Annotated in this window: 427 protein-coding genes, 16 tRNA genes, 1 other RNA gene, 3 pseudogenes and 2 riboswitches (2 of these 449 cut by a window edge); of the genes and pseudogenes, 242 read left to right on the top strand and 205 right to left on the bottom strand. The window is 56.5% G+C overall.

The features are described 5' to 3' along the window. The 8 genes from gltK to miaB form a co-directional block, all read right to left on the bottom strand. Positions 1–29: the start of a glutamate/aspartate ABC transporter permease GltK gene (gene gltK / locus M2422_RS08185; protein WP_014883002.1), read on the bottom strand. 646 nt of this gene lie to the left of the window's left edge; 29 of the gene's 675 nt are visible here — the first part of the coding sequence; its start codon is at positions 27–29; the stop codon falls past the left edge of the window. After that, a complete protein-coding gene (locus tag M2422_RS08180; protein ID WP_023310756.1) occupies positions 29–769 on the bottom strand; it encodes an amino acid ABC transporter permease in 741 nt (246 codons plus the stop codon). The genes gltK and M2422_RS08180 overlap by 1 nt, the downstream gene beginning before the upstream one ends. 155 nt (positions 770–924) lie before the next feature. Further along, on the bottom strand, positions 925–1,830 hold the full coding sequence (locus tag M2422_RS08175; RefSeq protein ID WP_033144932.1) for an amino acid ABC transporter substrate-binding protein: 906 nt from the start codon (positions 1,828–1,830) through the stop codon (positions 925–927). Positions 1,831–2,182: 352 nt separating this feature from the next. After that, a complete protein-coding gene (gene lnt / locus M2422_RS08170; protein WP_064673645.1) occupies positions 2,183–3,721 on the bottom strand; it encodes an apolipoprotein N-acyltransferase in 1,539 nt (512 codons plus the stop codon). A gap of 5 nt (positions 3,722–3,726) precedes the next feature. Continuing rightward, complete coding sequence (gene corC / locus M2422_RS08165; RefSeq protein WP_021242574.1) at positions 3,727–4,605, bottom strand: CNNM family magnesium/cobalt transport protein CorC; 879 nt, start codon at positions 4,603–4,605, stop codon at positions 3,727–3,729. A gap of 89 nt (positions 4,606–4,694) precedes the next feature. Beyond that, entirely contained in the window at positions 4,695–5,162 is a 468-nt protein-coding gene (gene ybeY / locus M2422_RS08160) for an rRNA maturation RNase YbeY (RefSeq protein ID WP_008501052.1), read from the bottom strand. Beyond that, positions 5,159–6,205: a PhoH family protein gene (locus tag M2422_RS08155; protein WP_008501053.1), complete on the bottom strand. Its 1,047-nt coding sequence runs from the start codon at positions 6,203–6,205 to the stop codon at positions 5,159–5,161. Before M2422_RS08155 ends, ybeY begins: the two co-directional genes overlap by 4 nt. 163 nt (positions 6,206–6,368) lie before the next feature. Then, entirely contained in the window at positions 6,369–7,793 is a 1,425-nt protein-coding gene (gene miaB, locus M2422_RS08150; protein ID WP_033144935.1) for a tRNA (N6-isopentenyl adenosine(37)-C2)-methylthiotransferase MiaB, read from the bottom strand. Between the two features lie 135 nt (positions 7,794–7,928). Here miaB and ubiF point away from each other — a divergent pair, with 135 nt between their 5' ends. Next, the gene (gene ubiF / locus M2422_RS08145) at positions 7,929–9,104 is read left to right on the top strand and encodes a 3-demethoxyubiquinol 3-hydroxylase (RefSeq protein ID WP_064673646.1); all 1,176 of its coding nucleotides are present in this window, start codon (positions 7,929–7,931) and stop codon (positions 9,102–9,104) included. Positions 9,105–9,214: 110 nt separating this feature from the next. On the opposite strand, the gene M2422_RS08140 is transcribed toward ubiF, so the two are convergent. The 12 genes from M2422_RS08140 to nagB form a co-directional block, all read right to left on the bottom strand. Next, positions 9,215–9,289 (bottom strand) — tRNA-Gln (locus M2422_RS08140). A 36-nt stretch (positions 9,290–9,325) separates the two neighbouring features. Further along, positions 9,326–9,400, bottom strand: a tRNA-Gln gene (locus M2422_RS08135). A gap of 39 nt (positions 9,401–9,439) precedes the next feature. After that, a tRNA-Met gene (locus M2422_RS08130) sits at positions 9,440–9,516 on the bottom strand. A gap of 17 nt (positions 9,517–9,533) precedes the next feature. Next, positions 9,534–9,608, bottom strand: a tRNA-Gln gene (locus M2422_RS08125). A gap of 32 nt (positions 9,609–9,640) precedes the next feature. Beyond that, positions 9,641–9,715 (bottom strand) — tRNA-Gln (locus tag M2422_RS08120). Positions 9,716–9,738: 23 nt separating this feature from the next. Beyond that, a tRNA-Leu gene (locus M2422_RS08115) sits at positions 9,739–9,823 on the bottom strand. An 8-nt stretch (positions 9,824–9,831) separates the two neighbouring features. After that, positions 9,832–9,908: transfer RNA gene (locus M2422_RS08110), tRNA-Met, on the bottom strand. Positions 9,909–10,134: 226 nt separating this feature from the next. Continuing rightward, on the bottom strand, positions 10,135–11,799 hold the full coding sequence (gene asnB, locus M2422_RS08105) for an asparagine synthase B (protein WP_023310762.1): 1,665 nt from the start codon (positions 11,797–11,799) through the stop codon (positions 10,135–10,137). A gap of 249 nt (positions 11,800–12,048) precedes the next feature. Further along, a complete protein-coding gene (nagD, locus tag M2422_RS08100; protein WP_023310763.1) occupies positions 12,049–12,801 on the bottom strand; it encodes a ribonucleotide monophosphatase NagD in 753 nt (250 codons plus the stop codon). A gap of 45 nt (positions 12,802–12,846) precedes the next feature. Continuing rightward, positions 12,847–14,067: an N-acetylglucosamine repressor gene (locus M2422_RS08095; RefSeq protein ID WP_021242995.1), complete on the bottom strand. Its 1,221-nt coding sequence runs from the start codon at positions 14,065–14,067 to the stop codon at positions 12,847–12,849. An 8-nt stretch (positions 14,068–14,075) separates the two neighbouring features. Continuing rightward, positions 14,076–15,224: an N-acetylglucosamine-6-phosphate deacetylase gene (gene nagA / locus M2422_RS08090; RefSeq protein WP_064673647.1), complete on the bottom strand. Its 1,149-nt coding sequence runs from the start codon at positions 15,222–15,224 to the stop codon at positions 14,076–14,078. A 55-nt stretch (positions 15,225–15,279) separates the two neighbouring features. Beyond that, positions 15,280–16,080 carry a glucosamine-6-phosphate deaminase gene (gene nagB, locus M2422_RS08085; protein ID WP_023310765.1) on the bottom strand — a complete coding sequence of 267 codons (801 nt, stop codon included), beginning with the start codon at positions 16,078–16,080 and terminating at the stop codon, positions 15,280–15,282. 328 nt (positions 16,081–16,408) lie between these two features. Between nagB and nagE the strand changes: the two genes are divergently transcribed. The 4 genes from nagE (at position 16,409) to chiQ (ending at position 22,495) form a co-directional block, all read left to right on the top strand. Then, positions 16,409–18,430: an N-acetylglucosamine-specific PTS transporter subunit IIBC gene (nagE, locus tag M2422_RS08080; protein ID WP_074399202.1), complete on the top strand. Its 2,022-nt coding sequence runs from the start codon at positions 16,409–16,411 to the stop codon at positions 18,428–18,430. Between the two features lie 179 nt (positions 18,431–18,609). Continuing rightward, positions 18,610–20,277, top strand: a complete 1,668-nt coding sequence (gene glnS, locus M2422_RS08075; protein WP_029740147.1) for a glutamine--tRNA ligase — start codon at positions 18,610–18,612, stop codon at positions 20,275–20,277. A 446-nt stretch (positions 20,278–20,723) separates the two neighbouring features. Continuing rightward, entirely contained in the window at positions 20,724–22,121 is a 1,398-nt protein-coding gene (chiP, locus tag M2422_RS08070) for a chitoporin ChiP (protein WP_064673649.1), read from the top strand. A gap of 47 nt (positions 22,122–22,168) precedes the next feature. Then, positions 22,169–22,495 (top strand): ChiQ/YbfN family lipoprotein, encoded by a 327-nt coding sequence (chiQ, locus tag M2422_RS08065; RefSeq protein ID WP_064673663.1) that lies wholly within the window; start codon positions 22,169–22,171, stop codon positions 22,493–22,495. Positions 22,496–22,583: 88 nt separating this feature from the next. Here the strand turns inward: chiQ and fur are convergent, their stop codons facing one another. From fur to ybfF, 4 genes are all read right to left on the bottom strand, one after another. Continuing rightward, positions 22,584–23,030, bottom strand: coding sequence for a ferric iron uptake transcriptional regulator (gene fur, locus M2422_RS08060; protein WP_014169146.1), 447 nt, complete (start codon positions 23,028–23,030; stop codon positions 22,584–22,586). 290 nt (positions 23,031–23,320) lie between these two features. Continuing rightward, positions 23,321–23,851, bottom strand: a complete 531-nt coding sequence (gene fldA, locus M2422_RS08055) for a flavodoxin FldA (RefSeq protein ID WP_008501067.1) — start codon at positions 23,849–23,851, stop codon at positions 23,321–23,323. 155 nt (positions 23,852–24,006) lie between these two features. Continuing rightward, entirely contained in the window at positions 24,007–24,294 is a 288-nt protein-coding gene (gene ybfE / locus M2422_RS08050) for a LexA regulated protein (RefSeq protein WP_028019455.1), read from the bottom strand. 128 nt (positions 24,295–24,422) lie between these two features. Beyond that, on the bottom strand, positions 24,423–25,196 hold the full coding sequence (gene ybfF / locus M2422_RS08045) for an esterase (RefSeq protein ID WP_259140406.1): 774 nt from the start codon (positions 25,194–25,196) through the stop codon (positions 24,423–24,425). 183 nt (positions 25,197–25,379) lie between these two features. Between ybfF and seqA the strand changes: the two genes are divergently transcribed. Then, positions 25,380–25,928 carry a replication initiation negative regulator SeqA gene (gene seqA, locus M2422_RS08040; RefSeq protein WP_008501070.1) on the top strand — a complete coding sequence of 183 codons (549 nt, stop codon included), beginning with the start codon at positions 25,380–25,382 and terminating at the stop codon, positions 25,926–25,928. Between the two features lie 24 nt (positions 25,929–25,952). After that, complete coding sequence (gene pgm, locus M2422_RS08035) at positions 25,953–27,593, top strand: phosphoglucomutase (alpha-D-glucose-1,6-bisphosphate-dependent) (protein ID WP_032649535.1); 1,641 nt, start codon at positions 25,953–25,955, stop codon at positions 27,591–27,593. A gap of 104 nt (positions 27,594–27,697) precedes the next feature. Here the strand turns inward: pgm and potE are convergent, their stop codons facing one another. From potE to kdpF, 9 genes are all read right to left on the bottom strand, one after another. Next, positions 27,698–29,011, bottom strand: a complete 1,314-nt coding sequence (potE, locus tag M2422_RS08030; RefSeq protein WP_014831099.1) for a putrescine-ornithine antiporter — start codon at positions 29,009–29,011, stop codon at positions 27,698–27,700. Then, on the bottom strand, positions 29,008–31,206 hold the full coding sequence (gene speF / locus M2422_RS08025) for an ornithine decarboxylase SpeF (protein WP_064673651.1): 2,199 nt from the start codon (positions 31,204–31,206) through the stop codon (positions 29,008–29,010). The genes potE and speF overlap by 4 nt, the downstream gene beginning before the upstream one ends. Positions 31,207–31,460: 254 nt before the next feature. Further along, positions 31,461–31,565, bottom strand: coding sequence for a leader peptide SpeFL (gene speFL / locus M2422_RS08020; protein ID WP_003858645.1), 105 nt, complete (start codon positions 31,563–31,565; stop codon positions 31,461–31,463). A 279-nt stretch (positions 31,566–31,844) separates the two neighbouring features. Then, a complete protein-coding gene (gene kdpE, locus M2422_RS08015) occupies positions 31,845–32,522 on the bottom strand; it encodes a two-component system response regulator KdpE (RefSeq protein ID WP_008501074.1) in 678 nt (225 codons plus the stop codon). Further along, positions 32,519–35,206, bottom strand: a complete 2,688-nt coding sequence (kdpD, locus tag M2422_RS08010) for a two-component system sensor histidine kinase KdpD (RefSeq protein WP_023310777.1) — start codon at positions 35,204–35,206, stop codon at positions 32,519–32,521. The genes kdpE and kdpD overlap by 4 nt, the downstream gene beginning before the upstream one ends. Continuing rightward, positions 35,207–35,782 carry a potassium-transporting ATPase subunit KdpC gene (gene kdpC, locus M2422_RS08005; RefSeq protein WP_064673652.1) on the bottom strand — a complete coding sequence of 192 codons (576 nt, stop codon included), beginning with the start codon at positions 35,780–35,782 and terminating at the stop codon, positions 35,207–35,209. A gap of 12 nt (positions 35,783–35,794) precedes the next feature. Further along, complete coding sequence (gene kdpB, locus M2422_RS08000; RefSeq protein WP_048981055.1) at positions 35,795–37,843, bottom strand: potassium-transporting ATPase subunit KdpB; 2,049 nt, start codon at positions 37,841–37,843, stop codon at positions 35,795–35,797. An 18-nt stretch (positions 37,844–37,861) separates the two neighbouring features. Further along, on the bottom strand, positions 37,862–39,541 hold the full coding sequence (gene kdpA / locus M2422_RS07995; RefSeq protein ID WP_039261302.1) for a potassium-transporting ATPase subunit KdpA: 1,680 nt from the start codon (positions 39,539–39,541) through the stop codon (positions 37,862–37,864). After that, the gene (gene kdpF, locus M2422_RS07990) at positions 39,541–39,630 is read right to left on the bottom strand and encodes a K(+)-transporting ATPase subunit F (RefSeq protein WP_014069365.1); all 90 of its coding nucleotides are present in this window, start codon (positions 39,628–39,630) and stop codon (positions 39,541–39,543) included. Before kdpF ends, kdpA begins: the two co-directional genes overlap by 1 nt. Positions 39,631–39,938: 308 nt before the next feature. Here kdpF and M2422_RS07985 point away from each other — a divergent pair, with 308 nt between their 5' ends. The 7 genes from M2422_RS07985 to nei all read left to right on the top strand — a co-directional run bounded on the left by M2422_RS07985 (position 39,939) and on the right by nei (position 46,045). Further along, complete coding sequence (locus tag M2422_RS07985; protein ID WP_023310781.1) at positions 39,939–40,145, top strand: YbfA family protein; 207 nt, start codon at positions 39,939–39,941, stop codon at positions 40,143–40,145. A 598-nt stretch (positions 40,146–40,743) separates the two neighbouring features. Beyond that, positions 40,744–42,156, top strand: coding sequence for a deoxyribodipyrimidine photo-lyase (gene phrB / locus M2422_RS07980; protein WP_064673653.1), 1,413 nt, complete (start codon positions 40,744–40,746; stop codon positions 42,154–42,156). A 10-nt stretch (positions 42,157–42,166) separates the two neighbouring features. Further along, on the top strand, positions 42,167–42,910 hold the full coding sequence (locus tag M2422_RS07975; RefSeq protein WP_064673654.1) for a type 2 GTP cyclohydrolase I: 744 nt from the start codon (positions 42,167–42,169) through the stop codon (positions 42,908–42,910). 14 nt (positions 42,911–42,924) lie between these two features. Beyond that, a complete protein-coding gene (pxpB, locus tag M2422_RS07970) occupies positions 42,925–43,581 on the top strand; it encodes a 5-oxoprolinase subunit PxpB (protein WP_045887708.1) in 657 nt (218 codons plus the stop codon). After that, the gene (gene pxpC / locus M2422_RS07965) at positions 43,575–44,507 is read left to right on the top strand and encodes a 5-oxoprolinase subunit PxpC (RefSeq protein WP_033144949.1); all 933 of its coding nucleotides are present in this window, start codon (positions 43,575–43,577) and stop codon (positions 44,505–44,507) included. Before pxpB ends, pxpC begins: the two co-directional genes overlap by 7 nt. Further along, a complete protein-coding gene (gene pxpA, locus M2422_RS07960; protein WP_064673655.1) occupies positions 44,494–45,234 on the top strand; it encodes a 5-oxoprolinase subunit PxpA in 741 nt (246 codons plus the stop codon). The genes pxpC and pxpA overlap by 14 nt, the downstream gene beginning before the upstream one ends. Positions 45,235–45,253: 19 nt before the next feature. Then, the gene (gene nei / locus M2422_RS07955) at positions 45,254–46,045 is read left to right on the top strand and encodes an endonuclease VIII (RefSeq protein ID WP_048981065.1); all 792 of its coding nucleotides are present in this window, start codon (positions 45,254–45,256) and stop codon (positions 46,043–46,045) included. Positions 46,046–46,197: 152 nt separating this feature from the next. Here the strand turns inward: nei and M2422_RS07950 are convergent, their stop codons facing one another. After that, positions 46,198–47,481 (bottom strand): citrate synthase, encoded by a 1,284-nt coding sequence (locus M2422_RS07950; RefSeq protein ID WP_023334930.1) that lies wholly within the window; start codon positions 47,479–47,481, stop codon positions 46,198–46,200. Between the two features lie 639 nt (positions 47,482–48,120). Here M2422_RS07950 and sdhC point away from each other — a divergent pair. From sdhC to pnuC, 26 genes are all read left to right on the top strand, one after another. Next, positions 48,121–48,525, top strand: a complete 405-nt coding sequence (gene sdhC, locus M2422_RS07945; RefSeq protein WP_020684965.1) for a succinate dehydrogenase cytochrome b556 subunit — start codon at positions 48,121–48,123, stop codon at positions 48,523–48,525. After that, complete coding sequence (gene sdhD, locus M2422_RS07940) at positions 48,519–48,866, top strand: succinate dehydrogenase membrane anchor subunit (RefSeq protein WP_008501088.1); 348 nt, start codon at positions 48,519–48,521, stop codon at positions 48,864–48,866. The genes sdhC and sdhD overlap by 7 nt, the downstream gene beginning before the upstream one ends. Beyond that, entirely contained in the window at positions 48,866–50,632 is a 1,767-nt protein-coding gene (gene sdhA, locus M2422_RS07935) for a succinate dehydrogenase flavoprotein subunit (RefSeq protein WP_023310789.1), read from the top strand. The genes sdhD and sdhA overlap by 1 nt, the downstream gene beginning before the upstream one ends. Positions 50,633–50,647: 15 nt before the next feature. Next, positions 50,648–51,364 (top strand): succinate dehydrogenase iron-sulfur subunit SdhB, encoded by a 717-nt coding sequence (gene sdhB, locus M2422_RS07930; RefSeq protein ID WP_008501090.1) that lies wholly within the window; start codon positions 50,648–50,650, stop codon positions 51,362–51,364. A 266-nt stretch (positions 51,365–51,630) separates the two neighbouring features. Continuing rightward, entirely contained in the window at positions 51,631–54,438 is a 2,808-nt protein-coding gene (gene sucA, locus M2422_RS07925) for a 2-oxoglutarate dehydrogenase E1 component (RefSeq protein WP_033144953.1), read from the top strand. 14 nt (positions 54,439–54,452) lie between these two features. Next, on the top strand, positions 54,453–55,673 hold the full coding sequence (odhB, locus tag M2422_RS07920) for a 2-oxoglutarate dehydrogenase complex dihydrolipoyllysine-residue succinyltransferase (protein WP_008501093.1): 1,221 nt from the start codon (positions 54,453–54,455) through the stop codon (positions 55,671–55,673). Positions 55,674–55,756: 83 nt separating this feature from the next. Further along, the gene (sucC, locus tag M2422_RS07915) at positions 55,757–56,923 is read left to right on the top strand and encodes an ADP-forming succinate--CoA ligase subunit beta (RefSeq protein ID WP_023310791.1); all 1,167 of its coding nucleotides are present in this window, start codon (positions 55,757–55,759) and stop codon (positions 56,921–56,923) included. Further along, complete coding sequence (gene sucD / locus M2422_RS07910; RefSeq protein WP_008501094.1) at positions 56,923–57,792, top strand: succinate--CoA ligase subunit alpha; 870 nt, start codon at positions 56,923–56,925, stop codon at positions 57,790–57,792. The genes sucC and sucD overlap by 1 nt, the downstream gene beginning before the upstream one ends. A gap of 732 nt (positions 57,793–58,524) precedes the next feature. After that, positions 58,525–60,093 (top strand): cytochrome ubiquinol oxidase subunit I, encoded by a 1,569-nt coding sequence (gene cydA / locus M2422_RS07905; protein WP_023310795.1) that lies wholly within the window; start codon positions 58,525–58,527, stop codon positions 60,091–60,093. 15 nt (positions 60,094–60,108) lie between these two features. Further along, a complete protein-coding gene (gene cydB / locus M2422_RS07900) occupies positions 60,109–61,248 on the top strand; it encodes a cytochrome d ubiquinol oxidase subunit II (protein ID WP_047061368.1) in 1,140 nt (379 codons plus the stop codon). A 14-nt stretch (positions 61,249–61,262) separates the two neighbouring features. Further along, a complete protein-coding gene (gene cydX / locus M2422_RS07895; RefSeq protein ID WP_003858598.1) occupies positions 61,263–61,376 on the top strand; it encodes a cytochrome bd-I oxidase subunit CydX in 114 nt (37 codons plus the stop codon). Next, positions 61,376–61,666 (top strand): cyd operon protein YbgE, encoded by a 291-nt coding sequence (gene ybgE, locus M2422_RS07890; protein ID WP_014831116.1) that lies wholly within the window; start codon positions 61,376–61,378, stop codon positions 61,664–61,666. Before cydX ends, ybgE begins: the two co-directional genes overlap by 1 nt. A gap of 148 nt (positions 61,667–61,814) precedes the next feature. Next, positions 61,815–62,219: a tol-pal system-associated acyl-CoA thioesterase gene (gene ybgC, locus M2422_RS07885; RefSeq protein ID WP_003858593.1), complete on the top strand. Its 405-nt coding sequence runs from the start codon at positions 61,815–61,817 to the stop codon at positions 62,217–62,219. Continuing rightward, the gene (tolQ, locus tag M2422_RS07880; protein ID WP_008501101.1) at positions 62,216–62,908 is read left to right on the top strand and encodes a Tol-Pal system protein TolQ; all 693 of its coding nucleotides are present in this window, start codon (positions 62,216–62,218) and stop codon (positions 62,906–62,908) included. Before ybgC ends, tolQ begins: the two co-directional genes overlap by 4 nt. Before the next feature lie 3 nt (positions 62,909–62,911). Continuing rightward, positions 62,912–63,340, top strand: coding sequence for a colicin uptake protein TolR (tolR, locus tag M2422_RS07875; protein ID WP_003858589.1), 429 nt, complete (start codon positions 62,912–62,914; stop codon positions 63,338–63,340). 28 nt (positions 63,341–63,368) lie between these two features. Beyond that, positions 63,369–64,655 (top strand): cell envelope integrity protein TolA, encoded by a 1,287-nt coding sequence (gene tolA, locus M2422_RS07870; protein WP_029740419.1) that lies wholly within the window; start codon positions 63,369–63,371, stop codon positions 64,653–64,655. 134 nt (positions 64,656–64,789) lie between these two features. Beyond that, positions 64,790–66,082 carry a Tol-Pal system beta propeller repeat protein TolB gene (gene tolB / locus M2422_RS07865; RefSeq protein WP_008501103.1) on the top strand — a complete coding sequence of 431 codons (1,293 nt, stop codon included), beginning with the start codon at positions 64,790–64,792 and terminating at the stop codon, positions 66,080–66,082. A 35-nt stretch (positions 66,083–66,117) separates the two neighbouring features. Next, a complete protein-coding gene (gene pal, locus M2422_RS07860; protein ID WP_003858578.1) occupies positions 66,118–66,639 on the top strand; it encodes a peptidoglycan-associated lipoprotein Pal in 522 nt (173 codons plus the stop codon). Positions 66,640–66,648: 9 nt separating this feature from the next. Further along, positions 66,649–67,443: a cell division protein CpoB gene (gene cpoB, locus M2422_RS07855; RefSeq protein WP_048976319.1), complete on the top strand. Its 795-nt coding sequence runs from the start codon at positions 66,649–66,651 to the stop codon at positions 67,441–67,443. A gap of 161 nt (positions 67,444–67,604) precedes the next feature. After that, a tRNA-Lys gene (locus tag M2422_RS07850) sits at positions 67,605–67,680 on the top strand. A 126-nt stretch (positions 67,681–67,806) separates the two neighbouring features. Beyond that, positions 67,807–67,882 (top strand) — tRNA-Val (locus M2422_RS07845). Positions 67,883–67,885: 3 nt separating this feature from the next. Continuing rightward, a tRNA-Lys gene (locus M2422_RS07840) sits at positions 67,886–67,961 on the top strand. A gap of 46 nt (positions 67,962–68,007) precedes the next feature. Continuing rightward, positions 68,008–68,080 (top strand) — tRNA-Lys (locus M2422_RS07835). 26 nt (positions 68,081–68,106) lie between these two features. Further along, positions 68,107–68,182, top strand: a tRNA-Lys gene (locus tag M2422_RS07830). Positions 68,183–68,404: 222 nt separating this feature from the next. Then, the gene (gene nadA / locus M2422_RS07825) at positions 68,405–69,448 is read left to right on the top strand and encodes a quinolinate synthase NadA (RefSeq protein ID WP_064672103.1); all 1,044 of its coding nucleotides are present in this window, start codon (positions 68,405–68,407) and stop codon (positions 69,446–69,448) included. Between the two features lie 21 nt (positions 69,449–69,469). Further along, positions 69,470–70,189 (top strand): nicotinamide riboside transporter PnuC, encoded by a 720-nt coding sequence (pnuC, locus tag M2422_RS07820; protein ID WP_047061376.1) that lies wholly within the window; start codon positions 69,470–69,472, stop codon positions 70,187–70,189. Here pnuC and zitB read toward each other — a convergent pair. Both zitB and M2422_RS07810 read right to left on the bottom strand, forming a co-directional pair. Further along, on the bottom strand, positions 70,186–71,124 hold the full coding sequence (gene zitB / locus M2422_RS07815) for a CDF family zinc transporter ZitB (RefSeq protein WP_033144958.1): 939 nt from the start codon (positions 71,122–71,124) through the stop codon (positions 70,186–70,188). The two genes, pnuC and zitB, sit on opposite strands and share 4 nt — an antisense overlap. 105 nt (positions 71,125–71,229) lie before the next feature. Next, positions 71,230–71,610 (bottom strand): protein YbgS, encoded by a 381-nt coding sequence (locus M2422_RS07810; RefSeq protein ID WP_032661161.1) that lies wholly within the window; start codon positions 71,608–71,610, stop codon positions 71,230–71,232. A 304-nt stretch (positions 71,611–71,914) separates the two neighbouring features. Between M2422_RS07810 and aroG the strand changes: the two genes are divergently transcribed. Then, entirely contained in the window at positions 71,915–72,967 is a 1,053-nt protein-coding gene (gene aroG / locus M2422_RS07805; RefSeq protein WP_058841707.1) for a 3-deoxy-7-phosphoheptulonate synthase AroG, read from the top strand. 61 nt (positions 72,968–73,028) lie between these two features. Here aroG and gpmA read toward each other — a convergent pair whose 3' ends face one another. From gpmA to modE, 7 genes are all read right to left on the bottom strand, one after another. After that, the gene (gene gpmA / locus M2422_RS07800; RefSeq protein ID WP_023310804.1) at positions 73,029–73,781 is read right to left on the bottom strand and encodes a 2,3-diphosphoglycerate-dependent phosphoglycerate mutase; all 753 of its coding nucleotides are present in this window, start codon (positions 73,779–73,781) and stop codon (positions 73,029–73,031) included. A 206-nt stretch (positions 73,782–73,987) separates the two neighbouring features. Next, positions 73,988–75,028 (bottom strand): galactose-1-epimerase, encoded by a 1,041-nt coding sequence (galM, locus tag M2422_RS07795; protein WP_064672104.1) that lies wholly within the window; start codon positions 75,026–75,028, stop codon positions 73,988–73,990. Then, the gene (galK, locus tag M2422_RS07790; RefSeq protein ID WP_064672105.1) at positions 75,022–76,170 is read right to left on the bottom strand and encodes a galactokinase; all 1,149 of its coding nucleotides are present in this window, start codon (positions 76,168–76,170) and stop codon (positions 75,022–75,024) included. Before galK ends, galM begins: the two co-directional genes overlap by 7 nt. A 4-nt stretch (positions 76,171–76,174) precedes the next feature. Next, on the bottom strand, positions 76,175–77,221 hold the full coding sequence (galT, locus tag M2422_RS07785; protein ID WP_064672106.1) for a galactose-1-phosphate uridylyltransferase: 1,047 nt from the start codon (positions 77,219–77,221) through the stop codon (positions 76,175–76,177). Between the two features lie 9 nt (positions 77,222–77,230). Further along, entirely contained in the window at positions 77,231–78,247 is a 1,017-nt protein-coding gene (gene galE / locus M2422_RS07780) for a UDP-glucose 4-epimerase GalE (RefSeq protein ID WP_023334950.1), read from the bottom strand. Positions 78,248–78,448: 201 nt separating this feature from the next. Further along, entirely contained in the window at positions 78,449–79,921 is a 1,473-nt protein-coding gene (gene modF / locus M2422_RS07775; protein ID WP_064672107.1) for a molybdate ABC transporter ATP-binding protein ModF, read from the bottom strand. Between the two features lie 67 nt (positions 79,922–79,988). After that, the gene (modE, locus tag M2422_RS07770; protein ID WP_064672108.1) at positions 79,989–80,777 is read right to left on the bottom strand and encodes a molybdenum-dependent transcriptional regulator; all 789 of its coding nucleotides are present in this window, start codon (positions 80,775–80,777) and stop codon (positions 79,989–79,991) included. A gap of 127 nt (positions 80,778–80,904) precedes the next feature. Between modE and M2422_RS07765 the strand changes: the two genes are divergently transcribed. The 4 genes from M2422_RS07765 (at position 80,905) to modC (ending at position 83,756) form a co-directional block, all read left to right on the top strand. Beyond that, the gene (locus tag M2422_RS07765; protein ID WP_023310811.1) at positions 80,905–81,054 is read left to right on the top strand and encodes an AcrZ family multidrug efflux pump-associated protein; all 150 of its coding nucleotides are present in this window, start codon (positions 80,905–80,907) and stop codon (positions 81,052–81,054) included. A gap of 178 nt (positions 81,055–81,232) precedes the next feature. Next, positions 81,233–82,006 (top strand): molybdate ABC transporter substrate-binding protein, encoded by a 774-nt coding sequence (gene modA, locus M2422_RS07760; RefSeq protein WP_064672109.1) that lies wholly within the window; start codon positions 81,233–81,235, stop codon positions 82,004–82,006. Then, complete coding sequence (gene modB, locus M2422_RS07755) at positions 82,006–82,695, top strand: molybdate ABC transporter permease subunit (protein WP_064672110.1); 690 nt, start codon at positions 82,006–82,008, stop codon at positions 82,693–82,695. The genes modA and modB overlap by 1 nt, the downstream gene beginning before the upstream one ends. Positions 82,696–82,697: 2 nt before the next feature. Then, on the top strand, positions 82,698–83,756 hold the full coding sequence (gene modC / locus M2422_RS07750; RefSeq protein ID WP_064672111.1) for a molybdenum ABC transporter ATP-binding protein ModC: 1,059 nt from the start codon (positions 82,698–82,700) through the stop codon (positions 83,754–83,756). Here modC and M2422_RS07745 read toward each other — a convergent pair whose 3' ends face one another. Continuing rightward, on the bottom strand, positions 83,757–84,575 hold the full coding sequence (locus M2422_RS07745; RefSeq protein ID WP_033144968.1) for a pyridoxal phosphatase: 819 nt from the start codon (positions 84,573–84,575) through the stop codon (positions 83,757–83,759). 140 nt (positions 84,576–84,715) lie between these two features. Here M2422_RS07745 and pgl point away from each other — a divergent pair, with 140 nt between their 5' ends. After that, positions 84,716–85,711, top strand: a complete 996-nt coding sequence (gene pgl / locus M2422_RS07740; RefSeq protein WP_064672112.1) for a 6-phosphogluconolactonase — start codon at positions 84,716–84,718, stop codon at positions 85,709–85,711. 77 nt (positions 85,712–85,788) lie between these two features. Here the strand turns inward: pgl and M2422_RS07735 are convergent, their stop codons facing one another. Continuing rightward, on the bottom strand, positions 85,789–87,072 hold the full coding sequence (locus M2422_RS07735) for a putative acyl-CoA thioester hydrolase (RefSeq protein ID WP_033144970.1): 1,284 nt from the start codon (positions 87,070–87,072) through the stop codon (positions 85,789–85,791). 226 nt (positions 87,073–87,298) lie between these two features. Here M2422_RS07735 and hutI point away from each other — a divergent pair, with 226 nt between their 5' ends. The 5 genes from hutI to hutH all read left to right on the top strand — a co-directional run bounded on the left by hutI (position 87,299) and on the right by hutH (position 93,544). Further along, complete coding sequence (hutI, locus tag M2422_RS07730) at positions 87,299–88,522, top strand: imidazolonepropionase (protein WP_064672113.1); 1,224 nt, start codon at positions 87,299–87,301, stop codon at positions 88,520–88,522. After that, entirely contained in the window at positions 88,519–89,457 is a 939-nt protein-coding gene (gene hutG, locus M2422_RS07725; protein ID WP_064672114.1) for a formimidoylglutamase, read from the top strand. The genes hutI and hutG overlap by 4 nt, the downstream gene beginning before the upstream one ends. A 19-nt stretch (positions 89,458–89,476) precedes the next feature. Beyond that, positions 89,477–90,211: a histidine utilization repressor gene (locus M2422_RS07720; RefSeq protein ID WP_023310841.1), complete on the top strand. Its 735-nt coding sequence runs from the start codon at positions 89,477–89,479 to the stop codon at positions 90,209–90,211. Between the two features lie 127 nt (positions 90,212–90,338). Further along, a complete protein-coding gene (gene hutU / locus M2422_RS07715) occupies positions 90,339–92,024 on the top strand; it encodes a urocanate hydratase (RefSeq protein ID WP_064672115.1) in 1,686 nt (561 codons plus the stop codon). Next, positions 92,024–93,544 (top strand): histidine ammonia-lyase, encoded by a 1,521-nt coding sequence (hutH, locus tag M2422_RS07710; protein ID WP_064672116.1) that lies wholly within the window; start codon positions 92,024–92,026, stop codon positions 93,542–93,544. The genes hutU and hutH overlap by 1 nt, the downstream gene beginning before the upstream one ends. A 61-nt stretch (positions 93,545–93,605) precedes the next feature. Here the strand turns inward: hutH and M2422_RS07705 are convergent, their stop codons facing one another. Both M2422_RS07705 and bioA read right to left on the bottom strand, forming a co-directional pair. Next, complete coding sequence (locus M2422_RS07705; protein ID WP_008501131.1) at positions 93,606–94,082, bottom strand: kinase inhibitor; 477 nt, start codon at positions 94,080–94,082, stop codon at positions 93,606–93,608. A 48-nt stretch (positions 94,083–94,130) separates the two neighbouring features. Continuing rightward, complete coding sequence (bioA, locus tag M2422_RS07700) at positions 94,131–95,420, bottom strand: adenosylmethionine--8-amino-7-oxononanoate transaminase (protein ID WP_074399103.1); 1,290 nt, start codon at positions 95,418–95,420, stop codon at positions 94,131–94,133. Between the two features lie 86 nt (positions 95,421–95,506). Here bioA and bioB point away from each other — a divergent pair, with 86 nt between their 5' ends. The 4 genes from bioB to bioD are packed head-to-tail and all read left to right on the top strand — an operon-like array spanning position 95,507 to position 99,134. Beyond that, the gene (gene bioB / locus M2422_RS07695; protein WP_064672118.1) at positions 95,507–96,547 is read left to right on the top strand and encodes a biotin synthase BioB; all 1,041 of its coding nucleotides are present in this window, start codon (positions 95,507–95,509) and stop codon (positions 96,545–96,547) included. After that, positions 96,544–97,701, top strand: coding sequence for an 8-amino-7-oxononanoate synthase (gene bioF, locus M2422_RS07690; protein ID WP_064672119.1), 1,158 nt, complete (start codon positions 96,544–96,546; stop codon positions 97,699–97,701). Before bioB ends, bioF begins: the two co-directional genes overlap by 4 nt. Next, positions 97,685–98,440, top strand: coding sequence for a malonyl-ACP O-methyltransferase BioC (bioC, locus tag M2422_RS07685; protein ID WP_064672120.1), 756 nt, complete (start codon positions 97,685–97,687; stop codon positions 98,438–98,440). The genes bioF and bioC overlap by 17 nt, the downstream gene beginning before the upstream one ends. Beyond that, positions 98,433–99,134: a dethiobiotin synthase gene (gene bioD, locus M2422_RS07680; RefSeq protein WP_064672121.1), complete on the top strand. Its 702-nt coding sequence runs from the start codon at positions 98,433–98,435 to the stop codon at positions 99,132–99,134. The genes bioC and bioD overlap by 8 nt, the downstream gene beginning before the upstream one ends. On the opposite strand, the gene M2422_RS07675 is transcribed toward bioD, so the two are convergent. Further along, positions 99,097–99,819, bottom strand: a complete 723-nt coding sequence (locus M2422_RS07675) for an ABC transporter ATP-binding protein (protein ID WP_064672122.1) — start codon at positions 99,817–99,819, stop codon at positions 99,097–99,099. The two genes, bioD and M2422_RS07675, sit on opposite strands and share 38 nt — an antisense overlap. 752 nt (positions 99,820–100,571) lie before the next feature. On the opposite strand from M2422_RS07675, the gene uvrB reads away from it, so the two are divergent. Continuing rightward, positions 100,572–102,587 carry an excinuclease ABC subunit UvrB gene (gene uvrB, locus M2422_RS07670; RefSeq protein WP_029742168.1) on the top strand — a complete coding sequence of 672 codons (2,016 nt, stop codon included), beginning with the start codon at positions 100,572–100,574 and terminating at the stop codon, positions 102,585–102,587. 72 nt (positions 102,588–102,659) lie between these two features. On the opposite strand, the gene yvcK is transcribed toward uvrB, so the two are convergent. Further along, positions 102,660–103,568, bottom strand: a complete 909-nt coding sequence (gene yvcK / locus M2422_RS07665) for a uridine diphosphate-N-acetylglucosamine-binding protein YvcK (RefSeq protein WP_064672123.1) — start codon at positions 103,566–103,568, stop codon at positions 102,660–102,662. A 225-nt stretch (positions 103,569–103,793) separates the two neighbouring features. Further along, a riboswitch (molybdenum cofactor riboswitch) is annotated at positions 103,794–103,927 on the top strand. Between yvcK and moaA the strand changes: the two genes are divergently transcribed. The 6 genes from moaA (at position 103,915) to M2422_RS07635 (ending at position 107,394) form a co-directional block, all read left to right on the top strand. Next, positions 103,915–104,904, top strand: coding sequence for a GTP 3',8-cyclase MoaA (moaA, locus tag M2422_RS07660; RefSeq protein ID WP_064672124.1), 990 nt, complete (start codon positions 103,915–103,917; stop codon positions 104,902–104,904). It overlaps the preceding riboswitch by 13 nt. A gap of 24 nt (positions 104,905–104,928) precedes the next feature. Then, positions 104,929–105,441 carry a molybdenum cofactor biosynthesis protein B gene (gene moaB, locus M2422_RS07655; protein WP_064672125.1) on the top strand — a complete coding sequence of 171 codons (513 nt, stop codon included), beginning with the start codon at positions 104,929–104,931 and terminating at the stop codon, positions 105,439–105,441. Positions 105,442–105,444: 3 nt separating this feature from the next. After that, a complete protein-coding gene (moaC, locus tag M2422_RS07650; protein WP_008501142.1) occupies positions 105,445–105,930 on the top strand; it encodes a cyclic pyranopterin monophosphate synthase MoaC in 486 nt (161 codons plus the stop codon). Then, the gene (moaD, locus tag M2422_RS07645) at positions 105,923–106,168 is read left to right on the top strand and encodes a molybdopterin synthase sulfur carrier subunit (RefSeq protein WP_064672126.1); all 246 of its coding nucleotides are present in this window, start codon (positions 105,923–105,925) and stop codon (positions 106,166–106,168) included. The genes moaC and moaD overlap by 8 nt, the downstream gene beginning before the upstream one ends. A 1-nt stretch (position 106,169) precedes the next feature. Next, positions 106,170–106,622: a molybdopterin synthase catalytic subunit MoaE gene (moaE, locus tag M2422_RS07640; protein ID WP_064672127.1), complete on the top strand. Its 453-nt coding sequence runs from the start codon at positions 106,170–106,172 to the stop codon at positions 106,620–106,622. Positions 106,623–106,686: 64 nt separating this feature from the next. Continuing rightward, positions 106,687–107,394, top strand: coding sequence for a Bax inhibitor-1/YccA family protein (locus M2422_RS07635; protein WP_064672128.1), 708 nt, complete (start codon positions 106,687–106,689; stop codon positions 107,392–107,394). A gap of 104 nt (positions 107,395–107,498) precedes the next feature. On the opposite strand, the gene M2422_RS07630 is transcribed toward M2422_RS07635, so the two are convergent. From M2422_RS07630 to M2422_RS07620, 3 genes are read right to left on the bottom strand one after another with little or no spacing between them, the layout of a single operon-like run. After that, positions 107,499–108,461 (bottom strand): YbhN family protein, encoded by a 963-nt coding sequence (locus M2422_RS07630; protein WP_033144983.1) that lies wholly within the window; start codon positions 108,459–108,461, stop codon positions 107,499–107,501. Beyond that, positions 108,461–109,699, bottom strand: coding sequence for a cardiolipin synthase ClsB (clsB, locus tag M2422_RS07625; protein ID WP_033144984.1), 1,239 nt, complete (start codon positions 109,697–109,699; stop codon positions 108,461–108,463). The genes M2422_RS07630 and clsB overlap by 1 nt, the downstream gene beginning before the upstream one ends. Further along, a complete protein-coding gene (locus M2422_RS07620) occupies positions 109,696–110,457 on the bottom strand; it encodes an endonuclease/exonuclease/phosphatase family protein (protein ID WP_023334979.1) in 762 nt (253 codons plus the stop codon). The genes clsB and M2422_RS07620 overlap by 4 nt, the downstream gene beginning before the upstream one ends. A gap of 133 nt (positions 110,458–110,590) precedes the next feature. Between M2422_RS07620 and M2422_RS07615 the strand changes: the two genes are divergently transcribed. Then, a complete protein-coding gene (locus M2422_RS07615) occupies positions 110,591–111,001 on the top strand; it encodes a YbhQ family protein (RefSeq protein ID WP_014883088.1) in 411 nt (136 codons plus the stop codon). On the opposite strand, the gene M2422_RS07610 is transcribed toward M2422_RS07615, so the two are convergent. The 5 genes from M2422_RS07610 to cecR are packed head-to-tail and all read right to left on the bottom strand — an operon-like array spanning position 110,963 to position 116,603. Continuing rightward, positions 110,963–112,069, bottom strand: a complete 1,107-nt coding sequence (locus tag M2422_RS07610; RefSeq protein WP_064672129.1) for an ABC transporter permease — start codon at positions 112,067–112,069, stop codon at positions 110,963–110,965. The two genes, M2422_RS07615 and M2422_RS07610, sit on opposite strands and share 39 nt — an antisense overlap. Positions 112,070–112,078: 9 nt before the next feature. Next, positions 112,079–113,212: an ABC transporter permease gene (locus tag M2422_RS07605; protein WP_045142921.1), complete on the bottom strand. Its 1,134-nt coding sequence runs from the start codon at positions 113,210–113,212 to the stop codon at positions 112,079–112,081. Further along, positions 113,202–114,941 (bottom strand): ATP-binding cassette domain-containing protein, encoded by a 1,740-nt coding sequence (locus tag M2422_RS07600; protein ID WP_064672130.1) that lies wholly within the window; start codon positions 114,939–114,941, stop codon positions 113,202–113,204. The genes M2422_RS07605 and M2422_RS07600 overlap by 11 nt, the downstream gene beginning before the upstream one ends. After that, complete coding sequence (hlyD, locus tag M2422_RS07595; RefSeq protein ID WP_064672131.1) at positions 114,934–115,929, bottom strand: secretion protein HlyD; 996 nt, start codon at positions 115,927–115,929, stop codon at positions 114,934–114,936. The genes M2422_RS07600 and hlyD overlap by 8 nt, the downstream gene beginning before the upstream one ends. Then, positions 115,926–116,603 (bottom strand): transcriptional regulator CecR, encoded by a 678-nt coding sequence (cecR, locus tag M2422_RS07590; RefSeq protein WP_064672132.1) that lies wholly within the window; start codon positions 116,601–116,603, stop codon positions 115,926–115,928. Before cecR ends, hlyD begins: the two co-directional genes overlap by 4 nt. 207 nt (positions 116,604–116,810) lie before the next feature. Between cecR and rhlE the strand changes: the two genes are divergently transcribed. The 3 genes from rhlE (at position 116,811) to ybiB (ending at position 121,775) form a co-directional block, all read left to right on the top strand. Next, positions 116,811–118,196 (top strand): ATP-dependent RNA helicase RhlE, encoded by a 1,386-nt coding sequence (rhlE, locus tag M2422_RS07585; RefSeq protein WP_259140352.1) that lies wholly within the window; start codon positions 116,811–116,813, stop codon positions 118,194–118,196. A gap of 97 nt (positions 118,197–118,293) precedes the next feature. Continuing rightward, the gene (dinG, locus tag M2422_RS07580) at positions 118,294–120,459 is read left to right on the top strand and encodes an ATP-dependent DNA helicase DinG (RefSeq protein WP_064672133.1); all 2,166 of its coding nucleotides are present in this window, start codon (positions 118,294–118,296) and stop codon (positions 120,457–120,459) included. Between the two features lie 353 nt (positions 120,460–120,812). After that, positions 120,813–121,775 (top strand): DNA-binding protein YbiB, encoded by a 963-nt coding sequence (gene ybiB / locus M2422_RS07575; RefSeq protein ID WP_048979628.1) that lies wholly within the window; start codon positions 120,813–120,815, stop codon positions 121,773–121,775. A 116-nt stretch (positions 121,776–121,891) separates the two neighbouring features. On the opposite strand, the gene ybiJ is transcribed toward ybiB, so the two are convergent. The 3 genes from ybiJ to mcbA all read right to left on the bottom strand — a co-directional run bounded on the left by ybiJ (position 121,892) and on the right by mcbA (position 123,093). Further along, positions 121,892–122,152 (bottom strand): DUF1471 family protein YbiJ, encoded by a 261-nt coding sequence (gene ybiJ, locus M2422_RS07570; RefSeq protein ID WP_023310874.1) that lies wholly within the window; start codon positions 122,150–122,152, stop codon positions 121,892–121,894. A 285-nt stretch (positions 122,153–122,437) separates the two neighbouring features. Further along, positions 122,438–122,704 carry a DksA/TraR family C4-type zinc finger protein gene (locus tag M2422_RS07565; RefSeq protein ID WP_058841682.1) on the bottom strand — a complete coding sequence of 89 codons (267 nt, stop codon included), beginning with the start codon at positions 122,702–122,704 and terminating at the stop codon, positions 122,438–122,440. Positions 122,705–122,826: 122 nt separating this feature from the next. Then, positions 122,827–123,093 carry a DUF1471 family periplasmic protein McbA gene (mcbA, locus tag M2422_RS07560; protein WP_032661263.1) on the bottom strand — a complete coding sequence of 89 codons (267 nt, stop codon included), beginning with the start codon at positions 123,091–123,093 and terminating at the stop codon, positions 122,827–122,829. Between the two features lie 243 nt (positions 123,094–123,336). On the opposite strand from mcbA, the gene rlmF reads away from it, so the two are divergent. After that, positions 123,337–124,248 (top strand): 23S rRNA (adenine(1618)-N(6))-methyltransferase RlmF, encoded by a 912-nt coding sequence (gene rlmF / locus M2422_RS07555; protein ID WP_064672135.1) that lies wholly within the window; start codon positions 123,337–123,339, stop codon positions 124,246–124,248. A 48-nt stretch (positions 124,249–124,296) separates the two neighbouring features. Here the strand turns inward: rlmF and ybiO are convergent, their stop codons facing one another. The 6 genes from ybiO to rhtA form a co-directional block, all read right to left on the bottom strand. After that, positions 124,297–126,510, bottom strand: coding sequence for a mechanosensitive channel protein (gene ybiO, locus M2422_RS07550; protein ID WP_064672136.1), 2,214 nt, complete (start codon positions 126,508–126,510; stop codon positions 124,297–124,299). Between the two features lie 124 nt (positions 126,511–126,634). After that, positions 126,635–127,357, bottom strand: a complete 723-nt coding sequence (glnQ, locus tag M2422_RS07545; RefSeq protein ID WP_032641580.1) for a glutamine ABC transporter ATP-binding protein GlnQ — start codon at positions 127,355–127,357, stop codon at positions 126,635–126,637. Further along, a complete protein-coding gene (gene glnP, locus M2422_RS07540) occupies positions 127,354–128,013 on the bottom strand; it encodes a glutamine ABC transporter permease GlnP (protein WP_003858462.1) in 660 nt (219 codons plus the stop codon). The genes glnQ and glnP overlap by 4 nt, the downstream gene beginning before the upstream one ends. A gap of 84 nt (positions 128,014–128,097) precedes the next feature. After that, positions 128,098–128,841: a glutamine ABC transporter substrate-binding protein GlnH gene (glnH, locus tag M2422_RS07535; RefSeq protein WP_023310880.1), complete on the bottom strand. Its 744-nt coding sequence runs from the start codon at positions 128,839–128,841 to the stop codon at positions 128,098–128,100. A 362-nt stretch (positions 128,842–129,203) separates the two neighbouring features. After that, the gene (gene dps, locus M2422_RS07530) at positions 129,204–129,707 is read right to left on the bottom strand and encodes a DNA starvation/stationary phase protection protein Dps (RefSeq protein ID WP_010428924.1); all 504 of its coding nucleotides are present in this window, start codon (positions 129,705–129,707) and stop codon (positions 129,204–129,206) included. Between the two features lie 299 nt (positions 129,708–130,006). Further along, a complete protein-coding gene (gene rhtA, locus M2422_RS07525; RefSeq protein ID WP_023334998.1) occupies positions 130,007–130,894 on the bottom strand; it encodes a threonine/homoserine exporter RhtA in 888 nt (295 codons plus the stop codon). A gap of 354 nt (positions 130,895–131,248) precedes the next feature. Between rhtA and ompX the strand changes: the two genes are divergently transcribed. After that, complete coding sequence (gene ompX, locus M2422_RS07520; RefSeq protein ID WP_023310884.1) at positions 131,249–131,767, top strand: outer membrane protein OmpX; 519 nt, start codon at positions 131,249–131,251, stop codon at positions 131,765–131,767. A 526-nt stretch (positions 131,768–132,293) separates the two neighbouring features. Here ompX and M2422_RS07515 read toward each other — a convergent pair. Both M2422_RS07515 and mntS read right to left on the bottom strand, forming a co-directional pair. Beyond that, positions 132,294–133,877 (bottom strand): phosphoethanolamine transferase, encoded by a 1,584-nt coding sequence (locus tag M2422_RS07515; protein ID WP_064672137.1) that lies wholly within the window; start codon positions 133,875–133,877, stop codon positions 132,294–132,296. Positions 133,878–134,160: 283 nt separating this feature from the next. Beyond that, entirely contained in the window at positions 134,161–134,289 is a 129-nt protein-coding gene (mntS, locus tag M2422_RS07510) for a manganase accumulation protein MntS (RefSeq protein ID WP_014831181.1), read from the bottom strand. Positions 134,290–134,472: 183 nt separating this feature from the next. Here mntS and mntR point away from each other — a divergent pair, with 183 nt between their 5' ends. From mntR to M2422_RS07465, 9 genes are all read left to right on the top strand, one after another. Further along, positions 134,473–134,946 carry a manganese-binding transcriptional regulator MntR gene (mntR, locus tag M2422_RS07505; RefSeq protein ID WP_023310887.1) on the top strand — a complete coding sequence of 158 codons (474 nt, stop codon included), beginning with the start codon at positions 134,473–134,475 and terminating at the stop codon, positions 134,944–134,946. Then, positions 134,943–136,052 (top strand): anion transporter, encoded by a 1,110-nt coding sequence (locus M2422_RS07500; protein WP_048976792.1) that lies wholly within the window; start codon positions 134,943–134,945, stop codon positions 136,050–136,052. Before mntR ends, M2422_RS07500 begins: the two co-directional genes overlap by 4 nt. Before the next feature lie 101 nt (positions 136,053–136,153). Then, a complete protein-coding gene (locus tag M2422_RS07495) occupies positions 136,154–137,248 on the top strand; it encodes an HlyD family secretion protein (protein WP_032661279.1) in 1,095 nt (364 codons plus the stop codon). Beyond that, positions 137,245–138,816 (top strand): DHA2 family efflux MFS transporter permease subunit, encoded by a 1,572-nt coding sequence (locus tag M2422_RS07490; protein ID WP_047061442.1) that lies wholly within the window; start codon positions 137,245–137,247, stop codon positions 138,814–138,816. The genes M2422_RS07495 and M2422_RS07490 overlap by 4 nt, the downstream gene beginning before the upstream one ends. After that, entirely contained in the window at positions 138,816–140,339 is a 1,524-nt protein-coding gene (locus M2422_RS07485) for an efflux transporter outer membrane subunit (RefSeq protein WP_064672138.1), read from the top strand. Before M2422_RS07490 ends, M2422_RS07485 begins: the two co-directional genes overlap by 1 nt. Positions 140,340–140,441: 102 nt before the next feature. Further along, positions 140,442–141,482, top strand: coding sequence for an aldo/keto reductase (locus M2422_RS07480; protein WP_064672139.1), 1,041 nt, complete (start codon positions 140,442–140,444; stop codon positions 141,480–141,482). Between the two features lie 148 nt (positions 141,483–141,630). Further along, entirely contained in the window at positions 141,631–143,007 is a 1,377-nt protein-coding gene (locus tag M2422_RS07475) for a glycoside hydrolase family 1 protein (protein ID WP_064672140.1), read from the top strand. Between the two features lie 51 nt (positions 143,008–143,058). Next, positions 143,059–144,381, top strand: a complete 1,323-nt coding sequence (locus tag M2422_RS07470; protein ID WP_048976796.1) for a PTS sugar transporter subunit IIC — start codon at positions 143,059–143,061, stop codon at positions 144,379–144,381. 15 nt (positions 144,382–144,396) lie between these two features. Continuing rightward, a complete protein-coding gene (locus M2422_RS07465) occupies positions 144,397–145,113 on the top strand; it encodes a GntR family transcriptional regulator (protein WP_048976797.1) in 717 nt (238 codons plus the stop codon). Between the two features lie 42 nt (positions 145,114–145,155). Here the strand turns inward: M2422_RS07465 and ldtB are convergent, their stop codons facing one another. After that, positions 145,156–146,076, bottom strand: a complete 921-nt coding sequence (gene ldtB, locus M2422_RS07460) for a L,D-transpeptidase (RefSeq protein ID WP_023310896.1) — start codon at positions 146,074–146,076, stop codon at positions 145,156–145,158. A 222-nt stretch (positions 146,077–146,298) separates the two neighbouring features. Here ldtB and M2422_RS07455 point away from each other — a divergent pair, with 222 nt between their 5' ends. Continuing rightward, positions 146,299–147,894, top strand: coding sequence for an ABC-F family ATPase (locus M2422_RS07455; protein ID WP_039261438.1), 1,596 nt, complete (start codon positions 146,299–146,301; stop codon positions 147,892–147,894). Positions 147,895–147,985: 91 nt separating this feature from the next. Here the strand turns inward: M2422_RS07455 and M2422_RS07450 are convergent, their stop codons facing one another. After that, a complete protein-coding gene (locus M2422_RS07450; protein ID WP_064672141.1) occupies positions 147,986–150,349 on the bottom strand; it encodes a glycoside hydrolase family 31 protein in 2,364 nt (787 codons plus the stop codon). Positions 150,350–150,366: 17 nt separating this feature from the next. Then, positions 150,367–151,668: an MFS transporter gene (locus tag M2422_RS07445; RefSeq protein ID WP_014883122.1), complete on the bottom strand. Its 1,302-nt coding sequence runs from the start codon at positions 151,666–151,668 to the stop codon at positions 150,367–150,369. Positions 151,669–151,956: 288 nt separating this feature from the next. Here M2422_RS07445 and M2422_RS07440 point away from each other — a divergent pair, with 288 nt between their 5' ends. After that, complete coding sequence (locus tag M2422_RS07440) at positions 151,957–153,030, top strand: LacI family DNA-binding transcriptional regulator (RefSeq protein ID WP_064672142.1); 1,074 nt, start codon at positions 151,957–151,959, stop codon at positions 153,028–153,030. Here M2422_RS07440 and M2422_RS07435 read toward each other — a convergent pair. The 4 genes from M2422_RS07435 to M2422_RS07420 form a co-directional block, all read right to left on the bottom strand. Then, on the bottom strand, positions 153,027–154,283 hold the full coding sequence (locus M2422_RS07435; protein ID WP_064672143.1) for a DUF1479 domain-containing protein: 1,257 nt from the start codon (positions 154,281–154,283) through the stop codon (positions 153,027–153,029). The genes M2422_RS07440 and M2422_RS07435 overlap by 4 nt on opposite strands. Positions 154,284–154,432: 149 nt before the next feature. Continuing rightward, on the bottom strand, positions 154,433–155,248 hold the full coding sequence (locus tag M2422_RS07430; RefSeq protein WP_048976801.1) for a Cof-type HAD-IIB family hydrolase: 816 nt from the start codon (positions 155,246–155,248) through the stop codon (positions 154,433–154,435). A gap of 166 nt (positions 155,249–155,414) precedes the next feature. Further along, positions 155,415–157,847, bottom strand: a complete 2,433-nt coding sequence (locus tag M2422_RS07425) for a formate C-acetyltransferase/glycerol dehydratase family glycyl radical enzyme (RefSeq protein WP_064672144.1) — start codon at positions 157,845–157,847, stop codon at positions 155,415–155,417. A gap of 4 nt (positions 157,848–157,851) precedes the next feature. Continuing rightward, positions 157,852–158,751: a glycyl-radical enzyme activating protein gene (locus M2422_RS07420; protein WP_064672145.1), complete on the bottom strand. Its 900-nt coding sequence runs from the start codon at positions 158,749–158,751 to the stop codon at positions 157,852–157,854. A gap of 128 nt (positions 158,752–158,879) precedes the next feature. On the opposite strand from M2422_RS07420, the gene fsa reads away from it, so the two are divergent. Further along, the gene (gene fsa / locus M2422_RS07415; RefSeq protein ID WP_064672146.1) at positions 158,880–159,542 is read left to right on the top strand and encodes a fructose-6-phosphate aldolase; all 663 of its coding nucleotides are present in this window, start codon (positions 158,880–158,882) and stop codon (positions 159,540–159,542) included. Positions 159,543–159,631: 89 nt separating this feature from the next. Here fsa and moeB read toward each other — a convergent pair whose 3' ends face one another. Both moeB and moeA read right to left on the bottom strand, forming a co-directional pair. Continuing rightward, positions 159,632–160,384, bottom strand: coding sequence for a molybdopterin-synthase adenylyltransferase MoeB (gene moeB / locus M2422_RS07410; RefSeq protein ID WP_064672147.1), 753 nt, complete (start codon positions 160,382–160,384; stop codon positions 159,632–159,634). A 1-nt stretch (position 160,385) separates the two neighbouring features. Beyond that, the gene (moeA, locus tag M2422_RS07405; protein WP_064672148.1) at positions 160,386–161,618 is read right to left on the bottom strand and encodes a molybdopterin molybdotransferase MoeA; all 1,233 of its coding nucleotides are present in this window, start codon (positions 161,616–161,618) and stop codon (positions 160,386–160,388) included. A 188-nt stretch (positions 161,619–161,806) separates the two neighbouring features. Here moeA and iaaA point away from each other — a divergent pair, with 188 nt between their 5' ends. The 5 genes from iaaA to gsiD are packed head-to-tail and all read left to right on the top strand — an operon-like array spanning position 161,807 to position 168,029. After that, the gene (gene iaaA, locus M2422_RS07400) at positions 161,807–162,745 is read left to right on the top strand and encodes a beta-aspartyl-peptidase (RefSeq protein WP_064672149.1); all 939 of its coding nucleotides are present in this window, start codon (positions 161,807–161,809) and stop codon (positions 162,743–162,745) included. 11 nt (positions 162,746–162,756) lie between these two features. After that, positions 162,757–164,628, top strand: a complete 1,872-nt coding sequence (gene gsiA / locus M2422_RS07395; RefSeq protein ID WP_064672150.1) for a glutathione ABC transporter ATP-binding protein GsiA — start codon at positions 162,757–162,759, stop codon at positions 164,626–164,628. 23 nt (positions 164,629–164,651) lie between these two features. Continuing rightward, the gene (gene gsiB, locus M2422_RS07390) at positions 164,652–166,190 is read left to right on the top strand and encodes a glutathione ABC transporter substrate-binding protein GsiB (RefSeq protein WP_064672151.1); all 1,539 of its coding nucleotides are present in this window, start codon (positions 164,652–164,654) and stop codon (positions 166,188–166,190) included. 5 nt (positions 166,191–166,195) lie between these two features. Continuing rightward, the gene (gene gsiC, locus M2422_RS07385) at positions 166,196–167,116 is read left to right on the top strand and encodes a glutathione ABC transporter permease GsiC (RefSeq protein ID WP_023310911.1); all 921 of its coding nucleotides are present in this window, start codon (positions 166,196–166,198) and stop codon (positions 167,114–167,116) included. 1 nt (position 167,117) lies between these two features. Next, positions 167,118–168,029, top strand: coding sequence for a glutathione ABC transporter permease GsiD (gsiD, locus tag M2422_RS07380; protein WP_024908682.1), 912 nt, complete (start codon positions 167,118–167,120; stop codon positions 168,027–168,029). 114 nt (positions 168,030–168,143) lie between these two features. Here the strand turns inward: gsiD and rimO are convergent, their stop codons facing one another. Further along, positions 168,144–169,469, bottom strand: coding sequence for a 30S ribosomal protein S12 methylthiotransferase RimO (gene rimO / locus M2422_RS07375; RefSeq protein WP_039261460.1), 1,326 nt, complete (start codon positions 169,467–169,469; stop codon positions 168,144–168,146). A 216-nt stretch (positions 169,470–169,685) separates the two neighbouring features. Between rimO and bssR the strand changes: the two genes are divergently transcribed. After that, a complete protein-coding gene (gene bssR, locus M2422_RS07370) occupies positions 169,686–170,069 on the top strand; it encodes a biofilm formation regulator BssR (RefSeq protein WP_064672152.1) in 384 nt (127 codons plus the stop codon). 106 nt (positions 170,070–170,175) lie between these two features. Beyond that, positions 170,176–171,294, top strand: a complete 1,119-nt coding sequence (locus M2422_RS07365; RefSeq protein WP_064672153.1) for a PQQ-dependent sugar dehydrogenase — start codon at positions 170,176–170,178, stop codon at positions 171,292–171,294. On the opposite strand, the gene M2422_RS07360 is transcribed toward M2422_RS07365, so the two are convergent. Next, positions 171,295–171,921 (bottom strand): glutathione S-transferase family protein, encoded by a 627-nt coding sequence (locus M2422_RS07360; RefSeq protein WP_064672154.1) that lies wholly within the window; start codon positions 171,919–171,921, stop codon positions 171,295–171,297. A 239-nt stretch (positions 171,922–172,160) separates the two neighbouring features. Here M2422_RS07360 and dacC point away from each other — a divergent pair, with 239 nt between their 5' ends. After that, a complete protein-coding gene (gene dacC / locus M2422_RS07355; RefSeq protein ID WP_032661393.1) occupies positions 172,161–173,366 on the top strand; it encodes a serine-type D-Ala-D-Ala carboxypeptidase in 1,206 nt (401 codons plus the stop codon). A 96-nt stretch (positions 173,367–173,462) separates the two neighbouring features. Here dacC and deoR read toward each other — a convergent pair whose 3' ends face one another. From deoR to M2422_RS07340, 3 genes are all read right to left on the bottom strand, one after another. Next, entirely contained in the window at positions 173,463–174,221 is a 759-nt protein-coding gene (deoR, locus tag M2422_RS07350; RefSeq protein WP_008503427.1) for a DNA-binding transcriptional repressor DeoR, read from the bottom strand. A 67-nt stretch (positions 174,222–174,288) separates the two neighbouring features. After that, positions 174,289–174,897 carry an undecaprenyl-diphosphate phosphatase gene (gene ybjG / locus M2422_RS07345; RefSeq protein ID WP_039261467.1) on the bottom strand — a complete coding sequence of 203 codons (609 nt, stop codon included), beginning with the start codon at positions 174,895–174,897 and terminating at the stop codon, positions 174,289–174,291. A gap of 7 nt (positions 174,898–174,904) precedes the next feature. Then, positions 174,905–175,633, bottom strand: a complete 729-nt coding sequence (locus tag M2422_RS07340) for a phosphatase PAP2 family protein (RefSeq protein ID WP_039261468.1) — start codon at positions 175,631–175,633, stop codon at positions 174,905–174,907. Between the two features lie 168 nt (positions 175,634–175,801). On the opposite strand from M2422_RS07340, the gene M2422_RS07335 reads away from it, so the two are divergent. Continuing rightward, a complete protein-coding gene (locus M2422_RS07335; RefSeq protein WP_032661345.1) occupies positions 175,802–177,034 on the top strand; it encodes an MFS transporter in 1,233 nt (410 codons plus the stop codon). 67 nt (positions 177,035–177,101) lie between these two features. Here M2422_RS07335 and M2422_RS07330 read toward each other — a convergent pair whose 3' ends face one another. Further along, complete coding sequence (locus M2422_RS07330; RefSeq protein ID WP_064672155.1) at positions 177,102–177,914, bottom strand: Cof-type HAD-IIB family hydrolase; 813 nt, start codon at positions 177,912–177,914, stop codon at positions 177,102–177,104. Further along, entirely contained in the window at positions 177,904–179,118 is a 1,215-nt protein-coding gene (locus M2422_RS07325; protein WP_048976812.1) for an MFS transporter, read from the bottom strand. The genes M2422_RS07330 and M2422_RS07325 overlap by 11 nt, the downstream gene beginning before the upstream one ends. Before the next feature lie 81 nt (positions 179,119–179,199). Between M2422_RS07325 and M2422_RS07320 the strand changes: the two genes are divergently transcribed. Next, positions 179,200–179,751 (top strand): TetR/AcrR family transcriptional regulator, encoded by a 552-nt coding sequence (locus M2422_RS07320; protein ID WP_033145035.1) that lies wholly within the window; start codon positions 179,200–179,202, stop codon positions 179,749–179,751. On the opposite strand, the gene M2422_RS07315 is transcribed toward M2422_RS07320, so the two are convergent. The 5 genes from M2422_RS07315 to M2422_RS07295 all read right to left on the bottom strand — a co-directional run bounded on the left by M2422_RS07315 (position 179,748) and on the right by M2422_RS07295 (position 184,671). After that, positions 179,748–180,518: an SDR family NAD(P)-dependent oxidoreductase gene (locus M2422_RS07315; RefSeq protein WP_064672156.1), complete on the bottom strand. Its 771-nt coding sequence runs from the start codon at positions 180,516–180,518 to the stop codon at positions 179,748–179,750. The two genes, M2422_RS07320 and M2422_RS07315, sit on opposite strands and share 4 nt — an antisense overlap. Before the next feature lie 118 nt (positions 180,519–180,636). Further along, the gene (arsC, locus tag M2422_RS07310) at positions 180,637–181,068 is read right to left on the bottom strand and encodes a glutaredoxin-dependent arsenate reductase (RefSeq protein WP_047061470.1); all 432 of its coding nucleotides are present in this window, start codon (positions 181,066–181,068) and stop codon (positions 180,637–180,639) included. Positions 181,069–181,080: 12 nt separating this feature from the next. Continuing rightward, the gene (locus M2422_RS07305; protein WP_058842142.1) at positions 181,081–182,370 is read right to left on the bottom strand and encodes an arsenic transporter; all 1,290 of its coding nucleotides are present in this window, start codon (positions 182,368–182,370) and stop codon (positions 181,081–181,083) included. 40 nt (positions 182,371–182,410) lie between these two features. Then, a complete protein-coding gene (locus tag M2422_RS07300; protein ID WP_064672157.1) occupies positions 182,411–182,731 on the bottom strand; it encodes a metalloregulator ArsR/SmtB family transcription factor in 321 nt (106 codons plus the stop codon). A 254-nt stretch (positions 182,732–182,985) separates the two neighbouring features. Then, positions 182,986–184,671 carry an aspartate:alanine antiporter gene (locus M2422_RS07295; protein WP_029739442.1) on the bottom strand — a complete coding sequence of 562 codons (1,686 nt, stop codon included), beginning with the start codon at positions 184,669–184,671 and terminating at the stop codon, positions 182,986–182,988. Positions 184,672–184,944: 273 nt separating this feature from the next. Here M2422_RS07295 and M2422_RS07290 point away from each other — a divergent pair, with 273 nt between their 5' ends. After that, a complete protein-coding gene (locus tag M2422_RS07290; protein ID WP_033145040.1) occupies positions 184,945–185,319 on the top strand; it encodes an inner membrane protein YbjM in 375 nt (124 codons plus the stop codon). Between the two features lie 30 nt (positions 185,320–185,349). Here the strand turns inward: M2422_RS07290 and M2422_RS07285 are convergent, their stop codons facing one another. Next, positions 185,350–185,619: a GrxA family glutaredoxin gene (locus M2422_RS07285; protein ID WP_006809455.1), complete on the bottom strand. Its 270-nt coding sequence runs from the start codon at positions 185,617–185,619 to the stop codon at positions 185,350–185,352. A 184-nt stretch (positions 185,620–185,803) separates the two neighbouring features. Here M2422_RS07285 and nfsA point away from each other — a divergent pair, with 184 nt between their 5' ends. The 11 genes from nfsA to M2422_RS07230 all read left to right on the top strand — a co-directional run bounded on the left by nfsA (position 185,804) and on the right by M2422_RS07230 (position 196,650). Further along, positions 185,804–186,526 carry a nitroreductase NfsA gene (gene nfsA / locus M2422_RS07280; protein ID WP_033145041.1) on the top strand — a complete coding sequence of 241 codons (723 nt, stop codon included), beginning with the start codon at positions 185,804–185,806 and terminating at the stop codon, positions 186,524–186,526. A 69-nt stretch (positions 186,527–186,595) separates the two neighbouring features. Then, on the top strand, positions 186,596–187,498 hold the full coding sequence (gene rimK / locus M2422_RS07275) for a 30S ribosomal protein S6--L-glutamate ligase (protein ID WP_033145042.1): 903 nt from the start codon (positions 186,596–186,598) through the stop codon (positions 187,496–187,498). Positions 187,499–187,686: 188 nt separating this feature from the next. Beyond that, on the top strand, positions 187,687–188,163 hold the full coding sequence (locus M2422_RS07270) for a YbjN domain-containing protein (protein ID WP_014169308.1): 477 nt from the start codon (positions 187,687–187,689) through the stop codon (positions 188,161–188,163). Positions 188,164–188,514: 351 nt separating this feature from the next. Beyond that, complete coding sequence (gene potF, locus M2422_RS07265; protein WP_023335062.1) at positions 188,515–189,627, top strand: spermidine/putrescine ABC transporter substrate-binding protein PotF; 1,113 nt, start codon at positions 188,515–188,517, stop codon at positions 189,625–189,627. A 143-nt stretch (positions 189,628–189,770) separates the two neighbouring features. Further along, the gene (potG, locus tag M2422_RS07260) at positions 189,771–190,904 is read left to right on the top strand and encodes a putrescine ABC transporter ATP-binding subunit PotG (protein ID WP_024907855.1); all 1,134 of its coding nucleotides are present in this window, start codon (positions 189,771–189,773) and stop codon (positions 190,902–190,904) included. Between the two features lie 10 nt (positions 190,905–190,914). Continuing rightward, positions 190,915–191,868: a putrescine ABC transporter permease PotH gene (gene potH, locus M2422_RS07255; protein WP_033145043.1), complete on the top strand. Its 954-nt coding sequence runs from the start codon at positions 190,915–190,917 to the stop codon at positions 191,866–191,868. Next, a complete protein-coding gene (gene potI, locus M2422_RS07250) occupies positions 191,865–192,710 on the top strand; it encodes a putrescine ABC transporter permease PotI (RefSeq protein ID WP_029739447.1) in 846 nt (281 codons plus the stop codon). The genes potH and potI overlap by 4 nt, the downstream gene beginning before the upstream one ends. A 65-nt stretch (positions 192,711–192,775) precedes the next feature. Beyond that, positions 192,776–193,249, top strand: coding sequence for a YbjO family protein (locus tag M2422_RS07245; protein WP_023310935.1), 474 nt, complete (start codon positions 192,776–192,778; stop codon positions 193,247–193,249). Between the two features lie 40 nt (positions 193,250–193,289). Next, entirely contained in the window at positions 193,290–194,417 is a 1,128-nt protein-coding gene (rlmC, locus tag M2422_RS07240; RefSeq protein ID WP_064672194.1) for a 23S rRNA (uracil(747)-C(5))-methyltransferase RlmC, read from the top strand. A 72-nt stretch (positions 194,418–194,489) separates the two neighbouring features. Continuing rightward, positions 194,490–195,197, top strand: a complete 708-nt coding sequence (locus tag M2422_RS07235) for a response regulator transcription factor (RefSeq protein WP_259140309.1) — start codon at positions 194,490–194,492, stop codon at positions 195,195–195,197. Next, positions 195,181–196,650 carry an ATP-binding protein gene (locus tag M2422_RS07230; protein WP_039261494.1) on the top strand — a complete coding sequence of 490 codons (1,470 nt, stop codon included), beginning with the start codon at positions 195,181–195,183 and terminating at the stop codon, positions 196,648–196,650. The genes M2422_RS07235 and M2422_RS07230 overlap by 17 nt, the downstream gene beginning before the upstream one ends. Positions 196,651–196,730: 80 nt before the next feature. Here M2422_RS07230 and artJ read toward each other — a convergent pair whose 3' ends face one another. From artJ to M2422_RS07200, 6 genes are all read right to left on the bottom strand, one after another. After that, the gene (artJ, locus tag M2422_RS07225) at positions 196,731–197,462 is read right to left on the bottom strand and encodes an arginine ABC transporter substrate-binding protein ArtJ (protein WP_064672195.1); all 732 of its coding nucleotides are present in this window, start codon (positions 197,460–197,462) and stop codon (positions 196,731–196,733) included. Between the two features lie 195 nt (positions 197,463–197,657). After that, positions 197,658–198,326, bottom strand: coding sequence for an arginine ABC transporter permease ArtM (artM, locus tag M2422_RS07220; RefSeq protein ID WP_033145048.1), 669 nt, complete (start codon positions 198,324–198,326; stop codon positions 197,658–197,660). Continuing rightward, positions 198,326–199,042 (bottom strand): arginine ABC transporter permease ArtQ, encoded by a 717-nt coding sequence (gene artQ / locus M2422_RS07215; protein WP_023310941.1) that lies wholly within the window; start codon positions 199,040–199,042, stop codon positions 198,326–198,328. The genes artM and artQ overlap by 1 nt, the downstream gene beginning before the upstream one ends. A 6-nt stretch (positions 199,043–199,048) precedes the next feature. Beyond that, positions 199,049–199,780, bottom strand: a complete 732-nt coding sequence (artI, locus tag M2422_RS07210) for an arginine ABC transporter substrate-binding protein ArtI (protein ID WP_064672196.1) — start codon at positions 199,778–199,780, stop codon at positions 199,049–199,051. A gap of 19 nt (positions 199,781–199,799) precedes the next feature. Continuing rightward, a complete protein-coding gene (gene artP / locus M2422_RS07205) occupies positions 199,800–200,528 on the bottom strand; it encodes an arginine ABC transporter ATP-binding protein ArtP (RefSeq protein ID WP_047061479.1) in 729 nt (242 codons plus the stop codon). Positions 200,529–200,754: 226 nt separating this feature from the next. Continuing rightward, positions 200,755–201,273: a lipoprotein gene (locus M2422_RS07200; RefSeq protein WP_045403666.1), complete on the bottom strand. Its 519-nt coding sequence runs from the start codon at positions 201,271–201,273 to the stop codon at positions 200,755–200,757. A gap of 97 nt (positions 201,274–201,370) precedes the next feature. On the opposite strand from M2422_RS07200, the gene M2422_RS07195 reads away from it, so the two are divergent. Further along, positions 201,371–201,694, top strand: coding sequence for a heavy metal-binding domain-containing protein (locus tag M2422_RS07195; RefSeq protein WP_023310944.1), 324 nt, complete (start codon positions 201,371–201,373; stop codon positions 201,692–201,694). After that, a complete protein-coding gene (locus tag M2422_RS07190; protein ID WP_047061480.1) occupies positions 201,691–202,521 on the top strand; it encodes an N-acetylmuramoyl-L-alanine amidase in 831 nt (276 codons plus the stop codon). The genes M2422_RS07195 and M2422_RS07190 overlap by 4 nt, the downstream gene beginning before the upstream one ends. Positions 202,522–202,552: 31 nt before the next feature. Here the strand turns inward: M2422_RS07190 and M2422_RS07185 are convergent, their stop codons facing one another. From M2422_RS07185 to poxB, 4 genes are all read right to left on the bottom strand, one after another. Then, positions 202,553–203,566, bottom strand: a complete 1,014-nt coding sequence (locus tag M2422_RS07185; RefSeq protein WP_033146514.1) for an NAD(P)-dependent oxidoreductase — start codon at positions 203,564–203,566, stop codon at positions 202,553–202,555. A gap of 92 nt (positions 203,567–203,658) precedes the next feature. Further along, positions 203,659–205,095 (bottom strand): SDR family oxidoreductase, encoded by a 1,437-nt coding sequence (locus tag M2422_RS07180; protein WP_064672197.1) that lies wholly within the window; start codon positions 205,093–205,095, stop codon positions 203,659–203,661. 10 nt (positions 205,096–205,105) lie between these two features. Continuing rightward, positions 205,106–206,107: a low-specificity L-threonine aldolase gene (ltaE, locus tag M2422_RS07175; protein WP_064672198.1), complete on the bottom strand. Its 1,002-nt coding sequence runs from the start codon at positions 206,105–206,107 to the stop codon at positions 205,106–205,108. Between the two features lie 38 nt (positions 206,108–206,145). Continuing rightward, positions 206,146–207,864, bottom strand: a complete 1,719-nt coding sequence (gene poxB, locus M2422_RS07170; protein ID WP_064672199.1) for a ubiquinone-dependent pyruvate dehydrogenase — start codon at positions 207,862–207,864, stop codon at positions 206,146–206,148. Between the two features lie 151 nt (positions 207,865–208,015). Here poxB and M2422_RS07165 point away from each other — a divergent pair, with 151 nt between their 5' ends. Continuing rightward, on the top strand, positions 208,016–208,450 hold the full coding sequence (locus M2422_RS07165) for a DoxX family protein (protein WP_033145069.1): 435 nt from the start codon (positions 208,016–208,018) through the stop codon (positions 208,448–208,450). Between the two features lie 90 nt (positions 208,451–208,540). Here M2422_RS07165 and hcr read toward each other — a convergent pair whose 3' ends face one another. The 4 genes from hcr to aqpZ all read right to left on the bottom strand — a co-directional run bounded on the left by hcr (position 208,541) and on the right by aqpZ (position 213,093). Beyond that, on the bottom strand, positions 208,541–209,509 hold the full coding sequence (hcr, locus tag M2422_RS07160) for an NADH oxidoreductase (RefSeq protein ID WP_064672200.1): 969 nt from the start codon (positions 209,507–209,509) through the stop codon (positions 208,541–208,543). A 10-nt stretch (positions 209,510–209,519) separates the two neighbouring features. After that, positions 209,520–211,172, bottom strand: coding sequence for a hydroxylamine reductase (gene hcp, locus M2422_RS07155; protein ID WP_064672201.1), 1,653 nt, complete (start codon positions 211,170–211,172; stop codon positions 209,520–209,522). 144 nt (positions 211,173–211,316) lie between these two features. After that, entirely contained in the window at positions 211,317–212,216 is a 900-nt protein-coding gene (locus M2422_RS07150) for a lysine exporter LysO family protein (RefSeq protein WP_033145072.1), read from the bottom strand. Between the two features lie 181 nt (positions 212,217–212,397). Then, complete coding sequence (aqpZ, locus tag M2422_RS07145) at positions 212,398–213,093, bottom strand: aquaporin Z (RefSeq protein WP_033145073.1); 696 nt, start codon at positions 213,091–213,093, stop codon at positions 212,398–212,400. Positions 213,094–213,465: 372 nt separating this feature from the next. On the opposite strand from aqpZ, the gene M2422_RS07140 reads away from it, so the two are divergent. Continuing rightward, entirely contained in the window at positions 213,466–215,124 is a 1,659-nt protein-coding gene (locus tag M2422_RS07140; RefSeq protein ID WP_029739481.1) for an ATP-dependent endonuclease, read from the top strand. Here M2422_RS07140 and M2422_RS07135 read toward each other — a convergent pair. Continuing rightward, the gene (locus tag M2422_RS07135) at positions 215,121–216,077 is read right to left on the bottom strand and encodes a VirK/YbjX family protein (protein ID WP_064672202.1); all 957 of its coding nucleotides are present in this window, start codon (positions 216,075–216,077) and stop codon (positions 215,121–215,123) included. The two genes, M2422_RS07140 and M2422_RS07135, sit on opposite strands and share 4 nt — an antisense overlap. Positions 216,078–216,236: 159 nt before the next feature. Between M2422_RS07135 and macA the strand changes: the two genes are divergently transcribed. Together macA and macB are read left to right on the top strand one after the other, a co-directional pair. After that, positions 216,237–217,352, top strand: a complete 1,116-nt coding sequence (macA, locus tag M2422_RS07130) for a macrolide transporter subunit MacA (RefSeq protein WP_032658226.1) — start codon at positions 216,237–216,239, stop codon at positions 217,350–217,352. Next, a complete protein-coding gene (macB, locus tag M2422_RS07125; RefSeq protein WP_032658224.1) occupies positions 217,349–219,289 on the top strand; it encodes a macrolide ABC transporter ATP-binding protein/permease MacB in 1,941 nt (646 codons plus the stop codon). The genes macA and macB overlap by 4 nt, the downstream gene beginning before the upstream one ends. A gap of 70 nt (positions 219,290–219,359) precedes the next feature. Here macB and cspD read toward each other — a convergent pair whose 3' ends face one another. Continuing rightward, a complete protein-coding gene (gene cspD, locus M2422_RS07120; RefSeq protein WP_006809408.1) occupies positions 219,360–219,581 on the bottom strand; it encodes a cold shock-like protein CspD in 222 nt (73 codons plus the stop codon). Between the two features lie 267 nt (positions 219,582–219,848). Between cspD and clpS the strand changes: the two genes are divergently transcribed. The 3 genes from clpS to M2422_RS07105 all read left to right on the top strand — a co-directional run bounded on the left by clpS (position 219,849) and on the right by M2422_RS07105 (position 223,395). Beyond that, positions 219,849–220,169: an ATP-dependent Clp protease adapter ClpS gene (gene clpS / locus M2422_RS07115; protein ID WP_006174393.1), complete on the top strand. Its 321-nt coding sequence runs from the start codon at positions 219,849–219,851 to the stop codon at positions 220,167–220,169. A 27-nt stretch (positions 220,170–220,196) separates the two neighbouring features. Next, complete coding sequence (gene clpA / locus M2422_RS07110; protein ID WP_008499992.1) at positions 220,197–222,476, top strand: ATP-dependent Clp protease ATP-binding subunit ClpA; 2,280 nt, start codon at positions 220,197–220,199, stop codon at positions 222,474–222,476. Between the two features lie 481 nt (positions 222,477–222,957). Next, the gene (locus M2422_RS07105; protein ID WP_064672203.1) at positions 222,958–223,395 is read left to right on the top strand and encodes a hypothetical protein; all 438 of its coding nucleotides are present in this window, start codon (positions 222,958–222,960) and stop codon (positions 223,393–223,395) included. 155 nt (positions 223,396–223,550) lie between these two features. Here the strand turns inward: M2422_RS07105 and M2422_RS07100 are convergent, their stop codons facing one another. After that, positions 223,551–224,825 (bottom strand): hypothetical protein, encoded by a 1,275-nt coding sequence (locus tag M2422_RS07100; protein WP_259140300.1) that lies wholly within the window; start codon positions 224,823–224,825, stop codon positions 223,551–223,553. Between the two features lie 122 nt (positions 224,826–224,947). Here M2422_RS07100 and M2422_RS07095 point away from each other — a divergent pair, with 122 nt between their 5' ends. Together M2422_RS07095 and M2422_RS07090 are read left to right on the top strand one after the other, a co-directional pair. Next, positions 224,948–226,501: a bifunctional UDP-sugar hydrolase/5'-nucleotidase gene (locus M2422_RS07095; RefSeq protein WP_064672205.1), complete on the top strand. Its 1,554-nt coding sequence runs from the start codon at positions 224,948–224,950 to the stop codon at positions 226,499–226,501. A gap of 22 nt (positions 226,502–226,523) precedes the next feature. Beyond that, a complete protein-coding gene (locus M2422_RS07090) occupies positions 226,524–228,050 on the top strand; it encodes an aryl-sulfate sulfotransferase (RefSeq protein ID WP_064672206.1) in 1,527 nt (508 codons plus the stop codon). Between the two features lie 170 nt (positions 228,051–228,220). Here M2422_RS07090 and infA read toward each other — a convergent pair whose 3' ends face one another. The 5 genes from infA to trxB form a co-directional block, all read right to left on the bottom strand. Beyond that, positions 228,221–228,439 (bottom strand): translation initiation factor IF-1, encoded by a 219-nt coding sequence (gene infA, locus M2422_RS07085; RefSeq protein WP_002211347.1) that lies wholly within the window; start codon positions 228,437–228,439, stop codon positions 228,221–228,223. 284 nt (positions 228,440–228,723) lie between these two features. Further along, the gene (aat, locus tag M2422_RS07080) at positions 228,724–229,428 is read right to left on the bottom strand and encodes a leucyl/phenylalanyl-tRNA--protein transferase (RefSeq protein WP_023310978.1); all 705 of its coding nucleotides are present in this window, start codon (positions 229,426–229,428) and stop codon (positions 228,724–228,726) included. 45 nt (positions 229,429–229,473) lie between these two features. Continuing rightward, a complete protein-coding gene (locus M2422_RS07075) occupies positions 229,474–231,195 on the bottom strand; it encodes a heme ABC transporter ATP-binding protein/permease CydC (RefSeq protein WP_064672207.1) in 1,722 nt (573 codons plus the stop codon). Then, positions 231,195–232,961, bottom strand: a complete 1,767-nt coding sequence (locus M2422_RS07070) for a heme ABC transporter permease/ATP-binding protein CydD (RefSeq protein ID WP_064672208.1) — start codon at positions 232,959–232,961, stop codon at positions 231,195–231,197. The genes M2422_RS07075 and M2422_RS07070 overlap by 1 nt, the downstream gene beginning before the upstream one ends. Before the next feature lie 114 nt (positions 232,962–233,075). Continuing rightward, the gene (gene trxB, locus M2422_RS07065; RefSeq protein ID WP_064672209.1) at positions 233,076–234,044 is read right to left on the bottom strand and encodes a thioredoxin-disulfide reductase; all 969 of its coding nucleotides are present in this window, start codon (positions 234,042–234,044) and stop codon (positions 233,076–233,078) included. A gap of 544 nt (positions 234,045–234,588) precedes the next feature. Here trxB and lrp point away from each other — a divergent pair. The 10 genes from lrp to M2422_RS07015 all read left to right on the top strand — a co-directional run bounded on the left by lrp (position 234,589) and on the right by M2422_RS07015 (position 248,628). Further along, complete coding sequence (lrp, locus tag M2422_RS07060; RefSeq protein WP_000228469.1) at positions 234,589–235,083, top strand: leucine-responsive transcriptional regulator Lrp; 495 nt, start codon at positions 234,589–234,591, stop codon at positions 235,081–235,083. Between the two features lie 135 nt (positions 235,084–235,218). Beyond that, positions 235,219–238,929 carry a DNA translocase FtsK 4TM domain-containing protein gene (locus M2422_RS07055; protein ID WP_064672210.1) on the top strand — a complete coding sequence of 1,237 codons (3,711 nt, stop codon included), beginning with the start codon at positions 235,219–235,221 and terminating at the stop codon, positions 238,927–238,929. 128 nt (positions 238,930–239,057) lie between these two features. Next, the gene (lolA, locus tag M2422_RS07050) at positions 239,058–239,672 is read left to right on the top strand and encodes an outer membrane lipoprotein chaperone LolA (RefSeq protein ID WP_023310983.1); all 615 of its coding nucleotides are present in this window, start codon (positions 239,058–239,060) and stop codon (positions 239,670–239,672) included. A gap of 9 nt (positions 239,673–239,681) precedes the next feature. Continuing rightward, a complete protein-coding gene (gene rarA, locus M2422_RS07045; protein WP_033145084.1) occupies positions 239,682–241,025 on the top strand; it encodes a replication-associated recombination protein RarA in 1,344 nt (447 codons plus the stop codon). 92 nt (positions 241,026–241,117) lie between these two features. Continuing rightward, positions 241,118–242,410: a serine--tRNA ligase gene (gene serS, locus M2422_RS07040; protein WP_064672211.1), complete on the top strand. Its 1,293-nt coding sequence runs from the start codon at positions 241,118–241,120 to the stop codon at positions 242,408–242,410. A 211-nt stretch (positions 242,411–242,621) separates the two neighbouring features. Beyond that, the gene (gene dmsA / locus M2422_RS07035) at positions 242,622–245,066 is read left to right on the top strand and encodes a dimethylsulfoxide reductase subunit A (RefSeq protein ID WP_064672212.1); all 2,445 of its coding nucleotides are present in this window, start codon (positions 242,622–242,624) and stop codon (positions 245,064–245,066) included. Between the two features lie 10 nt (positions 245,067–245,076). Continuing rightward, entirely contained in the window at positions 245,077–245,694 is a 618-nt protein-coding gene (locus M2422_RS07030; protein WP_047061494.1) for a DMSO/selenate family reductase complex B subunit, read from the top strand. 1 nt (position 245,695) lies between these two features. After that, a complete protein-coding gene (locus tag M2422_RS07025) occupies positions 245,696–246,559 on the top strand; it encodes a dimethyl sulfoxide reductase anchor subunit family protein (protein WP_064672213.1) in 864 nt (287 codons plus the stop codon). Positions 246,560–246,834: 275 nt separating this feature from the next. Then, on the top strand, positions 246,835–247,983 hold the full coding sequence (locus M2422_RS07020; RefSeq protein WP_047742311.1) for an MFS transporter: 1,149 nt from the start codon (positions 246,835–246,837) through the stop codon (positions 247,981–247,983). Positions 247,984–248,106: 123 nt separating this feature from the next. Next, entirely contained in the window at positions 248,107–248,628 is a 522-nt protein-coding gene (locus M2422_RS07015; protein ID WP_023310990.1) for an anti-virulence regulator CigR family protein, read from the top strand. Between the two features lie 36 nt (positions 248,629–248,664). Here the strand turns inward: M2422_RS07015 and pflA are convergent, their stop codons facing one another. The 4 genes and pseudogenes from pflA to ycaO form a co-directional block, all read right to left on the bottom strand. After that, entirely contained in the window at positions 248,665–249,405 is a 741-nt protein-coding gene (gene pflA, locus M2422_RS07010) for a pyruvate formate lyase 1-activating protein (RefSeq protein WP_064672214.1), read from the bottom strand. Positions 249,406–249,609: 204 nt separating this feature from the next. Further along, positions 249,610–251,891, bottom strand: a pseudogene (gene pflB, locus M2422_RS07005) (formate C-acetyltransferase). A 51-nt stretch (positions 251,892–251,942) separates the two neighbouring features. Beyond that, complete coding sequence (gene focA, locus M2422_RS07000) at positions 251,943–252,800, bottom strand: formate transporter FocA (RefSeq protein WP_008499974.1); 858 nt, start codon at positions 252,798–252,800, stop codon at positions 251,943–251,945. Positions 252,801–253,206: 406 nt separating this feature from the next. Then, complete coding sequence (ycaO, locus tag M2422_RS06995; protein WP_259140296.1) at positions 253,207–254,967, bottom strand: 30S ribosomal protein S12 methylthiotransferase accessory factor YcaO; 1,761 nt, start codon at positions 254,965–254,967, stop codon at positions 253,207–253,209. Positions 254,968–255,094: 127 nt separating this feature from the next. Between ycaO and M2422_RS06990 the strand changes: the two genes are divergently transcribed. The 13 genes from M2422_RS06990 (at position 255,095) to M2422_RS06930 (ending at position 270,025) form a co-directional block, all read left to right on the top strand. Beyond that, positions 255,095–255,787, top strand: a complete 693-nt coding sequence (locus M2422_RS06990) for a DUF421 domain-containing protein (protein WP_023310994.1) — start codon at positions 255,095–255,097, stop codon at positions 255,785–255,787. Positions 255,788–255,949: 162 nt separating this feature from the next. Next, entirely contained in the window at positions 255,950–257,038 is a 1,089-nt protein-coding gene (serC, locus tag M2422_RS06985; RefSeq protein ID WP_029739497.1) for a 3-phosphoserine/phosphohydroxythreonine transaminase, read from the top strand. Between the two features lie 69 nt (positions 257,039–257,107). Next, complete coding sequence (gene aroA, locus M2422_RS06980; RefSeq protein ID WP_029739498.1) at positions 257,108–258,391, top strand: 3-phosphoshikimate 1-carboxyvinyltransferase; 1,284 nt, start codon at positions 257,108–257,110, stop codon at positions 258,389–258,391. Positions 258,392–258,576: 185 nt separating this feature from the next. Next, positions 258,577–259,260, top strand: coding sequence for a (d)CMP kinase (gene cmk, locus M2422_RS06975; RefSeq protein WP_013097305.1), 684 nt, complete (start codon positions 258,577–258,579; stop codon positions 259,258–259,260). A 111-nt stretch (positions 259,261–259,371) separates the two neighbouring features. After that, positions 259,372–261,045 (top strand): 30S ribosomal protein S1, encoded by a 1,674-nt coding sequence (gene rpsA, locus M2422_RS06970; protein ID WP_008499966.1) that lies wholly within the window; start codon positions 259,372–259,374, stop codon positions 261,043–261,045. A 170-nt stretch (positions 261,046–261,215) separates the two neighbouring features. Beyond that, positions 261,216–261,503: an integration host factor subunit beta gene (gene ihfB / locus M2422_RS06965; RefSeq protein WP_008499965.1), complete on the top strand. Its 288-nt coding sequence runs from the start codon at positions 261,216–261,218 to the stop codon at positions 261,501–261,503. Between the two features lie 214 nt (positions 261,504–261,717). Beyond that, entirely contained in the window at positions 261,718–263,982 is a 2,265-nt protein-coding gene (locus M2422_RS06960) for a ComEC family protein (RefSeq protein WP_064672216.1), read from the top strand. 36 nt (positions 263,983–264,018) lie between these two features. Next, a complete protein-coding gene (gene msbA / locus M2422_RS06955) occupies positions 264,019–265,770 on the top strand; it encodes a lipid A ABC transporter ATP-binding protein/permease MsbA (RefSeq protein WP_064672217.1) in 1,752 nt (583 codons plus the stop codon). Continuing rightward, a complete protein-coding gene (gene lpxK / locus M2422_RS06950; protein WP_064672218.1) occupies positions 265,767–266,744 on the top strand; it encodes a tetraacyldisaccharide 4'-kinase in 978 nt (325 codons plus the stop codon). The genes msbA and lpxK overlap by 4 nt, the downstream gene beginning before the upstream one ends. 44 nt (positions 266,745–266,788) lie before the next feature. Further along, the gene (locus M2422_RS06945) at positions 266,789–268,018 is read left to right on the top strand and encodes a winged helix-turn-helix domain-containing protein (protein ID WP_064672219.1); all 1,230 of its coding nucleotides are present in this window, start codon (positions 266,789–266,791) and stop codon (positions 268,016–268,018) included. Positions 268,019–268,063: 45 nt separating this feature from the next. Next, positions 268,064–268,246, top strand: a complete 183-nt coding sequence (ycaR, locus tag M2422_RS06940) for a protein YcaR (protein WP_006174474.1) — start codon at positions 268,064–268,066, stop codon at positions 268,244–268,246. Then, positions 268,243–268,989, top strand: a complete 747-nt coding sequence (kdsB, locus tag M2422_RS06935) for a 3-deoxy-manno-octulosonate cytidylyltransferase (protein ID WP_064672220.1) — start codon at positions 268,243–268,245, stop codon at positions 268,987–268,989. Before ycaR ends, kdsB begins: the two co-directional genes overlap by 4 nt. Before the next feature lie 142 nt (positions 268,990–269,131). Then, complete coding sequence (locus M2422_RS06930) at positions 269,132–270,025, top strand: YcbJ family phosphotransferase (RefSeq protein ID WP_047651301.1); 894 nt, start codon at positions 269,132–269,134, stop codon at positions 270,023–270,025. Here the strand turns inward: M2422_RS06930 and elyC are convergent. Beyond that, complete coding sequence (gene elyC / locus M2422_RS06925) at positions 270,002–270,781, bottom strand: envelope biogenesis factor ElyC (protein ID WP_064672221.1); 780 nt, start codon at positions 270,779–270,781, stop codon at positions 270,002–270,004. The two genes, M2422_RS06930 and elyC, sit on opposite strands and share 24 nt — an antisense overlap. A gap of 124 nt (positions 270,782–270,905) precedes the next feature. Here elyC and cmoM point away from each other — a divergent pair, with 124 nt between their 5' ends. The 7 genes from cmoM (at position 270,906) to M2422_RS06890 (ending at position 281,543) form a co-directional block, all read left to right on the top strand. Continuing rightward, positions 270,906–271,685 (top strand): tRNA uridine 5-oxyacetic acid(34) methyltransferase CmoM, encoded by a 780-nt coding sequence (cmoM, locus tag M2422_RS06920; RefSeq protein WP_023311004.1) that lies wholly within the window; start codon positions 270,906–270,908, stop codon positions 271,683–271,685. A 3-nt stretch (positions 271,686–271,688) separates the two neighbouring features. Continuing rightward, entirely contained in the window at positions 271,689–273,011 is a 1,323-nt protein-coding gene (gene mukF / locus M2422_RS06915) for a chromosome partition protein MukF (protein ID WP_033145101.1), read from the top strand. Continuing rightward, positions 272,992–273,696, top strand: a complete 705-nt coding sequence (gene mukE, locus M2422_RS06910; protein WP_008499954.1) for a chromosome partition protein MukE — start codon at positions 272,992–272,994, stop codon at positions 273,694–273,696. Before mukF ends, mukE begins: the two co-directional genes overlap by 20 nt. Beyond that, positions 273,696–278,147 (top strand): chromosome partition protein MukB, encoded by a 4,452-nt coding sequence (mukB, locus tag M2422_RS06905; RefSeq protein ID WP_064672222.1) that lies wholly within the window; start codon positions 273,696–273,698, stop codon positions 278,145–278,147. Before mukE ends, mukB begins: the two co-directional genes overlap by 1 nt. A 178-nt stretch (positions 278,148–278,325) precedes the next feature. Then, on the top strand, positions 278,326–280,149 hold the full coding sequence (gene ldtD, locus M2422_RS06900; RefSeq protein WP_064672223.1) for a L,D-transpeptidase: 1,824 nt from the start codon (positions 278,326–278,328) through the stop codon (positions 280,147–280,149). Positions 280,150–280,323: 174 nt separating this feature from the next. Further along, on the top strand, positions 280,324–280,875 hold the full coding sequence (locus tag M2422_RS06895) for a YcbK family protein (protein ID WP_033145104.1): 552 nt from the start codon (positions 280,324–280,326) through the stop codon (positions 280,873–280,875). Positions 280,876–280,895: 20 nt separating this feature from the next. After that, positions 280,896–281,543 (top strand): MBL fold metallo-hydrolase, encoded by a 648-nt coding sequence (locus M2422_RS06890; RefSeq protein WP_023311009.1) that lies wholly within the window; start codon positions 280,896–280,898, stop codon positions 281,541–281,543. Between the two features lie 49 nt (positions 281,544–281,592). On the opposite strand, the gene aspC is transcribed toward M2422_RS06890, so the two are convergent. The 4 genes from aspC to pncB form a co-directional block, all read right to left on the bottom strand. Continuing rightward, positions 281,593–282,783 carry an aspartate transaminase gene (gene aspC, locus M2422_RS06885; protein ID WP_064672224.1) on the bottom strand — a complete coding sequence of 397 codons (1,191 nt, stop codon included), beginning with the start codon at positions 282,781–282,783 and terminating at the stop codon, positions 281,593–281,595. Positions 282,784–282,967: 184 nt separating this feature from the next. Continuing rightward, entirely contained in the window at positions 282,968–284,071 is a 1,104-nt protein-coding gene (locus M2422_RS06880) for a porin (RefSeq protein ID WP_047651295.1), read from the bottom strand. Positions 284,072–284,677: 606 nt separating this feature from the next. Beyond that, positions 284,678–286,078, bottom strand: coding sequence for an asparagine--tRNA ligase (gene asnS / locus M2422_RS06875; protein WP_033145107.1), 1,401 nt, complete (start codon positions 286,076–286,078; stop codon positions 284,678–284,680). Positions 286,079–286,244: 166 nt separating this feature from the next. Continuing rightward, complete coding sequence (pncB, locus tag M2422_RS06870) at positions 286,245–287,447, bottom strand: nicotinate phosphoribosyltransferase (protein ID WP_064672225.1); 1,203 nt, start codon at positions 287,445–287,447, stop codon at positions 286,245–286,247. Positions 287,448–287,701: 254 nt separating this feature from the next. Between pncB and pepN the strand changes: the two genes are divergently transcribed. After that, positions 287,702–290,314, top strand: coding sequence for an aminopeptidase N (pepN, locus tag M2422_RS06865; protein WP_064672226.1), 2,613 nt, complete (start codon positions 287,702–287,704; stop codon positions 290,312–290,314). 96 nt (positions 290,315–290,410) lie between these two features. Here the strand turns inward: pepN and ssuB are convergent, their stop codons facing one another. Genes ssuB through ssuE form a run of 5 tightly spaced genes read right to left on the bottom strand, consistent with a single transcriptional unit; the run spans position 290,411 to position 294,651 of the window. After that, positions 290,411–291,181, bottom strand: a complete 771-nt coding sequence (ssuB, locus tag M2422_RS06860) for an aliphatic sulfonates ABC transporter ATP-binding protein (protein ID WP_064672227.1) — start codon at positions 291,179–291,181, stop codon at positions 290,411–290,413. Next, positions 291,178–291,969, bottom strand: coding sequence for an aliphatic sulfonate ABC transporter permease SsuC (gene ssuC, locus M2422_RS06855; RefSeq protein ID WP_023311016.1), 792 nt, complete (start codon positions 291,967–291,969; stop codon positions 291,178–291,180). Before ssuC ends, ssuB begins: the two co-directional genes overlap by 4 nt. A 9-nt stretch (positions 291,970–291,978) precedes the next feature. After that, complete coding sequence (gene ssuD / locus M2422_RS06850; protein ID WP_064672228.1) at positions 291,979–293,124, bottom strand: FMNH2-dependent alkanesulfonate monooxygenase; 1,146 nt, start codon at positions 293,122–293,124, stop codon at positions 291,979–291,981. Further along, the gene (locus M2422_RS06845; RefSeq protein WP_032638812.1) at positions 293,121–294,083 is read right to left on the bottom strand and encodes a sulfonate ABC transporter substrate-binding protein; all 963 of its coding nucleotides are present in this window, start codon (positions 294,081–294,083) and stop codon (positions 293,121–293,123) included. Before M2422_RS06845 ends, ssuD begins: the two co-directional genes overlap by 4 nt. After that, positions 294,076–294,651, bottom strand: a complete 576-nt coding sequence (gene ssuE, locus M2422_RS06840; protein ID WP_023335146.1) for an NADPH-dependent FMN reductase — start codon at positions 294,649–294,651, stop codon at positions 294,076–294,078. Before ssuE ends, M2422_RS06845 begins: the two co-directional genes overlap by 8 nt. A 248-nt stretch (positions 294,652–294,899) precedes the next feature. On the opposite strand from ssuE, the gene pyrD reads away from it, so the two are divergent. Both pyrD and zapC read left to right on the top strand, forming a co-directional pair. Further along, complete coding sequence (pyrD, locus tag M2422_RS06835; protein ID WP_023311019.1) at positions 294,900–295,910, top strand: quinone-dependent dihydroorotate dehydrogenase; 1,011 nt, start codon at positions 294,900–294,902, stop codon at positions 295,908–295,910. 165 nt (positions 295,911–296,075) lie between these two features. Beyond that, on the top strand, positions 296,076–296,618 hold the full coding sequence (gene zapC, locus M2422_RS06830; protein WP_023311020.1) for a cell division protein ZapC: 543 nt from the start codon (positions 296,076–296,078) through the stop codon (positions 296,616–296,618). On the opposite strand, the gene M2422_RS06825 is transcribed toward zapC, so the two are convergent. Next, positions 296,615–297,724, bottom strand: coding sequence for a YcbX family protein (locus tag M2422_RS06825; RefSeq protein ID WP_064672229.1), 1,110 nt, complete (start codon positions 297,722–297,724; stop codon positions 296,615–296,617). The two genes, zapC and M2422_RS06825, sit on opposite strands and share 4 nt — an antisense overlap. A gap of 98 nt (positions 297,725–297,822) precedes the next feature. Between M2422_RS06825 and rlmKL the strand changes: the two genes are divergently transcribed. From rlmKL to rmf, 6 genes are all read left to right on the top strand, one after another. Beyond that, a complete protein-coding gene (rlmKL, locus tag M2422_RS06820; RefSeq protein ID WP_039261606.1) occupies positions 297,823–299,931 on the top strand; it encodes a bifunctional 23S rRNA (guanine(2069)-N(7))-methyltransferase RlmK/23S rRNA (guanine(2445)-N(2))-methyltransferase RlmL in 2,109 nt (702 codons plus the stop codon). Between the two features lie 12 nt (positions 299,932–299,943). Then, complete coding sequence (locus tag M2422_RS06815) at positions 299,944–301,851, top strand: ABC transporter ATP-binding protein (protein WP_064672230.1); 1,908 nt, start codon at positions 299,944–299,946, stop codon at positions 301,849–301,851. Positions 301,852–301,864: 13 nt separating this feature from the next. Next, positions 301,865–303,118, top strand: a complete 1,254-nt coding sequence (pqiA, locus tag M2422_RS06810) for a membrane integrity-associated transporter subunit PqiA (protein WP_064672231.1) — start codon at positions 301,865–301,867, stop codon at positions 303,116–303,118. 4 nt (positions 303,119–303,122) lie between these two features. Next, entirely contained in the window at positions 303,123–304,763 is a 1,641-nt protein-coding gene (gene pqiB / locus M2422_RS06805) for an intermembrane transport protein PqiB (protein ID WP_033145117.1), read from the top strand. Next, positions 304,760–305,326, top strand: coding sequence for a membrane integrity-associated transporter subunit PqiC (gene pqiC, locus M2422_RS06800; RefSeq protein ID WP_064672232.1), 567 nt, complete (start codon positions 304,760–304,762; stop codon positions 305,324–305,326). The genes pqiB and pqiC overlap by 4 nt, the downstream gene beginning before the upstream one ends. A gap of 255 nt (positions 305,327–305,581) precedes the next feature. Beyond that, positions 305,582–305,749, top strand: a complete 168-nt coding sequence (gene rmf / locus M2422_RS06795; protein ID WP_013097261.1) for a ribosome modulation factor — start codon at positions 305,582–305,584, stop codon at positions 305,747–305,749. 71 nt (positions 305,750–305,820) lie between these two features. Here the strand turns inward: rmf and fabA are convergent, their stop codons facing one another. Continuing rightward, positions 305,821–306,339, bottom strand: coding sequence for a 3-hydroxyacyl-[acyl-carrier-protein] dehydratase FabA (gene fabA / locus M2422_RS06790; RefSeq protein WP_008499931.1), 519 nt, complete (start codon positions 306,337–306,339; stop codon positions 305,821–305,823). 68 nt (positions 306,340–306,407) lie between these two features. After that, positions 306,408–308,168, bottom strand: a complete 1,761-nt coding sequence (locus tag M2422_RS06785) for a Lon protease family protein (protein ID WP_064672233.1) — start codon at positions 308,166–308,168, stop codon at positions 306,408–306,410. 186 nt (positions 308,169–308,354) lie between these two features. Here M2422_RS06785 and matP point away from each other — a divergent pair, with 186 nt between their 5' ends. Further along, positions 308,355–308,807 carry a macrodomain Ter protein MatP gene (gene matP, locus M2422_RS06780; protein WP_032658161.1) on the top strand — a complete coding sequence of 151 codons (453 nt, stop codon included), beginning with the start codon at positions 308,355–308,357 and terminating at the stop codon, positions 308,805–308,807. Between the two features lie 63 nt (positions 308,808–308,870). Here the strand turns inward: matP and ompA are convergent, their stop codons facing one another. Together ompA and sulA are read right to left on the bottom strand one after the other, a co-directional pair. After that, positions 308,871–309,926 carry a porin OmpA gene (gene ompA / locus M2422_RS06775; RefSeq protein WP_023311028.1) on the bottom strand — a complete coding sequence of 352 codons (1,056 nt, stop codon included), beginning with the start codon at positions 309,924–309,926 and terminating at the stop codon, positions 308,871–308,873. Positions 309,927–310,280: 354 nt separating this feature from the next. Continuing rightward, a complete protein-coding gene (sulA, locus tag M2422_RS06770; protein ID WP_033145120.1) occupies positions 310,281–310,790 on the bottom strand; it encodes an SOS-induced cell division inhibitor SulA in 510 nt (169 codons plus the stop codon). Between the two features lie 217 nt (positions 310,791–311,007). Here sulA and M2422_RS06765 point away from each other — a divergent pair, with 217 nt between their 5' ends. After that, complete coding sequence (locus tag M2422_RS06765; RefSeq protein ID WP_033145121.1) at positions 311,008–311,634, top strand: TfoX/Sxy family DNA transformation protein; 627 nt, start codon at positions 311,008–311,010, stop codon at positions 311,632–311,634. Here the strand turns inward: M2422_RS06765 and yccS are convergent. After that, positions 311,591–313,753: a YccS family putative transporter gene (yccS, locus tag M2422_RS06760; protein ID WP_064672234.1), complete on the bottom strand. Its 2,163-nt coding sequence runs from the start codon at positions 313,751–313,753 to the stop codon at positions 311,591–311,593. The two genes, M2422_RS06765 and yccS, sit on opposite strands and share 44 nt — an antisense overlap. Positions 313,754–313,772: 19 nt before the next feature. Then, positions 313,773–314,219, bottom strand: coding sequence for a YccF domain-containing protein (locus M2422_RS06755; RefSeq protein WP_032649128.1), 447 nt, complete (start codon positions 314,217–314,219; stop codon positions 313,773–313,775). Positions 314,220–314,342: 123 nt separating this feature from the next. On the opposite strand from M2422_RS06755, the gene helD reads away from it, so the two are divergent. Then, positions 314,343–316,397 (top strand): DNA helicase IV, encoded by a 2,055-nt coding sequence (gene helD, locus M2422_RS06750; RefSeq protein WP_064672235.1) that lies wholly within the window; start codon positions 314,343–314,345, stop codon positions 316,395–316,397. 57 nt (positions 316,398–316,454) lie between these two features. Here the strand turns inward: helD and mgsA are convergent, their stop codons facing one another. Both mgsA and M2422_RS06740 read right to left on the bottom strand, forming a co-directional pair. Then, the gene (mgsA, locus tag M2422_RS06745) at positions 316,455–316,913 is read right to left on the bottom strand and encodes a methylglyoxal synthase (RefSeq protein ID WP_033145124.1); all 459 of its coding nucleotides are present in this window, start codon (positions 316,911–316,913) and stop codon (positions 316,455–316,457) included. An 80-nt stretch (positions 316,914–316,993) separates the two neighbouring features. Then, positions 316,994–317,656: a curli synthesis inhibitor gene (locus tag M2422_RS06740; RefSeq protein WP_033145125.1), complete on the bottom strand. Its 663-nt coding sequence runs from the start codon at positions 317,654–317,656 to the stop codon at positions 316,994–316,996. Positions 317,657–317,829: 173 nt separating this feature from the next. On the opposite strand from M2422_RS06740, the gene M2422_RS06735 reads away from it, so the two are divergent. Then, positions 317,830–318,243 carry a CoA-binding protein gene (locus M2422_RS06735; protein WP_023311036.1) on the top strand — a complete coding sequence of 138 codons (414 nt, stop codon included), beginning with the start codon at positions 317,830–317,832 and terminating at the stop codon, positions 318,241–318,243. 36 nt (positions 318,244–318,279) lie between these two features. Here the strand turns inward: M2422_RS06735 and hspQ are convergent, their stop codons facing one another. Both hspQ and rlmI read right to left on the bottom strand, forming a co-directional pair. Then, positions 318,280–318,597 (bottom strand): heat shock protein HspQ, encoded by a 318-nt coding sequence (hspQ, locus tag M2422_RS06730; protein WP_008499919.1) that lies wholly within the window; start codon positions 318,595–318,597, stop codon positions 318,280–318,282. Positions 318,598–318,657: 60 nt separating this feature from the next. Then, positions 318,658–319,848, bottom strand: a complete 1,191-nt coding sequence (rlmI, locus tag M2422_RS06725) for a 23S rRNA (cytosine(1962)-C(5))-methyltransferase RlmI (protein WP_032658151.1) — start codon at positions 319,846–319,848, stop codon at positions 318,658–318,660. Positions 319,849–320,021: 173 nt separating this feature from the next. On the opposite strand from rlmI, the gene M2422_RS06720 reads away from it, so the two are divergent. From M2422_RS06720 to yccX, 3 genes are read left to right on the top strand one after another with little or no spacing between them, the layout of a single operon-like run. Further along, positions 320,022–320,579, top strand: coding sequence for a kinase inhibitor (locus M2422_RS06720; protein WP_064672236.1), 558 nt, complete (start codon positions 320,022–320,024; stop codon positions 320,577–320,579). A gap of 10 nt (positions 320,580–320,589) precedes the next feature. After that, the gene (locus M2422_RS06715) at positions 320,590–321,378 is read left to right on the top strand and encodes an AraC family transcriptional regulator (protein WP_064672237.1); all 789 of its coding nucleotides are present in this window, start codon (positions 320,590–320,592) and stop codon (positions 321,376–321,378) included. Positions 321,379–321,389: 11 nt separating this feature from the next. Beyond that, positions 321,390–321,671 carry an acylphosphatase gene (gene yccX / locus M2422_RS06710; protein WP_033145129.1) on the top strand — a complete coding sequence of 94 codons (282 nt, stop codon included), beginning with the start codon at positions 321,390–321,392 and terminating at the stop codon, positions 321,669–321,671. Here yccX and tusE read toward each other — a convergent pair. The 6 genes from tusE to M2422_RS06680 form a co-directional block, all read right to left on the bottom strand. Beyond that, a complete protein-coding gene (tusE, locus tag M2422_RS06705; protein WP_008499913.1) occupies positions 321,668–321,997 on the bottom strand; it encodes a sulfurtransferase TusE in 330 nt (109 codons plus the stop codon). The genes yccX and tusE overlap by 4 nt on opposite strands. A 69-nt stretch (positions 321,998–322,066) precedes the next feature. Then, the gene (locus M2422_RS06700; protein ID WP_064672238.1) at positions 322,067–322,618 is read right to left on the bottom strand and encodes a LuxR C-terminal-related transcriptional regulator; all 552 of its coding nucleotides are present in this window, start codon (positions 322,616–322,618) and stop codon (positions 322,067–322,069) included. A 10-nt stretch (positions 322,619–322,628) separates the two neighbouring features. Further along, positions 322,629–323,786: a CfaE/CblD family pilus tip adhesin gene (locus M2422_RS06695; protein ID WP_064672239.1), complete on the bottom strand. Its 1,158-nt coding sequence runs from the start codon at positions 323,784–323,786 to the stop codon at positions 322,629–322,631. Position 323,787: 1 nt separating this feature from the next. Beyond that, positions 323,788–326,505: a TcfC E-set like domain-containing protein gene (locus tag M2422_RS06690; RefSeq protein WP_064672240.1), complete on the bottom strand. Its 2,718-nt coding sequence runs from the start codon at positions 326,503–326,505 to the stop codon at positions 323,788–323,790. A 72-nt stretch (positions 326,506–326,577) separates the two neighbouring features. Next, the gene (locus M2422_RS06685) at positions 326,578–327,084 is read right to left on the bottom strand and encodes a CS1 type fimbrial major subunit (RefSeq protein ID WP_021240847.1); all 507 of its coding nucleotides are present in this window, start codon (positions 327,082–327,084) and stop codon (positions 326,578–326,580) included. A gap of 75 nt (positions 327,085–327,159) precedes the next feature. Further along, positions 327,160–327,903 carry a fimbrial protein gene (locus M2422_RS06680; protein ID WP_045142968.1) on the bottom strand — a complete coding sequence of 248 codons (744 nt, stop codon included), beginning with the start codon at positions 327,901–327,903 and terminating at the stop codon, positions 327,160–327,162. A gap of 309 nt (positions 327,904–328,212) precedes the next feature. On the opposite strand from M2422_RS06680, the gene M2422_RS06675 reads away from it, so the two are divergent. Both M2422_RS06675 and M2422_RS06670 read left to right on the top strand, forming a co-directional pair. Further along, complete coding sequence (locus M2422_RS06675) at positions 328,213–328,968, top strand: winged helix-turn-helix domain-containing protein (protein WP_033145134.1); 756 nt, start codon at positions 328,213–328,215, stop codon at positions 328,966–328,968. Continuing rightward, a complete protein-coding gene (locus M2422_RS06670; RefSeq protein ID WP_039261633.1) occupies positions 328,965–329,441 on the top strand; it encodes a hypothetical protein in 477 nt (158 codons plus the stop codon). Before M2422_RS06675 ends, M2422_RS06670 begins: the two co-directional genes overlap by 4 nt. A 54-nt stretch (positions 329,442–329,495) precedes the next feature. Here the strand turns inward: M2422_RS06670 and yccA are convergent, their stop codons facing one another. Further along, complete coding sequence (gene yccA, locus M2422_RS06665) at positions 329,496–330,155, bottom strand: FtsH protease modulator YccA (RefSeq protein ID WP_023335168.1); 660 nt, start codon at positions 330,153–330,155, stop codon at positions 329,496–329,498. A 269-nt stretch (positions 330,156–330,424) separates the two neighbouring features. Here yccA and M2422_RS06660 point away from each other — a divergent pair, with 269 nt between their 5' ends. Continuing rightward, positions 330,425–332,053, top strand: coding sequence for an ABC transporter substrate-binding protein (locus tag M2422_RS06660; protein ID WP_064672241.1), 1,629 nt, complete (start codon positions 330,425–330,427; stop codon positions 332,051–332,053). Positions 332,054–332,183: 130 nt separating this feature from the next. Beyond that, positions 332,184–332,271, top strand: a tRNA-Ser gene (locus tag M2422_RS06655). Between the two features lie 64 nt (positions 332,272–332,335). On the opposite strand, the gene M2422_RS06650 is transcribed toward M2422_RS06655, so the two are convergent. Beyond that, positions 332,336–332,740, bottom strand: coding sequence for a GNAT family N-acetyltransferase (locus tag M2422_RS06650; protein WP_033146518.1), 405 nt, complete (start codon positions 332,738–332,740; stop codon positions 332,336–332,338). 313 nt (positions 332,741–333,053) lie between these two features. Here M2422_RS06650 and M2422_RS06645 point away from each other — a divergent pair, with 313 nt between their 5' ends. After that, a complete protein-coding gene (locus M2422_RS06645; protein WP_021240841.1) occupies positions 333,054–333,311 on the top strand; it encodes a YjhX family toxin in 258 nt (85 codons plus the stop codon). 124 nt (positions 333,312–333,435) lie between these two features. On the opposite strand, the gene M2422_RS06640 is transcribed toward M2422_RS06645, so the two are convergent. The 7 genes from M2422_RS06640 to M2422_RS06610 all read right to left on the bottom strand — a co-directional run bounded on the left by M2422_RS06640 (position 333,436) and on the right by M2422_RS06610 (position 339,687). Then, positions 333,436–334,272, bottom strand: a complete 837-nt coding sequence (locus tag M2422_RS06640; protein ID WP_054830320.1) for an alpha/beta fold hydrolase — start codon at positions 334,270–334,272, stop codon at positions 333,436–333,438. Positions 334,273–334,450: 178 nt separating this feature from the next. Further along, complete coding sequence (locus M2422_RS06635) at positions 334,451–335,479, bottom strand: diguanylate cyclase domain-containing protein (protein WP_064672242.1); 1,029 nt, start codon at positions 335,477–335,479, stop codon at positions 334,451–334,453. Positions 335,480–335,637: 158 nt separating this feature from the next. After that, positions 335,638–335,856, bottom strand: a complete 219-nt coding sequence (locus M2422_RS06630) for an acyl carrier protein (RefSeq protein WP_008499867.1) — start codon at positions 335,854–335,856, stop codon at positions 335,638–335,640. Between the two features lie 17 nt (positions 335,857–335,873). Further along, positions 335,874–337,307 (bottom strand): AMP-binding protein, encoded by a 1,434-nt coding sequence (locus tag M2422_RS06625; RefSeq protein ID WP_064672243.1) that lies wholly within the window; start codon positions 337,305–337,307, stop codon positions 335,874–335,876. Further along, positions 337,304–338,422, bottom strand: coding sequence for an MBOAT family O-acyltransferase (locus M2422_RS06620; RefSeq protein WP_064672244.1), 1,119 nt, complete (start codon positions 338,420–338,422; stop codon positions 337,304–337,306). Before M2422_RS06620 ends, M2422_RS06625 begins: the two co-directional genes overlap by 4 nt. A 9-nt stretch (positions 338,423–338,431) precedes the next feature. Beyond that, complete coding sequence (locus tag M2422_RS06615; RefSeq protein ID WP_255640238.1) at positions 338,432–338,554, bottom strand: hypothetical protein; 123 nt, start codon at positions 338,552–338,554, stop codon at positions 338,432–338,434. Continuing rightward, positions 338,551–339,687, bottom strand: coding sequence for a D-alanyl-lipoteichoic acid biosynthesis protein DltD (locus M2422_RS06610; protein WP_039262125.1), 1,137 nt, complete (start codon positions 339,685–339,687; stop codon positions 338,551–338,553). The genes M2422_RS06615 and M2422_RS06610 overlap by 4 nt, the downstream gene beginning before the upstream one ends. Before the next feature lie 276 nt (positions 339,688–339,963). Between M2422_RS06610 and M2422_RS06605 the strand changes: the two genes are divergently transcribed. Beyond that, positions 339,964–340,051 (top strand) — tRNA-Ser (locus M2422_RS06605). Between the two features lie 44 nt (positions 340,052–340,095). Here M2422_RS06605 and M2422_RS06600 read toward each other — a convergent pair. From M2422_RS06600 to hpxO, 3 genes are read right to left on the bottom strand one after another with little or no spacing between them, the layout of a single operon-like run. Beyond that, positions 340,096–341,031 carry a PDR/VanB family oxidoreductase gene (locus M2422_RS06600; protein WP_064672930.1) on the bottom strand — a complete coding sequence of 312 codons (936 nt, stop codon included), beginning with the start codon at positions 341,029–341,031 and terminating at the stop codon, positions 340,096–340,098. Between the two features lie 11 nt (positions 341,032–341,042). Further along, a complete protein-coding gene (gene hpxD / locus M2422_RS06595) occupies positions 341,043–342,077 on the bottom strand; it encodes a molybdenum cofactor-independent xanthine hydroxylase subunit HpxD (RefSeq protein WP_064672245.1) in 1,035 nt (344 codons plus the stop codon). A 17-nt stretch (positions 342,078–342,094) separates the two neighbouring features. Beyond that, the gene (hpxO, locus tag M2422_RS06590) at positions 342,095–343,249 is read right to left on the bottom strand and encodes an FAD-dependent urate hydroxylase HpxO (RefSeq protein ID WP_064672246.1); all 1,155 of its coding nucleotides are present in this window, start codon (positions 343,247–343,249) and stop codon (positions 342,095–342,097) included. 239 nt (positions 343,250–343,488) lie between these two features. On the opposite strand from hpxO, the gene uraD reads away from it, so the two are divergent. Next, positions 343,489–343,989: a 2-oxo-4-hydroxy-4-carboxy-5-ureidoimidazoline decarboxylase gene (uraD, locus tag M2422_RS06585; RefSeq protein WP_064672247.1), complete on the top strand. Its 501-nt coding sequence runs from the start codon at positions 343,489–343,491 to the stop codon at positions 343,987–343,989. Continuing rightward, complete coding sequence (gene uraH, locus M2422_RS06580; RefSeq protein ID WP_033145142.1) at positions 343,986–344,309, top strand: hydroxyisourate hydrolase; 324 nt, start codon at positions 343,986–343,988, stop codon at positions 344,307–344,309. The genes uraD and uraH overlap by 4 nt, the downstream gene beginning before the upstream one ends. Here the strand turns inward: uraH and guaD are convergent. Both guaD and M2422_RS06570 read right to left on the bottom strand, forming a co-directional pair. After that, complete coding sequence (gene guaD, locus M2422_RS06575) at positions 344,289–345,608, bottom strand: guanine deaminase (protein WP_064672248.1); 1,320 nt, start codon at positions 345,606–345,608, stop codon at positions 344,289–344,291. The genes uraH and guaD overlap by 21 nt on opposite strands. Positions 345,609–345,707: 99 nt before the next feature. After that, on the bottom strand, positions 345,708–347,204 hold the full coding sequence (locus M2422_RS06570) for an NCS1 family nucleobase:cation symporter-1 (protein WP_023335187.1): 1,497 nt from the start codon (positions 347,202–347,204) through the stop codon (positions 345,708–345,710). Positions 347,205–347,348: 144 nt separating this feature from the next. Between M2422_RS06570 and M2422_RS06565 the strand changes: the two genes are divergently transcribed. The 3 genes and pseudogenes from M2422_RS06565 (at position 347,349) to puuE (ending at position 349,756) form a co-directional block, all read left to right on the top strand. After that, positions 347,349–348,065, top strand: a complete 717-nt coding sequence (locus tag M2422_RS06565) for a GntR family transcriptional regulator (RefSeq protein WP_047652808.1) — start codon at positions 347,349–347,351, stop codon at positions 348,063–348,065. After that, positions 348,065–348,939 (top strand): annotated as a pseudogene (gene hpxA, locus M2422_RS06560) (allantoin racemase). Before M2422_RS06565 ends, hpxA begins: the two are co-directional and overlap by 1 nt. Beyond that, complete coding sequence (gene puuE / locus M2422_RS06555; protein ID WP_224435153.1) at positions 348,857–349,756, top strand: allantoinase PuuE; 900 nt, start codon at positions 348,857–348,859, stop codon at positions 349,754–349,756. Before hpxA ends, puuE begins: the two are co-directional and overlap by 83 nt. A 115-nt stretch (positions 349,757–349,871) precedes the next feature. Here puuE and hpxZ read toward each other — a convergent pair whose 3' ends face one another. Genes hpxZ through hpxW form a run of 4 tightly spaced genes read right to left on the bottom strand, consistent with a single transcriptional unit; the run spans position 349,872 to position 353,431 of the window. Beyond that, complete coding sequence (gene hpxZ / locus M2422_RS06550; RefSeq protein ID WP_023311059.1) at positions 349,872–350,258, bottom strand: oxalurate catabolism protein HpxZ; 387 nt, start codon at positions 350,256–350,258, stop codon at positions 349,872–349,874. Further along, on the bottom strand, positions 350,255–351,652 hold the full coding sequence (locus M2422_RS06545) for an AtzE family amidohydrolase (protein WP_064672251.1): 1,398 nt from the start codon (positions 351,650–351,652) through the stop codon (positions 350,255–350,257). The genes hpxZ and M2422_RS06545 overlap by 4 nt, the downstream gene beginning before the upstream one ends. Beyond that, positions 351,649–351,837 (bottom strand): oxalurate catabolism protein HpxX, encoded by a 189-nt coding sequence (hpxX, locus tag M2422_RS06540; RefSeq protein ID WP_033145148.1) that lies wholly within the window; start codon positions 351,835–351,837, stop codon positions 351,649–351,651. Before hpxX ends, M2422_RS06545 begins: the two co-directional genes overlap by 4 nt. Positions 351,838–351,847: 10 nt before the next feature. Beyond that, positions 351,848–353,431 carry an oxamate amidohydrolase gene (gene hpxW, locus M2422_RS06535; protein ID WP_064672252.1) on the bottom strand — a complete coding sequence of 528 codons (1,584 nt, stop codon included), beginning with the start codon at positions 353,429–353,431 and terminating at the stop codon, positions 351,848–351,850. A gap of 143 nt (positions 353,432–353,574) precedes the next feature. Between hpxW and hpxU the strand changes: the two genes are divergently transcribed. The 7 genes from hpxU to hpxK all read left to right on the top strand — a co-directional run bounded on the left by hpxU (position 353,575) and on the right by hpxK (position 359,913). Continuing rightward, on the top strand, positions 353,575–354,414 hold the full coding sequence (gene hpxU / locus M2422_RS06530; RefSeq protein WP_033145150.1) for a MurR/RpiR family transcriptional regulator HpxU: 840 nt from the start codon (positions 353,575–353,577) through the stop codon (positions 354,412–354,414). A 191-nt stretch (positions 354,415–354,605) separates the two neighbouring features. After that, positions 354,606–355,388, top strand: a complete 783-nt coding sequence (locus M2422_RS06525) for a transporter substrate-binding domain-containing protein (RefSeq protein WP_023311064.1) — start codon at positions 354,606–354,608, stop codon at positions 355,386–355,388. A 4-nt stretch (positions 355,389–355,392) separates the two neighbouring features. Further along, on the top strand, positions 355,393–356,058 hold the full coding sequence (locus tag M2422_RS06520) for an amino acid ABC transporter permease (RefSeq protein ID WP_032658112.1): 666 nt from the start codon (positions 355,393–355,395) through the stop codon (positions 356,056–356,058). Continuing rightward, positions 356,058–356,714, top strand: coding sequence for an amino acid ABC transporter permease (locus M2422_RS06515; protein WP_071884868.1), 657 nt, complete (start codon positions 356,058–356,060; stop codon positions 356,712–356,714). Before M2422_RS06520 ends, M2422_RS06515 begins: the two co-directional genes overlap by 1 nt. Next, the gene (locus M2422_RS06510) at positions 356,695–357,432 is read left to right on the top strand and encodes an amino acid ABC transporter ATP-binding protein (protein WP_032638731.1); all 738 of its coding nucleotides are present in this window, start codon (positions 356,695–356,697) and stop codon (positions 357,430–357,432) included. The genes M2422_RS06515 and M2422_RS06510 overlap by 20 nt, the downstream gene beginning before the upstream one ends. 13 nt (positions 357,433–357,445) lie before the next feature. After that, positions 357,446–358,687, top strand: coding sequence for an alanine--glyoxylate aminotransferase family protein (locus M2422_RS06505; RefSeq protein ID WP_048976704.1), 1,242 nt, complete (start codon positions 357,446–357,448; stop codon positions 358,685–358,687). After that, positions 358,684–359,913 carry an allantoate amidohydrolase gene (gene hpxK, locus M2422_RS06500; protein ID WP_064672253.1) on the top strand — a complete coding sequence of 410 codons (1,230 nt, stop codon included), beginning with the start codon at positions 358,684–358,686 and terminating at the stop codon, positions 359,911–359,913. Before M2422_RS06505 ends, hpxK begins: the two co-directional genes overlap by 4 nt. An 84-nt stretch (positions 359,914–359,997) precedes the next feature. Here the strand turns inward: hpxK and M2422_RS06495 are convergent, their stop codons facing one another. Then, positions 359,998–360,999, bottom strand: a complete 1,002-nt coding sequence (locus tag M2422_RS06495) for a magnesium transporter (RefSeq protein WP_029741838.1) — start codon at positions 360,997–360,999, stop codon at positions 359,998–360,000. A 60-nt stretch (positions 361,000–361,059) separates the two neighbouring features. Beyond that, a riboswitch (M-box (ykoK) riboswitch) is annotated at positions 361,060–361,229 on the bottom strand. A gap of 159 nt (positions 361,230–361,388) precedes the next feature. On the opposite strand from M2422_RS06495, the gene M2422_RS06490 reads away from it, so the two are divergent. Beyond that, on the top strand, positions 361,389–361,892 hold the full coding sequence (locus M2422_RS06490; RefSeq protein WP_064672254.1) for a DedA family protein: 504 nt from the start codon (positions 361,389–361,391) through the stop codon (positions 361,890–361,892). A gap of 1 nt (position 361,893) precedes the next feature. On the opposite strand, the gene M2422_RS06485 is transcribed toward M2422_RS06490, so the two are convergent. Beyond that, positions 361,894–362,643: an SDR family oxidoreductase gene (locus M2422_RS06485; RefSeq protein WP_064672255.1), complete on the bottom strand. Its 750-nt coding sequence runs from the start codon at positions 362,641–362,643 to the stop codon at positions 361,894–361,896. Positions 362,644–362,743: 100 nt separating this feature from the next. Here M2422_RS06485 and M2422_RS06480 point away from each other — a divergent pair, with 100 nt between their 5' ends. Beyond that, the gene (locus M2422_RS06480) at positions 362,744–363,103 is read left to right on the top strand and encodes a helix-turn-helix domain-containing protein (RefSeq protein ID WP_047061537.1); all 360 of its coding nucleotides are present in this window, start codon (positions 362,744–362,746) and stop codon (positions 363,101–363,103) included. 1 nt (position 363,104) lies between these two features. Here the strand turns inward: M2422_RS06480 and M2422_RS06475 are convergent, their stop codons facing one another. Continuing rightward, the gene (locus M2422_RS06475) at positions 363,105–363,899 is read right to left on the bottom strand and encodes an SDR family oxidoreductase (RefSeq protein WP_048976700.1); all 795 of its coding nucleotides are present in this window, start codon (positions 363,897–363,899) and stop codon (positions 363,105–363,107) included. Between the two features lie 125 nt (positions 363,900–364,024). Continuing rightward, positions 364,025–364,468, bottom strand: a complete 444-nt coding sequence (locus M2422_RS06470; protein ID WP_032658095.1) for a helix-turn-helix domain-containing protein — start codon at positions 364,466–364,468, stop codon at positions 364,025–364,027. A 152-nt stretch (positions 364,469–364,620) separates the two neighbouring features. On the opposite strand from M2422_RS06470, the gene agp reads away from it, so the two are divergent. After that, positions 364,621–365,862 (top strand): bifunctional glucose-1-phosphatase/inositol phosphatase, encoded by a 1,242-nt coding sequence (gene agp / locus M2422_RS06465; RefSeq protein ID WP_064672256.1) that lies wholly within the window; start codon positions 364,621–364,623, stop codon positions 365,860–365,862. Between the two features lie 32 nt (positions 365,863–365,894). Here the strand turns inward: agp and M2422_RS06460 are convergent, their stop codons facing one another. Together M2422_RS06460 and wrbA are read right to left on the bottom strand one after the other, a co-directional pair. Beyond that, positions 365,895–366,122, bottom strand: a complete 228-nt coding sequence (locus M2422_RS06460) for a YccJ family protein (RefSeq protein WP_008499832.1) — start codon at positions 366,120–366,122, stop codon at positions 365,895–365,897. 20 nt (positions 366,123–366,142) lie between these two features. After that, positions 366,143–366,739: an NAD(P)H:quinone oxidoreductase gene (wrbA, locus tag M2422_RS06455; RefSeq protein WP_023311076.1), complete on the bottom strand. Its 597-nt coding sequence runs from the start codon at positions 366,737–366,739 to the stop codon at positions 366,143–366,145. Positions 366,740–367,129: 390 nt separating this feature from the next. Between wrbA and M2422_RS06450 the strand changes: the two genes are divergently transcribed. Both M2422_RS06450 and M2422_RS06445 read left to right on the top strand, forming a co-directional pair. After that, complete coding sequence (locus M2422_RS06450) at positions 367,130–367,300, top strand: general stress protein (RefSeq protein ID WP_023311077.1); 171 nt, start codon at positions 367,130–367,132, stop codon at positions 367,298–367,300. A gap of 117 nt (positions 367,301–367,417) precedes the next feature. Next, complete coding sequence (locus M2422_RS06445; RefSeq protein ID WP_064672257.1) at positions 367,418–368,341, top strand: DMT family transporter; 924 nt, start codon at positions 367,418–367,420, stop codon at positions 368,339–368,341. Here the strand turns inward: M2422_RS06445 and rutG are convergent. From rutG to rutA, 7 genes are read right to left on the bottom strand one after another with little or no spacing between them, the layout of a single operon-like run. After that, positions 368,329–369,651 (bottom strand): pyrimidine utilization transport protein G, encoded by a 1,323-nt coding sequence (gene rutG, locus M2422_RS06440; protein ID WP_047061541.1) that lies wholly within the window; start codon positions 369,649–369,651, stop codon positions 368,329–368,331. The two genes, M2422_RS06445 and rutG, sit on opposite strands and share 13 nt — an antisense overlap. 21 nt (positions 369,652–369,672) lie before the next feature. Next, entirely contained in the window at positions 369,673–370,167 is a 495-nt protein-coding gene (gene rutF / locus M2422_RS06435) for an NADH-dependent FMN reductase RutF (RefSeq protein WP_064672258.1), read from the bottom strand. Positions 370,168–370,176: 9 nt separating this feature from the next. Then, positions 370,177–370,767 (bottom strand): malonic semialdehyde reductase, encoded by a 591-nt coding sequence (locus M2422_RS06430; RefSeq protein WP_033145164.1) that lies wholly within the window; start codon positions 370,765–370,767, stop codon positions 370,177–370,179. Between the two features lie 9 nt (positions 370,768–370,776). Continuing rightward, complete coding sequence (gene rutD / locus M2422_RS06425; RefSeq protein WP_064672259.1) at positions 370,777–371,577, bottom strand: pyrimidine utilization protein D; 801 nt, start codon at positions 371,575–371,577, stop codon at positions 370,777–370,779. Between the two features lie 7 nt (positions 371,578–371,584). Continuing rightward, positions 371,585–371,971, bottom strand: a complete 387-nt coding sequence (gene rutC / locus M2422_RS06420; protein ID WP_010429508.1) for a pyrimidine utilization protein C — start codon at positions 371,969–371,971, stop codon at positions 371,585–371,587. A gap of 11 nt (positions 371,972–371,982) precedes the next feature. Continuing rightward, positions 371,983–372,672: a pyrimidine utilization protein B gene (rutB, locus tag M2422_RS06415; protein ID WP_064672260.1), complete on the bottom strand. Its 690-nt coding sequence runs from the start codon at positions 372,670–372,672 to the stop codon at positions 371,983–371,985. After that, on the bottom strand, positions 372,672–373,763 hold the full coding sequence (gene rutA, locus M2422_RS06410) for a pyrimidine utilization protein A (RefSeq protein ID WP_064672261.1): 1,092 nt from the start codon (positions 373,761–373,763) through the stop codon (positions 372,672–372,674). Before rutA ends, rutB begins: the two co-directional genes overlap by 1 nt. Positions 373,764–374,008: 245 nt before the next feature. On the opposite strand from rutA, the gene rutR reads away from it, so the two are divergent. Beyond that, positions 374,009–374,647, top strand: coding sequence for an HTH-type transcriptional regulator RutR (gene rutR / locus M2422_RS06405; protein WP_023335217.1), 639 nt, complete (start codon positions 374,009–374,011; stop codon positions 374,645–374,647). 73 nt (positions 374,648–374,720) lie between these two features. On the opposite strand, the gene M2422_RS06400 is transcribed toward rutR, so the two are convergent. Then, the gene (locus M2422_RS06400) at positions 374,721–375,113 is read right to left on the bottom strand and encodes a lysozyme inhibitor LprI family protein (RefSeq protein ID WP_039261695.1); all 393 of its coding nucleotides are present in this window, start codon (positions 375,111–375,113) and stop codon (positions 374,721–374,723) included. A 51-nt stretch (positions 375,114–375,164) separates the two neighbouring features. Then, positions 375,165–379,127, bottom strand: a complete 3,963-nt coding sequence (putA, locus tag M2422_RS06395) for a trifunctional transcriptional regulator/proline dehydrogenase/L-glutamate gamma-semialdehyde dehydrogenase (RefSeq protein ID WP_064672262.1) — start codon at positions 379,125–379,127, stop codon at positions 375,165–375,167. 422 nt (positions 379,128–379,549) lie between these two features. Here putA and putP point away from each other — a divergent pair, with 422 nt between their 5' ends. Further along, positions 379,550–381,058, top strand: coding sequence for a sodium/proline symporter PutP (gene putP / locus M2422_RS06390; RefSeq protein WP_039261698.1), 1,509 nt, complete (start codon positions 379,550–379,552; stop codon positions 381,056–381,058). A gap of 116 nt (positions 381,059–381,174) precedes the next feature. Then, positions 381,175–381,594: a DUF3574 domain-containing protein gene (locus tag M2422_RS06385; protein ID WP_028019107.1), complete on the top strand. Its 420-nt coding sequence runs from the start codon at positions 381,175–381,177 to the stop codon at positions 381,592–381,594. Positions 381,595–381,664: 70 nt separating this feature from the next. Here M2422_RS06385 and M2422_RS06380 read toward each other — a convergent pair whose 3' ends face one another. Further along, positions 381,665–382,849, bottom strand: a complete 1,185-nt coding sequence (locus M2422_RS06380) for a NupC/NupG family nucleoside CNT transporter (RefSeq protein ID WP_029740188.1) — start codon at positions 382,847–382,849, stop codon at positions 381,665–381,667. A gap of 251 nt (positions 382,850–383,100) precedes the next feature. Here M2422_RS06380 and efeU point away from each other — a divergent pair, with 251 nt between their 5' ends. From efeU to phoH, 4 genes are all read left to right on the top strand, one after another. Then, complete coding sequence (gene efeU, locus M2422_RS06375) at positions 383,101–383,934, top strand: iron uptake transporter permease EfeU (RefSeq protein ID WP_033145172.1); 834 nt, start codon at positions 383,101–383,103, stop codon at positions 383,932–383,934. A gap of 40 nt (positions 383,935–383,974) precedes the next feature. Next, positions 383,975–385,102 carry an iron uptake system protein EfeO gene (gene efeO / locus M2422_RS06370; RefSeq protein ID WP_045354579.1) on the top strand — a complete coding sequence of 376 codons (1,128 nt, stop codon included), beginning with the start codon at positions 383,975–383,977 and terminating at the stop codon, positions 385,100–385,102. Positions 385,103–385,107: 5 nt separating this feature from the next. Next, positions 385,108–386,391 carry an iron uptake transporter deferrochelatase/peroxidase subunit gene (efeB, locus tag M2422_RS06365; protein WP_033145174.1) on the top strand — a complete coding sequence of 428 codons (1,284 nt, stop codon included), beginning with the start codon at positions 385,108–385,110 and terminating at the stop codon, positions 386,389–386,391. 500 nt (positions 386,392–386,891) lie between these two features. After that, positions 386,892–387,680 carry a phosphate starvation-inducible protein PhoH gene (phoH, locus tag M2422_RS06360; RefSeq protein WP_024908976.1) on the top strand — a complete coding sequence of 263 codons (789 nt, stop codon included), beginning with the start codon at positions 386,892–386,894 and terminating at the stop codon, positions 387,678–387,680. Positions 387,681–388,061: 381 nt separating this feature from the next. Here the strand turns inward: phoH and M2422_RS06355 are convergent. The 3 genes from M2422_RS06355 to M2422_RS06345 all read right to left on the bottom strand — a co-directional run bounded on the left by M2422_RS06355 (position 388,062) and on the right by M2422_RS06345 (position 389,844). Next, positions 388,062–388,149: transfer RNA gene (locus M2422_RS06355), tRNA-Ser, on the bottom strand. 136 nt (positions 388,150–388,285) lie between these two features. Then, on the bottom strand, positions 388,286–388,963 hold the full coding sequence (locus tag M2422_RS06350; protein WP_033145175.1) for an isochorismatase family protein: 678 nt from the start codon (positions 388,961–388,963) through the stop codon (positions 388,286–388,288). Between the two features lie 20 nt (positions 388,964–388,983). Beyond that, positions 388,984–389,844, bottom strand: a complete 861-nt coding sequence (locus tag M2422_RS06345) for a pirin family protein (protein ID WP_064672263.1) — start codon at positions 389,842–389,844, stop codon at positions 388,984–388,986. 109 nt (positions 389,845–389,953) lie between these two features. Here M2422_RS06345 and M2422_RS06340 point away from each other — a divergent pair, with 109 nt between their 5' ends. Next, positions 389,954–390,859 (top strand): LysR family transcriptional regulator, encoded by a 906-nt coding sequence (locus tag M2422_RS06340; protein ID WP_064672264.1) that lies wholly within the window; start codon positions 389,954–389,956, stop codon positions 390,857–390,859. Between the two features lie 147 nt (positions 390,860–391,006). Here the strand turns inward: M2422_RS06340 and M2422_RS06335 are convergent. Beyond that, positions 391,007–391,144: non-coding RNA, RtT sRNA (locus M2422_RS06335), on the bottom strand. Between the two features lie 44 nt (positions 391,145–391,188). Beyond that, a tRNA-Ser gene (locus M2422_RS06330) sits at positions 391,189–391,276 on the bottom strand. A 232-nt stretch (positions 391,277–391,508) separates the two neighbouring features. On the opposite strand from M2422_RS06330, the gene ghrA reads away from it, so the two are divergent. The 4 genes from ghrA to M2422_RS06310 all read left to right on the top strand — a co-directional run bounded on the left by ghrA (position 391,509) and on the right by M2422_RS06310 (position 394,424). Next, on the top strand, positions 391,509–392,447 hold the full coding sequence (gene ghrA / locus M2422_RS06325) for a glyoxylate/hydroxypyruvate reductase GhrA (protein WP_064672266.1): 939 nt from the start codon (positions 391,509–391,511) through the stop codon (positions 392,445–392,447). A gap of 84 nt (positions 392,448–392,531) precedes the next feature. Beyond that, positions 392,532–393,269, top strand: coding sequence for a phosphatase (locus M2422_RS06320; RefSeq protein WP_033145179.1), 738 nt, complete (start codon positions 392,532–392,534; stop codon positions 393,267–393,269). A 21-nt stretch (positions 393,270–393,290) separates the two neighbouring features. Continuing rightward, positions 393,291–393,845 (top strand): molecular chaperone, encoded by a 555-nt coding sequence (locus tag M2422_RS06315; RefSeq protein ID WP_029740002.1) that lies wholly within the window; start codon positions 393,291–393,293, stop codon positions 393,843–393,845. A 96-nt stretch (positions 393,846–393,941) separates the two neighbouring features. Continuing rightward, the gene (locus tag M2422_RS06310; RefSeq protein WP_074399111.1) at positions 393,942–394,424 is read left to right on the top strand and encodes a DUF1097 domain-containing protein; all 483 of its coding nucleotides are present in this window, start codon (positions 393,942–393,944) and stop codon (positions 394,422–394,424) included. Positions 394,425–394,467: 43 nt separating this feature from the next. Here the strand turns inward: M2422_RS06310 and csgG are convergent, their stop codons facing one another. From csgG to csgD, 4 genes are read right to left on the bottom strand one after another with little or no spacing between them, the layout of a single operon-like run. Next, the gene (gene csgG / locus M2422_RS06305; protein ID WP_025755858.1) at positions 394,468–395,301 is read right to left on the bottom strand and encodes a curli production assembly/transport protein CsgG; all 834 of its coding nucleotides are present in this window, start codon (positions 395,299–395,301) and stop codon (positions 394,468–394,470) included. Positions 395,302–395,327: 26 nt separating this feature from the next. Next, on the bottom strand, positions 395,328–395,741 hold the full coding sequence (gene csgF / locus M2422_RS06300; RefSeq protein WP_008500846.1) for a curli production assembly/transport protein CsgF: 414 nt from the start codon (positions 395,739–395,741) through the stop codon (positions 395,328–395,330). A gap of 23 nt (positions 395,742–395,764) precedes the next feature. Next, the gene (csgE, locus tag M2422_RS06295) at positions 395,765–396,154 is read right to left on the bottom strand and encodes a curli production assembly/transport protein CsgE (RefSeq protein WP_033145182.1); all 390 of its coding nucleotides are present in this window, start codon (positions 396,152–396,154) and stop codon (positions 395,765–395,767) included. 4 nt (positions 396,155–396,158) lie between these two features. Next, positions 396,159–396,809 (bottom strand): biofilm master transcriptional regulator CsgD, encoded by a 651-nt coding sequence (csgD, locus tag M2422_RS06290; RefSeq protein ID WP_021240790.1) that lies wholly within the window; start codon positions 396,807–396,809, stop codon positions 396,159–396,161. 763 nt (positions 396,810–397,572) lie between these two features. On the opposite strand from csgD, the gene csgB reads away from it, so the two are divergent. The 5 genes from csgB (at position 397,573) to ymdB (ending at position 400,050) form a co-directional block, all read left to right on the top strand. After that, positions 397,573–398,028, top strand: coding sequence for a curli minor subunit CsgB (gene csgB, locus M2422_RS06285; protein WP_033145183.1), 456 nt, complete (start codon positions 397,573–397,575; stop codon positions 398,026–398,028). Between the two features lie 41 nt (positions 398,029–398,069). Beyond that, the gene (gene csgA, locus M2422_RS06280; protein ID WP_039261729.1) at positions 398,070–398,522 is read left to right on the top strand and encodes a curli major subunit CsgA; all 453 of its coding nucleotides are present in this window, start codon (positions 398,070–398,072) and stop codon (positions 398,520–398,522) included. Positions 398,523–398,583: 61 nt separating this feature from the next. Beyond that, positions 398,584–398,916 carry a curli assembly chaperone CsgC gene (gene csgC / locus M2422_RS06275; RefSeq protein ID WP_064672267.1) on the top strand — a complete coding sequence of 111 codons (333 nt, stop codon included), beginning with the start codon at positions 398,584–398,586 and terminating at the stop codon, positions 398,914–398,916. Positions 398,917–399,080: 164 nt separating this feature from the next. Next, positions 399,081–399,401, top strand: a complete 321-nt coding sequence (locus M2422_RS06270) for a type 1 fimbrial protein (RefSeq protein WP_033145186.1) — start codon at positions 399,081–399,083, stop codon at positions 399,399–399,401. A gap of 106 nt (positions 399,402–399,507) precedes the next feature. After that, positions 399,508–400,050 (top strand): O-acetyl-ADP-ribose deacetylase, encoded by a 543-nt coding sequence (gene ymdB, locus M2422_RS06265; RefSeq protein WP_023311113.1) that lies wholly within the window; start codon positions 399,508–399,510, stop codon positions 400,048–400,050. A 33-nt stretch (positions 400,051–400,083) separates the two neighbouring features. On the opposite strand, the gene mdoC is transcribed toward ymdB, so the two are convergent. Next, positions 400,084–401,223 carry a glucans biosynthesis protein MdoC gene (gene mdoC / locus M2422_RS06260; protein ID WP_064672268.1) on the bottom strand — a complete coding sequence of 380 codons (1,140 nt, stop codon included), beginning with the start codon at positions 401,221–401,223 and terminating at the stop codon, positions 400,084–400,086. A 254-nt stretch (positions 401,224–401,477) separates the two neighbouring features. Between mdoC and mdoG the strand changes: the two genes are divergently transcribed. The 3 genes from mdoG (at position 401,478) to M2422_RS06245 (ending at position 405,864) form a co-directional block, all read left to right on the top strand. Continuing rightward, positions 401,478–403,031: a glucans biosynthesis protein MdoG gene (mdoG, locus tag M2422_RS06255; RefSeq protein ID WP_021240787.1), complete on the top strand. Its 1,554-nt coding sequence runs from the start codon at positions 401,478–401,480 to the stop codon at positions 403,029–403,031. Further along, complete coding sequence (mdoH, locus tag M2422_RS06250; RefSeq protein WP_023311116.1) at positions 403,024–405,552, top strand: glucans biosynthesis glucosyltransferase MdoH; 2,529 nt, start codon at positions 403,024–403,026, stop codon at positions 405,550–405,552. Before mdoG ends, mdoH begins: the two co-directional genes overlap by 8 nt. Positions 405,553–405,636: 84 nt before the next feature. Further along, a complete protein-coding gene (locus tag M2422_RS06245) occupies positions 405,637–405,864 on the top strand; it encodes a YceK/YidQ family lipoprotein (protein WP_033145189.1) in 228 nt (75 codons plus the stop codon). Positions 405,865–405,870: 6 nt separating this feature from the next. On the opposite strand, the gene M2422_RS06240 is transcribed toward M2422_RS06245, so the two are convergent. The 3 genes from M2422_RS06240 to M2422_RS06230 form a co-directional block, all read right to left on the bottom strand. Then, on the bottom strand, positions 405,871–406,245 hold the full coding sequence (locus tag M2422_RS06240; RefSeq protein WP_064672269.1) for a MysB family protein: 375 nt from the start codon (positions 406,243–406,245) through the stop codon (positions 405,871–405,873). Between the two features lie 97 nt (positions 406,246–406,342). After that, the gene (gene mdtG / locus M2422_RS06235; protein WP_048979209.1) at positions 406,343–407,560 is read right to left on the bottom strand and encodes a multidrug efflux MFS transporter MdtG; all 1,218 of its coding nucleotides are present in this window, start codon (positions 407,558–407,560) and stop codon (positions 406,343–406,345) included. A 140-nt stretch (positions 407,561–407,700) separates the two neighbouring features. After that, a complete protein-coding gene (locus M2422_RS06230) occupies positions 407,701–408,627 on the bottom strand; it encodes a Kdo(2)-lipid IV(A) acyltransferase (protein WP_023311120.1) in 927 nt (308 codons plus the stop codon). A gap of 221 nt (positions 408,628–408,848) precedes the next feature. Here M2422_RS06230 and M2422_RS06225 point away from each other — a divergent pair, with 221 nt between their 5' ends. Continuing rightward, the gene (locus M2422_RS06225) at positions 408,849–409,898 is read left to right on the top strand and encodes a rhodanese-related sulfurtransferase (protein ID WP_033145192.1); all 1,050 of its coding nucleotides are present in this window, start codon (positions 408,849–408,851) and stop codon (positions 409,896–409,898) included. A 41-nt stretch (positions 409,899–409,939) separates the two neighbouring features. Here M2422_RS06225 and M2422_RS06220 read toward each other — a convergent pair whose 3' ends face one another. The 9 genes from M2422_RS06220 to mdtH all read right to left on the bottom strand — a co-directional run bounded on the left by M2422_RS06220 (position 409,940) and on the right by mdtH (position 416,616). Continuing rightward, the gene (locus M2422_RS06220) at positions 409,940–410,518 is read right to left on the bottom strand and encodes a YceI family protein (protein WP_033145193.1); all 579 of its coding nucleotides are present in this window, start codon (positions 410,516–410,518) and stop codon (positions 409,940–409,942) included. Between the two features lies 1 nt (position 410,519). Then, a complete protein-coding gene (locus M2422_RS06215; protein ID WP_039262157.1) occupies positions 410,520–411,086 on the bottom strand; it encodes a cytochrome b in 567 nt (188 codons plus the stop codon). Positions 411,087–411,293: 207 nt separating this feature from the next. After that, on the bottom strand, positions 411,294–411,407 hold the full coding sequence (locus tag M2422_RS06210; RefSeq protein WP_064672270.1) for a YceO family protein: 114 nt from the start codon (positions 411,405–411,407) through the stop codon (positions 411,294–411,296). 59 nt (positions 411,408–411,466) lie between these two features. Further along, entirely contained in the window at positions 411,467–412,585 is a 1,119-nt protein-coding gene (gene solA, locus M2422_RS06205) for an N-methyl-L-tryptophan oxidase (protein ID WP_064672271.1), read from the bottom strand. A gap of 116 nt (positions 412,586–412,701) precedes the next feature. Then, entirely contained in the window at positions 412,702–412,956 is a 255-nt protein-coding gene (gene bssS / locus M2422_RS06200; protein WP_008500827.1) for a biofilm formation regulator BssS, read from the bottom strand. 274 nt (positions 412,957–413,230) lie between these two features. Continuing rightward, the gene (gene dinI, locus M2422_RS06195) at positions 413,231–413,476 is read right to left on the bottom strand and encodes a DNA damage-inducible protein I (RefSeq protein WP_008500826.1); all 246 of its coding nucleotides are present in this window, start codon (positions 413,474–413,476) and stop codon (positions 413,231–413,233) included. Positions 413,477–413,550: 74 nt separating this feature from the next. Then, positions 413,551–414,597, bottom strand: coding sequence for a dihydroorotase (pyrC, locus tag M2422_RS06190; protein WP_033145198.1), 1,047 nt, complete (start codon positions 414,595–414,597; stop codon positions 413,551–413,553). A 126-nt stretch (positions 414,598–414,723) separates the two neighbouring features. Continuing rightward, the gene (locus M2422_RS06185; RefSeq protein WP_023311126.1) at positions 414,724–415,284 is read right to left on the bottom strand and encodes a lipoprotein; all 561 of its coding nucleotides are present in this window, start codon (positions 415,282–415,284) and stop codon (positions 414,724–414,726) included. Positions 415,285–415,407: 123 nt separating this feature from the next. After that, positions 415,408–416,616, bottom strand: a complete 1,209-nt coding sequence (gene mdtH, locus M2422_RS06180; protein ID WP_064672272.1) for a multidrug efflux MFS transporter MdtH — start codon at positions 416,614–416,616, stop codon at positions 415,408–415,410. A gap of 236 nt (positions 416,617–416,852) precedes the next feature. On the opposite strand from mdtH, the gene rimJ reads away from it, so the two are divergent. The 4 genes from rimJ to murJ all read left to right on the top strand — a co-directional run bounded on the left by rimJ (position 416,853) and on the right by murJ (position 420,694). Further along, on the top strand, positions 416,853–417,437 hold the full coding sequence (gene rimJ / locus M2422_RS06175) for a ribosomal protein S5-alanine N-acetyltransferase (protein WP_008500822.1): 585 nt from the start codon (positions 416,853–416,855) through the stop codon (positions 417,435–417,437). 9 nt (positions 417,438–417,446) lie between these two features. Then, the gene (locus M2422_RS06170) at positions 417,447–418,103 is read left to right on the top strand and encodes a YceH family protein (protein WP_033145200.1); all 657 of its coding nucleotides are present in this window, start codon (positions 417,447–417,449) and stop codon (positions 418,101–418,103) included. Positions 418,104–418,105: 2 nt separating this feature from the next. After that, positions 418,106–419,029, top strand: coding sequence for a Gfo/Idh/MocA family protein (locus M2422_RS06165; protein WP_064672273.1), 924 nt, complete (start codon positions 418,106–418,108; stop codon positions 419,027–419,029). 129 nt (positions 419,030–419,158) lie between these two features. Further along, the gene (murJ, locus tag M2422_RS06160) at positions 419,159–420,694 is read left to right on the top strand and encodes a murein biosynthesis integral membrane protein MurJ (protein ID WP_064672274.1); all 1,536 of its coding nucleotides are present in this window, start codon (positions 419,159–419,161) and stop codon (positions 420,692–420,694) included. Positions 420,695–420,753: 59 nt separating this feature from the next. Here the strand turns inward: murJ and flgN are convergent, their stop codons facing one another. From flgN to flgA, 3 genes are all read right to left on the bottom strand, one after another. Further along, positions 420,754–421,179 (bottom strand): flagella biosynthesis chaperone FlgN, encoded by a 426-nt coding sequence (flgN, locus tag M2422_RS06155; RefSeq protein WP_008500818.1) that lies wholly within the window; start codon positions 421,177–421,179, stop codon positions 420,754–420,756. 4 nt (positions 421,180–421,183) lie between these two features. Further along, complete coding sequence (flgM, locus tag M2422_RS06150; protein ID WP_023311133.1) at positions 421,184–421,477, bottom strand: flagellar biosynthesis anti-sigma factor FlgM; 294 nt, start codon at positions 421,475–421,477, stop codon at positions 421,184–421,186. A gap of 93 nt (positions 421,478–421,570) precedes the next feature. Next, positions 421,571–422,230, bottom strand: a complete 660-nt coding sequence (flgA, locus tag M2422_RS06145) for a flagellar basal body P-ring formation chaperone FlgA (protein WP_023311134.1) — start codon at positions 422,228–422,230, stop codon at positions 421,571–421,573. A 157-nt stretch (positions 422,231–422,387) separates the two neighbouring features. On the opposite strand from flgA, the gene flgB reads away from it, so the two are divergent. The 11 genes from flgB to flgL all read left to right on the top strand — a co-directional run bounded on the left by flgB (position 422,388) and on the right by flgL (position 432,284). Then, complete coding sequence (gene flgB, locus M2422_RS06140) at positions 422,388–422,804, top strand: flagellar basal body rod protein FlgB (protein ID WP_023311135.1); 417 nt, start codon at positions 422,388–422,390, stop codon at positions 422,802–422,804. Positions 422,805–422,807: 3 nt separating this feature from the next. Next, positions 422,808–423,212, top strand: coding sequence for a flagellar basal body rod protein FlgC (gene flgC, locus M2422_RS06135; RefSeq protein WP_008500814.1), 405 nt, complete (start codon positions 422,808–422,810; stop codon positions 423,210–423,212). 11 nt (positions 423,213–423,223) lie between these two features. Then, positions 423,224–423,934 (top strand): flagellar hook assembly protein FlgD, encoded by a 711-nt coding sequence (gene flgD / locus M2422_RS06130; protein WP_029740349.1) that lies wholly within the window; start codon positions 423,224–423,226, stop codon positions 423,932–423,934. Between the two features lie 26 nt (positions 423,935–423,960). Next, positions 423,961–425,211 carry a flagellar hook protein FlgE gene (flgE, locus tag M2422_RS06125; RefSeq protein WP_064672275.1) on the top strand — a complete coding sequence of 417 codons (1,251 nt, stop codon included), beginning with the start codon at positions 423,961–423,963 and terminating at the stop codon, positions 425,209–425,211. 20 nt (positions 425,212–425,231) lie between these two features. Continuing rightward, positions 425,232–425,987, top strand: a complete 756-nt coding sequence (locus tag M2422_RS06120) for a flagellar basal body rod protein FlgF (RefSeq protein ID WP_033145205.1) — start codon at positions 425,232–425,234, stop codon at positions 425,985–425,987. A gap of 11 nt (positions 425,988–425,998) precedes the next feature. Continuing rightward, entirely contained in the window at positions 425,999–426,781 is a 783-nt protein-coding gene (gene flgG / locus M2422_RS06115; protein ID WP_008500810.1) for a flagellar basal-body rod protein FlgG, read from the top strand. A gap of 57 nt (positions 426,782–426,838) precedes the next feature. Then, positions 426,839–427,537, top strand: coding sequence for a flagellar basal body L-ring protein FlgH (gene flgH / locus M2422_RS06110; RefSeq protein ID WP_024909015.1), 699 nt, complete (start codon positions 426,839–426,841; stop codon positions 427,535–427,537). A gap of 12 nt (positions 427,538–427,549) precedes the next feature. Then, positions 427,550–428,647, top strand: coding sequence for a flagellar basal body P-ring protein FlgI (locus M2422_RS06105; RefSeq protein ID WP_029740346.1), 1,098 nt, complete (start codon positions 427,550–427,552; stop codon positions 428,645–428,647). Then, entirely contained in the window at positions 428,647–429,600 is a 954-nt protein-coding gene (flgJ, locus tag M2422_RS06100; protein WP_023311141.1) for a flagellar assembly peptidoglycan hydrolase FlgJ, read from the top strand. The genes M2422_RS06105 and flgJ overlap by 1 nt, the downstream gene beginning before the upstream one ends. A gap of 75 nt (positions 429,601–429,675) precedes the next feature. Further along, on the top strand, positions 429,676–431,316 hold the full coding sequence (flgK, locus tag M2422_RS06095; protein ID WP_064672276.1) for a flagellar hook-associated protein FlgK: 1,641 nt from the start codon (positions 429,676–429,678) through the stop codon (positions 431,314–431,316). A 14-nt stretch (positions 431,317–431,330) separates the two neighbouring features. After that, on the top strand, positions 431,331–432,284 hold the full coding sequence (gene flgL, locus M2422_RS06090; RefSeq protein WP_033145208.1) for a flagellar hook-associated protein FlgL: 954 nt from the start codon (positions 431,331–431,333) through the stop codon (positions 432,282–432,284). A 75-nt stretch (positions 432,285–432,359) separates the two neighbouring features. On the opposite strand, the gene M2422_RS06085 is transcribed toward flgL, so the two are convergent. Further along, positions 432,360–433,574: an MFS transporter gene (locus M2422_RS06085; RefSeq protein ID WP_033145209.1), complete on the bottom strand. Its 1,215-nt coding sequence runs from the start codon at positions 433,572–433,574 to the stop codon at positions 432,360–432,362. Positions 433,575–433,683: 109 nt separating this feature from the next. Here M2422_RS06085 and M2422_RS06080 point away from each other — a divergent pair. Beyond that, a pseudogene (locus tag M2422_RS06080) lies at positions 433,684–434,621 on the top strand (LysR family transcriptional regulator). 41 nt (positions 434,622–434,662) lie between these two features. On the opposite strand, the gene rne reads toward M2422_RS06080, so the two are convergent. Continuing rightward, positions 434,663–437,797 carry a ribonuclease E gene (gene rne / locus M2422_RS06075; RefSeq protein WP_064672278.1) on the bottom strand — a complete coding sequence of 1,045 codons (3,135 nt, stop codon included), beginning with the start codon at positions 437,795–437,797 and terminating at the stop codon, positions 434,663–434,665. A gap of 572 nt (positions 437,798–438,369) precedes the next feature. Between rne and rluC the strand changes: the two genes are divergently transcribed. Continuing rightward, a complete protein-coding gene (rluC, locus tag M2422_RS06070; protein WP_021240761.1) occupies positions 438,370–439,317 on the top strand; it encodes a 23S rRNA pseudouridine(955/2504/2580) synthase RluC in 948 nt (315 codons plus the stop codon). 54 nt (positions 439,318–439,371) lie between these two features. On the opposite strand, the gene M2422_RS06065 is transcribed toward rluC, so the two are convergent. Then, positions 439,372–439,956, bottom strand: a complete 585-nt coding sequence (locus M2422_RS06065; protein ID WP_064672279.1) for a nucleoside triphosphate pyrophosphatase — start codon at positions 439,954–439,956, stop codon at positions 439,372–439,374. A 140-nt stretch (positions 439,957–440,096) separates the two neighbouring features. On the opposite strand from M2422_RS06065, the gene yceD reads away from it, so the two are divergent. The 22 genes from yceD to M2422_RS05955 all read left to right on the top strand — a co-directional run. Beyond that, positions 440,097–440,618 carry a 23S rRNA accumulation protein YceD gene (gene yceD / locus M2422_RS06060; RefSeq protein ID WP_014883375.1) on the top strand — a complete coding sequence of 174 codons (522 nt, stop codon included), beginning with the start codon at positions 440,097–440,099 and terminating at the stop codon, positions 440,616–440,618. 16 nt (positions 440,619–440,634) lie between these two features. After that, the gene (rpmF, locus tag M2422_RS06055; RefSeq protein WP_003857964.1) at positions 440,635–440,808 is read left to right on the top strand and encodes a 50S ribosomal protein L32; all 174 of its coding nucleotides are present in this window, start codon (positions 440,635–440,637) and stop codon (positions 440,806–440,808) included. An 80-nt stretch (positions 440,809–440,888) separates the two neighbouring features. Beyond that, positions 440,889–441,923, top strand: coding sequence for a phosphate acyltransferase PlsX (gene plsX / locus M2422_RS06050; protein WP_059290957.1), 1,035 nt, complete (start codon positions 440,889–440,891; stop codon positions 441,921–441,923). 6 nt (positions 441,924–441,929) lie between these two features. Beyond that, positions 441,930–442,883, top strand: coding sequence for a beta-ketoacyl-ACP synthase III (locus tag M2422_RS06045; protein ID WP_023311150.1), 954 nt, complete (start codon positions 441,930–441,932; stop codon positions 442,881–442,883). A gap of 15 nt (positions 442,884–442,898) precedes the next feature. Then, complete coding sequence (fabD, locus tag M2422_RS06040) at positions 442,899–443,828, top strand: ACP S-malonyltransferase (protein WP_033145214.1); 930 nt, start codon at positions 442,899–442,901, stop codon at positions 443,826–443,828. A 12-nt stretch (positions 443,829–443,840) separates the two neighbouring features. Next, entirely contained in the window at positions 443,841–444,575 is a 735-nt protein-coding gene (fabG, locus tag M2422_RS06035) for a 3-oxoacyl-ACP reductase FabG (RefSeq protein WP_008500795.1), read from the top strand. A gap of 277 nt (positions 444,576–444,852) precedes the next feature. Continuing rightward, positions 444,853–445,089, top strand: coding sequence for an acyl carrier protein (acpP, locus tag M2422_RS06030; protein WP_003857954.1), 237 nt, complete (start codon positions 444,853–444,855; stop codon positions 445,087–445,089). A 91-nt stretch (positions 445,090–445,180) separates the two neighbouring features. Further along, positions 445,181–446,422 carry a beta-ketoacyl-ACP synthase II gene (gene fabF, locus M2422_RS06025; protein ID WP_024909028.1) on the top strand — a complete coding sequence of 414 codons (1,242 nt, stop codon included), beginning with the start codon at positions 445,181–445,183 and terminating at the stop codon, positions 446,420–446,422. 120 nt (positions 446,423–446,542) lie between these two features. Then, positions 446,543–447,352 (top strand): aminodeoxychorismate lyase, encoded by an 810-nt coding sequence (pabC, locus tag M2422_RS06020; protein ID WP_064672280.1) that lies wholly within the window; start codon positions 446,543–446,545, stop codon positions 447,350–447,352. Between the two features lie 2 nt (positions 447,353–447,354). Beyond that, a complete protein-coding gene (yceG, locus tag M2422_RS06015) occupies positions 447,355–448,377 on the top strand; it encodes a cell division protein YceG (RefSeq protein WP_064672281.1) in 1,023 nt (340 codons plus the stop codon). Next, positions 448,367–449,008 carry a dTMP kinase gene (gene tmk / locus M2422_RS06010; RefSeq protein WP_064672282.1) on the top strand — a complete coding sequence of 214 codons (642 nt, stop codon included), beginning with the start codon at positions 448,367–448,369 and terminating at the stop codon, positions 449,006–449,008. The genes yceG and tmk overlap by 11 nt, the downstream gene beginning before the upstream one ends. Then, on the top strand, positions 449,005–450,009 hold the full coding sequence (gene holB, locus M2422_RS06005; protein WP_064672283.1) for a DNA polymerase III subunit delta': 1,005 nt from the start codon (positions 449,005–449,007) through the stop codon (positions 450,007–450,009). Before tmk ends, holB begins: the two co-directional genes overlap by 4 nt. A gap of 10 nt (positions 450,010–450,019) precedes the next feature. Continuing rightward, on the top strand, positions 450,020–450,814 hold the full coding sequence (locus M2422_RS06000) for a metal-dependent hydrolase (protein WP_064672284.1): 795 nt from the start codon (positions 450,020–450,022) through the stop codon (positions 450,812–450,814). A gap of 297 nt (positions 450,815–451,111) precedes the next feature. Next, the gene (gene ptsG / locus M2422_RS05995; protein ID WP_023311158.1) at positions 451,112–452,545 is read left to right on the top strand and encodes a PTS glucose transporter subunit IIBC; all 1,434 of its coding nucleotides are present in this window, start codon (positions 451,112–451,114) and stop codon (positions 452,543–452,545) included. A 247-nt stretch (positions 452,546–452,792) separates the two neighbouring features. Then, positions 452,793–453,152 (top strand): purine nucleoside phosphoramidase, encoded by a 360-nt coding sequence (hinT, locus tag M2422_RS05990; RefSeq protein WP_033145218.1) that lies wholly within the window; start codon positions 452,793–452,795, stop codon positions 453,150–453,152. A gap of 1 nt (position 453,153) precedes the next feature. Beyond that, on the top strand, positions 453,154–453,528 hold the full coding sequence (locus tag M2422_RS05985) for a YcfL family protein (RefSeq protein WP_023311159.1): 375 nt from the start codon (positions 453,154–453,156) through the stop codon (positions 453,526–453,528). Positions 453,529–453,538: 10 nt separating this feature from the next. Then, positions 453,539–454,186, top strand: a complete 648-nt coding sequence (gene lpoB, locus M2422_RS05980; RefSeq protein WP_023311160.1) for a penicillin-binding protein activator LpoB — start codon at positions 453,539–453,541, stop codon at positions 454,184–454,186. Continuing rightward, entirely contained in the window at positions 454,167–454,991 is an 825-nt protein-coding gene (gene thiK, locus M2422_RS05975; RefSeq protein ID WP_064672285.1) for a thiamine kinase, read from the top strand. The genes lpoB and thiK overlap by 20 nt, the downstream gene beginning before the upstream one ends. Positions 454,992–455,002: 11 nt before the next feature. Then, complete coding sequence (gene nagZ / locus M2422_RS05970; protein ID WP_064672931.1) at positions 455,003–456,028, top strand: beta-N-acetylhexosaminidase; 1,026 nt, start codon at positions 455,003–455,005, stop codon at positions 456,026–456,028. A gap of 34 nt (positions 456,029–456,062) precedes the next feature. Next, positions 456,063–456,605, top strand: coding sequence for an alpha/beta hydrolase YcfP (ycfP, locus tag M2422_RS05965; RefSeq protein ID WP_008500781.1), 543 nt, complete (start codon positions 456,063–456,065; stop codon positions 456,603–456,605). 238 nt (positions 456,606–456,843) lie between these two features. Continuing rightward, a complete protein-coding gene (locus M2422_RS05960; protein WP_024909038.1) occupies positions 456,844–458,148 on the top strand; it encodes an NAD(P)/FAD-dependent oxidoreductase in 1,305 nt (434 codons plus the stop codon). A 193-nt stretch (positions 458,149–458,341) separates the two neighbouring features. Beyond that, positions 458,342–458,505 carry the 5' end (the start) of a glycine zipper 2TM domain-containing protein gene (locus tag M2422_RS05955; protein WP_008500779.1) on the top strand. It continues 376 nt past the right edge of the window, so 164 of the gene's 540 nt are visible here — the first part of the coding sequence; the start codon lies at positions 458,342–458,344; its stop codon lies off the right edge, out of view.

The raw sequence follows: 458,505 nt of genomic DNA, 5'->3' as shown, positions 1-458,505 counted from the left end.
ACGATAGAACTCCAGTCAAATTCGTACATTATTTGCCCCCCAGATTACCCGGCAGGCGGATTTTGCGTTCAACCAGGTTCATCACCAGCATGATGAAAGCGTTAATCAGAACATACGCGAGCGTGATCGCGGTGAAGGATTCCCACGCGTGAGCGGAATAATCCAGCAGCTTGCCCGCCTGCGCGGCCATATCCACCAGGCCGATGGTAGAGGCGATGGCCGAGTTTTTCACCAGGTTCATCATCTCGGAGGTCATCGGTGGAACGATAACCCGGTAGGCGTTAGGCAGCAGCACGTAGCGGTAGGTTTGGGGCAGCGTCAGGCCCATCGCCAGGCCAGCGTTTTTTTGTCCGCGCGGCAATGACTGAATGGCGGCACGCACCTGCTCGCAAACGCGCGCAGCGGTAAACAGCCCCAGACACATCATGGAGGAGACAAAGAACTGCACGTTCGGATCCAGCTCCGACTTGAACCACATGCCAATATTTTCCGGCAGCAGTTCCGGGATGACCAGATACCAGGTAAAGAATTGCACGATCAGCGGAACGTTACGGAACAGTTCCACATACAGGGTGCCAAGCGTTGAAAGAAAACGGTTAGGGACGGTGCGCAGAATACCGAACAGAGAACCGACAAGAAACGCGATAATCCACGCCGTTATCGATAGTGCCACGGTGACCTGAAAGCCGCTCCACAGCCAGCCAAGATAGGTGGTGTTGCCGAACGGGGCTTGTTGCAGGAATATGCCCCAGTTCCAGTCTATTGACATAATAAACTCCAGAAAAAAAAGGGTAGCAGCGCTACCCTCGAAGATTGGTGAGAAGCTCATTTTTCGCGCTGAGTGGGGAACGACCACTCAACGTATAGTCTGTCCATGCTTCCCGACAATCGAGAGGGCAGGAGATCCCGCCCCTGTTGTTCTAATTAGTTAAGAGCCTTGTCATTTGGAGATTTGAACAGCGCTTTCATGTCGTCAGACAGTTCAAAATTCATGTTCAGGTTTTTTGGTGGAATCGGGTTCTTGAACCATTTGTCGAACCATTTTTCCGCTTCGCCGGAGGTCTGCACCTGAGCGATGGTGTCATCGATCAGCTTTTTGAACTGCGGATCGTCTTTACGCAGCATACAGCCGTAGGCTTCTTTGGACTGCGCGGTACCGACGATATCCCAGTTGTCTGGTTTCTTCGCTTTCGCACGTTCGCCCGCCAGCAGGGCGTCATCCATCATAAACGCGACGGCACGACCGCTTTCCAGGGTACGGAAGGAGTCGCCATGGTCTTTCGCGCTGATGATGCGCATATCCATTTTCTTCTCGTCGTTCAGCTTGTGCAGCAGCACTTCTGACGTGGTACCGGAGGTCACAACAACCGCTTTGCCTTTCAGGTCAGCGAAGTCTTGGATCTCGCCGCCTTTCTTCGTCAGCAGACGAGTGCCCACGACAAAGATGGTGTCAGAGAAGGCAGCCTGTTTCTGACGCTCGAGGTTGTTGGTGGTGGAGCCACACTCGAAGTCAAAGGTGCCGTTTTGCAGCAGTGGAATACGGTTCTGTGAAGTGATTGGGATCAGCTTCACCTGCAGGTCAGGTTTGTTCAGCTTTTTCTTCACAGCTTCAACGATGGCGTTGGAGTAATCCTGTGAATAGCCCACGACTTTTTGCGTGTTGTCGTAGTAAGAGAACGGGACAGAAGATTCACGGTGGCCGACCACGATGACGCCGTTTTTGGCAATCTTGTCGAGAGTGCTGCCTGCTGCAGGCGCATCTTCAGCGTGAACCACGCCTGCAGACATTCCCATAACCAGCATTGCTGTGGCCAGTTTACGTAATTGCATACCCAACTCCTTTTTTATCAGCGCCAGCGACGCATTGATACCCATTGTGATGTTGTTATATCTCGCGCAGTGCGAGTGCAGTGTTATGCAAGCTTGTTAACATTTAGTCTGGCTTAATGTAAAGATTTTGCTGCGTTATTGTTTATTTTTGCGAAGCGCGCCGCACCATTCAGAGGCAAATATCTCCCGTTGCACCGTTTCGGTGCTACCGATGATCTACGCTGGTGCGACAAAGTTGCACGTTAAGCCAAACTGCGTTTACCTGAATAAACAAAGCAATAGGCGTGCCAGAATGGGAGTCTGGAGAAAATTGTCGGGTGGCGGCTACGCCACCCGACAACAGAAGGGAAGGTTATTTCCGACGCTGACGCAGGCTCATCAGCACCGCGCCAAAGCCGAACAGCACGGTCAGTATCCACAGCGGCCAGTTGCCGGTGCGCGCGTATGGCGTCAGCCCGGTGGTTGGCGTGACTTTAGTGGTCAGTACCTCGCGGGTAAACTGCGGGATCATCGCCTGAATTTCACCCTGCGGACCAATCACAGCCGTGATGCCGTTGTTGGTGCTGCGCAGCAGCGGACGCGCCAGCTCCAGAGAGCGCATACGTGCCATCTGGAAGTGCTGCCACGGGCCGATTGACTTACCAAACCAGGCGTCGTTGGAGATGGTCAGCAGATAGTCAGTATCCGGGCGGAAGTTATCGCGTACCTGCTCGCCGAGAATGATTTCGTAGCAGATGGCCGCCGTCAGGGCCAGGCCGTGCGCGTGCAGCTGAGGCTGTACGTACGGGCCGCGGCTGAAAGAGGACATAGGCAGGTCAAAGAACGGGGCCAGCGGGCGCAGAATCGACTCCAGTGGGACAAATTCACCAAACGGCACCAGGTGGTTCTTGTTGTACCGGTCAGTGGAGTGGTAGCTGTACTCGCTATCTTTCCCGAGCGTAATGATGCTGTTGTAGGTGTCGTAGCGGTTCTGCTGATTCAGACGCGCATCGACAATCCCGGTGATCAGCGTGCTGCCGCGCGCCAGCAGCAGGTCGTTCATCATGTTGAGGAACGGCTGCTGGTTAATTTCCAGATCGGGGATCGCAGATTCCGGCCAGATAATCAGCTGGGATTTACCCATCACCTCTTCGGTGGCGTTGGCGTAGATCTTCAGCGTATTCAGCAGCTCTTTCTCATCCCACTTCATAGACTGCGGAATATTCCCCTGCACCATGGACACCTGCAGGGTGCGCTCTGGCTCAGGCGTGAACCACTGGATATAGCGCAGCGGGAAGGGCAGGGCAAACAGCACCAGCGCCACAGCCAGCGGCTTCCAGCAGCGCTGGACCAGCGCCAGGACCAGCAGGCCGCTGACCACCATCAGCAGGAAGTTGATGGCCTCAACGCCCATTACCGGCGCCAGACCCTTCAGGGGGCCGTCAATCTGGCTGTAGCCGAACTGCAGCCACGGGAAGCCCGTCAGCACCCAGCCACGCAGGAACTCGGTTATCTGCCAGACCACCGGCGCGGCAATGGCGACGCGCAGCCAGGTGGTTTTTGGCCACAGGCGAGAAAGGATGCCGGCGAACAGACCGGTATAGAGCGAGAGATATGCGGCGAGCAATACCACCAGGAAGACGTTAACCGGGCCAGGCATACCACCAAACTGGGCGATGCTGACATAAACCCAGTTGATGCCTGAGCCAAACAGCCCCAGTCCCCAGAAGTAACCGATGGCCGCAGCCTGGACCGGACGACGATTCAGGGTCAGGCCCTGAAGCCCCATTAGGGAGAGAATGGCGGCGGGCCAGATATCGTAAGGAGAAAAAGCCAGCGTACCGCTGGCTCCGAGTAACAGCGCCAGCAGCAAACGGACGCGCTGGCGTTCAAGCAGTGGGGCAAATGCCATTTACATTAATCTTCCAGTTTTGGCACCGGTGAGTCGTCCGGCGTTCTGACGTGAACCTGTATAATACGTCGGCTGTCGGCCATTGCCACTTTGAACTGGTAACCGTCGATGTCAACGGTCTCACCGCGCGCCGGGAGGTGGCCAAAGGCCTGCATCACCAGCCCGCCAATGGTATCGACCTCTTCATCGCTGAAGTGGGTACCGAAGGCGTCGTTGAAGTCCTCAATCGAGGCCAGCGCGCGCACGGTCCAGGTGTGGCGGCTAAGCTGACGGAAGTCGATATCTTCTTCTTCGTCGTACTCGTCTTCGATTTCGCCCACGATCAGCTCAAGAATATCCTCGATCGTGACCAGACCGGAAACGCCACCAAACTCATCAATAACAATCGCCATGTGGTAACGCTGAGAGCGAAACTCTTTCAGCATCCGATCCACACGTTTACTTTCCGGCACAACCACGGCCTGGCGTAACACTTTTTCCATGCTGAAGGCTTCGGCATCGCTGCGCATAAACGGCAGCAGATCTTTCGCCATCAAAATCCCTTCGATGTGATCTTTATCTTCGCTGATGACCGGGAAACGCGAGTGGGCGGATTCAATGATCACATCGAGGCACTCGTCCAGAGTCTGGTTACGTTTCAGGGTGATCATCTGCGAGCGGGGGATCATGATATCGCGAACGCGCTGGTCGGCGATGTCCATAACCCCTTCGAGCATTTCGCGCGTATCTTCGTCGATAAGGTCGTTCTGCCCGGAATCACGAATCAGCTCCAGCAGTTCATCACGGTTTTTGGGTTCGCCGTGGAAAAGCTGGTTCAGAATGAGGGAGAAAAATCCCTTTTTACTGGTTGTCGTGTCGCTACTGTGTGAATTGTCGTCGCTCATGGCGTTTGTTAAGGGTTCTCTTGTTAGTTCAACGTTTACCGCCACGCGATATCCTTTCGTGGCGGCATGTGAGTCCGTCAGGTGACGGACTATTCTTTCTCGGCAATGTACGGATCCTCATAGCCCAGAGCAAGCATTATCTCTGTCTCGAGGGACTCCATCTCTTCCGCTTCGTCATCTTCAATGTGATCGTAGCCGAGCAGGTGCAGGCTGCCGTGTACCACCATATGCGCCCAGTGGGCCTCAAGCGGCTTTTGCTGCTCTTTGGCTTCCTGTTCAACCACCTGACGGCAGATGATCAGATCGCCCAACAGCGGCATCTCAATACCCGGCGGCGCTTCGAACGGGAAAGAGAGCACGTTGGTCGGCTTATCTTTCCCGCGATAGGTCAGGTTAAGCTCATGGCTTTCTGCTTCATCCACCAGGCGAATCGTGACTTCTGATTCTTCCTGAAACTGAGGAATAACGGCATCCAGCCATTTCTGAAACTGTGCCTCATCTGGCATGCCGGAATTGTCTTCACAGGCCAGCTGTAAATCGAGGATCACCTGACTCATTTCTGTTCTTGCTCCTGCGCTTCGCGCTTACGTTCTGCGGCCAGTTCGGCCTTACGCTTCTGATCCGCCTCTTCCCAGGCTTCATAGGCGTTAACGATACGCGCGACCACCGGGTGGCGTACCACGTCTTCACTGTGGAAGAAGTTAAAGCTGATTTCGTCGACCTCGGCCAGCACCTCAATGGCGTGGCGCAGGCCGGATTTGGTGCTGCGCGGCAGGTCGATCTGGGTGACGTCACCGGTGATGACCGCTTTCGAGTTAAAGCCGATACGCGTCAGGAACATCTTCATCTGTTCGATGGTGGTGTTCTGGCTCTCATCGAGAATGATGAACGCATCGTTCAGCGTACGACCGCGCATGTAGGCGAGCGGGGCCACTTCGATAACGTTACGCTCAATGAGCTTCTCAACCTTCTCAAAGCCGAGCATCTCGAACAGCGCATCGTATAACGGGCGCAGATACGGGTCGACCTTCTGGCTCAGATCGCCCGGCAGGAAGCCCAGCTTTTCGCCCGCTTCAACGGCCGGACGGGTCAGCAGAATACGACGGATCTCCTGGCGTTCCAGCGCATCTACCGCAGCGGCAACGGCGAGATAGGTTTTACCCGTCCCCGCCGGACCCACCCCGAAGGTGATGTCGTGGTCGAGGATATTGGCGATGTACTGCGCCTGGTTTGGCGTACGCGGCTTAATGACGCCACGTTTGGTCTTGATATTGATTGCCTTACCGTAGTCCGGCACGCTTTCCGCGCTTTGCTCAAGCACGCGCGCCTCTTTAATGGCAAGGTGAATTTGTTCCGGTTCGATATCCTGAATTTCGCCGCGCATGGGTGATGTATCCACATACAGGCTACGCAGAATGTCCGCAGCGGCGTTGACGCAGATAGGGCGTCCGGTAAGTTTGAAATGATTATCGCGACGATTGATTTCGATACCCAGACGTCGCTCCAGTTGTTTGATGTTGTCATCAAACGGCCCGCACAGGCTCAGCAGGCGAGCGTTGTCTGCTGGCTCAAGGCTAATTTCACGCGTATCTATATTCAAACTGTTCCTCTTTAATTGGTTAACTGACCCATTGCGATAGGACGTAATAAAACGGTCATTACCGAAATTATTCACGCCACAGAATAAAGGCGCAAGCGTTGCGGAAGATATTGGGGACGATGAGAGGAAATACAAGGCCTGCCGGAAAGGCAGGCCAGGAGGATTAAGGCTGGTAAATCCCCACGCCAGAATCGTTTTCTTTACGGGTACGAGAGATCACGGATTCCGGTGACTCGGCAATACGCAGGCCCATTTCGTCCTCGGTGCGTACCAGCTTCGCGCGCAGCGAGTTGGTCAGCACTTCGACAATCTCGACGTCCACGAATTTACCGATCATATCCGGGGTGCCTTCAAAGTTCACCACGCGGTTGTTTTCGGTACGACCGGAGAGTTCCATAATGCTCTTGCGGGAGGTGCCTTCCACCAGAATGCGCTGAACGGTGCCGAGCATACGGCGACTCCACGCGTTGGCCTGCTGGTTAATACGCTCCTGCAGAATATACAGACGCTGCTTTTTCTCTTCTTCCGGCACATCGTCAACCATATCGGCCGCAGGTGTTCCAGGACGCGCAGAGAAGATGAAGCTGTAGCTGACGTCAAAATTCACTTCACCGATGAGCTTCATGGTGCGCTCGAAGTCATCAGCGGTTTCGCCAGGGAAGCCGACGATAAAGTCGGAGCTGATCTGGATATCCGGACGGGCTTCACGCAGCTTGCGAATGGTGGACTTGTACTCCAGCACCGTATGCGGGCGGCCCATCAGGTTCAGCACGCGGTCAGAGCCACACTGAATCGGCAGGTGCAGGAAGCTCACCAGCTCTGGCGTATCGCGATACACGTCAATGATGTCGTCGGTAAACTCCATCGGATGGCTGGTGGTAAAGCGAATGCGGTCGATGCCGTCAATCGCGGCCACCAGACGCAGCAGTTCGGCAAAGCTGCCGGTGGTGCCGTCGTAGTTTTCCCCGCGCCAGGCGTTTACGTTCTGGCCCAGCAGGTTCACTTCGCGAACGCCCTGTGCGGCAAGCTGCGCGATTTCAAACAGAATATCATCTGCCGGACGGCTGACTTCTTCACCACGGGTGTAAGGCACCACGCAGTAAGTGCAGTATTTGTTGCAGCCTTCCATGATGGAGACGAAGGCGGTCGGGCCATCGGCGCGCGGCTCCGGCAGACGGTCAAACTTTTCGATTTCCGGGAAGCTGACGTCAACGACCGGGCTACGGTTGCCGCGAACCTGATTGATCATCTCCGGCAGGCGGTGCAGGGTCTGAGGGCCAAAGACGATATCCACATACGGGGCTCTCTGGCGGATCAGCTTACCTTCCTGCGACGCGACGCAGCCACCCACCCCGATGATCAGGTCCGGATTTTTTCGTTTGAGAAGCTTCCAGCGGCCTAACACGTGAAAGACTTTTTCCTGCGCTTTTTCACGAATCGAACAGGTGTTCAGCAGCAGCACGTCCGCTTCTTTCGCATTTTCAGTCAGCTGGTATCCGTGGGTTGAATCCAGCAGATCGGCCATCTTGGATGAATCGTATTCGTTCATCTGACAGCCCCAGGTTTTTATATGGAGTTTTTTAGTCATCGACTTGCTCAGCTCAGGATTGCAAGCCGCGTATTGTAATGCTTTGGTGGGGTTGTGACCAGTATGAAGGTTATGTGTCTCAGGACCGCAAAAATCCGGTAAACTTAAGGGATTCTCCAATAAGGAAAATTGACCATGACACTCCTACACACCGAAGTTGCCGTTGTCGGCGGCGGTATGGTCGGCGGCGCGCTGGCGCTGGGGCTGGCGCAGCAGGGATTTGAGGTAACGGTAATCGAACAGGCTGCTCCGCCGGCATTCGATCCCGCGAGCAAACCGGATGTGCGCATATCCGCGATCAGCGCGGCGTCCGTCGATCTGCTGCGCGGGCTGGGCGTCTGGGAGGCGGTGCTGGCGATGCGCGCCCATCCTTACAGCCGTCTTGAAACCTGGGAGTGGGAAAATGCCCACGTCGAGTTTGATGCCGCTGAGCTGAAGCTGCCGCGCCTGGGTTATATGGTGGAAAACAATGTGCTCCAGCAGGCGCTCTGGCTGGCGCTGGAGGCGCATCCGAAGGTGACGCTGCGCGTTCCGGCGTCGATTAAGGCACTGCATCCTCACGAGAGCGGGTATTTGCTGACGCTCGACAGCGGCGATGAACTGGCCGTGAAGCTCGTCGTCGGAGCGGACGGCGCTAACTCGCAGGTCAGACAGATGGCGGGAATTGGCGTTCATGCCTGGCAGTATGAGCAGTCCTGCATGCTGATTACCGTCGAGTGCGAGCATGCGCCGGGTGAAAGCACGTGGCAGCACTTTACGCCGAATGGCCCGCATGCCTTTTTACCGCTGTTTGATAACTGGGCATCGCTGGTCTGGTACGACAAACCGGCACGCATTCGCCAGCTGCAGGGGCTTACAATGGAACAATTGCAGCGGGAAATCCGCCTGCATTTCCCGAGCCGTCTGGGCAACGTGACGCCGGTCGCTGCAGGTGCATTTCCGCTCACGCGCCGCCATGCTTTGCAGTATGCCCGTGAAGGGCTGGCGCTGGTGGGCGATGCGGCACACACCATTCATCCGCTGGCCGGGCAGGGCGTGAACCTGGGGTACCGTGATGTCGATGCGTTACTGGATGTGCTGAGCAGCGCCCGCGGGCACGCGGAAAACTGGGCCAGCCATCAGATCCTGAAGCGTTACCAGACGCGACGCATGGCGGATAACTTTATTATGCAGTCGGGGATGGATCTGTTTTATGCCGGGTTCAGCAATGACTTAGCCCCGGTGCGCATTCTGCGTAATATTGGATTGATGGCAGCGGAACGTGCCGGTGGTCTGAAGCGTCAGGCGCTGAAATACGCGCTGGGACTCTAATCTTTTTCCCCTCTCCCAGTGGGAGAGGGTCAGGGTGAGGGCATCAGGCCGCACCATTCTGAACAACAAAAACAAAAAAGCCCGCAGAGCGGGCTTTTTTGTTACTTAAGTGGCTGGGGTGCAGGGATTCGAACCCCGGAATGCTGGTATCAGAAACCAGAGCCTTACCGCTTGGCGACACCCCAATTGCGTTAAACAAACTGCTTAACGACTTTTTAAATTGGCTGGGGTACGAGGATTCGAACCTCGGAATGCCGGAATCAGAATCCGGTGCCTTACCGCTTGGCGATACCCCAACAATTTGTCTTGATTACCGAAAATCGACAATCTTAATTTGGTGGCTACGACGGGATTCGAACCTGTGACCCCATCATTATGAGTGATGTGCTCTAACCAACTGAGCTACGTAGCCAGTACTGCAATCTTCGATGGCTGGGGTACCTGGATTCGAACCAGGGAATGCCGGTATCAAAAACCGGTGCCTTACCGCTTGGCGATACCCCAATACCGCGGAGAACCGCAAAATCGAAGAAATATGGCTGGGGTACCTGGATTCGAACCAGGGAATGCCGGTATCAAAAACCGGTGCCTTACCGCTTGGCGATACCCCATCCGTGCAACGCTTACCCGGGAATGGTGCGGGAGGCGAGACTTGAACTCGCACACCTTGCGGCGCCAGAACCTAAATCTGGTGCGTCTACCAATTTCGCCACTCCCGCAAAAAAGATGGTGGCTACGACGGGATTCGAACCTGTGACCCCATCATTATGAGTGATGTGCTCTAACCAACTGAGCTACGTAGCCATCTTTTTTCGCGTTACCTTATCGGCGTTGCGGGGCGCATTATGCGTATAGACCCTTGCAGCGTCAACACCTTTTTCAACGAAAATAGCCGGAATGTGACTGTTTGGTTAGGTTGCGAACAGCGTGGCCGAATATTCGGCAATTATTGGTTATTAATCAGATTTAGACGGTGAAATGTGAGGCAAAAAAATCAGGCCCCTGAGGGGCCCGATTGCAATCTGAGTGATTATTTGTAGGCTGACTGGTGAACGCCTACCGCGCGTCCTGACGGATCGTTCATGGATTTGAAAGATTCATCCCATTCAATCGCTTTGGCAGAAGAGCAGGCGACGGACGGGCCACCCGGTACGCACTCCGCGGCACTCGGTACCGGGAACAGCTCTTCAAAAATTTCACGATACAGATAGGCCTCTTTCGAGCCCGGCGTGTTGTACGGGAAGCGGAAGCTCGCGGTTTCCAGCTGTTGGTCAGAAACCTGTTTCGCCGCGACCTCTTTCAGGGTGTCGATCCAGCTATAACCTACGCCATCAGAGAACTGCTCTTTCTGACGCCATGCCACGCTCGCCGGCAGGTAGGATTCAAAACACTCACGCAGGATATGTTTTTCCATTTTGCCGTTGCCGCACATCTTGTCCTGCGGGTTGATGCGCATCGCCACGTCGAGGAATTTCTTATCCAGGAACGGCACGCGCGCTTCCACGCCCCAGGCCGACATCGCTTTGTTGGCACGCGCACAGTCGAACATGTGTAGCGCCTGCAGCTTACGCACGGTCTCTTCGTGCAGCTCTTTGGCGTTCGGTGCTTTGTGGAAGTACAGGTAGCCGCCAAACACTTCGTCAGAACCTTCACCGGAGAGCACCATCTTGATGCCCATCGCTTTGATCTTACGCGACATCAGGTACATCGGCGTTGAGGCGCGGATGGTGGTCACGTCATAGGTTTCAATGTGATAGATCACATCGCGGATCGCATCCAGACCTTCCTGCACGGTGAAGTGAATCTCATGGTGCACGGTGCCGAGGTGGTTCGCCACTTCCTGCGCGGCTTTCAGGTCAGGAGCCCCTTCCAGGCCAACGGCAAAAGAGTGCAGCTGTGGCCACCAGGCTTCTGAGCGCTCCTGATCTTCCACGCGACGGGCCGCGAATTTCTTGGTGATCGCGGAGATCACGGAGGAGTCCAGACCGCCGGAGAGCAGCACGCCGTAGGGCACGTCAGACATCAGGTGGCTTTTCACGGAGTCTTCAAGGGCCTGGCGCAGCTCGGCTTTGTCCGTGACGTTGTCTTTTACCGCATCATAGTCGAACCAGTCACGCTGGTAATAGGAGCGGATCTCGCCGTCTTTGCTCCACAGATAGCTGCCCGCCGGGAACTCTTTAATGGTGCGGCATACCGGCACCAGGGCTTTCATTTCAGAGGCCACGTAGAAGTTGCCGTGCTCATCGTGGCCCATATACAGCGGGATAATGCCGATATGGTCACGGCCAATCAGGTAAGCGTCTTTTTCGCTGTCGTACAGGGCGAAGGCGAACATGCCCTGCAGGTCGTCCAGGAACTCGGGCCCTTTCTCCTGATACAGCGCCAGGATCACTTCACAGTCAGAACCGGTCTGGAAAGCGTAGCGGTCGCCGTATTCGGCGCGCAGCGCCTGGTGGTTGTAGATCTCACCGTTGACAGCCAGCGCGTGCGTTTTTTTCTCGTTATACAGCGGCTGTGCACCGGCGTTGACGTCAACAATGGACAGACGTTCGTGAGCCAGAATCGCTTTATCACTGGCGTAAACGCCTGACCAGTCCGGACCGCGGTGACGCATCAGGCGGGACAGTTCGAGTGCCTTTTTACGCAGTTCGCCCGCGTCAGTTTTAATATCCAGTACGCCAAAAATTGAACACATAACCTTCTCCGTTAACCCTGTTGCTTTGTAATGTTGCTTGCTTATGAAAATGCCGCAAAGGGGCAGGGCGCGCAAGCGTTTTACGGGTGAAAACGGAAATAGTGCAATAGTGATTGCGGAATAGTGAAAAAAGAGCACGCCAGAAATTCTTTTATTGATGATTTTGCAATGAAACGTGCTTTTTGTTAGATGAGACTTTATTTTTGTAGGCCATAAATGAAAAACCACGCCCTGAGGCGTGGTTCGGTATCAGATGATGTCGATTTCATCGACGGAGGGGTAAATCCAGCTTGGCCGGAACGGCATCGAATCAATGTCATCAAGTTGAGAGACGCCGGAGAGGACCAGAATCGTCTCCAGACCCGCCTGGAATCCGGCCAGAATATCGGTGCGCAGGTTGTCGCCGACAATAACGGTTTCTTCAGAGTGGGCCTGCATCTTGTTGAGCGCGGCACGAATGATCCACGGGCTCGGTTTACCGACCACAAACGGCTGACGGCCTGAGATTTTTTCGATACCGGCGCACAGCGCGCCGCAGGCCGGATAAAAACCCCGGCCGTGCGTATCCGGGTTGGTCGCGATAAAGCGCGCGCCGCTGGCGACAAAGTATGCTGCCTTATGCATCATCTCCCAGTTAAAGGAGCGCGTTTCGCCGACAATCACAAAGTCCGGGTTCACGTCAGTGATGGTAAAGCCAGCTTTATACAGCTCGTGTATCAGCGCACCTTCACCCACCACGTAGGCTTTTTTTCCTTCCTGACGCTTCAGGAAATCCGCCGTGGCCATTGCCGAGGTATAAAACACGCTGTCCGGAACGTCGACGCCCGCCGTGGCAAAGCGGTTAGCCAGATCCTGACCGGTTTGGGAAGGGTAGTTCGTGAGCAGAACCAGAGGCATTCCTTTGTCGATGATGCGGTGAAGAAACTCCGCAGCACCCGGCACGGCAACGTTGTCGTGCATCAGCACGCCGTCGATATCACAAATTACATTCTTAATGGTCATGGACAGTCCGACATCAAAAAAAGAAGGCGTTACTATAAGGTCCGATCAACTTTCCAGCAAATGCTGCAGCAGAATTCCGTTGAGCATGGCGCGTTTGACCAGCGCGAACGCGCCAATCGCCGAGCGATGGTCAAGCTTTGAACGAACCACCGGGAGGTTCTGGCGGAATGCTTTCAGCGCCTGGGTGTTAATACAGCCTTCAATGGCGGGGAGCAGCACCTTTTCCGCCTCCACAATTTCACCGGCGATCACCACTTTCTGGGGGTTAAACAGGTTAATGGCGATGGCGATGGTTTTCCCCAGATGGCGGCCTACCTGCTCAATCACTTCACAGGCCAGCGCGTCGCCTTTATTGGCGGCTTTGCAGATGGTGCCTATCTTGCAATCGTCCAGCGTGACGCGGCTTTGGTAACCCTGTTCAAGGAGATGGCGAACGCGCTGCTCGATGGCCGTGTTGGCGGCAATCGTTTCAAGGCAGCCGAAGTTGCCGCAGTGGCAGCGCTCCCCGAGGGGTTCAACCTGAATGTGGCCGATCTCGCCGACGTTACCGTTGCGACCAATAAAAATACGGCCGTTAGAGATAATACCGGCGCCCGTTCCGCGGTGAACGCGCACCAGAATAGAGTCTTCACAGTCCTGGCTCGCACCAAAGTAGTGCTCTGCCAGCGCCAGAGAGCGAATGTCGTGGCCCACAAAGCAGGTCACCTTAAAACGCTTTTCCAGCGCGTCGACCAGCCCCCAGTTTTCAACCTGAATATGCGGCATATAGCGGATCACGCCGCTTTCCGGGTCGACCAGTCCGGGCAGAATCACGGAGATGGCAATGAGTTCACGGATCTTGCGCTGACAGCTTTCAATAAACTGCGCAATGGTATTCAGCAGCGCATGCTCCAGCGTCTCCTGGGTGCGCTCCGGAAGAGGGTAGTGCTCTTCCGCAATGGCTTTACTGCTCAGATCGTACAGCGTGAGCGTGGTGTCATGGCGGCCCAGACGGACGCCAATGGCCTGAAAATTGCGGGTTTCGGTAATAATGGAGATCGCGCGGCGGCCCCCGGTGGAGGCCTGCTGATCGACTTCTTTGATCAGACCGCGCTCAATGAGCTGGCGGGTAATTTTTGTCACGCTGGCGGGAGCAAGCTGGCTCTGTTCGGCTATCTGAATTCGCGAGATTGGTCCGTGCTGGTCAATCAGGCGGTATACCGCCGCACTGTTAAGTTGTTTAACGAGATCGACATTACCGATTTGAGCTTGTCCGCCAGGTGTCATACTTTTACTTACTCAGTGACGACCTCGTTACCATTAACGATGGTCTTAATAATTTTATAATCGTGTGTGAATGCCGTCAGGTTTGCAACCATACCTGGTGCAATTTCGCCGAGCTGTTTATCCACGCCCATTGCGCGCGCCGGATAAAGGGTGGCCATACGCAGGACTTCATCAAGCGCAATCCCGCAATGTTCAACCAGGTTACGCACCCCTTCAATCATGGTTAAAGAGGAACCGCTCAGCGTACCGTTTTCATCCACACACAGTCCATTGCGGTAGTATATTGTTTTACCGGCAAAAATGAACTGCTCAATATTTGCACCTGCCGGTGCGGTGGCATCCGTCACCAGACAAAGCTTGTCACCTTTCAGCCGCTTAGCGTTGCGAATGTTGGTGTAATCGACGTGTAAGCCGTCAGCAATAATGCCGCAGTAAACGTCTGGTTCATCCAGAATCGCCCCGACCAGACCCGGTTCACGGCCTGTGATATACGGCATAGCGTTGTAAAGGTGCGTTGCGAAAGTAATGCCCGCGCGGAAACCGGCTTTCGCTTCTTTCAGCGTCGCGTTTGAGTGGCCAGCTGAAACGATAATCCCGGCACCAGCCAGTTTGCTGATGACATCCGTACCCGTCATTTCAGGCGCCAGCGTCACTTTGGTGATCACATCGGCGTTCGCACACATGTAGTCAACCAGCTCCGCATCCGGTTTACGCACGTAATTCGGGTTATGCGTTCCTTTCTTGACCATATTCAGCCATGGCCCTTCAAGGTGCAGACCCAGCGCCTGGTTAGAGTGTTTGGCCAGGTATTCGCGCATCACGCGGATACCCTGCTTCATGAGGTCATCACTGCTGGTGATGAGCGTTGGCAAATAGCTGGTGCAGCCCGATTTCTCGTTGGCTTTCTGCATGATCTCCAGCGTTTCGACCGTCACCGCATCCGCAGTGTCATTGAATTGCACACCGCCGCAGCCGTTGAGCTGTACGTCGATGAAACCGGGGGAGATTACTGCTCCATTGAGTGAGCGCTGTTCAATCTCCGGCGGCAGTTCTGCCAGCGGGCAAACACGTTCAATCAGGCCATCAGCGATAACAATCGCATGGTCATCCAGAATTTCATGGCCGGTATAAATCCGACCGTGGGTTAAAGCGTACATAACGACCCCCGGTTAAAAAAAGCGGCCGCCTCTTGTTGAAGAGGCGGTTATTCAATTACAGACCTTTGATGTTCTCAGCTTCTAACTCGTTGAAGTATTTCAGCGTTTTTACCTTCAGCTCCATCGTGGACGGTTCGTCGCAGACGATGACGGATTTAGGATGCAGCTGCAGGCAGCTGATGGTCCACATATGGTTAACGTTGCCTTCAACGGCAGCCTGGAGCGCTTGCGCTTTCACGCCGCCCAGCACCAGAATCATCACTTCTTCGGCATCCAGCAGGGTGCCTACGCCTACGGTCAGGGCGTATTTTGGAACCTGGTTAACATCGCCGTCAAAGAAGCGGGAGTTTGCCACGCGCGTGTCATGGGTCAGCGTTTTAATACGGGTGCGGGAAGCCAGAGATGACGCCGGTTCGTTAAACGCGATATGACCATCATTACCTACACCACCCATGAACAGGTGGATCTTACCGTAAGAACGGATTTTTTCTTCATACTGACGGCATTCTGCGTCAATATCAGGCGCGTTTCCATTCAGCAGGTTAATATTTTCAGATGGAATATCAACGTGATCAAAGAAATTGCGGTGCATAAAGCTATGGTAGCTTTCCGGGTGGTCTTTCGGTAAGCCAACGTATTCATCCATATTGAAGGTCACAACATGTTTAAAGCTAACCTGGCCTGCTTTATGCATCTCAACCAGCGCCTTATAGGCGGTCAGCGGCGTGCCGCCTGTCGGAAGTCCAAGAACGAAAGGACGATCGGCGGTCGGTTTAAAGGCGTTAATACGGTTAACGATATGGCGAGCGGCCCATTTACCGACTTGTTCAGCAGTTGCCAGGGGAATCAGTCTCATTGTTCACCTCAAGAGTTTAAGTAGAAGAGTGGGCGGATGGCTATCGGGACCTGATACTTAAGCGTAACCTGGAAACTTTCAGGCCGGATCAATCCGCCTTGATTTTTTGAATGATAAAATAAGTTTTCGCTGTTAGCCAGTATAAGGGAGGGTGAATAACGATATTTGGTGACAAAAATCACAAAAAGTACGCGTTTAATTTGCGATACGAATTAATTTTTCACACACTCACAATGCCAGTGAAGCATCAACTGTATCTATAGTTCGTGACACAATAAAAAACAGAGCTGAGAACATGCCTTAAACGGGGTCTCATAGGGGGAAGAAAGTGAGTATTCTAGGTTATTTACAAAAGGTTGGCCGCGCGCTTATGGTGCCGGTCGCCACGCTGCCTGCCGCAGCCATCCTGATGGGTGTCGGCTACTGGATCGACCCCAACGGCTGGGGTAATACCAGCGCGCTGGCGGCGTTCTTTATCAAGTCAGGTTCCGCCATTATCGACAACATGTCCGTGTTGTTCGCGATTGGTGTGGCTTACGGTATGTCCAAAGACAAAGACGGTGCCGCTGCGCTGACCGGTTTTGTCGGTTTCCTCGTGTTAACCACCCTCTGCTCGCCTGCAGCGGTGGCCATGATCCAAAAAATTCCGGCGGACCAGGTTCCGGCGGCGTTCGGTAAGATCAGCAACCAGTTCGTCGGTATCCTTGTGGGTATCATCTCCGCCGAACTGTATAACCGCTTCAGCAGCGTAGAGCTGCCAAAAGCACTCTCCTTCTTTAGCGGTCGCCGCCTGGTTCCTATCCTGACCTCGTTTGTGATGATCGTTGTTGCGTTCATCATGATGTACGTCTGGCCGATGATCTTCGACGGTCTGGTGAACTTCGGTGAGCACATCCAGAAGCTGGGTTCTGTCGGTGCGGGCGTGTACGCGTTCTTCAACCGTCTGCTGATCCCGGTCGGTCTGCACCATGCGCTGAACTCCGTATTCTGGTTCGACGTTGCCGGTATTAACGATATCCCTAACTTCCTGGGTGGCGCACAATCCATCGAAGCAGGTAAAGCGGTTGTCGGTATCACCGGTCGTTACCAGGCGGGCTTCTTCCCGATCATGATGTTTGGTTTGCCGGGTGCTGCGCTGGCTATCTACCACTGCGCGCGTCCAGAGAACAAAGCGAAAGTGCTGGGTATCATGATGGCGGGGGCGTTCGCGGCCTTCTTCACCGGTATCACCGAGCCGCTGGAGTTCTCCTTCATGTTCGTGGCGCCGGTTCTGTATGTGATCCACGCCGTGCTGACCGGTATCTCCGTGTTCATCGCTGCCAGCATGCACTGGATTGCCGGTTTCGGCTTCAGCGCCGGTCTGGTGGATATGGTGCTGTCGTCCCGTAACCCGCTGGCGACCCACTGGTGGATGCTGATCCCGCAAGGTCTGGTGTTCTTCGCGATCTACTACATGGTGTTCCGTTTCACTATTACCAAATTCAACCTGATGACCCCGGGTCGTGAACTGGCCGTGGCCGGTAGCGAAGCGGATGGTCAGGATGTGAACGTGAGCGGTGCTCAGGATCAGGACGTTTCAGGCCTGGCGCGTCAGTACATCGCCGCTGTCGGCGGTTCTGACAACCTGACCGGTATCGACGCCTGTATCACTCGTCTGCGTCTGAACGTCAAAGACTCTTCCCTGGTGAACGAAGCGCTGGCTAAACGTCTGGGTGCTTCCGGTGTTATTCGCCTGAACAAAACCAGCGTGCAGATTATCGTTGGCTTCGTGGCAGAGAAAATTGCTAATGCCATGAAAACCACTGGTCCGGTAGCCGCAGCAGAAGCTTCTGCCGCACCTGCCGCCGCGGCAGCGGCTGCAAAACCGCAGGCGGTACCGAACGCCAAAACGGTAGCCGCGCTGGTTTCACCGGTAACAGGTGAAGTGGTTGCGATTGAGCAGGTGCCTGACGAAGCCTTCGCCAGCAAAGCGGTTGGTGACGGTGTGGCGGTGAAACCAACGGAAAAAACCGTTGTGTCTCCGGCGGCCGGTACCATCGTGAAAATCTTCAACACCAACCACGCGTTCTGCCTCGAAACCGAAAATGGCGCGGAGATCGTTGTCCATATGGGTATCGATACCGTTGCGCTGAACGGTCAGGGCTTTACTCGCCTGGTGGAAGAGGGCGCTGAAGTGGTGGCCGGGCAGCCGATTCTGGAAATGGATCTGGACTTCCTGAACGCCAACGCGCGCTCAATGATAAGCCCGGTCGTTTGCAGCAACATCGATGACTTCAGTGGCCTGGTCATTCAGGCGAAAGGTCAGGTTGTTGCGGGTCAAACACCGCTGTATGAGATTAAAGGCAAGTAATCGCTCCTGAGTAGAGTCATGCCTTAAGCGGCGGGGGATATCCTCCGCCGCTTTTTTTTGCAGCAAACGCCCCCATTATTTTCATCAGATACGTATTTTCCGTAACTAAGGGTTGTCACTACGTCCGGCTTATAAGATCATACGCCGTTATACGTTGTTTACGCTTTGAGGAATCCACGATGAGTGAGGCAGAAGCCCGCCCGAGTAACTTTATTCGTCAGATCATCGATGAAGATCTGGCCAGTGGTAAGCACACCACAGTTCATACCCGTTTCCCGCCGGAGCCGAACGGCTACCTGCATATCGGGCATGCGAAGTCCATCTGCCTGAACTTTGGCATTGCGCAAGACTACCAGGGACAGTGCAACCTGCGTTTCGATGACACCAACCCAGTAAAAGAAGACATCGAATACGTTGAGTCCATCAAGAATGACGTGCAATGGCTGGGCTTCAACTGGTCTGGCGATATCTGCTACTCCTCTGACTATTTTGATCAGCTGTACGCCTACGCGGTTGAACTGATCAACAAGGGTCTGGCGTATGTTGACGAACTGTCTGCTGATGAAATCCGTGAATATCGCGGTACGCTGACCGCCCCGGGCAAAAACAGCCCGTTCCGCGATCGCAGCGTGGAAGAGAACCTTGCGCTGTTTGAAAAAATGCGTGCCGGTGGCTTCGAAGAAGGCAAAGCGTGCCTGCGTGCCAAAATCGACATGGCGTCTCCGTTCATCGTGATGCGCGATCCGGTGCTGTACCGCATTAAGTTTGCGGAACACCATCAGACCGGCAACAAGTGGTGCATCTACCCGATGTACGACTTTACCCACTGCATTAGCGATGCGCTGGAAGGCATTACGCACTCCCTGTGTACGCTGGAGTTCCAGGACAACCGTCGTCTGTACGACTGGGTTCTGGACAACATCACCATTCCTGTACATCCGCGCCAGTACGAGTTCTCTCGTCTGAATCTGGAATACACCGTGATGTCCAAGCGTAAGCTGAACCTGCTGGTGACCGACAAGCACGTTGAAGGCTGGGATGACCCACGTATGCCAACCATCTCTGGTCTGCGCCGTCGTGGTTACACTGCCGCCTCTATTCGTGAGTTCTGCAAACGCATCGGCGTGACCAAGCAGGACAACACCATTGAGATGGCCTCCCTTGAATCCTGCATTCGCGAAGATCTCAACGAAAACGCCCCGCGCGCGATGGCCGTTATCGACCCGGTGAAACTGGTTATCGAAAACTATCCGCAGGGTGAAAGCGAGCTGGTCTCCATGCCTAATCATCCGAACAAACCGGAAATGGGTAGCCGTGACGTGCCGTTCAGCGGTGACATCTGGATTGACCGCGCTGACTTCCGCGAAGAAGCCAACAAGCAGTACAAGCGTCTGGTGCTGGGTAAAGAAGTGCGTCTGCGTAATGCCTACGTCATCAAAGCCGAGCGCGTAGAGAAAGATGCTGAAGGGAATATCACCACTATCTTCTGTTCTTATGACGCTGAAACGCTGAGCAAAGATCCGGCGGATGGCCGCAAGGTGAAAGGCGTGATTCACTGGGTGAGCGCTTCCCACGCGCTGCCGGTAGAAATTCGTCTGTACGATCGTCTGTTCAGCGTGCCTAACCCAGGTGCAGCGGAAGACTTCCTGGCGACCATCAACCCGGAATCTCTGGTGATCAAGCAGGGTTATGCGGAGCCTTCTCTGAAAGCCGCTGAAGCGGGCAAAGCGTTCCAGTTCGAACGTGAAGGTTACTTCTGCCTGGACAGCCGTTACAGCACGGCGGAAAAACCGGTATTCAACCGTACCGTAGGTCTGCGTGATACCTGGACGAAGATCGGCGAATAATATTGCTGGTCTGGTCAATGAGAGACAAACGCCGCACTATGCGGCGTTTTTTTATTTTACGATCAGGGTATTAAGCCAGGGCCTAAAAAGGCGTGATAAAAATATCAGGTCAATGAGGTGCTACTTATTTTTCAAAAAAAAGTTTGTATCATTGCGGAAATTAAAAAGGTTATAAAAAAGGAAAGAATTCTCACGTCTAGCCACTGAAATACCTGATAATTCCCCGCCATTCCTCGCCTCCTCACAAATGTTACAAAGCGCTACCAATTATGTGCACTTCGTCATAGTCCTGACTTTTGTCCGCTAAAAAGCATTGATAATTCGCGTCGCGAAAAATAACCTAAAGACGGTAGTTAATTCGAGGGTATTTAAAGCTACCCCTGACCATTTGGTCTTTTTTATTTACGCCGCTTCAGGCGTTTTAATTCGTCAAAGAGGAATAATCTATGCGTACGTTCAGTGGCAAACGTGGTGCGCTGGCGCTGGCTATTGCCGGTGTGACAGCAATGTCGGGTCTGGTGGTGACACCAGAGGCGAAAGCGGCGGGCTTCATCGATGATTCTACCCTCACGGGCGGTATTTATTACTGGCAGCGTGAACGTGACCGTAAAGACGTCACCGAAGACAAATACAAAACCAACCTTTCTCACTCCACCTGGAACGCCAACCTGGACTTCCAGTCAGGCTATGCCGCGGACATGTTTGGTCTGGATATTGCTGCGTTTACCGCGATTGAAATGGCGGAAAACGGCGACAGCGCCCACCCGAACGAAATTGCCTTCTCCTCCAGCAACAAAGCCTATAAAGAAGACTGGTCCGGGGATAAGAGCGGTATCAGCCTTTACAAAGCCGCTGCAAAATTTAAATACGGTCCGGTTTGGGCGCGCGGTGGTTATATTCAGCCAACTGGCCAGACTCTGTTAGCACCGCACTGGAGCTTTATGCCGGGTACCTATCAGGGTGCCGAAGCCGGGGCGAACTTTGACTACGGTGATGCGGGTGCGTTGAGCTTCTCCTATATGTGGACCAACGAGTACAAAGCACCGTGGCACATCGAAATGGACAAGTTCTACCAGAACGATAAAAAAACCAAAGTCGATTACCTGCACTCGCTGGGCGCGAAGTACGACTTCAAAAACGATCTGGTGCTGGAAGCGGCATTCGGTCAGGCACAGGGCTATGTCGATCAGTACTTTGCTAAGGCCAGCTATAAATTCGATGTCGCGGGTAGCCCGCTGAGCACCAGCTACCAGTTCTACGGTACGCGCGACAAAGTCAGCAACGGTGGCGTCAACGACATTTATGACGGCACCGCGTGGCTGCAGGCGTTAACCTTCGGCTACAAGGTCGGTCAGGTTGATTTGCGTCTGGAAGGCACATGGGTGAAGGCGGAAGGGCAGCAGGGCTACTTCCTGCAGCGTATGACCCCGACCTACGCCTCCTCCAACGGTCGTCTTGATATCTGGTGGGATAATCGCTCAGACTTCAACGCCGACGGCGAGAAAGCGGTCTTCTTCGGCGCAATGTATGACCTGAAAAACTGGAACCTGCCTGGCTGGGCGGTGGGCGCTTCTTACGCTTACGCCTGGGACGCAAAACCTGCCGATATGGCCACGCCGGACGCATACTACGATCCCAACTATCGCCTGAAAGAGTCTTCCTACAGCCTCGATGCTATCTATACCCTGCAGGATGGCCGTGCGAAAGGCACGATGTTCAAACTGCACTTCACCCAGTATGACAACCACTCCGATATCCCGAGCTATGCGGGCGGTTACGGCAACATCTTCCAGGATGAGCGTGACGTGAAATTCATGGTTATTGCCCCATTCACCATCTTCTGATGAACGCACCGGCGGGCTGAGTCCCGCCGGCATGGAGACTGCACATGATGAAAAAAATTGTAATCGTCGCGTTGCTGGCATCAGGGCTGGTGGCGTGTGCTCAGAATCAGGCGCCGAAAGAGGACTCCCGTCTGAAGGAGGCGTATAGCGCCTGCATAAATACTGCGGAAGGATCGCCGGAGAAAATTCAAGCCTGTCAGAGCGTGCTGAACGTGCTGAAGAAAGAGAAAGCGCATGAGCAGTTCGCGACGCAGGAAAACGTCCGCGTGATGGATTACCAGGCCTGTATTCAGGCGCGTAAAACCGGTAACGATCAGGAAGTGGCGAAGCGTTGCGATAAGATCTGGAACGAGATACGCAATAACAATAATTAAGTGCTTTACGCCCGGTAAGCGCAGCGCCACCGGGCTTTTTTAGGCAAAAAAAAGCCAGCCTTTCGGCTGGCTCAGAGTATGAATCTTATTATTTCGCGTCGTGCGCGTGATCGTCTTCGCGGCAGTCGCCTTCAGCGCAGTGACCGTAAAGGTACAGGCTGTGGTTCGTCAGGCGGATGCCATGACGCGCCGCGATTTCACGCTGGCGCGCTTCGATGGAATCATCGCTGAATTCAATGACCTTGCCGCAATCGAGGCAGATCAGGTGATCGTGGTGCTGCTGCTGGGTCAGTTCGAAAACGGATTTACCGCCTTCGAAATTATGACGGGTAACAATGCCCGCGTCATCAAACTGGTTCAGCACGCGATAGACGGTAGCCAGCCCAATCTCTTCACCCATGTCGATAAGACGTTTATAAAGGTCTTCCGCACTGACATGGTGATTGTCTGGACCCTGAAGCACTTCAAGGATTTTTAACCGAGGAAGCGTAACTTTCAGGCCAGCCTTCTTTAATGCGGTATTGTTGTCAGTCATGCGGAATCTGTCCTGTTGCTAAACGATTCACTTCTGTAGGAAGTGACAGAAAATGCACCCGGGATAATGCGTCTCATTATAGAACTGCCATGGCTAAATGAAAACTGCAAGTCTCAGGCAAAATATGCTTATAAAAACGTGGTATCACCAACAAACTTGCTCAATGGAAAACCACGTTTTATCAGGGAGACATTGTACAGGTCTGGGCGAAAAAGTTAAAAGATTGTAGCGATTAATTTAATCGGTTTGACCTGGAGCATGGGCGCAACCGCAGCTGCGCCGCGATAAAATCAGGCGTTCAGAATATCATCCAGGTGCAGTTCTTCACGGATCTGCTTCACCCACTTCTCAACGCGCTCTGCGGTCAGTTCTGGCTGACGATCTTCGTCGATGGCCAGGCCTACGAAATGATCGTCATCGGCCAGGCCTTTAGACGCTTCGAAGTGGTAACCGGCGGTCGGCCAGTGGCCTACGATAACCGCGCCGTTCGGCTCAATGATATCGCGGATGGTGCCCAGTGCGTCACAGAAGTATTCGGCGTAGTCTTCCTGATCGCCACAGCCAAACAGGGCGACCAGCTTACCGTTGAAGTCCACTTCTTCCAGCGTCGGGAAGAAATCATCCCAGTCGCACTGGGCTTCACCGTAGTACCAGGTTGGGATACCCAGCAGCAGAATGTCATAGCCTTCCAGATCTTCTTTGCTGCTCTTGGCGATGTCATGCACATCAGCAACGTCTTTACCGAGCTGTTTTTGAATGTTTTTTGCGATATTTTCGGTATTGCCGGTATCACTGCCAAAGAAAATGCCGATGATTGCCATGAGTAAAATAACCTCTTGAAACTTAATAGTATGGTGGCGCAATTCGGCCACGGATAAGGGCAATAATAGCAGAACTGGCAACCCTGCGGAAACAGCTATCGCGCAGGACTGCACTCTGTGCTACATGAAAAGGGTGAGAAAGGGGATTTTCAGACTTATGCCTGGCTGCGTAACGTCTCAAGCTGGACGAGCAACATCTCTTCAATGAGCTCGCTGCGGCTGATATTTCGCGCGTCAGCCAGCTCGTTCAGCGCGTCGACGGCGTCGGCGTTAAGCTTCAGTTCGACACGCTTAAGCCCACGATTTTTATCGCGTTTAAGCTGGTTGCGTTTATTGATACGCAGCTGTTCATCGCGCGAAAGCGGATTCGTCTTGGGTCGTCCCGGGCGACGCTCATTCGCGAACAGATCTAGTGTCGTACGGTCCGTTTGTTCTTTGGCCATGATTCTGAGACTTCGGGGGAAACACGCCGCCCTGCTAATGCCCGGGCGATAAGCGCGCCATCATACATCACCAAAAACGGCACGCCAACGACTGGAAGCCCGCAGCCTTCCAGTCGCTTTCTTTTTAATCAATTTGCAGTATCAGCGAGATAGCGGCGAATGGCGCGCAGTACGGCTTCCGGTTTTTCCGCATGCATCCAGTGCCCTGCACCGGCAATCACGTGGGCGCGAGCCTGCGGGAATTGGGCCAGCAGCGTGTCGCGGTACGCGTCGGTAACGTAAGGCGAGTTGCCGCCGCGAATAAAGAGAGTAGGGTGTGGCCAGGCGGGGACGGTTTCCCAGCCCACGATGTTGTTGTACTGGTCCCAGAGCACCGGCACGTTAAAACGCCATTGCCCGTCAACAAACGACTTCAGCAGGAACTGCACGACGCCTTCTTCATCAAGATGCTCACGCATGACGGCAGCCGTCTGTTGGCGCGTCGCGACACCCGCTTCTGTGACCGCATTGATGGCGGCAAAAATCTCGTCGTGACGGCGGACGTCATAATCCACGGGCGCGACGTCAATCACCACCAGGCCGCTAATACGGTCCGGGGCCAGTGCCGTCAGGGCCATCACCGCTTTGCCACCCATTGAATGCCCGATGAGGGTCACCTTTTGCAGGTCGTGGGCATCCAGCGTATCCAGCAGATCCTGCGCCATCGCCGCGTAGGTCATCTCGTCGGAACGCCCGGAAAGACCATGATTGCGCATATCGACCTGTAAAATATCGTGGTCGGTAACCAGATCGCGCGCCAGCACGCCCAGGTTATCCAGACTGCCAAAAAGCCCGTGAACCAGTACGATGGGAGAATTATTGTTCGGCGATTGTGCAGTTTGCGCTCGGGTATTCAATTTCATGGCAAAGTTCTTTTTTTACGTATGTCAGGTTAGGGTATCATGTTGACCATTCTGCCGCCCGGCTGCAAGGTTCCAGTTTAATCTGACTTTTGCGGCCAACCTGGTTTGACGCTATCCGCTGTTGGGATTTGACCTTATAATCCCAATGACTTGTATTCAGATAAGATATCGCACTGGATTAAGATGAAAACAATCGAAGTTGATGACGAACTCTATCAGTATATTGCCAGCCAGACGCGGCATATCGGGGAGAGCGCGTCCGACATTTTACGGCGCATGCTTAAAATTTCCGCCGCTTCACAGCCTGCTACCCCAGTCACCAAAGATGTCGTGTCTCAGCCGAGCGTTGTTGCACAAGCAAAACCTGCCGTGACGCCGGCAAAAGATAAAGTGCGCGCGATGCGCGAGCTGCTGCTCTCCGATGAATACGCGGAGCAGAAAAAGGCGGTTAACCGCTTTATGCTGGTGCTGTCTACACTTTACTCACTGGATAACAAAGCGTTTGCTGAAGCGACCGAGTCGCTTCACGGCCGTACTCGCGTCTATTTCGCGGGCGACGAGCAGACGCTGCTGCAAAATGGCAATCAAACCAAACCCAAACATGTTCCTGGCACCCCGTACTGGGTGATCACCAATACCAATACGGGCCGCAAGTGCAGCATGATTGAACACATCATGCAGTCCATGCAGTTCCCGGCGGAATTGATTGAAAAGGTTTGCGGTACAATTTAACCCTTGCATCAGAAGGACCCGGTAATGGCAAATCACAGCCGTGCAGGCCAACCTGCACAACAAAGCGATTTGATTAACGTCGCTCAGCTGACCGCGCAGTATTACGTGCTGAAACCGGTCGTGGGCAACGCAGAACACGCAGTGAAGTTTGGTACATCTGGTCACCGCGGCAGCGCGGCGCGCCACAGCTTTAACGAACCGCATATTCTGGCCATTGCTCAGGCCATTGCGGAAGAGCGCGCTAAAAACGGCGTTACCGGTCCGTGCTACGTGGGGAAAGATACCCATGCCCTGTCTGAACCGGCGTTCATCTCTGTGGTGGAAGTGCTGGCGGCAAACGGCGTCGACGTGATTGTTCAGGAGAACAATGGCTTCACCCCAACGCCTGCGGTCTCTAACGCCATCCTGGTGCACAACAAAAAAGGTGGCGCGCTGGCGGACGGTATCGTTATCACGCCATCCCACAACCCGCCGGAAGACGGTGGTATCAAATACAACCCGCCTAACGGTGGCCCGGCCGACACTAACGTCACCAAAGTGGTGGAAGATCGTGCGAACGCGCTGCTGGCTGACGGTCTGAAAGGCGTGAAGCGCATTTCTCTGGATGCTGCCATGGCGTCCGGTCATGTGAAAGAGCAGGATCTGGTTCAGCCGTTCGTGGAAGGGCTGGCGGATATCGTCGATATGGCGGCCATCCAGAAAGCCGGCCTGAAGCTGGGCGTGGATCCGCTGGGCGGCTCCGGTATCGAATACTGGAAACGTATCGCCGAGCACTACAAGCTGGATCTGACCATCGTGAACGATCACGTCGATCAGACCTTCCGCTTTATGCACCTGGACAAAGACGGCGCGATCCGCATGGACTGCTCCTCCGAGTGCGCGATGGCGGGCCTGCTGGCGCTGCGTGATAAATTCGATCTGGCGTTTGCTAACGACCCGGATTATGACCGTCACGGTATCGTCACCCCTGCCGGGCTGATGAACCCGAACCACTATCTGGCTGTTGCAATTAACTATCTGTTCCAGCACCGCCCGCAGTGGGGCAAAGAGGTGGCCGTCGGTAAAACGCTGGTTTCCTCTGCGATGATTGACCGCGTGGTCGAGGCGCTGGGCCGCAAGCTGGTGGAAGTGCCGGTCGGCTTCAAATGGTTCGTTGACGGTCTGCACGACGGCAGCTTCGGCTTCGGCGGTGAAGAGAGCGCGGGCGCATCTTTCCTGCGTTTCGACGGCACGCCATGGTCAACCGATAAAGACGGCATCATCATGTGCCTGCTGGCGGCGGAGATCACCGCGGTCACCGGTAAGAACCCGCAGGAACACTACAACGACCTGGCGGCACGCTTTGGTGCACCAAGCTATAACCGTATTCAGGCGAGCGCGACGTCAGCCCAGAAAGCGGCCCTGTCCAAGCTCTCACCGGAGATGGTCAGCGCAAGCACCCTGGCGGGCGATCCGATCACCGCGCGTCTGACGGCTGCACCGGGCAACGGCGCATCCATTGGTGGTCTGAAAGTGATGACTGAGAACGGCTGGTTCGCCGCGCGTCCGTCCGGTACGGAAGATGCGTACAAAATCTATTGCGAAAGCTTCCTCGGCGCTGAGCACCGTCAGCAGATTGAGAAAGAAGCGGTAGAGATTGTCAGCGAAGTGCTGAAAAACGCGTAAGTGCGGTATGGGTGCGGGCTGATGCCCTCACCCCGGCCCTCTCCCACAGGGAGAGGGAGAAAACATTAAAAACGGCAACCCTTGGGTTGCCGTTTTGCTTTTACTTAACTGTGCTTGTTCTTCAATTCAAACCGTGGTGACACCAGACCGTACAGCGTCCAGCCCATAAAGGTCACCATTGCCCCGTAGAGCATCGCTTCCTGGCCGGATGAGTAGAGCGCATAGAAGCTGTAGATTGCCCCGATCAGCGCCACGATATTGGCCGCGCGCGCTTTGCGAGGATCCACCTTCGCCACCTTCTGAATGATCACCAGCGCTGCCATCGACAGAATATACGGAATGATGTTCGTCACCACCGCCAGGTTGACCAGCACGTTGAACTGGCTGTTCAGCGACGGGCTAATGGTCATCAGCGACAATCCGCTCTGGAAGATAACAATCGCCAGCATGCCCTGCACCGGCGCATCCGCTTTGGTCACGCGGGAGAAGATTTTTGGGAAGTAACCTTCATCAGCCGATGATTTAAACACCTGTGCGATGGTGAACTGCCAGCCGAGGAGTGAACCGCAGCAGGACATCACCATCAGCCCCATGATCACTTTCCCGACCTCAGGCGTGAACATCTGCGCGAAGGCCAGACCGAACGGCGCCGTAGAGTTTGCCAGATCCATGTTTGGCACAATCCCGGCAATCACGTTAGTCGAGACGATATAGATCACCGCCGCGCCCAGCGTGCCGCCGAGGACCGCAATCGGCACGTTCTTCTCCGGATTCTCTACCACTTCCGCGTTCGCACAGGCGGATTCCAGACCCAGGAAGGCCCAGAGCGTCATGGCGATTGAAGAGCCGACCGCGGTAAAGAATGGCACATGGTGCGGGTTCCAGGAGTTGGCGTAGAGTGTCGGGCTGAACCAGAACCAGCCGATGATGCACAGGCCGACAACCGGGATAATCACGCCCCAGACGGTGATGCTGGAGAGCTGTCCGGTGATACGCGCGCCGCCAAAGTTAGCCACGGTACAGATCCACAGCACCCCGATGGTCGCCAGCCCAATTTGCACCGGGCTGAGCGTCGCGCCAAACAGCTCCGTACCGTAACCCACGGCGGAGATGGCAATCGCCACGTTGGCGATCAGCAGCGATACCCCGTAGGTATAGTTGGCCATAAAGTTGCCCGACTTGCCGAAGGCGTATTCGGCATAGCCGCCCATGCCGCCTGACTTACGGCTGAACATTCCGCACTTGGCAAACGCCCACGCCAGCGCCATTGAACCGACTGCCGTCACCAGCCAGGAGATGATAGAGATGGTGCCCACCTCTGCCAGTTTGGTGGGCAGCATGATAATCCCGGAGCCCATCATGTTCACCATGGTGAGGATGGTCAGCTGCACCACGCCCATCTTGTTGGACTTACTCATAATTTCTCTCCTTTCAGCAGCGCGGGCTGAGCGGCGGGTTGTTTGATGACGTTACAGCGAACCTGCTTGCGACCCTCACACTCCTCGACGTACACACCCTGCAGCTCCGGCGCGAAGCCCGGCAGCAGGTTGATGCCTTCTTCCAGCGCGGCAAAGTAGCGCAGCACGGAACCGCCCCAGACTTCCCCTGGGACCACGCACAGCACCCCCGGTGGATAAGGAAGGGCGCCTTCGGCGGCGATGCGGCCTTCCGCATCGCGCAGAGAGACCAGTTCAACCTCACCGCGCAGATAGGCGTAGTTTGCGTCCTGCGGGTTCATCATCACGCGTGGGAAGTGAGACTTGCGGAACATCTCTTTCTGCAGCTGTTTCACGTTGTGGCGGGCGTACAGGTCATGCATTTCCTGGCAGATCTGGCGCAGGGTGTAATCCGCGTAACGTTCCGGATGTTGTTTGTAGAGAGAAGGCAGGACGTCTTTCAGCGGAACATCGCTCTCGAGCAGTTTTTCGAAGCGCACCAGCTGCGCCACCAGCTGCTGCAGTTTGCCCATATCTTCCGCAGGCGTGAGCAGGAACAGGATCGAGTTGAGATCGCACTTTTCCGGCACGATGCCGTTTTCACGCAGGAAGTTGGCGAGGATAGTGGCGGGCACGCCGAAGTCGTCATACTCCCCGGTGCGGGCGTTAATACCCGGCGTGGTCAGCAGGAGCTTGCACGGGTCGATAAAATACTGATGCTCAGCGTAGCCTTCAAAAGCGTGCCAGTTTTCACCCGGTACGAAGTGGAAGAAGCGCAGATCGGTCGCAATTTCCGCTGTGTCCCAGCTTTCCCACGGACGGCCATCCACCGTTTCCGGCACGAAGGGGCGCAGATACCGGCAGTTCTCCAGAATCAGCTTGCGCGCTTCGATACCGTTCACCACGCAGTCCATCCACATGTTGCGGCCGCTCTGGCCTTCATGCATACGGGCATTAATGTCCAGCGCAGCGAACAGCGGATAAAACGGGCTGGTGGAGGCGTGCATCATAAAGGCATTATTCAGGCGCTTATGCGGGACATAGCGCTGTTGCCCTTTTATGTGGCTGTCTTTCTTATGGATTTGCGAGGTCTGCGAGAAGCCGGCCTGCTGTTTATGCACGGACTGGGTGACCAGGATCCCCGGATCGTTTTCGTTCAGCTCCAGCAGCAGCGGAGAGCAGTCGGCCATCATCGGAATAAACTGCTCGTAACCCACCCAGGCCGAGTCAAACAGGATGTAATCACACAGGTGTCCAATCTTATCCACCACCTGACGAGCGTTATAGATGGTGCCATCGTAGGTACCCAGCTGGATCACCGCCAGACGGAACGGACGCGCATCGCGTGCACGGCCAGGCGCCACCTCTGCCACCAGCTCGCGCAGATAATTTTCTTCAAAGCAGTGGGCGTCAATGCCGCCAATAAAGCCGTACGGGTTGCGCGCGGTTTCCAGATAGACCGGCGTTGCTCCCGCCTGGAGGAGGGCACCGTGATGGTTAGATTTGTGGTTGTTACGGTCGAACAGCACCAGGTCGCCCGGGGTGAGCAGGGCGTTAAGCACCACTTTGTTGGATGACGAGGTGCCATTCAGCACGAAGTAGGTCTTATCGGCATTAAATACTTTTGCCGCATGCTGCTGGGCGATGCACGGTGCGCCTTCGTGGATCAGCAGATCGCCCATCGCCACGTCGGCGTTACACAGGTCGGAGCGGAAAAGCGTCTCACCAAAGAAATCGACAAGCTGATTACCGGCAGGATGACGGCGGAAGAACTGACCACCCTGATGTCCCGGGCAGTCAAACGCGCTGTTGCCCTGCTTTACATAGTCGACAAGCGCGCGGAAAAACGGCGGGCGCAGCTGGGTTTCATACTTCTGGGCTGCCGCTTCCAGCTGGCGTCCATAAAAGTCGTTGCTGGTGTCTGAATACTCAAATACGCCGTGAATGCGCGATAAATAGTCTGCCGGGATGAACTCTTCTTTGTGGGTCGCGACAAAAACAGGAATGCCAAAACCGGTGGCTTCTATTTCGTCCAGGATACCGCTGGCAATATCCGTGACCGCCAGAACAATGGCGGCAACATCAATATAATCAGAGGCGCGGACATCTACCAGTTCACGCTGGGTAGTAAAGCAATCCGGACATGCACGGCTGGCTGCGATTTTTAAACTTTTCATCTTTCTCTCTTTATTTTAGGTAATAAGCGTCCCTCGATTTCTTGCAAGAAAGAAATCGATAATTTACCGGAAAAAAAGCAAAGGGTGGCCGCTGATTAAAATCAGTGAATTGCTTTTTTGATGATTGAAATTCAGTCCGCCCGGTGCGGATAAGTCTGAATTAAAATGAATGAGCGCACGAGTTCACAGGCAATGGCCTGTAAAATAAGGTGTTTCAGGGTAACCTGTAAGCGAGTGCGCCAGAAGTCGAAGGACTACCGGGCATTAAAGAGATGAAAGTCAAAGCAGTTTCGGTGGGCAAACATCATGATATGTGTTGTCCGCCTTATATGGGGCATTAAGCGATTGTTGTTTTCCATGTTTCATTTTCCTTTCAGTAATTGAAAGCATGGTCATTTTATCCAGGGAAAGACGATTAACCGTGAGGTAGATCACCGTTAACCGATCAAATCAGAAATAAATATTCGTTTTAGATGAATATCGCAGATCAAAATTCTGATTTGTTGATGATGCGTTAACAGGTTGTGTTGTCAATGTTTTAAATGAGCGAAAATAGCCCGTAAAAATAATTTATGGGTTATTTGTGAAATATTGTCTGAGGGATTTCGTTTTTATTTAAAAATAAAATGAATAGTTATTCAAAGCATAAACCGATAACCGATACCGGTTTCAGTTAATAAATGGCGGGGGCGAGCGGGGTCAACTTCGAGTTTCTGACGAAGGTGTCCCATATATATGCGTAAATAATGACTATGTTCCACCGCGTTGGGCCCCCACACCTGACTTAACAGCTGGCGTTGGGTGAGTACCTTGCCGTGGTTGTTGAGCAGTACGGCGAGCAGGCGAAATTCTATTGGCGTTAGATGGATTTCTTCTTCACCGCGCACAATACGCCGCGCGGCCAGGTCAACCCGGATATCCCCAAACGTGTAGGTTGGGTCAGCTGGCGTGGTTGCGCTGTGGCGACGCAGCGCCACGCGAAGGCGAGCCTGAAGCTCGCCGATACCAAAAGGTTTAATCAGATAGTCATCTGCACCGGCATCCAGCGCCGCGATTTTATCCGTCTCTTCAGTACGCGCGGAGAGCACGAGGATCGGCATCTGGCTCCACTGACGCACTTCCCGGATAAAATCGATGCCGTCGCCGTCCGGCAAACCAAGATCGAGGATCACCAGGTCCGGCTTGCGGGTGGCGGCTTCAATTAAACCCCGTTGAAGCGTGCCCGCATCATGAACGCGCAGACCATCCCCTTCCAGCGCAGCGCGCAGAAAACGGCTAATGGCGATCTCATCTTCAACAATCAGAACGTTGATCACAAATCCTCTGGTAATTCATTAAGTTCTGGCGGGGTTTCCAGAGGAAGTGTAACACAAAACCGCGCGCCGCCTTCCGGACGATTCTCTGCGGAAATGGACCCGCCATGGACGTCAATGATCGCCTGGCAAATCGCCAGCCCCAGCCCCACGCCCGGAATGGCAGACTCCTTATTGCCGCGCGCGAATTTTTCGAAAATAGCCAGCTCCTGCCCGGCGGGAATGCCGGGTCCGGTATCCCAGACGTCAAGGTGAAGCGTGCCATCGTCCACCGTCGCATCCACGCCAATTTGCGCGCTGGCGCCCGCATATTTGCCGGCATTTTCCAGCAGGTTGATCAGCACCCGTTCAAACAGCGGACCATCAACGTGAATTAAGGTCAAGGGCTCGGGCATGTTCAGCGCAATATGCCGCCCGCCCAGGCCGGGTTCGAGCATTTTCAGGGCGCTGCCCACCACCTCTTCAAGCGTGAGCCACTCTTTTTTGAGGTTAAAACCGCCTGACTGGATACGCGCCATATCGAGCAGGTTATTCACCAGACGCGTGGTATTCAGCACATGCTGGCGGATCTCGCTGGCCTGAAGGGCGTGTTTAGAGCCTTCGGCCGCCAGGTCCAGCGTCAGGATTTCTGACTGACCAAACAGGACGGTGAGCGGGGTTCGCAGATCGTGAGAGAGCGCCGCCAGCAGCGAGTTACGAATGCTTTCACGCTCGCTCGCCAGCCGGGCCTGCTCTTCGCTGGCGGTGAGGGCCAGCCGCTCCAGCGCGCTGGCAACCAGCAGCGTAAAGGTCTCCAGCAGCCGCTGCTGTTCGGGGATCATCAGCTGGCGCAGGTTTGAGGGCTCAACAATCACCAGCCCCTGATTTTTATCGGCGCTGCGCAGCGGCAGAATTTGGTAGGGCACGCCGGGCAGGGTGTCGGTCCCTGCGCCCGCAGGTAACCCTTTATCAAAGCTCCAGCGCGCGATGGCTTCGTCCCAGGGCGTCATGCCAGAGGCCGACGTCAGCGGGCGCAGCTTGCCGTGTTCGTCAGGGAGTAAAATCAGGTTGCTGGCATGAAACGTCGAGCGAATGAACTGCTCGCTGGTCTGCACGATATCCAGCGGCGTGCGGCCCACCGCCAGCGATTTCGACATCTCATAGAGATGGCGCGTGCGCTGTTCGCGATAGCGGGCAATACGCGCCTGGTAGCGCACGCCCGCCGTCAGATTCCCGATTACCAGCCCGACGGTGAGCATCACCGCAAAGGTGAGAATGTACTGAACATCCGACACGGCGAGCGTCCCGCGCGGGGCAATAAAGAACAGATCGAAGCTGATGACGTTAATCACCGTCGCCAGTACCGACGGCCAGCGCCCGTAAAAGAGCGCCACCACCACCACGCCAAGCAGGTAGATCATCACCAGGTTGGCGGCATCAAACGCGATCAGCCACTGGCTGGCAATCACGGTAATCAGGGCGCAGAGCACGACGGCGACAAGACAGCCGCGCAGCTGAATGCGCCATTTATCGCTGAAGGCACGGCTGTCCGGCGCGCGGCTGGGTAACGGCGTGGGCTTATCATCCAGCGCCACGATCACCAGGTCCAGATCCGGTGCGCGGCGGGCCAGCTTGTCGGCAAACGATTCGCGGCTAAACCAGCGGCGATGCTGGCGACGGCCAATCACGATTTTCCCCAGATTGTGCTCACGGGCGTAGCGCAGGATGGCTTTATCTTCCTGAGGGTCGGAAAGGGTGGCGGTTTCGGCACCCAGCTCCTGCGCCAGGCGAAGCGAACTCAATATCGCGCGGCGCTGGTTCTCGGGGAGCGCGTGCAGCTGCGGCGTTTCGACATACACCGCATGCCAGACGCTGCCAAATTTAGCCGCCAGGCGCGCGGCGGTGCGGACAAGCTTTTCATTGCCGCTGCCGTGGCCTACGCACAGCAGGATGGCATCTCGCGTATGCCAGACGCGCTCCTGGCCCTGCAGGTCGCGCCAGGCGCGCATCTGATCGTCGACGCGATCGGCAGTACGACGCAGGGCCAGCTCGCGCAGGGCAATCAGGTTGCCTTTACGGAAGAAATGTTCGATGGCGCGCTCGGCCTGGCCGGCGATATAGACTTTGCCTTCATGCAGGCGCTGGCGCAAATCGTCAGGGGGCAGGTCAACCAGTACCACTTCATCGGCGGAATCAAAGAAAGGGTCGGGCACCGTCTCGCGCACCTGAATGCCGGTCACGCCGCTGACCACGTCGTTCAGGCTTTCGAGATGCTGAACGTTAACCGTCGTGAAAACATCGATGCCGGCTTCGAGCAGCTCTTCTACATCCTGCCAGCGTTTTGGATGGCGTGAGCCTGGCGCATTGCTGTGCGCCAGTTCGTCCATCAGGATAAGGGCGGGACGGCGGGCGAGTGCGGCATCGAGATCGAATTCGGTGACTAGCCGACCGCGGTGGCTGATGCGGCGGGGCGGCTGGGTGGCCAGCCCCTTCAGCAGCGATGCGGTCTCTTTGCGTCCGTGGGTTTCAACCACGCCAATCAAAATATCGAGCCCCTGCGCCCGAAGCCGCTGGGCTTCCGTCAGCATGGCGAAGGTTTTCCCGACGCCTGCGCAGGCGCCAAAGAAAATTTTCAGTTTGCCGCGATGGGCTTCAGCCGTCTGTTCAAGCAGCCTGTCCGGATCCGGGCGCATGGGCTCGTCGGTCATTTAGTTTTTCCTTAGCGCGTCCAGCGCCAGATTCAGCTCAACAATATTCACCACGGGCATGCCGATAAAGCTGACCAGCGGCTTTTGCGTGTGCTCCGCAACCAGCCGGCTAACCTGTTCGACGGTCAGCTGACGGGCCGCGGCGACGCGCGGGATTTGCCATGCCGCGGCTGCCGGCGTCAGGCTGTAGTCCAGCCCGCTGGCCGAGGCGGTCACCAGCTCTACGGGCACCTCACGGCTGGCCTGCGGATTAGCGGCACGCAGGGCTGCCACGCGCTCAGCAACGGCTTTGTCCAGCTCGGGGTTGCTGCCCGCAAGGTTACTGCCGCCGGATGCCATTGGATTATACGGGCTTTCGGCAGTGGCGGAAGGGCGTCCCTGGAAGTAACGGGCATCCGTAAAGTTCTGACCAATCAGGCGCGAACCGCGGCTTTCACCGTTTTGCATAATCAGCGAGCCGTTGGCCCGATCCTTAAACCACCACTGGCCCAGCGCGGTGGTCACCAGCGGGTACAGCCCGCCGGTAATGAGAGACAGCAGAATAAACAGAAGTATAGCGGGGCGTAACATCGTCATTTGATTCACCTTTTAAACCAGGCCGAACAGCGTCAACAGCAGGTCGATAACCTTGATACCGATGAAAGGCACCACCAGCCCGCCCAGGCCGTAAATCCACAGGTTGCGGCGCAGCATGGCGGCGGCCGTGAGCGGCTTATAGCTCACGCCTTTCAGCGCCAGCGGGATCAGGAAGACAATAATCAGGGCGTTAAAGATCACTGCGCTCAGAATGGCCGATGCCGGAGAGTGCAGGTGCATCACGTTCAACGCGTTTAATTGCGGGTAGGTCGCAGCAAACGCCGCCGGAATGATGGCGAAATATTTCGCCACGTCGTTGGCGATACTGAACGTAGTCAGTGACCCGCGCGTCATCAGCATCTGCTTGCCGATGTGCACCACTTCAATCAGCTTGGTCGGGTTTGAGTCGAGGTCGACCATGTTGCCCGCCTCTTTTGCCGCCTGGGTACCGGAGTTCATTGCCACCGCCACGTCGGCCTGCGCCAGGGCAGGGGCGTCGTTGGTGCCGTCGCCCGTCATCGCCACCAGACGGCCTTCCGCCTGATACTGACGAATCAACGCCAGTTTCGCTTCCGGTGTGGCTTCAGAAAGAAAATCATCCACGCCCGCTTCGGCGGCAATCGCCGCGGCGGTAAGACGGTTATCCCCGGTGATCATCACCGTTTTGATCCCCATTTTACGCAGCTGGGCAAAGCGCTCCTTGATGCCGCCTTTGACGATATCCTTCAGGGCAATTACCCCCAGCACGTGTGCCCCTTCGGCCACCACCAGCGGCGTCGCCCCCTGACGGGCCACGCTTTCGACCAGGGTGTCCACTTCCGGTGGGAAGTGGCCGTTGTTAGCCTCAATGTGGCGACGGATGGCGTCAACAGAACCTTTACGGATCATGCGATCCTGAATGTTAATGCCGCTCATGCGGGTTTGCGCCGTGAAGGGCACGAAAGTAGCGTGAAGGCTCTGAACGTCGCGCTGGCGCAGGTTAAAGCGCTGCTTGGCGAGGATCACGATACTGCGGCCTTCCGGGGTTTCATCGGCAAGCGAAGAGAGCTGCGCGGCGTCTGCCAGCGTTTTTTCATCCACGCCCGGGGCGGGTAGGAAATCTGACGCCTGGCGGTTACCGAGGGTAATGGTCCCGGTTTTATCCAGCAGTAAGACGTCCACGTCACCGGCGGCTTCAACCGCACGCCCGCTGGTGGCGATGACGTTGGCACCGAGCATACGGCTCATGCCGGCTACGCCGATGGCTGACAGCAGGCCACCAATGGTGGTGGGGATCAGGCAGACCAGCAGCGCCACCAGCACCGTGATAGTGACCGCGGTGCCGCCATAGGCGGAGAACGGCCACAGCGTCGCGGTTGCCAGCAGGAAGACGATGGTCAGGGCCACCAGCAGGATGGTCAGGGCGATCTCGTTCGGTGTTTTACGGCGCTGGGCGCCTTCCACCATGGCGATCATCCGGTCGAGGAAGGTTTCCCCCGGGTTAACGCTACACTGGATCACCAGCCAGTCGGAGAGAATGCGCGTCCCGCCCGTCACGGAGGCGAAATCGCCGCCGGACTCACGGATAACCGGCGCGGACTCCCCGGTAATGGCGCTTTCATCCACCGAGGCGCCCCCTTCGATGACTTCACCGTCGCAAGGGATAATGTCACCGGCTTCCACCAGCACCACATCGCCTTTACGCAGTTCATCAGCCGGAACGTGGTCCATCTGCGCGCCGTATTTCGGTTCACGCAGCTTGCGCGCGAAGGCGGTTTTCTTCACCCCTTTCAGGCTGTTGGCCTGGGCTTTACTCCGGCCTTCCGCCAGCGCTTCCGCAAAGTTGGCGAACAGCACGGTAAACCACAGCCACAGGCTGATGGCGCCGGTAAACGTTGCATTTCCCGGCATGTGGCCCGTTCCCATGGCAATCGCCAGGGCGGTGGTCAGCACGCTTCCCGCCCAGACAATAAACATCACCGGGTTGTGCCACTGCACGCGCGGACTCAGCTTTTTCACCGCATCCATGAGCGCCTGGCGAACTAATGACGGTTCGAACAGGGCCAGTTGTTTACGACTCATGACAATTTCTCCGCAAAATCAGCGTAAAGAGAGGTATTCCGCGACCGGGCCTAACGCGAGGGCGGGGATAAAGGTCAGGGCGCCGACCAGTAACACGGTGCCCGTCAGCAGGCCGATAAACAGCGCGCCGTGGGTCGGTAATGTCCCGGTGGTGGTCGGTTGGATTTTTTTATTCACCAGCGATCCGGCAATTGCCATGACCGGCACAATGATCCCAAAGCGACCCACAAACATGCAGAATGCCAGCAGGCAGTTCCAGAACGGTGAGTTGGCGCTTAAGCCCGCAAAGGCGCTGCCGTTGTTGTTGGCGGCAGAGGAGACGGCATACAGCACTTCACTAAAACCGTGAATGCCCGGGTTAAAGATGCCGCTGCGTCCGGCCTCGGTCATCAGCGCCAGCGCGGTGCCGAGCAGCACAAGCGCAGGGGTGACCAGAATCGCCAGCGCGGTTAATTTCATCTCGCGGACGTCGATTTTTTTACCGAGGTATTCCGGAGTGCGGCCAATCATCAAACCGGCAATAAACACCGCCAGCAGCACGAACAGCAGCATGCCGTAAAGACCCGAACCCACGCCGCCAAACACCACTTCGCCAATCTGCATCAGCCACATCGGGATCATGCCACCCAGCGCCGTAAAGGAATCATGCATGGCGTTAACTGCCCCGCACGAGGCCGCCGTGGTGACCACCGCATACAGGCTGCTGGCAAGAATGCCAAAGCGGCTCTCTTTACCTTCCATATTGATATTGCTGTTGGCCCCCAGCTGCATGAAATGGCCGTTGCCGCTCCATTCAGCCCACATCACCAGCGCCACGCAGACTACAAAGATAAGTGACATCGTCCAGAGCAGGGTGCGGCCCTGACGGCGATCGTTAACCACGTCACCAAAGGCGAAGCAGAGCGCGGCGGGGATCAGGAAAATCGCCAGCATCTGCACAAAATTGGTTAATGCGGTAGGGTTTTCAAACGGATGCGAAGAGTTGGCGTTGAAGAAGCCACCCCCGTTCGTCCCGAGCATTTTGATGGCTTCCTGTGACGCTACTGGCCCCATCGGCAGGAGCTGTTTTGCACCTTCCAGCGAGGTATAGGGCGCGTAAGGCATCAGGTTTTGCAGGGTGCCCTGCTGGATAAAGAACAGCGCGATCAGCAGCGCAATTGGCAGCAGGATCCACAGCGTAATGCGCGTCAAATCCACCCACGCGTTACCCAGGGTATTGATTTTCTGACGCGCAAACGCACGCGTCAGTGCGAAGATCACGGCGATACCGCTGGCGGCCGAGAGGAAGTTTTGCACGGTTAACCCGACCATCTGGCTGAAATAGCTCAGCGTTGTTTCACCGGCGTAGGACTGCCAGTTGGTGTTAGTGACAAAGCTCACCGCCGTGTTCAGCGCAAGATGCCAGGACAGGCCCGGTAACTGTTGCGGATTCAGCGGCAGGATGCCCTGCAACATCAGCATGGCAAAAAGCGCAATGAGCCCAACGATATTCAGCAGCAGAATGGCGATCAGATACTGACGCCAGTTCATCTCCCGATCGTCTATTCCCAGCACGCGCCAGATCCCTTTTTCAACGCTTCCCGTGCCGGGCAAAGGAACGTTGTTGATCAATCGTGCCAGTCCCGATCCCAGTGGCCTTGCCAGAATGAACAGTACCACTAAGAAGCTGGCAATAAGCAGAAACGCCTGAGCAGCCATCAGAAGGCCTCCGCATTAATCAGGGCATAGACCAGATAACCCAATAACAGGAACACCAGCACGATGCCGGCAATAAGACCTGCACTCACAATCCACCTCCAGGTGACTTTCGTTGTTGTACTAACGGTAGGATTTCCGGCGCAAAGATTTCGCAAAAATGGGGAGGGTGGGTGTAAAAAAAGTATAAAAATGGCAAAGCCCACAATTTAACTATTGATAAGTAAACTGTTAACTTTTTTGTAACTTAATTACGGCGTGAATGTAAATATTCACTAAATGGGCAAAAATAAGTGGTCGGATGAGTAGTAAAATTACAAACAAAGCGATATTATTTTAGCCAGGTCACAGATTTTGAATTTTCCGGATGACGTTTCCGGCCAACTATAGGGGAGAAAATATGGATCTTTATAAAGAGTATCCGGCTCATATCGTGTTCTTGCGCCGCGCTTTCGCCGTAGTGGCTGGCGTGCTGGCTCTGCCGGTGATGCTGTTCTGGAAAGATCGCGCACGTTTTTACAGCTATCTGCACCGCGTCTGGGCGAAAACCAGCGAGAAGCCGGTGTGGATGGATCAGGCCGAGAAAGCGACCTGCGATTTCTACTGATACTAAGACTACACATAGCAATAAAAAAACCGCCACATTACTGTTGGCGGTTTTTTTGTCCCTCGGGATTCGCGGTCCGTTGGGTGGTCTTGCAGCCCCTACCCGGGATTTTTATCATACCCTCCTGTAAGCAGATGGCAATCCCTCGAAGCCTTTATAAATTCCTAATTTTATTTGAGTATCTTACCTTCGCAGCGGATGTTAATTATTATGCTGCGTCCCTTTCCGCCATCTCGCAAATGGGCATCGGTCCTGGGAAAGGTGTATTTACAGCCGTAAAGCAGCCCGCCTACCCGGGCTTGTGTCCACCGACTTATCACCGGTGGTGAACGGTGGAGCGGTTAGCAGGAAGGACCGCATAATGAAACGCTATTTTTGCATCGCGTTCATTGTCGCCAGCGTACTCGTTGTAAAGAGCGATGAACCTAATGGGTTTGTCGCGTTAACCACGATAGCGCAGGACAAGTAGCGCTAAGGCCGCCTCGGGCGGCCTTTTTTATTTCATCCCGTCTACACTTCATGGCAAAGTAGTTCAATGCATGCTTTTTCCTTTTACGGCATGCCCTTACGGACATAATGGATAATTGCCTGGAGTTTTATGCCCACCCATCTGGTTTGGTTTCGCGCGGACCTGCGCGTACATGACAACATCGCCCTTGCGGCAGCCTGCCGCGCCAAAGACGCTAACGTACTGGCCCTGTTTATGGCCACGCCCGAGCAGTGGCGGCAGCACGATATGGCCCCCCGGCAGGCGGCCTTGCTCCGGGCGTATCTGAACGATCTGCAGCACTCGCTCGCTGGAAAAGGCATACCGCTTCTCTATAAAGAGGTGAGTGATTTTGCCGCACAGCTTCAGACGGTGCAGGAGATCTGTAAGCAGCACAACGTCACGCATCTTTTTTACAACTATCAGTACGAATTCAACGAACAGCAGCGCGACCGTCAGCTGGAGAAGATGCTGGAAGGGGTGGTCTGTGAAGGGTTTGATGACAGCGTGATGCTGGCACCGGGCAGCGTGATGACCGGCAACCACGAGATGTATAAAGTTTTTACGCCGTTCAAAAATGCCTTTATCAAACGTCTGAAAGAGGCGCTGCCGGAGTGCGTTGCCGCGCCTGCCGTACGAGGCGAAGCCATAAAGGATCTGCCTGAGCTGACGTTTGATTACCCTCAGCAGCCGTTTGATGAAACGCTGTTCCCCGCCGATGAGAAAGCGGCAATCGCTCAACTGCGCCAGTTCTGCAAGCAGGACGCGGGATATTACGACGCGCGTCGGGATTTTCCCGCCATCGAGGGCACCAGCCGCCTGTCGGCCTGTCTGGCGCTGGGCGCGATCTCACCGCGCCAGTGTTTGCATCGTCTGCTGGCGGAGCAGCCGCAGGCGTTGGAGGGCGGCGCAGGGTCCGTCTGGCTGAATGAACTTATCTGGCGCGAGTTTTATCGCCATCTGATGACCTTTCATCCGGGTTTGTGTAAGCATCGGCCCTTCATTGGCTGGACCGATAATGTAAAGTGGCAATCGAATGATAAGCAGCTTAAAGCCTGGCAAAGCGGGCAGACGGGTTACCCGATAGTCGATGCCGCCATGCGTCAGCTTAACGAGACGGGGTGGATGCATAACCGCCTGCGGATGATTACCGCCAGCTTTCTGGTGAAGGATCTGCTTATCGACTGGCGTATCGGAGAGCGCTATTTTATCTCTCAGCTGATCGATGGCGATCTCGCCGCGAATAACGGCGGCTGGCAGTGGGCAGCCTCTACCGGCACCGATGCCGCGCCCTATTTCCGGATTTTTAATCCGACCACGCAGGGGCAAAAATTTGATGCGGACGGCGAGTTTATCCTCCGCTGGGTTCCTGAACTTAACGGTATACCTGCTAAAGCGATCCACGAACCGTGGGCATGGGCGGATAAACAGCGTGTAAAGCTGAATTACCCTCGTCCGATTGTCGACCATAAACAGGCGCGTGTCGCCACGCTGGCGGCGTACGAAGCTGCCCGCAAAGCATAAGAGAGTGATGATGAAAAACAGCGAACTGGAAAGCCTGATTAACGAAAAACTGAACAGTACCTCTTTCAGCGATTACGGCCCGAACGGGCTCCAGGTTGAAGGTCGTGAGACGGTGCAAAAAATTATCACCGGCGTGACGGCAAGCCAGGCGCTGCTGGACGAGGCCGTTCGTCAGAACGCCGACGCGGTGATTGTTCATCACGGTTACTTCTGGAAAAACGAATCGCCGATTATTCGCGGGATGAAGCGCAATCGTCTGAAAACGCTGCTGGCTAATGACATCAACCTGTACGGCTATCATCTGCCGCTGGATGCGCACCCGGAGCTCGGCAACAACGTCCAGCTGGCGCAGCTACTGGGGATTACCGTGATGGGGGAAATTGAACCGCTGGTGCCGTGGGGCGAGCTGGCGATGCCGATTCCGGGGCTGGAGCTGGCATCGTGGATTGAAGCGCGCCTGGGCCGTCGTCCGCTGTGGAGCGGTGATACCGGTCCGGATACGGTGAAGCGTGTCGCATGGTGTACCGGTGGCGGTCAGGGCTTTATCGACAGCGCCGCGCGTTTCGGCGTCGATGCTTTTATCACCGGCGAGGTTTCCGAGCAGACCATTCATTCGGCGCGTGAACAGGGGCTGCATTTTTATGCGGCTGGCCATCATGCCACCGAGCGCGGCGGCATTCGCGCCCTCAGCGAGTGGCTGACGGAAAATACCGGTCTGGATGTGACCTTTATTGATATCCCTAACCCAGCCTGACGAGAGGTAGTTAAGTGCAGCGAGCGCGTTGTTATCTTCTGGGTGAAACCGCCGTGGTTCTGGAGCTTGAACCACCGGTGACGCTTGCCACGCAAAAGCGTATCTGGCGGCTGACCCAGCGTCTGGCCGAACTACCGGAGGTGGTTGAAGCCATTCCGGGGATGAATAACATCACCGTGGTGCTGCGTAGCCCGCATACCCTGGCGCTGGATGCCATTGAGCGTTTGCAGCGCTGGTGGGAAGAGAGCGAGGCGCTGGAGCCGGAATCGCGCGCCATTGAGATCCCGGTCGTTTATGGCGGTACGGGTGGGCCGGATCTTGGCGTGGTGGCAGATCACTGCGGATTAACAGAAAAGCAGGTTGTTGAGCTGCACAGCTCGGTTGACTACGTGGTCTGGTTCCTGGGATTTCAGCCCGGGTTCCCGTATCTGGGCGGATTATCTCCCCGGCTGCATACGCCACGCCGTGCCGAGCCGCGCCTGAGCGTGCCGGCGGGAACGGTGGCTATCGGCGGCGAGCAGACCGGCGTTTATCCGCTGACATCGCCCGGCGGCTGGCAGCTTATTGGGCATACCGCTACACCGTTATTTGAACCCGGGCTGGAGACGCCAATACTCCTGCGTCCCGGCGATACCCTTCGCTTTATCCCGCAGAAGGAGGGGGTATGTTAACGCTTATTCGCGCCGGTCTTTACACCTCCGTACAGGATGCCGGGCGCTTTGGTCTTCGCCAGTCGGGCGTGAGCTACTGCGGTGCGCTTGACCGTCCTTCGCTGGAGATTGCCAACCTGCTTGTGGGCAACCCAGGCAGCACGGCGGCGCTAGAAATTACGCTGGGTCAGTGTGTAATTGAGTTTGGTCAGGAGACCTGGTTTGCCTTAACCGGCGCAGGGTGTGATGCGACGCTGGATGGCAAAGCGGTGTGGACCGGCTGGCGGCTGCGGGCGAAAGCCGGGCAGCGCCTGACGCTCAAACGTCCGCTGCACGGCGTGCGTAGCTATCTCGCGGTGGCTGGCGGCATCGACGTGCCGGAGGTATTGGGTTCATCCAGTACCGATCAAAAAGCCGGGATCGGCGGTCACGAAGGACGTTTGTTGCGCGACGGCGATCGGCTGGCAATCAAAGCCTCCGCGCGCCATTTCTCGACCACGCAGGGCGTAAAACAGCTGCTGTGGGGAAACCAGATCCGCGCCTTACCGGGGCCGGAATATCACGAGTTTGACGAGGCTTCTAAAGAGTCCTTCTGGCGCGCGCCGTGGAAGATCAGCCCGCAGAGCAACCGCATGGGCTACCGCCTGCAGGGTCAGCCGCTGACCCGCACGACGGACCGGGAACTGCTCTCCCACGGTTTATTGCCGGGGGTTATTCAGGTGCCGGGGAACGGTCAGCCCATCGTGTTAATGAACGATGCGCAAACTACCGGCGGTTATCCGCGAATTGCCTGCATCATTGAAGCGGATCGCTACCATCTGGCGCAAATTCCCCTCGGTCAGCCGATTCACTTCGTGCAGTGTTCGCTGGAGGAGGCGCTAAAAGCGCGGCAGGATCAGCAGCGTTATCTCGAACAGCTGGCGTGGAGGCTTGATGGTAAAGATTGATTTGAACGCCGATCTGGGGGAGGGAAGCCGCGCTGATGCGGAACTGATGACCCTGGTCACCTCGGTCAATATCGCCTGCGGCTTTCACGCGGGCGATGCGCAAACCATGCTGGAGAGCGTGCGTAATGCCATTAAAAACGGCGTCGCGATTGGGGCTCACCCCAGCTTTCCCGATCGGGAAAACTTTGGCCGTACGGCGATGGATCTGCCCCCTGAGACGGTCTACGCGCAGGTGCTCTACCAGATCGGCGCGCTGGAGGCGATGGTGCGCGCCCAGAACGGCGTGATGCGCCACGTGAAGCCGCACGGCATGCTTTACAACCAGGCGGCGAAAGATGCGGATCTGGCGGACGCCATTGCCCGCGCGGTGCGGGACTGCAGCCCGCAGCTGATCCTTGTGGGTCTGGCGGGCAGCGAGCTGATTCGCGCCGGACAACGGCTGGGGCTGACCACGCGTCAGGAAGTGTTTGCCGATCGGGGATACCAGCCGGACGGCAGCCTGGTGCCGCGGACGCAGGCCGGGGCGCTGATTACCGATGAAGGCAAAGCGCTGGCGCAGACGCTGGATATGGTGCGCGCCGGGCGGGTGATCGCCGTGGATGGAACACCGGCAAACGTTCAGGCCGATACGGTATGTTTACACGGCGACGGCGAGCATGCGCTCCAGTTCGCGCGCCGCTTGCGGGCAGCGTTCTCTGAAGAGGGCATCCTCGTCAGCGCCGAATAATGACGATAAGGACACAAAAATGCCTGAAGGTCCGGAGATCCGCCGCGCGGCGGATAGCCTGGAGGCGGCGATAAAGGGCAAACCCCTGACGGATGTCTGGTTTGCTTTTCCTCAACTGAAACCGTTTGAATCACAGCTGGTGGGCCAGACGGTGACCCATATTGAAACGCGCGGCAAGGCCTTGCTCACGCACTTTTCCCATAACCTGACGTTATATAGCCATAACCAGCTTTACGGCGTCTGGCGCGTGGTGGAGGCGGACGAGCAGCCGCAAACCACCCGCGTGCTGCGCGTCAGGCTGCAAACGGCGGATAAGGCGATCCTGCTCTATAGCGCGTCGGATATCGAAATGTTAACGCCGGAGCAGCTGCTGACGCACCCGTTCCTGCAGCGGGTCGGGCCGGACGTGCTGGACATGCGCCTGACGGCAAGCGACGTGAAGGCCCGGCTGCTATCCCCAAAATTCCGCAACCGGCAGTTTTCCGGGTTATTGCTCGATCAGGCTTTCCTGGCTGGCTTAGGCAACTATTTGCGGGTTGAAATCTTATGGGAAGTCGGGCTGGCGCCGCAGCATAAAGCGTCTCAGCTGAGCGATGAACAGCTGGAGGCGTTATCCCACGCGCTGCTGGATATTCCGCGGCTGTCGTACAACACGCGCGGCGTGGTGGATGAGAACACGCATCACGGGGCGCTGTTCCGGTTCAAGGTGTTTCATCGGGCGGGGAAAAAGTGCGAGCGATGTGGCGGGATTATCGACAGGATTATGCTCTCTTCCAGACCTTTTTACTGGTGTCCACACTGTCAAAAATAAAAAAGCCGGGCGGCGGCTCCGCCTTACCCGGCCTACATTTTTGCCAGCAATAAAAGTAAAACGGTAACCCATGGGTTACCGTTTTTAAGGTGTTCACCCTCTCCCTGTGGGAGAGGGCCGGGGTGAGGGCATCAGGCCGCACCCAACTTCTGTTAGCGCTTAATATCAGACTTAAAATCACGCTGCTCGTAGCCGGTGTACAGCTGACGAGGACGGGCGATTTTCATGCCTTCGCTGTGCATTTCGTTCCAGTGCGCAATCCAGCCTACGGTACGGGCCATGGCGAAGATCACGGTGAACATGGAAGACGGAATGCCCATCGCTTTCAGAATAATGCCAGAGTAGAAATCGACGTTCGGGTAGAGTTTCTTCTCGATGAAGTACGGGTCGTTCAGCGCGATGTGTTCGAGCTCCATCGCCACTTCCAGCAGATCATCTTTGGTACCCAGCTCTTTCAGCACTTCGTGGCAGGTCTCACGCATGACGGTGGCGCGCGGGTCATAGTTTTTGTAAACACGGTGACCGAAGCCCATCAGGCGGAAGGAGTCATTCTTGTCTTTCGCACGACGCACGAACTCAGGAATGTGCTCAACGGTGCTGATCTCTTCCAGCATCTTCAGTGCCGCTTCGTTCGCGCCACCGTGCGCCGGTCCCCACAGGGAGGCGATGCCCGCAGCGATACAGGCGAACGGGTTCGCGCCTGAAGAGCCCGCGGTACGGACGGTAGAAGTAGAGGCGTTTTGTTCATGGTCAGCGTGCAGGATCAGAATACGGTCCATCGCGCGTTCCAGCACCGGGTTCACTTCGTACTCTTCGCACGGCGTGGAGAACATCATGCGCAGGAAGTTACCCGCATAGGAGAGGTCGTTGCGAGGATACACAAACGGCTGGCCGATGGAGTATTTGTAACACATCGCCGCCATGGTAGGCATTTTGGACAGCAGGCGGAACGCCGCGATATCGCGGTGACGCGGGTTATTCACGTCAAGGGAGTCGTGGTAGAACGCCGCCAGCGCACCAGTGATACCGCACATCACCGCCATCGGGTGAGAGTCACGGCGGAACGCATGGAACAGACGGGTAATCTGCTCATGGATCATGGTGTGACGGGTCACGGTGGTTTTGAATTCATCGTACTGTGCCTGCGTCGGTTTTTCGCCGTTCAGCAGGATGTAGCACACTTCCAGATAGTTGGATTCGGTGGCTAACTGATCGATGGGGAAGCCGCGATGGAGCAGGATACCTTCGTCACCGTCAATGTAGGTGATTTTGGATTCGCAAGATGCGGTAGAGGTAAATCCAGGGTCAAAGGTGAATACACCTTTAGAGCCCAGCGTACGGATATCAATAACATCCTGACCGAGCGTGCCTTTTAGCACATCCAGTTCAATAGCAGTGTCACCATTTAGGGTGAGCGTTGCCTTTGTATCAGCCATTTACGGTCTCCTTAGCGCCTTATGCTTAAGACTGCGCTTTACCGGATTTGCTTTCAGCTGTTAATCACCGTTACCAGATTGTTATTTGGCTTACCGCTCAGCTCACGAGGACAAACCAGGGTACAGAGCTATGGCGCCTTGCAGGTAAACGAATGAAATATCAGTGAAACAACAGCAAATCAGCGTTTTTGCAGTCCGAATTATTCAAACCTGTATATCACTAATAACTGTCCTGATAACTTCGGTCAATACCATCACACTGTTACATAACTATTTGTCAGGTGAAAGAGAGACCTCATAACTTTTGCGCATTATATGCCTTTTCTGATGACGTTTGTAACAATATTGTTTAACATTTGTCAAATCAGATGATTAAAAATTAAAAAGATGTTGTTATCGTGACCCTGATCACTGTTCCAGAGAAAACCCGACAAACTGTATGTAGGTTAATTGTAATGATTTTGTGAACGGCCTATACTGCCGCCAGGTCTCCGGAACACCCTGCAATCCCGAGCCACCCAGCGTTGTAACGTGTCGTTTAAACATCTGGAAGCAGTGTTTTGCATGACGCGCAGTTATAGAAAAGGAACGCTGCTTGACCCGCATCGCAGTCCGGAGGAAGGAAACAATAAGAACAGCATGTGGGCGTTATTCATGATAAGAAATGTGAAAAAACAAAGACCTGTCAATCTGGATCTCAAAACGATCCGGTTCCCTGTAACAGCAATAGCGTCCATTCTGCACCGTGTTTCTGGTGTGATTACGTTTGTGGCGGTCGGTATTTTGCTGTGGTTACTGGGCACCAGCCTCTCTTCCCCTGAAGGATTCCTCCAGGCCTCCGCCATCATGAACAGCTTCTTCGTGAAATTCATCATGTGGGGCATTCTGACCGCGCTGGCGTACCACGTCGTCGTCGGTGTTCGCCATATGCTGATGGACTTTGGCTACTTGGAAGAGACTTTCGAAGCCGGGAAACGCTCCGCTAACATTTCATTTGTGATTACTGTCGTGCTTTCACTTCTCGCAGGAGTTCTCGTATGGTAAGCAACGCCTCCGCATTAGGACGCAACGGCGTACATGACTTCATTCTGGTCCGTGCTACCGCCATCGTTCTCACTCTTTACATCATCTATATGATCGGTTTCTTCGCGACCAGCGGCACGCTGACGTGGGAAATCTGGAGTGGGTTCTTCGGATCCGCCTTCACCAAAGTGTTCACCCTGCTGGCTCTGTTCTCCATCCTTATTCATGCCTGGATTGGTATGTGGCAGGTGTTGACCGATTACGTTAAACCGCTGGCGATTCGCCTCCCACTGCAGCTGGCCATTGTTGTTGCACTGGTGGTTTACGTTATTTATGGATTCGTTGTGGTGTGGGGTGTGTAATGAAACTGCCAGTCAGAGAATTTGATGCTGTTGTAATTGGCGCCGGTGGCGCAGGTATGCGTGCCGCACTGCAAATTTCCCAGAGCGGCCAGACCTGTGCGCTGCTCTCTAAAGTTTTCCCGACCCGTTCCCACACTGTGTCTGCGCAGGGCGGTATCACCGTTGCGCTGGGTAACTCCCATGAAGATAACTGGGAATGGCACATGTACGACACGGTAAAAGGTTCCGACTACATCGGCGACCAGGATGCCATCGAATATATGTGTAAAACCGGCCCGGAAGCGATTCTGGAGCTGGACCACATGGGTCTGCCGTTCTCCCGTCTGGAAAATGGCACCATCTATCAGCGTCCGTTTGGCGGCCAGTCGAAAAACTTCGGCGGCGAGCAGGCGGCACGTACCGCGGCGGCGGCTGACCGTACCGGTCACGCACTGCTGCACACCCTGTATCAGCAGAACCTGAAAAACCATACCACCATCTTCTCCGAGTGGTACGCGCTGGATCTGGTGAAAAACGCCGATGGCGCAATCGTCGGCTGTACTGCGCTGTGCATCGAAACCGGTGAAGTGGTTTACTTCAAAGCCCGCGCTACCGTGCTGGCTACCGGCGGCGCAGGCCGTATCTATCAGTCCACTACCAACGCCCACATCAACACCGGTGACGGTGTCGGTATGGCTATCCGCGCGGGCGTGCCGGTGCAGGATATGGAGATGTGGCAGTTCCACCCAACCGGTATCGCCGGTGCGGGCGTTCTGGTAACAGAAGGCTGCCGCGGTGAAGGGGGCTACCTGCTGAACAAGCACGGCGAGCGCTTCATGGAGCGTTATGCCCCGAATGCGAAAGACCTGGCGGGTCGTGACGTGGTGGCGCGTTCCATCATGATCGAAATCCGTGAAGGCCGCGGCTGTGACGGCCCATGGGGTCCACACGCCAAGCTGAAGCTCGACCATCTGGGTAAAGAAGTTCTGGAGTCCCGTCTGCCGGGCATCCTGGAGCTGTCCCGCACCTTCGCACACGTCGACCCGGTGAAAGAGCCGATTCCGGTTATCCCAACCTGCCACTACATGATGGGCGGTATTCCTACCAAAGTGACCGGTCAGGCGCTGACCGTAAACGAGCAGGGCGAAGACGTGGTCATTCCTGGCCTGTTCGCGGTAGGCGAAATTGCCTGCGTATCCGTACACGGTGCAAACCGTCTGGGCGGCAACTCCCTGCTGGACCTGGTGGTGTTTGGTCGTGCAGTCGGTCTGCATCTGCAGGAATCCATTGCCGAGCAGGGCGCGCTGCGTGACGCAACCGACGACGAAATTGATGCCTCTCTTGAGCGCCTCAACCGCTGGAACGGTAACCGTAACGGCGAAGATCCGGTGGAAATCCGTAAAGCGCTGCAGGAATGCATGCAGCACAACTTCTCGGTATTCCGCGAAGGCGACGCGATGGCCAAAGGTCTTGAGCAGCTGAAAGCGATCCGCGAGCGTCTGAAAAATGCCCGTCTGGACGACACCTCCAGCGAATTCAACACCCAGCGCGTTGAGTGCCTGGAGCTGGATAACCTGATGGAAACCGCGTTCGCGACGGCGATGTCGGCAAACTTCCGTACCGAAAGCCGTGGCGCGCATAGCCGCTTCGACTTCCCGGATCGTGATGACGAAAACTGGCTGTGCCATTCCCTGTATCTGCCAGAGTCGGAATCCATGACGCGTCGTAGCGTCAACATGGAACCGAAACTGCGTCCGGCGTTCCCGCCGAAGATTCGTACTTACTAATGCGGAGACAGGATAATGAAACTCGAATTCTCAGTTTATCGTTATAACCCGGATGTTGATGACGCTCCGCGTATGCAGGACTACACCCTGGAAGCGGAAGAAGGTCGCGACATGATGCTGCTGGATGCCTTAATCCAGCTGAAAGAAAAAGATCCTACGCTGTCGTTCCGCCGCTCCTGCCGTGAAGGGGTTTGTGGCTCTGACGGTGTGAACATGAACGGCAAAAATGGCCTGGCCTGCATCACGCCAATTTCAGCGCTGCAGCGTCCTGGTCAGAAAATTGTTATCCGTCCTCTGCCAGGCCTGCCGGTCGTGCGTGATTTGGTGGTAGACATGGGGCAATTCTATGCACAATATGAGAAGATTAAGCCTTACTTATTGAATAATGGGCAAAATCCACCCGCTCGCGAGCACTTACAGTCTCCTGAGCAGCGTGAAAAACTCGATGGGTTGTACGAGTGTATTCTCTGCGCATGCTGTTCAACGTCCTGCCCGTCGTTCTGGTGGAACCCGGACAAGTTTATCGGCCCGGCCGGTCTGCTGGCTGCCTATCGCTTCCTGATCGATAGCCGCGACACCGAAACCGATAGCCGTCTGGAAGGGCTGAGTGACGCTTTCAGCGTATTCCGCTGCCATAGCATCATGAACTGCGTCAGTGTGTGTCCGAAGGGGCTGAACCCGACGCGCGCCATCGGCCATATTAAGTCGATGCTGTTGCAGCGCAGTGCGTAAGTAGTGAGAGGGGAGCGCTGTTCCCCTCACCCTAACCCTCTCCCCAAGGGAGAGGGGACAGATTGCAGGAAATCTTTAAAAACTGCCGACGGCATTCCCCCTCTCCCTTAGGGAGAGGGTAGGGGTGAGGGTAAAGACCCTTAGACAGTTTCTAAAGGTTCCTTCGCGGGCCACAAAGAGCTCGCAGGTGAACCCCGGCACGTACACGTGGTGTGCGTGGTAGTTTCTACGGCGAAAGTAAGCATAAAAATGCTTAAGGGATCACGATGCAGAACGGCGCAATGAAAGCCTGGCTGGACTCTTCTTTCCTTTCTGGTGCAAACCAGAGCTGGATTGAACAGCTCTATGAAGACTTCTTAACCGATCCTGACTCAGTGGACGCAAACTGGCGTTCCATGTTCCAGCAGTTGCCTGGCACAGGGGTCAAACCGGATCAATTCCATTCCAAAACACGTGATTATTTCCGTCGTCTGGCGAAGGATGCCTCACGTTACTCTTCTGCGATTTCCGACCCTGACACTAATGCGAAGCAGGTTAAAGTCCTGCAGCTTATCAACGCTTATCGCTTCCGCGGTCACCAGCATGCGAATCTCGATCCGCTGGGACTGTGGCAGCAAGACCGTGTGGCCGATCTCGATCCGGCGTATCACGATCTGACCGAGGCCGATTTCCAGGAAAGCTTTAACGTAGGTTCCTTTGCCATCGGCAAAGACACGATGAAGCTGGGCGATCTGATTGACGCGCTCAAGCAAACCTACTGCGGCTCCATCGGCGCGGAATACATGCACATTACCTCTACCGAAGAGAAACGCTGGATCCAGCAGCGCATCGAATCCGTAGCGGGCCACGCGACCTTCTCGGCTGACGAGAAAAAACGCTTCCTGAACGAACTGACCGCAGCGGAAGGGCTTGAGCGCTATCTGGGCGCGAAATTCCCGGGCGCAAAACGCTTCTCGCTGGAAGGCGGCGACGCGCTGGTGCCGATGCTCAAAGAGCTGATTCGTCACGCAGGCAAGAGCGGCACCCGTGAAGTGGTACTAGGCATGGCGCACCGTGGTCGTCTGAACGTGCTGGTCAACGTGCTGGGTAAAAAACCGCAGGACCTGTTCGACGAATTCGCGGGCAAACATAAAGAACACCTCGGCACCGGCGACGTGAAGTACCACATGGGCTTCTCGTCGGATATCGAAACCGAAGGCGGTCTGGTTCACCTGGCTCTGGCGTTTAACCCGTCACACCTGGAAATCGTTAGCCCGGTGGTTATCGGTTCCGTGCGTGCGCGTCTGGATCGTCTGGACGAACCGAGCAGCAATAAAGTGCTGCCAATTACCATCCACGGCGATGCGGCGGTAACAGGGCAGGGCGTGGTTCAGGAAACCCTGAACATGTCGAAAGCGCGTGGTTATGAAGTGGGCGGTACCGTTCGCATCGTGATCAACAACCAGGTGGGCTTTACCACTTCTAACCCGCTTGACGCGCGTTCTACCCCGTACTGCACCGACATCGGTAAGATGGTGCAGGCGCCAATCTTCCACGTTAACGCGGATGACCCGGAAGCCGTTGCTTTCGTTACCCGTCTGGCGCTGGACTTCCGTAATACCTTTAAACGCGATGTGTTCATTGACCTCTTCTGCTACCGCCGTCACGGCCACAACGAAGCGGACGAGCCAAGTGCAACCCAGCCGTTGATGTATCAGAAAATCAAAAAACACCCGACCCCGCGCAAAATCTATGCTGACAAGCTGGAGAGCGACAAAGTGACGACGCTGGAAGATGCGACCGAAATGGTCAACCTCTACCGCGACGCGCTGGATGCGGGTGAATGCGTGGTGAAAGAGCTGCGCCCGATGAACATGCACTCCTTTACCTGGTCGCCGTACCTCAACCACGAGTGGGATGAGAGCTACCCGAACAAGGTTGAGATGAAGCGCCTGCAGGAGCTGGCTAAACGCATCAGCACCGTACCGGACGCTATCGAGATGCAGTCTCGCGTGGCGAAAATCTACGCTGACCGTCAGTCCATGGCGGCAGGCGAGAAGCTGTTCGACTGGGGCGGCGCGGAAACGCTGGCTTACGCAACGCTGGTTGACGAAGGCATTCCTGTTCGTCTGTCCGGTGAAGATGCGGGCCGTGGGACCTTCTTCCACCGTCACGCGGTTGTTCACAACCAGTCCAACGGTTCAACCTACACCCCGCTGCAGCACGTGCACAACGGTCAGGGCCAGTTCAAGGTCTGGGACTCCGTGCTGTCTGAAGAAGCGGTTCTGGCCTTCGAATACGGTTATGCCACCGCTGAACCACGCACCCTGACCATCTGGGAAGCGCAGTTCGGTGACTTCGCCAACGGTGCGCAGGTGGTTATCGACCAGTTCATCTCCTCCGGCGAGCAGAAGTGGGGCCGCATGTGTGGCCTGGTAATGCTGCTGCCGCACGGTTATGAAGGTCAGGGTCCGGAGCACTCCTCCGCGCGTCTGGAACGTTATCTGCAGCTCTGCGCCGAGCAGAACATGCAGGTCTGCGTGCCGTCCACCCCGGCTCAGGTCTACCACATGCTGCGTCGTCAGGCACTGCGCGGTATGCGCCGTCCGCTGGTGGTCATGTCGCCGAAATCCCTGCTGCGTCACCCGCTGGCGGTGTCGAGCCTGGAAGAACTGGCGAACGGAACCTTCCTGCCAGCCATCGGTGAAATTGACGAGCTGGATCCGCAGGGGGTGAAGCGCGTGGTGATGTGTTCTGGTAAGGTTTATTACGACCTGCTGGAACAGCGCCGCAAGAACGATCAGAAAGATGTCGCCATCGTGCGTATCGAACAGCTTTATCCGTTCCCGCATCAGGCGATGCAGGAAGTGCTGAAACAATATGCTCACGTACATGATTTTGTCTGGTGCCAGGAAGAGCCGCTCAACCAGGGCGCATGGTACTGCAGCCAGCATCATTTCCGTGAAGTGATTCCATTTGGGTCAGCCCTGCGTTATGCAGGTCGCCCGGCCTCCGCCTCTCCGGCGGTAGGGTATATGTCCGTTCACCAGAAGCAGCAACAAGATCTGGTCAATGACGCGCTGAACGTCGATTAATTAAAGGATACAAAATGAGTAGCGTAGATATTCTTGTTCCCGACCTGCCTGAATCCGTAGCAGATGCGACCGTCGCTACCTGGCACAAAAAACCAGGCGATGCCGTTAAGCGCGATGAAGTGCTGGTAGAAATCGAAACTGACAAAGTGGTACTGGAAGTACCGGCTTCGGCGGATGGCGTTCTGGACGCGGTGCTGGAAGATGAAGGTACCACCGTAACCTCTCGTCAGATCCTGGGTCGCCTGCGTGAAGGCAACAGCGCGGGCAAAGAGTCCAGCGCGAAATCTGAAGAGAAAGCCTCTACGCCGGCTCAGCGCCAGCAGGCTTCTCTGGAAGAACAGTCTAACGACGCTCTCAGCCCGGCGATCCGTCGCCTGCTGGCTGAACACAGCCTTGACCCGGCAGCCATCAAAGGCACCGGTGTGGGCGGTCGTCTGACCCGCGAAGACATCGACAAACACCTGGCGAAAGCGCCAGCTCAGGCAGAAGCGAAAGCCCCTGCGGCAGCACCAGCAGCGCAGCCTGCTCTGGGTGCCCGCAGCGAAAAACGCGTGCCAATGACTCGCCTGCGCAAGCGCGTGGCCGAGCGTCTGCTGGAAGCGAAAAACTCCACCGCGATGCTGACCACCTTCAACGAAGTGAACATGAAGCCAATCATGGATCTGCGCAAGCAGTACGGTGACGCGTTTGAAAAACGTCACGGTATCCGTCTGGGCTTTATGTCCTTCTACGTGAAGGCGGTAGTTGAAGCGCTGAAACGCTACCCGGAAGTGAACGCGTCTATTGACGGCGATGACGTGGTTTACCACAACTATTTCGACGTCAGCATGGCGGTTTCTACTCCACGCGGCCTGGTCACCCCGGTTCTGCGTGATGTGGATACCCTGGGTATGGCTGACATCGAGAAAAACATTAAAGAGCTGGCTGTAAAAGGCCGCGACGGCAAGCTGACCGTAGACGACCTGACCGGCGGTAACTTCACCATTACCAACGGCGGCGTATTCGGCTCGCTGATGTCTACCCCGATCATTAACCCGCCGCAGAGCGCGATCCTGGGTATGCATGCCATTAAAGATCGCCCTATGGCGGTAGACGGTAAAGTTGAGATCCTGCCGATGATGTACCTGGCGCTCTCGTACGATCACCGCCTGATCGACGGCCGCGAGTCCGTGGGCTTCCTGGTCGCGATTAAAGAGCTGCTGGAAGATCCAACCCGTCTGCTGCTGGACGTCTAGTTTTGCAGTCTTGCCCGGCGGCGTATGGCTGCCGGGCCAATAAAAGCACGACCTAACGATTACCTGAAGGATGGATAGAACACATGAACTTACATGAATATCAGGCCAAACAGCTGTTTGCCCGGTATGGCTTACCGGCTCCGGTGGGTTATGCCTGTACTACCCCGCGTGAAGCAGAAGAAGCCGCATCTAAAATCGGTTCCGGCCCTTGGGTAGTTAAGTGTCAGGTTCACGCTGGTGGCCGTGGTAAAGCGGGCGGTGTGAAGGTTGTTAAGAGCAAAGAAGAGATTCGTGCGTTTGCTGAACATTGGCTCGGCAAGCGTCTGGTAACGTACCAGACAGATGCGAATGGCCAGCCGGTTAACCAGATCCTGGTTGAAGCGGCGACCGACATCGCAAAAGAACTGTACCTGGGCGCGGTTGTTGACCGTAGCTCCCGTCGCGTGGTGTTCATGGCGTCTACCGAAGGCGGCGTGGAAATCGAAAAAGTGGCGGAAGAGACCCCGCACCTGATCCACAAAGTGGCAATCGATCCGCTGGCGGGCCCAATGCCTTACCAGGGTCGCGAGCTGGCGTTCAAACTGGGCCTGGAAGGCAAGCTGGTTCAGCAGTTCACCAAGATCTTCATGGGGCTGGCGAACATCTTCCTGGAGCGCGACCTGGCGCTGATCGAGATCAACCCGCTGGTGATCACCACCCAGGGCGACCTGATCTGCCTTGACGGCAAGCTGGGCGCTGACGGTAACGCGCTGTTCCGCCAGTCCGATCTGCGCGAAATGCGCGATCAGTCTCAGGAAGATCCGCGTGAAGCGCAGGCTGCACAGTGGGAGCTGAACTACGTGGCGCTGGACGGCAACATCGGCTGCATGGTTAACGGTGCGGGCCTGGCAATGGGCACCATGGACATCGTTAAGCTGCACGGCGGTGAGCCAGCAAACTTCCTCGACGTAGGCGGTGGCGCAACCAAAGAGCGCGTAACCGAAGCGTTCAAAATCATCCTCTCTGACGACAACGTGAAGGCCGTTCTGGTTAACATCTTCGGCGGCATCGTTCGTTGCGACCTGATCGCCGACGGTATCATCGGTGCGGTAGAAGAAGTGGGCGTGAACGTTCCGGTGGTTGTGCGTCTGGAAGGTAACAACGCTGAACTCGGCGCGAAAAAACTGGCTGACAGCGGCCTGAATATTATTGCAGCGAAAAGTCTGACGGATGCAGCTCAGCAGGTTGTTGCCGCAGTGGAGGGGAAATAATGTCAGTTTTAATTAATAAAGATACCAAGGTTATCTGCCAGGGCTTCACCGGTAGCCAGGGGACTTTCCACTCCGAACAGGCGATTGCCTACGGCACGCAGATGGTTGGCGGCGTAACGCCAGGTAAAGGCGGCACCACGCATCTGGGCCTGCCGGTATTCAACACCGTGCGTGAAGCCGTTGAAGCGACGGGCGCAACCGCGACCGTGATCTACGTTCCGGCACCGTTCTGCAAAGACTCCATTCTGGAAGCGATCGACGCAGGCATCAAGCTGATCATCACCATCACTGAAGGCATCCCGACGCTGGATATGCTGACCGTGAAGGTGAAGCTGGATGAAGCAGGCGTGCGCATGATCGGCCCGAACTGCCCTGGCGTTATCACCCCGGGCGAATGCAAAATCGGCATCATGCCGGGCCACATTCACAAGCCGGGGAAAGTGGGCATCGTGTCCCGTTCCGGTACGCTGACCTATGAAGCTGTGAAGCAGACCACCGATTACGGCTTCGGCCAGTCCACCTGCGTGGGCATCGGCGGTGACCCGATCCCTGGCTCTAACTTCATCGACATCCTGAAGCTGTTCCAGGAAGATCCACAGACCGAAGCGATCGTGATGATCGGTGAGATCGGTGGTAGCGCGGAAGAAGAAGCCGCTGCTTACATCAAAGAACACGTGACCAAGCCAGTTGTCGGTTACATCGCGGGTGTGACCGCGCCGAAAGGCAAGCGTATGGGTCACGCAGGCGCGATCATCGCCGGTGGTAAGGGTACGGCTGATGAGAAATTCGCAGCGCTGGAAGCCGCAGGCGTGAAAACCGTTCGCAGCCTGGCGGATATCGGCGAAGCACTGAAATCCATCATTAAGTAAGTCCTCTCTGCTCCCCGAAAGGGGGGCGTTGAAGTATAAAAATGTCCGTTTCGACATGGTTGGCCGCTGTAAAGCGGCCTTTTTTATTGCCTGCCGGGCATCATGCAATAGTCACTAAATGGTGTTAATTAGAGAGGGGGAAAAAGTAAAATAATTGTTATTTATTTACCTTAAAGAGAGCGGATGGAAAAAAACGAAAAAACGCACTAAAATTTATGTCCTGAATAAATTAGGCATTCGGGCTTCTGAGTTAATAAAAATCAATTCTGTTTATATTCATCAATCGACTTGATAACCTTAATTGTATTTTATATACATATCTTTAACATGGTTTTTACTATGTTCACCGCATCAAAACACATTTAACACAACGGATTGTTTTTGATTTAAATCAATGTTTAATCCTTGGAAAAACCCATCAAAAGGCGGTAAATTGTCCCCGATCAAAATGGCCGAAAAGTGGTAATTTTGCTATAAATTGATCGCCGTCGAAAAACGTAAATGTGATTCAATAAAAACCTGTTTATTGTAAGGGTTTTGCAGCGTATTATATTTGCGGGATCAATTTGAGTTTTTTATTAACGTATTTGTAACCTCACGTCATCGTTTTTATCCTCCTTCAGGGTAATAACGACGACAAGGATGCGAATAATTTGTATTGGGGCATGCGTGTGGATCTCTCTCTGACGGGGTTCACTCTCGGAGTCTTCATGCGATGAGCAAGGAGTCATGATGTTAGATATAGTCGAACTGTCGCGCTTACAGTTTGCCTTGACCGCGATGTACCACTTCCTGTTTGTGCCACTGACGCTCGGTATGGCGTTCCTGCTGGCCATTATGGAAACGGTATACGTTCTCTCCGGCAAACAGATTTATAAAGATATGACCAAGTTCTGGGGCAAGTTATTTGGTATCAACTTCGCGCTGGGCGTGGCAACCGGTTTGACCATGGAGTTCCAGTTCGGGACTAACTGGTCTTACTATTCCCACTATGTCGGGGATATCTTCGGTGCGCCGCTGGCCATTGAAGGTCTGATGGCATTCTTCCTCGAATCCACCTTTGTAGGTCTGTTCTTCTTCGGCTGGGACCGTCTGGGTAAAGTCCAGCATATGGCGGTGACCTGGCTGGTGGCATTAGGTTCGAACCTGTCCGCGCTGTGGATTCTGGTGGCGAACGGCTGGATGCAGAACCCTATCGCGTCTGATTTCAACTTCGAAACCATGCGTATGGAGATGGTCAGCTTTGCCGAGCTGGTCCTGAACCCGGTTGCACAGGTTAAATTCGTTCACACCGTCGCTTCTGGCTACGTGTGCGGCGCGATGTTTGTACTGGGCATCAGCTCTTACTACATGCTGCGCGGTCGTGACTTCGCGTTTGCTAAGCGCTCCTTTGCTATCGCTGCAAGCTTCGGTATGGCTGCAATCCTCTCTGTTATCGTTCTGGGTGATGAATCCGGTTACGAAATGGGTGACGTGCAGAAAACCAAACTGGCCGCCATCGAAGCCGAATGGGAAACCCAACCGGCGCCTGCTGCCTTTACGCTGTTCGGTATTCCGGATCAGGACGCGCAGGAAAACCGCTTCGCCATTCAGATCCCTTATGCGCTGGGTATCATCGCCACCCGTTCTGTTGATAAGCAGGTGACCGGTCTGAAAGAGCTGATGGTTCAGCACGAAGAGCGTATCCGTAACGGTATGAAAGCTTACTCGCTGCTGGAACAGCTGCGTGCCGGTTCTACCGACCAGGCCGTTCGCGACCAGTTCAACAACGTGAAGAAAGATCTGGGTTACGGTTTGCTGTTGAAGCGTTATACCCCGAACGTTTCTGATGCGACAGAAGCGCAGATCCAGATGGCAACCAAAGATTCGATTCCACGCGTTGCGCCACTGTACTTCGCATTCCGTATCATGGTGGGCTGCGGCATCATCATGCTGCTGATCATTGCGGCGTCCTTCTGGTCCGTGATTCGTAACCGCATCGGCGAGAAAAAATGGCTGCTGCGCACCGCGCTGTACGGTATTCCACTGCCGTGGATCGCGATCGAATCCGGCTGGTTTGTTGCGGAGTACGGCCGTCAGCCATGGGCGATTGGTGAGGTACTGCCAACGGCGGTAGCGAACTCGTCCCTGACAGCGGGCGACCTGATCTTCTCCATGCTGCTGATTTGTGGTCTGTACACCCTGTTCCTGGTGGCTGAACTGTTCCTGATGTTCAAGTTCGCGCGCCTTGGCCCAAGCAGCCTGAAAACCGGTCGCTATCACTACGAGCAGTCCACTGCGACTACTCAGCCGGCACGCTAAGACAGGAGTCATCAAATGATCGATTATGAAGTATTGCGTTTTATCTGGTGGCTGCTGGTTGGCGTTCTGCTGATCGGTTTTGCCGTCACGGATGGTTTCGACATGGGGGTGGGGATGCTCACCCGTTTCCTCGGTCGTAATGACACCGAGCGTCGAATCATGATCAACTCCATCGCCCCTCACTGGGACGGTAACCAGGTGTGGCTGATCACCGCTGGCGGCGCGCTGTTCGCTGCCTGGCCGATGGTCTACGCGGCTGCGTTCTCCGGCTTCTACGTGGCGATGATTCTGGTGCTGGCCTCTTTATTCTTCCGTCCGGTTGGTTTCGACTACCGTTCCAAGATTGAAGACACCCGCTGGCGCAACATGTGGGACTGGGGCATCTTCATCGGTAGCTTCGTTCCACCGCTGGTGATCGGCGTGGCGTTCGGTAACCTGCTGCAGGGCGTACCGTTCCACCTGGACGAATACATGCGTCTTTACTACACCGGTAACTTCTTCCAGCTGCTGAATCCGTTTGGCCTGCTGGCCGGCGTGGTGAGCGTGGCGATGATCATCACTCAGGGCGCAACCTATCTGCAGATGCGTACGGTTGGTGAACTGCACCTGCGTTCTCGCGCGACGGCTCAGGTCGCTGCGCTGGTGACGCTGGTCTGCTTCGCACTGGCCGGTGTGTGGGTGGTGTACGGCATTGATGGTTATGTGGTGACCTCTGCAATTAACCACTCGGCACCGTCTAACCCGCTGACCAAAGAAGTGGCGCGTCAGGCTGGCGCATGGCTGGTGAACTTCAATAACACCCCTGCGCTGTGGGCGATCCCGGCTCTGGGCGTATTGCTGCCGCTGCTGACCGTGTTGACGTCTCGTCTGGAGAAAGGCGCGCTGGCGTTCGTGTTCTCTTCGCTGACCCTGGCGTGCATCATCCTGACGGCGGGTATTGCGATGTTCCCATTCGTCATGCCATCCAGCACCATGCTGAATGCTAGCCTGACCATGTGGGACGCAACGTCCAGCCAGCTGACGCTGAACCTGATGACGTATGTTGCTTGCGTGTTCGTACCGATTATCCTGCTCTACACCACCTGGTGTTACTGGAAAATGTTCGGTCGCATCACTAAAGAACATATCGAAAGCAACACCCACTCTATGTACTAAGTAAGGAGCTGAATATGTGGTATTTCGCATGGATTTTAGGGACGCTTCTTGCCTGTGCATTTGGTGTCATCACTGCCCTGGCGCTTGAGCACGTCGAAGCGACCAAAGCGGGTGAAGAAAAACACTGATGAATATTATCGCGACGCTTTACGCGGTAATGGACAAGCGCCCGTTACGGGCGCTTTCTTTAGTGATGGCATTACTGCTGGCAGGTTGTATCTTCTGGGACCCTTCGCGCTTTGCAGCGAAAACCAGCGAGCTTGAAATCTGGCACGGCTTTCTCATTATGTGGGCGGTCTGTGCAGGTGTGATCCACGGCGTCGGCTTTCGTCCGAAAGCCATTCACTGGCAGGGAATTTTTTGCCCGCTGATTGCCGATCTGGTGCTTCTCGCCGGTTTGATTTTCTTCTTCTTCTGAATAAGAAATGTCCGTTAACGTTATGGGCTTACCCGAGCCCATAAAAATTTACTCTCCGTTTACTTTCTCCCATTCCCAACCCTCTTTCCCGCGCGTATAGTAGCGAAGTTTAAAAGCATTAACTTTTGTTGCATTACCGGGATGTAAAGTGAATACAACGCTGTTTCGATGGCCGGTTCGTGTCTATTACGAAGATACCGATGCCGGTGGTGTGGTTTACCACGCCAGCTACGTTGCTTTTTATGAACGGGCACGCACAGAGATGCTGCGCCATCATCACTTTAGTCAACAGGTGCTGTTGGCTGAGCGAGTTGCCTTCGTGGTACGCAAGATGACGCTTGAGTATTTTGCGCCTGCCAGACTCGACGATATGCTCGAAGTCCAAACTGAAATTACATCAATGCGCGGGACCTCACTGGTTTTCACGCAGCGGATAGTCAACGCAGAGAATACCGTACTGAACTCAGCTGAAGTGCTGATTGTTTGTGTTGATCCAACCATAATGAAGCCTCGTGCGCTTCCTAAGTCTATTGTCGCGGAGTTTAAGCAGTGACTGACATGAATATCCTTGATTTGTTCCTGAAGGCAAGCCTTCTGGTTAAACTTATCATGTTGATTTTGATTGGTTTTTCAATCGCATCCTGGGCCATCATCATCCAGAGAACGCGTATCCTCAATGCCGCTGGCCGTGAAGCTGAAGCGTTTGAAGATAAGTTCTGGTCGGGTATTGAGCTTTCTCGTCTGTATCAGGAAAGCCAGGGACGCCGTGAAAACCTTACAGGCTCCGAGCAAATTTTTTATAGCGGTTTCAAAGAGTTTGCTCGTCTGCATCGTGCAAACAATCATGCGCCGGAAGCGGTTGTAGAAGGTGCCTCGCGTGCGATGCGTATCTCTATGAACCGTGAGCTGGAAAATCTCGAAACGCATATTCCATTCCTCGGCACTGTCGGTTCCATCAGCCCGTATATCGGCCTGTTTGGTACCGTGTGGGGGATCATGCACGCCTTTATCGCGCTGGGCGCGGTGAAGCAGGCGACGTTGCAGATGGTTGCACCGGGTATCGCTGAAGCACTGATTGCGACCGCTATCGGTCTGTTTGCGGCAATTCCTGCGGTTATGGCTTACAACCGTCTGAACCAGCGCGTGAACAAACTGGAACTGAACTACGACAACTTTATGGAAGAGTTCACTGCGATTCTGCACCGTCAGGCGTTTACCAGCACCGAGAGCAACAAGGGGTAAACCATGGCCAGATCGCGTGGACGAGGTCGTCGCGAGCTCAAGTCCGAAATCAATATCGTTCCACTGCTGGACGTCCTGCTGGTACTGCTGCTGATCTTCATGGCGACAGCGCCAATCATTACTCAGAGCGTGGAAGTGGATCTGCCGGATGCGACAGAATCACAGGCGGTGAGCACCAATGACGATCCTCCGGTTATCATTGAGGTTTCCGGCGTAGGGCAATACAGCGTCGTGGTAGAGAAAGATCGTATGGATCAGCTGCCGCCTGAGCAGGTTATTGCTGAAGCGCAGCGTCGTCTGGAGTCAAATCCGAAAACGGTCTTCTTAATCGGTGGCGCGAAAGACGTACCCTACGATGAAATTATTAAAGCGCTGAACTTGCTACATAGTGCGGGTGTTAAGTCAGTTGGCTTAATGACCCAACCTATTTGATCATCCGCGTAGTTTTTGGGAACCGATAGTGTCAAAGGCAACCGAACAGAACGACAAGCTTAAGCGAGCGATAATCGTCTCCGCAGTGCTGCACGTGATTCTCTTTGCAGCGCTGATCTGGAGTTCGTTCGACGAGCATATTGATGCATCAGCCGGCGGCGGTGGAGGGTCTTCCATTGACGCCGTGATGGTGGATCCCGGTGCGGTAGTACAGAACTATAATCGCGAACAGCAGCAGAAGGCGAGTGCCAAACGGGCTGAAGAGCAGCGTGAAAAACAGTCGCAACAGCAGGCGGAAGAACTGCGTGAAAAGCAGGCCGCAGAGCAGGAGCGTCTGAAGCAGCTTGAGAAAGAGCGTTTGCAGGCGCAGGAAGCTGCGAAAGAGCAGGCGGAACAGCAGAAGCAAGCCGAAGAGGCCGCGAAGAAAGCACAGGAACAGCAAAAGCAGGCGGAAGAGGCGGCAGCAAAAGCCGCAGCGGACGCGAAAGCACAGGCTGATGCCCAGGCAAAATTAGCGGCAGAAGCGGCGAAGAAAGCCGCTGCTGATGCTCAGAAGAAAGCTGAAGCGGAAGCGGCGAAGAAAGCCGCTGCCGATGCTCAGAAGAAAGCTGAAGCGGAAGCCGCGAAGAAAGCCGCTGCTGATGCTCAGAAGAAAGCCGAAGCGGAAGCCGCGAAAAAAGCCGCTCAGGAAGCAGAGAAGAAAGCTGCTGCCGAGGCCGCGAAGAAAGCGGCTGCTGCTGAGAAAGCGGCTGCAGAAAAAGCTGCCGCCGCTGAAAAAGCCGCTGCCGATAAAAAAGCTGCAGCTGAGAAGGCCGCTGCCGATAAAAAAGCTGCAGCTGAGAAGGCCGCTGCCGATAAGAAAGCTGCTGCTGATAAAGCGGCAGCCAAAAAGGCCGCTGCTGCTGAAAAAGCTGCTGCTGCCGCAGGGGTTGACGATCTGCTGGGCGATTTGAGCTCCGGTAAGAATGCGCCGAAAACGGGCGGTGGGGCGAAAGGAAACAACGCAGCGCCGACGGGAAGTGGTAACACTAAGAGTAACGGTGCGACAGGGGCTGAAATCAACGGTTATGCCGCGCAGATTAAATCCGCTATTGAAAGCCGATTCTATGATGCGTCTTCCTATACCGGTAAAACGTGTACGTTGCGTATAAAACTGGCTCCGGACGGCATGCTGCTGGATATTAAGTCTGAAGGTGGCGACCCGGCTTTATGTACTGCGGCCCTGGCTGCAGCGCGTCAGGCGAAGATGCCTAAACCGCCGTCTCAGGCAGTTTACGAAGTCTTCAAAAATGCGCCGCTGGACTTCAAACCTTAAGTTACATTTTCCCCGTGCAAACGGGGAAAAATAGACCAGGTTTAGTCACAGTGTTCTGGTAGTTTTGTCTATTTGAGTTTGTTAACATTCTGCTAAATTATCGTGGGTATGGTTACCCGGATAAGGGAGATATGATGAAGCAGGCATTACGTGTAGCATTTAGTTTTTTAATGCTGTGGGCAGCAGTACTGCACGCAGAAGTACGTATCGAGATCACCCAGGGGGTGGACTCGGCACGCCCAATCGGTGTTGTTCCGTTCCAGTGGGCCGGTCCTGGCGCTGCACCTGAAGATGCCGGTGGCATCGTGGCGGCTGACCTGCGTAACAGCGGTAAATTCAACCCGTTAGATCGTTCTCGTCTGCCGCAGCAGCCGGGCAGCGCGCAGGAAGTACAGCCTGCAGCATGGTCTGCACTGGGTATTGATGCCGTGGTTGTGGGTCAGGTTACGCCTAACCCGGACGGCTCTTACAACGTGGCCTGGCAGCTGGTGGATACCGGCGGTGCACCGGGTACCGTTCTGGCACAGAACTCTTACAAGGTCACTAAGCAGTACCTGCGCTACGCGGCACACGCTGCCAGCGATGCGGTATTTGAAAAACTGACCGGCATTAAAGGGGCGTTCCGTACCCGTATTGCTTATGTGGTGCAGACCAACGGTGGTCAGTTCCCGTATGAGCTGCGCGTATCTGACTACGACGGCTACAACCAGTTCCTGGTGAAACGTTCTTCACAGCCGCTGATGTCTCCAGCCTGGTCTCCTGACGGTTCTAAACTGGCCTATGTAACCTTCGAAAGCGGCCGTTCAGCGCTGGTTATCCAGACGCTGGCAAACGGTGCTGTTCGTCAGGTGGCGTCTTTCCCACGTCACAACGGTGCACCTTCCTTCTCTCCGGACGGGTCTAAACTGGCGTTTGCGCTGTCAAAAACCGGTAGCCTGAACCTGTACGTGATGGACATTGGCTCTGGCCAGATCCGTCAGGTAACCGACGGTCGCAGCAACAACACTGAACCTTCATGGTTCCCGGATAGTCAAAACCTGGCGTTTACTTCTGACCAGGCTGGCCGTCCACAAATCTATAAAGTCAACATCAACGGCGGTGCTCCGCAGCGTATTACCTGGGAAGGTTCGCAGAACCAGAACTCAGACGTGAGCAGCGACGGTAAATTTATGGTAATGGTGAGCTCCAACGGTGGGCAGCAGCACATTGCCAAACAGGATCTGGTAGCGGGTGGCGTTCAAGTTCTGTCGTCAACGTTCCTGGATGAAACGCCAAGTCTGGCACCTAACGGCACGATGGTAATCTACAGCTCTTCTCAGGGGATGGGATCTGTGCTGAATCTGGTTTCTACAGATGGGCGTTTCAAAGCGCGTATTCCGGCAACTGATGGACAGGTAAAATCACCTGCCTGGTCGCCGTATCTGTAAATAATAATTAATTGATTACTAAAGGAATCATAGAAATGCAACTGAACAAAGTGCTGAAGGGGCTGATGATCGCTCTGCCTGTAATGGCAATCGCAGCGTGTTCTTCTAACAAGAACGCCAGCAATGACCAGAGCGGCGAAGGCATGATGGGTGCCGGCACCGGTATGGACGCGAACGGCAATGGCAACATGTCTTCTGAAGAGCAGGCGCGTCTTCAGATGCAGCAGCTGCAGCAGAACAACATCGTTTACTTCGATCTGGATAAATACGACATCCGTTCTGACTTCGCTGCGATGCTGGATGCTCACGCTAACTTCCTGCGTAGCAACCCATCTTACAAAGTCACCGTAGAAGGTCACGCGGACGAACGTGGTACTCCAGAGTACAACATCTCCCTGGGTGAACGTCGTGCTAACGCTGTTAAAATGTACCTGCAGGGTAAAGGCGTTTCTGCTGACCAGATCTCCATCGTTTCTTACGGTAAAGAAAAACCTGCAGTACTGGGTCACGACGAAGCGGCTTACTCCAAAAACCGTCGTGCCGTACTGGTTTACTAAGAGAATTGCATGAGCAGTAACTTCAGACATCATCTGTTGAGTCTGTCGTTACTGGTTGGAATAGCGGCCCCCTGGGCCGCTTTTGCTCAGGCACCAATCAGTAGTGTCGGCTCAGGCTCGGTAGAAGACCGGGTCACTCAACTCGAGCGTATTTCTAACGCTCACAGCCAGCTTTTAACCCAACTCCAGCAACAACTTTCTGATAACCAAAACGATATTGACTCTCTCCGCGGCCAGATTCAGGAAAGCCAGTATCAGTTGAACCAGGTTGTGGAACGTCAGAAGCAGATTTTGCTGCAGATAGATAGCCTGAGCAGCGGTGGTGCAGCAGCACAAGCACAGCCAGCCGCGGGCGATCAGACCGGTGCGGCGACATCAGCTCCGGCTGCGGATGCTTCTGCTGCAACAGGTGCGCCTGTACAGAGCGGTGACGCGAATACGGACTACAACGCGGCCATTGCCCTGGTGCAGGATCAATCTCGTCAGGATGACGCGCTTGCTGCGTTTCAGAACTTTGTTAAGAAATACCCTGATTCCACTTATCAGCCAAATGCGAATTACTGGCTCGGTCAGCTGAATTACAACAAGGGTAAAAAGGACGATGCGGCGTTTTATTTTGCCTCAGTGGTGAAAAATTACCCGAAATCGCCAAAAGCGCCTGATGCGATGTACAAAGTAGGCGTCATCATGCAGGACAAAGGCGACACTGCGAAAGCCAAAGCGGTTTACCAGCAGGTAGTCTCCAAATTCCCAGGTACCGAAGGTGCCAAGCAGGCGCAAAAACGTCTGAATTCGATGGGATGATTATCGCATGACCAGAAATCGCGTTATTTCTGGTCGTGCAGCATGATTCGTAAGCAGTTAAGTGATCTTCATCGAAATTTTTGTTGCGCTGAATTCTTAAATCAGTAATATATGCCGCCGTTGCCACGGGATATCAAACAACGTGAAAACAGCGTAAAAGTGGGTCGTTAGCTCAGTTGGTAGAGCAGTTGACTTTTAATCAATTGGTCGCAGGTTCGAATCCTGCACGACCCACCACTAAGTCAGGTGGAAGTAGTAGTAAAACGTGAAGGATAACGTTGCGTCAGCAACGGCCCGTAGGGCGAGGCGAAGCCGAGTCATCCTGCACGACCCACCACTTAACGCACACCAGCAGTACAGAGTGGGTGATTAGCTCAGTTGGTAGAGCATCTCCTTTACACGGAGGGGGTCGGCGGTTCGAGCCCGTCATCACCCACCACTCGGGTCGTTAGCTCAGTTGGTAGAGCAGTTGACTTTTAATCAATTGGTCGCAGGTTCGAATCCTGCACGACCCACCACTCTCCGGTGGTACCGAGTAAAAATCTTCGAAGTCAGCACCCGAATGGGTCGTTAGCTCAGTTGGTAGAGCAGTTGACTTTTAATCAATTGGTCGCAGGTTCGAATCCTGCACGACCCAATACTTCGAAGAAAAAATCCCGCAAGGGGTCGTTAGCTCAGTTGGTAGAGCAGTTGACTTTTAATCAATTGGTCGCAGGTTCGAATCCTGCACGACCCACCAGTGTAGAAAGGCGCCCTAAAGGCGCCTTTTTGCTATCTGCAGTTTTTGTAGGTCGGGTAAGGCGAAGCCGCCACCCGACAAATGCTATCCGCACCTATTTCCGGTGACTTTTCACTCCAGATTCGCTATCTTGTTTAGTATACAAAACACAATTGCCACGCGTTTTGCTATGTCATGCAAAAGAAAGGCAATATTGTTAAGCCAGTAAAACGAGAAGCCATAATGAGTGTGATGTTTGATCCTGAAGCTGCAATCTATCCGTTTCCGCCCAAGCCTGTCCCGCTAAGCCTGGATGAAAAGCAATTCTATCGCGAGAAGATCAAACATCTTCTCAAAGAACGAGATGCGGTGATGGTGGCCCATTACTACACCGACCCGGAAATTCAGCAGCTGGCGGAAGAGACCGGGGGCTGTATCTCTGACTCACTGGAGATGGCACGCTTCGGTGCAAAACATCCTGCTTCCACGCTGCTGGTTGCCGGCGTGCGTTTTATGGGCGAAACGGCAAAGATCCTGAGCCCTGAAAAAACCATTCTGATGCCCACGCTTAATGCGGAGTGTTCACTGGATCTCGGCTGCCCGATTGACGAATTCACGGCCTTCTGTGACGCCCACCCTGACCGGACCGTGGTGGTTTACGCCAACACCTCTGCGGCGGTAAAAGCGCGGGCAGACTGGGTTGTCACCTCCAGCATCGCCGTTGAGCTGATTGAACATCTGGATAGCCTGGGCGAGAAAATTATCTGGGCGCCTGACCGCCATCTTGGAAATTATGTCCAGAAGCAGACGGGGGCTGACGTTCTCTGCTGGCAGGGGGCCTGCATTGTGCACGACGAATTCAAAACCCAGGCGCTGGCGCGCATGAAGGCACTTTATCCTGACGCCGCGATTCTTGTTCACCCTGAATCACCGCAGTCTATTGTCGAGATGGCGGACGCCGTGGGCTCAACCAGCCAGCTTATCAACGCGGCCAGAACGCTGCCTAACAGGCAGCTCATCGTGGCGACCGATCGCGGTATCTTCTACAAGATGCAGCAGGCCGTGCCGGAGAAAGAGCTCCTTGAAGCGCCAACGGCGGGCGAGGGCGCAACGTGTCGCAGCTGTGCGCATTGTCCGTGGATGGCGATGAACGGCCTGAAGGCCATTGCCGAAGGGCTCGAGACGGGCGGGGCAGCACATGAAATCCATGTGGATGCCGCCCTGCGTGAAGGTGCGTTAATTCCGCTTAACCGCATGCTGGATTTTGCGGCTACACTACGTACTTAATTCAAAACGACCGGGTAAAAGATGGATTTTTTTAGCACGCAGAACATTCTGGTTCATATACCGATTGGTGCAGGTGGCTATGACCTGTCATGGATTGAGGCCGTTGGCACGCTGGCGGGGTTACTCTGTATCTGGCTGGCAAGCCTGGAGAAGATCAGCAACTATGCGTTCGGGCTGATTAACGTTACGCTGTTTGCGATTATCTTCTTCCAGATCCAGCTGTACGCCAGCCTGCTTTTGCAGCTGTTCTTCTTCGCCGCCAATATTTACGGCTGGTACGCGTGGTCGCGTCAGAACAGCCAGCAGGAGGCAGAACTGCAGATCCGCTGGCTTCCATTGCCGAAAGCCATCGCCTGGTTTGTCGCCTGCGTGGTCGCCATTGGTTTAATGACCGTCTATATCAACCCGGTGTTTGCGTTCCTGACCCGCGTTGCCGTTTCGGTCATGTCCGGTTTCGGCCTGAACGTGACGATGCCCGAGCTCCAGCCGGATGCCTTCCCGTTCTGGGATTCCTGCATGATGGTGCTGTCGATTGCGGCGATGATCCTGATGACCCGTAAATACGTTGAGAACTGGCTGCTGTGGGTGATCATCAACGTGATCAGCGTGGCAATCTTCGCCCTGCAGGGCGTCTATGCGATGTCGCTGGAATATCTGCTGCTGACCTTCATTGCGCTGAACGGCAGCCGGATGTGGATTAAGAGCGCGCGTGAGCGGGGTTCTCACGCGCTTTCCAGCTAGTGGTGATGCTGATGTGAATGTCCGGACTGCGCCTCGTTAAGGTGGCAGTCCGGCCCGTTACAGGGCTGATACTCCATCTGGATGGTGGCGTGGCCAATTTCGTAGTGATGTTCAAGAAAATGCTGGATGCGTTCAAGCAGCGCATCGTGGTCGTGAGGCGGGATCACCTGGACGTGCAGCGTCATGACCGGTTTTTCCCCTACCAGCCAGACGTGCACGTGATGAACATTGCGGACTTCCGGGACTGAACGGCGCAGGTTGCGCTTCAGCTCGTCAATATCCATCGATGCCGGTGCCCCTTCAAGCAGTTCATTCACGCTCTCCTTCAGCAGCCGCCAGGCGCTGCGCAAGACCAGACACGACACCAGCACGGACAGAATCGGATCGACAGGCGTCCAGCCGGTGTAGAGGATCACCAGCGCGGCGACAATCGCCCCGACTGAGCCGAGCAAATCACCCAGAACATGCAGAGCCGCAGCGCGCACGTTGAGGTTCTTTTCCCCGCTGCCGCGGTGCAAAATCCAGAAGGCGAGGATATTCGCCAGCAGCCCCGCTACGGCAATCACCATCATTGTCGCCCCGGCGATCGGCTGCGGGTGTCTGAATCGCTGTACGGCCTCCCAGACGATAAGAACGGTAATGACCACCAGCGCAATAGCGTTAACAAACGCGGCGAGGGTTGTCAGCCTCAGCCAGCCGAAGGTATGGCGCGCATTGGGAGGACGACGCGCAAACTGCACCGCCAGCAGGGCGAAGAGCAGCGCTGCGGCATCGGTCAGCATGTGCCCGGCATCAGCCAGTAGCGCCAGAGAGCCGGAAATCAGGCCGCCAATGACCTCGATAATCATAAACGTTGCCGTGACGCCAAAGGCCAGCATCAGTCGTTTAGCGTTGTCGTTGCCGGGAGAGGGTGAGTGGGAATGGGAGTGAGCCATGTCTGCTTTCCTGATGTGTTATTGTTTTTAGTGTAGCGTTTTTAATAGGTTACTCCAAAAAGAAAGGAGAGCCAGAGCTCTCCTTTTTCTTACCGAACATCCCCATTACTGGGTGGTGCCATCGGTTTTGGTATTCGCGTCGTTTCCTACTTTGTCATTAGGGTCAGGGCATTTGCCGTCCTTGCACATTGAGTTCTTATGAACCTCGTCCGAACTCATATTGTCATGATTCATGGTGCCGGAACCGCTGCCGTTGGGATGCAGCATGGTACCTCCGGTGTTAGTGTTGCCGGTATTGATCTGGCTGTTGTCGACATTATTCGGGGCGATATTCTGTTTCGCATCAGGTGCGGGCTGGCCTGCTGCCGCAGCGGCATTCGCATCACCGTTGCTGTCTGATGTGCCCGTTTCCGCGGCCAGGACGCTGCCGCTGGCCAGAGTGAGTGTGGCGGTCAGGAAGAGGGTTGCCAGTTTTGTCATTTTCATCATGGTGCTCCTGTTCTTGTCGTTACGCTGGATAACATTCTCCAACAGTGCATCTTTTTCTGAGGCGAAAGATTCCGCCTTACGGACTTACGTCAGTAGGGAATCGCGTTTAAGCGTGTAAAATTGGTTGTTACAGTTAAAAAGCTTAGGTTAGATCTCGTTTTTCGCTATTTTGTGGCGATTTTTAGGCGAATTCCAGGAATTATCTGCGTGAAGTGTAAAACCGTGTTTACACTTCCTGGTCGACAAGATAGATTGAAAGGATTGCTTTCATTACTAAAGATATGGCAGAGCTGGAAAGAAAATGAATTATCAGAACGACGATTTACGCATTAAAGAGATCAACGAGTTATTACCTCCTGTAGCGCTCCTTGAGAAATTCCCCGCCACTGAAAATGCCGCAAACACGGTTTCTCATGCTCGTAAAGCGATCCATAAGATCCTGAAAGGTAATGACGATCGTCTTCTGGTGGTGATTGGCCCGTGCTCCATTCACGATCCTGCAGCTGCGAAAGAGTACGCTGCCCGTCTGCTCACCCTCCGTGAAGAGCTGAAGGACGAGCTGGAAATCGTGATGCGCGTCTATTTTGAGAAACCGCGCACTACCGTGGGCTGGAAAGGACTGATTAACGATCCGCATATGGATAACAGCTTCCAGATCAACGACGGCCTGCGCATTGCGCGCAAGCTGCTGCTGGAGATCAACGACAGCGGCCTGCCTGCGGCCGGTGAATTCCTGGACATGATAACGCCGCAATACCTGGCAGACCTGATGAGCTGGGGCGCAATTGGTGCTCGCACAACCGAATCTCAGGTGCACCGCGAGCTGGCGTCCGGTCTTTCTTGCCCGGTGGGTTTCAAAAACGGCACTGACGGCACCATTAAGGTGGCTATCGACGCTATCAACGCAGCGGGTGCGCCGCACTGCTTCCTGTCCGTGACCAAATGGGGCCATTCCGCCATCGTTAACACCAGCGGAAACGGTGACTGCCATATCATTCTGCGCGGCGGCAAAGAGCCGAACTACAGCGCGAAACACGTGGCAGAAGTGAAGGTCGGGCTGGAAAAAGCCGGGCTGCCACCGCAGGTGATGATCGATTTCAGCCATGCTAACTCCAGCAAGCAGTTTAAAAAGCAGATGGAAGTGGGTGCAGACGTCTGCCAGCAGGTTGCCGGCGGTGAGAAGGCGGTGATTGGGGTAATGATCGAAAGTCATCTGGTTGAAGGTAACCAGAACCTGGAAGGCAGCGAGCCGCTGGTGTATGGCAAAAGCGTCACCGATGCCTGCATTGGCTGGGACGATACCGATACCATCCTGCGTCAGCTGGCGAATGCGGTAAAAGCGCGCCGCGGCTGAATTCTCAGGCACAAATAAAAAAGCGCGGAAGGCTCCGCGCTTTTTTTATGCCTTGCGAAAGTTACTTCGCTTTACCCTGGTTCGCGACAGCCGCTGCTTTCGCCGCGATCTCTTCTGCGTTACCCAGATAGTAGTGTTTGATTGGCTTGAAGTTTTCGTCGAACTCATACACCAGCGGTACGCCGGTTGGGATGTTCAGTTCGAGGATTTCGTCTTCACCCATGTTGTCCAGGTATTTCACCAGCGCACGCAGGGAGTTACCGTGAGCAGCGATGATCACGCGCTCGCCGCTTTTCAGGCGTGGCAGAATGGTTTCGTTCCAGTAAGGCACAACGCGGTCGATGGTCAGCGCCAGGCTTTCGGTGGTTGGCAGCTCAGCGTCGGTCAGCTTCGCGTAACGCGGGTCGTGGCCCGGGTAGCGCTCGTCATCTTTGGTCAGTTCTGGTGGGGTGATTGCGAAGCCGCGACGCCACTGTTTAACCTGCTCGTCGCCATATTTCTCAGCGGTTTCCGCTTTGTTCAGGCCCTGCAGTGCACCGTAGTGACGTTCGTTCAGTTTCCAGGACTTCTCAACCGGCAGCCAGGCCTGATCCAGTTCGTCCAGCACGTTCCACAGGGTGTGGATGGCACGTTTCAGCACAGAGGTGTAAGCAAAATCAAAGCTGAAGCCTTCTTCCTTCAGCAGTTTACCCGCTGCTTTTGCTTCGCTTACGCCTTTCTCAGACAGATCAACGTCGTACCAACCGGTAAAGCGGTTTTCGTTGTTCCACTGGCTTTCGCCGTGACGCACCAGGACCAGCTTAGTTATAGCCATCTCTTACTCCTCAAGCATTTTTAGAATGATAACAATTCTCATTATATTGCCGTGGCTGTGCCACCAGCAACGCTTAACCCTAACCATAGCGAAAATAGTCTCTGAGTGTAAGATGCTTGTGAATCCAGGGTTATGATTTTGTCTGCGATCGGCGCTATTTTCAGCAAGGCGCGCAGAAAAAAGCCCTCCGGAGGGAGGGCTGGATATTAATGTGGAATAAAATGATATTCCGTCACGCTCACGTACTCTTTACCCGGACGCAGCACGCAGTCTGGCTGCGGCCATTCCGGATGGTTCGGGCTGTCCGGCAGGAACTCGCTCTCCAGCGCCAGGCCTTGCCAGTCGCTGTACTCATCATGTTCGCGCGCCGTCGTGCCGCCGAGGTAGTTGCCTGAGTAAAACTGCAGGGCAGGGGCAGTGGTATAAACCGTCATCTGCAGTTTCTCATCCGCAGACCAGACCTGCGCGGCAGGCTGTTTCACATCGCCTTTGGCCTGCAGCAGGAAAGCGTGGTCGTAGCCTTTTACCTTACGCTGATCGTCATCGCTCATGAAATCCTGGGCGATGGACTTCGCGCTGCGGAAGTCAAAGCTGGTGCCGCTCACGTCTTTGAGGCCCTGATACGGAATGCCCATCTCGTCAACCGGCAGATACGCATCCGCCAGGATCTGCAGCTTGTGCTCACGCACGTCGCACTGGCTACCGTCCAGGTTGAAATACGCGTGATTGGTCAGATTGACCGGACACGGCTTATCGACCGTCGCACGGTATTCGATGGCGATACGGTTGTCGTCGGTCAGCGTAAAGCGCGCGGACGCGACAAGGTTCCCCGGGAAGCCCTGATCGCCATCAGGCGAATCCAGCGAGAACAGCACTTCGCCATCGTTTTGACGAACAATCTTCCAGCGGCGTTTATCGAATCCGTCCGGACCACCGTGCAGCTGGTTCTCACCCTGGCTTGGAAGCAGGGTGTACTGCACGCCGTCGAGTTCAAAACGGCTCTTTGCGATGCGGTTAGCATAGCGACCAACGGACGCGCCCAGATAGGCGGACTGATTGATGTACTGCTCAGGCGAGGCGCAGCCGAGCAGGGTCTCGCGCACGCTGCCGTCCGGCATCGGTACGCGGGCAGAAAGAAGGGTTGCCCCCCAGTCCATCACCGTAACGACCATCCCCGCGCTGTTGCGCAGGGTTAACAGGCGATACGGCAGACCATCCGGTGCAAGGGTAGGTGTTTCGTTTAGCACTGTCCGGCTCCTTGTGATGCTTTACAAACATAGAAGGTTTCTTTGATACCCGTTTTTGCTTCGTACTGCTTCGCCACGGCATCCTGTACGGCAGGGACCAGCTCTTCTGGCACCAGCGCAACGATGCAGCCGCCAAAACCGCCGCCCGTCATGCGCACGCCGCCTTTGTCGCCAATGGTGGCTTTAACGATGTCCACCAGGGTGTCGATCTGCGGAACGGTGATTTCAAAATCATCGCGCATGGAGGCGTGAGATTCCGCCATCAGCTCACCCATGCGTTTCAGGTCACCTTTCGCCAGCGCGGACGCGGCTTCAACGGTACGGGTATTTTCCGTCAGCACGTGACGAACGCGTTTGGCGACAACCGGATCCAGCTCGTGCGCCACTTTGTTAAATTCATTGAGCGTCACGTCGCGCAGGGCAGGCTGCTGGAAGAAGCGGGCGCCGGTTTCGCACTGCTGGCGGCGGGTGTTGTATTCGCTGCCCACCAGCGTGCGCTTAAAGTTGCTGTTGACGATCACCACAGCCGCGCCTTTCGGCAGGGGAACGGCTTTGGTACCCAGCGAACGGCAGTCAATTAACAGGGCATGCTCTTTTTTGCCCAGCGCGGAGATCAGCTGGTCCATAATGCCGCAGTTACAGCCCACGAACTGGTTTTCTGCTTCCTGACCGTTCAGGGCGATTTGCGCGCCGTCCAGCGGCAGATGATAAAGCTGCTGGAATACGGTACCAACCGCGACTTCCAGCGACGCAGAGGAGCTTAAGCCCGCACCCTGCGGCACGTTGCCGCTGATAACTAAATCCGCACCGCCAAAGTTCTTGTTGCGCTTCTGAAGGTGTTTCACCACGCCGCGCACGTAGTTAGACCACTGCTGGCTGTCGTGCGTCACAATCGGGGCATCGAGGGAAAACTCGTCCGTCTCATTACCGTAATCCGCCGCAATCACGCGAACTTTACGGTCGTCGCGCTTCGCACAGCTGATGACGGTCTGGTAATCGATGGCGCACGGCAGCACGAATCCGTCGTTATAGTCGGTGTGTTCACCGATCAGGTTAACGCGGCCTGGCGCCTGAATAACGTGGGTGGCAGGGTAGCCAAATTTCTCAGCAAACAGGGATTGTGTTTTATCTTTCAGACTCATTTTTTTAGACTCCTGATTCGCGATAGTGGACGTCGCTAACGGCACGCAGACGTTCTGCCGCCTGTTCCGCCGTCAGGTCACGCTGGGTTTCCGCCAGCATTTCATAGCCCACCATGAATTTACGTACCGTCGCAGAGCGCAGCAGCGGCGGATAGAAATGGGCGTGCAGCTGCCAGTGTTGATTCTCTTCGTCGTTAAACGGGGCGCCGTGCCAGCCCATGGAGTACGGGAAAGAGCACTGGAAGAGGTTGTCGTAACGGCTCGTGAGCTTTTTCAGCGCCAGGGCAAGGTCGTCGCGCTGCGCGTCGCTAAGATCGGTGATGCGCTGCACGTGCGCTTTCGGCAGCAGCAGCGTTTCAAACGGCCAGGCGGCCCAGTAGGGGACGACGGCCAGCCAGTGTTCGGTTTCCACCACGGTGCGGCTGCCGTCGGCCAGCTCGCGCTGGGTGTAGTCCACCAGCATCGGCGAACCGTTTTCAGCAAAATACGCTTTCTGCAGACGGTCTTCACGCTCGGCTTCGTTAGGCAGGAAGCTGTTCGCCCAGATCTGGCCGTGCGGGTGCGGGTTAGAGCAGCCCATGGCCGCGCCTTTGTTTTCGAACACCTGCACCCACGGATAGCTCTGCCCCAGCTCTGCGGTTTGCGCCTGCCAGGTGCTGACGACCTCTTTCAGCGCGTCCACGCTCAGCTCCGGCAGCGTTTTGCTGTGATCGGGCGAGAAGCAGATCACGCGGCTGGTGCCGCGCGCGCTTTCACATCGCATCAGCGGATCGTGGCTTTCCGGCGCGTCCGGCGTGTCGGTCATCAGGGCGGCAAAATCGTTGGTGAAGACGAAGGTGCCTTTGTAGTCCGGGTTTTTGTCCCCGGTGACGCGCGTGTTGCCCGGACAGAGGAAGCAGTCCGGGTCGTGCTGTGGCAGCGTCTGTTTTGCAGGCGTCTCCTGCGCCCCCTGCCAGGGGCGCTTGGCGCGATGCGGAGAAACCAAAATCCATTGCCCGCTTAACGGGTTAAAACGACGATGCGGATGATCGACGGGGTTAAATTGCGTCATGACGGATCCTTAGTCCGGATAGCCTTGCGGGTGGCGTGACTGCCAGTGCCAGGTATCCTGTGCCATTTCATCAAGCGTGCGCGTCACACGCCAGTTAAGCTCTTTGTCGGCTTTGGTGGCATCGGCCCAGTAAGCAGGCAGGTCGCCATCACGACGCGGAGCGAAGTGATAGTTCACCGGCTTGCCGCAGGCTTTGCTGAAGGCGTTAACCACGTCCAGCACGCTGCTGCCGACCCCGGCGCCGAGGTTGTAAATATGCACGCCCGGTTTGTTGGCCAGCTGCTGCATGGCCGCAACGTGACCGTCGGCCAGATCCATCACGTGGATGTAGTCGCGCACGCCGGTACCGTCTTCGGTCGGATAGTCATTGCCAAAAATCGCCAGCGAGTCGCGGCGACCCACGGCAACCTGGGCGATATACGGCATCAGGTTGTTCGGGATGCCCTGCGGATCTTCCCCCATATCGCCTGACGGATGCGCGCCGACCGGGTTGAAGTAGCGCAGTAAGGCGATGCTCCACTCCGGCTGTGCTTTTTGCAGGTCGGTCAGGATCTGTTCCACCATCAGCTTGCTTTTGCCGTACGGGCTTTGCGGCGTACCGGTCGGGAAGCTTTCAACGTAAGGGATTTTGGGCTGATCGCCGTAGACGGTGGCGGAGGAGCTAAAGATGAAGTTTTTGACGTTCGCCGCGCGCATGGCGGAGATGAGACGCAGAGTACCGTTGACGTTGTTGTCGTAATACTCGAGCGGCTTCGCAACGGATTCACCGACCGCTTTCAGACCCGCGAAGTGGATCACCGCTTCGATGGCATGGTCGTGAAGGATCTCGGTCATCAGCGCTTCGTTGCGGATGTCGCCTTCCACGAAAGTCGGTTGTTTACCGCCAAGGCGTTCAATCACCGGCAGCACGCTGCGCTTACTGTTGCACAGGTTGTCGAGGATGATGACGTCGTGACCGTTTTGCAGCAGTTGCACGCAGGTATGACTACCTATGTAACCGCTACCACCTGTTACCAGAACTCGCATATTTCGCTCCATTGGGCTTATGGTATGTAATAACCATAGCATAACAGAGACGCGAAAAGTGTGACATGGGATAAAATAGTGGAATCGTTTACACTCGTTTTCACACTCGCTTTTTTAATGACTGAGTGCATTCTAGATCAAAGAGATAGCCATGTATTGATGCAAGTTATCTGAAAAAGAGGAGGGCAGAGCCCTCCGGGTTTAATCGACGTTGCTGAGAAGATAGCGATAACCCTCACCGTCGGGCACAAACTCCAGGCGATGCGTGATGCAGGCGGGGGCATCTTCGGCATGATGTGAAACGAACAGCAGCTGCGTTTCACCTTCGCTAATCAGCACGTCCACAAAGCGGCGGATAAGCTGGCGATTCAGCGGATCGAGTCCCTGCAGCGGTTCGTCGAGGATCAGAAGCGTAGGGTGTTTCACCAGCGCGCGAACGATCAGGGCCAGACGCTGCTGTCCCCACGACAGACTATGAAACGGTGCGTCAGCGACCCGGTTGTCCATGCCCAGGATATCCAGCCACTGCTGGGCGAGCTTGTGTTGTTTGTCAGACACCGCCTGATAAATACCGATGGAATCAAAATACCCGGAAAGGATCGCGTTGCGTACCGTGGTACTGACCCGGTAATCCAGATGCAGGCTGCTGCTGACGTAGCCGATATGTTTTTTAATATCCCAGATGGTTTCGCCGCTGCCGCGACGCCGACCAAACAGCGTCAGATCGTTGCTATAGCCCTGCGGGTGATCGCCGGTGATAAGGCTCAGCAGCGTGGATTTTCCCGCGCCGTTAGGTCCGACGATCTGCCAGTGCTCGCCGGGATTGACCGTCCAGCTAAGACGGTTAAGGATCGGGCGATCGTCATAAGAGACCATCCCATCCCGCAGCACGATGCGCGGCTGGTGGGGATCGAGCGCATGGCGGGCCGAAGGGGCGTCAGGTTCCGGAAGCGTAATTCCGTCGAGTTGTTCACTGTGCGCGAGCTGGGCGATGAGCGCCTGCTTAAGCAGCGCGGTTTTTTCACCGGTCTCGGTCAGGTTACAGTCGGCCAGTACGCCCGCGTGCTGAATAAAGTCCGGAATTTCATCGAAGCGGTTAAGCACCAAAACCAGGGTATAGCCCTGCTGATTAAGCGACTCCAGCAGGGCCGCCAGCTGCGCACGGGACTGCACGTCAAGGCCGTCAAAGGGTTCGTCGAGGATAAGCAGCTCGGGCTCGCTCATCAGCGCCTGGCAAAGCAGCGTTTTTCGCGTCTCGCCGGTTGAAAGGTATTTAAAGCGCCGGTTGAGCAGGGCGGTGATGCCGAACCGTTCTGCCAGGCGCTGACAGCGGGCGGGATCTTTCACCTCATCCTGAATAATTTCCGCCGTCGTACGGCCGGTATCTTCTTCGCCAGGGCTGAGTAAATCAGTGTTATTGCGCTGCCACTCGTCGCTTACCAGCTTTTGCAATTGTTCAAATGACAGGCGCGTCAGGCGCGTAAAGTCGCCCTGGCATTCGCCCTTGAGGAGGGGGAGCTCGCCGGCCAGCGCGCGGGCCAGCGCGGATTTACCGCTGCCGTTAGTGCCGACAAACGCCCAGCTTTCACCCGCGCGTATCGTCAAATCAGCAATCGTCAGCGTTCGGGTATCGCTAAGACGAAACGTGCCTTGCGAAATATGCAATGATGACATGGTTTATCCCTGTTTTTGCAGCAACAGATATCAGGGATACGCACTGTCGGCGCGATTGTCAATGCGCTCAGCACAATGTGGCGATAATCACCCGGTCTGCGTTGAACCAGGCGGTAACGACAGAACCTTCTTCTAAACCGTCCGCTTCGCTAAGCGGTATCGTCGCGCAAAGCGGTTGCCCGTCTGCGAGGGTCATCAGCACTTCGCACTGCGCCTGGCCGCGTTCGATATGGCTAATAGCGCCCTGGAGCTGGTTATCGGCCGCCTTTGCGGCGTCGGGATCGCGCGTGATATTGACCCACGGCGCTTTCAGCAGCACCAGCACCTCTTTACCTTCATCGAGCTCAAGGCGCTCTGCGCTCTGCGCCGTTATTGCGGCTTTCAGACGGTTGGTGCCATCGGCAAGCAGGATCTCAATATGCTGCTGTACCTGGAGATTGTCGCGCGCCGTCACCGTTCCAAACCACTGGTTGCGGGCGCTGGTTTGTAACGAGAAGCGGGAAATGGCGGCCAGCAAGCTGTCCAGCGGAACGTTATCGTCGTCGCTCAACACATCGAACGCCTTTTGCTGGATCTGGGCCAGCAGATCGTAAAGCTGAATAAGGCGCTGGCCATAACGCGTCACGATCGCACCGCCGCCGCCTTTGCCGCCCGTGGCTCTGTCCACCAGCGGGTGTTCGCTCAGGGTGTTCATTTCGTTGATGGCGTCCCAGGCACTTTTGTAGCTGATGCCCGCGTTTTTCGCCCCCTGGCTAATTGAGCCCGTTTGTTCTATTTGTTTAAGCAGGGCGATACGTCGCGGATCGGCGAAAAGCTTTTGCTGAAGTCGTAGAGTGAGAAGAATTTCGGCCTGCATAACAGTGTCCCGGCAAAAAGAGTATTGTGGCCTAAATGGTGCAGGGCGCAAAGGGTACCGCACAAAAGGGGATGTTTTTCTCACTTGAAAGGGTAGAATGAGCCGTTCACAATATCTGGAGAAAACCATGTTAGAGTTGTTGAAAAGTCTGGTATTCGCCGTGATCATGGTACCAGTAGTGATGGCCATCATCCTCGGTGCCATCTACGGCCTGGGTGAAGTGTTCAACGTCTTTTCGAACATTGGTCACAAAGACCAGGCTAAAAAGCAGCATTGATTCCCCACAAAACGCCCGGCCAGTCCGGGCGTTTTGCTCTCAAGATTTTCCCGTCTACGCCGATATTATTTAACGCATCACACCGGTTTACCCCTTCAGCGGTACGATTAAACGCTGGGATCTCCCTGACGTAATCGTTATATTAAGATGTATATAACGCTACTCACAGGAGTTACAGATGGCACGTTCATGGGTACGCCTTTTCGCAGGGGCAACGCTGACGCTTTCACTTACCGGACACGCGCTGGCGGACGAAGGTAAAATCACGGTCTTTGCCGCGGCGTCGCTGACCAACGCGCTGCAGGACATCGCGGCGGCGTATAAAAAAGAGAAAAACGTCGAGGTGGTCTCCTCTTTTGCCTCTTCCTCGACGCTGGCGCGCCAGATAGAAGCGGGCGCACCGGCGGATCTGTTCATCTCGGCTGACCAGAAGTGGATGGACTACGCGACGGAGAAGAAATCGATTGATGCCACAACCCGCGAAACGCTGCTGGGGAATAGCCTGGTTGTCGTGGCGCCAAAAGCCAGCGCGCAGGCGGACTTCACCATCAACAAAGAGACCCACTGGACGAGCCTGCTGAACGGTGGCCGTCTGGCCGTGGGCGACCCGGAGCACGTTCCGGCCGGGATTTATGCCAAAGAAGCGCTGCAAAAGCTGGGTGCATGGGAGACATTGTCACCGAAGCTGGCCCCGGCGGAAGACGTGCGCGGCGCGCTGGCGCTGGTAGAACGCAACGAAGCCCCGCTGGGCATTGTGTATGGCTCTGATGCCGTTGTCAGTAAAGGTGTAAAAGTGGTCGCAACGTTCCCGGAAGACTCCCACAAGAAAGTGGAATATCCTGTTGCGATTGTTGATGGACATAAAAATGCGGCCGTGACGGCCTTCCGCGATTACCTGAAAGGGCCGGAGGCGTCCGCAATCTTTAAACGTTATGGATTTACGACTCACTGATGATATTGACCGATCCTGAATGGCAGGCTGTTCTGCTGAGCCTAAAAGTCTCTTCCCTGGCGGTTGCGCTGAGTTTGCCCTTTGGGATCTTCTTTGCCTGGCTACTGGTTCGCTGTCAGTTTCCCGGCAAAACGCTGCTCGACAGCGTGCTGCATCTTCCGCTCGTTTTGCCGCCCGTGGTGGTCGGTTACCTGCTGCTGATTTCGATGGGGCGACGCGGTTTTATCGGCGAGAAGCTCTACGACTGGTTTGGGCTGACGTTTGCATTTAGCTGGCGCGGTGCGGTGCTGGCGGCGGCGGTGATGTCATTCCCGCTGATGGTGAGGGCGATCCGCCTCGCGCTGGAAGGCGTGGACATGAAGCTCGAACAGGCGGCCCGCACGCTGGGCGCAGGGCGCTGGCGCGTCTTTTTCACCATCACGCTCCCGCTCACGCTGCCGGGCATTATTGTCGGGACGGTGCTGGCCTTCGCCCGCTCGCTGGCCGAGTTTGGCGCGACGATCACGTTTGTGTCGAACATCCCCGGCGAGACGCGAACCATCCCGTCGGCAATGTACACCCTGATTCAAACGCCGGGCGGTGAAGGCGCGGCGGCGCGGCTGTGTATTATTTCAATTGTGCTGGCGCTGGTATCGCTAATGGTGTCTGAATGGCTGGCGCGGCTTAGCCGCGAGCGGATGGGGAAATAAGCATGCTGGAACTCCATTTTACCCAGACGCTGGGAAACCATACCCTGACGCTTAACGAAACGCTGCCAACCAGCGGTATCACCGCTATCTTTGGCGTGTCGGGGGCGGGAAAAACGTCGCTGATTAATGCCATCAGCGGCCTGACCCGCCCGCAGTCTGGCCGTATTGTCCTGAATGACCGCGTCCTGAATGACGTGGAGAATAAGGTTTACCTCTCGCCGGATAAGCGCCGCATCGGCTATGTTTTCCAGGACGCGCGCCTGTTCCCGCACTACAGCGTGCGCGGCAACCTGCGTTACGGCATGGCGAAAAGCATGGCCGGGCAGTTTGACAAGCTGGTGACGCTTTTAGGCATTGAACCTCTGCTCGACAGGCTGCCCTCCTCGCTCTCCGGTGGAGAAAAACAGCGTGTGGCCATTGGCCGCGCGTTGCTGACCGCACCCGAACTGCTGCTGCTCGACGAACCGCTGGCCTCGCTCGATATTCCGCGTAAACGCGAACTTCTGCCTTATCTTCAGCGCCTGACGCGCGAAATTAATATTCCGATGCTCTACGTCAGCCATTCGCTGGACGAAATCCTCCATCTGGCCGACAAGGTGCTGGTGCTGGAAGAGGGCAGCGTGAAGGCCTTCGGCAACCTGGAAGAGGTATGGGGCAGCAGCGTAATGCACCCCTGGTTACCCCGGGAACAGCAGAGCAGCATTCTTAAAGTGAGCGTTCTGGAACATCATCCGCACTACGCGATGACCGCCCTGGCGCTGGGTGACCAGCATCTGTGGGTCAATAAGATCGACAAACCGCTACAGTCCGCGCTGCGAATTCGCATCCAGGCGTCGGACGTCTCGCTGGTGCTGCAGCCGCCGCTGCAAACCAGTATTCGAAATATTCTGCGCGCCAAAGTCGCGGAGTGTTTTGATGATAACGGGCAGGTGGAAGTGAAGCTTGAAGTCGGCAGCAGGACGCTCTGGGCGCGCATCAGCCCGTGGGCGAGGGATGAGTTAGGGATCAAACCCGGCCTGTGGCTTTACGCGCAAATTAAGAGCGTCTCGATTACCGCCTGATTACAGCAGGTGGGTATAAATGTACTGCGCGATGCTGTCGGTGGTGTTGTCGCCAATCACCACGTTGGCGCGGGCTTTTACCGCGTCGTCGGCATTGCCCATCGCCACGCCGGTACCGGCGGCTTCCAGCATGCTGATGTCGTTATAGTTGTCGCCGAAGGCGATCACGTCACGCATCGACCCGCCCTGCGATTCCACATACTGCGTCAGGCGCTTGCCTTTGCTGTTGCCTTTGCGGGCAATATCCACCTGGTCATGCCAGGACCATTCGCACTCCAGACCCAGCGTGTGTTCCACGTGTTTTGCGAAGGTATTCAGTTTGGTGGTGTCTTCATCGGTCAGGGCGAATTTCCAGATAGCCTCAACGTCCTGGGCTGCCTGACGCAGGGAGGAAACCTGGGTAAAGACCGGACGCTGCGCTTCAGGCAGGGACAACGCCCAGTTGCTGGTGCGCACCACATGGCCAGTAGGGCGCTCGTACACCATCGCGTTATCCACGTACATCAGGCCGTGAACGGCATGCTCATCCAGCAGATCGATCAGCTGCAGCGCCTGGGGAACCGGCAGCGGGTCGGATTCTAAAACCTTTTTTGCCTGATAATCATACAAGTAAGTGCCATTACAACAAATTGCAGGTGTATCTAACGCCAGTGCCTGATAAAAAGGGTGAATGGCAACGTGATGTCGACCCGTTACGATAAGGAGTTGATATCCCACTTCCTGCGCGCGTTTAAGCGCCTCAAGGGAGGAGGGGAGAAGGGTTTTTTGCGGCGTCAGTAAGGTACCGTCTAAATCCAGAGCAATCACACGCGAGGTCATCTGTTTTCCCGGGTTAATATTGAATTTACGTTTTGATGGGATGGTACACCGAGAGGCGAACGCTTCAAAACTCCTGTCGACAATTCAGCATTCACCGTCAAAAGTTAACTACTTTCATGCGCAGTGAGGAGTGAATATTCATGAAACAAACCGTTTATACCGCCAGTCCTGAAAGCCAGCAGATCCACGTCTGGCGTTTAAATACCGAAGGGACACTCACGCTGGTTCAGGTTGTTGATGTTCCAGGCCAGGTGCAACCGATGGTCATCAGCCCGGATAAACGTTTCTTGTACGTGGGTGTGCGCCCGGAGTTCCGCGTGCTGGCCTATCGCATTTCTCCGGACGATGGCGCGCTGACGTACACTGCCGAAGCCCCGTTGCCGGGCAGCCCAACCCATATCTCGACCGATCGTAAAGGCAACTTTGTCTTCAGCGGATCGTATAACGCGGGCTGCGTCAGCGTAACGCGTCTGGAAGATGGTATTCCGGTCGAAACCGTGGATGTGGTGGAAGGGCTTGAAGGCTGCCACTCGGCGAATATCTCTCCGGATAACCGCACGCTGTGGGTGCCTGCGCTGAAGCAGGATCGTATCTGCCTGTTCACCCTGAGCGACGACGGTCATCTGGTGGCGCAGAATCCTGCCGAAGTGACTACCGTTGAAGGTGCCGGCCCGCGCCATATGGTCTTCCATCCGAACCAGCAGTACGCCTACGTGGTCAATGAGCTGAACAGCTCTGTGGACGTATGGGAGCTGAAAGATCCAAACGGTCAGATTGAGTGCGTGCAGACGCTGGACATGATGCCGTCTGATTTCTCCGATACCCGCTGGGCGGCGGATATCCACATTACGCCAAATGGTCGCCATCTGTACGCCTGTGACCGTACCTCCAGCCTGATTACCGTCTTTAGCGTCTCTGAAGACGGCAGCGTGCTGGCGATTGAAGGGTTCCAGCCAACGGAAACCCAGCCGCGCGGCTTTAATATCGATCACAGCGGTAAATTCCTGATTGCGGCGGGGCAGAAATCCCACCACATCGCGCTGTATGAAATTAAAGGCGAGCAGGGGCTGCTGGAAGAGAAAGGGCGTTATGCCGTAGGCCAGGGGCCAATGTGGGTGGTGGTAAACGCTCACTAAGAGGCTAAAAACAAAAAACCTCGCGAATGCGAGGTTTTTTTATGCCCGGTAAACGCAGCGCCACCGGGCAAAACAGCTTACTGCTTCGGCTCAGCAACCACTTTGCTACCCAGACCGCGGTTGTTGTATTCCCACATGCGGTTGAAGTTAGCGTCGTTCAGATTGCGCTGCACGTTCCCTTTATCATCCACCGCGCCGGTGTTGCCGGAGAACGGACGTTTGGAGATCGCGGCATCAGCCCACGGCTTCGCCATGTTGAAGCCTTCATTGATCACGCTGTCGCGGATCACGACCTGACCGTTGGTCGCTGAGTCCACGTCCAGGGAGCGTCCCAGCTGCGCCACGCCGTCACCGGCAGCGTTAAAGCGGCTGTTCACGGCCAGGAAGCCGTAGAAGAGGTTAGACTGGGTTGCCGGAGCAAACACGTAACCTTCCTGCTGAGTGCGGGAGTTCACCACGCGGAAATCGGTATTATCAAACACCACCGCGCCGCGACCGGACACCAGATCCACGTCACCTTCAACGTAGCTGTTGGTCACCAGAGTACGGGTCAGGCGGTTATTCTGCAGGGTGTTCTGCACGCCGCTGTTGGTCACGAAGAAGGTGTTCTGACGGCCCAGAATGTTGACGTTGTTAATCTGCACCTTATCGCCATCGCTACGCAGCGCAACGGCCTGGTGGCTGCCGGCATCAACGCTGTCGCCCAGGGTATTCTGAATGGTCAGGTTCTGCAGCTGCAGACCGTTATTCTGAGACCAGAATACCGCCGAGCACATCACGCCAATGGTGGCGGAACGCTTGCTCTGGCAGTTATCAAACATATACCACGCCGGTTTGCCCGGCATATATTTACCGGCCGGATTCACCAGGTGACGCCAGGTGTTGCTGTCGATTTCGGAATCAATCGCCAGGCCAATTTTTACGTCGATCGCTTTTTCGCCCAGACCGTAAAGCGTAATGCTGCCAGGGGCCGCCGGAACATACACGGTGCCTTCATATTCACCCGGCAGGATCGCGATGTACTGGCGAGACGCGCTGTGTTTAGTGATGGCAGCATCAACCGCAGCCTGAATAGAGGTATGCGTTACGCCCTGCGCACCCGCCGGGCCAACCACGAAGTCAGGCTGTTTAGGCAGGTTAATAGACGACGGTGTCCACGGCGCAGCGTTAGGATCCATCGCCGAGAAGTAGTGCGCACGATCGAAGTTCTTCGCTTCATCAGCGGACAAAATCGGGCGGGAGGCGGTACCGGGCGCAACCTGCTCAGAAGGACGCTGATCCGGTGGTGTTGAACTGCATGCGGATAAGGTCACGCCAAAGGCGAGTGCTAACGCCAGACGGGAAATCCTGGAAATGTTCAAGGTAGAGCTCCTGGGTATGCAAGTCTTAAACGGGATAGACGAAATAGCCTGCTTTTTTATACTAAGTTGAGCGAAACGGGAAGATAAAAAGGGTAAAAGTTGCATTTTTAGCCCCGGAGCGGCAGGTAGGTGATCACAAATAAATAACATTTTCCGTTAAGGCGGTTGACAGTAGACGGTGGATGCAAATAAATGTCTATACAACCTAAGACAAGTGGAATGCCCCATGCAGCAGATTCATCCCGACGATGTAATATGGCGAAATGCGCGACTGGCTACGATGGCGCCGGACGTACCTGCGCCTTATGGACTGAAAGAGCAACACGCTCTGGTCGTGCGCGGCCACACTATTCTGGCCGCGATCCCTGAATCTGACATTCCTTCCGGACACCGACACTGTGTCGATCTTCAGGGGCGTCTGGTCACGCCTGGCCTGATTGACTGCCATACCCACCTGGTATTTGGCGGCGACCGCGCGGCGGAGTGGGAGCAGCGCCTGAACGGCGTCTCTTATCAAGCCATCAGCGCCCAGGGGGGCGGGATTAACGCTACCGTGACGGCGACGCGCAGCAGCTCACCCGAAACCCTGCTTAAGCTGGCGCAGCAGCGGCTTCAGCGGCTGATGAATGAAGGCGTCACTACGGTTGAAATCAAGTCGGGATACGGTCTAAACCCCGAGGCCGAAGAGAAGATGCTGCAGGTCGCACGCCAGCTGAGCCTCAATAATCCTATCGATATCAGCCCAACGCTGCTGGCGGCTCACGCGGTTCCGCCGGAATACCGGCAGGATCCCGATGCGTACCTCACGCTGGTCTGCGAGCAGATATTGCCCACGCTGTGGCAAAAAGAGTTATATGAAGCAGTTGACGTGTTTTGTGAAAACGTCGGCTTCACCCCGTCGCAAACCGAGCGCCTCTTCCAGGCGGCGACTGCGCTCGGTATTCCGGTGAAAGGCCATGTCGAGCAGCTGTCGAATCAGGGTGGTGCGGCGCTGGTCAGCCAGTATAAGGGGCTTTCCGCCGATCACATTGAGTATCTCGACGACGCAGGCGTTCAGGCGATGGCGGAAAGCGGCACGGTTGCCGTCCTGTTACCGGGTGCGTTCTATTTTCTTCAGGAGCGCCAGCGTCCGCCGGTTGAACAGCTCAGAAAACAGGGCGTGCCGATGGCCGTCGCGACCGACTATAACCCCGGCACCAGCCCGTTTGCCAGCCTGCACCTGGCGATGAATATGGCCTGCGTCCAGTTTGGTCTGACCCCTGAAGAAGCCTGGGCTGGCGTCACGCGGCATGCCGCGCAGGCGCTGGGCCGCGGTGCAACCCACGGACAGCTCAGGGCAGGGTTTGTCGCCGATTTTATCGTCTGGGATGCACATCATCCGGTTGAGATGGTCTACGAGCCGGGACGCAATCCGCTGTATCAACGTATTTTCCGTGGGGAGGCAGTATGAGGTTATGGCGGCCCGTAGCCGAAACCGTCTGGCAGGGGCGCGATGACAGCGCCGAGGCCAGCAGTGCAAAGCGAATTTTCCAGACGATAAAGCAGCAGGGCCAGTTCACGCCGCTTTCATCCGGCATCGCGCTGATAGGCTTTGAATGTGATGAAGGGGTAAAACGCAATCAGGGCAGGCCCGGCGCCGTGCAGGCACCGGATATGCTGCGAAAGGCGCTGGCAAATATGGCAAGCCATCAGGGGCATGACCGGCTGGCGGATATGGGCTCGGTGTACGTTGAAGGCGGCGAGCTGGAAGCGGCACAGCAGGCGTTAAGCGATGCCGTCACGGCCTGTCAGCAGTCCGGGATGCGGACGCTGGTGTTTGGCGGCGGGCACGAAACCGCGTGGGCGCACGGTCGCGGCGTGCTGGAGGCCTTCCCGAACGAGCGGGTTGTCATTATCAACCTTGATGCCCATCTCGATCTGCGCAAGGCCGACCGGGCCACATCCGGCACCCCGTTTCGCCAGCTGGCGCGCTACTGCGATGAGCGCGTGCGGGAATTTCACTATGCCTGCCTTGGCGTGAGCCGGGCGGCGAACACGCTGGCGCTGTGGGATGAGGCCGAACGCCTGAACGTCACGCTGGTGGAAGATCTCCATTTCAGGCGCGATGCGCTATCCGCCCTGGAAAAGGTACTGGCGCAGGCCGACCGTATCTATCTGACGATCGATCTGGACGTCCTGCCCGCCAGCGAAATGCCTGCCGTGTCCGCACCGGCTGCGTTAGGCATACCGGCGCTGGATCTTCTCCCGGTTATCGAACAAATCTGCCGTAGCGGTAAGCTACAGGCCGCCGATCTGGTAGAGTTTAACCCGCAGTACGATCGGGACGGGCAGGGCGCTAAGCTCGCCGCCCGCCTGGCCTGGCAAATTGCTCACTGGTGGGCATAACACTATTCAAGGAGTCACGATGTTTTCACGCTCACCTCTGCCGCAGTCGAGCCCTCCCGCGCCTTTCTATGAAAAGGTGAAGCAGGCAATTAGCGAAAAAATCGCTACCGGCGTCTGGCGCCCGCACGATCGCATTCCTTCGGAGGCCGAGCTGGTAGCGCAGTTTGGTTTTAGCCGGATGACCGTCAACCGGGCGCTGCGCGAGCTGACCGACGAAGGGCTTCTGGTGCGCCTGCAGGGCGTGGGGACGTTTGTGGCGGAACCGAAAGGACAGTCGGCGCTGTTTGAAATCCGCAGCATTGCGGACGAGATAGCCGCGCGTAATCATCAGCACCGCTGCGAGGTGCTGGTGCTCGAAGAGACCCAGGCCAGCGCCGAGCAGGCCACAGAGCTTAACGTCAAGGAGGGAAGCCGCATCTTCCACTCCGTGATGGTGCATTTCGAAAACGACATTCCGGTGCAGATTGAAGATCGCTGCGTGAACGCTGAGCGGATACCGGACTATCTGAACCAGGATTACACCCAGACCACGCCGCACGCCTATCTCTCGCTCGTCGCACCGCTGACGGAAGGGGAGCACATTGTGGAGGCCGTGCGCGCCACGCCGCAGGAGTGCGAAAGGCTACGCATTAAAGAGCACGATCCGTGCCTGCTGATCCGCCGTCGAACCTGGTCCTCGTCGCACATTGTGTCGCATGCCCGGCTGCTTTTCCCGGGGAATCGCTACCGGCTGCAGGGCCACTTCATGTCATAAGTTTTATAAGCGTGATCGCTAACGCAATATAACAAAATTGTATCTTTTTTGTTAAATCTGACCTTGTGTGTGCTTGTCTATACAAGTATATCTAAATGCATCATCTGTCCCCTATGAGGAGCACACAATGTCGTCAGGTAAATACCGCCAGCAGGACGTCCGCGCCGCGCGCGGCACCACGCTTACCGCCAAAAGCTGGCTCACCGAAGCCCCGCTGCGCATGTTGATGAACAACCTCGACCCTGAGGTGGCGGAAAACCCCCACGAGCTGGTGGTCTACGGCGGCATAGGCCGCGCCGCGCGCAACTGGGAATGCTATGACGCAATTGTAAAATCCCTGACCGAACTCGAACACGACGAAACCCTGCTGGTGCAGTCCGGCAAGCCGGTTGGCGTGTTTAAAACGCACAAAAACGCGCCGCGCGTGCTGATCGCTAACTCTAACCTCGTGCCGCACTGGGCCACCTGGGAACACTTCAACGAACTGGACGCGAAAGGGCTGGCGATGTATGGCCAGATGACCGCGGGGAGCTGGATCTACATCGGCAGCCAGGGGATCGTGCAGGGCACCTACGAAACCTTCGTGGAAGCCGGTCGCCAGCACTATAACGGCTCGCTCAAAGGCCGCTGGGTGCTGACCGCGGGTCTCGGCGGCATGGGCGGCGCGCAGCCGCTGGCCGCCACGCTTGCCGGTGCGTGCTCGCTTAACATTGAGTGCCAGCAGAGCCGCATTGATTTCCGTCTGCGCACCCGCTACGTCGATGAGCAGGCAACCGATCTGGACGATGCGCTGGCGCGCATCAAAAAATACACCTCCGAAGGCAAAGCGGTGTCGATTGCCCTGTGCGGCAACGCGGCGGACATTCTCCCGCAGCTCGTCGCCCGCGGCGTGCGTCCGGATCTGGTCACCGACCAGACCAGCGCCCATGACCCGCTGCACGGTTACCTGCCAAAAGGCTGGACGTGGGAAGAATATCAGCAAAAAGCGGAAACCGACCCGGAAGGCACGGTGCTTGCCGCGAAACGCGCCATGGCTGAGCACGTCTCCGCCATGCTGGCCTTCAGCCAGATGGGCATTCCGACCTTTGACTACGGCAACAACATCCGCCAGATGGCGAAAGAGATGGGCGTAAGTAACGCGTTCGACTTCCCGGGCTTCGTTCCTGCCTATATTCGCCCGCTGTTCTGCCGCGGTATCGGTCCGTTCCGCTGGGTTGCCCTGTCCGGCGACCCGGAGGACATCTACAAAACCGACGCCAAAGTGAAGGAGATCGTCGCCGATGACGAACACCTGCATCACTGGCTGGACATGGCCCGCGAGCGCATTAACTTCCAGGGCCTGCCGGCGCGTATCTGCTGGGTAGGGCTGGAGTGGCGTCAAAAACTCGGCCTCGCCTTCAACGAAATGGTGCGCAGCGGTGAAGTTTCCGCGCCGATCGTCATCGGCCGCGACCACCTGGACTCCGGCTCCGTCGCCAGCCCGAACCGCGAAACCGAAGCCATGCGCGACGGCTCGGATGCGGTCTCCGACTGGCCGCTGCTGAACGCTCTGCTGAATACCGCCAGCGGCGCGACCTGGGTGTCGCTGCACCACGGCGGCGGCGTGGGGATGGGCTTCTCCCAGCATTCCGGGATGGTCATCGTCTGCGACGGAACCGATGAAGCCGCCGCGCGTATCGCTCGCGTGCTGCACAACGACCCGGCCACCGGCGTGATGCGTCACGCGGATGCGGGTTACGAAATTGCCATTGACTGTGCCAAAGAGCAGGGCCTTAACCTGCCGATGATCCCTGCCACACAAGGAAAGCATTAATGAACGCATTAACACTCACTCCCGGCTCGCTGACGCTCAAGCAGCTGCGTAACGTCTGGCGCAAGCCGGTCACCCTTTCGCTGGATGCAAGTGCCCACGCCGCCATTAACGACAGCGTCGCCTGCGTCGAAGCCATCGTTGCCGAAGGGCGCACCGCCTACGGGATTAACACCGGATTTGGCCTGCTGGCGCAGACCCGCATCGCGACACACGATCTGGAAAACTTACAGCGTTCGCTGGTGCTGTCACATGCGGCGGGCGTGGGTCAGCCGCTGGATGATGAGATTGTCCGTCTGATGATGGTGCTCAAAATCAACAGCCTGGCCCGCGGCTTCTCCGGCATTCGCCTGAGCGTGATTCAGGCGCTGATGGCGCTGGTCAATGCGGAAGTCTATCCGTGGATCCCGGCAAAAGGCTCTGTTGGCGCATCCGGCGATCTTGCGCCGCTGGCGCACATGTCGCTGCTGCTGCTCGGCGAAGGCAAAGCGCGCTGGCAGGGCGAGTGGCTTCCTGCGAAGGAGGCGCTGAAAAAAGCCGGATTAACGCCAATTACGCTGGCGGCGAAAGAGGGGCTGGCGCTGCTGAACGGCACGCAGGCATCGACCGCTTTCGCGTTGCGCGGCCTCTTTGAAGCGGAAGATCTGTTTGCCTCGGCGGTGGTGTGCGGTGCGCTGACCACCGAAGCCGTGCTGGGCTCGCGTCGTCCGTTCGATGCCCGCATCCACGAGGTGCGCGGTCAGCGCGGGCAGATTGATGCCGCCGCGATGTACCGTCATGTGCTTACCGACACCAGCGAGATCGCGGATTCGCACCACAACTGTGAAAAGGTGCAGGATCCATATTCCCTGCGCTGCCAGCCGCAGGTGATGGGCGCGTGCCTGACGCAGCTGCGCCAGGCGGCAGAGGTCCTGCTGGTGGAGGCCAACGCGGTGTCCGATAACCCGCTGGTGTTCGCCCAGGAAAACGAGGTGGTTTCCGGGGGCAACTTCCACGCCGAGCCGGTGGCAATGGCGGCGGATAATATCGCCCTGGCGATTGCCGAAGTCGGCGCGTTGTCCGAGCGCCGCATCGCGCTGATGATGGATAAACATATGTCCCAGCTGCCGCCGTTCCTGGTGCGTAACGGCGGGGTCAACTCGGGCTTTATGATTGCCCAGGTGACCGCAGCGGCGCTGGCGAGCGAGAACAAAGCCCTGTCGCACCCGCACAGCGTGGACAGCCTGCCAACGTCAGCGAACCAGGAAGATCACGTTTCGATGGCGCCGGCTGCCGGGCGTCGTCTGTGGGAAATGGCCTCCAACACCCGCGGCGTGCTGGCGGTGGAGTGGCTGGCGGCATGTCAGGGTGTCGATCTGCGTGAAGGGCTAAAATCCAGCCCGCTGCTGGAGCAGGCGCGCCATGCGCTGCGCGAGCACGTATCGCACTACGATGACGACCGCTTCTTTGCGCCGGATATTGATAAGGCGATGCAGCTTCTGGAAGAGGGAAGCCTTGTAGGACTGCTACCTTCAGTGCTGTGATTTTTTGCCCTGACCCTCTCCCACAGGGAGAGGGCCGGGGTGAGGGCATCAGCCCGCACTATTATGAATACATCGCCGTAATCGACGCGCTGCCCAGCGAATGGAAATGCACGTTAAACCCTACCATCGCGCCGCTCGCCCCTTCATCGACCTCAATCTTCTCCACATCCAGCGCGTGCACCGTGAAGATATAGCGGTGGGTTTCCCCTTTTGGCGGCGCCGCGCCGCCGTAGCCCGCTTTACCAAAGTCAGTGCGCGTCTGAATGGCGCCTTCAGGCAGGGCAACCAGGTCTGAACCGGAACCCTGCGGCAGGACGCGCGTGTCGGCAGGCAGGTTCGCCACAATCCAGTGCCACCAGCCGGAGCCGGTCGGCGCATCCGGGTCGTAGCAGGTCACGACAAAGCTTTTGGTTCCGGCCGGAACCTCGTCCCACGCCAGGTGCGGGGAGATGTTGTCTCCCTGATACCCCATGCCGTTGAATACGTGGCGTTCCGGCAGTTTTTCACCGTCGCGCAGATCTTTACTGATGATTTTCATACGGTTTACCCTCGTTGATCGCTCGTTCAGCAAGTGTAATGCATAGGGTTACATCGTGAAATGCGCGGGAATGTTAACGGCTGTTACAACCGCGTCGGTTAATTTACGCAGCTGCTCCGGCGTAATGCTGTACGGCGGCATCAGGTAGATAAGCTTGCCGAAAGGCCGCACCCAGACGCCCTGCTCAACGAAGAAGCGCTGCAGCGCCGCCATATTCACCGGATGGGTGGTTTCAATCACGCCGATGGCGCCCAGCACGCGCACGTCTGCCACAAAATTCGCGCCCGTGGCGGCGCTCAGCTCGTCTTTCAGCTGCGCCTCAATCGCTGCAACCTGCGTCTGCCACTCGCCGCTCTCCAGAATGGCCAGGCTTTCGCTTGCGACGGCGCAGGCGAGAGGATTACCCATAAACGTCGGGCCGTGCATAAAGCAGCCCGCCTCGCCGTCGCTGATGGTGTCGGCCACCTGGCGGGTCGTGAGCGTGGCGGAGAGCGTCATGGTGCCGCCGGTCAGCGCTTTACCCAGACACAGAATATCCGGCGCAATGCCCGCATGCTCGCAGGCAAACAGCCTGCCGGTGCGGCCAAAGCCGGTGGCGATCTCATCGGCAATCAGCAGAATGCCCTCGCGGTCGCACATCCTGTGAATGCGCCTCAGCCATTCCGGGTGGTACATCCGCATTCCGCCTGCGCCCTGCACAATCGGCTCCAGGATCACGGCGGCGATTTCATGGCGATGCGCCGCCATCAGCCGCGCGAAACCGACCATGTCCATCTCGTTCCACTCGCCGTCGAAGCGGCTCTGCGGGGCAGGGGCGAACAGGTTTTCCGGCAGATAGCCCTTCCACAGGCTGTGCATGGAGTTGTCCGGATCGCACACCGACATCGCCCCGAAGGTATCCCCATGATAGCCGTTGCGGAAGGTGAGGAACCGCTGGCGCGTTTCGCCCTTCGCATGCCAGTACTGCAGCGCCATTTTCATCGCCACTTCCACCGCCACGGAGCCGGAATCGGCCAGGAACACGCACTCCAGCGATTCAGGCGTCATCGCCACCAGGCGACGGCATAAATCCACCGCGGGCTGATGGGTGATCCCGCCAAACATCACGTGCGACATCTGGTCAATCTGGGCCTTCATCGCCGCATTCAGGCGCGGGTGGTTGTACCCGTGAATGGCCGCCCACCACGAAGACATCCCGTCAACGAGCTGTTCGCCGCTGGCGAGGTGCAGCTCGCAGCCGTGGGCCGAGGCCACCGGATAAACGGGAAGGGGGCGGGTGGTGGAGGTGTAAGGGTGCCAGATATGCTGCTTGTCGAAGGCGAGATCGTCCTGGGTCATAATCGACTTGTAAACCATTTTGAAAAGTTTTAGGTTTACGAGTATAAACCGAACCGAAAATTAACAAAACCCTTTGGAGAAGCCCGATGGCTCACCACACACGCTGGACGATGTCGCAAGTCACTGAATTATTCAACAAACCTTTCCTTGAGCTGATGTTCGAAGCCCAACAGGTGCATCGTCAGCACTTCGATCCGCGCCATGTTCAGGTCAGCACGCTGCTGTCGATCAAAACCGGTGCCTGTCCTGAAGACTGCAAATATTGCCCGCAGAGCGCGCGCTACAAAACCGGCCTGGAATCCGAACGGCTGATGGAGGTGGAGCAGGTGCTCGACTCCGCTCGCAAGGCGAAAAACGCCGGTTCAACCCGCTTCTGTATGGGCGCGGCGTGGAAGAACCCGCACGACCGCGACATGCCGTATCTGGAGCAGATGGTGAAGGGCGTGAAGGAGATGGGCCTCGAAGCCTGTATGACGCTCGGCACGCTGAACGAGGAGCAGGCGCTGCGCCTCTCTGCGGCGGGGCTGGACTACTACAACCACAACCTCGACACCTCGCCGGAGTTTTACGGCAACATCATCACCACGCGGACCTATCAGGAGCGTCTGGACACGCTGGATAAAGTGCGTGACGCGGGGATCAAGGTCTGCTCGGGCGGTATCGTGGGCTTAGGCGAAACGGTGAAAGACCGCGCGGGCCTGCTGCTGCAGCTGGCAAACCTGCCGACCCCGCCGGAAAGCGTGCCGATCAACATGCTGGTGAAGGTTAAGGGGACGCCGCTGGCGGATAACGACGACGTGGATGCGTTTGATTTTATTCGCACCATCGCGGTGGCGCGCATCATGATGCCGACCTCTTTCGTGCGCCTCTCTGCCGGTCGCGAGCAGATGAACGAGCAGACCCAGGCGATGTGCTTTATGGCCGGAGCCAACTCCATCTTCTACGGCTGCAAGCTGCTGACCACGCCGAACCCGGAAGAGGACAAAGACGTTCAGCTGTTCCGCAAGCTGGGGCTTAACCCGCATCAGACCGAAGTGCTGACGGGCGATAACGAGCAACAGCAGCAGCTGGAGCAGCAGATTTTCAACGCCGACACCGACCAGTTCTACAACGCGGCAGCCGTATGACCTGGCAGGCACGAATAAATACCGCGCTGGACGAACGCCGGGCGGCAGAGGCGTTTCGCGTTCGCAGGGTGGTGGAAAACGGCGCGGGCCGTTTTCTTACCCGCGAGGGGCGGCAGTTTTGTAATTTCTCCAGCAACGACTATCTCGGGCTGAGCCAGCATCCGGCCATCATCCGCGCCTGGCAGCAGGGTGCGGAGCGGTTTGGCGTGGGCAGCGGCGGCTCGGGACACGTCAGCGGATATACCACCGCGCATCAGGCGCTGGAAGAGGCGCTTGCCGACTGGATCGGCTACCCGCGCGCGCTGCTGTTCATCTCCGGCTTTGCCGCCAACCAGGCGGTCATTACCGCCCTGCTGGGAAAAGAGGACCGTATTGTCGCTGACCGCCTGAGCCACGCCTCGCTGCTGGAGGCGGCAAGTTTAAGCCCGGCGCAGCTGCGCCGCTTTGCCCATAACGATGCGGGGCAGCTCGCCGCGCTGCTGGATAAACCCTGCGACGGACAACAGCTGGCGGTTACGGAAGGGGTGTTCAGCATGGACGGCGACAGCGCGCCGCTTGCCGCGCTGCACGAGGCAGCAAAGCGGCAAAACGCCTGGCTGCTGGTCGACGATGCCCACGGCATTGGCGTAATGGGTGACGAAGGTCGCGGCAGCGCATACCAGCAAAACGTGAAGCCCGAGCTGCTGATCGTCACCTTCGGCAAAGGCTTTGGCGTCAGCGGCGCCGCCGTGCTGTGCAGTGAGTCCGTCGCCAACTATCTGCTGCAGTTTGCCCGACACCTGATTTACAGCACCAGCATGCCCCCGGCGCAGGCCGTGGCGCTGTCTGCGTCGCTGGCGGTGATCCGCAGCGCTGAAGGCGATGAACGTCGTCAGCGGCTGGCAGAGCATATTTCACGCTTCCGCAAGGGGTTAGCGGCGCTGCCCTTCCACAGTCCCGATTCGCAAAGCGCCATCCAGCCGGTGATTGTCGGCGAAAACGGTCGCGCGCTGGCGCTGGCACAGGCGCTGCGCGAGCGCGGCATGTGGGTGACCGCCATTCGCCCGCCAACGGTCCCGCCGGACACCGCGCGGCTGCGTTTAACCCTGACGGCGGCGCATGACGCTCGGGATATCCAGACGCTGCTGGAGGCGCTCAATGACGCCGGTGAATAAGCAGGCCGTCGCGGCGGCATTTGGTCGGGCCGCGCAGAGCTATTCTCAGCACGATGAACTGCAGCGTCAGAGCGCGCAGGGGCTTCTGGCCGCGCTTGGCGAAAACCGTTTTCCGCAGGTGCTGGACGCAGGCTGTGGTCCCGGCAGCAACAGCCGCTACTGGCGCGGGGCGGGAAGCCAGGTCACGGCTATCGACCTCTCGGCCCAGATGCTTGACGAGGCGCGTCAGAGGCAGGCCGCGGACCATTATCTGCTGGCGGATATCGAGGCGATCCCGCTGGCGGATGCGCAGTTCGATCTGGTCTGGAGTCATCTGGCGGTCCAGTGGTGCAGCAGCCTGCCGCAGGCCTTGCGCGAGCTTTATCGCGTCGCGCGACCGGGCGGGAAGGTGGCCTTTACCACCCTGCTGGAAAGCTCGCTGCCGGAGCTGAATCAGGCGTGGAAAGCGGTGGATGAGCAGCCTCACGCTAACCGCTTTTTATCGCATGACCAGGTGACGCAGGCGCTGGCAGGCTGGCGCTACCGCAGCACGGTGCAGACCATCACCCTCAATTTTAGCAATGCGTTCAGCGCCATGCGTTCGCTGAAGGGTATCGGCGCCACGCACCTGCACGCCGGGCGGGAGAAAAAACCGCTGACCCGGGGCCAGCTGCAGCGTCTGGAGCTGGCCTGGCCGCAGCAGCGGGGGCATTTCCCGCTCTCTTATCAACTTTTTCATGGGATTATCGAACGTGACTGAACGTTATTTTGTTACCGGCACGGATACGGAAGTGGGCAAAACGGTGGCCAGCTCGGCGCTGCTGCAGGCGGCACGACTGCTCGGAAAAAACACCGCCGGATATAAGCCCGTTGCTTCCGGCAGCGAGGTGACGGCGGAAGGATTACGCAACACCGACGCGCTGGCGCTCCAGCGTAACAGCACCCTTGAACTCGCCTATTCAGCGGTCAATCCGTACACCTTTGCCGAGCCGACCTCGCCGCACATCATCAGCGCTGACGAAGATCGTCCGATTGATTTCACCGTGCTGTCAGCCGGGTTACGGACGCTGGAAAGCCAGGCCGACTGGGTGCTGGTGGAAGGTGCGGGCGGCTGGTTTACGCCGCTTTCGGACACGCAGACGTTTGCTGACTGGGTGCAGGCCGAGCAGCTTCCGGTCATTCTGGTCGTCGGCGTCAGGCTGGGCTGCATCAATCACGCCATGTTGACCGCGCAGGCCGTCCAGCAGGCCGGGCTGCGTCTGGCGGGCTGGATAGCCAACGACGTGGTTGCGCCGGGTAAACGACACCAGGAGTATCTGGCGACGCTCAGGCGCGTACTTCCCGCCCCGTGCCTCGGGGAAATTCCCTGGCTTGCTGAGGGTGCGGAAAATGCCGACACCGGGCGTTATCTCGATCTCAGCGTCTTGCTTCCCGCGACATCCAGTGCGCGATAAGCTCGTCATCCAGTTCGTTAACGTGGCCCTGCGCCACGTTACGCCCGCGATAGAGCATGCAGAAACGGTCCGCAACCCGGCGGATAAACGACAGCTGCTGCTCCGCTAATAGCACCGTCATACCTAACTCCCGGTTTAAGCGCGCCAGCAGCTGCCCCAGCTTCTGGGCGAAGCTTTGTCCTGCGCCGTGCAGTGGCTCATCGAGGATCAGCAGGTGCGGACGGTTCACCAGCGCATTAGCCAGCGCAAGCTGATACTGATCGTCCGGAGAGAGCGTATTGGCGCGGGCCTGCCGCAATGCGTAGAGCGCCGGAAACAGGTCGTAAACGTCACTTTTCGCCTCCGGGTTGGGTTTCCCCATCGCCCGCATGGCGATATGCAGATTCTCCTCAATCGTTAGCTGGGAGAAGATCCGCCTGTCCTGCGGGACATAGCCTATCCCCGGTCCTGAACGCTGTTCTGGAGGCAGGTTAAGCAAATCGCGCGGCGGCGCGCCCGCCTCGTGCCAGATGATGCTGCCGCTTTCAACGGGCACTCTCCCGGCGATGCAATTCATGAGGGTGGTTTTCCCCATCCCCGGCAGGCCAACGACGCCTGTACACATCCCTTGCGGAAAATCCAAATTCACGTTCCATAGCGTATGTTGGCTTCCGTAAAACTGATTCACAGCACGCAGACTCAACATCTTTTTCTCCTTAAAAATGTGTGTAGGTGAGGCTCATGTTTGAATCTGCAAAACCCCTGCCAGAAACCGAAAAGTGTTCAAAAAAACGGCTTTTTTAGGAATGAATCACCAGAAAGCGGTTTATAAAAAACCGGATTGCACAGCGACGGTGCTGGAGGTGGTGAGTTGTGGTGCAGAACCCAAAATGATGAAAATGTGAGCAAGATCCCATCGACTGGTTATGAATGACGCAACTGTTAATCATCAAAAAATAGCTATAAAAATTTTTTACTGCCGTCTCGTGGGAAAAACCGGGAATTTGCCGAGCGCCAGTCTGTATGGGCTGGAAGCAGTTATCCACTATTCCTGTGGATAACCATGTGCATTAGAGTTAGAAAAGACGCGATAAGCGAGAGAAGACGCGGCTTACGCCCAAATTGGCGCGAAACGCGGCTTTAGAAAATATCGTTTATTATTTAACTGCTTAGATAAAAGCAATTCCCGTCATGAAAGTGTCACCCGTTGCCACAAAACTATCATTACCTGGCTTGACAAATGTTAAAAAAGAAAAAGTTCTGGGGATAACCTGACCTGACTGGTGTTTTATATTGTCACAGTCCAAATTTTGGCCGCTATCGCGCTAATCATTCAGGCGCTATGCTAAATATCCTGACATGCTACTGGTTTTTCATCCAGTGTTTTTTACTGGCATTCCTGGCAACAACGAGTAAAATTACTCACCTGCCGCTTATAACGTCATCAGGTCGTCGCCCATGAGTAAACCGTTCAAATTGAATTCTGCTTTCCGTCCATCTGGCGATCAGCCTGAGGCGATCCGTCGTCTGGAAGAGGGGCTGGAAGACGGGCTGGCGCACCAGACGCTGCTGGGGGTAACCGGCTCGGGTAAAACCTTCACCATCGCCAACGTGATTGCGGATCTCCAGCGTCCAACGATGGTGCTGGCACCCAACAAAACCCTGGCCGCACAGCTTTACGGCGAGATGAAAGAGTTCTTCCCGGAAAATGCGGTGGAGTATTTCGTCTCCTACTACGACTACTACCAGCCTGAAGCCTACGTACCGAGCTCTGACACCTTCATCGAGAAGGATGCCTCGGTGAACGAGCACATCGAGCAGATGCGTCTGTCGGCCACGAAGGCGCTTCTGGAGCGTCGCGATGTGGTCGTCGTCGCGTCGGTGTCCGCGATCTACGGTCTGGGCGATCCGGATCTCTATCTCAAGATGATGCTGCACCTGACGCAGGGGATGATTATCGACCAGCGCGCCATCGTCCGCCGTCTGGCAGAGCTGCAGTACGCCCGTAACGATCAGGCGTTCCAGCGCGGCACCTTCCGCGTACGCGGAGAGGTGATCGACATCTTCCCGGCGGAATCGGACGATATGGCGCTGCGCGTCGAGCTGTTTGACGAAGAGGTTGAACGCCTGTCGCTCTTCGACCCGCTGACCGGACACGTTGAGTCGGTGATCCAGCGCTTTACCATCTACCCGAAAACGCACTACGTGACGCCGCGCGAGCGTATCGTGCAGGCGATGGAAGAGATCAAAGTGGAGCTGGCCGAGCGCCGTAAGGTGCTGCTGGCGAACAATAAGCTGCTGGAAGAGCAGCGCCTCAGCCAGCGTACCCAGTTCGACCTTGAGATGATGAACGAGCTGGGCTACTGCTCCGGCATTGAAAACTACTCGCGCTTCCTCTCCGGACGCGGGCCGGGCGAGCCGCCGCCAACGCTGTTTGATTACCTGCCGGCAGACGGTTTGCTGGTGATCGACGAATCCCACGTCACGATCCCGCAGATCGGCGGGATGTACCGCGGTGACCGGGCGCGTAAAGAGACGCTGGTGGAGTACGGCTTCCGCCTGCCGTCAGCGCTGGATAACCGTCCGATGAAGTTTGAAGAGTTTGAGGCATTAGCGCCGCAAACCATTTACGTCTCGGCCACGCCGGGCAACTACGAGCTGGAGAAATCCGGTGAAGACGTTGTCGATCAGGTTGTGCGTCCGACCGGGTTGCTCGACCCAATTATTGAAGTTCGTCCGGTGGCCACGCAGGTGGACGACCTGCTCTCGGAAATCCGCGCCCGTTCCGCCATCAACGAGCGCGTGCTGGTGACCACGCTCACCAAGCGTATGGCGGAAGACCTCACTGAATATCTCGAAGAGCACGGCGAGAAGGTACGTTATCTGCACTCGGATATCGACACCGTGGAGCGCATGGAGATTATCCGCGACCTGCGTCTGGGCGAGTTTGACGTGCTGGTGGGGATCAACCTGCTGCGAGAAGGTCTGGACATGCCGGAAGTCTCGCTGGTGGCAATTCTGGATGCGGACAAAGAGGGCTTCCTGCGTTCTGAACGCTCCCTGATCCAGACCATCGGCCGTGCGGCGCGTAACGTCAACGGTAAAGCGATTCTGTACGGTGACAAAATCACCCCGTCGATGGCGAAAGCGATTGGCGAAACGGAGCGCCGCCGCGAGAAACAGCAGCGCTACAACGAAGAGCACGGCATTACCCCGCAGGGGCTGAACAAGAAGGTCGTGGATATTCTGGCGCTGGGGCAGAACATCGCCAAAACCAAAGCGAAAGGCCGCGGCAAGGCGCGTTCAGTGGTGGAAGAGGATACCGTCGTGCTGACGCCGAAAGCGCTGCAGCAGAAAATCCACGAGCTGGAAGGGCAGATGATGCAGCACGCGCAGAATCTGGAGTTCGAAGAGGCGGCGCAGATCCGCGACCAGCTTCATCAGCTGCGGGATCTTTTCATCGCGGCATCGTGAGTAAAGCGTTGTTTTCTCCCTCTCCCCGTGGGAGAGGGCAGGAGTGAGGGCAACAGGCCGCACAAAACGAACCTAACCCAGCGCCTGAATCGCCTTCTCCAGCGCCTCGCGCAGCAGGTGACGGTCATGGCGATATTTAATGTCACTCGCTTCCAGCGGCTCCTGCACCACCACGCGGTCGCCAATACCCGACACATCCACCTTCGGCCCGACCACGACGCCGTCGATAATTTTTTTACCGACGTGCTGCTCCATTAATTCCAGTTTGTCAGCCAGCGACAGGCTCGCCGCCGCCGGGCTCAGCTCACGTCCCAGGTTACCGATGTAAACCATCGGGGCAGGGGTGCGGCGCAGCGCCTGCGCCAGCTCTTTCACCAGCAGAATGGGCATCAGGCTGGTATAAAAACTGCCCGGACCGATCAGGATAAGATCCGCTTCTCCGATGGCCTCCACCGCTTCTCGCGTGGCGGGCACGCTCGGATAGGTCATTAACTCCGTTGGCGGCAGGATGAGCTGGTCGATATTCACCTCGCCGTACACTTCATGCCCTTCGGCGTCGATGGCCATCAAGTCAACCGGTTGTTCAGACATGGGGATCAGGAATGCGTCCACTTTGAGCAGATTACGGATTAAATTGATGGCTTCCAGAGGCCGTACGCTCAGGTGATCGAGCGCCTTTAACATCAGATTTCCGAGGTTATGGCCCGAAAGTTCGCCATTACCGCCAAAACGGTACTCAAACATCGCCGACGCGACGCTAGGCTCGGTAATTAACTGGTTCAGGCAGTTGCGCATATCTCCCCAGGCAATGCCGCCTTCGGCACGTCGAATGCGCCCGGTTGAGCCGCCGTTGTCGGTGGTAGTTACTATCCCTGTCAGCCTTGAGCCGAGTGACGACAAAGAGGACATAACCCGGCCTAAGCCGTGTCCTCCGCCAAGAGCGACCACTCGGTCAAGATCCGCAAAAGTGCGATTGCGCATACGTATTCCTTATCACGTTCGATCGCGTAACAGTAACCTAACTACCCCTAAAAGACGATGCCTCACCCGATGCAAAATGACGTATATCAATGTGAAAATGCGGTTTTTAGGTATTCTGTAGCGAAAATGCAGGAACGATTCGCTATATAGATAATTATATAGCGTGAAGCGATAATGGCGTCGTCAGAATTTCCGCGCTACTATCGCCCTAACCACGTTTTCAAAATTGAAAACATACACTCTAGCCCTTGTGCCTGTGTCGAAAGATATGGCGCTCTGGCCGTGGCGAATTTGCCACCAGGGTACAGAAAGAAATGACTGTGCCTCCCGATCTGGAAAGGTGTACATGGCTTCACAACTTACTGATGCTTTCGCGCGTAAGTTTTATTACTTACGTCTGTCGATTACCGATGTGTGCAATTTCCGTTGCACCTACTGCCTGCCCGATGGCTACAAACCGGGCAGCGTCACCAATAACGGCTTTCTCTCCGTGGATGAAGTGCGCCGCGTCACGCGCGCTTTCTCTGAGCTCGGCACCGAAAAAGTGCGTCTGACCGGCGGCGAACCCTCTCTGCGCCGCGATTTCCCCGACATCATTGCCGCCGTGCGTGAAAACGAACGCATCCGCCAGATTGCGGTGACCACCAACGGTTACCGCATGGCGCGTGACGTGGCGAACTGGCGCGATGCGGGGCTGACGGCGATCAACGTCAGCGTCGATAGCCTGGATGCCCGTCAGTTCCACGCCATTACCGGCCAGGATAAATTTCAGCAGGTCATGGACGGCATCGACGCGGCATTTGCGGCCGGGTTCGAGAAGGTCAAAGTCAACACAGTGCTGATGCGTGATGTGAACCATCACCAGCTCGATACCTTCCTGGCGTGGATCAAATCCCGCCCTATACAGCTGCGTTTTATTGAGCTGATGGAAACCGGCGAGGGCAGCGAGCTGTTTCGTCGCCATCACATCTCCGGCATGGTGCTGCGCGACGAGCTGCTGAAACGCGGCTGGATCCATCAAATCCGCCAGCGCAGCGACGGCCCGGCGCAGGTCTTCTGCCACCCGGATTACGAAGGTGAGATTGGGCTTATCATGCCCTATGAGAAAGACTTCTGCGCCAGCTGCAACCGCCTGCGCGTCTCCTCCGTTGGCAAGCTCCATCTTTGCCTGTTCGGCGACGGCGGCGTGGATCTCCGCGATCTGCTGGAAGACGATGCGCAGCAGGCCGCGCTTGAAGCACGCATTTCTGACGCGCTGACGCATAAAAAACAGACCCACTTCCTGCATCAGGGCAATACCGGTATTACTCAGAACCTGTCCTACATCGGCGGGTAATCAGGCTTAAGAAGGAACCAGAAGATGAGTCAGGTAAGCGCAGAATTTATCCCGACACGCATTGCTATCCTTACCGTTTCCGACCGCCGTGGCGAAGAGGATGATACCTCTGGCCACTGGCTGCGCGAGGCGGCCTATGACGCGGGGCATCACATCGTCGATAAAGCGATCGTGAAGGAGAACCGCTATGCCATTCGCGCTCAGGTTTCGCAGTGGATTGCGAGTGATGAGGTGCAGGTGGTGCTGATTACCGGCGGCACCGGTTTTACCGCAGGCGATCAGGCCCCCGAAGCGCTGATCCCGCTGTTCGACCGCGAGGTGGAAGGCTTCGGCGAAGTGTTCCGCATGCTCTCCTTTGAAGAGATTGGTACCTCCACGCTCCAGTCGCGCGCCGTTGCCGGGGTGGCTAACAAAACCCTGATTTTCGCTATGCCGGGCTCGACCAAAGCCTGCCGTACCGCGTGGGAAAACATCATCGCCCCGCAGCTGGACGCCCGTACCCGTCCGTGTAATTTCCATCCCCATTTAAAGAAATAAGCTATGTCACAACTGACCCACATTAACGCCGCCGGCGAAGCGCATATGGTGGACGTCTCCGCCAAAGCGGAAACGGTGCGCGAGGCGCGCGCGGAAGCGTTCGTCACCATGCTGCCGGAGACGCTGGCGATGATTATCGACGGCAGCCACCACAAGGGCGACGTCTTTGCCACCGCCCGCATCGCGGGGATTCAGGCCGCCAAACGGACCTGGGATCTCATTCCGCTGTGCCATCCGCTGATGCTGAGCAAGGTGGAAGTGAACCTGCAGGCACAGCCGGAGCATAATCGCGTGCGCATTGAGTCACTTTGCCGCTTAACCGGCAAAACCGGCGTGGAGATGGAGGCGCTGACGGCGGCCTCAGTCGCCGCGCTGACCATCTACGACATGTGCAAAGCGGTGCAGAAAGATATGGTGATTGGCCCGGTTCGCCTGCTGGCAAAAAGCGGCGGCAAATCCGGTGATTTTAAGGTGGATAGCCATGATTAAGGTGCTCTTTTTTGCGCAGGTGCGCGAGCTGGTGAATACCGACAGCCTGACGCTGGATGCGTCCTTCGAAAACGTCGCGGCCCTGCGCGCGCATCTGGCGACACAAAGCGACCGCTGGGCGCTGGCGCTGGACGAAGGCAAGCTGCTGGCCGCCGTTAACCAAACGCTGGTGGAGTTCACCCATCCGTTGAAGGAAGGCGATGAAGTGGCCTTCTTCCCGCCGGTAACGGGGGGCTAAGATGGCTGAAACCCGAATTCTGGTGAGCCCCGAGCGTTTTAACGTAGGGACAGAATACAGCTGGCTGGCGGAACGCGATGAAGACGGCGCGGTTGTCACCTTCACCGGCAAAGTGCGCAACCACAACCTCGGCGACAGCGTGAAGGCACTGACGCTGGAGCACTATCCGGGGATGACCGAGAAATCGCTGGCGGAGATTGTCGACGAGGCGCGAGGCCGCTGGCCGCTTGGCCGCGTCACGGTTATTCACCGCATCGGCGAGATGTGGCCTGGCGAGGAGATTGTCTTCGTCGGGGTGACCAGCGCGCACCGCAGCAGCGCGTTTGCGGCAGGGGAGTTCATTATGGATTACCTCAAAACCAGAGCGCCGTTCTGGAAGCGCGAAGCCACGCCGGAAGGTGACCGCTGGGTAGAATCGCGCGACAGCGATAAACAAGCCGCCAGCCGTTGGTAGTCGGTTTACGTGGATGTGTTAATCTTAACGTGTGTGTCTACTTAAACTTAATCAGGAGTGAATCATGGACCGATTTCCGCGTTCCGATTCAATAGTACAGCAGACCCGTAGCGGCCTGCAGACGTATATGGCTCAGGTGTACGGCTGGATGACGGTTGGCCTGCTGCTTACCGCGTTTATCGCGTGGTATGCGGCGAACACGCCTGAACTGATGATGTTTATCTTCTCCAGCAAAATCACCTTCTTTGGGCTGATTATCGCGCAGCTGGCGCTGGTGTTTGTGCTTTCTGGTCTGGTGCAAAAGCTGAGTGCCGGAATGGCGACTACGCTGTTTATGCTCTATTCGGCGCTAACCGGGCTGACGCTTTCCAGTATCTTCATCGTTTACACCTACTCCTCCATCGCCAGCACGTTTGTGGTCACCGGCGGGATGTTCGGCGCGATGAGCCTGTACGGTTACACCACGAAGCGCGATCTGAGCGGTTTCGGCAGCATGCTGTTTATGGGGCTGATCGGGATTGTGCTGGCGTCGCTGGTAAACCTGTGGCTGAAGAGCGACGCGCTGATGTGGGCCGTGACCTACATCGGGGTGGTGATCTTCGTTGGGTTGACGGCGTATGACACCCAGAAGCTGAAAACCATCGGCGAGCAGATCGACGTACGCGACACTTCGAACCTGCGCAAATACGCGATTCTGGGCGCGCTGACGCTGTATCTGGACTTCATCAACCTGTTCCTGATGCTGCTGCGGATTTTCGGCAACCGTCGCTAAGGTTGTTTTGCCGGGTGGCGGTGCGGTCTGGTGCCCTCACCCTGACCCTCTCCCACGGGAGAGGGAACAAACACTAAAACGGCAACAAGGTTGCCGTTTTGCTTTTATTTCGCTAACGCCTTCTCGTTCTTCGCTCTCAGCTTTTTCGCCCGACTCTCCAGCACCAGATAACACACCGTTGCCAGCGCCAGCGGCAGGAAGTAATACAGCATGCGGTACGCCAGCAGGGCGGCGATAATCGTTCCCTGAGAGACATGCTCCCCGGCCAGCAGGGCAATAAATACCGCCTCCAGCACGCCGATCCCCGCCGGAATATGCACAATTACGCCCGCAATACTGCTCACCAGCAGCACGCCCAGCACGAAGAAGTAATTGACGTCCTCGCCAATCAGCAGCCAGATAATGGCCCCCATCGCCATCCAGTTGGCGCTGGAGACGGCCATCTGCAGCACCGCAAACTTCCATGAGGGCAGCACCAGTTTTTGCCCTTTAATGGTCATATGGCGGCGTCTGGCAAAGGCGCAGGCCCACAGATAAACGGCGATAATCAGCAGCAGTACGATGCCCAGAATGCGCAGCGTGGCTTCATCGATATACCAGTGCGCGGGCAGCTGCACCACGCCGATGGTGAAGATCACCCCGCCGAGCAAAATATAGCCCAGCCAGTTGGTGGTGATGCTTAACGAGAAAATGCGCGTGATGGTCCCGCCCGGCAGGCCGAGCCGCGAGTAGAGGCGATAGCGCATGCCAATGCCGCCGACCCAGGTGCTCAGCGTCAGGTTGAAGGCGTAGCAGATAAACGACACCAGCATAACCTGACGTTTGGCCAGCTTGTGGCCGCAGTAAGCACGGCCCAGCAGGTCATAACAGCCGTACATCAGGTAGCTGACAATAACCAGCCCCACAGCGCCCAGCAGCACCATCCGGTTATAGTTGCGGATGACTTTCCATACCTCTTCCCAGTCAACTTTCTGCGCGTAGACCACCAGCAGAACCGCGACCGCAATAAAAAACAGCCAGGTCAGGATCTTTTTTGCCAGCCGCCAGCGCGGATGCGATTTCGACATCAGGGTTTGCCTCCGTCTTCCGCTTCAATACGGTCCTGGGTTTCCATTTCGGGTTGTACCGGCGGGTCCACCTGCGCAAGCTTAGGCGTATGCGCCGGCAGCCAGCCGACCATGGCCGGGAAATGACGCAGAAAGTGGAACACCACCACGCTGATGCCCAGGTTCCACCAGGTGCGTTTGGGAACCATGGATTCGTCCACGCGCACGCAGTCGTTAACGATTAGCGCCTGCAGGTTATCCCGCAGGGTCTGGTTAAACTGGCGATCGTGAATGATCAGGTTAGCCTCGAGATTGAGCGATAAGCTCAGCGGATCGAGATTACTGGAACCCACGGTGGCCCAGTGATCGTCCATCAGCGCCACTTTGCCGTGCAGCGGTCGGCGGCGATATTCGTAGATCTGTACGCCGCCCTTCACCAGGTAGTTATACAGCAGCCGCGCGCCGACTTTGACGATGGGCATATCCGGCTCGCCCTGCACAATCAGCTTCACGCGAACCCCGCGTCGGGCCGCATTGCGCATGGCGTGCAGCAGACGATAGCCGGGGAAAAAGTAGGCGTTAGCAATAATCACTTCGCGCTTCGCGTTGGCGAGCATCTTGAGATAATGACGTTCAATGTCGTCCCGGTGCTCGCCGTTATCCCGCCAGACGAAAAGGGCCTGCGCTTCGCCGGGCTTCCGGTTCTCTTCCGGGCGATGGCGGCGTCTCCACCAGCGGCGAACGGCCTCTTTACCCGGCAGGTTCTCCAGCTCAAACAGTAAGATGTCCTGCACCACCGGGCCTTCAATGCGAATAGCGTAGTCCTGCTTCGCCTCCGGGCCGTAGTCGGACATATGCTCAGCGGAGTAGTTAATGCCGCCGACAAACGCCACCGTCTCGTCCACCACCACTATTTTGCGATGCATCCGGCGGAAAAGATTGGTGCGCATGCCGAACAGGCGAGGGCCGGGATCGTAGTAGCGGAACACCACGCCTGCGGAGGTCAACTCATTCACAAACGTATCGCTGAGATCCGGCGAGCCATAGCCATCAAGCAATACTTCAATTTTGACGCCGCGCCGGGCGGCGCGCAGCAGCACGCCATGCAGCTGCTTGCCGACGTCGTCTTCGAACCAGATAAAGGTTTCGAGGATCACCTTCTGCTGTGCATGGTCAATCGCTTTAAACACGGCCGGATAATACTCGTCCCCGTTGACCAGCAGCGTGATTCGGTTGCCTTCCTGCCAGGAACATTTCATAGGTGGATCTCCGCGCTGAGCGGGGCATGGTCGGAAAGATGTCGCCAGTTAAGGAGCGCCAGGGCGGTCGGGCTGCTGGCGTGGGCATTTTTCACGTAGATGCGGTCAAGCCGAAGCAGCGGGAAACGGACCGGGAAGGTGCGCGCAGGCCTGCCGTTGGCGCGAGTAAAAATCTCTTCCAGCCCGGCATCCACTTTCAACGGATGGTTTGCCCGCTGTCTCCAGTCGTTGAAATCGCCCGCTACCACCACCGGTTCACCTTCGGGAAGCGCGTTGGCCCATTCGGCCAGCATTTTCAGCTGCGCCTGACGATGGGCTTCGCGAAGGCCCAGGTGAACACAGCCGACATGGACAGGTCGCTCGAGGTCTGGCGGCGTAATGCGGCAGTAAAGCAGGCCGCGTTTTTCGCTTTCCCCGACGGAAACGTCGCGGTTTTCGTAATGTTCAATGGGGTAGCGGGACAGCACCGCGTTTCCGTGATGCCCTTCCGGATAGACCGCGTTGCGGCCATAGGCGTAGTCACTCCACATGGTGTCGGCCAGAAATTCATAGTGCGGCGTGTCGGGCCAGTTCTCAAAGTGGAGCGGATGCACTTCGTGTGCGCCCATCACCTCCTGCAGGCAGACAATATCCGCGCTGACGGTGCGTACCGCGTCGCGCAGCTCCGGTAAAATGAAGCGGCGGTTAAATGCTGTGAAGCCCTTATGAATGTTTATCGTCAGCACCTTAAGCGAGAAATGCTGCATTTTTTGAGTCATAAGCTCCTTCCTGAGTGACTATCCCAATGAAAATAAAGTGTAGTCGTCGTCACAAAAAGATGCGGCGTTACGGAATTTTCCGTAAAGTGCGGTAGTCTGATTAAGCAGAGAAAAATCCTTCAGGAGAGAAGCCATGAAGTGGCAACAACGTGTTCGTGTCGCAACTGGCCTGAGTTGCTGGCAGATAATGTTGCATTTACTGGTCGTGGCCGTACTGGTGATGGGCTGGATGAGCGGTACGCTGGTGCGTGTTGGCCTGGGGCTATGCGTCCTTTATGGCGTCACCGTGCTGTCGATGCTGTTCTTACAGCGCCACCATGAAGCGCGCTGGCGCGAGGTGGGTGATGTGCTCGAAGAGCTCACCACCACCTGGTATTTTGGCGCGGCGATGATCGTGCTTTGGCTGCTGTCGCGCGTGCTGCAAAACAACCTGCTGCTGGCCCTGGCCGGTCTGGCTATCCTCGCAGGGCCTGCGGTGGTCTCGCTGCTGACCAAAGAGAAAAAGCTACGCAATGTTGCGTCTAAACATCGCGTACGCCACTGAGCCCGTCGTGGCCGCTATGACCAGTAGCGGCCACAAACTTCCCCAGACAATATCCAGACTCGCATCCTTCAGATAGATTTGCTTGGTGATGTCCGTAAAGTGCCGAATCGGGTTTACCCACGTCAGATCCTGAAGCCACACCGGCATGTTCTCGACGGGTGAAACATACCCCGAGAGCAGAATCGCGGGCATCATAAAGACGAACACCCCGATAAACGCCTGCTGCTGCGTCGAGCAGAGCGCCGAGATCAGCAGTCCAAATCCCACCAGCGACAGCCCGTAAATGACCATCGTGAAGTAAAACAGCGCCAGCGAACCGGCGAACGGGATCTGATAGGCCCAAATTCCCACCCCCAGCACGATGGTGGCCTGAAACGTCGCGACGATCAGCGCCGGGACCGCTTTGCCGATGAAAATTTGCCAGGTGGCGAGCGGGGAGACCAGCAGCTGGTCCAGCGTGCCCTGTTCGCGCTCGCGGGCGACGGAAAGGGAAGTCACGATCATCACCCCGATAGTGGTTATCATGGCGATTAGCGACGGCACCACGAACCACTTGTAGTCCAGGTTCGGGTTGTACCAGTTACGCACCACCAGCTCGCTGTTGTTGGGCTTCGGTTTGCCGTCCATCAGCTCCTGCTGGTAATCCTTCACCACCTGCTGCAGGTAGTTGGCGGCTATCTGGGCGCTGTTGGAGTTACGCCCGTCGAGGATCAGCTGCATCGGCGCGGTCTGGAAGGTATCCAGATTGCGGGAAAAATCCGCCGGGAACCGCACCAGCAGCAGCGCTTTTTGCGTGTCGATGGTGGGCTGGATCTCCTGCGGGCTTTTCAGCAGCAGGATGTGGGTAAAGGCTTTCGCACGCGCAAAGCGCTGCGTCAGCTCGACGGAATGTTTGCCGTTATCTTCGTTGTAAATGGCAATGGTGGCGTTGGTCACCTCAAGGGTGGCGGCAAACGGGAACAGTAAAACCTGGATCAGAACCGGCAAGACCAGAATGGCGCGGGTTTGCGGCTCGCGCAGCAGGGATTGCAGCTCTTTGCGTATCAACGTCCATAATCGGTGAAACATGTTTGCTCCTTAATCCAGTCGCCGTTTGGTTTTCATCCACGTCAACCCAATGAACATCGCCGCTGACGCCATTAAAAACAGCGTGTTGACGATCAGCACCACCGGAATATTCCCCGCCAGGAACAGGCTTTGCAGCGTGCTCACAAAGTAACGCGCCGGAATAACATAGGTCACGGCGCGGATCACCGCAGGCATACTGTCTATCTGGAAGATAAACCCGGACAGCATAATCGACGGTAAAAAGGCGGCGTTGAGGGCCACCTGCGCGGCGTTGAACTGGTTGCGGGTGATGGTGGAGATGAGCAGCCCCATGCCCAGCGTGCTGAGTAAAAACAGGCTGGTGATAAAAAACAGCACCACCAGCGAGCCGCGATACGGCACGCCGAGGATAAAGACTGAGACAAGCATACAGAGCAGCATCGCCAGCATGCCGAGGAAATAGTAGGGGATGAGCTTGCACAGCAGTAGCTCGACGCGCGTCACTTCGGTAGAGAGCAGCGCCTCCATGGTCCCGCGCTCCCACTCGCGGGCGATCACCAGCGAGGTCAGGATCGCGCCAATCACCGTCATGATAATCGTCACCGCGCCCGGAATAATAAAGTGCTGGCTGATGGCGGCGGGGTTAAACCAGTAGCGCGTCTGCACGTCGATCAGCGGTTTAAATTCTTCACCCCGGTCCTCCGCGCGCTGCATCTGCCACAGCTGCCAGATCCCCTCCGCGTAGCCCTGTACAAAGTTTGCGGTGTTTGGCTCGCTGCCGTCGGTAATCACCTGGATCGGCGCGTCGGTATTCGCCCGCGCCATATTGGCGGCGAAATCCACCGGAATGACGATCAGGCCGCGAATTTTCCCGGCCTGCATTTTCTGGATCAACTCCTGCCTGTTATCGCTGATAGTGGCGTCAATGTAGGGCGATCCGGTCATGGCGTGAGTAAAGTCCAGCGCATCCTCACTCTGCTGCTCCAGCAATATCCCGACCCGCAGCTTGCTGGAGTCCAGGTTAATGCCGTAGCCAAAGATAAACAGCAGCAGCAGGGGGATGACTACCGCAATCAGCCAACTGCTGGGGTCACGCACGATCTGCCGCGTCTCTTTAATGCACAGCGCGCGCACCCTGCGCCAGGAAATGGCATTACTGCGCATGGGCATTCTCCTTATCCCAGTCGTGGATGAGGGTGATAAACGCCTGCTCCATGGTCGGATCCGGAACCTCATCGTCGGCGGCCTGGTTTTTCAGGTCGTCCGGGGTACCGTGGGCAATCAGCTTGCCGCGATACACCAGCCCGATGCGGTCACAGTACTCCGCCTCGTCCATGAAGTGGGTGGTCACCATCACGGTCACGCCTTTTTCCACCATGCTGTTGATGTGCAGCCAGAACTCACGGCGGGTAATGGGGTCAACGCCTGATGTCGGCTCATCAAGAAACAGAATATCCGGCTCGTGCATCAGCGAGCAGGCCAGCGCCAGCCGCTGCTTAAAGCCGAGTGGCAGCTCGTCGGTGGCGTGGGAGGCAATGTTGGTTAAGGCGAAGGCGTCGCTCATGCGGCGGATTTTCTCGTTCTGTGCCCGCCCGCGCAGGCCGTACACGCCGGAGAAAAAGCGCAGATTCTGCTCGACCGTCAGGTTGCCGTACAGGGAAAACTTCTGCGCCATATACCCGAGATGCTGGCGCGCCTTGCCGGAGCTGACCTTAAGGTCCATATCCAGCACCAGCGCCTTGCCGGACGTCGGCACCAGCAGGCCGCACATCATCTTAAAGGTGGTCGATTTTCCCGCGCCGTTCGGTCCGAGCAGGCCAAAAATTTCCCCCCGCTTCACCGCAAAGTTGACGTTGTCGGTGGCGGCGAAATCCCCGAACTTTTTGGTGAGGGATTTGGCTTCAATCACCGTTTCGCCCGGCGTGCCTTCCACCGTATGCAAAATGGCGGCAAGCGGCGACTCTGAGGTACCCGCGCCGCCCAGCAGGTCGATAAACGCGTCCTCAAAGCGCGGCGCGGTCTCTTCCATCTCGATCTCAGGCATGCCGGGCGCCTGGCGAATATCGTCGACGGTGGCCTCTTTTTTGAGGATCACACGTACCGAGCGGCCCTGGATCATCCCGTCGCTGACCTGCGGCAGCCTGAGCACCCGCTGCAGCAGCCTGCGGTTAGACTCCTGCGGGCTGTGCAGCAGGAAGCTGCGCCCGGCCATGCTCTGCGTCAGCGTCGTCGGCTCGCCCTGATAAAGCAGTTCGCCTTCGTTCATCAGCAGCACGTCCCGGCACTGTTCCGCTTCGTCGAGGTAGGAGGTGCTCCAGAGGATCAGCATCCCGTCGCCCGCCAGCTCGTGCACCATCTGCCACAGTTCGCGGCGCGAAATGGGGTCTACGCCGACGCCGGGCTCGTCCAGCAGCAGCACTTTCGGCTCGCCGACCAGCGTGCAGGCCAGCCCCAGCTTCTGCTTCATCCCGCCGGATAGCTTGCCCGCCAGCCGGTCGGTGAACGGGCCGAGGGAGGTAAACTCCAGCAGGCGCGCGAAGGTTTTCTGCCGCGTTTCGCCGGTGACGCTGCGCAGGTCGGCGTACAGGTTCAGGTTTTCCATCACCGTCAGGTCTTCATACAGGCCAAACTTCTGCGGCATATAGCCGAGCATGGCGTGAAGGGCTCCGTCATCCTCGATCGGGTCAAGGCCGAGCACGCTGGCGCTTCCTTCATCCGGCTTGAGCAACCCCGCCAGCATCCGCATCAGCGTGGTTTTCCCCGCGCCGTCCGGACCGACCAGCCCGGTCACATAGCCTTTCCGGATGGTGCAGTTCAGCGGTGCGACGGCCGGTTTGTCCATTCCCGCGAAGCGTTTAACCAGATTGTTGAGCTGAATAACCGCGTCATTCATGTCGTTCCCCGTTGTTCACTTTTACGGTGACGGGCATGCCCTGACGCAGCGCGTCGTCCGCATCGGTCACGATGATGCGCAGGCGATACACGAGGTCGGTACGCAGGTCCGGTGTTTCAACGGTTTTCGGCGTGAATTCGGCAGTAGGGGAGACAAAGCCCACTTTGCCGTGATACGGCTTGTCCGGGCGACCGTCGGTATAGAGCAGCAGCTCGCGGCCCGGCTGCATCTGGCCGAGGTTCGGCTCGTCAATGTAGGCGCGCACCCACACCGGGCGGGTCAGGGAGAGCGTCAAGACGGTGCTGCCGGCGCTGAGCATGCTGCCCGGCTCCACGGCGCGGGTCATCAGCGTGCCGTCAGACGGCGCGATTAAGGTGGTGTCGTGCAGATCCAGCTCTGCCTGCGCCAGCTGTGCCTGCGCCTGTTCAAGGCTGGCTTTCGCCTGGGCAATATCCTGCGCGCGGTTACCGGTGCGGTACTGGCTTAACTTATCCTGCGCGGACTTCAGCGTGGCCTGCGCCTGGTCGCGGGACGAGCGTGCATTTTCCAGATCGTTGGCGGAAATGGTGCGGCTTTTCCACAGCCCCTGTTGGCGCGCGTAGAAGTTCTGCGCGTAGTCATAGGCGGCCTGCGCCTGTTTGACCGCAGCGGCGGCCTGGGCGATCTCTTCGTCGCGATAGCCTGCCAGCATCAGGTCATACTGCGCCTGAGCGACGGACACGCCCGCTTTGGCCTGCATCAGCGCATTCTCATAGGGCGCTTTATCCAGCATCCCCAGCGTCTGCCCGGTTTTAATGGCATCGCCTTCGTCCACGTTCAGCGAGGCGAGACGTCCACCGACGCGGAAGCTCATATTCACCGTGCGAATATCCACGTTACCGTACAGCGTCAGGCCTTTATCCTGATGGCTCTGGTACCACAGCCATCCACCGACTCCGGCGGCAAGCAAAACAACAACCACCAGAATGATGGCGACAGGTTTTTTCATGACTTCAGGCTCCTTTGCGTTAAGCCTTGCAGGATCAGATCGACGTGACAGGCGATCACCTTGCTAATCTGCGCGGCTTTATCCTCATCAAATTGTGTCCAGCCGGTGCGTAACAGGATGGTTTCCCTGCCCAGACGGAAGGCAAGAATTTCACCCAGCAGGGCGTGGGTATGCAAAATTGTCTCGGTATCACTGGCGTCCCGCCCGGTATAGGCGGCGATCAGCCGGGTCAGGTGCGAGTGCATTGGCTCAATCACCCGATCGTGTACCCGCTGGTAGGCGACGGTCGGGGAGAGCTGCTCCCGGGAGATAAACTTGCTCAGGTTGAGCGTATCGTCGTGCGTGAGCAGACGGATCATATCGTGGCAGGCATTGAGAATAAGCTGGCGAACGGCGGCGCGATCGGGCGACGGCTGGCCGAGCAGCGCGGTGGCTTCCTCAACGTGCGGGTGAAACTGCGTGCCGATAAAATCGGCGATCCACTCGGCGCAGGCGAGGTATAAATCCTCTTTTGAGCCAAAATAGTAGGTAATCGCCGCAATGTTCTGCCCGGCCAGCGCGGCAATATCGCGCGTGGTGGCATGCAGCCCGTACTCACCAAACTGCGCCAGCGCGGCGGCGATAAGCTGATTTTTGGCCTGTTCACCTTTGGTTGTTGTGGGGGTCGTATTCATGGCGGCATTAAGAATTAATCAATCGATTGATTAAGATTATGCCTGATTCACGCTAACGTCGAGGGAACGCTGAGGGATATTTTATGCGCCACGTCACAAAAGCTGCTACACTCCGCTCCTTCGCGACATTGTGGTTTTTGTCCTCCCCTATTCGTTATATCTCCCTGAAAACTACACCTGTGATGGTCGGGGCGGTTCGGAGTTTTTATGTCTTTTGATTCCCTTGGCCTGAACCCGGAAATTCTGCGCGCGATCGCAGAGCAGGGCTACGTTGAGCCAACCCCAATCCAGCAGCAGGCGATCCCCGCCGTTCTTCAGGGCCGTGACCTGATGGCGAGCGCCCAGACCGGTACCGGCAAAACCGCGGGCTTTACCCTGCCGCTGCTGGAACTGCTGGTAAAAAACCAGCCGCACGCCAAAGGCCGTCGTCCTGTCCGCGCCCTGATCCTTACCCCAACCCGCGAGCTGGCGGCGCAGATTGGTGAGAACGTGCGTGACTATAGCCGCTATCTCAACATTCGTTCGCTGGTGGTTTTCGGCGGGGTAAGCATCAACCCGCAGATGATGAAGCTGCGCAGCGGCGTCGACGTTCTGGTTGCGACTCCAGGTCGCCTGCTGGATCTGGAGCACCAGAATGCGGTGAAGCTGGACCAGGTTGAAATTCTGGTGCTGGACGAAGCCGACCGCATGCTCGACATGGGCTTTATCCACGATATTCGTCGCGTGCTGGCCAAGCTGCCCGCGCGTCGTCAGAACCTGCTCTTCTCCGCGACCTTCTCCGACGAGATCAAGGCGCTGGCGGAAAAGCTGCTGCATAACCCGCTGGAAGTGGAAGTGGCGCGCCGCAACACCGCCTCCGAGCAGGTGACGCAGCACGTTCACTTTGTGGATAAAAAGCGCAAGCGGGAAATGCTCTCCCAGATGATCGGCCAGGGCAACTGGCAGCAGGTGCTGGTCTTTACCCGCACCAAGCACGGCGCCAACCACCTGGCGGAACAGCTGAACAAAGACGGCATTCGCAGTGCGGCGATCCACGGCAACAAGAGCCAGGGCGCGCGTACCCGTGCGCTGGCTGAGTTCAAATCCGGCGACATCCGCGTGCTGGTGGCGACCGACATCGCCGCCCGTGGCCTCGACATTGAAGAGCTGCCGCACGTGGTGAACTACGAGCTGCCAAACGTGCCGGAAGATTACGTTCACCGTATCGGCCGTACCGGCCGCGCGGCGGCAACCGGTGAAGCGCTCTCTCTGGTCTGCGTGGACGAGCACAAGCTGCTGCGCGACATCGAGCGCCTCCTGAAGAAAGAGATCCCGCGCATCGAAACCCCGGGTTACGAAGTGGATCCGTCGATCAAAGCCGAGCCGATTCAGAACGGTCGTCAGGGCGGCGGTGGACGTGGTCAGGGCGGCGGCGGTCGCGGTCAGCAGCCGCGTCGTGCCGAAGGCGGCGCGCCGAAATCATCCGGCAAACCGACGCGTCGTAACAACGACAGCAAACCGGCGGGTGAAAACCCGTGGCGCAGCGGCGAAGGGAAACCGGCAGGAGAAGGGCAGCGTCGACGCCGCCCGCGCAAGCCTGCTAACCCGCAGTAATCTGGAAGCCCGGTCGTAAAGCCGGGCTTTTCTTTTTGCGGCAGCGAAGAGAAAGTGCCACAATAGTGGCTGTTTATACAGTATTTCAGGTTTTCCAATGGCTTTAACCGCTGCGCTCAAGGCGCAAATTGGCGCATGGTATAAGGCGCTACAGCAGCAGATCCCCGACTTTATCCCCCGAGCGCCGCAGCGGCAGATGATTGCTGACGTGGCAAAAACGCTCGCCGGGGACGACGGGCGACATCTGGCGATTGAAGCCCCAACCGGCGTCGGGAAAACCTTGTCGTATCTTATTCCCGGCATCGCGATTGCGCGGGAAGAGGACAAAACGCTGGTGGTCAGCACCGCCAACGTGGCGCTGCAGGACCAGATCTTCAGCAAAGATTTGCCCCTGCTGCGCAAAATCATCCCCGATCTGCGGTTTACGGCAGCCTTTGGGCGCGGGCGTTATGTATGCCCGCGCAACCTGGCGGCGCTGGCCAGCAGCGAGCCGAATCAGCAGGATCTGCTCGCGTTTCTGGATGACGAGCTAACGCCAAACAATAAGGCCGAGCAGGAGCAGTGTGCAAAACTCAAAGTCGAGCTCGACGGCTATAAGTGGGACGGCCTGCGGGATCACACCAGCCAGGCCATCAGCGACGACCTGTGGCGCAGGCTCAGCACCGACAAAGCCAGCTGCCTGAACCGCAACTGCCACTACTACCGCGAATGCCCATTCTTTGTCGCCCGGCGCGAAATTCAGGAGGCGGAGGTGGTTGTGGCAAACCACGCGCTGGTGATGGCGGCGCTCGAGAGCGAAGCGGTGCTGCCGGAGCCGAAAAACCTGCTGCTGGTGCTTGATGAAGGACACCATCTGCCGGACGTGGCGCGCGACGCGCTGGAGATGAGCGCGGAAATTACCGCTCCGTGGTTCCGCCTGCAGCTGGATCTCTTCTGTAAGCTTGTCGCCACCTGCATGGAGCAGTTCCGCCCGAAAACCACGCCGCCGCTGGCGGTTCCGGAGCGGCTGAGCGACCACTGTGAAGAGGTCTATAGCCTCATTTCATCCCTGAACAACATCCTGAATCTTTATCTTCCGGCAACCCAGGAAGCCGAACACCGCTTTGCGATGGGTGAGCTACCGGAAGAGGTGATGGAGATCTGCCAGCAGCTGGCGAAACATCTGGAAAAGCTGCGCGGGCTGGCGGAGATGTTCTTAAACGATCTCAGCGAGAAAACCGGCTCGCATGACGTGGTGCGTCTGCACCGCGTTCTGCTGCAGATGAACCGCGCGCTGGGGATGTTCGAAGCGCAGAGCAAGCTCTGGCGGCTGGCCTCGATGGCGCAGGCGTCCGGCGCGCCGGTCACCAAATGGGCTACCCGCGAAGTGCGGGACGGGCAGGTGCACCTCTTTTTCCACTGCGTGGGCATCCGCGTGGCCGATCAGCTGGAAAAGCTGATCTGGCGCAGCGTGCCGCACGTGGTTGTCACCTCTGCCACGCTGCGTTCCCTGAACAGCTTCTCAAGGCTGCAGGAGATGAGCGGGCTAAAAGAGAAAGCGGGCGACCGTTTCGTGGCGCTGGACTCGCCGTTTAACCACTGCGAGCAGGGAAAGCTGGTCATTCCGCGCATGAAATTCGAGCCGCTCATCGACAACGAAGAGCAGCACATCGCGGAAATGGCGGCCTACTTCCGCGAGCAGGTCGAGAGTAAAAAGTACCCCGGTATGCTGGTGCTGTTTGCCAGCGGGCGGGCGATGCAGCGTTTCCTCGAACACGTCACCGATCTGCGTTTACTCCTGCTGGTGCAAGGGGATCAGCCGCGCTACCGGCTGGTGGAAACCCACCGTAAGCGCATTGATAACGGCGAGCGCAGCGTGCTGGTGGGGTTGCAGTCGTTTGCTGAAGGTCTGGATTTGAAAGGCGACTACCTGACGCAGGTGCATATCCATAAAATCGCCTTCCCGCCTATCGACAGCCCGGTGGTGATTACCGAGGGGGAGTGGCTGAAAAGCCTCAACCGCTATCCGTTTGAGGTGCAGAGTTTGCCTGCGGCGTCGTTTAACCTGATTCAGCAGGTCGGGCGCTTGATTCGTAGCCACGGCTGCTGGGGCGAGGTGGTGATTTATGACAAACGTCTGCTCACCAAAAATTACGGCCAACGGCTCCTGAACGCGCTGCCGATCTTCCCGATCGAACAGCCGGAAGTGCCCGAGGTAAAAAAACCGCCGGTCAAACTGACCGCAGGGCGCAAGAAAAGCCTCCGTGCTAAGGGGCGCAGATAAAGGCCGATCCAGACATCGCGGGGCCTGTGGTAACTGCGGTCCTCGTTTGGATATAGCGTACGCCGAACCCCAGAGCGCTAACCACCGTGCAATGGATTTGCTGAGACGATGTATACGCGATGACAGGCTGCCTTGCCTGGATATCTCATCGTGACCCTTAATGACTTTCCACTCTTTATTTAGACAAATAATGAAGCGTCAAGAATCTACTGTAGAAATCGCAACTAGCTGGAATAAGTCCAGCATGTCTTTTTTGTCATAAAAACAGAACCTTGATTCTGGAGAAAAAACTAACCTCCGGATATTCAACAGGGCTATATTGTTAACAAGATGATTTTTTCAGGAGTGATGCCGTGGATTATCGCAAGATTATCAAAGAGGTAGGCAGAGGCAAAAACCACGCCCGCGATCTGGACCATGAAACCGCGCGTGCGCTTTATACCCGCATGCTTAACGGCGAGGTACCGGAGCTGGAGCTGGGCGGTATTCTTATTGCGCTGCGTATCAAAGGCGAAGGTGAAGCGGAGATGCGCGGTTTCTATGATGCCATGCAGGCGCAAACGCTGCGCTTAACGCCGCCGGTGGCTAAACCGATGCCGATTGTGATCCCGAGCTATAACGGCGCGCGCAAGCAGGCAAATTTAACCCCGCTGCTCGCTATCCTGTTACACAAGCTGGGGTTCCCGGTGGTGGTGCACGGCGTTAGCGAAGATCCCACCCGCGTGCTGACGGAGACCATTTTCGGGATGCTGGGCATCGAGCCAACGCGTCATGCCGGCCAGGCGCAGGCGAAGCTGGATGGCCATCAGCCTGTTTATATCCCGGTCGGCACGCTCTGCCCGCCGCTGGAAAAGCAGCTCGATATGCGCTGGCGCATGGGCGTGCGCAACAGCGCGCACACGCTGGCGAAACTGGCCACGCCGTTTGGCGAAGATGCCGCCCTGCGTCTCTCCAGCGTTTCGCACCCGGAATACGTGGCGCGCGTGGGGCAGTTCTTTGAGGCTATTGGCGCAAGGGCGTTGCTGATGCACGGCACGGAGGGCGAGGTTTATGCGAACCCGCAGCGCTGCCCGCAGGTGATGCTGATTGATTCTGCAGGCACGCGCGCCATTCTTGAGCGCGGGGAAGAGAATACCGGTGTGATACTGCCTGAGGCAAAAGATCCGCATACTACAGCCCACTGGATTGAGCAGTGCCTTGCCGGAAATGTTCCTGTTCCGCATTCGATCAAGCTGCAGATGGCCTGCTGTTTGCTGGCTACCGGAGAAGTGGAATCCGTTCAGGCCGGGCTTGAACGCGTGGCGCAGGCGTTTTAGACAAAAAAAAGCCCGTCCAGTGGCGGACGGGCAAGCAAGGGTAACAACAACAGGGTCAATGAGGGTGGAGCAGCTCACCAGAGGGTATGGCGAGGGTACAGCATTCATTCAGTCGATTATTTGTAGATAACCGCGGTACCGCTCAGCTTGTTATTGCCGTTAGCGGAGGTAATGGTGTATCCGCTTGCACCGGCAGCAGCGGCTTTCTCAGCCAGTTTGGCTTCCAGACCGTCCAGCGTGGTGGCGCCATCAGCACTGACCACACCAACTTTGTTCATGTTCTGTGCCTGAGTAGAAGAGACAGGCTCTACGGCGAAAGCGCCGAAAGACAGAGCGGACAGGGCAACAGCAGCTACAGCATATTTGATGGTTTTCATAATTAATCTCTCGCAGGTGTTTCTGTTAAGGGGACGATGTTCCGTCGATGTGATAAGTATCACGGTTTTTTACGAGAGATAAAATCGAAGAGAATTGACGTGGTTGCTCAAAAAAATTGAATGACAAATAACTTATTGAATATTAATAAATTCAAAGTGCCGCTTTACACTTCTTGTGGATGCGCTTTACAGAAGCAATACGAAGGGCACGTTTTGCTACGCGTCTGGCTAAAAACCGTGAGCGTAAAGGAACGTGCGGGCTCGGTTAGCCTGGGTAAAGTAAAGTCAACGCAACTGGCTGTCTTTCGAACCTCTGCGATTATATCCTGAGTGCAATGATTTTTTTGAATCTTTATGCTGCTGACACGTAATGCAAAGCCGCACGCCGGGGATGGCTTTTCGACGCGCCTCCGGAATGGGTTCTCCGCATTCTTCGCATTCCGTTAAGCTTTCGCCGCGCGGAATTTCACCGCGGGCACGCGCAACCGCATCTTCAATTGTACTGTTGATCTGTTCGTTAACAGCGTCGTCATTTGCCCAGCCGGAAGCCATAGCGTCCTCCTGAAATCGGTTTAGGCCATACGTTTACTATGGGGTTAAAAAATGAACAATCAAGGCGAAGGGAGAAGAGAACTGCACCCGTTGGGCAGATGCAGTCTTGTGGAAGAGACAGCTTATTTATAAATGGTCGCAGTGCCGTACATATGGTTATCTCCGCCAGCGGAGTTCACCACGAATCCTTTTGCACCTTCCTGACGGGCTTTTTCGGCGAGCTTAGCCTGCAGATCGTCAAGGTTGCTGGCACGGCTTACCGAAACGGTGCCTGCAGGACGTAGCTGGCTCGTATCGGTACTCTGGGTGAGTGACTGAACGGCCATGGCAGAGAAGGACGCGGTCGCGAGGGCGGCTGCGATAACAGCAAGGGTCAGGTACTTTTTCATAATCACATCCTCATGAGGAAACAACAGGTGATTCCCTTTAAGTTTAGAAGCCTGACGAGTGTGACTTAGCGCAAATATTTGATGATGATCTGCTTATTTTTTGAACGATATAAATTGACAATTCGCTGACGGATCATAGACATAAAGGTGTTTGATTTATGGCGGTTTTTAGAGCGTCGCAGAGAAAGATTTACCGTTGAGCCAGCAAAGGGTATCTTACGCCGCTGTTTAAAGGAGAATGCCATGACTGCCCAAAAGCCGGGATTGCACCCGCGAAATCGCCACCGCAGCCGCTACGACATGAACGCGCTATGCCTGAGCTGCCCGTCGCTGCAGGACTATCTTGTTCAGACCCCAGCGGGTGAGCCCTCGGTTAACTTTGCCGACCCGCAGGCGGTTAAAATGCTGAACAAAGCCCTGCTGGCGCATTTTTACGGTGTGGCTCACTGGGATATTCCGGAAGGCTTTCTCTGTCCACCCGTGCCGGGCCGAGCGGATTACGTTCATCACCTTGCCGACCTTCTTGCCGAAGGCAATGAGGGTGTCGTTCCACAGCAGGCCACCATTCTGGATATTGGCACCGGGGCGAATCTGATTTACCCGCTGATCGGCGCGCATGAATATCAGTGGCGCTTTACCGGAAGCGAAATCGGTGACGAGGCCTTTGCCAGCGCTCAGGCGATTATCAGCGCTAACCCGGGATTAAGCCGCGCTATTCGCCTGCGTCGTCAGAAAGACGCGGCGTCGATATTCAACGGCATTATTCACAAAAACGAAAGCTATGACGCCACGATGTGCAACCCGCCGTTCCATGATTCGGCGGCATCGGCCCGTGCGGGCAGCGAGCGCAAGCGCCGTAACCTGGGTCAGGCTGAAGATGCCGCGCTGAACTTCGGCGGACAGCAGCAGGAGCTCTGGTGTGACGGGGGCGAAGTGGCGTTTATCCTGCGCATGATTGCGGAAAGTAAACAGTTTGGCCGTCAGGTGAAGTGGTTCACGACGCTGGTTTCCCGCGGGGATAACCTGCCGCCGCTCTACCGCGCGCTGACCGAAGCGGGCGCCGTAAAAGTGGTGAAAAAAGAGATGGCGCAGGGCCAGAAACAGAGCCGCTTTATCGCCTGGACGTTTATGGACAACAACAAACGTCGCAAATAGCACCCTGTCATAGGCCGGGTAAGGCGAAGCCGCCCCCCGGCAACCAGGTTACAGCGTCGGCTCCTGCGGCGGGAGCGGCGATGCGGGCGGCGGCAATACCTGATACGTCTGCACGGGCATCCGCACGTTCGCCATATCGAAGTGTTTTTTCACCATGCTGTCGAGGGCAAAGCGCACCGTCCACTGCTTCAGCGGCTGGGTGGTGAACGACACGCGCAGGGTAAACGCCGTGTTCGTCAGCCCGACGATGCCGGCAAATGACGGCTCTCCGATCACCAGCCCGCGAATATCCTCCATCTGCATCAGTTCTTCTACCGCATCGCGCAGCGCCTGCTTCGCTTTATCTGCATCCTCGTGGCGATCCACATCATAGTTCGCCACAACGGAACCAATCCCGCGCACAAAGTTGGCGAAGGTGGTGATCGAAGACCAGGGGATGATGTGGTAGGCCCCGGTGTCCTGACGCACGCCAACCGAACGGATGGACATCCTCTCCACGGTGCCGGTTAACGGTCCTATGGTCACCAGATCGCCCGTGTTCATCCCGTTCTCAAACTGAATGAAGATGCCGGTAATAATATCCTTCACCAGCGTTTGTGAGCCGAAGGAGATGGCCAGCCCCAGGGCACCGGCACCCGCCAGCAGCGGGGCAATATTCACGCCGATTTCTGACAGCACGATCATGATGGTGATGGTGCTGATAATCACCGCCAGCGCGTTGCGGAACAGGGTTAACAGCGTTCTTGCCCGCGCGCTGGGCAGGGGTCTGCCGTGAATATCCGATACCAGGCGGTTCTCAATAAGGCTCGCCAGCAGCGTCCAGCCGACGGCGGAGAAGAAGAGAATCAGCGCGATGCGAATCAGGATGTCGACCGTTTTTTCACCCGCACCGTTGTGCAGCCAGTTCCAGAAATCAAACAGGCTCCACGCATTCAGAAGCAGCATAATCGCCACGCAGACGGTGAGAATGCGCGCCACTTTGAGCGATACCGACATCCAGCCGTTTACCCGCTTTTGCAGTTCCGGGTAATTACGCTGCACCTGCGGCGACAGGGTGATGGTTTTCGAGATCCATCGCGACAGCAGCCCCGACACAAAGGCCGCGATGCCGATAATGGCCAGGCTTTTGAACGTCGCCCCCATCATAAATTTCAGGCTATTGCCCGGGTCAAACAGCGAGAAGAAGCACAGCACGATGAAGTAAGCGCTTGCCAGCCAGTGCCACACCAGAGCGAACGCGCGAATAAAGAGGCTAAAGAACGAGAGGGAGCGATCGGCCAGATTCAGCAGGCTTTGGGTAATGGTTTTTTTATTGTGGAAGATCAGATACAGCGACCAGACGGTAATGCAGATCATGATTAGGACGTTTGCCAGCGCGCCAAACTGGACGTTCACCTGGTTGGAGATGATCGGCACGGCAACCAGCAGGCCGTAGCCAATCAGCCCGCTGAGCACGCTCAGACGCAGCGCCCAGTACTTCGCGCTCGCATCCCGAATGGAGAAAGGCCGCAGCTCCGGCACGTGCGGACAAAAGAGTAACCGCAGCAGCGCCTTGAAGAACTCAATCAGGGCAAAGGCATTCAGGAAAAGCGACTGCTGGAAGGCGATGGTTTTGTTGCCTGCATTCAGCCTGTCGGCCAGCATCTGGCCTAAAAACAGCGTCAACGCCAGCAGCAGTAAATCGATGATAAACGCTGAGGCTATCATCAACGGCAGGTGCAGCCAGCTGCTTTTATGCTGATTCTTCCTGCGTCCCCATTGCCCCATTTTGCGGTAAAGCGGCCACGCGCACAGGCGCACCAGCCAGTAAAAAAGAAATACCGCACCCGCCAGCATCAGGAACTGCGTGGCGGCGGCGGTAAACGTTTGCGGGTTAAACGGCTTGTGCGGTGAGCCAATCAGGTTGCGGTACAGCTGAGCGAAGCGTGATGAGAGCGCTTCCCCATAGTGGCGGCTCACGTCGGTGACATTTTCCAGCACCGTTTTTTGCTCCTCAACCTGCGGAGGGGTGAGGGTTGGCACCGACTCCTGCGGCGGCGTGGCGGCGGCTTTGCGCAGCTGGCCAATGAGCTCCTGCCGGGAGGTATCGTTTTCAAGGACGTCGGCAAGCGCACCGTAGGCGGCTTTTTTCTGTTCAACATCGGGTTCCGGAGGCGGCGTATTTTGCTGGGTCGCAGGGGTTCCGGTGGTGACGCCGGGGATCGCGACGGCGAACGAAGGCGCACTAAACAGGCTAATCAACAGCAGCAGGATCCACGGCACGGCGCCCTCCGGTGAAAATGTCGAACAAAATGATAAGTATAGAAGTCGAGACGAGGAGGGGGATTTTTGGGAACAATCTGGCGTAAAAAAGCCGGGCAAGCCCGGCTTAGCGTAATGCGATGGATCAGGAGACGTGCTGCAGGAACTCCTGCAAACGCTGGCTCGGCGGGTTCGCAATCAGCTCCTGCGGGTTACCGTCTTCCGCGATACGGCCTTTATCAATAAAGATCAGGCGGGACGCCACTTTCTCGGCAAAGCCGATTTCGTGGGTTACGATAACCATCGTCATCCCTTCTTCCGCCAGATCCTGCATGACTTTCAGCACCTCGTGGCGCAGCTCCGGGTCGAGTGCGGACGTAGGCTCATCAAACAGCATCATTTTCGGTTTGACCGCCAGGGCGCGGGCAATCGCCACACGCTGCTGTTGACCGCCGGAGAGCTCGGAAGGGAAGTGGTGCGCACGTTCTGCCAGGCCGACTTTCGCCAGCAGATCTTTTGCCAGCGCTTCCGCCGCCGCTTTGCTGGCACCGCGCACGCGCAGCGGGCCAAACATCACGTTTTCCAGCGCCGTGAGGTGCGGGAACAGGTAGAACTGCTGGAACACCATGCCCGCTTCCTGACGAATCAGACGGTCGTCCACTTTCGGGTCGTTCACTTTCAGGCCGTCGACGATCAGATCGCCGCTGGTGATCTCTTCCAGCTTGTTGATGCAGCGCAGCAGGGTGGATTTACCGGAGCCGGATGGCCCAATAATCACCACCACTTCACCCTGTTTGATATTCAGATCGATATTGTGCAGCACCTGGGTTGGGCCAAAGTGCTTGGAAACGTTTTTAAATTCAATCACAGGATTTTCATCCTTCTTTCAAGACGACGCAGAACGAAGCTCAGAACCAGAGTAATGATCAGGTAGACAACGGCTACCGCACTCCAGATTTCCAGCGCGCGGAAGTTGCCAGCTATGATCTCCTGCCCCTGACGGGTCAGCTCTGCCACGCCGATAACAATGAACAGCGAGGTATCTTTAATGCTGATGATCCACTGGTTACCGAGCGGCGGCAGCATGCGACGCAGCGCCAGCGGCAGAATAACGTGGCGGATCGTTTCGCGACGAGAAAGACCTAGCGCCAGACCGGCTTCACTGAAACCTTTATGAATCGACAGCACCGCACCGCGGGTGATTTCCGCAATGTAGGCGCCTGAGTTGATCATAATGGTGACGACGGCTGCGCTGAACGGGTCGATGCGCAGGTCGGTGAACGCCATAGGCAGGGCGAAGTAGATGAACATGACCTGCACGACAATAGGCGTGCCGCGGATCACTTCGATGAAAACCAGTGCGATGTGGTTTGCGATCCAGCCGCCGTAGGTGCGGGCGAAACCGGCGACAAGACCGATAATCAACCCACCAACCAGACCCAGGACCGAAATCCACAGGGTCATTTTAGCGCCTTCAAGCAAGAGTGGAATGGCAGGCCAGATGGCGCTCCAGTCAAACTGCATGATAATTTCCTGTTACTGTTACCGTGTTTCAAAAATAGCAGGGGCGAAAGGTCGCCCCCGAGTGAACGTCATTTTTACGTCTTATTATTTAGGCTCGGTACCGAACCATTTTTTGTAGATTTCGTTATAGGTGCCGTTCTCTTTCAGCGTTTTCAGCGCGCCGTTAACTTTCGTGCGCAGGTCGTCGCTGCCTTTCGGGAACGCGATACCGTACTGCTGTGCTTCCAGAGACTCGCCAACGGCTTTGAACTTGCCGTTACCGGCTGTCTTAATGAAGTACAGGATGTTAGGCGTGTCGTGCAGAACAGCGTCAGCACGGTTGGTGCCGAGTTCCATGTACGCGTTGTCGATGTTCGGGAACTGACGCAGGTCTTTGGTTTTGATATTTGCTTTCGCGTAATCAACAGAACCGGTGCCGCTCTTCACTGCCACCACTTTGCCGTCGAGATCTTTCACGCTTTTTACGTCGTTATTATCGGCTTTGACCATGACCAGCAGGCCGCTTTTGTAGTAGCCGTCAGAGAAGTCGATCGCTTTTTTACGTTCATCGGTAATGGTGATGCCTGCCAGTGCCAGATCAACGTTTTTGGTTTGCAGTGCCGGGATGATGCCGCTGAAGTCCATAGGCTTCAGGGTGTAATCCAGCTTGAGTTCTTTTGCGACAGCGGCCCACAGATCCACATCAAAACCAACGTATTTATCACCCTGTTTGAATTCAAACGGAACGAACGCCGTGTCGGTCGCCACAACCAGTTTGTCGGCAGCCTGAGAGGACACTGCAAAAGCCAGGGTAAGTGCAGCCAGTGAAACTTTTAATACAGACTTCATAGCATTTCCTTTTATATCCACGGGGCGATCCCCTGCGAGAACAGGTGGCACAATGAAAAAATCGTGCCAACTTTACAAGCTATTGTTTTGCAAAGGGGATGATGTCATGCATTGCACAATAAATGGGGCAATGAGGCTTTATTGCACCAAAGTGGAGCACCGTTTTGGTGCGCTTCGTTTGGCTCAACTGACGGGGAGATATTTAGCGTAAATTCTGACGAAAAAACAATCTTCCGTTAACGGTTGTGTGAGGTGATTATTACATTTCGTTCACTTTTGCAGGTGTGCAGACAAAAACTGTGCACCATAGATGTGCAAAACCCTCACCGGAGGGCGAGGGTTTGATAGAAAATTCGTATGAATTATTCGATGTTAGATTCGATAAACCACAGGAATTGGTCCAGGTCGCGGGAGGCGGCAGTGAAAATGTCTGCGGTATCTTCGTCTTTGGCTTCGCCGATCGCTTTGCGCACGTCATTGGCCACAATCGCGTAGCGGTCCGCCAGCTCTTTCAGGTGATCCTGAACGGTATGGATATCCAGCGGATAACTCTTCAGTGGCGTTTTGCTGTTGATCACCTGCGTGGTACCCAGCGCCACGCCGCCTAACTGAACGGCACGTTCAGCCATCGTATCGAGGTGGGTCACCAGTGCTGTGCGGAAGCCATCCAGCATTTCATGAACGGCAATAAAGTTTGCACCGCGCATATTCCAGTGGGCCTGTTTGGTGATCAGCGAAAGATCGATGAACTGGATCACCTGGCGATTCAGCAACTCAATGGTCGCCTTTTTGTCGCTATCCGATACATCGTTACGGGTATAAAGCAGATTAGACGCTTTCGTTTTCACCAGTTTAGCGGTACTCATAATCTCATATCCTCTTGATGTTTATGTCCCAGGTAATTACGGAACTAAGTATAGCACCGGATTTTTTCTCTGCGGTTTGGCTGTGCCTATCGGTTTAATAGCGAGAAGTGGCTTTTGAATTTAATTCATTGAAATGAATGGGTAATTTTAAAATTGATACAGATCAATCTTAATTGCTGGATAGGGATGTAAACGCAGAGGGATATTTCGAAAATAGAACAAAGTGTGTAAGAAATTATAACGTATGTCTTTCTGGCCTTTATTCTGCATGGCGTGGAAGCCATGCAGAATATATGGCCTTAGCTGATATCCACTTTCTCAACTTTAGGTTCCGGGCGCATGGTGAGCGTCGAGCCCATTGATGCCGCGATAATCGAGCAGAGCGCCAGCGTCTGGGTCAATGTCAGGGTTTCGCCGAGAAACACCATTCCGGAAATGGCGGCTAGCGCAGGCTCCATGCTCATCAGGGTGCCAAATATACGCGTCGGCAGACGCGTAAGGGCAATCATCTCCAGAGAGTAGGGGAGTGCGGTAGAGAGAATCGCGACCGCCAGCCCGATGGGCATGACGGACCATTGCCAGATAGATTCGGTCGCCTGCGCCATGCCGATAGGCACGAAGACGATGGCTGCGATCAGGGAACCTAACGCGACGGTCGCCGGACCGTGCTCTTCTCCTGCACGCTGGCCCGTAAGTATATAGACGGCCCAGCAGGCGCCAGCACCCAGCGCCAGGGCTGCGCCCGTCAGATCAATCTCAGCGACGCTCTGGCCCAGCGGCAGCAGGAACCATAAGCCCAGAACGGCTAACACGACCCAGATAAAATCGACCGGACGTCGCGAGGAGAAAAGCGCCACCGCCAGCGGGCCGGTAAACTCCAGCGCGACGGCGATCCCCAGCGGTATCGTCTGAATAGAGAGGTAGAACAGATAGTTCATTGCCCCGAGGGAAAGTCCATAAAACAGCAGGGGTAAACGCTGCTCCTTTTTGAAGCGCAGACGCCAGGGTTTGAAAATGACCACCAGTATCGCCGTGCCCAGCACGATACGCAGGGCAGTCACGCCTGGCGCACCTACCAGCGGGAAAAGTGATTTTGCCAGCGAAGCACCGCTTTGAATGGATAACATGGCAATAAGTATGACTGCCACCGGCAACCAGACCGACGACGTGCGGGATAACCCAGGCATCCTTTCTCCTGTCAGCTTATGTCAAATGAGGTAAAGGTTGCAGTGTAAAGGAAATAAGCGGCAACGGTTGAGGCGCTGTTGAAAAAAAACCGTGTCAAATCCGTAAAATGGTTAAGCGCTGGTGGATTTATCGCCTGATAGATTAGGAATAATCTGGATGAATGTAACGGCGCGTACGCGCAATATGCGCATTTAGTAGTGAAAATTGCATGTGATTTGAAAGAGATAGCTGATGCTGGAAACGTTCTGTTACAGGAAAGGTTTCATTAGACATCACGAATCACAAAGAGTTTCGCAAATTTTTTTGATATATTTAAAACTTACGGACTTACTTGAAGCACATTTGAGGTGGTTATGAAAAAAATTGCATGTCTTTCAGCACTGGCCGCTGTACTGGCTGTTTCCGCAGGTACCGCTGTAGCTGCTACTTCTACTGTTACTGGTGGTTACGCTCAGAGCGACTATCAGGGCGTGATGAACAAAGCTAACGGTTTCAACCTGAAGTATCGCTACGAGCAGGATAACAACCCACTGGGCGTGATCGGTTCTTTCACCTATACCGAGAAAGATCGTTCTGAAAACGGCGCATACAACAAAGGCCAGTACTACGGTATCACCGCTGGTCCAGCTTACCGTCTGAATGACTGGGCGAGCATCTACGGTGTTGTAGGTGTTGGCTACGGTAAATTCCAGCAGACTGAAAACCAGAGCGAAAGCCGCACTGCAAGCAACAGCGACTATGGCTTCTCCTATGGCGCAGGCCTGCAGTTCAACCCAATCCAGGACGTTGCTCTGGACTTCTCCTATGAGCAGAGCCGTATCCGCAACGTTGACGTTGGCACCTGGATCGCGGGCGTAGGTTACCGCTTCTAATCACTCCGGTGAGCTAATAAAAAATCCGCCCAATGTGGCGGATTTTTTTTGTCTTTTTCCCTCACCCCGTGGGCTGAGGTATTCCCGGTAATTTTTTTAACCTGAAGCGATGAATGTTGCGTCAGGAAAATGAATGGTTTACAGCGATGCTCTGGTCCGGCTGTAAATCGCCGAAGCGTTTCCGTAAGGCCGGGGCGAGGCGCACGGATGCGCCGAGAGGGCGTGGCCTGCAGGGATGCAGGCTCATGCCCGACCCGATAGCCTGAAGGAATAAGCTGAGGGCACCGCGAAGCGGCGATTTACCGCCGGGAGCCCGGGTCGCCAGGGTGGTGGCGATTGAGCCACCCTGGCACGTTCACAAGCCATGTCGTTAAAGAGTAGCAAGGAACATAAAGTGAACGGAATGACCACAAGAGCCATATGTTCCCCCTCACCCCAGCCCTCTCCCTCAAGGGAGAGGGAGCCGACTGTGCTGATATTATTTTGTGGGGATCCCTCAGCCCACAGGGTGAGGGTAATCAGACCGCTACTTACTCTTAATATCGAAAATATCCGTACCCAGATGGTTGTAGTCAACTTTCTGTAACTTGAAGTTGGTAACGTACACTGGGGGAGCTTTCTTGTTAGAGACAAACGGGTAAGCCGTTTTTATCTGCTCGGCTGTAATCCCCGTCCACTGCGAGAAGAACTGCAGGAAATCATTTGCCGAACGGCGCGCTTTAATCACGCGATGCGTTTTATCGTCGCTCGACAGCACCATAAACGGCACCTGGAAGTTCTGCTGGAACTTGTCATCGTGCGCCAGGTACTGCACCTCTTTACCACGCTCTTTAAACGCCAGCCCGTGATCCGAGAAATAGACCATGGAGAAGCTGTCGCCCGTATTGCGCAGCTGATCGTACAGCTTGCTCAGCAGCTCATCGGTTTGCGTCATGGTGTAGAGATAGCAAGAGGTCTCTTTGGACTGCACGAACTCCGCGTACTTCCCGCCGGTCCGATCGCAGGCCTGCGGGTGCGACCCCATCAGGTGCAGGACGATCAGCTGAGGCTGGGTGCGCGGGGTGGCGAAGACCTGTGCCGTCATTTTCAACAGCGCTTCGTCTTTGGTGTTTTTGTCGGCTTCAAAGTCGCCGTTCTTCAGGAACTGCACTTCGTCGGCACGTTTGGCGATACTGGCGATGGCCGTATCGTATTCGCCAATTTGCCCCTGATTGGAGAACCACCAGGTCTGATAACCCGCGCGGTTTGCCAGGGTGACAAAATTATCCTGATACTGGGGTTTGCCGTCGACGACACGGTTTAGGGTCAGGCCGAGCGATTTCTGCGTCGAGCCGCTGGCCGCGACATAATCGGTAAACAGCGTGCCTTTAACCGAACTGGCAAACGGTGTGTTATCCCAGTGTCCGCCGAAGGCTCCCATGGCATCGCGACGGGCACTTTCGCCAATCACCACCACATAGGTGTGATATTTTGGCTTAACGGCCAGCACGTTCCAGGTGTCTTTCATATTGGAAAGCTCAGCCATGCGCGCCTGCTCGTCGAGAACCTCTTTATTATTGACAACGACGTCCTTCACGAAGCGGAAAACCGGATAGCCGATATTGGTGAGCCTTAGCTTACCGTCCCAGGGAATATTCTGGATGGGGGCGACAAACGCCACGGCAACGCTGAACACCAGACAGAGTATTTCGATCTTACCCCAGGGTTTTTTCTCGCCCGGCTGACGGCGGATGGCGATAACGCCCAGCGCGAAGATAAAGATCCCGACCACGTAGCTGTACCACGGGAAGATCGTCAGGATCTCCGTTGACTCTTCCATATTGGTCGAGTGCAGCGCCAGCAGGGTATTAAAGTTTGGCGCGCCGTAAGCTTGGCCAAACGGGAAATAGAGTGCAGCGACCAGCGAGCAGATCCCGATTAACGCTTTTTGCACGCGCGGTGCGGATCGCCACAGCACATGCAAAACGCAGGTGAACGCCACCGCGTAGAGCAAACTAAAGGGATAACCCAGCGCAAAGTTAATCAGTAATGACTGCAAAAAGTAAAAACCCGTCCACGGGCTTAAGGCCCGGCTGCGGGTCACAACGGTATCTATCAGGGTTACATTCATAGGTCACTATCATGGATGAAAACGCCATGTGCTCACCCTGGCGTCAAGGGTCATAACCTGCCTGACAGTGCGTGGAGAGGGAATGAGGGTCCGCTTCAGCGAGCCGCAAATTGTGCAGGGCTGCAAGAAGATAGTGCGAGCGCTAAAGAATATCAACAGTTGCTAAGCAGATGTTTTGCGAAGGGGACTGCAAATCCGTAAAAAAGATCGGGAATAAGGCGGCTGGAAGCCAGTTTACAGCGAGATTGTGACGGGAAAATGAAGCGGCGTACCGCAACGCCGCTTAGTGGGAAGGTTTGTCGTCCTGATGCGGTTTGTTGTTAAACATATCGCACAGCATGTTCAACAGCATTAAGCGCACTTTAAAGGGAGAGTGGGTAAACACGGTCATGCACCTCTTGAATTCGTTCATAAGACCTCCTGAGTTTTGATCCCTTCGATCCGTGAAGGGTGACTGCATTACATACAGATATAGCACAGGCTATATTGTATAGCTATGGCTATTTCGTTAATTTTTTGTGCTTGCGGAGCTATGGTTTACAATGTGCGCTCTCGAATCCGGGCGCTGGAAGCGTCACCCCACTGAGGAAGTACAATGAACCGTCGCGCAGGTCATCCGACAATGAGGAAAACGACGCAACTGGTGAATGTTGAAGAACATGTCGAAGGTTTTCGCCAGGTCCGTGAAGCGCACCGGCGTGAACTGATTGATGATTATGTTGAACTCATTTCCGATCTGATTCGTGAGGTCGGTGAAGCGCGCCAGGTCGATATGGCCGCCAGGCTGGGGGTTTCACAGCCAACTGTCGCTAAAATGTTAAAACGCCTGGCCTCCGTGGGCTTAATTGAAATGATCCCCTGGCGCGGTGTTTTTCTGACGCCGGAAGGGGAGAAACTCGCGCAGGAGAGCCGCGAGCGCCATCAGCTTGTCGAGAATTTTTTACTGGTGCTGGGCGTCAGCCCGGAGATCGCCCGCCGGGATGCGGAAGGCATGGAACACCACGTCAGCGAAGAGACGCTGGTAAAGTTTCGCGAATTTACCCTTAAATATGGTCCCTCCGCTGAATGAAAATCCCCGGACTGCAGGCCCTGGCACGCGATCGTTTCTTCCATCTCTTATTAATCATTGGCGCAGCGTTAAGCCTCTTTGTGCCGTTTGCGCCACACGCCTGGCCCGCCGCAATTGACTGGCGCACCATCATTACCCTGAGCGGCCTGATGATGCTCACCAAAGGGGTCGAGCTGAGCGGCTATTTTGACGTTCTGGGCCGTAAAATGGTGCGCCGCTTTGCCACCGAGCGCAGGCTGTCCCTGTTTATGGTGTTCTCCGCCGCGGTGCTGTCGACGTTTCTGACCAACGATGTGGCGCTGTTTATCATCGTGCCCCTCACGCTCACGCTGCGTAAGCTTTGCGAGATCCCCGTCAGCCGGCTGATCATCTTTGAAGCGCTGGCCGTCAATGCAGGCTCGCTTCTGACGCCAATCGGCAACCCGCAGAATATCCTTCTGTGGGGACGGTCCGGTCTGTCGTTTGCCGCCTTTACCTGGCAGATGGCCCCTCTGGCGCTGGTGATGATGCTGTCGCTGCTGGCGGTATGCTGGTTCGCGTTTCCGGATAAAAAGCTGCAGTACCACAGCGGCACAACCGGCCCGCAGTGGCAGCCGCGTCTGGTGTGGAGCTGTCTTGGGTTATACATCGTCTTTCTGTTCGCGCTGGAGCTGAAGTATGAGCTGGCGGGCGTCCTGCTCGTTGCCGCGGGGTTTGTCGTCCTGGCGCGTCGCGTGCTGGTGAGCGTGGACTGGACGCTGCTGCTGGTCTTTATGGCGATGTTTATTGATGTGCATCTTCTTATCCAGCTTCCGGTACTGCAGAACGTTCTGCACAGCGTCAGCACGCTGTCTCAGCCGGGACTGTGGCTGACGGCGATTGGCCTGTCGCAGTTTATCAGCAACGTGCCGTCCACCATTCTGCTGCTCAACTATGTTCCGCCCGATACGCTTCTGGCCTGGGCGGTGAACATCGGCGGGTTTGGGCTGCTGCCCGGCTCGCTGGCAAACCTGATTGCGCTGCGCATGGCCAATGACCGTCGTATCTGGTGGCGTTTCCACGTCTGGTCGATTCCGATGCTGGTTTGGGCCGCGGCGATCGGTTTCGGAATATTCCTTCTCATATAGTGCGCAATTTGTCAGTTTTTCCTGGCAAACGTATAGCAACGTCCTAGCTTTAGTGAACGGCATAGTGTGATGCCGCTCACTGACAGGACCGTTGCTGAACTATGGCTGAAGATCAAAACCCGCCTGCTGACGAGCAGGACAAAAACAATAATGAGCGTAAGCGCCCGGGCAAGAAACCGTTAATTATCCTCGGCATTGTCGTGGTGGTGATGGTCGTCGTGGCGCTGGTCTGGTGGTTTTTAACCCGTAACGAAGAGACGACCGACGACGCCTTTACCGACGGCGACGTGGTGACGATTGCCCCCAAAACGGCGGGCTACGTTACCGAGCTGCGCGTGCGCGATAACCAGCGCGTGAAAAAGGGCGATCTGCTGGTGGTTATCGATCCGCGGGACACCACCGCGCAGCGCGATCAGGCTCAGGCCCAGCTTGGGCTGGCTATCGCGCAGCTGCATCAGGCTCAGGCGCAGCTGGCGCTTTCAAAAGTCCAGTATCCCGCCCAGCGTGACGAAGCCAAAGCGCAGGTGCTGAAAGCGCAGGCCGATCTGGCGAACGCGCAGGCAGAGTACCGTCGTCAGCGCGGCGTCGACCCGCGTGCGACCACTCAGCAAAGTATCGATTCCGCGAACGCACAGCTGCGTAGCGCACAGGCGGGGCTGGCCAGCGCTCAGGCGCAGCTGGAAGTGGCAGAGCAGGTCCAGCTGCAAATCCGCCAGCAGGAAACCAACGTTGAAGCGCGCGAGCGTCAGGTCGATCAGGCTAAAGCGCAGCTGGAAACCGCCAACCTTAATCTTTCCTATACCGAAGTCCGCGCCCCGTTCGACGGCGTTGTCACCAAACGCAACGTGCAGCCCGGCACGCTGGTGCAGGCGGGGACGGCGCTATTCTCGCTGGTTTCCCCGAACGTGTGGGTGGTCGCGAACTTTAAAGAGTCGCAGCTCGAGCGCATGAAGCCGGGCGATAAGGTCACCGTGTCCGTCGACGCGTGGCCGGATATGGAGCTTGAAGGGCACGTAGACAGTATCCAGCAGGGCAGCGGCTCGCGCTTCTCCGCCTTCCCGGCAGAAAATGCCACCGGCAACTTCGTCAAAATTGTGCAGCGCGTGCCGGTCAAAATCGTGATTGATAAAGGCCTGGATCCAAACAAACCGCTGCCGCTGGGGCTGTCGGTTGCACCGAAGGTGACGGTGGAATGACGGATCACAGCCACGACAGCTGGAAACCCGCCAGCAATCCGTGGGCGGTGGCGATTGTCGTTACCCTGGCGGTATTCATGGAAATTCTGGACACCACCATCGTCAACGTGGCGCTCCCCCACGTGGCAGGCTCGCTCTCGTCCAGCTATGACGAATCCACCTGGGTGTTAACCAGCTATCTGGTCGCGAACGGCATCGTGCTGCCCATCTCAGCGTTTCTGAGCCGGGTGTTTGGCCGCAAGCAGTTCTTCCTAATTTGCATCGTCATGTTCACCGTCTGCTCGTTCCTGTGCGGGATTGCCACCGAGCTGTGGCAGATCATCCTGTTCCGCGTGATGCAGGGCTTTTTTGGCGGCGGGCTGCAGCCCACGCAGCAGTCGGTGCTGCTCGACTACTTCAAACCCGAAGACCGGGGCAAAGCGTTTGGTCTGTCCTCCATTGCGATTATCGTTGCGCCGGTGCTCGGCCCGACGCTGGGCGGCTGGATCACCGACAACTACTCCTGGCGCTGGGTGTTCTTTATCAACATTCCGGTGGGGATTGTCACGGTGCTGGCGATCTACCAGCTGCTGGAAGATCCGCCGTGGGAGAGCAAATCAAAAGAGAAGCTGACTATCGACTGGACGGGGATCGGCCTGATCGCGCTGGGGCTGGGCTGTCTGCAGGTGATGCTCGACCGGGGAGAAGATGAGGACTGGTTCTACTCGAACTTTATCCGCACCTTCGGCGTGTTGACGCTTGTCGGCATTATCGGCGCCATCTACTGGCTGGTGTATGCCAGAAAGCCGGTGGTGGATCTGCACTGCATGAAGGACCGCAACTTTGCCATCTCCAGCCTGCTGATGGCGGGGATGGCGATGATTTTGTACGGCAGCTCGGTGGTGATCCCGCAGCTGGCGCAGCAGGACCTGGGCTACACCGCTACCTGGTCGGGGCTGGTGCTGTCGCCCGGGGCGGTGCTGATCGTATTAACTATCCCACTGGTGCTGAAGCTGATGCCGGTGGTGCAGACGCGCTGGATCATCGCCTTTGGCTTTACCTGTCTGGCGGTGTCGTTCTTCTGGTCGCGCACGCTGACGCCGGATATCGACTTCGAAACCCTGGTGCTGTTTCGCAGCGCCCAGTCGATAGGGCTGGGGTTCCTGTTTGTGCCGCTCACGACGATTGCGTTTATCTCGATACCGAGGCGGCTGAATGCCGATGCGGCGGCGCTGTTTACCATGTTCCGCAACGTAGCGGGCTCGATTGGCATATCCCTTTCGACGGCGGCCATCACCGAACGCGCGCAGGCGCACAGCGCGCACCTTGCGTACCACGCCTCGCCGCTTAACGAGCAGTTCCAGCAGGCGATACGCGAAAGCGCCCAGGCGATCCAGAACTTCACCACCCAGGTGGGCGACCCCACCGGCATCGCCACCGGACGCATGTACCAGACCATGATTGAGCAGTCACGCATCCTGGCCTACATCGACGTCTTTACCATCCTGAGCGCGGTGGCCTTGTTACTGATTCCGTTTTGTTTGTTGCTCTCGCCGGTTAAGAGCGAGGGGAGTGCAGGAGCACATTGATGATACACAGACGTTTACACCCCCTGATGATAATGATGCTGCTGGCGGGCTGCGCCGTCGGGCCTGACTACCAGCAGCCTGCGCCGCCCGCCGTTACGCACTGGAACGATAAGGGCGACAGCGCGGTGAAATCGCAAACTACTTCCGCTGCGACCAATCCGCGCTGGTGGAAGACCTTCGGCTCGACGCAGCTGGACAGCCTGGTTGAGCGCGCCATTGCCGGAAACCTGACGTTGCAGCAGACGGTGCTGCGCATCGCCGGGGCGCGAGAGCAGATTAATCAGGCGGGCGGGGCGTTTTATCCGTCGGTCAACGGCAATCTGCAGGCGACGCGCCAGCAGCTTGGCCTGGAAGGAGAGCTGAAATCCCATGGCGTGTATGACCAGGTGGATAGTATCGATCCCAACCTGAAGGGCGCGCTGGGGCCGCTGACGCAGCCGATTAACCTCTACCAGGGCAGCTTCGACGCCCAGTGGGAAATCGACCTGTGGGGCAAGGTGCGTCGTCAGGTGGAAGCCGCCGAAGCGCAGCAGAAAGCGGCTATCGAGCAGCGTAACGACGCGCTGGTGTCGCTGGAGGCCGAAGTGGCGCGCGCGTGGCTCCAGCTGCGCGGGGCGCAGAGCATTATCGCCACGCTGAACACCCAGATTAAAAGCGCGCAGCAGACGCTGGATCTGACCGAAAGCCGCCAGCAGGGCGGGCTGTCGCCGCAGATGGACGTGGAAAACGCCCGGGCGCAGTTAGGCAACCTTGAGGCACAGCTTCCGCAATATCAGGCGCAGGAGCGGCAGGCGATGAACGGCCTGGCGATCCTGCTCGGCAAGCCGCCAGGGGCGCTGGATGCGGAATTGCAAAGCGTGCAGCCGATGCCGGCCCTGCCGGATATTGTGCAGACCGGCATTCCGTCCACGCTGGCGCGACGCCGTCCGGACGTGCGCGAAGCGGAGGCGAACCTCCACGCCGCCACGGCGCAAATCGGCGTCTCGGTGGCGGAGCTGTTCCCGAGCTTTACGCTCTCCGGGCAGTTTGGCCTGCGCAACAGCGAAACCAACTGGCTGACCGACTGGAGCAGCCACTTCTACAGCTTCGGCCCGCAGGTCTCCATTCCCATCTTCCAGGGCGGTCGACTGGTCTCCAGCGTCAAGGTGGCGCGCGCGCAGCAGGGGGCGGCGGTGCTGGACTATCGCCAGACGGTGCTGACCGCGCTCGGCGATGTTGAAAACGCGCTGGTGAGCTATCGCACCGACCAGCAGCGTGAAGCGGGTCTCGCAAAAACGATCGACGCCCTGCAAAACGCCTTTGATTTAGCGAGCGACAGCTACCGGCAGGGGATCGCCAGCTTTATCGACGTGCTGGACGCCCAGCGTCAGCTGGCGCAGGCCCAGCAGCAGCGCGCGCAGGCGCAGGTGCAGAGCGCGCTCGATCTGGTGGCGCTCTACAAGGCCCTCGGCGGCGGCTGGGAGCCGTATCAGCAGGTGCAATTACCAGAATACAGCGTCTTTGGCGACGCCCCGCGCGGATAAATTCAGAGGATTGGGCAAGAAACGGACAGGAACACCACATTCGCGATGGCTGAGGGGCGGGTATAACTATCGGGTACCCAATCGACATGCGAGGAATAAGTTATGCGTTATCAAAAACTGGGCAACACCGGTCTGTTTGTTTCTGAACTGTGCCTCGGCACCATGACCTTCGGCGGCGAGGGCGGCATGTGGGGCAAGATTGGCCAGCTCCAGCAAAGTGAAGCCGAGCAGCTGGTGGGCCGCGCGCTGGATGCCGGGATCAACTTTATCGACACCGCGGACGTTTACTCGGAAGGACGCTCGGAAGAGATCACCGGTCAGGCGCTGAAAAACCTGAAGATCCCTCGCGAGAACGTGGTGGTCGCCACGAAAGTGTTCGGCGAAACGGGAACGGCAGGGGTGAACTCGCGCGGCAGCTCGCGCTATCACATCATCAGCAGCGTGAAGGAGAGCCTGCGCCGCCTGCAGCTCGATCATATCGATCTCTACCAGCTTCACGGCTTCGACCCCGCAACGCCGATTGAAGAAATGCTCTACGCGCTGGATAACCTGGTGCAGCACGGCCACGTGCGCTACATCGGCGTCTCGAACTGGGCGGCGTGGCAGATTGCCAAAGCGCTCGGTATTTCTGAACGTCTTGGGCTGGCGCGTTTCGCGTCGCTGCAGGCGTATTACACCATTGCCGGACGCGATCTTGAGCGCGAACTGGTACCGATGATGCAGAGCGAAGGCGTCGGGCTGATGGTCTGGAGCCCGCTGGCGGGCGGTCTGCTGAGCGGAAAATATGGCCGCGACGGTCAGAGTGAAGCCGGCGGTCGTCGTCTGGAGTTTGACTTCCCGCCGGTGAACAAAGATCGCGCCTTCGACTGCGTGGACGTGATGCGCACTATCGCCGAAAGGAAGGGCGTCTCCGTCGCGCAAATCGCGCTGGCGTGGCTGCTGCATCAGAAAGCGGTGACCAGCGTCATCATTGGGGCGAAACGCGTCGAACAGCTGGACGACAATATCGCCGCGACCGGGATCCGCTTAAGCGAAGACGAGCTTAAGCAGCTTGATGCGGTGAGCGCGCTGCCGCGCGAATACCCGGGCTGGATGCTGGAGCGGCAGGGGGAATATCGCCGCAATCAGCTCGCGCAACAATAACCTTCCTTGCCCCGGTAGTGCATCGCTAACCGGGGCTTTTTTTCCCGCATTGCTCACAAAAAACGATCCTCCTCTTTGATCCCCATTTCATCTTCGCCTATATGACTAGTCATGAAATTTTAAATGACTAGTCATATAGGGAGAGAGCATGAACAATTCGCTGCCGGCCAATTTTTTATGGGGCAACTCGGTGTCCAGCATGCAGACGGAAGGCGCATGGAACGAGGGTGGGAAGGGGATGTCGGTTTACGACATTCGCGAAGCCGGGGAGAACGTATCCGACTGGAAAGTCGCGACCGACTCCTACCACCGCTACCGGGAAGATTTCGACCTGATGCAGGATCTGGGCATGAACTGCTACCGCTTTCAGATCTCATGGAGCCGCGTCTGCCCGCAGGGCGACGGCGCGTTCAACGACGAAGGCATCGCGTTTTACGACCGCTTTATTGACGATCTCATCGCCCGCGGCATCGAGCCGATGGTCTGCCTGTACCATTTCGATATGCCGCTGGCGCTGGCGCAGGAGTACAACGGCTTCAACGACCGCCGCGTGATGGAGGCCTTTATCCGCTACGGCAAAAAGATGATCGACTGCTATGGCGACCGCGTGAAGTACTGGCTGACCTTCAACGAGCAGAACATCTTCCATATGCCGGAAGCGTTCCGCATTTCCGGCTATATGCACGGCGACAAAACCCTGCGCGAGCTTTACGAGCTGCAGCACCATACGATGGTGGCGCACATGGCGCTGACCGAGTATCTGCATCAGACCAGGCCCGGCCAGCTGATGGGCGGCATGCTGGCGCACCAGCTGATCTACCCGGCCACCTGCAAACCGCGCGATATCTTCTGCGCCCAGCAGTACGACGAGTTCCTCAACCAGAACCTGCTGCGCGTCTTCGCAGGGCAGGGCTACAGCCCGGCGGTGATGGCGGTGGTGGAGCTGGAGGGCTTTGGCGATATCTACCGCGCCGAGGATTTAGCGCTGCTGGCGCGAACTAAAAACGACTATATGGCCTTCAGCTACTACGCCAGCAAAACGCTGGACAGCGATGCGATCCCGGAAGGCACGCCGGTGAACTATTACCTGCTGCACGGCGAGAAAAACAATCCGTACCTGAAGGCCACCGAGTGGAACTGGCAGATCGATCCGCTGGGCTTTCGCACCATCATCACCCGCTACGCCAACGACTGGCGGATGCCGGTCTTCCCGATCGAAAACGGCATCGGGGTGATTGAGTCCTGGGACGGCGTCAATCCGATTGAGGACACCTACCGCATCGACTACCACCGGGCGCATATCAATGCCATGAAGGAGGCGATGTTCGAGGACGGGGCAGAGGTGATCGGCTACCTCGGCTGGGGGTTAATCGACATTCTCAGCTCCCAGGGCGACATGCGTAAGCGCTACGGCGTGGTCTATGTCAACCGGGAAAACCACGACCTGAAAGACCTGAAGCGCGTGCCGAAGAAGAGTTACGCGTGGTTAAAACAGGTTATCCATACCAACGGACGCGAGATGTAAGCCGTACGCTGCCGGGCCGTTTTTGTGACTGATTGATGGGAACTATCCGCTATGTCTGAAACAAAAATAACACCGCACATGCAGTCTTTTGTCGATAAGTTTGTTGAGTTCTCGGCGCGCCTGGCTAATCAGGTGCACCTGCGCTCCCTGCGCGACGCCTTCGCCACGGTGATGCCGATTTTCATCCTCGCCGGTCTGGCGGTGCTGGTGAACAACGTGGTATTTCCGTGGATTTTTCACGGCGACACGCTCGCGCAGTTTAAGGTGTGGGGCGAGGCGATTATCAACGGCACGCTGAACATCGCCGCGCTGCTGCTGGCCCCGATGATTGCCTGGTCGCTGGCGCGCAACAAAGATTTCGACAATCCGGTCTCGGCAGTGGTTATCGCCGTCAGCAGCTTCATCATCATGATGCCGATGCGCCTGCAGATTACGCCCGTCGGCAGCGATGCCGCGGTGAACATCACCCAGGTGCTGACGTTCACTAATATTGGCTCAACCGGGATTTTCGCCGGGGTGCTGATCGGGTTGCTCTCAACGGAAGTGTTTATCGCCATTTCGCGCCTGAAGGCGCTGCACATTTCCCTCGGAGAAAACGTGCCTCCGGCGGTGAGCAAATCCTTTACCGCGCTGATCCCGACCATCCTCACGCTCTCCCTGTTCGCGGTGCTGGCGGCCGTGCTGGCAAACGTGCTGCACACGGACCTGATCCATCTTATTACCACTTTTATCCAGCAGCCGCTGCGGCTGATCAACACCAGCCTACCGGGGACGATTTTTATCTACAGCTTCGGTAACTTCCTGTTCACGCTCGGTATTCATCAGTCAGTCGTTAACAGCGTGGTGCTGGAGCCGTTCCTGCTGATCAACACCAACGAGAACATGCTGGCTTTCGCCAACGGCCAGCCCATCCCGCATATCATCAACAACATCTTCGTGCCGACGTTTGGCATGGTGGGCGGCACGGGCAGCACGATATCGCTGCTGATCGCCATCTTTATCTTCTCCCGACAAAAATCGGCGAAGCAGGTGGCGCGTCTGTCGCTGGCGCCCGGTCTGTTCAACATCAACGAGCCGGTGATTTTCGGCCTGCCGATCGTGTTTAACCTGCCGCTGATGATCCCGTTTGTGCTGCTGCCCGCCATCGGCATTTACTTCGCCTGGCTCTGTACCACGCTGGGGCTAATGTCGCGCTGCGTGGTGATGATCCCCTGGACCACGCCGCCCATTCTCAGCGCCTGGCTGGCCACGGCAGGGGACTGGCGGGCGGTGGTGGTGCAGTTGGCAATCATCGTATTTGGTGTATTCTTCTACCTGCCTTTCCTCAAGATTGCCGAGAGAGTGGCGTTGAAAAACAGCGGGATAGAAAACTAACTGAAAGGAAGGACGATGGCGGCGAAGTACATCACCATAGCGCGGGAAATTAAGAAACGCATTATCAGCCAGCAGTACGCCGCCAATGAACCCCTGCCGGACCAGTTTGCGCTGGCGGCGGAGTTCAACTCCAGCCGGATGACCATTCAGCAGGCGATGCGCCAGCTGATCGTCGAAGGTCTGGTCTATACCCGCCAGGGCCAGGGCACGTTCATCCGCAAAAACTTCCTTCAGCTCTCGCAGTGGGACCTCTCCGGCAGCGACTACTTTGGCGCGACCAAAACCTGGGCGCATCTGGGCACGGTGACCAGCCGGGTAGTGCATTTCGAGCTGCGCTTCCCGAACGAAAAAGAGCAGGCGTCGCTGATGATTAACGCCGATGCGCCGATCTATGACTTCATTCGCCTCCGTTTGCTGAACGGCGAACCGATGTCGCTGGATTCCACGGTGATGCCGATGAATCTGGTGCCGGGCCTGACGAAAAACCATCTTGAAGGTTCAGTGTTCCAGTACGTGCAGGAGACGCTGGGGCTGAAAATTATGGGGTCGTATCGGGTTGTGCGGGCGCTTAAGCCCAACGCGCTGGACAGGGAGCATCTGGTCTGCGAGCAGACCGATCCCGTACTGGAAGTGGAGCAGGTGATTTATCTGGAGGACGGCACGCCGCTGGAGTATGCCCACTGCCACTATCGGTACGACCACGGCGGGATCGTGATCGTGAATAACGGATAAAAAAAAGCGGGCAACGAGGCCCGCTTTTTTAATGCTTCGCTATCAGTTCAAACGCACCGGCATACCGGAGCGGTTCTGCACGGCCTGGTCAACAATCGCCGTTTCTACGTCTGGCTGAGAAGTCACCGCCTGTACCGCGCTATTCAGCGTAACAGGGACGATTTCGTTGTTGTTGATCTGGTCTTCGCTGGTGGACAGCGGGTTGTGCACTTCGATGTAGCGGCTGCCGTCTGGCTCAGAGGTCGCTTTCACCGGTTCGTTGATGAACTGCACGCGCGTACCGACCGGCACGTTTTCGAACAGGAATTTGATGTCGTCGTTACGCAGGCGCACGCAGCCGTGGCTTACGCGCAGGCCGATACCGAAGTTGGCGTTGGTACCGTGGATAGCGTAAAGGCGGCCAATGTACAGCGCGTACAGACCCATAGGGTTATCCGGGCCTGCCGGTACAACGGCTGGCAGCGGTTCGCCCGCAGCGATGTATTCCGCGTGCATTTTGGCAGTCGGCGTCCAGGTTGGGCCCGCTTTCTTACGCTCAACCTTGGTGGTCCAGTTCATCGGGGTGTCTTTACCCAGCTGGCCGATACCGATTGGCAGCACGATAACGGTGTTGGTGCCTTTCGGATAGTAATACAGACGCATTTCGGCGCTGTTAATCACGATACCTTCATGAACGGTATCCGGCAGGATCAGCTGCTGAGGAATATTCAGCACGGTACCCGCTTTCGGCAAATACGGGTCAACGCCCGGGTTCGCTTCCAGCATGTTAGACAGGCCCAGCTGGTACTGCGCAGCGAAATACTCCAGTGGCTGAGAGTTACCTTCTGGTACCGTCACAACCTGGTTCTGGCCTACCAGACGGCTACCGTCTGTTGGCAGGGGATACGTCACCGCAGACGCGGTCTTACAAAAACCTACTACGGCTAACGCCGCCGCTAAAAGCGTTGTTAATTTCATGTTCATGTTGTGCGAGGTATCTAAGCCATTCTGGCGATGAGTTGATAAGTCTGAATCTGTGATGGGAGCGCATTATATGTGCATTCCCGCTAACAGGGAATTCAGATGTGTACGAAATCACATTTTTTTCGATTTTGTTAAAGTTTAGTGGATTGCCGCAACACGGGATCTCAATTCGGAATTGTGGCATAATGCCGCGTTTATCACACTTTTCGCAGGAATCTCCCCGTGTTAGTTACCAGCAACGTCACTATGCAGTTTGGCAGTAAGCCGCTGTTCGAAAACATTTCCGTCAAATTTGGCGGCGGCAACCGTTACGGCCTGATTGGTGCCAACGGTAGCGGAAAATCCACCTTTATGAAGATCCTCGGCGGTGACCTGGAGCCGACGCTCGGTAACGTATCGCTCGACCCTAACGAGCGTATCGGTAAGCTGCGTCAGGATCAGTTCGCCTTCGAAGAGTTCACCGTGCTCGACACCGTGATCATGGGGCATGGGGAACTGTGGGAAGTGAAGCAGGAGCGCGATCGCATCTACGCGCTGGCCGAAATGAGCGAAGAAGACGGCTATAAAGTAGCCGACCTGGAAACGCAGTACGGCGAGATGGACGGCTACTCGGCGGAAGCGCGCGCGGGCGAGCTGCTGCTGGGCGTAGGCATTCCGGTTGAACAGCATTACGGCCCGATGAGCGAAGTGGCGCCAGGCTGGAAGCTGCGCGTGCTGCTGGCACAGGCGCTGTTCTCTAACCCGGACATCCTGCTGCTCGACGAACCGACGAACAACCTGGACATCGACACCATCCGCTGGCTGGAGCAGACGCTGAACGATCGCGACAGCACCATGATCATCATCTCGCACGACCGTCACTTCCTGAACATGGTCTGTACGCACATGGCGGATCTGGACTACGGCGAGCTGCGCGTTTACCCGGGCAACTACGACGAGTACATGACGGCGGCTACCCAGGCGCGTGAACGTCTGCTGGCGGATAACGCCAAGAAGAAAGCGCAGATTGCTGACCTGCAGTCCTTCGTCAGCCGCTTTAGCGCCAACGCCTCTAAGTCGCGTCAGGCGACCTCGCGTGCCCGTCAGATCGACAAAATCAAGCTGGACGAAGTTAAAGCCTCCAGCCGTCAGAACCCGTTCATCCGCTTCGAGCAGGACAAGAAACTGTTCCGTAACGCGCTGGAAGTGGAAGCCCTTGAAAAAGGCTTTGAGAACGGTCCGCTGTTTAAAAAATTCAACCTGCTGCTGGAAGTGGGCGAGAAGATTGCCATCCTCGGTGCCAACGGTGTGGGTAAATCCACCATGCTGAAAACCCTGGTCGGCGAACTGCAGCCGGACAACGGCACCGTGAAGTGGTCTGAAAACGCGCAGATTGGCTACTACGCGCAGGACCATGAATACGAGTTCGAAAACGACCTCACCGTCTTTGACTGGATGAGCCAGTGGAAGCAGGAAGGCGACGACGAGCAGGCGGTACGCAGCATTCTGGGTCGTCTGCTGTTCAGCCAGGACGACATCAAAAAGCCGGCTAAGGTGCTCTCCGGTGGTGAGAAGGGCCGCATGCTGTTCGGCAAGCTGATGATGGAAAAACCAAACATCCTGGTGATGGACGAACCGACTAACCACCTGGACATGGAATCTATCGAATCCCTGAACATGGCGCTGGAGATGTATCAGGGTACCCTGATCTTCGTCTCTCACGACCGTGAGTTCGTCAGCTCGCTGGCGACCCGCGTGATCGAAATTACGCCAGAGCGCGTGGTGGACTTCACCGGTAATTACGAAGATTACCTGCGCAGTAAAGGTATCGAGAACTAAAAAAAAGCCGGGTGGCGGCTTCGCCTTACCCGGCCTACGTTCTGTTCCCTCTCCCCGTGGGAGAGGGTTAGGGTGAGGGCATCGGGCCGCACTAGACCACCCACTCGCCCCCTTCGACCCCGTTCACCAGCAGCGTACGTTTTTCCCCTGCAGGCAGCGACACCTTAAGCGATTTCCACGCCGGACGATAATCCCCGCGCGCGTTGACCTTCAGGTTGATGGTTGCGCCGTCGCACACCATTTCCCACTCCACCCACAGCGCGTTGCCGTTCTGGTAGCCCCAGCTTTCGCCGTCGTCTTCAAACAGCATTCCGGTGGTCGTGCCGACGCCCTTTACCGGGAACAGCTTCAGCTCGCGGGTCGTATCTTTTTCGGCATTCACATGCGTAATGCGTTCGCTCAGCGGCAGAGCGGCACCGGCGCGCACCAGCAGCGGCAGTTTTTCCAGCGGCGCGTCGAGGACGATCGACTGGCCGCCCGCATACCACGCGTGGGTGTAAAAATCATACCAGCCGGTGTCGTTATCCGGCAGCCAGACGCGGCGCTCGCGCTGCCCGGCTTCGACGACGCTGGCCACCAGCAGGTCGCGGCCCAGCAGGAAGTCATCGCACTCCTCAAACGTCTGCGCATCGTGTTCGTGGTCGAGGAAGGTCGGGCGCAGCATCGGCTCGTCGTCGGCGTGCGCCTGCCAGAGCAGGGTATAGAGGTACGGCAGCAGGCGGTAGCGCAGCTCAACCGCGCCGCGAATGGCTGGCGTGACGCCCGGGTACATCCACGGCTCGTTCACGGTGTGGTCATCGTTCCACGAGTGAATGGTAAAGCGCGGGTGCATCACGCCGTTCTGCACCCAGCGCACGAACAGCTCGGCGTCCGGCTTGTCGCCGGAGAAACCGCCGACGTCGTGACCGACGTTGAACAGACCGGACAGGCTCATGCCCAGACCCATGCGGATGTTATAGCGCAGGGTGTCCCAGCTGGTGCGGTTGTCGCCGCTCCAGGTCTGAACGTAGCGCTGCATCCCGGCGCAGCCGGAGCGGGAGATCAGGTACGGACGTTTTTCCGGCGCGAAACGCTGCTGCGCTTCCAGCGAGGCGCGCATCATCAGCAGCGGCATCACCGGGCGAATGTGCTTGATGGCGATCTCTTTGCCGAAGCCAAAGCAGCGCGCCTCCCCGTCCCACACTTCATATTCGTTGTTGTCGTTCCAGGTAGAGTCGATGCCCATCTCCAGCAGCTGCGTGGTGACGCCGTTCTGCCACCACTGCACCGTCTGCGGGTTGGTAAAGTCGAGGTGCGAGCCTTCGTCATCCCAGAAGCTGGAACGTTCCGGTGCATCGGTTTCTGAATCGCGAATGAACAGGCCGCTCTCCGCCACTTCGTTATAGCGCGGATGGTCCTGCAGCAGGCACGGCTTGATGTTTGCCGCCAGCTTCAGCCCCGCGTCGTGGAAGGCCTGGCTCATCACCTTCGGCTGCGGCACCTTGTCATAGTTCCAGTTGAAGACGTAGCGCTTGCCGTTGATAGAGGTATAGCCGGAGGAGAGCTGGAACGAGTCGCACGGAATGGCGTGCTCTTCGCACAGGCGGATGAAGTTCATCAGCTGGTTTTGCGCGTCCGGCGCGTCGGTGTAGTGCATGGTCGAGCCGCTGTAGCCCAGGCTCCATTTCGGTCCGAACAGCGTTTTCCCGGTCAGGCGCACGAAGGCTTTGGTGACGTCCAGCACGCGCGTGCCGGTAAAGATGTAGTAATCGATGTCGCCCGCTTCCGCCTGCCAGCGACGATAGGCGGTGTGGTAGTTGTCGATTTCGTTACCCAGATCCAGCCAGCAGCTGCTCAGGTTGTCGTAGAACAGGCCGTAGCTCACGTCGTCGCGGCGGGCGATAGTGAACGGAATATGCTTGTAGAGCGGGTCGGTGCTGGCCGCGTTGTAACCCATTGCGTCGAGGTTGCGCATCTCATAGCGCTTGCCGTTGCGCTGCAGATCGCCCGCTTTTTCGCCCAGGCCGTAGAAACGCTCGTCCTTGCGGCGGCTGAGGTAGTGCGCCACGCCGTCGCCGTGGGCGTTCAGCAGGTAGGCGCTGGTTGGACGGTCGTTGACCAGCGGCTGCCACTCGCCCGCCTCATTGCGGTAGTGCCACTCCAGCCACAGCGGCTGATGGACCGTCACGCGCAGCTGTTCGGTTGCCACCGTGAGCGTCTCATCCTGCTGCGTCAGGGTCCAGGCCGGGCAGGAAAAACCGCTTATATCCTCACGACGGCGGCCTTCCCACGGCACGTCTTTTTCCGGCGCGATGCTCCAGGTGCGGTCCAGCGCCAGCTCGCCTTTGCGTTTAATCAGCACGCGGAACAGGTTCTCTTCCAGCACATACAGGCACAGGCGGTGCTGGTTATCGACCAGCAGTTCCAGATGGTTTGCCGACTGCGTATCTACGGTCCAGTTTTTCAGGGTTTTCATATGCAATACATCCACTATCAGGCGCGCTTGGCGCGACGTTCAGCAATAAATGCTACCAGGAAGACAGCGCCAATCAGGTCAAAGAAGCCCATGGCAATAAAGAGCGGGTTAAAGCCGATTTTGTCGGCGGTCACGCCGATTAACAGCGAGAACAGGAAGCTGGCGATCCACGCCGCAGAGCCGCGCATGCCGTTGACGGTCGCCATCTGGCCTTTGTCGAACGACTCAACGACCAGGGCGCTCAGCATGCAGGAGATAATCTGGTGCCCGAAACCGCCGATGGAGATCAGCACGATGGTGATATACGGGTCGCGGGTAATGGCCACGATGCCCAGAGAGATCATCAGGAACGCGCCCGTCACGGAGCTGGCAACGACCGAGTTAACGCGCGAGCAGCCGAACAGACGGGTGTACAGACGCGTCAGGTAGCCGCTCGCCACGCTGCCGAGGTCGGCGGCGAGGAACGGCAGCCAGGCAAACATCGCAATCTGCTTCAGATCCATGCCGTGCTCTTTGGCGAGATACAGCGGCACCCAGAAGCTCAGCACCGCCCAGGCCGGTTCCGCCATAAAGGCCGGGATGGCGATACCGTAGAAGCGTTTGTTTTTCGAGACGGTTTTCAGCGCGGTCAGGAAAGGCAGTTTCACCGCAGGCGGTTCGTTATCCTGCTTGATAAATGCCAGTTCGTCCTTGCTCAGGTTCGGGTGCTGCTCCGGGTTGTGGTAGAACGCCCACCAGAGGATCACCCACAGCAGCGCCAGCACGCCGGTAAACATAAACGCACCCTGCCAGCCGAACGACGCGTGAGCAAAGTAGATGATAGGCGGGGCCAGCATCGCGCCGATGGAGAATCCCACGCCAGCCCAGCCAGCGGCAACGGGTCGCTCTGATTTCGGGAACCATTCGCCGATGGTTTTGGCGTTTGCAGGGGTAGCGGCGGCCTCAGAGGCACCCATAAAGAAGCGCAGAATAGCGAGGTGCAGCCAGCTTCCGGCGCCCGCGTGGAAAATACACATCAGCGCCCAGATCCCGGCGCAGACCATAAAGCCAATCTTCAGGCCGATGACGTCAATCAGCCAGCCGCACAGGGGCTGGAAAATGGTATAGGCGATCTGGAACGCGCCGACGATCCAGGAGTATTGCTCGGTGGTGATCCCGAGGCTCTCTTTCAGTTCCGGGGCGAGGATCCCGAGTGAGTTACGGGTGATGTAGTTAACGGTGACGCCAAGTAAGAACAGCACCAGCACGTACCAGCGCAGGTTCTTGATGACGCGACGGGTTTTGCTTGTCGCTACGGTGTTATTGATGTCCTGACTCATTTTACTCTCCACAAGACGGACGGTAAGGGGACGGAGGTTCAGGTGTCACACGGATTTTTATGCCTTTGATTTCTATCCGTTTAAAATGCTTAAGTTGGTATACAACTAGTATGGAAGTTGTGTGACAAGTTCACCTTAAGGAAGAAAATGAGTGGGCAAAAGTGGATTTTGTGCAAAATTTCTCATAACTGACGTAAACCCTCTGGCATGATGCCCTTTATGTCAGCTATTGCCTGACCAATACGCTATGAAAATTTTTTCATTTCGCAAATGGAGCCAGATCACAAAATGGACAAAAGGCTAAAAATCAGCGAAATCGCGGCCCGGACGCAGCTCTCGATCAGCACCGTGTCACGAGTGCTGGCGGGAAAAGCGAATACCAGTGAGAAAGCGCGCGCGAAGGTGCTGGCGTGCGCGCGGGAGCTGGGGGTGATGGACGGCATGGCGGCAGGGCGTCTGCTGCTTAACAGCCTGGTGGTTTTTGCCCCGCAGCGGGCGTTTGACGAGCGGTCCGACATCTTTTACTACCGCGTGATCCAGAGCGTGAGTAAAGGCCTGGCGTCCCACGATGTGCGTCTTCGCTACTGCGCGCTGGAGGAGAACGACAGCGACGCCCAGCTGTTTCTGGCACGCATGAACGAAGCGGACACTCAGGCGGCAATCCTTCTTGGCATCGACGATCCCCATATCCACGATCTGGCGGTGGACGTGGGTAAACCCTGCATGCTGATTAACTGCCGCGACCGGCACATGCGTCTGCCTGCCGTCGCGCCGGATCATCGCGCCATTGGCGAACGGGCGGCGGAATATCTGTTCGAAATGGGACATCGTGAGGTGATGAACGTGCTGTGCCTGCGCCGCTACACCATGGAGCTGCGCCTGGCGGGGATCCGCGACGCGTGGCAGTCTCACAACCTGAAATTCAACGATAAACGCGATCTGCTGGTGGTGCCCAGCTTCAGCGCGCGCGAAACGGAACAGATGGTCAGCAGCTGGCTCAGTGAAGTGCAGGGGAAGGATTTACCGACCGCGTTCCTGGTCGGCGGCGACTTTATGGCGGCGGGCACCATTAGCGCATTACAAAACCACGGCCTGCGCGTGCCGCAGGACGTGTCGGTGATGAGCATTGACGGCTTTAACCTGGCGGCGATTCAGGATGTTCCATTAACGGCGGTGCACGTTCCGCGCGATGAGCTGGGAACCGAAGCGGTATATATGCTCCAGCAGCGGCTGATGCGCCCGGACGCGCCGGTCGGGACGTTACTGCTTAACGGCACGCTGGCCGTGCGGGAATCGGTACGGCGGATACGTCAGGGGAAACGACGCACCGCCGTAGAGCGGGAAGGGCTGTACGACAGTTAAACCATGCCCAGCGCGCGCTTGCCGTGGATGTTGAGATCGTTCACGGTAAAGCGGCCCTGCCAGCTTTTTTCATAATCCTCGCGCGGGAAGTCTCCCGGCGACGCGCCGGTTTCAAGCGCTTCCTTGACCTTTTTCGCGTAGGCGAGGTTTTTCTCGCACATCGGCGCGGCAGGGATGTACATCACGTTGCCCCAGCCCTGCTGATTTTCTACCGGCGCGACGGAATGGATCACATCGCAGTGCCACCACACGGAATCGCCCGCCTCGAGTGCCGGAATGCTGGTCAGCGCCTCGATCAGCAGCGGGTGCCACTTCTCGGAAACCGGCAGGACGCGCCCCGGCGCCACGCCGCACAGCTCGTCTTCCGGCACGTCGTCCAGCAGCGGCCGCAGCAGAATGTAGGCCATCGCTTCCGGGATTGGCACCACGTGCAGCAGCCCCTGACCTGGGATCATATCCGACAGCGCCGTCCAGCCCTGGAAGGTGCGGAACACCGAGCATTTGGTGGTGTTATCGACGGTGTACTCTTCCACTTCGGTACGGTGCGCGGCGTTCCACGGATCGTATTTCTCGACGTTGCCGTCAAACACGCGGGCGAACACCTGTTGATAAGCCGGAAGCAGCCAGCGCTCCAGCGCGCCGGAGTCGGTATGCGCGCCCAGTCCTTTCGAGGTCGTTCCCGGCGGGCGGCGGCGGATACGGTCCGGGTAAATCACGCTCACGTCCGGGTCGAACCACTGCTTGCCGTTGCTCTCGAATGTCCACAAACGGTTCAGGAACGACTGCACCTGCGCCATCTCTTCGCTCTGGCGCGCCTGCATCTGCGCCTGAGACCAGTAAATCGGGTAAATCTCCGGACGAGAGGCCGTCAGGGTGCCGAAGAAGTTATCGCCCGGGCCTTTGTAGACCTCGTCAAACTTGTTCAGATCGAGGTAGTCGAGCATCGACTGATCCCACGCCAGCGCCTGCTCGCGCGGGAAGTGACCTTTAATCACCGCGCAGCCGCGGCGTTTAACGGCCTCGCGCTGTGCGTCGGTAATGGTGCCGTTTTTCACATCCGCAAACGGGATCACCGGCCAGACGGATTCGCCTTTGTTCTTAAGCGCGTTGATTTCCGCCACGCGGGTGGCAATTTTGTCGCTGAGCTTATTAAATACCGCCTGCACGTCGCCGATCTGCGCGCGCAGCTCACGTTTTAACTGACGGATTGCCGCTTTGTGATCCGCTGGCAAAGTTTCACTGGTAAAGGTCATAACTGCCTCGCATCTTTCATTCGAAAGTAAAAATGTCTACAAGTGATACTTTAAGTTAAAAATAAGTTAATGCAAGTTTAAAAACTTGACGCAAGCCACAGGTCGGAAAAAGAGTGAGAGGCCGGAGCGACGCTCCGGCGAGGAGAGGATCAGACGTCGAACGGGGAATGGTTGTCGAGCACGGCCTGGATGACGTTCAGCGCGCCCTGATGGTTGTTGTCATCGGTGCCGTAGCGGCTGATTTCTTTGATGCTCTCTGCCGCGTTGCCCATCGCAAAGGAATATTTCACCAGCTTCAGCATCTCGGCATCGTTGCCGCTGTCGCCAATGGCCACGCACTCCTGCGGGGAGATTTTCCAGCGTTTCAGCAGACGGCTAATGCCGTTGGCCTTGTGCAGGCCGGGGATAATCAAATCGACAAAACCAAAGCCGCTGGTGACCGGCTTCATGATGCCGTCCAGGGAGACGTGCAGTTTATCCACCAGATTAGGGATATCGCTGTCCGGCAGGTTCAGAGAGAACTTAAACAGCACGTCGTCAATTTCGCGGTAATCGCTGATGCGCTTTAAGCGGTGATAGTGCTTTGACATCAGCGCCACGAATTCTTCAGGAGCCTGGTCGCTGACCCAGGCGCTCTCCAGCCCGCAGGCCACGAAGTTCAGTCCTTTATCTTTCAGCAGTTCGCCAATCACGATCTGCGATTCATGACGCGTCAGCTCGCCGTGGAAAATCTGTTCGCCGCGATCGAACACCAGCGCGCCGTTTTCCGCCACGAAGGAGATCCGGTCTTTCAGCTCCGGAAAGAAGGAGATGAGCTGGTAATACTGGTTGCCGCTGGCGACAACGAATTCAATGTCGCGGGCTTTAAGCTGTTCAAACTGTGCCTGGAAGCGGTCACGATCGTACTGCTTGGCATCATCAAGGAAAGTTCCGTCCATATCGGTGACGATAACTTTAACGGTCATACTGTGCTCCTGGATCACTGCGTTTTGAAACATTCTAATAACAAGGTGACGGGGAGCACAAATTTAATTTCGAATGAAAGTCAGAAAGCCGGGTGGCGGCTTCGCCTTACCCGGCCTACGGGGAGACAATGTAGGCCCGGTAAGCGAAGCGCCACCGGGCGTTTTTTTACAGCGTGTGCTCAGTACGGGCGATAATATCGTCCTGCGCATCCGGCGACAGGGCGGTGAAGAACGCCGAGTAGCCCGCGACGCGCACCACCAGGTCACGATACTGGTCAGGATGTTTCTTCGCTTCCAGCAGCGTTTCGCGCGAGACGATGTTGTACTGGATATGCCAGCCTTTATGCACCTCGAAGAAGGTGCGCAGCAGCACCATCAGCTTCTGGCGATCGCTGTCGTTTTCCAGCGTCGACGGGTTCAGCTTCTGGTTCAGCAGCACGCCGCCGAGAATCGCTTCCGTCGGCAGTTTACCCACCGAGCCAATTACCGCCGTCGGGCCGAGGTGGTCCGTACCGGAGGCCGGGCTTGCTCCTTCCGCCAGCGGGGTGTGCGCCTTACGTCCGTCCGGGGTGGCCATCGTTGCCGCGCCAAACGGCACGTTTGCGGAGATGGAAGAGGTGCCCGCGTAGTAGTTACCTCCAATCGGGCCGCGGCCGTGGCGAGGGTTGTGGTACTGCTTCAGCTCTTCAATGTAGGTCTGGTAGGCGCGCGTCAGCAGCATGTCCACGCTGTCGTCGTCGTTGCCGTACTTCGGCGCGCCGTTGATCAGACGCTGGCGCAGCTGCTCGTGGGTCAGCCCGTCGAAGTCATCCGCCAGCGCCGCCGCCAGCTGCTGCTGACCAATAGTGCCCTGTTCGAACACCAGCTTCTTCACCGCAGCCAGGCTGTTGCCGAGGTTGGCGATGCCCACCTGCAGGCCGGAGACCCAGTCATACTTCGCGCCGCCCTGCTTGATGCTTTTCGCGCGCTCGATGCAGTCGTCCACCAGCGCCGAGCAGAGAATGTCGTGGACGTTCTCTTCCAGCATGGTATCCACCACGTACTCAATCTCGATAGATTTGCGGGTGTAGTAGCGGATCTGGCTGTCCCACGCCGCCATCACTTCGTCGAAGTTTTCGAAGTTACCGGCGGAGAGCGCTTTCTCCTGCGGCAGGAACACCTTGCCGCTGGTGGCGTCGCGCCCGCCTTCCAGCGCGGCCAGCATCACGCGGGCGAAGTTGATAAAGCTCATGCCGGTGCAGCGATAGCCCCACTTGCCGCCCACCGCGGTTTCGATACAGCCGATGGCCGCGTAGTCGTAGGCGTCGTCGCGTTCAACGCCGAGCTTGATGAATTCCGGAATGACGATTTCATCGTTGTTGAACGCGGGCATCCCGAAGCCGCAGCGGATCACCTGCACGCAGGCGTCGAGGAAGTCGTTGCTCATGCCCGCGTGGTAGCGCACGCTCAGGTTCGGCTGGGTTGAGCGCAGGCGACCGCACGATTCCAGAATCGCGTAGGAGAGCGGGTTCACCGCGTCCATCGGCTCACCGTTGACCAGCTTCTGGCCGCCGATGGTGACGTTCTGGTACAGCGGGCTACCGGCGGAAGCCTTGGAGTGCGAGCCGGAGCGGATTTTGTTCACTTCCAGCAGCTTCAGCCAGCAGCTGTGCAGCAGCTCGATGGCGTGTTCGCGGTCGAGGCTCTGGTTCAACTCGACGTCGCGGCGGTAGTACGGATAGAGATACTGGTCCATACGCGCGAAGGAGACGGAATGGCCGTTTGACTCAATCTGCAGGATCAGCTGAATGAAGTAGCACAGCTGCAGCGCCTGCCAGAAGGTTTTTGGCGGCTCGTGGGCAATGATGTCGCAGTTTTCCGCCATCGCCAGCAGCTCGTCGCGGCGGCTTTCGCGGGTTTCAGTGGACGCCATTTCACGCGCCAGATTGGCAAAGCGTTTGATGTGCAGGCTTACGGCTTCCAGCACGATATCGATCGCCTTCAGGAACTGGTCGCCGTGCAGATCCTCCAGCACCGTCAGGTTGATGCGCGTGCGGCGCTCGGCCACCTTAGCGCGCAGGCCGTCGAGGCCTTTCTCCAGCACCAGCGGGAAGTTAACGGCCAGGTGCGCGTCGCCGGAGGTCATGTTGCCTTCGGCTTTGATAATGCCGGTTTCCAGCAGGCCTTTTTGCTCGTCGGTGAACATGCCATAGCAGCGGTCCTGCACCGTCTGGCCGCGCCACCACGGGCAGATGTCGTGCAGCACGCGCTTGTTCTCTTCGCTCACCGCAAAGCCCGCGCCCGGGCGGTCCGCCAGATCGTCGATCTCTTTCTCAATCCAGGAAACGGTGTATTCCGGGAAAATCGGCGCGGCGCGCACTTCGCTTGCCTGGTTACCGATAATCAGCTCGTCGTGTTTGATCCAGATGGTACGTTCCGCCAGGTGATGCGCCAGCGCCAGAGCGCGACGCACAGGGATCGGCTTGTCCATGTGCTGCTGGTACATTTCGGTGTAATGCTGGGCGCGCTCGGTACAGACCGGCGGCTTAACGATATGCACCAGCGCCGTTTTGTGCGCTTTAATGCGCTCGCTGAGGGTGTTGAGATTCAGGGTTGTCATAGGTTTATCCTCGTAAGGTCGCGGTTAACCCTTTCTGGCAGGCGTACTGCTGCGCGAAGTCCAGCAGGGCAGGGTTATCCAGCGGTTTGTCAGGGGCAGAGTAGGCTTGGCCGAGCAGGGTGTATTTGTTCATGCCCAGCGTGTGATACGGCAGAAAATGAATATCGTCGACGCCGAGCTCGTCGGCGGCGAAGTTGGTAATGGCGGTGATGGACGCTTCGTCAGCGTTAAAGCCCTGGATCAGCGGCACGCGAATGGTGATTTTTTTCCCGGCGGCGGCAAGGCGCTTCAGGTTATCCAGGATCCGCTTGGCCGAACCGTCCGTCCACTGTTTGAACACCTCACCGTCGACATGCTTCAGGTCGGCGAGGAACAGATCGACGTACGGTAATGACGGCTCGATGTAGTGCCACGGCACGTGAAGGCAGGTTTCCACGGCGTTGTGGATCCCCTGTTCGTGGCTGGTTTTAAACAGGGCGTGCGCCAGCTCAGGGTTCATAAACGGCTCGCCGCCGGAGAGGGTGATCCCGCCGCCGCTGCGGTCGTAAAAGGGTTTATCGCGCAGTACGGTCGCCATGATCTCCTCGACCTGCTGCTCTTCACCGCAGACGGTCAGCGCCTGCGTCGGGCAGCAGTCACTAAGGGCGTTGAGCGTCGCTTCATCAAGCTTCTCACGATGAATGACCAGCCCGTTCAGCGCGCGTTCGATGCAGCCCGGCGCCGCCTGCTGGCACAGGTCGCAGCCGTCAAGGCACAGGCGCGCATCAAACAGCACGTCCCGGCTGCGGGAGCGGCTTTCCGGGTTCTGGCACCAGCGACAGCCCAGCGAGCAGCCTTTCAGGAACACCACGGTTCTAATACCGGGGCCATCGTGGGTAGAGTAACGCTGAATATTGAAGATCATGATTTTGCCTCTCGCATTGCATATGAAGATTAAATTACTTTCGAATGAAAGTTATCTTGATGCAGGTCAACTACTGAGCAGGTTTTGTCGTGATAGGGTAAGTGCAGGCTAAATTTGAGGGTGACATCATGGAACTTTATCTCGACACATCTGACGTTGCGGCAGTCAAAAAGCTGGCGCGCATTTTCCCGCTGGCGGGCGTAACCACCAACCCAAGCATTGTGGCGGCAGGTAAAACGCCGCTGGACGTTTTGCTGCCAGCGCTGCACGACGCGCTGGGCGGAAAAGGCCGTCTTTTCGCCCAGGTGATGGCGACCACCGCCGAAGGGATGGTGGAGGACGCGCGTAAGCTGCGCGCCATCATCAACGACCTGGTGGTAAAAGTGCCGGTGACCGCCGAAGGGCTGGCGGCGATCAAGATGCTGAAAGCGGAAGGGATCCCGACGCTGGGTACGGCGGTTTACGGTGCTGCGCAGGGGATGCTCTCCGCGCTGGCGGGCGCGGAGTATGTAGCGCCTTACGTTAACCGCCTGGACGCGCAGGGCGGGGACGGGATCCAGACCGTGGTTGAACTGCAACAGCTGCTGACGCTGCACGTACCGCAGTCAAAGGTGCTGGCCGCGAGCTTTAAAACGCCGCGTCAGGCGCTGGACTGCCTGCTGGCAGGGTGCGAGTCCATCACGCTGCCGCTGGACGTGGCGCAGCAGTTTATTACCTCTCCGGCTGTGGATGCGGCGATTGTGAAGTTTGAGCAGGACTGGCAGGGCGCGTTTGGACGGGCGTCGATCTGACGGGTGCGGCCTGATGCCCTCACCCCAACCCTCTCCCACAGGGAGAGGGAGCAAACACTAAAACGGCAACCTGAAGGTTGCCGTTTGCTTTAACCTCCGCAAACCTCACACCCCGGGTTACGCATCAGCTTCATTTCGCGGAACTGGCAGGTCATCGCGTCATACATTACGATTTTCCCCGCCGCAGGCGTGCCGTAGCGCGCCAGCACTTTGATCGCTTCCATCGCCTGCAGGGAGCCAATCACGCCGACCAGCGGCGCCATCACGCCCGCTTCAACGCAGGTCAGCGCGTTCTCGCCGAACAGGCGGCTCAGGCAGCGGTAGCAGGGTTCACCTTCCGCGTACGTGAAAACGCTGATTTGCCCCTCCATGCGGATCGCCGCGCCGGAGACCAGCGGGATTTTGTGGGCAAAGCAGCCCGCGTTCAGCTGGTTACGGACCGTGACGTTATCGGTGCAGTCCAGCACCAGGTCGTGCTGTGCAATCTGCGCGGACAGCGCCTCGTCATCCAGCATCGCGTCAATCAGGGTGAACTGAACGTTGGGGTTGATGCGCGCCAGCGCCGTGCGGGCAGAATCCACCTTCGGCTGGCCAACCGTCGCATCGCTGTGCAGCGTCTGGCGCTGCAGGTTAGACACCGACACGGTATCAAAATCCAGCAGCGTCATTCTGCCCACGCCCGCCGCGGCAAGATACTGCGCGGCGGCGCAGCCCAGGCCGCCCAGACCAACAACCAGCACGCTTGCTGCCTTAAGCGCTTCCTGACCTTCGAAATCAAACCCGCGCAGCACAATCTGGCGGTTGTAGCGCATCATCTCCGGGTCGCTCAGCTCCACCGTCATGTCAGCCTCCGAACAGGTGGTTAAAACGCTCGATCTCAACCCACTCGCCTGCTTCCACATTGCCGCGCTCGCGCTCCAGGACGATAAAGCAGTTGCCCTGGCTGAAGGAGCTGAAAATGTGTGAGCCCTGGTGCCCGGTGGTGCTCACTTCGAGCTCTCCGTCCGCGTTGCGCGCCAGAATGCCGCGCTGGAAATCGAGGCGGCCCGGCGATTTTTTCAGGCGCGTGGCGGCGCGCACGCGCTGGCGTTCCGGCAGCGGGCTGGCGCTGTTGCCGGAAAGCTTCGCCAGCAGCGGGATCGCCAGCTGGTAGAAGGTGAGTGCCGCCGAGACCGGATTACCCGGCAGGCCGCAGAACCAGCCGCGCGTGAGCTTGCCAAACGCGAACGGTTTGCCCGGCTTGATGGCCAGCTTCCAGAAGGCGATTTCCCCCAGCTCTTCGAGGATGGTTTTGGTGTAATCCGCTTCGCCCACGGAGACGCCGCCGGAGCTGATGACCACGTCGGCTGCGTTATCCGCCTCGATAAACGCGGCGCGCAGTTTTTCCGGATCGTCAGGAATAATGCCGAGGTTAATCACCTCGCAGCCCAGCTGCTCCAGCATCAGGTGTACCGCCAGGCGGTTGGTGTCGTAAATCTGACCGTCCTGCAGCGGCTGGCCCGGAAGCTGCAGCTCGTCGCCGGTGGAGAAAACGGCCACGCGCACTTTACGGATAACGTCGATTTCAGCCACGCCGAGCGACGCCAGCACCGGCAGCTCACCTGCCGTCAGCTTCTGCCCGGCGGCAAAGACCGTCGCGCCAAGGGTGATATCTTCGCCCGTGCGGCGGATGTTCTGGCCCGCTTTAACGTTCGCGGTAAAACGCACGCCGTCGTCGGCCTGTTCGGTCTCTTCCTGCATTACCACGGCGTCGCAGCTGGCCGGAACCGGCGCGCCGGTCATGATGCGTACGCAGGTGCCCGCAGGCCATTCACCGTTAAACGGCTGGCCCGCAAAGGCTTTACCTGCCACCGGCAGGGCGTTACCCGTCTGGAGATCCGCCAGGCGTACCGCGTAACCGTCCATCGCGGAATTATCAAACCCCGGCACGTTAAGCGGAGAGACGATATCGCGCGCGGCAATACGGCCAAAACAGCGCACGAGGGGCAGCGTCTCAACGTCATGCAGCGGGGAAACTCGGTCAAGCATCTGCGTGAGTGCCGTCTCAAGCGGCATCAGTCCGGCGGTAAAATCCATGGTGGGCTCCTGCGGAGTAACAACGAAAGCGGCCATTATGGCAGAAAAGTGCGGCTAACTGTATGACCCGATGGGTGTACGCTTTACATCACAGTTACGTCTTTCTATATTCAAAAATCATCTGAAGTTTCATCGACGATAATGATATTTATAGAAAAAGCCGCAAATCAGGCTAACGGGTGATGCGAATGGTTAATGCGGTAATCGCAATTCATGGTGGCGCCGGGGCAATCACCCGAGCACAGCTCAGTCCCGAGCAGGAAAAGCGCTATATCGACGCGCTGTACGCCATTGTGGAAACGGGTCAGAAAATGCTGAAAGCGGGCGAAAGCGCGCTGGACGTGGTCACCGAGGCGGTGCGCCTGCTGGAAGAGTGTCCGTTATTTAATGCAGGGATCGGTTCGGTCTTTACCCGGGATGAAACGCACGAGCTGGATGCCTGCGTGATGGACGGCGTCACCCTGAAAGCGGGCGCCGTGGCGGGCGTGAGTCATCTGCGCAATCCGGTGCTGGCCGCGCGTCTGGTGATGGAGGCGAGTCCGCACGTCCTGCTCACAGGGGCCGGGGCAGAGGCGTTTGCCTTCGGGCACGGAATGGAACCGGTATCGCCGGATCTGTTTTCCACGGAGGAGCGCTATCAGCAGCTGCTGGAGGCTCGTTCGGCGGGCATGACGCAGCTTGACCATGCAGCGCCGCTTGATGAAACCACCAAAATGGGCACGGTCGGCGCGGTGGCGCTGGATAAGGCCGGAAACCTCGCGGCGGCGACCTCAACGGGCGGGATGACCAACAAGCTGCCCGGGCGCGTCGGCGATAGCCCGCTGCCGGGCGCCGGCTGCTACGCCAATAACGCGACGGCGGCGGTGTCGTGTACCGGCACCGGGGAAGTGTTTATTCGCGCCCTCGCGGCCTACGACATCACCGCGCTGATGGATTACGGCGGTTTAAGCCTCAGCGAAGCCTGCGAGCGCGTGGTGATGGAGAAACTGCCTGCCCTGGGCGGCGTCGGCGGGCTCATTGCGGTGGATCGTGAGGGCAACGTGGCTCTGCCATTCAACAGCGAAGGCATGTATCGCGCCTGGGGTTATGCCGGTGATGAACCGAGCACGGGCATCTATCGTGAATAAGGGGGCAGCGCGTGCCGCACAGTGAAGAACTGGACAACCGCGAAGTGCTGGCTGTCCATCAGCTCAATATTGCGTTTCAGGAAGAGCGGCAGTTCATCCCCGCAGTACAGAATTTATCGTTCACGCTCAGGCGCGGCGAGACGCTGGCGATTGTTGGCGAGTCCGGATCCGGTAAATCGGTCACCGCGCTGGCGCTGATGCGCCTGCTGGAACAGACGGGCGGGCAAATCAGCAGCGAGAAAATGCTCCTGCGCCGCCGTAACCGTCAGGTCATTGATTTAAATGAGCTGAGCGGTTCGCAGATGCAGGGCGTGCGCGGGGCGGATATTGCGATGATCTTCCAGGAGCCGATGACCTCCCTGAACCCGGTTTTCCCGGTCGGGGAACAAATCGCCGAGTCCATCCGCCTGCATCAGGGACTGAGCGGCGATGAAGCGCTCAAAGAGGCCCGACGGATGCTGGAGCTGGTGCGCATCCCGGAGGCGCAGGCCATTCTGGGTCGCTACCCGCATCAGCTTTCCGGCGGCATGCGCCAGCGGGTGATGATTGCCATGGCGCTCTCCTGCCGTCCGGCGGTGCTGATTGCCGATGAACCGACGACGGCGCTGGACGTGACGATTCAGGCGCAGATCCTGCAGCTCATTAAAGTGCTGCAGCAGGAGATGGAGATGGGGGTGATATTCATCACCCACGATATGGGCGTAGTCGCCGATATCGCCGATCGGGTGCTGGTGATGCACAAGGGCAGCGCGGTGGAAACCGGCCCGGTCGAGCAGATTTTTCACGCGCCCGTGCATCCTTACACCAAAGCGCTGCTGGCGGCGGTTCCGCGCCTGGGGGCGATGAACGGCAGCGATTTGCCGCGCAGCTTCCCGCTGATTTCTCTTGAGGCGTCTGAGCTACAGGAGGAGGATCGCGAGCAGGACACCGTGGTGCCGGGTAAGCCCATTCTGGAAGTGCGCGATCTGGTCACCCGTTTTCCACTGCGCAGCGGCGTACTGAACCGCGTTAAGCGCGAAGTGCACGCGGTGGAAAACGTCAGTTTCGATCTCTGGCCGGGCGAAACGCTGGCGCTGGTGGGGGAGTCCGGCTGCGGTAAATCCACCACCGGGCGCGCGTTGCTCCGTCTGGTGGAATCACAGGAAGGCAGCATTACCTTTAACGGCGAGCGCATTGATACCCTTCCGGACAGCAAGCTGCAGGCGGTGCGGCGGGATATTCAGTTTATTTTCCAGGATCCGTATGCCTCCCTCGATCCGCGCCATACGGTGGGGTATTCGATCATGGAGCCGCTGCGGGTACATAACCTGCTCGACGGCGAAGCGGCCCAGCTTCGCGTGGCCTGGCTGCTGGAGCGCGTCGGCCTGAAGCCGGAGCACGCATGGCGTTATCCGCACGAGTTTTCCGGCGGACAGCGGCAGCGTATCTGCATCGCCCGCGCGCTGGCGCTGAACCCGAAAGTGGTGATAGCCGATGAGTCCGTCTCGGCGCTGGATGTCTCTATCCGGGCGCAAATCATCAACCTGCTGCTGGATTTACAGCGGGATATGGGCATCGCCTTCCTGTTTATCTCGCACGATATGGCGGTGGTCGAGCGCATCAGCCATCGCGTGGCGGTGATGTTTATGGGGCAGATCGTGGAGATTGGGCCGCGAAGGGCGGTGTTTGAAAACCCGCAGCACCCGTACACCCGCAAGCTTATCGCGGCGGTCCCGGTTGCCGATCCGGCGCATCGTCACGGCCAGCGCGTGCTGCTGCAGGATGAAATGCCGAGCAATATTCATAAACGCGGCGAGGCCGTGGAGCGCGTGACGCTGCGCGAGGTCGGGCCGGGTCATTTCGTCGCTCCCCCGCGTCAGGACAACGCTTTTTCGCGGTTATAACTTACAACAGGCAGGAGAACACAATGGTTACATTTGTAGCGCGTAGATGGTTGTTAGCCGCGAGCGTGACGGCAGCCCTGGCCGCTGCCCCCGCGTTCGCTGCCAAAGACGTGGTGGTCGCCGTCGGCTCCAATTTCACCACGCTCGATCCGTATGACGCCAACGACACGCTCTCTCAGGCGGTGGCGAAATCGTTCTATCAGGGCCTGTTTGGCCTCGATAAAGAGATGAAGCTCAAAAACGTGCTGGCGGAGGGGTACACCGTGTCCGACGACGGGCTGGTGTATACCATCAAGCTCAGGACCGGCGTGAAGTTCCAGGACGGGACAGAATTCAATGCGGAGGCGGTGAAGGTTAACCTGGACCGCGCCAGCAATCCGGAAAATAGCCTCAAGCGCTATAACCTGTATAAAAATATCGCCAGTACAGAGGTGGTCGACCCGGCGACGGTTAAAATCACCCTGAAAGAGCCGTTCTCCGCGTTTATCAATATCCTGGCGCATCCGGCAACGGCGATGATTTCCCCTGCCGCGCTGAAGAAATACGGCAAGGAGATCGGCTTCCACCCTGTTGGCACCGGCCCTTACGAACTGCTCACCTGGAACCAGACCGATTTTGTGAAGGTGAAGAAATTCGCGGGATACTGGCAGCAGGGGCTGCCGAAGCTCGACACTATCACCTGGCGCCCGGTGGTGGACAACAACACCCGCGCGGCGATGCTGCAAACCGGCGAGGCGCAGTTTGCCTTCCCGATCCCGTACGAGCAGGCCGCCATTTTGCAGAAAAACAGCAAGCTGGAGCTGGTCGCCAGCCCGTCAATCATGCAGCGCTACATCAGCATGAACGTCACGCAAAAGCCGTTCGATAATCCGAAGGTGCGTGAAGCCATCAACTACGCCATTAACCGTCAGGCGCTGGTGAAGGTCGCCTTTGCCGGCTATGCCACTCCGGCCACCGGCGTGCTGCCGCCGGCGATCGCCTATGCGCAAAGCTATCAGCCGTGGCCGTACGATCCGGCTAAAGCGCGCGAGCTGCTGAAAGAGGCGGGCTTCCCGAACGGTTTCAGCACCACGCTGTGGTCCTCGCATAATCACAGTACCGCCCAGAAGGTGCTGCAGTTTACCCAGCAGCAGCTGGCGCAGGTGGGTATCAAGGTACAGGTCACCGCAATGGATGCGGGACAGCGTGCGGCAGAAGTGGAGGGGAAAGGGCAGAAAGAGAGCGGCGTGCGGATGTTCTACACCGGCTGGACGGCGTCGACCGGTGAGGCCGACTGGGCGCTGTCGCCGCTGTTTGCCTCGCAGAACTGGCCGCCAACCCTGTTCAACACCGCGTTTTACAGCAACCCGCAGGTGGACAAAGACCTGGCCGATGCCCTGAAAACCACCAAACCGGAAGAGAAGGCGCGTCTCTATAAAGACGCGCAGGATATTATCTGGAAAGAGTCACCGTGGGTGCCGCTGGTGGTGGAGAAACTGGTGTCAGCCCATAACAAAGCGTTGACCGGGTTCTACATCATGCCGGACACGGGCTTTAGCTTTGACGATGCGGATTTAAAATAAACCTCATGCTGAATTATGTTTGTAAACGCCTGCTGGGGCTTATTCCGACGCTGCTGATTGTGGCGGTCCTGGTGTTTTTGTTTGTCCATATGCTGCCGGGCGATCCGGCGCGTCTGGTCGCCGGGCCTGAGGCGGATGCCACCGTTATTGACCTGGTGCGTAAGCAGCTTGGCCTCGACCAGCCGCTGTATATGCAGTTCATCCATTACATTTGCAACGTTCTGCAGGGCGATTTTGGTATCTCGATGGTGTCGCGCCGTCCGGTGTCGGAGGAGATTGCCAGCCGCTTTATGCCGACGTTCTGGTTAACGATAGCCAGCATGAGCTGGGCGGTCGTGTTTGGGCTTGGCGCCGGGATTATCGCGGCCGTCTGGCGCAACCGCTGGCCGGACAAGCTCGGCATGGCGCTGGCGGTGACCGGCATCTCCTTCCCGGCGTTCGCGCTGGGAATGTTGCTGATGCAGATCTTCTCCGTCGAACTGGGCTGGCTGCCGACCGTCGGGGCCGATACCTGGAAGCATTACATCCTGCCTTCCATGACGCTGGGCGCTGCCGTGTCGGCGGTGATGGCCCGCTTTACCCGCGCCTCGTTCGTTGACGTGCTGAGCGAAGATTATATTCGCACCGCGCGGGCGAAAGGGGTCAGCGAGAAGTGGGTCATTCTCAAGCACGGATTCCGCAATGCGATGATCCCGGTAGTGACGATGATGGGGCTCCAGTTTGGTTTCCTGCTCGGCGGCTCGATCGTCGTGGAAAAGGTCTTCAACTGGCCGGGGCTGGGACGCCTGCTGGTCGACTCCGTCGAGATGCGCGACTACCCGGTGATTCAGGCGGAAGTCCTGCTTTTCTCGCTGGAGTTTATTCTTATCAACTTAGTGGTGGACGTGCTCTACGCCGCCATTAACCCGGCCATCAGGTACAAGTAAGATGCGATTGTTGAACTGGCGACGTCAGGCCGTTTTAAACGCCATGCCGGGGCTAAAACCGGACCACGTCCGCACCCCGTGGTCTGAATTCTGGCGGCGTTTCCGCCGTCAGCCGGTCGCGATGACCGCGGGGCTGTTTGTGCTGCTGCTGATTGCGGTGGCGGTGATTGCGCCGTGGGTGGCGCCGTTTGATGCGGAAAACTATTTTGACTACGACCGTCTGAACGACGGACCGTCGATGCTGCACTGGTTCGGCGTGGACTCCCTCGGGCGCGATATCTTTAGCCGCGTGCTGGTGGGGGCGCAGATCTCGCTTGCCGCCGGGGTGTTCGCGGTGCTGATTGGCGCGGCCATCGGTACCGTGCTGGGCCTCGTTGCCGGGTATTACGAAGGCTGGTGGGACCGCATCATCATGCGCATCTGCGACGTGCTGTTTGCTTTTCCCGGCATTCTGCTGGCGATTGCCGTGGTGGCGATCATGGGCAGCGGCATGGCGAACGTCATCATTGCGGTCGCGGTCTTTTCGATTCCGGCGTTCGCGCGGCTGGTGCGCGGCAATACGCTGGTGCTGAAACAGCAGACGTTTATCGAATCAGCCCGCAGCATGGGGGCCAGCGATGCCACCATCCTGTTCAGCCATATTCTTCCGGGTACGGTGTCGTCCATCGTGGTCTATTTCACCATGCGCATCGGCGTGTCGATTATTTCGGCGGCCAGCCTGTCGTTTCTGGGGTTAGGCGCGCAGCCTCCGACCCCGGAGTGGGGCGCGATGCTGAACGAGGCGAGGGCGGATATGGTGATTGCGCCGCACGTGGCGATCTTCCCGAGTCTGGCGATTTTCCTGACCGTGCTGGCGTTTAATCTGCTGGGGGACGGGCTGCGCGACGCGCTGGATCCGAGGATTAAGGGGTAGGCTTTTGCTTGCCCCTCACCCCGGCCCTCTCCCCAAAGGGGCGAGGGTGAAAAACCGCACCCAGCAGTCCCCTCTCCCCAGTGGGGAGAGGGTTAGGGTGAGGGGGAAAGGAGATTAAACCCGGCTACCCCACAGGTCATACTCGTCCGCGTTTTCAACCTTCACGCGAATGATATCACCCGGCTTGACGCTGGTTTCGCCGTTCAGGTACACCGCGCCGTCGATTTCCGGGGCGTCCGCCATGCTGCGGCCAATCGCGCCCTCTTCGTCAACTTCGTCGATAATCACCAGAATTTCGCGGCCCACTTTCTCCTGCAGACGCTCGGCAGAGATCTGCTGCTGCAGCTGCATGAAGCGGTTCCAGCGCTCTTCTTTCACCTCTTCCGGCACCTGGTCCGCCAGCTCGTTGGCGGTAGCGCCTTCAACCGGGCTGTACTTGAAGCAGCCTACGCGGTCCAGACGGGCTTCTTTCAGGAAGTCGAGCAGCATCTGGAAGTCTTCTTCGGTTTCACCCGGGAAGCCGACGATGAAGGTGGATCGCAGGGTCAGATCCGGGCAGATCTCGCGCCACTGCTTGATGCGCGCCAGCTGGCGATCAACGGATCCAGGACGCTTCATCAGCTTCAGGATGCGCGGGCTGGCGTGCTGCAGCGGGATATCCAGGTACGGCAGAATTTTGCCTTCCGCCATCAGCGGGATCACGTCGTCAACGTGCGGATACGGATAGACGTAGTGCAGACGCGTCCAGATACCGAGTTTAGACAGCTGTTCGCACAGGCCTACCATGCTGGTTTTCACCGGCTCGCCGTTGTGGAAACCGGAGCGGTGTTTAACGTCCACGCCGTAAGCCGAGGTGTCCTGGGAGATGACCAGCAGCTCCTTCACGCCCGCGTCGGCCAGACGTTTAGCTTCCGCCAGCACTTCGCCAATCGGACGGCTCACCAGATCGCCGCGCATGGACGGGATGATGCAGAAGGTGCAGCGATGGTTGCAGCCTTCGGAAATTTTTAAGTAAGCGTAGTGGCGCGGCGTCAGCTTCACGCCCTGCTCTGGCACCAGGCTCAGGAACGGGTTGTGCTTTGGTTTTGGCACGTAGTGATGAACATGTTCCAGCACCTGCTCGTAGCTGTGCGGGCCGGTGATCTCCAGCACCTTCGGGTGCACTTCGCGGATCTGGTCTTCTTTCGCGCCCAGACAGCCGGTAACAATCACTTTGCCGTTTTCCGTCAGGGCTTCACCGATGGCTTCCAGTGATTCCTGAACCGCGCTGTCGATAAACCCGCAGGTGTTCACGATCACCATATCGGCGTTGTCGTAGCTTGGCACCACGTCATAGCCCTCGGTGCGCAGTTCGGTCAGGATGCGTTCGGAATCCACGAGGTTTTTCGGGCAGCCCAGGGAGACGAAGCCGATTTTCGGCTGGTGCGTAACATTGCTCATAGGTTAAAAATTCATCAATTATGGAGTTATCAGGGCGGGATTTTACAGCGTATCGCGGGGGATTTATACACTCTTTGCAAGGCGGATGCGCCGGGCAGACGTTGTAACATTGTAAATAATGTTAATCAGTTAATAAAAATTGATCCCAGGCATTAAACTGTACAAAAAATGTACTTATCCTGATTATGCACAATGGCTGACAGAGGAGGAAAGAGCATGACCGTTGACAGACTAAAACGCGATCTGCTTAACAAGCTGATCAACGCCCGAATCGACCTGGCCGCGTACCTGCAGTTGAGGAAGGCAAAAGGGTATATGTCAGTCAGCGAAAGCGAACATCTGCGTGATAACCTGTTTGAACTTTGCAATTTCATGCGTGAAAAAGCACCGACCCTGAAGGCGGAATACGGCGAAAGTGAGCTGATCGCCCTGCGCCGCGCCGCTGAGGTACTTTCCATCGCTGGGGTATGTTTGATGAACGGACGCCACGACTGCCCGAATTTTATCGCTGTTAACGCGGAGAAGCTTGAAAACTGCCTGACCACGCTCTCTCTATGCATCATGTGCCTGAACGAGCACGAGAAGCTTGAACAGCACTGACCCAGGGGGAGGCAACTCCCCCTTCTGATTAAGCTTTTGTAAAAGTGGTAACGCGCCCGGATGCAGTGGCTAACCTTTATGCCATATGCCGATAAAGGAGTGCGTTATGCCTCGATCCTCGCTAATTTCCCTGCCTGCGCTGTTCATTCCGTTTTCGCTTCTTGCTGCCCCAGAGGCGGTCAAGGTCGAGGTGCTGCAAAACAAACTCGATCATCCCTGGTCTCTGACGTTTCTGCCGGACAATAAAGGCCTGCTGGTGACCCTGAAGGGCGGTCAGCTCAAACGCTGGCAGGCCGGAAAAGGGCTGTCCGATCCGATTGTCGGCGTGCCGAAGGTCTGGGCAAACGGTCAGGGAGGATTGCTGGACGTGGTCCTCGCCCCGGATTTTGAAAAATCACGCCGCATCTGGCTGAGCTTCGCCGAAGCCGGGAGTGACGGCAAGGCCGGAACGGCGGTGGGCTATGGCCGACTGAGCGACGATCTGACGCGCATTGAAGCCTTCCAGGTGGTGTTCCGCCAGATGCCGAAACTCTCCACCGGGAACCATTTTGGTGGGCGACTGGTGTTCGACGGCAAAGGCTCGCTCTTTATCGGACTCGGCGAGAATAACCAGCGTCCGACGGCGCAGGATCTGGATAAATTGCAGGGTAAAGTGGTACGCCTCACCGAAGACGGAAAAGTGCCGCCGGATAACCCCTTTGTGAATACCCCCGGCGCGCGACCCGAAATCTGGTCTTACGGCATTCGCAACCCGCAGGGGATGGCGATGAATCCCTGGAGCGACGCGCTGTGGCTGAACGAGCACGGTCCGCGCGGCGGGGATGAGATCAACATCCCGGAGAAAGGAAAGAACTACGGCTGGCCGCTGGCGACGCACGGCATTAACTATAGCGGTCTGAAAATTCCGGAAGCCAAAGGCGAGCACGTTGAGGGAACCGAAAAACCGCTGTTCGTCTGGAAAGTGTCACCTGCCGTGAGCGGTATGGCGTTTTACAACAGCGACGTCTTCCCGCAGTGGAAAAACAAGCTGTTTATCGGCGCGCTAAAGGAAAAGGACGTTATCGTGCTGAGCGTGGACGGCAATAAGGTCACGGAGGATGGGCGAATTCTCGGCGACCGGGATAAACGTATTCGCGATGTGCGGGTGGGGCCGGACGGCTATTTATACGTTCTGACCGACGAGACGGACGGGCAGCTGTTAAAAGTCAGCCCGTCCGGTGCGTAATCAGGTGACCGGGATCATTACCACGTTGCGGTACGCCGGGCGATCGCTCAGCTGTTTTAGCCAGCGCTCAAGATGAGGGCGCGGCGTCCACTTCAGGCCGAGGTTGGTCAGATTCCAGACGAACGGCGCCACGGCAATATCGCCCACGCCGAACGCCTCACCGGAGAACCAGGCGTGCTTCGCCAGTTCGTCATCCATCATCGCAAACAGGTTTTCACACGCATCCTGAGCGGCATGAATGGCAGGGTAGTCGCGCTCGGGTTCAGGAGTTCTGACTAACCCCATCAGGATCACGCGGTGGGTTGGCGATAGCGTCTGATTCGCCCAGTCCATCCACTTTTCACCCTGGGCGCGACGGGCCGGGCTTTCCACCCACAGGCGGCCCTGACCGTACTGGGCGGCAAGGTAACGGACAATGGTGTTGGATTCCCAAAGCGTCGCGTCGGTTTCATCATCGCGCAGCAGCGGCACCAGGCCGTTCGGGTTCATGGCCAGATAGTCGGCCTCTTTGTTCACGCCGAACGACATGCCGGCCATGATTTGATTGAACGGTAAATCCAGCTCCTCGAGCGTCCAGAGCACTTTCTTAACGTTGGTCGAGTTGTTCCTGCCCCAAAGCGTAATCATATTTACTCCTGATGAGATGTGAATCCGGGTCAGCTTTCGCATGGTGAGATAAACCTAACAATTACGCAACAGAAGACAAAAAAATCGTCTGAATCAAAGCGTATCTGAATGTTATTGCATAAACTTTAATAACTTTACCCTCGTTGGGTTTCTTTAACCGTTTTAGTGCGCTATTACTCATCGCTTCTTGCGACACGGTGATGTGACGTAATTTTTGAATGGACACTCGGGTGGCATTTATGACGCGTAAAATGACTTCTCTGCGCAGCCTTGCGACAGGCTCTGCGCTCCTTTTCCTGTTTGCACCAACGCTCTACGCAGCTGAACAGGCTGCGCCCGAAGCGCCGCCTGTGGATGCGCGCGCCTGGATCCTGATGGACTACTCCAGCGGTAAAGTGCTGGCGGAAGGCAACGCTGATGAGAAACTCGATCCGGCAAGCCTGACCAAAATCATGACCAGCTATGTGGTCGGCCAGGCGTTGAAAGCGGGCAAGATCAAGCTGGACGATATGGTCACCATCGGGAAGGATGCCTGGGCGACCGGCAACCCGGCGCTGCGGGGCTCTTCGGTGATGTTCCTGAAGCCTGGGGATCAGGTCTCCGTTTCCGATCTGAACAAAGGGGTAATTATTCAGTCGGGAAATGATGCGTGCATCGCTCTGGCCGATTACGTTGCCGGCAGCCAGGATTCTTTCATTGGCTTGATGAATGGCTACGCGCAGAAACTGGGCTTAACCAACACCACGTTCAAAACGGTTCACGGTCTGGATTCGCCGGGACAGTTCAGTACCGCGCGCGACATGGCGCTGCTGGGGAAAGCGCTGATCCACGACGTGCCGGATGAATACGCCATCCATAAAGAGAAAGAGTTTACCTTCAATAAAATCCGCCAGCCGAACCGCAACCGCCTGCTGTGGAGCAGCAACGTTAACGTGGACGGAATGAAAACCGGCACTACGGCGGGCGCGGGCTATAACCTGGTGGCCTCCGCGACCCAGGGCGACATGCGTCTGATTTCGGTGGTGCTGGGCACCAAAACCGACCGTATTCGCTTTAATGAGTCAGAAAAACTGCTGACCTGGGGCTTCCGCTTCTATGAAACCGTGACGCCGATTAAACCGGATGCCACGTTCGTCAGCCAGCGCGTCTGGTTTGGCGACAAGAGTGAAGTTAATCTCGGGGCGGGTGAAGGCGGCTCGGTGACCATTCCGCGCGGTCAGCTGAAAAACCTGAAGGCCAGCTATACCCTGACCGACCCGCAGCTTACGGCTCCGCTGAAAAAAGGCCAGGTGGTCGGGACGATTGATTTCCAGCTAAACGGTAAGTCGATTGAACAGCGTCCGCTGATTGTAATGGAGGCGGTGGAAGAGGGCGGCTTCTTCAGCCGGATGTGGGATTTCGTGATGATGAAATTCCACGGGTGGTTTGGCAGCTGGTTTAGCTAAGTTTTTTGCCGGGTGACGCTGCGCTTACCCGGCCTACGTTTTTTCTCCCTCTCCCTGTGGGAGAGGGCCGGGGTGAGGGCATCAGACCGCACCCCCTTAATACATTAACTTCACCTGCTGCGCCTTCGCGTGGGCCACGATCTCGTCGTCCGGGCGGCAGTCGCTGACGATGGCATCGAACTGCGCCAGCTCGCCCATTCTTGCCGAACGCACCTTGCCAAACTTGCTGTGATCGACCACCAGCACATGGTACTGCGCCGCGCTTAACGCCCAGTGCTTCACCGGTAATTCTTCCAGGTTAAAGCAGGTCGCACCCTGACGCACGTTGACGCCTGCGGCGGAATAAAACGCGATATCCGGGCAGAGATTGCTGAGCGTATCCTGCAGGTTGAGCGGCTTAAAGATGGCGTTGCTGGCGTGAAACTCACCGCCGCAGAGGATCACCCGGCACTCCGGTTTCTCCTGAAGCGCCAGAAAGGTGTTCAGGGAGTAGCACACGGCGGTAAAAGGGATGCTGCTGTCGATGGCTTCGATAATCCACGGCGTGGTGGTTCCGCAGTCAAAAAACAGCGTCTGGTGCGGCTGTACCAGTGAGGCCGCAAGCCGGGCGGCTTTGCGTTTCTCTTCCACCAGGCGCGTCTTCTGGTCGCTGATCAGATAATGGCTGGCGCTACGCGGCTCAAGCACAATATACCCGCCGAGCAGCACGACGGGCGCGCTTTCGCTGTTCAGATCCCGACGAATGGTCATCTCTGAGACGCCGAGGAGGTTGGCGGCTTCCTTAAGATGCAGCTTATCGCTGCGCTTCAGCGCCTGTAGCAGCTGAGCAATGCGGTCATCGCGACGTGTTTCCATAGTTCCTCGGGATAAAAAAGTGAACCCCCGCAGGGCGGGGGCTCAAGTGTAACCTGTCAGGTTGGGGTTAGTCACGTATCCAGCCTTTGCGGATCGGGATAGCGAAAATGGCGCGGTAGAGCGAAGACAGCGTGCGGTAAAGCGCTTCGCCAAAGAGGCTCCACAGGATAGCCGCGCTCACGCAGCCAATCAGCCCCACCAGGAAACCGCCCACCATATCCAGCGGCCAGTGAACGCCCAGGTAAACGCGAGACCAGGCGATAGCCAGGGCTGCCACCATCAGGACCGCACCGGACCACAGGCGATGCCAGAACAGGAAAGCCAGCGCGAAGGTAAAGATCACCGTTCCGTGATCGCTCGGGAACGAGTCATCCGGCGCGTGGTGCAGGAAGGTATAGCCGACGCGATCGACAAAAGGACGATCGTGCGGGAACGCATGGCCGAGAATGTAGCTGACCAGGACGCTTACCCCGAGCGCCATCGCGACTTTAATCACCAGCTGGCGCTGCGCCTTCACCTGGCTGCGGGGACCCCACAGCCAGAGAATCGCAGCCAGTGCAGGCACGATACTGATCAGATCTTTTGCCAGAAAGGTGGCAAAATCGATCGACCACTCAGGCGAGGCTGGCGTGGCGTTGATCAGATAAAACAGCTGATAATTCAGATTTTCTAACATAGCGTTATCACTCTTTAGCAAACCGGGTGGAAATAAGTCCGTAGACCACCACCTGGGAAAACCAGACCCACCACCCGGCCCACAGGTTGTGAGAGAAAAAATGCGCCCCGCGCATGACCTGGCCGTAGCCCATCGCCAGACCTAACACCACGCCCAGCGCGACGAAGCACCAGGCGAGACGCGGACGCTCGCGCCAGAAGGCAAAAAACAGCCCCATCACCATAAAGCCGCTGGATGCATGACCGCCGGGAAAACAGCGCCCCGGACCGCTGTCAGCAGGGACGGCGCTGAACAGGGGATAAGACATAGCCTTACCGCCATATTCCACCAGATCCCACGGGCAGCTGTGATGGCTCACGCTTTTCAGCACGCCTACCACCAGCGCGCCAACGCCCATCAGTAGCGCCGCCGTCACCAGCCTTGCGTTGCGCTTGTAGGCGCCGTAAAACAGCGCTACGGCACCTAAGCCGATGGCGATGTACTTCGCCAGGCGGTGGTTCAGCAGATCCAGCAGGTGGTCCTTCTGCAGCGGAAAGCTCTGCGTTGCCGCGTCATACCAAAAGCCGGTGATCCATCTGTCGAGCGCTTCACTGCGCGATAGCCACGTAAAGACCACGGCAAGGGCGATCAGTACGAAAAGCTGATAACCATAAAAGCGGGTCGGTAAGCGGTAAAGTCGTTTTGTCTTATTTGTCTGTAAGTTAGACAATTCTGAACGGCTGGAGGTGAGTGCCATAATTTGGGATCGTTGACGAGTAATCGCGCTATCATAAAAGTGTCAACTTAAGGAAACCTTAAACGAAGACGATATGTGCTTTATTTCTGTTTATCCTCGATAAATCACTATCTCGGGCTGCGGCATTTCATTAAACTCGTCGCGATTTTGTCATTATAAAGAGATTGCATGTTAAACCGTTCTTCTTCTGGTTCACGTCTGGGTCGTCAGGCGTTGCTTTTCCCTCTGTGTCTGGTGCTCTACGAATTCTCTACCTATATCGGCAACGATATGATCCAGCCCGGTATGCTGGCCGTTGTGGCGCAGTACAACGCGGGTATTGAGTGGGTGCCGACCTCCATGACCGCCTATCTGGCCGGCGGCATGTTTTTACAGTGGCTGTTAGGCCCGCTGTCGGATCGTATTGGCCGTCGTCCGGTAATGCTGACGGGCGTGGTGTGGTTCATCGTCACCTGTCTCGCCACGCTGCTGGCGCAAAACATTGAACAATTTACCCTGCTGCGTTTCCTGCAGGGGGTGAGCCTGTGCTTTATCGGCGCCGTGGGGTATGCCGCCATTCAGGAGTCGTTTGAAGAGGCGGTATGTATCAAAATTACCGCGCTGATGGCGAACGTCGCGCTGATCGCCCCCTTGCTCGGGCCGCTGGTGGGGGCCGCGTGGGTGCACGTTGCGCCGTGGGAAGGGATGTTTGTGCTCTTTGCGCTTCTCGCCGCCTTCGCGTTCTTTGGCCTGCACCGGGCGATGCCGGAAACGGCCACCCGCATCGGCGAGAAACTCTCGCTGAAAGAGCTGGGTCGGGATTACAAAGAAGTGCTGAAGAACGGCCGCTTTGTGGCGGGCGCCCTGGCGACCGGGTTCGTTAGCCTGCCGCTGCTGGCGTGGATTGCGCAGTCGCCGGTCATTATCATCAGCGGTGAAAAGCTCAGCAGCTACGAGTATGGCCTGCTGCAGGTGCCGATCTTTGGCGCGCTGATTATCGGGAACCTGGTGCTGGCACGCCTGACGTCACGCCGCACCGTGCGTTCACTGATTATCATGGGCGGCTGGCCGATTGCGGCAGGGCTGATTCTGGCTGCGGTGGCGACCGTCGCGTCATCCCACGCTTATCTGTGGATGACGGCGGGGCTGAGCCTCTATGCCTTCGGAATTGGCGTGGCCAACGCCGGGCTGGTGCGCCTGACGCTGTTTGCCAGCGAGATGAGTAAAGGCACGGTTTCCGCGGCGATGGGGATGCTGCAGATGCTGATTTTTACCGTCGGTATCGAGGTGAGCAAGCATGCCTACGCGATGGGCGGCAACGGGCTGTTCAGCCTGTTTAACCTCGCCAACGGCGCGCTGTGGGTTGGCCTGATGGTGGTGTTCCTGAAAGATAAACGCGTCGGGAACGCCCTGCAACCATAATCTTTTTTCCCTCTCCCCTTTGGGGAGAGGGCCAGGGTGAGGGGCGAGGGCGCCAGACCGCACGCGGTCAATTAAACGGCGCCTCCCCATCTAGCACCTTCTCAATCACGTCTAAAACGCCCTCATCGTTATTGTGCGGCGCTTCAAAACGCGCTGCCTCTTTGATGTGCGGTCTGGCATTCGCCATCGCAAAGCTGAACCCGGACTGGCGCAGCATCTCCACGTCGTTGCCGCTGTCGCCGAAGGCCACCACTTCGCTGTCGTCAATGCCCCAGCGCTTTTGCAGGATCCGCAGACCGTTAGCTTTGTGCACGCCGGGGATAATCAGGTCGATACTGTCGTGGCCGGTGGTGACGGGCACCATGATGTCGCTCAGCTTTTCATGCAGCAGCGCCTGAATTCGCGGAATTTCATCATCAGAGACGTTAAGCCCGAACTTGAAGAAAATATCGTTCAGGTTATCGAAATCGCTGACCATTTCGAGGCGGTGGTAATACTTCGCCGCGATATCCTTAAAGCCCTCGTCATAGCATTTCAGCGTGTATGCGCTGCTTTTCCCGCAGGCGATAATCTCAATGCCCGGAACCTCGTTTAACACGTTCGCGACGGTCTCGAAATGGGCTTTCGACAGTTCACCGTTAAAGACATCCTCACCTTCGCTCACGACCCAGCCGCCGTTTTCGGCGACGAACGCAATCTCATGCGCAATCTCCGGGAAAAAGGAGATCAGCTGGTAATACTGGTTGCCGCTGGCGACCACGAAGCGGATTCCTTGCGCCTTCATGCGGGCGTACTGCGCCAGAAAGCGCGGCCGATTATAGGTCTTGGCATCGCTCAGAAAAGTACCATCCATGTCGACGGCGATCAGTTTAACGCTCATATCCCTTCTCCAGTGTCGTTTGATTCGTTTCCGGCTTTGCCACCGCGCGCGCCACCAGCGCCGCGATGATGACTAACCCTAACACCACCAGCATGGCGCTGCGCAGCCCGTAGTGCTCGCCGAGGAAGCCGAGCAGCGGCGGCCCGACCAGGAAGGCGAGATAGCCCGTGGTTGCCACCACGCTGACGCGCGTCGGGGCATCCGGGCCGGTGTCGCTGGCGGCGGAAATGGTCAGCGGGAAGCCAAGTGATGCCCCCAGTCCCCACAGGATCACGGAAACGCCCGCAATCCAGTCCACGTCCACAAAGATGATCATCGCGATACCCAGGCCGCCGAGCAGGGCGCTGGCGCGCACCACCGCCACGCGGCTGTAGCGGTCGATAAACCAGCCGCCGGTGAAGCGCCCGACGGTCATCCCCAGCGTAAACCCGGCGTAAATCAGCGAGCCGGAGGTCGGGCTAAAGCCGTGACCGTCCACCATCAGCAGCGGCAGCCAGTCGTTGGCGGAACCTTCCGCGAACGCCATCGCCAGCACCACCACGCCGATCAGCATCAGCTGGAAGTCGCGGTAGAAGGGCAGCCCTTTTTCAGCCGAGTGCTGTTCGTCAGCGGAGTTTTTACCGGTGCCGTCCGGGATGGCCCGGATGCCGGTCAGGATCGGAATGATGCACACCAGCGCCGCCAGCAGGATATGCAGATTCGCGCTCACGCCGGTGGCCGTCAGCGCCATCCCCACGCCCGCACCGGCCAGCGTGCCAAGGCTGTAAAAACCGTGCATCATCGGCAGCACGGTTTTATTCATCTCACGTTCGACCGCCGCCCCTTCCACGTTGATGGCAACTTCCGCCGACCCAAAGCTGCCGCCAAATACCGTCAGGCCCAGGGCGAACAGCACCGGCGAGGCACACCACAGCGCCACGCTTAATATGCCCATCCCGAACACGGCAAAGCACATGGTGGTGCGGATCACCGCTCGCGTACCAAAGCGCTTTACCAGCCACGCGGAGCAGAGGATGCCGCTCATGGAGCCTATCGACAGGCCGAACAGCACGATGCCCATCTCGGCGGTAGAAACGGACAAAATATCGCGAATGGCGGGGGTGCGCGTGGCCCAAGAGGCCATCAGCAGGCCGGGAATAAAGAAGAACATAAACAGCGCCCACAGGCGTCGCTGCAGGGCTTTACGGGGAGAGGTCTGCGTCATTGGGGTAGCACCAGAAGTACAACAATAGCGACAACACTAGCAAGTTTGTGTACATTTGTACACAAACCACGTGAGGAATTTATGAGCAGACCACCGAACGATCCGCATCGCCGGGAGAAGATCCTGCAGGCAACGCTCGATACCATCGCCGAGCACGGCATTCACGCCGTCACGCACCGTAAAATCGCCACCTGCGCGGGCGTGCCGCTGGGGTCGATGACCTACTATTTCGACGGCATGGAGCCGCTGCTGGAGGAGGCCTTCACGTGGTTTACCCGGCAGATGTCGCAGCAGTACCGGGATTTCTTCGCCGGCGTCACCGGGCCGGAAATGGCGTGCGAATCTATCACCACCCTGATCCACAGCTCGCAGGTGACCACGCCGCACAACATGGCGCTGATGTATCAGCTCTACGCCTTTATGCACCGCAGCGCGGCGCTCAAAACGGTGATGCAGGACTGGATGAAAATGAGCCAGACCACGCTGGAGCAGTGGTTCGACCCGGTTACCACCCGCGCGCTGGACGCGTTTATCGAAGGGATGACGCTGCACTATGTCACCGACCGGGCGCCGTTAACCCGGGAGGAGATCCGGGCGATGGTGGGGAGAATTGCGGGCGAGGGCGGCCGCTAGGTTGCGCCCGCGGTCATATTGACGGTGGTTCCCGTCATAGCGCCTGCCGCATCTGAGGCCAGAAACGTAATCGTGTCTGCCACCTGTGCCAGCGTCGGCAGGCGATGCGTCAGGGTGCTTTGCGCGGCACCGCTGAGAAACTGCTCAACCGTAATCCCCATCGCCTGCGCCCGGGCGGCGAAAATGGCTCCCACATACGAACTCGCCTGCACCGCGTCGGCTATCGCGTGCGAACGCACGCACAGCACGCGAATATTTTGTGTCCCAAGTTCCGCCGCCAGCGCCCGGGTCAAGGCTTCCGTTCCCGCGCAGCCGACGATATGCCCGAGGTGGCCCGCGATCGTCATGTTCGCGGCAGGCGCGACGACGGTAATAATGACTCCACCATGCTCGCCGCCCATGCGGGACGACACGGCTTTCGCAATGTTAAAGTAGGCGGCCAGGAAGGGATCAAAACCCTGCCTGAACTCATCAAGCGTTAACGCCTCAAGGCGTTTGCCCTGATCGTGCATAAAGCCCGTGGCGTTGACGACGATATCAATGCGGGCAAGGTCGGGGAGCTGCGAGGAATCATCGAGTGCATCGAACATAAACGTGCTGGCAGACCCTCCGGCGGCGCGAATACGGCTGGCGACCTGCTCCAGCCTGGCGTGGTCGCGTGCGGCGAGGTACACATCCGCCCCTTCACGCGCCAGAGCGTGCGCCACTGAACTGCCGATGGCGCCACTTCCGCCGAAGATAACGGCGGTTTTGTTCTTAAAGCCCATAGCTGCATATCCTCACCAGGATTAACCCTCAGAAGTATGTGCCGGGTTTCGGCTGATGCAACCTGGCAGATGGGTGGGGTATGCGGCTGGAAGGCCTTACTGCGCCATTATCAACGGGTTACTTTGGCGATATTTTTTTGCCGCTGGCGTCCACGACGGCTTCACCATCTTCTTTCGTAAACGCCCCTTTCTGCACATCCGGCAGGATGTCGAGGACGACTTCAGACGGTCGGCACAGGCGGGTGCCCAGCGGCGTCACCACGATCGGGCGATTAATCAGGATCGGGTGCTGCAGCATAAAATCAATAAGCTGGTCGTCGGTGAACTTATCGTCGGCAAGGCCGAGCTGTTCATAGGGCTCCACGTTTTTACGCAGCAGATCCCGCACTGAAATGCCCATCTCGGCAATCAGGGTGGTCAGCTTATCGCGCGACGGCGGGGTTTCCAGATAAAGGATAATCTCTGGCTCCGTGCCGCTGTTGCGGATCATCTCCAGCGTGTTGCGCGAGGTTCCGCAGGCCGGGTTGTGATAAATGGTGATGTGGCTCATATCAGTGGCTCATTACAGTGTGAAGGAGAGACGTAGCGCCAGCGCGGCGAGCGTCACAAACAGGACCGGCAGCGTCATAACGATGCCCGTCCGGAAATAGTAGCCCCAGGTGATCGTCATGTTTTTCTGCGCCAGCACGTGGAGCCAGAGCAGGGTGGCGAGGCTGCCGATAGGCGTGATTTTCGGTCCCAGATCGCAGCCAATCACGTTGGCGTAAATCATCGCTTCCTTGATCAGTCCTGTCGCCGTACTGCCCTCGATGGAGAGCGCGCCAATCAGCACGGTGGGCATATTGTTCATTATGGATGACAGAAACGCGGTGATGAACCCGGTTCCCAGCGTGGTGGCCCACAGCCCGTGTCCGGCCAGGCTATCCAGTACGCCTGTGAGAGAGTCCGTCAGCCCGGCATTGCGCAGGCCATACACCACCAGATACATCCCCAGCGAAAAGATAACGATCTGCCACGGCGCGCCGCGCAGCACTTTTCCGGTGTTTATCGCATGTCCGCGTTTTGCGACAGCGAATAAAATCAGCGCGCCGACGGTCGCGATGGCGCTGACCGGAATGCCGAGAGGTTCAAGCACAAAGAAACCGACGAGCAGAAGGAGCAGGACGATCCAGCCCGTTCTGAACGTCGGGAGGTCGTGAATGGCCCGCGCGGGCTCGCGGAGTTTTGCCAGGTCATATTCCGGGGGGATTTCCTTGCGAAAGAACAGATGCAGCATCACCAGCGTTGCGGCAATCGCGGCGATATCTACCGGGATCATCACCGAGGCGTATTCGCTGAACCCCAGCTTAAAGAAGTCTGCCGATACGATGTTGACCAGGTTCGACACAATCAGCGGCAGGCTGGCGGTATCGGCGATAAAGCCCGCAGCCATCACAAACGCCAGCGTGGCCTGCTTGCTGAACCCCAGCGCCAGAAGCATGGCGATGACGATAGGGGTCAGGATCAGCGCCGCACCGTCATTGGCAAACAGCGCCGCCACGGCTGCGCCCAGCAGCACGATATACGTAAACAGCAATCGCCCGCGACCGTTCCCCCAGCGGGCAACGTGCAGCGCCGCCCACTCGAAAAAGCCGGACTCATCCAGCAGCAGGCTGATGATGATGACGGCAATGAACGTTGCCGTGGCGTTCCAGACGATATTCCACACGATCGGAATATCGTTAATGTGAATCACGCCGCTGGCCAGCGCCAGTACGGCGCCGATAGTCGCGCTCCAGCCGATACTGAGCCCTTTGGGCTGCCAGATGACCAGTACCAGCGTAAACAGAAAAATAGCCCCTGCCAGAAACATCTTCTACCCCGTTATATCTGTTTTTGTGAATGTGTTTTGCCTAGCACGAGCCTGAGAGTCGGTTTTTCAGCTTCATGCGCGTCTCTTCCCGCAGGCAGTTCCAGCTGTTGTCGATAACGGTTGCCGCCCATGCAGGCATGTTGGGAGACAAACGGTAATAGACCCACTTCCCCTCGCGACTGTCGATAACCAGCCCCGACTCGCGCAGCAACGCCATGTGGCGGGAGACCTTAGGCTGAGACTCGGTGGTTGCGGAGCAGAGATCGCAGACACATAGCTCGCCCGCTTCGCGGAGCAGCATGACGATGGCGAGCCGCGTTTCGTCGGAGAGGGTTTTGAAGAGCTGGAGTGGGTGGAGCATGGGCGATCCTGCAGGTGGAATGATTTATATATGTTTAATCATATATGTTTTGATTGCAGGATAGAAGCGGAGATGAGAGGTACGGGAATTTCAGGCAACAAAAAACCCATCAACCTTGAACCAAAACGGCGGGGTTGATGGGCTCCACAAATTGGGGACATCAAAGAAAAGCAGTGGCACTAGTTATGACTGCCCCCTGATAAAAAAGTTCTGCGCGTAACGAAAATAATTTTCACCACGCGCAAACTTAGGAGTTATCCGAGTCCCGGCCAGATGATAACGATCAGCGTACCCGCCAGGGTCAGCAGCACGTTAGCGATAGCGTACGTGCCCGCATACCCCAGCGCCGGGATGTTGCTGCGCGCGGTATCGCTGATGATTTCCATGGCCGGCGCACAGGTACGCGCGCCCATCATTGCCCCGAACAGCAGGGCGCGGTTCATGCGCAGCACGTAGGCGCCGAACAGGAAGCAGATCACCACCGGCACCAGGCTGACGATAAGTCCGGAAACCAGCATCTGCCAGCCGACGGCGCCCAGGCTGTGGCCGATACCGCTTCCCGCGCTTAAGCCGACGCCCGCCATAAACACCATCAGACCGAACTCTTTCACCATGTTCAGCGCGCCCTGCGGAATGTAGCCGAAGGTTGGGTGGTTGGCTCGCAGGAAGCCCAGCATGATCCCGGCGAACAGCAGCCCGGCGGCGTTACCGATGCCAAAACTGAAGTTGCTGAACTGGAAGGTGATCATCCCGATCATCAGGCCAACGATAAAGAAGGCGCAGAAGGCCAGCAGGTCGGTGACCTGGCTGTGAATGGAGATAAAGCCGATGCGGTCGGCAACGGTTTTCACGCGTCGCGCGTCGCCGCTGACCTGCAAAACATCGCCTTTGTTGAGCACGACGTTATCGTCGATTGGCATCTCAATCTGGCTGCGGATCACGCGGTTGAGGAAGCAGCCGTGGTCGGTCAGCTTCAGCTGCGCCAGACGTCGGCCCACGGCGTTATGGTTTTTCACCACGATCTCTTCGGTGACGATACGCATGTCGAGCAGGTCGCGGTCGAACACCTCTTTGCCGTTACGGAAACTCGGGTCGAGACGGGCGTGGGCGTCCGGGTAACCCACCAGCGCGATGTCGTCGCCCATCTGCAGCACCGCGTCGCCGTCCGGATTCGCCAGAATGCCGTTGCGGCGGATACGTTCGATATAGCAGCCCGTCTGGCGGTAAATCCCCAGCTCGCGCAGGTTTTTGCCGTCAGCCCATGCCACCAGCTCTGGCCCAACGCGATAGGCGCGGATCACAGGGAGATAGACTTTACGTTTGGAATCGGTATCGAGACCGCGCTCGCGCGCGATTTGCTGGGCGCTGGTCTGCAGATCCTGGTGCTGTAGTTTTGGCAGGTAGCGTGCGCCAACGATCAGGCTCACCAGACCAATCAGATAGGTCAGGGCATAGCCCAGGCTCAGGTGGTCGAGGGCGGTAGAAAGCTGCGCGCCGGCCATGCCGGAATGGCGCAGGGTATCACCGGCACCCACGAGCACGGGGGTGGAGGTCATGGAGCCTGCCAGCATACCGGCCGTTAACCCGATATCCCAGCCAAACAGTTTACCCAGCCCTAACGCGATCAGCAGCGCGCTGCCGACCATCACCAGCGCCAGCATCAGATAATTTTTGCCGTCGCGGAAGAAAATTGAAAAAAAGTTCGGTCCCGCTTCCACGCCAACACAAAAAATAAACAGCATAAAACCTAAGTTGAGCGCGTCCGTGTTAATGCTGAAGTGCTGCTGGCCTAATAATAAGGAGACGACTAAAACGCCAATGGAATTACCAAGTTGAACTGAACCCAGGCGCAATTTACCCAGGCAAAGGCCCAGCGCCAGTACCACAAATAATAACAGGATGTAATTCCCATTTAACAAGTCTGCGACGTTTATATTCACGGAGGCTAACTTCTTGTTTACCAGTAAGTTGTTGAATGAAAGGACTATTTGGGCTACTGTTTTCTGAGCCAGGGAACGCGTTCAACCCTCCCTGTTACCTAATTTATTCCCTAAAACATTAGCTGGCCGATAGTTTAATCGTATTAGCTACTGACAGCTACCTATTATCGCATCACCCTGTGCGTACTTTGGCAAGGATTGCCGCACTGCTTTATCTGACTGGGCGTCTACCCGACGAAGGTGTATTTGATAGAGATAAGTCAGGAGGATAGTTTGAACATTAAACGAAACTGGGCGGGGGTGATCAGCTGCTTTTTGCTGTTTACCGTCGTGTGCATGTCGCTCGCTTTTAATGTGAAGGGGGCATTCAGGGCTGCCGGACACCCGGAGCTGGGGCTGCTCTTTTTTACCCTGCCGGGAGCGGCAGCCAGTTTTCTTTCCCGTAAAGGGGAGGTGGTCAAGCCGCTTATTGGCGCAATGCTGGCGGCACCGCTGTGTCTGCTGCTGATGCGCATGCTGTATGTGTCAACGCGAAGTTTCTGGCAGGAGATGGCGTGGTTGCTGAGCGGCGTCTTCTGGTGCGCCCTTGGCGCGCTGTGCTATTTGTTTGTGTGCAGCCTGATTAAGCATCGACGGCACCACAAATAAAAACGCCCTCCGGGTGAGGGCGTCTTCGCATTACTGGGCGGCAAACAGGCCCAGATGCTCTTTGGCGTAAGCTTCAAAGTCAGTGCAGCCACCGATGTGTTTCTGATCGAGGAAGATCTGCGGTACGGTTTCAACCGGCTTACCGACGGTTTTTTCGAGATCCGCTTTGGTGATGCCTTCCGCGTGGATATCCACGTAGCGGAAGTTGAAGTCATCGCGCTCTTCGGTCAGTTTCTCAGCCAGCTCTTTCGCGCGCACACAGTAAGGGCACCCTGGACGACCAAAAATTACTGCAAACATTTCTCTCTCCTCAAAAAACAAGCCTGACGGCGAATAGGACATATAGTGCCCGATAACCTGCCGCCATTAAAGAAGGTTTCGCCTGTCGCTTTGATACAGTAAGGCTATGTTTCGCCAATTACACCGCGCAAATCATTGCCTATACTGGCTGCCATACGGTTTAAGCAAGACAAAGAGAGACAAGATGACGCCAACCATAGACCTGCTCACATCCCACCGTTCCATTCGCCACTTCACCGACGAGCCGATTACCGAGGCGCAGCGCGAAGCGATTATTAACAGCGCCAGAGCGACCTCCAGCTCCAGCTTTCTGCAGTGCAGCTCGATTATCCGCATTACCGACCCGGCCATGCGTGAACAGCTGGTCGCGCTGACCGGCGGACAGAAGCATGTGGCCCAGGCCGCGGAGTTCTGGGTGTTCTGCGCCGACTTTAACCGCCACCTGCAGATCTGCCCTGAGGCCGAGCTGGGGCTGGCCGAACAGCTGCTGCTGGGCGTGGTGGATACCGCGCTGATGGCGCAAAACGCCTTTACGGCGGCGGAGTCGCTGGGATTAGGTGGCGTCTACATCGGCGGCCTGCGTAACAACATTGAAAGCGTGACCGAGCTGCTGAAGCTGCCAAAACACGTCCTGCCGCTGTTCGGCCTGTGCCTCGGCTGGCCGGCGGATAACCCGGATCTGAAGCCGCGCATTCCTGCCGCCATGCTGGTGCACGAAAACCACTACCAGCCGGTCGATCAGGACGTCCTGAATCAATATGATGAAGAGTTGGCGAACTACTACCTGACGCGCGGCAGCAATAACCGTCGCGATACCTGGACTGACCATATTCGTCGCACCATCATTAAAGAAAACCGACCGTTTATTCTTGATTACCTGCACAAACAGGGCTGGGCGACGCGATAGTCCATTCCGCCTGCGCCTGCCTGCGTATATGATATGCAGGCTTTTTCCATGTCTTCAGAGAGGTGCAGGGTGAAAATTGCCATATTGTCCCGGGATGGAACGCTCTATTCATGTAAGCGCCTGCGAGACGCGGCGGCGAAACGCGGGCATCAGGTTGAGATCCTCGACCCGATGTCCTGCTATATGAACATTGACCCGGCCGCCTCGTCGATTCACTACAAAGGCCGCAAGCTGCCGCACTTTGATGCGGTGATCCCGCGCATCGGCTCCCAGATCACCTATTACGGCACCGCCGCGTTGCGCCAGTTTGAGATGCTGGGCAGCTATCCGCTCAACGAATCCGTCGCCATTTCGCGCGCCCGCGACAAGCTGCGCTCGCTGCAGCTCCTCGCCCGCCAGGGGATCGATCTTCCGGTCACGGGTATTGCCCATTCACCGGATGACACCAGCGATCTTATCGATATGGTGGGCGGCGCGCCTTTGGTGATTAAGCTGGTGGAAGGCACGCAGGGCATTGGCGTGGTGCTGGCGGAAACGCGTCAGGCGGCGGAGAGCGTGATTGATGCCTTTCGGGGTCTCAATGCCCACATTCTGGTGCAGGAGTACATCGAAGAGGCGAAAGGGCGCGACATCCGCTGCTTCGTGGTCGGCAATGAGGTGGTGGCAGCTATTGAGCGCCAGGCGAAAGAGGGCGATTTCCGCTCTAACCTTCACCGCGGCGGCGTGGCGCGGGTAGCCGATATTAGCGATCGCGAACGGGAAATTGCCGTCAAAGCGGCGCAAACCCTGGGGCTGGACGTGGCGGGCGTAGACCTTCTGCGGGCGACGCGCGGGCCGCTGGTCATGGAGGTGAACGCTTCGCCGGGGCTGGAAGGCGTAGAAAAAACCACAGGTGTCGATATTGCAGGTAAAATGATCGCATGGATCGAGCGTCATGCCACGCCAGGCTACTGTCTGAAAACGGGCGGTTAAATGGTATTGAACGCACTTTTTGCGTAATCTATACCCTAAATAATTCGAGTTGCAGGAAGGCGGCAAGGGAGTGAATCCCCTGGAGCTTACATTAGTAAGTGACTGGGGTGAACGAGCGCAGCCAACGCACATGCAACTTGAAGTATGACGGGTATATGCGAAGTTTTTAATTAAGAGGCTGCACAGCGATGGATTTACAGGTCGTACCTACACTGGATACGTTACGTCAATGGCTTGATGATGCCGGAATTACATTCTTCGAATGCGATTCCTGCCAGGCGCTGCATCTGCCTCATATGCAGAATTTCGACGGCATTTTCGATGCCAAAATCGATCTCATTAACGACGTGATCCTTTTCTCCGCGCTGGCCGAAGTGAAGCCCTCCGCGCTGCTGGCGCTGGCCTCCGACCTGTCAGCGATCAACGCCAGTTCTTTGACGGTGAAAGCATTTCTCGACATACAGGATGATAATCTGCCAAAACTGGTCGTTTGCCAGTCTTTATTCTCCGGTGCCGGGCTGTCGTTCAAGCAGTTCTCCTGGTTTATGCGCTTGAGCGAAGAGCAAATTTCCATGGTCATGATGGAAGCCAATGCACACCATCTGCTGTATAGCGCGGAAGATGATGCAGAGAATAATGATGCATCTCCCAATTTTCTTCACTAAGCCTGTCTGACTTTTGCGCAGTCGCTGCCATAGCGGCTGCAGAAGGCCATTTTTTCTGCTGCTTTTAACCTTTCTTTAAAGAGTTTTTCACCTCCCTGAAGGCCGTTTCGGCTTATCACGTAGACATAACCTGCATAAAAAATTGATAAAAGGCGTTTTTTCGTCTGGGCTATAGCCGGAGACACGGGCTACAGTTATTCTTGCGATGCTTAAAAAAGCGAGCGGAAGCTGCCGGGTAAAGAGGTTTCTTTTTATTTTGGGCAGAGCGACAAACTATGCATGATTATTGCATATCTTCAGATTGCACAGTTTTAGTTCGTTTGTTAACGAGCTTTCAGAAGGAATAAAGATATGATCGCCTTGAATAAAAAATGGTTATCGGGTCTGGTTGCGGGTGCTCTGATGGCCGTCTCTGCCGGCACGCTCGCTGCGGAACAAAAAACGCTGCACGTTTACAACTGGTCTGACTATATCGCGCCGGACACGGTGGCGAATTTTGAAAAAGAGACCGGCATTAAAGTGGTCTACGACGTATTCGATTCCAACGAAGTGCTGGAAGGAAAGCTGATGGCGGGCAGCACCGGGTTTGATCTCGTGGTGCCTTCCGCAAGCTTCCTCGAGCGCCAGCTGACGGCAGGCGTCTTCCAGCCGCTGGACAAGAGCAAGTTACCGAACTGGAAAAACCTCGATCCGGAAGTGCTGAAGCTGGTGGCGAAGCATGACCCGGACAACAAATACGCCATGCCTTACCTGTGGGCGACCACCGGTATTGGCTACAACGTGGATAAAGTCAAAGCGGTGCTGGGCCCGGACGTCAAGCTGGACAGCTGGGACGTGGTGCTGAAGCCGGAAAACCTTGAGAAGCTGAAAAGCTGCGGCGTCTCCTTCCTCGATGCGCCGGAAGAGATTTTCGCCACCGTGCTGAACTACCTGGGCAAAGACCCGAACAGCAGTAAAGCCGATGATTACACCGGCCCGGCGACCGATCTGCTGCTGAAGCTGCGTCCAAACATTCGTTACTTCCACTCGTCTCAGTACATTAACGACCTGGCGAACGGCGACATCTGCGTCGCGATCGGCTGGGCAGGGGACGTGTGGCAGGCGGCTAACCGCGCGAAAGAGGCGAAAAACGGCGTGAACGTCTCTTACTTCATTCCGAAAGAGGGGGCGCTGGCCTTCTTTGACGTCTTCGCGATGCCGGCTGATGCGAAAAACAAAGACGAAGCCTATCAGTTCCTCAACTACCTGATGCGTCCTGAGGTGATCGCCCACATCAGCGACCACGTATACTACGCGAACGGTAACAAGGCCTCCGTGCCGCTGGTAAGCGAAGAAATCCGTAACAACCCGGCTATCTATCCGCCAGCGGATGTGTTCGCCAAGCTCTTCACCCTGAAAGTGCAGGATCCAAAAATTGACCGCGTGCGTACCCGCGCGTGGACCAAGGTGAAAAGCGGTAAATAACGGCGTTGGGTATTGTTGCCCGGTGGCGCTGTCGCCTACCGGGCCTGTACAACCCGTAGGCCGGGCAAGCGTTAGCGCCGCCCGGCGATGCGCACCCTGACGGTGCGTTTGCACCAGTACTGATCTATGCCGGAGAACACCCCGTGAATGACGCGATCCCCCGCCCGCAGGCGAAAGTCCGTAAAGCGCTGACCCCGCTTCTTGAAATTCGTAACCTCACCAAATCTTTCGATGGCCAGCATGCCGTGGACGACGTCAGCCTGACTATCTATAAAGGCGAAATTTTTGCCCTCCTGGGAGCTTCTGGCTGCGGAAAATCGACCCTGCTGCGTATGCTGGCCGGTTTTGAACAGCCCACCGCCGGGCAAATCATGCTTGATGGCGTGGATCTCTCCAGCGTGCCGCCGTATCAGCGCCCGATTAACATGATGTTCCAGTCCTACGCGCTGTTCCCGCACATGACGGTGGAGCAGAACATCGCCTTTGGCCTGAAGCAGGACAAGCTGCCGAAGGCCGAAATTACCGCGCGCGTGGCCGAGATGCTGAGCCTGGTGCACATGCAGGAGTTCGCGAAGCGTAAGCCGCACCAGCTCTCCGGCGGCCAGCGCCAGCGCGTGGCCCTGGCCCGCAGTCTGGCAAAACGCCCGAAATTATTGTTGCTCGATGAGCCGATGGGCGCGCTGGATAAAAAACTGCGCGACCGTATGCAGCTCGAAGTGGTGGATATCCTCGAGCGCGTGGGGGTGACCTGCGTGATGGTGACCCACGACCAGGAAGAAGCGATGACCATGGCCGGACGCATCGCGATCATGAACCGCGGGAAGTTCGTGCAGATTGGCGAGCCGGAAGAGATTTATGAGCACCCGACCACCCGCTACAGCGCGGAGTTTATCGGCTCGGTCAACGTCTTCGAAGGGCTGCTGAAAGATCGTCAGGAGGATGGCCTGGTCATCGAATCGCCGGGGCTGCAGCATCCGCTTAAGGTCGATCCGGATAACTCCGTGGTGGATAACGTGCCGGTCTACGTCGCGCTGCGTCCGGAGAAGATCATGCTCTGTGAGGATCCGCCTGCCGATGGCTATAACTTTGCCGTGGGCGAAGTGGTGCACATTGCCTATCTGGGCGACCTGTCTATCTACCACGTGCGGCTGAAAAGCGGGCAGATGCTCAGCGCGCAGCTACAGAACGAACATCGCTACCGCAAGGGGCAGCCAACATGGGGTGACGAAGTGCGCCTGTGCTGGGATGCTGACAGTTGCGTCGTACTGACGGTATAAGGAGCGGCAAATGAGTGCACTTGAACCTCCAGCTCGCGCAGAAAAGCCGGGCGGTTTTGCCCAGTGGCTGACGCGCTTGCAGATGAACCACGGCCGCAAGCTGGTGATCGCCATGCCGTACGTGTGGCTGATCCTGCTGTTCCTGCTGCCGTTTCTGATTGTTTTCAAGATAAGCCTGGCGGAAATGGCGCGGGCGATCCCGCCCTATACCAACCTGCTGGACTGGGCCGACGGGCAGCTGACGCTGACGCTTAATCTCGGCAACTTCCTGCAGCTCACCGACGATCCGCTCTATTTCGAAGCGTATCTGCAGTCGCTGCAGGTGGCGGCGATTTCGACGCTCTGCTGTCTGGTGATGGGCTACCCGCTGGCGTGGGCGGTGGCGCACAGCAAGCCGTCGACGCGTAACATCCTGCTGCTGCTGGTGATCCTGCCGTCGTGGACCTCGTTCCTGATCCGCGTTTACGCCTGGATGGGGATCCTGAAAAACAACGGCGTGCTGAATAACTTTCTCATGTGGCTCGGGGTTATCGATCAGCCGCTGACGATCCTGCACACCAACCTCGCGGTCTATATCGGCATTGTGTACGCCTATCTGCCGTTTATGGTTCTGCCGATCTACACGGCCCTGACGCGCATTGATTACTCGCTGGTGGAAGCGTCGCTCGATCTTGGCGCCCGTCCGTTAAAAACCTTCTTCAGCGTGATTGTCCCGCTGACCAAAGGCGGCATTATCGCCGGGTCAATGCTGGTCTTTATCCCGGCAGTGGGGGAGTTTGTGATCCCGGAACTGCTCGGAGGCCCGGACAGCATCATGATTGGCCGCGTGCTGTGGCAGGAGTTCTTCAATAACCGCGACTGGCCGGTGGCCTCGGCGGTAGCGATTGTCATGCTCCTGCTGCTGATCGTGCCGATCATGTGGTTCCACAAGCATCAGCAGAAACAGATGGGAGATCACGGATGAACAATTTACCGGTAGTGCGCTCTCCGTGGCGAATTGCGATTCTCGTTATCGGCTTTACCTTCCTGTATGCGCCGATGCTGATGCTGGTGATCTACTCCTTCAACAGCTCCAAGCTGGTGACGGTCTGGGCGGGCTGGTCGACGCGCTGGTACAGCGAGCTGTTCCACGACGATGCGATGATGAGCGCGGTGGGGCTGAGCCTGACCATTGCTGCCCTTGCGGCGACAATGGCGTCGGTGCTGGGCACGATCGCCGCGCTGGTGATGGTGCGCTTCGGGCGTTTTCGCGGCTCAAACGGGTTCGCCTTTATGATCACCGCGCCGCTGGTCATGCCGGACGTGATCACCGGTCTCGCGCTGCTGCTGCTGTTCGTGGCCCTGGCGCACGCCATCGGCTGGCCGGCGGATCGCGGCATGCTCACCATCTGGCTGGCGCACGTCACCTTCTGTACGGCCTACGTGGCGGTTGTGATCTCCTCGCGCATGCGCGAGCTGGATCGCTCCATTGAAGAGGCGGCGATGGATCTTGGCGCGACGCCGCTGAAGGTCTTTTTCATCATTACCCTGCCGATGATTATGCCGGCGGTGATCTCCGGCTGGCTGCTGGCGTTTACGCTGTCGCTGGACGATCTGGTTATCGCCAGCTTTGTCTCCGGACCGGGCGCGACGACGCTGCCGATGCTGGTCTTCTCCAGCGTGCGCATGGGGGTCAACCCGGAGATCAACGCCCTGGCCTCTATCATCCTCGGCGTGGTCGGAATTGTCGGATTTATCGCCTGGTATTTGATGGCGCGCGCGGAAAAACAGCGCGTGCGCGATATCCAGCGTGCAAGACGCGGCTGAAGGATTTAAAATTTCCAGTGAAGTGCCGCGCATGACGCGGCACTGTTTTTCAGGGAAGTAAAACATTGGGATTATTAAAAAAATCACGTACTACGCACGCGCGTCCTAACGTACCTGCACTGGTTCAGGTGGCGGCGCTCGCCATTATTATGATCCGCTGCCTGGACGTGCTGATGATTCTGAACACCCTGGGCGTGCGCGGCATCGGTGAATTCATTCACCGCAGCGTGCAGACGTGGAATCTGACGCTGGTCTTTTTGAGCAGCCTGGTGCTGGTGTTTATCGAGATCTACTGCGCGTTTTCGCTGGTCAAAGGGCGCAACTGGGCGCGCTGGGTCTATCTGCTGACGCAAATTACCGCCGCCAGCTATCTGTGGGCCGCCTCGCTGGGATACGGTTACCCGGAGCTGTTCAGCATTGCCGGGGAATCCAAACGCGAGATCCTGCGCGCGCTGTTTATGCAAAAACTTCCGGATATGCTGGTGCTCTGTCTACTCTTCGTTCCGGCCTCAAGCCGGCGGTTCTTCCGCCTGCAATAATGTGTATAATCGCAGCCCTCGTGATTCTTAAGGTTTTCATATGCAGTGCGCACTCTATGACGCCGGACGCTGCCGCTCCTGTCAGTGGATAGAACAGCCGGTCTCTCAACAACTCACCGCCAAAATGGCCGACCTGCAACAGCTGCTAGCAGCACAAGCGGTGGGCGAGTGGTGCGCACCCGTCAGTGGCCCGGAGCTGGGCTTTCGTAATAAGGCCAAAATGGTGGTCAGCGGCAGCGTTGAAAAACCGCTGCTGGGAATGCTGCACCGCGACGGCACACCGGAAGACCTGACCGGCTGCCCGCTGTATCCCGCCTCGTTTGAACCCGTCTTTGCCGCGCTGAAACCGTTTATCGCGCGTGCAGGGTTAACGCCTTACAGCGTCGCCCGCAGGCGCGGCGAGCTGAAGTACCTTCTGCTGACGGAAAGCCAACTCGACGGCGGCATGATGCTGCGCTTCGTGCTGCGCTCGGAAGCCAAGCTGGAGCAGCTGCGCGCGGCGCTGCCGTGGCTGCAGGAACAGCTGCCGCAGCTGAAGGTCATTACCGCAAATATTCAGCCGGTGCATATGGCGATCATGGAAGGGGAGAAAGAGATATTCTTCACCGACCAGCACGCGCTGGCCGAAAGCTTCAACGGCGTGCCGCTGTGGATCCGCCCGCAAAGCTTCTTCCAGACCAACCCGACCGTGGCAAGCAGCCTGTACGCCACCGCCCGCGACTGGGTTCGTGCGTTAAACGTCCATCATATGTGGGATCTCTTCTGCGGCGTGGGCGGCTTTGGCCTGCACTGCGCCACGCCAGAGATGCAGCTCACCGGCATTGAGATCTCTGCCGAAGCGATTGCCTGCGCGAAACAGTCCGCCGCCGGGCTGGGGTTAACGAATCTGCACTTCCAGGCGCTGGATTCCACGCAGTTTGCGACCGGCCAGGGCAACGTGCCGGAGCTGGTGCTGGTCAACCCGCCGCGCCGCGGCATCGGCAAGGCGCTGTGCGACTACCTGAGCCAGATGGCACCCGAGTACATCGTCTATTCCAGCTGTAACGCCCAGACCATGGCGAAAGACATCGCCAGCCTGCCGGGCTACCGCATTGAACGCGTTCAGCTTTTCGATATGTTCCCGCATACCGCGCATTACGAAGTGCTGACGTTGCTCGTGAAATCTTAAACAAAATGTGAACTCTTCCCCCGCTCGAAATCAGGTAAGCTTACTTCATAAGAGATGAATAAAGGCTTACCCATGAAGCAGATCCTGCTGGTGGAAGACGACCACGATATCGCGGCGCTTCTGCGACTCAATTTAGAAGACGAAGGCTACGCCATCACCCACGAGCCCGACGGGGGCAAGGCCTTACTGCGTCTTGAAAAACAGCCGTGGGATGCGGTGATCCTCGACCTGATGCTGCCCAGCGTTGACGGTCTGGAGATTTGCCGCCGCATCCGTCAGATGACGCGCTACCTGCCGGTGATCATCATCAGCGCCCGCAGCAGCGAGACCGACCGCATTACCGGGCTGGAAACCGGCGCCGATGATTATCTGGCGAAGCCATTCTCGGTGCAGGAACTCATTGCGCGCATCAAAGCGCTGTTCCGCCGCCAGCAGGCGATGGGGCAGGCGCAAACCGACGGTCAAATTCAGGCCCACGGTCTGACCATCGATCCGCTGGCGCGCAGCGTGCTGCTTCACGGCCAGGTGGTGGATCTCACCCCGCGCGAATTCGAGCTGCTGTACTTCTTTGCCCGTCATCCTGGCGAGGTCTTTTCGCGTCTGGCGCTGCTGGAGCAGGTCTGGGGCTATCAGCACGAAGGCTATGAGCACACTGTTAACACCCATATCAACCGCCTGCGCATCAAGATTGAGAAGGACGTCGCCGAGCCGGAGATTATTCGCACCGTCTGGGGCAAGGGCTATAAATTTGCGGAGCCAAATCATGATGCGCCGCTTTAGCCTGGGCCAGCGACTGACGCTGCTGTTTATCCTGCTGATGATGCTCTGCGCCACCGTCGCCTGTGCGGTACAACTCTACACCAGTACGCAGTACGGCAACGCGATGGTGCAGCGGCTGTCGGGCGGGCTGGCACAGCAGATAGTCCTGCGTGAACCGATTCTGGACGCGCAGGGCAGGGTCGACCGAACGGCGCTCAAGCCGCTGTTCGATCGGCTGATGACCTTTAATCCGAGCGTTGAGCTGTACGTTGTCTCCCCGGACGGCGATATCTTGGCCGATGCCGCACCGCCGGGCCACATTCAGCGGCAAAAAATCGATCTGGCCCCGGTTCAGACCTTCCTGAGCGGTACCGCCATACCGGTTCTGGGCGACGATCCTCGCAGTCAAAATAAAAAGGTCTTTAGCGCCACGCCGCTGCGGCAGGACGGCGAGCTAAAAGGCTATCTGTACATTATTTTGCAGGGCGAAGAGTCAAACGCCCTGGCTGAAATGGCCTGGCATAAGGCGCTGTGGAGCACGGTACTGTGGTCATTGCTGTGGGTCGCGCTGTTTGGCCTGCTGGCAGGTTTACTGGTCTGGTACTGGGTCACGCGCCCGGTAAAACAGCTGACGGTGGAGGTCGCCGGGCTGGAGCAGGACAGCATCAGCGCTATCAGACAGCTGGCGGCGCAGCCGTTGGACGCGGCGGCCAGGGATGAAGTGGCGATCCTGCGCAACAGCTTTATCGAGCTGGCACGCAAAATCACCCGCCAGTGGGACCAGCTGGCCGACAGCGATCGCCAGCGCCGGGAGTTTATCGCCAACATTTCGCACGATCTCCGTACGCCGCTGACCTCGCTGCTGGGCTATCTGGAAACCCTGTCGCTAAAATCCGCCACGCTGACGCCGCAGGAGCACCAGCAGTATCTCGCCACCGCGCTGCGTCAGGGGCAAAAAGTCCGTCATCTATCGCAGCAGCTGTTCGAGCTGGCGCGCCTTGAGCACGGCGGCATTAAGCCGCAGCGCGAGCGTTTCGCGATGGGGGAGTTGATTTCCGACGTGGCGCAGAAGTTTGAGCTCACCGCCCGCACGCGCGAAGTGAATCTGCATATTGACGTGCCGGGACCGCTGCCGCTGATTAACGCCGACGTGTCGATGATCGAACGCGTGGTGACCAACCTGCTCGATAACGCGATGCGCCATACGCCATCTGGCGGGGAAATTCGTCTGGCGGTCTGGCAGGAGAATGAACGGCTTCAGGTCGAAGTGGCTGACAGCGGAACGGGCGTAGATGCCTCGCTGCGCGACGATCTGTTCCAGCGGCCATCGGCGTTGAACACCCAGGCATCGCGGGAGAATCGCGGCGGACTGGGGCTGTTAATCGTGAAACGTATGCTGGAGCTGCACGGCGGTGGGATCAGGCTGATGGAGTCGGTGAGCGGGGCGCGGTTCAGGTTCTTTGTGCCGTTGTGAGAGAGTGCCGGGTGGCGGCTTCGCCTTACCCGGCCTACAGACTACCACCCCCGTAGGCCGGGCCACCCGGCAAAAAAATCTTACTGCGGGAACCACTGCTCGCTGATTTTCTGGTACGTACCGTCAGCTTTAATCGCTTTCAGCGCGCCGTTCAGTTTTTCCAGCAGGGCCTTGTTATCCGGACGTACCGCGATGCCCAGACCCGTGCCGAAGTACTGCGGATCGGTCACTTTCTCGGTTGCGGTGCCCAGCTGCGGATTGGTTTTCAGCCATTCGTTCACCACGGCGGTATCGCCGAACACGCCGTCGATGCGGCCATTTTTCAGGTCGATAATCGCGTTCTGGTAGCTGTCATAAGCCACGGTTTTCACTTCAGGATGTTTGTCCTGGAGGTATTTCTGGTGCGTGGTGCCGTTTTCCATGCCGATGCGTTTGCCTTTCAGCTGATCGAAAGAGGTATAGGCACCTTTCTTCGCAATCACGACCGCCGAGTTGGCGTAGTACGGGTCGGTAAACGCAACCTGCTTGCTGCGCTCAGGCGTGATGTCCATCCCGGAGATCACCGCGTCGTATTTTTTGAATTTCAGCGACGGGATCAGGCTGTCGAAGGCATGGTTGGTAAAGGTGCAGTCGGCCTGCATTTGTTTGCACAGCGCTTTCGCCAGGTCAATGTCGAAACCCACGATCTGGTTGCTGGCATCCAGCGATTCAAACGGCGGATAGGTGGCGGACACGCCAAAATTGATTTTATCAGCTGCGGATGCGCCAGTGGCGAAGGTAGCGAGTAATGCGGCCAGAACTAACTTTTTCATTGTAATACTCCCGTCTGTCTTATTTATGCGCCGTGTCTGCGGCATGGATGTACAATGCCATTTAATGAATTTATATGCAATAAAAATGATTAAATATTATTTGCGTGGCAAAAAAAAGCGGATAACCAAAAAGTTACCCGCATTGATTAATCACATTTATGCACTTCTTGCCGGGTGGCGCTGCGCTTACCCGGCCTACGATCTGCGCTCAAACGCCAGCGCTTTACGTTCGATCAGGCGCATCATCAGCGTCAACAGGCCGTTAACCACCAGGTAAACCACGCCTGCCGCGCCGAACACCATCACGTCATAGGTGCGCCCGTACAGCAGCTGTCCGTGACCCATCACCTCCATCAGGGTGATGGTGTAGGCCAGAGAGGTACTCTTGAACACCAGCACCACTTCGTTGGAGTAAGAGGAGAGCGCGCGCTTAAAGGCGTACGGCAGCAGGATCGCCAGCGTGTCCTTCTTGCTCATGCCCAGCGCTCCGCAGGACTGCCATTGTCCTTCCGGAATGGCGCGGATCGCCCCGTAGAACAGCTGGGTGGTATAGGCCGCACTGTTCAGCGAAAGGGCAATCAGGGCACACAGCCACGGTTCAGAAAGCAGATGCCAGATAACCGGATACTCCTGCAGCGACGGGAACTGGCCCGGGCCGTAGTAAATCAGGAAGATCTGCACCAGCAGCGGCGTACCGGTAAACAGGGTGATGTAGCCGCGCACAATCCACACCAGCACCGGCGTTTTCAGCGTCAGGATGATGGTGAAGATAAGGGCCAGGATCAGCGCCACGATAATGGACGCCACGGTCAGCGTCAGGCTGGTGTGCAGCCCTTTCATCAGCTCGGGGAAATATTCAAGCATCAGCCTGGTCTCCGTTCAAAGCGCGTCGCACGCAGGTCAATACGCTTGAGGATGTACTGACTGAGCAACGTGATCACCAGGTAGATAGCCGCCGCCACAATGTACCAGGTAAAAGGCTCCTGGGTACGGGTGGCGATGCTTTTGGTTTGCAGCATCAAATCGTTAACGCTGATCAGGCTCACCAGCGCGGTATCTTTCAGCAGCACCAGCCACTGGTTGCCGAGGCCCGGCAGGGCATGGCGCCACATCTGCGGCATGACCAGACGGAAGAAGATCGCTGACTTCGACAGGCCTAACGCCTGACCCGACTCCCACTGACCCTGCGGCACGGCTTTCAGCGCACCGCGCAGGGTTTGCGACGCGTACGCGGAGTAGAGCAGGGAGAGGGCAATCACGCCGCACAGGAACGGGCTGACGTCGAAGTTTTCAATCTGCATCTGCACCGGGATCTGCGCAAAGCCAAGATTGATCGTAAAACCGTCCGACAGCGTCAGCAGCAGCTGTGAGGAGCCGAAATAGATAAACAGGACCACCAGAATTTCCGGAAGCCCACGCAGCACGGTGACCAGCGCGGAGCCTGTCCAGGCGACGGGGAACCATTTCGCGGATTCCCACACCGCAAAGAACATCGCCAGCACGAGGCCGATAATCAGTGCGCAAACGGCAAGGCCGACGGTCATCCCGGCGGCGCTTGCTAAAGGAAAAATTTCATTCATCAGGAATTACTTCTGGAACCATTTTTTGTAGATGGTTTCGTAGGTGCCGTCTTTCTTCACTTTTTCCAGCGCAGCGTTGAATTTCTGCTGCAGCTCAGTGTTGCCCTGACGAACGGCAATCCCCAGACCGGTACCGAAGTAATCCTTATCGGTCACTTTGTCGCCCACTGGCGCCAGCTTATCGTTGGCTTTCAGCCACTCGGTCACGACCGCGGTATCACCAAATACGCCGTCGATACGGCCATTTTGCAGATCCAGCTTCGCGTTCTGGTAGCTGTCATACGGAACGGTAGTGATTTCCGGATGTTTATCCATGATGAATTTCTGGTGCGTGGTGCCGTTCTGCACGCCAACTTTTTTGCCTTTCAGCTGATCGACAGAGGTGTATTTACCTTTCTGACCAATGAACAGGGCGGAGTTGTCGTAGTAAGGCGTAGAGAACAGAACCTGCTTTTCACGCTCCGGGGTGATGTCCATACCGGCCATCACGGCGTCGATACGGCGGAACTTCAGGCTTGGGATCAGGCTGTCGAACGCCTGGTTGCTGAAGGTACAGGTCGCGTCGATCTCTTTACACAGGGCGTTAGCCAGGTCCACGTCGAAGCCAACAATTTTGTTGTTCGCATCGATGGACTCAAACGGAGGGTAAGAGGCTTCCGTGGCGAAACGAATGGTCTGAGCTGCGGTAGCGGAAAGGGTAACGCCAGCAAGCAGCACGGCAAGTAATACTTTTTTCATTATATTTCCCCTGACACAATCAATGAGATAAATAGTTTTTGAAGGCATCGGTTTGCGGGTTCGCGAAGCAGCTCGCATCACCTTGCTCAACGATATACCCGTTTTCCATGTAGACCACACGGCTGGCGGTTTTACGCGCCACTTCCACTTCGTGGGTGACGATAACCTGAGTAATATTGGTTTCCGCCAGCTCGCGAATGATGCTGACGATCTGGGCGGTGATTTCCGGGTCCAGCGCCGCGGTCGGTTCATCAAACAGCAGTACCGCAGGCTCCATCATCAGCGCGCGGGCAATGGCTACGCGCTGCTGCTGGCCACCGGAAAGGTGCAGCGGAAAGCGGTCGCTGTAAGGCTTAAGGCGCAGACGATCCAGCAGCTTTTCAGCGCGCGCGATCGCCTGATCCTTGCTTAACCCCAGCACGCGGCACGGCGCTTCAATCAGGTTTTGCAGGACGGTCAGATGCGGCCAGAGATTGTATTGCTGGAAGACCATGCCGACGTTTTGACGCAGTTCGCGAATCGCTTTATCAGACGGCGTTTTCGCGAAGTCAAAATGGTTACCGGCAATTGCCAGCGTACCTGAACGGGGCATCTCAAGCAGATTAAGGACACGCAGAAGGGAGCTTTTGCCTGCACCGCTTGGGCCAAGCAAAACCAGCGTTTCGCCTTCCGGGCAGTTCAGCGTGATGTCAAACAGCGCCTGGTGTGCGCCGTAGAAGCAGTTAATGCCGTTTAGTTTAATACTCATCGGGGCAGTCTTTACTCATCCAGGCAATCTATAGCAATTGAGGCCGCAGATAGTACCGTTGACAGAATAGTTATGCAATATTTATGCGTTAAAAGTTAAATATAACCCGTGTTTCCTCTTAAACATAGCACAAAATAGCGAACGGCCAGGTCGGCGAGTATAAATGTCGGCATTCCGCATGAAATGCCGCACATTTTACGGGGGTTACCGGGTTGTATCGGCGGGTTTAGCGATTTTCAATCGACTGGCGAAGCGTGCCTGCCGGGGCATGAACGCTGCCGCCAACGTAGCGCACGTCGTCTACCGCCCAGCACTGTCCTTCACGGATCATCAGCACTTCATCCTGCCAGGTTTGGGTTCCCTGCGTCAGCTTCACGCGCAGCGGAATATTACGGGCATCGGTATTTGGGATGGTTGACGCGCTGGCTACTTCGGCGCTGTCCGGCAGCGTGGTGCGGCTGGAGAACGGATCGGATTTCAGCAATGTGTTGTGCTGAGGATCGCGGGTGGCGTCGTTAAGCAGTTTTGCCAGACCGTCGCTCAGATACGGGCGCAGGCCGGTGAGATCGTTGCTGCGGTGCTGAATGCGATAATCATAGAACTGCTGCGCCACGGCGTCCGGGCCGCCCTCAATGCAGGGGCCGCTGCGGGTACCGATATCCTTAAAGGCTGGCGTGACCGTGGTGGTACAGGCGCTGAGCACCAGCGCGCAGGGCACCAAAAGTGTTAAAGCAGAATAGCGCATGTTGATTTCCTTATTTATTAACTATCCTTTCAATCATAGCGTAACGAACCGATAATGCTGTGCCTAAGGCATTGAACGCTAAAGAAGGAGAGAAACCATGCAGTTTTCAACAACGCCAACCCTGGAAGGGCAAACAATAACCGAGTATTGCGGTGTGGTTACCGGCGAAGCCATTCTCGGCGCCAATATCTTCCGCGACTTTTTTGCCGGTATCCGCGATATCGTTGGCGGCCGCTCGGGCGCATACGAAAAAGAGCTGCGCAAAGCGCGTGAAATCGCCTTTAAAGAGCTTGGCGAGCAGGCGGAAGCCCTCGGCGCTGATGCGGTTGTGGGGATTGATATCGACTACGAAACGGTCGGGAAAGATGCCAGCATGCTGATGGTGAGCGTAAGCGGTACGGCGGTGAAAACCCTCCGATGAAGCGTTCGCTTGCCACGCTCCTGCTGGCGCTGCTGCTGGCAGGGTGTGCCACGGAAAAAGGGATTATCGACAAAGGCGCCTACGAGCTGGACACGCGTCATCAGGCGCAGGCGGCTTACCCGCGTATAAAGGTGCTGGTGATCCACTACACCGCCGATGACTTTGACAGCTCGCTGGCCACGCTGACGGATAAGAACGTCAGTTCTCACTATTTGATCCCGGCTAAACCCCCGGCACCGGACGGTAAGCCCCGCATCTGGCAGCTGGTGCCTGAAAGCGAACTGGCCTGGCATGCGGGCATCAGCTTCTGGCGCGGCACCAACCGGATTAACGATACGTCTGTCGGCATTGAGCTGGAGAACCGCGGCTGGCAAAAAACGTCGGGCGTTAAGCATTTTACGCCGTTTGAGCCTGCGCAAATTGCGGCGCTGGTTCCGCTCGCCAAAGACATTATTGCCCGCTACAACATCAGACCTGAAAATGTGGTGGCCCATTCGGACATCGCCCCGCAGCGCAAAGACGATCCCGGCCCGCTGTTCCCGTGGCGTGAGCTGGCGCAGCAGGGGATTGGTGCATGGCCCGATGCCGGGCGCGTTGCGTTCTATATAAACGGGCGACCGCCTTATCAGCCGGTAGACACCGCAGCGCTGCTGGATTTACTCGCACGCTATGGTTATGAGGTGCCCGACAACAGCACGCCTGCCCAGCAGAAGCGCATCATCATGGTGTTCCAGATGCACTTCAGGCCGCAGCTGTGGAACGGCGTAGCTGATGTGGAAACGATGGCTATTGCAGAAGCGCTTTTAGAGAAATACGGGCAGGGGTAATCCTTCGGATATCCCTCTCCGTGAATTAAGGCTATCGGTGCAACTTCCCATGATCCCGCAGCCACGCCGCCGTAAGCGTAATCCCTTCATCCAGCGTCACGATCGGTTTGTACCCAAGCTCGTTCTCCGCCCGCGAAATATCCAGCGTGAAATCAAAGTTAAGCTTCGATACGCCGTAATGCGTCAGCGCAGGCTCTTTGGCCGATTTACTGCCAAAACGCTCCATGCTGCGGGCAATCATATCCAGCATTGGGTAAGGGACTGAACGGATGCGGCAGTCGATCTGCAGCTCGTCAATTAAGCGCTGCACAATGCTGCGCAGCGTGCAGGGTTCGCCGTTCGTGATGTTGTAGGCGCGACCGGAGATCAGCTTATCGCAGTCCGGCTGGCTTGCCAGCCACATGGCGTGAACGGCGTTTTCGTAATAGGTCATATCCACCAGCGCATCGCCGCCTCGCGGCAGCAGCACGCTGCCGTAGTGGTGCATCATCTGCGCCAGGCGCGGAATAAACACTTTGTCGTGCGGCCCGAACAGGCTCTGCGGACGTAAGACCGTAAAACGGGTGTGCGGGTTCGACTGTGCCAGCAGGTCAATCACCTCTTCGCTGGCCGCCTTGCTGCGGGCAAACTCGCAGGCAAAGCGAGCGGGACGGAAATCTTCCTGCACGTCACGATGGTGGTGATAGTCGAAATAGAGTGAAGGTGACGAGATATGAATAAAGTTACGCACGCCCCAGGCAACGGCCCATTCGCCCAGACGGCGGGTTGCCCGCACGTTGGCGAGATCGAAGGCTTCCTGGGTACCCCACGGGGAGGTGAAGCTGGAGCAGTGCCACAGCGTGTCGATACCGGCGAGCATCACTTTCGCCTGAGAGGAGACCAGCTCCGTCAGGTCAGCATGGACGAACTCCGCGCCCATTTTTTGCAGCAGTTTTCCCATCGCTTCGTTGCGACCGGTAGCCCTGACGCTGATGCCCTTGTTGCGCAGAAATTCGACCGCATTTCGGCCTAAGCCGCTGGTCGCCCCGGTAACCAGTACCTTCATATCAATCCACTGTGTTGAAAAGAATTTCGTGCGCATTCTTTCGTGAATTACGGCGCTATGCAATGGGAAAGGTGAAAGAAAGAGAGTTTTATTTAGATCTTTTCCGTCTTTTGTTCTGCCCGTTGCGCAATCCGCTTTGCCATCCCGCGGAAGATAAACAGGTGGGCGGGGATCATCAACAGCCAGTAGAACAGACCCGGCATTCCGTGCGGATGCCACCAGGCGCGGACGTCCAGTTCACGACAATCGCCTTTGTCTTTCAGGGTAAAGCAGAGTCGGCCCAGCCCCGGGGCTTTCATACCGAACAGCAGCGCCAGCTGTTTTTCCGGCTCGACGATGATGACCTTCCAGCTGTCGACCGCGTCGCCCACCTCAAGATACGGGCGTGCCGGACGGCCTTTTGCCAGCCTGTGCCCCACCAGCAGATCCATTGCTCCGCGCGTTTGCCAGAGGATATTACCGAAGAAATAACCGTCTTTGCCGCCAATCTGGTTCACCACCTCCCACAGCGCGGCCAGGCTGGCGTGGGTTTTCACCGTGCAGCCCGCCTGTTTCGGGTAATAGCCGTACTCCGGCCGCCAGCGGGCAAACGCCTGAGCGTCGTAACCCCAGTCGCTGGAGTTCACCAGCTGCTCTTCTTCTTTCAGCGTATTGCGCACGGCATCGTCAAAGCGGATCAGGTCCTGGGGAATGAGTGCCCGCAGTTCGCGATCGTCCGCCAGTAAATCATGTTTGAGCCCCTGGATCAGCGCTTTGGCGGTCGTCGGCGGCACGGAGGTGATCACATTCAAAAACCACACCGAAATCCAGCGGGTCGGGAAGGGAATGGGGATCAGCCAGCGGCGGCGGCCGCTGACGCGCATGAAATGTTCGAACTGCTCCTGATAGCTCAGCACTTCAGGGCCTGCCGCCTCGAGCACGCGGTGATGCTCCGCCGGGTGATTCAGCAGGGCCACCAGATAATGCAGTAAATTCTCCAGCGCAATCGGCGTGGTGCGCGAGCGTACCCAGCGCGGCGGCGTGAGTACGGGCAGGTTGTAGACCATATCGCGCATCACTTCGAAGGCGGCGGAGCCTGCGCCGACGATGATCCCGGCGCGCAGTTCGGTGACGGGGATATTCGCCCCGCGCAGGGTGTCAGCCGTCAGCTGGCGGGCGCGCAGGTGATCGGACTGCTCGTGTTCGGGCGCCTGGAGCGAGCTTAAAAAAATGACCTGCTTCACCGGGGTTTGCAGCAGGGCGTCGCGGACGTTCATCGCCACCTGACGCTCGTGGGCGATAAAATCCCCGCCTTCGCCCATGCTGTGAACCAGGTAGTAAAGCGTGTCGACCCCTTCCAGCAGGGCGGGAAGTTCCTTCGGCCAGTTGAGGTCAACGCTGTGGCAGGTAACGCCGGGCAAGCTGAGTTTTTGCAGGCGTTCAGTGTTGCGTGCCGCTGCCAGCACCTGGTGTCCCTGCTGGCTTAACGCCGCGGTGAGATGCTGACCGATGTACCCGCTGGCGCCGAGCACCAGAATTCGTTGCGGCACGTGATGCTCCTTATCGCTGTAAAAACGCCTGCCAGTGTTTCACCACGTCCGCCAGCTGTTCGCGGCTCACGTCGAGATGCATGACCAGACGCACGACGGGTGAGGCGTTGATCAGCACGCCACGTGATTTCATAAATTCACCCAGCGCGGCGGCGCGATCATCTCCCACGCGAACAAACAGCATGTTGGTGTCGTGACGCATCACGTCGGCACCAATTTCGCGCAGCTGCGTAGCCATCCACGCGGCGTTGTCGTGATCGTCCTTCAGGCGCGCCACGTTGTTTTTCAGGGCATACAGCCCGGCAGCCGCCAGAATACCCGCCTGACGCATGCCGCCGCCGGTCATTTTACGCCAGCGGTTGGCGCGCTTGATGTAGTCCGCGTTGCCCACCAGCAGAGAGCCCACCGGCGTGCCCAGCCCTTTAGAGAGGCAGATGGTGAACGAGTCGCAGTATTGCGCAATCTCTTTCAGCTCGCAGCCATACTCCACGACGGCGTTAAAGATGCGCGCGCCGTCAACGTGCAGGCCGAGCCGGCGCTCGCGGGTGAATTCCCACGCTGCTTTCAGGTATTCGCGCGGCAGCACTTTGCCGTTGTGGGTGTTTTCGAGGCTGAGCAGCCTGGTGCGGGCGAAGTGAATATCGTCAGCTTTGATTTTCGCCGCGACTTTATCGAGCGGCAGGGAGCCGTCCGGCGCGGCGTCAATCGGCTGCGGCTGAATGCTGCCGAGCACCGCCGCGCCGCCGGCTTCGTAGAGATAGTTATGCGCGCCCTGGCCGACGATATACTCTTCCCCGCGCTCGCAGTGGCTGAGCAGCGCGACCAGGTTAGCCTGCGTGCCGGTCGGCAGGAACAGCGCGGCCTCCTTGCCGCTCAGTTCAGCCGCATAGCGCTGCAGTTCGTTAACCGTTGGGTCATCGCCGTAGACGTCATCCCCGACCGGGGCGGCCATCATCTCTTCGAGCATGGCGCGGCTCGGGCGGGTTACGGTATCACTGCGTAAATCAATCATTTCACATCCCTTTATTTTAAGAGGTCATGCGAAATGTTTTACCTGAGCCAGTTGGTTTTTGCCAGTTCGATCACCTCGTCGCCGCGCCCGCTGATGATGGCGCGCAGCATATACAGGCTAAAGCCTTTGGCCTGTTCAAGCTTGATCTGCGGCGGGATCGCCAGCTCCTCTTTGGCGACGACGACATCCACCAGCACCGGACCGTCGATGGAGAAGGCGCGCTGCAGGGCTTCATCCACCTCTGAGGCTTTCTCCACGCGAATGCCGGTGATGCCGCAGGCCTCGGCGATGCGCGCGAAGTTGGTGTCGTGCAGCTCGGTACCGTCCGTGAGATAGCCTCCGGCCTTCATCTCCATCGCCACGAAGCCCAGCACGCTGTTGTTAAAGACCACGATTTTCAGCGGGAGCTTCATCTGCACCACCGACAGGAAATCCCCCATCAGCATGCTGAACCCGCCGTCGCCGCACATCGCCACCACCTGACGCTCCGGCGCCGTCGCTTTTGCGCCCAGCGCCTGCGGCATGGCGTTGGCCATCGAGCCGTGGTTGAACGAGCCGAGCAGTCGACGCTTGCCGTTCATCTTCAGATAGCGTGCCGCCCAGACGGTTGGCGTGCCCACGTCGCAGGTAAAGATGGCGTCGTCGTCCGCGAAATGACTGATCTGCTGCGCCAGATACTGCGGGTGAATCGCTTTGTCGCTCGGTTTGGCGAGGTCGTCCAGCCCCTTGCGGGCGTCGCGATAGTCGCTCAGGGCCTTATCAAGGAACTTGCGGTCCGTTTTTTCTTCCAGCAGCGGCAGCAGGGCGGAAAGGGTAGATTTGATATCGCCCACCAGCGCCATATCAACCTTGCTGTGCGCGCCGATGCTGGCCGGGTTGATATCAATCTGAATGATTTTCGCATCCGTCGGGTAGAACGCGCGATACGGGAACTGGGTGCCGAGCAGGATCAGCGTGTCGGCGTTCATCATGGTGTGGAAGCCGCTGGAGAAACCGATCAGACCGGTCATCCCCACATCAAAGGGGTTGTCGTACTCGACGTGCTCTTTGCCGCGCAGGGCGTGGACAATAGGGGCCTTAAGCTTACCGGCGAATTCAAGCAGCTCCTTGTGCGCGCCCGCGCAGCCGCTGCCGCACATCAGGGCGATATTGCTTGAGTACCGCAGCAGCTGTGCCAGCTTTTTCAGCTCCTCTTCCGCAGGCGTCACCACTGGCTGCGGGGCGTGATACCAGTGGGTGCTGGCCCCTTCCGGCGCGGCCTTGAGGGCCACGTCTCCCGGGATGACGACCACAGAAACGCCGCGGTTCATCACGGCTTTGCGCATGGCGATCGCCAGCACCTGCGGGATCTGCTCCGGGGATGAAACCAGCTCGCAATAGTGGCTGCATTCACGGAACAGCTCCTGCGGATGCGTCTCCTGAAAATAGCCGCTGCCGATTTCGGAAGAGGGGATATGGGCGGCAATCGCCAGCACCGGCACGTGGTTGCGGTGACAGTCGAACAGCCCGTTGATCAGATGCAGGTTACCCGGCCCGCACGATCCGGCGCAGACGGCCAGCTCCCCCGTGATCTGTGCTTCAGCACCTGCGGCGAAGGCGGCAACCTCTTCATGGCGGGTGGGCATCCATTCGATGGTCTTCATCTTGTTGAGGCTGTCGCTAAGTCCGTTCAGGGAATCGCCGGTTACGCCCCAGATACGTTTCACGCCAGCCTGTTCGAGCGTTTTCGCTATATATGCAGCCACGGTTTGTTTCATGGTTGTCCGTCTCCTTTTTGTGATATCGCTTACAAGCTTAGAAGAAAGTCTCCGTATTGCCCGTCGCATGCCCCCAATTAAAAGGTGCTTTTCACGCGCAACTATTCGGCATAATCTGGTGATATCTCAGTAAAAACAGGAAGTATTTCAAATGGTTAAATCATTGTTAATCGCTGTTAATGAAAAGCTATCGTGCGACGATCTTGGCAAACTCTTGTTACGACTTGCCGTCGGCGGGCTGATGCTTTTTCACGGTTTGCACAAGCTTTTTGGCGGCGTGGGCTTTATTAGCGGCATGCTGGTGGAAAAAGGGCTGCCGGGATTTATCGCCTACGGCGTGTTGGTTGGCGAAGTGGTGGCGCCGATCCTGATTATTGTCGGGCTCTTTACGCGTCCGGCCGCGCTGGTGCTGGCCTTTACGATGATTGTGGCGTGGCTGATGGTGGGAATGGGGGAAACGCTCGCCCTCGATAAGGTAGGCGCATGGGCGATTGAAAGCCTGGTGTATTTCTTTATCGGCTCGCTGGCGGTCGCGTTTTTAGGGGCGGGGCGGTTTGCGCTGGGTAAAGCGCCCGCGTGGCGGTAGGGTTATTGTAGGTCGGGTAAACGCAGTGCCACCCGACAAAAAGCCCGGTGGCGCTGACGCTTACCGGGCCTACGATCGAACGTTTACCGTTTATGCGAGGACGAGATCGCCCTGTGGATGGCATGAGCACGCCAGCACGTAACCCTCGGCAATTTCCGCGTCGGACAGCGTCATGGTGCTGGTGACGGTGTACTCCCCGGAAACCACCTTCGTCTTACAGCAGCCGCACACGCCCGCACGACAGGCAGCCGCTACCGGCACCTTGTTGCTTTCCAGCGCCTCCAGCAGCGTGGTCCCCACGCGGCCAAAGAAGGTCTGCGCAGGCTGCAGTTTGGTGAAGGTAATGCCGCTGGTTGCCGCTTCCGCCACCGGCGTGAAGAACTGCTCTTTGAAGAAGCGGGTCACGCCAAGCGCTTTCACCTCTTTCTCCACGATATCCATGTACGGCGCCGGGCCGCAGGTCATCACGGTGCGGTTCGCGATATCCGGCACGCTTTGCAGCAGCTCGCGGCTTAGGCGACCGGGCACAAAGCCGTGGGTCGCGTTGTGCTCCGCCACCAGCGTTACCGGATAATTACGCCACTCCCCGGCAAAAATCACATCTTCCGGGGAACGGACGCTGAAGATCGCCTGCACGTTGGCCTGCGGGCGGTTCTTCGCCAGCCAGCGGCGCATCGACATAATTGGCGTTACGCCACAGCCCGCCGCCAGCAGCAGGAATTTATCGTCCGTCTTATCGTCACAGGTGAATTCCCCCTGCGCGTCGGACAGCCAGATATAATCCCCGCGCTTGACGTCCCGCGTCAGCCACTGAGAGCCCGCGCCGTCGTCAATGCGGCGGACGGTGAGCGTAATGTACTCGCTCACGCCCGGCGTGGAGGAGATCGTGTAGGCGCGCAGCGTATCCGCCGAATTGCGAACGCTGACCAGCGCGTACTGGCCTGCACGGTACGGATAGTAGTCATGGCACAGCAGCGACAGCGTCCACACATCCGGCGTCTCCTGATGGATGTGATGAACCTGCATCCGCCACGGACATTGTGAGGTTGGCATGGTCATGAATAACTCCTTACGCGCTCAGCAGCTGTTTCATATCATCTTCAACGTTGGTCACGGAACGCAGGCCGAATTTCTCGTTCAGCACCGCCAGCAGGTCCGGCGTCAGGAAGCCAGGCGCGGTCGGGCCGGTCACGATGTTGGTGACGCCGAGAGAGAGCAGGGTCAGGAGGATGACAATCGCTTTCTGCTCGAACCATGACAGCACCAGCGACAGCGGCAGGTCGTTCACGCCACAGCCCAGTTTCTCCGCCAGGGTGACCGCCAGAATGATGGCCGAGTAAGCATCGTTACACTGGCCTGCATCGATCAGGCGCGGCAGACCTTCGATGTCGCCGAAGTCCAGCTTGTTGAAACGGTATTTGCCGCACGCCAGGGTCAGGATCAGGCAGTCTTCCGGCACGCTGGTGGCGAAATCGGTGAAGTAGTTACGCTCGCCGCGCGCGCCGTCGCAGCCGCCGACGAGGAAGATGTGGCGCAGCTTTTCACGGCTGACGAGATCGATCAGCGAATCAGCGGCACCCAGCAGGGTTTCACGACCGAAGCCGACGGTAATAAGGTGCGGGATCTCGCTGTACGGGAAGCCTGCCATCTGCTGCGCCTGGGCGATAACCGGACCGAAATCGTCACCTTCAAGATGGCTCACGCCCGGCCAGCCAACGATGCTGCGGGTCCAGATGCGGTCATCGTACGCGCCGACGGTCGGGTCGATGATGCAGTTAGAGGTCATCACGATAGGGCCAGGGAAGCGGGCGAACTCCACCTGCTGGTTCTGCCAGCCGCTGCCGTAGTTACCGATGAGATGCTTAAATTTACGCAGCTCAGGGTAGCCGTGCGCCGGCAGCATTTCGCCGTGGGTATAAACGTTAACGCCGGTGCCTTCGGTTTGCTTCAGCAGGTTGTAGAGATCTTTCAGGTCGTGACCGGAAATCAGAATGCACTTGCCTTCGGTTGCCTTGACGTTGACCTGCGTCGGCGTCGGGTGGCCGTAGGTGCTGGTTTCACCGGCATCCAGAATGCTCATCACGCGGAAGTTCATCTGGCCGATTTCCATTGAGCACTCAAGGAGGGCGTTCATATCGGCAGGCCAGGTGCCCAGCCACGCCATGATTTTGTGGTACTGGGCGTAGATGTCGTTGTCGTACTGACCGAGCACATGCGCGTGTTCCATATAGGCCGCAGCGCCTTTCAGGCCGTACAGGCACAGCAGGCGCAGGCCGAGAATGTTCTCGCCAATCGCCTCTTTGTCTTTATTCGGGGTGAATTCTGCCGCCTGACGCTGGAGGTCGCCCAAATCGTCGCTGACCAGCTGCAGTTCTGACATCGGGTTTTCCACGCGAGCGGAGGCATCCGCCTTCAGGCACTGGGCTTTCAGCGCCTCACGCAGGGCAATCGCTTCGCGGGCGTAGCCGACAATGCGCGGAGAGTCGAAGTTAACGTTGGTCAGCGTGGAGAAAAACGCGCGCGGGGCGAAGCTGTCGACGTAGTGGTCGACAATGCCGTATTCGCGGGCTTTGAACGCCCATGCGGAAAGGCCTTGCAGAGCCGCAATCAGCAGGTCCTGCAGGTCAGATGTTTCTGCGGTTTTGCCGCACATACCCTGTGCGTAAGAGCAGCCATTGCCTGCCGGGGTACGGATGGTTTGTTCACATTGCACACAAAACATAATCACACCTGTTAAAGTTATATTTAATATACATGTTTAAGGTTATGCCTGTGCCAGAACGGAGAAAAGGGCTTTCTGCTACAAAATAGAGGGAGATTGATTTAGCGCAATTTTGGCGGCAGGAAACCTACCGCCAAAGAAGTATCAGGCAGAGAAGAAGGCCATCAGGACCGGAACCAGCAGGCTTAAAATAAAGCCGTGCACGATAGCTGCGGGCACCATCTCCAGCCCTCCGGAGCGCTGGAGTACCGGCAGGGTAAAGTCCATCGACGTTGCGCCGCACAGGCCCAGCGCGGTAGAACGACTGCGGCGAACCAGGCTCGGGATCAGCATGATGGCAATCAGCTCGCGCGCCAGATCATTAAAGAAGGCGGCGCTGCCGATCACCGGTCCGAATGATTCGGTCAGCAGAATACCGGAGAGCGAATACCAGCCAAAACCGGACGCCATCGCCAAGCCGGTTTTCAGGGGAAGATCGAGAATAAAGGCGTTGATGACGCCCGCCACCATTGAACTGGCAACAACCATAACCGCAACCATCATTCCCCGACGGTTGAGGACAATTTGTTTCAGCGTCATGCCATTATTTCGCAGCTGAATACCGATCAGGAACAGCAGGAAGATCAGCGTATATTCACTGGCCTCAGTCGCGTGCTGTAAAAATGCCCAACCGGTCAGACCAAGAAGAAAACCGAGCACCACGACGCCGCATAATTTTAATGATTCAAGCGCCATTGCAATTCGTGAAGGGAGTTTTTCCTGATGATGGTGATTTTTCCATGGAATAGTGCGTTCCAGCCACAGCAGCGCGGCAATATTGCACAGCAAAATAACCACCACGGTGACGACAGAATAATGGAGGATGGAGAGTAAATTCGCCGATAAGTTGTCCAGAAATGCCAGGCTAATCCCCATAAAGAAAAGAATAACGTAGACAATCCAGCTCAGGAATCGATTAATGAGCCTTAATGCGGATTCACGATGCAGCGGAATAAGATAGCCCACGATCAAGGGCAGCAAAATGATGAGGAGTCCTGAAAACATGAACAGCCGGTCCTTTTTGAGTATCGGTTAAGCGCCAGTGACACTACCCAATAAAGGCTGTTCAGTAAAGCGGCAAAAGAAAGCCGGGCGGCGGCTACGCTTTACCCGGCTTGTGTCTACGTGGGGTGTGCGGCCTGAAGCCCTCACCCCGGACCTCTCCCACGGGGAGAAGGAGGAAAGATTAATCGCGTTTTTCCAGCAGGGTGCGATACAGCACGCCACCCAGAATACCGCCGATAACTGGCATCACCCAGAACAGCCACAGCTGCTCAAGCGCCCAGCCGCCCTGGAAGATGGCGACGGCGGTACTGCGTGCCGGGTTAACGGAGGTGTTGGTGACCGGAATAGAAATCAGGTGGATAAGTGTCAGCGCCAGACCAATGGCAATCGGGGCAAAACCGGCTGGGGCGTGTTTGTCCGTTGCGCCGTGGATCACCAGCAGGAAGCCTGCGGTCAGCACGATTTCGATCACGATGGCAGACAGCATGGAGTAGCCGCCCGGAGAGTGTTCGCCAAAGCCGTTAGAGGCAAAGCCGCTGGCCGCCGCGTCGAACCCAGCTTTACCGCTGGCAATCACGTACAGAACGCCCGCCGCGATAATACCTCCAACCACCTGCGCCACAATGTAGCCAATCACGTCTTTCGCCGGGAAACGGCCGCCCGCCCATAAACCTAACGTCACTGCCGGGTTAAAATGACCGCCGGAAATATGTCCCACGGCAAACGCCATGGTTAATACGGTTAAACCAAACGCCAGCGCAACGCCGACAAAACCGATACCTAATTCCGGGAATGCTGCTGCCAGAACGGCGCTACCGCAGCCACCAAATACCAGCCAGAATGTACCAAAGCATTCTGCTGCCAATTTTCTAAACATAACCACCTCAAATAATTATCCGCACGCATTCCCGCGCGCGGGATATATCGCCATAAAGGGATGACGACTCAAAGAGCCCGTATTTTAAAAACCAACAACACCCCTTCGCCACTTAAATAAATTCGATTAATTTGATTTAAGGCAATGTGATGTCAATCCTTGTTCAAACTGGAGGTAAATAAAGCATAGTCCAATTTGCGGGCGGTAGTATCTTGCGAGATGTGGGTTATTTCAAATGAAACCTGATGGATAAATTCTGAATTTTTCGTGCTTCCGCCAGGTTATGGAGGCGGATTGCAGTGTCAAGCCCGTCTGCATCCCGCTATACTGCTGATAACTTGAAGGAAAAAGTGATCATATCGCGGGGGATTTATGCTTCTCGAACGTGTGGAAATTGTTGGGTTTCGCGGTATTAACCGCCTGTCGCTGCAGCTGGAGCAAAACAACGTCCTGATCGGCGAGAACGCGTGGGGTAAGTCCAGCCTGCTGGATGCGTTGACGCTACTGCTTTCGCCCGAGGACGATCTGTATCACTTCGTCCGCGACGATTTCTGGTTCCCGCCCGGCGACGTGACGGGGCGCGAGAAGCACCTGCATATCATCCTGACGTTCCGCGAATCCGAACCCGGACGTCACCGCGTGCGTCGCTTCCGCCCGCTGTCACCCTGCTGGGTGCCGTGCGATGACGGTTTCCACCGGATTTTCTATCGGCTGGAAGGCGAGATGGCGGAGAACGAAGGGGTACTCACCCTGCGTGATTTTCTCGATGAGAAAGCCAACCCGATCCCGCTGGACAATATCGACGATCTGGCCCGCCACCTGATCCGCCTGACGCCGGTGTTACGCCTGCGCGATGCGCGCTTTATGCGGCGTATTCGTAACGGAACCGTACCCAATATGCCGGAAGTAGAAGTCACCGCCCGCGAGCTGGATTTTCTGGCCAGAGAGCTGGTGTCGCGTCCGCAGAATCTGACCGATGGCCAAATTCGTCAGGGGTTGTCCGCAATGGTGCAACTCCTGGAGCACTATTTTTCCGAGCAGGGCACCTCGGAATCGCGCCACCGTCTGATGCGCCGCCGCTCTCATGATGAGCAGCGAAGCTGGCGTTACCTCGACATCATTAACCGGATGATCGACCGGCCCGGCGGTCGCACCCATCGGGTGATTCTGCTGGGGCTGTTTTCAACGCTTCTGCAGGCCAAAGGCACCGTTCGTCTGGACCGGGACGCCCGGCCGCTGCTGCTGGTGGAAGACCCGGAAACGCGCCTGCATCCCATCATGCTCTCTGTGGCATGGCATCTGCTGAATCTGTTGCCGCTACAGCGCATTACGACCACCAATTCCGGGGAATTATTATCGCTGACGCCGGTAGAACACGTCTGTCGCCTGGTGCGTGAATCCTCCCGCGTCTCCGCTTTCCGGCTTGGGCCGGGCGGTTTGAATGCGGAAGACGGGCGGCGCATCGCGTTTCATATTCGCTTTAACCGGGCGTCGTCGCTCTTTGCCCGCTGCTGGCTGCTGGTGGAGGGGGAGACGGAAACCTGGGTCATCAACGAACTGGCGCGCCAGTGTGGCCACCATTTTGATGCGGAAGGCATTAAGGTAATCGAATTCGCCCAGTCGGGATTAAAGCCGCTGATAAAATTTGCACGCCGGATGGGGATCGAGTGGCACGTGCTGGTAGACGGTGATGAGGCGGGTAAAAAATATGCCTCGACCGTGCGGAGCCTGCTGAATAACGAGCGCGAGGAAGAGCGCGACCATTTAACCATGCTCCCCGCGATGGACATGGAACACTTTATGTATCGTCAGGGGTTCGACGACGTCTTCCACCGCATTGCCATGGTACCGGTCGATGTCCCGATGAACATGCGGCGGGTGATCGCCAAAGCCATTCACCGTTCGTCAAAACCGGATTTAGCCATTGAAGTGGCGACGGAAGCGGGCAGGCGGGGCGTGGAGGCGGTACCGACCCTGCTGCGGAAGATGTTCTCCCGCGTGCTGTGGCTGGCACGCGGGAAAGCGGATTAGCGTTGGGTCGCCTGTTTCATCTGCTGAATCAGGCTATCCAGCAGCGCGTAGCGGCGGCGATATTCGGAGCGTTTTTTGCTGGCGATCTCTTCCATCGGTTTACGCGGCATGACGAGCGGCAGCATAAAATTACCGTTCTCCTGCTTTTCACCGCCGATGGAGAGCCAGAAACTGTCGTAATCGGCCAACAGTTTGCCCTCTTTTTTCTTGCGGTAGCGCCAGCTGCGATAAATATGGGTATCGTTACTGACGGCGACAATCTGCTCTACCGGGAACGCGGCGCCGAGCGTCATTGCGGCCTCGACCAGCAGACGTTTCGGGAACAGACCGTGGCAGGCTTTCGTCGCACCCTGGATCAGCTCGTGGGGAACATGCGCTTTTGCGCCCTGTAAACCGCCAATGAACAGCGTCGATTTTCCCTCAAACTGGCATAGCGTAAAGGTCATCTCCGCCAGCGCCGTATTTTGACTGTCACAGAAAACGAGGGTAGCTTCTCCCTCTTTATCCATAAACGCGTCGGCACACAGGCGGACGGTAAATTGCTGTTCATCTTTTCCGGTTAAGGTCAGCAGGGACACGCCCTGCTTTGAAAGGTAACCCTTTGTCAGCGTCGCCGGCAGCTGGCGGCACATCATCTGATAGTGCCAGGACAGCGATTCCAGCACACGTTGTCGATCCATATTGACCGTTAACCACGGACGATGAAGGCGGCAGGGCAGCCCTGGCTGAACCTGGAGCATTTGCATCAGGTGCGGATGTTTCGCAAGATCAGACAGCAGGCGAGCGGTGCTGAGCGGTGTCGCCAGTGAACGCAGCATGAACTTGCGTCGATAGGCGGTTTTTTCCCATGCCAGCCCGGGTGCGATCTCACCGAAAGCCAGGTTTTTGAAGAGCTGCCAGCCGGATTTTGGCTGCGGCAGGTTTGAAAGTGATGTATCGACGATAGAAGACATGGTAGATCCTGATCCTTTTGGAATATCGCTATTTCAGCAGGAGAAATGTCAACGTCTCGTAAACAAATTAGGACGATTTCGGAGAACAGGGCTTTCGTTGAAGAATCGTTTAGTTAGAATCAACGCTTATCATTGCCAGAACATTTATTTGGAATATTTATGAACCTCAAGGGAAAACGCAGAACGCTGTTTCTGCTGCTGGCGGTCGTGGTTTTAGCCGGTGGGTACTGGCTATGGCAGGTGCTGAATGCGCCGGTGCCGCAGTATCAGACACTGATTGTTCGCCCGGGCGAACTGCAGCAAAACGTCCTCGCGACGGGCAAGCTTGACGCGCTGCGCAAGGTTGACGTCGGCGCTCAGGTCAGCGGCCAGTTGAAAACGCTGTCGGTTGAGATTGGCGACAAGGTGAAAAAAGGCCAGCTGCTCGGCGTTATCGATCCTGAGCAGGCTGAGAACCAGATCCGCGAGGTGGAAGCCACGCTGATGGAGCTGCGCGCGCAGCGTGCCCAGGCTCTGGCAGAACGTAACCTGGCTCAGGTAACGTTGACCCGTCAGCAGGCGCTGGCCAAAACCCAGGCTATTTCGAAACAGGATTTAGATACTGCCACCACTGAACTGGCGGTGAAACAGGCGCAAATTGGCACGATTGACGCGCAGATCAAACGCAATCAGGCTTCGCTGGATACGGCAAAAACCAACCTCGACTACACCAAAATCGTCGCGCCGATGGCGGGCGAAGTGACCCAGATCACCACGCTGCAGGGCCAGACGGTGATTGCCGCGCAGCAGGCGCCGAACATTCTGACGCTGGCGGACATGAGCACCATGCTGGTCAAAGCCCAGGTCTCAGAGGCGGATGTTATCCATCTTAAGCCCGGACAAAACGCCTGGTTTACGGTGCTGGGCGACCCGCAGACGCGCTACGAAGGCGTGCTGAAAGACATTCTGCCGACGCCGGAAAAAGTTAACGACGCTATCTTCTACTATGCCCGCTTTGAGGTGCCAAACCCGCAGGGCGTGCTGCGTCTGGACATGACCGCACAAGTGCATATCCAGCTGACCGGCGTGAAGAACGTGCTGACCATTCCGCTCTCTGCGCTCGGCGAGTCCGCCGGGGAGAGCCGTTATAAAGTGAAAGTGCTGCGCAACGGCGAAACGCGCGAGCGCGAGGTCGTGATCGGCGCGCGCAACGACACCGACGTGGTGGTGGTGAAAGGTCTGGAAGAGGGCGAGGAGGTTGTTGTCAGCGAAAGCCTGCCCGGAGCCGCTAAATGACGGCGCTGCTTGAGCTGAATAACATTCGTCGCAGCTATCCGTCAGGCGACGGTCCGGTGGAGGTGCTGAAGGGCATCTCCCTGCGCGTGGAAGCGGGCGAGATGGTGGCGATTGTCGGGGCATCGGGTTCCGGTAAATCGACGCTGATGAACATTCTCGGCTGTCTGGATAAACCGACCAGCGGTACCTATCGCGTGGCCGGGACGGATGTCTCCACGCTGGACGGCGACGCGCTGGCGAAGCTGCGCCGGGAACATTTCGGCTTTATCTTCCAGCGTTACCATTTGCTTTCTCACCTGAATGCGGCGCAGAACGTGGAAGTGCCTGCGGTGTATGCGGGCGTCGAGCGGAAAAAGCGACTTGAGCGCGCGCAGATGCTGCTGACGCGTCTGGGGCTGGCGGAGCGGGTGGAGTACCAGCCCTCGCAGCTGTCCGGCGGCCAGCAGCAGCGCGTGAGTATTGCCCGTGCGCTGATGAACGGCGGGCAGGTGATCCTCGCGGATGAACCGACCGGGGCACTTGACAGCCATTCCGGCGAAGAGGTGATGGCGATCCTTCACCAGCTTCGCGATCAGGGCCACACTGTCATCATTGTTACCCACGATCCGCAGGTGGCGGCGCAGGCGGAACGCATTATTGAGATCCACGACGGCGAGCTGGTCAGCAACCCGCCGCCGCGTGAGTCCAGGGCTGCGGCGCCGAAAGAAGCGCTGCCGGCATCAACCGGCTGGGGACAGTTCTCCAGCGGCTTTCGCGAAGCGCTGACCATGGCCTGGCTGGCGATGGCAGCCAATAAAATGCGCACCCTGCTGACGATGCTCGGCATCATTATCGGTATCGCCTCGGTGGTGTCGATCGTGGTGGTGGGCGACGCGGCGAAGCAGCTGGTGCTGGCCGATATTCGCGCCATTGGCACCAATACCATTGACGTCTATCCCGGCAAAGACTTTGGCGACGACGAGCCGCAGTATCAGCAGGCGCTGAAATACGACGATCTGGCGGCGATTCAGAAGCAGCCGTGGGTGAACTCCGCCACGCCTGCGGTTTCGCAGAACCTGCGTCTGCGCGTGGGCAATGTTGACGTGGCCGCCAGCGCTAACGGCGTCAGCGGAGACTACTTCAACGTCTACGGCATGACCTTCAGCGAAGGCGCTACCTTCAACGCCGAGCAGCTGGCGGGAAGGGCGCAGGTGGTGGTGCTGGACGCGAACTCGCGCAGGCAGCTCTTCCCCAATAAAGCCAACGTGGTAGGCGAAGTGATCCTGGTCGGCAACATGCCTGCCACTGTCATCGGCGTGGCGGAAGAGAAGCAGTCGATGTTTGGCAGCAGTAAGATCCTGCGCGTCTGGCTGCCCTACACCACCATCTCAGGGCGGATTATGGGGCAGTCATGGCTCAACTCCATCACCGTACGCGTGAAGGAGGGCTACGACAGCGCGCTCGCCGAACAGCAGCTTGAACGGCTGTTAACCCTGCGCCACGGGAAGAAAGATTTCTTCACCTGGAATATGGACGGCCTCTTGAAAACGGCGGAAAAGACCACACGTACTCTTCAGCTGTTCCTCACGCTGGTGGCGGTGATTTCGCTGGTCGTTGGCGGCATCGGGGTGATGAATATCATGCTGGTGTCGGTAACCGAACGTACCCGGGAGATCGGCATTCGCATGGCGGTCGGCGCCCGGGCCAGCGACGTGCTGCAGCAGTTTTTGATTGAAGCGGTGCTGGTGTGTCTGGTTGGCGGGGCGATGGGTATTGCGCTCTCGATGATGATCGCGTTTGCGCTTCAGCTCTTTTTACCCGGATGGGAGATTGGCTTCTCGCCGGTTGCCATTATTACCGCATTTTTGTGCTCGACCTTTACCGGCATTTTGTTTGGCTGGTTGCCCGCCCGCAACGCGGCGCGGCTGGATCCGGTGGACGCGCTGGCTCGGGAATAACCCGAAAATAAAAATGCCAGCCGATCGGGCTGGCATTTTGACTGCGGGATGTACACAATAAAACAGAGAGCTATGCAACCGTCTCTGCTTCAACGGGTACGATTAGGCTGGCATGATTGCCTTTTGGTCCCTGATGTACATCGAACCGGACGGACTGCCCGGCTTTGAGCGTTCTGTAACCATCCATCTGAATGGTGGAATAGTGAGCGAAGATATCCTCGCCGCCGCCTTCGGGGCAGATGAAGCCAAACCCTTTGGCGTTGTTGAACCACTTAACAGTACCCATTTCCATGCTTCGACATCCTTCGTAAATCTTATAAGTTAAGATGGAATGAACCGGTGGTGGAGTGGGGGCTGTTCAAAACCTCGCCATCTCACGCTTGTACAATTTAGAGAAACGAAAGAAGTCGTCAAGCGTTTGGCGCTGGAGATGGGACAATAATCAACCAAAGTTTGAAGCAGTTAACGCTATTGCAACAGTTTGTGACAGACATCGCGGATGACAGTAATAGATGATTGTTATCTAACATCTGAGGTAGATTCAAAGTGGTTATGCATAATGGGTAAGACCAACGATTGGCTGGATTTCGACCAGCTGGCGGAAGACAAAGTGCGCGACGCGCTAAAACCGCCATCTATGTATAAAGTTATGTTAATGAACGATGATTACACGCCGATGGAATTTGTTATTGACGTGCTACAAAAGTTCTTTTCTTATGATGTAGAACGTGCAACGCAACTGATGCTTACCGTTCATTATCGTGGCAAAGCTATCTGCGGCATCTTCACAGCCGAAGTGGCGGAAACCAAAGTGGCGATGGTGAACGACTATGCGAGGGAGAACGAGCATCCGTTGCTGTGTACGCTGGAAAAGGCCTGATAAGGCATAAAATTGGGGGAGGTGCCTATGCTCAATCAAGAACTGGAACTCAGTTTAAACATGGCTTTCGCCAGAGCGCGTGAGCACCGACATGAGTTTATGACCGTCGAGCATTTACTGCTCGCACTGCTTAGCAACCCATCTGCCCGCGAAGCGCTGGAAGCCTGCTCCGTGGATCTGGTGGCGCTACGTCAGGAACTCGAAGCCTTCATCGAACAAACCACACCGGTGCTGCCAGCCAGTGAAGAAGAGCGCGACACGCAGCCGACGCTCAGCTTCCAGCGCGTGCTGCAGCGCGCGGTATTCCACGTCCAGTCTTCCGGGCGTAGCGAAGTGACTGGCGCAAACGTCTTAGTCGCCATCTTCAGCGAGCAGGAGTCACAGGCTGCCTACCTGCTGCGCAAACACGAAGTCAGCCGCCTCGACGTGGTTAACTTTATTTCTCACGGAACGCGCAAAGACGAGCCTAACCAGGCATCGGATTCCAGCAATCAGGTCAATAACAATGAAGAGCAAGCAGGCGGGGAGGATCGTATGGAAAACTTCACCACCAACCTTAACCAGCTTGCTCGCGTTGGCGGTATCGACCCGCTGATTGGTCGCGATAAAGAGCTGGAGCGCGCGATCCAGGTGCTGTGCCGTCGCCGCAAGAACAACCCGCTGCTGGTGGGTGAGTCAGGCGTGGGTAAAACCGCGATTGCCGAAGGGCTTGCCTGGCGCATTGTGCAGGGTGACGTGCCGGAAGTGATTGCCGACTGCACCATCTACTCGCTGGATATCGGCTCGCTGCTGGCGGGCACCAAATACCGCGGTGATTTTGAAAAACGCTTCAAGGCGCTGTTGAAACAGCTGGAGCAGGACACCAACAGCATCCTGTTTATCGATGAGATCCACACCATCATCGGCGCAGGTGCGGCCTCCGGTGGCCAGGTGGATGCCGCGAACCTGATCAAACCGCTGCTCTCCAGCGGCAAGATCCGCGTGATTGGCTCCACGACCTACCAGGAGTTCAGCAACATCTTTGAGAAAGACCGTGCGCTGGCGCGTCGCTTCCAGAAAATCGACGTGACCGAGCCGTCCGTCGAGGAAACGGTGCAGATCATCAACGGCCTGAAGCCGAAGTATGAAGCGCACCACGACGTGCGTTACACCGCGAAAGCGGTCCGTGCCGCGGTGGAGCTGGCGGTGAAATACATCAACGACCGTCATCTGCCGGATAAGGCGATTGACGTGATTGATGAGGCGGGGGCGCGTGCGCGCCTGATGCCGGCCAGCAAGCGTAAGAAAACCGTTAACGTGGCGGATATTGAGTCCGTGGTGGCCCGCATCGCGCGTATCCCTGAGAAGAGCGTTTCTCAGAGCGACCGCGACACGCTGCGCACCCTCGGCAATCGCCTGAAAATGCTGGTCTTTGGTCAGGATAAAGCCATTGAGGCCTTAACCGAAGCGATCAAGATGGCCCGCGCCGGGCTGGGGCATGACCACAAGCCTGTCGGTTCCTTCCTGTTCGCTGGCCCGACCGGCGTGGGGAAAACCGAGGTGACGGTTCAGCTCTCCAAAGCGCTGGGCATTGAGCTGCTGCGCTTTGATATGTCCGAGTATATGGAGCGTCACACCGTCAGCCGTTTGATTGGTGCGCCTCCGGGCTACGTGGGCTTTGACCAGGGCGGCCTGCTCACCGACGCGGTGATCAAGCATCCGCACGCGGTACTGCTGCTCGATGAAATCGAGAAAGCGCACCCGGACGTGTTCAACATTCTGCTGCAGGTGATGGACAACGGGACGCTGACCGACAACAACGGGCGCAAGGCGGACTTCCGCAACGTGGTGCTGGTGATGACCACCAACGCCGGCGTGCGTGAAACCGAGCGTAAATCCATCGGCCTTATCCACCAGGATAACAGCACCGATGCGATGGAGGAGATCAAGAAGATCTTCACGCCGGAGTTCCGTAACCGTCTGGACAACATTATCTGGTTCGATCACCTGTCTACCGAGGTGATCCATCAGGTTGTGGACAAGTTCATCGTCGAGCTGCAGGTTCAGCTGGATCAGAAAGGCGTGTCGCTGGAAGTGAGCCAGGAGGCCCGCAACTGGCTGGCCGAGAAAGGCTACGACCGTGCGATGGGTGCCCGTCCGATGGCGCGCGTGATTCAGGACAACCTGAAGAAACCGCTGGCGAACGAGTTGCTGTTTGGCTCGCTGGTGGACGGCGGTCAGGTGACCGTGGCGCTGGACCAGGCGAAGAACGAACTGACGTATGATTTCCAGAGTGCGGCGAAGCACAAGCCGGAAGCGGCTCACTGAGTTAAACGTTAATCTAAAAAACCGGGCATTTGCCCGGTTTTTTTATGCCTGCCAAGGTAAAAGCAAAACGACAACAGTGTTGTCGTTTTTAGTGTTTTCTCCCTCTCCCTGTGGGAGAGGGTTGGGGTGAGGGCATCAGGCCGCAGAGGAATTTTGCGAGGCGCTTTCCAGTTTCTTTCGAAGTCAGTTGCTGGATAAATCCACAGTAATAAAATGGCGGCGCACCTGCAAAATCAAGTGTCAGGATTGGCGTCCTGATTACACACGAGAAATGATGTTGATACGTCAACTATCATCAGGTTCGTTCACACTTTTGAAAGCTAGCGATATAATCCGCAGACTCAATTATGGTGGGCTGAACCGGGGCTTCTTTTGAAGCGCCGATTTTCCCGTGTGGGTCGGTACGCCAAACCGGTTCAGTCTGCCACCTGAGTTGGCGTTCGGGTGGAGATCTCATCATTTCACACGGAGTCAAAATCAAATGGAACATAACAATCTTTCACTGCTTTACAGCGAACTCTCCCTCAACCCCGATCTCCCAACCCTTGCAGAGCGCTGCAAACTGCTCACTGAAATCCTCCTCGGCTGCACATCACTCCCACAAACGCAGCCCGTCTGCCGCTGCCTGGGTGCGTATCTGGAAGAAATGAAAGCTGGCCTCACAGAATCAATGCGTGATTTTCAGGTGGTGGAATTTGAGGACGAAGCGGAACAACCGCGACAAAAAGAGTGGCTGCTGGAAGATACCGAAGCACAGTGTGATTACTGCCGGGCGTTAAACCACATACTGCTGGTATCGCATTTTGACCGCGATATGTTGCCGCACCTGACGGGACTGCTGCATGACATAACGCATTCGATGGCCGCAGATGTCGTTGCACCTCAAAGTGCAAAAACGGTAATTCACATTATTTCCTGACGTCGATCCGAGGCGTCGGGGGAGTTCCTCTGACGCCAAATGGATTAATCTTCGGAAAAGTGGGTGTTACAGGAAGAGGTTAATAACTTTTGATGACAATAAAAAATAGTGCATCGCTTTCAGTTCGCTGCCGTACAGCTCGCGTTATGTAGTCCTTAACGGCCTGAATTTTCCTTCATCTGTTGGTTATAAATACAGCCAAGACCCACTAAATGCTGGCTCACTACCCGCGCCCCAAAGTTATGACACTGTAATGACCATGGATGGGATTTCAGCCAGACAGCAAATGCAGTGCAGGATGCAAGTGAAATCAACGCGGGCTCCGCTGTACTTTGCTGTCCGGTCAGCAGGCCAATCATCTTGCATATCTCGCCATTATCCCAACGCTGCCACACATTTTTCCACCATCCCATTTTCCAGCTACCAGTAAGGCAAAATGCTTTGTCAGAGAGGTTGGCGTTTTCAATATTTTCAGACACAAACCAAAGATCGGTTTTCCCAAGTCGAACTTCTGTTGACCAGGCAGTTATAGCCCCGCCGCGCAAAACGCACTCATGGGCGAGATAATGATCGGTTACACCCGTGAAGCGTCGTTTTAATCTCTGGAAATGACTGTGTATGGTAATGACAGGACGGACCATGCTTCCCCGGTCGTTTCGCTTAAGCTCGGCACTACCGTACTGAATTTCATCAAATTGGCTCCGTTTAAGAAATTGCATTTCTTGCTCCCGAATAACATCGGTGTCGCTCGACGGTAGTATCGAAGAAGGGAAAGACTTAGAACCCTGATAGAGCAATGAATTACCTGCCTTCCAGTCGCAATAGTTGGTTGTTACTTGAATAATTTTGCCGGAGCCAGCATCGGCACTGATTACAACATACAGTTTCTGCCTCGCAGAATGACCCTGAAACGGTATAACCATTGTGGTCGTTGACACCCTTGTTAGCGCAGGGAGCGAAACATGCAGATCGTGTTCGAAACCGTTAACCGCTTGCGCAAGGACCCTTTGGTTTGTCGTTTCACCAGAGTGCACCCCTTGTTCGAGCTGGGAAAGAAGGGTGATATTTGTATTCCGGCCTACAGCATTGTCATAGTGTGGAGTAAATACATAACGGCAGGTACAACATTGAAAGCGGGGTGTTCTGGCTTTTGTGTATCCATAGCGAATGATGTGCGCTGTAAAACAGCGGGGACAACCTTGTCCTGTATTTCCTAATTTTCGTTGCATGAATTGACTGAACCACTCGTCACATTCTTTTGTATTAAACAGTGGAGGAAGACTGCCACATTTTTGACATTCAAGAGCAGCGTAGCCCAGACGATAAACAGGAAAAACATAATCACTCGCATCTGGTATGCCGAGATTTGGACATGACCAGCTTTTACAAACATTGAGATCTATTTTTGGAGCGGATTCCATGTGCTTCACCAACTGATTCTGTTAGTCGTAAATTTTCGCGTCTCCCTTTTTCATATGTCGTGAGAAGGTTCACAAAATCTGTTTTTTGCTAATCGATAATGAAATTCTTTCTTTAATTCGAGAGTTAAAAAATGAAAAAAACAGTAATCGCGGTTTTATTACTATCGGGATATGCTTCGCTAAGTCCAGCGCAGGACGTTACCGTCATTTATACCAATGACCTGCATGCACATGTTGAGCCCTATAAACTCCCTTATGTTGCAGAAGGTAAAAGAGCTGTCGGTGGCTTCGCAAATATTGCGACTTACGTTAAGCAAGAAAAGCAAAAGAATAAGGCTACTTTTTATTTCGATGCTGGAGATTACTTTACCGGTCCGTACATTAGCAGCCTGACAAAAGGGCGGGCAATCATAGATATTATGAATACAATGTCATTTGATGCTGCGTCTGTCGGCAATCATGAGTTCGACCATGGTTGGGATAATACGCTGATACAGCTCAGTCAGGCTAAATTCCCGATACTGTTAGGTAACGTGTTTTATAAAAATAGTAATGTCCTTTTCTGGAATAAGCCGTATACAATCCTTGAAAAGGATGGCATTAAAATTGGGGTCATTGGGTTGCATGGCGTATTCGCTTTTGATGATACCGTTTCATCGTCAATGCGTCAGGGCATTGAAGCGCGTGACGAGGTGAAATATCTCCAGCGTTATCTGGATGAACTACGTGGAAAAGTAGATATAACCGTTGCACTCATGCATGAAGGTTTCCCTGCACGCCAGTCCAGTATCGGCAATACTGATGTCAAACGCGCCCTTGATAAGGATATCCAGACGGCGAAGCAGGTGAAAGGACTGGATATCCTGATTACCGGACATGCGCATGTTGGGACGCCGGAGCCGCTTAAAGTAGGTAACACGCTGGTGCTTTCGACTGACAGCGGTGGGATTGATATTGGTAAGCTGGTCCTGGATGTGGATCTAAAAAAACATCACAACAAAATAAAAAGCTTCGAACTTAAGACCCTTTACGCTGATGAATGGAAACCCGATCCGGCAACTCAGAGTGTTATTGATAGCTGGAATAAACAGCTCTCCGAAACGGTTCGCCAAAAAGTTGGAGAGACGCCTGTTACGCTTACGCGCGCCTACGGGGAATCATCTTCGCTGGGCAATTTATTTACCGATGCAATGCTTGCTGCTGCGCCTGATGCGCAACTGGCGCTCACTAATTCAGGTGGTCTGCGGGCTGATTTGAATGCCGGTCCGATAACCCTCGGCGATGTTATTAGCGCGTTCCCGTTTCCAAATGAGCTTACCGTAATGGATTTGAATGGGAAATCCTTACGAAATCTTATGGAGCATAGTGCGTCACTCACTAACGGTGTTTTGCAGATGTCGAAAGGACTGGAGATGCGCTACGACCAACATAAACCTGTCGGGCAACGCGTTGTGCTACTTACGCTTAATGGCAAGCCAATTGTAGACTCTGATACCTATCGCGTAGCGACAAATAGTTTCCTTGCCCCTGGTGGTGATGGCTTTACTGCATTCATTGATGGTCAGAACAAACAGGTAAAAGGTGGATATAACCTTTCCAATGCGGTTATTGATTATCTGGTGAAAGGAAATAAGATCATTCCCCAACAGGTGAATGAGATGCGAGTAAAAGAAGTTACACAGTAATAATTAACAACAGGTGAATAATATGGCAATTACCTATCTTGGAATGGAACTCGCCCCTGCTAACAACCAGCTTGCGGTCTATCTGAAGTTTATAATTGATGAGGCGATAACATATTCCTATACGGTACTGGGAAGATCGACTAGCACGACAAGTTTAGACTTTACGTATTCTTCAAATGACATTGTCTCTTTACCTGAGATAAAAATTCCGGTTATTGGACTGTATGCAAACTACCTTAACCAGGTGCAGGTTGTCTTTAAAAACCTTAGCGGAGTGGAAGTTTTTAATCAAACCATCCAGGTAAGCACACAGCAACAACTCTACCGCGATGGGACGATTTTCCATATCGATATTGAGCAAACGGATCCCGCTAACTTCACGACCGTATGGGGAAACAGTTGGTTAATGACTACCAATTGTGATGGCTACGACCGGAACGGCGATCTTCGCTGCTATTATGCTCAGCCCTACCGTAATCAGATGCTAAAAACGCATAATGGTTATTTCTATATCGGCAGTGATGAAGATGAACACTGGTATGGGCGACGCTTTTTCAAAATCGATATTTTGGGCAACGAGATTCTGGAGTTTGATTTACGTGACCGCGATGGTAACCGCTATGCTAACACCCACGACCTGATTTGGGATTCCGCCGATAATCTTTTCATGATTGGTAATGATAACCCGGACCGTTCGACCAACACGATGAGACAGGACGCATCAATTTTAAAATTTGATGAAAAGACAGGCGTGATGCTGTGGGCAAAAAATTATACTCGTGCATTTGATAATACTCAGATCCTGAATAATAGCCCCACAAACGATGCTCACCTTAACTCGCTTTCCTGGATCCCCGCAGGCGAGGCAAATGCTGAAGCGATTGTTGTCCATACTCGTTCTGCAGGCCTGACGTTTGGTATTTCTCCTGCCGACGGCAAGATATTATGGAGTATTAATACCGGGGGATTTAACGGTAATTTCGCCACAGGACAGGGCGTTACGCAGATAGATACTTCCGGTATTGAGAGTTTTGAAAATGGCGCTCATACCGTATTCGTCACTAAAAATAGCGCTTTTGCTGGGTTAAGCAATGAGACTGAAGGAAAATTTGTTCTTTCGCTCTTTGATAATCGCTCCTGCGTGGATAATGAAGGCAATGCGGTGACTCGAGATATTACACGTGATTCAACGGCTGATTCTTACAAAACCGATCCTGCGAGAGTCATGTTCTATGCTGTTGATCTCGTCGCCAATACAGCAACCCAGGCAGGTAGCATTATCCAGTTACCCTCCGATCGTGTTCCTCAGGTCACTGATTTTATGGGGGCAGCAATAGATTATGGTGACTACTATGGCATCTACACCAACCACGCACGCTCTTTCTTTATCAGCGATGCAACAGGCCATATTATTGCCACAATCTACGATCTGATTTGCTCGATGGATGGCTATCCAGAGTTCTCTGGTGAATGCTACCGGGCAAGGTTGTTTGCAAAAGACGAGCTTGATGCTTTGATAAATATAGGTTATCAGGTGGCAAACGGCTGATAGCATAGCCAGACACAGCCATTAAAAGGGCATTGCTGTCGAACAGACAGCCCTGACGCTGAATCGAACGGACAAATAATTGTTCAAATAATAGCCTGCAGCACAAAAAAGTAAGGCCGGGAAAATCCCGGCCTTAATTAATATTCATCTGCCATTACAGGCGAAAACAATTAGCGACTACGGAAGACAATGCGGCCTTTGCTCAGGTCGTACGGGGTCAGTTCAACAGTCACTTTGTCGCCCGTCAAAATGCGGATGTAGTTTTTGCGCATTTTACCGGAGATGTGCGCAGTTACCACGTGACCGTTTTCCAGCTCTACGCGAAACATGGTATTAGGCAACGTATCAAGTACGGTACCCTGCATTTCAATATTGTCTTCTTTGGCCATCTAATCCTCTGGGGTATCACTACCAAGTTTTGAACCGGCAAGATAATGCCGAAATTCATCAATTAAGTAAAGAATTGCGCGATTAAAACGCAGCAAAACAGTTTCGGCGCATTGCCCAAGCGTCACGGTACAACCGAACAGGAAGCGCATTCGTAAAGGGGAGACGACAGGATAAACGTCAGGACGTTATCTGAAGCGAGGGTCCCAAACGGCGGCGGGGCAACAGGCAGAAGCTACTCTGCGGCATAATTATAACACCCTCACAAAAAATATGCGGAAAACATTTAGGCATTGGGCATAAAGAGCGTTCTTGGTATCCAGAAGTCGCGCGGGAGCTTCTCCTGACGGCTGGCATCCAGCTGTTCGATGTACTGGCGCCGCGGAATTTCAACGGCACCCAGGGAAGCGGTATGCTCGTTGAGCACCTGACAATCGATCAGGCGTCCGCCGCGCTGGGCAAACGCCTCGCAGAAGACCAGCAGTGCGGTTTTCGAGGCGTTAACCGCACGAGAGAACATCGACTCGCCGCAAAATAGGGTGCCTTGCGCCACGCCGTACATGCCGCCGACGAGTGCTCCGCCTTCCCACACCTCGATGGAGTGGGCATAGCCAAGCTCGTGGAGCTGGTGGTAGGCGGTAATAATATCGCGGGTTATCCATGTCCCTTCATAGCGGTCTTCAGCGCAGCCTTCAATGACCTGACCAAAAGCGTGGTTGAGGGTGACGCGATAGGGTGATTTCGCATGGAAACGCTTCATGCTGCGGCTCGCGTGAAACTGCGCTGGCCACAGCACGGCGCGCGGATCGGGGGACCACCATAAAATCGGATCGCCGGGGGAAAACCAGGGGAAGATACCGCGCTGGTACGCCATTAATAGCCGCGCGGGACTGAGGTCACCACCAAGGGCCAGCAGCCCGTTGGGCTCACGCAGCGCCCCTTCCGGAGAAGGGAACGCGATGTTATGACGAGAAAGCTGGACCAGGCGCATGACAGCAAAACTCCAGTACGCGAGTAAGGACGCTACAAATATAGTCTACAGACGCTGTTTAAACTGGTAGTAGCGACCCTGTTTCGCCAACAGCTCTGCGTGACTACCTTGCTCAATAATGTGTCCGTTGTCCATCACAATTATCCGATCAAAACTCGCCAGTCCGCGCAGGCGGTGTGTGACCATCAGCACGGTTTTGCCGGTCATGACATTCGCCAGCAAATCAAGGATTTGGCTCTCGGTGGTGGCATCCAGCCCCTCGGTGGGTTCGTCGAGCAGCATCAGCGGCGCATCGTGCAGCAGCGCGCGCGCAATTGCCAGACGGCGCAGTTCACCGCCGGACAGCTGACGGCCGCCTTCGCCCAGCCAGCTGTTTAGCCCGTCGTCCTCAAGCAGTTTTTGCAGCCCGACCTGCTCCAGCACGGCGCGAAGCGCATCATCAGAGGCCTCTGGCGCGGCCAGCAGCAGGTTATCGCGCAGTATGGCGCTAAACAGATGCACGCGCTGCGGAACGACGCTCACCGTCTTGCGCAGGGCCTGCTCGCTGAAATCGGTCAGCAACGTGTTATTAAAACGAATCTGTCCGCGCTGCGGATCCCAGGCGCGGGTCAGCAACTGCAGCAGCGTCGATTTACCGCAGCCGGTACGGCCGAGGATCGCCATCCGCTGTCCTGCATTAACAGAAAGGTTGATACCGTCCAGCGCGTTCTGCGCCTGTTTGTCATAGGCGAAGGTGACATCTTCAAGCGTCAGCGCAACCTGCTCTGGTACCGCGGTCTGCCCGGCACTGAACGTGACTTCAGGCTCCTGCTCGGCAATCTGCGTGATGCGCAGGGCAGAGGCGATCACCTGGCCCAGATGCTGGAAGGCGCCCGTTACCGGGGCCAGCGCCTCAAACGCCGCCAGCGCGCAGAAGACGAAAAGGGCAATAAGAGGACCCGGCTGTGAATTCCCCCCGACATCGCCGGAAGCCAGCCACAGCATGGCAATCACCGCCACGCCGCCGATTAACATCATCAGCGCCTGAGAGAAGGCCGTCAGCTCCGACTGGCGGCGCTGGGCCTCATGCCAGTTAAGCTCCGTACTTTCCATGCGGGCGCGATAGCGCTTGCTGGCGCCAAAAATCGTCAGCTCTGCCTGCCCCTGAAGCCAGGAGGTGAGCTGCTGGCGGTAGTCTCCGCGCAGGCGCGTCAGGTTTTCCCCGGTGGATTTCCCGGCGCGGTAAAACAGCGGCGGCAGAATGATGAGCGTCAGCAGCATGATCCCGCCCAGCGTCAGCGCAACGGAAACATCCAGAACAGACAGCCCCAGCGTGACCACCACAATCACCACAAACGCGCCCACGATCGGGGAAATCACGCGCAGGTACAGGTGATCCAGCGTGTCGACATCCGCAACGACACGGTTAAGTAACTCACCCTGACGAAAACGCGCCAGCCCGGCAGGGGAGAGGGGCAGCAGTTTGCTAAAGGTGTAGATGCGCAGGTGCTGCAGCACGCGGAAAGTGGCGTCGTGGCTGACAAGACGTTCGAAATAGCGCCCGGCTGTACGGGTGATGGCGGTACCGCGAACACCGGCAGCCGGGAGCATATAGTTGAAGCTGTATAAACCGGCAAAGCCCGCGACGGCCGAGGCCGACAGGAACCAGCCGGAAAGCGTGAGCAGGCCAATGCTGGCGAGCAGCGTGACAATCGCCAGCACAATCCCCAGCGTCAGCATCCATTTGTGGCGTTTATAGAGCGCAAGATAAGGCAGCAGAGCACGCATCAGATGTCCTCCTGACGGTTCGCCAGCAGGGCGGCAAACGGTCCCTGGGCGGCAACGAGAGAGGCGTAATCGCCTTGCTCAACAATACAGCCGTCCTCCATGACCCAGATCTGGTCCCAGTCGGCAATCCCCTCCAGCTGGTGGGTAACCATCAGGGTGGTTTGCTGCAGGGAGGCGGCGTTCAGGGCCTCCATCACGCGCTGCTCGCTGTGGGCATCCAGGCTGGCGGCGGGCTCATCCAGCAGCATCAGCTGACAAGGATTCAACAACGCGCGGGCAACGGCCACGCGCTGCGCCTGTCCGACCGACAGCCCGGCGGACTGGTCGCCGACCACGGTATCTACCCCCTGCTGAAGCAGCGACAGAAACTCGCTGACCCAGGCGCGGTCGAGCACCGACTGCAGTTCATCTTCACGCGCGTCCGGGCGCGCCAGCAGGATGTTTTCACGCAGCGTAGAGGCTGGAAGCTGCGGGTTTTGTCCTACCCAACTGAGCTGTTTACGCCAGGCGTCTGGATCGAGGTTACGCAGTTCGGTTTTGTTGATCCGCAGTGAACCCGTGTAGGCCATAAAGCCGGATAGCGCATTCAGGAGCGAGCTTTTACCGGAACCGCTGGTGCCGACGAGCACCACCCGTTGTCCGGCAGGTAAGGTAAAGTTCAGCGGACCCGCGAGCACTTTGCCTTCGGGTGACAGAATAGAAAAGTCCTGCGCTTCAATCGTCACGGGGTCTTTAGCATTCAGGGTCACGTCACCCCGCTCCGGGTGTGCCAGCGGCGTTTCCAGGAACGTTTTCAGACTATCGGCTGCGCCAACCGCCTGCGCTTTGGCGTGATAGAAGGTTCCCAGATCGCGAAGCGGCTGGAAAAACTCCGGGGCTAGGATCAGCGCCAGGAAGCCGGCAGAAAGGGTTACCGCCGTGCCGTAATGGCCGAAATCCAGCGCGCCGAGATAGGAGAAGCCGAAATAGACCGCCACGAGGGCAATCGACAGTGAGGTAAAGAATTCCAGTACGCCGGAAGATAAGAAGGCGAGGCGTAACACTTCCATGGTGCGCTGACGGAAGTCCTGCGATGCCTGGCGAATGTTTTCGGTTTCTGCTTCACCGCGGCCAAAAATGCGTAATGTCTCCATGCCTCGAAGACGATCGAGGAAATGACCGCTCAGGCGACCCAGTGCCAGGAAGTTACGGCGGTTGGCATCCGCTGCACCCATGCCGACCAGCGCCATAAACAGCGGGATCAGCGGGGCGGTGCCCATCAGAATCAGCGCAGCCATCCAGTTCACCGGGAAGATGGCGATCACGATCAGCAGCGGAACGAAGACGGCAAGGGCCATCTGCGGCAGATAGCGCGCATAGTAGTCGTGCATATCGTCAATCTGCTCAAGGATCAGCGTCGCCCAGCTACCGGCAGGTTTACCCTGGATCCACGCGGGCCCGGCTTCCTGAAGACGATCGAGCACCTGGCGGCGGATCTCGTAGCGGATGTGCTGACCGGCGTGAAAACCGACGCGCTCACGCAGCCACACCACCCAGGCGCGCAGGATAAAAATCAGGATCAGGACAATAAAAGGCAGCAACAGCGCTTCGCGCGGGATGTTCTCCATGATCATGTGATTAAGAATGCGGGCCAGCAGCCATGCCTGGGCAACAATCAACAGACCGCTAACGAACCCCAGGAGACGGGAAATCGTAAGCCAGCGGCGGGAAATAACGCTTTGCTGTTTCAGCCAGCGTGTTAACTCTTGTTGACGGGTTTTTTCCATTGCGTACTTTGCAGGTGACGTTATTAGAAATTGGGCAGCGCAATGTTACAACGGGGAGACAATAAAGGCGACTTATCGCCGCCTTTATTTACGTTTGTTACTGACTTGTAAAGATTATTTAGTTTGTTCAGCCAGTCCATCGAGGTAGCGTTCAGCGTCCAGCGCGGCCATACAGCCGGTGCCCGCAGAGGTGATCGCCTGACGATAAATATGGTCCATTACGTCGCCAGCCGCGAACACGCCCGGGATGCTGGTCTGGGTTGCGTTACCGTGAATGCCGGACTGCACTTTGATGTAGCCGTTTTCCAGCTCCAGCTGACCGTCGAAGATCGCGGTGTTCGGGCTGTGACCGATCGCCACAAACAGACCCGCCACTTCAAGCGTTTCGACGTTATCGGTGTTCTGGGTATCACGGATACGCAGACCGGCAACGCCCATCTGGTCTCCCGTCACCTCTTCCAGGGTACGGTTGGTATGCAGCACGATGTTGCCGCTGGCCACTTTATCCATCAGACGTTTGATCAGGATCTTCTCCGCGCGGAAGGTTTCGCGACGGTGGATCAGATGCACTTCAGAGGCAATGTTCGCCAGATAGAGCGCTTCTTCCACTGCGGTGTTGCCGCCGCCGATGACCGCGACTTTCTGATTGCGGTAGAAGAAACCGTCACAGGTTGCGCAGGCAGAGACGCCGCGGCCTTTGAACGCTTCTTCAGATGGCAGGCCGAGGTAACGGGCAGAGGCGCCGGTGGCAACGATCAGCGCGTCACAGGTGTATTCGCCGCTGTCGCCCGTCAGGCGGAACGGACGGTTCTGCAGATCGACCTTATTGATGTGGTCGAACAGAATTTCAGTTTCGAATTTAGCGGCATGCTCGTGCATACGTTCCATCAGCAGCGGCCCGGTCAGGTCGTTCGGGTCCCCTGGCCAGTTTTCCACTTCGGTGGTGGTGGTCAGCTGACCGCCTTTTTCCATGCCGGTGATGAGTACCGGGTGCAGGTTAGCGCGTGCAGCATAGACTGCTGCGGTATATCCCGCAGGTCCAGAACCAAGGATTAGCAGCTTACTGTGTTTGGCCGTGCCCATGAGATCCCCATTGTTGTTGGCAGACATTTGGCTGGATTGTAGGGAATTTGTTGTCGTAAAAAAAGAGCGCAGCAATTTTGATATCAATCTGTGTAATAGCCACAGACGATGAGTGGCGCGCTATAACATCACGCTTTCGCCTGAAAACCGGTCGTTTGTAAGGCAATAAAATGAGGATTAATACCCTGCCGTAATGAATATCCGGCATGTTGTACTAAAAAACGATGTTTTGCTTTGACAATCCCCTGCGCTTTTGCGAAAACATTCAAGGAAGAAAAAAAACCGCGTTAACCGTATGCCGCATAGGCATGCACGTAAATGCCATTTTTACCGGGTCAGTGAAATCTACGCATGGCGTGGACAGACGCCATACGTGATGTCGGTGACTGCCTTCGGGCAACGGTCTTCTTACCAACAGAACCCGAATCCGCATCGCGTCTAATACAAAACCAGGCGATGTGATGACTAACGGGTACAGGCTCTGAACAGTGATGTGCACAGGGTCCAGGCAGGAGTAGGGAAGGAATACAGAGAGACAATAATAATGGTAGATAGCAAGAAGCGCCCTGGCAAAGATCTCGACCGTATCGATCGTAACATTCTTAATGAATTGCAAAAGGATGGGCGTATTTCCAACGTCGAGCTTTCAAAACGTGTGGGACTTTCCCCGACGCCGTGCCTTGAGCGTGTGCGCCGACTGGAAAGACAGGGTTTCATTCAGGGCTATACTGCTCTGCTGAACCCGCATTATCTGGATGCCTCACTTCTGGTATTTGTTGAGATTACTCTGAATCGTGGTGCGCCGGATGTGTTTGAGCAATTTAACGCCGCTGTACAAAAACTTGAAGAAATTCAAGAGTGTCATCTGGTATCCGGTGATTTCGACTACCTGTTGAAAACCCGTGTGCCTGATATGTCCGCCTACCGTAAGCTGCTGGGGGAAACCCTGCTGCGTCTGCCAGGCGTGAACGACACCCGTACATATGTGGTGATGGAAGAGGTCAAACAGAGCAATCGTCTGGTTATTAAGACGCGCTAACACGGAACAGGTGCAAAATCAGCGTAGTTTGATTACACTCCTGTTAATCCATACAGCAACAGTGCCGGGGAGTCCCGGCGCTGTTGTCCGTTTTAGCAAAAAGGCAGGATATGCCTGATACCTGGAGAGCCTTTTTTGAGCCAGGAATACACTGAAGACAAAGAAGTCACACTATCGAAGCTAAGCAGCGGACGTCGTCTCCTCGAGGCTTTGCTGATTGTTATTGCCCTTTTTGCCGTCTGGCTGATGGCAGCCTTACTCAGTTTCAACCCCTCAGATCCCAGCTGGTCACAAACTGCATGGCATGAGCCTATCCATAATTTAGGCGGTGTCCCCGGTGCCTGGCTTGCGGACACGCTGTTCTTCATTTTCGGTGTGATGGCCTACACCCTTCCCGTCATTATCATTGGCGGATGCTGGTTTGCGTGGCGTCATCGTCAGAACGATGATTACATCGACTATTTTGCCGTGTCGCTGCGCCTGATTGGCGCGCTGGCGCTGATCCTCACCTCGTGCGGGCTGGCGGCAATCAATGCGGATGATATCTGGTACTTCGCCTCTGGCGGAGTGATCGGCAGTTTACTCAGTTCTGCGCTGCAGCCGATGCTGCACAGCAGCGGCGGCACGCTGGCGCTGCTCTGCATCTGGGCGGCCGGGCTGACGCTGTTTACCGGCTGGTCCTGGGTGAGCATTGCCGAGAAGATCGGAAGTTTTATCCTCACCATTCTGACTTTCGCCAGCAACCGTACCCGCCGTGACGATACGTGGGTTGATGAAGACGAATACGAAGATGAAGAGGAAGATGACGCGCCTGTGCAGCGTCGCGAGTCTCGTCGTGCGCGTATTTTGCGCGGCGCGCTGGCGCGTCGTCAGCGTGTTGCAGAGAAATTTGCCAACCCGCTGGGTCGTAAAACCGATGCGGCGCTCTTCTCCGGTAAACGCATGGATGAAGACGAGCAGGTGGCGTATCGCGCTGCGGGTGTCGCCGTCGATCCTGACGATGTGCTCTTCTCCGGCAGCCGGGCCACTCCGGGTGACTTCGACGAATACGATCCGCTGTTAAATGGCCATTCGGTTACCGAGCCGGTTGCAGCCGCCGCAGCCGCGACGACCGCTGCGCAGGCGTATGCCGCGCCTGTCGACGCCGTGATGCCATCCGCGCCGGTTTCGCCGCCGGAATCCGTTATTCAGCAGCCTCAGGTTGACTGGCAGACTGCGCCAGGCGTTCACACGCCGGAGCCGGTTATCGCGCCTGAACCTGAAAGCTACATCCCTGTGCAGCAGGAGCAGTGGCAGCAGCCATATCAGCCGCCGCAGCCTGCGTATGAACCGCAAGAGTCCCCGCACTATGAACAGCCTGTGGCCCAACCTTATCAGGAGTATGTGCCTGAACCGGTTGAACCTGTGCAGCCTTATGTAGAGCCGCAGCCTGAACCTGAAATCGTGGAAGAGGTAAAACCCTCTCGTCCACCAATGTACTATTTTGAAGAAGTTGAAGAGCGTCGTGCGCGTGAACGCGAGCAGCTGGCGGCCTGGTACCAGCCTGTGCCTGAACCGGTGCAGGAGCCGGTGACGAAAGCGCCTTCTGTTTCCGTTCCACCGATCGACCCGACGCCTGCAGTCGCACCCGTAGCGGAAAGCGTGAAGCAGGCTACCGCGGCCGCTGCCGTGGCTGCACCTGTCTTTAGCCTGGCAACAGGGGGCGCGCCACGTCCTCAGGTGAAGGAGGGGATTGGTCCGCAACTGCCTCGCCCTAACCGCGTTCGCGTTCCAACCCGCCGTGAGCTTGCCTCTTATGGCATCAAGCTGCCTTCCCAGCGTATGGCGGAAGAGAAAGCGCGCGAGCCTGAGTACGAAGATGACGCCGATGAAATGCAGCAGGACGAGCTGGCCCGTCAGTTCGCCGCGCAGCAGAATCAGCGCTACGGTAATGAATACCAGCACGATGAACCTATGCTGGAAGACGAAGAGGACGCGGCTGAAGCAGAATTGGCGCGCCAGTTCGCCGCCACCCAGCAGCAGCGCTATTCCGGTGAACAACCGGCTGGAGCAAATCCGTTCTCGCTGTCTGATTTTGAATTCTCGCCGATGAAGGATCTGGTGGATGATGGCCCTAGCGAGCCTTTATTTACCCCGAGCGTGATGCCGGAAGCGGAGCCTGTGCGCCAGCAGCCAGCACCACAGGCCTACGTGCAGCCGCAGCAGCCTGTTCAGCAGCCGTATGCGCAGCCGCATCAATCTGTTCAGCAACCGCAGCAGCCACCACAGCCGCCGCAGTTCCAGCAGCCTGCGCCTCAGCCGCAGGAAAGTCTGATTCACCCTCTGCTGATGCGTAACGGTGACAGCCGTCCGCTGCAGCGTCCAAGCACGCCGCTGCCGTCTCTGGATCTGTTAACGCCTCCGCCGTCAGAAGTGGAGCCGGTCGATACCTTCGCGCTGGAGCAGATGGCGCGTCTGGTGGAAGCGCGTCTGGCTGACTTCCGCATCAAAGCGGACGTGGTGAACTACTCGCCGGGTCCTGTGATCACCCGTTTTGAACTGAACCTGGCGCCCGGCGTTAAAGCCGCGCGTATTTCCAACCTGTCCCGCGACCTGGCGCGTTCTCTCTCGACCGTTGCGGTGCGAGTGGTGGAAGTGATACCGGGCAAACCGTACGTTGGCCTTGAGCTGCCGAACAAGAAACGTCAGACCGTCTACCTGCGTGAAGTGCTGGATAACACCAAATTCCGCGATAACCCGTCCCCGCTGACCGTGGTGTTGGGTAAAGATATCGCTGGCGATCCGGTAGTCGCGGATCTCGCCAAAATGCCTCACCTGCTGGTAGCGGGTACCACCGGTTCCGGTAAGTCTGTCGGTGTGAACGCCATGATCCTCAGCATGCTCTATAAAGCGCAGCCGGAAGATGTGCGTTTCATTATGATCGACCCGAAAATGCTCGAACTGTCGGTCTACGAAGGCATCCCACATTTGCTGACCGAAGTGGTCACCGATATGAAGGACGCCGCCAACGCCCTGCGCTGGAGCGTCAACGAGATGGAACGCCGCTACAAGCTGATGTCTGCGTTGGGCGTGCGTAACCTGGCCGGTTATAACGAGAAAATTGCCCAGGCTGTGCGCATGGGGCGTCCGATCCCGGATCCTTACTGGAAGCCGGGTGACAGCATGGATGCCCAGCATCCGGTGCTGGAAAAGCTGCCTTATATCGTCGTGCTGGTCGATGAATTCGCTGACCTGATGATGACCGTCGGTAAGAAAGTAGAAGAGCTGATTGCCCGTCTGGCGCAGAAAGCGCGTGCGGCCGGTATTCACCTTGTGCTGGCGACCCAGCGTCCTTCCGTGGACGTGATCACTGGTCTTATCAAAGCGAACATCCCGACGCGTATCGCCTTTACCGTATCCAGTAAAATTGACTCCCGTACCATTCTTGATCAGGGCGGCGCAGAGTCGCTGCTGGGTATGGGTGATATGCTCTATTCCGGCCCGAACTCCACCTCTCCGGTGCGTGTCCACGGTGCGTTCGTCCGCGATGAGGAAGTTCACGCCGTCGTGCAGGACTGGAAGGCGCGTGGTCGTCCGCAATACGTTGACGGTATTACCAGCGACACGGAAAGCGAAGGCGGCGGCGGTGGCTTCGACGGCGGCGAAGAGCTGGATCCGTTATTCGATCAGGCGGTTAACTTCGTTACCGAAAAACGCAAAGCGTCCATCTCTGGCGTGCAGCGTCAGTTCCGCATCGGCTATAACCGCGCAGCGCGCATCATCGAGCAGATGGAAGCGCAGGGTATTGTGAGCGAGCAGGGGCATAACGGTAACCGCGAGGTGCTGGCACCACCGCCGTTTGATTAACCTTCAGCGATTGCAAAGAAGGGTAAATCAGCCAAAATTAAGCATTTTCTTCTGTCGCCTGCCTTCGGGCAGGTCCAGAATAGAAGACGGAAACCCCATATCGGGAAGACGTATTTTAAGGAATAACAATGAAAAAAATCGCCATCGCCTGTGCATTACTCACCAGTTTTGTCGCCAGCAGCGTCTGGGCTGATGCAGCCAGCGACCTTAAAAGCCGACTGGATAAAGTAAGCAGCTTCCACGCCAGCTTCACGCAAAAAGTGACTGACGGCAGCGGCAACGCGGTGCAGGAAGGTCAGGGAGATTTGTGGGTAAAACGCCCAAATCTGTTCAACTGGCACATGACCCAGCCGGATGAGAGCATCCTGGTCTCTGACGGCAAAACCTTATGGTTCTTCAACCCGTTCGTTGAGCAGGCAACGGCGACCTGGCTGAAAGATGCCACCAGCAATACGCCGTTTATGCTGATTGCCCGTAACCAGTCCAGCGACTGGCAGCAGTACAATATTAAACAGACGGGTGACGAGTTTGTCCTGACGCCGAAAGGCAGTAACGGCAACCTGAAGCAGTTCACCATTAACGTAAGCACCAACGGTACGATTAATCAGTTTGGCGCGGTTGAGCAGGACGATCAGCGCAGCAGCTACCAGCTCAAGTCTCAGCAAAACGGCGCCGTTGATGCATCGAAATTCACCTTTACCCCGCCGCAGGGCGTAACGGTGGACGACCAACGCAATAAGTAAGAGGCGTGAGTGGGCAATCTGTCGCTCGATTTTTCAGATAACGCGTTTCAACCTCTGGCCGCCCGTATGCGGCCAGAAAATTTAGCGCAGTACATCGGCCAGCAACATCTGCTGGCTGCCGGTAAGCCATTGCCGCGCGCCATTGAGGCCGGGCATCTTCACTCCATGATCCTCTGGGGCCCCCCGGGCACCGGCAAGACCACGCTTGCAGAAGTTATCGCCCGCTATGCCAACGCGGACGTTGAACGTATCTCGGCGGTCACCTCCGGCGTGAAAGAGATCCGCGAGGCGATCGAGCGTGCGCGGCAGAACCGCAACGCCGGGCGGCGTACCATCCTCTTCGTGGACGAAGTCCACCGCTTCAACAAGAGCCAGCAGGATGCCTTCCTGCCGCATATTGAAGACGGCACGATCTTCTTCATCGGTGCGACCACCGAAAACCCATCGTTTGAACTGAACTCGGCGCTGCTTTCCCGCGCGCGCGTTTACCTGCTCAAATCGCTCACCACCGAGGATATCGAAAAGGTTCTCACCCAGGCGATGGACGACAAAGCGCGCGGCTACGGCGGACAGGATATCGTTCTGCCTGACGACACGCGTCGTGCGATTGCCGAGCTGGTCAACGGTGATGCGCGGCGTGCGCTGAATACGCTGGAAATGATGGCCGATATGGCCGAAATCGACGATGCCGGGAAGCGGGTGCTGAAACCGGAACTGCTCACCGAAATTGCGGGCGAACGCAGCGCGCGTTTCGATAACAAAGGCGACCGTTTTTACGACCTGATCTCGGCGCTGCATAAGTCCGTGCGCGGCAGCGCGCCGGATGCGGCGCTTTACTGGTACGCGCGCATTATCACTGCGGGCGGCGATCCTTTGTATGTCGCGCGTCGCTGTCTGGCGATTGCGTCAGAAGATGTCGGCAATGCCGATCCTCGCGCCATGCAGGTTGCGCTGTCGGCCTGGGACTGCTTCACCCGCGTTGGACCTGCGGAAGGCGAACGTGCCATTGCGCAGGCGATTGTTTATCTGGCCTGCGCGCCGAAAAGCAATGCGGTTTATACCGCCTTTAAAGCGGCGATGTCCGACGCGCGCGAACGCCCGGACTACGATGTGCCGGTTCACCTGCGTAACGCGCCGACCAAACTGATGAAAGAGATGGGGTATGGGCAGGAGTATCGTTACGCTCATGATGAACCCAATGCCTACGCTGCCGGGGAGGAATATTTCCCGCAGGAGATGGCACAAACGCGCTATTATCACCCCACAAACAGAGGTCTTGAAGGCAAGATTGGTGAAAAGCTCACCTGGCTCGCCGGACAGGATCAAAATAGCCCTATAAAACGCTACCGTTAGTTCAATCGTTGCGGTAATGTTGGCAATGTATCCTTGTGGCCGCAGGCTGTGGTCACATTTTCCTATTTTAATTCGATAAGCACAGGATAAGCATGCTCGATCCCAATCTGCTGCGTAATGAGCCAGACGCAGTCGCTGAAAAACTGGCACGCCGGGGCTTTAAGCTGGATGTAGATAAGCTGCGCGCTCTCGAAGAGCGTCGTAAAGTTCTGCAGGTACAAACTGAAAATCTGCAGGCAGAGCGTAACTCTCGATCGAAATCCATCGGCCAGGCGAAAGCGCGCGGGGAAGATATTGAGCCATTACGCCTGGAAGTGAACAAACTGGGTGAAGAACTGGATCAGGCGAAAGCTGAGCTGGACGTTCTTCAGGCCGAGATTCGTGATATTGCCCTGGCTATCCCGAATATTCCTGACGACAGCGTGCCTGTCGGCAAAGATGAAAACGACAACGTTGAAGTGAAACGCTGGGGTACGCCTCGTGAGTTTGACTTCGAAGTGCGCGATCACGTGACGCTGGGCGAAATGCACGTGGGCCTGGACTTTGCGGCAGCGGTTAAGCTGACCGGCTCCCGTTTTGTGGTGATGAAAGGCCAGATTGCCCATCTGCACCGCGCGCTGGCGCAGTTCATGCTGGATCTGCACACCGAGCAGCATGGCTACAGCGAAACCTACGTGCCGTATCTGGTCAACCACGATACGCTGTACGGTACGGGCCAACTGCCGAAATTTGCCGGCGATCTGTTCCATACCCGTCCGCTGGACGAGGAAGCAGACAGCAGCAACTACGCGCTGATCCCAACCGCTGAAGTGCCGCTGACTAACCTCGTGCGTGATGAGATCATCGATGAAGACGACCTGCCAATTAAGCTGACGGCACACTCTCCGTGCTTTCGTTCTGAAGCAGGTTCTTACGGTCGCGACACGCGCGGTCTGATCCGTATGCACCAGTTCGACAAAGTTGAGATGGTGCAGATCGTCCGCCCTGAAGAGTCCATGGACGCGCTGGAAGAGATGACCGGTCACGCTGAGAAAGTGCTGGAGCTGCTGGGTCTGCCGTACCGTCGTATGGCCCTGTGCACCGGTGATATGGGCTTTGGCGCCTGCAAAACCTTCGATCTGGAAGTGTGGGTGCCTGCGCAGAACACCTACCGTGAAATCTCCTCCTGCTCTAACGTCTGGGATTTCCAGGCGCGTCGTATGCAGGCACGCTGCCGCAGCAAATCTGACAAGAAAACCCGTCTGGTGCATACCCTGAACGGTTCTGGTCTGGCTGTGGGCCGTACGCTGGTTGCCGTGCTGGAAAACTATCAGCAGGCAGACGGTCGTATTGAGATCCCTGAAGTGCTGCGTCCATACATGAAAGGCCAGCAGTACATCGGCTAATTCTTTGCCTCACAACAAAAAAGCGCCTTAAGGCGCTTTTTTTATGCCTCTGAATTGACACGACGCAATACCCCCTCCCTCTAAAGTAGTAATACTCCTCCGAATGAAAGTCAGCATAAAAAGCTGATTACGTAAAAATTCGTTGTATATAAAACTACATAGCGGTTTGCGCCGCCACTCTTTTCTTTGTGAGCAACCAAAGTGAGTCTCTATGAAAATCAACGCGCCTGGAGCATTAATGGCTGCCGAGGTCACTCGCCGTGGGTTGATGAAAACCACGGCGATAGGCGGCCTGGCCGTAGCCAGCAGCGCCTTCACGCTTCCTTTTACCCGACTGGCCTCAGCGGCGGATGCACTATCCCCAGCTTCAGCTCCGGAAAAAGTGGTGTGGAGTGCTTGTACCGTTAACTGCGGTAGCCGTTGTCCGCTGCGTATGCACGTGGTGGATGGCGAAATTAAATATGTCGAAACCGACAATACCGGGGATGATAACTATGAAGGGTTACATCAGGTTCGCGCCTGTTTGCGCGGCCGATCAATGCGTCGTCGCGTGTATAATCCGGACCGCCTGAAATATCCGATGAAGCGCGTCGGTAAGCGTGGCGAAGGGAAGTTCGAGCGGATTAGCTGGGATGAAGCCTACGACATTATCGCCACCAATATGCAGCGCCTTATCAAAGAGTACGGCAACGAATCCATCTACCTGAACTACGGCACCGGTACGCTCGGCGGTACGCTGACCCGCTCCTGGCCACCGGGTAAAACGCTGGTGGCACGTCTGATGAACTGCTGCGGTGGTTATCTTAATCACTATGGTGACTACTCATCGGCGCAGATTGCTGCGGGCCTGAACTACACCTACGGCGGCTGGGCGGACGGCAACAGCCCGTCCGATATCGAAAACAGTAAGTTGGTCGTCCTGTTCGGTAACAACCCGGGCGAAACCCGCATGAGCGGCGGCGGGGTAACCTATTACCTCGAACAGGCCCGCGCCAAATCCAATGCCCGCATGATCATCATCGATCCGCGCTATACCGACACCGGCGCCGGACGTGAAGACGAGTGGATCCCAATCCGTCCGGGTACCGATGCAGCGCTGGTCTCGGCGCTTGCGTGGGTAATGATCACAGAAAACCTCGTCGATCAGCCTTTCCTGGATAAATACTGCGTCGGCTATGACGAGAAAACCCTGCCAGCCAGCGCGCCTGCAAATGGCCATTACAAGGCCTATATTCTCGGGCAGGGCAGCGACGGCGTGGCGAAAACGCCCGAGTGGGCGTCCACCATCACCGGTATTCCGGCCGAGCGTATCGTTCAGCTGGCGCGTGAGATTGGCTCGGCCAAACCGGCCTACATCAGCCAGGGCTGGGGACCGCAGCGCCATGCGAACGGCGAAATCGCGACTCGCGCCATCTCCATGCTCTCCATTCTGACCGGCAACGTCGGTATTCACGGCGGTAACACCGGCGCGCGTGAAGGCTCGTATGAAGTACCGTTCGAACGCATGCCGACGCTGGATAACCCGGTTCAGACCAGCATCTCCATGTTTATGTGGACCGATGCGATCGAACGTGGTCCTGAAATGACCGCCCTGCGCGACGGCGTGCGCGGCAAGGACAAGCTGGACGTGCCGATCAAGATGATCTGGAACTATGCCGGTAACTGTCTCATCAACCAGCACTCCGAAATCAACCGCACCCATGAAATCCTGCAGGATGATAAGAAGTGCGAGATGATTGTGGTCATCGACTGCCACATGACCTCCTCGGCGAAATACGCCGATATCCTGCTGCCGGACTGCACCGCCTCTGAACAGATGGATTTCGCGCTGGACGCCTCCTGCGGCAACATGTCCTACGTGATCTTTACCGACCAGGCGATTAAACCGCGCTTCGAGTGCAAAACCATCTATGAGATGACCTCTGAGCTGGCGAAACGTCTTGGCGTTGAGCAGCAGTTTACCGAGGGGCGTACACAGGAAGGTTGGATGCGCCATCTGCATGAACTCTCCCGTAAGGCGGTCCCTGACCTGCCGGATTTCGATACCTTCCGCAAGCAGGGTATGTACAAACAGCGCGATCCGGAAGGGCACCACGTGGCGTACAAAGCGTTCCGTGAAGACCCGCAGGCGAACCCGCTGACCACGCCGTCGGGCAAAATCGAAATCTACTCCGAAGAGCTGGCAAAAATCGCGTCGACCTGGGAGCTGCCGGAAGAGGACGTTATCGATCCGCTGCCGATCTACACGCCGGGTTTTGAAAACTATAACGATCCGCTGACGGCGAAATTCCCGCTGCAGCTGACAGGTTTCCACTACAAAGCGCGCGTGCACTCCACCTACGGTAACGTCGACGTACTCAAGGCCGCCTGCCGTCAGGAGATGTGGATCAATCCGATGGATGCCAAAGCACGCGGCATCAGCAATGGCGATCGCGTGCGTATCTTCAACGGCCGCGGCGAGGTGCACATTGAAGCTAAGGTGACGCCGCGCATGATGCCAGGCGTGGTGGCGCTGGGGGAAGGGGCCTGGTACAACCCTGATGCCAACCGCATCGACCAGGCGGGCAGTATTAACGTACTGACCACGCAGCGTCCGTCGCCGCTGGCGAAGGGCAACCCATCCCACACAAACCTTGTCCAGGTTGAAAAGGTTTAAGGAGTAGCCGATGACAACCCAGTATGGATTTTTTATCGATTCCAGCCGTTGCACCGGGTGCAAAACCTGCGAGCTGGCCTGTAAAGATTACAAAGACCTGACCCCGGACGTCAGCTTCCGCCGCATCTACGAATACGCCGGGGGCGACTGGCAGGAAGATAACGGCGTCTGGCATCAGAACGTCTTTGCCTATTACCTGTCGATTGCCTGTAACCACTGTGAAGATCCGGCCTGTACCAAGGTCTGCCCGAGCGGGGCGATGCACAAGCGTGAAGACGGTTTTGTGGTGGTGAACGAAGATGTCTGCATCGGCTGTCGGTACTGCCACATGGCGTGCCCGTACGGCGCGCCGCAGTACAACGCCGCCAAAGGTCATATGACCAAATGCGACGGTTGCCACACCCGCGTGGCGGACGGCAAAAAGCCGATTTGCGTCGAGTCCTGTCCGCTGCGAGCGCTGGACTTCGGTCCGATTGAAGAGCTGCGTCAAAAACACGGTCAGCTTGCCGCAGTGGCACCGCTGCCGTCTGCGCACTTCACGAAGCCGAGCATTGTGATTAAACCTAACGCCAACAGCCGTCCTACAGGTGACACCACCGGCTACCTGGCAAATCCGAAGGAGGTGTGAGATGGGAAGTGGATGGCATGAATGGCCGCTGATGATCTTCACGGTCTTTGGCCAGTGTGTGGCGGGCGGTTTCATTGTGCTCGCGCTGGCGCTGCTGAAGGGGAATCTCAACGCTGAACAGCAGCAGCGTTTAGTGTTGAGCATGTTTGGCCTGTGGGTGCTGATGGGAATTGGCTTTATCGCCTCTACGCTGCACCTGGGTTCGCCGATGCGCGCGTTTAACTCTCTGAACCGCGTAGGGGCATCGTCCCTCAGTAACGAGATTGCCAGCGGGGCAATTTTCTTTGCCGTCGGTGGGCTGGGCTGGTTGCTGGCCGCTATGAAGAAATTGCCTGCGGGTTTGCGCAGCCTGTGGCTGATCGTGACCATGGTGCTGGGCGTGGTGTTCGTGTGGATGATGGTGCGCGTCTATAACACCATCGATACCGTTCCAACCTGGTACAGCGTCTGGACGCCGATGAGCTTCTTCCTGACGATGTTTATCGGCGGGCCGCTGCTGGGCTACCTGCTGCTGCGCGTGGCGGGCGTAGACGGGTGGGCAATGCGTTTGCTGCCGGCTGTTTCTCTGCTGGGGCTGGTGGTGAGTGCGATGGTCGCCCTGATGCAGGGGGCAGAACTGGCAACCATTCACAGCTCTATCCAGCAGGCTTCTGCCCTGGTGCCGGACTACGGTTCTCTGATGGCCTGGCGCATTGTTCTGCTGGTCGCGGCGTTGGTATTCTGGATCGCTCCTCAGCTTAAAGGTTATCAGCCCGCGCTGCCGCTGCTGTCACTGGCCTTTGTGCTGGTCCTGGCGGGTGAACTGATTGGCCGCGGTGTGTTCTACGGGTTGCATATGACCGTTGGTATGGCTATCGCCAGTTAACGTTGCATTGAGTTATATCAAGCCGGGCCTGAGTGCCCGGCTTTTTCTTTTTTCGATCATGAAATTTTTCGACTGTCGTTTTGTTTTAATTTCGCCCATTAATAAATAAAAACAGACACATAATCAATATCTATAGCAGGCGTGGCATTAGCAGGATAAGTTTTTTAAATCGACAGGGAACATATTGTGCGAGGCGGCTAAATCAGTGGATTGACTTTGGTTTTGCCAGTGGCATGATGCGCACGAAATCTGAACTTCCTCACGGTTTTTAATCCATGACCACCTATACCCGGCCAGTGCTTCTGTTGCTTTGTGGCCTGCTTCTGTTGACCCTGGCGATCGCAGTGTTAAATACGCTCGTCCCGCTATGGCTCGCCCATGAAAACTTACCGACCTGGCAGGTGGGTATGGTCAGCTCGTCCTTTTTTACCGGGAACCTGCTGGGTACGCTAATGACCGGGAGCCTGATTAAGCGCTTTGGCTTTAATCGCAGCTATTATCTGGCTTCGCTGATTTTCGCCGCCGGGTGTGCCGGGCTGGGCCTGATGGTCGGCTTCTGGAGCTGGATGGCATGGCGCTTTATCGCAGGCGTAGGCTGCGCGATGATTTGGGTGGTGGTTGAAAGCGCGCTGATGTGCAGCGGCACTTCGCGCAACCGTGGACGCCTGCTGGCAGCCTATATGATGGTTTATTACGTCGGCACCGTGCTGGGTCAACTGATGGTCAGCAAGCTGCCAACCGACCTGATGAGCGTTCTGCCGTGGGTAACGGGCATGGTGCTCGCCGCGATCCTGCCGCTGCTCTTCACGCGCATTGTGAACCAGAACAGCGAGCATCAGGAAGCGACCCACGTCTGGCCGATGCTCAGACTCCGTCAGGCGCGCCTGGGCGTTAACGGCTGCATTATCTCGGGGATTGTACTGGGCTCGCTCTATGGCCTGATGCCGCTCTATCTGAATCATCAGGGCGTCAGCGATTCCGGAATTGGTTTCTGGATGGCGGTCATGGTGAGTGCGGGGATCGTCGGGCAGTGGCCGATTGGCCGACTGGCGGACCGCTTCGGCCGTCTGCTGGTGCTGCGCGTTCAGGTCTTCGTGGTCATTATGGGATGCCTTGCCATGCTCAGCAACGCCGCGATGGCGCCTGCGCTGTTTATTCTCGGGGCGGCCGGCTTTACGCTCTATCCGGTCGCGATGGCCTGGGCCTGTGAGAAAGTTGAACATCACCAGCTGGTGGCAATGAACCAGGCGCTGTTACTGAGCTATACCATCGGCAGCTTATTAGGCCCGACGTTTACCGCGATGCTGATGCAGAATTATTCCGATAATTTATTGTTTATCATGATCGCCAGCGTGTCGTTTATTTATCTCTTGATGCTGCTGCGCAAAGCAGGCGAGCATCCAACGCCTGTGGCACATGCCTGATTAAATAAAAGCCTGTCGATGACAGGCTTTTTTGTCCCTGTCACAACTAAGAGTTTTACTTATTGTTTGTTTATTGCGCCAGGCGATAATTCATGTGAGTCCTACCACTATAAGGCAGCAATCATGTCTATTCGTCGTTTTTCCACTACCGCACTTGCCGTAGTGTTGTCTTTAACGTTTGCAACGGCTCCGGTCATGGCTAATCCTGGAAACGGGAATGGCGGTGGTCACGGAAACGGTGGCGGGCAAGGTAATGGCGGTAATCATGGTAACGGGAATTCTGGTAACCATGGCAATAAGCAAAATAACGGTCAGGATAACCCTGGAAAATCGGATAAAAGCTTTAAAAGCAGTAAAGATGTCGGTAACGATGTCGACGCTCGCGTGAGCTTCGATCATGCCCGCCATCTGGCGCTGAATTATGGCTTAACGGGCTATGACTCTCTGCCTCCGGGTATCGCGAAAAACCTGGCGCGCGGTAAGCCGTTGCCTCCGGGCATTGCGAAGAAAACCGTGCCGGCCTCAATGCTGGGCCAGCTTCCTTCCTACCCTGGCTATGAATGGCGCGTGGTCGGAGACGACCTGGTCTTAATTGCGCTGAGTACAGCCATCGTGACGTCCGTTATTAACGGCGTCTTTAAATAGAATATAAAAAAGCCCGGTTCTCACCGGGCCTTTTCTTTAATACATCACCTTGTGGCCGTACTGTTCAAGAATACCTTTGACGCGTTCCATCGTCTCTTTTTTTGGCGGCTTCACGCCATCAAGTTTGTACTCTTCGCCCATTGCCACCCATTTATGTTTACCCAGCTCGTGATAGGGCAGAAGCTCGATTTTCTCGACGTTGCCCATGTCGCGGGTAAATTCCCCCAGGCGGTGCGCGGAGTCGTCGTCATCTGACCAGCCGGGAACCACCACGTAGCGGATCCAGGTTTTGATGCCTTTATCGGCAATGTATTTGGCGAATTCCAGCGTGCGGTGGTTTGAGACGCCAACCAGGTTCTGGTGGATCTCATCGTTCATCTGTTTGAGATCGAGCATCACCAGATCGGTCACTTCAAGCAGCTCGTCGATAACCGGATCGTAGCGGCGCACAAAGCCGTTGGTGTCGAGGCAGGTATGAATGCCTTCTTTATGGCAGGCGCGGAACCAGTCGCGGACAAATTCGGCCTGCAGAATGGCTTCACCGCCGGATGCGGTGACGCCGCCGCCGGACGCGTTCATAAAGTGGCGGTAGGTCACCACCTCTTTCATCAAGTCTTCAACGGTCACTTCTTTACCGCCGTGCGTATCCCAGGTGTCACGGTTATGGCAGTACATGCAGCGCATCAGGCAGCCCTGGAAAAAGGTGATGAAACGGATACCCGGGCCATCGACGGTGCCACAGGATTCAAAGGAGTGAATGCGACCAATAATTGACATTGCGGTGATATCTCCAGCATCGGCCCGTCCGGGGCCTGAGTATGCACAGCTCAAAGCCGGCTGTGTTGAAGTCTGTTTTGGCTGATATCCATAGAGTATAGATAGCGGACAAAAGAGACTGAGGTGGAGAGGGTGCTAAAAAGGCCCCACTGACGTGGAGCCTTTATTGTACGCTTTTTAACGCGTGATTTCAGTCAATTCCAGTTACATGGACTGAGTGAAAGTACGGGTGATAACGTCCTGCTGCTGTTCTTTAGTCAGGGAGTTAAAACGTACTGCGTAGCCAGATACGCGGATGGTCAGCTGAGGATATTTCTCAGGGTGTTCCATCGCGTCGAGCAGCATTTCACGGTTCATGACGTTCACGTTCAGGTGCTGACCACCTTCGATGGACGCTTCGTGGTGGAAGTAACCATCCATCAGACCCGCGAGGTTAGTTTTACGCACTTCGTCGTCTTTACCCAGCGCGTTTGGCACGATAGAGAAGGTATAAGAGATACCATCTTTCGCGTAAGCAAACGGCAGTTTAGCAACGGAGGTCAGAGAGGCAACCGCACCTTTCTGGTCACGACCGTGCATTGGGTTAGCACCTGGGCCAAATGGCGCGCCAGCACGACGACCGTCTGGGGTGTTACCGGTTTTCTTACCATACACAACGTTAGAGGTGATGGTCAGAACAGACTGAGTCGGGATAGCGTTACGGTAAGTAGTCAGTTTCTGAATTTTCTTCATGAAACGTTCTACCAGGTCAACCGCCATGTCATCAACGCGAGAGTCGTTGTTACCAAACTGCGGATATTCACCTTCGATTTCGAAGTCTACAGCCAGGCCGTCTTCGTCACGAATTGGTTTAACTTTCGCATATTTGATTGCAGACAGGGAGTCAGCAGCAACGGACAGACCAGCGATACCACACGCCATGGTGCGGATAACGTCACGGTCGTGCAGCGCCATCAGAGAGGCTTCGTAGCTGTACTTGTCGTGCATGTAGTGGATTACGTTCAGCGCAGTGACATACTGTTTAGCCAGCCAGTCCATGAAGTGATCCATACGTTCCATCACTTCGTCGAAGTTCAGAACGTCGCCTTTGATCGGCTCAGACTTAGGACCAACCTGCATTTTCAGTTTTTCATCAACGCCGCCGTTGATTGCGTACAGCATGGTTTTCGCCAGGTTTGCACGCGCACCGAAGAACTGCATTTGTTTACCAACAACCATTGGGCTTACGCAGCAAGCGATAGCGTAATCGTCGTTGTTGAAGTCCGGACGCATCAGGTCATCGTTCTCGTACTGCAGAGAAGAGGTATCGATGGACACTTTAGCGGCGAATTTCTTGAAGTTCAGAGGCAGTTTTTCAGACCACAGAACGGTGATGTTCGGCTCCGGAGAAGGACCCATGGTGTAAAGGGTGTTCAGGAAGCGGAAGCTGTTTTTGGTTACCAGAGTACGGCCGTCAACGCCCATACCACCGATTGATTCTGTTGCCCAGATTGGGTCACCAGAGAACAGCTCATCGTATTCAGGAGTACGCAGGAAGCGAACCATACGCAGTTTCATGACCAGGTGGTCAATCATTTCCTGAGCGTCTTGCTCGGTGATTTTGCCTGCTTTGATGTCGCGTTCGATGTACGCATCCAGGAAGGTGGATACGCGACCGAAGGACATTGCTGCACCGTTCTGAGACTTAACAGCGGCAAGGTAGCCGAAGTAGGTCCACTGGATAGCTTCCTGAGCGTTGGTCGCCGGACCAGAGATATCGCAGCCATATTTTGCCGCCATCTCTTTGATCTGACCCAGCGCGCGGTGCTGTTCAGCGATTTCTTCACGCAGACGGATAGTCGCTTCCAGGTTTACGCCGTTTTCCAGATCGGACTGCAGGGAAACAAACTGCGCGTACTTGTCTTTCATCAGGAAGTCGATACCGTACAGCGCAACGCGACGGTAGTCACCGATGATACGGCCACGGCCATACGCATCTGGCAGACCAGTCAGAACGCCAGATTTACGGCAGTTCAGAATGTCTTTGGTGTAAACATCGAATACGCCCTGGTTGTGGGTTTTGCGGTATTCGGTGAAGATTTTTTCAGCATTGGGTCCAGCTCGCGGTTATACGCTTTGCAGGAACCTTCAACCATTTTGATACCACCGAACGGGATGATTGCGCGTTTCAGTGGTGCTTCAGTCTGCAGACCAACGATTTTCTCAAGGGCTTTGTTGATGTAGCCAGCATCGTGAGAAGTGATGGTGGAAGCAACGGAGGTGTCAAAATCAACTGGCGCGTGAGTGCGGTTTTCCAGTTTAACGCCTTCCATTACGCTGTCCCACAGCTTGGTGGTCGCGTCAGTTGCGCCAGCCAGGAAGGATTCGTCACCTTCATACGGGGTATAGTTTTTCTGAATGAAGTCACGTACGTTTACTTCATTCTGCCAGTCACCTTTCGCAAAACCTTCCCAGGCTGTGGCTAACTTTTCATTAAGCTCGGACATGTAACACCTACCTTCTTAAGTGGATTTTTTATTTACTGCCTGAGAAAACCATCAATGATGATCGTCGCCACGCAGGTAAATGACCCAGTATGTCAACCCAACTAACAGACCCCCACCGATAATGTTCCCGATAGTGACAGGGATCAGGTTATCAGTAATGAAATTCATAATAGTCAGGTGAGAGAAACTTTCCGGGGATGAACCAACTGCGGTCCAGAACTCCGGGCTTGCAAAGTCGCGGATGACAATGCCCATTGGGATCATGAACATATTCGCGATACTGTGCTCAAAGCCGCTGGCAACAAACATCGCAACCGGCAGAACCATAATTAAGGCTTTGTCCATCAGGCTACGACCCGAGTAGCTCATCCATACAGCCAGGCAGACCATCAGGTTAGCGAGGATGCCGAGAGCAACGGCTTCGATAAATGTGTGGTGCATTTTGTGGTCGGCGGTTTGCAGGACGTTAAGGCCCCAGCCACCGTTGGCGGTCATGTACTCGCCAGAAAGCCACATCAACAAAACAAAGAGCAGACAGCCAACCAGGTTACCCACGTAGACGTTAAGCCAGTTACGTGCCAGCTGACCCCAGGTAATTCTTCCGCTGGCCTTTGCCACGACAATCAGCACCGTTGAGGTGAAGAGGTCGGCGCCGCAGATGACGCAGAGAATCAGACCCAGTGAGAAGCAAATGCCGCCAATCAGTTTGGCCATGCCGAAAGGCATTCCGGCAGTACCGGTGGTGGCGGTGATGTAGAAGACGAAAGCGATAGAGATGAACACACCAGCCGTGATCGCCAGATAGAACGTCTTCATCGGGTGTTTCGTTGCTTTATAGACACCCGCTTCTTCGGCAACTTTGGCCATCGCAGCAGGGAGTAAAAGATCAAAAGGGTTGTCAGCTTTCACACTAACTCTCTCTTTATTAAGTCGGCGACGAGATACTAACAAAGCATTATAGAAGAGAAATTGATATAGATCATATCTCGCCTGGCTTATAGGCCCGCAGTGTGTATGGTTTTACAGCAAATGCGGAGTAAGTATTTGATTATCCGTATAAAAATAAATTTTAAAAGTTATGAAAAGAGTTGAATTTTTTCGTTCAGCCACCTCTGACACAGTTAATTAATATGGAGTATTTACCATAAAAAGTAACAGTAAAGCCCAGGTAAATATTATTATATTTACCCATGTTTAACTTTATTATTACAATCAATAGTCATTGCCGAAGAAAATAAAAAACGGGGCAATGAAATTGCCCCGTAATATAGCCCAGACGATTGAATACGCCTACAGCTGGTAATGTTATGTGCGCTTATTTTGACCAGTAAGCGGCTTTTGCTTTCTGCAGTTTTTCGTAGGCCTTCAGCAGCGACTGATGCGCCGGGAAGGCTTTCAGATCGCTATCAACAGCCTGCAGGCCATAGAACGGCTCTTCGCCGCTCAGGGCTGCACTGGCTGCTTCTACGGCCTCAGTTCCGTACATCCGCACGAAAGCATTCAGGTATTGCAGCGGCTCGCGATCCTCTTCCTGGGCCAGCAGCAGCAGGGTTTGCAGGCAGCGGTAATAATTGGTGCGCTCGGCAGAGAAGACCGACTGGTTGAATTCCATGGTCCACTCGGTCCAGGCCAGGGCCTGATCCAAATCGCCACCCGCCAGGGCCAGCATCGCTTTCAGCTCACCGATGCGCAGGGTATACCAGCCGTTGTCTTTACCGGTCGCCAGGCCCAGCAGTTCGCGTACGCGGGTAAAGTCATCGTGGCCTTCTTCGTCCAGTTGGGCGATCAGGTTCAGATAATCTTCTTTCTCCCACTCGCTGCCCGGCAGAGCCAGCAGCGTTTCGCGCAGGTGCGCGCCCATGCTGTTATTCGCCAGCCACAGATCTTCAGCCGGGTAGATGTCGGACATGCCTGGAACAATAATGCGGCACGCGTATACGCCAAGGTGTTCGTAGTCGGCAATATAAACTTCCCGATCTTCCGCGTTGAAGATCGCCATCAGCGTGGCGAACTCTTCTTCCGTGGTACCGGCAAAGCTCCAGTCCACGAACGGATAGTCGGCGTCCTGCTTGAACATATCCCAGGAAATTAAACCGCTGGAGTCGATGAAGTGGGTTTCAAGGTTGGTATGCTCGGCCACTTCTTCATCGTCAAACGTTGGCGGGGTGAAGACGTCGAGATCTTTCAGGCTACGGCCCTGCAGCAGCTCGGTAACGGTACGCTCCAGCGCCACGCCGAAGTCAGGGTGCGCGCCGAATGAGGCGAAGCAGGTACCGTTGGCCGGGTTAAACAGCACTACGCAGATAACCGGATACTTACCGCCCAGCGAGCCGTCATAGGCAAAGATCGGGAAACCTTCTGCTTCCAGCTTAGCGATGGACTCCACTACGCCCGGGTAGCGCGCCAGCACGTCTGCCGGAATTTCTGGTAGGCTGATGGATTCAGCGATGATGCGGTTTTTAATGTGGCGTTCGAAAACTTCAGACAGACCCTGCACGCGTGCTTCATTGCGGGTGTTACCGGCGGACATACCGTTGGACACATACAGGTTGCCGACGATGTTCATCGGAATATATACGGTCTGCTCGTCAGACTGACGGGTGAACGGCAGGGCGCAGATCCCACGGTCTTCATTGCCAGACTGCAGATCGATCAGCATGCTGGCGGTCAGTTCGCTGTCTGGATCGTAGAAGGCACGCAGGCGCGCGTCGAGAATACCTTCCAGCAGCTCGTCATCTTCGGTCAGCGGGAACCATTTTTCATTTGGATAGTGAATGAACGGGCCGTTAGCGATGGTTTCGCCCAGCCAGAAGTCAGCGAAGAAATAGTTGGTGGACAGACGCTCAAAATACTCACCCAGCGCAGAGGCCAGTGCCGCTTTTTTTGTCGCGCCTTTACCGTTGGTAAAGCACAGGGCACAGTCTTTATCGCGAATATGCACGGACCAGACGTGAGGTACCGGATTGAGCCAGGAGGCTTCTTCGATGTTAAAACCCAGGTCGGTCAGTTTCTGCTGGAAGCGAGCGATGGAATCTTCCAGAGCGGCGTCTTTGCCGGGGATAAACGTTTGAGTCATGGCGTTCACTTTTATCGTACGTAAAGCGCGCAATGATACGGGTTTTGCGTGACGGGTGCTATCTTCGGCGAAAATAAAAGGCTGGGCTATGCTTAGTGGCAGTAACTGACTGTTAAGGCATAGAAAAATGAAAGCATTTGATCTCCAGCGGATGGCGTTTGATAAAGTTCCTCCTGAATTTCTGGGCGAAGTGGCGCTGCGCAGCCTGTATACCTTCGTCCTCGTCTTCCTGTTTCTTAAAATCACTGGCCGGCGAGGCGTGCGGCAGATGTCGCTCTTTGAGGTGTTGATCATCCTGACGCTGGGCTCGGCGGCGGGTGACGTCGCTTTTTATGACGACGTGCCGATGGTGCCGGTGTTTATCGTTTTTGTCTCACTGGCGCTACTTTATCGCCTTGTCATGTGGCTGATGTCGAAAAGCGAAAAGCTGGAAGATCTGCTTGAAGGGAAGCCGGTCGTTATCGTCGAGGACGGACAGCTGGCCTGGGAAAATGTACAAAGCGCCAATATGACCGAGTTTGAGTTCTTTATGGAGCTTCGCCTGAACAGCGTTGAACAGCTCGGGCAGGTGCGTCTGGCGATCATGGAAACCAACGGGCAGATCAGCGTCTATTACTATTCTGACGACGAGGTGAAGCCGGGACTGTGTATTCTGCCGGATATGCTCATTGAGCGTTTCAGAACCGTACCTGAGTCAGGCGAGTATGCTTGCGTAAGATGTAGCCATGTAGTCGCGATGCAGCCGGGGGATCGCCAATTATGCCCCCGCTGTGCAAATCCGGAATGGACGAAGGTTAGCCGGGCCAAACGCATCACCTGACAGCCATTTTGTCGGTTTTGTCCTGGCGAGGCGGCAGATTGTTTTGTGTGACGCGGGGCACATTTCACGGGTCATAAGTTTTAGACATTGCGGCGCGTGTCACTGAATGATAAAACCGATATCCACAGTTATAACTTATGGCTTTTAGCGTGGTGAGGGGAAATGGCTCAAGTCTTTAATTTCAGTTCAGGTCCGGCAATGTTACCGGCAGACGTGCTTAAACAGGCTCAACAGGAACTCTGTGACTGGAACGGTCTCGGTACGTCGGTGATGGAAATCAGCCACCGTGGTAAAGAGTTTATTCAGGTGGCGGAAGAGGCAGAAAAGGATTTTCGCGATCTGCTGAATATTCCCTCGAACTACAAAGTATTGTTCTGTCACGGCGGTGGACGTGGCCAGTTTGCAGGCGTTCCGCTGAATATCCTCGGCGACAAAACGACGGCTGACTACGTTGACGCGGGTTACTGGGCGGCAAGCGCCGTTAAAGAAGCGCATAAATACTGCACGCCGAATGTTATCGACGCCAAAGTGACCGTTGACGGTCTGCGCGCCGTGAAGCCAATGAGCGAGTGGCAGCTTTCCGATAACGCAGCGTATCTGCACTACTGCCCGAACGAAACCATTGACGGGATTGCCATTGACGAGACGCCAAACTTCGGTAGCGATGTCGTGGTTGCCGCCGACTTCTCCTCCACCATTCTGTCTGCGCCAATTGATGTCAGCCGCTACGGCGTTATCTATGCGGGCGCGCAGAAAAATATCGGCCCGGCCGGTTTGACTATCGTCGTTGTGCGTGAAGACCTGCTGGGTAAAGCACATAAATCCTGTCCGTCGATTCTCGATTACACCGTGCTGAACGATAACGATTCGATGTTCAACACCCCACCAACGTTTGCCTGGTATCTCTCCGGCCTGGTCTTTAAATGGCTGAAGCAAAACGGCGGCGTGGCGCAGATGGACAAGGTGAATCAGCAGAAAGCTGAACTGCTGTATGGCGTGATCGACAAGAGCGATTTCTACCGCAACGATGTGGCGAAAGCGAACCGTTCCCGCATGAACGTGCCGTTCCAGCTGGCGGACAGCAGCCTGGATAAAGTCTTCCTGGAAGAGTCCTTCGCGGCAGGCCTGCATGCGCTCAAAGGTCACCGTGTCGTTGGCGGCATGCGTGCCTCCATCTATAACGCGATGCCGCTGGAAGGCGTTAAGGCCCTGACGGATTTCATGATCGACTTCGAACGTCGTCACGGTTAATTTGCTGTTTTTCACCCCCGCAGCGTCCCTGCGGGGTTTTTATTATGTTGAGTTGAGAGTTTAGTTTTCATGGAATCCCTGACGTTACAACCTATCGCGCGGGTAGATGGCACCATCAATCTGCCTGGTTCAAAAAGTGTCTCGAACCGCGCTCTGCTGCTGGCAGCTCTGGCAAACGGCACCACCGTCCTCACAAACCTGCTGGACAGCGATGACGTGCGTCATATGCTCAATGCGCTGAAAGCGTTGGGCGTTCATTACACTCTCTCCGACGATCGTACTCGCTGCGAAGTGACCGGCAACGGCGGCGCGCTGCGCTCGGGCGAAGAGCTTGAGCTGTTTCTGGGCAACGCCGGTACCGCGATGCGCCCGCTGGCGGCGGCCCTGTGCCTGGGTAGCAACAACATCGTGCTGACCGGCGAACCTCGCATGAAAGAGCGTCCGATTGGCCATCTGGTGGATGCCCTGCGTCAGGGCGGCGCGCAGGTTGAGTATCTGGAGCAGGAAAACTATCCGCCACTGCGTCTGCGAGGCGGTTTTACCGGCGGTCACGTCGAGGTGGACGGCAGCGTCTCCAGCCAGTTCCTGACGGCACTGCTGATGACCGCGCCGCTGGCACCGCAGGATACGGTTATCACCATTAAAGGTGAACTGGTCTCCAAACCGTACATTGATATCACCCTGCACCTGATGAAAACCTTCGGCGTTGAGGTGGAAAACCAGTCTTATCAGCGCTTCGTGGTGCGCGGGGCGCAGCAGTACCAGTCTCCGGGCAACTACCTGGTTGAAGGGGATGCGTCATCCGCGTCCTACTTCCTGGCCGCGGGTGCGATTAAAGGCGGCACGGTAAAAGTGACCGGTATTGGCCGTAACAGCGTGCAGGGCGACATCCGTTTTGCGGACGTGCTGGAAAAAATGGGCGCCATTGTCACCTGGGGCGATGACTTCATCTCCTGTACCCACGGCGAGCTGAACGCCATCGACATGGACATGAACCATATCCCGGATGCGGCGATGACCATTGCCACGGCGGCGCTGTTTGCCAAAGGCACGACCACGCTGCGTAATATCTACAACTGGCGCGTAAAAGAGACGGACCGCCTGTTCGCAATGGCGACAGAGCTGCGAAAAGTCGGTGCCGAGGTGGAAGAGGGCGAAGACTACATTCGCGTGACCCCTCCGGCAAAACTGCAGTTTGCGGAAATCGGCACCTACAACGATCACCGCATGGCGATGTGCTTCTCGCTGGTGGCGCTGTCAGACACGCCTGTCACCATTCTTGATCCGAAATGTACCGCGAAAACCTTCCCGGACTACTTCGAACAGCTGGCACGCATTAGCACGCTGGCCTGATAACGCCTTGCCGCATCGCCCGATGCGGCATTTGCTTACGCTTCATTACGAACACCTCCGCTCATTTCTTCTACACTCTGCTTCAATCATTCCGTAATTTGCACGCAAAGGTAACAGTTGCGCACGTTGGCGCGTATAATGCGCGGCGTTCATGTAAACGGTATGCCTTATTTAAGGAGAAAAAGATGACGGCAGTTGCCCCGGTAATCACCATTGATGGGCCGAGTGGCGCAGGGAAAGGTACTCTGTGCAAAGCGATGGCGGAAGCATTGCAATGGCATCTTTTAGATTCGGGAGCAATCTATCGCGTGCTGGCGCTGGCCGCGCTGCATCACCATGTGGATGTCGCGTCTGAAGAAGCGCTGGTTCCGCTGGCTGCGCATCTGGATGTGCGTTTCGTATCGACCGATGGCAACCTGGAAGTCATCCTTGAAGGGGAAGACGTGAGCGGCGAAATCCGTACGCAGGAAGTGGCGAATGCGGCCTCTCAGGTCGCGGCGTTCCCGCGCGTTCGCGAGGCGCTGTTACGTCGTCAGCGCGCGTTCCGTGAAGCCCCGGGGCTGATCGCTGACGGACGCGATATGGGGACGGTGGTATTCCCTGATGCGCCAGTGAAAATTTTCCTTGACGCCTCTTCGGAAGAACGTGCTCAACGCCGCATGCTTCAGTTGCAGGAAAAGGGGTTTAGTGTTAACTTTGATCGCCTTTTATCCGAGATAAAAGAGCGCGATGACCGCGATCGTAACCGCGCCGTCGCCCCACTTGTTCCTGCAGAAGATGCATTAGTTCTGGATTCAACCAGTTTAACTATTGAGCAAGTGATTGAAAAAGCGCTACAATATGCGCGCCAAAAACTGGCACTCGCGTAATCGCGACCGATTTAGCAGTACCCCCGCTGCAATGGATTGACGGCGGGTATGTGAAACAACCCCATCCGGCACGGAGCCAGGTGGACGTTAATATTAACCTGAAGATTAAACATGACTGAATCTTTTGCTCAACTGTTTGAAGAATCCTTAAAAGAAATCGAAACCCGCCCGGGTTCCATCGTTCGCGGTGTTGTTGTTGCTATCGACAAAGACGTAGTACTGGTTGACGCCGGTCTGAAATCTGAGTCCGCCATTCCGGCAGAGCAGTTCAAAAACGCCCAGGGCGAGCTGGAAATCCAGGTTGGTGACGAAGTTGACGTTGCTCTGGACGCAGTAGAAGACGGCTTCGGTGAAACCCTGCTTTCTCGTGAGAAAGCTAAACGTCACGAAGCATGGATCACGCTGGAAAAAGCTTACGAAGAAGCTGAAACTGTGGTCGGTGTTATCAACGGCAAAGTTAAAGGTGGCTTCACTGTTGAGCTGAATGGTATTCGTGCGTTCCTGCCAGGTTCTCTGGTAGACGTTCGTCCAGTTCGTGACACTCTGCACCTGGAAGGCAAAGAGCTTGAATTCAAAGTAATCAAGCTGGACCAGAAGCGTAACAACGTTGTTGTTTCCCGTCGTGCCGTTATCGAATCCGAAAACAGCGCAGAACGCGATCAGCTGCTGGAAAACCTGCAGGAAGGCATGGAAGTCAAAGGTATCGTTAAGAACCTCACTGACTACGGCGCATTCGTTGACCTGGGCGGCGTTGATGGCCTGCTGCACATCACCGACATGGCGTGGAAACGCGTTAAGCACCCAAGCGAAATCGTGAACGTGGGCGACGAAATCACTGTTAAAGTGCTGAAGTTCGACCGCGAGCGTACTCGTGTATCCCTCGGCCTGAAACAGCTGGGCGAAGATCCATGGGTAGCTATCGCTAAGCGTTACCCAGAAGGTACTAAACTGACTGGTCGCGTAACCAACCTGACTGACTACGGCTGCTTCGTTGAAATCGAAGAAGGCGTTGAAGGTCTGGTGCACGTTTCCGAAATGGACTGGACCAACAAAAACATCCACCCATCCAAAGTTGTTAACGTTGGTGATGTAGTGGAAGTGATGGTTCTGGATATCGACGAAGAACGTCGTCGTATCTCCCTGGGCCTGAAACAGTGCAAAAACAACCCATGGCAGCAGTTCGCGGAAACCCACAACAAGGGCGACCGTGTTGAAGGTAAAATCAAGTCTATCACTGACTTCGGTATCTTCATCGGCCTGGACGGCGGCATCGATGGCCTGGTTCACCTGTCTGACATCTCCTGGAACGTTGCAGGCGAAGAAGCAGTTCGTGAATACAAAAAAGGCGACGAAATCGCTGCAGTTGTTCTGCAGGTTGACGCAGAGCGTGAGCGTATCTCCCTGGGCGTTAAACAGCTCGCAGAAGATCCGTTCAACAACTGGGTTGCACTGAACAAGAAAGGCGCAATCGTAAACGGTAAAGTGACTGCAGTTGACGCTAAAGGCGCAACCGTAGAACTGGCTGACGGCGTTGAAGGTTACCTGCGCGCTTCTGAAGCTTCACGTGACCGCGTTGAAGATGCCACTCTGGTTCTGAACGTAGGCGACGACGTTGAAGCTAAGTTCACCGGTGTTGACCGTAAGAACCGTGCAATCAGCCTGTCTGTTCGTGCTAAAGACGAAGCTGATGAGAAAGATGCAATCGCAACTGTTAACAAACAGGAAGATGCAAACTTCTCTAACAACGCAATGGCTGAAGCTTTCAAAGCAGCTAAAGGCGAGTAATATCAGGTTCTCAGTATCATTTGCGCTGTAACGCATTTACAGCGTGAAGGATGAGGAGCAAACTTGACAGATTGCAGGATTCGTCCTGTAATCAATAACAAAGGGCGGCTACGGCCGCCCTTGTTTAATGAGCTGTTCAGCTAATTGGTTTGAAAGGAACCGGAGGAATCATGACCAAGTCAGAATTGATTGAAAGACTTGCCAGTCAGCAACCGCATATCCCTGCCAAGGCAGTGGAAGATGCCGTAAAAGAGATGCTGGAGCATATGGCCTCCACTCTTGCCCAGGGCGAGCGCATTGAAATCCGCGGTTTCGGTAGTTTTTCTCTGCACTATCGTGCTCCACGTACCGGGCGTAACCCGAAAACTGGCGATAAAGTCGAGCTGGAAGGTAAGTACGTTCCACACTTTAAGCCGGGTAAAGAACTGCGCGATCGCGCCAATATTTACGGTAACTGAGTTTAGCCAGTCGGTTAAACTGGGTTCGAAAGAAAGCACCTGCGGGTGCTTTTTTTGTCTCTGTCGCTTTCATTCTGAAGATACCCCGCATTTTCCGTTTCGTTTTCTGCAAACCGATAAAAACAGCACAGCGCGCGCTGTAAAACGCATTCTTACCATCTGACAATTCCTTCTACCTGATTACATACTGCCCCTCTGAAACAGGGAGGTAGCAATGGGAATTCCCGCGCTTAGTATCTGCGCCATTCTGGCGATAGCCCCGTTACTCTGGTTACCTGAACTGCCATCACGTCATACCGTGTGGATAATGATTGTTGGCGGGATCGTGCTGGCCGCACGGCGAAACGTACGACTGAAGTATGCGGGTATCACGCTGTTATTTTGCGTGTGGGGTATTTTGGCTGCGAAGGAGAGCGTCTGGTCGATGCAGCATTTAACCACGGGGGCCGTGCAGGCTGAGGTAGCGATCACCGCCACAGATGGCGCAACGCAGCATCAGGGAAACATTCTTAGCGTTGATGGCAAGCGCTGGTGGGCCTCTACCGGCATAACGCTGTATGGCAATTATCTGCCACAGAAAGCGTGTGCCGGTCAGCGCTGGACCATGACGCTCAGGCTCAGGCCTGCCCACGGCGAGCTGAACGACGGCGGTTATGATTCTCAGCGCAGCGCTTTTGCCCGCCACCAAACGCTGAGCGGGCGTTTCACCCGTGCGGAACTCGTTGATGGACGCTGCAGCCTGCGAGCGCAATATCTCATGTCACTGCAAAACCGCCTTTCTGCTTACCGATGGGGGGCGGTTATCCTCGGACTGGGAATGGGTGAACGTCTGGATATGCCCCGGGAAATACAAGACCTGATGCGCGAAACCGGGACGCTGCATCTGATGGCGATTTCGGGACTGCATATCGCGCTGGCGGCATCCCTCGCCTGGTTACTCGGACGTGGGCTACAGTTTTTATTACCCAGCCACCGGATCCACTGGCAAATGCCTCTTCTGGCCGGGTTATGCTTTGCCGCTTTCTACGCCTGGCTTACCGGTCTTCAACCGCCTGCGCTACGAACGGTCATCGCGCTTGCTGTGCTTGCAATGTTGCGGATCGCTGCCCGTCGGTGGTCTCCCTGGCAGGTGTGGGTCTGCTGTATCGCGGCGATCCTGATAAGCGATCCCTTAGCCGTACTTTCGCAGAGTCTGGCCCTGTCCGCATTTGCCGTCGCCGCGCTGATTTTCTGGTTTCAGTGGCTTCCTCTTCCTGGCTGGCGCAGGGCACGACGTCTACGGCCGCTGCTGAATCTGATCTATCTGCAGTTGGGCATGTTGATGCTGCTGATGCCGTTACAGGTTCTGATTTTCCACGGCTTCAGCATTTCTTCTCTGGTCGCGAATCTCTTTGCCGTTCCCCTGGTGACGTTTGTCTCCGTGCCGCTGATCCTGCTCGGCATGCTGCTTCATCTCCTACCGCTGGCGGCACTGGAAAGCGTCGTCTGGTTCGCAGCCAATAAGTCACTTGTGGGGCTATTCTGGCTCCTCATGCGCCTGCCTGACGGCTGGCAAAATGTCGACCAACGCTGGCAGTACATGACATTACTGCCCTGGCTTATCATCATCGGCTGGCGCTTTCGTGCCTGGAAAACCCTTCCTGCCGTTTGTCTTGCAGGAAGTGTCTTACTGACATTTCCTCTCTGGCGAACGGAAAAAAGCGAGAGCTGGACGCTGCATATGCTGGATGTGGGGCAGGGGCTGGCGATGGTCATTGAACGGCAGGGAAAAGCCATTCTCTATGATACCGGGCTCGCCTGGCCGGGCGGGGATAGCGCGCAGCGGTTGATTATCCCGTGGCTTCGCTGGCATCACCTGCGGCCTGAAGGCATTATTCTCAGTCATGAGCACCTCGACCATGCGGGAGGACTCGCATCGTTGCAAAAAGCGTGGCCTGACGCGTGGGTAAGAAGCCCATTGCGCCAGGCGGGACATCGCCCCTGTTTTCGCGGGCAGAGATGGAAATGGCAGGGACTCTCCTTCACCGTCCACTGGCCCCCTGAAAATTACCCGGCGCAGGGAAACAACCATTCCTGCGTGGTAAAGGTGGACGACGGTGAGCAGAGCGTTCTGCTAACGGGGGACATTGAAGCGCAGGCGGAACAGGCTATGCTTAGCCATTACTGGCGTTATCTGACGTCCACGCTTATACAGGTGCCCCATCATGGCAGCAATACTTCGTCCTCATTGCCGCTGGTACAGCGGGTAGAAGGTCAGATCGCCCTGGATTCAGCGGCCCGCTATAACGCATGGCGATTCCCGTCGGCAAAAGTTGTCCGACGCTACCGAAAAGAGGGGTACATCTGGCACGATACCCCTCATTCTGGACAAATATCGGTGACATTCTCGCAACATCACTGGCAAATCTGGCGCTTGCGAGAGCAATTTTTACCCGTTTGGTATCATCAGTGGTTTGGCGAGCCCGTCGATAACGGGTAGAATATGCGGCTATTTCAACGAATGCTGGTTTTTTGAATGCATAACGACAAAGATCTCTCCACGTGGCAAACCTTCCGCCGACTCTGGCCGATGATTGCGCCCTTTAAAGCAGGCCTGATCGTGGCGGGAGTAGCGTTAATCCTCAACGCAGCCAGCGATACTTTTATGCTATCGCTTCTCAAACCGTTACTGGACGACGGTTTTGGTAAAACGGATCGCTCAGTGTTGCTATGGATGCCTCTGGTGGTTATCGGACTGATGATCTTACGCGGCATCACCAGCTATATATCCAGCTACTGTATTTCCTGGGTATCAGGGAAAGTGGTGATGACTATGCGCCGTCGCCTGTTCAGCCACATGATGGGCATGCCGGTCTCGTTCTTTGACAAGCAGTCTACCGGGACGCTGCTGTCCCGTATTACCTACGACTCCGAGCAGGTTGCCTCCTCGTCCTCAAGCGCGCTGATCACCGTTGTGCGTGAGGGCGCGTCAATCATCGGCCTGTTCGCGATGATGTTCTATTACAGCTGGCAGCTGTCGATCATCCTTATCGTTCTGGCACCGATAGTTTCTATTGCTATCCGCGTCGTCTCAAAGCGCTTCCGCAATATCAGTAAGAATATGCAGAACACGATGGGGCAGGTGACGACCAGCGCGGAACAGATGCTGAAAGGGCATAAAGAAGTTCTGATTTTTGGCGGTCAGGACGTCGAAACCAAACGCTTTGATAAAGTCAGTAACAAAATGCGTCTTCAGGGGATGAAAATGGTCTCCGCCTCTTCCATCTCTGACCCGATTATTCAGCTGATTGCCTCCCTGGCGCTGGCATTCGTCCTCTATGCAGCAAGCTTCCCGAGCGTCATGGAGACGCTGACGGCGGGTACTATCACCGTGGTCTTCTCCTCTATGATCGCCCTGATGCGTCCGCTGAAATCCCTGACGAACGTGAACGCCCAGTTCCAGCGCGGGATGGCCGCCTGTCAGACGCTGTTCAGTATTCTGGATTCCGAACAGGAAAAAGATGAAGGTACTCGCGAGATTGAGCGCGCCCGTGGTGACGTTGAATTCCGCAATGTCACTTTCGCCTATCCTGGACGTGAAACGCCGGCGCTGCGTAATATCAACCTGTCCATTCCGGCGGGTAAAACCGTGGCGCTGGTAGGCCGTTCCGGCTCGGGTAAATCGACCATTGCCAGCCTGATCACCCGTTTCTACGATATTAACGAAGGTGAGATCCTCCTGGACGGTCATGATCTGCGGGAGTATACCCTGCAGTCGCTGCGTAACCAGGTGGCGCTGGTTTCCCAGAACGTGCACCTGTTCAACGATACTGTGGCAAACAACATTGCGTATGCGCGCACGGATGAATACAGCCGTGAGCAGATTGAGAATGCCGCGCGTATGGCCTACGCAATGGACTTTATCAACAAGATGGATAACGGTCTGGATACGATAATCGGTGAGAACGGGGTGCTGCTCTCCGGCGGTCAGCGTCAGCGTATCGCCATTGCGCGTGCGCTGCTGCGCGATAGCCCAATTCTGATTCTGGACGAAGCGACCTCCGCGCTGGATACGGAATCTGAACGCGCTATTCAGTCTGCGCTGGATGAGCTGCAAAAGAACCGTACCTCGCTGGTGATTGCTCACCGTCTGTCGACTATCGAGCAGGCTGACGAAATCGTCGTGGTTGAGGACGGTATCATTGTTGAACGCGGAAGCCATGCTGATTTGCTGGAACACCGCGGCGTTTACGCCCAGCTTCATAAGATGCAGTTTGGCCAACAATGATTGCACGCATCTGGTCCGGTGAATCCCCGCTGTGGCTGCTGCTTTTGCCGCTCTCCTGGCTTTACGGCCTGGTGAGCGGCACAATTCGTCTGCTTTACCGTCTCGGGCTGAAGCGTGCCTGGCGCGCGCCGGTTCCGGTGGTGGTGGTCGGTAATCTTACGGCGGGCGGCAACGGTAAAACGCCGGTGGTGATCTGGCTGGTGGAGCAATTGCAAAAACGCGGTATCCGCCCGGGGGTGGTATCGCGCGGATATGGTGGTAAAGCGGCGCGTTATCCGCTGCTGCTGACGGCGGAAACCACGACCGCCGAAGCGGGTGATGAGCCGGTATTGATTTTCCAGCGTACCGGCGCGCCGGTTGCGGTCTCCCCGGTGCGCAGCGACGCCGTTCAGGCACTGCTTGCCGAACACGCGGTACAAATTATTATCACTGACGATGGCCTGCAGCATTACGCCCTGGCGCGTGATAAAGAGATTGTGGTCATCGACGGGGTTCGCCGCTTCGGTAACGGCTGGTGGCTGCCGGCCGGGCCCATGCGCGAACGCGCTTCGCGCCTTAAGTCCGTTGATGCGGTGATTGTGAACGGCGGTGAGGCAAAAGCGGGTGAAATCCCGATGTACCTGCAGCCAGGTCTGGCGGTCAACCTGGTGACGGGGGAACGCCTGTCGGTTGCTGAGCTGCCTTCACCGGTGGCGATGGCGGGGATTGGCCATCCGCCGCGCTTCTTCGCGACGCTGGAACAGTGTGGTGCCCGACTGGAAAAACGCGTTCCGCTGGCCGACCACCAGGCGCTGGTGGAAGGGCAGGTAGACGCCCTGACCGTACCCGGGCAGTCTCTGATCATGACCGAAAAAGATGCGGTGAAATGCCGTGCCTTTGCGAAAGATAACTGGTGGTATCTGCCGGTTGACGCTGAACTCAGCGGGGAGCAGCCGGAACGTTTGCTCAAGGAACTGATTGCGTTGGTGAAATAAACGCTTACGCGGTTCTGGTGGCGCTTTGACTGACAGGATAACGCATGTCTTTACCGCAACTCTCGCTTTCAGCCGCACGTCATTTACACCTTGCCGCGCAGGGGCTGCTTAAAAAGCCCCGCCGCCGCGCGCAGCCTGCCGATATTCTCTCTACCGTCCAGCGCATGTCGCTGCTTCAAATCGACACCATTAACATCGTGGCCCGTAGCCCTTACCTGGTGCTGTTTAGCCGCCTGGGGAATTATCCTTCGCAGTGGCTGGATGAGGCGCTCAGCAAGGGAGAGTTAATGGAGTACTGGGCGCACGAAGCCTGCTTCCTGCCCCGCAGCGATTTTGCCCTGGTTCGCCACCGTATGCTTGCTCCGGAAAAGATGGGCTGGAAATACCGTCAGGCGTGGATGCTGGAACATGCGGCCGAAATTGAGCAGCTAATCGCGCATATTCAGGATAACGGTCCCGTACGCTCCGCCGATTTTGAACACCCGCGCAAAGGCACCAGCGGCTGGTGGGAGTGGAAGCCGCATAAGCGTCATCTCGAAGGGCTGTTTACCTCTGGCAAAGTCATGGTGATTGAGCGGCGTAATTTTCAGCGCGTGTACGACCTGACGCATCGCGTGATGCCGCACTGGGACGACGAGCGTGACCTGCTTACCAAGGAGGTGGCCGAGGCCATCATGCTCGAAAACAGCGCCCGCAGCCTGGGGATTTTCCGCACGCAATGGCTGGCAGACTATTACCGCCTTCGCCAGCCCGCGCTGATACCGCTGCTGGACATCTGGCAACGCGAACAGCGCGTCATCCCCGTCACGGTGGAAACGCTGGGCGAAATGTGGCTGCATGCGGATCTCCTCCCGCTACTTCCTCTGGCCCTGGAGGGGAAACTTCAGGCAACCCACAGTGCGGTGTTGTCGCCTTTCGACCCGGTCGTCTGGGACAGAAAACGCGCCGAGCAGCTGTTCGATTTTAGCTACCGGCTGGAATGTTATACCCCAGCGCCAAAGCGCCAGTATGGTTACTTTGTTCTCCCGCTGCTGCATAAGGGGCAACTGGTCGGGCGTATGGACGCCAAAATGCACCGCAAGACCGGCACGCTTGAAATCATTGCGCTTTATCTGGAAGAGGGCGTCAGGGTGACGGCGAGCCTGGAAAAAGGGTTAACGTTCGCCATTAGCGAATTCGCGCGCTGGCAGGGTGCCCGCGACGTGACGCTGGGCCGGGTGCCCGACGGACTGTTTACATCCTGTCGAAGTGGCTGGGAAACAGGCACTCCCTGAAAAGGGAATGTGTTAAGCTTTAGCGATTACCCATACGGAGGAACTATGGATCACCGTTTACTTGAAATTATTGCCTGCCCGGTATGCAACGGCAAACTCTACTACAGCCAGGACAAACAGGAGCTGATTTGCAAGCTGGACAGCCTGGCTTTCCCGCTGCGTGACGGCATTCCGGTACTGCTGGAAAATGAAGCTCGTTCCCTGGTGGCAGAAGAGAGCAAACCATGAGTTTTGTTGTCATTATTCCTGCGCGTTATGCCTCAACGCGTCTGCCGGGTAAACCGCTGGTGGATATCAACGGCAAGCCGATGATTGTGCATGTCCTTGAGCGTGCGCGTGAATCCGGTGCCGATCGCGTGATTGTTGCTACCGATCATCCTGACGTCGCCCGTGCGGTTGAGGCGGCAGGCGGTGAGGTATGCATGACCCGCTCCGATCACCAGTCCGGCACCGAGCGTCTGGCGGAAGTGGTTGAAAAATGTGGCTTCGGTGATGATACGGTCATCGTGAACGTGCAGGGTGACGAGCCGATGATCCCGGCGGTGATTATCCGTCAGGTGGCAGAAAACCTGGCTCAGCGTCAGGTCGGTATGGCGACGCTCGCGGTGCCCATTCACCACGCTGAAGAGGCATTCAATCCCAATGCGGTGAAGGTGGTCATGGATGCCGAAGGCTATGCGCTCTATTTCTCCCGCGCCACGATCCCGTGGGATCGCGATCGCTTTGCGCTCTCTAAAGAGACGATCGGTGATACTTTCCTGCGTCATATCGGGATCTACGGCTATCGCGCCGGTTTTATTCGTCGATATGTTACCTGGGCGCCGAGTCCGCTGGAGCAGATCGAAATGCTGGAGCAGCTTCGCGTGCTCTGGTACGGCGAAAAAATTCACGTTGCCGTTGCCAGCGAAGTGCCTGGAACGGGCGTTGATACGCCGGAAGATCTTGAGCGCGTTCGCGCCGAGTTGCGCTAATACTGCCTGCATCCCTCCTGTCGGAGGGATGTTCTCTCCCTCGATAATTCCTCTTTCTTTTTCCTAATTGTTCTCTTCCGGGTGACATCTCCCTTCAGGACGCTCATTATAAAAGCAGTAGTCTTAATGGGGGTAATCTCATATGGAACAGCTGCGTGCCGAACTTAGCCATCTGCTGGGTGAGAAATTAAGCCGGGTCGAATGCGTGAGTGAAAAGGCCGATACCGCGCTTTGGTCGTTGTATGACAGTCAGGGCAACCCAATGCCGCTGATGGCCAGAAGTTTCACCTCGCCGGGCGTTGCCAGGCAGCTGGCATGGAAAATGTCGATGCTGGCGCGGGAGGGAACCGTCCGTATGCCGACGGTGTACGGCGTGATGACCCACGAGGAACACCCCGGCCCGGACGTGCTGCTGATTGAGCGTTTACGCGGCGTGCCCGTTGAAGCGCCCGCGCGCACGCCGGAACGCTGGGAGCAGTTAAAAGACCAGATTGTCGAGGCGCTACTGGCCTGGCACCGTCAGGATAGCCGCGGGCTTGTCGGTCCGGTCGACAGCACTCAGGAAAACCTGTGGCCGCTGTGGTATCGCCAGCGGGTGGAAGTGCTGTGGGGAACGCTTAACCAGTTCAGCAATACCGGTTTAACCATGCAGGACAAACGTATTCTGTTTCGCACCCGCGAGTGCTTACCGGCGCTATTCGACGGTTTTAATGACAACTGCGTGCTGATTCACGGTAATTTCACCCTGCGCAGCATGCTCAAGGACTCCCGCAGCGATCAGCTTCTGGCGATGCTTGGGCCGGGGATCATGCTCTGGGCTCCGCGCGAATACGAGCTGTTCAGGCTCAGCGACAGCGGGGCGGCGGAAGGTCTACTGTGGCACTACCTTCAACGCGCACCCGTTGCAGAAGCGTTTCTCTGGCGGCGCTGGCTTTACCTGCTCTGGGACGAAGTCGCGCAGTTGGTTAACACCGGACGTTTTAATCGCGCAAATTTCGATCTGGCAACAAAATCACTCCTGCCCTGGCTCGCCTGACGATCCTTTCAGCCACTGCCAGAGGCGCCCGAGCGTCTCATAACCGACGCGATCGCTATGCATCAGCCAGGCCGGGGATGGGATCGCCCGTTCCCACGGGTTGAGCGGCGCGTCGATGGCCATCTGGTTTGCCGGTGCGGGAAGCGGGTGCAGGCCTTGCTTCTGGAAGAAAATCATCGCGCGGGGCAGGTGTGAGGCGGAGGTCACCAGTAAGAACGGGACATCGCCAATTGCCTGCTTCACTGCGGCAGCCTCTTCTTCGGTGTCTTTTGGGCTGTCCAGGGTGATAATCGAGGAACGCGGCACGCCGAGTGATTCTGCGACCCTGGCGCCCGCTTCAGCCGTACTCACCGGGTTCGTTTTGGCCGCCGCGCCGGTGAAGATCATTTTTGATCCCGGGTTCGCCAGCCAGAGGCGAATGCCTTCGTTTAGCCGCGGCAGGCTGTTGTTGATCAGGTTTGAACTGGGGGCCCAGTCAGGATCCCAGGTATATCCGCCGCCCAGCACCACGATGTACGCCACTTTCTGATTTCCCTGCCATGTTGGGTATTTGTTTTCGATGGGGCGTAGCAGACCATCCGCGACCGGCTGCAGGCTCAACAGCAGCAGGACAAACCAGCCGAGCGTGATAAGCGTTTTACCACTCTTCTGAAAGCGACTGAGCCACACCAGCGCCAGCCCCAGCGCGATGATGATGAGCAGCAGCGGAAGGGGAAGCATCATCCCTCCAATGTATTTCTTAAGGGTAAAAAGCATCCTTTTTGGTTCCTTTTTTGACCATATAGCAGGTGATTACCCGTGATATTACACCAGAGAGGTTCATTCTCCGCGCGGGTGTGACAAAATAGCGGTTTTGCAGTTAGCGAGTGGAACTCTCCCAATGCGGGATCGCAATTTTGATGACATCGCGGAAAAGTTTTCGCGCAACATTTATGGCACCACGAAAGGTCAGCTCCGTCAGACGATCCTCTGGCAGGATCTGGACACCATTCTGGCTACCTTTGGTGGTCAAACGTTGCGCGTGCTGGACGCCGGTGGCGGTGAAGGGCAGACGGCGATAAAAATGGCCGAGCGCGGTCATCACGTCACGCTTTGCGATCTTTCTGCTGAAATGGTCGCCCGCGCGACGCGTGCTGCAGAAGAGAAAGGTGTGAGCGACAACATGCATTTTATACAATGCGCCGCTCAGGACATCGCACAGCATTTGGAAACACAGGTTGATCTGATATTGTTTCATGCGGTGCTGGAGTGGGTTGCCGATCCGCAAAGCGTGTTACAAACCCTGTGGTCTATGTTGCGCCCGGGCGGCACGCTGTCGCTGATGTTCTACAATGCTAACGGCTTCCTGATGCACAACATGGTTGCAGGAAACTTCGACTATGTGCAGGTCGGGATGCCCAAAAAGAAAAAGCGCACGCTTTCCCCGGACTATCCGCGCGATCCACAGCAGGTTTATGGCTGGCTGGAAGCGATTGGCTGGCAGATCGTCGGGAAGACGGGCGTCAGGGTGTTTCATGATTATCTGCGTGAAAAACACAAACAGCGTGACTGTTTTGACACCTTAACAGAATTAGAAACGCGGTATTGCCGTCAGGAGCCTTTTATCAGCCTTGGCCGCTATATTCACGTCACCGCGCACAAGCCGCAGATGCAAGGATAACCTATGAGTGAATTTTCCCAGACAGTCCCCGAACTGGTTGCCTGGGCCAGGAAAAACGATTTCTCCATCTCGCTGCCGGTAGACAGACTCTCTTTCCTGCTGGCGGTTGCCACGCTGAACGGCGAACGGCTGGACGGTGAAATGAGCGAGGGTGAACTGGTGGATGCGTTCCGCCATGTCAGTGATGCGTTTGAGCAAACCAGCGAAACCATTAGCGTGCGTGCCAACAACGCAATCAACGATATGGTGCGTCAACGTCTGCTGAACCGCTTTACCAGCGAGCAGGCGGAAGGAAACGCCATCTATCGCCTGACGCCGCTGGGCATCGGCATCACCGATTACTATATTCGCCAGCGTGAATTTTCTACGCTGCGTCTTTCCATGCAGCTCTCGATCGTGGCGGGTGAGCTTAAGCGCGCCGCCGACGCGGCGGATGAAAACGGTGACGAATTCCACTGGCACCGTAACGTCTACGCGCCGCTGAAATATTCGGTGGCCGAGATTTTCGACAGTATCGATCTCACCCAGCGCCTGATGGACGAACAGCAGCAGCAGGTGAAAGACGATATCGCCCAGCTGCTGAATAAAGACTGGCGAGCGGCCATCTCCAGCTGTGAACTTCTGCTGTCAGAAACCTCCGGCACGCTGCGTGAGCTCCAGGATACGCTGGAAGCCGCAGGAGACAAGCTGCAGGCTAACCTGCTGCGTATCCAGGATGCGACGCTGGCACACGACGATCTGCATTTTGTCGACCGCCTGGTGTTCGATCTGCAGAGCAAACTCGATCGCATTATCAGCTGGGGCCAGCAGTCGATCGACCTGTGGATCGGCTATGACCGACACGTGCATAAATTTATCCGTACCGCGATTGATATGGATAAAAACCGCGTCTTTGCTCAGCGTCTGCGTCAGTCGGTGCAGACCTATTTCGATGCGCCGTGGGCGCTGACCTACGCCAATGCCGATCGTCTGCTGGATATGCGCGACGAAGAGATGGCGCTGCGCGATGAAGAGGTGACCGGTGAACTGCCGCCGGATCTGGAATACGAAGAATTTAACGAAATTCGCGAGCAGCTTGCGGCGATGATTGAAGAACAGCTCGCTGTCTACAAAACCAGACAAGTGCCGCTGGATCTTGGGCTCGTGGTGCGCGACTATCTGGCGCAATATCCACGCGCGCGCCACTTCGACATTGCCCGCATTGTGGTAGACCAGGCGGTGCGCCTGGGCGTTGCGCAAGCAGATTTCACCGGACTGCCGCCGAAGTGGCAGCCAATCAACGATTACGGAGCCAAGGTACAGGCGCATGTCATTGACAAATATTGAACAAGTGATGCCAGTTAAGCTGGCACAGGCGCTGGCGAATCCGTTATTTCCGGCGCTGGACAGCCAGCTGCGTGCCGGTCGTCACATTGGATTAGACGAGCTGGATAATCACGCCTTTTTGATGGACTTCCAGGAGTACCTGGAAGAGTTTTACGCACGCTATAACGTGGAACTTATCCGCGCGCCGGAAGGGTTTTTCTACCTGCGCCCGCGCTCCACAACGCTTATTCCGCGTTCCGTGCTCTCCGAGCTGGATATGATGGTCGGCAAAATTCTTTGCTACCTCTACCTCAGCCCGGAACGTCTGGCGAATGAAGGCATCTTCACCCAGCAGGAACTTTACGACGAGCTGTTGACGCTGGCAGATGAAAGCAAGCTGCTGAAGCTGGTGAACAACCGCTCCACGGGGTCGGATCTTGACCGTCAGAAATTACAGGAAAAGGTTCGCTCTTCTCTGAACCGTCTGCGTCGTCTGGGGATGGTCTGGTTTATGGGCCACGACAGCAGCAAATTCCGCATTACGGAATCTGTCTTCCGCTTCGGCGCCGACGTGCGCGCGGGCGATGACGCGCGTGAAGCGCAGCTTCGCATGATCCGCGACGGTGAAGCGATGCCGGTGGAAAACCATTTGCAGCTCAATGACGAGCATGAAGAGAATCTGCCGGATAGCGGGGAGGAAGAGTAATGATTGAACGCGGTAAATTTCGCTCACTGACGCTGATTAACTGGAACGGCTTCTTTGCCCGAACGTTCGATCTGGATGAGCTGGTCACGACGCTCTCCGGCGGTAACGGTGCGGGTAAATCCACCACCATGGCGGCCTTTGTTACGGCGCTGATCCCCGATCTGACGCTGCTTCACTTCCGTAACACCACCGAAGCGGGAGCCACAAGCGGCTCCCGTGATAAAGGTCTGCACGGTAAGCTGAAGGCCGGTGTCTGTTATTCGGTTCTGGACGTCATTAACTCCCGTCATCAGCGCGTTGTGGTGGGCGTGCGCCTGCAGCAGGTCGCCGGTCGCGACCGTAAAGTGGATATCAAGCCGTTTGCGATCCAGGGGCTGCCGACCTCCGTGCAGCCGACGGCGCTGCTGACGGAAACCCTGAACGAACGCCAGGCGCGCGTGCTGACGCTGCAGGAGCTGAAGGACAAGCTTGAAGCCATCGAAGGCGTGCAGTTCAAGCAGTTCAACTCGATTACCGACTACCACTCGCTGATGTTCGATCTGGGCGTGGTGGCGCGTCGTCTGCGCACGGCATCAGACCGTAGCAAATACTACCGCCTGATCGAAGCGTCTCTGTACGGCGGTATCTCCAGCGCGATTACCCGCTCCCTGCGCGACTACCTGCTGCCGGAAAACAGCGGCGTGCGTAAGGCCTTCCAGGATATGGAAGCGGCGCTGCGCGAAAACCGCATGACGCTGGAAGCGATTCGCGTTACCCAGTCTGACCGCGACCTGTTTAAACACCTGATCAGCGAAGCCACCAACTACGTGGCGGCGGACTACATGCGCCACGCCAACGAGCGCCGCGTGCATCTCGATCAGGCATTAGAATACCGTCGCGAGCTGTTTACCTCCCGTAAACAGCTGGTGGCCGAGCAGTACAAGCACGTCGAAATGGCGCGCGAGCTGGGTGAGCACAACGGTGCTGAAGGCGACCTGGAAGCCGACTATCAGGCCGCCAGCGATCACCTGAACCTGGTGCAGACCGCGCTGCGTCAGCAAGAAAAAATCGAGCGCTATGAAGCGGACCTCGATGAGCTGCAGATTCGTCTCGAAGAGCAAAATGAAGTGGTGGCTGAAGCCGCCGACATGCAGGAAGAGAACGAAGCCCGCGCCGAAGCGGCCGAGCTGGAAGTGGATGAGCTGAAAAGCCAGCTTGCCGATTACCAGCAGGCACTCGACGTGCAGCAGACGCGAGCGATTCAGTACACCCAGGCACTGCAGGCATTACAGCGTGCAAAAGAGCTGTGCCATCTGCCTGACCTGACGCCGGACAGCGCCGACGAGTGGCTGGATACCTTCCAGGCCAAAGAGCAGGAAGCCACCGAGAAACTGCTCTCCCTTGAACAGAAAATGAGCGTCGCGCAAACGGCGCACAGCCAGTTTGAGCAGGCTTATCAGCTGGTAGTCGCTATTAACGGCCCGCTGGCGCGTAACGAAGCCTGGGACGTTGCCCGTGAACTGCTGCGCGACGGTGTGAACCAGCGCCATCTGGCCGAGCAGGTTCAGCCGCTGCGTATGCGTCTGAACGAGCTGGAGCAGCGCCTGCGCGAGCAGCAGGAAGCCGAGCGTCTGCTGGCGGAATTCTGTAAGCGTCAGGGAAAAAATTACGATTTCGACGAGCTTGAGGCCCTGCATCAGGAGCTGGAAGCGCGTATTGCGGCCCTGTCCGATACCGTATCAAACGCCAGCGAACAGCGTATGACGCTGCGTCAGGAGCTGGAGCAGATTCAGTCCCGTTCGAAGACGCTCCTGGAGCGTGCGCCGGTCTGGCTGGCGGCTCAAAGCAGCCTGAACCAGCTCAGCGAGCAGTGCGGCGAGCAGTTCGAATCCAGTCAGGAAGTGACCGAATACCTGCAGCAGCTGCTGGAGCGCGAACGTGAAGCCATCGTTGAGCGTGATGAAGTGGGCGCCCGCAAGCGCGACGTCGATGAAGAAATTGAGCGCTTAAGCCAGCCGGGCGGGTCAGAAGATCCACGCCTGAATGCGCTAGCGGAGCGTTTTGGCGGCGTGCTGCTGTCCGAGATTTATGACGACGTTGGCCTCGATGATGCCCCGTACTTCTCCGCGCTGTACGGTCCATCCCGCAACGCGATTGTGGTCCCGGATCTGTCGCTGATTTCTGAGCAGCTTGCCGGCCTGGAAGATTGCCCGGAAGATCTCTACCTGATCGAAGGGGATCCGCAGTCGTTCGATGACAGCGTATTCAGCGTCGACGAGCTGGAAAAAGCGGTGGTGGTGAAAATTGCCGACCGCCAGTGGCGTTATTCCCGCTTCCCGGAGCTGCCGCTGTTTGGCCGCGCCGCGCGCGAAAGCCGCATCGAGAGCCTGCACGCCGAGCGTGAAACGCTGTCTGAACGTTTTGCGACCCTGTCGTTTGACGTGCAGAAAACCCAGCGTTTGCACCAGTCGTTCAGCCGCTTTATCGGCAGCCATCTCGCCGTAGCGTTTGACGCGGATCCGGAAGCCGAAATCCGCAAGCTCAATACCCGCCGTGGCGAGCTGGAACGTGCGATTGCAAGCCATGAAAGCGATAACCAGCAGAGTCGCGTTCAGTTTGAACAGGCGAAAGAGGGCGTCGCTGCCCTTAACCGCATTCTGCCGCGCCTGAATCTGCTGGCGGATGACACGCTGGCTGACCGTGTGGATGAGATCCAGGAGCGTCTGGATGAAGCGCAGGAAGCCGCGCGTTTCGTTCAGCTGCACGGCAATCAGCTGGCGAAGCTGGAGCCCGTCGTGTCTGTCCTGCAGAGCGACCCGGAACAGTTCGAGCAGTTAAAAGAAGATTATGCCTGGTCGCAGCAGGTGCAGCGCGAAGCGCGTCAGCAGGCGTTTGCCCTGACGGAAGTGGTGCAGCGTCGGGCCCACTTTGGCTACTCCGATTCGGCTGAAATGCTGAGCGGTAACAGCGATCTGAACGAAAAACTGCGTCAGCGCCTTGAGCAGGCGGAGGCGGAACGTACTCGCGCCCGCGAAGCAATGCGCAGCCATTCCGCTCAGCTGAACCAGTACAACCAGGTGCTAGCCTCGCTGAAAAGCTCCTTCGACACCAAGAAAGAGCTGTTAAACGATCTGCAGAAAGAGCTTCAGGACATCGGCGTTCGTGCCGACAGCGGGGCAGAAGAGCGCGCGCGTATTCGTCGTGACGAGCTGCATTCGCAGCTCAGCAATAACCGCGCGCGTCGTAATCAGCTGGAAAAAGCGCTGACCTTCTGCGAAGCCGAAATGGATAACCTGACCCGTCGCCTGCGCAAGCTGGAACGCGACTATCACGAAATGCGCGAGCAGGTCGTGACCGCCAAGGCGGGCTGGTGCGCGGTGATGCGCATGGTGAAAGACAATAACGTTGAGCGTCGTCTGCACCGCCGCGAGCTGGCGTATCTCTCTGCCGATGAGCTGCGCTCCATGTCGGATAAGGCGTTGGGTGCGCTGCGTCTGGCGGTGGCGGATAACGAACACCTGCGCGACGTGCTGCGCATGTCGGAGGATCCGAAACGTCCGGAACGTAAAATTCAGTTCTTCGTGGCGGTTTACCAGCACCTGCGCGAGCGTATTCGTCAGGACATCATCCGTACCGACGATCCGGTCGAAGCCATCGAACAGATGGAAATCGAGCTGGGCCGTCTGACGGAAGAACTGACCTCCCGCGAGCAGAAGCTGGCGATCAGCTCCCGCAGCGTGGCGAACATTATTCGTAAAACCATTCAGCGCGAGCAGAACCGTATCCGCCAGCTGAACCAGGGTCTGCAGAGCGTGTCGTTTGGCCAGGTGAACAGCGTGCGCCTCAACGTCAACGTGCGTGAGGCCCACGCGACGCTGCTGGAAGTGCTCTCAGAGCAGCACGAGCAGCATCAGGATCTGTTCAACAGCAACCGTCTGACCTTCTCCGAAGCGCTGGCGAAGCTGTATCAGCGCCTGAACCCGCAGATTGATATGGGCCAGCGTACGCCACAAACCATCGGTGAAGAGCTGCTGGACTACCGTAACTATCTGGAAATGGAAGTCGAGGTAAACCGTGGCTCAGACGGCTGGCTGCGTGCGGAATCCGGGGCGCTCTCTACCGGTGAAGCGATCGGTACCGGCATGTCAATTCTCGTGATGGTCGTACAGAGCTGGGAAGATGAAGCGCGCCGCCTGCGCGGCAAAGATATCTCGCCATGCCGACTGCTGTTCCTGGATGAGGCGGCGCGACTTGATGCCCGCTCGATTGCCACGCTGTTCGAGCTTTGCGAACGTCTCGATATGCAGCTCATTATCGCGGCGCCGGAGAACATCAGCCCCGAGAAGGGCACCACCTACAAACTGGTGCGTAAGGTGTTCCAGAACAGCGAACACGTTCACGTTGTGGGGCTGCGTGGCTTTGCGCCGCAGCCGCCGGAGTCGTTGACGGAAACCACGGCGGACGCTTCCTGAAGCGTCTTCTGACCCGAAGCGGCGCACTGGCGCCGCTTTTTTTTTAAACTTAACTTGTGCTTGGGGCTGCGTTATCTTTAAACTTCTTTACATAAGGTAAGGCAACAGCTTAGCCGTCTACCTATAATGAAAGAAAGCCCCAGCGTGATGGGCATGTCGTGAAAACAGGGGGCAAGGGATGTTGCTAAAGAAAGAATGTGGTCGTCAGCTGTCTGCGCTGAGTTTATGCCTGGCAGTGATGTTTGCTCCGCTGTTAACCGCCCAGGCCGACGAGCCTGAAATTGTGCCGACTGACAGCTCGGCAACGACAGGCGCGCAGCCAACGTCGTTGTCCCAGCCGCTGGAGCAGTCTCCGGCGACGGCTATCATGGCCGGAATTAAACCGCTGCCGGAAGGCATCGACGCGGAATCGCTCAGTCAGCAGCTGCAGTCGGAGCTACCGTCAGGCTACACGCCTGTCTATATCAACCAGCTCACGCTCCTCTATGCTGCCCGCGATATGAAACCGATGTGGGAAAATCGCGATGCCGTGCGTGCCTTCCAGCAGCAGCTGGCAGAGGTTGCGATTGCAGGGTTTCAGCCGCAGTTTACAAAGTGGGTTGAGCTGTTAACCGATCCTGCCGTCACCGGGCAGGCGCGTGATGTGGTGCTTTCCGATGCCATGATGGGCTACCTGCAGTTCGTGGCGGGTATCCCGGTCAACGGCAACCGCTGGCTGTACAGCGATAAGCCGTACAAGCTGGCGACGCCGGCGCTGTCGGTGATTAACCAGTGGCAGCTCGCGCTGGACAATGGCGAACTGCCGCGCTTTATTGCCAGCCTGGCACCGGCGCATCCACACTATGCCACTCTGCACCAGTCGCTCCTCACGCTGGTGGGGGACACGCGTCCATGGCCGCAGATGCGCGGCACCGCGACGCTGCGTCCGGGACAGTGGAGCAGCGATGTTCCTGCCCTGCGCGAGATCCTGACGCGTTCTGGTCTTCTTGACGGCGGGCCAAAGATTGTTCTCCCGGGTGACGATCCACAAAACGTCGCCGTCAGCCCGTCAGCGCCAGTTAAAGAGAAGAAAGCCGTTGCCCTGAGCAACAAACCCGCTGCTTACGATCGCGAGCTGGTTGCGGCCGTTAAACAGTTCCAGGCCGCTCAGGGACTGGGGGCCGATGGCGTCATTGGCCAGACGACGCGCGACTGGCTGAACGTATCGCCTGCGCAGCGGGCAGGGGTGCTGGCGCTCAATATCCAGCGTTTGCGCTTGCTGCCGGGAACGCTCTCTACCGGAATTATGGTTAACATCCCGGCGTATTCCCTGGTCTATTACCAGAACGGCAGCGAAGTACTGGCGTCGCGCGTGATTGTCGGGCGTCCGGATCGTAAAACACCGATGATGAGCAGCGCGCTGAATAACGTGGTGGTTAACCCGCCGTGGAACGTGCCGCCGACGCTGGCGCGTAAAGACATTCTGCCGAAGGTCTGGAACGATCCGGGTTATCTGGAGCGTCATGGCTACACGGTGATGCGTGGATGGAACAGTAAAGAGGCCATCGATCCTTATATGGTCGACTGGTCGACGATCACCGCGTCGAATCTGCCGTTCCGCTTCCAACAGGCTCCCGGAGCGCATAACTCTTTAGGGCGCTACAAATTCAACATGCCGAGTTCAGAAGCTATCTATCTGCACGATACGCCGAACCACAACCTGTTCCAGAAAGATACGCGCGCGCTCAGTTCTGGCTGCGTGCGCGTGAACAAAGCCTCGGAGCTGGCCAATATGCTGTTGCAGGATGCGGGCTGGAACGACACGCGTATCTCGGATGTCCTGAAGCAGGGGGATACGCGTTACGTGAATATTCGCCACAATATTCCGGTCAATCTTTACTATCTGACGGCATTTGTGGGTGAGGATGGGCGTACCCAGTATCGTACAGATATTTACAATTATGATCTCACCGCGCGATCCGGCGCACAAATTTTGCCAAAAGCGGAACAATTAATCAGGTAAATGAAGCAGTTCGGGAAAAATGATTGTCGTAAGTTAGGGTGAATAGGGGGCAATATCGCTATAAGCCGCGTATTCACTGGGGTTGGGCGCCTTGACGTACCTGGTTTTGCCAGTTAAGGTGCCCTTCGTGCGCTAAGCATATTACGATTTCTTTTACCTGTAGACCTGATTATCATGGACAAATTTGACGCTAATCGCCGCAAACTGCTGGCGTTAGGTGGTGTTGCGCTTGGCGCAGCGGCCATCTTGCCGACGCCAGCATTTGCCACCCTCTCGACACCTCGTCCGCGAGTTTTAACGCTCAACAACCTGCATACCGGTGAGTCGCTAAAAGCGGAGTTTTTCGATGGCAGAGGCTATATTCAGGATGAATTAGCAAGACTTAACCATTTTTTCCGTGATTTCCGCGCGAATAAAATAAAAGCCATCGATCCAGGATTGTTTGATCAGATTTTCCGCCTTCAGGGCCTGCTGGGCACCAGCAGGCCGGTTCAGCTCATTTCTGGCTATCGTTCAATTGATACCAATAATGAACTGCGCGCCCACAGCCGCGGGGTAGCCAAAAAGAGCTATCACACGAAGGGACAGGCAATGGATTTCCATATTGAAGGCGTTTCGTTAGCCAATATTCGCAAAGCCGCGTTATCTATGCGCGCAGGTGGTGTAGGATATTACCCCAGCAGCAACTTTGTGCATATTGATACCGGTCCGGTTCGGCACTGGTAATAACGAAACACAGGAGCAGTATGAACTATCGTATTATTCCGGTTACCGCGTTCTCCCAGAATTGTTCATTGATCTGGTGCGAACAGACTAAACTGGCCGCGCTTGTCGATCCCGGCGGTGACGCTGAGAAAATCAAGCAGGAAGTCGCAGCAAGCGGCGTCACGCTGATGCAGATTTTGCTCACTCATGGTCATCTTGACCATGTAGGTGCTGCGGCTGAACTGGCTGAACACTACGGTGTGCCGGTGATCGGCCCGGAAAAAGAAGATGAGTTCTGGCTGCAGGGGTTACCCGCCCAAAGCCGCATGTTTGGCCTTGATGAGTGTCAGCCCCTGACGCCCGATCGCTGGCTTAACGAGGGAGAGCGCGTTAACGTAGGGAATGTGACTTTACAGGTGTTGCATTGTCCTGGGCATACGCCAGGCCATATCGTCTTCTTTGATGACCAGTCCCGTCTGCTGATTTCCGGCGATGTGATCTTCAAAGGTGGCGTAGGACGCAGCGATTTTCCGCGCGGCGATCACGGGCAGCTGATCCAGTCGATTAAACAAAAGTTATTGCCGCTGGGTGATGACGTTACGTTTATCCCTGGACACGGTCCGATGTCGACGCTGGGCTACGAACGTCTCCATAATCCGTTCCTTCAGGATGAGATGCCTGTCTGGTAACCAGAATAAAAAAAAGCCTGCACAACGCAGGCTTTTTTATGGACGCAAATTACAGTACGGCGACAATCGCTTCGCACAGTGGCGCCATGTTGTCAGGCGTCATGCCAGCAACGTTCACGCGGCCAGAAGCCACGGCGTACACGCCAAACTCTTCACGCAGACGCAGAACCTGCTCTTTGGTCAGGCCGCTGAACGAGAACATGCCGTTCTGTTTGATAATAAAGCTGAAGTCGCGGTCCGCGCCTTTCTCAGCCAGTGTGTTCACAAACAGCAGGCGCATGCGCTGAATACGTTGACGCATATCGTTCAGCTCTTGTTCCCAGATAGCGCGCAGCGCATCGTTGCTCAGGATAGTGGCAACAACAGACGCACCGTGTGCCGGTGGGTTAGAGTAGTTAGCGCGGATAACCGATTTCATCTGGCTGAACGCACGATCGACGGTCTCTTCGTTAGCGGCAACCAGCGTACAGGCACCCACGCGCTCATTGTACAGACCGAAGTTCTTGGAATACGAGCTTGCGACAATCAGCTCCTGGTGAACGGCTGCGAACGCACGCAGGCCTTCGGCATCTTCTTCCAGACCACGGGCAAAGCCCTGGTAGGCAAAGTCAAACAGCGGCAGCCAGCCTTTTTCAACGGACAGCTTCGCCAGGTGTTGCCACTGCTCAAGCGTCGGATCGATACCGGTTGGGTTGTGGCAGCAGCCGTGGAACAGAACCACGTCACCTGCCTGCGCTTCGCTCAGGCTCGCCAGCAGGCCGTCAAAGTCGAGAGAGTGGTTTACCGCGTCGTAGTATGCATATTCACGCACTTCCAGACCCGCAGAGTTAAACACGCTCTTGTGGTTCGGCCAGCTTGGGTTGCTCACCCATACGCGCTTAACAGAGGTGTTTTTCGCAAGGAAATCCGCCGCTACGCGCAGCGCACCGGTACCGCCTGGGGTCTGTGCTGTACGGGCACGTTTGTCACTCACAATTGCGCTGCCTTTACCGAACAGCAGCTCCTGGGTGCAGCGACCAAACTCAGGGATACCATCAATACCGAGGTAGTTTTTGGTGGTTTCGTTTTCCAGCAGATACTGCTCAGCTTTCTTAACGCTGGTCAGTACCGGAGTTTTGCCGGTTTCATCTTTATATACACCAATACCCAGGTTGATTTTGCCAGGGCGGTCGTCGGCACGAAACAGATCGGCCAGGCCCAGAATAGGGTCGGCAGGAGCGGCGGTAATGTTCTCAAACATGACGAAGTTCCATTGTGATTACAGAAGTGAAATCCGCTATCAGGTTAACGGTAGATTTACAAAATGCCAACCGTTTGCGACGAAAAGCGTGCGGCTTTTCAAAAGTCGCCATTATTTTCTGTCACGCATAAAAAAACAGGGCCGAAGCCCTGTTCATTAAGCATATAACAAAGTGGTGTACTGATTAGAACTGGTAGGTTACGCCAACGGTAGCCTGGTTGTCAGAGCCAACCCAGCTGGTGGACGCATCTTTGTCGTCCAGCAGGTTGAAGCGGTAGTCACCGTACACGTTGAAGTTCTTGTTGAAGTAGTAAGTCGCACCAGTGGTGATGTATTTCGCCAGGTCACGGTCGCCGATGCCGTTCAGGTCTTTACCTTTGGACTGAACGTAAGAAACGGAAGGACGCAGGCCGAAGTCGAACTGGTACTGAGCGATAACTTCAAAGTTCTGGGTCTTGTTAGCAATGTTATAAACATTACCATCATCATTCGGAACATAGTTTTCGCCGCTGTTACCCAGGCGGCTCATGTTGCGAGTCTCTGCATAAACGGTCGCCAGGTAGATGTTGTTCGCGTCGTATTTCGCGCCAACAGCCCAGGATTCAGCTTTATCGCCTTTACCATCTTTTTTCTGCTCAAGCGTACGGTTAGCGGTACTGTAGGCACCGATCAGACCGAAGCCTTCACCGAACTCGTAACCCAGGGACAGGCCAACACCGTCGCCGTTTGCTTCATTCAGGTTTTTACGATCGTTTTTACCCTGGTACTGAACGCCAAAGTTCAGACCATCAACCAGACCGAAGAAGTTGTTGTTACGGTAGGTCAGCAGGCCAGTAGAACGGCTGGTCATGTAGTTATCAACATAGCCGCCACCCCAGGTTTCGCCAGAGAAGGACGGAGCCATATCGGTGTAGGATTCAACGTCGTAAACGATACCGTAGTTACGACCGTAGTCCAGAGAACCCGCGTCAGCGATTTTCAGGCCAGCGAAAGCCAGACGAGTTACGTTAGTCTGATCACCTTCAGCTGCACCGGCGCGTGCACGGTATTCCCACTGACCGTAACCGGTCAGCTGGTCGTTGATCTGAGTTTCGCCTTTGAAGCCGATCTGGCCGTAAGAGGAGTCAGCGTTTTTGTGTACGCCAGAAGTGGTGAAGCCGTGTTCGCCCACAACTTTACCGTAGAAGTCCAGTTTGTTGCCGTTCTTGTTATAGATTTCTGCAGCGTTAGCTGCACCGGCTACCAGCAGGGCAGGGATTACCACTGCCAGAATATTGCGCTTCATCATTATTTATTACCCTCATTGGTTTTTTTATGACACTCGCCACTGCCGTCAATAAATTCTGTCAATAAATATTTCCGGAACTATTGATGAGAGTTTGGTGTCTTTATGTATCTGACAGGCATCTTTCCATTCGGCGAAGCGTTTCGCTAGCCTGAAAGTGCTACAATTCTCAAGATTAAGTAACCGAAAGAAAATATGTGTAACTAAATATGTATTTTTGGGAACTTTGTGAACCATCTCAAACTTCAGAACTTCCTGGCGAATTAAACAGCAATGGCTATCCTATATATATGAATTCCTTATGATTAATTGAGATAAAGGCGATTCGTATAAACAGACCTTAAACGGCTCGTTTTTTCTTATGACTGCAAAAGGCCTTCCGGATGGCTGTAAGATTGGTCGAAATTTGTGCTATCGCTTGAGGGTGTAATAATCGCAATAAGAATGGGGTTTATTTTTTGTGGCTGGATATTTCGCGGAAACAAAACGTAACAGGTAGTGGTTGTGACGGGGGGAAGGTTTAAAGACGCTGACTTTGCGCTGACGAAAACTGACAATACAGAATAAAATAATGGCCAGCATCTGCTGGCCATTTCAGTCTTATACCGATTAGAAACTGGCGTTACGTGGAGTACGTGGGAACGGGATCACGTCGCGTACGTTCTGAACACCGGTAACGTAGGCAATCAGACGCTCGAAGCCCAGACCAAAACCGGCGTGCGGAACGGTACCGTAACGGCGCAGATCGCGATACCAGCTGTAGTCAGCGGGGTTGAGGCCCATCTCTTCCATACGCGCGTCCAGCACGTCAAGACGTTCTTCACGCTGAGAGCCACCGATGATTTCACCAATGCCCGGCGCCAGTACGTCCATCGCTGCCACGGTTTTACCGTCTTCGTTAAGGCGCATATAGAAGGCCTTAATGTCTTTCGGGTAGTTTTTAACGACAACCGGCGCTTTGAAATGTTTCTCGGCCAGATAGCGTTCGTGCTCAGACGCCAGGTCAACGCCCCAGTAAACCGGGTTCTCGAACGTCTCACCGCATTTCTCGAGGATCGCCACCGCGTCCGTATAGTCCACCTGCGCAAAGTCGGCAGAGACGAAACGCTCCAGACGCGCTACAGCATCGCTGTCTACGCGTTCTGCGAAGAATTTCATGTCGTCAGGACGCTCTTCCAGCACCGCTTTGAAGACATACTTCAGCATGGCTTCTGCCAGGCCAGCGACATCGTCGAGGTTGGCGAACGCCACTTCAGGCTCCAGCATCCAGAATTCCGCCAGGTGACGACTGGTGTTGGAGTTTTCGGCGCGGAAGGTTGGGCCAAAGGTGTAGATCTTTGACAGCGCACAGGCGTACGTTTCGCCGTTGAGCTGACCAGATACCGTCAGGAAGGCTTCTTTACCAAAGAAGTCTTTGTCATAGTCCACTTTACCTTCAGGCGTGCGCGGCAGGTTTTCCATGTCCAGCGTCGAAACGCGGAACATCTCACCGGCACCTTCCGTATCGGACGCGGTGATCAGCGGGGTAGACACCCAGAAGTAACCCTGCTCATCGAAGAAACGATGCAGCGCCTGCGCCAGCGTATGACGCACGCGCGCCACCGCACCAATCAGGTTGGTACGCGGACGCAGGTGGGCGACTTCACGCAGATATTCGATGCTGTGGCGTTTTGCCGCCATCGGATAGGTATCCGGATCTTCAACCCAGCCGGTGACTTCAATCGCAGTGGCCTGAATTTCGAAGCTCTGGCCCTGACCCGGTGAAGCCACAACCACGCCGGTAACAATGACGGAGCAACCCGTTGTCAGTCGCAGAACGTCATCATTGTAATTGGGCAGAGAATTATTAATGACGGCCTGTACAGGATCAAAGCAGGAACCGTCATAGACGGCGAGGAAGGAGATGCCAGCTTTAGAATCTCGGCGGGTACGCACCCATCCGCGCACGGTGACTTCCTGGTCAACGGCGACACGGCCCTGGAGTACGTCGGCTACAGGCACAACGCTCATAATATTCTCTCTGTTAATAGTCGGAAAAAATAAACACTTGTCCACCCTTATGGGGGGATATCTATGTTACCTGCCATCCGCTATCAGACAAGTAAATTTCGCAGTCAAAAGAGAAGAATTGAGAAATAAATAATAAGAAGGGAGCCATAAAGGCTCCCGTAAGCGCTTAACTGGCTTTTTTGATCAAGGGGAGGTCGAACGCTTTGCGCAACGCGCGGACAAACGCTTTGTCATGGCAGATGGTTTTACCCGGGCTGTCGGAGAGTTTCGCCACCGGCTTGCCGTTACATTCCACCAGTTTGATGACGATATTCAGAGGTTTTACCTGAGGAATATCGCAGGTCAGACGGGTACCAATCCCGAAGCTCAGGTTCACACGGGTGTTGAAATGACGATAGAGGTCGACCGCTTTCGCCAGGTCGAGATTATCCGAGAAGACCAGCACCTTGCTCATCGGGTCAATGCCGAGTTTTTCGTAATGGGCAATGGCTTTCTCGCCCCATTCAACCGGATCCCCGGAGTCGTGCCGTAATCCCTGGTAACGTTCAGCGAACTCGGGACCAAAGTCGCGCAGGAAAGCATCCATCGTAATACAGTCGGTGAGGGCGATCCCGAGCTGATTCGGGTACTCCTCAAGCCATGCGGCCAGCGCCGCGCGCTGGCTATTAGCCAGATCGGGACTGATCTGCTGATGCGCCTGGAACCACTCGTGTGCCTGGGTGCCCATTGGCGTCAGGCTGAGGCGGCGTGCCAGATCGTAGTTACTGGTGCCCACGAACCACGGCTCCCGCTGCAGACGTTTAACGATGGCCTCCTGAACGTCACGCGAGAAACGGCGACGCGTGCCAAAGTCCATCAGGCGGAAGCGGGACAAGTCCAGCCCTTCGGTCAGCGTGGAGAAGGCTGCGAGTTTATTTTCCAGCGCGGCGACCGCCTGCTCGACGCCTTTTTCCGGCGAACGGTAGCGGTGAGCCAGTTCACTGATCACCGCCAGAAGCGGCACTTCCCACATGATCACTTCCCGCCACGGACCTTCAAGGCGAATATCCAGCTTGCCGTTATCGTTAAGCACGGTGACCTGCTCCGGCTTATAGCGGAAATCGCGCAGCCAGTTCAGGTAGTCGGCTTTGAAGAAAGGCAGGCCAGAAAGCCACTGATATTCCTCGTCCTGCAGCGTCAGATGCTGCATAGCATCGACCTGTTCACGAATGGCGTCTGCGTAGATACCGAGCAAGTCGTCACCACGACAGCGGAATTCCGCCGCGACGTGAACGTCATAGTAATGGTGGAAAACGGCTTGCTGCATATGCAGTTTATACGCGTCGGTATCCAGCAACGTATGCAGAACTGGAGAAGCGAATTGAGTCATAGGTGCGCAGTAGCATCCTCTCACAGGAGCGTTTAGTACAATAAACAACTCCGGAGTATACCTTGTTTAGTGATTTATTGAACCCCGATCACAACATAAGCGCGTTTTATGGTCGAGGGCATTTTGTGCCCCGTGTTATACAAATGTAGCAAAAAAAGGTTTTGACCCTGAAAAGATGAACATTCTGCATAGCGCGATTTGCGCAACAGGAATATATTGAAACGTTACTCGACAAACGATGCATAAGGTTTTCTATGACACAACAGCCACAAGCCAAATACCGCCACGACTACCGTGCGCCGGATTACCTGATTAGCGAAATCGATCTGACTTTTGACCTAGATGCCACAAAAACCGTTGTCACGGCGGTGAGCCAGGTGACGCGCCATAGCGCAACTGCGGTGCCGCTGCGTCTGGATGGTGAAGACCTGACGCTGGTCTCCCTGCATATTAATGATGAAGCCTGGTTAGACTATAAAGAAGAAAACAACCAGCTGGTCATCGACAACCTGCCGGAACAGTTTACGCTGCGCATCGTGAATGAAATCAGCCCAGCCGCCAACACCGCGCTGGAAGGGCTTTACCAGTCGGGCGTGGCGCTGTGTACCCAGTGTGAAGCGGAAGGGTTCCGCCACATAACCTGGTATCTCGACCGTCCGGACGTCCTGGCGCGCTTCACCACCAAAATCATCGCCGATAAAACCCTGTATCCTTTCCTGCTCTCCAACGGTAACCGCGTAGGCGAAGGCGAGCTGGAGAATGGTCGTCACTGGGTGCAGTGGCAGGATCCCTTCCCGAAACCGTGCTACCTGTTTGCGCTGGTGGCGGGGGACTTCGACGTGCTGCGCGACACCTTCAAAACGCGCTCAGGCCGCGAGGTGGCGCTGGAGCTGTTTGTTGACCGCGGCAACCTTGACCGCGCGCCGTGGGCGATGACCTCCCTCATCAACTCCATGAAGTGGGACGAAGAGCGCTTCGGCCTCGAATATGACCTCGACATCTATATGATCGTCGCCGTCGATTTCTTCAACATGGGCGCAATGGAGAACAAAGGCCTTAACGTCTTTAACTCCAAATACGTGCTGGCGCGTACCGATACCGCAACGGACAAAGACTACCTTGATATCGAACGCGTTATCGGCCACGAATATTTCCACAACTGGACCGGTAACCGCGTCACCTGCCGCGACTGGTTCCAGCTGAGCCTGAAAGAGGGCCTGACCGTCTTCCGCGATCAGGAGTTCAGCTCCGATCTGGGTTCACGCGCGGTGAACCGCATCAACAACGTGCGTACCATGCGTGGCCTGCAGTTTGCTGAAGATGCCAGCCCAATGGCGCACCCGATCCGCCCGGATAAAGTCATCGAGATGAACAACTTCTACACCCTGACGGTTTACGAGAAGGGCGCTGAAATTATCCGCATGATCCACACCCTGCTGGGCGAGGAGAACTTCCAGAAAGGGATGCAGCTGTACTTCGAGCGTCATGACGGCAGCGCGGCCACCTGCGACGATTTTGTGCAGGCTATGGAAGATGCCTCTAATGTCGATCTCTCTCACTTCCGCCGCTGGTACAGCCAGGCCGGGACGCCGGTTGTCGCCGTCAAAGACGATTACAATCCGGAAACCGAGCAGTACACCCTGACCATCAGCCAGCGCACGCCGCCGACGGCGGAGCAGGAAGAGAAATATCCGCTGCATATTCCGTTCAGCATTGAGCTGTACGATAACGAAGGCAAAGTCATCCCGCTCCAGAAGGGCGGCCACCCGGTACACCACGTGCTGAACGTGACTCAGGCCGAGCAGACCTTTATCTTCGATAACGTCTACTTCCAGCCGGTGCCTGCGCTGCTGTGTGAATTCTCCGCGCCGGTGAAGCTGGAATACAAGTGGAGCGATCAGCAGCTGACGTTCCTGATGCGTCACGCGCGTAACGACTTCTCCCGCTGGGACGCGGCGCAAAGCCTGCTGGCGACCTACATTAAGCTCAACGTAAACCGTCATCAGCAGGGCCAGCCTCTGTCGCTGCCTGTTCATGTGGCTGACGCGTTCCGCGCGATCCTGCTGGATGAGAAGATTGACCCGGCCCTGGCCGCTGAAATTCTGACCCTGCCGTCAGCGACTGAAATCGCCGAGCTGTTTGACATCATCGACCCGATTGCCATCGTGGCGGTGCGTGAAGCGCTGACCCGTACGCTGGCTGCTGAGCTGGCCGATGAGTTCCTGGCTATATATAACGCCAACAAGCTTGATGCTTATCGCGTTGAGCACGTGGACATTGGCAAACGTTCTCTGCGCAATACCTGCCTGCGCTATCTGGCGTTTGGTGAAACCGAGCTGGCGAACACCCTGGTGAGCAAGCAGTACCACGAAGCGGATAACATGACCGACGCCCTGGCCGCGCTGGGTGCAAGCGTTGCCGCTGAACTGCCGTGCCGTGATGCGTTAATGCAGGAGTACGACGACAAGTGGCATCAGGATGGCCTGGTGATGGACAAATGGTTCATCCTGCAGGCGACCAGCCCGGCGGCCGATGCGCTCAGCAACGTGCGCAGCCTGCTGAAGCATCGCTCCTTTACCCTGAGCAACCCAAACCGCGTGCGTTCTCTGATTGGCGCGTTTGCCAGCAGCAACCCGGCCGCGTTCCACGCCGAAGACGGCAGCGGGTATCAGTTCATGGTGGAAATGCTGACCGAGCTGAACAGCCGTAACCCGCAGGTGGCGTCGCGCCTGATTGAGCCGCTGATCCGTCTGAAACGCTACGATGCGAAGCGTCAGGCGAAGATGCGCGCCGCGCTTGAGCAGCTGAAAGGGCTGGAGAACCTGTCTGGCGATCTGTACGAGAAGATTGCTAAGGCCTTAGCGTAATAAAAAATTGCCCTGTGGGCAGGTAAAAGCAGAACGGCAACCTCGGTTGCCGTTTTTAGTGTTTTCTCCCCGTGGGAGAGGGCCGGGGTGAGGGCATCAGGCATTAGCCTTGGCTCGCTGTAACTCCGTCCCCCCGCGCTTCATCACCCGATCCAATACCTCAGCTTCCAGCTCCGCCAGCCTTGCCGAGCCCACGCGGCGAGGGCGCGGAATATCCACCGTCAGATCCAGACCTATTTTCCCGTCCTCAATTAGCAGCACCCGGTCAGCCATCGCGACGGCCTCGCTCACGTCATGCGTCACCAGCAGTACCGTAAAGCCGTGTGCCTGCCACAGGGATCCAATCAAATCCTGCATTTCAATCCGCGTCAGGGCGTCGAGCGCGCCGAGCGGTTCATCAAGCAACAGCAGGCCCGGACGGTGAATCAACGCGCGCGCCAGCGCCACGCGCTGCTTCTGCCCACCCGAGAGGGCGGCAGGCCATTCACCCGCACGATTTTCCAGCCCAACGGCGGCCAGCGCCTGGCGGGCTTCATCCCGCCAGCTGCCCTTAAGACCGAGCCCGACATTGTCGATAACCGTTTTCCACGGCAGCAGGCGTGCATCCTGAAACATCATGCGGGTATCGTCCTGAATATTCGAAAGCGGCGTCGTTCCTGCCAGAATGTCACCGCCGTTGGGGGCTTCCAGGCCGGCCAGAAGCCGTAGCAGGGTACTCTTGCCGCCGCCGCTGCGACCAACAACGGCCACAAATTGTCCGGCGGGAATATGCAGATCCAGCCCGTTAAGAATGGTGTTTTCGCCGTAGCGTTTGGTCACGCCGTTCAGCAGTAACGGCGTTCCCTGGTTCAGTCGTGCAGTATTCATGCTTTCGCCTCCTGAAGGGTATAGGCCGGGTTCCAGCGCAGCCAGCTGCGCTCCAGCCACTGGGCGCTGACGTCGGCGAGCTTGCCGAGCAGGGCATACAGAATGATGGCAACCACCACCACGTCCGTTTGCAGGAACTCGCGGGCGTTCATCGCCAGGTAGCCAATGCCTGAGTTGGCTGAGATGGTCTCCGCCACAATCAGCGTCAGCCACATCAGGCCGAGCGCAAAACGCACCCCGACCATAATGGAGGGCAGGGCGCCCGGCAGAATCACGTGAATAAAGAGGGAAAAACCCGATAAGCCGTAGCTGCGCGCCATCTCGACCAGACCGCGATCGATATTGCGGATGCCGTGCCAGGTGTTGATGTAGATCGGGAACAGTGTGCCCAGCGCCACGAGGAAGATCTTGGCGCTCTCATCAATCCCAAACCACAGGATAACCAGCGGGATCAGCGCCAGATGCGGCACGTTGCGCAGCATCTGAATGGAGGTATCCAGCAGCCGCTCGCCCCAGCGGGAAAGGCCGCTGATCAGGCCCAGAACCAGACCAATGCTGCCGCCGATGGAAAACCCAATCACGGCGCGCCAGGAGCTGATCGCCAGATGCTGCCACAGCTCTCCGCTGACGCTCAGCGACCAGAACGCTTCTACGACGCCCTCCGGAGAGGGCAGAATGCGGCTCGACAGCCAGCCGGTGGACGACGCGAGCTGCCAGAGAGCCACAATGCCGACGGGTAAAAACCACGGCGCGGCGCGCAGCAGCCATTTTTGGGAGGTGGCAGACATGGTCACTCCTTAGCTCTGTGCGGCTTTGCGTGGAATAAACTCGTTCGCCACGGCTTCGCCCTGAAGCTGAAGCCGCTGCGGCTGCGGAATTTCAGGAATGGCAACATCCAGATGCGGGAATAACAGCTCGCCCACCTTGTACGCCTCTTCCAGATGCGGATAGCCGGAGAGAATAAAGCTGTCGATACCCAGGTCTGCGTATTCATTAATCCGGGCGGCTACGGTCGGTCCGTCGCCGACCAGCGCCGTGCCCGCACCGCCGCGCACCAGGCCAACGCCCGCCCACAGGTTCGGGCTGATCTCCAGGTTCTCGCGCTTGCCGTTGTGCAGGGACGCCATTCGGTGCTGTCCGACGGAGTCGGTTTTCGCAAACGCGGCCTGCGCCCTGGCGATGGTCTCATCGTCCAGGTGGGAGATCAGGCGGTCGGCGGCCTGCCAGGCTTCTTCATTGGTTTCGCGCACGATCACGTGCAGGCGAATACCGAAGCGCACCTTGCGGCCATGGGCGGCCGCCTTAGCGCGTACCTGGGCAATTTTTTCTTTCACCAGCTCAGGCGGTTCGCCCCAGGTCAGATAGAGATCGACCTGTTCTGCCGCCAGATCCTGGGCCACATCCGACGATCCGCCAAAATAGAGCGGCGGTCGCGGCTGCTGTACCGGCGGGAAGTAGAGCTTCGCGTCACGAACGTGAATATGCTTGCCTTCAAAGGTGACGGTTTCACCTTCCAGCAGACGTCGCCAGACGCGGGTGAACTCGGCGGAGGCTTCGTAGCGCTCGGTATGGTCGAGGAACACCCCGTCGCCCGCCAGCTCCTGCGGGTCGCTGCCCGTCACCAGGTTAAACAGGGCGCGACCGTTGGACAGCCTGTCCAGCGTTGCCGCCTGACGCGCCGCCACGGTAGGGGAGACAACGCTCGGGCGTAACGCAACCAGGAACTTCAGACGCTGGGTGACCGGGATCATCGACGCGGCCACCAGCCAGGCATCTTCACATGAACGTCCGGTCGGGATCAGCACCCCGGTGAAACCGATTCGGTCCACCGCCTGCGCAATCTGCTGCAGGTAGCCGTGGTCAACCGGGCGCGAGCCCTCTTCTGTACCAAGATAGTGTCCATCACCGTGGGTGGGTAAAAACCAGAAAAGATTCAGACTCATGATTTAGCTCCTTCTTTGCCTGCGGGCTGCCAGATGCGTTCGCGAATAGTGACCTGTTTTGGCACCAGGTGGTTTTGATAGAAAAGGTCAGCCGTTTGTTGCTGAAGCGCGGCGACGTGGGCGTCCACGGGCGTAATGGTGGTCGGCGGACGGTGGTTGAGATAGCTCGCGATCACCGGCTCAGGTAAGCCCATGGTTTTCGCCAGCAGGGCAATGCTCTCCTGACGCTGGGTCTGGGTCAGCGCATCGGCCTGGGTAAAGGTATCCAGTACGCCCTGAATAAATGCGCCGTTCTTTTCCGCATAAGGACGCGCGGCCAGATAGAACGAGCCGGTCTGCTTCAGCGTGGTACCGTCTTTCAGCACGCGAACGCCGCCCTGCAGCAATGCGGCGGAGTAGTACGGATCCCAGATGGCCCAGGCATCAACGTTCTTCTGCTGGAACGCGGCGCGCGCGTCGGCAGGCGTCAGGTAAACGGGCTGAATGTCAGTGAACTTCAGCCCGGCTTCCTGCAGGGCACGCAGTAGCAGGTTGTGCGAGCTGGAACCTTTCTGGAAAGCCACTTTATGCCCTTTGAGGTCGGCGACGCTTTTAATGTCGCTGTTTTCAGGCACCAGAATCACTTCGGCCTTCGGTTTGGGCGGCTCAACGCCAACATAGACGAGGTCCGCTCCCGCCGCCTGGGCGAATATCGGCGGAATATCACCCGTGCTGCCGAGATCGATACTGCCGACGTTCAGGGCCTCCAGCATCTGCGGGCCAGCCGGGAACTCCACCCAGGAGAATTTGGTGTCCGGGAAGCGTTTTTCCAGAAGCTGATGGCTTTTCGCCAGCACCATGCTGACGCTACCTTTCTGATAGCCAATGCGTAAACTTTCCGGAGCCGTTTCTGCTGCATGGGCCAGCGAGGTAAGCGCCATCAGACCTGCCAGGCCGATGCGGGTTAACGTTTTAAACATGTGCGACTCCTTGAGGCTGACCAAACGCCGGCGCCTGGATATCCCGGCGGTGCAGAGCATGCCAGAAGGTTTCCAGGGCAGTATCGAGGCGGGTTTGCAGGTTCGGCGTAAAATGAGGTTTATGTTGATAATCGATAACCTGGGAGTCATCTGCGAAAACGCCGTGGAGGATCTCCTGCGCTTTCAGCGCGTTCAGCACCGGCTTCAGGGCATAATCCACGGCCAGTAAATGGGCAACCGTACCGCCCGTTGCCAGCGGCAGCACGACTTTGCCGTCCAGGGCGCGTTCCGGAAGCAGATCGAGCAGGGTTTTCAGCGCCCCGGAAAAAGAGGCTTTATAAATAGGCGTTGCCACAATTAAGCCGTCAGCGCCGTTAAGCTGCTCGATGAGCGTTTTCAGCGCTGGGCTGTCGAAGCGGGCGTAGAGCAGATCTTCAGGTTCGAAGTTATGCAGGTTCCAGTGGCACACTTCCACATCCAGGGCATTGAGTTTTTCGCGGGCATATTCCAGCAGGGCGCTGGAGCGCGAAGGGAATCGTGGACTTCCGGCCAGGGTAATGACGCGCATACTTCCTCCTTATAACCAATTGTTTGCTTTTATCTAACATTCATAACAATTTTCAGGAGTGTGACACCGCGCGGTTATTCCACTAAATGATTTATCTGCAATTAAAATGCGAAAAAGTGCATAAGAAATAGACTGAGAGGTAAACGATTGCGTTTTACGCTGATTTTTTGCCGCAGGTCAATTCCCTTTCGCGCGTGGATCGCCCATAATCCCCTCCCGGTTTGCACACCGGGAATCCAGGAGAGTTCATGTACTACCCCTTCGTTCGTAAAGCCCTTTTCCAGCTCGACCCTGAGCGCGCTCATGAATTTACATTCCAGCAATTACGTCGTATTACCGGAACGCCGCTGGCCGCTCTGGTGCGTCAGAATGTGCCGGAAAAACCTGTGCAGTGCATGGGTCTGACCTTTAAGAATCCGCTGGGTCTGGCGGCCGGTCTGGACAAAAATGGCGAGTGCATTGATGCCCTGGGCGCGATGGGCTTTGGCTCCATTGAAATCGGTACCGTCACGCCGCGCCCGCAGCCGGGAAATGACAAGCCGCGCCTGTTCCGCCTGGTTGAAGCCGAAGGGCTGATCAACCGCATGGGCTTTAATAACCTCGGTGTTGATCACCTGGTTGAGAACGTAAAAAAAGCCCATTTTGACGGAATATTAGGCATCAATATCGGTAAAAATAAAGACACGCCGGTAGAGCAGGGTAAAGATGACTATCTGATTTGTATGGAAAAAGTCTACGCCTATGCCGGTTATATTGCGGTGAATATTTCTTCACCCAATACTCCGGGTCTGCGTTCCTTACAATATGGCGAAGCGCTGGACGATCTTCTGAGTGCCATTAAAAATAAACAAAATGAACTCCAGACGATCCACCATAAATATGTTCCGGTCGCGGTTAAGATCGCCCCGGATCTTTCTCCTGAAGAATTGATCCAGGTTGCCGACAGTTTGGTTCGCCATAATATTGATGGTGTTATTGCGACCAATACCACTCTCGATCGTTCCCTCGTGCAGGGAATGAAAAACTGTGACGAAGCGGGTGGGTTAAGTGGACGTCCGGTGCAATTAAAAAGCACCGAAATTATTCGCGCCCTGTCTGCGGAATTAAAAGGACGTCTGCCGATTATTGGCGTCGGCGGCATTGACTCAGTGATTGCTGCGCGCGAGAAGATGGCGGCGGGTGCATCACTGGTGCAAATCTATTCCGGCTTTATTTTTAAAGGACCGCCGCTGATTAAAGAAATCGTTACTCATATCTAATCTTTTCTCTTAATCAGACAACCAGGGCTTTATTTCCAGCCCTGGTTGTTTTATATTCCGTCACTGTTGCTTATTTAGTCATTATAGTCTTTTATTAATGGTGTTATAAACGAGGCGGCAAACAGGACATTTTTAGTACAGGACGTTTGGGGACGGGAGAGACACATGCGAATTAAACCTGACGATAACTGGCGCTGGTATTTTTGCGACGAGCATGACCGAATGATGCTCGATTTAGCCAATGGCATGTTGTTTCGTTCTCGTTTTGCCCGCCGAATGTTAACCCCGGATGCATTTTCCCCGTCGGGCTTTTGCGTTGACGATGCGGCGCTTTATTTCTCCTTTGAAGAAAAATGCCGCGATCTGGTGCTCTCTAAAGAGCAGCGTGCCGAGCTGGTATTAAATGCGCTGGTGGCTATCCGCTTCCTGAAACCGCAAATGCCAAAAAGCTGGCATTTTCTTGCGCATGGTATGAGCTGGACCCCGGCAACGGGTGATGCGGCCAGCGTCAATCTGAGCGATACCGCAGAAGAGGTGAGCCTGCTGGTGGTTGAGCCAGGCGAAAATGCTGCGCTCTGCCTGCTGGCACAGCCCGGCGTAACCATTGCCGGGCGGACGATGCAGCTTGGCGATGCCATTAAAGTGATGAACGACAGGCTGAAGCCGCAGCTGCGCGTAGATTCCTTCAGCCTTGAACAGGCGGTTTAAGCTTCCAGCTGTACGGACGTTTTCGGTATGCAGCTACAGCACAGAATTGTGCCGTCATTTCCAATTGCCGATTTTTTCAGCGCACTAACCTCTCCATCCACCAGCCTGATGCGGCAGCATCCGCAAATGCCTGCGCGACAGGAATAGGGTACGCGAATACCTGCCTGCTCCAGTTGCTCAAGCAATACCTGCTGGTTGTTGCCACGGATGACGTTGCCCTGCCAGTGAATATCTACCGCAGAGGCGACATTTGTCACAACGTCGACCATTTCTTCTTCCTGACCTGAGCCGTACGCTTTTGCAGGCCCTCGGACAAGAATTTCTACCTCATCACCGACGCGGATTGCGCCGCTGGAGCGCGGGATCAGGTTCTGGCCGAAATCCACATCCCCGCTGTCCTGCGCGGTGCGGAACGACTGCAGCGTCTTCAGCGGTTCGCCGGAAGGGTGCTTCTGGCCTTTCTCAGGGCTCACCGTGGTGAAAATGCAGCGGCTGCAGGGTTTTACGACATCAAAGATGACGCTACCGATGCGGATCACTTTCCAGGTGTCTTCTTCCCAGGCGTCGGCGCCCGTGACCACTAGGTTCGGACGGAACTGTTCCATCTGAACGCTGGCCTTGCAGCGGCCTTGTAAATCACGCAGCGAGGCTTCGTTAGTCAGCAGGAACGGGAAACCATCGGCGAAGGAGAGGGGAACGGCGTCATGGCGCTTCACGCGACGCGTCGGTTCAGGCCCAACCCAGCGCAGCTGCACGTCGCGGGAGAAGAAACCGCTCAGCCAGCGGTTAATCTCATCCGGGGCGATGCGCGCGGTAAAATGATTGCCCCACACTTCCGTTGGCGCATCGACAGGCGCAAAATCAGCAAAGCGAATGACCGCGCTGGAACCGTCCGGCGCGGTAAGGTGCAAACCGTCATGAAGCGGGGAAGGGGTAAAGCGAACCATCTGCGGGAACTGGCGTGCGGTGATGAACGTGCCGTCAGGCTCGGTGACCATAAAAATACGATCGAAGGCGAATCCGCTCATGTCGGCCAGCGCGTGAGAGACGCCGATGCCGCGCATGGATTTCACCGGATGAATAAAAAGCCTGGATAACGTCGCCACTGCACACTCCCACAAATGAAAATAAGCCTTCAACTTTATGACATACACGCCATATTAGCTATAATGCGCGACAATTTTCTAAGAGTAAAAGTGACGATATGAATTCTCTGTTTGCCAGTACGGCCCGTGGGCTGGAAGAGCTGTTAAAAACTGAACTGGAAAGCCTGGGCGCGCAAGAGTGCCAGGTGGTTCAGGGTGGTGTCCATTTTGAGGGCGACACGCGGCTTATTTACCAGAGCCTGATGTGGAGCCGTCTGGCGTCGCGCATCATGCTGCCGATGAAGGAGTGCAAGGTCTATAGCGACCTGGACCTCTATACCGGCGTACAGATGATCGACTGGACAGAGATCTTCACGCCCAATGCCACCTTTGCGGTGCATTTCAACGGCGTGAACGACGAGATCCGCAACAGCCAGTACGGTGCCCTGCGCGTAAAAGACGCCATTGTGGACTGCTTTACGCGTAAAAATAAGGAACGTCCGAACGTCGATCGCGAAAATCCGGATCTGCGTATTAACGTCTGGCTCAACGGTGACACGGCGAGTATTTCTCTCGATCTGAGCGGCGCGGGCCTGCACCTGCGCGGCTACCGCGATCGTACCGGTATGGCGCCAATTAAAGAAACCCTGGCCGCCGCCATTGTAATGCGCTCCGGCTGGCAGCCGGGCACGCCGCTGCTCGATCCGATGTGCGGTTCCGGTACGTTGCTGATTGAAGCGGCCATGCTGGCAACCGACCGCGCGCCGGGCCTGCATCGCGGTCACTGGGGCTTTAAAGGCTGGGCCCAGCACGACGAAGCGCTCTGGAAAGAGGTCAAAGACGACGCGCAGACCCGCGCGCGTAAAGGTCTGGCGGAGTACACCTCCCACTTCTACGGTTCGGACAGCGACCCGCGCGTAATCGAACGCGCGCGCAGCAACGCCCGTCGCGCCGGTATCGGCGAGCTGGTCACCTTCGAGGTGAAAGACGTGGCGAATCTGACCAACCCGCTGCCAAAAGGTCCGTACGGTACCGTGATCAGCAACCCGCCTTACGGCGAGCGTCTGGACAGCGAGCCGGCGCTGATTGCCCTGCACAGCCTGCTGGGCCGCAATATGAAGGACTACTTCGGCGGCTGGAACCTGTCGCTGTTTAGCGCCTCGCCGGAGCTGCTGAGCTGCCTGCAGCTGCGTGCCGATCGCCAGTTTAAGGCGAAAAACGGCCCGCTGGACTGCGTGCAGAAAAACTACCATCTGGCGGAGAAAGCGGCGGACAGTAAGCCATCCGGCGTGGCGGAAGATTATGCCAACCGCCTGCGCAAGAACCTGAAAAAATATGAAAAGTGGGCGAAGCAGGAAGGGATTGAATGCTACCGCCTGTACGACGCCGACCTGCCGGAGTATAACGTGGCGGTTGACCGCTACGCGGACTGGGTGGTGATTCAGGAATATGCGCCGCCGAAAACCATTGATGCGCAAAAAGCGCGTCAGCGCATGCTGGACGTTATCGCGGCCACCATCGCCGTGCTCGGCATTGCGCCGAACAAGCTGGTGCTGAAAACCCGCGAGCGTCAGAAAGGGAAAAATCAGTACCAGAAGATGGGCGAGAAGGGCGACTTCATCGAAGTGGGCGAATACAACGCTCGCCTGTGGGTGAACCTGACAGACTATCTGGATACCGGCCTGTTCCTCGACCACCGTATCGCCCGTCGCATGCTGGGCCAGATGAGCAAGGGCAAAGATTTCCTCAACCTGTTCTCCTATACCGGCAGCGCGAGCGTGCATGCGGGTCTGGGCGGCGCGCGGAGCACCACCACGGTGGATATGTCCCGCACCTATCTGGAGTGGGCGGAGCGCAACCTGCGTCTTAATGGGCTGACCGGACGTCAGCACCGACTGATGCAGGCCGACGTGCTGGGCTGGCTGCGTGATACTGACGAGCAGTTCGACCTGATCTTTATCGATCCGCCGACCTTCTCCAACTCCAAGCGCATGGAGGATAGCTTTGACGTTCAACGCGATCACCTGCGCCTGATGACCGACCTGAAGCGCCTGCTGCGTAAGGGCGGTACCATTATGTTCTCGAACAACAAACGCGGCTTCCGTATGGATCATGACGGCTTAGCAGCCCTGGGACTGAAAGCACAAGAAATCAGCCAAAAAACGCTGTCTCAGGACTTTGCCCGTAACCGTCAAATTCATAACTGCTGGTTGATTACCGCGGCCTGAAAGGAAAAATAAATGTCTTTAATTAGTATGCACGGCGCGTGGCTCTCTTTCAGCGACTCGCCGCTTCTCGATAATGCAGAGCTGCATATCGAAGATAACGAGCGCGTCTGTCTGGTGGGCCGTAACGGCGCGGGTAAATCCACGCTGATGAAAATCCTCAACCGCGAACAGGGGCTGGATGACGGTCGCATCGTTTACGAGCAGGATCTGATCGTCTCCCGTCTCCAGCAGGACCCGCCGCGTCACGTGACAGGCAGCGTTTATGATTTCGTGGCGGAAGGGATCTCTGAGCAGGCCGAATACCTGAAGCGCTATCACGAGATTTCGCATCTGGTGATGACCGACCCGAGCGACAAGAACCTCAACGAACTGGCGAAAGTGCAGGAGATGCTCGATCACCACGGTCTGTGGCAGCTTGAAAACCGCATTAACGAGGTTCTGGCCCAGCTTGGTCTGGAACCGGACATGGAGCTGTCGGCGCTCTCCGGCGGCTGGCTGCGTAAAGCGGCCCTGGGCCGCGCGCTGGTCAGCGGGCCGAAGGTGCTGCTGCTGGACGAACCGACGAACCACCTGGATATCGAAGCGATTGACTGGCTGGAAGGTTTCCTGAAAACCTTCAGCGGCACCATCATCTTTATCTCGCACGACCGTTCGTTTATTCGCAACATGGCGACGCGTATTGTCGATCTCGACCGCGGCAAGCTGGTCACCTATCCTGGCGATTACGACACCTATCTGCTGGAGAAAGAAGAAAACCTGCGCGTGGAAGAGCTGCAAAATGCGGAGTTCGACCGCAAGCTGGCGCAGGAAGAGGTGTGGATTCGCCAGGGCATCAAGGCCCGCCGTACCCGTAACGAAGGCCGCGTGCGCGCTCTGAAGGCAATGCGCCGTGAGCGCAGCGAACGCCGTGAAGTGATGGGCAGCGCCAAAATGCAGGTGGAAGAAGCATCCCGTTCCGGCAAGATTGTCTTTGAAATGGAAAACGTCAACTATCAGGTTGATGGCAAAGTGCTGGTGAAAGATTTCTCCGCCCAGGTGCAGCGCGGCGACAAAATTGCGCTTATCGGCCCGAACGGCTGCGGAAAAACCACGCTGCTGAAGCTGATGCTGGGCCAGCTGCAGGCCGACAGCGGCCGCATTCACTGTGGGACTAAGCTGGAAGTGGCCTACTTCGACCAGCACCGCGCGGAGCTGGATCCGGACCGCACGGTGATGGATAACCTCGCCGAAGGCAAGCAAGAGGTAATGGTAAACGGCAAACCGCGCCACGTGCTGGGCTATCTGCAGGACTTCCTGTTCCATCCGAAACGTGCGATGACCCCTGTTCGTGCGTTATCTGGCGGAGAGCGTAATCGTCTGCTGCTGGCGCGTCTGTTCCTGAAACCAAGTAACCTGTTGATTCTCGATGAACCAACGAACGACCTGGATGTCGAAACGCTGGAATTGCTCGAAGAACTGATTGACGGTTATCAGGGGACCGTGATGCTGGTTAGCCACGATCGTCAGTTCGTGGATAACACCGTGACCGAGTGCTGGATCTTCGAAGGTGAAGGGCAAATTGGACAATACGTAGGCGGTTATCACGATGCAAAAGGGCAGCAATCGCAGTCTCTGGCGCAGAAACAGTCAAAGTCCAAAATAAGTTCAGAACCTGCTGTAACAAAAGCAGAAACTGTCAAGAAAACCTCGGCTAAACTAAGCTATAACCTGCAGCGCGAACTGGAGGGGCTACCGCAGCGTCTTGAAGAGCTGGAGGCCGCGCTTGAGGATCTGCAAAAACAGGTTGCTGATGCATCATTCTTTACCCAATCGCATGACTATACTCAGAAAGTACTGGCTGAACTGTCCGCGGCTGAAAAAGCCCTGGAAGAAGCATTTGAGCGCTGGGAGTACCTTGAGTCTCTGAAAAACGGCGCATAGACAGGGATAACATATGTGTGACCAGCACCATGCCGACAGGCATATTTTATGCTCGCAATGCGATATGCTCGTGGCGTTGCCAGAGCTTGGTCACGGACATAAAGCCCTGTGTCCACGTTGCGGCGCAACGTTGACAACCGAGTGGGACGCGCCGCGGCAGCGTCCCACTGCTTACGCTCTGGCAGCATTGTTCATGCTGCTGCTCTCCAATCTCTTCCCCTTCATCTATATGAAGGTGGGGGGGATAACCAGCCAGGTGGATCTGCTTGAAATCCCGGGCGTGATGTTCTCGGAAGATTACGCCAGCCTCGGCACCTTTTTTCTCCTGTTTGTCCAGGTAGTCCCGGCTTTTTGCCTGGTCGTTATCCTATTGCTGGTCAACCGCGTCAGGATGCCCTCATCATTGAAAATCCGGCTCGCGCGTATCCTTTTTCAGCTCAAAAGCTGGGGCATGGCTGAAATCTTTCTGGCGGGCATTCTGGTCAGTTTCGTGAAGCTCATGGCGTACGGCGATGTGGGGATCGGCAGCAGCTTTATTCCGTGGTGCCTGTACTGTGTCCTGCAGCTGCGCGCGTTCCAGTGCGTGGACAGACGCTGGGCGTGGGATGATATCGCCCCGGCACCGACGCTTGCGCAGACGGTAAAAGTCGGCGTGCCCGGCATTCGTCAGGGGCTGCGTTCCTGCCCGTGCTGCACCGCCGTGCTGCCCGCCGATCTCGACGTTTGTCCGCGCTGCGAAACGAAAGGTCACGTACGCCGTAAAAATAGCCTTCAGTGGACGATGGCCCTGCTGGTCACCTCCATCATGCTGTATCTGCCTGCCAATATTCTACCGATCATGATCACCGATTTGCTCGGCGATAAAATGCCCTCGACGATCCTCGCCGGGGTGATCCTGCTGTGGGGCGAAGGTTCCTATCCTGTCGCCGGCGTGATCTTTATCGCCAGTATTATGGTGCCAACCTTAAAAATGATCGCCATCGCCTGGCTCTGTTGGGATGCGAAGGGGCATGGAAAACGCGACAGCGAGCGCATGCACCTGATTTATGAAGTGGTCGAGTTTGTCGGACGCTGGTCAATGATTGACGTGTTTGTCATCGCCGTTCTCTCTGCACTGGTGCGGATGGGCGGTTTGATGAGTATTTATCCCGCGATGGGGGCTTTAATGTTTGCACTGGTCGTGATTATGACCATGTTTGCGGCCATGACCTTCGACCCTCGTTTATCGTGGGATCGTGAGCCTGAATCAAGCCATGAGGAAGAGTAAGAGCATGGAAAATAAGAGTGGAGAGGCGAAAGTGCAGAAGGTCAAAAACTGGTCGCCGGTGTGGATTTTCCCCATCGTGACCGCGCTGATCGGTGCATGGATCCTGTTTTATCATTACAGCCATCAGGGACCGGAAGTCACGCTGATAACCACCAATGCCGAGGGGATTGAGGGCGGTAAAACGACCATCAAAAGCCGTAGCGTGGACGTGGGCGTGGTCGAAAGCGCAACCCTGACCGACGATTTAACCCATGTGGAAATTAAGGCGCGCCTTAATGCCGGCATGGAAAAACTGCTGCACGGTGATTCCGTTTTCTGGGTCGTTAAACCGCAGGTGGGGCGCGAAGGGATCAGCGGCTTAGGGACGCTGCTCTCTGGAGCCTACATTGAACTGCAGCCCGGCACGAAGGGCAGCCAGCCTGGGCAATATCAGCTTCTCGACTCACCGCCGCTTGCGCCGCCTGATGCCAAGGGTATCCGCGTGATCCTCGACAGCAAAAAAGCGGGTCAGCTCACTGCGGGTGATCCAGTACTGTTCCGCGGCTACCGCGTCGGTTCCGTTGAAACCAGCACCTTCGATGCGCAAAAGCGTACCATCAGCTATCAGCTGTTCATCAATGCGCCAAACGATCGTCTGGTGACCAGCAACGTTCGCTTCTGGAAGGACAGCGGGATCGCGGTCGATCTTACGTCGGCGGGGATGCGCGTAGAAATGGGTTCCTTAACCACGCTGTTTGGCGGCGGGGTGAGCTTTGATGTGCCGGAAGGGCAGGATCTGGGGCAGCCGGTTGCCGAGAAAACGGCGTTCAGACTCTTTGACGATCAGCGAAGCATTCAGGACGCGCTTTATACCGATCACATCGACTTCCTGATGTTCTTCAAAGATTCCGTCCGCGGCCTGCAGCCGGGCGCGCCCGTTGAGTTCCGAGGTATTCGTCTTGGTACGGTTGGGCAAGTTCCGTTCTTTGTTCCGGGCCTGAGCCAGATGCTTGACGATGATTACCGTATTCCGGTACTGATCCGCATCGAGCCGGAACGTCTGCTTAACCAGATTGGCGAGAATCAGGATATTGCCACCCATATCAGTCAACTGATGGACCGTGGTCTGCGAGGTTCCTTGAAGACGGGTAATCTGGTGACCGGTGCGCTGTATGTGGATATGGACTTCTACCCGAAAGCACCGCCGATTACCGGTATTCGTGAATTTGGTGGCTACAAGATCATCCCAACGGTGAGCAGCGGTCTGGCTCAGATCCAGCAGCGTCTGATGGAAACGCTGGATAAGATCAACAATCTGCCACTGAATCCGATGATTGAAGCGGCGACGAACTCTCTGAGCGAAAGCCAGGCAACGATGCGTCGCCTGCAAACCACGCTGGATAACATCAACAAGATCACTGCGAGCCAGAGCATGCAGCAGCTGCCGCAGGATATGCAGAAAACGCTACGTGAGCTGAACCGCAGTATGCAGGGCTTCCAGCCGGGTTCAGCGGCGTACAACAAGATGGTGGCAGATATGCAGCGTCTTGATCAGGTCTTGCGTGAACTGCAGCCGGTGCTGAAAACGCTCAACGAGAAGAGCAATGCGCTGGTGTTCGAAGCGAAAGATAAAAAGGATCCTGAGCCGAAGAGGGCAAAAGAATGAAAAAGTGGCTATTGATGGTTGGCGCTCTGCTGTTAACGGCGTGCAGTTCAGGGGTAGATAATAAAAGCTACTATCAGCTGCCTGTGTCTACACACAGCGGTGGACAAAGCACGGCCAGCCAGGGAAACCGCCAGCTGTGGGTTGAGCAGGTTACCGTGCCGGATTATCTGGCAGGAAACGGCGTGGTCTATCAGACCAGCGAGGTTAAATACGTGATTGCGACGAACAACCTGTGGGCCAGCCCGCTGGATCAGCAGCTGCGTAACACGCTGGTGGCCAATCTGGGCAGCCAGCTTCCGGGCTGGGTTGTCGCATCGCAGCCGCTGGGTAACGACCAGGATACGCTTAACGTCACGGTAACGGGCTTCCACGGCCGCTATGACGGTGCGGTGGTGATTAGCGGGGAGTGGTTGCTGAACCATCAGGGGCAGCTGATTAAGCGTCCTTTCCATCTGGAGCTGAAGCAGCAGAAAGATGGCTATGACGAAATGGTGAAAGTTCTGGCTCAGGGTTGGGCACAGGAGTCGGCCAGCATCGCAAGGGAAATTTCCCGGCTGCCATAAGTAAAATTCATCATTAAAAACCGCAGTTGGCCTGTTGCTGATTGCGGTTTTTTTTCGTTTTCAGTTCAGTTTGTTACTTGTGCCACGTCACAATTTTTGTACAAATGAACTTCCGGCTAGCTCACAAATATGACACCCGTATGAATTTTGAACATTGACGATGCGACTAATTCGGGGTATTCGTTATCTGTGCCTGTGCATTGAGTGCAGACACTGTTTTCTTTCCACCAGACAAAAGAATGAGGGAAACGAGGCATGAAGAGACAGAAACGAGATCGCCTGGAACGGGCTCATCAACGTGGTTATCAGGCCGGCATCGCTGGACGTTCTAAAGAAATGTGTCCTTATCAGACGATAAATCAAAGGTCACAATGGCTTGGAGGCTGGCGAGAAGCCATCGGCGACAGGGCACTCATAGCCTGATAACGTCTCTTTCAAAAAAGAAACCTCCGCAATGCGGAGGTTTCGCCTTTCTGTGGGTGCCAAAAGCACGATCAGAAAGCTGAAGTATCCTGGAACAGGCCAACTTTCAGGTCGCTTGCGCTATAGATCAGACGACCGTCGACCAGCACTTCGCCATCTGCCAGGCCCATAATCAGGCGGCGGTTAACGATGCGCTTGAAGTGAATACGATAGGTCACTTTCTTCGCCGTAGGCAGAACCTGGCCAGTGAATTTTACTTCGCCCACGCCCAGCGCGCGGCCTTTACCTTCGCCGCCCAGCCAGCCCAGATAGAAGCCAACCAGCTGCCACATGGCATCCAGGCCCAGACAGCCAGGCATTACCGGATCGCCAATAAAGTGGCAACCGAAGAACCACAGGTCCGGGTTGATATCGAGTTCTGCTTCTACGTAACCCTTATCGAAGTTGCCGCCGGTTTCGGTCATTTTCACGACACGGTCCATCATCAGCATGTTCGGGGCCGGTAACTGTGGGCCTTTAGCGCCAAACAGTTCACCGCGACCAGAGGCAAGAAGATCTTCTTTTGTATAGGATTCGCGTTTATCTACCATGTTCTCAGTAAGCCTTATTTTAGTGAAGGACGCAGGATAGCTAACACGTGTACGCTGAACAAGTCCGATCAGTTCGAACTAAACCAGCCCAGCCAGCGTAACGGCCATGGATAACGATGACGAGCATCCTGCTGCGTCGCCTGAGCTATGCGCTCCTGGATAGTCTGCATCAGGGTAGTTTGCCCTTCGCCATCCCAAACCAGATTTGTCAGTAAGGGTAGCGCATCCTCAATCCCTTCGATGGCCCAGATGGCGAATTGCTCTTGCTCAACTGCATCCAGAATATCCTGACTGAGGCTCAAATGGCGTGCGTTGGGAGCAGGAATAATCACACCCTGTTTGCCGTTTAAACCGCGCTGCTGACAGATGGAGAAGAAGCCTTCAATTTTTTCGTTGAGGCCTCCCACTGGCTGGGCACGACCGAACTGGTCCACCGAACCGGTGATCGCGATGTTCTGATTGATGGGTACTTCCGCCAGGGCGCTGATTAAGGCGCACAGCTCGGCCATAGAGGCGCTATCACCATCCACTTCGCTGTAGGACTGCTCAAACGTCAGCGAGGCGGAGAAGGGGATCTGTTGCTCAAGCTGCAGCTCTGACATCAAAAACGCCTGCATGATCATCATGCCTTTCGCGTGAATGTTGCCGCCCAGCTCGGCTTTTCGTTCAATATCGGTGAACTCGCCATCGCCAATGTGCACAACGCAGCTGATACGGGACGGTTCCCCGAATGCGCGCGGATGGCCAGGAAATTCAATCACCGACAGGGCGTTGATTTGCCCGACGCGTTCGCCTTCGGTTTCCACCAGAATTTGTTCCAGCAGAATTTCATCCTGCATACGGTCGGCAAGATAGCCTTCTCGCCACTCACGCTGAGCCAGCATCTGAGTGAGCTGTTCTCCGGTGAACGTCCCGTTACCGCTAATCACACCCACTTCACGCAGCTGTTTGCCGATCCAGAGCGGGCAAAGCGGCAGCGTTTCTTGGTCTCCGGTGTAACGTACCGCTTCGCGGATTAAGCCCGGCCACGCGTCAGCCGCAGGGGTTGGCAGCGCAAAACGCTCAGCAACGGCCATCACCCACTGGCACCACTCCGCCATATCGTCGGCGTCAGCAATCTGGATGTTGTCTTCGTATTCGCTATACACCGCCTGCTCAGCGAGTTCTGGCTCCATTTCCTGGAAATCCGCCAGCGATTCGCGGTCGCCCGTCAGCACGACGGTCAGCGACAGCGGCATAGACGGAACAGAGACAGGCAGAGGACGAGACTCATCGTAGCCGACCCAGTCGAAACGCTTCTGGTTGACGATAGTTTTCAGACGCATCCACAGCAGCGGCTGCGAGAGCAGGGTACGCAGTGAGATGATGAGAACACCGCCATTTGCGCGATGAACCAGCCCCGGCTGCAGCGAAAGTTCGCCGTTAAACTGGCGCAGACAACCAAAGAGTTGTTCCGCCTCGACCCAGTTAGCGGTAATCACTTCGCCTTTAACGGCAAAACGGCCATCGGCCTGCGCCGTTGGTTCGAAAGTGACATCATGTCCCGCAATACGATACTGGCCGCCAAAAACTGCGTTCGCTTCCGGCTTCAGCTGGCGCACGGCATCACCGAGCAGCGTCAGGTATTCCGCTTCTTCCGGGGCCTTGAGCAGCATGAAGGGCGCTGTTGCCCATGGGCTTAACACCTGCTCCAGCGCATAATGCAAACGAGGCTGCATATCGCTAAGGATGAATTCGTGTTCTTTTGCGAGTTCGGGCTGTGCAAACAGTTCCTGGTAACTTTCGGTATCCGGAACAAGGTCACGCCATGCAAGTTTCGTAATGGTCAAAGTTGATGTTTTTTAGTCAGATGTAAAAGCGTGGAGTATACCGTAAGCGGGGGGCTGTACCCAAGCAGGATTGGGGATTTCGACAGGGCGATTGGCTGTATTCACTCACAGGATATGATTTCTTTTCAGCAGATTGCTAAAAAACTGATATTCTGAACTGAGTTACGTGGTAACACTGAGATCGCAATGAAATATCAACAACTGGAAAATCTCGAAAGCGGCTGGAAATGGAAGTACCTGGTCAAAAAGCACCGTGAAGGGGAGCTGATCACCTGCTACGTCGAAGCCAGCGCTGCGCAAGAAGCCGTGGATATTTTGCTGACCCTCGAAAATGAACCGGTACAGGTTAACGGCTGGATTGAGAAACACATCAATCCAGCGCTGTTAAACCGGATGAAGCAAACTATCCGCGCGCGACGCAAACGGCATTTTAATGCTGAGCATCAGCACACTCGCAAAAAATCAATCGACCTGGAGTTCGTGGTCTGGCAACGCCTGGCTGGGCTGGCACAACGACGGGGCAAAACGCTTTCGGAAACCATCGTGCAGCTGATTGAGGATGCCGAGCATAAAGAGAAGTACGCCAACCAGATGTCGACGCTGAAGAACGACCTTCAGGCTCTGTTGGGTAAAAAATAGATTTTTCTTTTCTTCAGACAATAAAAAACCCCGCATGGCGGGGTTTTTTTATAAGACGATAACTTATGCCGCTGGCTGAGTTACAACGTCTTTGATGCCTTTAACTTCGATCTCTACGCGACGATCTGGAGCCAGGCAGTCGATCAGTGCAGCGCGAGCTTTCACGTTGTCACAGGTGTTGCCAGTAACTGGGTTAGATTCGCCCATACCACGTGGGGAGATCTTGTTAGCTGGGATACCTTTAGAGATCAGGTAATCAACAACAGACTGAGCACGTTTCTCAGACAGTTTCTGGTTGTAAGCGTCAGAACCGATACGGTCGGTGAAGCCCAGAACCACTACGGAACCGTCTTTAGGATCCAGGTTGCTCAGCTGGGTGTACAGCTGATCCAGTGCCTGCTGACCTTCTGGTTTCAGAGTCGCTTTGTTGAAGTTGAACAGAACGTCAGACTTCAGAGTGAAGTGCTTGGTCTGTACTTCTGGAGCTGGAGCCGGCGCTGGAGCAACAACTGGAGCTGCTTCTTCCTGCTGGCCGAAACGGTAGGATACACCTACGCTCAGCATGCCGTTGTCTGGACGAACACCAACGGTGTTGCCGTCGCCGATGTTGTTAACCCACTGGTATTCCAGACGGGTAGCGATGTCACGGGTCATAGCCCACTCAACGCCACCAGCGAATACTGGGGAAACACCGGTGTCATGGTTGTCACCAGAGATGTTGTTGCTGGAATCTGCGCGCCATACCATGCCGCCCAGACGGGTGTACACGTCCAGATCGTCAGTGATTGGGTAGCCCAGTTTAGCGGTCAGCTGAACGCCCTGTGCTTTGAAAGCGCCGTTAATGGTGTCGCCTTTGTATGGCATACGACCTAACCAGTCGTAACCCATTTCAAAACCAACATACGGGTTAACCTGATAGCCACCGAACGCACCTGCACCAAGCTGGCTCTCGTGAGTTGGGCCATCATTGTTCAGGCTGCTGTTGTACCAGCCGGTGTCGTGGAACTGAGACCAGCCCAGTTTACCACCTGCATACCAAGTATTATCTTTCGGAGCGGCCTGCGCTACGGTAGCGAAGCCAGCCAGTGCCACTGCAATCGCGATAGCTGTCTTTTTCATTTTTTGCGCCTCGTTATCATCCAAAATTCGCCATGAAAATCTCAGGAGAGAATCACGGTTAAATCCTTCACCGGGGGGCGTGGTCAAATATAAATCTACCGATATCTTCGGCTTAGGCCGAGCACCCCTGGCGATGTAAAGTCTACAACGTAGCTGAAAACTTACAAGTGTGAAGTCCGTCAGGCATATGAAAAAAAAAGTTCCGTATACCGATTATTTAACATTTTTCGAACGAATTTTGTGCAATAAAATTAAGGAGAACCGCACCAGACAAGCCTTGCCGCAATTTTCAGGCCGGGAACTTTAATGCCATCTTGTGGTCAAAAAAAATTCCAGGAAAAATCTTAATTTCACTCAATGATACAAATTTGAGTGAATTTTTAGCCCAGAAAGTTGTCCTCTGCGGTAAGAATCCGATCGAACCGGACGCATAATGAACCCGATCGCATTCCCTTCTTCGGCTGCTTCAGTCAGACGGAAATGTTCCTCTTCCGTCAATTCTTCCGGTAACCATCCAATCACCACGCTGTAATTTCCGGTGCGTAACGCGCGGATCATCGACTCAACGGTATCGCACGGCGGGAGCTGATTAATTTGCATGACCTTAGTAAGCGGCAGGCCTGCGGACTGAACCCACTCACGGCTCAGTTTTTGCTGGGGCGTGAGCCAAAGCTGCCAGCGCGATTGCTGACCAAGCTGTTGTAATAACGGCAACAACAGAAGTTGCGTCAACAGGGGCTGGTCTTCACGATAAACCACTTCACTGATAAGCCCCGTGGAAACACGCTCGACGGAATTCTGCGCGACATTGCCTGCGGTAGAAGAGAGAGAGGTTGAGCGATTTGCATAGCCTGAAGTGTGCATATTCATTCCAGCCCTGTAGTTACTGTATGGATATACAGTAACCCCTGTATGCATAAAGATCAACCTCATTTTCGGAAAGCGACTCGCAAAATTCATTCAATGTTGATGTCCCTCGAAAAATCATCTTGCTCATCGGCAATAAGTTGCCTATTTTCCTGCTAACGGATCCGCTAGTAAGAAATTTCGTTGTTACTTTATGATTTTGAAGGGAAATATCATGAAAAAGATATCTTATGAACGGATTTATAAATCCCAGGAATACCTCTCCCCGTTGGGCGAGATTCATCATCGTGCGCTGTTTGGAGGCTATACCCTGGCGGTGGATGATGCGGTTTTTGCCATGGTGTCAGACGGAGAGCTTTATCTTCGCGCCTGTGAAGAGAGTGCGAAATACTGTGTAAAAAATGCCTCCTCTTTTTTGACGTTGATGAAGCGAGGCCGCCCTGTGCTGCTCAACTATTATCGTGTGGATGACGGATTATGGCAGGACAGGGAGCGGCTGCTTCAGCTCTCCTCGTTTGCGCTCAGTGCGGCAAGAAAAGAGCGCTATCAGCGCCATCAACGAAACCGACTCAAGGATCTGCCAAACCTGACCTTTCAGCTTGAAGTCTTGCTCTTTGAAGCTGGCATCACCAATGAGGAAACGCTGCGGGCGCTGGGTGCCAGAGCGAGCTGGCTAAAGATGCGGGCAAAAAACAAAGCGCTCGGTATTAAAGTTCTTTTCGCGCTGGAAGGGGCTATCGAGGGGCTGCATGAGGCGGCACTCCCGGCAGGCATTCGCCGGGAGCTGACGGAGTGGTTTAATGCGCTGCCTGAGCCACAGGAGAATCACTCCTCCAGGTAGCGATTTGCTGTTGCAGCCGGCAAATTTCAGGCAGCAGAGCGATAAGCAGGCCTATTTGCTGAAGAACCAGCGGCGCTTTGCTGTCGTTTTCTGGGTCAAGATGCGCAATGCGTTGAGCCAGTTCATCCAGGGCCTGTTGAACGCGCGGCTCATCGGCCGGTCGGTGATGAAGTGCGTCATCAACGTAGCAGACGGCGTCATCGAGCAGGTTGAGAATGCCCGGGTTGGTGAGTTTCTCACGGTGGGCACCCAGCGTCGAAATATAGCTGGTGAACGTATGGTTCAGACAGAGCAGGCGGAACGCAGTCTCACGAATCTCCACCGTGGCGCGAGGCTCCGTTGACATATTAGAGACAACGGAGGCCAGTTCTGCATCACTGTTGTGCGCGTCGCGACGGGCTATCCGGTAAGCCAGGCGGTTATCGCGCCCCTGGTGGTACTGCTCCAGGATTGCGTCAAGGTATCGACAGTTGGCGTTCATTGCCCTGTCTACCACGCGCGGCAAATTGCGGAAACGCCAGTCCGGCCAGATAAAGCTGACCGCAGCCCAGGCAATCGCACAGCCAATCAGGGTATCGATCACGCGGGGCAGGGCAACTTCAAACCCTTCACCCAGCAGGTTAAAGCAGAGCAGCACCAGCAGCGTGATGAACATGGTGGCGTGGGCGTACTGCACGTTGCGAAACGCGAAGAACAGCACGCCGGTGATCACAATCAGAATCAGTTGACCTTCAACGGAGGGCACGAAATAGAGCACCGGAAGGCCGATCGCGACGCCGACCAGCGTGCCGATAATACGCAGCGCAAGACGGTGTCGGGTGGCGTTATAGTTTGGCTGGCAGACGAACAGGCTGGTCAGCAGGATCCAGTAGCCGTGGTGCAGCCCGGTTATCTGGATAAAGGCATACCCCACGCACAGCACCAGCGACATTCTTACCGCGTGGCGAAAGAGTGCCGACTCCGGCGTAAAGTTACGGCTCAGACGTAGCCACATATCGCTAACGCTGTGCACGCTGTCATCAGCAAGCTGATTTTCCACCTCACTGCCCGGCAGCGCCATCGCCTGTTCGGACTCAATGGTCGCCAGCTGAGCATCAATCGCCCGCAGGTTGTTCAGCAGAAAGCCCAGCGCTTTGATGTGTTCCGGTGACGTTCCGCTGGCCTGAACGCGGTCGAGCGCCGCATCAAGATGACTGAATACGCGTTCAAAGCGGGGGTCATGCTGATAGGGCGTGCGCAGCAGAATGGAGCGCGAGAGCTGCTGACACGCCTGAGACTGCATGGATAGCAGGCGCTGGAAGCGGAACATCACGTCGCTGTAGCGGAACTTCTCGCGCAGGGCCGCGTATTGAACGTGCGAGGAGCTGGCGCGTTCGTGAATGTCCTGGGCGGCAAAATAGTAGTGTAAGGTCCTTCGCGTTCCGCGCTGACCGCGATCGCCGCGCAGACGGGTAAGCAGAGAGGCTTTTGTCTGGTTAAGGGTGGCGACCAGCTGGCCGTTTGCCAGCGCCAGATCGTAGAGCGGAGCCTGACTTTCTTCCTCGATATCCGGGTCGAACAGCCGGGATTTCAGTTCCAGATAGTGGGCTAACTGCTCAAAGCTGCGGGCAAGGTTATCCTGCAGCGGGCGAACCGGGAAGATCAGATGACCGGTTAGCGTCAGCAGGTTATACCAGATGGCGCCCAGCAGCAGGAGAACCGGCTGCTGGTACCACTGGTCGTACAGGGAAACGCCCAGCATGGTGTAGATGGCGATCAGCAATGCACCAAACGCGATGGTGGCATAGCGCTGCCCGAGGCCGCCCAGCAAAATAAACCCGCTGGTTGAGAACGTAAGGCCCAGGGCAAACAGCCAGGGCCACGGGAAAAGCAGCTCAACGGACGCTGACGCAATGAAAAAGCAGACGAGCGTAATGACCAGGTTACGTAAACGTCCGGCCAGACGATCGTCCAGGTCCGCCAGCGCCCCGGCCACCACTCCCAGCGTAAGCGGAATGGTGAGCTTGACATCATTCAGCCACCAGGGCAGGGCAACCGTGCCGCAAAGCGCGATAAATATCCTGACGTTGTATAGCCAGGTGCTGTTCCAGGTATAACGGCGAAGCAATGGGCTTAGCATAAACGCGGCCGGTCCTTATTTACTGAAAACGACGACGCGCGTTAGCTTCACGGGCCGCCTGGGCCACTTCTACCGGAACAACCCTGCGACCGACGGGCCAAAGGGCGATAGCGGCGATCTTAAAGTTCGCTATCCCCACAGGAATACCAATAATCGTGATGCACTGTGCAATACCGGCAAAAATATGCATGATGCACAGCCACCAGCCGAAGAAAATCAGCCACAGTATGTTCAGCAGGGTTCCGCCCGTATTCATCAGGGCGTTTTTGTTCTCCGGATTGAGCTCGTCAACGTGGATAGCTTCATTCCCGTAGGGGATTAAGGAGAGTTTTGTGATTTCCCAGCAGGAACGGGTCAGGGGAAGCGTGAAAATCAGGACGATGCTCACCAGCGTGGCAAAAAGCCAGGAAAGGGTGGTGGCAAAACCGCCCAGCACAAAATTCAACACATTCAGAACGGTACGCATAAACCCTCACTTCCTTTCGATAAAATTAACGCCCAATGATTGTAACGTTTTTTTAGGCTGGAGCACCTTAAAACTGGCAGTTAAACTGTCAGGTAAATTATCTCTTCGTGGATTTGGCGGAACATGGAACTGAAAGCAACGTCGTTAGGCAAACGCCTGGCGCAACACCCTTACGACAGGGTGGTTCTCCTTAATGCCGGGGTGAAAGTCTCCGGGGAACGCCACGAATACCTTATTCCGTTTAATCAGCTTCTGGCTATCCACTGTAAACGCGGGCTGGTGTGGGGCGAGCTGGAGTTCGTTCTGCCTGACGATAAAGTCGTGCGTCTTCACGGCACCGAGTGGGCGGAAACCCAGCGTTTCCATCATCACCTGAACGCACTGTGGCAGCAGTGGAGCCAGGATATGAGCGTAATTGCCGCCCAGGTGCTGCAGCAGGTGCTGGACGATATCGCGAAGAGCAACGCACAGCACGCGTGGCTGACCCGTCAGCAGACCGCCGGGCTGCAGCAAAAGATCCGACAGGCACTCTCGGCGCTGCCGCTCTCCGTGACGCGTCTCGACGAGTTTGACAACTGTCGCGACGCCTGGCGCCAGTGTCAGGCCTGGCTGAATGATAAGGATAAAAGCCGTCTCGCCCATAACCAGGCCTGGATGGACGCTATGCTCACCCAATACGCCGACTTTTTCAGTACGGTGGAATCTTCACCGCTCAATCCGGCCCAGGCGCGCGCGGTTGTCAATGGCGAGCAGTCGCTGCTGGTGCTGGCGGGGGCCGGTAGCGGTAAAACGTCGGTACTGGTGGCGCGTGCCGGCTGGCTGCTGACGACCGGAGAAGCGGTAGCCGATCAAATACTGCTTCTGGCCTTTGGCCGCAAGGCTGCTCAGGAGATGGACGAACGCATCCAGGAACGTCTGCACACGCGGGATATCACGGCCAGAACCTTCCATGCCCTTGCGCTGCATATTATTCAGCAGGGCAGTAAAAAAGTGCCTTCCATCAGTAAGCTGGAAAACGACGCGCAGGCGCGTCAGGCGCTGTTCATCAAAACGTGGCGCCAGCAGTGCAGTGAGAAAAAGGCGCAGGCGAAAGGGTGGCGTCAGTGGCTGGAGGAGGAGCTCGGCTGGGAGGTGCCAGAGGGCAGCTTCTGGCAGGATGACAAACTGGCGCGTCGCCTGGGTTCGCGACTTGACCGCTGGGTCAGCCTGATGCGAATGCATGGTGGAACGCAGGCAGAGATGATTGAAAGCGCGCCGGAGGCGATCCGCGATCTGTTCTCGAAACGGGTCAAGCTGATGGCTCCGCTGCTGAAAGCCTGGAAAAACGCGCTGAAAGAGGAAAATGCCGTCGATTTCTCCGGTTTAATCCATCAGGCCATCATCATTCTTGAGAAGGGACGTTTTGTCAGCCCGTGGAAACACATTCTGGTGGATGAGTTCCAGGATATCTCTCCGCAGCGTGCTGCACTACTCTCGGCGCTACGGGCGCAAAATAAACATACGTCGCTGTTTGCGGTGGGTGACGACTGGCAGGCCATCTATCGCTTCAGCGGGGCGCAGCTCTCCCTGACGACCGCGTTCCACCACTATTTTGGCGAAGGGGATCGCAGCGATCTGGACACCACCTACCGCTTCAATTCACGCATTGGTGAGATCGCCAACCGCTTTATCCAGCAGAACCCGCATCAGCTGGCCAAGCCGCTCAATAGCCTGCGCCCAGGGGATAAAAAAGCGGTCACCCTGCTGGCGGATGACCAGCTGGAGCCGCTGCTGGACAAGCTCAGCGGCTACGCGAAGCCCGATGAACGTATTCTGGTGCTGGCCCGCTACCATCACCTTAAGCCCGCGGCGCTGGAAAAAGCCGCCACCCGCTGGCCGAAACTGCAGCTTGAATTTATGACAATTCACGCCAGCAAAGGGCAGCAGGCTGACTATGTGATTGTGGTGGGGCTGAAAGAGGGCAGCGACGGTTTCCCGGCCCCGGCCCGCGAGTCGGTGATGGAAGAGGCCCTGCTGCCGGTGCCGGAAGATTTCCCGGATGCCGAAGAGCGGCGTTTGCTGTATGTGGCCATCACCCGCGCGCGGCATCGCGTGTGGCTGCTGTTCAATAAAGAGGAGCCATCCGTGTTTGTCGATATCCTGAAGAGTATTGATGTGCCGGTGGCGCGTAAGCCATAACGATGTCAGGCAAGATTTTGTAGCCGGGTAAGGCATAGCCGCCACCCGGCAAAAAAGCTACTTCAGTCTGTCGGAAAGATAACGCTGATAGTCCGGAATAAGGATATCAACCGGCGAGTTAAACTGCGGCGATTCGATGATGAAATCCGCCGTCGACAGGTTTGTCGCCACCGGAATATTCCACACCGTCGCCAGGCGCAGCAGCGCTTTAACATCCGGATCGTGCGGAACCGCGTTCAGCGGGTCCCAGAAGAAGATCAGCACATCAATTTTCCCTTCGGAAATCTGCGCGCCGACCTGCTGATCGCCGCCCATCGGACCGCTCAGCATGGCATTCACCTGCAGACCCGTTTCGCGCTGGATCAGGTTACCGGTTGTGCCGGTCGCCGACAGGGCGTGCTTTTCCAGCGAAGGCTGATGGCGGCGAACCCAGTTAAGCAGCATTTGTTTACAGTGATCGTGCGCCACAAGAGCAATGTGTTTGCGCTCAGGCAGCGTGCGTGTTGTCAGTTCCATAATCATATCCATCAGGTTAACTGACTACACGATGACGGGAACCGTCTGACGCTGCAAGAGAAAGGCGTAAAAAATGTGGCTTATGATGAAGGTTGTTGTTTTGCCCACTGTAAAAACCGGGCCCGCGTGTCGGGATCGGCCTGCTGGAACCAGAATTTAAGGCGCTGTTCCGTCAGGGTCTGGGACTGGGGAGGAATAACGTCCAGTTCAGAGACGCCGGATAGAAGCGTACTGTCGTCCGCCATCATGGTGGCAAACTGCGGAAGCGAGGCGCGTTTCCCCGCTTTGTTATAGGTCTGGGTCGCGGCCTCGTAATCCGGGCCTTTCGGCGAGGTCGTTAACGCCAGAATATCCAGCTTCACCGGAATCGGCATCGCATTCCCGTCCAGAAGTTCAACGCGGGGTGAAGCGTCAAAGGCCGCAGATTCCTTCTCCGTTTCAAGGCGAGGCAGGGTGATGTTCACCTGACTGATTTGCCGGGTATTAAAGCTGACGATCAGCGGCGGGGAAATGTACATCCGTTGCTCGTGATTAGCCAGACCGATCGACTTTTCTACCCGAAAGACCAGCTGATGCGGCCCGTTATCTAACTCGATGCTGTCTGCACCACGCAATAACGAGCTGGAGACCTTTTTTCCGTCCAGTACAAGAAGATCAATGTCGGTAGAGAGCCGGAGCGTGGTAGCAAAAACGCAGACCGGCATCACTAACGCAATCAGGGCAGTGGCAATACCGGTTTTCATAGAAGGCTCCCGTCAGAAATCCTGTCGCCGCATTAATGTATCTAAATTTTTCGATAATCACGTTTACTAACATATAGACATATTTCGCCGTTTTGCCCTCATGCATCTGTATGGGATGGATGGTTGAGATGTGCGGTTTGGCGTACACTTTTAAAAAAGCCAGGAGAAAAACCATGAAAGAGAACGATATTGCCGAGATTCTGACATCCACGCGTACCATTGCGCTGGTGGGCGCGAGCGATAAACCCGATCGTCCCAGCTATCGGGTGATGAAATACCTTCTCGATCAGGGCTATCACGTCATCCCGGTGTCGCCAAAAGTGGCGGGGAAAACATTGCTGGGCCAGCAGGGTTACGCCACGCTCGCGGAGGTGCCGGAAAAAATTGATATGGTCGATGTCTTCCGTAATTCCGAGGCGGCGTGGGAAGTGGCGCAGGACGCTATCGCCGTAGGGGCGAAAACGCTGTGGATGCAGCTGGGCGTGATTAACGAGCAGGCCGCCGTGCTGGCGCGGGATGCGGGGTTGAAGGTCGTCATGGATCGCTGTCCGGCGATCGACATCCCCCGTCTGGGGCTGGCGAAGTAATAAAAAAAAGCCCGTTATCGGGCTTTTTTTACACGCTTAGTTCCGCAGGCGCGGAGCCTGTAACTGTTTGCGGATAGTCTGAGCAAGTTCATCCATTGTGGGTTGCTCCGGATGCTCTTCCTGCAGCTCGCTACTCAGCTGCGCTTCGGCCAGATAGGTGTGAACGGGTTGTCCATCATCACCTTCCATTACCACATGGTACCAGGGCGCGGCGCGAAGCTCTGCGTTCACCGCCAGCTCGTCTGCTGACGGTTCATCAAGGGAATATTCCGGGTCGATATCCACGACCACACCCAAATACCCTAGCAAAGTGTGGCGGACCTGCTGGCCGATACCGAATTTGCTGGCAATCATAGTCACCTCCCGGGAAACACTACTTACACGTTATGTGCGGGCAATATTTCTCTTTTCAAGTTACATGACGCGACAGGCAAACCCTTTCAGATACAGTCCTTCCGGGTAGGTAGCAATCACGGGGTGATCGGCTGCCTGACGGAACTGCTCTATAAATTGTACATCACGACCAGCATCTATTGCGGCATCGGCGATGATTTTCTGAAATAAATCTGTGGTCATCAGGCCGGAGCAGGAGAAGGTGAGCAGAACCCCGCCCGGGTTCAGCAGCTGGATAGCCAGCATGTTGATATCTTTATACCCGCGGCACGCGCCCATCAGCTGGCTTTTGTTTTCCACAAACTTCGGCGGATCCATCACGATGACGTCGAACTTCTCGCCCTGATCGCGATATTTACGCAGCAGCTTGAACACGTCATCGCGGACAAACTCCGCTTTGCTCAAGTCCAGCTTGTTGAGCTCGACGTTCTGTTTTGCCACGTCCAGCGCTTCCTGCGAGGTGTCCACGCTCACCACCTGAGCACAGCCGCCCATCAGCGCCGAAACGGCAAAACCGCCGGTATAGGAGAAGCAGTTCAGCACGCGTTTGTCGGCAACGTACTGACGCGTAGCCAGACGGCTATCGCGCTGGTCGAGGTAGTAACCCGTTTTGTGCCCGCCCTGAATATCCACCAGCAGCTTCATGCCGTGCTCTTCAATCGGCAGCAGGGCCGGTGGCAGTTCGCCCGTTACGGGCCCCTGAGTCAGCTCCATGCCTTCTTTTTTGCGCACCGCCACATCGCTGCGGTCGTAAATGGCGCATTCCGGGAACAGCGTTTGCAGCGCGCTGATCAGCGCGGCACGCTGGTATTCCGCTCCGGCGCTCAGGAGCTGCAGCACCAGGAAGTTACCGAAGCGATCGATGGTCACGCCAGGCAGGCCGTCGGACTCACCGGCAATCAGGCGGTAGCTGTCCAGCCCGTCGCGTTTTGCCAGCCAGTCGCGCCACTGCTGCGCCTGCTGCAGACGGCGAACGAAGAAATCGATGTCGATGGTTTCATCTTTATCAAACGTCCAGACGCGAGCGCGGATCTGGGACGCTGGCGAGTAGGCGCCTCGCGCTAACCATTTCCCCTGATGGTCAACGATATCAATGGTTTCACCGAGGCTGGCTTTGCCTTCCATACGGGCAACCGCGCCGGAAAAGACCCAGGGATGACGGCGCAGTAATGATTTCTCGCGCCCTTTGGCTAACACTAAACGTACACTCATAATTTGCTGTTCTGTCGATTTCAGGAAATGGCGCGTAGATTACCACATTCAGCAAGGCGCAATCATCTGCGGATACCGTTGAGCGTTTCGGCACAAAATCAAATCGCTTAGGCACATTACGATATTGCCGCTGGGTTTAGAGTGGGGCTTCGGGTACAGCAGAGGGAGCACCCATGAAAAAGCGCAGTGTGATAGCAATAGCCGCTCTGGCGGCGATGAGTTTTCAGGTTTTAGCAACAACGCCTTTCGGCATCACCAGCCAGGATATTTCCGGCGAAAGGCGGCTGGCGCAACAGCAGGTATTTGAGGGGTTTGGCTGCCACGGTGGGAATATCTCTCCACAGCTGGCATGGAAAAATCCGCCTGCCGGTACGAAAAGTTTTGCCGTCACGGTATATGACCCGGATGCGCCTACCGGCAGCGGCTGGTGGCACTGGACCGTAGCCAATATTCCGGCGAAGACAATGACGCTGCCCGCTGATGCCGGTAACCCGAACGGCGAGAAATTACCTGCCGGCGTTGTGCAGGGGCGTAATGATTTCGGCTATTCTGGATTCGGCGGCGCATGTCCACCCGAAGGGGACAAGCCTCACCGCTATCAGATTACCGTCTGGGCCCTGGACGTGGATAAACTGCCCGTCGACAACAATGCCAGCGGCGCGCTGGTCGGTTTTATGCTCAATAGTCACGTTCTGGCAAAGGCTCAGTTAACAGCAACCTACAGCAGATAAGGATGGCAGGGTGCAGGAGTTTCATTTTCGACATAACCATCTTACCGCGGGTGAAGTGACTGCCAGCAAAATGCATCGCCTGCACCAGGTTAAGCTCTTTTTTCCGGCTATTTGTCATATCACTCACGGCACTAAGGTGATAGTTCAGGATGATAACCGCCTGGAGGCGACACGGGATGAGCTCATCATTATCCCGGCCAATACGGCGATGGAGATTATCAATCAGCCTGTAAACGGTCTGTTTCACTCGGATTTGCTGATGTTATCCCCGGAGATCGTCGCCGAGTTTAAGGCGCATTACCTGAAATCCTGGCCGCGCACGACGCTGCATTCGCTCTGCGCCCCGCTGAGCGAGGGGTTGGCGTTTATGTGGGACAATCTGCTGCACGCCGTGCGTCAGGATTTACCGGAGGCGCTACAAAAGCATCAGGCTTTCGGCCTTTTGCTGGCCCTGCTGCACGATGGCGTGGCGGGTCCGCTGCTTGTTGAGCGCAACAGTAACCTGACCGAGCAGGTGCGGCAGATCATTATGCTGTCGCCCGCCAGAGACTGGACCGCGCAGGACGTTGCCAGCCGTCTGGCCTTAAGCGTGCCGACGCTGCGCAGACGCTTGCGTGAAGAGTCGCAGAGTTTTCGCCAGATCGTGGAGGAGGTGAGGATGGCCGTTGCTTTGTCACAGCTCCAGTCAACCCGATTACCGATTGGCGAAATCGCATTACAATGTGGGTATCTTTCCAGCTCTCGTTTCACCGCCCGTTTCCGGCAGCACTATGGCTGTTTGCCGAAAACGCTACGTTAAGGAGAAGAAAAATGTCAAAAGTCTGCACCATTGCCTGGGTTCACGGCGTTGTTCAGGGCGTGGGGTTCCGCTACAGCACCCAGCGCGAAGCGGTTGAGCTTGGGCTAACGGGATACGCGCGAAATAGGGACGACGGCAGCGTTGAGGTGGTCGCCTGCGGCGAAGCGGAGCAGGTCGACAAGCTGGTGGCGTGGCTGAAAGCGGGTGGGCCGCGCAGCGCACGGGTTGATAAGGTGTTAACGGAACCGCATCAACCCGGGCGCGAATACGTAAACTTCGGGATTCGGTATTAAATACACTTCACCGGCTTAGGCAGGCCGGCAATTTTGGTGGCTTGTTTTGCCGGGCCTTTCGGGAACAGACGATACAGATAGCGGCTGTTGCCTTTCTCTTCGCCGAACTTATTGGCCATGGCTTTAACCAGCATGCGGATCGCCGGAGAGGTGTTGAATTCAAGATAGAACTCGCGAACAAAACGCACCACTTCCCAGTGTTCGGGGGAGAGGGTAATCCCTTCGTTTTCCGCAATTTTCTCCGCCAGCGGCTCGCTCCAGAGCGTCGTATCTTTCAGATAGCCTTCGCTATCGGTCTCAATTTCCTGGCCTGCAAAAATGAACATAATCTTCTGTCGTCTGTGAAAAAAACGGCGACAGTGTAGCAAAAAAGCCGCCGAAGGATAAGCCGTGCCCTACAGGAGCAGTTGCAGCAGATTGTTGGCATTAAGCTTTTTCAGCGCGTTGCATTTATGGGTCGAAACCTGCTTCTCAGACATACGCGTCACGATGGCAATGTGGCGTACCGGCAACCCGGTAAGCATCAGATCGAGCACGTTGAATTCAAGGCCGGTAAGACAGCAGTCAAGACTTCGGACGCGGCGAGGCTCTTTTGCCAGCAAATATGCCGCATCAGCGACGGCGATCCGGTCATCGATGATATAAAGGGTCAACGTACTGAAACGCTTGCGTAAATGCGTCGCCAGCGCCCACCCCTTTTCATTGCAGACCAGATACAGGCTGCCTTGCCAGCGGGCGGCTTCCAGTCTGAGCAAAATGTTTATCAATGCCTGATGCGTACCCGCCACGGAAAAACGGCAGCGTACGACAACCACGCGGCGGGTAAGCAGGGTTGGCTGCCATTTTACTGTATCGCTGATGACCTCTGGCTGGACGCCCCGACGCAGCAGCGCGTAACGCAACCCTTCGGCGTAAAATCGATTATTGTCGAGAATAGCGTAACTCACGGTGACCTCGTTATAACGTGCTGGGCGTATAGATAACGCGCAGCGTGCCGGTATAGTCGCCCGCGTTTTTGCTGCTGGCGGCAAACGCTGGGGTTTTCAGGATAATAGGGGCAGGAATGCACAATACGCTCTCGCGTCCGCCGGGCAGCACGACCTGACGCAGATGCTGCGGATCGTTCGTGCCTTGCCAGACCAGGGTTTTACCGTTCGCGACGGCTTCGGTTGCGCCTGTTATTGGATTGGTGACGGAGACTCGATAATCGAGACGATCCCGCGCATCGGTCTGGCTACCGCCGCGTCGCCTGATTGAAAACGCGCCTTCGGCACGATCCGCTGAGGGGAGTCCGTCATCCTCAAAGCGAAGATAGGCGCGGGTGCTGGTACTGTTTTTGCCGTCGTAAAGGCACATATCCAGCGAGTTTTCACCCTGGATCTCACTACCTCCCGGCCGCCCCGGGAAGTTGGTCAGGTTAAGGTTAACGATGGGCGTTGAGTGCGGAAATGCCGGCAGATAAATCTGCTGATTACCCGGATCGACCACCTCAATGCGAATGTTTGCCTGCCACCTGGCGATGGTGAGGTAGCCAGGGCATCCGACGTTTACGTCATTGAAGTTCCCGCCACAGTCGGCGCTCCCCCATTGACGCAGGTTCTGCTTCAGCGTTGCGGTCCAGATCCCCGGCAGGGCGAGCTTATCCAGTTCGCTTTTCACAATATAGAAATCGAAATAGGGCTCTCTGTTCCAGGCGCTGAGATCGCCCGTTCCCCCTGTGACAAAACTGGCGAAGGTAAAGACTTTATTGTTGATAAACATGTAGTGATCGCCATATACCTTGATATCCACCGTCTTGCTGGTGAGGGCATGCGTGAAACGTAAATTGATGGCATAGGGCGCGGCCGGGTTAGCTGAAAACCAGACCGGTGAGTTCATGCAGGCCCCGTTCGTGGTATCAGTTCGGGACTCACAGGTCAGGGTATTACGTCCCCACTTTTGCGGGTCGGCGAGGTCATAGCCGCCCGATTCATGAAACCAGATATCGAAACGCGCAGGCGGTGCCGTACGATCGAAGCTGATCCCAACGCTGGTGTTTCGTCCCGCAGGGGCGCCCGCCAGCGCCTGGCCTGTCCACAGGCTTAAGAACAGTAATATAAAGAAGCACTTAATCACATCATTTCCCTTTAGTGAGGTTGTCGGCGTTCATGGCAGTTGGACCGGCAGGTACCGATCGTCCGGCGAGCATCAGCTGCGCCTGCTGCTGGACGGCATCCGGCAGGGCGGAGAAGGTTAACTCCCGGCAAGGAATGGAACCGACATAGCGCACCACGTCGCGCATACTTTTCACGTTGAGTTCGCACTGATAAAACTGCTGCTGGCGCACCAGGTAGAGGTTATGCAGCAGGGCATCGCTCTGGGCGCTGAATCCGCCGTTGCCGAGATCGCTCCAGCCGTTAACGTTCAGCGGCACGCCACCGATAAACGGCGAATGACGCTCGTCGATTAACTGGCCGAGCCAGGTGTAGCTTGCGGTGGTTTGCACATCCCGACGCAGCAGTTTGCCAGGCACCATAAACAGCGTTCTGCTGCCTGAACCTTGCGTGATCTCACTGCTGGCCCCCCGGGATACGTCCAGCGATTCGTTAATCGTCAATGTTGTCTGCTGGTAGCCCGGCACAGCGAAGAGGGCGCGGCTATTGCCCGGAATGTCTGCGCTCCCGCTGTTATCCAGCGACACGGCAACGCTCGGAGCCTGGGTATCTTCCGGTGTGGCAACGTTAACCGCGACGGCGGAAGCGGGACGACCGTCGCTCCAGCGGCCCAGCCACAGGCCAGAACGCGACAGCGCAAGGGTTGAGCTGTAGTTGCCGCTGCTGCTCAGCGTATGGCGACGATCCTGTCGATCCCAGGCGTCGCTGACGGTCAGGCTGCCGTTGCCGTATCGCCCGCCCTGGCGCGTATAGGCTGAGGTATTCAGCGAGTCGCTGTTAATGCCCGACGCGCTCAGACCATACTCGTTTTCGCCGCGTGCATCGGCGTACCAGTTATGCGCCACGTTGTAGCTCAGCTGATTTTTTTCACGCTGCTGGTGCTGCCAGGTCGCGCCCATAGAGGTATAGCTCGACGCATCACCCTGACGGTTATGCGCCATGGACAGGCTCACGCTCAGGTAGCCGCCTTTGTCCCTGCCGTCGCGGGCGTCATCGTTACGCATGAACAGGTTAATGCTGCTGTTAATGTTCAGGCCTCGGGTGCTAAAGGCATTGCTCAGCCCTCCCTGCCAGGCGCGCGAGCGCGAGCGGGTCATATAGACCGATTCCCACGGCAAACCCGCATCGTGGCGATCGTCGCTGTCCGGGAGCTCCCGACGTGAAACGTACCGTCCTTCGTTGCGGTTATCCGAATATCCGAGGCTCGCATACCAGGCGCCGACAGGGACGGAAAACATCACCGAGAGGGTGCGATAACAGCCGTTCACGGCGTCAAACCCCGCGCTTCGGGTGTTGCAGTTTTCCGCTGATAGCGCGTTGCGATAGAGGCTCAGTGAAAAACCGTCGTTGTAGCTGATTTGCTGAATATTGCCGCGCTGGCCTTCGCTGCCGTAAAGGTAGCTAAACCGGGTACTCAGCACGCCGTCGATCGGGCCCGCGTTGAAGCCCCGGCTCCAGTCGAGCGCATTTTCCAGGAAACGCTGGTTTTTCTTTATCGTTGCTCCGCTGGTCAGCGCCAGGGTCGGGGTGACGGGCAGGCGCACACCCGCCTGCGCAACCGCGCTGCGTTCTTCGTTCCGATCGCTATTGTCGGTTTCACCCGCCTGCAGGAACCACTCGACGCGGTCAAATGGCGTAATGCCGGTTCGGGTAAACGGCACCTGCTCGGTACGCGTCAGCCGGTTATTTTCATAGACCGACAGCGTGACGGTGTAGCTCCCGTCCGGAAACGAGCGCGTGTCGAGGGTTTGCGCCCCGGCATTCAGGTAAAAGCTGGCCAGCAGCTGATTGCCACGGCGGGCGTCGATACGCGCGTCATGGGAAAGCAGTACGGTGACAGGCGTTCCCTTTGACTGCTGAACCGGATTCATCCACGCCCGTGTTGAACCCGTGCGCAGACCGCGAATTTTGCCCAGCGGCAGTTGGCTGAGGTTGATATTTCCGCCGGCATTACTGAACAGATCGCGGGTATCCATCTCGCCCAGCTGGACATAGTACTGACGCAGGATATCCTGGCGGAACCAGGCGTTGTTGACGGTGATTTCCTGCTGCTGCTGGTGCCTTGAACGCTGTCCCAGCCAGGTCCAGTCGAGATTAACATAGCCGTCCTGCGTGAGCGCCAGCGCGCCGTTGCCCTGCACGGTGGCTGACTGATAATCCCTGTCGGCAACAAAATTAATATTCTGCTGATGGATCAGCGCATTTTCGGTGTCCTGCGTGGGCTGATACCACTGATTTTCCGCGGTGGCTTTAGGCAGAAATTTCTTGTCCAAAAACAGGCTAATACGGGCGTTATTCTCGTCATAGATAATGGCCGCGCGGTCGGTATCAATGTAATCGCAGCCCGCTGCGGACCCGTTGCTGCTGCAGGCCTGGTTGCCGTTACGGGCAAGCGGAACGGCCAGCGCGGCAGACACGGTGCCAACGAGAGCAGGGTCGTCGTTAAACCGACGTTTGATGGCCGCAACCACGGTTTCAGGTGCGACAAAACTGACCGTTTCAAGCGTGATATCCGTTTCAAAAAGTCCAAGCGACTCGCCGTAGAGGTTGACCTCTGTCCACAGGCGCTGCGTTTTAGCCAGATCTTCAAAACCTGCCGGGACGGCCATCCCGGCGCAGGCGAGTTGGATGGATGCGGGTAACAAAGCAACAAAGAGGAGAGTATTTCTGTGAAACGCCATGAACGAGCCTCGACATCATCCTGACGTCAGAGGGTGGGCACCCTCTGACGTTATTCCTTAGGTGCTGTGGTGTTACGCACCGCCTTCCGTGGTAGTCGCCTGCGTCAGCATCAGGCTGACAACGCCGCTGTACTGACCAGTTTTCAGAATGCCTTTGGTGGTCTGAGAAATGGTCAGCGGCAGTACCGCTGAACCGTTTTCAATGCTTCCCGGGAACAGTTCGGTACCGGTATATTCCACATCGGCGGTAGAGAGGGTTTTGTCGCCCAGCTTCACCGTCATTGGGATGGTCTCAGCACCGTCGGCATTTGCCAGCTTCGCGGCGCTTACCAGACGGACTTTCACGTTGCTGGTGGCGGAGTTAGACCACACCTTGGTATTCAGGCGATAGCTTTCCAGACCGCGGCCAGGCAGATACTGCATATCGATGCTTGCCGGCAGCGGCGTGTTATCGGCCTGGGTCATGTCCAGCTGTGAATCAACGCTGGCGTTGACGGTAATATCTTTTTGGATCGCCAGCGCGCTAACGGACGTGGTCATCGCGGCAACAATCATCAGAGGTTTAAAGTACTTACGCATTGATATCTCCATATTTACAAATGAGCACCCTGGCTCTTTAAACAAACCCTTTGGGGTCTTTACGGTAACGTCGTGTTATTGCACGACGGGTAAATCAGCTTCTTCAGCGGTTTTATTCACCCAGTTGAAGTAGCGGAATTTATATTTCTGGCCTTGTGTATTTGTGAGCGTTTTTAATTTCCGTTCGGTATCCGGATAAATCGTCGCGTCTTCTTTAACCCATTTACACGACGAATCTGCGTCACAAATACCGATCTCTCTCAGCGGCACGCGCAGCGTACCGTTGTTTTTTAACGTGCCCCTGCGAGGATCTATCGAGAGTGAAACCACACTTTTTTCCGGGGCGAGGTGGATCAGGGCGCCCCAGATCACATTGACGCCCAATGTCGCCGTCGCAGCCGGGCTTTCTGCCTTGCCGGGAATAATGCTGTCAGGCTGCTTTACCCCTTCAAAATAGACGCGCCAGGTGGTCTCTTTTTCCGGTGGCGTAAGCGATACCAGACGAACGACGCGCATTGCGCCTGCCGCGAGGGCAAATTTTTCGGGCGTGACAACAACGCCGCCTTCTTTCCACGAGGCCACATCAATCTCTTTTTCCTGGGCCGTGCCGGGATTAAGAATTTTCTTTTGCCTCACCCGAATGAACTGAATATCATCCGTTTTCGACGCTACCTTAATTTGCGCCGCACCGGACCTGTCCACATTCAGTTCCATGGGGTACACGCTCATATTGGCCATTGCCATTTCTGAGAAAAATGGCAATGACAGCGCGGCGACATAAAAGGCGGTTGTCATGTTCACTCTATTTTTCTGTTTCACATTCAGTCTGCCTGCTCTGAGTTCATCGGCGGCGCGTTAACACCAGGACACCGTCTGCTTTCGTATTGCTTCAGGGCAGGGAAACTTTAACCAGAACAGCGGTTTGTGAAAATTTGTATTAATTAACTCGTTAAATACAGGTTTTTATCCTGCTTTTCTGTCTTTAAGGTTGTATAGTTAAGCGAAAATACCGCGACCAGGGATAGGAAGAAAATTCCTTCTGATGAAAAAATAAGCAGGTCAGGAGGCGGTTTTCATGTCGATGTACCAGGGATTAAAAAAGCATGCGGTAACAGCCGAGAATAAAAGATGTTTTTTATATGCAATAATTCGTTGTTATTCGATCCTGAAGCACACGCAATAAGTCTTGTTGGACAACCAGAATCTGTATTAACGCTTTCGGCGCCAGCCGTGCGGCTTTTGCAGGAATTTATAAAACACAAAGGGCACGACCTTAGTCGGGAGGAATTGATCACTCGCGTTTGGGAGGAATTTGGCTTTACGCCATCGGGAAATAATCTCAATAAAGCGGTAAGCGAATTACGTAAAAGCTTCCAGTCTCTGGGAGAGGGGCACGAATTTATTGTGACCGTACCCCGTTACGGATTTCGCTTTGATGCTGAGGTGATTTTTCAGCCCGGGGAGAATATTCCATCCGTCGATCCGCAGCCCTCGGTCGCACCGCAAGAAGTAAAGCCTCAACGCGCCTCCATGAAAAAATGGGCGATTGTGGCCGTATTGATCGTCGCTGCGCTGGGGACGAGCCTCTACTTCAGCCGACAGCAGGGGATTTTCATTCCGGCGAAACTCAAGCCGGTTAAGGAAAAAATCGCGCGTTGCAGCATCTGGATTATCAACGATCACGGACGACCGCTGGTGCTATCGAAATTAGCGGAGCGGCTGGAGGCTAATAACGTGGCGTGCGGACGGGAGGAGTACGACATTTATTATTTCAGCGCCCGTTTTACTATTTCCGCTGCAGATGAGGTGTTTATTGGTGCCTGCCCGGTCAGCAAAACCAGCCTGTGTAAAACCATACGTTATAAAAGCGGGGCACAAAAATGAAAATAAAACTTCTTTTTGGCGTGGGCGGTGTCCTGGTTGGTTGTTCGCTGGCATTTTTTTACTTTTCCGGCAGCGTGGGTAAAAAGGATGTGCTGGCCTGCAGCACTGAATTTAATTTCACGCGCAATGAGGGAAAAGCCAGTGAAGTGAAGGTCAATACCGTTGCCCAGTTCTATTTTCATCGGGACGGTACCGGGTTGACCACCTATAAAGGCGCGGCAAGGGCTGGCGGGCAATGTTTGATCGTTGACAGGGATGTGGATTTTACCTGGCAGCAGCGGGACGATGATAACGTTATCGTATTGAGCTACACCAAAACCTGGCGTCGGCACAATGACAATACGCCTGATGCTCAGTGGGGTAGCTTCGCCAATCCGACCGCACGCTACTACCTGACGATCTCTGAACTCTCGCCTTCCGTGTGGCTGATTCAGGACCGGCGCTATCCCACCTATATTTGCCGGGGTGAGTAGGGCATAAAAAAAGGAGAATGCCACAGGCATTCTCCTTTTTCGTATCTGTTGTGCTTAATCCCGGCTGGCGAAGCCCAGGATGCTCAGCAGGCTGACGAAGATGTTGTACAGCGACACATACAGGCTCACGGTGGCGCGGATATAGTTCGTTTCGCCGCCGCGAATGATGTTGCTGGTTTCAAACAGGATCGCGCCTGAAGAAATCAGAATAAACACGGCGCTGATTGCCAGATGCAGGGCAGGCAGCTGCAGGAAGATGTTTGCCACCATGCCCACCAGCACTACCACAACACCCGCCATCAGCATACCGCCGAGGAAGGACATGTCCTTACGCGTGGTCAGCACGTAGGCCGAGCAGCAGAAGAACACCAGCGCGGTGCCGCCCAGCGCCATGCCGATAAGGTCACCCATACCGGCAGACAGATACGCATTCAGCATCGGCCCCAGGATGTAGCCCAGGAAGCCGGTGAAAGCAAACGCGGACAGGATGCCGACGGGCTTGTCAGCGGTTTTGTAGGTCAGGAACATCAAACCATACATACCCACCAGCGTCAGGATCAGCCCCGGAGACGGCAGCATCAGCACGGTGCTGGCGGTGGCGGTGATCGCTGAGAAAGCCAGCGTCAGGCTGAGCATGAAATAGGTATTGCGCAGCACCTTATGGGTGCTGAGTAGCGATGTGCGGTCGCGTGAAGAAGTAATTATACGATCCATGAGTCACTCTCTTATGACAGATGTAATTAGTGGAAAGAATAGGAAACGGCACGCCAGTCTCAAAGTGGTTTTACCCATCTTTACTCAGCACGTTAGCGCTGGAGGCGGTTATTTCTTCTGCAGAAATCCGTTTCGCCAGTATGAACAGCGGTTTGCGACAATTTACCAGATCAAGCTCTTATAGGTTACTGAAAAATATTGCGTTATTACCATTCGAACGCTAAGAGTTATTTCCGGATCGTCATAAAACAGACTATAAGGCGAAGGAAATGAAACCACAAACACGCACTCACTTTACGCTCTCTTTGTTAACCGCAGGGATCCTGTGCGCCAGCACGGCAGCCTGGGCGGCTAACGTGCCGGCAGGAACCGCGCTGGCCGACAAACAGGAACTGGTCAGAAACAACGGCAGTGAACCGGCTTCGCTCGACCCGCATAAAGTCGAAAGCGATGTCGAATTCAATATTATCAGTGATTTATTCGAAGGGCTGGTAAGCGTCTCCCCGGCAGGAGAAGTCCAACCGCGACTGGCGGAAAAATGGGAGAACAAGGACAACACCGTCTGGACGTTCCATTTGCGTCCGGGCATCACCTGGAGTGACGGCACGGCGATTACCGCTGAGGATGTGGTCTGGAGCTGGCAGCGCCTGATCGATCCGAAAACGGCTTCGCCGTATGCCAGCTATCCGGGCAACATGCATATCGTCAACGCGGCCGATATTGCTCAGGGAAAAAAAGCGCCCGATACGCTGGGCGTAAAAGCGATTAACGACACTACGCTGGAAGTGACGCTCACGCAGCCAAACGCGGCCTTCCTCGCGATGCTGGCGCACCCGTCGCTGGTGCCGGTGGATAAAGTGCTGATTGGCCGCTTCGGCGATAAGTGGACCAAACCGGAGCATTTCGTCAGCAGCGGGGCGTATAAGCTGTCGCAGTGGGTGGTCAACGAACGCATCGTGGCGGAGCGCAACCCGCGCTACTGGGATAACGCACATACCGTGATTAACAAAGTCACCTACCTGCCCATCACGTCCGAAGCCTCGGATGTGAACCGCTATAAGGCGGGCGAAATTGACATCGTGTACACGGTGCCGATTAACCAGTTTGCCCAGCTCAAGAAGACCCTGGGCAGCGAGCTGGACGTTTCACCTCAGCTGGCGACCTATTACTACGAATTCAATACCACCCGGCCGCCGTTCAACGACGCGCGCGTGCGTAAGGCGCTCAACATGGCGCTGGATAAAGACATCATTGCCGGAAAAGTATTAGGGCAGGGGCAGCGACCGGCGTGGCTCATCAGCCAGCCGGATATTGGCGGCGTGAAGTTACAGAACCCGGATTACGCCAGCTGGCCGCTGGACAAGCGCATCGCGGAGGCGAAAAAGCTGCTGAACGAGGCCGGATATAACGCCAGCCATCCTCTGAGCTTCAACCTGCTCTACAACACCTCTGAATCGCACCAGCGCATCGCGATTGCGGCCAGCTCCATGTGGAAGAAAAACCTTGGCGTGGAGGCAAAGCTGCAAAACCAGGAGTGGAAAACCATGCTGGATACCATGCACACCCACAACTTTGACGCGGTGCGGTACGCGTGGATTGCCGATTACGACGATGCGGCGACCTTCCTGAATAACTTCCGCACGGGCGACAGCGAAAACACCAGCCAGTACAGCAATCCGGACTACGATCGCGCGCTGCTCGATGCCGCAAAAGCCAAATCAGCGGAAGAGCGGGGTAAGTTCTACCAGCAGGCGGAAGATCTGCTGGGGCGTGATGTGCCGGCCATTCCGGTTTATCACTACGTCCGCACGCACCTGGTGAAACCGTGGGTAGGCGGATTTACGCCGGATAAGCTGGGGTACTATTTCACGAAAGACATGTACATCAAAAAACACTAGGCCTGTGCTGATAAAATCGTCGATGTGTCGTCAGTTCAACCGATTAAACACGTTTTGACTATTTTTACAGCGAACGAGTGCAGCCACTCTTTACAGCTCGCGGTGAGGTGTTTATAGTTCGCCTCACTTAGGAAGTGTGGCCGAGCGGTTGAAGGCACCGGTCTTGAAAACCGGCGACCCGAAAGGGTTCCAGAGTTCGAATCTCTGCGCTTCCGCCAGATATAAACCCCAGGTTACTCGTTAACCTGGGGTTTTTCTTTTGCCTTAACGCGAGTTTGTCTGTCACCAGATTCTGGCCATTCCTTCGCTTTCCGGGCGAACGAGCGTAAAACCAAATTTTGCATAAAGCTCAGGCACATCCGCCATTAAACAAACGTAGGCCCCTTTACAGGCATGGGTATCCAGCCAGGCTACAAGCGTTTCCATAATGACTCTGCCAAGCCCTTTCCCCTGATAAAGGGGATCAACGGCGACATCGACAATATCGAAATTCAACGCACCGTCCCCCACGATTCGCCCCATACCCACTGGTTTACCCTCATAAAGAATATGCATGCCGTAACAGCTGCCAGGCAGTGCTTTCCGGGCTGCCTCCAGAGGACGAGGGCTGAGGCCCGAGATTTCGCGCAGCCGACAAAACGCTTCTGCAGTGGGGACGGTCTCAACAACGGTATAGTTATCAGGCATAAAAAAGCTCCAGTCAGTGTCCATCAGGGGATCCCAGTCTGGCAGTAAAACTGACTAAACACGATTTTTAGGATCGATCCGCCTCACACTTTTAAGACTCTGCTATTTCCCTGTAAAAAACAGGCGTTATCATTCATCCCGTAAATATATTGCTATCTCTTACCGAGGCTTTGATGCTGGAGAATGTTTTCATCAGATAATCAGTTTCCCGCCCTTTTCAGGACGGACTGGTTATCGCTGCGCTTAAACCTTATGCGCGCACCTGCGGGTGTGGGCTCGTTTTTACGCATGATGATTACACAGGTTTTCCAGTATGAATTTATCCCGTCAGGAACAACGCACCTTACACGTTCTCGCCAAAGGTGGACGTATTGTGCACGTCCGCGACAGCTCTGGCCGCGTCACTTCCGTAGAGTGCTACACCCGTGAAGGGCTGGTGCTGAGCGACTGCACGCTTAGCGTCTTTAAAAAACTCCGCACCAAAAAGCTGATCCGTTCCGTGAACGGGCAGCCTTACCGCATCAACACTACCGGGCTGAACAACGTTCGCGCCCAGCTGGATAATCGCTAAGCGGAATAAACAACGCCACCCGCGGGTGGCGTTCATGCATTGAACTGGCAATTTAGCGATATCGTTGCGGATGCAGGAATGTAGGCCGGGTAAGCGCAGCGCCACCCGGCAATAAAGGCGACGTTTAAGAGCGGATAAAGGCCAGAATGTCCGCGTTGATGGTATCCGCGTGCGTGGTATGCATCCCGTGCGGGAAGCCCGGATAAATTTTCAGTACGCTGTTCGCCAGCAGCTTGTCCTGCAGCAGGGCTGCATTCTTATACGGCACGACCTGATCGTCGTCGCCCTGCAACACCAGAACGGGAACCGTGATGGTTTTTAGATCCTCCGTCTGGTCGGTCTCTGAAAACGCCTTAATCCCCTCGTAGTGGGCCTTAGCGCTGCCGATCATTCCCTGACGCCACCAGTTTTGAATCGTGCCCTGTGAAACGTCCGCGCCATCCCGATTAAAGCCGTAGAAAGGGCCGCTGGCGACGTCGAGGTAAAACTGGGCGCGGTTAGCCGCCAGCGCTTTGCGGAAGCCGTCGAAAACCTCGATGGGCGTACCGCCGGGGTTACCGTCCGTTTTGACCATCAGCGGCGGGACGGCGCTGACGAGCACCGCTTTGGCGACGCGCCCCTGCGGTTGCCCATACTGCGCAACATAGCGGGCGACCTGTCCGCCGCCGGTGGAGTGACCGACGTGCACGGCGTTGCGCAAGTCCAGGCTTTCAACCACGGCCGACGCGTCGGCCGCGTAATGATCCATATCGTGGCCTTCACTCACCTGGTCCGAACGCCCGTGACCGCGACGATCGATAGCGATAACGCGATAGCCTTCAGCGAGGAAGAAGAGCATCTGGTTATCCCAGTCATCGGCACTCAGCGGCCAGCCGTGGTGGAAAACAATGGGTTGAGCCTCTTTTGGGCCCCAGTCTTTGTAGTAAATATTGACGCCGTCTTTCGTTGTTACGAATGCCATACCGCAGACTCCTCTGTTAAAGGCAAAACGATCCCCGGCTGAGCGCACAGCGAATCATTAATGCCTTAATTAAGTTGGCTTTTTTCTGTTTCCCGTACCGACAGTACTCCTAAAGTGTAGGAGAAATAGTAAAAGCGGTTGGTTTCATTGCTGTTAAAGGCATCCATTGCCAGCCCTATCATCGTTCTCCCGGCGTTACCCGCTTGCGGGTATACATCGCCTTGTCTGCGCTATTGAGCAACGTATCGGCATCACCCGCGTCATGAGGAAAGCGGGCAATGCCAATACTGCCGGAGATGGTAATCACCTGTTCGTTAATCAAAAAAGATTGTGCCAGCGCGGCGCTGACCTTTTCCGCCGTTTGTGTGGGTAAGGGATCGGCGGGGGTTAAATCGGGGAGCAGGGCGACAAACTCATCGCCGCCGAGGCGGGCCACCGTGTCACCTTCGCGCAGTACGCTTTGCAGACGAAATGCCACCAGCCGCAGCAGCTCGTCGCCGACGGCATGACCATGGAGATCGTTCACCGGTTTAAACCGGTCGAGGTCGATAAACAGCAGCGCCAATTCTTTATCGTGGGCGATAGCCTGGGCGATCGCCAGCTCCAGACGGTTAACCAGTAATCTCCGGTTCGGTAAACCCGTCAGGGCATCAAAGTTTGCATGCAGCCACGCGATATGTTCACGCTGTTTGCGATCGGTAATATCGCGAATAAAGGCTGAAAATATTTGCTTACCCGCTTGCTGATGCGGCCATATCGAGAGCTCAATAGGGAACTCGCCTTTGGTGCGATGCAGCGCAGCGATCTCGATAGTGCGGTTGAGAATATTCGACGGTTGCCCGGCCTGGAAGCGCATCAGGCCGCGTGCGTGCTGCTCGCGAAACGCTTCTGGTACGATCATCTTGCCAAGGCTGTTGCCTGTCGCTTCTTCCGCTGACCAGCCGAACATTCGCTCTGCCGCCTGGTTCCAGTTCACAACGTTACCGGCATGATCGATGGCAATCACCGCATCCTGCGCGGTTTCAACCAGCTGACGGTGGTACTCTTCACTCTCTTCCAGCGCCTGCTTCATCGACTCTATCTGGCTAATGCTCTCCTGCAGCTCGCGGTGCATTTCCGCCAGCGAAAGGGAGAAGAAGCGGATCCGCTCTTCAACGGACATATTTTTCATTTCTGAATAAAGATCGCTGGCGGTACGTGGCGGCATACTGAATTCCTGACAAAAGAGTTAGGTACCTATCAATTATGGCGCTTTAGATAACTTTTTGTATCGGGAGTGTGGCTAGGCAGCGGTAGGGGGCTTGCAGGTAATTTGGGCAGCAGCAATAAAACAGGCTCTGGAGCATGCCTCCAGAGCCTTCCGGGTTAGCGGTTTTCTTCAATATAGCGGGCCAGGTCCGCCGGAGTTTTTAGCACCGTCGCCACGTCAGTTGGCGGGATCATGCAGCCGTAAACGTCCTGCACTTCCAGCACCATATCGACCGCCAGGATGGAGTCGAGAATGTCGGATTCAATCAGTTCATCGTGAAAGCCCACCTTGCGGGATAACACTTTTTCGAACAGGGCGAGAATTTCTTGTTCCATAATTTTTCCTGGAGTCATTAATTTGTGCGGGCGTAAGCGTCCAGCAGCTTGCGGTCAATTTTGCCGTTAGGATTCAGCGGCAAAGCGTCTTTTACGATAATTTGTGAAGGCACCATATAGTGCGGAACGACCTTCGAAAGCGATGTTTTGATGGTGTCCGGCGCCATATCCGTCACGCAGAACGCGGCAATGCGCAGTACGCTGCCGCAGGATTTCATCAGCGGCAGGACCACCGCTTCGTTGATGCCGGACATGGCCAGCAGGCGGTTCTCGATCTCGTTGATTTCAATACGGTAGCCGTTCAGTTTGACCTGGCTGTCGTTGCGGCCCTGACAGTAGATCAGCCCCGCCTCATAGCCCAGATCGCCGGTCCGGTAGCCGCGAAACGCTTCATCTTCCCGACGGAGTAATTTCGCCGCGTTCTCCTGCGGCAGGCCGAGATAGCCGCGCATGACGTTTTTACCCCAGATAATCAGCTCGCCGTCGGCGGAAATTTCCATTTTGCTCTCAGGCATCATGACGCCCACCGGCAGCACGGCGCTGTCGCTGTTCAGGATCGCATCCGTGATTTCAACCACGGTCGTCGCAATCGTCGCTTCCGTAGGGCCATACGAGTTAATGATTTTGGCCTGCGGGAAGCGGCGGCGAAGCTGTTTAACCAGCGCTTTATTGAGCACTTCACCAATGAAGATAAAGACGTTGAGCGCGGGCAAATACTCGCTGTTGAACTGCGGGGAGAGCAGCTGCTGGTAAGCAAAAGAGGGGGTCGAAACCCAGGCGGAGACCGCGTTGCTTTTCAGTCGCTCCAGCCAGTTCTCTTTCTGAATGTCCTCTTTGGCGTTCAGCACGATGTGTCCGCCCATCGCCAGATTCGCCAGCAAAGGGATCAGGGAGAGGTCAAAGCTGAATACCGCGTGGTTCATCAGGACCGGTTTTTCCGGCAGTGAAAAGTCCTGGCTGACCCATTTCATGAAGTGCCATACGCTTTCACGCCCAATCTGCACGCCTTTAGGTTTACCGGTGCTGCCTGAAGTAAACATGATGTAGGCCAGATCCTGCTCCTCCAGTACCTTGCCCGGTTCCCCGGTGGCGATGAACTGCCGGGTCGCGACGTCGTAATAGTAAGGGGCGCTGGCCAGATGGCAGATCTCCCGGAGGCGCTCCTGCGGGTAAATGCAGTCCACCGGGATGTACGGAATGTTGTGCAGCAGGCAGCTATAAATCGCCACGGCGAACTCGGCCTGCTGGTGACCGTACAATACGACCGGCGTACCGGCAGCAGGCTGGCAGCGCTGATAGCGCTGCGCCCAGTCCGTCACGGCAGCAGAAAGCTGTAGCCAGCTTAAGGCTTCGTCGCTGCCGCTGATGGCCAGCTGCTGCGGGGAGGCGGGATCGCACAATGCCGCACGTAAGAAATCCTGCAGTTCCTGAAGATCGGAGTGATTTTTCATAGAGGTGACATTCCACTAAAGATGTAAAGGGATCCCGCGGCGCTTCCCAGCGTCAGAATTCGCCCTAAAAACGCAACGGCCGGATACTGCAGGCCGCGGTGCAATGCCGGGCTGCGTTTGGCTGACCACAGCAGCATATTGTGAGCGACGGAAATCGCGCCAAACAGCGCGCCGCTGATGACGTAATGGCGTTCCAGTCCATTCCATGCCCCCATGCAGAATAAGGTGCAAAAAATACCGATATTTTGCGCCAGCGTTTTGTTCTGACGGAAAAAGTTGAATTTCATCAGATTCATATAAATGGGCATAAAGACCACATCGCGCAGCCATTCAGACAGGCTGATGTGGAAGCGGCGCCAGAAATCCTGCGGGTTCTTTGCCAGAAGCGGCATGTTAAAGTTTGCCGGAATGCTGAGCCCAAACAGGCGGCCCGCGCCGATGGCCATATTGCTGTAGCCCGCAAAATCAAAGTACAGGTAGGTGCTGTAGGCAATCGACATCACCACGCCCACGGTCAGCGTAAACGGCTTATGGCTCCAGGGCTGCACGACAAGCGAATCAATCAGCATGGCAAACAGGAACTTCTGGACAATGCCGGTAATGATTTGCTCCAGCGCGACTAAAAACTGTTCGCGGTTAAGGGCAAATACGGGCTTGCTGACGTCACTCATCCACGTCCGCCAGCGGTACATTGGGCCGGCCAGGATAATAAAGGGCATAAACAGATAACAGAAATAGTGCAGGAAATTCTGACCTTCTTTTTTACTGCGATAGAGCAGCACGTCCAGCGCGCGGAACGTCATAAACGAGAGGCCGATCATGCCCCAGTGGTTATTTAAATGTAATTTCACCAGCAGCAGCGGCAATAATGTCAGAATGACCGCCTGCCACGTTTTTAACCATCCCTTCTCTTTTAGCGTGGCAAAAACATAAAAGCTGAAAAAAACGGCGACGGGGACAATATAATCCCCCTGAAATATATATCCCCATCCCAGCGCCGTCAGCACCGACAGCGCAGATAACCAGGTCAGACGATGGCGTAATACGCGATTAACCAGCGCAAACGCCAGCGCGGATGAAAACAAATAAACAAAAAACATTCCTGAGCTGTACATCATTCGGCCTCAGAACTTTTGATATTCAAAATGCAGCTGCATACTCATGCTGTCATCGACAGAGGTCCACGCGACGATGGTGATCGCCAGCAGGAGATAAAGTAAAAAAAGACGGATCGCGATTTTCATCATTTAAAACTCTGTGCAATAAAGCGAATCATAGGAACCCAGGCCAGTTCGGAAGGGTGCAAACGATCCCAATTCCAGCCATTCTGATAAGGCATGGCGTACATATCTAAATAAGGGATCTGGTTCTTTTCCAGAATGGTTTTTATTTGTTTATCAACCGGGCGGAAGGTATCGGTATTGTAAAGCGCCCAGGGGTTAACCGGGTCGACGATAGCAATCACCTGCACGTGGTGTTCCTTAAGCAGCTGCACGGTTTTACTGAAGGCGGCGATTTGCGCAGGCACGACCGGCGTGTCATCCCACTGCTGCCGCGTACTGTCCTCCTCGTAAATCGTTTTGTCCATCCACAGGGTGGCCGCGCTCTGCTGGCGTTTTTTATTTAACTCGCGCGCATTCGCCAGCTCTTTGTCCCAGTCGGGGGCAATGTGGGCGACTGGCTGCTGCGGCCAGGGCTGTACCGTCTGGGGCGTGATGTTGAGCAGCGCCAGCCAGTCGTTTTTTATCAGGGTGCAGACGTTGGCAAACTGGAAGCTCAGCTCGTCCCACATCAGATCGGGGTGCCAGCCAAAGACCCGCATTTGGCCGAAGGTTAAATGGCTTATTTCTTTACTATCAATATGCTTTAAATAATTAACCAGCAGCGGGCGCGCCTGCGGATCCTTCATCAGCGGATTAAAAATAGAGCCGGGGAAATTATCGGCATAGATAGCCGGTGGCAGCCCTTTTGAATAAAAGCTGTCAGGAGCCAGAAGCAAAACAACTTTACTGTTTGCGTTAAGGCTATTTTTAAAACGAGAGAACAGTAAAAATTGCGTTTCATCATCGACGAACGCATCGCCATACGCCACGACGGGTTTGTGCAATTGCTTATTAAAGTAATTATATACAGCGTAATGTTCATCTTCTGAGGTGGCCACCTCAGACGCGCCAATGAAGAAAATAGCATTCCCTTCTAAGGCATGGGAAATAGTCGCAATTTTTTCCGCTTGTTCTTTCGGCGTGCCCGCCATTGATTTAATCAGCGGTTGGAAGGTGAGGGGCGGATTGAAGCTCGTCACCAGCGGGTGAACACAAAGGAACAATATGGCCAGGGTCGCCATCAGGATATGTAAGCAAAGCGTATTTTTGATTTTCATCATCAACCAGTAACACTGCATGGCAGTAATTTCTAAATCTGCGGGTACTCAGATTTATAACAATTACACAACAAATGACCGTTTATTTTTGTGGCATTCTATACCAGAGCGATTTAAAAGGATGAGCGTTGCTGTGTAACGGTATGTACAAGGTGGCTGTGACCGGTGCGCGGCAAGCGCCTGGGTGATTTTTGCGCAGTCAAACGCCGGCGGGTGAAAATAGAAAAATTCCTGCTTTACAAGGGGCTAATAGATGTTTATAGTGCGCCTCACTTTGGAAGCGTGGCCGAGCGGTTGAAGGCACCGGTCTTGAAAACCGGCGACCCGAAAGGGTTCTAGAGTTCGAATCTCTACGCTTCCGCCAAATTTGAAAACCCTGCGATAGCAATATCGCAGGGTTTTTTCGTTTTACAGGGCAATCACCAGCTCCCCGGAATGGCTCCGCGAACAGCACAGCGCCACCTGTTGGTCCGTCCCGCCTTTTTCCGCCTCCGACTGCACGCTATCCCGGTGATCCACCACGCCGTCAATCACCGGCGTCAGGCACGCCCCGCAGATCCCCATTTCGCATGACAGCGGTACGTCCACGCCGTTCTCCTGTAGTACCTGAGCGATGGTCTTATCCGCGGGCACCGGCCAGCGCTCCCCGGTGGAGGCGAGTTTGACCGTAAAGATCTCGCCCGCGTCACCGCGTGTGGCAGGGACCGCGGGCTGAAACGCCTCGCTGTGGAGATGGCCATCATCCCATCCCCTGGCCGTCGCCACGTCTCGCACTTTTTCCATAAACCCTGCCGGGCCGCAGATCCAGGCGTGAAGCCCCGCCTCAGGTGCCGGGAGATGCTCTGCCAGCGCCGTGCGCGGGCTGGCGGTATGAATCTGACACTCACCGAACCGGGAGAGTTCGCGCGCAAAGGCCGCGCTTTCGCGGCGTTTGACGTAATAGTGCAGCGTAAACGGCGTTCCGGCCGCCTTCAGCTGCAGGGCCATCGCATACAGCGGCGTAATGCCAATGCCTGCCGCCAGCAGCAAGACCCGCTCAGCCTGATGCAGCGGAAACAGATTGCGCGGGGCAGAGATTGCTAATTTCTGCCCGGGTCGCAGCGTCTCGTGAACGTAGCGCGATCCGCCGCGCGAGGCGGTTTCCCGCCCCACGCAGATAAGATAGCTCTCGTCTCCACACGCACCGGTCAGGGAATACTGGCGCACCGCGCCGCAGGGCAAGTGCACATCAATGTGCGCGCCGGGCTGCCACGCCGGCAGCGCGTTACCGTCTTCAGCCACCAGCCTGACGGCGAGGCTTTTGTCGCCCTCGCGCCACAGCCCGTCAACAATTACGCTCAGCATATCGGCCTCCGTCATACGAGGAAAAATTCGCCAAAGCCCATCTTCTTCAGTCCCCGACGGTAGGCAATTGAGCTTTTATCGGCGGGAATATGGGCTTCCAGCGTCAGATCCAGCGGCAGACTTTCCGGGCGCTGGGTTTCGACCATCAGGCGATCCTCTTCAAAAATGCGCAGATTGAAGGCATGCACATCCTCCACCGGAATATGCAGGTCAAAGTTACGCGCGATAGGGGCGAACATGCGGGTGACGCGCGATGACACCGGCGACGCGGCGTTCATGATGACCAGTCGCGATTCTCCCGGAAAATGAATCGTCAGGGTGGCGGTAAACGGCAGATGCATTTCAAAATGGCGCAGCCACTGGAACCCTTCCGGCGCCTGCACGGGTGAACTGGCGGGATAGTTGCTCACGGAGCTCCAGTAATCGGCAACAAAACCGAACGGCGTCTCCTGCGGCTGATAGGTGGGGACCCGCTGATTATTGGGGTCGGCAAAGGTATCGGTGTGGATCCAGGCAAAGTGCGCCACGTCCAGAAACCCCTCTACCTGACGACCGGCAAAGCCGTTCACCTCAAACGCCGGGCAGTTGATCTGCTGAAATCCGTCGTCATCCCAGTGCGGCATAGTGGGCAGCGGCACAGGATTGTCCGGGTCAAACGCCAGGCAGGTCCAGATCAGGCCGAAGCGCTCCTCCACGGCGTAGTTAATCAGGTTCAGCTTCGCCGGAACGGGCTGGTCGGGGCTGGACGGAATACGGTTGCAGCGCCCGTATTCTCCAAAGCGTAAGCCGTGGTAGGGGCAGATAATTCCGTGCTCGTCGTGAAAGCCGAGCGTCAGCGGCACGCCGCGGTGCGGGCAGACGTCACGGGCGACCACGACCTGGTCGTTAATCCGGTAAATCACCAGCTGTTCGTCCAGCAGGGTCGCCTTAACCGGCGCCGGGCCGACGTCGCAGGCGCGCGCGACCGGATGCCAGCACTTCGCGAGGCGCAGCCAGTCCTCTGGCTCAAACGTGCAGTGGGCGGGTGGAGTCGGTTCTCTTTTCATCGTTGTCCCTCTTGCGTTCAGCCTAACGGGCCGCCCTGAATGGTCTCGCACAGACCGTTGATGATGCGCTCACCGGTCTCCTCTTTGAGCTCCTGATACCAGGCCTGCGTCAACGCCATGTCTTTCCCGTGGGTGACGTCGCAGCGTTTACGCGCCTTCAGCACCAGGTCGCGCACCCGGTCGCAGCGCAGCGCTTCGTACTGGCGCAGCGCCAGCGTAATGCTGTGGTTTTCACGCAGGCACTCACCCAGCACCACGGCGTCTTCCATCGCCGCACAGCCGCCCTGGCCGATATCTGGCGTGGTGCTGTGCGCGGCATCGCCGAGCAGCGCGACGTTGCCGCGCACCAGGCTGTCGAACGGCTCAATGTCGTGGATTTCAATGCGGTTGGTCGTTTCAGGATCCAGCGCCGCGATAAGCTTCTGCACCGGCGGCGCCCAGCCGCGGAAGTAGCCCGTGAGGTCGGCGCGCAGGGTGGTGCGATCCTCCGCCAGGCCCGCGGGCAGCGGTACGTCAAAAAAGAAGTAGAAACGTCCGCCGGAAACGGGCATCAGCGACACGCGTTTGCCTTCGCCAACGAAGGTGGTCCACTGGTGCGCCGGGGCGATCTCTTCGTCAATCTTCACCAGCCCGTTCCAGTTCACGTACCCGGCGTAGCGGCGCTCCGGGGTATAGCCCAGCACGTACGGGCGCACGGCGGAGTGGCTGCCGTCGGCGGCAATCAGAAAATCGCCGGCTGCCGTGGTGCCGTCGGTGAAGGTCACGCTCACGCCCGCGCCGTCTTCGCTTACGCGTTCGACGCGCTTGCCGAACTGCACCCTGTCGCGCCCCCAGAAATCCAGCATTTCGCGCTGAAGCTCAGCGCGCGAGACGGGGCAGGGGCGCCCGCCGGTACGCTCAACCAGCGGGGCAAGGCTGAAGCGGGTCAGGGTCTCGCCGCGCCGGTAATCCTTGTAGGCCATAAAACGCATCGGCCCGCCGTAGGTCTCGATGATGTCGCCCATGCCGAGGTGCTGCATGCATTTCACGCCGTTAGGCCAGATGGAGATGGCCGCCCCGACGGGCCGGATCTCTTTGACGGCTTCAAACACGGTACAGTCGATGCCCGCTTTCTTCAGCGCGACGGCGGCGCTCAGGCCGCCAATACCCGCACCAATGACGATTGCTCTCATGCTTCTCTCCTTTTGCAGGGTGTAAAGACATTCAGCAATTTGCGTACCAGGCTGCAGAGTGGCGAAAACGGCGTTGTGAGGGCTACGTTTGCACTGCTAAGGTGCGCAAACGCGGTGAGCGTGCCTTTTTTTGAATCAAAAATTTCCAGTTGAGCTATACGGAATCGACTGTTTCACGCTCGCGTTCAGAGTGGCGTGGTTTGTGCAATAACCCGGAGGAAGACAATAAAGGAGACGCTATGATCGCACTGCACGACTTCAATCATCTTCCCCACGAAAAGGCGTTAGCGCTGATTCACCCCTGCGTGGCGCTCCCCGAGTGGGCCGATGCGCTGGCTCTGGGGCGGCCCTACGCCAGCCGGGACGAATTGTTCAGTACGGCAAACGCGCTGACGCAAAACTGGGACGAAGCGGCGCTGGCGCAGGCCCTGAGCGCCCATCCGCGCATCGGAGAAAAGCCCGCAGGTTCACAGGCGGAGGCGGCGCTGTCGCGCCAGGAGCAGGGCGCGGTGAATGAAGGCGATGCTGCCCTTGCCCGGGCGCTGCGCGAGGGCAATGCCCGCTACGAGGCCCGCTTCGGACGCGTGTTTCTGATCCGCGCGAAGGGCCGCAGCGGCGAGGAGATTTTACAGGCGCTGCACGCGCGGCTGGAGAACAGCGACGCGCAGGAAGTCCGTGCCGCGCTGGAACAGCTGCGGGAAATTACGCTGCTACGGCTGGAAGGAGTTATTAGCGAATGAGCACACTCAGCACCCATATTCTTGATATCTCGACGGGCAAACCCGCACAGGGCGTGACGGTCCATCTCGAACGGGAGGGCGAAATCATGGCCTCGGGCGTGACCAACGTCCAGGGACGCATCGCCGCGTTCGTTCCCTCTCTGCCCGCAGGCCGCTATCGGCTGGTGGCGGAGATCGGCGCGTGGTTTAGCGAAACCGGCCGCGACACGCTATACCCCTGCGCGCAAATTGATTTTGTGACGGGAGAAGCGGCAGACGAGCATTTCCATCTGCCGTTTGTGATTGCGCCCGGCGGATGGTCAACCTACCGGGGAAGTTGACCACACCCGCTCGCCGTTGACCCAGGTCTCGCTGATGTTGCGCTCGTCGCCGAGGGTCATCAGCACAAAAAGCTGCTCGTAGATATCCTGACAGCGGCGATTGCGCAGGCGCTGCAGCGGCGTCACGTCAGGGTCGATCACCACGAAATCCGCCTCTTTGCCGGGTGCGAAGTTGCCAATCTTATCGTCGAGCCTGAGGGCGTGCGCGCCGCCCAGCGTGGCGTGATAAAACGCCTCGCTGGCGCGCAGGCGGTAGCTCTGAAGCTGGCCGACCTTGTAGGCCTCCCCCAGGGTGCGCAGCATGCTGAAGGTGGTGCCCGCGCCGACGTCGGTGCCGATGCCCATCCGCACCCTGTGCTGCCAGCAGGCGGGCAGGCGAAACAGCCCGCTGCCGAGAAACAGGTTAGAGGTGGGGCAAAACGCCACCGCCGAACCGGTGTCATGCAGGCACTGCCACTCGCTGTGGTGAAGGTGAATCGCGTGGGCGAACACGCTGCGCTCGCCGGTCAGGCCGTAGTGGTGATACACGTCCAGATAGCGCTCGTGCTCCGGCCAGAGGTCGCTCACCCAGGCCACTTCGTTGGGATTTTCGCTCAGGTGGGTCTGCATCCAGGTATCCGGGAACTCCTCTCTGAGCAGGCTGACCGCGGCGAGCAGCTCGGGGGATGAGGTCGGGGCAAAGCGCGGGGTAATGGCGTAGCCCAGCCGTCCCCGGTGGTGCCAGCGCTGGATCAGCGCACGCGTCTGCCGGTAGCTCTGCTTCGCGTCTTCGCTCAGGTAGTCCGGGGTGTGTCTGTCCATCATCACCTTTCCGGCGATTAGGCGCATGTTGAGGCGCAGGGCTTCGGTAAACAGCGCCTCGACCGATTCCGGATGCAGCGTGCAAAACACCAGCGCGGTGGTGGTGCCGTTGCTTACCAGCTGGTGAATGAAAAATTCGGCGATCTCTTTCGCGTAGGCTTCATCGGCAAACTGGCTCTCCACCGGGAAGGTGTAGGTGGTCAGCCACTCCAGCAGCTGCTCACCAAAGGCGCCGATCATCTCCGTTTGCGGATAATGGACGTGGGTATCGACAAAACCGGGCAGCAGTAGCTTACCGCGCAGGTCGGTATAGCCTTTGTGAGGGTCAAGATACTGCTCGCCCTCCTGCCACGGGATGTGCGCCAGAATTTTCCCGCCCTGTATAAACAGCACCCCGTCCTCAAGGTAGCGCGCGTGTTGGGCAATCGCGTCTGCGCTGTCGCAGACCTGGGCAATATCAAAAAATGCGCCGCGGATCGCTGTCTGGTAATCCATCATGGTTCCTGCCTTAGTGTTTGCGTAGCGGGGTGAGAAGGCGCAGCAAGAACGGTGCCAGAATGAACGGGCCGCAGATAGGCTGCGGCCGGAAGGAGGAAGTTACTCTTTTTGCGTTGCCACGCGTGAGCCGAACGACGTCGCGCCCGCCGTCTCGCGATCTTCCCGCGCCAGCCAGCGGTAGGTCACGCCGCCGAGGAAGACGCCGATAAACCAGCTGAAGTTCGCTACCTCATGCAGGGCCGGAATAAAGCTGATCACCAGGCCCACGGCAACGGACGGGATCAGCGCGCCAATGGCTTTCGGGTTGAAGCCGTTGCGGTACCAGTATTTGCCCTTTGGCGTGTCGTCGAACAGATCGTCAACCGACACCTTGCCGCGCTTAATCAGGTAGAAGTCGGCAATCAGAATGCCGAACAGCGGGCCGATGAACGCCCCGAGCACGTCCAGGGTGTAGTGGATAAGCTCCGGCGAGTTGAACAGGTTCCACGGGGTGAGCAGGATCGAGCCGACGGCGGCAATCATGCCCCCGGTGCGGAAGCTGATTTTCTGCGGCGAACAGTTAGAGAAATCAAACGCCGGGGAGACGAAGTTCGCGACGATGTTGATCCCGATGGTGGCGGTGATCATCGTCAGCAGGCCAATCGCTACGGCCAGATCGTTGCCCACGCGGCTGACGGTTTCGATCGGGTCGGTGATCATGCGGCCAAACAGCGACTGGGTGCCGGAGACAATCACTACGGTGACGATGGAGAACAGCAGGAAGTTAAACGGCAGGCCCCAGCGGTTTCCGCGGCGGATCTCGCCCATGCTTTTGCCGTAGCGGGAGAAGTCGCCGAAGTTGAGCAGCGGGCCGGAGAAGTAAGACACCACCAGCGCGGTCGCGGTGATCATCTGCCAGGTCTGCTCGCCCGCGCTCAGGGATTTGCTGGCGAGAGTGAAGGAAATGCCGTCAAAACCGGTCTTGTATACAATCCAGCCTGCGAGGGCCAGCATCACCACGTAGACCGCCGGACCGGCGATATCAATAAAGCGCTTGATAGCGCTCATGCCGTGCCAGAAGACCATCGCCTGCAGCACCCACATGATGGCAAAGCAGATCCAGCCGAGATGCGACAGGCCCAGAAACGCGCCGGTAGTGAGCGAAGAGAGCGACGGCCAGAACTTGAGCGCCACCAGCATCAGGGCGTTGGCGGCCAGGTAGGTCTGAATGCCGTACCACGCGAAGGCGATCAGCCCGCGGATCACCGCCGGAATATTGGCCCCGAACACGCCAAACGCCTGACGGCTGATTACCGCGTAGGGCACGCCCGCCATCTGGCTCGGTTTGGCTACCAGGTTGGCGCACAGCTGCACGATGCAAATCCCCACCAGCAGGCACAGCAGCACCTGCCAGCTTGCCAGCCCGAGCGTAAAGAAGCTCGCGGCGACAACATAACCCCCCATGCTGTGAACGTCCGACATCCAGAACGAAAAGATGTTGTACCAGCTCCAGTTCTGGTCACGCGTCGGTGCCAGATCCTCATTGCAAAGACGTGGGCTGTAAACCGCACCGGAATCAGCGGCCGTACCCTGCTGCGCGTTTTGACTGTTTGGCATGAAACCTGCTCCTGTGAATGAAAACCCGTTAAGCGGGAGTGCAGACGGTGTTGCAGGATCCAGGCCAAAATAATAAATCTTGTATGCAATATTTTATTTTTATGTATACGATTCGATAACGAAGAGTAAAAGACGGAGTGGTGAATGAACAACATAAACGCCCTGCAGACCGCGCCAGACCTGCATGACAAAGACGAATCGATCTTTCAGGCGCTGATGACCGCGATTGTCGAACATCAGCTGCTGCCGGGGAGCAAACTGCCGGAGGAGGCACTGGCCGAGGTCTTTGGCGTAAGCCGCACGGGCATCCGCAAGGTGCTTCAACGACTCGCGGCTGTGCAAATGGTCACCTTAACGCCCAAGCGTGGTGCACACGTCGCCAGCCCGACGGTGGAAGAGGCGCAGCATATCTTCCGCACCCGCGCTCTGCTGGAGGTCGCCAACCTGCCGGACGTGCTGGCCCGCTGCCAGCCGCCGCACCTTGCCGCGCTGGACGCCATTATTCGTCAGGAGCAGCAGGCGCACGAGGCCTACGACGGCCCGGCGGCAATTCGCCACTCCGCCAATTTCCACATTCAGCTGCAGGCCATCTCCGGCAACCAGGTGCTGACGGAGATGGTGACCGGCCTGAGCCAGCGCTCCTCGCTGGTGATTGCCACCTGGGGCGCGCCGTGGCGTCAGGGGTGCCGCTGCAACGATCACGAACAGCTTGTGGATCTGCTGCGCCAGAAGGCGCTCCAGCCGCTAAGCGATGCCTTAATGCACCATTTTGAACATATCGTCGCCAGCCTCTGCTTCGAGCGGGCGGGCGAGTGCCTGCCCGATTTTGCCCGGCTGTTTGCCGGCCACAAGGAGTCGTAATGTCATCTGTCTGTATACAAGTGATCAACCCCAACACCAGCCTCGCGATGACGGAAACCATCGGCGCGGCGGCCCGCGCGGTGGCGGCGCCGGGAACGGAGATCCTCGCGGTCTGCCCCAGCGCGGGCGTGCCGTCTATAGAAGGCCACTTTGATGAGGCCATCGCCGCCGTGGGGGTTCTCGAACAGGTTAAGCTCGGCAGAGAGCAGGGCGTCGATGGTCACGTCATCGCCTGCTTTGGCGATCCGGGCCTGCTGGCGGCGCGCGAGCTGGCGCAGGGGCCGGTGGTCGGTATCGCCGAAGCCGCCATGCATATGGCGACGCTGGTGGCGACGCGCTTTTCGGTGGTCACCACGCTGCCGCGCACGCTGATTATTGCCCGCCATCTGCTGCACCAGTATGGCTTTCAGGACAGGTGCGCGGCGCTGCACGCTATCGATCTCCCGGTGCTGGCGCTGGAAGACGGCAGCGGTGTGGCGCAGGAGAAGGTGCGCGCGCGCTGTATACAGGCGCTGAAAGAGGATGGCTGCGGCGCCATCGTGCTGGGCTGCGGCGGCATGGCGACGCTGGCGCAGGAGCTGACGCGCGAGCTGCGCGTGCCGGTCATCGACGGCGTCAGCGCGGCGGTGAAGATGGTGGAATCGCTGGTGGCGCTGGGGCTGTCGACCAGCAAGCACGGGGATCTGGCGTTCCCGGAGAAAAAAGCGTTAAGCGGACATTTTCAGGCACTGAATCCATTTTAATTTTTGGGGGTGGCAATGGGGCTTTTTGAACAGGATTACCCGCGGGATCTGCGCGGCTACGCGGGCAACCCGCCGCACGCGCGGTGGCCGAATCAGGCGCGTATCGCCGTGCAGTTTGTGCTCAATTATGAGGAAGGGGCGGAAAACCACGTTCTGCACGGCGATGCTGGATCCGAGCAGTTCCTGTCGGACATTATCGGCGCGGCCAGCTACCCGGATAAACACATGTCGATGGACTCCCTCTACGAATACGGCAGCCGCGCCGGGTTCTGGCGGATCCACAGTGAATTTCAAAAGCGCGGCCTGCCGCTGACGGTTTTCGGCGTGGCGATGGCGCTGGCGCGTCATCCGGAGATCGTCGAGGCAATCAAGGCGGCGGATTACGACGTGGTGAGCCACGGCTGGCGCTGGATCCACTATCAGAGCATGGATATCAGCCAGGAGCGCGAACACCTGCACAAGGCGGTGCACGTGTTGACCGACCTGTTCGGCAAGCCGCCGACGGGCTGGTACACCGGGCGCGACAGCCCCAACACCCGCCAGCTGGTGGTGGAGCACGGCGGCTTCGACTATGACAGCGACTACTACGGCGACGATCTGCCCTTCTGGACGGAAGTGGCCTGCAGCGACGGCACCCGTAAACCGCACCTGATCGTGCCGTATACGCTGGATGCGAACGACATGCGCTTCGCCACCGCGCAGGGGTTTAACACCGCCGAGCAGTTTTATACGTATCTGAAGGACAGTTTTGACGTGCTGTACGAAGAGGGGGAAAGCGCGCCGAAGATGATGTCCATCGGCATGCACTGTCGCCTGCTGGGGCGGCCGGGGCGTTTTCGCGCGCTGCAGCGGTTCCTCGATTACGTGCAGCAGCACGAGCGGGTGTGGGTCTGTACCCGCCAGCAGATTGCCGACCACTGGCGGGATGTGCATCCGTTTAAGAAGTAAGTGTGCCGTGTTTAGCCGGGTGGCGGCTGCGCCTTACCCGGCCTACAGGACCCACAGGGCATACGGGACATCGTAGGCCCGTTAAGCGCAGCGCCACCGGGCAGGTTTTTCAGCGTTACACCATCAAACTCACCTGCGCCGCCACGATCCGCCACCCGTAGGCAAACCGCACCCACGTCTGCTGCTGGCGGCCAATGCGTTCCGTCCCCTCGCGGGTAAACTCGGTGCTGCACACGGCATAATCCTCGCCAAAGGTGGTGATGACGGTGTGACGCAGCGTCCGCTGCAGCCCGGCGGCGGGGCGCGCCGCCCGAAAGGCGCGGATTTCATCAATCCCGTACAGGTTTTCACCCGCCCCCAGACGCACCGTGTTTTTGTCGTGCCAGAACAGCTCGTCCAGCACCGCAACGTTGTTGCTGACCAGCGCGTCTTCATAGCGATAAAACGCGGCGGTCACCTCGGCAACCACCCACGGGAGGTTAATGTCATCGTGATTCATCATGCGGCCACCTCCGCCGGGCTTGCATCGGCGATGCCGCTCTCTTCCAGCACGCGCGCGACGCGCAGGCAGGCCTGCTCGTTAAACGGCGCGGCAATCAGCTGCAGGCCAATCGGCGCACCCTGCGCGGTACGCAGCGGAACGGTGGTCACGGGCAGGCCCAGAAATGAAATCGGCTGGGTCAGCATCCCCATGCTGGCGCGGATGGGGAGCGGCTGACCGTTAATCTCCATGGTCTGCTCACCCGCGAGCGTCGCGCTGCGCGGCGTTGCCGGCGCGATCAGCACGTCGGCCTGCGCGAACAGGGTTTTAAACGCCTGCCGGGCGTGCGCGCGAAACCGCTGGGCCTGAATGTACCAGGCGGAGGGGATCATCGCGCCTGCCAGCAGGCGTTCCCGGGAGTGCGGCTCAAAACGCTCGGGCTCGCGGCGAAGCGCGGGCAGGTACTGGTTTCCCCCTTCGGAGGCGCTGATGATAAACGCCGCGGAGCGCGCCAGTTCTGCGTCCGGGAACTGCAGCTCATCCTGCACGTCGAGCGCCTTCGCCGCCCGCGCCACGGCGTCTCTGGCATCCGCGTCGCACCAGGTGGTGAAGTAGCCGCCGAGCACCGCGCAGCGCAGGCCGTCAAGGCCGCGATCGAGCAGGGGGCGCGTCTGCTCGCGCGAGCTCTCTGCCTGAAAAGCGTCGCTGCTGTCCCGGCCCTGCAGCGCATCGTATACGGACGCCAGATCGCACACGCGGCGGGCAAAGGGGCCGATATGATCCAGGCTCGCGACAAACGGATGGCTGCCGGATCGCGACAGGCGGCCAAAGGTGGGCTTCAGGCCATAGATGCCGCACAGGGAGGCCGGAACGCGAATCGAGCCGTTGGTGTCGGTGCCGAGCGAAAAGTGCACCAGCCCGGCGGCCACGGCGGCGGCCGAGCCCCCGGACGAGCCGCCCGCAATGCGCGCCAGATCGTGCGGGTTACGCGTCGTGCCGTAGTGGCTGTTTTCGGTAGTAAAGCCGTAGGCGTAGGCGTCCATGTTCACCATCCCGGTCAGCAGCCCGCCCGCGCTGCGCAGCTGGCGCACCGCGAAGCTGTCAGCGGCCGCGGCGGGGCGCTGGCTGAACAGCTCTGCCCCGGCAAGGGTGGTGTGGCCGGCAACGTCGAACAGGTTTTTTACCGCGTAGGGCACGCCCGCCAGCGGGGGCAGGGGGCGCTTTTCGCGGCGCAGGGTATCGATGCTCTCGGCCTCGGCGAGCATGCGTGCTTCCGTCACGGCGGTCCAGGCGCCGATCTGCGGGTTAACGCGCGCAATCGCCTCCAGCGTCTGGCGGGCAATTTCGCGAGCGCTCAGCTCGCCCGCGCCCAGCGCATGCTGGATCGCGCTGATACTCATCTCGTGTAGCCTCATGCTTTGTACACTCCTGCGATCTCCAGACGGTCGTCGAGCGGCAGCGCCATCAGCGGGGCGGCCATGTTTGCTATGCGGCTGAACTGCACCTGCAGCTCGGCGCGGCGGGCATCGTCCAGCGTCACGCCGAGCACGGACTCCATTTGCGCCAGATACGCCTGCCAGTCGGGTTGTTGTGTCGTCATAGTTTTCTCCTCAGAATCCGGCGGCCGCGCCGTTGCTGCGCGGGTCAAATGCCCCTTCGAACAGCCCGTTGGGGTGGCGGACAATCGCGCCCGCGTGGCCCATCGCTTCGCTGAAGTCAGGGAACATTTCCACCTCGTGCCCGAGTGCCTGAAGCCGTGAGACTGTCTCAGCGGTAAAGCGTCCTTCCAGCTTTAACGTGTCCGAGGTTTGTCCCCAGGTGCGCCCCAGCAGCCAGCGCGGGCGGGAAATGCTCTCCTGTAAAGGCACGCCCTGAATCGCGTAGCGGGTAAAAAGCGCGGCCTGGGTTTGCGGCTGTCCGTCACCGCCCATCGATCCGTAGACCATCACGCGCCCGTCCTTAAGACGCGCCGCCGCCGGGTTCAGGGTATGGAAGGGCTGCTTGCCCGGCGCGAGGGCCAGAAGATGATTGGGATCGAGGCTGAACGATGCGCCCCGGTTCTGCCAGACGATGCCGGTGTCGGGCAGCACAACGCCGCTGCCGAACTCGTGATAGATACTCTGGATAAACGACACGGCAAGCCCGCTGTTATCCATCACTCCCATCCACACCGTATCGCCCGGGCCTTTTCCGGTGCCCCACGGCGCGGCGCGGCCGTCGTCAACCCTGTCGGCAAGCGCCTGCAGGGCGGCGGGATCCAGCAGACCCTGAATATCGGTTTTCAGCTCGCGCGGGTCGGTAATGTGGGCATCGCGCAGGCCAAAGGCCAGCTTGGTGGCTTCAACGATGCGGTGAATGGTGTCGGCGTCGTCGGCCTCGGCCATGTTCAGGCGGTCGGTGATGCCGAGTATCGCCAGCGAGACCAGCCCCTGCGTCGGAGGGGTGTGGTTAAAGATCACCCCCTGCTGATGCTGCAGCCTCAGCGGCGCGGTGCGCCGGGCAGCGTGCGCGTTAAGATCGGCCAGCGTCACGGGCAGGCCCAGCGTCTCCATGCCGTGCGCCAGCACGTCCGCCAGCGGGCCGCGGTAAAAGCTGTCCAGACCGTCTTCCACCAGGCGCGTCAACGTCGTGGCCATGGCGGGCTGGTAAAAGCGGCTCCCGACCTGCGGCGGCTTACCGTCCACCAGCCAGGTTTCCGCAAAGCCTGGCACGTCCTTCAGCTCGTCGAATTTGCTGGCCGTGGCATGGGCCTGAGAGGCCGTAACCGGCGTGCCGTTTTGCGCATAGTCAATGGCGTCGGCCAGCAGGCGGGCCAGCGGCAGCGCCTTGCCGGTCAACTCGCGCGAGACCTTCAGCGCCTCGTCCCAGCCGCTCACCGTGCCGGCGACGGTCAGCGCCGCACGGGGGCCGCGATGGGGGATATGCGCCAGACCGTCGTAGGCGGCGAGCGTCGCGCGCGATCCCGCCGCGCCGCTGGCATCAATGGCGACAGGTTCGCCTTCCGGCGGCACGATAAGCCAGAAGCCATCGCCGCCCAGCCCGTTCATGTGCGGATAAACCACGGCAACGGTGGCCGCCGCGGCGACCATCGCCTCTATCGCGCTGCCGCCTTCGCGCAGTACCGCCAGCGCGCTCTGGCTGGCAAGATGGTGGGGCGCAACGGCCATGCCGTGCGTGGAGACATTACTTTGCATAGAGAGTCCTCGTAACCCTGAAAGTCACAAGGCGCTGCAAAAGCTGTTCCAGTTCTGAAAGAAAAGTTTCAGTAAACTGGCACGTATAATGAATACGCATAATAAAAGGTACAATGTGATGAAACAAAAGTTACAGAGGCGCTATGGAACAACTGGATGAACGTCTGAAAGCACAGTACCCGTCGCTGTCGCCGCAGGAGCAGCGGGTGGCGGACTTTATTTTCGATCATTTTGACGATCTCATTAGCTACAACAGCGCCGAGCTGGCGCAGCTGAGCGGGGTGTCGAAAGCCACGGTTAGCCGTCTGTTTAAGCGTCTGGGCTATGAGAAATATAAGGACATGCGCGACGAGCTGCGCACCCTGCGCCAGAGCGGGATGCCGCTCACCGATAACCGCGACGCGGTGCAGGGCAATACGCTGCTGGCGCGCCACTATAAGCAGGAGATGGCGAACCTGACCCAGTGGGTCAACGCCCTCGACGCGCAGCAGTTTGCCGACGCGATGGCCTGCATGGTGAAGGCGCGGCGCATCGTCATTATCGGCATGCGTAACGCCTATCCGGCGGCGCTGCACCTGCGCCAGCAGCTGCTGCAGGCGCGCGGTCAGGTGCTGGTCCTGCCGCAGCCGGGGCAGAGCCTGAGCGAGGAGCTGGTGGATTTAACGCCGGACGATCTGGTGGTCATGATGGCCTTTCGCCGCCGCCCGCGCATCATCCGCCCGCTGATGCAGCAGCTTCAGAGCAGCGGTATTCCGGTGCTGCTGATGTGCGAGCCGCAGGCGCACAGCCTGTTTCCGCTGGCGAGCTGGCAGCTCTGCGCCCCGCTGGACAGCGTCTCGGCCTATGACAGCTACTCCTCGGTCAATAGCCTGATTAACCTGCTGGCGAATGCCTTCCTGCATGACAGTCTCGATAAAGGCCGTCCGCGCATTCACGAGATTGCCTCCCTTTACCAGCAGCTGGACGAACTCGAACAGCGATAATGGGGCATCAGGCTGGTGCTTTGCATTAAAATGGTGCATCTGACGGGTCGGGAAAATAGACGTTTTTTCGACCCGTCCGCGTTTTATCAGGCTTCGCAAGAATATTTTCCGCTTCGCCCTGGTTGGCACATTAGTTGCAAAATCACACTCAAAGAATCTTTTGTTTCATGTTAACGTTACGGGGAAGCACCATGAAAAAATTGTTGATTGCACTGGCCGGGGCCGCATGTCTCTTCACACAGCTGCCGGCAAAGGCTGACCAGCTTCAGGATATCGAGAAGCGCGGCACCATTCGCATTGCCGTTCCGCAGGACTTCCCGCCGTTTGGCTCGGTGGGGACCGACCTGCAGCCGCAGGGCTATGACATCGACATGGCGCGCTATCTGGCCAAACAGATGAAGCTCAAGCTGCAGCTGGTCCCGGTGACCAGCGCCAACCGCGTGCCGTATCTGCAAACCGATAAGGTGGATCTGGTCATTTCAAGCCTCGGTAAAAACCCGGAGCGCGAGAAGGTGATCGACTTTAGCCGCGCCTACGCGCCGTTCTTCCTCGGCGTGTTTGGTCCGAAAGGGGCCGAGCTGAAAGACGCCGCCGCGCTGAGCGGAAAAACCATCGGCGTGACGCGCGGGGCGGTGGAGGACATGGTGCTGACCGGCCTGGCGCCGAAAGACGCGGACGTGAAGCGCTACGAAGATAACAACACCACGCTCTCCGCCTACCTCTCCGGACAGGTGCAGTACGTGGCAACCGGTAACCTCGTGGTGGCGGCCATTTCGCGCCAGAACGCGGATAAAGCTCCCGTGCCGAGCTTTATGCTGAAAGATTCGCCGTGCTTTATTGGCCTGAAGAAAAACGAACCGGCCCTGAAGGCAAAAGTGGACGCGCTGATTGAGCAGGGCATCAAGGACGGCACGCTGAACGGCCTGTCCGAGCAGTGGCTGAAGGCTCCGCTGCCGGCCAACCTTGGCGCCTGAGCCGATGACGGAGCAACTTGATTTCTCCGCGCTCTGGCCGCACTGGCCGGAGCTGCTGGCGGGGCTGTGGGTCACTATTCAGCTGACGGTGATGGCGACCGTCGGCGGCCTGGCAATAGGCATTTTCGGGGCGGCGATCCGCAGCGGACGCACCACCTGGTTCAGCCGGATCTGGGGCGCGTACGTGGAGATCATCCGCAACACGCCGTTTGTGGTGCAGCTGTTTTTCATCGTCTTCGGCCTGCCGAACCTGGGGCTGAAGATGACGGCGGGGGAAGCGGCGCTGCTGGCCATGGTGGTGAACCTGGGCGCCTACAGCACCGAGATTATCCGCGCGGGCATTCAGGTCACGCCGAAAGGGCAGTGGGAGGCCGGACGCGTGCTGGGGCTGACCCGCCTGCAGACCTTTATTCGCGTGGTGCTGCCGCCCGCGCTGCAGCGCATTTACCCGGCGCTGGTGAGCCAGTGCATTATCGTGATGCTCGGCTCGTCGGTGGTGTCGCAGGTCTCGTATGAAGAGCTGACCTTCGCCGCCAACCTGATCCAGTCCAGAACGTTTCTGAGCTTTGAGGTTTATCTGGTGACAACCGGGATTTACTTAGCGCTGTCGATTACCCTGCGCCAGCTGATGATGGCGGCGGGACGCAAATGGCTGGGGGTGCAGGCATGATGACCACCTTTACCGACTGGGACATTATTCGCAACCTGCTGCTGGCCGGACGCTGGACGGTGCTGCTGTCGCTGGTGGCGTTTGTCGGCGGGGCGGCGGTGACGCTGCCGCTCCTGCTGCTGCGCCTGACGGGCGGGCGCACGGTCAGGCGCATCATCCGCGGCTATATTGAGCTGTTTCAGGGCACGCCGCTGCTGATGCAGCTGTTCCTGGCCTTCTTCGGCGTGGCGCTGTTCGGCATCGACGTCTCGCCGTGGACCGCCGCCTCGCTGGCGCTCACCTTCTACACCAGCGCGTTTCTGCTCGATATCTGGTTCGGCAGCATTCGCGCTCTGCCCAAGGGGCAGTGGGAAGCCTCGCGCTGTCTGGGGCTGACCTTTGGCCAGACCCTGTTTCGCGTGGTCGCCCCGCAGGCGCTGCGCATCGGCATCGCCCCGACGGTCGGCTTTGCCGTGCAGGTGATTAAAGGCACCGCGCTGGCGTCGATTATCGGTTTTATCGAGCTGACCAAGGCCGGGACCATGCTGACCAACGTGACGTATCAGCCGTTTAAGGTTTTTGCGCTGGTGGCGCTCGGCTACTTTATTCTGTGTTATCCGCTGTCGCGCTACAGCCGCTATCTGGAGACGAAATTCAATGCCTCTCATCACCATTAATCAGGTGCAGAAGTACTACGGCGATAACCACGTGCTCAAGGGCGTCGATCTGGATATCGACATGGGCCAGGTGATCTCCATTATCGGGCGCAGCGGATCGGGCAAAAGCACGCTGCTGCGCTGCATCAACGGTCTGGAAGGCTATCAGGACGGCAGCATCAAGCTGGGCGGCATGACCATTACCGACCGGGATTCTCAGGCGCGCGAAATCAGCCGCTCGGTCGGGATGGTGTTCCAGAGCTTCAACCTGTTCCCGCACATGACTGCGCTGGAAAACGTGATGCTCGCCCCGCGTCGGGTGCTGAAGAAAAGCGCCGCCGAATGTCGCGAGCTGGCGCAGCAGATGCTGGAGAAAGTGGGCTTAGGCGATCGTCTGGATTACTACCCGTCGAGCCTCTCCGGCGGCCAGCAGCAGCGCGTGGCGATTGCCCGCGCGCTGGCGATGTCGCCGAAAGTTTTACTCTGCGACGAGATCACCTCCGCGCTCGACCCGGAGCTGGTGGGCGAAGTGCTCAAGGTGCTGGAGCAGCTGGCGGCCGAGGGGATGACGCTCATACTGGTTACCCATGAAATGAATTTTGCCCGCGAAGTGGGCGACCGCGTGGTGTTTATGCACCAGGGGAAAGTCTGGGAGCAGGGCGACAGCAAAACGCTGTTCGCCAACCCGCAGACCACGGAACTGAAGCAGTTCATCTCCTCCGTGCGCGGCCTCAACTGATAAGGACTTAACAATGGATATCGCACGCTTTCCGCAAATCAACCCGCCCCAGCGCCTGCTGATGGGGCCGGGCCCGATCAACGCCGACCCGCGCGTGCTGCGCGCCATGTCGAGCCAGCTGATCGGCCAGTACGATCCGGCCATGACCCACTACATGAACGAGGTGATGGCGCTCTATCGCGGGGTGTTCCGCACCGAGAACCGCTGGACGATGCTGGTGGACGGCACCTCCCGCGCGGGAATTGAAGCCATTCTGGTCTCCGCCATCCGCCCGGGAGATAAGGTGCTGGTGCCGGTCTTTGGCCGCTTTGGTCATCTGCTGTGCGAAATTGCCCGCCGCTGCCGCGCGGAGGTGCATACCATCGAGGTGCCGTGGGGCGAGGTGTTTACCCCGGATCAGGTGGAGGATGCGATTAAGCGTGTTCGTCCGCGCCTGCTGCTGACCGTGCAGGGCGACACCTCCACCACCATGCTCCAGCCGCTCGCCGAGCTTGGCGCGATCTGCCGCCGCTACGACGTGCTGTTTTATACCGACGCCACCGCGTCGCTCGGCGGCAACGCGCTGGAAACCGACGCCTGGGGACTGGATGCGGTATCGGCCGGGATGCAGAAGTGCCTCGGCGGCCCGTCGGGCACCTCGCCGATCACCCTGAGCGCGCGCATGGAGGAGGCGATCCGCCGCCGCAAGTGCGTTGAGGAGGGCATCCGCACCGACGCCCACCGCGACGGCGACGAGGAGATGATCTACTCCAACTATTTCGATCTCGGCATGGTGATGGACTACTGGGGGCCGGAGCGCCTTAACCACCATACCGAAGCCACCACCGCGCTGTTTGGCGCCCGCGAGTGCGCGCGTCTGATCCTGCAGGAAGGGCTGGATAACGGCATCGCGCGCCATAAGCTGCACGGCGATGCGCTGCTGAAGGGCATTCAGGCGATGGGGCTGGAGACCTTCGGCGACCTGAAGCACAAGATGAACAACGTGCTGGGCGTGGTTATCCCGCAGGGCGTCAACGGCGACCAGGTGCGTAAGCTGATGCTGGAGGATTTCGGGATTGAAATCGGCACCTCGTTTGGCCCGCTGCACGGCAAAGTGTGGCGCATTGGCACCATGGGCTACAACGCGCGCAAGGACTGCGTGATGACCACCCTGAGCGCGCTGGAGTCGGTGCTGAACTACCTGAAATTCACCACCACGCAGGGGGCCGCCATGCAGGCCGCGTGGGACCACTATCGCCGCGAGACGCCGCAATGAGCCCGGCGGCAGAACGGGTGATGGCCCGCGCCGACGCGCTGGCCGCCATCAGCGAAACCCCGGATGCGCTGACGAGGGTTTATCTCTCCACCCAGCATCTGCAGGCCAACCAGCTGGTGGGGCAGTGGATGAGCCAGGCGGGAATGACCGTCTGGCAGGACAGCGTGGGCAACATCTGTGGACGCTATGAGGGCGCGCAGGAAGGGGCGCAGGCGGTGCTGCTCGGCTCGCATCTCGATACCGTGCGCAATGCCGGGCGCTACGACGGCATGCTCGGCGTGCTTGCCGCCATTGAGGTGGTGGACAGCCTGCACCAGCAGGGGGTGCATCTGGCCCAGGCCATCGAGATTGTCGGCTTTTGCGACGAAGAGGGAACCCGCTTTGGCATTACGCTGTTAGGTAGCCGGGGGCTGACGGGCACCTGGCCGCAGGGCTGGCTGGAAAAAGTCGACGCCAGTGGAATCAGCGTGGCGCAGGCGATGACCCTGATGGGGCTCGATCCTGCCCGCGTGCTGCATGCCGCGCGCCGTCAGGAGGATTTCAGCGCCTATCTGGAACTGCATATTGAGCAGGGGCCGTGCCTTGAGCAGGAGGCGCTCGCCCTTGGCGTGGTGGAAGCCATTAACGGCGCGCGCCGTCTGAACTGCCGCTTCACCGGCGATGCCGGGCACGCGGGAACCGTGCCGATGCTCCACCGCAGGGACGCGCTGGCCGCCGCCGCCGAGTGGATGGTTATCATTGAAAACGCTACCCGACAGCAGGGCGGGAACCTGGTGGCGACGGTTGGCGAGCTGCGCTGCCTGCCGGGGGCGGTGAACGTGATCCCCGGCGAGGTTCAGCTCTCGCTGGATATTCGCGGGCCGCAGGATGCGCCGCTGGATCGGTTGCTTAACGACCTGCTGGAACATGCGCAGGCGATCGCATCGCGCCGCGGTCTGGACTTCAGCGCCGAGGAGTTTTACCGCATTGCCGCCACGCCGTGCGATATCCACCTGCAAAAGGTGCTGGGGGAGGCCGTCACTTCGGTACAGAGGCGCTCGCTATCGCTGCCCAGCGGTGCGGGCCACGATGCGATTGCCATCGCGGAACGCTGGCCGGTCGGCATGCTGTTTGTGCGCTGCAAAGGGGGCGTCAGCCACCATCCGGCGGAATCGGTGATGGCTGAGGATGTCGCCCTCGCGATTGAGGCGTTTGGGCGGGCGGTAAGAACGCTTGGTGCGATCTGAGTATTGCCCGGCGGCGCTACGCTTGCACGGGCCTACGGGATGGGTAGGCCGGGTAAGCGCAGCGCCACCCGGCAGGGAACTACGTTACTCCAGCCCCAGCGTATATTGCGCGATCTTGAAGTAGATAATCAGCCCGGTGCCGTCGATAAGCGTCGCGATAAACGGCGCGGAGACGACCGCCGGGTCAATGCCGCAGCGCTTGAGTACCATCGGGATCACGGACGACACAATCGCACTCCAGAGCGTAATGCACACCAGCGTCAGGCTGACGATAAGCGTAATTTCCAGCCCAATCCCCATCATCCAGGCGCGAATGCACCCGGCGATACCGAGCGTGGCGGCAATCATCAGCGAGGTGGTCATCTCTTTACGCAGCACGCGGCCAACGTCGCGCAGGCGGACTTCCCCCAGCGCCATGGCGCGCACAAGCGTGGAGGTGATCTGCGTCCCGCTGTTGCCGCCCGTTCCGATCAGCAGCGGAATAAAGAACGCCAGCGCGATGGCGGACTCCAGCGCCTCTTCAAAATGCTGGATCACCGAGCTGGTGTAGGCCTCCGCGACAAACAGCAGCAGCAGCCAGACGGAGCGTTTCTTCCACAGGCTATACGGGCTGGTGTCCAGATAGGGCTTCTCCAGCGGCAGCGTCGCCCCCTGAAGCTGGGCGTCTTCGGTGACGTCATCTTCCAGCAGATGGGCGATTTCGCGCTCGGTCAGGCAGCCGACGAGCTTGCCGTGGGTGACCACGGGCACCACATCCGCGCCGCCGTGCGCCAGCAGTCCGGCGACATCGGCACGTTCATCCTCCGGTTTGACCTGCAAAAACTGCGAAATCATCAGCGATTTCACCGGCTGTACCGTATCGGCGGTTTGCAGCAATTTACGCACGGCAATCATGCCCGCCAGGCGGCCATTGTCTTCAATAAAAATATGAGACGGAATATCGTCGTCTTTTAATTTTTCGAAGAATTGCTCGCGCGCCAGCGCCACGCATAATGAAATATCGAGGACAATAAAATCGGTATTCATATATTGCGCAATGGCGCTGTCATTGAATGCCAGATTCTGGTTGTGAATAGCGTAAGACATAGTGAATTCCCTTTGAATAATAACATCTCTCAGGGGCGAGCAAGACAGGGCATGTCGAAGAGGAGATCCCCACGTCCTGGGTTCAGCACTGTACACCGTATCCCGCGAGGGAAGTTATACTGACAAAGCCTTGATTCGACAGTGCCTGTTTTACCCTGTGTCGGTTCTCTCGAACCTACCAGAGCGATAACGTGTATTTGTACAGGAGCCTCGCCATAACGAGATCGTTGTAAAACGAGAGGAATAATACGCTTATTTAAATTTACCGCTCAGGAAATTAAATAATGTTTAAGAACGGTTTAGACGATTTTTTTTAATAAAATGTTGAGGGTTTATTTAGGTTAATTCATTTCTAATGGAGGATTAAATAGTCAGCGGAGGAGAGGATAATGGCGTGGTTTGATAATCTGCTGAATCATTTTGCGCTGTATCCGGCACATCTTTTCGCGCTGTTATTTGTGATGGCGCTGAGTAAATCGACGGTGCTGATCTCCTCCGTGCTGCCGCCCGCCTCGGTGATGCTGCTGGCGGGCATTACCGTCAGCCAGGCGAGCATGCATCCTGCGCTGGCGTGGCTGGCCGTGGTGCTAGGGGCAACGGCGGGTTCGGTGCTGAACTACCATATCGGCCAGCTGATGGGGCACACGCCATGGATGACCCGCTTCACGGCAAAGCACGCCGGTAAAATGCTGCGGGTGCAGCATCAGCTGCAGAAAAACGGGGTGCTGGTCCTGTTCACCGCGCGCTTCCTGGCGGTGCTGCGCTACATCGTGCCGCTGGCGGCGGGAATGCTCAGGCTGAATGCAGTCAAGGTCTACGCCGTCAGCCTGCTTTCCGCCTGCGCTTGGGCGGCGCTGTATGTCGGCATCGTCACCGGCATCAGCGCCTTTTGAATTACAAACTCCCCATTCCGCCGTCCACCAGCAGCTCCGTTCCCACCGTGTAGCTCGACTCGTCGGACGCCAGATAGAGCGCGGCTTTTGCCAGCTCCGTCGTCGAGCCCATTCTGCCGAGCGGCACCAGCTTGATGATCTCCGCCATCATCGCGTTAAGCGCCTCGTCGCTTAAGCCCGTTTTGGTAAACGCCGGGGTCTCCACCGGACCGGGGCTCAGGCCGTTGACGCGGATCCCGCGCGGCAGTAGCTCCGCCGACAGCGTGCGCGCCAGCGACAGCAGGGCGGCCTTGCTCGCGGCATACACGCTGCTGGTCGGCAGGCCGATGCGCGCGCTCACGGAACCGCAGAGGATCACCGACGACGGGTTATTCAGCAGCGGCAGCAGCGCCTGAATTAAAAAGAAGGGTCCCTTCAGGTTGATGCCCATCAGGCGGTCCCACGCCTCCTCCTGCCAGGCTTCCAGCGGCGCGTGCGTCACATCACCGGCGTTGAGAAACACCGCGTCCAGGCGTGGCCAGCGGGCGGCGAGGGTTTCCGCCAGCGCTTTTTGCGAGGCGATATCTCCCGCATCGGTCGGGATCACCCAGGCCTTATCGCCAAGAATACGTTCTGCTTCGGCGCGGGTGTCCGGGTTGCGTCCGGTCACGGCGACGCGCGCGCCTTCGGCGATAAACGCCTGCGCGGTGGCAAGACCGATGCCGCTGGTGCCGCCGGTAATCAGCGTATATTTATCTGTTAAACGACCCATGTTCTTCTCCTGAAATGTCTCTGGAGAAAGCACTATAGAAACGTTAGTATCGAAAGGAAACCAGGTACCAAATGGATACTAAAGAGGCAAGAGGTGTGCTATGGCAGAAATGCTGGAGGTGTGCTGTGAAAAAAAATCTGAGGCGTATACCTGCCCGATGACGCAGTTTGTGAACCTGATTTCCGGTAAATGGGCGATCCCCATTTTGTACCGTCTGATTGTGTTCAACACGCCCGTACGCTTTGGCGATCTGCTGCGGGCGGCCACACCCATCACTCAGAAAGAATTGACCAAGCAGCTGCGCCTGTTTGAGCAGCGCGGGCTGGTGACGCGGACGGTCTACCCGGAAATCCCGCCGCGCGTGGAGTATCAGATCACCGCGCTGGGGTTAACCCTGCAGGACGCACTCTCCCCGCTGGCCGCCTGGATGAGCGAGTACGGCGACCAGCTTGAGCGTTAGGCTACTGTTTTGCGTAGCGCGGTGCCGGAATGCCGGTGCGCGCGCTGTTAAACAGCTCAAGACGCGCCGCTTCGTAGCGATCCCACAGGCCGGCGTCATGCATCGGCGGGATGGTGATCGGTTCACCCTGATCCAGACCCGCCAGCGATGCATCCACCATATCGTCGGTGGTCATCACCGATCCTTCCGGCAGATCGTTCACCGTGACGCCCGAATGGCTCCAGATTTCCGTCGCCGTGGCGGCGGGCAGCACGGCCTGAATGCGCACGCTGCTGTCGGCAAATTCTTCCTGTAACCCACGGGTAAAGCTCAACACCCACGCCTTGGTGGCGCTGTAGAGCGCGCTGCCCGCCCGGACGTGCAGGGCCAGCACGGACGCGATGTTGATCAGCGTGCCGCGATTGTTCTGCGCCAGGCGCGGCAGGATGGCGTAGGTCAGACGCATCAGCGCCGTGGTGTTCAGGGTATTAATGGCCTGATGCTGCGCCACATCGCCTGCGAGGAACGGCGCCATCTGCGCGGTGCCCGCGTTGTTAATGAGCGTATCAATCGCGGTATTGCTGCGCAGCGCCTCTTCCACGGCGCGGATCCCGGCTTCATCGGTAAGATCGGCCACCAGAATATCGACGGCCACGCCGTAGCGCGCGCGAAGGTCGGCGGCAAGGGTTTTCAGGCGATCCTCGCGACGTGCGACCAGCACCAGGTTAGCGCCGCGCGCGGCAAGACGGTCGGCATAAACGGCACCAATCCCGGAAGAGGCGCCCGTAATCAGGGCGGTGGTGATTTGCGTAGTCATCGTGTGTTACCTCAGGGCAAAGTGGGTTATTTGGTTTCAAGATGAAACTGAATAAACTCTCTGCTATTTGGTTTTATAATGCAACCATATTTGCGAGCATTTTGTGCTGTTGTCGTCGGGAACGATCAGGAGGGGAGTTTCGCCACGATCTCTTCAGGCGTCAGTTCGCGGCCATCGTCGGCGATAAGCGCCAGTTTACGCAGGGGTTTGCGCTGTTCGGTATCGACCAGCACGGTGCCGCATTCGTTATCCGCAAACAAAAATTCATTGCCCCACTGGGAGAGGGCAACCAGCACCGTTTGCAGGGCACGCCCCTTGTCGGTCAGGACGTATTCCTGCCAGGCGCTGCCGTCGGACGCGGGCTGAAGCCGGAGGATGCCTTCGTCGACCAGCAGTTTCAGCCGCGTGGTCAGCATGTTTTTCGCGATGCCGAGGCTTTTCTGGAACTCGCCGAAGCGTTTAATCCCGCGCAGCGCGTCGCGAACAATCAGCAGCGACCACCAGTCGCCGATGATATCCAGCGAACGGGCGACGGGGCAGGTGCTCTCTTCGAGGCGGGTACGTTTCACGGTCAATTCTCCGGTGGGGTGTGGTTTTATTATAAAACTTATTGGCACACACCGTAAGCACGTTAATCATCAGTTTGAGAAATGCTTCCCGGAAAATTGTCACGAATCTGTCACACTGAACGCGACATTTTAAAACGAGTGAGGAATTAGGGATGAAAAAAGCACTACTCGCGCTGGCAGTCGCCGGTTCCATTTCAGCAACGTTTGGCGTGCAGGCGCAAGAGACGCCGGAAGGGTATCAGCTGGAGCAAGTTTTAATCATGAGTCGCCATAACCTGCGCGCGCCGCTCGCCAATAACGGTAGCGTGCTGGAGCAGTCCACGCCGAAGCAGTGGCCGGAGTGGGAGGTGCCGGGCGGTCAGCTCACCACCAAGGGCGGCGTGCTGGAAGTCTATATGGGCCATTACATGCGCGAGTGGCTGGCGCAGCAGGGGATGGTGAAGACGGGAGAATGTCCTGCTGCGGATAGCGTTTATGCTTACGCCAACAGCCTGCAGCGTACCGTCGCGACCGCGCAGTTCTTCATCACCGGCGCGTTCCCGGGCTGCGACGTTCCCGTGCACCATCAGGAAAAAATGGGCACCATGGATCCGACCTTCAATCCGGTGATTACCGATAACTCGCCGGAATTTCGCGAAAAAGCGCTCAAGGCGATGGAGTCCGAGCGGCAGAAAATGCAGCTGGGCGAAAGCTATAAGCTGCTTGAGCAGCTGACGAACTACGCGGATTCCCCGTCCTGCAAAGAGAAAAAGGTCTGCTCGCTGGCTGACGCGAAAGATACCTTCAGCGCCGACTATGAAAAAGAGCCTGGTGTATCCGGGCCGCTGAAGGTGGGTAACTCGCTGGTGGACGCGTTCACGCTGCAGTATTACGAAGGCTTCCCGGCCGACCAGGTAGCCTGGGGCGAAATCAAAACCGACCAGCAGTGGCGCGTGTTGTCGAAGCTGAAGAACGGCTATCAGGACTCGCTGTTTACCTCCACCGAAGTGGCGCAAAACGTGGCGAAGCCGCTGGTGAAGTACATTGATAAAACGCTGGTCACCGAGCAGGCAAAAGCGCCGAAAATCACCCTGCTGGTGGGGCACGACTCGAACATTGCTTCCCTGCTGACGGCCCTGGATTTCAAACCCTATCAGCTGCACGACCAGCAGGAGCGCACCCCAATTGGCGGCAAGATTGTTTTCCAGCGCTGGCATGACAAAAATGCCAACCAGGAGCTGATGAAAATTGAGTATGTCTACCAGAGCTCAGAGCAGCTGCGTAACGCCAGCGTGCTGTCGCTGCAGTCGCCCGCGCAGCGCGTGACGCTGGAGCTGAAAGGCTGCCCGGTGGATGCGAACGGCTTCTGTCCTGTCGATAAATTCAATGCGGTGATGAATAACGCGGCGAAGTAAAAGAGAACCCCCGCTGCGGCGGGGGGAAACGCTTAGACGTTTTTACGTTCGATGGTTTGCTCGCCCCAGAAGAGCGAGTCTTTATCCGTTTTTTCGAAGGCGCGCACCAGCACCTCATCGTTACCTTCCTCCCAAATCTGCTCGGCCAGCTTTTCATCGTACTTCGCGACTTCAAAGATAGCTTCGGCAATCTCCGGAGAGGTGTTGCGTAAACTTGCCCATTCGCCCACGTGGTGAGCTTTGGATTCTTGAGTTGGCATGCTTGTCCTCCTGTTGGGTGTTAGCCGTTCAGTTTTTTGGCCAGACCCGCGACGTATTCACCCTGATAGCGGGCGATAGACAGTTCTTCATTGCTTGGCTGACGTGAGCCATCCCCACCGGCAATGGTGGTTGCGCCGTACGGCGTACCGCCACGCACCTGGGAAATGTCAAACAGCTCCTGGGCGCCGTAGCCAATCGGCACAATCACCATCCCGTGATGAGCAAGGGTAGTCCAGGTTGAGGTAATCGTCTGCTCCTGACCGCCGCCGGTGCCGGTAGAGCTGAATACGCTGGCGAGTTTGCCGTAGAGCGCCCCGGATGCCCAAAGTCCGCCGGTTTGATCGAGGAAGGTGCGCATCTGGCCCGACATATTGCCGAAGCGGGTCGGTGTGCCGAAGATAATGGCATCATAGTCCGCCAGCTCCTGCGGGGTGGCGACCGGGGCGTTTTGCGTTTTCCCCCCGGCTTTCAGGAAGGCTTCCGCCTGCATGGTTTCCGGTACGCGTTTCACCACAACCTCAACGCCATCAACCCTGTTCGCACCTTCTGCAACCGCGTGAGCCATGGTTTCAATGTGTCCATACATGGAATAATAGAGCACCAGAACTTTTGCCATTTTGCATCACTCCTCGTTGGTTTTTCTGACAGCGGATCGCTGCGTTCTTTTAAAGATATGCCATCACAGCCAGACTGCAAAAATGAACGGCATTTCTTTGATTTATAACAATATGGTTACAAAAAGGCTTTGTAGCAAAATGAAACAACTTTTTGGCAGCATATTTTTGAAATGATAAGAAAGGTTTATGAATCGCCGCCGCGTCATCTCACCCGAAAGGCTGAGTTCATGTTGCAGAATATTACCTGCGGCTTGCCGGATAGCGGCATTCCACTAAGCTTAGTTTCATGCGGCACAGATAAAGGCACTGTCCTTGTGTTGCGAGGTGAAAGAATCCTCTTTTACTGAATGCAATATGATGTCTAATGTTTCACATTCTGGAGGTTAGAGATGGCAAACCATCGTGGTGGTTCAGGTAATTTCGCAGAAGACCGTGAAAGAGCATCAGAAGCAGGCCGTAAAGGTGGCCAGCATAGCGGGGGCAATTTCAAGAATGACCCGCAACGCGCATCTGAAGCTGGCAAGAAAGGGGGGAAAAACAGCCACGGCAGCAGTAAGTAACACGCCGGGTTGAACCCCTGCCGCCGGGATCTCCCGGCGGTTTTTTTATTTCTGCAACATTGAACTGTAACCAAAGGCAACGCACACTAGAGAATTGATCTTAACTGCGAGTGCCGCATGTCTGTCTCACGCTTCAAATTCTCCGTTAAACCGCAGGAAGCCATCCTGATTCTCATCACCATGTTCTGGGGCGGGACGTTTCTGGCCGTTCAGTACGCGGTGACCCTCAGCGATCCGTTCTTTTTTGTTGGCCTGCGCTTTGCGACGGCGGCGCTAGCCGTGGGGCTGATTTCGCTTAAAACGCTGCGGGGGCTGACGCTGAAAGAACTTAAGGCCGGCGTGGCGATTGGGGTGGCGATAGCGATGGGCTACAGCCTGCAGACATGGGGATTGCAGACCATCCCCAGCAGTAAATCCGCGTTTATCACCGCCATGTATGTGCCGCTGGTGCCGCTGCTGCAGTGGCTGTGCCTGGGGCGGCTGCCGGGGCTGATGTCCTGTATTGGCATCGTGCTGGCGTTTATCGGCCTGATCTTACTGGCCGGGCCGGAAAACAACCTGCTTGCGCTGGGGCCGGGCGAAATCATCACCCTGATAGGGGCGATTGCCATTGCGGCGGAAATTATTCTGATTAGCGCCTGGGCGGGCAAGGTCGACGTCAAGCGGGTAACGGTGGTGCAGCTCGCCACAGCGTCGCTGGTGGCGTTTGCGACGATGGTGCCGGCAGGGGAGTCCGTGCCGCCGATGTCCACCGGCCTGGTGGTGGTCGCACTGGGGCTGGGTATCTTCAGCGCCATTATTCAGGTCACCATGAACTGGGCGCAGCGCAGCGTATCGCCAACCCGCGCGACGGTGATTTATACCGGTGAACCGGTCTGGGCGGGGATTTTCGGACGCATTGCAGGTGAGCGTTTGCCGCTTCTGGCGCTGGTGGGCGCGGCATTCATTGTCGCCGGGGTGCTGGTGAGCGAGTTAAAGCTCAAACGGAAGAAAAACGCGCTGCCAGAAAATGACAGCGCGGCGTTAAATCAGGAATCCTGATGCACTACGGCGCCCTGCGGCGCGGCGGCCATCCGGCGGCTCAGCAGGGCGTTAAGCAGGATCGCACCAAAGGTCGCCGTGCCAATCCCGCCAATCGTAAACCCGCCCAGCGTCAGGGCAAAATCGCCTGCGCCCAGCACCAGCGTGACCGCCACCATAATCAGGTTGCCGTTCTGGCTGAGATCGACGCGATGCTGTACCCAGATGCGCGCGCCGGCCACGGCGATCAGCCCAAACACCACAATCGATGCCCCGCCGATGACCGGGGACGGAATGGTGTGGATCAGCGCGCCGAACTTCGGTGAGAAGCCGAGCAGCATCGCCATCACCGCCGCCGCCACGAAGACCAGCGTCGAGTAGACCTTGGTTACCGCCATCACGCCGATATTTTCGGCATAGGTGGTGACGCCGCTGCCGCCTACGGAACCGGAGAGCATGGTCGCCAGACCGTCACCGACGAACGCGCGGCCCATGTACGGATCCATGCTGCGCCCGGTCATCCCCGCAACCGCCTTCAGGTGGCCTAAGTTCTCCGCCACCAGGATCACCGCCACCGGTGCGATAAGCATCATCGCCTGGGTGTTAAAGGTGGGCGAGGTCACCTTCGGCAGGCCGAACCAGGCGGCCTGGTGGAGCAGCGTAAAGTCAACCGGCTTGCCCAGACCGAAAACATTGGCCAGCAGGGCGTAGACCAGACAGGCGACAATCAGCCCAACCAGGATCAGCAGACGCTGGATCATGCCCCGCGTGAACACCGCCACCAGGCCGATGCACAGCACCGTGATCACCGCCATCCAGCTTTCAAACGGCGAGGCGGAGACGCTCCTGACCGCAATTGGCGCGAGGTTGAGGCCAATTGCCATCACCACGGCGCCCGTCACGACGGGAGGCATCATTCGCTCGATCCAGCGCGTGCCGATTTTCATCACCACCAGACCAATCAGGGTGTACACCAGGCCGCAGGCGATGATGCCGCCGAGGGCCACGCTCAGGTTGGGGTTGATCCCCTGGCCGTTAAACCCGGTAGTGGCGATGACGACGCCCACAAAGGCGGCGCTGGATCCGAGATAGCTGGGCACGCGCCCGCCGGTGACGAAAAAGAACAGCAGGGTACCGATACCCGACATCAGAATAGACAGGTTGGGATCGAGTCCCATCAGCATCGGCATCAACACCGTGGCGCCAAACATGGCGACCGCGTGCTGAACGCCCATCACCATCGTCTGCCCGAGCGGCAGGCGTTCATCCGGCGCGACCACGCCTGTTTCTGTGGAGGTCGATTTCAACTGCCAGTGGGGAAATCCGAACATGGTCTGTCTCCTTAAGGCGGGTTAACAGGCGGGTCGCATAAGCGCGTGGTAGCCGCGGTCAAACCACACCAGCCCTTGCGGCGCGGGGTGGCGAATAATCGAAATAATGTCGCAAAACAGAATGTCGTGGGTGCCGACGCTCACCACCTGGTTGATGCGGCAGTCAAACGAGGCCAGCGCATCTTCCAGGCGCGGACAGCCCGTGTCGCCCGTCTGCCAGCGGGCGGCGGCAAAGCGTTCTGCCATCGGCGTTTTCCCGCCAAACAGGTTAGATAAAGGCTCCTGTCCGGCGCTCAGGGTATTCACGCAAAGGGTGCGGTTTTCGCTAAACGTTGGCCAAACGGACGCGCCGCGGTTCAGGCACACCAGCAGGGTGGGCGGTGAATCCGTTACGCTGCACACCGCGCTGGCGGTGAAGCCTGCCATCCCCGCCGGGCCGTCGGTGGTGATGATGTTGACCGCCGCGCCAACGCAGGCCATGGCGTCGCGAAAGGTTTGTTTATCCGGTGTTGTCATCATCGCTCCTTACGCCAGCCCGCAGGCATCGTCAAAGTCCAGGCGCGGCAGGCGCCCGTAAAGTTTTCGGGTATCGCCATAGCCTATGTTGATCAGCAGATTGCTTTTAAGCGTCGTGCCGGTGAAAAAGGCTTCGTCGACCTTTTGGCGGTCAAATCCCGACATCGGGCCGGTGTCCAGCCCCAGGGCGCGACAGGCGAAAATCAGGTAAGCGGCCTGCATTGAGCTGTTGCGAAAGGCAGTCTCTTCCGCATGCGCGGGGCTGGTGGTGAACCAGCTCTTTGCATCGCCGTGCGGGAACAGCTCGGGCAGGCGCTCGTAGAATTCACCGTCCCAGGCAATAATCGCCGTGACCGGAGCGGTGAGCGTTTTCTCGAGGTTACCGCTGGAGAGCGCCGGGCGCAGCTTCTCTTTTCCCTCCGCGCTTCGCACAAACACAATCCGTGCCGGGGAGCAATTGGCGGACGTGGGCCCCCATTTCATCAGGTTGTAGATTTCGCGCAGCGTTTCGTCGCTGACGGGCATATCCTGCCAGCCGTTATGGGTGCGCGCGCCGGTGAACAGCGTTTCCAGCGCGGCGGGGGTAATGGCTTCGCTCATTAAAGCTCCTTATAAAGCGGGTTCCGGGCTGTGCAGCAGGCTGGCCAGCCCGTTCAGCAGCAGGGTGTTGAAGGTATCCGGCTCGGTGACGTTGCAGGCATGCCCGCCCTGGCGCATCACCACGCTGTGGCTGTGCGGGATCGCCGCCTGCAGCTCGGATGAGCAGACTGAGGGCACCAGCATGTCGTCGGCAGAACAGACGATCTGTACCGGGCAGCGAATGCGCGCCGCATGGCGGCTGAAGTCGGCCTTTTTCAGGGCGCTGAGCCTGTGCAGCAGGTTGGTTTTGCCCTGGAAATGGGCCAGCGCCAGCGCTTCTTCGGCCTCCAGACGGGGGGCGCGGGCGGCCATCCAGTCCGCAGGGTAGAGAAACAGCGGCTGCGCCTCGACCCACGCCTGTGCGCCGCCGTAATGCAGCAGGCGCTCGCGGATCTGAAAGCAGCGGCGGGTGTGGGCGTTGAGGGTCAGCCAGCCGTTAACGCACACCAGCGCGGTGAGGGCGTCGGGCCTGTCGAGGGCGAGCTGCAGGCCGACCAGTGCCCCCAGCGCGTGACCCACGACGCTGTAGCGGACAATCCCGGCTTCAGCCAGCGCCTGGGCCAGCTCGTGCGCCATCTGCGCAAGGCTGTACCCTTCCGGCAGGGTGGCGGGGTTATTGCCCGTTCCCCGCTGGTCATAGCACACCACCTGATATTCCGGCTCCAGCGCGGCCAGCTGGGGCAGCCAGTAGCTGCCGCTGCCGCCGAGACCGGAAATAAAGACCACCACGGGCGCGCCCTCGTACGGGGGCGGCGAGACGGAAAGTTTCATACCTGCCTCACTTCGCGATGTGCGCAACGGTGGCGATTTCAACCAGCGCCTCTGGCTTCACCAGCCCGCACTGAATGCAGAACCGCGCCGGTTTATCGCCGGGGAAGAACTCGGCGTAAATCTCGTTAATCGCGGCGTAGTTTTTCCAGTCGGTGATAAAGATGCTGTTGAAGGTCACATCCTCCATCGTGCCACCCGCCGTTTCGATCACGGTTTTGATCGTCTCGAGCACGTGGCGGGTTTGCGCCTTTGGGTCGTTGATAAACACCACGTTGTTGTCTTTATCAAACGGCAGCGTACCGGAGACATACACCACGCCGTCGGCGAGGGTACCGGGAACAAACGGGGCAATCGGCGTGCTGGTACCCGGCGGGATGATTACGGATTTCGGCATCAGGCGTCTCCTCAGGCGATACGGGCAAGCGGGGGAGTCAGGGCGTCGCAGAAATCATTGACGTTACTGACCCAGCCAAAAAAGGTTTCGATGTTGAACAGGGCCGCTTTCTGGGCGAATTCCGGCCCGGCCTGGTGGGTCGCGTCTTCCAGCACCACGCCAAAATACTCGAGGAAAAAGCCGTCGCGCAGGGTCGACTCCACGCAGACGTTGGTGGCGATGCCGGTGAACACCAGATGACGAATGCCCCGGCTGCGCAGCAGGCTGTCGAGCGGGGTGTTGAAAAAGCCGCTGTAGCGCGGTTTGGGCAGGACAATATCGCCCGCCTGCGGTACCAGCTCATCGACCAGCTGATAGTCCCAGCCGCCTTTCGCCAGCAGCTTGCCCTGCAGTTCGGGCCGTTTACGCATGGTTTTCAGGGCGTTCGACTTGTGGAAGTTGGGCGAGCCGGGGCCGCCGGCCTCGACGTACTGGTCATCCCAGCCGTTCTGGAACCAGATGATGAGCATGCCCGCGGCGCGCGCGGCGGCGACGGCGGTTTTAATGTTCTCAATCACCGGCCGGGTGGCGGAGACGTCGAATCCCGCCAGATCCAGATAGCCGCCCTGGCTGGCGTAGGCGTTTTGCATGTCCACCACGATCAGCGCGCTCTGCTGTGGCACGAAGGTGATGGCTTCCGGGCGTGCGTTAAGGGTCGTCATTACGCCACCTCCTTCGTGACGGCAGGGATGTGGGCGCGGCACTGCATCAGCGGCTGGATGCGCTCGCCGAAGGTCTCCACGCCGGTGAGGAAATCGTCGAAGGTCAGCAGGACGCCTTCCGCGCCGGGTACGGCCGCCACTTCGTCAAGCATTCTGGCGACGCTGGCGTACGAGCCGACCAGCGTGCCCATGTTGATATTGACGGCGGAGGTCGGGTCAGCCATCTGGCGAACGTTGGTATCCGCCCCGGAGCGGGTATCCTTCTGGCTCTGCTCGGTGAGCCAGATCAGGGCCTCCTCGTCGGCGCCGTCCTTATAGCGCTCCCATTTCGCGCGCGCGGCGTCGTCGGTTTCGTCGGCAATGACCATAAACAGCACGTAGGAGCCCACGTCGCGCCCGGTTTTGTCGGCGGCCTCTTTCATGCGCGCGGCGGTCGGGGCGAAGGCGGCAGGCGTGTTCACGCCTTTACCGAAGCAGAAGTTGAAGTCGGCGTATTTCGCGGAAAATTCCATCCCCGCGTCGCTTTGTCCGGCGCAAATCACCGTCATCGGCACCGACGGCTGCGGGCTGACGCGGCAGTCGTTCATGGTGAAGAAATCGCCCTTGAAATCGCTTTTGCCGGTCCCCCACAGGTCGCGCAGCACCTGCACGTATTCGGTCAGGTAGTCGTAGCGACGCGAGAAGTACTCGTCACCCGGCCAGAGCCCCATCTGCTCGTACTCCGGTTTTTGCCAGCCGGTGACCAGGTTGACGCCAAAACGCCCGCCGGAGATGGAGTCGATGGTGGATGCCATGCGCGCGACGATCGCCGGGGGCAGGGTGAGCGTGGCGGCGGTGGCGTAGATTTGGATCCGCGAGGTGACCGCGGCCAGCCCGGCCATCAGGGTAAAGGACTCCAGGTTGTGATCCCAGAATTCGGTTTTGCCGCCAAAGCCGCGCAGCTTGATCATCGAAAGCGCAAAGTCGAAATGGTAGTGCTCTGCTTTCTGCACGATGGCTTTATTGAGCTCAAAGGTCGGCTTGTATTGCGGTGCAGTGGTCGAGATAAGCCAGCCGTTGTTGCCGATGGGTACAAATACGCCAATTTTCATCACGAACCTCTCTTCATTACGTCGCAGGTGTAGCGGTGTTTTTGCAAAGGCGGTGCCAGTTTTGAAAATGGCTGTGTTATTAATGTGTTAATCAGAAGTTGGTGGATTGATTCGGCTAAATGTGGACTAACTGGTCAAAAACATTGCACAGAAAACAGGCATTCATGCGCGATCGGAGTGCAGGATGTCGTGGCGAGTCGGGGGTTTTGCTATGCTGAGGGCAACGCAGAATAAGGAGAGCGGGAATGGCACAAGGCGCAGTGAAAACACCAGGTAAACGTTCGCAGGCGGTGAGCGCCAAGAAGCAGGCGATCCTCAGCGCGGCGCTGGAGACTTTTTCGCAGTTTGGTATTCACGGCACGCGCCTGGAGCAGGTGGCGGAGCAGTCCGGCGTATCCAAAACCAATCTGCTTTACTACTACCCGTCGAAAGAGGCGCTCTATATCGCGGTGATGCAGCAGATCCTCGATATCTGGCTGGCGCCCCTCAAAGCGTTCCGCGCGGAGCTGGCCCCGCTGGTGGCGATCAAAGAGTACATTCGCCTGAAGCTGGAGGTGTCGCGCGATTACCCGCAGGCGTCGCGACTGTTTTGTCTTGAGATGCTGCAGGGCGCGCCGCTGCTGCAGGCGGAATTAACCGGCGATCTAAAACAGCTGGTGGACGATAAGTCGGCCATTATTGCCGGATGGGTCGCCAGCGGAAAACTGGCCCCGGTCGACCCGCATCATCTGATCTTTATGATCTGGGCCTCCACCCAGCATTACGCTGACTTTGCGGCCCAGGTTGAGGCGGTGACCGGTAAAACGCTCCAGGACGAGGCGTTTTTCCACAGCACCCTGGAAAACGTGCAGCGGATGATTATCGAAGGGATCCGCCTGCGCTAGTTTCCCCTCACCCCAGCCCTCTCCCTCAAGGGAGAGGGGGCCATCCGCGCAGGTATTATTTTGTGGGGATCCCTCAGCCCGGCGGGAGAGGGCAGCTTAAGTCGCCCTCTTCACACTGCATCAGCGAGGCCAGAAACGCTTCGCGCTCCACGGTTTTTTCCGCCAGGCACTGGTTAACAATCATTGGCTGGACGCTCCCGCCTTCCGTCCCCGAACCGATAAACGCGCAGTCCGCATCGCGCAGGGTAATCCACGCCTGCTGCGCTTTTTTCAGCAGGTCGCGCTGAGGAGCTGCCGCGCGTTTGATGGCGGCCTGATACGTCTGGTTGAGTTTTTTATCGGCAGCCTGGTACTGCTGCGCGCTACAGGTATTCAGTTCAAGCTGGGTGGTCGCGTTGTCGCACTCGTCGGCCAGCGCGCTGGCGCTCATTAGCAGTGCCGCACTGGCGATAAGAAATCGTTTCATATACTCCCCAAAAAAATAAGGCTCCGTCTCCGGAGCCTTATTAACACAGCGTTAGCCTATTGTCATCAGACTGGCGTTACCGCCTGCCGCCGCGGTGTTGACGCTGAGCGAGCGCTCCACGTACAGACGCTCCAGCAGCAGGTTAGTTTCTCCGCGCGCAAAGCCCTGCACGGAAACGATGGCGCCGCTGCGGGCCGCAACCTGCTCGCACAGTTCGCGCAGCTGATCGGAATCACCGTGGTAGATCACCGCATCAAACGGCTGGGTCAGCAGGCTATCGGCTTTCGCGAAGCGAATGCGGGCCGAGACCGCCTTCGGCAGCTGTTTGGCGAGATCGCGATGCAGGGCATCTTCCGGCCACAGCACTTCACAGCCGGTTGCCATGGCGGCGGCCAGCTGCACCAGCGCGTCCTGCTCGTTATCGGCCACGCACAGCACGCACTCGCGCGGCATCAGCGTCCAGGTGTTGCGCTCGCCGGTTGGCCCCGGCAGCAGACGCTGCGTGCCCGCCTGCGCCAGCTCGCCGTACTGCTTCGCGACGGCACGCAGTTCAGGACGTTTTTCTGCCCATGTAATGAGCGCCTCCAGCGGCTGGGTCAGCACGGTTTTCAGCTGCGCATCCACCGGATAGTCCGCATCCTGGCGTGCCAGGGTGACGCCCAGGGCGTTCTCCGGACGGTTCGCCAGCAGACGGTACAGGTAGAGCGGACCGCCCGCTTTCGGACCGGTGCCGGAAAGGCCTTCGCCGCCGAACGGCTGCACGCCCACGACCGCGCCAACCATGTTGCGGTTGACGTACAGGTTGCCCACTTTGGCGCTGCCGGTGACCTGCGCGATAGTCTCGTCGATACGGGTATGCACGCCGAGCGTCAGGCCATAGCCGGAGGCGTTGATCTGCTCAACCAGCTCGTTCAGGTTGTTACGGTTGTAGCGCACCACGTGCAGCACGGGTCCGAAGACCTCTTTTTTCAGCTCGTCGAAGCTTGCCAGCTCAATCAGCGTTGGCGGCACAAAGGTTCCTGTCCGCCATTCGCGGGCATCTTCGCTGTTCTCGCGCACCGCCTGGAACACCGGGCGGCCTTTCGCGCGCATGGTCTGAATGTGGTTTTCGATGTTGGCTTTGGCTTCCGCGTCGATCACCGGCCCGATATCGGTGGTGAGACGGCCCGGGTTGCCCATGCGGCATTCGGCCATCGCGCCGCGCAGCATCTTCAGCGTGTGGTCCGCCACGTCGTCCTGCAGGCACAGCACGCGCAGGGCGGAGCAGCGCTGACCGGCGCTGTCGAACGCGGAGGCCAGCACGTCGACCACCACCTGCTCGGTAAGGGCAGAGGAGTCAACGATCATGGCGTTCATCCCGCCGGTTTCCGCGATGAGCGGCGTAGGGCGGCCCTGCGCATCCAGACGGGTGGCAATATTGCGCTGCAGCAGCGACGCCACTTCGGTCGAACCGGTGAACATCACGCCGCGCACACGGTTATCGGAGGTCAGTTTGGCACCGACCGTTTCACCGCGGCCCGGCAGCAGCTGAACCACGCCCGCCGGCACGCCGGCTTCGAGAAGAATGTTGATGCCCTGCGCGGCAATCAGCGGGGTCTGCTCTGCCGGTTTTGCCAGCACGCTGTTGCCTGCGGCCAGCGCGGCGGCAATCTGGCCGGTGAAGATCGCCAGCGGGAAGTTCCACGGGCTGATACAGACGACCGGACCCAGCGGACGGTGGGTTTCGTTATCGAAATCATCGCGCACCTGACCGGCGTAGTAGTGCAGGAAGTCGACGGCCTCGCGCACTTCGGCAATCGCGTTGCTGAAGGTTTTACCCGCCTCGCGCACCAGAATGCCGATGAGCGACTGCATCTGATCTTCCATCAGCACCGCCGCGCGCTCCAGAATCGCGGCGCGCTCCTGCGGCGGCGTGGCAAACCAGATAGGGGCGTTGTTCACCGCGCTGTCCAGCGCCTGATCCACTTCCGCTTCGGTCGCTTCTCGCGCGTAGCCGACGATATCCTTCGGCTCGGCCGGGTTGATCACCGGCTGCATTTCGCCGTCTGCAACGGGCTGCTCCAGCATCGGTTTGGCCTGCCACTTCTGCAGCGCGCTGTTGAGCAGGGCAGAGGAGAGGGACGCCAGACGGTGTTCGTTGGCGAGATCCAGACCCGCCGAGTTGACGCGGCCTTTGCCGTACAGCTCGCGCGGCAGGGCAATCTTCGGATGCGGCAGTCCAACCTGGCCTTCCTGCGCCGCCATCTTCTCAACGGCCTGCACCGGATCGGCCACCAGCTCGTCCAGCGGCAGCGTGGTGTCGGCGATGCGGTTAACGAAGGAGGTGTTCGCGCCGTTTTCCAGCAGACGACGCACCAGGTACGCCAGCAGGGTTTCGTGCGTTCCCACCGGAGCATAGATTCGGCACGGGCGGTTCAGCTTGCCGTCCGCCACTTTACCGGTGACCTGCTCGTACAGCGGTTCACCCATGCCGTGCAGGCACTGGAACTCGTACTGGCCCGGATAGTAGTTTTGCCCGGCCAGGCTGTAGATCGCCGCCAGGGTGTGGGCGTTGTGGGTAGCGAACTGTGGATAGATCAGGTTCGGCACGCCGAGCAGCTTTTTCGCACAGGCGAGGTAAGAGACGTCGGTGTAAACCTTGCGGGTATAGACCGGATAGCCTTCCAGCCCTTCCATCTGGGCGCGTTTGATTTCGCTGTCCCAGTAGGCGCCTTTCACCAGACGGATCATCAGGCGACGGCGGCTGCGGCTTGCCAGGTCAATCAGGTAATCAATGACGAACGGGCAGCGCTTCTGGTAGGCCTGGATAACGAAGCCAATGCCGTTCCAGCCTGCCAGCTCCGGCTCGAAGCACAGTTTTTCCAGCAGATCGAGGGAGATCTCCAGACGGTCGGCCTCTTCGGCGTCGATGTTAATGCCGATGTCATACTGGCGCGCCAGCAGGGTCAGGGACTTCAGGCGCGGGTAGAGTTCTTCCATCACCCGGTCGTACTGCGCGCGACTGTAGCGCGGGTGCAGGGCGGAGAGCTTAATGGAGATGCCCGGGCCTTCATAAATACCGCGACCGTTGGACGCTTTACCAATGGCGTGGATCGCCTGCTGGTAAGAAACCATGTAGGCCTGCGCGTCGGCGGCGGTCAGGGCCGCTTCGCCCAGCATGTCGTACGAGTAGCGGAAACCTTTATCTTCCAGCTTGCGGGCGTTCGCCAGCGCTTCGGCAATGGTTTCCCCGGTGACAAACTGCTCGCCCATCAGACGCATCGCCATGTCCACGCCTTTGCGGATCAGCGGCTCGCCGCTCTTGCCGATGATGCGGTTCAGGGAGCGGGAGAGATTGGCTTCGTTATGGGTGGAGACCAGTTTGCCGGTAAACAGCAGGCCCCAGGTTGCCGCGTTGACAAACAGCGACGGACTGCGGCCAATGTGGGAATGCCAGTTGCCGTTGCTGATCTTGTCGCGGATCAGCGCGTCGCGGGTGGCTTTATCCGGAATACGCAGCAGCGCTTCCGCGAGGCACATCAGCGCCACGCCTTCCTGAGAGGAGAGGGAAAACTCCTGCAGCAGACCCTGAACCATCCCGGCGCGGCCGGTGGCGGTTTTCTGGTTGCGCAGCTTGTCGGCTAACTGATACGCCAGGCTGTGCGCCTGCGCGGCAATGGCTTCCGGCAGGCGGGCCTGCTCCAGCAGCATCGGCACGGCGTCGGTTTCGGCACGGCGGTAGGCGCCGGTAATGGCGGCACGGCTGACGGACTGCGGCAGGATCTGCTCGGCGAATTCAAGGAACGGCTGATGGTTCTCGTCGCCAGCGGCCGGGGCTTCTTCACTTTCGTTCGCCGCGCCGGCCAGCAGGGCAGGCAGCTCCGGCAGGCCCTCATCGCTCTCGAGTCTTTCGAGATAGTTAAAAATCGCCTGCTTAATTAACCAGTGCGGCGTGCGGTCAATGCGGGTTGCTGCGGTCTTAATCCGTTCGCGGGTTGCGTCATCCAGCTTAACCCCCATGGTGGTCATACCCATGCCAAAGCTCCTGTTGTTCTGTAATAGCGTTCTGTTGATAGCGTGAAATATCCACCATGTTGCAACTTTGTGCAACCGTGTTAAATGTGACCTGGTTTGCAACCCGGAAAATGAATGGATTGTTAACGAATAGTTAGCTGGGAAAACGCGCTGGCTTTTGTGCGGGAAGCCTGGTTTTATGCGGTAGTTAACACTTTTCAAAGGTGCAACCCGTAAAAGCGTGAGCGAGTGCAACCTATAGGAAACTCGTATCAAACCGGGGATGAAATTGATGTAAATGCAGTGTTAAATCGTTTGTCAGCGGAAGGCGCATACGGCAGGATAGCGCGCCCAACCGAAACACAAGATACATTCACCTCGTTCCGGTGATCATATAACAAGGCAGCCCGGATGGTTGTCGCTCGACATTTTGGAGAATTTGAATGGCTATTAGCACACCGATGCTGGTGACATTTCTCGTTTATATTTTTGGCATGATCCTGATAGGGTTTTTGGCGTGGCGTTCTACAAAGAACTTTGACGACTACATTCTGGGCGGACGCAGTTTAGGCCCGATGGTGACCGCACTCTCTGCGGGCGCCTCCGACATGAGCGGCTGGCTGCTGATGGGGCTGCCCGGCGCGATTTTCATCTCCGGTATCTCTGAAAGCTGGATCGCCATCGGCCTGACCGTCGGCGCATGGATCAACTGGAAGCTGGTGGCAGGCCGTCTGCGCGTGCATACCGAGGCCAACAACAACGCCCTGACGCTGCCGGATTACTTCACCGGACGTTTTGAAGATAACAGCCGCATCCTGCGCATTATCTCTGCGGTAGTTATCCTGCTGTTCTTCACCATTTACTGTGCCTCCGGCATCGTGGCCGGCGCGCGTCTGTTCGAAAGCACCTTCGGCATGAGCTACGAAACCGCCCTGTGGGCCGGTGCTGCGGCGACCATCCTCTATACCTTCGTGGGCGGATTCCTGGCCGTGAGCTGGACCGATACCGTGCAGGCGAGCCTGATGATCTTCGCCCTGATCCTGACTCCGGTGATTGTGATTTTCACCGTTGGCGGCTTTGGCGAATCGCTGGAAGTGATCAAGCAGAAGAGCATCGAAAACGTCGACATGCTGAAAGGGCTGAACTTCGTGGCCATCGTCTCGCTGATGGGCTGGGGTCTGGGCTACTTCGGTCAGCCGCATATCCTGGCGCGCTTTATGGCGGCGGATTCCCACCACACCATCGTTCATGCCCGTCGCATCAGCATGACGTGGATGATCCTGTGTCTGGCAGGGGCGTGTGCGGTCGGCTTCTTCGGCATCGCGTACTTCAACAACAACCCGGCGCAGGCGGGCGCGGTGAACCAGAACGCCGAGCGCGTGTTCATCGAGCTGGCGCAAATTCTGTTTAACCCGTGGATTGCCGGTATTCTGCTCTCCGCAATCCTGGCGGCGGTGATGTCCACCCTGAGCTGTCAGCTGCTGGTTTGCTCCAGTGCGATCACCGAAGACCTTTACAAAGCCTTCCTGCGTAAAAATGCGAGCCAGAAAGAGCTGGTGTGGGTAGGGCGCTTTATGGTGCTGCTGGTGGCGCTGATTGCCATCGCGCTGGCGGCCAACCCGGAAAACCGCGTGCTGGGCCTCGTGAGCTACGCGTGGGCGGGCTTCGGTGCGGCGTTTGGTCCGGTCGTGCTGTTCTCCGTCATGTGGTCACGTATGACCCGTAACGGCGCGCTGGCGGGGATGATCATCGGTGCGCTGACCGTTATCGTCTGGAAACAGTTCGCGTGGCTGGGCCTGTACGAAATCATTCCGGGCTTCATCTTCGGCAGCATCGGCATCGTGGTGTTCAGCCTGCTGGGTAAAGCCCCGTCTGCCTCCATGCAGAAACGCTTTGCTGAAGCCGACGCGCATTACCACACTGCGCCGCCGTCTAAGCTCCAGGCAGAATAATTTTTCTCGCAGCACAATGCAGGCCGGGTGAGCGCAAGCGCACCCGGCTTTTTTCTTGCCAAAATCCGTAATTTCCTGTGATATCCCTGTGCTTATAACAATGAGGATAGCGAAGCATGACAATCAAAACAGGGGTAATGGCAGCGGCACTATTGATGCTCGCTGGCTGCACGGCGCCATCGCAACACGCGGCTGTAGAGACCTGCAAAGCGGATAACCAGATGCAGCAAACCACGCTCTATTTCGGCTTAAATCGTCCTGCCGGGGCGCAAATCACCAGCAACGAGTGGCAGCAGTTTGTTGACCAGGACGTGACGCCGCGTTTCCGCGATGGCTTAACGGTGTTTGACGCGCGCGGGCAGTGGCTGGGGAACGACGGGAAAGTGGCACGTGAACCCAGCAAAGCGCTGATGCTGATCCACGGTAAGGATGCGCAGAGCGAGAAGAACATCGAAGCGTTACGCGGGATTTATAAATCTCGCTTCGCGCAGGAGTCGGTGATGCGCGTCGACCAGCCGGTGTGCGTGCAGTTCTAATAAAAACGGCGGGATAACCCGCCGTTGTTGTTTTGTAGGCCGGGTAAGCGAAGCGCCACCCGGTATTGCATCAGAGCACCAGCCCCGCAAAGCTCGCCGACAGGAGGCTCACCAGCGTCGCGCCGTACACCAGACGCAGACCAAACCGCGACACCACGTTCCCCTGCTGCTCGTTCAGGCCCTTAATCGCCCCGGCCACAATGCCGATGGACGCGAAGTTCGCGAAGGATACCAGGAAGACGGATAAAATGCCCAGCCCGCGCGGGGACATTTGATGCGCGATTTTTTGCAGCTCAATCATCGCCACAAATTCATTCGCCACCAGCTTGGTCGCCATAATACTGCCCGCGTTTAAGGCATCGCTCAGCGGAATACCCACCAGCCACGCCAGGGGGTAAAATACATAGCCCAGGATCTGCTGGAAGCTCATGCCAAATACGCTGGAGAAGAGGGCGTTAACGGCGCTAATAAGCGCGATAAAGCCGATCAGCATGGCCAGAATAATCATCGCCACCTTAAAACCGGCCAGAATATACTCGCCGAGCATTTCGAAGAAGCTCTGCGATTCATGCAGTTTTTCCAGCTTGATATCCGGCTCCGCTTCCGGGCGCGCCGGGTTGATGACGGAGAGAATAATAAAGGTGCTGAACATGTTCAGAATCAGCGCCGCGACGACAAATTTGGCGTCGAGCATGGTCATATAGGCGCCGACAATCGACAGGGAGACCGTCGACATGGCCGTGGCCGCCATGGTGAAGAGACGACGAGAGGAGAGATCGCCCAGCACGCCTTTGTAGGCAATGAAGTTTTCCGACTGGCCGAGGATCAGCGAGCTCACCGCGTTAAAGGATTCCAGCTTGCCCATACCGTTCAGTTTTGACAGCAGCGTGCCGATGACCCGAATAAAAATCGGCAGGATCCGCCAGTGCTGAAGAATACCAATCAGCGCGGAAATAAAAATAATCGGGCAAAGCACGCCGAGGAAAATGAACGCCAGCCCTTTTTCCCCCATTCCGCCAAAGACGAAATTGGTCCCTTCCGAAGCAAATTTCAGCAGCGACTCAAAGAAGCCGGAAACATATTTAATCAGGAATAACCCGCTTTCGGCGTGCAGGAAAAAGAACGCCAGCGCAATTTCAATAACAATCAGCTGTAAAACATAACGAATGCGAATTTTTCGGCGGTCGAAACTTACCAGCCAGGCAAGCGCGAGAATAATGACCAGCGCCAGCAGGAAATGGACAATTTTAAACATAATTAATTTTCACCAGGTGTTTGAGGCGGATATTTAGCCACAGCCCCGTACCAGCGTAAATGGGCATTTTCGTTATAACTTATAAACCTGAACGTAACGTATGTAACTATTACCAGGCTCGGCGTTTACAACTCGTCATCAAAACACCACACATTTCGCTTGTGTTTCTTTTCGCCGTAATGATAATCACTATCACAAGAATTTACCTTTCTTTGCATCAGTTGACCGCGATAAACATTTAAGGTGTCGGCATGTTTGTTCCATTTCTCATTATGTTACGTGAAGGGCTTGAAGCTGCCCTTATCGTGAGCCTCATCGCCAGCTATCTGAAGCGAACCCAGCGCGGACGCTGGATTGGCGTCATGTGGGTCGGGGTATTCCTTGCCGCGGCACTCTGTCTGGGCCTCGGTATCCTCATCAACGAAACCACCGGGGAGTTCCCGCAGAAAGAGCAGGAGCTGTTCGAAGGGATCGTCGCCGTGATTGCGGTGGTGATCCTCACGTGGATGGTGTTCTGGATGCGTAAAGTCTCCCGTAACGTGAAGGTGCAGCTGGAGCAGGCGGTGGATAACGCGCTGCAAAAGGGCAATAACCACGGCTGGGCGCTGATCATGATGGTCTTTTTTGCCGTCGCGCGTGAAGGCCTGGAGTCCGTTTTCTTCCTGCTGGCGGCGTTTCAGCAGGATGTCGGTATCTGGCCGCCGGTTGGCGCGATGCTCGGGCTGGCAACCGCCGTTGTGCTGGGCTTTCTGCTCTACTGGGGCGGTATTCGCCTGAACCTGGGCGCCTTCTTCAAGTGGACCAGCCTGTTTATTCTGCTGGTGGCGGCTGGGCTGGCGGCGGGGGCGATTCGCGCCTTCCACGAGGCGGGGCTGTGGAACCATTTCCAGGACGTGGCGTTCGACCTCAGCAACGTGCTCTCCACGCACTCTCTGACCGGCACCCTGCTCGAAGGTATCTTCGGCTATCAGGAAACGCCGAGCGTCAGCGAAGTGGCGATGTACTTTATCTATCTGGTTCCGGCGCTGGTGCTGTTCGCAATGCCGCCGCGTACCGGCACGCAGGCGTCGCGCGTTACGCCATAATTTTTGTTTTAGTTACAACATACTTTTAAAGGGAAGAGTCATGGCAATTCAGTTCCGTCGTAGTGCGTTATGCGCAGGCATTGCCGCGCTGTTCGCTTCTGCATTCTCCGCCTGGGGCGCGGATGTTCCTCAGGTTAAAGTCACCGTTAATGATAAGCAGTGCGAGCCGATGACCCTCACGGTGAACAGCGGCAAAACCCAGTTTATTATTCAGAACCACAGCCAGAAAGCGCTGGAGTGGGAGATCCTGAAAGGGGTTCTGGTGGTGGAGGAGCGTGAAAACATCGCCCCTGGCTTCAGCCAGAAGATGACCGCCAACCTGCAGCCGGGCGAGTATGAGATGACCTGCGGCCTGCTGACCAACCCTAAAGGGAAGCTGATCGTCAAAGGTGAAGCGACGGCCGATGCGGCGAAAGGTGCTGCGGTGCTGAGCCTGGGCGACGCGATTACGGCGTATAAAGCCTACGTCACGAAAGAGACGGCGGACCTGGCGGCGGCAACCAAAGCCTTTACCGATGCGGTGAAGGCCGGTGACATCGAAAAAGCGAAATCCCTGTATGCGCCAACCCGTCAGCACTACGAGCGCATCGAGCCGATTGCCGAACTGTTCTCTGACCTTGATGGCAGCATTGATGCCCGCGAAGATGATTACGAGCAGAAAGCCGCCGATCCGAAATTCACCGGTTTCCACCGTCTGGAGAAAGCCCTGTTTGGCGACAACTCTACCAAAGGGATGGAGAAATACGCCGAGCAGCTGAACGGCGACGTGCTGGAGCTGCAAAAGCGCATCAGTGAGCTGGCCTTCCCGCCGTCAAAAGTGGTGGGCGGCGCGGCTGGTCTGATTGAAGAAGTGGCCGCGAGCAAAATCAGCGGCGAAGAAGATCGCTACAGCCATACCGATCTGTGGGACTTCCAGGCCAACGTCGACGGCGCGCAGAAAATTGTTAACCTGCTGCGTCCTCAGCTGCAGAAAGAGAACGGCGAACTGCTGGCCAAAGTGGATGCCAACTTCAAAAAAGTCGACACCATTCTGGCGAAGTACCGGACTAAAGACGGGTTTGAAACCTACGACAAGCTGACCGATGCCGACCGTAACGCGCTGAAAGGCCCGATTACCGCCCTGGCGGAAGATCTCTCTCTGCTGCGCGGCGTACTGGGTCTGGACTAAGCACGATGAATAAGCATAACGAGAACGATGTGGTTGAGCCTTCACGTCGTCGATTGTTAAAAGGAGTAGGGGCGCTGGGGGGCGCTCTTGCTCTGGCCGGTGGCTGTCCGGTAGCGCATGCGGCGAAACCGCAGAGCGCGCCCGGCACGCTGTCACCCAATGCCCGCATGGAGACGCAGCCGTTTTATGGCGAACATCAGTCGGGCATCCTGACGCCGCAGCAGGCGTCCATGATGCTGGTGGCCTTTGATTCGCTGGCCAGCGATAAAGCCGATCTGGAGCGCCTGTTCCGCCTGCTGACGACGCGCATCGCGTTTCTTACCGCTGGCGGACCGGCGCCCGATACGCCGAACCCGCGTCTGCCGCCAATGGACTCCGGCATTCTGGGGCCGTTTATCGCCCCGGATAACCTGACCATTACCGTTTCGCTGGGTGAATCGCTGTTTGACGCGCGCTATGGGCTGGCAAAACAGAAGCCGAAAGCGCTGCAGAAAATGACGCGTTTCCCGAATGACTCTCTGGACGCGGCGCTGTGCCATGGCGACCTGCTCCTGCAGATTTGCGCCAATACTCAGGACACGGTGATCCACGCCCTGCGCGATATCATCAAGCACACGCCGGATCTGCTGAGCGTGCGCTGGAAGCGGGAAGGTTTTATCTCGGACCACGCCGCCCGCAGTAAAGGGAAAGAGACCCCGGTGAACCTGCTGGGCTTTAAGGACGGTACGGCCAACCCGGACAGCAGCGATGCGGCGTTGATGAAAGACGTGGTATGGGTGACGGCGGATCAGGGCGAACCGGCGTGGGCGGTGGGCGGCAGCTATCAGGCGGTGCGGATTATTCAGTTCCACGTGGAGTTCTGGGACCGCACGCCGCTCAAGGAGCAGCAGACGATCTTTGGTCGCGATAAGCAAAGCGGCGCGCCGCTCGGCATGAAGAACGAGCATGACGTGCCCGACTACGCCAGCGATCCCAACGGCGATACCATCGCGCTGGACAGCCACATTCGTCTGGCTAATCCGCGCACCAAAGAGACGCAGTCCAGCCTGATGATGCGTCGTGGCTACAGCTATTCGCTCGGCGTGACCAACGCCGGACAGCTTGATATGGGGCTGCTGTTCGTCTGCTATCAGCACGATCTGGAAAAAGGCTTCCTGACCGTGCAGAAGCGGCTCAACGGCGAAGCGCTGGAAGAGTACATTAAGCCCATCGGCGGCGGCTATTTCTTTGCCCTGCCGGGCGTGCGCGATCGGAACGCGTACCTCGCTCAAGGTCTTATTGAAGCCTGATAATTGTCCCCGCAACCGTTCGCGGGGACATTATTTTTTCATATGACTATCCTCCTGTTATATTTCTGTAATATTTCTATATGAGACTGATTTCACCTGTAGGGACAGTCTTAAAAGTTGCATTCAGGTAAAATAAATGTTGCATTTATGATAACTCCTGATGTACTTAAGATAAGACAGCGGTAGTTCCCGGCAGTGATGCTGAATCACTATGGAGATCGCGAATGGTTGCGTCCTGTACTGGACAAGGTAAACATAACAACCGCAGCACCCGGCGCGGAGGCTCAGACTCCGGCAGCGATTTCCTCACCACTAAATTCTCCCCCCTTCCTCAAGAATCTGATTCGACCGACGTGCAGAACGGTGCGCGTAGCTGTTCCGTATCGTTATCCGATAAAGCAAGCAATGGCTTACAAGGAAGCCAACCCTCTGATGTTCGTGCGCATAATCGTGCCGAAGCTGGCGCGTGTGATGAATACCAACAACTCAAGGTGCTATCCATGGGAAGACAAAAAGCAGTGATCAAAGCTCGTCGCGAAGCAAAACGTGTGCTGAGACGGGATTCACGTAGCCATAAACAGCGTGAAGAAGAATCGGTCACCTCGCTTGTGCAGATGAGTGGCGTAGAAGCAATTGGCATGGCCCGAGACAGCCGTGATAATTCTCCAATTGTGGCGCGCAATGAGGCTCAGGCGCACTACCTGAATGCTATCGAGAGTAAACAGCTCATCTTTGCAACCGGTGAAGCCGGATGCGGGAAAACCTGGATCAGTGCAGCCAAAGCGGCGGAGGCGCTGATTCATAAGGATGTGGAGCGCATTATTGTTACCCGTCCTGTACTGCAGGCTGATGAAGATCTCGGCTTCCTGCCCGGAGATATTTCGGAGAAGTTTGCTCCGTACTTCAGGCCCGTCTATGACGTGCTGGTGAAGCGACTGGGTGCATCCTTTATGCAGTACTGCCTGCGACCAGAGATTGGCAAGGTGGAAATCGCGCCGTTCGCCTATATGCGCGGACGTACATTTGAAAATGCGGTCGTCATTCTTGACGAGGCTCAGAACGTGACCGCTGCGCAAATGAAGATGTTTTTGACGCGCCTCGGGGAGAACGTGACGGTTATCGTTAACGGCGATATTACCCAGTGTGACCTGCCATCCGGCGTGAAATCCGGGCTGAGCGACGCCATGTCACGTTTTGAGGAAGATGAGATGATTGGGGTGGTACGCTTCACCAAAGAGGACTGCGTGCGTTCAGCGCTCTGTCAGCGCACGCTGCAAGCGTATTATTGAGTTTGCTGTTGTGTTCAAGGCCCGGGAAACCGGGCTTTGTTTTTTGTGCTTTTTATCCCCCTCTCCCCTGGGGAGAGGGGCAGGGTGAGGGGCTCAGGCCGCACCGAGCAGCATATAGCACCGGGGGATTCTCATCCCCCCGCAGGCGTGCAACATGCGAAAAAAAGCCCGCATTTTCATGCGAGCTCTTCTTTAAATATGGCGGTGAGGGGGGGATTGACTCGCTTCGCTCGCCCTGCGGGCAGACTGTTCGCTACGCTCTCAGTCTGTCCAACTGGCTGTCGCCAGTTGTCGAACCCCGGTCGGGGATTCTCATCCCCTCGCAGGTGTGCAACATGCGAAAAAAAAGCCCGCATTTTCATGCGAGCTCTTCTTTAAATATGGCGGTGAGGGGGGGATTCGAACCCCCGATACGTTGCCGTATACACACTTTCCAGGCGTGCTCCTTCAGCCACTCGGACACCTCACCATATTTTTTTGCTGCCTGACCGCTTGGGGGCAACGGGGCGCTACTATAGGGAGTTGCGCTAACACGGTCAAGCAGATTTTCTGTATTCGTGCTCGTTCGGTTAAGCCTTAATCAGCTCTTGTCGCAGCACGGGTAATTAACGCTGTGAATCGAGCACTTCGCTGTTTTTAACTACTTCCTGTGCTTTGCCGTAGCTTTCGATCAGCAGCTGGTAAGCCGGGAAGATGTGGGTATACACCTCAGCCCACTCGGCTGCGTCCTCACGATTCCAGGTTCTCTGGATCTCAGAGGCCACCGCCGCCGTATCCATCGGAACCACACCGGCCTGCACCACGCGCGCCAGGGTGATCTCCTGCGCCATTTTGCTGTAGGTGCCGGAGGCATCAATCACCGCAAACACCTTATAGCCGTCCGCTACCGCGCTGATTGACGGGAAGGCCATGCAGACGCTGGTGATAGTGCCCGCGATAATCAGCGTCTTGCGCCCGGTCGCTTTCACCGCAGCAACAAAATCCGGGTTATCCCAGGCGTTGATCTCGCCTTTACGGGCAACATACTGCGCATGCGGCGCGTTGGCGTGGATCTCCGGGATAAGCGGTCCGTTCGGTCCCTGCGGGACGGACGCGGTGGTGATCACAGGGATCTTCGCCAGAGTCGCGATTTTTGCCAGCGCAGCCGCACGGGCGCGCAGTTCCGGCATTGGCATATCCCCAACGGTCTGGAACAGACCGCTCTGGTGATCGATAAGCAACATCACCGCATCGTTCACATCAATAACCGGACGTGCGCCATTAAAATTCGCAGGTGTAGACATTATCTTCTCCTTTATTAATTTCAGATCTGGCCGAAGCGGCCGGAATTAAAATCACGAATGGCTTCGTTGATTTCGCTTTTACTGTTCATCACAAACGGGCCATAGCCCACGATGGGTTCATTCAGCGGCTCGCCCGCCATCAGCAGCACTTTGGCATCGCTGTTCGCCTCCAGGTGCAGTTTGTCGCCTTCCTGACTCAAAACGACCAGCTGGGCTTCACCCGCCTGCGTTGTACCGTTCACCGTAATGTTGCCTTCAAGCACGACCAGCGCGGTGCTCCAGCCTTCGGGCTGATTGAGCGTCAGATGGCTTCCCAGGTTCAGCGCGATGTCCCAGACGTTGAGAGGTGAGAAGGTGTGCGCCGGGCCGGTTACAGCCTCGTAGCGACCGGCAATAACCCGCAGCGAACCGCTGTTATCCGGTAGCGTCACGACCGGGATCGCATCCTTCGTCATGCTCTGGTAGCCCGGTGCCGCCATCTTGTCTTTGGCCGGCAGGTTGACCCAAAGCTGCATCATTTTCAGTTCTCCGCCTTTCTGCGAGAACGCGCTGGAGTGGAACTCCTCGTGCAAAATGCCTGCACCTGCCGTCATCCACTGCACGTCGCCGGGGCCAATGACGCCGCCTTTGCCCGTGGAGTCGCGATGCTCCACTTCACCGGAATAGACGATGGTGACCGTTTCAAAACCCCGGTGAGGGTGTTGGCCTACGCCGCGTTTCGCCCCATCTGCCGGAAAGGTGTACGGGCCCGCATAGTCCAGCAGCAGGAACGGGCTCAGCGGCTCGCCGTGGGTTTGGTAAGAAAACATCGAACGGACCGGGAAACCATCGCCAACCCAGTGCTGGCGGGGAGCGGTATAAACGCCTGTTACGTTTTTCATGATTAACTCCTGATGTTCTGTTGATGTAATTAGCTTATATTCAGAGTTAATACTCCGGTAGATAGTGAAATTGGCATTCACTGTTCTGAAAATGGAACGATGAGGATTTATGCAGGATCTCAATGACTTCGTCTGGTTTGTGAAGGTGGTGGACTACGGCGGCTTTGCGGCGGCGGGAAGGGCGCTTGATCTGCCAAAGTCCAGGTTAAGCCGCCGGATAGCGCAGCTGGAAGAACGCCTTGGCGTGCGGCTCATCCACCGTACAACCCGACAGTTTACGGTGACCGAGGTCGGGCAGACCTTCTACCAGCACTGTAAAGCGATGATGGTGGAGGCCGAGGCCGCGGAGGAAGCCGTGGCGGCACTGCAGGCTGAACCGCGCGGTGTTGTCAGAATTACGTGCCCGATAACTCTGTTGCATGTCCACGTGGGTCCGATGCTGGCCAGATTTATGGCGCGCTACCCCGGGATCAATCTTCAGCTTGAGGCGACCAACCGGCGGGTCGATCTTGTTGGCGAAGGTATTGATGTGGCGATCCGCGTGCGTCCGCGTCCGTTTGATGACAGCGACCTGGTATTAAGGGTGCTGGCTGACAGGGGACATTGTCTGGTCGCGGGTCCGGCGTTGATTCAACGCATGGGAGAACCCGTCATGCCGTCTGAACTCAGTGCCTGGCCCGGGTTAAGCATGAACGAGGGGAAACATATTCATAAATGGGAGCTGTCCGGTCCCGGAGGTGCCAAAGCGGAGATCCATTACCACCCTCGATTGATCACCACCGACATGCTGGCGCTACGTGAAGCTGCCATGGCAGGCATCGGCGTGGTGCAGCTGCCGATTTTGATGGTCAAGGACCAGCTGGCGACGGGGGAACTGGTACGGGTGCTGGATGCGTGGGAACCCCGACGCGAAGTGATTCACGCGGTTTATCCTTCGCGGCGCGGCCTGCTGCCGTCCGTCAGGACGCTGGTGGATTTTCTGACCGAAGAGTATGCGCGGATGGTGGAAGAGTAACACTTCCCTCTCCCCTGGGGAGAGGGGCAGGGTGAGGGGCTCAGGCCGCACCGAGCTGCATATAGCACCGGGGGTTCTCATCCCCCCCTTTACGGAGAATATAAAAGAAAAAAGCCCGTACTTTCGTACGAGCTCTCATCTTAAATATGGCGGTGAGGGGGGGATTGACTCGCTTCGCTCGCCCTGCGGGCAGCCTGTTCGCTACGCTCTCAGTCTGTCCAACTGGCTGTCGCCAGTTGTCGAACCCCGGTCGGGGGTTCTCATCCCCCCTTTTCGGAGAATATAAAAGAAAAAAGCCCGTACTTTCGTACGAGCTCTCATCTTAAATATGGCGGTGAGGGGGGGATTCGAACCCCCGATACGTTGCCGTATACACACTTTCCAGGCGTGCTCCTTCAGCCACTCGGACACCTCACCATATTGTCATCCCGTTGTTGCCGGGACGGGCGCTAATGTAAGGAAAAGCCGAACTGCCGTCAACTCACTTTTTCAGTAATTTAGCGCGTTTAGACAAACTTCAGGCAACATGATTCTTAAATGTGCTGAAAGCGTCTTTTTTATCAGCAACACAGTTGCGCTATAAATTTGTTATGCTGACCGTCCAGTGAAAAAGCAAAATAAATCAGCGCAATAAAAGGCAGGAATGACTATGGATATACTTTTCTATCACCCCACTTTTGATACGGCATACTGGATCAAGGCGCTTTCGGCGGCGTTACCAGGCGCACGCGTTCGCGAGTGGAAGCGTGGCGATAATGAACATGCTGACTATGCGCTGGTCTGGCATCCTCCGGTAGAAATGCTCCAGGGCCGCAAGCTGAAGGCCGTTTTTGCCCTGGGAGCCGGCGTGGATTCCATTCTGAGCAAACTGAAGGCACACCCTGAAATGCTGCCGGAAGAGATCCCCCTTTTCCGCCTGGAAGATACCGGAATGGGCCAGCAAATGCAGGAATATGCCGTGAGCCAGGTACTGCACTGGTTCCGCCGCTTCGATGACTATCAGGCCTTTAAACAGCGAGCCCACTGGGAGCCGCTGCCGGAGTACCATCGCGAAGACTTTACGATCGGCATACTCGGTGCGGGCGTGCTGGGCTCAAAAGTGGCCGAAGCGCTTGCCCCGTGGGGATTCCCGCTGCGCTGCTGGAGCCGCAGCCGCAAGGATTATCCGGGCGTTGAGAGTTTTGCCGGAACGGATGAGCTTCCTGCATTCCTGAAAGGGACACGCGTGCTTATTAACCTGCTGCCAAACACGGCGGAAACGGTAGGGATCATCAATGAAGCCCTGCTCAATCAGCTCGTCGACCAGAGCTACCTGATGAACCTGGCGCGCGGGGTACATGTCGTGGAAGGCGATCTGCTGAAGGCGCTGGACAGCGGAAAGCTAAAAGGCGCCATGCTGGATGTCTATAGCCGTGAGCCGCTGCCCGCGGAAAGCCCGCTGTGGGCGCACCCGCGCGTGGCGATGACCCCGCACGTGGCTGCCGTGACGCGTCCGGCAGAAGCGGTGGCGTATATATCCCATACCATCAGCGAAATGGAAAAGGGTAACGCGGTCACCGGACAGGTCGACAGACAGCGCGGCTACTGAGAGAAACCCGGCGTTCGCCGGGTTTTTGCTAATATTCGCCGCTGATAACTGCTATCCTTTGGAAAAACCGCAGAGGAGAGAGAGATGTATCCCGTTGACCTGCATATGCACACCGTCGCCAGCACCCACGCGTATAGCAACCTCCATGATTATATCGCCCAGGCGAAGCTTAAAGGCATCAAGCTGTTCGCGATCACCGATCATGGCCCGGACATGGCGGATGCGCCGCACTACTGGCATTTTGTGAATATGCGGATCTGGCCACGTCTGGTGGACGGCATTGGGATACTGCGCGGCATTGAGGCGAACATCAAAAATACCGACGGTGAGATCGACTGCACCGGCCCGATGCTGACGTCTCTTGACCTTATCCTCGCCGGTTTTCATGAGCCGGTTTTCCCGCCTCAGGATAAAGACACCAACACCGCGGCGATGATTGCCACCATTGCCAGCGGCAATGTGCACATTATCAGCCACCCCGGTAACCCGAGGTATCCGATTGATATTCAGGCTGTCGCGCAGGCGGCAGCGAAGCACCGCGTGGCGCTGGAGATTAACAACTCCTCCTTTGTGCACTCGCGTAAGGGCAGTGAAGCCAACTGCCGCGAAGTGGCTGCCGCCGTGCGTGACGCAGGTGGCATGGTGGCGCTGGGCTCAGATTCTCATACCGCGTTTACGCTGGGCGATTTCAGCGAGTGCCTGAAAGTGCTGAATGATGTTAACTTCCCGGAAGCGCAAATCCTGAACGTGACCCCACGCCGCATGCTCGATTTCCTCGAGTCGCGCGGAATGGAACCGATAGCCGAATTTGCCGATCTTTAATTGTGTAATGGAATCATAAAAATGAACGAGTTTTCCATCCTCTGCCGCGTGCTGGGTACGCTCTATTATCGCCAGCCGCAAGACCCGCTGTTGGTTCCGCTCTTTACGTTAATTCGTGAAGGCAAACTGGCGCAGAACTGGCCGCTGGAACAGGATGATTTACTGGAACGTCTGCAAAAAAGCTGCGACATGCAGCAGATCGCGACGGACTACAATGCGCTGTTCGTTGGCGATGAGTGCCGCGTTTCGCCATACCGTTCAGCCTGGCAGGAAGGGGCAACGGAAGCGGAAGTCCGCGCGTTCCTCTCCACGCGCGGTATGCCGCTGAGCGATACGCCAGCCGATCATATCGGTACGCTGCTGCTGGCGGCGTCCTGGATCGAAGACAACGCCGGTGATGATGAGAATGAAGCCATCGAAACCTTGTTCGAAACGTACCTGCTGCCGTGGGTCGGGACATTCCTGGGTAAAGTCGAAGCGCATGCCACCTCGCCGTTCTGGAGAACGCTGGCCCCGCTGACCCGCGACGCTATTGCGGCAATGTGGGATGAGCTGGAAGAAGAGAACGAAGAGTGATTTAGATCACATAAATTCTGCAACTCAATATTTCAACTTGCACGTAATGTGCTTCTGATCTCATTTCTATGGTGCGCATCTGCTAAGATGCGCGCCATGAATATATTACTTTGTATCGCACTAACGACAGGTATTCTCTCCGGGCTCTGGGGATGGGTAGCCGTGTCTCTCGGATTGCTCAGCTGGGCCGGGTTCCTCGGCTGCACCGCCTATTTCGCCTGTCCGCAGGGGGGCGTCAAAGGGCTCTTTATCTCTGGCTGCACGCTGATGAGCGGTGTTATCTGGGCGCTGGTGATCATGAAGGGCAGCGCGCTGGCGCCGCATCTGGAGATGCTGGGGTATGTCATGACGGGTGTCGTTGCCTTTTTAATGTGCATCCAGGCTAAGCATCTGCTGCTTTCATTTGTGCCGGGGACCTTTATGGGGGCGTGCGCGACCTTTGCAGGGCAGGGTGACTGGAAGCTGGTGGTTCCCTCCCTGGCGCTGGGGTTGCTGTTTGGCTATGCCATGAAAAACAGCGGTCTTTGGCTGGCGTCGCGACGGGGAAAAGCGCAAAACATCACTGCGGTGAGCGAATAAAAAAAGGCGAGATAATCATCTCGCCTTTTTTATGCGCTTCCTGTCAGGATTCCGGAGGGACTGACATATCGCGGTATTTCACCAGTATCGGGTTCTGCACGTCTGCTTTGTTTTGCAGATCCCACAGCCCGCGGTCAATACCGTCGTTGATTAAGAAGATCACGCCGGTTTCAATGGCTGACATCAGGCACATCATGACCGGCTCGTTAGAGGTGTAGCCAATTTCACCTTCCAGCAAACGCTGGTAATCGATGAAGCGGAATACCCCAGCCTGCACTTCATAAGACAGAATGGTTTTGCTGGTGTTCACCGAAGAGAGCACTTCGCCTGTACTGACGTTAACCACACGCAGGTTCACGGCGATTTGGTCAAGCTGGTACTGGGTATCCGCACCGATACCGAAGTAACGAGCTCCTGCACCACCCGACTTAACGTTACTTTCGTAGCCAATAATCGATCCTTCGATCATCACGTTCGCTGCCGCCAAAGATTGCAGAGGCATGCGGTTATTGTCCGCGACGGTGCCATTTTCCTGAGCGGCACGAATGATTTTGCGTTCATTCAACAGGTTCTGGAGCCCCTGACGTTCCAGCGGAATAAACCAGTGCGAATCCTTGAGCGCGGTAACCAGCATGGCGGTGGCGCTTTGCGGCACAGCCGTGGAGAAGTTACTTGCCGGGTAAGGTTTGAATTGCCCGGTTTCATCCTGAATGTTGTATACGGAGACAAATATTTTCCCCGTAGGTGAAGGTAAATGCGTTAAATCACGATAACTCTGGGCCCGAGGCATTAATGTCGGTTTTGCAGCTTCTTTAGGTGGAGCAGTTAAACAACCGCTCAATAAGCACACTGCAACAAATATCAGGAAGCGCTGCATGATCGTTGTCCTTATTTAGCTATTGTTTAAAAGTCAGTTGAATTACTTTGTAGACCGGAAACCTGAATAGTGGAGATTCTTCCGGTTTTACGATCGGTCACGTTCAACTGAAGCTGTCCGTCAGTATTGGCGATATCAACGATAAAGTCGTTGGTCACCATGCGGCCGGGTTTACCGGTATTAATGTTGGTCAGTAACCCCCCTAAAATCTGCGACTGAATAGCTTGAGTGAAGTTGTCCAGTGCGGACGGGGTATCAACGCTAAAATCCTTTAAGCTGGGATCCTTATAGGAGTTTTGCGCCTGGGCTTCGTTCAGCAGGAACGCGCCGTTATTAGGGTTACCGCCAAAGTTAGGGTTACGGAACTGAAACGTCATGTTTCCGGCCCAGCTTATGGGTGTTATCAGCATTATCGAAACAACTGCATATGCAATACGCATGACAGCCTCCGCATATCGGTTCGCTAGAACTCGTCTTTTGCTAAATCGCTGGTGCTTAATAGGGCTTTATCTATTTGCAGGCGATTAATAGCGTCTTCTGATTGTGCCAGTGCTAAGGCTACGTTTTTATCGAAGTCTATTTTGGTCGGGAATAAAAACGTTTGATAAATAACGTACTGATTAGCCGTTATTGTTATCCAACTTCCCCATCGTGCACTGGGCCGCTCGTTGATTGTTATATTTCCGGTGTAGGTACTGTCCCATTTGTCACTGAAGGCGCGGTAAAAACTGTGCCCGACCGATGAGACAGTGTGGTCTGTTAACAATCCGGGAACTTCGACCTCGACGGCCTTCAGATTCCCGGCAGCGAGCAGGAAACTCGCTGCGGCGATCCAACTCAACGTGCGCTTCATGTGATTAACGCCTGAGGTTATCGTTTGCCCACGAAACAGCCTGAGTTCGGTTTTTAACAGCTATCTTCTTGAAAAGATTATAAAGGTGCGTCTTTACCGTATTTTCGCTGATAAATAACGAACGGGCGATTTCAATATTTGAAGCACCAATGCGTAACTTGTTCAGGATCTCTTTCTCACGGTGCGTGAGCAGCGCGGACTCTGAACTGTTATAGCGATAATTTCCGGAGTGCGTGATGAGATAGCTGGCAAGCTTTTGCGAAAAATAACACTCTCCGCGCAATATCCCTTGCAGCCCCTCTACCACCCGGTCTTCTTCTTCCGTGACGTAGAACACGCCATTGATATGCGGCCAGCTTTCAATATCTCTGAAAGGATATTCATCAGGCGTATTCAACAATAGCACGCGGATATTATTGTTTTTCCTGCTTAAAATATCTTGCCAGTAATGGATAAGCTTTTTATCAGCTTCCATCATATCGAAAAGAATGATGCTGCCAGGTGCAATATCATCAAAAGAACGTTGAATATTATGCAATTTCCCGTTCAGTGATAAAGATTGCTTCAAATGTTGTAATAACGCTGTCGCTTGCAAAGAAGGTTTTGTGATCAACAGTAATGTATGACCATGTAAACTATGGACTTCATTATACATGATGAAACCCCACTTTTTTTGGCACCTGGCAGCTGTCCTCCTGTTTATTAGAGGACACCAGAAGTACTGACAGATGTTGCACTGCTGTGTGTAGAATCAGACCATAACCTCCACAGGGAGGTAAATATAAAACCAATTTCGTACATCTAATTTCAATCTAGCTTTTACGAAGTTTAAAGCAAGTGTTAAACGTGTAACAGAATGTAAAAATCAATATTAATTTGTGAAAATTGCTTGTTGTTAATGGTAATAATTGATGAAAAAGTTGTACATATAAATAGATGTGCACAGATTTTAAAAATCATACAAATATATTTATGTGATTGATTTTTTAGATTATTTGTTATTTTTGCGCAACAGTAATTAAGTATGAGTTTCAGATTATTTCTAAGCCCATGAATGGGCTACTGCCTGGCTTAAGAAAACAGGCGTCGTGTCACGCACTGAGAAAAATGATCTCCAGCCGTTACGTTTAAACAACGCGGGATGACGCCTGGACAGCCTTCATCCCGTTGTACAACCCGATCGCAAGACCTGCTTAATAAAAAATATAAGCTGACCTGATTAAAGTGATTTTTGATGTAAATTACGACTTTGTGGTGAGCCGATAAATAAAAATAAGCCGCGCGGGTGAGATATTTAAAATGTTTCAGCGGACATACTCTTCACCGTAACGACGCGTTAACACAATACGAGTCGTTTTAACAAGTAGCATTGTTATAGGGTTATGGCGTGATTAAATAGCCAGGTCCAGGGTGACAACATGAAAAACACATCGTTAATTATGATGTTTACATTACTGGGTGCGCCTGGATTTGTAACCGCAGCGAATTCAGATTTGGCAAATGCTGAATATAACTTTGCGGTTAACGAATTAAGTCTTTCATCACTCAATCAGGCAGCCATTATTGGTCAACGGGGCGTTTTCAATAACGCTGAGGTTAGCCAGGACGGTTCAAGACTCTTATCCATTGTATCTCAGGATGGGGCGGGTAACAGAGCGAGAGTTGATCAATCAGGGAGTTACAATTTAGCCTGGATCGATCAGAGCGGTAACGGGAATGATGCAGGTATTACGCAAGATGGATACGGTAATAGCGCGAAAATTATCCAGAAAGGGTCGGGTAATAGAGCAAATATTACGCAGTACGGTACGCAGAAAACCGCAGTTGTAGTGCAGAAACAGTCGCAAATGGCGATTAACGTTATTCAACATTAGCGCGTTCGCGACGACTTTAATCAATCCGATGGGGGTTTACCATGAAATTTATCAAAGTGGCAGCACTTGCAGCAATCGTAGTTTCTGGTAGTGCTATGGCGGGTTCTATTAATCAGGGCGGATGGGGTCATGGACATGGTCATGGTGGATATAGTGGCCCAAATTCAACCCTGAATATTTATCAGAACGGTGGCGGTAACTCCGCGGTTGCCCTTCAGACAGACGCCAGAAATTCCGTCCTGAATATTAGCCAGACCGGCGGCTTTAACGGTGCTGACGTTGGTCAGGGCTCTGATGACAGTAAAATCAACCTGACCCAGAAAGGTTTTGGCAACAGTGCGACACTTGATCAGTGGAACAGTAAAAAATCCGTTATGAACGTTAGCCAGTCCGGCGGCTTTAACGGTGCACTCGTAGACCAGACTGCGTCCAACTCGACTGTTAACGTTACCCAGATCGGTTTTGGTAACCACGCGTCAGCTCATCAGTACTGATACTGAAATCTGTGCTACAAAAAAACAGGGCATCAGCCCTGTTTTTTTTCGGGAGTTCATCATGAATACCTTAATTCTACTCGCCGCGCTTTCCAGCCAGATAACCTTCAAAACGTCACAGCAGGAAAATATGACCACCATTGTTCCTCAGGTCACTCTGGCGCAGTCGTGTGATTGTCAGGTTCAGATTGTTTCTGTGCGAGAAGGGCAGGGGGGACAAAGTTCTTCCCGGCAGCAAAACACACTTTTTATACCCGCTAATCAGACGATTGATTTAATGCGCCTGAGTTTAAATATTAATACGGGAGACACGGTAAAAATCGTTGTCACCGTTTCAGACGGTAAATCGCTGCATTTATCACAACAGTGGTCGCCAGCGGAACGCTCGCTCTAAACGTTCATAAAATCAATAGGTTGAGAATGTGGCGGGTCTGTGCCGTTGAGCTATGCTGATATCAGGGACCAGGTCGTTATGTTCCGTAACGTGAAACTTCGTTTGCAATAATAAATGAAGCGCGTTTACCCCTCATGGACGATTTTCATTGAGGAGTACCTATAATGAACAACTATTTTGCTCGACTCATGGCAGGTCTGGGTCTGGTCGTTTCTGCTTTGAGTATCCCGGCTTATTCGGCCACGGTTGTTGACGGCGGTGTCATTCATTTTCGCGGTGCCATTGTCGCCGACCCCTGTGAAGTCACTCCCCAGAAGCAACAGTTTGCCATGTCATGTCCAGATAATAACCGTATGCAAACGCGTATGGTCAGCTATGAAGAGGCGCTTAACGGGAAAGTGAGCGACTCAAACGTGGCAACGCTCAATATGAAATACCTTAATCCTGAAAAAACGCTCGCGGTTGTCGAAATCCAGTATCGCTAATGCGTGCTCTCCCGCCCTGCGGTGGATGAGGATTTTTTCTGATAGTTTTTTCTCCCGGTCTCCTCTGCGATACACTTAAGAAAATGGCGGGTTGCAGAGGGGCTTTATGAAACCGCAAATTGAAATTATTCATGGCGATATTACGACAGTGCACGTCGACGTTATCGTCAATGCGGCCAATCCCTCCCTGATGGGGGGAGGCGGCGTGGACGGGGCTATCCACCGGGCTGCCGGACCGCAGCTGCTGGAAGCCTGTAAAACCGTGCGGCAACAGCAGGGCGAATGTCCTCCCGGTCACGCGGTGATTACGCTGGCGGGCAATCTGCCTGCGAGAGCGGTAATTCACGCGGTAGGGCCGGTCTGGCATGGCGGGGACCAGCACGAAGCGAGTATTCTGGAAGAGGCTTACCGGAACTGTTTGCGGCTGGCCGCCGACAACGGTTATAAAACGATGGCGTTTCCGGCCATCAGCACCGGCGTGTATGGTTACCCTAAGGCCGCTGCCGCAACGATCGCCGTAGAAACGGTTTACCGCTATTTGTCGTTAAAACCGCTGCCAGAGAAGGTGATTTTTGTCTGTTTCGACGACGACACCACGCATCTTTATCAGCGGCTTCTGACTCAGCGCAGACAAGAGCTGGAGAGCTGATGCAAACGCGGCGCATCTGATGCGCCGCGTGATTTATGAGGCTTTTGCCTGTGGTTTTCCTGAAAAGAGGAAACGCAGGAGCGGGATCCGCAGATGGATTTCGTAGAGTACGATTGCCACCCCTACAACAAACACCAGCCCGGTAAAGAAGCCCAGCGTGTTGGAGGCGATGTGCGGTGTGATGTAAGCCCCGAAGAAAAGCGTCAACGGGTGATGCACCAGATAGATAAACAGTGATGCATTAACGAAGTAGGTCACGCGGCTGGACTTAAAGTTCAGCAAGCGGTGGCCCAGCGCGAATACGACGTTCACCATCCACAGCCCCAGCAGCATAGTGATCACGCTTTCCGTTTCATACATCCAGGCGTCGCCGCTGCCGTAGCGCTGATTCAGCAGATAGGCCGCGAACGCGAGGGTTGCCCCCAGCGCGCACCACGGTGATGGGGTGACAAACAGCGATTTAAGCTTCGGATGAATAAAAGCCAGCGCGCCGATTAAAAAGAACGGAATGTAGAACAGGGACTGCATCACCACAAAATTAAATAACCCGTCGCTCAAAATCGGCGGATAGACGATGAGCAGCGTTCGGCGCACGGCAGCATACGCAATCCCCAACAGCAAGAAGAGCACTGACAGTTTGCCCATCGTAACGTTGGCGAAGAAGGTGTCGGCTTTTGTACTCAGACGGTGGCGCAGGCGGCTGAAAATCAACAGGCTCACCGTTGTGAGCACCACCAGCACCAGCAGGAACCACAGGTGAGACACCAGCTCCCAGACCAGCGTATTGTACTTTTCATACAGCGTAAGGTTCGGCCAGTTCTCCGCTTTGCCTTTGACATATTGCAACATAATGAACTGAGGCAGCGTCAGCAGTGGAATTGCGGTCAGCATGGGGATCCCCACGCGCTCTACGCGCACTTTCCACCAGCGCTTGAGCGGGTATCGCAGAAACAGCATGTAAGAAAAATAGCCGGATATGACGAAGAACACCTGCATACGGAAGGCGTGAATAAAGTCATTAAACAGCGTCAGCCACCAGGAGGGCATCTGGCTATTCACATGCCAGGTGTGGCTGGAGTAAATCAGTGAAATGTGAAAGGGGATCCCCAATAGCATCAGCCAGGCCCTGATCGAGTCGAGGAAATATTCACGTTCTGTTGGTGTTGTGCTCATATAACGTTGTGCATTCTCAGACTTTTCGTCTTATCCCTAAGACTCATAATGGTTACATTCGAAGCCAACCCTACACCAAGACCGACACCCTGTCTCCAGGATAAGCACGCAAAGTGAATAGCGGGTTCTTTCATTTGCTTATTCCATGAGCCAGCAGCTGAACAAAGCAGTGATAATGTTGTCGGATTGCCTGAGTTTCCATTAAAATGGATCGGATCGATATAAGCACACAAAGGGGGAAGTGCTTACTTATTATGAAACATAAACCACAGATGATGAAAATGCGTTGGTTGGGTGCTGCAGTGGTGTTATCACTGTATACCTCATCGGCACTGGCCTTTAACATCGACGATGTCGCAAAACAGGCAAAATCGATGGCAGGCAAGAGCTACGAAGCGCCGAAAAGTAACTTGCCCTCCGTTTTCCGCGACATGAAGTATGCGGACTATCAGCAGATCCAGTTCAATCACGACAAAGCGTACTGGAGCAATATTAAAACCCCGTTCAAGCTTGAATTTTATCATCAGGGTATGTACTTCGACACGCCTGTTGCCATCAATGAAGTGACGGCAACCGCGGTACGTAAGATCAAGTACAGCCCGGATTACTTCAATTTTGGCAATGTGCAACACGACAAAGATACGGTGAAAGACCTGGGTTTCGCAGGCTTTAAGGTGCTTTACCCGATCAACAGCAAAGATAAAAACGACGAAATCGTCAGCATGCTTGGCGCCAGCTATTTCCGCGTTATCGGCGCGGGGCAGGTGTACGGGCTTTCTGCGCGTGGTCTGGCAATTGATACCGCGCTGCCATCAGGTGAAGAGTTCCCGCGTTTCCGTGAGTTCTGGATTGAACGTCCAAAGCCAACGGATAAGCGTCTGACCATTTATGCCCTGCTGGATTCCCCGCGTGCAACCGGTGCCTATCGCTTTGTGATTATGCCGGGTCGTGACACGGTAGTTGACGTGCAGTCCAAGGTTTACCTCCGTGATAAAGTGGGCAAACTGGGCGTTGCGCCACTGACCAGTATGTTCCTGTTTGGGCCGAACCAGCCGTCACCGGCTACCAACTTCCGTCCGGAACTGCATGACTCCAACGGTCTGTCTATTCATGCCGGCAACGGTGAGTGGATCTGGCGTCCGCTGAATAACCCGAAACATCTGGCGGTTAGCAGCTTCGCAATGGAAAACCCGCAAGGTTTTGGCCTGCTGCAGCGTGGTCGTCAGTTCTCCCGCTTTGAAGATTTGGACGATCGCTATGACCAGCGTCCAAGCGCCTGGGTCACGCCAAACGGTGACTGGGGTAAAGGCAAGGTCGAGCTGGTAGAGATTCCAACCAACGACGAAACCAACGATAACATCGTCGCTTACTGGACGCCGGATCAACTGCCGGAAGCCGGTAAAGAGATGAACTTCAAGTACACCATTACCTTCAGCCGCGACGAAGATAAGCTGCATGCGCCGGATAACGCGTATGTAATGCAGACTCGCCGCTCAACGGGTGATGTGAAGCAGTCTAATCTTATTCGTCAGCCTGACGGTACCGTGGCGTTTGTCGTGGACTTCACAGGCCAGGATATGAAGAAACTGTCGCCGGACACCGCCGTTGCCGCTCAGGCCAGCATCGGTGATAACGGTGAAATCGTTGAGAATACCGTGCGTTACAACCCGGTAACCAAAGGCTGGCGTCTGACCCTGCGCGTGAAAGTGAAAGATCCGAAACAGACCACTGAAATGCGTGCTGCGCTGGTCAGTAACGATCAGCCGCTGAGTGAAACCTGGAGCTATCAGCTACCTGCCAATGAATAATACATCTGAATATATTGATGCCATGCCGCTGACGGATATCGAAAAAGCGGCACTGCCAAAGAGCGACATCCGCGCGGTTCACACCGCGCTGGATGGTGAACATCATACGTTTTCCCGTGATGATGATACGCCGCTCGGGTCAGTCAAGGCGCGTCTGGAGCAGGCCTGGCCGGACTCGCTGGCGGAAGGGCAGTTGATTAAAGACGACGAAGGACGCGATCAGCTTCAGGCGATGCCGAAGGCTACGCGTTCCTCTATGTTCCCCGATCCATGGCGCACCAACCCGGTGGGTCGCTTCTGGGATCGCCTGCGCGGGCGTGATGTGACGCCGCGCTATCTGTCGCGCCTGACGAAAGAAGAGCAGGCGTCCGAACAGAAATGGCGTACCGTCGGGACAATCCGTCGCTATATCCTGCTGCTTCTGACGCTGGCGCAGACGGTCGTCGCGACCTGGTACATGAAAACTATCCTGCCTTACCAGGGCTGGGCGTTTATCAACCCGACGGACATGATGGGCCAGGATCTCTGGGTCTCCTTCATGCAGCTGTTGCCGTATATCCTGCAGAGCGGCATTCTCCTGCTGTTCGCGGTCCTCTTCTGCTGGGTCTCGGCCGGTTTCTGGACCGCGCTGATGGGCTTCCTGCAATTGCTCATGGGGCGTGACAAATACAGCATTTCAGCGTCAACGGTCGGGGATGAACCCCTTAATCCCGAGCACCGTACCGCGCTGATTATGCCTATCTGTAACGAAGACGTTGACCGCGTATTTGCGGGCCTGCGTGCGACCTGGGAGTCCGTGAAGGCGACCGGCAACGCGGAGCATTTCGACGTTTACATCCTGAGCGACAGCTACAACCCGGATATCTGCGTTGCGGAACAAAAAGCGTGGATGGAGCTGATTGCAGAAGTGCAGGGCGAAGGCCAGATCTTTTACCGTCGCCGCCGCCGTCGCGTGAAGCGTAAAAGCGGCAACATCGATGACTTCTGCCGTCGCTGGGGTAATCAGTACAGCTACATGGTAGTGCTGGATGCTGACTCCGTCATGAGCGGAGACTGCCTGAGCGGTCTGGTGCGTCTGATGGAAGCCAACCCTAACGCCGGTATCATTCAGTCCTCGCCAAAAGCGTCCGGAATGGACACCCTTTATGCGCGCTGCCAGCAGTTCGCCACCCGTGTTTACGGGCCGCTGTTTACGGCCGGTCTGCACTTCTGGCAGCTGGGTGAGTCGCACTACTGGGGTCACAACGCCATTATCCGCGTGAAGCCGTTCATTGAACACTGTGCGCTGGCGCCGCTGCCGGGTGAGGGTTCGTTTGCCGGTTCTATTCTGTCGCATGACTTCGTAGAAGCGGCGTTGATGCGTCGTGCTGGCTGGGGCGTCTGGATTGCCTACGACCTGCCGGGATCCTACGAAGAGCTGCCGCCGAACCTGCTGGACGAGCTTAAGCGTGACCGCCGCTGGTGTCATGGTAACCTGATGAACTTCCGCCTGTTCCTGGTAAAAGGGATGCACCCGGTTCACCGCGCGGTGTTCCTGACGGGCGTGATGTCCTATCTCTCCGCACCGCTGTGGTTTATGTTCCTGGCGCTGTCGACTGCCTTACAGGTGGTTCATGCCCTGACGGAGCCGCAATACTTCCTGCAACCGCGGCAGCTGTTCCCGGTGTGGCCGCAGTGGCGTCCGGAGCTGGCGATTGCGCTGTTTGCCTCCACCATGGTGTTACTATTCCTGCCTAAGCTGCTCAGCATCATCCTGATCTGGTGCAAAGGCTCGAAAGAGTACGGCGGTTTCTTCCGCGTGACCCTTTCACTGCTGCTGGAAGTGCTGTTCTCCGTCCTGCTGGCGCCGGTACGTATGCTGTTCCACACCGTGTTTGTGGTCAGTGCGTTCCTGGGCTGGGAAGTGGTCTGGAACTCACCGCAGCGTGACGACGACTCCACGCCGTGGGGTGAAGCCTTTATGCGCCACGGTTCTCAGCTGCTGCTGGGTCTGGTGTGGGCTGCCGGGATGGCGTGGCTTGATCTGCGCTTCCTGTTCTGGCTGGCGCCGATTGTCTTCTCGCTGATCCTGTCGCCGTTTGTGTCCGTGATTTCCAGCCGTTCAACGGTGGGGTTGCGAACCAAACGCTGGAAGCTGTTCCTGATCCCGGAAGAGTATTCCCCGCCGCAGGTGCTGGTGGATACCGATCGTTACCTGGAACAGAACCGCAGTCGCTCGCTGGATGACGGCTTCATGCACGCCGTGTTTAACCCGTCATTCAACGCCCTGGCGACGGCAATGGCAACCGCGCGTCACCGTGCCAGCCAGGTGCTGGAGATTGCCCGCGATCGTCACGTTGAGCAGGCGCTTAACGAGACCCCGGAAAAACTCAACCGCGACCGTCGTCTGGTGCTGTTGAGCGACCCGGTGACAATGGCGCGTCTTCACTACCGCGTGTGGTCCGCTCCGGAGAAATACTCTTCGTGGGTAAACTACTATAAGGACGTGAAGCTGAATCCGCTCGCTCTGAAGGCGAAGTAAGCAGTTAAGTAAGGCGAGTAAGCGAAGCGCCACCCGCCAGATAAAATACCGGCTTAATCGCCGGTATTTTTTTAGAGGTTAAAGATGAGAATAATCATCGTCGTTATGGTGGCATGCCTGCTGAGCGGCTGCGGCAGTATCATCAGTCGCACCATTCCAGGGCAGGGCCATGGAAATCAGTATTACCCGGGCGTGAAATGGGATCTTCGTGATTCCGCGTGGCGCTACCTGACCGTGCTCGATCTGCCGTTCTCGCTGATTTTCGACACGCTGTTGCTGCCGATAGATGCCAGCCACGGCCCTTACGAATAGCCTAAATTAACGCTCGTCCCACTCGTCGGCTGCGGTTTGACCTTCTTCCGTATCCAGCGGCGGCTCGAGCTGAAACTCACCCTCATCCCACTCGTGCAGGGTATTCTCTTCCAGCCATTCCTGCCGAAGTTCTATTTCGTCATAGTCGCCATCAAAGACGGCCTGCGCACCTTCACCGCTTAATATCGGCAAACATTCCCCATCTTCACCTTCATCGGCAAAGAATTCGGCCTGCCACATAATATCTCCATCCTGCAGAACGTATTTTTGGATATTAAGCTGTTGCACGTCAGCATCTTCTTCTTCAACGCCGGGGTTGTCGGCGAGGAACTCTTCACGAGCGGCATCAATAGCTTCTTCCAGCGTGGCGTACATGGTCATTGGTGTCTCCCTGTTTTCCAGAAGGTTTCAGGGAAAGAATAGCTGAATATAAGATTCTGCAAGTATGAATGCGAAAATAAGCTATCAGGCGTTCGTCTTATTCCGTCACGGGCCGCAGCGCGCGGGATAAACTGAACCATGAATAGATGGCATTGAACAACACGACGCCCGCCGTCACGATAAAGACGGCGCGAAAACCGAAGCTGGCGGAAATCCCGGCCCCGAGCAGCGGTCCGGTGACGTTACCGATGTCGCGGAATGACTGGTTATAGCTGAAAATACGCCCGGCAATCTGGTTCGTGGAGTTGTAGACCAGCAGGGTCTGTACGGCGGGCAGCAGCGCGCCGTCGGCGGCACCCAGCAAAAAACGCAGGACGCCCAGCTGCCATGGCGTTTGCACCATCGACATCGGGATAAGCAGCAGGACGGAAATGACCAGCGCGCAGATCAGGATTTTCTCGGGACCAACGCGGTCTCCCAGTTTACCCAGCCTCGGGGCGCTCAGCAGCGCCGCCACGCCGGGCACGGAGGCAATCAGCCCGCTGATGAACGCAATATTGCTAACGTTACCCGCCAGGTCGCGAACGTACAGCGTCAGAATAGGGGCAATCGACCCGGTAGCCACCTGGATAATCATTGTCGTCACGAACAGGCTCAGCACCAGTCTGGGATTTTTGAGCGAGGTCAGCACCTCTCTGGCGTGGAGCATCTCTTTTTTGGCGACAGGCGTGAAGTTTTCCCGGATACAGAGCAGGGTGACGATAAAGCACAGGAACAACACGCTGGCGGTGATGAAAAAAACCGGGCGCAGGCCGTAGTTATCCGCCAGTAATCCCCCGGCCAGTGGTCCCAGCAGAGCACCGCTCACGCCGCCGGTAGAGAGCGTCCCGAGCGCCCAGCCGCTCTTATGGCGGGGAATTTGCGTGGCAATCAGGGCATTCGCGTTGGGAATAAATCCTCCCAGCAGGCCCAGCAGCGCGCGCAGGATCAGAAACTGCCAGACGTTCTGCGCCACGCCCATCAGCGCCATGATAATAGCCATCCCCAGCGCCGAACGCAGCAGCATGATTTTACGTCCCTTGCGATCGGCAAGGCCGCCCCAGAAGGGCGAGGCCATCGCGGAAAAGAGAAACGTGATGCTGAATACCAGACCGGACCACATATTGAGCGCGCTGTGGCCCGTTACGCCAAGCTGTTCGACGTAGAGCGGCAGGAAGGGCATGACCAGGCTAAAGGCCGCGCCGGTAAGAAAACAGCCAAGCCACGCAACCGCGAGGTTACGCTTCCAGTTTATGGGGGCATCTGAGGGTGACATAACTATCCGCATAATGAGGTGCAGAGCACCTGAAGCATAAAGTAATAAGCCTGCTAATTATGCGCCTGGGTTATGATTGCCGCAATGACGAGGAGCTTTTAAAGCTAAAACGGCATGCGGCCCTGAAGACCGCATGGGGATTAATAGCGGGACGGCGTGCCTTGTGGACGCGTTTTAAAACGGCGGTGCAGCCACATGTACTGCTCGGGCGCCAGCATGATGCACTTCTCCACAACGCTGTTCATCCAGCGCGCGGTGGTTTCCGCATCGTCAAGCGGTGGCGCAAGCTCCGGCTCCAGCATCATCAGCTCGTAGCCTGAACCATCCGGCTTACGGCGAGGGACGAAAGGCACGATGGCAGCTTTAGACATCCGCGCCAGCATCCAGGTACCGGTCGTTGTGGCGGCCTCTTCAACGGCGAAGAAGGGGACAAATACGCTGGCCTGTGGGCCATAGTCGTGGTCGGGGGCATACCAGACCACTTCACCGGATTTCAGCGCGCGGATCATCCCCTTCAGGTCCTTACGGTCGATCATGCTTTTGTTGGAGCGCATGCGGCCGTTGGTCTGGATTAAATCGATGACCGGGTTATCGTTAGGACGATAAACGCCAATGCCAGGCGCCTGCATGCCGAACATGCGCGCCCCGATTTCCAGCGTCAGGAAATGAACGCCGATCAGCAAAACGCCCGTCTGGTTGGCCTGAAGCGTATGCACAGGCTCCATGCCGGTTCCCGTTACCTCGCTCCAGCGGGCCATGCGTTTGTCCGGCCAGAACCACGCCATACCGGTTTCCATGAGCCCCATCCCGACGGATTCGAAATTCTTCGCGACCATATCGTGACGCTCTGGCTCGCTCATCTGCGGAAAACACAGCTCAAGATTGCGGTACGCGATTCTGGCGCGACGCTTCATAAACAGTTGCGCGAAACGGCCCAGAAATTTACCCAACCGAAAAATAACAGGGTAGGGAAGCTGTACCAGAAGCCATAAAAAGCCGATGCCAAGCCAGGTCAACCAATAGCGGGGATGCAAAAGGGCGGCAGTAAATTTTGGTAACTGGGTCATGTCTTTCCTGTGTTCAAACGTCCTGTTTTGCTAGTGTCTCATTTTTTGAGACATAGCCAAAATATCTGCTTTCGAAGCGTGCACGAATACAGCAATTGTTAAGCCTGATTAATCAGGGTGTGTGAAATGTAGCGTAAATTGTGTGGATGTAAATTGGTTTTGTTTGCTATATGATGCCGACCGATTTTTAATTCTCTCTAACGATTCCAGGACTGTACACCATGCCAGTGTTACACAACCGCGTGTCGAATGAGATGTTGAAAGCGCGTATGTTGGCTGAAACCGAACCGCGCACAACCATCTCTTTCTATAAATACTTCACGATCGACGATCCGCAGGCGACCCGCGATGCGCTTTATCAGGCGTTCACGGCGCTGAACGTCTTCGGCCGCGTCTACCTTGCCCGTGAAGGCATCAACGCGCAAATTAGCGTACCGGAAAGCAAAGTCAGCGCCTTCCGCGAGTGTCTTTATCAGTTCGATCCGGCCCTCGACGGCTTACGCCTGAACATTGCCCTGGACGATGACGGGAAATCCTTCTGGGTGCTGCGCATGAAGGTGCGTGAACGCATCGTGGCGGACGGTATCGACGATCCTGCGTTTAACGCGGCGGATGTCGGTGAATATCTTAAGGCTGCGGAAGTGAATGCGATGCTTGACGATCCGGATGCCGTGTTCATTGATATGCGTAACCACTATGAATACGAGGTGGGGCATTTCGAGAACGCGATGGAAATCCCGGCCGATACCTTCCGCGAGCAACTGCCCAAAGCGGTTGAGATGATGCAGGAACATAAAGATAAAAAGATCGTTATGTACTGCACCGGCGGTATCCGCTGTGAGAAAGCCAGCGCGTGGATGAAGCACAACGGCTTTAATAAGGTCTGGCATATTGAAGGCGGCATTATCGAGTACGCCCGCCGCGCCCGCGAGCAGGGTTTACCGGTGCGCTTTATCGGGAAAAACTTTGTCTTTGACGAGCGTATGGGTGAGCGTATCTCGGAAGACGTTATTGCCCAGTGCCACCAGTGCGGCGCACCGTGCGATACCCACACCAACTGCAAAAACGACGGGTGTCATCTGCTGTTCATTCAGTGCCCGGCCTGTGCCGAGAAGTTTAACGGCTGCTGTAGCGAACTGTGCAGCGAAGAGAGCATCCTGCCGGAAGAAGAGCAGCGTCGCCGTCGCGCAGGACGTGAAAACGGCAACAAGATTTTTAATAAATCACGCGGCCGCCTGAATACCAAACTGGGTATCCCTGACCCGGAATGATAATAACGCCCGGCACGGCGAAAGCCTTCCGGGCGAATCTATTATGATTTCTGCTGTACGCCTTCAACGGAAATAATCAGCTCAACGTCCTGAGACGCCGGGCCTAAATCCGTTGTGATATTAAAATCTTTCAGGTGAATTTTACCCGCCGCTTCAAAACCTGCGCGTTTACCGCCCCACGGATCGTCACCCTGACCCAGTAATTTAGCATCCAGCGTGACCGGTTTTGTTACGCCGTTAAGCGTCAGGTTGCCGGTAATATTCAGCTTATCACCCTCTTTTTTCACTTCCGTGGAGGTGAAGGTAGCCTGCGGGTATTTCCCGACATTGAGGAATTCCCCACTGCGCAGATGTTTATCACGTTCAGCATGATTAGTATCCACGCTGTTGGTATTAATGGTTACGTTGACCTTATCGGCGGCAGGATTCTTCTCGTCAAAGGTGAATGTGCCGTCAAAATCTTTAAAGGTACCGTACAGCCAGCTGTATCCCAGGTGCTGAATACGGAAATTGACGAAAGCGTGCTGGCCCTCCTTATCAATTTTATAATCAGCCGCCACGGCGGAACCGGCGGTGAATAACAGAGAACCCAGGGCGATACCCAGCAGGTGTTTTTTCATTTTATGCTCCAGAGTCAACTGACGAGCGGCCAAGCATGCGCTTTAGCGTATCGTCTTTATCAATAAAATGGTGTTTGAGGGCGGCAAGCCCGTGCAGCACGGACAGGATCACGACGCTCCACGCAAGCCAGAGGTGAACGACCCCGGCCGTGTCAGCCTGAGCGCCCGCATCGCTGAGCGTTGCCGGGACGTCAAAAAGGCCAAAGACGCTAATCGGCTTACCGTCCGCCGTTGAGATAAGGTAGCCGCTAATCAGAATGGCGAAGAGCAGCGCATAGAGCGCGATATGCGCGGCGACTGCACTGACGCGGGTAAATTTGCCGTGGGTCTTCGCCGCGGCGGGCGGCGGGGAAATATGTCGCCAGATCACGCGAAAAACCAGACCCAGCATCAGGAGAACGCCAATGCTTTTATGTAACTCCGGTGCCTGGTGATACCAGCCGTCGTAATAGCTGAGCGTGACCATCCAGAGTCCAAGGCCAAACATACCGTAGACGGCAATAGCAAATATCCAGTGCAAACCTATGGATATTATTCCGTAGCGCCGGGAGGTGTTACGCAGTTGCATCAGAATGTCCATTTTCGTATTAACCGAAGGGTAAAAATGAACGGGAAGATGTGACATTGCAACTGAAATAATTGTCTATTGATTTGTATTTTATTTATTTCAGCAATTTTGAAAGGAAAGGGCGAAGGTAATTCAATGTCTTCGTGCAAGAGGAATTGAGAGTTTCAATAAAGCTAAATTAACGTCAATTATTGTCAGTCAGGGTTTTCAATAAAATACAATGTAAACAAAATCAATAATAGCCAGCAGCGACCACAATAAGATATAGAGCATGAAATGCTCGCGAATATTATTCATCAGAAAGCTAACGATCCTGCGCATAATGCCCCGTAATTCAGTGTGAATAAAACGGGCCCCGGTACCTCCAGAGCCCGTGCGGATTATCCGTTAAAACGCGAGAGCGAGAAGGGCGTCAGATCAAACTGCGGTTTGATACCCTGGGCGAACTGCGCGGCGATCTCGCCCAGCACGGAAGCGAATTTAAAGCCGTGACCGCTCAGCCCGGTAATCAGCAGGACGTTGTCATGCCCTGGCAGGGTATCAATGATGAAGTCTTCATCCGGCGTGTTGTCGTAGGTACAGGCCGCGCCATACAGCAAGCCACCGACGCCCGGAAGGATAGTACGCAGGAACGAGAAGGCTTCCGAACCATCCTGTGGATAGGCGCCAAAAGGCTTACGCTCTTCAGGGGAGGCGATCGCCTGGCCACCGTTGTGTTTACCGATTTTCAGCGCGTCTTTCTCGGAAGGGAAACCGTAGAACTGATCGCCATTCGGCAATTCGCCGGTGAAGGCCGGGAATTTATTCTGCGCGCTGTAGCGACCATCCGACTGGAACCAGGAGAAGACCTTCCGCACCGGCTGGATTGGCAGTTCCGGCAGCAGGCGAGTGACCCAGGTTCCGGCGCTGACGAGCAGGCGGGACGCTGAATAGTCGCCGTCAAAAGTCGTTACCGTGACGCCATTCTCGTCATGGGTGATGGCCTCCACCGGACAGTTAAACAGCTGCGCACAGCCGGCCTTAGCGGCAAGATCGATCCAGGTTTTGATTGCCGTTTCACAATGCAGCACGCCGGAGTGGGCTTCAAAGAGGCCGATGTAATCGTCCGGGACGGTAATTTCAGGCCAGCGCGCGGTAATGCCCGTTGCGTCCAGCTTCTCAACATCCAGATTAAAGGCTTTTGCGCTGCGCTCGACGCCGGCGAGAAAATCAGAATGAGCAGGGCCAAGGTTGATGACGCCGGTACGCTCGAAAATACGCTCTTCGGTCTGTGTCGCCAGTTCATCCCACAGCGTCTGGGCGCGAAGCACCAGCGGCACATAGCGCTCGCCTTCTCCATACGCATGGCGCATGAGACGGGTATCGCCATGATGGCTGCCCTCAGAATGAGGAGGAAGGTGGGCATCGATCATCAGGACCTTTAGACCTGCCTGTGTTGCGTAATAACCGGCAGCGGAACCCACGGAGCCGCTACCAATAATGATTAAGTCGTATCTCATATGCATCTCATAAACTGATGTTTTGTTAGCAGAGTAATTAACAACGCGGGGTTAGACAAGGGAGAAATAAATAAGGCACCGCGTGGGTGCCTGTAGAGAGAAAAGTGGGCATAAGCTTAGTGCCGTTTATACTCATTTTCCTGATAGTCGCCAGATTCTATTTTTGCAATACCTGCCTCTAAAATAGAAATAAACTGACGGGCGACGTCTGTTGTTAGCCACAGCGTCTGTCCAACTTCCGCTTCTTCACGGTTGAGTTGATTCGGGGTCTGGTAGTGCAAACGCAGCATCAGCGCATCGTAGCTATCTACGGTACTGATATCCCAGCCAACCAGTGGATGGGTCTGGATCACTTCACTATTCTTTTCCATTATAACCCCCTTAATGCGTGTTAGAAGACAACGGCTCTGAGGTTCAATGCATGTTTTTCTGAAAGCATCTTCAGTATACCAAGTAATAAGGGTTCCAACGGGAAAAATAAACAGGTGGCAACACATTTTTCTGCTTTTTAGGATTGTTCGAACAATAAAACACCATCTCGTTCACGATTTTTAAAGAAGATGCCGAATTAATTTGAACTTGCAGGATTTTTAGACAAAAAAAAGCCGGGGCGACCCGGCAAAAAAACACAATGAGGGAGCAGTGTTAATCTGTGATAAACCAGTCGTCTGCGCTTTCCCACGTTTCCTGCAGGATTTCGCTGATGCGATCTTTATCTTCTTTCGCAGCACCAATGACGGAGAGGTTGTTCGCCGCGGCGTAACGCACCGTTACGGCACCCGCGTTGTCGGGAAAGGTGTTGTTAATACGGCGGGATAATTCGCCTGCCAGTGCATCAAGCGCGCCGGCAGGCAGAACGGTTGTTTTGGCTATGGTGACTTCAATACGCATAAATGCCCCCTGTGTAATATACTGTTTATTTATACAGGTATATTATCGGTTTGACAACAAGGGGCATTGATTTTTTAACGTTTTACCGTCCAGTTAACGGTTTCGCCCGCCAGGAATGGGATCAGCGTGTCATCCGTCAGCGCAATGGACTCCTCAACGTGGCTCGCTTTACGCTCCAGTTCGATAAAGGTGTCGTTGACCGGCAGGCCGTAGAAGCGCGGGCCGTTAAGGGAGCAGAACGCTTCAAAATGTTCGAGCGCGTTCATCTCTTCAAAGACGGTCGCGTAGCTGGCCAGTGCCGTTGGGGCGTTGAAGCAGCCCGCACAGCCGCAGCTCGCCTCTTTGCGGTGGCGGGCGTGAGGTGCGGAATCGGTGCCGAGGAACGCGCGGGAGAACCCGCTGGCGACCAGCTCGCGCAGCGCCTGCTGGTGGATGTTGCGCTTGAGAATAGGCAGACAGTACAGGTGAGGACGCACCCCGCCCACCAGCATGTGGTTACGGTTAAACATCAGGTGCTGTGGCGTAATGGTCGCGGCGATAAGATCGTTGCCGTCGCGCACATACTCTGCCGCGTCTTTGGTGGTGATATGTTCAAAGACCACTTTAAGCGCGGGCAGGCGCTGGCGCAGAGGCTCCATCACTGTCTCGATAAAACGGGCTTCACGGTCGAAGATGTCAATCTCGGCATGCGTGACTTCACCATGGACCAGCAGCGGCATGCCCAGTTTCTGCATGCGTTCCAGAACCGGCATGATGGCATCAATGCTGGTGACGCCGTGGCTGGAGTTGGTGGTGGCATTTGCCGGGTAGAGTTTCGCCGCCGTAAATACGCCTTCGTTAAACCCGCGCTCCACTTCGTTCGGATCCAGCGAGTCGGTAAGATAGCAGGTCATCAACGGGGTAAAATCGTGTCCCGCAGGAACGGCATCCAGGATGCGCTGGCGATAGGCCATCGCGGCATCGACGGTGGTGACTGGTGGAACCAGGTTAGGCATGACAATCGCGCGGCCATAAATTTCGCTGGTATAAGGCACGACGGTTTTCAGCATATCGCCATCACGCAGATGGATATGCCAGTCGTCAGGGCGGCGGATTTTGAGAACCTGGGGTTGTGCAGTCATGGAAGCTCCGGCTTGTCAGGAATCAGTCATAAGGATGGCTGTTTTTGCCGGACACAAATCATAAGCGGAAACGTTTTCGTTTGCACACTTTTCCGTAAAAAAAAGGGCGCCGCAGCGCCCTTCAGGTTAATCGGTGAAAGGAATGATGATTTCACCCGGTTTCACCTCTATGCCTTTTGCATATTTTTTCGCCAGAGCTTCACCCTTGCTTTTGTCTTCGCTTAAGACGTACGCGGGCTGCTGGTTGAAGTAATTTCGCAGCGACTGGTTCAGATAGGGCATCAGGGTTTGCAGAACCGGTGCCATCTTGTCCGGCGACACCTGCGCATCGACGACTTCCATCTCCTGCAGGAAAATTGCCCCTTTCTCTTTGTTGAAAACGGGCAGGGCCTTCAGCTTGAGCTTGATGTTGGCCTTCTGATTGCCAAAGAGGGATGACATATCGAGATCCGCATCACCGGCCAGGGTGACTTTGTTTGGCTCTTCACGTCCGATCTGGCTGGTCAGGTTCGTCAGGACGATATGCGCGTCCGCCAGTCCCGGCACGCCAATGTCTTTAGAGAAATTGTTATGTTTTTCCAGCGCCTGATTAATTTCCTGTTCACTGACGGTATATTGCGTGAGCTGGTTACAGCCAACCAGCAGGCCGCTGACTACTAATGCCGCGGCAAAGACAATTTTCTTCATAGTGTTCCTCAACGAAAAATCGGCGCTTCTGTCCTGTTGCGCCAGTATGTCAGTGTGAATTGGCAGAAACCAGCAGAAAAAACTGAGAAGTGGGGCGGGAGGGGCTCCCGCCCGAGGGAAAGGCTACGCGCCAGGCTCGAGCATACCGCTCGCGCTGCGTTTCGGGCTGAACTGCCACCACAGAGCAAGGAGCGTCATAAAACCCACCGCGCCGAGCATCATCCACGGGAGTTCGGGCTGGTTAAACGCTTTGCCGGCATCAAACAACCAGCCGCCACCCGCGTAACCTAATGCGCCGCCAAGCGCCAGCCCCAGCCGGCTGAACCCCATATAGCTGCCGCGCGCACGCGCATCCGCAAGCGAGGCGCTCAGCGTTTCACGGGCAGGTTCGGCGATGATCGAGCCAATATAGAACGTGCAAATCAGCGTAAACAGCTGCTGGAGAGAGTTCACCAGGCCGATCGGCATCATGCTCAGCGTCATCAGGAACAGACCGGCCATCAGGCGATGCTCCAGACGAAAACGCCGTTCGCTCCAGCGGGCAATCGGATAAAGCAGCGTTAACGACAGGCAGGCTTCGATGGCGTACATCCATTTAACGGCTGCAGGGGTCCCCGCGATGTCGTTAACCATGATCGGCAGCATCAGCATGACCTGCACAGCCAGCATGTAGTAGCCCGTCAGGGTCAACACATAGGTGACAAAACGCCTGTCGCGCAGGACGCGGTCAAGCCCTTCCCGGACCGGCGCTTTGACCGTCGACAGTTTCCAGGCGGGCAGGAACAGGCCATTGAACAGCGCGCACAGAATAAAGAGCACCGCCCCAGCGGCGCAGACCAGACGGAAGTCATACTGCAGCAGCCAGCTTCCCAGCAGGGCGCCGATAACCGCCCCTGCACTGTCCTGCATCATCAGAATCGAGAAGAAACGGCCGCGGTGCTGGGGGCGAATAAGCTTTACCACTAGCGCGGTGCGTGGCGGATCGAACAGCGTGCCGCCGATACCGGAGAGGAAACAGGAGAACCAGAGCAGCCAGGGCTCCTGGGCGACCGCCATCGTGGCAAAGCCTGCCGCGCGCAGCAGCATACCGGTAACGATCATCGGTTTAGCGCCGAAGCGGTCGGCAATGGCCCCGCCAAAGACGCCCAGGCCCTGCTGGACAAACTGGCGTAGCCCCAGGGCAATGCCAACCATTAATGCCGCCCAGCCCATCTGATCGACAAAGCGGATCGATATCAGCGGAAAAACGACAAAAAAGCCGAGCACGACCAGCATGTTATCGACGAGCAGGAAATATTTACCCAGGCTCCTGGCCTGTGATACGCGGGACATTTTCCCTCCAGGGAAAATAAGAAGGTGAGCACGCTAACATTCTGCGGTGTCGCCGCGTTTTTTCCCACCCCCGGGGGTGACAATATTTTTTTATCAAAAGGGTGCTTTGATAGAGAGTTCTCATCGAAAAATGTGAAAAGAGGTGAAAATGGTATGTCACTGTTTTCACAGACGGCACAGGCGCAGGTATAGTAAAGCTAATGGGTCAGCAGAAGTGACGGGAAGGAGTGGTATCGATGTTTGGCTATCGCAGCAATGTGCCAAAAGTGCGTCTGACAACGGACCGGCTGGTCGTTCGTCTGGTGCATGAGCGTGATGCCTGGCGTCTGGCGGATTATTACGCCGAGAATCGCCAGTTTTTAAAACCCTGGGAACCCGTTCGGGATGAGAGCCATTGTTACCCTTCCGGCTGGCAGGCGCGCCTCAGCATGATTACGGAATTTCACAAGCAGGGCAGCGCGTTTTATTTCGCGCTGCTGGATCCTGAAGAAAAAGAGATTATCGGGATCGCCAACTTTTCAAACGTGGTGCGCGGGTCGTTTCACGCCTGCTACCTTGGCTACTCCATCGGCCAGAAATGGCAGGGGCAGGGGCTGATGTACGAGGCGTTAACGGTGGCGATCCGCTATATGCAACGCACGCAGCATATCCATCGCATTATGGCGAACTATATGCCGCATAATCAGCGCAGCGGCAATTTGCTGGCCCGCTTAGGGTTCGAGAAAGAGGGTTACGCCAAAGACTATCTGCTGATAGACGGAGAGTGGCGCGACCACGTTCTGACGGCGTTAACCACCCGGGACTGGACCGCAGGTCGTTAAGGAGAAAAGATGAAGTATCAGCTAAACGGTACAGAAGCGCGCGTGATTGGGTGCTTACTCGAAAAACAGGTTACCACGCCGGAGCAGTATCCGCTCTCCGTCAACGCCGTGACCATGGCCTGCAACCAGAAGACCAACCGCGAGCCGGTGATGAACCTCAGCGAGCATGAGGTTCAGGACGTGCTGGATGCGCTGGTAAAACGCCACTACCTGCGCACCGTCAGCGGCTTCGGCAACCGCGTGACCAAATACGAACAGCGCTTCTGTAACTCCGAATTCGGCGACCTGAAGCTGAGCAGTGCGGAAGTGGCGGTCATCACCACGCTGTTGCTGCGCGGGGCGCAGACGCCGGGAGAGTTGCGCACGCGCGCTTCCCGTATGCATGAGTTCAGCGATATGCAGGAAGTTGAGCAGACCCTGGAAGGGCTGGCCTCACGTGAAGATGGCCCATACGTGGTGCGTCTGGCGCGCGAGCCGGGCAAACGTGAAAGCCGCTATATGCATCTGTTCAGCGGCGACGTCGATGTCGCTACCGCTACCGTGGAGAGCGACGCGGGATCCTCAGCAAGCAATGACACTCTTGCCGCGCGCGTAGAAGCGCTGGAAGACGAGGTCGCCGGGCTGAAACAGCGCCTGGATGCGTTGCTGGCACATCTGGGAGACTGACGGTGAAAAAATTACGCGTAGGCGTGGTGGGGCTCGGCGGCATCGCGCAAAAAGCCTGGCTGCCTGTTTTAGGTGCAGCAACGGACTGGACCCTGCAAGGGGCATGGTCACCCACCCGAGAAAAGGCAGAACGTATCTGCGAAACCTGGCGCATTCCGTATGCTGCCTCTCTGCAGGATCTGGCCCGCGAGTGTGATGCTGTTTTTGTGCATACCTCAACGGCAACCCACTATCAGGTGGTAAGCGAGCTGCTCAATGCGGGGGTTCACGTCTGCGTGGATAAGCCGCTGGCGGAAAATGTTCAGGATGCCGAACGGCTGATTGAGCTGGCCGCGCGCAAAAAACTGACGCTGATGGTGGGCTTCAACCGCCGCTTTGCGCCGCTTTACCAGCAGCTGAAGGCGCAGTCGGACACGCTCGCCTCGCTGCGGATGGATAAACACCGCACCGACAGCATTGGGCCAAACGATCTGCGCTTCACCCTTCTGGATGATTATCTGCACGTTGTGGATACGGCGCTGTGGCTGAGCAACGGCCATGCGCAGCTGAAGAGCGGTACCCTGTTAACGAATGACCAGGGGCAGATGGTCTACGCGGAACACCACTTCGCCGTTGAGCATCTTCAGATTACCACCAGCATGCACCGTCGGGCGGGAAGTCAGCGTGAATCCGTGCAGGCAGTGACCGAGGGCGCGCTGTACGACATTACGGACATGCGCGAGTGGCGGGAAGAGAAGGGCAACGGCGTGGTGACGCTCCCGGCGCCAGGCTGGCAGAGCACCCTCGAGCAGCGCGGTTTCGCAGGATGCGCCCGCCACTTTATCACCTGCGTGCAAAATCAGACGGTTCCTGAAACGTCCGGCGAGCAGGCCATTCTGGCGCAGCGCATTGTGGAAAGGCTCTGGCGCGATGCCATGAGCGAATAACTCGCTGTAACATCTGCGGATAGTAATTCGTTGAAATCCGGTTAGACTAAGCGCCGCTTGTTGGCTTTGCCGGGTGGCGCTTACGCTGACTCGGCCTACAAATCCGTATGGTTCTGGAAATTCACGTTAATGAACTTATTAAAATCGCTGGCGGCCGTCAGCTCGATGACCATGTTTTCCCGCGTGCTGGGTTTTGCGCGCGACGCCATTGTGGCAAGGGTATTTGGTGCAGGGATGGCCACGGACGCCTTTTTCGTCGCGTTCAAATTGCCGAACCTGCTGCGTCGTATTTTTGCTGAAGGGGCGTTTTCCCAGGCATTCGTGCCCATTCTGGCGGAATATAAAAGCAAGCAGGGTGAAGACGCGACGCGCGTCTTTGTTTCTTATGTCTCCGGGCTGCTGACGCTGGCTTTGGCGGTGGTGACCGTACTCGGGATGCTGGCCGCGCCCTGGGTGATTATGGTGACCGCGCCCGGTTTTGCCGATACGGCTGACAAATTTGCGCTGACCTCGCAGCTGCTGCGCATTACTTTCCCCTATATTCTGCTCATCTCGCTGGCCTCGCTGGTGGGGGCGATCCTGAACACCTGGAACCGCTTCTCTGTTCCGGCGTTTGCGCCGACGTTTCTCAACGTCAGCATGATCGGTTTTGCCCTGTTCGCCGCGCCGCACTTTAACCCGCCGGTGCTGGCGCTGGCCTGGGCGGTCACCGTCGGCGGCGTGCTGCAGCTGGCGTATCAGCTGCCGCATCTGAAAAAAATCGGCATGCTGGTGCTGCCGCGCATCAATCTCAAAGATGCCGGGGCGATGCGCGTGATCAAGCAGATGGGGCCCGCTATTCTCGGCGTCTCCGTCAGTCAGATCTCGCTTATCATCAACACCATCTTTGCCTCTTTCCTCGTGTCCGGCTCGGTTTCCTGGATGTACTACGCCGACCGTCTGATGGAGTTCCCGTCCGGGGTGCTGGGCGTGGCGCTGGGGACCATCCTGCTGCCGTCGCTGTCGAAAAGTTTTGCCAGCGGAAACCATGATGAATATTGCCGCCTGATGGACTGGGGTTTACGTCTCTGCTTCCTGCTGGCCCTGCCAAGCGCGGTAGCGCTGGGTATTCTGGCCAAACCGCTGACGGTGTCGCTCTTCCAGTACGGGAAATTCACCGCCTTTGATGCCGCCATGACCCAGCGCGCGCTGATTGCCTACTCGGTCGGCTTGATGGGGCTGATCGTCGTCAAGGTGCTGGCGCCCGGGTTCTACTCGCGTCAGGACATCAAAACGCCGGTGAAAATTGCCATCGTGACGCTGATTATGACCCAGCTGATGAACCTGGCGTTTATTGGTCCGCTGAAGCATGCCGGCCTGTCGCTGTCTATTGGTCTGGCGGCCTGTCTGAATGCCGGGCTGTTGTACTGGCAGCTGCGCAAGCAGGATATTTTCACGCCGCAGCCGGGGTGGGGAAGTTTCCTGGTACGTCTGATCGTTGCGGTACTGGTGATGTCAGCCGCGCTGTTCGGCATGATGTACGTGATGCCGGAGTGGTCCCTGGGCACCATGCCTTATCGTCTGATGCGGCTGATGGCCGTGGTAGGCGTCGGGGTGGTGGCTTACTTTGCCACGCTCGCGGTGCTGGGGTTCAAAGTGAAAGAGTTTGCCCGCCGTACGGCATAAACGCCAAAAGGGGAGTTCACCTTATGGTGCTCCCCGCTGCATGATTTGTCGCACAGGCGTCAAATCGAAATCTTTTTAACTCCCGCAATACGTGCAGTCGCTGTTTGACCATCCGCACCGTACAGTCCGGTTTCTTTATGCGGTTTCAATACCTCAAGCGCCTGCTGATTACGCTCAATCTGACCTTCCAGTAGCCAGCCGTTGTGCTGGTTAAGGTCGCGCAGGTGCTGGGTTTTTTCGGTAATGGTTTGCCAGCGCTCAATAATATCGTCATTGGCGCTACGCTTAGGATCCTGCTCAGCGCGGCGCTGCTGCTCCAGATAATCCAGCGTCGCCAGTAGCGAACTCTTATCTTCAGTAATACGCTGCAGCGCGCTGCCGTTGATGTGACCGGAAGAGAGATGCTGCTGTTCAGCGTCCATTACCGTTTTCAGGTCGTTAAGAACAACCGTCATTTGATCCAGTATTTCTGACAGTCGACTCATACGGTTAGTTACTCTGTAAGAAACTCTGTGCTTCCTGAATCAGGGCGTCAGCGATTTTGCTGGTGTCCATTTTCAGCTCACCGTTACGAATAGCCGTTTTCAGCGCTTCAACACGTTCCATATTGATATCGTTGCTGCCTGGCTGCATCAGTTTTGCCTGTGCGTCGCTCAGGGTCACGCTGGTGCTGTTGGACGTTGACGGTTTTTCCAGACGCGTTTTCTGCGCAGGAGCGTCATTCGTTTCGCGAGGTTGTACAGCGCTTACCGGCTTCAGGGCTGATGTACGATCAATGCTCATAGTGTTGTCCTCATCGAGGGTTCGCGGCGTTTGCGCCTGACATCATCATTAGTGGAATATTTATCGGCACGCGCCGCGAAATCTTTAAAAAGATTATAGGTTAATCAGAATATTCCCATCAGAATCGACGGTTCCGCTCACCACCTGGCCTGAGGACATTCTGACGCGGGCGTTTTGCGCCACCGCGGCATTGTTTAACGCTTTCCCTTCACTGTTGATGCTAAAGCCATCTCCGTTGGCCACCACCATCACCTGTTGACCCGCTTTTACCCGCCATGACTGACGCAGCATTGAGAGCTGTATCGGCTGGCCGGGTGCGACATCGCGCAGGCTGACGGCGTCCTGTGCCTGGTTCATTTCCAGCATGGTGCGTGGAGGCAGCTGGTCCAGACGGCCGCGTTTTAACGTCACGCTGTTCGTCTGCAGCACGCTGCCGCGCGCAATGGGCACGGCGGCGACAACATAATTGCCCGTCGCCTGAACTGCAACCTGTAAATAGCGTTTTTCGTTCGCGCAGCGTGCCAGCACGTTCACATTTCCCCACAGCCGGGTGGTTCCCGTCACGCTGAATGACGGTTGGTCACAGGTCGGGTACAGATTCGGTGGGGTGCGCACGGTAACGTTAACCTCATCGCTAAAGCCCGCCAGCTTTTCAGCAAAAAAAGCCGTCAGCCGATCCTGTAAGCCTTCAGCCTGCACCAGAGGGCTAAAGAGCAAGAAAGTTGCCACCAGGCCACGTTTTAACGTTTGCATCGCAAGTTCCACCGTTTCCAGAGTTGAATGAATTCTACCTGCAGTGGTTTTGCATCAACGCAATAAATAGCGACGCATTTTGCGTTTATTCCGTCGATAGGGGAGACCGGGTGAGATTTAAGCTGTGAACTGAAATTTTGCCATCAGCGGAGGAGACATGCTCGATAAACTCGACGCCGCGTTACGTTTTCAGCAGGAAGCGCTCAATTTACGCGCCCAGCGGCAGGAGATTTTAGCCGCCAACATCGCTAACGCCGATACCCCAGGGTTTCAGGCGCGCGATATTGATTTTTCCAGTGAACTCAAAAAGGTGATGGAGCGTGGACGTGCCGAAGGAACGGGTGTTGCACTTGCCATGACATCCTCTCGCCATATTCCTGCTCAGGCGATGACCGCGCCAGCGACCGATTTACTTTACCGCATTCCCGATCAGCCCTCACTCGACGGTAACACCGTGGATATGGACCGGGAGCGTACCCAGTTTGCCGATAACAGTCTGAAATACCAGACGGGCCTGACCGTACTCGGCGGACAAATCAAAGGCATGATGAACGTCCTGCAGGGGGGGAACTGATAGATGGCCTTGTTGAATATTTTTGATATTGCCGGTTCGGCGTTAACCGCGCAGTCCAAACGCCTGAACGTGGCTGCCAGTAACCTGGCGAACGCCGACAGCGTAACCGGACCAGACGGCCAGCCTTATCGCGCCAAACAGGTTGTCTTTCAGGTCGATGCTGCGCCGGGCGCGGCGACGGGCGGCGTGAAGGTGTCTGATGTGGTAGAGAGCCAGGCGCCGGACAGGCTGGTGTATGAGCCGGGTAACCCGCTCGCGGATGCCAGCGGATACGTGAAAATGCCAAACGTGGATGTGGTGGGTGAGATGGTGAACTCCATGTCGGCTTCCCGCAGCTACCAGGCCAACGTTGAAGTGCTGAATACCGTGAAGAGCATGATGCTCAAAACGCTCACTCTCGGCCAGTAAAGGAGACATGCATGTCCATCGCCGTAAATGTGAATGATCCTACGAACTCGGGTGTTAATAACACCAAGAGTACGACGGGTTCTAACTCCCTCACCGGGAGCAATGCCTCCGATCTTCAGGGCAGCTTTCTGACGCTGCTGGTGGCGCAGCTTAAGAACCAGGATCCCACCAACCCAATGCAGAACAACGAACTGACCACGCAGCTTGCGCAGATCAGCACCGTGAGCGGCATTGAGAAACTCAACACCACCCTCGGCTCCGTCTCCGGGCAGATCAACAGTGCCCAGTCTCTGCAGGCGGCAAGCCTGATTGGCCACGGGGTGATGATCCCGGGAACCACGATTCTGGCGGGCACCAGCACCACTGAAGGCAACACCACAACGACCACCACGCCGTTTGGCGTTGAGCTCCAGCAGGCGGCTGAGAAGGTCACTGCAACGATCATGGATGCCAATAACGTGGTGGTTCGCACCATTGATATCGGTGAGCTGAAGGCGGGCGTTCACACCTTTACGTGGGATGGCAGCCTGACCGACGGCACTAAAGCACCAAACGGTTCTTACAAAGTAGCGATCAGCGCCAGCAACGGGACGACCCAGCTGGTGGCGCAGCCGCTGCAGTTCGCGCTGGTCCAGGGCGTGATTAAAGGAAGCGACGGCAACAAACTGGATTTGGGAACCTCTGGTTCCACCACACTCGACGAAGTTCGGCAGATTATCTAAGCCTTAACACTTATCAGGAGTAAGTCATGGCCTTTTCTCAAGCGGTCAGCGGCCTGAATGCTGCGGCCACCAACCTGGACGTCATTGGCAACAACATCGCCAACTCCGCGACCTATGGTTTTAAATCCGGTTCTGCTTCATTTGCGGACATGTTTGCCGGTTCCAAAGTCGGCCTGGGCGTGAAAGTTGCGGGCATCACTCAGGACTTTACCGACGGTACCACCACCAACACTGGTCGTGGTCTGGACGTTGCTATCAGCCAGAACGGTTTCTTCCGTATGGTCGATTCCAACGGTTCTGTGTTCTACAGCCGTAACGGCCAGTTCAAGCTGGACGAAAACCGTACGCTGGTTAACATGCAGGGCATGCAGCTGACGGGCTACCCGGTAGCTGGAACGCCTCCAACCGTTCAGACCGGTGCAAACCCTCAGGCGATTACTATCCCGAATACCCTGATGGCGGCGAAATCAACCACCACCGCGACGCAGCAGATCAACCTGAACTCAACCGATCCCGTTCAAACTGCCCCGTTCGATGCGACCAACCCGGATACCTATAACAAAAAAGGGACCGTGACCGTATTTGACAGCCAGGGTAACGCCCACAACATGTACGTCTACTACGTGAAGACGGCCAACAATAAATGGGATCTTTACACTCAGGACGGCAGCGTTGCGGGTTCTACAGCAGCAAAAGCGGCGCAGATGAACTTTGATGCGAACGGTAACCTGGCGGGTGTCTACAACTACGACGCTGCGGGTGTACTGAGCGCAACGCCAAACGCCACGCCGGCCATTAACATCACCACGGGTTCTGTCAGCGGTGCGACGGCGGCGACCTTCTCCCTGAGCTTCCTGAACTCCATGCAGCAGAACACCGGTGCAAACAGCGTTGTGGCAACCAATCAGAACGGCTACAAGCCTGGCGACCTGGTGAGCTACCAGATCAACGACGATGGCACCGTGGTGGGCAGCTACTCTAACGAACAGTCTCAGGTTCTGGGCCAGATCGTGCTGGCAAACTTCGCGAACAACGAAGGCCTGAAATCGGAAGGCGACAACGTCTGGTCTGCCACTCAGTCCTCCGGCGTGGCGCTGCTGGGTACCGCAGGCACCGGTAACTTCGGCAAGCTGACCAACGGCGCGCTGGAAGCTTCCAACGTGGATATGAGTAAAGAACTGGTGAACATGATCGTCGCGCAGCGTAACTATCAGTCGAACGCGCAGACCATCAAAACCCAGGACCAGATCCTCAACACGCTGGTTAACCTGCGTTAAGCGGCTAACAGGAAAGCGCAATGGATCACGCAATATATACCGCGATGGGCGCGGCAAGTCAGACGCTCAATCAGCAGGCCGTTACCGCCAGCAACCTGGCAAACGCCTCTACGCCAGGCTTTCGTGCGCAGCTTAATGCGCTGCGCGCGGTGCCGGTTGAAGGGCTTTCCCTGCCGACCCGTACGCTGGTGACGGCATCAACCCCTGGCGCAGATATGACGCCTGGGCAGATGGACTACACCTCGCGCCCGCTGGACGTTGCCCTGCAGCAGGACGGCTGGCTGGCGGTGCAAACGGCCGACGGCAGCGAAGGCTATACCCGTAACGGCAATATCCAGGTGAGCGCGACGGGCCAGCTGACGATTCAGGGTCATCCGGTAATGGGGGAAGCGGGTCCGCTGACCGTGCCGGAAGGCTCTGAGCTGACTATCGCCGCGGACGGTACCATTTCGGCGCTGAACCCGGGCGACCCGGCCAATACCGTTGCGCCCGTCGGACGTCTGAAGCTGGTGAAAGCGGAAGCCAAAGACGTGCAGCGCGGCGACGACGGCATGTTCCGTCTGACCCAGGCGGCGCAGGCGACGCGTGGTGCCACGTTACAGGCCGATCCGAGCATCCGCGTGATGTCCGGCGTTCTGGAAGGCAGCAACGTCAAGCCGGTCGAAGCCATGACCGACATGATTGCCAGCGCCCGTCGTTTTGAAATGCAGATGAAGATCATCAGCAGCGTGGATGAAAACGCGGGCAAGGCTAACCAACTTCTGGCTATGAGTTAACAGGACTCCTTATGATCAGTTCTTTATGGATCGCGAAAACTGGCCTGGACGCCCAGCAAACCAATATGGACGTGATTGCCAACAACCTGGCAAACGTGAGCACCAATGGTTTCAAGCGTCAGCGTGCCGTTTTCGAAGATTTGCTTTATCAAACTATCCGTCAGCCGGGCGCGCAGTCTTCTGAACAGACGACGCTGCCGTCGGGTCTGCAGATCGGTACCGGTGTTCGTCCGGTGGCCACCGAGCGTCTGCACAGCCAGGGCAACCTGTCTCAGACCAACAACAGTAAAGACGTGGCAATCAAAGGCCAGGGCTTCTTCCAGGTGCAGCTGCCTGACGGGACCTCTGCCTATACCCGCGACGGTTCGTTCCAGGTCGATCAGAACGGCCAGCTGGTGACGGCGGGCGGTTTCCAGGTTCAGCCTGCGATTACTATCCCGGCGAATGCCCTGAGCATCACCATCGGACGTGACGGTGTGGTCAGCGTGACCCAGCAGGGACAGGCCGCGCCGGTTCAGGTCGGGCAGCTCAACCTGACCACCTTCATGAACGATACCGGTCTGGAAAGCATTGGTGAGAACCTCTACACCGAAACGCAATCCTCCGGTACGCCGAATGAGAGCACCCCGGGCCTGAACGGCGCGGGCCTGCTGTACCAGGGTTATGTTGAAACGTCCAACGTGAACGTGGCGGAAGAGCTGGTGAATATGATCCAGGTCCAGCGCGCGTATGAAATTAACAGTAAAGCAGTGTCGACGACCGACCAGATGCTGCAGAAACTGACGCAACTCTAAGGTGTAGCCCGGTGCGGTAAACGCCGCACCGGCTCCCTGTTTTCGAAGATGAAGGCAATGCAAAAAAACGCGGCGTTTCGTTATCCGATACTGACTGTTCTGGCTGTCACCCTCAGCGGGTGTGCTTTGATCCCGTCTAAACCATTGGTCCAGGGTGCGACGACTGCCCAACCCGTTCCTGGCCCCGCGCCAGTGGTAAACGGCTCCATTTTCCAGACCGCGCAGCCGATTAATTACGGCTATCAGCCGCTGTTTGAAGATCGCCGCCCGCGTAACGTCGGCGATACATTGACCATTGTGCTGCAGGAAAACGTCAGCGCGAGCAAGAGCTCGTCGGCGAACGCCAGCCGCGATGGCAAAACCAATTTTGGCTTCGATACCGTGCCACGCTATCTCGAAGGGCTGTTCGGCAACGCGCGTGCTGATGTGAACGCGTCCGGCGGTAATACCTTTAACGGCAAAGGCGGCGCGAACGCCAGCAACACCTTCAGCGGTACGCTGACGGTCACGGTTGACCAGGTACTGGTTAACGGCAACTTGCACGTTGTGGGTGAAAAACAGATCGCCATCAACCAGGGCACTGAATTCATTCGCTTCTCGGGCGTGGTTAACCCTCGCACCATCAGCGGCACCAACACCGTTCCGTCCACCCAGGTGGCGGATGCGCGCATTGAGTACGTCGGTAACGGCTATATCAATGAAGCGCAAAATATGGGTTGGCTGCAGCGCTTCTTCCTTAATTTATCGCCGATGTAAGCGAGGTGACCCATGTTTAAATCGATCTTCGCCGTGGCGCTCGCGCTGGTGGCAACATTTGCCCAGGCTGACCGTATTCGCGACCTCACCAGCGTTCAGGGCGTTCGTGAAAACTCCCTGATTGGCTACGGCCTGGTGGTCGGTCTGGATGGTACCGGTGACCAGACGACCCAGACGCCGTTCACCACCCAAAGCCTGAACAACATGCTTTCCCAGCTCGGCATTACCGTGCCGGCGGGAACCAACATGCAGCTGAAAAACGTGGCCGCGGTAATGGTCACTGCGTCCTACCCGGCGTTTGCGCGTCAGGGGCAGACCATTGATGTGGTGGTCTCCTCAATGGGTAACGCCAAAAGCCTGCGCGGCGGTACGCTGCTGATGACTCCGCTGAAAGGCGTTGACAGCCAGGTCTATGCGCTGGCGCAGGGGAACATTCTGGTTGGCGGTGCGGGGGCATCCGCAGGCGGAAGCAGCGTGCAGGTGAACCAGCTGAACGGTGGACGTATCACCAACGGTGCGATCATTGAGCGTGAACTGCCGACCCAGTTTGGCGCGGGCAACACCATCAACCTGCAGCTTAATAATGAAGACTTCACCATGGCGCAGCAAATTGCCGATACCATCAACCGCAGCCGCGGCTACGGTAACGCAACGGCACTCGACGCGCGCACCGTGCAGATCCGCACCTCCACCGGCAGCAGCAACCAGGTGCGCATGCTGGCGGATATCCAGAATATGGAAGTGAACGTTCCGGTCCAGGATGCGAAAGTGATCATCAACTCCCGTACCGGCTCGGTGGTGATGAACCGGGAAGTGTCGCTGGACAGCTGTGCCGTGGCGCAGGGTAACCTTTCCGTGACGGTAAACCGTTCCGCGAACGTGAGCCAGCCGAATACGCCATTTGGTGGCGGTCAGACGGTGGTGACGCCGCAAACGCAGATTGATATGCGTCAGAGCGGCGGGTCGCTGCAGAGCGTTCGCTCCAGCGCCAACCTGAACAGCGTGGTGCGCGCCCTGAACGCCCTGGGCGCAACGCCGATGGATCTGATGTCCATTCTGCAATCCATGCAAAGCGCGGGCTGCCTGCGCGCCAAACTGGAAATCATCTAATGCTGACCGATAGCAAACTGTTGACCAGTGCAGCCTGGGACGCCCAGTCGCTCAACGAACTGAAAACCAAAGCAGGCAAAGACCCGGCGGCGAATATCCGCCCGGTCGCCCGCCAGGTGGAAGGGATGTTTGTACAGATGATGCTGAAAAGCATGCGTGAAACCCTGCCGAAAGACGGGATGTTCAGCAGTGATTCAACGCGTCTCTACACCAGCATGTATGACCAGCAGATTGCGCAGCAGATGACCGCCGGTAAAGGCCTCGGTCTGGCTGACATGATTGTGAAACAGACCGAAGCCGCGCAGGGCATTCAGCCTCAGGAACAGACGCAGCAGGTGCCGATGAAATTCGACCTGGAAACGGTGACCAGTTATCAGAACCAGGCTCTGACGCAAATGGTGCGTAAAGCGATGCCAAAAGCCACGGGCAGCGGCGATGAGCCGCTCTCCGGTGACAGCAAAGACTTCCTGGCGCAGCTTTCTCTGCCCGCGCGCCTTGCCAGCGAACAGAGCGGCGTGCCGCATCACCTGATTCTGGCGCAGGCCGCGCTGGAGTCGGGCTGGGGCCAGCGTCAGATCCGCAAGGAAAACGGCGATCCGAGCTTCAACATCTTCGGCGTGAAGGCCACCTCCAGCTGGAAGGGGCCAACAACGGAGATCACGACCACCGAATACGAGAACGGTGCGGCGGTGAAGGTCAAAGCAAAATTCCGCGTCTACAGCTCCTATCTGGAAGCATTGTCCGACTACGTTGGCCTGCTGAGCCGCAATCCGCGTTATACCGCCGTTACGCAGGCGGCGACGGCGGAGCAGGGCGCTCAGGCCTTACAAAACGCGGGCTACGCGACCGACCCGAACTATGCGCGCAAGCTCACCAGCATGATCCAGCAGCTGAAATCCATGGGCGAGAAGGTCAGCAAAGCCTATAGCACAGATATTGAAAATCTGTTCTGAAAGTTCTCAAGTCCCGGTGGAGGTTGCCGATAACCTTCATCAGGACTCGTGTCTGAACGTATAAAAGGAACCCCCATGTCCAGTTTGATTAACAGCGCCATGAGTGGCCTCAGTGCCGCGCAGTCGGCACTCAATACCGTCAGTAATAATATTTCAAGCTATAACGTGGCAGGTTACACCCGCCAGACCACGGTGCTGGGTGCATCTAACAGCACGCTGACCGGCGGTGGCTGGGTAGGTAACGGGGTTTATGTCTCCGGTGTCCAGCGTGAGTATGACGCCTTCATCACCAACCAGCTGCGCGCCGCGCAGACGCAGAGCAGCGGTCTGACGACGCGCTATCAGCAGATGTCAAAGATTGACGATGTGCTCTCCGATACCACCAACTCGCTTTCCACCACCCTGCAGGACTTCTTCAAAAGCCTGCAAACCCTGGTGAGCAACGCGGAAGACCCGGCAGCACGTCAGACTGTGCTGGGTAAAGCGGGCGGTCTGGTCAATCAGTTCAAAACCAACGATCAGTATCTGCGTGACCAGGATACGCAGGTCAATACCGCGATTGGGACCAGCGTGTCTCAGATCAACAACTATGCCAAACAGATTGCGAACCTGAACGATCAGATTTCCCGTCTGACCGGCGTCGGTGCGGGCGCATCGCCTAACGATCTGCTCGACCAGCGCGATCAGCTCGTCAATGAGCTGAACAAAATCGTGGGCGTGGAAGTCTCCGTGCAGGATAGCGGTACGTTTAACATCTCTCTCGGCAACGGTTACAGCCTGGTGCAGGGCAGCAAAGCCAGCCAGCTGGCGGCCGTGAAGTCTAGCGCCGATCCCGCTCGTACGACTATCGCCTACGTCGATGACGTGGCGGGTAATATTGAGATCCCCGAGAAATTTATCACCACCGGTTCTTTGGGCGGTTTACTGACCTTCCGCACGGAAGATCTGGATAAAGCGCGTAACACCCTGAACCAGATGGCGCTGGCCTTTGCCGATGCGATGAACACGCAGCATGAAGCCGGTTTTGATGCGAACGGTGATGCGGGCGGTAAGCTGTTCAACTTCGGTTCTCCGGCGGTCCTGTCCAACAGCAAGAACGGCGGCTCTGCCGTTGTTACGGCTTCTGTGGCGGACAGCAAACAGGTCCAGGCGACAGACTATAAGCTGCAGTTTAACGGCACTGACTGGACGGTCACCCGCACGTCAGACAAAACCAGCTTTACGATGAGCCCGGATGCCAGCGGCAATCTGTCGTTTGATGGCCTTAACGTCAACGTGAGCGGCACGGCAAATACCAAAGACAGCTTTACCGTGAAGCCTGTTTCCAACGTCATCATGAACATGGATCTCGCGATCAGCGACGAGTCCAAACTGGCGATGGCATCTGTGCAGAACGGCGGCGAAAGTGACAACCGTAACGGCCAGAAACTGCTCGATCTGCAAAACGGCAAAGTGGTGGGGGGGAACAAAACCTTCAACGATGCGTACGCCTCTCTCGTCAGTACCGTCGGTAGCTCAACGGCGTCACTGAAGGTGAGCAGCCAGACGAAAGCCAACGTGGAAACGCAGTTAATCAAGCAGCAGCAGACCATCTCTGGGGTAAACCTCGACGAAGAGTATGGCAATTTGCAGCGTTATCAGCAGTATTACCTGGCCAATGCCCAGGTGCTACAAACTGCCAGTACGCTCTTCGATGCAATTATCAACATTCGTTAAGGTTGAGGTGAACAATGCGTATTAGCACCCAGATGATGTACGAGCAGAACATGCGTGGGATCACCGATTCCCAGAGCAGATGGCTGAGCTACGGTGAGCAGATGTCCACCGGCAAGCGCGTCAATCGTCCTTCGGACGATCCTATCGCCGCGTCGCAGGCCATCGTTCTGTCACAGTCTCAGTCGCAAAACAGCCAGTTTGCGCTCGCGCGTACCTTTGCAACGCAGAAGGTCTCGCTGGAAGATAACGTGTTAACCCAGGTCAACACCGCGATCTCAAGCGTGCGCGAGAAGCTCGTTTATGCGTCGAACGGCACATTAAGCGATGACGACCGTCTTTCTCTGGCAACCGATATTCAGGGGATCCGCGATCAGCTGATGAACCTGGCCAACACGACGGATGGTAATGGTCGTTTTATCTTTGCGGGATACAAAACCGAGAGCGCACCGTTTGATGCCGCGACCGGGGATTACAACGGCGGCGCTGAGGCCATCACGCAGCAGGTTGATACGGCGCGAAATATGACCATCAGCCATACCGGCCAGCAAATTTTCGAAAGCATTACCAGTAATGCGGAACAGCTGCCGGGCGGTGGATATGGCCAGACCAACATGTTCAAAATCCTGGATTCTGCTATTGCCTCGCTGAAGACACCGATTGAGAACGATCCGGCTGCCGCAACGGCGCAAAGCCAGGTGATTGCCAATGCGCAAATCGGCATCAAAAACTCCCAGAACAATGTCCTGACGGTCGTTGCGGATGTGGGAACCAAGATGAACGAGCTGGAAAAACTCGACACGCTGGGTGATGACCGCGCGCTGGGTCAGACCAAGCAGATGAGTGACCTGGTGGATGTTGACTGGAACGAAGCGATTTCCTCTTACACCATGCAGCAGGCGGCCTTGCAGGCGTCTTATAAAGCGTTTAGCGATATGCAGGGCATGTCTCTGTTCCAGCTGAACAAATAACATCTTGACCTCTTGGAACATGTCTTGAAACTGGGCATGTTTTACTGCCCAATCCGTCTGGATTGGGCATTTTTTTTATGCAACTTCTGCTGATGCGGAGGTGACTCGTGCGCTTTCTATCAGACGGATTGCCAGCGCAATGACGCCACAGACCGTCGCCAGCGCGACCACGCCCGTCCAGCCGGCCAGCGAGTAGATATTGCTGCCTAACGCGGAACCCAGCGCCATCCCGATAAAGACCACCGTAAAGAGCAGGGCGTTGAGACGACCGCGCGCCTGCGGTTCAAGACTGTATACCAGGTTCTGGTGAGCGACCAGGCTGGACTGCAGACCCAGGTCGAACCCGACGGCGGAGATGGCGATCAGAATCAGCTGTCCATGAACGCCCAGCGCGGGCATCAGGAACATCAGGGCGAATGAGACGGTCACAAGAACGGCACCAATCTGCGTGACTTTTCCTGCGCCCAGTTTGTCTGCCAGACCCCCTGCCAGCGGGGCAGCTAACGCACCGGCGGCACCTGCAATACCAAATCCTCCCGCTACAGCGCTACCCAGGTGATAGCGTTCCAGCAGCATGACCGCAAGCGTAGACCAGAAGGCGCTGAAGGCAATCGACAGGAAGCCCTGAGCCAGCGCCGCACGGCGCAGCGCCGGATAGCGACGCCACAGATGCTCCATTGAGCGCATCAGCGCGGGGTAGCTCAGCGTGGAGTGAATGGCAAAACGGGGAAGCACAAACCACATCATCACCCCGACGAACGCAATGCTCGCCGCTGCCAGCTGGTACATGACGCGCCAGCCAAACGCTTCGCCCACCACGCCGCTCACGGTTCTGGATAATAAGATACCCATCAGCAGCCCGGTCATTACCGTACCCACGGTTTTCCCCTGTTTACCTTCCGGCGCAAGGATGGCCGCGGCAGGGACGATATCCTGTGCCATGGTGGCGGCCATGCCGATGAGCAGGCTGGCCAGCAGCAGAGAGTGGATCTGCCCGGTCAGGCTACAGCCGAGAAGAAACAGCGCCAGCGCCGCACTTTTTATCAGGATTAACGTCCTGCGGTCGTGGCGATCGCCGAGCGGGAGCAGGAACAGGATCCCCAGGGCATATCCCGCCTGGGTGAGCGTCGGAACCATGCCCATTCCTTCGATACTCAGATGAAGGTCTGCGCCCATCAGCGGCAGCAGAGGCTGGGCATAATAGATAGATGCCACGCTGAAACCTGCACCGATCGCCAGCATTAAGATTACCCAGCGGCTCACGGCATGGGCGGCGGTTGTTGTGTTCATAAGATGTTCCTCATTCGTCGTGTGAGGCTATTTTTTATCAGTACGCCTTGCGACGGTAGCGGGCCCGGTGGTAAAACGCTTATACGTTGAACGTATAAGTGAAAATGCGATGAAAAGAGCTGAGCGTATAGACAGGGTGGAGCTAATGCGGACGTTTGTTCGCATTGTGGAGGCGGGCTCCCTCTCAGCGGCGGCGCGGCAGCTGGCCACTACCCAGGCCACGGTAAGCAGACGGTTACAGTCGCTGGAGACCATGCTGGGCGTGCGCCTGATATTGCGCACCACCACACGACGCGGCTGACGGATGACGGCGAGCGCTGCTATCAGCACGCCCGTCGGGTGATTGACAGCTGGCTGGCGCTGGAAGATGAGGTGGGGCAGACGGAAGATGAGCCGGTAGGCGTGCTGCGGGTGCGCGCTCCGCACGCGTTTGGTCAGGATCAGCTTCTGAAACCCGTAACCGAGTTTTTGCAACGCTATCCCCAGCTTTCGATTGAGTGGATGCTCAACGATCGGTCAGCGGACTTCCTCGGCGACAACCTTGACTGTGCGATTCGGGTGGGCGTGGAAGTCGATCCGGCGACCGTGTCCGTGCTGCTGGCCGAAGTGCCGCGCTCGGTAGTGGCTTCACCGGCGCTGCTGGCCCGTTTCCCGACAGTTACCACGCCGGAGGATTTGCAGCAGTTTCCCTGGATAGCGATCAGCTCATTCTACCAGCGCCATGTGGAGCTTTTTCACGATGCATCACCCGCCACCGCGCGGATTGCTATTACGCCACGGCTGAGCACCGACAGCCTGTATGTCGCACGTAACACGGCGCTCACCGGCCTTGGCGTGGCGGTGGTATCCAGCTGGACGGTACAGGATGATATTCGGGAAGGTCGGCTGGTGCATTTGCTGCCAGAGTGGCAGCCAGCGGCGTTACCGGTGCATCTGGTTTACCCCTGGTCCCGCTATTATCCGGCACGCTTGCGGCGTTTTCTGGAGTTGATGCGCCAGGTCATGCCGGAGGTCACCGGGATGAGAAAGCCCGTGCAGCAGCCATAAAAAAAGCCGACCATAAGGTCGGCTTTTTACTTTCAGCGTCGTTATTCGAAAGACTGCGGACGCGTTGCCGGTGCAGTTGCCTGATGCGTTGCACTGTGGCCGCCTGCAGCGCCTTTACCGTCGAAGCTGAATGCCGGGCGTACCCAGTCGCTGTGACGCGGGGCTTCCGGCACGTAATCCGGCGCCGGGGCGCGCGTCATTGGTGCTGTCGCCACGTGGGCTGCGGCTGGTGCAGAAACAACCGGCTCAGGTTTCACCTCTGGCGCTTTCGCTTCTTCGACAACCGTTTCAACCTGAATCTCAACGTCCTGAACGACTTCTTCAGTGGTGGTTTCAACCAGGGTTTCAGCGGTGTCTTCCACTGCGGCTACAGGTTCAGCCTCTTCAGCCACTTCCTCAGCCACCACGGCATCTTCTTCGGCGATAAGCTGCGGTGCGGCATCAACCGGCGCGGCAATCACTTCTGGATGGGTGGTTTCAACTTCCACTGCGTGAGGTGCTTCAGCTTCAACAACCTCAGGTTCAACAACCTCAGGTTCAACCACGGTTGCCGCTTCAGTCACGACAGCTTCTACCGCGGCTGCTGGTGCAATCACCTCTTCGGTTACAGGCTGTTCTTCAACAACCTGCTCCGGGCGAGCAACCGGGTAGCGGATCCAGACTTTGCCGGAGGCCATTTCTGGCGAAGCACAGGCAATAGTCAGCGGCATTGGCGACTGAGTCGGGTAACGCTCGTCACGATAGCGACGACGGCGCTGGCCGCTGACGCGCAGATGACGTGGAGAACGACGTGAACGGCGCGGCATACCGGCGTTATCACGGTTTTCACCGTTATCATCCTGCTCAACGTTGTTTTCAACGACCGCTGGCAGGTCAACTTTTGCCACTTGTGTACCGGTTGCGATCTCGCTGGTTTCAACCGCGATAGCGCCTGACTCTTCGGTTGCTTCAGAGGCGAAGCGAACTTTCTGAGAAAGCTGGCGCTGCTTACGACGCGGCATAACCTGAGTACGTTCTTCCTGCTCGCCGTCCTGCTGTTCAACAGGCTCTTCGCGGTTCAGGTTTTTGACTTCCTGCTGTGCCTGACGCTTCTCGTCGTTACGGCGACGGCTGCGTTCACGGCGCGGCTGCTGGTCGTCACGCTGTTTGCTCTTCTCAGACTCATCGCCCGCCTGCTGGCGAATTTCACGATCTTCAACATTCGGCTGTTGTTTCTCGCGACGGTTGCGGCGGTTGTCTTCGCGTTGCTCACGGCCTTCGCCATTCTCAGAGCGGTTGTCACGGTTGTCACGACGCTCGCTGCGGTCATTGCGATCGCTGCGGTCGTTACGATCGCGGCGGTTGTTCTGACGCTTGCGACGATCCTGCTGACGCTCTGGCTTGGCTGCTTTTGGCTCTTCTTTCGGCTGCTCTGGCTGAACTTCTTCTTCAGCAAACATCTTCTTCAGCGCGCCAAAGAAGCGGCTCAGCAGACCCGGTTGCGCCGGCTGAGCTTTCGCTACCGCGGCTTCTGGTTTCTGCGCTGCAGGTTTGGCCGCAGGTTTTTCCAGGGCTGCTTCCGGTGGTGCTTCAGGCATGATGAAGGTCGCTAATGCAGGCTGCTCTGGCAGTTTGCGCTCGGCTGGCTCTTCATCGGAAGGCAGGGACATCTCTTCTTCATGCAGCTTCGGCAGCAGGTAGCTGAGGGTGGTCGTCTCTTCGCCCTTACGCACGCGCAGCACGTGATAGTGTGGGGTCTGCATCTGATCGTTTGGCACGATGATGCAGCGAACGCCACCCTGACGCGCTTCAATCGCACTTACCGCTGCACGTTTTTCGTTAAGCAGGTAAGAGGCAACGGGCACCGGCACAATAGCGTGAACCTCTTTGGTGTTCTCTTTCAGCGCTTCTTCTTCAATCAGACGCAGAATGGAGAGGGACAGAGATTCGTTATCACGCACGGTACCGGTGCCGGAGCAGCGCGGACAAACGTGATGGCTGGACTCGCCGAGAGACGGGCTCAGACGCTGACGGGACATCTCCAGCAGGCCAAAGCGTGAAATATGGCTAATCTGGATACGCGCCCTGTCCTGACGCACCGCTTCGCGCAGACGGTTTTCAACCGCACGCTGGTGGCGTACCGGGGTCATGTCGATGAAGTCGATAACAATCAGACCACCCAGGTCACGCAGGCGGAGCTGGCGGGCGATTTCATCAGCGGCTTCGAGGTTAGTGTTGTAGGCAGTCTCTTCGATATCGCCACCGCGCGTTGCACGCGCGGAGTTGATGTCGATAGCGGTCAGCGCTTCAGTGGTATCGATAACGATAGAACCGCCGGATGGAAGACGCACTTCACGCTGGAAGGCGGACTCAATCTGGGATTCGATCTGATAGTGGCTGAACAGCGGGATTTCACCGGTGTACAGTTTAATTTTGCTGGTGAAATCCGGACGACCCAGCGCGGCGATGTGCTGGCGTGCCAGCTCAAGCACTTTCGGGTTATCGATCAGAATCTCACCGATGTCCTGACGCAGATAATCACGGAAGGCACGCACAATAACGTTGCTTTCCTGGTGGATCAGGAACGGAGCGGGGCGGCTTTCGGCTGCTTTCTGAATGGCTTCCCAGTGCTTCAGACGGAAGCTCAGGTCCCACTGCAGCGCTTCGGCTGATTTGCCAACGCCTGCGGTACGCACGATAAGCCCCATGCCATCAGGCAGTTCGAGGCTTGCCAGCGCTTCTTTCAGCTCGGTACGGTCATCACCTTCGATACGGCGAGAGATGCCACCCGCACGCGGGTTGTTAGGCATCAGAACCAGATAGCTCCCTGCCAGGCTGATAAAGGTGGTCAGTGCGGCACCTTTGTTGCCACGCTCTTCTTTATCAATCTGAACGATAACTTCCTGACCTTCACGCAGAACATCTTTGATGTTTGGGCGGCCATGGGCGTTGTAGTTTGCGGGGAAATATTCGCGGGCGATTTCTTTCAGAGGGAGGAAACCATGACGCTCAGCACCGTAATCGACAAATGCAGCTTCAAGGCTTGGTTCAATGCGGGTGATTTTACCTTTGTAAATGTTCGCTTTTTTCTGTTCGTGTCCAGGACTTTCGATATCCAGATCGTACAGGCGCTGCCCATCCACAAGGGCGACACGCAACTCTTCTTGCTGAGTTGCGTTGATTAACATTCTTTTCATCGTAACTTACTCGTTATTCTTACATTGACGACAAAGCTGCGGGCAAGGTGACGCTTTCCGGGGTATGAACCGATGGCCTCGTGTCTGTTCACGTCGCCAACCTCACGGTTGTCGCTCGCTTAAGAGGCGCAGAGTGTCGGTTGCCTGTATTTCATACGGAAACACAGCGCAATTATCAGGGGAATTGCCTGGGTAGAACTCTCCAGAGAACAATCCTTATACCGGGAAGTACTGCAACCCGCAGCCCGCTAACTGCCTGAAAGATCAATACGTCTTACGCCATTGCTGCGTGGATGATCGGTCAGACAAAATTGGTCATTCCGTCAACATCCTTACTTAACCAGGATTTAACACGGAAAACAGCCTCATTATTCCACTGCTCGCCGGGTTATAGCAAGATGACTTTTACCAATTATCACCCGGTTACTCACAGTTTCTTCACTTCAGAATGGCGATTGGTTTAATAACCACCAAATCGGTTGCGCGAAACGGGGAGCTGGCCGGATAAAAGTAAATATAAGCATAGAAAAATGAGTGGCGCTAATGGCTGACGATATTTAGAATCGCCAACCATGAAAACAGAGACTCCAGCCGTAAAAATGGTTGCCATCGCCGAAGATGAAGCGGGGCAACGTATCGATAACTTTTTGCGCACCCAGTTGAAAGGTGTGCCAAAGAGCATGATTTACCGCATCCTGCGTAAGGGCGAGGTGCGGGTGAACAAAAAACGCGTGAAGCCCGAGTACAAACTCGAGGCGGGCGATGAAGTGCGTATTCCACCGGTGCGCGTTGCGGAACGTGAAGAAGAGACCGTTTCACCGAAGCTACAGAAAGTGGCGGCCCTGAGCGATGTGATCCTTTACGAAGATGACCATATTCTGGTGCTCAATAAACCGTCAGGAACGGCTGTCCATGGCGGTAGCGGTCTGAGCTTCGGCGTGATTGAAGGGCTGCGTGCCCTGCGCCCGGAAGCGCGTTTCCTTGAACTGGTGCACCGTCTTGACCGTGACACCTCTGGCGTACTGCTGGTGGCGAAAAAGCGTTCTGCGCTGCGTTCTCTGCATGAACAGCTGCGTGAGAAAGGGATGCAGAAAGACTACCTGGCGCTGGTGCGCGGTCAGTGGCAGTCCCATGTAAAAGTGGTGCAGGCGCCGCTGCTGAAGAACATTCTGCAAAGTGGCGAACGTATTGTCCGCGTAAGCCAGGAAGGGAAACCGTCTGAAACTCGCTTTAAAGTTGAAGAGCGCTATGAGTTTGCCACGCTGGTGCGCTGCAGTCCGGTGACCGGCCGTACCCACCAGATCCGCGTGCATACGCAGTTCGCAGGGCATCCAATTGCCTTTGATGACCGCTATGGCGACCGCGAGTTTGATAAGCAGCTGGCGGGGACGGGGCTGTCGCGTCTGTTCCTGCATGCGGCAGCGCTGAAGTTTACCCATCCTAATACGGGGGAAGTCATCCGTATTGAAGCGCCGCTGGATGAGCAGTTGAAACGCTGTCTTAAGGTTCTGCGCGGCTGAGTTTGCGTTCCGCCCTCTCCCTGTGGGTGAGGGCATCAGGCCGCAACGTTCCAGTCACAGGGTAAGCGGATTACTCTCTTCTCGCCGTAACATCTGACACAAGGCAATCAGCGGTAACCCCACCAGCGTGTTGGGATCGCGTCCGTCCAGCTTGTCGAACAGCGCAATCCCCAATCCTTCACTTTTAAAACTCCCCGCACAGTTCAGCGGTCGTTCCCGGCGCACATAATCCACGATCTCCTGCTCGCTGAGATGGCGGAAGTGTACGTCGAACGGCTCGCACTCCGTTTGCAGATGACCGGTGGCGGAGTTATAGAGCGCCAGGCCGGTATAAAAGGTCACGATCGTGCCTCGCGCACGCAGGAGCTGCTGGCAGGCGTTCTCTTCCGTATGGGGCTTGCCGGTGATTTCGCCGTCCAGCACGCAAACCTGGTCGGATCCTATAATCAAATGTGCGGGGTAACGTGCGGCCAGCGACTGCGCTTTCTCCTTAGCAAGACGCATCACCAGATGACGCGGTGACTCGCCCGGCAGTGGCGTCTCATCAACCTCTGGCGCGGCGCATTCAAACGGGATCCCGAGCTTTTCCAGCAGCGTTCGGCGGTAGGGAGAAGTGGAAGCAAGGACGAGATTTGGCATATTTTTATCACCAGATATAGCGTATCGATGCCAGCCATTTTAAACTACAGGCCGCAATGTGTGCGAATAATTGGCAAAAGGCAGCTCTGGTTGCCTTTTTCTTTGACTCTATGACGTTACAAAGTTAATATGCGCGCCCTATGCAAAAGGTAAAATTACCCCTGACTCTTGATCCGGTTCGTACGGCTCAAAAACGCCTCGATTACGAAGGTATCTATACTTCCGATCAGGCTGAGCGTATTGCCGAATCCGTAGTCAGTGTGGACAGTGATGTAGAATGCTCCATGTCGTTCGCTATCGACAACCAGCGTCTCGCCGTTTTAACCGGTGATGCAAAGGTGACGGTAACGCTCGAATGTCAGCGTTGCGGGAAACCGTTTGTGCAGCATGTTCACACAACGTATTGTTTCAGTCCTGTTCGTTCTGACGAACAGGCTGAAGCACTCCCGGAAGCGTATGAGCCGATTGAGGTTAACGAATTCGGTGAAATCGATCTTCTGGCTCTGGTTGAAGATGAAATCATCCTCACCTTGCCAGTGGTTCCGGTGCATGATTCTGAACACTGTGAAGTGTCCGAGGCGGACATGGTCTTTGGGGAACTGCCTGATGAAGCGCAAAAACCAAACCCATTTGCCGTATTAGCCAGCTTAAAGCGTAAGTAATTGAGGAGTAAGGTCCATGGCCGTACAACAGAATAAACCAACCCGTTCCAAACGTGGCATGCGTCGTTCCCATGACGCGCTGACTGCAGTTACCAGCCTGTCTGTAGACAAGACTTCTGGTGAGAAACACCTGCGTCACCACATCACCGCTGACGGTTTCTACCGCGGCCGCAAGGTTATCACTAAGTAATCACGCGCAAGCGTGATTAGGCTTAGTGAGGATTTCCCCGTGCAAACGGGGAATTTACCGAACCAGGCTGCGACGATACCTTGACACGTCTAACCCTGGCGTTAGATGTCATGGGGGGAGATTTTGGCCCTTCCGTGACAGTGCCTGCAGCATTGCAGGCACTGAATTCTAATTCGCAACTCACACTTCTTTTAGTCGGCAATCCCGACACAATCACGCCATTACTCGCAAAAGCTGACTTTGAACAACGTTCGCGTCTGCAGATTATTCCTGCGCAGTCAGTTATTGCCAGTGATGCCCGACCCTCGCAGGCGATTCGCAATAGTCGTGGCAGCTCTATGCGGATAGCGCTGGAGCTGGTGAAAGAAGGGCGAGCTCAGGCTTGCGTCAGCGCGGGGAATACCGGCGCGCTGATGGGGCTGTCGAAATTACTGCTCAAACCTATTGAAGGTATTGAGCGTCCGGCGCTGGTAACGGTGTTACCGCATCAGCAGAAGGGCAAGACGGTGGTGCTCGATTTGGGCGCTAACGTCGACTGTGATAGTACTATGCTGGCTCAGTTTGCCGTGATGGGATCGGTGCTGGCAGAAGAAGTCGTCGGGATCAACACTCCCCGTGTTGCGTTACTGAACATTGGTGAAGAAGAGACCAAAGGCCTGGACAGCATTCGCGAAGCGGCTGAATTGCTCAAACAGGTTCCCTCCATCAACTATATTGGTTATCTCGAAGCCAATGAGTTGTTGACGGGTAAAACGGATGTTCTGGTGTGCGATGGCTTCACCGGAAACGTCACGTTGAAGACCATGGAAGGGGTCGTACGCATGTTTCTTTCTCTGCTGAAATCTCAGGGAGAAGGCAAAAAAAGCGCCTGGTGGCTGATTTTATTGAAGCGTTGGTTACAAAAGAGCCTGACGCGGCGATTCAGTCACCTCAACCCCGACCAGTATAATGGCGCCTGTCTGTTAGGATTGCGCGGCATCGTGATTAAGAGTCATGGCGCCGCCAATCAGCGAGCATTTGCTGTCGCGATTGAACAGGCAGTGCAGGCGGTGCAGCGACAAGTCCCTCAGCGGATTGCCGCTCGCCTGGAATCTGTATTAGCTAAAAGTGACTGAGCGTACATGTATACGAAGATTTTAGGTACCGGCAGCTACCTGCCAAAACAAGTGCGTACCAACGCCGATCTGGAAAAAATGGTAGATACGTCTGACGAGTGGATTGTCACGCGCACAGGTATCCGTGAACGTCGTATTGCCGCGCCAGACGAAACCGTGTCGACCATGGGTTACGAAGCCGCACAGCGTGCTATCGAAATGGCGGGCATTGATAAAGAACAGATTGGTTTGATCGTGGTCGCCACGACGTCTGCCACGCATGCTTTCCCAAGCGCGGCATGCCAGGTGCAGAACATGCTCGGCATTAAAGGCTGTCCGGCGTTTGACGTCGCTGCCGCGTGCGCAGGCTTCACCTATGCGCTGAGCGTTGCCGATCAGTACGTGAAATCCGGTGCCGTTAAATACGCGCTGGTGATCGGTGCTGACGTGCTGGCGCGTACCTGCGATCCAACCGATCGTGGAACGATCATTATTTTTGGTGATGGTGCGGGTGCAGTGCTGCTGGGGCAGTCCGAAGAGCCAGGTATCATCTCTACGCATCTGCATGCTGATGGCAGCTATGGCGAGCTGTTGACCCTGCCTAACGCCGATCGCGTTAATCCGGACAACTCGATTTACCTGACTATGGCAGGGAACGAGGTGTTCAAGGTGGCGGTAACCGAGCTTGCACACATCGTTGATGAAACGCTGGAAGCGAATAACCTTGAGCGTACCGCGCTCGACTGGCTGGTGCCGCATCAGGCGAACCTGCGTATCATCAGCGCGACCGCGAAAAAGCTGGGCATGTCGATGGATAACGTTGTAGTGACGCTGGATCGTCACGGCAACACCTCTGCGGCGTCGGTACCGTGCGCATTTGATGAAGCGGTACGCGATGGACGAATCAAACGGGGCCAGCTGGTCTTGCTTGAAGCCTTCGGTGGCGGGTTCACCTGGGGTTCCGCGCTGGTTCGTTTCTAGTATAAGGAATAAAAAATGACGCAATTTGCTTTTGTGTTCCCGGGACAGGGCTCTCAAACCGTTGGGATGTTGTCTGAAATGGCAGCACGCTATCCGGTAATTGAAGAGACTTTCCGTGAAGCTTCTGATGCACTGGGTTATGATTTATGGGCGCTGACCCAGCAGGGTCCGGCCGAAGAACTGAACAAAACCTGGCAGACCCAGCCAGCGCTGCTGACCGCGTCCGTTGCGCTGTGGCGTGTCTGGCAGCAGCAGGGCGGTAAAGCGCCAGCGCTGCTCGCGGGTCACAGCCTGGGTGAATACTCTGCGCTGGTGTGTGCCGGCGTGATCGCGTTTGCTGACGCGGTACGTCTGGTTGAACTGCGCGGTAAATTCATGCAGGAAGCGGTGCCGGAAGGCACGGGCGGCATGTCTGCCATCATCGGTCTGGATGATGCTGCAATTGCAAAAGCGTGTGAAGAATCTGCTGAAGGCCAGGTTGTCTCTCCGGTAAACTTCAACTCGCCGGGCCAGGTGGTTATTGCCGGTCATAAAGAAGCGGTTGAACGTGCGGGTGCGGCCTGTAAAGCAGCGGGTGCTAAGCGTGCGCTGCCGCTGCCGGTCAGCGTGCCGTCTCACTGTGCGCTGATGAAGCCTGCTGCCGAAAAACTGGCGGTTGAGCTGGAAAAAATTACGTTTAACGCACCGACGATTTCCGTTGTGAACAACGTCGATGTGAAATGCGAAACCACGCCGGAAGCGATCCGTGACGCGCTGGTTCGCCAGCTCTACAGCCCGGTACAGTGGACTAAAACCGTTGAGTTTATGGCCGCTCAGGGCGTTGAGCACCTGTATGAAGTCGGCCCAGGTAAAGTCCTCACCGGTCTGACAAAACGTATTGTTGACACCCTGACAGCCTCGGCAATTAACGAACCGGAAGCGATGTCAGCGGCACTCTCGCAATAAAAGAGGAATACCATGAGTTTTGAAGGAAAAATCGCCCTGGTCACTGGCGCAAGCCGCGGTATCGGGCGTGCAATTGCTGAAACACTGGTTGCGCGCGGCGCGAAGGTGATTGGTACAGCAACCAGCGAGAATGGCGCTCAGGCCATCAGCGAGTATCTGGGTGCGAATGGTAAAGGTCTGGTACTGAATGTGACCGAACCTGCATCTATCGAATCTGTTCTGGAAAATATTCGCGCAGAGTTTGGTGAAGTGGATATTCTGGTAAACAATGCTGGGATCACTCGCGATAACCTGTTAATGCGAATGAAAGACGACGAGTGGAACGATATCATCGAAACCAACCTGTCATCTGTATTCCGTCTGTCAAAAGCGGTAATGCGCGCTATGATGAAAAAGCGTCATGGACGTATTATCACTGTCGGTTCTGTGGTTGGTACCATGGGAAATGCTGGTCAGGCTAACTACGCTGCGGCGAAAGCAGGTCTGATTGGTTTCAGTAAGTCGCTGGCGCGTGAAGTCGCGTCCCGCGGTATTACTGTAAACGTTGTTGCTCCGGGCTTTATTGAAACGGACATGACGCGTGCGCTGACTGATGAGCAGCGTGCGGGTACGCTGGCGGCAGTTCCGGCGGGTCGTCTTGGCGACCCTAAAGAAATCGCCAGTGCGGTTGCATTTTTAGCCTCTGACGAAGCGGGTTACATCACTGGTGAGACCCTCCACGTCAACGGCGGGATGTATATGGTTTAACCACGAGATACACTAAATCATTCTGGTTGGATCAAGGCGGCAAGACCGAGAAGCCTGGGAGCATAGATTACTATGTGACCGGGATTAGAGGGCGCAGCCAACGCAGGGACAGCCTGGATGATGACGTGTAGAAAAATATTTGCGTTATTAGGGCAAATGGCCTCAAAATAACGTAAAATCGTGGTACGAACTGCCGGGATTTAGTTGCAAATTTTTCAACATTTTATACACTACGAAAACCATCGCGAAAGCGAGTTTTGATAGGAAATTTAAGAGTATGAGCACTATCGAAGAACGCGTTAAGAAAATTATCGGCGAACAGCTGGGCGTTAAGCAGGAAGAAGTTGTGAACTCCGCTTCCTTCGTTGAAGACCTGGGCGCAGATTCTCTTGACACCGTTGAGCTGGTAATGGCTCTGGAAGAAGAGTTTGATACTGAGATTCCGGACGAAGAAGCTGAGAAGATCACCACCGTTCAGGCTGCCATTGATTACATCAACGGTCACCAGGCGTAAGTGAACATCTCCAGGCGGTCATTCGACCGCCTGAGTTTTATCTTTTTTAGTCCCACGAATCTCTTTTTTTATCCCTCCCTGGAGGACAAACGTGTCTAAGCGTCGTGTAGTTGTGACCGGACTTGGCATGTTGTCTCCTGTCGGCAATACCGTAGAGTCCACCTGGAAAGCTCTCCTTGCCGGTCAGAGCGGCATCAGCCTAATCGACCATTTCGATACTAGCGCCTATGCAACGAAATTTGCTGGCTTAGTAAAGGATTTTAACTGTGAAGAGATCATCTCGCGCAAAGAACAGCGCAAGATGGATGCCTTCATTCAATATGGAATTGTCGCTGGCGTTCAGGCCATGCAGGATTCTGGCCTTGTGATTACGGAAGAGAACGCAACCCGTATTGGCGCCGCTATCGGCTCCGGGATTGGCGGTCTTGGCCTGATCGAGGAAAACCATACATCTCTGATGAATGGCGGCCCGCGTAAGATCAGCCCGTTCTTCGTTCCGTCCACGATTGTTAACATGGTGGCGGGTCACCTGACCATCATGTTCGGCCTGCGTGGGCCAAGCATTTCTATCGCGACTGCCTGTACGTCTGGTGTACATAACATCGGCCAGGCCGCGCGCATTATTGCGTACGGCGATGCAGATGCTATGGTTGCGGGCGGTGCTGAAAAAGCCAGTACCCCACTGGGTGTCGGCGGTTTTGGTGCGGCGCGTGCGCTGTCTACCCGCAATGATAACCCGCAGGCGGCGAGCCGTCCGTGGGATAAAGACCGTGACGGCTTCGTGCTGGGCGACGGGGCGGGCATGATCGTACTGGAAGAGTACGAACACGCGAAAAAACGCGGCGCGAAAATTTATGCTGAAATCGTTGGTTTCGGCATGAGCAGCGATGCTTACCACATGACGTCTCCTCCTGAGAACGGCGCGGGTGCTGCGCTGGCGATGGAAAACGCGATTCGTGATGCGGGTATTACCCCAGCACAAATTGGCTACGTGAACGCGCACGGTACTTCTACACCTGCAGGCGATAAAGCTGAAGCTCAGGCGGTTAAGTCTATCTTCGGCGAATCTGCCAGCCGCGTAATGGTGAGCTCCACCAAGTCCATGACTGGTCACCTGTTGGGTGCGGCGGGTGCAGTAGAGTCAATCTACTCCATCCTTGCGCTGCGCGATCAGGCTGTTCCGCCAACCATCAACCTGGATAACCCGGATGAAGGTTGCGATCTGGACTTCGTTCCTCACGAAGCGCGTCAGGTTAGCGGTATGGAGTACACCCTGTGTAACTCCTTCGGCTTCGGCGGCACCAACGGTTCTCTGATCTTCAAAAAGATCTGATCCTGACGTCCCTATAGCTTTTAAAAAGGTCCGCTTGCCGGGCCTTTTTTATTAAGCCTAATCTTCTTGTCGGCTGCATGACATCCTGCCAGACTAAATGCCCACGCATAAGGAGCCACCATGTTTTTAATCAATGGCCTTGAGCAGGACACGCTGCCTGCCAACGACAGGGCGATACAGTTCGGTGATGGTTGCTTTACGACGGCGCGCATTCTGGACGGCGATGTCTGCCTGCTGGAGGCGCACATTCGACGCCTGCAGCATGGCTGTGAAAAGCTCATGATCCCCTTTACGCACTGGGACACGTTGCGACAGGAAATGTGCCAGCTGGCAACCGGAAAGGACAGCGGCGTACTCAAAGTCATCATCAGCCGCGGCAGTGGTGGCCGGGGTTACAGCGCCGCATCGTGTATCAACCCTACGCGTATTCTCTCCGTTTCTGCTTATCCCGCGCATTACACTCGCTGGCGAGAAGACGGCATCACGCTGACGCTGAGCCCAGTACGACTGGGACGAAACCCGATGCTGGCCGGGCTTAAGCATCTCAATCGCCTAGAGCAGGTGCTCATTCGTACTCATCTTGAACAGACGGACGCCGATGAGGCGCTGGTTCTTGACAGCGAAGGGTTCATTACGGAATGCTGTGCGGCTAATTTACTCTGGCGGCAGGGGGAAGAGGTGTTCACTCCGTCGCTGGAACACGCTGGCGTAAATGGGTTAATGCGTCAGTTTTGTCTGCAACAGCTGGCACGCTCTGGCTTTCGCGTTGTCGAAGTTAGCGCAGGAGAAGCAGCGCTACAGAACGCCGATGAAGTCATCATCTGCAATGCGCTGATGCCTGTTGTACCCGTCCGTGCGTATGGCCAACAACGCTGGTCTTCACGCGAGCTGTTTCAGTTTTTAGCCCCGATATGTGAGCAAACCAGATAGTCATGAAAAAAATGTTGCGCGTTGTCCTTATCCTCATCGTTGCGCTGGGCGTCGCCGGCGGAGCAGGCGTATGGAAAGTTCGCCAGCTGGCGAACAGCAAGATCCTGGTTAAAGAGGAAACGATCTTTACCCTGAAAGCGGGAACCGGCCGTCAGGCGCTTGGGGAACAGCTCTATGGCGACAAGATTATCAATCGTCCACGCGTATTCCAGTGGCTATTGCGCGTGGAACCTGAGCTGTCACATTTCAAAGCCGGTACCTATCGCTTTACGCCGGGAATGACCGTCAGAGAGATGCTGCAGCTGCTGGAAAGCGGTAAAGAAGCCCAGTTCCCCCTGCGGTTTGTGGAAGGGATGCGCCTGAGCGATTACCTCAAACAGCTGCGTGACGCGCCGTATATCAAACATACGTTAAAAGACGATAGCTATCAGACGGTGGCAGAAGCGCTGAAGCTTGAACATCCGGAATGGGTGGAAGGCTGGTTCTGGCCAGACACCTGGATGTACACGGCAGGCACGACCGATGTGGCTATCCTGAAGCGGGCGCACAAAAAAATGGTTGCCGCCGTAGATGCCGCCTGGGAAGGGCGGATGGAAGGATTGCCTTACAGCGATCCGAACCAGTTCGTCACCATGGCCTCGATCATCGAGAAAGAGACGGCCGTCGCTGCTGAGCGCGATCGGGTAGCGTCAGTATTTATCAACCGTCTGCGCATCGGCATGCGTCTGCAAACCGACCCTACCGTAATCTACGGCATGGGCGAGAGCTACACGGGCAAGATCTCAAGAAAAGATCTGGAGACGCCAACGGCGTATAATACCTACGTGATTAGCGGTTTACCGCCGGGCCCGATTGCCACGCCGAGCGAGGCGTCGCTTAAAGCCGCCGCGCATCCGGCTAAAACACCGTATCTCTATTTTGTGGCAGATGGAAAAGGGGGACATACCTTTAACACCAACCTTGCCAGCCATAATCGCTCTGTTCAGGACTATCTGAAGGCACTTAAGGAAAAAAATGCGCAGTAAATACATTGTCATTGAGGGACTCGAAGGGGCGGGTAAAACCACTGCCCGCAACGTGGTAGTGGATACGCTCAAAGCGCTTGGCGTGGCGGACATGGTATTTACCCGCGAGCCGGGCGGCACGCAGCTGGCTGAAAAGCTGCGCAGCCTGGTACTGGATATCAAATCCGTCGGCGACGAAGTTATCACTGACAAAGCCGAAGTGCTGATGTTCTACGCGGCGCGCGTTCAGCTGGTTGAGACGGTGATCAAACCCGCGCTGGCCGAGGGCAAGTGGGTGATCGGCGACCGTCACGATCTGTCGACTCAGGCGTATCAGGGCGGAGGACGCGGCATCGACCAGACAATGCTTGCCACGCTGCGTAATGCCGTACTGGGTGATTTTCGCCCCGACCTGACGCTCTATCTGGATGTGACCCCGGAAGTGGGTCTCAAACGTGCCCGCGCGCGCGGCGAGCTGGACCGCATTGAACAAGAGTCGTTTGATTTCTTTAACCGCACTCGTGCGCGCTATCTTGAGCTGGCCGCACAGGACAGCTCAATTTGTACCATCGATGCGACGCAGTCCCTTGACGACGTTACGCGTGACATTCAGCACACCATTACGCACTGGGTGCAGGAGCAGCAGGCATGAAATGGTATCCATGGTTGCGCCCACACTTTGAACAGCTGATCGGCAGCTATCAGGCGGGTCGGGGGCATCATGCGTTACTGATTCAGGCATTGCCAGGGATGGGTGATGATGCGTTGATTTATGCCATCACCCGTTTTCTGATGTGTCAGCAGCCGGAAGGGCACAAGAGCTGTGGTAAATGCCGTGGCTGCCAGCTGATGCAGGCGGGGACGCATCCTGACTACTACACCCTTGAGCCTGAGAAGGGCAAAAGCGCGCTCGGTATTGATGCCGTGCGTGAAGTCAGTGAAAAATTGTATGAACACGCGCGACTGGGCGGCGCTAAAGTGGTCTGGCTTAAAGACGCCACGCTGCTTACCGAGGCGGCGGCTAACGCCCTGCTTAAAACCCTGGAAGAGCCGCCGGTTAAAACGTGGTTTTTCCTCTCATGTCGTGACCCGGGACGATTACTGGCGACGTTGCGCAGCCGTTGTCGTCTTCATCACCTTGCAGTACCTCAGGAATCGTGGGCGCTGAGCTGGCTTGAACGAGAGGTGACAACGTCACCTGAAAGCGCGCTGTCCGCCTTGCGCCTGAGCAGCGGCGCGCCCGCGGCGGCGCTGGCACTACTGCAGCCTGACGTCTGGTCAGAGCGAGAAACGCTCTGCCGGGCCGTGGATGCGTCGCTGAACAGTCACGACTGGCTAAGTTTACTGCCTGCGCTTAACAGCGATCGGGCCGTTGAGCGTCTGCACTGGCTGGCCTCCTTGCTGCTGGATGCGCTCAAAATCCAGCAAGGGGCAACGCTGCTGACTAACACGGATGCGTGGCCACTGGTGAATACGCTGGCGAACCGGCTCTCAGGGACGGTTCTTCACGCGATGCTCCATGAAATTTGCCAGAGCCGTGAACAGCTTTTAACCGTGACGGGTCTTAATCGCGAGCTTTTACTGACCGACCAGTTACTGCGTATCGAACATTACCTGCAACCCGGCGTCACACCGCCAGTTTCCCATCTCTGAGAGAGACATTATGTTTTTAGTCGACTCACACTGCCATCTTGATGGCCTGGATTATCAATCCCTGCATAAAAACGTGGATGACGTGCTGGCAAAAGCCGCTGCCCGCGATGTGAAATTCTGTCTTGCGGTGGCGACCACGCTGCCGGGCTATCGCTCCATGCGTGAGCTGGTGGGCGTTCGCGATAACGTGGTTTTCTCCTGCGGCGTACATCCGCTGAATCAGGACGAGGCCTACGCCGTTGAGGATCTGCGCCGACTGGCAGCAGAAGAGGGCGTGGTGGCGATGGGCGAGACCGGGCTGGACTATTTTTACACGCCGGAAACCAAACCGCGCCAGCAGGAGTCCTTCCGCAATCATATTCGCATTGGCCGGGAACTGAACAAGCCGGTTATCGTCCACACCCGCGATGCGCGCGCGGATACCCTGGCAATCCTCCGGGAAGAAAACGTGACGGATTGCGGTGGCGTACTACACTGTTTCACAGAAGACAGAGAAACGGCGGGGAAGCTGCTTGATTTGGGGTTTTATATCTCGTTTTCGGGGATCGTGACGTTCCGTAACGCTGAGCAGCTGCGTGATGCTGCACGTTATGTTCCGCTCGATCGTATTCTGGTGGAGACGGATTCTCCGTACCTGGCACCGGTACCGCATCGCGGTAAAGAGAACCAGCCCGCTATGACGAGAGACGTGGCTGAGTACATGGCCGTACTGAAGGGCGTCAGCATCGATGAGCTGGCCCGCGTGACGACGGAAAACTTCTCCACGCTGTTCCATATCGACCCCGCCCGCCTGCAATCTGTCTGATACACCTGTTTTTTTTAGGCTCGTAATTAATAAGTAAAGCGAGTAAAGTTCACCGCCTCATTTGGGGCGGTGAGTGTGTATTTAGACACATCTGGACATGCTTTTTGTAAATAACTGAAAGTTTTTCGACCGTCTTAAGCTGAAACGTGATAGCCGTCAAACAAACTCAGAGGGAATTATTTTACTCTGTGTAATAAATAAAGGGCGCTTAGATGTCCTGTCCACGGCACGGTACTCCCCCCGGGCCAATGCGTGAAAGCGTAAAAAAAGCACAAATACTCAGGAGCACTCTCAATTATGTTTAAGAATGCATTTGCTAACCTGCAAAAGGTCGGTAAATCGCTGATGCTGCCAGTATCCGTACTGCCTATCGCAGGTATCCTGCTGGGTGTCGGTTCTGCTAACTTCAGCTGGCTGCCAGCCGTAGTGTCCCACGTGATGGCCGAAGCAGGCGGTTCTGTCTTTGCTAACATGCCACTGATCTTCGCGATCGGTGTGGCTCTGGGCTTCACCAATAACGACGGCGTTTCTGCGCTGGCTGCAGTGGTTGCCTACGGCATCATGGTGAAAACCATGGCTGTGGTTGCGCCGCTGGTTCTGCATTTACCGGCAGAAGAGATCGCCGCGAAACACCTGGCGGACACCGGTGTTCTGGGCGGTATCATCTCCGGTGCGATTGCAGCGTATATGTTTAACCGCTTCTATCGCATCAAGCTGCCTGAGTATCTGGGCTTCTTCGCGGGCAAGCGTTTCGTTCCGATCATCTCTGGTCTGGCAGCGATTTTCACTGGCGTGATCCTGTCCTTCATCTGGCCACCAATCGGCTCTGCTATCCAGACCTTCTCTCAGTGGGCTGCTTACCAGAACCCGGTTGTGGCGTTTGGTATCTACGGCTTCATCGAGCGTTGCCTGGTGCCATTCGGTCTGCACCACATCTGGAACGTTCCATTCCAGATGCAGATTGGTGAATTCACCAACGCAGCAGGTCAGGTATTCCACGGCGATATCCCACGTTACATGGCGGGCGACCCAACTGCAGGTAAACTGTCTGGTGGCTTCCTGTTCAAAATGTACGGTCTGCCAGCAGCTGCGATTGCTATCTGGCACTCTGCTAAGCCAGAGAACCGTGCAAAAGTGGGCGGTATCATGATCTCCGCAGCGCTGACCTCGTTCCTGACCGGTATCACCGAGCCGATCGAGTTCTCCTTCATGTTCGTTGCGCCGATCCTGTACGTTATCCACGCGATTCTGGCGGGCCTGGCGTTCCCAATCTGTATCCTGCTGGGTATGCGTGACGGTACGTCCTTCTCTCACGGTCTGATCGACTTCATCGTTCTGTCCGGTAACAGCAGCAAACTGTGGCTGTTCCCAATCGTGGGTGCGTGCTATGCCGTTGTTTACTACACCATCTTCCGCGTGCTGATTAAAGCACTGGACCTGAAAACTCCGGGTCGTGAAGATGCGACAGAAGACAGCAAAGCTGGCGCTACCAGCGAAATGGCTCCGGCACTGGTCGCAGCGTTTGGCGGTAAAGAGAACATCACTAACCTGGACGCGTGCATCACTCGTCTGCGTGTGAGCGTTGCCGACGTGGCGAAAGTAGACCAGCCGGGTCTGAAAAAACTGGGCGCAGCGGGCGTAGTTGTTGCAGGTTCTGGTGTACAGGCAATCTTCGGTACCAAATCCGATAACCTGAAAACCGAAATGGATGAGTACATCCGCAGCAACTAAGTTGTGACCTGGGGAGACTAAGGCAGCCGAATGGCTGCCTTTTTTATTTGTGTCTTAAAAAACGCCACTGAGACGCGAGAGCGGTCACTCTTCAGTCAGCTGATGAACATTCAGGAAAGAAATCGAGGGAGGAGGTTGAAAGGACAGGAGAAACTCGCTCATACTCTTGGATTGTGTCACACACCGATCCCGGGAGTGTGTTTACAGCGGACGCATTGCGCCAGATTAAACAAAAAAGGAAAAGGTCATGGCTGAAGAAACGATTTTCAGTAAAATTATCCGCCGCGAAATCCCGTCGGATATCGTCTATCAGGATGAACTGGTGACGGCTTTCCGGGACATTTCCCCTCAGGCCCCGACGCACATCCTTATCATTCCCAATATTCTGATTCCGACTGTAAACGACGTAAAAACCGAGCATGAAGTGGCGTTAGGTCGTATGCTGACTGTGGCTGCCAGAATCGCTGAACAGGAAGGGATTGCAGAAGACGGTTACCGTCTGATCATGAACTGCAACCGCCATGGTGGCCAGGAAGTTTATCATATTCACATGCATCTGCTGGGTGGACGTCCTCTGGGGCCGATGCTGGCACATAAAGGTCTTTGACATGCTGAAAGGGCGTATTGCAGCGCTGGTAATGGCGATGATGATTGTGGGGTGCAGCTCGCGTCCGGCGATCCCCGTGAATGATGAACAGACGCTGGTCATGGAGTCCTCTGTGCTTGCCGCGGGCATCACGGCGCAACAGCCCGCGTTGACCATCAGTGAAATCAACTCATCTGCCTCCTCTACGCTCTTTAATGAAAGACATGAACCGGTGACGGTTCACTACCGTTTTTTCTGGTATGACGTAAGAGGTCTTGAAATGCATCCGCTGGAGGCGCCGCGCAGCGTCACCATTCCGGCCAGGTCGTCGGTAACGCTCTATGGCAGCGCCAACTATCTGGGTGCGCATAAGGTGAGACTTTATCTTTATCTCTGAGGGGTGAACCTTGATTAAAAATTTGAGCCGCTATGCGCTCGTGACAGCTTTCGCTCTGTTTCTTGCAGGGTGTGTGACCCGAACTGAACAGCCTGCGCCTGTGGAAGAGGCTAAACCGGGTACTGAACAGCCGACACCGCCAACGCAGCAGCAGCCAACCGTGCCGTCTGTACCGTCTATTCCGGCGCAGCCAGGTCCGATTGAACATCCGGACCAGACGTCACAGCCCACGCCGCGCGTGCGCCATTACGACTGGAACGGGGCGATGCAGCCGATGGTAGGCAAAATGCTGCAGGCGCAGGGCGTGACGGCGGGCAGCGTATTGCTGGTCGACAGCGTGAACAACCGTACCAACGGTTCGCTGAACGCGGGTGAAGCCACGGAAACCCTGCGCAATGCTCTCGCTAACAACGGCAAGTTTACGCTGGTCTCGGCTCAGCAGCTCGCCGTCGCCAAACAGCAGCTGGGCCTGTCGCCGCAGGATAGCCTCGGTACCCGCAGCAAGGCGATCGGCATTGCCCGTAACGTTGGCGCACAGTATGTGCTGTACTCTAACGCCACCGGTAACGTGAATACCCCAGCCCTGCAGATGCAGCTGATGCTGGTTCAGACAGGCGAAATTATCTGGTCAGGTAAAGGTGCGGTTACGCAACAATGACGGCACGCGTGAAGAGATTCTGACGCGCTATTTTCCTCAGTACCGCCTTATCGCGCCGCAGGCCCATTCCGGGCTTGGCGGCGCGAGTTGCATTATAGAACAGGGCGAACGACGTCTGGTCTTGCGGCAAAATCACGACCCCGACGCGCCTGCCTCCCATTTCCGTCGTCAGTTTCGTGCCCTGAGACGTCTTCCGGCGGATCTCGTACCTGCCCCTCGTTTTTTCAGACAGGGCTGGATGGCCGTCGACTATCTGGAAGGTGAAGTTAAAAGCGCGCTGCCGGACACGCCGGAGCTTGCGGCGGTGCTGTATCATCTGCACCGGCAGCCACGTCTGGGGTGGCGAACGACGTTATTCCCGCTGCTTGAACATTACTGGCAGCAAGCCCTGCCTGACAGGCGTACTCCAGTGTGGCTGGCACATCTTAAGCGGCTGCGTAAAACGGGCGAGCCGCAGCCGATTCGGCTCACGCCGCTGCATATGGATGTTCATGCCGGGAATATTGTTCATACGCCAGCGGGGATCAGGCTTATCGACTGGGAGTATGCCGGAGATGGCGATGTGGCGCTGGAGCTGGCGGCCGTCTGGACGGAGAGTGAAGCCGCGCGGCAGATGCTCATCAGGGGCTACTCCCGGGTGGCACATATTGACCCCGACGCGCTGAGGCGTCAGGTCAGACGCTGGCGACCATGGGTCATCATGTTAATGGCAGGCTGGTTTGAAATGCGCTATCGGCAGTCCAGAGACAAACAATTTATTGCGCTGGCAGACGATGCCTGGCGTCAGTTACAAACTAAAGGATAAGAGAGGTGGATGTGGGTCCAGTCATGTTGGATGTTGAAGGGTTTGAGCTGGATGCGGAGGAGCGTGAAATTCTGGCGCATCCGCTGGTGGGTGGCCTGATCCTGTTTACCCGCAACTATCACGATCCGGCGCAGCTGCGCGAGCTGGTGCGTCAGATCCGCGCCGCGTCGCGTAACCATCTGGTGGTGGCCGTCGATCAGGAAGGCGGGCGCGTGCAGCGTTTTCGCGACGGTTTTACCCGTCTCCCGGCAGCCCAGTCATTCGCCGCGCTGCTCGGCACGGAAGAGGGTGGAAAACTGGCGCAGGAGGCCGGCTGGCTGATGGCCAGCGAAATGATTGCCATGGATATCGACATCAGCTTTGCCCCGGTGCTGGATGTAGGGCATATCAGCGCTGCCATTGGCGAGCGCTCATACCATGAAGACCCGCGTATTGCGCTGGCAATGGCAACCCGGTTCATCGACGGCATGCACGATGCAGGAATGAAAACCACCGGGAAACACTTCCCGGGTCACGGGGCGGTGACGGCGGATTCTCACAAAGAGACCCCGCGCGATCCGCGCCCGGAAGCGGAAATTCGCGCCAAAGATATGTCGGTTTTCCAGTCGCTTATCACCTATAACAAGCTGAATGCCATTATGCCCGCGCACGTGATTTATAGCGACGTCGACCCGCGTCCTGCCAGCGGTTCTCCGCACTGGCTGAAAACCGTTCTGCGTCAGGAACTGGGCTTCAACGGCGTGATTTTCTCTGACGATTTGTCGATGGAAGGGGCCGCGATCATGGGCAGCTACGCTGAACGCGGTCAGGCATCGCTGGATGCAGGTTGCGATATGATCCTGGTCTGCAATAATCGTAAAGGTGCCGTTAGCGTGCTGGATAACCTGTCGCCGATCAATGCAGAGCGTGTTACACAATTGTATCATAAAGGTTCATTTAGCCGTCAGGAGCTGATGGATTCGGCGCGCTGGAAGACGGTCAACGCCCGGCTTGAAGACCTGAATGAGCGCTGGCAGGCACATAAAGCCAGCCTGTAAACCCTCCCGGAAGGCGTAGCGTGGTGAGAAGACGATGATCATCTATTTACACGGTTTTGACTCAAACAGTCCTGGTAATCATGAGAAGGTGCTGCAGCTGCAGTTTATCGATCCGGATGTACGGTTGATCAGCTACAGCACGCGTCATCCGAAGCATGATATGCAGCATCTGCTCAAAGAGGTGGACAAGATGTTGCAGCTCAACGTCGACGATCGCCCGTTGATTTGCGGCGTAGGGCTGGGCGGCTACTGGGCGGAGCGGATTGGCTTCCTGTGCGACATTCGCCAGGTGGTGTTCAATCCTAACCTGTTCCCGAACGAGAACATGGAAGGCAAAATTGACCGTCCGGAAGAGTATGTCGATATTGCGACCAAGTGCGTGAGCAACTTCCGTGAGAAAAACCGCGACCGCTGCCTGGTGATCCTTTCCCGTAATGATGAAGCGCTCAACAGCCATCGGGCAGCAGAGCTCCTGCATCATTACTATGAGATCGTCTGGGACGAAGAACAGACCCACAAGTTCAAAAACATCTCCCCGCATCTGCAGCGTATCAAAGCGTTTAAAACGCTGGGTTAATCAATTTCCCGCATGCATCAAAGCCCGGCCGCGAAAGCGTGCCGGGCTTTCTTTTTGACCAGAATTGTCTACTTTTAAGCCATCAAAACTTGACGCATATCAATTTTGGTATGACCAATGCGCCTGACGTGGTATTCTCAATGCACCTGAATGGTTTCAGTGCTGTAACCTGTTGTTAATTAAGGGTTATTTTTATAACTTTTAATTAACAATTGGTTAATAATTTGAGGGGGTCACGTTGACTACGCCATTGAAAAAGATAGTGATTGTAGGCGGTGGTGCTGGCGGGCTGGAGCTGGCTACACAGCTAGGCAAGAAGCTGGGTCGCGGTAAAAAAGCCAAAATTACGCTGGTGGATCGTAACCATAGCCACCTGTGGAAACCGCTGCTGCACGAAGTGGCGACCGGTTCTCTGGATGAGGGCGTGGACGCGCTCAGCTATCTGGCGCACGCCCGTAACCATCATTTCCAGTTCCAGCTGGGCTCGGTGGTGGACATCAACCGTGAAAGCAAAACCATCACCCTGGCAGAGCTGCGCGATGAAAAAGGGGAGCTGCTGGTTCCCGAGCGTAAACTGCCGTACGACACGCTGGTCATGGCGCTGGGCAGTACCTCCAACGATTTCAATACGCCGGGCGTGAAAGAGCACTGTATCTTCCTCGATAACCCGCACCAGGCGCGACGTTTCCATCAGGAAATGCTGAACCTGTTCCTGAAGTACACCAGCAATATGGGTGCGAACGGTAAGGTGAATATCGCTATTGTTGGCGGCGGTGCGACGGGCGTTGAGCTGTCTGCGGAGCTGCACAATGCGGTGAAACAGCTGCACAGCTACGGTTACAAAGGGTTAACTAACGAAGCGCTGAACGTGACGCTGGTTGAAGCCGGTGAACGTATCCTGCCTGCGCTGCCTCCGCGAATTTCCGGTGCGGCGCACAATGAGCTCACCAAGCTGGGCGTGCGGGTGCTGACGCAAACCATGGTGACCAGCGCCGACGAAGGCGGTCTGCACACCAAAGACGGCGAGTATATCAAAGCGGATCTGATGGTCTGGGCGGCAGGTATCAAAGCGCCTGACTTTATGAAAGAGATCGGCGGTCTGGAAACGAACCGCATTAATCAACTGGTAACCGAGCCAACGCTGCAAACCACGCGTGACCCTGAAATCTTTGCTATCGGTGACTGTGCCTCCTGCGCGCGTCCTGAAGGTGGATTCGTGCCGCCGCGCGCGCAGGCCGCTCACCAGATGGCAAGCCTGGTGCTGCACAATATTCTGGCGCAGTACAAAGGCAAGCCAATGAAAGCCTATGTCTACAAAGACCACGGTTCACTGGTGTCATTGTCAAACTTCTCTACCGTCGGCAGCCTGATGGGCAACCTGATGCGCGGCTCAATGATGGTAGAAGGGCGCATTGCCCGCTTCGTGTATATCTCCCTGTACCGCATGCACCAGATTGCGCTGCACGGCTATTTCAAAACCGGGCTGATGATGCTGGTGGGCAGAATCAACCGCGTGATCCGTCCGCGTCTGAAGCTGCACTAATCTTTCACTCCCTCCGGGCCCTCCGGAGGGAGTTTTTAGCATTTCATGCTGTAGATCACAGTTTGACTGCTTAAGAGTTCTCCTAAATACAATATATCTCCTCTCAACGCCCCTTTTTTGATCCTTTATCTTATTGGCGAAGCCGTGCCTCCATTGCAAAATTGTTACCAATAGCAACAAAGGAGGAAGTCCCGTGAATAAATCAATGTTGGCGGGTATAGGGATTGGTGTCGCGGCTGCGTTAGGTGTGGCTGCCGTTGCCAGTCTCAACGTATTAGATCGCGGCCCGCAGTATGCACAGGTGGTTTCTGCTACACCGATTAAAGAAACCGTAAAAACGCCTCGTCAGGAGTGCCG

It is taken from the genome of Enterobacter sp. SLBN-59, from assembly GCF_024807915.1.
GTDB classification, from domain to species: Bacteria; Pseudomonadota; Gammaproteobacteria; order Enterobacterales; family Enterobacteriaceae; genus Enterobacter; species Enterobacter asburiae_B.
Note: the sequence above shows the minus strand (reverse complement) of the source record. Positions and strands in the feature narration are given on the sequence as shown.

Coding starts and splice junctions, on each gene's coding strand:
- M2422_RS08180 (WP_023310756.1), bottom strand. CDS start 769: ATGTCAATAGACTGGAACTGGGGCATATTCCTGCAACAAGCCCCGTTC.
- M2422_RS08175 (WP_033144932.1), bottom strand. CDS start 1,830: ATGCAATTACGTAAACTGGCCACAGCAATGCTGGTTATGGGAATGTCT.
- lnt (WP_064673645.1), bottom strand. CDS start 3,721: ATGGCATTTGCCCCACTGCTTGAACGCCAGCGCGTCCGTTTGCTGCTG.
- corC (WP_021242574.1), bottom strand. CDS start 4,605: ATGAGCGACGACAATTCACACAGTAGCGACACGACAACCAGTAAAAAG.
- ybeY (WP_008501052.1), bottom strand. CDS start 5,162: ATGAGTCAGGTGATCCTCGATTTACAGCTGGCCTGTGAAGACAATTCC.
- miaB (WP_033144935.1), bottom strand. CDS start 7,793: ATGACTAAAAAACTCCATATAAAAACCTGGGGCTGTCAGATGAACGAA.
- ubiF (WP_064673646.1), top strand. CDS start 7,929: ATGACACTCCTACACACCGAAGTTGCCGTTGTCGGCGGCGGTATGGTC.
- asnB (WP_023310762.1), bottom strand. CDS start 11,799: ATGTGTTCAATTTTTGGCGTACTGGATATTAAAACTGACGCGGGCGAA.
- nagD (WP_023310763.1), bottom strand. CDS start 12,801: ATGACCATTAAGAATGTAATTTGTGATATCGACGGCGTGCTGATGCAC.
- M2422_RS08095 (WP_021242995.1), bottom strand. CDS start 14,067: ATGACACCTGGCGGACAAGCTCAAATCGGTAATGTCGATCTCGTTAAA.
- nagA (WP_064673647.1), bottom strand. CDS start 15,224: ATGTACGCTTTAACCCACGGTCGGATTTATACCGGCCATGAAATTCTG.
- nagB (WP_023310765.1), bottom strand. CDS start 16,080: ATGAGACTGATTCCCCTGGCAACTGCTGAACAAGTCGGTAAATGGGCC.
- glnS (WP_029740147.1), top strand. CDS start 18,610: ATGAGTGAGGCAGAAGCCCGCCCGAGTAACTTTATTCGTCAGATCATC.
- chiP (WP_064673649.1), top strand. CDS start 20,724: ATGCGTACGTTCAGTGGCAAACGTGGTGCGCTGGCGCTGGCTATTGCC.
- chiQ (WP_064673663.1), top strand. CDS start 22,169: ATGAAAAAAATTGTAATCGTCGCGTTGCTGGCATCAGGGCTGGTGGCG.
- fur (WP_014169146.1), bottom strand. CDS start 23,030: ATGACTGACAACAATACCGCATTAAAGAAGGCTGGCCTGAAAGTTACG.
- fldA (WP_008501067.1), bottom strand. CDS start 23,851: ATGGCAATCATCGGCATTTTCTTTGGCAGTGATACCGGCAATACCGAA.
- ybfE (WP_028019455.1), bottom strand. CDS start 24,294: ATGGCCAAAGAACAAACGGACCGTACGACACTAGATCTGTTCGCGAAT.
- ybfF (WP_259140406.1), bottom strand. CDS start 25,196: ATGAAATTGAATACCCGAGCGCAAACTGCACAATCGCCGAACAATAAT.
- seqA (WP_008501070.1), top strand. CDS start 25,380: ATGAAAACAATCGAAGTTGATGACGAACTCTATCAGTATATTGCCAGC.
- pgm (WP_032649535.1), top strand. CDS start 25,953: ATGGCAAATCACAGCCGTGCAGGCCAACCTGCACAACAAAGCGATTTG.
- potE (WP_014831099.1), bottom strand. CDS start 29,011: ATGAGTAAGTCCAACAAGATGGGCGTGGTGCAGCTGACCATCCTCACC.
- speF (WP_064673651.1), bottom strand. CDS start 31,206: ATGAAAAGTTTAAAAATCGCAGCCAGCCGTGCATGTCCGGATTGCTTT.
- speFL (WP_003858645.1), bottom strand. CDS start 31,565: ATGGAAAACAACAATCGCTTAATGCCCCATATAAGGCGGACAACACAT.
- kdpD (WP_023310777.1), bottom strand. CDS start 35,206: ATGACCGACGAGCCCATGCGCCCGGATCCGGACAGGCTGCTTGAACAG.
- kdpC (WP_064673652.1), bottom strand. CDS start 35,782: ATGACGATGTTACGCCCCGCTATACTTCTGTTTATTCTGCTGTCTCTC.
- kdpB (WP_048981055.1), bottom strand. CDS start 37,843: ATGAGTCGTAAACAACTGGCCCTGTTCGAACCGTCATTAGTTCGCCAG.
- kdpA (WP_039261302.1), bottom strand. CDS start 39,541: ATGGCTGCTCAGGCGTTTCTGCTTATTGCCAGCTTCTTAGTGGTACTG.
- M2422_RS07985 (WP_023310781.1), top strand. CDS start 39,939: ATGGATCTTTATAAAGAGTATCCGGCTCATATCGTGTTCTTGCGCCGC.
- phrB (WP_064673653.1), top strand. CDS start 40,744: ATGCCCACCCATCTGGTTTGGTTTCGCGCGGACCTGCGCGTACATGAC.
- M2422_RS07975 (WP_064673654.1), top strand. CDS start 42,167: ATGAAAAACAGCGAACTGGAAAGCCTGATTAACGAAAAACTGAACAGT.
- pxpC (WP_033144949.1), top strand. CDS start 43,575: ATGTTAACGCTTATTCGCGCCGGTCTTTACACCTCCGTACAGGATGCC.
- pxpA (WP_064673655.1), top strand. CDS start 44,494: ATGGTAAAGATTGATTTGAACGCCGATCTGGGGGAGGGAAGCCGCGCT.
- nei (WP_048981065.1), top strand. CDS start 45,254: ATGCCTGAAGGTCCGGAGATCCGCCGCGCGGCGGATAGCCTGGAGGCG.
- M2422_RS07950 (WP_023334930.1), bottom strand. CDS start 47,481: ATGGCTGATACAAAGGCAACGCTCACCCTAAATGGTGACACTGCTATT.
- sdhC (WP_020684965.1), top strand. CDS start 48,121: ATGTGGGCGTTATTCATGATAAGAAATGTGAAAAAACAAAGACCTGTC.
- sdhD (WP_008501088.1), top strand. CDS start 48,519: ATGGTAAGCAACGCCTCCGCATTAGGACGCAACGGCGTACATGACTTC.
- sdhA (WP_023310789.1), top strand. CDS start 48,866: ATGAAACTGCCAGTCAGAGAATTTGATGCTGTTGTAATTGGCGCCGGT.
- sdhB (WP_008501090.1), top strand. CDS start 50,648: ATGAAACTCGAATTCTCAGTTTATCGTTATAACCCGGATGTTGATGAC.
- sucA (WP_033144953.1), top strand. CDS start 51,631: ATGCAGAACGGCGCAATGAAAGCCTGGCTGGACTCTTCTTTCCTTTCT.
- odhB (WP_008501093.1), top strand. CDS start 54,453: ATGAGTAGCGTAGATATTCTTGTTCCCGACCTGCCTGAATCCGTAGCA.
- sucC (WP_023310791.1), top strand. CDS start 55,757: ATGAACTTACATGAATATCAGGCCAAACAGCTGTTTGCCCGGTATGGC.
- sucD (WP_008501094.1), top strand. CDS start 56,923: ATGTCAGTTTTAATTAATAAAGATACCAAGGTTATCTGCCAGGGCTTC.
- cydA (WP_023310795.1), top strand. CDS start 58,525: ATGTTAGATATAGTCGAACTGTCGCGCTTACAGTTTGCCTTGACCGCG.
- cydB (WP_047061368.1), top strand. CDS start 60,109: ATGATCGATTATGAAGTATTGCGTTTTATCTGGTGGCTGCTGGTTGGC.
- cydX (WP_003858598.1), top strand. CDS start 61,263: ATGTGGTATTTCGCATGGATTTTAGGGACGCTTCTTGCCTGTGCATTT.
- ybgE (WP_014831116.1), top strand. CDS start 61,376: ATGAATATTATCGCGACGCTTTACGCGGTAATGGACAAGCGCCCGTTA.
- tolR (WP_003858589.1), top strand. CDS start 62,912: ATGGCCAGATCGCGTGGACGAGGTCGTCGCGAGCTCAAGTCCGAAATC.
- tolB (WP_008501103.1), top strand. CDS start 64,790: ATGAAGCAGGCATTACGTGTAGCATTTAGTTTTTTAATGCTGTGGGCA.
- pal (WP_003858578.1), top strand. CDS start 66,118: ATGCAACTGAACAAAGTGCTGAAGGGGCTGATGATCGCTCTGCCTGTA.
- cpoB (WP_048976319.1), top strand. CDS start 66,649: ATGAGCAGTAACTTCAGACATCATCTGTTGAGTCTGTCGTTACTGGTT.
- nadA (WP_064672103.1), top strand. CDS start 68,405: ATGAGTGTGATGTTTGATCCTGAAGCTGCAATCTATCCGTTTCCGCCC.
- pnuC (WP_047061376.1), top strand. CDS start 69,470: ATGGATTTTTTTAGCACGCAGAACATTCTGGTTCATATACCGATTGGT.
- zitB (WP_033144958.1), bottom strand. CDS start 71,124: ATGGCTCACTCCCATTCCCACTCACCCTCTCCCGGCAACGACAACGCT.
- M2422_RS07810 (WP_032661161.1), bottom strand. CDS start 71,610: ATGAAAATGACAAAACTGGCAACCCTCTTCCTGACCGCCACACTCACT.
- aroG (WP_058841707.1), top strand. CDS start 71,915: ATGAATTATCAGAACGACGATTTACGCATTAAAGAGATCAACGAGTTA.
- gpmA (WP_023310804.1), bottom strand. CDS start 73,781: ATGGCTATAACTAAGCTGGTCCTGGTGCGTCACGGCGAAAGCCAGTGG.
- galK (WP_064672105.1), bottom strand. CDS start 76,170: ATGAGTCTGAAAGATAAAACACAATCCCTGTTTGCTGAGAAATTTGGC.
- galT (WP_064672106.1), bottom strand. CDS start 77,221: ATGACGCAATTTAACCCCGTCGATCATCCGCATCGTCGTTTTAACCCG.
- galE (WP_023334950.1), bottom strand. CDS start 78,247: ATGCGAGTTCTGGTAACAGGTGGTAGCGGTTACATAGGTAGTCATACC.
- modF (WP_064672107.1), bottom strand. CDS start 79,921: ATGTCATCATTGCATATTTCGCAAGGCACGTTTCGTCTTAGCGATACC.
- modE (WP_064672108.1), bottom strand. CDS start 80,777: ATGCAGGCCGAAATTCTTCTCACTCTACGACTTCAGCAAAAGCTTTTC.
- M2422_RS07765 (WP_023310811.1), top strand. CDS start 80,905: ATGTTAGAGTTGTTGAAAAGTCTGGTATTCGCCGTGATCATGGTACCA.
- modA (WP_064672109.1), top strand. CDS start 81,233: ATGGCACGTTCATGGGTACGCCTTTTCGCAGGGGCAACGCTGACGCTT.
- modB (WP_064672110.1), top strand. CDS start 82,006: ATGATATTGACCGATCCTGAATGGCAGGCTGTTCTGCTGAGCCTAAAA.
- modC (WP_064672111.1), top strand. CDS start 82,698: ATGCTGGAACTCCATTTTACCCAGACGCTGGGAAACCATACCCTGACG.
- M2422_RS07745 (WP_033144968.1), bottom strand. CDS start 84,575: ATGACCTCGCGTGTGATTGCTCTGGATTTAGACGGTACCTTACTGACG.
- pgl (WP_064672112.1), top strand. CDS start 84,716: ATGAAACAAACCGTTTATACCGCCAGTCCTGAAAGCCAGCAGATCCAC.
- hutI (WP_064672113.1), top strand. CDS start 87,299: ATGCAGCAGATTCATCCCGACGATGTAATATGGCGAAATGCGCGACTG.
- hutG (WP_064672114.1), top strand. CDS start 88,519: ATGAGGTTATGGCGGCCCGTAGCCGAAACCGTCTGGCAGGGGCGCGAT.
- M2422_RS07720 (WP_023310841.1), top strand. CDS start 89,477: ATGTTTTCACGCTCACCTCTGCCGCAGTCGAGCCCTCCCGCGCCTTTC.
- hutU (WP_064672115.1), top strand. CDS start 90,339: ATGTCGTCAGGTAAATACCGCCAGCAGGACGTCCGCGCCGCGCGCGGC.
- hutH (WP_064672116.1), top strand. CDS start 92,024: ATGAACGCATTAACACTCACTCCCGGCTCGCTGACGCTCAAGCAGCTG.
- M2422_RS07705 (WP_008501131.1), bottom strand. CDS start 94,082: ATGAAAATCATCAGTAAAGATCTGCGCGACGGTGAAAAACTGCCGGAA.
- bioA (WP_074399103.1), bottom strand. CDS start 95,420: ATGACCCAGGACGATCTCGCCTTCGACAAGCAGCATATCTGGCACCCT.
- bioB (WP_064672118.1), top strand. CDS start 95,507: ATGGCTCACCACACACGCTGGACGATGTCGCAAGTCACTGAATTATTC.
- bioF (WP_064672119.1), top strand. CDS start 96,544: ATGACCTGGCAGGCACGAATAAATACCGCGCTGGACGAACGCCGGGCG.
- bioC (WP_064672120.1), top strand. CDS start 97,685: ATGACGCCGGTGAATAAGCAGGCCGTCGCGGCGGCATTTGGTCGGGCC.
- M2422_RS07675 (WP_064672122.1), bottom strand. CDS start 99,819: ATGTTGAGTCTGCGTGCTGTGAATCAGTTTTACGGAAGCCAACATACG.
- uvrB (WP_029742168.1), top strand. CDS start 100,572: ATGAGTAAACCGTTCAAATTGAATTCTGCTTTCCGTCCATCTGGCGAT.
- yvcK (WP_064672123.1), bottom strand. CDS start 103,568: ATGCGCAATCGCACTTTTGCGGATCTTGACCGAGTGGTCGCTCTTGGC.
- moaA (WP_064672124.1), top strand. CDS start 103,915: ATGGCTTCACAACTTACTGATGCTTTCGCGCGTAAGTTTTATTACTTA.
- moaB (WP_064672125.1), top strand. CDS start 104,929: ATGAGTCAGGTAAGCGCAGAATTTATCCCGACACGCATTGCTATCCTT.
- moaC (WP_008501142.1), top strand. CDS start 105,445: ATGTCACAACTGACCCACATTAACGCCGCCGGCGAAGCGCATATGGTG.
- moaD (WP_064672126.1), top strand. CDS start 105,923: ATGATTAAGGTGCTCTTTTTTGCGCAGGTGCGCGAGCTGGTGAATACC.
- moaE (WP_064672127.1), top strand. CDS start 106,170: ATGGCTGAAACCCGAATTCTGGTGAGCCCCGAGCGTTTTAACGTAGGG.
- M2422_RS07635 (WP_064672128.1), top strand. CDS start 106,687: ATGGACCGATTTCCGCGTTCCGATTCAATAGTACAGCAGACCCGTAGC.
- M2422_RS07630 (WP_033144983.1), bottom strand. CDS start 108,461: ATGTCGAAATCGCATCCGCGCTGGCGGCTGGCAAAAAAGATCCTGACC.
- clsB (WP_033144984.1), bottom strand. CDS start 109,699: ATGAAATGTTCCTGGCAGGAAGGCAACCGAATCACGCTGCTGGTCAAC.
- M2422_RS07620 (WP_023334979.1), bottom strand. CDS start 110,457: ATGACTCAAAAAATGCAGCATTTCTCGCTTAAGGTGCTGACGATAAAC.
- M2422_RS07615 (WP_014883088.1), top strand. CDS start 110,591: ATGAAGTGGCAACAACGTGTTCGTGTCGCAACTGGCCTGAGTTGCTGG.
- M2422_RS07610 (WP_064672129.1), bottom strand. CDS start 112,069: ATGTTTCACCGATTATGGACGTTGATACGCAAAGAGCTGCAATCCCTG.
- M2422_RS07605 (WP_045142921.1), bottom strand. CDS start 113,212: ATGCGCAGTAATGCCATTTCCTGGCGCAGGGTGCGCGCGCTGTGCATT.
- M2422_RS07600 (WP_064672130.1), bottom strand. CDS start 114,941: ATGAATGACGCGGTTATTCAGCTCAACAATCTGGTTAAACGCTTCGCG.
- hlyD (WP_064672131.1), bottom strand. CDS start 115,929: ATGAAAAAACCTGTCGCCATCATTCTGGTGGTTGTTGTTTTGCTTGCC.
- cecR (WP_064672132.1), bottom strand. CDS start 116,603: ATGAATACGACCCCCACAACAACCAAAGGTGAACAGGCCAAAAATCAG.
- rhlE (WP_259140352.1), top strand. CDS start 116,811: ATGTCTTTTGATTCCCTTGGCCTGAACCCGGAAATTCTGCGCGCGATC.
- dinG (WP_064672133.1), top strand. CDS start 118,294: ATGGCTTTAACCGCTGCGCTCAAGGCGCAAATTGGCGCATGGTATAAG.
- ybiJ (WP_023310874.1), bottom strand. CDS start 122,152: ATGAAAACCATCAAATATGCTGTAGCTGCTGTTGCCCTGTCCGCTCTG.
- M2422_RS07565 (WP_058841682.1), bottom strand. CDS start 122,704: ATGGCTTCCGGCTGGGCAAATGACGACGCTGTTAACGAACAGATCAAC.
- mcbA (WP_032661263.1), bottom strand. CDS start 123,093: ATGAAAAAGTACCTGACCCTTGCTGTTATCGCAGCCGCCCTCGCGACC.
- rlmF (WP_064672135.1), top strand. CDS start 123,337: ATGACTGCCCAAAAGCCGGGATTGCACCCGCGAAATCGCCACCGCAGC.
- glnP (WP_003858462.1), bottom strand. CDS start 128,013: ATGCAGTTTGACTGGAGCGCCATCTGGCCTGCCATTCCACTCTTGCTT.
- glnH (WP_023310880.1), bottom strand. CDS start 128,841: ATGAAGTCTGTATTAAAAGTTTCACTGGCTGCACTTACCCTGGCTTTT.
- dps (WP_010428924.1), bottom strand. CDS start 129,707: ATGAGTACCGCTAAACTGGTGAAAACGAAAGCGTCTAATCTGCTTTAT.
- rhtA (WP_023334998.1), bottom strand. CDS start 130,894: ATGCCTGGGTTATCCCGCACGTCGTCGGTCTGGTTGCCGGTGGCAGTC.
- ompX (WP_023310884.1), top strand. CDS start 131,249: ATGAAAAAAATTGCATGTCTTTCAGCACTGGCCGCTGTACTGGCTGTT.
- M2422_RS07515 (WP_064672137.1), bottom strand. CDS start 133,877: ATGAATGTAACCCTGATAGATACCGTTGTGACCCGCAGCCGGGCCTTA.
- mntS (WP_014831181.1), bottom strand. CDS start 134,289: ATGAACGAATTCAAGAGGTGCATGACCGTGTTTACCCACTCTCCCTTT.
- mntR (WP_023310887.1), top strand. CDS start 134,473: ATGAACCGTCGCGCAGGTCATCCGACAATGAGGAAAACGACGCAACTG.
- M2422_RS07500 (WP_048976792.1), top strand. CDS start 134,943: ATGAAAATCCCCGGACTGCAGGCCCTGGCACGCGATCGTTTCTTCCAT.
- M2422_RS07495 (WP_032661279.1), top strand. CDS start 136,154: ATGGCTGAAGATCAAAACCCGCCTGCTGACGAGCAGGACAAAAACAAT.
- M2422_RS07490 (WP_047061442.1), top strand. CDS start 137,245: ATGACGGATCACAGCCACGACAGCTGGAAACCCGCCAGCAATCCGTGG.
- M2422_RS07485 (WP_064672138.1), top strand. CDS start 138,816: ATGATACACAGACGTTTACACCCCCTGATGATAATGATGCTGCTGGCG.
- M2422_RS07480 (WP_064672139.1), top strand. CDS start 140,442: ATGCGTTATCAAAAACTGGGCAACACCGGTCTGTTTGTTTCTGAACTG.
- M2422_RS07475 (WP_064672140.1), top strand. CDS start 141,631: ATGAACAATTCGCTGCCGGCCAATTTTTTATGGGGCAACTCGGTGTCC.
- M2422_RS07470 (WP_048976796.1), top strand. CDS start 143,059: ATGTCTGAAACAAAAATAACACCGCACATGCAGTCTTTTGTCGATAAG.
- M2422_RS07465 (WP_048976797.1), top strand. CDS start 144,397: ATGGCGGCGAAGTACATCACCATAGCGCGGGAAATTAAGAAACGCATT.
- ldtB (WP_023310896.1), bottom strand. CDS start 146,076: ATGAACATGAAATTAACAACGCTTTTAGCGGCGGCGTTAGCCGTAGTA.
- M2422_RS07450 (WP_064672141.1), bottom strand. CDS start 150,349: ATGAAAACCCTGAAAAACTGGACCGTAGATACGCAGTCGGCAAACCAT.
- M2422_RS07445 (WP_014883122.1), bottom strand. CDS start 151,668: ATGAGTCAGGACATCAATAACACCGTAGCGACAAGCAAAACCCGTCGC.
- M2422_RS07440 (WP_064672142.1), top strand. CDS start 151,957: ATGGACAAAAGGCTAAAAATCAGCGAAATCGCGGCCCGGACGCAGCTC.
- M2422_RS07435 (WP_064672143.1), bottom strand. CDS start 154,283: ATGACCTTTACCAGTGAAACTTTGCCAGCGGATCACAAAGCGGCAATC.
- M2422_RS07430 (WP_048976801.1), bottom strand. CDS start 155,248: ATGACCGTTAAAGTTATCGTCACCGATATGGACGGAACTTTCCTTGAT.
- M2422_RS07425 (WP_064672144.1), bottom strand. CDS start 157,847: ATGACAACCCTGAATCTCAACACCCTCAGCGAGCGCATTAAAGCGCAC.
- M2422_RS07420 (WP_064672145.1), bottom strand. CDS start 158,751: ATGATCTTCAATATTCAGCGTTACTCTACCCACGATGGCCCCGGTATT.
- fsa (WP_064672146.1), top strand. CDS start 158,880: ATGGAACTTTATCTCGACACATCTGACGTTGCGGCAGTCAAAAAGCTG.
- moeB (WP_064672147.1), bottom strand. CDS start 160,384: ATGACGGTGGAGCTGAGCGACCCGGAGATGATGCGCTACAACCGCCAG.
- moeA (WP_064672148.1), bottom strand. CDS start 161,618: ATGGATTTTACCGCCGGACTGATGCCGCTTGAGACGGCACTCACGCAG.
- iaaA (WP_064672149.1), top strand. CDS start 161,807: ATGGTTAATGCGGTAATCGCAATTCATGGTGGCGCCGGGGCAATCACC.
- gsiB (WP_064672151.1), top strand. CDS start 164,652: ATGGTTACATTTGTAGCGCGTAGATGGTTGTTAGCCGCGAGCGTGACG.
- gsiC (WP_023310911.1), top strand. CDS start 166,196: ATGCTGAATTATGTTTGTAAACGCCTGCTGGGGCTTATTCCGACGCTG.
- gsiD (WP_024908682.1), top strand. CDS start 167,118: ATGCGATTGTTGAACTGGCGACGTCAGGCCGTTTTAAACGCCATGCCG.
- rimO (WP_039261460.1), bottom strand. CDS start 169,469: ATGAGCAATGTTACGCACCAGCCGAAAATCGGCTTCGTCTCCCTGGGC.
- bssR (WP_064672152.1), top strand. CDS start 169,686: ATGACCGTTGACAGACTAAAACGCGATCTGCTTAACAAGCTGATCAAC.
- M2422_RS07365 (WP_064672153.1), top strand. CDS start 170,176: ATGCCTCGATCCTCGCTAATTTCCCTGCCTGCGCTGTTCATTCCGTTT.
- M2422_RS07360 (WP_064672154.1), bottom strand. CDS start 171,921: ATGATTACGCTTTGGGGCAGGAACAACTCGACCAACGTTAAGAAAGTG.
- dacC (WP_032661393.1), top strand. CDS start 172,161: ATGACGCGTAAAATGACTTCTCTGCGCAGCCTTGCGACAGGCTCTGCG.
- deoR (WP_008503427.1), bottom strand. CDS start 174,221: ATGGAAACACGTCGCGATGACCGCATTGCTCAGCTGCTACAGGCGCTG.
- ybjG (WP_039261467.1), bottom strand. CDS start 174,897: ATGTTAGAAAATCTGAATTATCAGCTGTTTTATCTGATCAACGCCACG.
- M2422_RS07340 (WP_039261468.1), bottom strand. CDS start 175,633: ATGGCACTCACCTCCAGCCGTTCAGAATTGTCTAACTTACAGACAAAT.
- M2422_RS07335 (WP_032661345.1), top strand. CDS start 175,802: ATGTTAAACCGTTCTTCTTCTGGTTCACGTCTGGGTCGTCAGGCGTTG.
- M2422_RS07330 (WP_064672155.1), bottom strand. CDS start 177,914: ATGAGCGTTAAACTGATCGCCGTCGACATGGATGGTACTTTTCTGAGC.
- M2422_RS07325 (WP_048976812.1), bottom strand. CDS start 179,118: ATGACGCAGACCTCTCCCCGTAAAGCCCTGCAGCGACGCCTGTGGGCG.
- M2422_RS07320 (WP_033145035.1), top strand. CDS start 179,200: ATGAGCAGACCACCGAACGATCCGCATCGCCGGGAGAAGATCCTGCAG.
- M2422_RS07315 (WP_064672156.1), bottom strand. CDS start 180,518: ATGGGCTTTAAGAACAAAACCGCCGTTATCTTCGGCGGAAGTGGCGCC.
- arsC (WP_047061470.1), bottom strand. CDS start 181,068: ATGAGCCACATCACCATTTATCACAACCCGGCCTGCGGAACCTCGCGC.
- M2422_RS07305 (WP_058842142.1), bottom strand. CDS start 182,370: ATGTTTCTGGCAGGGGCTATTTTTCTGTTTACGCTGGTACTGGTCATC.
- M2422_RS07300 (WP_064672157.1), bottom strand. CDS start 182,731: ATGCTCCACCCACTCCAGCTCTTCAAAACCCTCTCCGACGAAACGCGG.
- M2422_RS07285 (WP_006809455.1), bottom strand. CDS start 185,619: ATGTTTGCAGTAATTTTTGGTCGTCCAGGGTGCCCTTACTGTGTGCGC.
- nfsA (WP_033145041.1), top strand. CDS start 185,804: ATGACGCCAACCATAGACCTGCTCACATCCCACCGTTCCATTCGCCAC.
- M2422_RS07270 (WP_014169308.1), top strand. CDS start 187,687: ATGGATTTACAGGTCGTACCTACACTGGATACGTTACGTCAATGGCTT.
- potF (WP_023335062.1), top strand. CDS start 188,515: ATGATCGCCTTGAATAAAAAATGGTTATCGGGTCTGGTTGCGGGTGCT.
- potH (WP_033145043.1), top strand. CDS start 190,915: ATGAGTGCACTTGAACCTCCAGCTCGCGCAGAAAAGCCGGGCGGTTTT.
- potI (WP_029739447.1), top strand. CDS start 191,865: ATGAACAATTTACCGGTAGTGCGCTCTCCGTGGCGAATTGCGATTCTC.
- rlmC (WP_064672194.1), top strand. CDS start 193,290: ATGCAGTGCGCACTCTATGACGCCGGACGCTGCCGCTCCTGTCAGTGG.
- M2422_RS07235 (WP_259140309.1), top strand. CDS start 194,490: ATGAAGCAGATCCTGCTGGTGGAAGACGACCACGATATCGCGGCGCTT.
- M2422_RS07230 (WP_039261494.1), top strand. CDS start 195,181: ATGATGCGCCGCTTTAGCCTGGGCCAGCGACTGACGCTGCTGTTTATC.
- artJ (WP_064672195.1), bottom strand. CDS start 197,462: ATGAAAAAGTTAGTTCTGGCCGCATTACTCGCTACCTTCGCCACTGGC.
- artM (WP_033145048.1), bottom strand. CDS start 198,326: ATGCTTGAATATTTCCCCGAGCTGATGAAAGGGCTGCACACCAGCCTG.
- artQ (WP_023310941.1), bottom strand. CDS start 199,042: ATGAATGAAATTTTTCCTTTAGCAAGCGCCGCCGGGATGACCGTCGGC.
- artI (WP_064672196.1), bottom strand. CDS start 199,780: ATGAAAAAAGTATTACTTGCCGTGCTGCTTGCTGGCGTTACCCTTTCC.
- artP (WP_047061479.1), bottom strand. CDS start 200,528: ATGAGTATTAAACTAAACGGCATTAACTGCTTCTACGGCGCACACCAG.
- M2422_RS07200 (WP_045403666.1), bottom strand. CDS start 201,273: ATGCGCTATTCTGCTTTAACACTTTTGGTGCCCTGCGCGCTGGTGCTC.
- M2422_RS07195 (WP_023310944.1), top strand. CDS start 201,371: ATGCAGTTTTCAACAACGCCAACCCTGGAAGGGCAAACAATAACCGAG.
- M2422_RS07190 (WP_047061480.1), top strand. CDS start 201,691: ATGAAGCGTTCGCTTGCCACGCTCCTGCTGGCGCTGCTGCTGGCAGGG.
- M2422_RS07185 (WP_033146514.1), bottom strand. CDS start 203,566: ATGAAGGTACTGGTTACCGGGGCGACCAGCGGCTTAGGCCGAAATGCG.
- ltaE (WP_064672198.1), bottom strand. CDS start 206,107: ATGATTGATTTACGCAGTGATACCGTAACCCGCCCGAGCCGCGCCATG.
- poxB (WP_064672199.1), bottom strand. CDS start 207,864: ATGAAACAAACCGTGGCTGCATATATAGCGAAAACGCTCGAACAGGCT.
- M2422_RS07165 (WP_033145069.1), top strand. CDS start 208,016: ATGGTTAAATCATTGTTAATCGCTGTTAATGAAAAGCTATCGTGCGAC.
- hcr (WP_064672200.1), bottom strand. CDS start 209,509: ATGACCATGCCAACCTCACAATGTCCGTGGCGGATGCAGGTTCATCAC.
- hcp (WP_064672201.1), bottom strand. CDS start 211,172: ATGTTTTGTGTGCAATGTGAACAAACCATCCGTACCCCGGCAGGCAAT.
- M2422_RS07150 (WP_033145072.1), bottom strand. CDS start 212,216: ATGTTTTCAGGACTCCTCATCATTTTGCTGCCCTTGATCGTGGGCTAT.
- aqpZ (WP_033145073.1), bottom strand. CDS start 213,093: ATGTTTAGAAAATTGGCAGCAGAATGCTTTGGTACATTCTGGCTGGTA.
- M2422_RS07140 (WP_029739481.1), top strand. CDS start 213,466: ATGCTTCTCGAACGTGTGGAAATTGTTGGGTTTCGCGGTATTAACCGC.
- M2422_RS07135 (WP_064672202.1), bottom strand. CDS start 216,077: ATGTCTTCTATCGTCGATACATCACTTTCAAACCTGCCGCAGCCAAAA.
- macA (WP_032658226.1), top strand. CDS start 216,237: ATGAACCTCAAGGGAAAACGCAGAACGCTGTTTCTGCTGCTGGCGGTC.
- macB (WP_032658224.1), top strand. CDS start 217,349: ATGACGGCGCTGCTTGAGCTGAATAACATTCGTCGCAGCTATCCGTCA.
- cspD (WP_006809408.1), bottom strand. CDS start 219,581: ATGGAAATGGGTACTGTTAAGTGGTTCAACAACGCCAAAGGGTTTGGC.
- clpS (WP_006174393.1), top strand. CDS start 219,849: ATGGGTAAGACCAACGATTGGCTGGATTTCGACCAGCTGGCGGAAGAC.
- clpA (WP_008499992.1), top strand. CDS start 220,197: ATGCTCAATCAAGAACTGGAACTCAGTTTAAACATGGCTTTCGCCAGA.
- M2422_RS07105 (WP_064672203.1), top strand. CDS start 222,958: ATGGAACATAACAATCTTTCACTGCTTTACAGCGAACTCTCCCTCAAC.
- M2422_RS07095 (WP_064672205.1), top strand. CDS start 224,948: ATGAAAAAAACAGTAATCGCGGTTTTATTACTATCGGGATATGCTTCG.
- M2422_RS07090 (WP_064672206.1), top strand. CDS start 226,524: ATGGCAATTACCTATCTTGGAATGGAACTCGCCCCTGCTAACAACCAG.
- infA (WP_002211347.1), bottom strand. CDS start 228,439: ATGGCCAAAGAAGACAATATTGAAATGCAGGGTACCGTACTTGATACG.
- aat (WP_023310978.1), bottom strand. CDS start 229,428: ATGCGCCTGGTCCAGCTTTCTCGTCATAACATCGCGTTCCCTTCTCCG.
- M2422_RS07075 (WP_064672207.1), bottom strand. CDS start 231,195: ATGCGTGCTCTGCTGCCTTATCTTGCGCTCTATAAACGCCACAAATGG.
- M2422_RS07070 (WP_064672208.1), bottom strand. CDS start 232,961: ATGGAAAAAACCCGTCAACAAGAGTTAACACGCTGGCTGAAACAGCAA.
- trxB (WP_064672209.1), bottom strand. CDS start 234,044: ATGGGCACGGCCAAACACAGTAAGCTGCTAATCCTTGGTTCTGGACCT.
- lrp (WP_000228469.1), top strand. CDS start 234,589: ATGGTAGATAGCAAGAAGCGCCCTGGCAAAGATCTCGACCGTATCGAT.
- lolA (WP_023310983.1), top strand. CDS start 239,058: ATGAAAAAAATCGCCATCGCCTGTGCATTACTCACCAGTTTTGTCGCC.
- serS (WP_064672211.1), top strand. CDS start 241,118: ATGCTCGATCCCAATCTGCTGCGTAATGAGCCAGACGCAGTCGCTGAA.
- dmsA (WP_064672212.1), top strand. CDS start 242,622: ATGAAAATCAACGCGCCTGGAGCATTAATGGCTGCCGAGGTCACTCGC.
- M2422_RS07030 (WP_047061494.1), top strand. CDS start 245,077: ATGACAACCCAGTATGGATTTTTTATCGATTCCAGCCGTTGCACCGGG.
- M2422_RS07025 (WP_064672213.1), top strand. CDS start 245,696: ATGGGAAGTGGATGGCATGAATGGCCGCTGATGATCTTCACGGTCTTT.
- M2422_RS07020 (WP_047742311.1), top strand. CDS start 246,835: ATGACCACCTATACCCGGCCAGTGCTTCTGTTGCTTTGTGGCCTGCTT.
- M2422_RS07015 (WP_023310990.1), top strand. CDS start 248,107: ATGTCTATTCGTCGTTTTTCCACTACCGCACTTGCCGTAGTGTTGTCT.
- pflA (WP_064672214.1), bottom strand. CDS start 249,405: ATGTCAATTATTGGTCGCATTCACTCCTTTGAATCCTGTGGCACCGTC.
- ycaO (WP_259140296.1), bottom strand. CDS start 254,967: ATGACTCAAACGTTTATCCCCGGCAAAGACGCCGCTCTGGAAGATTCC.
- M2422_RS06990 (WP_023310994.1), top strand. CDS start 255,095: ATGAAAGCATTTGATCTCCAGCGGATGGCGTTTGATAAAGTTCCTCCT.
- serC (WP_029739497.1), top strand. CDS start 255,950: ATGGCTCAAGTCTTTAATTTCAGTTCAGGTCCGGCAATGTTACCGGCA.
- aroA (WP_029739498.1), top strand. CDS start 257,108: ATGGAATCCCTGACGTTACAACCTATCGCGCGGGTAGATGGCACCATC.
- cmk (WP_013097305.1), top strand. CDS start 258,577: ATGACGGCAGTTGCCCCGGTAATCACCATTGATGGGCCGAGTGGCGCA.
- rpsA (WP_008499966.1), top strand. CDS start 259,372: ATGACTGAATCTTTTGCTCAACTGTTTGAAGAATCCTTAAAAGAAATC.
- ihfB (WP_008499965.1), top strand. CDS start 261,216: ATGACCAAGTCAGAATTGATTGAAAGACTTGCCAGTCAGCAACCGCAT.
- M2422_RS06960 (WP_064672216.1), top strand. CDS start 261,718: ATGGGAATTCCCGCGCTTAGTATCTGCGCCATTCTGGCGATAGCCCCG.
- msbA (WP_064672217.1), top strand. CDS start 264,019: ATGCATAACGACAAAGATCTCTCCACGTGGCAAACCTTCCGCCGACTC.
- lpxK (WP_064672218.1), top strand. CDS start 265,767: ATGATTGCACGCATCTGGTCCGGTGAATCCCCGCTGTGGCTGCTGCTT.
- M2422_RS06945 (WP_064672219.1), top strand. CDS start 266,789: ATGTCTTTACCGCAACTCTCGCTTTCAGCCGCACGTCATTTACACCTT.
- ycaR (WP_006174474.1), top strand. CDS start 268,064: ATGGATCACCGTTTACTTGAAATTATTGCCTGCCCGGTATGCAACGGC.
- kdsB (WP_064672220.1), top strand. CDS start 268,243: ATGAGTTTTGTTGTCATTATTCCTGCGCGTTATGCCTCAACGCGTCTG.
- M2422_RS06930 (WP_047651301.1), top strand. CDS start 269,132: ATGGAACAGCTGCGTGCCGAACTTAGCCATCTGCTGGGTGAGAAATTA.
- elyC (WP_064672221.1), bottom strand. CDS start 270,781: ATGCTTTTTACCCTTAAGAAATACATTGGAGGGATGATGCTTCCCCTT.
- cmoM (WP_023311004.1), top strand. CDS start 270,906: ATGCGGGATCGCAATTTTGATGACATCGCGGAAAAGTTTTCGCGCAAC.
- mukF (WP_033145101.1), top strand. CDS start 271,689: ATGAGTGAATTTTCCCAGACAGTCCCCGAACTGGTTGCCTGGGCCAGG.
- mukE (WP_008499954.1), top strand. CDS start 272,992: ATGTCATTGACAAATATTGAACAAGTGATGCCAGTTAAGCTGGCACAG.
- mukB (WP_064672222.1), top strand. CDS start 273,696: ATGATTGAACGCGGTAAATTTCGCTCACTGACGCTGATTAACTGGAAC.
- ldtD (WP_064672223.1), top strand. CDS start 278,326: ATGTTGCTAAAGAAAGAATGTGGTCGTCAGCTGTCTGCGCTGAGTTTA.
- M2422_RS06895 (WP_033145104.1), top strand. CDS start 280,324: ATGGACAAATTTGACGCTAATCGCCGCAAACTGCTGGCGTTAGGTGGT.
- M2422_RS06890 (WP_023311009.1), top strand. CDS start 280,896: ATGAACTATCGTATTATTCCGGTTACCGCGTTCTCCCAGAATTGTTCA.
- aspC (WP_064672224.1), bottom strand. CDS start 282,783: ATGTTTGAGAACATTACCGCCGCTCCTGCCGACCCTATTCTGGGCCTG.
- M2422_RS06880 (WP_047651295.1), bottom strand. CDS start 284,071: ATGATGAAGCGCAATATTCTGGCAGTGGTAATCCCTGCCCTGCTGGTA.
- asnS (WP_033145107.1), bottom strand. CDS start 286,078: ATGAGCGTTGTGCCTGTAGCCGACGTACTCCAGGGCCGTGTCGCCGTT.
- pncB (WP_064672225.1), bottom strand. CDS start 287,447: ATGACTCAATTCGCTTCTCCAGTTCTGCATACGTTGCTGGATACCGAC.
- pepN (WP_064672226.1), top strand. CDS start 287,702: ATGACACAACAGCCACAAGCCAAATACCGCCACGACTACCGTGCGCCG.
- ssuB (WP_064672227.1), bottom strand. CDS start 291,181: ATGAATACTGCACGACTGAACCAGGGAACGCCGTTACTGCTGAACGGC.
- ssuC (WP_023311016.1), bottom strand. CDS start 291,969: ATGTCTGCCACCTCCCAAAAATGGCTGCTGCGCGCCGCGCCGTGGTTT.
- ssuD (WP_064672228.1), bottom strand. CDS start 293,124: ATGAGTCTGAATCTTTTCTGGTTTTTACCCACCCACGGTGATGGACAC.
- M2422_RS06845 (WP_032638812.1), bottom strand. CDS start 294,083: ATGTTTAAAACGTTAACCCGCATCGGCCTGGCAGGTCTGATGGCGCTT.
- ssuE (WP_023335146.1), bottom strand. CDS start 294,651: ATGCGCGTCATTACCCTGGCCGGAAGTCCACGATTCCCTTCGCGCTCC.
- pyrD (WP_023311019.1), top strand. CDS start 294,900: ATGTACTACCCCTTCGTTCGTAAAGCCCTTTTCCAGCTCGACCCTGAG.
- zapC (WP_023311020.1), top strand. CDS start 296,076: ATGCGAATTAAACCTGACGATAACTGGCGCTGGTATTTTTGCGACGAG.
- rlmKL (WP_039261606.1), top strand. CDS start 297,823: ATGAATTCTCTGTTTGCCAGTACGGCCCGTGGGCTGGAAGAGCTGTTA.
- M2422_RS06815 (WP_064672230.1), top strand. CDS start 299,944: ATGTCTTTAATTAGTATGCACGGCGCGTGGCTCTCTTTCAGCGACTCG.
- pqiA (WP_064672231.1), top strand. CDS start 301,865: ATGTGTGACCAGCACCATGCCGACAGGCATATTTTATGCTCGCAATGC.
- pqiB (WP_033145117.1), top strand. CDS start 303,123: ATGGAAAATAAGAGTGGAGAGGCGAAAGTGCAGAAGGTCAAAAACTGG.
- pqiC (WP_064672232.1), top strand. CDS start 304,760: ATGAAAAAGTGGCTATTGATGGTTGGCGCTCTGCTGTTAACGGCGTGC.
- rmf (WP_013097261.1), top strand. CDS start 305,582: ATGAAGAGACAGAAACGAGATCGCCTGGAACGGGCTCATCAACGTGGT.
- fabA (WP_008499931.1), bottom strand. CDS start 306,339: ATGGTAGATAAACGCGAATCCTATACAAAAGAAGATCTTCTTGCCTCT.
- matP (WP_032658161.1), top strand. CDS start 308,355: ATGAAATATCAACAACTGGAAAATCTCGAAAGCGGCTGGAAATGGAAG.
- ompA (WP_023311028.1), bottom strand. CDS start 309,926: ATGAAAAAGACAGCTATCGCGATTGCAGTGGCACTGGCTGGCTTCGCT.
- sulA (WP_033145120.1), bottom strand. CDS start 310,790: ATGCACACTTCAGGCTATGCAAATCGCTCAACCTCTCTCTCTTCTACC.
- M2422_RS06765 (WP_033145121.1), top strand. CDS start 311,008: ATGAAAAAGATATCTTATGAACGGATTTATAAATCCCAGGAATACCTC.
- yccS (WP_064672234.1), bottom strand. CDS start 313,753: ATGCTAAGCCCATTGCTTCGCCGTTATACCTGGAACAGCACCTGGCTA.
- M2422_RS06755 (WP_032649128.1), bottom strand. CDS start 314,219: ATGCGTACCGTTCTGAATGTGTTGAATTTTGTGCTGGGCGGTTTTGCC.
- helD (WP_064672235.1), top strand. CDS start 314,343: ATGGAACTGAAAGCAACGTCGTTAGGCAAACGCCTGGCGCAACACCCT.
- mgsA (WP_033145124.1), bottom strand. CDS start 316,913: ATGGAACTGACAACACGCACGCTGCCTGAGCGCAAACACATTGCTCTT.
- M2422_RS06740 (WP_033145125.1), bottom strand. CDS start 317,656: ATGAAAACCGGTATTGCCACTGCCCTGATTGCGTTAGTGATGCCGGTC.
- M2422_RS06735 (WP_023311036.1), top strand. CDS start 317,830: ATGAAAGAGAACGATATTGCCGAGATTCTGACATCCACGCGTACCATT.
- hspQ (WP_008499919.1), bottom strand. CDS start 318,597: ATGATTGCCAGCAAATTCGGTATCGGCCAGCAGGTCCGCCACACTTTG.
- rlmI (WP_032658151.1), bottom strand. CDS start 319,848: ATGAGTGTACGTTTAGTGTTAGCCAAAGGGCGCGAGAAATCATTACTG.
- M2422_RS06720 (WP_064672236.1), top strand. CDS start 320,022: ATGAAAAAGCGCAGTGTGATAGCAATAGCCGCTCTGGCGGCGATGAGT.
- yccX (WP_033145129.1), top strand. CDS start 321,390: ATGTCAAAAGTCTGCACCATTGCCTGGGTTCACGGCGTTGTTCAGGGC.
- tusE (WP_008499913.1), bottom strand. CDS start 321,997: ATGTTCATTTTTGCAGGCCAGGAAATTGAGACCGATAGCGAAGGCTAT.
- M2422_RS06690 (WP_064672240.1), bottom strand. CDS start 326,505: ATGGCGTTTCACAGAAATACTCTCCTCTTTGTTGCTTTGTTACCCGCA.
- M2422_RS06685 (WP_021240847.1), bottom strand. CDS start 327,084: ATGCGTAAGTACTTTAAACCTCTGATGATTGTTGCCGCGATGACCACG.
- M2422_RS06675 (WP_033145134.1), top strand. CDS start 328,213: ATGTTTTTTATATGCAATAATTCGTTGTTATTCGATCCTGAAGCACAC.
- M2422_RS06670 (WP_039261633.1), top strand. CDS start 328,965: ATGAAAATAAAACTTCTTTTTGGCGTGGGCGGTGTCCTGGTTGGTTGT.
- yccA (WP_023335168.1), bottom strand. CDS start 330,155: ATGGATCGTATAATTACTTCTTCACGCGACCGCACATCGCTACTCAGC.
- M2422_RS06660 (WP_064672241.1), top strand. CDS start 330,425: ATGAAACCACAAACACGCACTCACTTTACGCTCTCTTTGTTAACCGCA.
- M2422_RS06650 (WP_033146518.1), bottom strand. CDS start 332,740: ATGCCTGATAACTATACCGTTGTTGAGACCGTCCCCACTGCAGAAGCG.
- M2422_RS06645 (WP_021240841.1), top strand. CDS start 333,054: ATGAATTTATCCCGTCAGGAACAACGCACCTTACACGTTCTCGCCAAA.
- M2422_RS06640 (WP_054830320.1), bottom strand. CDS start 334,272: ATGGCATTCGTAACAACGAAAGACGGCGTCAATATTTACTACAAAGAC.
- M2422_RS06635 (WP_064672242.1), bottom strand. CDS start 335,479: ATGCCGCCACGTACCGCCAGCGATCTTTATTCAGAAATGAAAAATATG.
- M2422_RS06630 (WP_008499867.1), bottom strand. CDS start 335,856: ATGGAACAAGAAATTCTCGCCCTGTTCGAAAAAGTGTTATCCCGCAAG.
- M2422_RS06625 (WP_064672243.1), bottom strand. CDS start 337,307: ATGAAAAATCACTCCGATCTTCAGGAACTGCAGGATTTCTTACGTGCG.
- M2422_RS06620 (WP_064672244.1), bottom strand. CDS start 338,422: ATGTACAGCTCAGGAATGTTTTTTGTTTATTTGTTTTCATCCGCGCTG.
- M2422_RS06615 (WP_255640238.1), bottom strand. CDS start 338,554: ATGATGAAAATCGCGATCCGTCTTTTTTTACTTTATCTCCTGCTGGCG.
- M2422_RS06610 (WP_039262125.1), bottom strand. CDS start 339,687: ATGAAAATCAAAAATACGCTTTGCTTACATATCCTGATGGCGACCCTG.
- M2422_RS06600 (WP_064672930.1), bottom strand. CDS start 341,031: ATGCTGAGCGTAATTGTTGACGGGCTGTGGCGCGAGGGCGACAAAAGC.
- hpxD (WP_064672245.1), bottom strand. CDS start 342,077: ATGAAAAGAGAACCGACTCCACCCGCCCACTGCACGTTTGAGCCAGAG.
- hpxO (WP_064672246.1), bottom strand. CDS start 343,249: ATGAGAGCAATCGTCATTGGTGCGGGTATTGGCGGCCTGAGCGCCGCC.
- uraD (WP_064672247.1), top strand. CDS start 343,489: ATGATCGCACTGCACGACTTCAATCATCTTCCCCACGAAAAGGCGTTA.
- uraH (WP_033145142.1), top strand. CDS start 343,986: ATGAGCACACTCAGCACCCATATTCTTGATATCTCGACGGGCAAACCC.
- guaD (WP_064672248.1), bottom strand. CDS start 345,608: ATGATGGATTACCAGACAGCGATCCGCGGCGCATTTTTTGATATTGCC.
- M2422_RS06570 (WP_023335187.1), bottom strand. CDS start 347,204: ATGCCAAACAGTCAAAACGCGCAGCAGGGTACGGCCGCTGATTCCGGT.
- M2422_RS06565 (WP_047652808.1), top strand. CDS start 347,349: ATGAACAACATAAACGCCCTGCAGACCGCGCCAGACCTGCATGACAAA.
- hpxZ (WP_023311059.1), bottom strand. CDS start 350,258: ATGATGAATCACGATGACATTAACCTCCCGTGGGTGGTTGCCGAGGTG.
- M2422_RS06545 (WP_064672251.1), bottom strand. CDS start 351,652: ATGAGGCTACACGAGATGAGTATCAGCGCGATCCAGCATGCGCTGGGC.
- hpxX (WP_033145148.1), bottom strand. CDS start 351,837: ATGACGACACAACAACCCGACTGGCAGGCGTATCTGGCGCAAATGGAG.
- hpxW (WP_064672252.1), bottom strand. CDS start 353,431: ATGCAAAGTAATGTCTCCACGCACGGCATGGCCGTTGCGCCCCACCAT.
- hpxU (WP_033145150.1), top strand. CDS start 353,575: ATGGAACAACTGGATGAACGTCTGAAAGCACAGTACCCGTCGCTGTCG.
- M2422_RS06525 (WP_023311064.1), top strand. CDS start 354,606: ATGAAAAAATTGTTGATTGCACTGGCCGGGGCCGCATGTCTCTTCACA.
- M2422_RS06520 (WP_032658112.1), top strand. CDS start 355,393: ATGACGGAGCAACTTGATTTCTCCGCGCTCTGGCCGCACTGGCCGGAG.
- M2422_RS06515 (WP_071884868.1), top strand. CDS start 356,058: ATGACCACCTTTACCGACTGGGACATTATTCGCAACCTGCTGCTGGCC.
- M2422_RS06510 (WP_032638731.1), top strand. CDS start 356,695: ATGCCTCTCATCACCATTAATCAGGTGCAGAAGTACTACGGCGATAAC.
- M2422_RS06505 (WP_048976704.1), top strand. CDS start 357,446: ATGGATATCGCACGCTTTCCGCAAATCAACCCGCCCCAGCGCCTGCTG.
- hpxK (WP_064672253.1), top strand. CDS start 358,684: ATGAGCCCGGCGGCAGAACGGGTGATGGCCCGCGCCGACGCGCTGGCC.
- M2422_RS06495 (WP_029741838.1), bottom strand. CDS start 360,999: ATGTCTTACGCTATTCACAACCAGAATCTGGCATTCAATGACAGCGCC.
- M2422_RS06490 (WP_064672254.1), top strand. CDS start 361,389: ATGGCGTGGTTTGATAATCTGCTGAATCATTTTGCGCTGTATCCGGCA.
- M2422_RS06485 (WP_064672255.1), bottom strand. CDS start 362,643: ATGGGTCGTTTAACAGATAAATATACGCTGATTACCGGCGGCACCAGC.
- M2422_RS06480 (WP_047061537.1), top strand. CDS start 362,744: ATGGCAGAAATGCTGGAGGTGTGCTGTGAAAAAAAATCTGAGGCGTAT.
- M2422_RS06475 (WP_048976700.1), bottom strand. CDS start 363,899: ATGACTACGCAAATCACCACCGCCCTGATTACGGGCGCCTCTTCCGGG.
- agp (WP_064672256.1), top strand. CDS start 364,621: ATGAAAAAAGCACTACTCGCGCTGGCAGTCGCCGGTTCCATTTCAGCA.
- M2422_RS06460 (WP_008499832.1), bottom strand. CDS start 366,122: ATGCCAACTCAAGAATCCAAAGCTCACCACGTGGGCGAATGGGCAAGT.
- wrbA (WP_023311076.1), bottom strand. CDS start 366,739: ATGGCAAAAGTTCTGGTGCTCTATTATTCCATGTATGGACACATTGAA.
- M2422_RS06450 (WP_023311077.1), top strand. CDS start 367,130: ATGGCAAACCATCGTGGTGGTTCAGGTAATTTCGCAGAAGACCGTGAA.
- M2422_RS06445 (WP_064672257.1), top strand. CDS start 367,418: ATGTCTGTCTCACGCTTCAAATTCTCCGTTAAACCGCAGGAAGCCATC.
- rutG (WP_047061541.1), bottom strand. CDS start 369,651: ATGTTCGGATTTCCCCACTGGCAGTTGAAATCGACCTCCACAGAAACA.
- rutF (WP_064672258.1), bottom strand. CDS start 370,167: ATGACAACACCGGATAAACAAACCTTTCGCGACGCCATGGCCTGCGTT.
- M2422_RS06430 (WP_033145164.1), bottom strand. CDS start 370,767: ATGAGCGAAGCCATTACCCCCGCCGCGCTGGAAACGCTGTTCACCGGC.
- rutD (WP_064672259.1), bottom strand. CDS start 371,577: ATGAAACTTTCCGTCTCGCCGCCCCCGTACGAGGGCGCGCCCGTGGTG.
- rutC (WP_010429508.1), bottom strand. CDS start 371,971: ATGCCGAAATCCGTAATCATCCCGCCGGGTACCAGCACGCCGATTGCC.
- rutB (WP_064672260.1), bottom strand. CDS start 372,672: ATGACGACCCTTAACGCACGCCCGGAAGCCATCACCTTCGTGCCACAG.
- rutA (WP_064672261.1), bottom strand. CDS start 373,763: ATGAAAATTGGCGTATTTGTACCCATCGGCAACAACGGCTGGCTTATC.
- rutR (WP_023335217.1), top strand. CDS start 374,009: ATGGCACAAGGCGCAGTGAAAACACCAGGTAAACGTTCGCAGGCGGTG.
- M2422_RS06400 (WP_039261695.1), bottom strand. CDS start 375,113: ATGAAACGATTTCTTATCGCCAGTGCGGCACTGCTAATGAGCGCCAGC.
- putA (WP_064672262.1), bottom strand. CDS start 379,127: ATGGGTATGACCACCATGGGGGTTAAGCTGGATGACGCAACCCGCGAA.
- putP (WP_039261698.1), top strand. CDS start 379,550: ATGGCTATTAGCACACCGATGCTGGTGACATTTCTCGTTTATATTTTT.
- M2422_RS06385 (WP_028019107.1), top strand. CDS start 381,175: ATGACAATCAAAACAGGGGTAATGGCAGCGGCACTATTGATGCTCGCT.
- M2422_RS06380 (WP_029740188.1), bottom strand. CDS start 382,849: ATGTTTAAAATTGTCCATTTCCTGCTGGCGCTGGTCATTATTCTCGCG.
- efeU (WP_033145172.1), top strand. CDS start 383,101: ATGTTTGTTCCATTTCTCATTATGTTACGTGAAGGGCTTGAAGCTGCC.
- efeO (WP_045354579.1), top strand. CDS start 383,975: ATGGCAATTCAGTTCCGTCGTAGTGCGTTATGCGCAGGCATTGCCGCG.
- efeB (WP_033145174.1), top strand. CDS start 385,108: ATGAATAAGCATAACGAGAACGATGTGGTTGAGCCTTCACGTCGTCGA.
- phoH (WP_024908976.1), top strand. CDS start 386,892: ATGGGAAGACAAAAAGCAGTGATCAAAGCTCGTCGCGAAGCAAAACGT.
- M2422_RS06350 (WP_033145175.1), bottom strand. CDS start 388,963: ATGTCTACACCTGCGAATTTTAATGGCGCACGTCCGGTTATTGATGTG.
- M2422_RS06345 (WP_064672263.1), bottom strand. CDS start 389,844: ATGAAAAACGTAACAGGCGTTTATACCGCTCCCCGCCAGCACTGGGTT.
- M2422_RS06340 (WP_064672264.1), top strand. CDS start 389,954: ATGCAGGATCTCAATGACTTCGTCTGGTTTGTGAAGGTGGTGGACTAC.
- ghrA (WP_064672266.1), top strand. CDS start 391,509: ATGGATATACTTTTCTATCACCCCACTTTTGATACGGCATACTGGATC.
- M2422_RS06320 (WP_033145179.1), top strand. CDS start 392,532: ATGTATCCCGTTGACCTGCATATGCACACCGTCGCCAGCACCCACGCG.
- M2422_RS06315 (WP_029740002.1), top strand. CDS start 393,291: ATGAACGAGTTTTCCATCCTCTGCCGCGTGCTGGGTACGCTCTATTAT.
- M2422_RS06310 (WP_074399111.1), top strand. CDS start 393,942: ATGAATATATTACTTTGTATCGCACTAACGACAGGTATTCTCTCCGGG.
- csgG (WP_025755858.1), bottom strand. CDS start 395,301: ATGCAGCGCTTCCTGATATTTGTTGCAGTGTGCTTATTGAGCGGTTGT.
- csgF (WP_008500846.1), bottom strand. CDS start 395,741: ATGCGTATTGCATATGCAGTTGTTTCGATAATGCTGATAACACCCATA.
- csgE (WP_033145182.1), bottom strand. CDS start 396,154: ATGAAGCGCACGTTGAGTTGGATCGCCGCAGCGAGTTTCCTGCTCGCT.
- csgD (WP_021240790.1), bottom strand. CDS start 396,809: ATGTATAATGAAGTCCATAGTTTACATGGTCATACATTACTGTTGATC.
- csgB (WP_033145183.1), top strand. CDS start 397,573: ATGAAAAACACATCGTTAATTATGATGTTTACATTACTGGGTGCGCCT.
- csgA (WP_039261729.1), top strand. CDS start 398,070: ATGAAATTTATCAAAGTGGCAGCACTTGCAGCAATCGTAGTTTCTGGT.
- csgC (WP_064672267.1), top strand. CDS start 398,584: ATGAATACCTTAATTCTACTCGCCGCGCTTTCCAGCCAGATAACCTTC.
- M2422_RS06270 (WP_033145186.1), top strand. CDS start 399,081: ATGAACAACTATTTTGCTCGACTCATGGCAGGTCTGGGTCTGGTCGTT.
- ymdB (WP_023311113.1), top strand. CDS start 399,508: ATGAAACCGCAAATTGAAATTATTCATGGCGATATTACGACAGTGCAC.
- mdoC (WP_064672268.1), bottom strand. CDS start 401,223: ATGAGCACAACACCAACAGAACGTGAATATTTCCTCGACTCGATCAGG.
- mdoG (WP_021240787.1), top strand. CDS start 401,478: ATGAAACATAAACCACAGATGATGAAAATGCGTTGGTTGGGTGCTGCA.
- mdoH (WP_023311116.1), top strand. CDS start 403,024: ATGAATAATACATCTGAATATATTGATGCCATGCCGCTGACGGATATC.
- M2422_RS06245 (WP_033145189.1), top strand. CDS start 405,637: ATGAGAATAATCATCGTCGTTATGGTGGCATGCCTGCTGAGCGGCTGC.
- M2422_RS06240 (WP_064672269.1), bottom strand. CDS start 406,245: ATGACCATGTACGCCACGCTGGAAGAAGCTATTGATGCCGCTCGTGAA.
- mdtG (WP_048979209.1), bottom strand. CDS start 407,560: ATGTCACCCTCAGATGCCCCCATAAACTGGAAGCGTAACCTCGCGGTT.
- M2422_RS06230 (WP_023311120.1), bottom strand. CDS start 408,627: ATGACCCAGTTACCAAAATTTACTGCCGCCCTTTTGCATCCCCGCTAT.
- M2422_RS06225 (WP_033145192.1), top strand. CDS start 408,849: ATGCCAGTGTTACACAACCGCGTGTCGAATGAGATGTTGAAAGCGCGT.
- M2422_RS06220 (WP_033145193.1), bottom strand. CDS start 410,518: ATGAAAAAACACCTGCTGGGTATCGCCCTGGGTTCTCTGTTATTCACC.
- M2422_RS06215 (WP_039262157.1), bottom strand. CDS start 411,086: ATGCAACTGCGTAACACCTCCCGGCGCTACGGAATAATATCCATAGGT.
- M2422_RS06210 (WP_064672270.1), bottom strand. CDS start 411,407: ATGCGCAGGATCGTTAGCTTTCTGATGAATAATATTCGCGAGCATTTC.
- solA (WP_064672271.1), bottom strand. CDS start 412,585: ATGAGATACGACTTAATCATTATTGGTAGCGGCTCCGTGGGTTCCGCT.
- bssS (WP_008500827.1), bottom strand. CDS start 412,956: ATGGAAAAGAATAGTGAAGTGATCCAGACCCATCCACTGGTTGGCTGG.
- dinI (WP_008500826.1), bottom strand. CDS start 413,476: ATGCGTATTGAAGTCACCATAGCCAAAACAACCGTTCTGCCTGCCGGC.
- pyrC (WP_033145198.1), bottom strand. CDS start 414,597: ATGACTGCACAACCCCAGGTTCTCAAAATCCGCCGCCCTGACGACTGG.
- M2422_RS06185 (WP_023311126.1), bottom strand. CDS start 415,284: ATGAAGAAAATTGTCTTTGCCGCGGCATTAGTAGTCAGCGGCCTGCTG.
- mdtH (WP_064672272.1), bottom strand. CDS start 416,616: ATGTCCCGCGTATCACAGGCCAGGAGCCTGGGTAAATATTTCCTGCTC.
- rimJ (WP_008500822.1), top strand. CDS start 416,853: ATGTTTGGCTATCGCAGCAATGTGCCAAAAGTGCGTCTGACAACGGAC.
- M2422_RS06170 (WP_033145200.1), top strand. CDS start 417,447: ATGAAGTATCAGCTAAACGGTACAGAAGCGCGCGTGATTGGGTGCTTA.
- murJ (WP_064672274.1), top strand. CDS start 419,159: ATGAACTTATTAAAATCGCTGGCGGCCGTCAGCTCGATGACCATGTTT.
- flgN (WP_008500818.1), bottom strand. CDS start 421,179: ATGAGTCGACTGTCAGAAATACTGGATCAAATGACGGTTGTTCTTAAC.
- flgM (WP_023311133.1), bottom strand. CDS start 421,477: ATGAGCATTGATCGTACATCAGCCCTGAAGCCGGTAAGCGCTGTACAA.
- flgA (WP_023311134.1), bottom strand. CDS start 422,230: ATGCAAACGTTAAAACGTGGCCTGGTGGCAACTTTCTTGCTCTTTAGC.
- flgB (WP_023311135.1), top strand. CDS start 422,388: ATGCTCGATAAACTCGACGCCGCGTTACGTTTTCAGCAGGAAGCGCTC.
- flgC (WP_008500814.1), top strand. CDS start 422,808: ATGGCCTTGTTGAATATTTTTGATATTGCCGGTTCGGCGTTAACCGCG.
- flgD (WP_029740349.1), top strand. CDS start 423,224: ATGTCCATCGCCGTAAATGTGAATGATCCTACGAACTCGGGTGTTAAT.
- flgE (WP_064672275.1), top strand. CDS start 423,961: ATGGCCTTTTCTCAAGCGGTCAGCGGCCTGAATGCTGCGGCCACCAAC.
- M2422_RS06120 (WP_033145205.1), top strand. CDS start 425,232: ATGGATCACGCAATATATACCGCGATGGGCGCGGCAAGTCAGACGCTC.
- flgG (WP_008500810.1), top strand. CDS start 425,999: ATGATCAGTTCTTTATGGATCGCGAAAACTGGCCTGGACGCCCAGCAA.
- flgH (WP_024909015.1), top strand. CDS start 426,839: ATGCAAAAAAACGCGGCGTTTCGTTATCCGATACTGACTGTTCTGGCT.
- M2422_RS06105 (WP_029740346.1), top strand. CDS start 427,550: ATGTTTAAATCGATCTTCGCCGTGGCGCTCGCGCTGGTGGCAACATTT.
- flgJ (WP_023311141.1), top strand. CDS start 428,647: ATGCTGACCGATAGCAAACTGTTGACCAGTGCAGCCTGGGACGCCCAG.
- flgK (WP_064672276.1), top strand. CDS start 429,676: ATGTCCAGTTTGATTAACAGCGCCATGAGTGGCCTCAGTGCCGCGCAG.
- flgL (WP_033145208.1), top strand. CDS start 431,331: ATGCGTATTAGCACCCAGATGATGTACGAGCAGAACATGCGTGGGATC.
- M2422_RS06085 (WP_033145209.1), bottom strand. CDS start 433,574: ATGAACACAACAACCGCCGCCCATGCCGTGAGCCGCTGGGTAATCTTA.
- rne (WP_064672278.1), bottom strand. CDS start 437,797: ATGAAAAGAATGTTAATCAACGCAACTCAGCAAGAAGAGTTGCGTGTC.
- rluC (WP_021240761.1), top strand. CDS start 438,370: ATGAAAACAGAGACTCCAGCCGTAAAAATGGTTGCCATCGCCGAAGAT.
- M2422_RS06065 (WP_064672279.1), bottom strand. CDS start 439,956: ATGCCAAATCTCGTCCTTGCTTCCACTTCTCCCTACCGCCGAACGCTG.
- yceD (WP_014883375.1), top strand. CDS start 440,097: ATGCAAAAGGTAAAATTACCCCTGACTCTTGATCCGGTTCGTACGGCT.
- rpmF (WP_003857964.1), top strand. CDS start 440,635: ATGGCCGTACAACAGAATAAACCAACCCGTTCCAAACGTGGCATGCGT.
- M2422_RS06045 (WP_023311150.1), top strand. CDS start 441,930: ATGTATACGAAGATTTTAGGTACCGGCAGCTACCTGCCAAAACAAGTG.
- fabD (WP_033145214.1), top strand. CDS start 442,899: ATGACGCAATTTGCTTTTGTGTTCCCGGGACAGGGCTCTCAAACCGTT.
- fabG (WP_008500795.1), top strand. CDS start 443,841: ATGAGTTTTGAAGGAAAAATCGCCCTGGTCACTGGCGCAAGCCGCGGT.
- acpP (WP_003857954.1), top strand. CDS start 444,853: ATGAGCACTATCGAAGAACGCGTTAAGAAAATTATCGGCGAACAGCTG.
- pabC (WP_064672280.1), top strand. CDS start 446,543: ATGTTTTTAATCAATGGCCTTGAGCAGGACACGCTGCCTGCCAACGAC.
- yceG (WP_064672281.1), top strand. CDS start 447,355: ATGAAAAAAATGTTGCGCGTTGTCCTTATCCTCATCGTTGCGCTGGGC.
- tmk (WP_064672282.1), top strand. CDS start 448,367: ATGCGCAGTAAATACATTGTCATTGAGGGACTCGAAGGGGCGGGTAAA.
- holB (WP_064672283.1), top strand. CDS start 449,005: ATGAAATGGTATCCATGGTTGCGCCCACACTTTGAACAGCTGATCGGC.
- M2422_RS06000 (WP_064672284.1), top strand. CDS start 450,020: ATGTTTTTAGTCGACTCACACTGCCATCTTGATGGCCTGGATTATCAA.
- ptsG (WP_023311158.1), top strand. CDS start 451,112: ATGTTTAAGAATGCATTTGCTAACCTGCAAAAGGTCGGTAAATCGCTG.
- hinT (WP_033145218.1), top strand. CDS start 452,793: ATGGCTGAAGAAACGATTTTCAGTAAAATTATCCGCCGCGAAATCCCG.
- M2422_RS05985 (WP_023311159.1), top strand. CDS start 453,154: ATGCTGAAAGGGCGTATTGCAGCGCTGGTAATGGCGATGATGATTGTG.
- ycfP (WP_008500781.1), top strand. CDS start 456,063: ATGATCATCTATTTACACGGTTTTGACTCAAACAGTCCTGGTAATCAT.